This window comes from Marinobacter psychrophilus, from assembly GCF_001043175.1.
Classification (GTDB): Bacteria; Pseudomonadota; Gammaproteobacteria; order Pseudomonadales; family Oleiphilaceae; genus Marinobacter; species Marinobacter psychrophilus.
Window position 1 is genome coordinate 2,708,742 of sequence record NZ_CP011494.1, and the last position, 457,951, is coordinate 3,166,692.

Annotated in this window: 444 protein-coding genes and 7 pseudogenes (2 of these 451 only partly in view); 169 read left to right on the plus strand and 282 right to left on the minus strand. The window is 54.3% G+C overall.

All coding sequences use genetic code 11. The annotated features are described in order from the left end of the window. The 8 genes and pseudogenes from ABA45_RS12150 to ABA45_RS12185 form a co-directional block, all read left to right on the plus strand. Nucleotides 1-624, plus strand: partial view of an enoyl-CoA hydratase/isomerase family protein gene (locus ABA45_RS12150; RefSeq protein WP_048386468.1) — the 3' portion only. It extends 222 nt beyond the left edge of the window; only the last 624 of its 846 coding nucleotides appear in the window; its start codon lies beyond the left edge, outside the window; its stop codon occupies nucleotides 622-624. Next, nucleotides 624-2,630, plus strand: coding sequence for an acetyl/propionyl/methylcrotonyl-CoA carboxylase subunit alpha (locus ABA45_RS12155; RefSeq protein WP_048386470.1), 2,007 nt, complete (start codon nucleotides 624-626; stop codon nucleotides 2,628-2,630). The genes ABA45_RS12150 and ABA45_RS12155 overlap by 1 nt, the downstream gene beginning before the upstream one ends. After that, nucleotides 2,630-3,541, plus strand: coding sequence for a hydroxymethylglutaryl-CoA lyase (locus ABA45_RS12160; RefSeq protein ID WP_048386472.1), 912 nt, complete (start codon nucleotides 2,630-2,632; stop codon nucleotides 3,539-3,541). Before ABA45_RS12155 ends, ABA45_RS12160 begins: the two co-directional genes overlap by 1 nt. A 53-nt stretch (nucleotides 3,542-3,594) precedes the next feature. Further along, the gene (locus ABA45_RS12165) at nucleotides 3,595-4,173 is read left to right on the plus strand and encodes a peroxidase-related enzyme (protein ID WP_048386474.1); all 579 of its coding nucleotides are present in this window, start codon (nucleotides 3,595-3,597) and stop codon (nucleotides 4,171-4,173) included. Nucleotides 4,174-4,238: 65 nt separating this feature from the next. Further along, nucleotides 4,239-5,957, plus strand: a complete 1,719-nt coding sequence (locus tag ABA45_RS12170) for an AMP-binding protein (RefSeq protein WP_084708338.1) — start codon at nucleotides 4,239-4,241, stop codon at nucleotides 5,955-5,957. 5 nt (nucleotides 5,958-5,962) lie between these two features. Further along, nucleotides 5,963-7,606 carry a phytoene desaturase family protein gene (locus ABA45_RS12175; RefSeq protein ID WP_048386477.1) on the plus strand — a complete coding sequence of 548 codons (1,644 nt, stop codon included), beginning with the start codon at nucleotides 5,963-5,965 and terminating at the stop codon, nucleotides 7,604-7,606. A gap of 1 nt (nucleotide 7,607) precedes the next feature. Further along, nucleotides 7,608-8,297 carry an aspartate/glutamate racemase family protein gene (locus tag ABA45_RS12180; RefSeq protein ID WP_048386479.1) on the plus strand — a complete coding sequence of 230 codons (690 nt, stop codon included), beginning with the start codon at nucleotides 7,608-7,610 and terminating at the stop codon, nucleotides 8,295-8,297. A 163-nt stretch (nucleotides 8,298-8,460) separates the two neighbouring features. Continuing rightward, nucleotides 8,461-8,790, plus strand: a pseudogene (locus tag ABA45_RS12185) (ABC transporter permease subunit); the annotation flags it as partial. Between the two features lie 50 nt (nucleotides 8,791-8,840). Here ABA45_RS12185 and ABA45_RS12190 read toward each other — a convergent pair. From ABA45_RS12190 to ABA45_RS12230, 8 genes are all read right to left on the minus strand, one after another. Then, a complete protein-coding gene (locus tag ABA45_RS12190) occupies nucleotides 8,841-9,836 on the minus strand; it encodes a branched-chain amino acid ABC transporter permease (protein WP_048386481.1) in 996 nt (331 codons plus the stop codon). A gap of 2 nt (nucleotides 9,837-9,838) precedes the next feature. Further along, nucleotides 9,839-10,726 carry a branched-chain amino acid ABC transporter permease gene (locus ABA45_RS12195; protein WP_048386483.1) on the minus strand — a complete coding sequence of 296 codons (888 nt, stop codon included), beginning with the start codon at nucleotides 10,724-10,726 and terminating at the stop codon, nucleotides 9,839-9,841. A 107-nt stretch (nucleotides 10,727-10,833) separates the two neighbouring features. Beyond that, nucleotides 10,834-12,048: an ABC transporter substrate-binding protein gene (locus ABA45_RS12200; RefSeq protein ID WP_048386485.1), complete on the minus strand. Its 1,215-nt coding sequence runs from the start codon at nucleotides 12,046-12,048 to the stop codon at nucleotides 10,834-10,836. Nucleotides 12,049-12,152: 104 nt separating this feature from the next. Beyond that, a complete protein-coding gene (locus tag ABA45_RS12205; RefSeq protein WP_048386487.1) occupies nucleotides 12,153-12,890 on the minus strand; it encodes an ABC transporter ATP-binding protein in 738 nt (245 codons plus the stop codon). Further along, a complete protein-coding gene (locus ABA45_RS12210) occupies nucleotides 12,887-13,672 on the minus strand; it encodes an ABC transporter ATP-binding protein (RefSeq protein WP_048386490.1) in 786 nt (261 codons plus the stop codon). Before ABA45_RS12210 ends, ABA45_RS12205 begins: the two co-directional genes overlap by 4 nt. A 143-nt stretch (nucleotides 13,673-13,815) precedes the next feature. Continuing rightward, complete coding sequence (locus ABA45_RS12215) at nucleotides 13,816-14,232, minus strand: PaaI family thioesterase (RefSeq protein ID WP_048386492.1); 417 nt, start codon at nucleotides 14,230-14,232, stop codon at nucleotides 13,816-13,818. Then, nucleotides 14,229-15,878, minus strand: coding sequence for an AMP-binding protein (locus ABA45_RS12220; RefSeq protein ID WP_048386494.1), 1,650 nt, complete (start codon nucleotides 15,876-15,878; stop codon nucleotides 14,229-14,231). The genes ABA45_RS12215 and ABA45_RS12220 overlap by 4 nt, the downstream gene beginning before the upstream one ends. Before the next feature lie 356 nt (nucleotides 15,879-16,234). Then, nucleotides 16,235-18,184, minus strand: a complete 1,950-nt coding sequence (locus ABA45_RS12230) for a sigma-54-dependent Fis family transcriptional regulator (RefSeq protein ID WP_048386498.1) — start codon at nucleotides 18,182-18,184, stop codon at nucleotides 16,235-16,237. A 416-nt stretch (nucleotides 18,185-18,600) separates the two neighbouring features. Between ABA45_RS12230 and ABA45_RS12235 the strand changes: the two genes are divergently transcribed. Then, nucleotides 18,601-20,403 (plus strand): flavin-containing monooxygenase, encoded by a 1,803-nt coding sequence (locus ABA45_RS12235; protein ID WP_048386500.1) that lies wholly within the window; start codon nucleotides 18,601-18,603, stop codon nucleotides 20,401-20,403. 93 nt (nucleotides 20,404-20,496) lie between these two features. On the opposite strand, the gene mmsB is transcribed toward ABA45_RS12235, so the two are convergent. From mmsB to ABA45_RS12260, 5 genes are all read right to left on the minus strand, one after another. Then, entirely contained in the window at nucleotides 20,497-21,384 is an 888-nt protein-coding gene (mmsB, locus tag ABA45_RS12240) for a 3-hydroxyisobutyrate dehydrogenase (RefSeq protein WP_048386501.1), read from the minus strand. A gap of 80 nt (nucleotides 21,385-21,464) precedes the next feature. Next, nucleotides 21,465-22,535, minus strand: coding sequence for an enoyl-CoA hydratase/isomerase family protein (locus tag ABA45_RS12245; RefSeq protein ID WP_048386503.1), 1,071 nt, complete (start codon nucleotides 22,533-22,535; stop codon nucleotides 21,465-21,467). Nucleotides 22,536-22,568: 33 nt separating this feature from the next. After that, nucleotides 22,569-23,369: an enoyl-CoA hydratase gene (locus ABA45_RS12250; RefSeq protein WP_048386505.1), complete on the minus strand. Its 801-nt coding sequence runs from the start codon at nucleotides 23,367-23,369 to the stop codon at nucleotides 22,569-22,571. A 51-nt stretch (nucleotides 23,370-23,420) separates the two neighbouring features. Further along, the gene (locus tag ABA45_RS12255; protein WP_048386506.1) at nucleotides 23,421-24,587 is read right to left on the minus strand and encodes an acyl-CoA dehydrogenase family protein; all 1,167 of its coding nucleotides are present in this window, start codon (nucleotides 24,585-24,587) and stop codon (nucleotides 23,421-23,423) included. A gap of 71 nt (nucleotides 24,588-24,658) precedes the next feature. Beyond that, a complete protein-coding gene (locus ABA45_RS12260; protein ID WP_048386508.1) occupies nucleotides 24,659-26,152 on the minus strand; it encodes a CoA-acylating methylmalonate-semialdehyde dehydrogenase in 1,494 nt (497 codons plus the stop codon). Between the two features lie 186 nt (nucleotides 26,153-26,338). On the opposite strand from ABA45_RS12260, the gene ABA45_RS12265 reads away from it, so the two are divergent. From ABA45_RS12265 to ABA45_RS12280, 4 genes are all read left to right on the plus strand, one after another. Next, complete coding sequence (locus ABA45_RS12265; protein ID WP_048386514.1) at nucleotides 26,339-27,214, plus strand: AraC family transcriptional regulator; 876 nt, start codon at nucleotides 26,339-26,341, stop codon at nucleotides 27,212-27,214. A 135-nt stretch (nucleotides 27,215-27,349) separates the two neighbouring features. Continuing rightward, nucleotides 27,350-28,150: an oxygen-binding di-iron domain-containing protein gene (locus ABA45_RS12270; protein ID WP_048386516.1), complete on the plus strand. Its 801-nt coding sequence runs from the start codon at nucleotides 27,350-27,352 to the stop codon at nucleotides 28,148-28,150. 155 nt (nucleotides 28,151-28,305) lie between these two features. Continuing rightward, nucleotides 28,306-29,040, plus strand: coding sequence for a YebC/PmpR family DNA-binding transcriptional regulator (locus tag ABA45_RS12275; protein ID WP_048386518.1), 735 nt, complete (start codon nucleotides 28,306-28,308; stop codon nucleotides 29,038-29,040). An 18-nt stretch (nucleotides 29,041-29,058) separates the two neighbouring features. Beyond that, a complete protein-coding gene (locus ABA45_RS12280; RefSeq protein ID WP_048386519.1) occupies nucleotides 29,059-29,325 on the plus strand; it encodes a hypothetical protein in 267 nt (88 codons plus the stop codon). On the opposite strand, the gene ABA45_RS12285 is transcribed toward ABA45_RS12280, so the two are convergent. Continuing rightward, entirely contained in the window at nucleotides 29,309-29,962 is a 654-nt protein-coding gene (locus ABA45_RS12285) for a class I SAM-dependent methyltransferase (RefSeq protein WP_048386520.1), read from the minus strand. The genes ABA45_RS12280 and ABA45_RS12285 overlap by 17 nt on opposite strands. 182 nt (nucleotides 29,963-30,144) lie before the next feature. Between ABA45_RS12285 and rluF the strand changes: the two genes are divergently transcribed. Beyond that, the gene (gene rluF, locus ABA45_RS12290) at nucleotides 30,145-31,098 is read left to right on the plus strand and encodes a 23S rRNA pseudouridine(2604) synthase RluF (protein ID WP_048386521.1); all 954 of its coding nucleotides are present in this window, start codon (nucleotides 30,145-30,147) and stop codon (nucleotides 31,096-31,098) included. 66 nt (nucleotides 31,099-31,164) lie between these two features. Here the strand turns inward: rluF and ABA45_RS12295 are convergent, their stop codons facing one another. Then, a complete protein-coding gene (locus ABA45_RS12295; RefSeq protein WP_014871893.1) occupies nucleotides 31,165-31,863 on the minus strand; it encodes an SDR family oxidoreductase in 699 nt (232 codons plus the stop codon). A gap of 159 nt (nucleotides 31,864-32,022) precedes the next feature. Between ABA45_RS12295 and ABA45_RS12300 the strand changes: the two genes are divergently transcribed. After that, complete coding sequence (locus ABA45_RS12300; protein WP_406564664.1) at nucleotides 32,023-33,108, plus strand: alpha/beta hydrolase; 1,086 nt, start codon at nucleotides 32,023-32,025, stop codon at nucleotides 33,106-33,108. Here ABA45_RS12300 and arfB read toward each other — a convergent pair. Continuing rightward, the gene (gene arfB / locus ABA45_RS12305; protein WP_048386523.1) at nucleotides 33,105-33,518 is read right to left on the minus strand and encodes an alternative ribosome rescue aminoacyl-tRNA hydrolase ArfB; all 414 of its coding nucleotides are present in this window, start codon (nucleotides 33,516-33,518) and stop codon (nucleotides 33,105-33,107) included. The genes ABA45_RS12300 and arfB overlap by 4 nt on opposite strands. A 28-nt stretch (nucleotides 33,519-33,546) precedes the next feature. Further along, entirely contained in the window at nucleotides 33,547-34,413 is an 867-nt protein-coding gene (locus ABA45_RS12310) for a cation transporter (RefSeq protein ID WP_048386525.1), read from the minus strand. A gap of 154 nt (nucleotides 34,414-34,567) precedes the next feature. On the opposite strand from ABA45_RS12310, the gene ABA45_RS12315 reads away from it, so the two are divergent. After that, on the plus strand, nucleotides 34,568-35,452 hold the full coding sequence (locus ABA45_RS12315) for a LysR family transcriptional regulator (protein WP_048386526.1): 885 nt from the start codon (nucleotides 34,568-34,570) through the stop codon (nucleotides 35,450-35,452). 57 nt (nucleotides 35,453-35,509) lie between these two features. Here ABA45_RS12315 and ABA45_RS12320 read toward each other — a convergent pair whose 3' ends face one another. The 6 genes from ABA45_RS12320 to ABA45_RS12345 form a co-directional block, all read right to left on the minus strand. After that, a complete protein-coding gene (locus ABA45_RS12320; protein WP_048386527.1) occupies nucleotides 35,510-35,983 on the minus strand; it encodes a DUF4442 domain-containing protein in 474 nt (157 codons plus the stop codon). 92 nt (nucleotides 35,984-36,075) lie between these two features. Further along, a complete protein-coding gene (locus ABA45_RS12325; RefSeq protein ID WP_048386529.1) occupies nucleotides 36,076-36,684 on the minus strand; it encodes a LysE/ArgO family amino acid transporter in 609 nt (202 codons plus the stop codon). Nucleotides 36,685-36,755: 71 nt separating this feature from the next. Then, entirely contained in the window at nucleotides 36,756-37,316 is a 561-nt protein-coding gene (locus ABA45_RS12330) for a copper chaperone PCu(A)C (protein WP_048386531.1), read from the minus strand. Between the two features lie 109 nt (nucleotides 37,317-37,425). Continuing rightward, on the minus strand, nucleotides 37,426-39,678 hold the full coding sequence (locus tag ABA45_RS12335) for a putative bifunctional diguanylate cyclase/phosphodiesterase (protein ID WP_048386533.1): 2,253 nt from the start codon (nucleotides 39,676-39,678) through the stop codon (nucleotides 37,426-37,428). Between the two features lie 146 nt (nucleotides 39,679-39,824). Continuing rightward, nucleotides 39,825-40,163, minus strand: a complete 339-nt coding sequence (locus ABA45_RS12340; protein ID WP_048386534.1) for a zinc ribbon domain-containing protein YjdM — start codon at nucleotides 40,161-40,163, stop codon at nucleotides 39,825-39,827. Nucleotides 40,164-40,566: 403 nt separating this feature from the next. Beyond that, nucleotides 40,567-40,983: a GFA family protein gene (locus ABA45_RS12345; protein WP_048386536.1), complete on the minus strand. Its 417-nt coding sequence runs from the start codon at nucleotides 40,981-40,983 to the stop codon at nucleotides 40,567-40,569. Nucleotides 40,984-41,215: 232 nt separating this feature from the next. On the opposite strand from ABA45_RS12345, the gene dacB reads away from it, so the two are divergent. After that, nucleotides 41,216-42,787, plus strand: a complete 1,572-nt coding sequence (gene dacB / locus ABA45_RS12350) for a D-alanyl-D-alanine carboxypeptidase/D-alanyl-D-alanine endopeptidase (RefSeq protein WP_084708340.1) — start codon at nucleotides 41,216-41,218, stop codon at nucleotides 42,785-42,787. A 55-nt stretch (nucleotides 42,788-42,842) separates the two neighbouring features. Here the strand turns inward: dacB and ABA45_RS12355 are convergent, their stop codons facing one another. Beyond that, nucleotides 42,843-43,112, minus strand: a complete 270-nt coding sequence (locus ABA45_RS12355) for a DUF2798 domain-containing protein (protein ID WP_048386539.1) — start codon at nucleotides 43,110-43,112, stop codon at nucleotides 42,843-42,845. Nucleotides 43,113-43,226: 114 nt separating this feature from the next. Between ABA45_RS12355 and ABA45_RS12360 the strand changes: the two genes are divergently transcribed. Then, entirely contained in the window at nucleotides 43,227-44,123 is an 897-nt protein-coding gene (locus ABA45_RS12360; RefSeq protein WP_048386541.1) for a DUF6279 family lipoprotein, read from the plus strand. Nucleotides 44,124-44,144: 21 nt separating this feature from the next. Here the strand turns inward: ABA45_RS12360 and ABA45_RS12365 are convergent, their stop codons facing one another. The 5 genes from ABA45_RS12365 to ABA45_RS12385 form a co-directional block, all read right to left on the minus strand. Next, the gene (locus ABA45_RS12365; protein ID WP_048386543.1) at nucleotides 44,145-44,912 is read right to left on the minus strand and encodes an SDR family oxidoreductase; all 768 of its coding nucleotides are present in this window, start codon (nucleotides 44,910-44,912) and stop codon (nucleotides 44,145-44,147) included. 50 nt (nucleotides 44,913-44,962) lie between these two features. After that, nucleotides 44,963-45,682, minus strand: a complete 720-nt coding sequence (locus ABA45_RS12370; RefSeq protein WP_048386545.1) for a histidine phosphatase family protein — start codon at nucleotides 45,680-45,682, stop codon at nucleotides 44,963-44,965. Next, nucleotides 45,682-46,746, minus strand: a complete 1,065-nt coding sequence (locus ABA45_RS12375) for a phosphotransferase family protein (RefSeq protein WP_048386547.1) — start codon at nucleotides 46,744-46,746, stop codon at nucleotides 45,682-45,684. The genes ABA45_RS12370 and ABA45_RS12375 overlap by 1 nt, the downstream gene beginning before the upstream one ends. Before the next feature lie 42 nt (nucleotides 46,747-46,788). Then, complete coding sequence (locus ABA45_RS12380) at nucleotides 46,789-47,610, minus strand: SDR family oxidoreductase (protein WP_048386552.1); 822 nt, start codon at nucleotides 47,608-47,610, stop codon at nucleotides 46,789-46,791. 182 nt (nucleotides 47,611-47,792) lie between these two features. Then, entirely contained in the window at nucleotides 47,793-49,001 is a 1,209-nt protein-coding gene (locus ABA45_RS12385; protein ID WP_048386554.1) for an acyl-CoA dehydrogenase family protein, read from the minus strand. A gap of 153 nt (nucleotides 49,002-49,154) precedes the next feature. On the opposite strand from ABA45_RS12385, the gene ABA45_RS12390 reads away from it, so the two are divergent. Beyond that, nucleotides 49,155-50,087 (plus strand): LysR family transcriptional regulator, encoded by a 933-nt coding sequence (locus ABA45_RS12390; protein ID WP_048389041.1) that lies wholly within the window; start codon nucleotides 49,155-49,157, stop codon nucleotides 50,085-50,087. On the opposite strand, the gene ABA45_RS12395 is transcribed toward ABA45_RS12390, so the two are convergent. Then, nucleotides 50,081-50,437 carry a hypothetical protein gene (locus ABA45_RS12395; protein ID WP_014871913.1) on the minus strand — a complete coding sequence of 119 codons (357 nt, stop codon included), beginning with the start codon at nucleotides 50,435-50,437 and terminating at the stop codon, nucleotides 50,081-50,083. The genes ABA45_RS12390 and ABA45_RS12395 overlap by 7 nt on opposite strands. An 11-nt stretch (nucleotides 50,438-50,448) precedes the next feature. Continuing rightward, on the minus strand, nucleotides 50,449-50,712 hold the full coding sequence (locus ABA45_RS19425; RefSeq protein WP_053076184.1) for an EAL domain-containing protein: 264 nt from the start codon (nucleotides 50,710-50,712) through the stop codon (nucleotides 50,449-50,451). Between the two features lie 323 nt (nucleotides 50,713-51,035). Between ABA45_RS19425 and ABA45_RS12405 the strand changes: the two genes are divergently transcribed. Beyond that, nucleotides 51,036-52,190, plus strand: a complete 1,155-nt coding sequence (locus ABA45_RS12405; protein WP_048386557.1) for an isocitrate/isopropylmalate dehydrogenase family protein — start codon at nucleotides 51,036-51,038, stop codon at nucleotides 52,188-52,190. 23 nt (nucleotides 52,191-52,213) lie between these two features. Here the strand turns inward: ABA45_RS12405 and ABA45_RS12410 are convergent, their stop codons facing one another. After that, a complete protein-coding gene (locus tag ABA45_RS12410; RefSeq protein WP_227506026.1) occupies nucleotides 52,214-52,771 on the minus strand; it encodes a DUF1439 domain-containing protein in 558 nt (185 codons plus the stop codon). A gap of 107 nt (nucleotides 52,772-52,878) precedes the next feature. After that, nucleotides 52,879-54,105: a pyridoxal phosphate-dependent aminotransferase gene (locus ABA45_RS12415; RefSeq protein WP_048386559.1), complete on the minus strand. Its 1,227-nt coding sequence runs from the start codon at nucleotides 54,103-54,105 to the stop codon at nucleotides 52,879-52,881. Between the two features lie 149 nt (nucleotides 54,106-54,254). On the opposite strand from ABA45_RS12415, the gene ABA45_RS12420 reads away from it, so the two are divergent. Continuing rightward, entirely contained in the window at nucleotides 54,255-55,271 is a 1,017-nt protein-coding gene (locus ABA45_RS12420) for a D-2-hydroxyacid dehydrogenase (RefSeq protein WP_048386560.1), read from the plus strand. An 82-nt stretch (nucleotides 55,272-55,353) separates the two neighbouring features. Here the strand turns inward: ABA45_RS12420 and ABA45_RS12425 are convergent, their stop codons facing one another. The 4 genes from ABA45_RS12425 to nudC all read right to left on the minus strand — a co-directional run bounded on the left by ABA45_RS12425 (nucleotide 55,354) and on the right by nudC (nucleotide 59,943). After that, nucleotides 55,354-56,019 carry a LuxR C-terminal-related transcriptional regulator gene (locus tag ABA45_RS12425; RefSeq protein ID WP_048386562.1) on the minus strand — a complete coding sequence of 222 codons (666 nt, stop codon included), beginning with the start codon at nucleotides 56,017-56,019 and terminating at the stop codon, nucleotides 55,354-55,356. Between the two features lie 55 nt (nucleotides 56,020-56,074). Next, on the minus strand, nucleotides 56,075-58,021 hold the full coding sequence (acs, locus tag ABA45_RS12430; protein ID WP_048386564.1) for an acetate--CoA ligase: 1,947 nt from the start codon (nucleotides 58,019-58,021) through the stop codon (nucleotides 56,075-56,077). A 216-nt stretch (nucleotides 58,022-58,237) separates the two neighbouring features. Beyond that, complete coding sequence (gene murI / locus ABA45_RS12435; protein WP_048386565.1) at nucleotides 58,238-59,077, minus strand: glutamate racemase; 840 nt, start codon at nucleotides 59,075-59,077, stop codon at nucleotides 58,238-58,240. Beyond that, nucleotides 59,074-59,943 (minus strand): NAD(+) diphosphatase, encoded by an 870-nt coding sequence (nudC, locus tag ABA45_RS12440; protein WP_048386567.1) that lies wholly within the window; start codon nucleotides 59,941-59,943, stop codon nucleotides 59,074-59,076. The genes murI and nudC overlap by 4 nt, the downstream gene beginning before the upstream one ends. A 199-nt stretch (nucleotides 59,944-60,142) precedes the next feature. Between nudC and plsB the strand changes: the two genes are divergently transcribed. Next, a complete protein-coding gene (gene plsB, locus ABA45_RS12445; protein WP_048386568.1) occupies nucleotides 60,143-62,617 on the plus strand; it encodes a glycerol-3-phosphate 1-O-acyltransferase PlsB in 2,475 nt (824 codons plus the stop codon). 10 nt (nucleotides 62,618-62,627) lie between these two features. Here the strand turns inward: plsB and ABA45_RS12450 are convergent, their stop codons facing one another. From ABA45_RS12450 to adk, 3 genes are read right to left on the minus strand one after another with little or no spacing between them, the layout of a single operon-like run. Continuing rightward, the gene (locus ABA45_RS12450) at nucleotides 62,628-63,431 is read right to left on the minus strand and encodes a class I SAM-dependent methyltransferase (RefSeq protein WP_048386570.1); all 804 of its coding nucleotides are present in this window, start codon (nucleotides 63,429-63,431) and stop codon (nucleotides 62,628-62,630) included. Beyond that, entirely contained in the window at nucleotides 63,431-64,189 is a 759-nt protein-coding gene (gene tsaB / locus ABA45_RS12455; protein ID WP_048386572.1) for a tRNA (adenosine(37)-N6)-threonylcarbamoyltransferase complex dimerization subunit type 1 TsaB, read from the minus strand. The genes ABA45_RS12450 and tsaB overlap by 1 nt, the downstream gene beginning before the upstream one ends. Before the next feature lie 4 nt (nucleotides 64,190-64,193). Then, complete coding sequence (gene adk, locus ABA45_RS12460) at nucleotides 64,194-64,847, minus strand: adenylate kinase (protein ID WP_048386574.1); 654 nt, start codon at nucleotides 64,845-64,847, stop codon at nucleotides 64,194-64,196. Nucleotides 64,848-64,886: 39 nt separating this feature from the next. Here adk and ABA45_RS18925 point away from each other — a divergent pair, with 39 nt between their 5' ends. Then, nucleotides 64,887-65,105 carry a hypothetical protein gene (locus tag ABA45_RS18925; RefSeq protein ID WP_157035551.1) on the plus strand — a complete coding sequence of 73 codons (219 nt, stop codon included), beginning with the start codon at nucleotides 64,887-64,889 and terminating at the stop codon, nucleotides 65,103-65,105. Between the two features lie 36 nt (nucleotides 65,106-65,141). Here the strand turns inward: ABA45_RS18925 and ABA45_RS12465 are convergent, their stop codons facing one another. The 6 genes from ABA45_RS12465 to cysM all read right to left on the minus strand — a co-directional run bounded on the left by ABA45_RS12465 (nucleotide 65,142) and on the right by cysM (nucleotide 74,703). Further along, nucleotides 65,142-66,506 carry an HDOD domain-containing protein gene (locus ABA45_RS12465; RefSeq protein WP_048386575.1) on the minus strand — a complete coding sequence of 455 codons (1,365 nt, stop codon included), beginning with the start codon at nucleotides 66,504-66,506 and terminating at the stop codon, nucleotides 65,142-65,144. A gap of 53 nt (nucleotides 66,507-66,559) precedes the next feature. After that, nucleotides 66,560-69,229 (minus strand): phosphoenolpyruvate carboxylase, encoded by a 2,670-nt coding sequence (gene ppc, locus ABA45_RS12470; RefSeq protein ID WP_084708341.1) that lies wholly within the window; start codon nucleotides 69,227-69,229, stop codon nucleotides 66,560-66,562. 95 nt (nucleotides 69,230-69,324) lie between these two features. Further along, the gene (gene mazG / locus ABA45_RS12475; protein ID WP_048386579.1) at nucleotides 69,325-70,173 is read right to left on the minus strand and encodes a nucleoside triphosphate pyrophosphohydrolase; all 849 of its coding nucleotides are present in this window, start codon (nucleotides 70,171-70,173) and stop codon (nucleotides 69,325-69,327) included. Next, nucleotides 70,173-72,404 (minus strand): GTP diphosphokinase, encoded by a 2,232-nt coding sequence (gene relA, locus ABA45_RS12480; protein ID WP_048386582.1) that lies wholly within the window; start codon nucleotides 72,402-72,404, stop codon nucleotides 70,173-70,175. Before relA ends, mazG begins: the two co-directional genes overlap by 1 nt. A 33-nt stretch (nucleotides 72,405-72,437) precedes the next feature. Continuing rightward, complete coding sequence (gene rlmD / locus ABA45_RS12485; protein WP_084708342.1) at nucleotides 72,438-73,784, minus strand: 23S rRNA (uracil(1939)-C(5))-methyltransferase RlmD; 1,347 nt, start codon at nucleotides 73,782-73,784, stop codon at nucleotides 72,438-72,440. Nucleotides 73,785-73,809: 25 nt separating this feature from the next. Then, nucleotides 73,810-74,703: a cysteine synthase CysM gene (gene cysM, locus ABA45_RS12490; RefSeq protein ID WP_048386586.1), complete on the minus strand. Its 894-nt coding sequence runs from the start codon at nucleotides 74,701-74,703 to the stop codon at nucleotides 73,810-73,812. A gap of 240 nt (nucleotides 74,704-74,943) precedes the next feature. On the opposite strand from cysM, the gene ABA45_RS12495 reads away from it, so the two are divergent. Next, nucleotides 74,944-77,823: an ATP-binding protein gene (locus tag ABA45_RS12495; protein ID WP_048389045.1), complete on the plus strand. Its 2,880-nt coding sequence runs from the start codon at nucleotides 74,944-74,946 to the stop codon at nucleotides 77,821-77,823. 13 nt (nucleotides 77,824-77,836) lie between these two features. On the opposite strand, the gene pdxJ is transcribed toward ABA45_RS12495, so the two are convergent. The 12 genes from pdxJ to rpoE all read right to left on the minus strand — a co-directional run bounded on the left by pdxJ (nucleotide 77,837) and on the right by rpoE (nucleotide 88,509). Beyond that, nucleotides 77,837-78,571 (minus strand): pyridoxine 5'-phosphate synthase, encoded by a 735-nt coding sequence (gene pdxJ / locus ABA45_RS12500; RefSeq protein WP_048386588.1) that lies wholly within the window; start codon nucleotides 78,569-78,571, stop codon nucleotides 77,837-77,839. Further along, the gene (gene recO / locus ABA45_RS12505) at nucleotides 78,568-79,287 is read right to left on the minus strand and encodes a DNA repair protein RecO (RefSeq protein ID WP_048386591.1); all 720 of its coding nucleotides are present in this window, start codon (nucleotides 79,285-79,287) and stop codon (nucleotides 78,568-78,570) included. The genes pdxJ and recO overlap by 4 nt, the downstream gene beginning before the upstream one ends. Nucleotides 79,288-79,317: 30 nt before the next feature. Continuing rightward, nucleotides 79,318-80,235, minus strand: coding sequence for a GTPase Era (era, locus tag ABA45_RS12510; RefSeq protein WP_014871936.1), 918 nt, complete (start codon nucleotides 80,233-80,235; stop codon nucleotides 79,318-79,320). Further along, nucleotides 80,235-80,924 (minus strand): ribonuclease III, encoded by a 690-nt coding sequence (gene rnc / locus ABA45_RS12515; RefSeq protein ID WP_048386593.1) that lies wholly within the window; start codon nucleotides 80,922-80,924, stop codon nucleotides 80,235-80,237. The genes era and rnc overlap by 1 nt, the downstream gene beginning before the upstream one ends. Continuing rightward, the gene (locus ABA45_RS12520; RefSeq protein WP_048386595.1) at nucleotides 80,921-81,307 is read right to left on the minus strand and encodes a DUF4845 domain-containing protein; all 387 of its coding nucleotides are present in this window, start codon (nucleotides 81,305-81,307) and stop codon (nucleotides 80,921-80,923) included. Before ABA45_RS12520 ends, rnc begins: the two co-directional genes overlap by 4 nt. Before the next feature lie 26 nt (nucleotides 81,308-81,333). Further along, nucleotides 81,334-82,113, minus strand: a complete 780-nt coding sequence (gene lepB / locus ABA45_RS12525; RefSeq protein ID WP_048386597.1) for a signal peptidase I — start codon at nucleotides 82,111-82,113, stop codon at nucleotides 81,334-81,336. A 70-nt stretch (nucleotides 82,114-82,183) separates the two neighbouring features. After that, complete coding sequence (gene lepA / locus ABA45_RS12530) at nucleotides 82,184-83,986, minus strand: translation elongation factor 4 (protein WP_048389047.1); 1,803 nt, start codon at nucleotides 83,984-83,986, stop codon at nucleotides 82,184-82,186. A 131-nt stretch (nucleotides 83,987-84,117) separates the two neighbouring features. Continuing rightward, nucleotides 84,118-85,590 carry a DegQ family serine endoprotease gene (locus ABA45_RS12535; protein WP_048386600.1) on the minus strand — a complete coding sequence of 491 codons (1,473 nt, stop codon included), beginning with the start codon at nucleotides 85,588-85,590 and terminating at the stop codon, nucleotides 84,118-84,120. Nucleotides 85,591-85,703: 113 nt separating this feature from the next. Continuing rightward, the gene (locus ABA45_RS12540) at nucleotides 85,704-86,153 is read right to left on the minus strand and encodes a SoxR reducing system RseC family protein (protein WP_048386602.1); all 450 of its coding nucleotides are present in this window, start codon (nucleotides 86,151-86,153) and stop codon (nucleotides 85,704-85,706) included. Then, entirely contained in the window at nucleotides 86,150-87,220 is a 1,071-nt protein-coding gene (locus ABA45_RS12545; protein ID WP_053076222.1) for a MucB/RseB C-terminal domain-containing protein, read from the minus strand. Before ABA45_RS12545 ends, ABA45_RS12540 begins: the two co-directional genes overlap by 4 nt. 30 nt (nucleotides 87,221-87,250) lie before the next feature. Then, on the minus strand, nucleotides 87,251-87,811 hold the full coding sequence (locus ABA45_RS12550) for a sigma-E factor negative regulatory protein (protein WP_048386604.1): 561 nt from the start codon (nucleotides 87,809-87,811) through the stop codon (nucleotides 87,251-87,253). A gap of 11 nt (nucleotides 87,812-87,822) precedes the next feature. Then, a complete protein-coding gene (rpoE, locus tag ABA45_RS12555; RefSeq protein ID WP_084708411.1) occupies nucleotides 87,823-88,509 on the minus strand; it encodes an RNA polymerase sigma factor RpoE in 687 nt (228 codons plus the stop codon). Nucleotides 88,510-88,649: 140 nt separating this feature from the next. Here rpoE and nadB point away from each other — a divergent pair, with 140 nt between their 5' ends. The 5 genes from nadB to ABA45_RS12580 all read left to right on the plus strand — a co-directional run bounded on the left by nadB (nucleotide 88,650) and on the right by ABA45_RS12580 (nucleotide 93,029). Next, nucleotides 88,650-90,254 carry an L-aspartate oxidase gene (gene nadB, locus ABA45_RS12560; RefSeq protein WP_198146971.1) on the plus strand — a complete coding sequence of 535 codons (1,605 nt, stop codon included), beginning with the start codon at nucleotides 88,650-88,652 and terminating at the stop codon, nucleotides 90,252-90,254. Nucleotides 90,255-90,309: 55 nt separating this feature from the next. After that, nucleotides 90,310-90,582, plus strand: coding sequence for an FAD assembly factor SdhE (locus tag ABA45_RS12565; RefSeq protein ID WP_014871947.1), 273 nt, complete (start codon nucleotides 90,310-90,312; stop codon nucleotides 90,580-90,582). Continuing rightward, nucleotides 90,566-91,024, plus strand: a complete 459-nt coding sequence (locus tag ABA45_RS12570; RefSeq protein ID WP_048386610.1) for a hypothetical protein — start codon at nucleotides 90,566-90,568, stop codon at nucleotides 91,022-91,024. The genes ABA45_RS12565 and ABA45_RS12570 overlap by 17 nt, the downstream gene beginning before the upstream one ends. Before the next feature lie 31 nt (nucleotides 91,025-91,055). Continuing rightward, nucleotides 91,056-92,096 (plus strand): CAF17-like 4Fe-4S cluster assembly/insertion protein YgfZ, encoded by a 1,041-nt coding sequence (gene ygfZ, locus ABA45_RS12575; RefSeq protein ID WP_084708343.1) that lies wholly within the window; start codon nucleotides 91,056-91,058, stop codon nucleotides 92,094-92,096. Between the two features lie 105 nt (nucleotides 92,097-92,201). Continuing rightward, a complete protein-coding gene (locus ABA45_RS12580; protein WP_048386611.1) occupies nucleotides 92,202-93,029 on the plus strand; it encodes an HDOD domain-containing protein in 828 nt (275 codons plus the stop codon). Nucleotides 93,030-93,044: 15 nt separating this feature from the next. On the opposite strand, the gene ung is transcribed toward ABA45_RS12580, so the two are convergent. The 3 genes from ung to prfB all read right to left on the minus strand — a co-directional run bounded on the left by ung (nucleotide 93,045) and on the right by prfB (nucleotide 96,456). Then, nucleotides 93,045-93,767, minus strand: coding sequence for a uracil-DNA glycosylase (gene ung / locus ABA45_RS12585; protein ID WP_048386612.1), 723 nt, complete (start codon nucleotides 93,765-93,767; stop codon nucleotides 93,045-93,047). 3 nt (nucleotides 93,768-93,770) lie between these two features. After that, nucleotides 93,771-95,303, minus strand: a complete 1,533-nt coding sequence (lysS, locus tag ABA45_RS12590) for a lysine--tRNA ligase (RefSeq protein ID WP_048386613.1) — start codon at nucleotides 95,301-95,303, stop codon at nucleotides 93,771-93,773. 57 nt (nucleotides 95,304-95,360) lie between these two features. Beyond that, nucleotides 95,361-96,456 (minus strand): peptide chain release factor 2 gene (gene prfB / locus ABA45_RS12595; protein WP_157035552.1). Its coding sequence is split into 2 segments (ribosomal slippage): nucleotides 95,361-96,383 and nucleotides 96,385-96,456, totalling 1,095 coding nucleotides; the frame shifts between segments, so codons are not numbered across the junction. A 271-nt stretch (nucleotides 96,457-96,727) separates the two neighbouring features. Here prfB and ABA45_RS12600 point away from each other — a divergent pair. Continuing rightward, nucleotides 96,728-98,728, plus strand: coding sequence for a tetratricopeptide repeat protein (locus ABA45_RS12600; protein WP_048386615.1), 2,001 nt, complete (start codon nucleotides 96,728-96,730; stop codon nucleotides 98,726-98,728). Between the two features lie 69 nt (nucleotides 98,729-98,797). Here the strand turns inward: ABA45_RS12600 and sbcB are convergent, their stop codons facing one another. Continuing rightward, on the minus strand, nucleotides 98,798-100,321 hold the full coding sequence (gene sbcB, locus ABA45_RS12605) for an exodeoxyribonuclease I (RefSeq protein ID WP_048386617.1): 1,524 nt from the start codon (nucleotides 100,319-100,321) through the stop codon (nucleotides 98,798-98,800). 120 nt (nucleotides 100,322-100,441) lie between these two features. Here sbcB and ABA45_RS12610 point away from each other — a divergent pair, with 120 nt between their 5' ends. Next, nucleotides 100,442-101,479, plus strand: coding sequence for a response regulator (locus tag ABA45_RS12610; protein WP_048386619.1), 1,038 nt, complete (start codon nucleotides 100,442-100,444; stop codon nucleotides 101,477-101,479). A gap of 3 nt (nucleotides 101,480-101,482) precedes the next feature. Next, nucleotides 101,483-102,442, plus strand: coding sequence for a sensor domain-containing diguanylate cyclase (locus ABA45_RS12615; protein ID WP_048386621.1), 960 nt, complete (start codon nucleotides 101,483-101,485; stop codon nucleotides 102,440-102,442). Nucleotides 102,443-102,588: 146 nt separating this feature from the next. Here ABA45_RS12615 and ABA45_RS12620 read toward each other — a convergent pair whose 3' ends face one another. The 3 genes from ABA45_RS12620 to ABA45_RS18930 all read right to left on the minus strand — a co-directional run bounded on the left by ABA45_RS12620 (nucleotide 102,589) and on the right by ABA45_RS18930 (nucleotide 104,360). Then, a complete protein-coding gene (locus ABA45_RS12620) occupies nucleotides 102,589-102,957 on the minus strand; it encodes a histone-like nucleoid-structuring protein, MvaT/MvaU family (protein WP_048386623.1) in 369 nt (122 codons plus the stop codon). A gap of 202 nt (nucleotides 102,958-103,159) precedes the next feature. After that, a complete protein-coding gene (gene rfaH / locus ABA45_RS12625; RefSeq protein WP_084708412.1) occupies nucleotides 103,160-103,642 on the minus strand; it encodes a transcription/translation regulatory transformer protein RfaH in 483 nt (160 codons plus the stop codon). A gap of 100 nt (nucleotides 103,643-103,742) precedes the next feature. Next, complete coding sequence (locus ABA45_RS18930) at nucleotides 103,743-104,360, minus strand: hypothetical protein (RefSeq protein WP_048386626.1); 618 nt, start codon at nucleotides 104,358-104,360, stop codon at nucleotides 103,743-103,745. 711 nt (nucleotides 104,361-105,071) lie between these two features. On the opposite strand from ABA45_RS18930, the gene ABA45_RS12635 reads away from it, so the two are divergent. Continuing rightward, a complete protein-coding gene (locus ABA45_RS12635) occupies nucleotides 105,072-105,365 on the plus strand; it encodes a ComEA family DNA-binding protein (RefSeq protein ID WP_048386628.1) in 294 nt (97 codons plus the stop codon). Nucleotides 105,366-105,426: 61 nt separating this feature from the next. On the opposite strand, the gene ABA45_RS12640 is transcribed toward ABA45_RS12635, so the two are convergent. Beyond that, on the minus strand, nucleotides 105,427-106,614 hold the full coding sequence (locus ABA45_RS12640; RefSeq protein ID WP_227506030.1) for a thiolase family protein: 1,188 nt from the start codon (nucleotides 106,612-106,614) through the stop codon (nucleotides 105,427-105,429). Nucleotides 106,615-106,709: 95 nt separating this feature from the next. Next, on the minus strand, nucleotides 106,710-107,813 hold the full coding sequence (gene zapE / locus ABA45_RS12645; protein ID WP_227506231.1) for a cell division protein ZapE: 1,104 nt from the start codon (nucleotides 107,811-107,813) through the stop codon (nucleotides 106,710-106,712). A 228-nt stretch (nucleotides 107,814-108,041) separates the two neighbouring features. Here zapE (ABA45_RS12645) and ABA45_RS12650 point away from each other — a divergent pair, with 228 nt between their 5' ends. After that, nucleotides 108,042-108,476, plus strand: a complete 435-nt coding sequence (locus ABA45_RS12650) for a YhcB family protein (protein WP_048386634.1) — start codon at nucleotides 108,042-108,044, stop codon at nucleotides 108,474-108,476. A 12-nt stretch (nucleotides 108,477-108,488) separates the two neighbouring features. Here ABA45_RS12650 and ABA45_RS12655 read toward each other — a convergent pair whose 3' ends face one another. From ABA45_RS12655 to ABA45_RS12705, 11 genes are all read right to left on the minus strand, one after another. Continuing rightward, nucleotides 108,489-109,232, minus strand: a complete 744-nt coding sequence (locus tag ABA45_RS12655; RefSeq protein ID WP_048386636.1) for a Nif3-like dinuclear metal center hexameric protein — start codon at nucleotides 109,230-109,232, stop codon at nucleotides 108,489-108,491. 21 nt (nucleotides 109,233-109,253) lie between these two features. Further along, nucleotides 109,254-110,318 (minus strand): histidinol-phosphate transaminase, encoded by a 1,065-nt coding sequence (hisC, locus tag ABA45_RS12660; RefSeq protein WP_048386638.1) that lies wholly within the window; start codon nucleotides 110,316-110,318, stop codon nucleotides 109,254-109,256. A 39-nt stretch (nucleotides 110,319-110,357) separates the two neighbouring features. Beyond that, nucleotides 110,358-111,665, minus strand: a complete 1,308-nt coding sequence (hisD, locus tag ABA45_RS12665) for a histidinol dehydrogenase (protein WP_048386640.1) — start codon at nucleotides 111,663-111,665, stop codon at nucleotides 110,358-110,360. A gap of 270 nt (nucleotides 111,666-111,935) precedes the next feature. Next, nucleotides 111,936-112,574, minus strand: a complete 639-nt coding sequence (gene hisG, locus ABA45_RS12670) for an ATP phosphoribosyltransferase (protein ID WP_048386642.1) — start codon at nucleotides 112,572-112,574, stop codon at nucleotides 111,936-111,938. Nucleotides 112,575-112,615: 41 nt separating this feature from the next. Then, nucleotides 112,616-113,878 carry a UDP-N-acetylglucosamine 1-carboxyvinyltransferase gene (gene murA, locus ABA45_RS12675; RefSeq protein WP_014871970.1) on the minus strand — a complete coding sequence of 421 codons (1,263 nt, stop codon included), beginning with the start codon at nucleotides 113,876-113,878 and terminating at the stop codon, nucleotides 112,616-112,618. Nucleotides 113,879-113,907: 29 nt separating this feature from the next. Continuing rightward, nucleotides 113,908-114,150 carry a BolA family protein gene (locus tag ABA45_RS12680; RefSeq protein WP_007352402.1) on the minus strand — a complete coding sequence of 81 codons (243 nt, stop codon included), beginning with the start codon at nucleotides 114,148-114,150 and terminating at the stop codon, nucleotides 113,908-113,910. Between the two features lie 117 nt (nucleotides 114,151-114,267). Continuing rightward, nucleotides 114,268-114,609, minus strand: coding sequence for an STAS domain-containing protein (locus ABA45_RS12685; protein ID WP_048386645.1), 342 nt, complete (start codon nucleotides 114,607-114,609; stop codon nucleotides 114,268-114,270). Continuing rightward, nucleotides 114,609-115,271, minus strand: a complete 663-nt coding sequence (locus ABA45_RS12690) for an MlaC/ttg2D family ABC transporter substrate-binding protein (RefSeq protein ID WP_048386647.1) — start codon at nucleotides 115,269-115,271, stop codon at nucleotides 114,609-114,611. The genes ABA45_RS12685 and ABA45_RS12690 overlap by 1 nt, the downstream gene beginning before the upstream one ends. Before the next feature lie 35 nt (nucleotides 115,272-115,306). Next, nucleotides 115,307-115,756: an outer membrane lipid asymmetry maintenance protein MlaD gene (gene mlaD / locus ABA45_RS12695; RefSeq protein ID WP_014871973.1), complete on the minus strand. Its 450-nt coding sequence runs from the start codon at nucleotides 115,754-115,756 to the stop codon at nucleotides 115,307-115,309. Nucleotides 115,757-115,783: 27 nt separating this feature from the next. Further along, complete coding sequence (gene mlaE, locus ABA45_RS12700; RefSeq protein WP_048386649.1) at nucleotides 115,784-116,566, minus strand: lipid asymmetry maintenance ABC transporter permease subunit MlaE; 783 nt, start codon at nucleotides 116,564-116,566, stop codon at nucleotides 115,784-115,786. Then, nucleotides 116,563-117,372, minus strand: coding sequence for an ATP-binding cassette domain-containing protein (locus ABA45_RS12705; protein ID WP_048386651.1), 810 nt, complete (start codon nucleotides 117,370-117,372; stop codon nucleotides 116,563-116,565). The genes mlaE and ABA45_RS12705 overlap by 4 nt, the downstream gene beginning before the upstream one ends. Nucleotides 117,373-117,585: 213 nt before the next feature. Here ABA45_RS12705 and ABA45_RS12710 point away from each other — a divergent pair, with 213 nt between their 5' ends. The 12 genes and pseudogenes from ABA45_RS12710 to yjgA all read left to right on the plus strand — a co-directional run bounded on the left by ABA45_RS12710 (nucleotide 117,586) and on the right by yjgA (nucleotide 126,976). After that, nucleotides 117,586-118,566 (plus strand): KpsF/GutQ family sugar-phosphate isomerase, encoded by a 981-nt coding sequence (locus tag ABA45_RS12710; protein WP_048386653.1) that lies wholly within the window; start codon nucleotides 117,586-117,588, stop codon nucleotides 118,564-118,566. Beyond that, nucleotides 118,566-119,174, plus strand: a complete 609-nt coding sequence (locus ABA45_RS12715) for a KdsC family phosphatase (protein WP_048386655.1) — start codon at nucleotides 118,566-118,568, stop codon at nucleotides 119,172-119,174. The genes ABA45_RS12710 and ABA45_RS12715 overlap by 1 nt, the downstream gene beginning before the upstream one ends. Then, entirely contained in the window at nucleotides 119,171-119,788 is a 618-nt protein-coding gene (lptC, locus tag ABA45_RS12720) for an LPS export ABC transporter periplasmic protein LptC (protein ID WP_084708344.1), read from the plus strand. Before ABA45_RS12715 ends, lptC begins: the two co-directional genes overlap by 4 nt. Further along, a complete protein-coding gene (gene lptA / locus ABA45_RS12725) occupies nucleotides 119,772-120,359 on the plus strand; it encodes a lipopolysaccharide transport periplasmic protein LptA (RefSeq protein WP_048386657.1) in 588 nt (195 codons plus the stop codon). The genes lptC and lptA overlap by 17 nt, the downstream gene beginning before the upstream one ends. Beyond that, the gene (gene lptB / locus ABA45_RS12730; RefSeq protein WP_048386659.1) at nucleotides 120,337-121,062 is read left to right on the plus strand and encodes an LPS export ABC transporter ATP-binding protein; all 726 of its coding nucleotides are present in this window, start codon (nucleotides 120,337-120,339) and stop codon (nucleotides 121,060-121,062) included. The genes lptA and lptB overlap by 23 nt, the downstream gene beginning before the upstream one ends. Before the next feature lie 175 nt (nucleotides 121,063-121,237). After that, a pseudogene (locus tag ABA45_RS12735) lies at nucleotides 121,238-122,837 on the plus strand (RNA polymerase factor sigma-54). Nucleotides 122,838-122,878: 41 nt separating this feature from the next. Beyond that, nucleotides 122,879-123,178, plus strand: a complete 300-nt coding sequence (gene hpf, locus ABA45_RS12740; protein WP_041635292.1) for a ribosome hibernation promoting factor — start codon at nucleotides 122,879-122,881, stop codon at nucleotides 123,176-123,178. A gap of 85 nt (nucleotides 123,179-123,263) precedes the next feature. Further along, nucleotides 123,264-123,731 carry a PTS IIA-like nitrogen regulatory protein PtsN gene (gene ptsN / locus ABA45_RS12745; protein ID WP_048386662.1) on the plus strand — a complete coding sequence of 156 codons (468 nt, stop codon included), beginning with the start codon at nucleotides 123,264-123,266 and terminating at the stop codon, nucleotides 123,729-123,731. A gap of 52 nt (nucleotides 123,732-123,783) precedes the next feature. Beyond that, the gene (gene rapZ / locus ABA45_RS12750; protein WP_048386663.1) at nucleotides 123,784-124,668 is read left to right on the plus strand and encodes an RNase adapter RapZ; all 885 of its coding nucleotides are present in this window, start codon (nucleotides 123,784-123,786) and stop codon (nucleotides 124,666-124,668) included. Nucleotides 124,669-124,675: 7 nt separating this feature from the next. After that, complete coding sequence (locus tag ABA45_RS12755) at nucleotides 124,676-124,945, plus strand: HPr family phosphocarrier protein (protein ID WP_014871984.1); 270 nt, start codon at nucleotides 124,676-124,678, stop codon at nucleotides 124,943-124,945. Nucleotides 124,946-125,006: 61 nt separating this feature from the next. Next, nucleotides 125,007-126,368: a magnesium transporter gene (gene mgtE, locus ABA45_RS12760; RefSeq protein WP_048386666.1), complete on the plus strand. Its 1,362-nt coding sequence runs from the start codon at nucleotides 125,007-125,009 to the stop codon at nucleotides 126,366-126,368. 83 nt (nucleotides 126,369-126,451) lie between these two features. Further along, a complete protein-coding gene (gene yjgA, locus ABA45_RS12765; RefSeq protein ID WP_048386667.1) occupies nucleotides 126,452-126,976 on the plus strand; it encodes a ribosome biogenesis factor YjgA in 525 nt (174 codons plus the stop codon). Between the two features lie 39 nt (nucleotides 126,977-127,015). Here the strand turns inward: yjgA and ABA45_RS12770 are convergent, their stop codons facing one another. From ABA45_RS12770 to ABA45_RS12800, 8 genes are all read right to left on the minus strand, one after another. Continuing rightward, nucleotides 127,016-127,858: a carbon-nitrogen hydrolase family protein gene (locus ABA45_RS12770; protein ID WP_048386669.1), complete on the minus strand. Its 843-nt coding sequence runs from the start codon at nucleotides 127,856-127,858 to the stop codon at nucleotides 127,016-127,018. Nucleotides 127,859-127,965: 107 nt separating this feature from the next. Next, nucleotides 127,966-128,562 (minus strand): YhdP family protein, encoded by a 597-nt coding sequence (locus ABA45_RS19430; protein WP_264753017.1) that lies wholly within the window; start codon nucleotides 128,560-128,562, stop codon nucleotides 127,966-127,968. Then, the gene (locus tag ABA45_RS12775) at nucleotides 128,463-131,687 is read right to left on the minus strand and encodes a YhdP family phospholipid transporter (RefSeq protein WP_227506031.1); all 3,225 of its coding nucleotides are present in this window, start codon (nucleotides 131,685-131,687) and stop codon (nucleotides 128,463-128,465) included. The genes ABA45_RS19430 and ABA45_RS12775 overlap by 100 nt, the downstream gene beginning before the upstream one ends. A gap of 37 nt (nucleotides 131,688-131,724) precedes the next feature. Further along, nucleotides 131,725-133,215 carry a ribonuclease G gene (gene rng, locus ABA45_RS12780; protein WP_048386670.1) on the minus strand — a complete coding sequence of 497 codons (1,491 nt, stop codon included), beginning with the start codon at nucleotides 133,213-133,215 and terminating at the stop codon, nucleotides 131,725-131,727. Next, nucleotides 133,212-133,817, minus strand: coding sequence for a Maf family protein (locus ABA45_RS12785; protein ID WP_048386672.1), 606 nt, complete (start codon nucleotides 133,815-133,817; stop codon nucleotides 133,212-133,214). The genes rng and ABA45_RS12785 overlap by 4 nt, the downstream gene beginning before the upstream one ends. 20 nt (nucleotides 133,818-133,837) lie before the next feature. After that, nucleotides 133,838-134,314 (minus strand): rod shape-determining protein MreD, encoded by a 477-nt coding sequence (gene mreD / locus ABA45_RS12790; protein ID WP_014871991.1) that lies wholly within the window; start codon nucleotides 134,312-134,314, stop codon nucleotides 133,838-133,840. Continuing rightward, nucleotides 134,314-135,204, minus strand: a complete 891-nt coding sequence (gene mreC, locus ABA45_RS12795; protein ID WP_084708345.1) for a rod shape-determining protein MreC — start codon at nucleotides 135,202-135,204, stop codon at nucleotides 134,314-134,316. The genes mreD and mreC overlap by 1 nt, the downstream gene beginning before the upstream one ends. A gap of 35 nt (nucleotides 135,205-135,239) precedes the next feature. Then, complete coding sequence (locus ABA45_RS12800; protein ID WP_041635632.1) at nucleotides 135,240-136,280, minus strand: rod shape-determining protein; 1,041 nt, start codon at nucleotides 136,278-136,280, stop codon at nucleotides 135,240-135,242. A gap of 658 nt (nucleotides 136,281-136,938) precedes the next feature. Between ABA45_RS12800 and gatC the strand changes: the two genes are divergently transcribed. The 3 genes from gatC to gatB are packed head-to-tail and all read left to right on the plus strand — an operon-like array spanning nucleotide 136,939 to nucleotide 140,228. After that, nucleotides 136,939-137,226 (plus strand): Asp-tRNA(Asn)/Glu-tRNA(Gln) amidotransferase subunit GatC, encoded by a 288-nt coding sequence (gatC, locus tag ABA45_RS12810; protein ID WP_048386676.1) that lies wholly within the window; start codon nucleotides 136,939-136,941, stop codon nucleotides 137,224-137,226. Nucleotides 137,227-137,273: 47 nt separating this feature from the next. Further along, nucleotides 137,274-138,731, plus strand: a complete 1,458-nt coding sequence (gatA, locus tag ABA45_RS12815; protein WP_048386678.1) for an Asp-tRNA(Asn)/Glu-tRNA(Gln) amidotransferase subunit GatA — start codon at nucleotides 137,274-137,276, stop codon at nucleotides 138,729-138,731. A gap of 21 nt (nucleotides 138,732-138,752) precedes the next feature. Then, nucleotides 138,753-140,228, plus strand: a complete 1,476-nt coding sequence (gene gatB / locus ABA45_RS12820; protein WP_048386680.1) for an Asp-tRNA(Asn)/Glu-tRNA(Gln) amidotransferase subunit GatB — start codon at nucleotides 138,753-138,755, stop codon at nucleotides 140,226-140,228. A gap of 19 nt (nucleotides 140,229-140,247) precedes the next feature. On the opposite strand, the gene ABA45_RS12825 is transcribed toward gatB, so the two are convergent. Next, on the minus strand, nucleotides 140,248-141,198 hold the full coding sequence (locus tag ABA45_RS12825; protein ID WP_048386682.1) for a LysR family transcriptional regulator: 951 nt from the start codon (nucleotides 141,196-141,198) through the stop codon (nucleotides 140,248-140,250). A 155-nt stretch (nucleotides 141,199-141,353) separates the two neighbouring features. Here ABA45_RS12825 and ABA45_RS12830 point away from each other — a divergent pair, with 155 nt between their 5' ends. Both ABA45_RS12830 and oadA read left to right on the plus strand, forming a co-directional pair. Next, complete coding sequence (locus tag ABA45_RS12830; RefSeq protein ID WP_048386685.1) at nucleotides 141,354-142,769, plus strand: acetyl-CoA carboxylase biotin carboxylase subunit; 1,416 nt, start codon at nucleotides 141,354-141,356, stop codon at nucleotides 142,767-142,769. A gap of 19 nt (nucleotides 142,770-142,788) precedes the next feature. Further along, nucleotides 142,789-144,594: a sodium-extruding oxaloacetate decarboxylase subunit alpha gene (gene oadA, locus ABA45_RS12835; RefSeq protein ID WP_048386687.1), complete on the plus strand. Its 1,806-nt coding sequence runs from the start codon at nucleotides 142,789-142,791 to the stop codon at nucleotides 144,592-144,594. Nucleotides 144,595-144,672: 78 nt separating this feature from the next. On the opposite strand, the gene rimO is transcribed toward oadA, so the two are convergent. Next, nucleotides 144,673-146,016 (minus strand): 30S ribosomal protein S12 methylthiotransferase RimO, encoded by a 1,344-nt coding sequence (rimO, locus tag ABA45_RS12840; protein WP_048386689.1) that lies wholly within the window; start codon nucleotides 146,014-146,016, stop codon nucleotides 144,673-144,675. A 236-nt stretch (nucleotides 146,017-146,252) separates the two neighbouring features. Between rimO and ABA45_RS12845 the strand changes: the two genes are divergently transcribed. The 9 genes from ABA45_RS12845 to lnt all read left to right on the plus strand — a co-directional run bounded on the left by ABA45_RS12845 (nucleotide 146,253) and on the right by lnt (nucleotide 155,222). Continuing rightward, a complete protein-coding gene (locus ABA45_RS12845; RefSeq protein WP_084708346.1) occupies nucleotides 146,253-146,660 on the plus strand; it encodes a PilZ domain-containing protein in 408 nt (135 codons plus the stop codon). Between the two features lie 99 nt (nucleotides 146,661-146,759). Beyond that, nucleotides 146,760-147,797: a nucleoid-associated protein gene (locus ABA45_RS12850; protein WP_048386693.1), complete on the plus strand. Its 1,038-nt coding sequence runs from the start codon at nucleotides 146,760-146,762 to the stop codon at nucleotides 147,795-147,797. 57 nt (nucleotides 147,798-147,854) lie between these two features. Then, nucleotides 147,855-148,133 carry a hypothetical protein gene (locus tag ABA45_RS12855; RefSeq protein WP_048386695.1) on the plus strand — a complete coding sequence of 93 codons (279 nt, stop codon included), beginning with the start codon at nucleotides 147,855-147,857 and terminating at the stop codon, nucleotides 148,131-148,133. Next, complete coding sequence (locus ABA45_RS12860; RefSeq protein WP_048386696.1) at nucleotides 148,130-149,746, plus strand: NAD(P)/FAD-dependent oxidoreductase; 1,617 nt, start codon at nucleotides 148,130-148,132, stop codon at nucleotides 149,744-149,746. Before ABA45_RS12855 ends, ABA45_RS12860 begins: the two co-directional genes overlap by 4 nt. Nucleotides 149,747-149,916: 170 nt before the next feature. Beyond that, a complete protein-coding gene (gene miaB, locus ABA45_RS12865) occupies nucleotides 149,917-151,263 on the plus strand; it encodes a tRNA (N6-isopentenyl adenosine(37)-C2)-methylthiotransferase MiaB (RefSeq protein ID WP_048386698.1) in 1,347 nt (448 codons plus the stop codon). 79 nt (nucleotides 151,264-151,342) lie between these two features. Next, complete coding sequence (locus ABA45_RS12870; protein ID WP_048386699.1) at nucleotides 151,343-152,338, plus strand: PhoH family protein; 996 nt, start codon at nucleotides 151,343-151,345, stop codon at nucleotides 152,336-152,338. Continuing rightward, nucleotides 152,335-152,811, plus strand: coding sequence for an rRNA maturation RNase YbeY (ybeY, locus tag ABA45_RS12875; RefSeq protein ID WP_048386701.1), 477 nt, complete (start codon nucleotides 152,335-152,337; stop codon nucleotides 152,809-152,811). Before ABA45_RS12870 ends, ybeY begins: the two co-directional genes overlap by 4 nt. Next, nucleotides 152,808-153,659 (plus strand): HlyC/CorC family transporter, encoded by an 852-nt coding sequence (locus ABA45_RS12880; RefSeq protein WP_014872009.1) that lies wholly within the window; start codon nucleotides 152,808-152,810, stop codon nucleotides 153,657-153,659. Before ybeY ends, ABA45_RS12880 begins: the two co-directional genes overlap by 4 nt. After that, entirely contained in the window at nucleotides 153,660-155,222 is a 1,563-nt protein-coding gene (gene lnt / locus ABA45_RS12885; protein WP_048386702.1) for an apolipoprotein N-acyltransferase, read from the plus strand. It abuts the gene before it with no gap. An 11-nt stretch (nucleotides 155,223-155,233) separates the two neighbouring features. Here the strand turns inward: lnt and ABA45_RS12890 are convergent, their stop codons facing one another. After that, nucleotides 155,234-155,782, minus strand: a complete 549-nt coding sequence (locus tag ABA45_RS12890) for a zinc ribbon-containing protein (RefSeq protein WP_048386704.1) — start codon at nucleotides 155,780-155,782, stop codon at nucleotides 155,234-155,236. 299 nt (nucleotides 155,783-156,081) lie between these two features. On the opposite strand from ABA45_RS12890, the gene leuS reads away from it, so the two are divergent. From leuS to ABA45_RS12910, 4 genes are all read left to right on the plus strand, one after another. Then, a complete protein-coding gene (leuS, locus tag ABA45_RS12895; RefSeq protein ID WP_048389060.1) occupies nucleotides 156,082-158,670 on the plus strand; it encodes a leucine--tRNA ligase in 2,589 nt (862 codons plus the stop codon). A gap of 1 nt (nucleotide 158,671) precedes the next feature. Then, on the plus strand, nucleotides 158,672-159,310 hold the full coding sequence (locus ABA45_RS12900; RefSeq protein ID WP_048386706.1) for an LPS-assembly lipoprotein LptE: 639 nt from the start codon (nucleotides 158,672-158,674) through the stop codon (nucleotides 159,308-159,310). Further along, on the plus strand, nucleotides 159,307-160,311 hold the full coding sequence (gene holA, locus ABA45_RS12905; protein WP_048386708.1) for a DNA polymerase III subunit delta: 1,005 nt from the start codon (nucleotides 159,307-159,309) through the stop codon (nucleotides 160,309-160,311). Before ABA45_RS12900 ends, holA begins: the two co-directional genes overlap by 4 nt. Before the next feature lie 109 nt (nucleotides 160,312-160,420). Further along, the gene (locus tag ABA45_RS12910; RefSeq protein ID WP_048386710.1) at nucleotides 160,421-160,684 is read left to right on the plus strand and encodes a hypothetical protein; all 264 of its coding nucleotides are present in this window, start codon (nucleotides 160,421-160,423) and stop codon (nucleotides 160,682-160,684) included. An 85-nt stretch (nucleotides 160,685-160,769) separates the two neighbouring features. Here ABA45_RS12910 and ABA45_RS12915 read toward each other — a convergent pair whose 3' ends face one another. From ABA45_RS12915 to bioB, 9 genes are all read right to left on the minus strand, one after another. Then, complete coding sequence (locus tag ABA45_RS12915) at nucleotides 160,770-162,566, minus strand: acyl-CoA dehydrogenase C-terminal domain-containing protein (RefSeq protein WP_048386711.1); 1,797 nt, start codon at nucleotides 162,564-162,566, stop codon at nucleotides 160,770-160,772. A 210-nt stretch (nucleotides 162,567-162,776) separates the two neighbouring features. Next, nucleotides 162,777-164,576, minus strand: a complete 1,800-nt coding sequence (locus ABA45_RS12920) for an acyl-CoA dehydrogenase C-terminal domain-containing protein (RefSeq protein WP_048389061.1) — start codon at nucleotides 164,574-164,576, stop codon at nucleotides 162,777-162,779. A gap of 305 nt (nucleotides 164,577-164,881) precedes the next feature. Further along, on the minus strand, nucleotides 164,882-165,331 hold the full coding sequence (locus ABA45_RS12925) for a putative metalloprotease CJM1_0395 family protein (protein ID WP_227506032.1): 450 nt from the start codon (nucleotides 165,329-165,331) through the stop codon (nucleotides 164,882-164,884). A gap of 116 nt (nucleotides 165,332-165,447) precedes the next feature. Next, the gene (locus ABA45_RS12930; protein ID WP_048386715.1) at nucleotides 165,448-165,708 is read right to left on the minus strand and encodes a hypothetical protein; all 261 of its coding nucleotides are present in this window, start codon (nucleotides 165,706-165,708) and stop codon (nucleotides 165,448-165,450) included. Nucleotides 165,709-165,758: 50 nt separating this feature from the next. Next, entirely contained in the window at nucleotides 165,759-166,451 is a 693-nt protein-coding gene (gene bioD / locus ABA45_RS12935) for a dethiobiotin synthase (RefSeq protein WP_048386717.1), read from the minus strand. Between the two features lie 26 nt (nucleotides 166,452-166,477). Then, complete coding sequence (gene bioC, locus ABA45_RS12940; RefSeq protein WP_048386719.1) at nucleotides 166,478-167,314, minus strand: malonyl-ACP O-methyltransferase BioC; 837 nt, start codon at nucleotides 167,312-167,314, stop codon at nucleotides 166,478-166,480. After that, nucleotides 167,301-168,041, minus strand: coding sequence for an alpha/beta fold hydrolase (locus ABA45_RS12945; RefSeq protein ID WP_048386720.1), 741 nt, complete (start codon nucleotides 168,039-168,041; stop codon nucleotides 167,301-167,303). Before ABA45_RS12945 ends, bioC begins: the two co-directional genes overlap by 14 nt. Further along, a complete protein-coding gene (gene bioF / locus ABA45_RS12950) occupies nucleotides 168,041-169,237 on the minus strand; it encodes an 8-amino-7-oxononanoate synthase (RefSeq protein ID WP_048386722.1) in 1,197 nt (398 codons plus the stop codon). Before bioF ends, ABA45_RS12945 begins: the two co-directional genes overlap by 1 nt. Nucleotides 169,238-169,254: 17 nt before the next feature. After that, nucleotides 169,255-170,319 (minus strand): biotin synthase BioB, encoded by a 1,065-nt coding sequence (bioB, locus tag ABA45_RS12955; protein ID WP_014872025.1) that lies wholly within the window; start codon nucleotides 170,317-170,319, stop codon nucleotides 169,255-169,257. A 49-nt stretch (nucleotides 170,320-170,368) separates the two neighbouring features. On the opposite strand from bioB, the gene ABA45_RS12960 reads away from it, so the two are divergent. Next, on the plus strand, nucleotides 170,369-171,127 hold the full coding sequence (locus tag ABA45_RS12960) for a ComF family protein (protein WP_048386724.1): 759 nt from the start codon (nucleotides 170,369-170,371) through the stop codon (nucleotides 171,125-171,127). Here ABA45_RS12960 and ABA45_RS12965 read toward each other — a convergent pair. Next, complete coding sequence (locus ABA45_RS12965) at nucleotides 171,124-172,245, minus strand: NAD(P)/FAD-dependent oxidoreductase (RefSeq protein WP_048386726.1); 1,122 nt, start codon at nucleotides 172,243-172,245, stop codon at nucleotides 171,124-171,126. The two genes, ABA45_RS12960 and ABA45_RS12965, sit on opposite strands and share 4 nt — an antisense overlap. A 141-nt stretch (nucleotides 172,246-172,386) precedes the next feature. Here ABA45_RS12965 and ABA45_RS12970 point away from each other — a divergent pair, with 141 nt between their 5' ends. From ABA45_RS12970 to cmoB, 4 genes are read left to right on the plus strand one after another with little or no spacing between them, the layout of a single operon-like run. Further along, nucleotides 172,387-173,412, plus strand: coding sequence for a serine/threonine protein kinase (locus ABA45_RS12970; protein ID WP_227506033.1), 1,026 nt, complete (start codon nucleotides 172,387-172,389; stop codon nucleotides 173,410-173,412). Between the two features lie 54 nt (nucleotides 173,413-173,466). Further along, nucleotides 173,467-173,847 (plus strand): hypothetical protein, encoded by a 381-nt coding sequence (locus tag ABA45_RS12975; protein ID WP_048386730.1) that lies wholly within the window; start codon nucleotides 173,467-173,469, stop codon nucleotides 173,845-173,847. Continuing rightward, nucleotides 173,840-174,595: a carboxy-S-adenosyl-L-methionine synthase CmoA gene (gene cmoA, locus ABA45_RS12980; protein ID WP_048386732.1), complete on the plus strand. Its 756-nt coding sequence runs from the start codon at nucleotides 173,840-173,842 to the stop codon at nucleotides 174,593-174,595. The genes ABA45_RS12975 and cmoA overlap by 8 nt, the downstream gene beginning before the upstream one ends. Beyond that, nucleotides 174,592-175,587, plus strand: coding sequence for a tRNA 5-methoxyuridine(34)/uridine 5-oxyacetic acid(34) synthase CmoB (cmoB, locus tag ABA45_RS12985; RefSeq protein ID WP_048386734.1), 996 nt, complete (start codon nucleotides 174,592-174,594; stop codon nucleotides 175,585-175,587). The genes cmoA and cmoB overlap by 4 nt, the downstream gene beginning before the upstream one ends. 80 nt (nucleotides 175,588-175,667) lie before the next feature. Here cmoB and ABA45_RS12990 read toward each other — a convergent pair whose 3' ends face one another. From ABA45_RS12990 to ABA45_RS13040, 11 genes are all read right to left on the minus strand, one after another. Next, complete coding sequence (locus ABA45_RS12990) at nucleotides 175,668-176,963, minus strand: adenylosuccinate synthase (protein WP_014872032.1); 1,296 nt, start codon at nucleotides 176,961-176,963, stop codon at nucleotides 175,668-175,670. 86 nt (nucleotides 176,964-177,049) lie between these two features. Continuing rightward, the gene (locus tag ABA45_RS12995; RefSeq protein WP_048386736.1) at nucleotides 177,050-178,231 is read right to left on the minus strand and encodes an ATP phosphoribosyltransferase regulatory subunit; all 1,182 of its coding nucleotides are present in this window, start codon (nucleotides 178,229-178,231) and stop codon (nucleotides 177,050-177,052) included. 131 nt (nucleotides 178,232-178,362) lie between these two features. Continuing rightward, complete coding sequence (gene hflC, locus ABA45_RS13000; protein ID WP_048386738.1) at nucleotides 178,363-179,238, minus strand: protease modulator HflC; 876 nt, start codon at nucleotides 179,236-179,238, stop codon at nucleotides 178,363-178,365. A gap of 2 nt (nucleotides 179,239-179,240) precedes the next feature. After that, entirely contained in the window at nucleotides 179,241-180,428 is a 1,188-nt protein-coding gene (gene hflK / locus ABA45_RS13005) for an FtsH protease activity modulator HflK (RefSeq protein ID WP_048386741.1), read from the minus strand. A 78-nt stretch (nucleotides 180,429-180,506) separates the two neighbouring features. Next, nucleotides 180,507-181,805 (minus strand): ribosome rescue GTPase HflX, encoded by a 1,299-nt coding sequence (gene hflX, locus ABA45_RS13010; protein WP_048386742.1) that lies wholly within the window; start codon nucleotides 181,803-181,805, stop codon nucleotides 180,507-180,509. 132 nt (nucleotides 181,806-181,937) lie between these two features. Further along, nucleotides 181,938-182,201, minus strand: coding sequence for an RNA chaperone Hfq (gene hfq, locus ABA45_RS13015; RefSeq protein ID WP_048386744.1), 264 nt, complete (start codon nucleotides 182,199-182,201; stop codon nucleotides 181,938-181,940). A gap of 36 nt (nucleotides 182,202-182,237) precedes the next feature. Next, nucleotides 182,238-183,296 (minus strand): tRNA (adenosine(37)-N6)-dimethylallyltransferase MiaA, encoded by a 1,059-nt coding sequence (miaA, locus tag ABA45_RS13020; protein ID WP_048386746.1) that lies wholly within the window; start codon nucleotides 183,294-183,296, stop codon nucleotides 182,238-182,240. Then, entirely contained in the window at nucleotides 183,296-185,197 is a 1,902-nt protein-coding gene (gene mutL, locus ABA45_RS13025) for a DNA mismatch repair endonuclease MutL (RefSeq protein ID WP_048386748.1), read from the minus strand. Before mutL ends, miaA begins: the two co-directional genes overlap by 1 nt. A 44-nt stretch (nucleotides 185,198-185,241) precedes the next feature. Further along, complete coding sequence (locus tag ABA45_RS13030; RefSeq protein ID WP_048386749.1) at nucleotides 185,242-186,612, minus strand: N-acetylmuramoyl-L-alanine amidase; 1,371 nt, start codon at nucleotides 186,610-186,612, stop codon at nucleotides 185,242-185,244. Nucleotides 186,613-186,626: 14 nt separating this feature from the next. Then, on the minus strand, nucleotides 186,627-187,142 hold the full coding sequence (gene tsaE, locus ABA45_RS13035; RefSeq protein WP_048386751.1) for a tRNA (adenosine(37)-N6)-threonylcarbamoyltransferase complex ATPase subunit type 1 TsaE: 516 nt from the start codon (nucleotides 187,140-187,142) through the stop codon (nucleotides 186,627-186,629). Between the two features lie 59 nt (nucleotides 187,143-187,201). Beyond that, the gene (locus tag ABA45_RS13040; protein WP_048386753.1) at nucleotides 187,202-188,698 is read right to left on the minus strand and encodes a bifunctional ADP-dependent NAD(P)H-hydrate dehydratase/NAD(P)H-hydrate epimerase; all 1,497 of its coding nucleotides are present in this window, start codon (nucleotides 188,696-188,698) and stop codon (nucleotides 187,202-187,204) included. A gap of 249 nt (nucleotides 188,699-188,947) precedes the next feature. Between ABA45_RS13040 and queG the strand changes: the two genes are divergently transcribed. Next, nucleotides 188,948-190,054 carry a tRNA epoxyqueuosine(34) reductase QueG gene (gene queG, locus ABA45_RS13045; protein ID WP_048386755.1) on the plus strand — a complete coding sequence of 369 codons (1,107 nt, stop codon included), beginning with the start codon at nucleotides 188,948-188,950 and terminating at the stop codon, nucleotides 190,052-190,054. 60 nt (nucleotides 190,055-190,114) lie between these two features. Here the strand turns inward: queG and orn are convergent, their stop codons facing one another. Next, nucleotides 190,115-190,657, minus strand: a complete 543-nt coding sequence (orn, locus tag ABA45_RS13050) for an oligoribonuclease (RefSeq protein ID WP_048386757.1) — start codon at nucleotides 190,655-190,657, stop codon at nucleotides 190,115-190,117. 162 nt (nucleotides 190,658-190,819) lie between these two features. Here orn and rsgA point away from each other — a divergent pair, with 162 nt between their 5' ends. Further along, nucleotides 190,820-191,890, plus strand: coding sequence for a small ribosomal subunit biogenesis GTPase RsgA (gene rsgA / locus ABA45_RS13055; protein WP_048386759.1), 1,071 nt, complete (start codon nucleotides 190,820-190,822; stop codon nucleotides 191,888-191,890). Nucleotides 191,891-191,981: 91 nt separating this feature from the next. Beyond that, nucleotides 191,982-192,850: pseudogene (asd, locus tag ABA45_RS13060) on the plus strand (archaetidylserine decarboxylase). Nucleotides 192,851-192,881: 31 nt separating this feature from the next. Here the strand turns inward: asd and epmA are convergent. Both epmA and efp read right to left on the minus strand, forming a co-directional pair. Next, nucleotides 192,882-193,850 (minus strand): EF-P lysine aminoacylase EpmA, encoded by a 969-nt coding sequence (gene epmA / locus ABA45_RS13065; protein ID WP_048386761.1) that lies wholly within the window; start codon nucleotides 193,848-193,850, stop codon nucleotides 192,882-192,884. Nucleotides 193,851-193,857: 7 nt separating this feature from the next. Next, nucleotides 193,858-194,430 (minus strand): elongation factor P, encoded by a 573-nt coding sequence (gene efp / locus ABA45_RS13070; protein ID WP_014872049.1) that lies wholly within the window; start codon nucleotides 194,428-194,430, stop codon nucleotides 193,858-193,860. Between the two features lie 45 nt (nucleotides 194,431-194,475). Between efp and epmB the strand changes: the two genes are divergently transcribed. The 3 genes from epmB to ABA45_RS13085 all read left to right on the plus strand — a co-directional run bounded on the left by epmB (nucleotide 194,476) and on the right by ABA45_RS13085 (nucleotide 199,706). After that, complete coding sequence (epmB, locus tag ABA45_RS13075; RefSeq protein ID WP_048386763.1) at nucleotides 194,476-195,528, plus strand: EF-P beta-lysylation protein EpmB; 1,053 nt, start codon at nucleotides 194,476-194,478, stop codon at nucleotides 195,526-195,528. 124 nt (nucleotides 195,529-195,652) lie between these two features. Then, nucleotides 195,653-197,443 (plus strand): hypothetical protein, encoded by a 1,791-nt coding sequence (locus ABA45_RS13080; RefSeq protein ID WP_048386764.1) that lies wholly within the window; start codon nucleotides 195,653-195,655, stop codon nucleotides 197,441-197,443. A gap of 178 nt (nucleotides 197,444-197,621) precedes the next feature. Then, nucleotides 197,622-199,706, plus strand: a complete 2,085-nt coding sequence (locus ABA45_RS13085) for an EAL domain-containing response regulator (protein ID WP_048386767.1) — start codon at nucleotides 197,622-197,624, stop codon at nucleotides 199,704-199,706. 38 nt (nucleotides 199,707-199,744) lie between these two features. Here the strand turns inward: ABA45_RS13085 and serB are convergent, their stop codons facing one another. Together serB and parC are read right to left on the minus strand one after the other, a co-directional pair. Then, the gene (serB, locus tag ABA45_RS13090; protein ID WP_048386769.1) at nucleotides 199,745-200,992 is read right to left on the minus strand and encodes a phosphoserine phosphatase SerB; all 1,248 of its coding nucleotides are present in this window, start codon (nucleotides 200,990-200,992) and stop codon (nucleotides 199,745-199,747) included. A 7-nt stretch (nucleotides 200,993-200,999) separates the two neighbouring features. Continuing rightward, on the minus strand, nucleotides 201,000-203,306 hold the full coding sequence (gene parC, locus ABA45_RS13095) for a DNA topoisomerase IV subunit A (RefSeq protein ID WP_048386771.1): 2,307 nt from the start codon (nucleotides 203,304-203,306) through the stop codon (nucleotides 201,000-201,002). A 99-nt stretch (nucleotides 203,307-203,405) separates the two neighbouring features. Between parC and ABA45_RS19700 the strand changes: the two genes are divergently transcribed. After that, a complete protein-coding gene (locus tag ABA45_RS19700; RefSeq protein ID WP_048386774.1) occupies nucleotides 203,406-203,774 on the plus strand; it encodes a methyl-accepting chemotaxis protein in 369 nt (122 codons plus the stop codon). A 121-nt stretch (nucleotides 203,775-203,895) separates the two neighbouring features. Beyond that, complete coding sequence (locus ABA45_RS13105; protein WP_048386776.1) at nucleotides 203,896-204,126, plus strand: hypothetical protein; 231 nt, start codon at nucleotides 203,896-203,898, stop codon at nucleotides 204,124-204,126. Nucleotides 204,127-204,215: 89 nt separating this feature from the next. On the opposite strand, the gene ABA45_RS13110 is transcribed toward ABA45_RS13105, so the two are convergent. The 4 genes from ABA45_RS13110 to ABA45_RS13125 all read right to left on the minus strand — a co-directional run bounded on the left by ABA45_RS13110 (nucleotide 204,216) and on the right by ABA45_RS13125 (nucleotide 208,672). Further along, complete coding sequence (locus ABA45_RS13110; RefSeq protein WP_048386778.1) at nucleotides 204,216-204,797, minus strand: YceI family protein; 582 nt, start codon at nucleotides 204,795-204,797, stop codon at nucleotides 204,216-204,218. A 40-nt stretch (nucleotides 204,798-204,837) separates the two neighbouring features. After that, nucleotides 204,838-205,383, minus strand: a complete 546-nt coding sequence (locus ABA45_RS13115; RefSeq protein ID WP_048386780.1) for a cytochrome b — start codon at nucleotides 205,381-205,383, stop codon at nucleotides 204,838-204,840. Between the two features lie 310 nt (nucleotides 205,384-205,693). Further along, nucleotides 205,694-207,589, minus strand: coding sequence for a DNA topoisomerase IV subunit B (gene parE / locus ABA45_RS13120; RefSeq protein ID WP_014872063.1), 1,896 nt, complete (start codon nucleotides 207,587-207,589; stop codon nucleotides 205,694-205,696). Between the two features lie 102 nt (nucleotides 207,590-207,691). Continuing rightward, a complete protein-coding gene (locus ABA45_RS13125; protein ID WP_198146975.1) occupies nucleotides 207,692-208,672 on the minus strand; it encodes an NADPH:quinone oxidoreductase family protein in 981 nt (326 codons plus the stop codon). 521 nt (nucleotides 208,673-209,193) lie between these two features. Here ABA45_RS13125 and ABA45_RS13130 point away from each other — a divergent pair. The 4 genes from ABA45_RS13130 (at nucleotide 209,194) to ABA45_RS13145 (ending at nucleotide 213,187) form a co-directional block, all read left to right on the plus strand. Further along, entirely contained in the window at nucleotides 209,194-210,492 is a 1,299-nt protein-coding gene (locus ABA45_RS13130; protein WP_048386784.1) for an NCS2 family permease, read from the plus strand. A gap of 29 nt (nucleotides 210,493-210,521) precedes the next feature. Next, the gene (locus ABA45_RS13135) at nucleotides 210,522-211,064 is read left to right on the plus strand and encodes an adenine phosphoribosyltransferase (protein ID WP_007350599.1); all 543 of its coding nucleotides are present in this window, start codon (nucleotides 210,522-210,524) and stop codon (nucleotides 211,062-211,064) included. Nucleotides 211,065-211,088: 24 nt separating this feature from the next. Further along, complete coding sequence (locus ABA45_RS13140; RefSeq protein ID WP_048386785.1) at nucleotides 211,089-211,748, plus strand: fumarylacetoacetate hydrolase family protein; 660 nt, start codon at nucleotides 211,089-211,091, stop codon at nucleotides 211,746-211,748. Between the two features lie 128 nt (nucleotides 211,749-211,876). After that, nucleotides 211,877-213,187, plus strand: coding sequence for an ABC1 kinase family protein (locus ABA45_RS13145; RefSeq protein ID WP_048386787.1), 1,311 nt, complete (start codon nucleotides 211,877-211,879; stop codon nucleotides 213,185-213,187). A gap of 54 nt (nucleotides 213,188-213,241) precedes the next feature. On the opposite strand, the gene ABA45_RS13150 is transcribed toward ABA45_RS13145, so the two are convergent. Both ABA45_RS13150 and ABA45_RS13155 read right to left on the minus strand, forming a co-directional pair. After that, entirely contained in the window at nucleotides 213,242-213,925 is a 684-nt protein-coding gene (locus tag ABA45_RS13150) for an SIR2 family NAD-dependent protein deacylase (RefSeq protein ID WP_048386789.1), read from the minus strand. 19 nt (nucleotides 213,926-213,944) lie between these two features. Continuing rightward, nucleotides 213,945-215,348 carry an FAD-binding oxidoreductase gene (locus tag ABA45_RS13155; RefSeq protein WP_048386791.1) on the minus strand — a complete coding sequence of 468 codons (1,404 nt, stop codon included), beginning with the start codon at nucleotides 215,346-215,348 and terminating at the stop codon, nucleotides 213,945-213,947. A gap of 226 nt (nucleotides 215,349-215,574) precedes the next feature. On the opposite strand from ABA45_RS13155, the gene serA reads away from it, so the two are divergent. Continuing rightward, on the plus strand, nucleotides 215,575-216,804 hold the full coding sequence (gene serA, locus ABA45_RS13160) for a phosphoglycerate dehydrogenase (RefSeq protein WP_048386793.1): 1,230 nt from the start codon (nucleotides 215,575-215,577) through the stop codon (nucleotides 216,802-216,804). Between the two features lie 159 nt (nucleotides 216,805-216,963). Here serA and ABA45_RS13165 read toward each other — a convergent pair whose 3' ends face one another. From ABA45_RS13165 to trpB, 8 genes are all read right to left on the minus strand, one after another. After that, complete coding sequence (locus ABA45_RS13165) at nucleotides 216,964-217,929, minus strand: Brp/Blh family beta-carotene 15,15'-dioxygenase (RefSeq protein WP_048386795.1); 966 nt, start codon at nucleotides 217,927-217,929, stop codon at nucleotides 216,964-216,966. Beyond that, complete coding sequence (locus tag ABA45_RS13170; RefSeq protein WP_084708347.1) at nucleotides 217,923-219,140, minus strand: lycopene cyclase family protein; 1,218 nt, start codon at nucleotides 219,138-219,140, stop codon at nucleotides 217,923-217,925. The genes ABA45_RS13165 and ABA45_RS13170 overlap by 7 nt, the downstream gene beginning before the upstream one ends. Next, nucleotides 219,137-220,108, minus strand: a complete 972-nt coding sequence (locus tag ABA45_RS13175; RefSeq protein WP_048386797.1) for a phytoene/squalene synthase family protein — start codon at nucleotides 220,106-220,108, stop codon at nucleotides 219,137-219,139. Before ABA45_RS13175 ends, ABA45_RS13170 begins: the two co-directional genes overlap by 4 nt. Then, complete coding sequence (crtI, locus tag ABA45_RS13180) at nucleotides 220,105-221,667, minus strand: phytoene desaturase family protein (protein ID WP_048386799.1); 1,563 nt, start codon at nucleotides 221,665-221,667, stop codon at nucleotides 220,105-220,107. Before crtI ends, ABA45_RS13175 begins: the two co-directional genes overlap by 4 nt. Beyond that, a complete protein-coding gene (locus ABA45_RS13185) occupies nucleotides 221,642-222,676 on the minus strand; it encodes a polyprenyl synthetase family protein (protein ID WP_048386801.1) in 1,035 nt (344 codons plus the stop codon). The genes crtI and ABA45_RS13185 overlap by 26 nt, the downstream gene beginning before the upstream one ends. Nucleotides 222,677-222,835: 159 nt before the next feature. Beyond that, nucleotides 222,836-223,651 (minus strand): bacteriorhodopsin-like, encoded by an 816-nt coding sequence (locus ABA45_RS13190; protein WP_048386802.1) that lies wholly within the window; start codon nucleotides 223,649-223,651, stop codon nucleotides 222,836-222,838. 602 nt (nucleotides 223,652-224,253) lie between these two features. Then, entirely contained in the window at nucleotides 224,254-225,084 is an 831-nt protein-coding gene (trpA, locus tag ABA45_RS13195; RefSeq protein ID WP_048386805.1) for a tryptophan synthase subunit alpha, read from the minus strand. Between the two features lies 1 nt (nucleotide 225,085). After that, entirely contained in the window at nucleotides 225,086-226,339 is a 1,254-nt protein-coding gene (gene trpB / locus ABA45_RS13200) for a tryptophan synthase subunit beta (protein ID WP_048386807.1), read from the minus strand. 114 nt (nucleotides 226,340-226,453) lie between these two features. Here trpB and ABA45_RS13205 point away from each other — a divergent pair, with 114 nt between their 5' ends. Continuing rightward, nucleotides 226,454-227,341: a LysR family transcriptional regulator gene (locus ABA45_RS13205; RefSeq protein WP_048386809.1), complete on the plus strand. Its 888-nt coding sequence runs from the start codon at nucleotides 226,454-226,456 to the stop codon at nucleotides 227,339-227,341. Between the two features lie 10 nt (nucleotides 227,342-227,351). Here ABA45_RS13205 and ABA45_RS13210 read toward each other — a convergent pair whose 3' ends face one another. The 4 genes from ABA45_RS13210 to ABA45_RS13225 all read right to left on the minus strand — a co-directional run bounded on the left by ABA45_RS13210 (nucleotide 227,352) and on the right by ABA45_RS13225 (nucleotide 230,313). Beyond that, nucleotides 227,352-228,008 carry an OmpA family protein gene (locus tag ABA45_RS13210; protein WP_048386811.1) on the minus strand — a complete coding sequence of 219 codons (657 nt, stop codon included), beginning with the start codon at nucleotides 228,006-228,008 and terminating at the stop codon, nucleotides 227,352-227,354. Nucleotides 228,009-228,046: 38 nt separating this feature from the next. Beyond that, nucleotides 228,047-229,042 carry an alpha/beta hydrolase gene (locus tag ABA45_RS13215; protein ID WP_048386813.1) on the minus strand — a complete coding sequence of 332 codons (996 nt, stop codon included), beginning with the start codon at nucleotides 229,040-229,042 and terminating at the stop codon, nucleotides 228,047-228,049. A gap of 76 nt (nucleotides 229,043-229,118) precedes the next feature. Further along, nucleotides 229,119-229,403 (minus strand): GIY-YIG nuclease family protein, encoded by a 285-nt coding sequence (locus tag ABA45_RS13220; RefSeq protein ID WP_048386815.1) that lies wholly within the window; start codon nucleotides 229,401-229,403, stop codon nucleotides 229,119-229,121. After that, complete coding sequence (locus tag ABA45_RS13225; RefSeq protein ID WP_048386817.1) at nucleotides 229,393-230,313, minus strand: DMT family transporter; 921 nt, start codon at nucleotides 230,311-230,313, stop codon at nucleotides 229,393-229,395. The genes ABA45_RS13220 and ABA45_RS13225 overlap by 11 nt, the downstream gene beginning before the upstream one ends. 151 nt (nucleotides 230,314-230,464) lie before the next feature. On the opposite strand from ABA45_RS13225, the gene ABA45_RS13230 reads away from it, so the two are divergent. Next, nucleotides 230,465-230,866 carry a DUF4168 domain-containing protein gene (locus ABA45_RS13230; RefSeq protein WP_048386819.1) on the plus strand — a complete coding sequence of 134 codons (402 nt, stop codon included), beginning with the start codon at nucleotides 230,465-230,467 and terminating at the stop codon, nucleotides 230,864-230,866. Between the two features lie 221 nt (nucleotides 230,867-231,087). On the opposite strand, the gene ABA45_RS13235 is transcribed toward ABA45_RS13230, so the two are convergent. Further along, the gene (locus tag ABA45_RS13235; protein ID WP_048386821.1) at nucleotides 231,088-231,924 is read right to left on the minus strand and encodes a 23S rRNA (adenine(2030)-N(6))-methyltransferase RlmJ; all 837 of its coding nucleotides are present in this window, start codon (nucleotides 231,922-231,924) and stop codon (nucleotides 231,088-231,090) included. Nucleotides 231,925-232,433: 509 nt separating this feature from the next. On the opposite strand from ABA45_RS13235, the gene ABA45_RS13240 reads away from it, so the two are divergent. Genes ABA45_RS13240 through ABA45_RS13260 form a run of 5 tightly spaced genes read left to right on the plus strand, consistent with a single transcriptional unit; the run spans nucleotide 232,434 to nucleotide 238,739 of the window. Then, the gene (locus ABA45_RS13240) at nucleotides 232,434-233,738 is read left to right on the plus strand and encodes an imelysin family protein (RefSeq protein WP_048386823.1); all 1,305 of its coding nucleotides are present in this window, start codon (nucleotides 232,434-232,436) and stop codon (nucleotides 233,736-233,738) included. 6 nt (nucleotides 233,739-233,744) lie between these two features. After that, the gene (locus tag ABA45_RS13245) at nucleotides 233,745-235,175 is read left to right on the plus strand and encodes a di-heme oxidoreductase family protein (protein ID WP_048386825.1); all 1,431 of its coding nucleotides are present in this window, start codon (nucleotides 233,745-233,747) and stop codon (nucleotides 235,173-235,175) included. A 9-nt stretch (nucleotides 235,176-235,184) separates the two neighbouring features. Beyond that, nucleotides 235,185-236,255, plus strand: coding sequence for an imelysin family protein (locus ABA45_RS13250; protein WP_053076186.1), 1,071 nt, complete (start codon nucleotides 235,185-235,187; stop codon nucleotides 236,253-236,255). 6 nt (nucleotides 236,256-236,261) lie between these two features. After that, nucleotides 236,262-237,365, plus strand: a complete 1,104-nt coding sequence (locus ABA45_RS13255) for a DUF1513 domain-containing protein (RefSeq protein ID WP_048386827.1) — start codon at nucleotides 236,262-236,264, stop codon at nucleotides 237,363-237,365. A gap of 54 nt (nucleotides 237,366-237,419) precedes the next feature. Next, nucleotides 237,420-238,739, plus strand: a complete 1,320-nt coding sequence (locus ABA45_RS13260; protein WP_048386829.1) for an MFS transporter — start codon at nucleotides 237,420-237,422, stop codon at nucleotides 238,737-238,739. A gap of 27 nt (nucleotides 238,740-238,766) precedes the next feature. On the opposite strand, the gene ABA45_RS13265 is transcribed toward ABA45_RS13260, so the two are convergent. The 3 genes from ABA45_RS13265 to ABA45_RS13275 form a co-directional block, all read right to left on the minus strand. Continuing rightward, a complete protein-coding gene (locus ABA45_RS13265; RefSeq protein ID WP_048386831.1) occupies nucleotides 238,767-240,419 on the minus strand; it encodes a methyl-accepting chemotaxis protein in 1,653 nt (550 codons plus the stop codon). Nucleotides 240,420-240,666: 247 nt separating this feature from the next. After that, nucleotides 240,667-240,960 carry a hypothetical protein gene (locus ABA45_RS13270; RefSeq protein WP_048386834.1) on the minus strand — a complete coding sequence of 98 codons (294 nt, stop codon included), beginning with the start codon at nucleotides 240,958-240,960 and terminating at the stop codon, nucleotides 240,667-240,669. 102 nt (nucleotides 240,961-241,062) lie between these two features. Next, entirely contained in the window at nucleotides 241,063-242,865 is a 1,803-nt protein-coding gene (locus ABA45_RS13275) for an acyl-CoA dehydrogenase (protein WP_048386845.1), read from the minus strand. Nucleotides 242,866-243,289: 424 nt separating this feature from the next. Here ABA45_RS13275 and ABA45_RS13280 point away from each other — a divergent pair, with 424 nt between their 5' ends. The 8 genes from ABA45_RS13280 to ABA45_RS13315 all read left to right on the plus strand — a co-directional run bounded on the left by ABA45_RS13280 (nucleotide 243,290) and on the right by ABA45_RS13315 (nucleotide 251,244). Continuing rightward, on the plus strand, nucleotides 243,290-246,136 hold the full coding sequence (locus ABA45_RS13280) for a monovalent cation/H+ antiporter subunit A (protein ID WP_048386848.1): 2,847 nt from the start codon (nucleotides 243,290-243,292) through the stop codon (nucleotides 246,134-246,136). Further along, nucleotides 246,136-246,504: a Na+/H+ antiporter subunit C gene (locus ABA45_RS13285; protein WP_048386850.1), complete on the plus strand. Its 369-nt coding sequence runs from the start codon at nucleotides 246,136-246,138 to the stop codon at nucleotides 246,502-246,504. The genes ABA45_RS13280 and ABA45_RS13285 overlap by 1 nt, the downstream gene beginning before the upstream one ends. Further along, entirely contained in the window at nucleotides 246,501-248,018 is a 1,518-nt protein-coding gene (locus tag ABA45_RS13290; RefSeq protein ID WP_048386854.1) for a monovalent cation/H+ antiporter subunit D, read from the plus strand. Before ABA45_RS13285 ends, ABA45_RS13290 begins: the two co-directional genes overlap by 4 nt. Then, nucleotides 248,018-248,506, plus strand: a complete 489-nt coding sequence (locus tag ABA45_RS13295) for a Na+/H+ antiporter subunit E (RefSeq protein WP_048386858.1) — start codon at nucleotides 248,018-248,020, stop codon at nucleotides 248,504-248,506. Before ABA45_RS13290 ends, ABA45_RS13295 begins: the two co-directional genes overlap by 1 nt. Beyond that, entirely contained in the window at nucleotides 248,503-248,772 is a 270-nt protein-coding gene (locus ABA45_RS13300; RefSeq protein WP_007350563.1) for a K+/H+ antiporter subunit F, read from the plus strand. Before ABA45_RS13295 ends, ABA45_RS13300 begins: the two co-directional genes overlap by 4 nt. Nucleotides 248,773-248,823: 51 nt before the next feature. Then, nucleotides 248,824-249,156: a Na+/H+ antiporter subunit G gene (locus tag ABA45_RS13305; protein WP_048386860.1), complete on the plus strand. Its 333-nt coding sequence runs from the start codon at nucleotides 248,824-248,826 to the stop codon at nucleotides 249,154-249,156. 125 nt (nucleotides 249,157-249,281) lie between these two features. Further along, nucleotides 249,282-249,563: a pyrimidine/purine nucleoside phosphorylase gene (gene ppnP, locus ABA45_RS13310; RefSeq protein ID WP_048386861.1), complete on the plus strand. Its 282-nt coding sequence runs from the start codon at nucleotides 249,282-249,284 to the stop codon at nucleotides 249,561-249,563. Between the two features lie 37 nt (nucleotides 249,564-249,600). After that, entirely contained in the window at nucleotides 249,601-251,244 is a 1,644-nt protein-coding gene (locus ABA45_RS13315) for a fatty acid--CoA ligase (RefSeq protein WP_048386863.1), read from the plus strand. A 5-nt stretch (nucleotides 251,245-251,249) separates the two neighbouring features. Here ABA45_RS13315 and ABA45_RS13320 read toward each other — a convergent pair whose 3' ends face one another. From ABA45_RS13320 to ABA45_RS13345, 6 genes and pseudogenes are all read right to left on the minus strand, one after another. Then, nucleotides 251,250-252,512, minus strand: a complete 1,263-nt coding sequence (locus tag ABA45_RS13320) for a D-amino acid dehydrogenase (protein ID WP_048386864.1) — start codon at nucleotides 252,510-252,512, stop codon at nucleotides 251,250-251,252. A gap of 83 nt (nucleotides 252,513-252,595) precedes the next feature. Further along, nucleotides 252,596-252,952 (minus strand): translation initiation factor Sui1, encoded by a 357-nt coding sequence (locus ABA45_RS13325; RefSeq protein WP_048386866.1) that lies wholly within the window; start codon nucleotides 252,950-252,952, stop codon nucleotides 252,596-252,598. Continuing rightward, nucleotides 252,953-253,479: pseudogene (locus ABA45_RS19705) on the minus strand (DUF4136 domain-containing protein). A gap of 59 nt (nucleotides 253,480-253,538) precedes the next feature. Further along, nucleotides 253,539-254,144 (minus strand): YigZ family protein, encoded by a 606-nt coding sequence (locus ABA45_RS13335; protein WP_048386867.1) that lies wholly within the window; start codon nucleotides 254,142-254,144, stop codon nucleotides 253,539-253,541. Between the two features lie 92 nt (nucleotides 254,145-254,236). Next, nucleotides 254,237-255,622, minus strand: coding sequence for a HAMP domain-containing sensor histidine kinase (locus tag ABA45_RS13340; RefSeq protein WP_048386868.1), 1,386 nt, complete (start codon nucleotides 255,620-255,622; stop codon nucleotides 254,237-254,239). After that, nucleotides 255,619-256,305, minus strand: coding sequence for a response regulator transcription factor (locus ABA45_RS13345; RefSeq protein ID WP_048386869.1), 687 nt, complete (start codon nucleotides 256,303-256,305; stop codon nucleotides 255,619-255,621). The genes ABA45_RS13340 and ABA45_RS13345 overlap by 4 nt, the downstream gene beginning before the upstream one ends. Before the next feature lie 207 nt (nucleotides 256,306-256,512). On the opposite strand from ABA45_RS13345, the gene ABA45_RS13350 reads away from it, so the two are divergent. Both ABA45_RS13350 and ABA45_RS13355 read left to right on the plus strand, forming a co-directional pair. Then, a complete protein-coding gene (locus ABA45_RS13350; protein WP_048386871.1) occupies nucleotides 256,513-256,848 on the plus strand; it encodes a hypothetical protein in 336 nt (111 codons plus the stop codon). 81 nt (nucleotides 256,849-256,929) lie between these two features. Beyond that, a complete protein-coding gene (locus tag ABA45_RS13355; protein ID WP_084708348.1) occupies nucleotides 256,930-258,150 on the plus strand; it encodes a GNAT family N-acetyltransferase in 1,221 nt (406 codons plus the stop codon). 52 nt (nucleotides 258,151-258,202) lie between these two features. Here the strand turns inward: ABA45_RS13355 and ABA45_RS13360 are convergent, their stop codons facing one another. From ABA45_RS13360 to ABA45_RS13375, 4 genes are all read right to left on the minus strand, one after another. Then, complete coding sequence (locus tag ABA45_RS13360) at nucleotides 258,203-258,418, minus strand: dodecin (protein WP_048386873.1); 216 nt, start codon at nucleotides 258,416-258,418, stop codon at nucleotides 258,203-258,205. 103 nt (nucleotides 258,419-258,521) lie between these two features. Further along, on the minus strand, nucleotides 258,522-259,424 hold the full coding sequence (locus tag ABA45_RS13365; protein WP_048386875.1) for an NAD-dependent protein deacetylase: 903 nt from the start codon (nucleotides 259,422-259,424) through the stop codon (nucleotides 258,522-258,524). Nucleotides 259,425-259,435: 11 nt separating this feature from the next. After that, complete coding sequence (locus ABA45_RS13370) at nucleotides 259,436-259,987, minus strand: DUF1415 domain-containing protein (protein WP_048386877.1); 552 nt, start codon at nucleotides 259,985-259,987, stop codon at nucleotides 259,436-259,438. Between the two features lie 42 nt (nucleotides 259,988-260,029). Beyond that, on the minus strand, nucleotides 260,030-261,616 hold the full coding sequence (locus tag ABA45_RS13375; protein WP_048389068.1) for an ABC-F family ATPase: 1,587 nt from the start codon (nucleotides 261,614-261,616) through the stop codon (nucleotides 260,030-260,032). 206 nt (nucleotides 261,617-261,822) lie between these two features. Here ABA45_RS13375 and ABA45_RS13380 point away from each other — a divergent pair, with 206 nt between their 5' ends. After that, the gene (locus tag ABA45_RS13380; RefSeq protein WP_014872114.1) at nucleotides 261,823-262,101 is read left to right on the plus strand and encodes a peptidylprolyl isomerase; all 279 of its coding nucleotides are present in this window, start codon (nucleotides 261,823-261,825) and stop codon (nucleotides 262,099-262,101) included. A gap of 83 nt (nucleotides 262,102-262,184) precedes the next feature. Here the strand turns inward: ABA45_RS13380 and ABA45_RS13385 are convergent, their stop codons facing one another. Next, nucleotides 262,185-263,033: a DUF2059 domain-containing protein gene (locus tag ABA45_RS13385; protein ID WP_048386879.1), complete on the minus strand. Its 849-nt coding sequence runs from the start codon at nucleotides 263,031-263,033 to the stop codon at nucleotides 262,185-262,187. A 129-nt stretch (nucleotides 263,034-263,162) separates the two neighbouring features. After that, nucleotides 263,163-264,062, minus strand: a complete 900-nt coding sequence (locus tag ABA45_RS13390) for a LysR family transcriptional regulator (protein WP_048386884.1) — start codon at nucleotides 264,060-264,062, stop codon at nucleotides 263,163-263,165. Between the two features lie 136 nt (nucleotides 264,063-264,198). Between ABA45_RS13390 and ABA45_RS13395 the strand changes: the two genes are divergently transcribed. Next, nucleotides 264,199-264,393, plus strand: a complete 195-nt coding sequence (locus ABA45_RS13395) for a hypothetical protein (RefSeq protein ID WP_048386886.1) — start codon at nucleotides 264,199-264,201, stop codon at nucleotides 264,391-264,393. Between the two features lie 467 nt (nucleotides 264,394-264,860). On the opposite strand, the gene rarD is transcribed toward ABA45_RS13395, so the two are convergent. Further along, nucleotides 264,861-265,742 (minus strand): EamA family transporter RarD, encoded by an 882-nt coding sequence (gene rarD, locus ABA45_RS13400; RefSeq protein WP_048386887.1) that lies wholly within the window; start codon nucleotides 265,740-265,742, stop codon nucleotides 264,861-264,863. Nucleotides 265,743-265,847: 105 nt separating this feature from the next. Next, the gene (locus ABA45_RS13405; protein WP_014872120.1) at nucleotides 265,848-266,087 is read right to left on the minus strand and encodes a TIGR02647 family protein; all 240 of its coding nucleotides are present in this window, start codon (nucleotides 266,085-266,087) and stop codon (nucleotides 265,848-265,850) included. Between the two features lie 68 nt (nucleotides 266,088-266,155). Here ABA45_RS13405 and ABA45_RS13410 point away from each other — a divergent pair, with 68 nt between their 5' ends. Together ABA45_RS13410 and ABA45_RS13415 are read left to right on the plus strand one after the other, a co-directional pair. Continuing rightward, nucleotides 266,156-266,863, plus strand: a complete 708-nt coding sequence (locus tag ABA45_RS13410; RefSeq protein WP_048389071.1) for a pseudouridine synthase — start codon at nucleotides 266,156-266,158, stop codon at nucleotides 266,861-266,863. 36 nt (nucleotides 266,864-266,899) lie between these two features. Continuing rightward, the gene (locus tag ABA45_RS13415) at nucleotides 266,900-267,598 is read left to right on the plus strand and encodes a lytic transglycosylase domain-containing protein (RefSeq protein WP_048389073.1); all 699 of its coding nucleotides are present in this window, start codon (nucleotides 266,900-266,902) and stop codon (nucleotides 267,596-267,598) included. A 56-nt stretch (nucleotides 267,599-267,654) separates the two neighbouring features. Here ABA45_RS13415 and ABA45_RS13420 read toward each other — a convergent pair whose 3' ends face one another. The 5 genes from ABA45_RS13420 to ABA45_RS13440 form a co-directional block, all read right to left on the minus strand. After that, on the minus strand, nucleotides 267,655-268,284 hold the full coding sequence (locus ABA45_RS13420) for a LysE family translocator (RefSeq protein WP_048386891.1): 630 nt from the start codon (nucleotides 268,282-268,284) through the stop codon (nucleotides 267,655-267,657). 56 nt (nucleotides 268,285-268,340) lie between these two features. Continuing rightward, nucleotides 268,341-269,177 (minus strand): sulfite exporter TauE/SafE family protein, encoded by an 837-nt coding sequence (locus tag ABA45_RS13425; RefSeq protein WP_048389075.1) that lies wholly within the window; start codon nucleotides 269,175-269,177, stop codon nucleotides 268,341-268,343. A 118-nt stretch (nucleotides 269,178-269,295) separates the two neighbouring features. Continuing rightward, the gene (locus ABA45_RS13430; protein ID WP_048386897.1) at nucleotides 269,296-270,822 is read right to left on the minus strand and encodes a tripartite tricarboxylate transporter permease; all 1,527 of its coding nucleotides are present in this window, start codon (nucleotides 270,820-270,822) and stop codon (nucleotides 269,296-269,298) included. Nucleotides 270,823-270,824: 2 nt separating this feature from the next. Further along, the gene (locus ABA45_RS13435) at nucleotides 270,825-271,271 is read right to left on the minus strand and encodes a tripartite tricarboxylate transporter TctB family protein (RefSeq protein WP_014872125.1); all 447 of its coding nucleotides are present in this window, start codon (nucleotides 271,269-271,271) and stop codon (nucleotides 270,825-270,827) included. Then, nucleotides 271,268-272,245: a Bug family tripartite tricarboxylate transporter substrate binding protein gene (locus ABA45_RS13440; RefSeq protein WP_048386899.1), complete on the minus strand. Its 978-nt coding sequence runs from the start codon at nucleotides 272,243-272,245 to the stop codon at nucleotides 271,268-271,270. Before ABA45_RS13440 ends, ABA45_RS13435 begins: the two co-directional genes overlap by 4 nt. A 192-nt stretch (nucleotides 272,246-272,437) precedes the next feature. Between ABA45_RS13440 and ABA45_RS13445 the strand changes: the two genes are divergently transcribed. Next, on the plus strand, nucleotides 272,438-274,084 hold the full coding sequence (locus ABA45_RS13445; protein WP_048386901.1) for an ATP-binding protein: 1,647 nt from the start codon (nucleotides 272,438-272,440) through the stop codon (nucleotides 274,082-274,084). Then, on the plus strand, nucleotides 274,063-274,758 hold the full coding sequence (locus ABA45_RS13450; protein ID WP_048386904.1) for a response regulator: 696 nt from the start codon (nucleotides 274,063-274,065) through the stop codon (nucleotides 274,756-274,758). Before ABA45_RS13445 ends, ABA45_RS13450 begins: the two co-directional genes overlap by 22 nt. A 65-nt stretch (nucleotides 274,759-274,823) precedes the next feature. Here the strand turns inward: ABA45_RS13450 and ABA45_RS13455 are convergent, their stop codons facing one another. The 5 genes from ABA45_RS13455 to efpL form a co-directional block, all read right to left on the minus strand. Continuing rightward, nucleotides 274,824-276,416 (minus strand): BCCT family transporter, encoded by a 1,593-nt coding sequence (locus ABA45_RS13455; protein ID WP_048386906.1) that lies wholly within the window; start codon nucleotides 276,414-276,416, stop codon nucleotides 274,824-274,826. An 81-nt stretch (nucleotides 276,417-276,497) separates the two neighbouring features. Then, on the minus strand, nucleotides 276,498-277,037 hold the full coding sequence (locus ABA45_RS13460; protein WP_048386907.1) for a GDYXXLXY domain-containing protein: 540 nt from the start codon (nucleotides 277,035-277,037) through the stop codon (nucleotides 276,498-276,500). Continuing rightward, entirely contained in the window at nucleotides 277,034-278,104 is a 1,071-nt protein-coding gene (locus ABA45_RS13465) for a DUF4401 domain-containing protein (protein ID WP_048386911.1), read from the minus strand. Before ABA45_RS13465 ends, ABA45_RS13460 begins: the two co-directional genes overlap by 4 nt. Further along, nucleotides 278,101-279,099, minus strand: a complete 999-nt coding sequence (locus ABA45_RS13470) for a DUF2157 domain-containing protein (RefSeq protein ID WP_048386913.1) — start codon at nucleotides 279,097-279,099, stop codon at nucleotides 278,101-278,103. The genes ABA45_RS13465 and ABA45_RS13470 overlap by 4 nt, the downstream gene beginning before the upstream one ends. A 43-nt stretch (nucleotides 279,100-279,142) precedes the next feature. Then, entirely contained in the window at nucleotides 279,143-279,718 is a 576-nt protein-coding gene (efpL, locus tag ABA45_RS13475) for an elongation factor P-like protein EfpL (protein ID WP_014872133.1), read from the minus strand. Between the two features lie 153 nt (nucleotides 279,719-279,871). On the opposite strand from efpL, the gene ABA45_RS13480 reads away from it, so the two are divergent. Together ABA45_RS13480 and ABA45_RS13485 are read left to right on the plus strand one after the other, a co-directional pair. Beyond that, a complete protein-coding gene (locus ABA45_RS13480; protein WP_048386916.1) occupies nucleotides 279,872-280,729 on the plus strand; it encodes a PA4780 family RIO1-like protein kinase in 858 nt (285 codons plus the stop codon). A 213-nt stretch (nucleotides 280,730-280,942) separates the two neighbouring features. After that, the gene (locus ABA45_RS13485) at nucleotides 280,943-281,968 is read left to right on the plus strand and encodes an SGNH/GDSL hydrolase family protein (RefSeq protein WP_048386918.1); all 1,026 of its coding nucleotides are present in this window, start codon (nucleotides 280,943-280,945) and stop codon (nucleotides 281,966-281,968) included. Between the two features lie 84 nt (nucleotides 281,969-282,052). Here ABA45_RS13485 and ABA45_RS13490 read toward each other — a convergent pair whose 3' ends face one another. Continuing rightward, nucleotides 282,053-282,724: an SDR family oxidoreductase gene (locus ABA45_RS13490; RefSeq protein ID WP_048386919.1), complete on the minus strand. Its 672-nt coding sequence runs from the start codon at nucleotides 282,722-282,724 to the stop codon at nucleotides 282,053-282,055. Nucleotides 282,725-282,788: 64 nt separating this feature from the next. Next, entirely contained in the window at nucleotides 282,789-284,012 is a 1,224-nt protein-coding gene (locus tag ABA45_RS13495) for a dicarboxylate/amino acid:cation symporter (protein WP_048389078.1), read from the minus strand. A 355-nt stretch (nucleotides 284,013-284,367) separates the two neighbouring features. On the opposite strand from ABA45_RS13495, the gene ABA45_RS13500 reads away from it, so the two are divergent. Next, a complete protein-coding gene (locus tag ABA45_RS13500) occupies nucleotides 284,368-284,553 on the plus strand; it encodes a DUF2897 family protein (RefSeq protein ID WP_048386920.1) in 186 nt (61 codons plus the stop codon). Between the two features lie 11 nt (nucleotides 284,554-284,564). Here the strand turns inward: ABA45_RS13500 and trxC are convergent, their stop codons facing one another. Then, nucleotides 284,565-285,005, minus strand: coding sequence for a thioredoxin TrxC (gene trxC / locus ABA45_RS13505; RefSeq protein ID WP_198146977.1), 441 nt, complete (start codon nucleotides 285,003-285,005; stop codon nucleotides 284,565-284,567). 247 nt (nucleotides 285,006-285,252) lie between these two features. On the opposite strand from trxC, the gene ABA45_RS13510 reads away from it, so the two are divergent. From ABA45_RS13510 to ABA45_RS13550, 9 genes and pseudogenes are all read left to right on the plus strand, one after another. Next, on the plus strand, nucleotides 285,253-286,467 hold the full coding sequence (locus tag ABA45_RS13510) for a thiamine pyrophosphate-dependent dehydrogenase E1 component subunit alpha (protein WP_048386921.1): 1,215 nt from the start codon (nucleotides 285,253-285,255) through the stop codon (nucleotides 286,465-286,467). Between the two features lies 1 nt (nucleotide 286,468). After that, nucleotides 286,469-287,446, plus strand: coding sequence for an alpha-ketoacid dehydrogenase subunit beta (locus tag ABA45_RS13515; RefSeq protein ID WP_048386922.1), 978 nt, complete (start codon nucleotides 286,469-286,471; stop codon nucleotides 287,444-287,446). A gap of 26 nt (nucleotides 287,447-287,472) precedes the next feature. Beyond that, on the plus strand, nucleotides 287,473-288,771 hold the full coding sequence (locus ABA45_RS13520) for a 2-oxo acid dehydrogenase subunit E2 (protein WP_048386923.1): 1,299 nt from the start codon (nucleotides 287,473-287,475) through the stop codon (nucleotides 288,769-288,771). A gap of 5 nt (nucleotides 288,772-288,776) precedes the next feature. Then, nucleotides 288,777-290,654: a protein kinase domain-containing protein gene (locus tag ABA45_RS13525; RefSeq protein WP_048386925.1), complete on the plus strand. Its 1,878-nt coding sequence runs from the start codon at nucleotides 288,777-288,779 to the stop codon at nucleotides 290,652-290,654. Between the two features lie 89 nt (nucleotides 290,655-290,743). Then, nucleotides 290,744-291,487 carry a class I SAM-dependent DNA methyltransferase gene (locus tag ABA45_RS13530; RefSeq protein ID WP_048386927.1) on the plus strand — a complete coding sequence of 248 codons (744 nt, stop codon included), beginning with the start codon at nucleotides 290,744-290,746 and terminating at the stop codon, nucleotides 291,485-291,487. A 71-nt stretch (nucleotides 291,488-291,558) separates the two neighbouring features. Next, on the plus strand, nucleotides 291,559-291,879 hold the full coding sequence (locus ABA45_RS19800; protein WP_048386929.1) for a hypothetical protein: 321 nt from the start codon (nucleotides 291,559-291,561) through the stop codon (nucleotides 291,877-291,879). Next, nucleotides 291,848-292,360, plus strand: a pseudogene (gene vgrG / locus ABA45_RS19805) (type VI secretion system tip protein VgrG); the annotation flags it as partial. The gene ABA45_RS19800 and the pseudogene vgrG, both read left to right, overlap by 32 nt. A 274-nt stretch (nucleotides 292,361-292,634) precedes the next feature. After that, a complete protein-coding gene (locus ABA45_RS13545) occupies nucleotides 292,635-293,480 on the plus strand; it encodes a DUF72 domain-containing protein (protein ID WP_048386932.1) in 846 nt (281 codons plus the stop codon). Continuing rightward, nucleotides 293,480-294,103 (plus strand): DNA-3-methyladenine glycosylase family protein, encoded by a 624-nt coding sequence (locus ABA45_RS13550; RefSeq protein ID WP_048386933.1) that lies wholly within the window; start codon nucleotides 293,480-293,482, stop codon nucleotides 294,101-294,103. Before ABA45_RS13545 ends, ABA45_RS13550 begins: the two co-directional genes overlap by 1 nt. A 224-nt stretch (nucleotides 294,104-294,327) precedes the next feature. On the opposite strand, the gene nei is transcribed toward ABA45_RS13550, so the two are convergent. Both nei and ABA45_RS13560 read right to left on the minus strand, forming a co-directional pair. Next, entirely contained in the window at nucleotides 294,328-295,164 is an 837-nt protein-coding gene (nei, locus tag ABA45_RS13555; protein ID WP_048386935.1) for an endonuclease VIII, read from the minus strand. A 75-nt stretch (nucleotides 295,165-295,239) separates the two neighbouring features. After that, entirely contained in the window at nucleotides 295,240-295,878 is a 639-nt protein-coding gene (locus tag ABA45_RS13560; RefSeq protein ID WP_048386938.1) for an SDR family oxidoreductase, read from the minus strand. A 121-nt stretch (nucleotides 295,879-295,999) separates the two neighbouring features. Between ABA45_RS13560 and ABA45_RS13565 the strand changes: the two genes are divergently transcribed. From ABA45_RS13565 to ABA45_RS13575, 3 genes are all read left to right on the plus strand, one after another. After that, on the plus strand, nucleotides 296,000-297,094 hold the full coding sequence (locus ABA45_RS13565) for a hypothetical protein (protein ID WP_048386939.1): 1,095 nt from the start codon (nucleotides 296,000-296,002) through the stop codon (nucleotides 297,092-297,094). A gap of 107 nt (nucleotides 297,095-297,201) precedes the next feature. Next, nucleotides 297,202-297,651: a hypothetical protein gene (locus ABA45_RS13570; RefSeq protein ID WP_048386944.1), complete on the plus strand. Its 450-nt coding sequence runs from the start codon at nucleotides 297,202-297,204 to the stop codon at nucleotides 297,649-297,651. Nucleotides 297,652-298,132: 481 nt separating this feature from the next. After that, entirely contained in the window at nucleotides 298,133-298,807 is a 675-nt protein-coding gene (locus tag ABA45_RS13575; protein ID WP_264753041.1) for a DMT family transporter, read from the plus strand. A gap of 30 nt (nucleotides 298,808-298,837) precedes the next feature. On the opposite strand, the gene gloA is transcribed toward ABA45_RS13575, so the two are convergent. The 3 genes from gloA to ABA45_RS13590 form a co-directional block, all read right to left on the minus strand. Further along, nucleotides 298,838-299,383 carry a lactoylglutathione lyase gene (gene gloA, locus ABA45_RS13580; protein WP_048386945.1) on the minus strand — a complete coding sequence of 182 codons (546 nt, stop codon included), beginning with the start codon at nucleotides 299,381-299,383 and terminating at the stop codon, nucleotides 298,838-298,840. A 189-nt stretch (nucleotides 299,384-299,572) separates the two neighbouring features. Further along, nucleotides 299,573-300,580 (minus strand): oxygen-dependent tRNA uridine(34) hydroxylase TrhO, encoded by a 1,008-nt coding sequence (trhO, locus tag ABA45_RS13585; protein WP_048386946.1) that lies wholly within the window; start codon nucleotides 300,578-300,580, stop codon nucleotides 299,573-299,575. 152 nt (nucleotides 300,581-300,732) lie between these two features. Beyond that, a complete protein-coding gene (locus ABA45_RS13590; RefSeq protein ID WP_048386947.1) occupies nucleotides 300,733-301,461 on the minus strand; it encodes a DsbA family protein in 729 nt (242 codons plus the stop codon). Between the two features lie 124 nt (nucleotides 301,462-301,585). On the opposite strand from ABA45_RS13590, the gene ABA45_RS18935 reads away from it, so the two are divergent. Continuing rightward, nucleotides 301,586-301,759, plus strand: a complete 174-nt coding sequence (locus ABA45_RS18935; RefSeq protein ID WP_014872159.1) for a DUF6435 family protein — start codon at nucleotides 301,586-301,588, stop codon at nucleotides 301,757-301,759. A 54-nt stretch (nucleotides 301,760-301,813) separates the two neighbouring features. Here the strand turns inward: ABA45_RS18935 and ABA45_RS13595 are convergent, their stop codons facing one another. Together ABA45_RS13595 and ABA45_RS13600 are read right to left on the minus strand one after the other, a co-directional pair. Continuing rightward, a complete protein-coding gene (locus tag ABA45_RS13595; RefSeq protein ID WP_048386949.1) occupies nucleotides 301,814-302,158 on the minus strand; it encodes a chaperone modulator CbpM in 345 nt (114 codons plus the stop codon). A 13-nt stretch (nucleotides 302,159-302,171) separates the two neighbouring features. After that, on the minus strand, nucleotides 302,172-303,125 hold the full coding sequence (locus ABA45_RS13600; RefSeq protein ID WP_048386951.1) for a DnaJ C-terminal domain-containing protein: 954 nt from the start codon (nucleotides 303,123-303,125) through the stop codon (nucleotides 302,172-302,174). Between the two features lie 185 nt (nucleotides 303,126-303,310). On the opposite strand from ABA45_RS13600, the gene ABA45_RS13605 reads away from it, so the two are divergent. After that, nucleotides 303,311-303,754, plus strand: coding sequence for a YtoQ family protein (locus ABA45_RS13605; RefSeq protein WP_048386953.1), 444 nt, complete (start codon nucleotides 303,311-303,313; stop codon nucleotides 303,752-303,754). A gap of 70 nt (nucleotides 303,755-303,824) precedes the next feature. Here ABA45_RS13605 and ABA45_RS13610 read toward each other — a convergent pair whose 3' ends face one another. The 4 genes from ABA45_RS13610 to ABA45_RS13625 are packed head-to-tail and all read right to left on the minus strand — an operon-like array spanning nucleotide 303,825 to nucleotide 306,007. After that, on the minus strand, nucleotides 303,825-304,208 hold the full coding sequence (locus ABA45_RS13610; RefSeq protein WP_048386955.1) for a DUF2750 domain-containing protein: 384 nt from the start codon (nucleotides 304,206-304,208) through the stop codon (nucleotides 303,825-303,827). Nucleotides 304,209-304,251: 43 nt separating this feature from the next. Continuing rightward, entirely contained in the window at nucleotides 304,252-305,163 is a 912-nt protein-coding gene (locus ABA45_RS13615; RefSeq protein WP_048386957.1) for a homocysteine S-methyltransferase family protein, read from the minus strand. Nucleotides 305,164-305,214: 51 nt separating this feature from the next. Beyond that, nucleotides 305,215-305,646, minus strand: coding sequence for a DUF3010 family protein (locus ABA45_RS13620; protein WP_048386959.1), 432 nt, complete (start codon nucleotides 305,644-305,646; stop codon nucleotides 305,215-305,217). Between the two features lie 16 nt (nucleotides 305,647-305,662). Beyond that, complete coding sequence (locus ABA45_RS13625; RefSeq protein WP_048386961.1) at nucleotides 305,663-306,007, minus strand: PBPRA1643 family SWIM/SEC-C metal-binding motif protein; 345 nt, start codon at nucleotides 306,005-306,007, stop codon at nucleotides 305,663-305,665. Between the two features lie 105 nt (nucleotides 306,008-306,112). Here ABA45_RS13625 and ABA45_RS18940 point away from each other — a divergent pair, with 105 nt between their 5' ends. The 3 genes from ABA45_RS18940 (at nucleotide 306,113) to ABA45_RS13635 (ending at nucleotide 307,988) form a co-directional block, all read left to right on the plus strand. After that, nucleotides 306,113-306,271 (plus strand): hypothetical protein, encoded by a 159-nt coding sequence (locus tag ABA45_RS18940; protein WP_157035553.1) that lies wholly within the window; start codon nucleotides 306,113-306,115, stop codon nucleotides 306,269-306,271. 1 nt (nucleotide 306,272) lies between these two features. Next, nucleotides 306,273-307,280, plus strand: coding sequence for a zinc-dependent alcohol dehydrogenase family protein (locus tag ABA45_RS13630; RefSeq protein ID WP_048386962.1), 1,008 nt, complete (start codon nucleotides 306,273-306,275; stop codon nucleotides 307,278-307,280). Nucleotides 307,281-307,367: 87 nt separating this feature from the next. Next, nucleotides 307,368-307,988, plus strand: a complete 621-nt coding sequence (locus tag ABA45_RS13635) for a flavin reductase family protein (protein ID WP_048386964.1) — start codon at nucleotides 307,368-307,370, stop codon at nucleotides 307,986-307,988. Nucleotides 307,989-308,121: 133 nt separating this feature from the next. On the opposite strand, the gene ABA45_RS18635 is transcribed toward ABA45_RS13635, so the two are convergent. Beyond that, nucleotides 308,122-308,298 carry a CCGSCS motif protein gene (locus ABA45_RS18635; RefSeq protein ID WP_084708351.1) on the minus strand — a complete coding sequence of 59 codons (177 nt, stop codon included), beginning with the start codon at nucleotides 308,296-308,298 and terminating at the stop codon, nucleotides 308,122-308,124. A 229-nt stretch (nucleotides 308,299-308,527) separates the two neighbouring features. On the opposite strand from ABA45_RS18635, the gene ABA45_RS13640 reads away from it, so the two are divergent. Beyond that, nucleotides 308,528-309,736 (plus strand): MFS transporter, encoded by a 1,209-nt coding sequence (locus ABA45_RS13640; RefSeq protein WP_048386966.1) that lies wholly within the window; start codon nucleotides 308,528-308,530, stop codon nucleotides 309,734-309,736. Nucleotides 309,737-309,804: 68 nt separating this feature from the next. Here ABA45_RS13640 and ABA45_RS13645 read toward each other — a convergent pair whose 3' ends face one another. After that, complete coding sequence (locus ABA45_RS13645) at nucleotides 309,805-310,638, minus strand: helix-turn-helix domain-containing protein (RefSeq protein WP_048389081.1); 834 nt, start codon at nucleotides 310,636-310,638, stop codon at nucleotides 309,805-309,807. 231 nt (nucleotides 310,639-310,869) lie between these two features. On the opposite strand from ABA45_RS13645, the gene ABA45_RS13650 reads away from it, so the two are divergent. The 4 genes from ABA45_RS13650 to ABA45_RS13665 all read left to right on the plus strand — a co-directional run bounded on the left by ABA45_RS13650 (nucleotide 310,870) and on the right by ABA45_RS13665 (nucleotide 315,376). Further along, entirely contained in the window at nucleotides 310,870-312,009 is a 1,140-nt protein-coding gene (locus tag ABA45_RS13650; protein ID WP_048386968.1) for a tyramine oxidase subunit B, read from the plus strand. A gap of 98 nt (nucleotides 312,010-312,107) precedes the next feature. After that, nucleotides 312,108-313,400 (plus strand): NAD(P)/FAD-dependent oxidoreductase, encoded by a 1,293-nt coding sequence (locus ABA45_RS13655; RefSeq protein ID WP_048386970.1) that lies wholly within the window; start codon nucleotides 312,108-312,110, stop codon nucleotides 313,398-313,400. Between the two features lie 37 nt (nucleotides 313,401-313,437). Next, the gene (locus tag ABA45_RS13660) at nucleotides 313,438-314,844 is read left to right on the plus strand and encodes an APC family permease (RefSeq protein WP_048386972.1); all 1,407 of its coding nucleotides are present in this window, start codon (nucleotides 313,438-313,440) and stop codon (nucleotides 314,842-314,844) included. A gap of 46 nt (nucleotides 314,845-314,890) precedes the next feature. Continuing rightward, nucleotides 314,891-315,376 carry a hypothetical protein gene (locus ABA45_RS13665; protein ID WP_048386973.1) on the plus strand — a complete coding sequence of 162 codons (486 nt, stop codon included), beginning with the start codon at nucleotides 314,891-314,893 and terminating at the stop codon, nucleotides 315,374-315,376. A gap of 143 nt (nucleotides 315,377-315,519) precedes the next feature. Here the strand turns inward: ABA45_RS13665 and ABA45_RS13670 are convergent, their stop codons facing one another. After that, nucleotides 315,520-316,515, minus strand: a complete 996-nt coding sequence (locus tag ABA45_RS13670; protein WP_048386974.1) for an NADP-dependent oxidoreductase — start codon at nucleotides 316,513-316,515, stop codon at nucleotides 315,520-315,522. Between the two features lie 134 nt (nucleotides 316,516-316,649). On the opposite strand from ABA45_RS13670, the gene ABA45_RS13675 reads away from it, so the two are divergent. Both ABA45_RS13675 and ABA45_RS13680 read left to right on the plus strand, forming a co-directional pair. Beyond that, nucleotides 316,650-317,549, plus strand: a complete 900-nt coding sequence (locus tag ABA45_RS13675) for a LysR family transcriptional regulator (protein ID WP_048386975.1) — start codon at nucleotides 316,650-316,652, stop codon at nucleotides 317,547-317,549. Between the two features lie 289 nt (nucleotides 317,550-317,838). Further along, nucleotides 317,839-319,056, plus strand: a complete 1,218-nt coding sequence (locus tag ABA45_RS13680) for a polyhydroxyalkanoate depolymerase (protein ID WP_048386976.1) — start codon at nucleotides 317,839-317,841, stop codon at nucleotides 319,054-319,056. Nucleotides 319,057-319,226: 170 nt separating this feature from the next. Here the strand turns inward: ABA45_RS13680 and ABA45_RS13685 are convergent, their stop codons facing one another. Together ABA45_RS13685 and ABA45_RS13690 are read right to left on the minus strand one after the other, a co-directional pair. Beyond that, on the minus strand, nucleotides 319,227-320,285 hold the full coding sequence (locus ABA45_RS13685; RefSeq protein ID WP_048386978.1) for a 2,3-butanediol dehydrogenase: 1,059 nt from the start codon (nucleotides 320,283-320,285) through the stop codon (nucleotides 319,227-319,229). 31 nt (nucleotides 320,286-320,316) lie between these two features. Next, the gene (locus ABA45_RS13690) at nucleotides 320,317-321,312 is read right to left on the minus strand and encodes an NADP-dependent oxidoreductase (protein ID WP_048389083.1); all 996 of its coding nucleotides are present in this window, start codon (nucleotides 321,310-321,312) and stop codon (nucleotides 320,317-320,319) included. 420 nt (nucleotides 321,313-321,732) lie between these two features. Between ABA45_RS13690 and ABA45_RS13695 the strand changes: the two genes are divergently transcribed. Next, nucleotides 321,733-323,754: an oleate hydratase gene (locus ABA45_RS13695; RefSeq protein WP_053076188.1), complete on the plus strand. Its 2,022-nt coding sequence runs from the start codon at nucleotides 321,733-321,735 to the stop codon at nucleotides 323,752-323,754. A gap of 52 nt (nucleotides 323,755-323,806) precedes the next feature. On the opposite strand, the gene ABA45_RS13700 is transcribed toward ABA45_RS13695, so the two are convergent. Next, the gene (locus tag ABA45_RS13700; RefSeq protein ID WP_048386986.1) at nucleotides 323,807-325,693 is read right to left on the minus strand and encodes a monovalent cation:proton antiporter-2 (CPA2) family protein; all 1,887 of its coding nucleotides are present in this window, start codon (nucleotides 325,691-325,693) and stop codon (nucleotides 323,807-323,809) included. Nucleotides 325,694-325,860: 167 nt separating this feature from the next. Further along, complete coding sequence (locus ABA45_RS13705) at nucleotides 325,861-326,538, minus strand: fasciclin domain-containing protein (RefSeq protein ID WP_227506038.1); 678 nt, start codon at nucleotides 326,536-326,538, stop codon at nucleotides 325,861-325,863. Between the two features lie 399 nt (nucleotides 326,539-326,937). Here ABA45_RS13705 and codB point away from each other — a divergent pair, with 399 nt between their 5' ends. From codB to codA, 3 genes are read left to right on the plus strand one after another with little or no spacing between them, the layout of a single operon-like run. Beyond that, nucleotides 326,938-328,221, plus strand: a complete 1,284-nt coding sequence (gene codB, locus ABA45_RS13710) for a cytosine permease (RefSeq protein WP_048386988.1) — start codon at nucleotides 326,938-326,940, stop codon at nucleotides 328,219-328,221. After that, nucleotides 328,222-328,845 carry a PucR family transcriptional regulator gene (locus tag ABA45_RS13715; protein ID WP_048386991.1) on the plus strand — a complete coding sequence of 208 codons (624 nt, stop codon included), beginning with the start codon at nucleotides 328,222-328,224 and terminating at the stop codon, nucleotides 328,843-328,845. 28 nt (nucleotides 328,846-328,873) lie between these two features. Continuing rightward, the gene (gene codA / locus ABA45_RS13720) at nucleotides 328,874-330,133 is read left to right on the plus strand and encodes a cytosine deaminase (protein WP_048386993.1); all 1,260 of its coding nucleotides are present in this window, start codon (nucleotides 328,874-328,876) and stop codon (nucleotides 330,131-330,133) included. 37 nt (nucleotides 330,134-330,170) lie between these two features. Here the strand turns inward: codA and mtgA are convergent, their stop codons facing one another. After that, on the minus strand, nucleotides 330,171-330,872 hold the full coding sequence (gene mtgA / locus ABA45_RS13725) for a monofunctional biosynthetic peptidoglycan transglycosylase (protein ID WP_048389089.1): 702 nt from the start codon (nucleotides 330,870-330,872) through the stop codon (nucleotides 330,171-330,173). A 63-nt stretch (nucleotides 330,873-330,935) separates the two neighbouring features. Between mtgA and ABA45_RS13730 the strand changes: the two genes are divergently transcribed. After that, entirely contained in the window at nucleotides 330,936-331,583 is a 648-nt protein-coding gene (locus ABA45_RS13730; protein WP_048386996.1) for a DsbA family oxidoreductase, read from the plus strand. Nucleotides 331,584-331,645: 62 nt separating this feature from the next. Here the strand turns inward: ABA45_RS13730 and putA are convergent, their stop codons facing one another. Continuing rightward, the gene (gene putA / locus ABA45_RS13735; RefSeq protein ID WP_048386998.1) at nucleotides 331,646-335,275 is read right to left on the minus strand and encodes a bifunctional proline dehydrogenase/L-glutamate gamma-semialdehyde dehydrogenase PutA; all 3,630 of its coding nucleotides are present in this window, start codon (nucleotides 335,273-335,275) and stop codon (nucleotides 331,646-331,648) included. 370 nt (nucleotides 335,276-335,645) lie between these two features. Here putA and ABA45_RS13740 point away from each other — a divergent pair, with 370 nt between their 5' ends. The 8 genes from ABA45_RS13740 to mnhG all read left to right on the plus strand — a co-directional run bounded on the left by ABA45_RS13740 (nucleotide 335,646) and on the right by mnhG (nucleotide 342,079). Continuing rightward, entirely contained in the window at nucleotides 335,646-336,101 is a 456-nt protein-coding gene (locus tag ABA45_RS13740) for an Lrp/AsnC family transcriptional regulator (RefSeq protein ID WP_014872187.1), read from the plus strand. A 183-nt stretch (nucleotides 336,102-336,284) separates the two neighbouring features. Further along, nucleotides 336,285-338,591, plus strand: a complete 2,307-nt coding sequence (locus ABA45_RS13745; protein ID WP_048387000.1) for a putative monovalent cation/H+ antiporter subunit A — start codon at nucleotides 336,285-336,287, stop codon at nucleotides 338,589-338,591. Continuing rightward, a complete protein-coding gene (locus ABA45_RS13750; protein WP_048387002.1) occupies nucleotides 338,588-339,013 on the plus strand; it encodes a Na+/H+ antiporter subunit B in 426 nt (141 codons plus the stop codon). Before ABA45_RS13745 ends, ABA45_RS13750 begins: the two co-directional genes overlap by 4 nt. 52 nt (nucleotides 339,014-339,065) lie before the next feature. Next, nucleotides 339,066-339,413: a Na+/H+ antiporter subunit C gene (locus ABA45_RS13755; protein ID WP_048387004.1), complete on the plus strand. Its 348-nt coding sequence runs from the start codon at nucleotides 339,066-339,068 to the stop codon at nucleotides 339,411-339,413. Beyond that, complete coding sequence (locus tag ABA45_RS13760; protein ID WP_048387007.1) at nucleotides 339,410-340,921, plus strand: Na+/H+ antiporter subunit D; 1,512 nt, start codon at nucleotides 339,410-339,412, stop codon at nucleotides 340,919-340,921. The genes ABA45_RS13755 and ABA45_RS13760 overlap by 4 nt, the downstream gene beginning before the upstream one ends. Continuing rightward, entirely contained in the window at nucleotides 340,918-341,391 is a 474-nt protein-coding gene (locus ABA45_RS13765) for a Na+/H+ antiporter subunit E (RefSeq protein WP_041635303.1), read from the plus strand. The genes ABA45_RS13760 and ABA45_RS13765 overlap by 4 nt, the downstream gene beginning before the upstream one ends. Before the next feature lie 11 nt (nucleotides 341,392-341,402). After that, nucleotides 341,403-341,669: a monovalent cation/H+ antiporter complex subunit F gene (locus ABA45_RS13770; RefSeq protein ID WP_048387010.1), complete on the plus strand. Its 267-nt coding sequence runs from the start codon at nucleotides 341,403-341,405 to the stop codon at nucleotides 341,667-341,669. Further along, entirely contained in the window at nucleotides 341,666-342,079 is a 414-nt protein-coding gene (mnhG, locus tag ABA45_RS13775; protein WP_014872193.1) for a monovalent cation/H(+) antiporter subunit G, read from the plus strand. Before ABA45_RS13770 ends, mnhG begins: the two co-directional genes overlap by 4 nt. A 176-nt stretch (nucleotides 342,080-342,255) precedes the next feature. On the opposite strand, the gene ABA45_RS13780 is transcribed toward mnhG, so the two are convergent. From ABA45_RS13780 to ABA45_RS13800, 5 genes are all read right to left on the minus strand, one after another. Beyond that, nucleotides 342,256-342,978, minus strand: a complete 723-nt coding sequence (locus ABA45_RS13780) for an amino acid ABC transporter ATP-binding protein (RefSeq protein WP_048387012.1) — start codon at nucleotides 342,976-342,978, stop codon at nucleotides 342,256-342,258. Next, nucleotides 342,975-343,628 (minus strand): amino acid ABC transporter permease, encoded by a 654-nt coding sequence (locus tag ABA45_RS13785; RefSeq protein ID WP_048387013.1) that lies wholly within the window; start codon nucleotides 343,626-343,628, stop codon nucleotides 342,975-342,977. The genes ABA45_RS13780 and ABA45_RS13785 overlap by 4 nt, the downstream gene beginning before the upstream one ends. Next, complete coding sequence (locus tag ABA45_RS13790; protein WP_014872196.1) at nucleotides 343,628-344,293, minus strand: amino acid ABC transporter permease; 666 nt, start codon at nucleotides 344,291-344,293, stop codon at nucleotides 343,628-343,630. The genes ABA45_RS13785 and ABA45_RS13790 overlap by 1 nt, the downstream gene beginning before the upstream one ends. Before the next feature lie 153 nt (nucleotides 344,294-344,446). After that, nucleotides 344,447-345,268, minus strand: a complete 822-nt coding sequence (locus ABA45_RS13795; RefSeq protein WP_048387014.1) for a transporter substrate-binding domain-containing protein — start codon at nucleotides 345,266-345,268, stop codon at nucleotides 344,447-344,449. A 533-nt stretch (nucleotides 345,269-345,801) separates the two neighbouring features. Beyond that, nucleotides 345,802-346,935 carry a glycerate kinase family protein gene (locus ABA45_RS13800; RefSeq protein WP_048387015.1) on the minus strand — a complete coding sequence of 378 codons (1,134 nt, stop codon included), beginning with the start codon at nucleotides 346,933-346,935 and terminating at the stop codon, nucleotides 345,802-345,804. 209 nt (nucleotides 346,936-347,144) lie between these two features. On the opposite strand from ABA45_RS13800, the gene ABA45_RS13805 reads away from it, so the two are divergent. Continuing rightward, the gene (locus ABA45_RS13805) at nucleotides 347,145-347,360 is read left to right on the plus strand and encodes a hypothetical protein (RefSeq protein ID WP_157035554.1); all 216 of its coding nucleotides are present in this window, start codon (nucleotides 347,145-347,147) and stop codon (nucleotides 347,358-347,360) included. Nucleotides 347,361-347,401: 41 nt separating this feature from the next. On the opposite strand, the gene ABA45_RS19450 is transcribed toward ABA45_RS13805, so the two are convergent. Beyond that, on the minus strand, nucleotides 347,402-348,151 hold the full coding sequence (locus ABA45_RS19450; RefSeq protein ID WP_048387023.1) for a fibro-slime domain-containing protein: 750 nt from the start codon (nucleotides 348,149-348,151) through the stop codon (nucleotides 347,402-347,404). 510 nt (nucleotides 348,152-348,661) lie between these two features. Here ABA45_RS19450 and ABA45_RS18325 point away from each other — a divergent pair. Continuing rightward, nucleotides 348,662-349,051, plus strand: coding sequence for a hypothetical protein (locus ABA45_RS18325; protein WP_053076190.1), 390 nt, complete (start codon nucleotides 348,662-348,664; stop codon nucleotides 349,049-349,051). 148 nt (nucleotides 349,052-349,199) lie between these two features. On the opposite strand, the gene ABA45_RS13820 is transcribed toward ABA45_RS18325, so the two are convergent. The 11 genes from ABA45_RS13820 to ppk2 form a co-directional block, all read right to left on the minus strand. Next, nucleotides 349,200-350,123 carry a LysR family transcriptional regulator gene (locus ABA45_RS13820; RefSeq protein ID WP_048387025.1) on the minus strand — a complete coding sequence of 308 codons (924 nt, stop codon included), beginning with the start codon at nucleotides 350,121-350,123 and terminating at the stop codon, nucleotides 349,200-349,202. A 113-nt stretch (nucleotides 350,124-350,236) separates the two neighbouring features. Then, nucleotides 350,237-350,665 carry a universal stress protein gene (locus tag ABA45_RS13825; RefSeq protein ID WP_048387027.1) on the minus strand — a complete coding sequence of 143 codons (429 nt, stop codon included), beginning with the start codon at nucleotides 350,663-350,665 and terminating at the stop codon, nucleotides 350,237-350,239. 11 nt (nucleotides 350,666-350,676) lie between these two features. Then, a complete protein-coding gene (locus ABA45_RS13830) occupies nucleotides 350,677-353,271 on the minus strand; it encodes a TRAP transporter permease (protein ID WP_048387029.1) in 2,595 nt (864 codons plus the stop codon). Nucleotides 353,272-353,422: 151 nt separating this feature from the next. Further along, nucleotides 353,423-354,400 carry a TAXI family TRAP transporter solute-binding subunit gene (locus tag ABA45_RS13835; protein WP_048387030.1) on the minus strand — a complete coding sequence of 326 codons (978 nt, stop codon included), beginning with the start codon at nucleotides 354,398-354,400 and terminating at the stop codon, nucleotides 353,423-353,425. A 198-nt stretch (nucleotides 354,401-354,598) separates the two neighbouring features. Continuing rightward, nucleotides 354,599-356,587, minus strand: coding sequence for a hypothetical protein (locus ABA45_RS13840; RefSeq protein WP_048387031.1), 1,989 nt, complete (start codon nucleotides 356,585-356,587; stop codon nucleotides 354,599-354,601). An 85-nt stretch (nucleotides 356,588-356,672) separates the two neighbouring features. Then, the gene (locus ABA45_RS13845) at nucleotides 356,673-357,998 is read right to left on the minus strand and encodes a PQQ-dependent sugar dehydrogenase (RefSeq protein WP_048389092.1); all 1,326 of its coding nucleotides are present in this window, start codon (nucleotides 357,996-357,998) and stop codon (nucleotides 356,673-356,675) included. A gap of 206 nt (nucleotides 357,999-358,204) precedes the next feature. Then, entirely contained in the window at nucleotides 358,205-358,624 is a 420-nt protein-coding gene (locus ABA45_RS13850; RefSeq protein ID WP_048387032.1) for a hypothetical protein, read from the minus strand. Between the two features lie 192 nt (nucleotides 358,625-358,816). Continuing rightward, the gene (locus ABA45_RS13855) at nucleotides 358,817-359,764 is read right to left on the minus strand and encodes a sodium-dependent bicarbonate transport family permease (RefSeq protein WP_048387034.1); all 948 of its coding nucleotides are present in this window, start codon (nucleotides 359,762-359,764) and stop codon (nucleotides 358,817-358,819) included. A 176-nt stretch (nucleotides 359,765-359,940) separates the two neighbouring features. After that, nucleotides 359,941-360,495: a YgjV family protein gene (locus tag ABA45_RS13860; protein WP_048389094.1), complete on the minus strand. Its 555-nt coding sequence runs from the start codon at nucleotides 360,493-360,495 to the stop codon at nucleotides 359,941-359,943. Between the two features lie 94 nt (nucleotides 360,496-360,589). Next, nucleotides 360,590-361,042, minus strand: coding sequence for a GatB/YqeY domain-containing protein (locus ABA45_RS13865; RefSeq protein ID WP_014872208.1), 453 nt, complete (start codon nucleotides 361,040-361,042; stop codon nucleotides 360,590-360,592). Between the two features lie 131 nt (nucleotides 361,043-361,173). Then, a complete protein-coding gene (gene ppk2, locus ABA45_RS13870; RefSeq protein ID WP_048389096.1) occupies nucleotides 361,174-362,004 on the minus strand; it encodes a polyphosphate kinase 2 in 831 nt (276 codons plus the stop codon). Nucleotides 362,005-362,167: 163 nt separating this feature from the next. Between ppk2 and ABA45_RS13875 the strand changes: the two genes are divergently transcribed. Then, entirely contained in the window at nucleotides 362,168-363,976 is a 1,809-nt protein-coding gene (locus tag ABA45_RS13875) for a Na/Pi cotransporter family protein (RefSeq protein WP_048387036.1), read from the plus strand. Nucleotides 363,977-364,038: 62 nt separating this feature from the next. Next, a complete protein-coding gene (locus ABA45_RS13880; RefSeq protein WP_048387038.1) occupies nucleotides 364,039-364,284 on the plus strand; it encodes a hypothetical protein in 246 nt (81 codons plus the stop codon). Nucleotides 364,285-364,380: 96 nt separating this feature from the next. Here ABA45_RS13880 and ABA45_RS13885 read toward each other — a convergent pair whose 3' ends face one another. Continuing rightward, nucleotides 364,381-365,391: a GGDEF domain-containing protein gene (locus ABA45_RS13885; RefSeq protein ID WP_053076223.1), complete on the minus strand. Its 1,011-nt coding sequence runs from the start codon at nucleotides 365,389-365,391 to the stop codon at nucleotides 364,381-364,383. A gap of 569 nt (nucleotides 365,392-365,960) precedes the next feature. Between ABA45_RS13885 and ABA45_RS13890 the strand changes: the two genes are divergently transcribed. Next, entirely contained in the window at nucleotides 365,961-366,518 is a 558-nt protein-coding gene (locus ABA45_RS13890; protein WP_048387043.1) for a cytochrome b, read from the plus strand. A gap of 134 nt (nucleotides 366,519-366,652) precedes the next feature. Here the strand turns inward: ABA45_RS13890 and ABA45_RS13895 are convergent, their stop codons facing one another. Beyond that, complete coding sequence (locus tag ABA45_RS13895) at nucleotides 366,653-367,471, minus strand: substrate-binding periplasmic protein (RefSeq protein ID WP_227506040.1); 819 nt, start codon at nucleotides 367,469-367,471, stop codon at nucleotides 366,653-366,655. Between the two features lie 304 nt (nucleotides 367,472-367,775). On the opposite strand from ABA45_RS13895, the gene ABA45_RS13900 reads away from it, so the two are divergent. Then, nucleotides 367,776-368,333: a cytochrome b gene (locus ABA45_RS13900; protein WP_048387048.1), complete on the plus strand. Its 558-nt coding sequence runs from the start codon at nucleotides 367,776-367,778 to the stop codon at nucleotides 368,331-368,333. 59 nt (nucleotides 368,334-368,392) lie between these two features. Here the strand turns inward: ABA45_RS13900 and ABA45_RS13905 are convergent, their stop codons facing one another. After that, nucleotides 368,393-368,656 (minus strand): hypothetical protein, encoded by a 264-nt coding sequence (locus tag ABA45_RS13905; protein WP_048387050.1) that lies wholly within the window; start codon nucleotides 368,654-368,656, stop codon nucleotides 368,393-368,395. A 185-nt stretch (nucleotides 368,657-368,841) separates the two neighbouring features. Between ABA45_RS13905 and ABA45_RS13910 the strand changes: the two genes are divergently transcribed. From ABA45_RS13910 to ABA45_RS13925, 4 genes are all read left to right on the plus strand, one after another. Continuing rightward, the gene (locus ABA45_RS13910) at nucleotides 368,842-369,846 is read left to right on the plus strand and encodes a DUF6635 family protein (RefSeq protein WP_048387052.1); all 1,005 of its coding nucleotides are present in this window, start codon (nucleotides 368,842-368,844) and stop codon (nucleotides 369,844-369,846) included. Nucleotides 369,847-370,267: 421 nt separating this feature from the next. After that, the gene (locus ABA45_RS13915; protein ID WP_048387054.1) at nucleotides 370,268-370,570 is read left to right on the plus strand and encodes a 2OG-Fe(II) oxygenase; all 303 of its coding nucleotides are present in this window, start codon (nucleotides 370,268-370,270) and stop codon (nucleotides 370,568-370,570) included. Nucleotides 370,571-370,586: 16 nt separating this feature from the next. Beyond that, complete coding sequence (locus ABA45_RS13920) at nucleotides 370,587-371,555, plus strand: ribonuclease Z (RefSeq protein WP_048387056.1); 969 nt, start codon at nucleotides 370,587-370,589, stop codon at nucleotides 371,553-371,555. 113 nt (nucleotides 371,556-371,668) lie between these two features. Then, a complete protein-coding gene (locus ABA45_RS13925; RefSeq protein WP_227506041.1) occupies nucleotides 371,669-372,550 on the plus strand; it encodes a crotonase/enoyl-CoA hydratase family protein in 882 nt (293 codons plus the stop codon). A gap of 53 nt (nucleotides 372,551-372,603) precedes the next feature. On the opposite strand, the gene ABA45_RS13930 is transcribed toward ABA45_RS13925, so the two are convergent. Next, nucleotides 372,604-374,388, minus strand: a complete 1,785-nt coding sequence (locus ABA45_RS13930; RefSeq protein ID WP_048387057.1) for a DEAD/DEAH box helicase — start codon at nucleotides 374,386-374,388, stop codon at nucleotides 372,604-372,606. A gap of 368 nt (nucleotides 374,389-374,756) precedes the next feature. On the opposite strand from ABA45_RS13930, the gene ABA45_RS13935 reads away from it, so the two are divergent. Beyond that, complete coding sequence (locus tag ABA45_RS13935; protein WP_157035555.1) at nucleotides 374,757-374,921, plus strand: hypothetical protein; 165 nt, start codon at nucleotides 374,757-374,759, stop codon at nucleotides 374,919-374,921. A 67-nt stretch (nucleotides 374,922-374,988) separates the two neighbouring features. Beyond that, a complete protein-coding gene (locus ABA45_RS13940; RefSeq protein WP_227506042.1) occupies nucleotides 374,989-375,378 on the plus strand; it encodes an acyl-CoA thioesterase in 390 nt (129 codons plus the stop codon). A 49-nt stretch (nucleotides 375,379-375,427) separates the two neighbouring features. Here ABA45_RS13940 and ABA45_RS13945 read toward each other — a convergent pair whose 3' ends face one another. Continuing rightward, nucleotides 375,428-376,135 carry an SDR family NAD(P)-dependent oxidoreductase gene (locus ABA45_RS13945; protein ID WP_048387063.1) on the minus strand — a complete coding sequence of 236 codons (708 nt, stop codon included), beginning with the start codon at nucleotides 376,133-376,135 and terminating at the stop codon, nucleotides 375,428-375,430. Nucleotides 376,136-376,257: 122 nt separating this feature from the next. Here ABA45_RS13945 and ABA45_RS13950 point away from each other — a divergent pair, with 122 nt between their 5' ends. From ABA45_RS13950 to ABA45_RS13960, 3 genes are all read left to right on the plus strand, one after another. Next, nucleotides 376,258-377,037 carry a cobalamin-binding protein gene (locus ABA45_RS13950; protein ID WP_048387064.1) on the plus strand — a complete coding sequence of 260 codons (780 nt, stop codon included), beginning with the start codon at nucleotides 376,258-376,260 and terminating at the stop codon, nucleotides 377,035-377,037. A gap of 112 nt (nucleotides 377,038-377,149) precedes the next feature. Further along, nucleotides 377,150-377,446 carry an ArsR/SmtB family transcription factor gene (locus ABA45_RS13955; protein ID WP_048387067.1) on the plus strand — a complete coding sequence of 99 codons (297 nt, stop codon included), beginning with the start codon at nucleotides 377,150-377,152 and terminating at the stop codon, nucleotides 377,444-377,446. Nucleotides 377,447-377,500: 54 nt separating this feature from the next. After that, nucleotides 377,501-378,511, plus strand: coding sequence for a zinc-dependent alcohol dehydrogenase family protein (locus tag ABA45_RS13960; protein ID WP_048387070.1), 1,011 nt, complete (start codon nucleotides 377,501-377,503; stop codon nucleotides 378,509-378,511). A gap of 64 nt (nucleotides 378,512-378,575) precedes the next feature. On the opposite strand, the gene ABA45_RS13965 is transcribed toward ABA45_RS13960, so the two are convergent. From ABA45_RS13965 to ABA45_RS14045, 17 genes are all read right to left on the minus strand, one after another. Further along, entirely contained in the window at nucleotides 378,576-379,136 is a 561-nt protein-coding gene (locus ABA45_RS13965) for a type IV pilin protein (RefSeq protein WP_319803522.1), read from the minus strand. Beyond that, nucleotides 379,112-380,155 carry a beta strand repeat-containing protein gene (locus ABA45_RS13970; RefSeq protein WP_048387073.1) on the minus strand — a complete coding sequence of 348 codons (1,044 nt, stop codon included), beginning with the start codon at nucleotides 380,153-380,155 and terminating at the stop codon, nucleotides 379,112-379,114. The genes ABA45_RS13965 and ABA45_RS13970 overlap by 25 nt, the downstream gene beginning before the upstream one ends. 212 nt (nucleotides 380,156-380,367) lie before the next feature. Next, nucleotides 380,368-381,042, minus strand: a complete 675-nt coding sequence (locus ABA45_RS13975) for a pilus assembly PilX family protein (protein ID WP_048389101.1) — start codon at nucleotides 381,040-381,042, stop codon at nucleotides 380,368-380,370. Nucleotides 381,043-381,116: 74 nt separating this feature from the next. Further along, nucleotides 381,117-382,247, minus strand: coding sequence for a PilW family protein (locus ABA45_RS13980; RefSeq protein WP_406564637.1), 1,131 nt, complete (start codon nucleotides 382,245-382,247; stop codon nucleotides 381,117-381,119). Further along, nucleotides 382,220-382,777: a type IV pilus modification protein PilV gene (gene pilV / locus ABA45_RS13985; RefSeq protein ID WP_048389104.1), complete on the minus strand. Its 558-nt coding sequence runs from the start codon at nucleotides 382,775-382,777 to the stop codon at nucleotides 382,220-382,222. Before pilV ends, ABA45_RS13980 begins: the two co-directional genes overlap by 28 nt. 29 nt (nucleotides 382,778-382,806) lie before the next feature. Next, on the minus strand, nucleotides 382,807-383,382 hold the full coding sequence (locus tag ABA45_RS13990; protein WP_084708353.1) for a GspH/FimT family pseudopilin: 576 nt from the start codon (nucleotides 383,380-383,382) through the stop codon (nucleotides 382,807-382,809). Nucleotides 383,383-383,527: 145 nt separating this feature from the next. Further along, the gene (locus tag ABA45_RS19460) at nucleotides 383,528-383,626 is read right to left on the minus strand and encodes a hypothetical protein (protein WP_406564665.1); all 99 of its coding nucleotides are present in this window, start codon (nucleotides 383,624-383,626) and stop codon (nucleotides 383,528-383,530) included. 256 nt (nucleotides 383,627-383,882) lie between these two features. Next, entirely contained in the window at nucleotides 383,883-384,611 is a 729-nt protein-coding gene (locus tag ABA45_RS13995; protein ID WP_048387077.1) for an amino acid ABC transporter ATP-binding protein, read from the minus strand. After that, nucleotides 384,598-385,248: an amino acid ABC transporter permease gene (locus tag ABA45_RS14000; protein ID WP_048387079.1), complete on the minus strand. Its 651-nt coding sequence runs from the start codon at nucleotides 385,246-385,248 to the stop codon at nucleotides 384,598-384,600. The genes ABA45_RS13995 and ABA45_RS14000 overlap by 14 nt, the downstream gene beginning before the upstream one ends. Continuing rightward, complete coding sequence (locus ABA45_RS14005; protein WP_048387081.1) at nucleotides 385,245-385,931, minus strand: amino acid ABC transporter permease; 687 nt, start codon at nucleotides 385,929-385,931, stop codon at nucleotides 385,245-385,247. Before ABA45_RS14005 ends, ABA45_RS14000 begins: the two co-directional genes overlap by 4 nt. 54 nt (nucleotides 385,932-385,985) lie before the next feature. Beyond that, nucleotides 385,986-386,813 carry a transporter substrate-binding domain-containing protein gene (locus tag ABA45_RS14010; RefSeq protein WP_048387083.1) on the minus strand — a complete coding sequence of 276 codons (828 nt, stop codon included), beginning with the start codon at nucleotides 386,811-386,813 and terminating at the stop codon, nucleotides 385,986-385,988. Between the two features lie 39 nt (nucleotides 386,814-386,852). Then, on the minus strand, nucleotides 386,853-387,629 hold the full coding sequence (locus ABA45_RS14015; protein ID WP_319803523.1) for a FadR/GntR family transcriptional regulator: 777 nt from the start codon (nucleotides 387,627-387,629) through the stop codon (nucleotides 386,853-386,855). A gap of 295 nt (nucleotides 387,630-387,924) precedes the next feature. After that, nucleotides 387,925-388,257 (minus strand): gamma-glutamyltransferase family protein, encoded by a 333-nt coding sequence (locus ABA45_RS19465; RefSeq protein ID WP_264753020.1) that lies wholly within the window; start codon nucleotides 388,255-388,257, stop codon nucleotides 387,925-387,927. Nucleotides 388,258-388,568: 311 nt separating this feature from the next. Continuing rightward, nucleotides 388,569-389,807 carry an amidohydrolase family protein gene (locus ABA45_RS14030; RefSeq protein ID WP_048387089.1) on the minus strand — a complete coding sequence of 413 codons (1,239 nt, stop codon included), beginning with the start codon at nucleotides 389,805-389,807 and terminating at the stop codon, nucleotides 388,569-388,571. After that, entirely contained in the window at nucleotides 389,804-392,311 is a 2,508-nt protein-coding gene (locus ABA45_RS19810) for a branched-chain amino acid ABC transporter ATP-binding protein/permease (RefSeq protein WP_048387091.1), read from the minus strand. Before ABA45_RS19810 ends, ABA45_RS14030 begins: the two co-directional genes overlap by 4 nt. Further along, nucleotides 392,308-393,177, minus strand: coding sequence for a branched-chain amino acid ABC transporter permease (locus tag ABA45_RS14040; protein WP_048387093.1), 870 nt, complete (start codon nucleotides 393,175-393,177; stop codon nucleotides 392,308-392,310). Before ABA45_RS14040 ends, ABA45_RS19810 begins: the two co-directional genes overlap by 4 nt. 84 nt (nucleotides 393,178-393,261) lie before the next feature. Then, nucleotides 393,262-394,440 carry an ABC transporter substrate-binding protein gene (locus ABA45_RS14045; RefSeq protein ID WP_048387095.1) on the minus strand — a complete coding sequence of 393 codons (1,179 nt, stop codon included), beginning with the start codon at nucleotides 394,438-394,440 and terminating at the stop codon, nucleotides 393,262-393,264. A 183-nt stretch (nucleotides 394,441-394,623) separates the two neighbouring features. On the opposite strand from ABA45_RS14045, the gene ABA45_RS14050 reads away from it, so the two are divergent. Continuing rightward, nucleotides 394,624-395,025 (plus strand): nuclear transport factor 2 family protein, encoded by a 402-nt coding sequence (locus tag ABA45_RS14050; protein WP_048387097.1) that lies wholly within the window; start codon nucleotides 394,624-394,626, stop codon nucleotides 395,023-395,025. A 71-nt stretch (nucleotides 395,026-395,096) separates the two neighbouring features. Here ABA45_RS14050 and ABA45_RS14055 read toward each other — a convergent pair. The 3 genes and pseudogenes from ABA45_RS14055 to ABA45_RS14065 all read right to left on the minus strand — a co-directional run bounded on the left by ABA45_RS14055 (nucleotide 395,097) and on the right by ABA45_RS14065 (nucleotide 397,568). Next, nucleotides 395,097-396,076: pseudogene (locus ABA45_RS14055) on the minus strand (isopenicillin N synthase family dioxygenase). A gap of 28 nt (nucleotides 396,077-396,104) precedes the next feature. Then, nucleotides 396,105-396,815: an SDR family oxidoreductase gene (locus tag ABA45_RS14060; protein ID WP_048387099.1), complete on the minus strand. Its 711-nt coding sequence runs from the start codon at nucleotides 396,813-396,815 to the stop codon at nucleotides 396,105-396,107. A gap of 108 nt (nucleotides 396,816-396,923) precedes the next feature. Further along, a complete protein-coding gene (locus ABA45_RS14065; RefSeq protein ID WP_048387101.1) occupies nucleotides 396,924-397,568 on the minus strand; it encodes a GntR family transcriptional regulator in 645 nt (214 codons plus the stop codon). Nucleotides 397,569-398,036: 468 nt separating this feature from the next. On the opposite strand from ABA45_RS14065, the gene ABA45_RS14070 reads away from it, so the two are divergent. After that, on the plus strand, nucleotides 398,037-398,891 hold the full coding sequence (locus ABA45_RS14070) for an ATP-grasp domain-containing protein (RefSeq protein WP_048387103.1): 855 nt from the start codon (nucleotides 398,037-398,039) through the stop codon (nucleotides 398,889-398,891). Nucleotides 398,892-399,078: 187 nt separating this feature from the next. On the opposite strand, the gene ABA45_RS14075 is transcribed toward ABA45_RS14070, so the two are convergent. From ABA45_RS14075 to ABA45_RS14115, 11 genes are all read right to left on the minus strand, one after another. Then, the gene (locus tag ABA45_RS14075) at nucleotides 399,079-400,137 is read right to left on the minus strand and encodes a nuclease-related domain-containing protein (protein WP_048387106.1); all 1,059 of its coding nucleotides are present in this window, start codon (nucleotides 400,135-400,137) and stop codon (nucleotides 399,079-399,081) included. Between the two features lie 104 nt (nucleotides 400,138-400,241). Beyond that, the gene (locus ABA45_RS14080) at nucleotides 400,242-400,436 is read right to left on the minus strand and encodes a hypothetical protein (protein ID WP_048387108.1); all 195 of its coding nucleotides are present in this window, start codon (nucleotides 400,434-400,436) and stop codon (nucleotides 400,242-400,244) included. A 15-nt stretch (nucleotides 400,437-400,451) separates the two neighbouring features. Beyond that, nucleotides 400,452-400,547, minus strand: a complete 96-nt coding sequence (locus ABA45_RS18645) for a type II toxin-antitoxin system RelE/ParE family toxin (RefSeq protein WP_084708414.1) — start codon at nucleotides 400,545-400,547, stop codon at nucleotides 400,452-400,454. A gap of 97 nt (nucleotides 400,548-400,644) precedes the next feature. Continuing rightward, nucleotides 400,645-401,100, minus strand: a complete 456-nt coding sequence (locus ABA45_RS14085; protein WP_048387109.1) for a metallophosphoesterase family protein — start codon at nucleotides 401,098-401,100, stop codon at nucleotides 400,645-400,647. 41 nt (nucleotides 401,101-401,141) lie between these two features. Then, nucleotides 401,142-401,621 carry an FKBP-type peptidyl-prolyl cis-trans isomerase gene (locus ABA45_RS14090; RefSeq protein ID WP_048387111.1) on the minus strand — a complete coding sequence of 160 codons (480 nt, stop codon included), beginning with the start codon at nucleotides 401,619-401,621 and terminating at the stop codon, nucleotides 401,142-401,144. A gap of 351 nt (nucleotides 401,622-401,972) precedes the next feature. Then, nucleotides 401,973-402,641, minus strand: coding sequence for a VanZ family protein (locus ABA45_RS14095; RefSeq protein WP_048387113.1), 669 nt, complete (start codon nucleotides 402,639-402,641; stop codon nucleotides 401,973-401,975). A 200-nt stretch (nucleotides 402,642-402,841) separates the two neighbouring features. Next, a complete protein-coding gene (locus ABA45_RS14100) occupies nucleotides 402,842-403,036 on the minus strand; it encodes a hypothetical protein (RefSeq protein WP_048387115.1) in 195 nt (64 codons plus the stop codon). 15 nt (nucleotides 403,037-403,051) lie between these two features. Then, a complete protein-coding gene (locus tag ABA45_RS18650; RefSeq protein WP_227506240.1) occupies nucleotides 403,052-403,180 on the minus strand; it encodes a type II toxin-antitoxin system RelE/ParE family toxin in 129 nt (42 codons plus the stop codon). Nucleotides 403,181-403,243: 63 nt separating this feature from the next. Continuing rightward, nucleotides 403,244-403,540: a peptidylprolyl isomerase gene (locus tag ABA45_RS19475; RefSeq protein ID WP_227506267.1), complete on the minus strand. Its 297-nt coding sequence runs from the start codon at nucleotides 403,538-403,540 to the stop codon at nucleotides 403,244-403,246. Then, nucleotides 403,491-403,799: a c-type cytochrome gene (locus ABA45_RS14110; RefSeq protein WP_048387119.1), complete on the minus strand. Its 309-nt coding sequence runs from the start codon at nucleotides 403,797-403,799 to the stop codon at nucleotides 403,491-403,493. The genes ABA45_RS19475 and ABA45_RS14110 overlap by 50 nt, the downstream gene beginning before the upstream one ends. A 63-nt stretch (nucleotides 403,800-403,862) precedes the next feature. Then, nucleotides 403,863-405,149: a PQQ-dependent sugar dehydrogenase gene (locus ABA45_RS14115; protein WP_048387122.1), complete on the minus strand. Its 1,287-nt coding sequence runs from the start codon at nucleotides 405,147-405,149 to the stop codon at nucleotides 403,863-403,865. Nucleotides 405,150-405,781: 632 nt separating this feature from the next. Between ABA45_RS14115 and ABA45_RS14120 the strand changes: the two genes are divergently transcribed. Further along, nucleotides 405,782-408,361, plus strand: a complete 2,580-nt coding sequence (locus ABA45_RS14120) for an EAL domain-containing protein (RefSeq protein WP_048387124.1) — start codon at nucleotides 405,782-405,784, stop codon at nucleotides 408,359-408,361. Between the two features lie 222 nt (nucleotides 408,362-408,583). Here the strand turns inward: ABA45_RS14120 and ABA45_RS14130 are convergent, their stop codons facing one another. Beyond that, nucleotides 408,584-409,201, minus strand: coding sequence for a TVP38/TMEM64 family protein (locus tag ABA45_RS14130; RefSeq protein ID WP_227506043.1), 618 nt, complete (start codon nucleotides 409,199-409,201; stop codon nucleotides 408,584-408,586). Between the two features lie 243 nt (nucleotides 409,202-409,444). On the opposite strand from ABA45_RS14130, the gene ABA45_RS14135 reads away from it, so the two are divergent. From ABA45_RS14135 to ABA45_RS19620, 4 genes are all read left to right on the plus strand, one after another. Beyond that, nucleotides 409,445-410,248 (plus strand): DUF3750 domain-containing protein, encoded by an 804-nt coding sequence (locus ABA45_RS14135; RefSeq protein WP_048387129.1) that lies wholly within the window; start codon nucleotides 409,445-409,447, stop codon nucleotides 410,246-410,248. Nucleotides 410,249-410,567: 319 nt separating this feature from the next. After that, nucleotides 410,568-411,491, plus strand: a complete 924-nt coding sequence (locus ABA45_RS14140) for an SDR family oxidoreductase (protein ID WP_048387131.1) — start codon at nucleotides 410,568-410,570, stop codon at nucleotides 411,489-411,491. 8 nt (nucleotides 411,492-411,499) lie between these two features. Then, nucleotides 411,500-411,886: a hypothetical protein gene (locus ABA45_RS14145; RefSeq protein ID WP_053076192.1), complete on the plus strand. Its 387-nt coding sequence runs from the start codon at nucleotides 411,500-411,502 to the stop codon at nucleotides 411,884-411,886. Then, a complete protein-coding gene (locus ABA45_RS19620; protein ID WP_264753021.1) occupies nucleotides 411,876-412,007 on the plus strand; it encodes a hypothetical protein in 132 nt (43 codons plus the stop codon). The genes ABA45_RS14145 and ABA45_RS19620 overlap by 11 nt, the downstream gene beginning before the upstream one ends. 773 nt (nucleotides 412,008-412,780) lie before the next feature. On the opposite strand, the gene ABA45_RS14155 is transcribed toward ABA45_RS19620, so the two are convergent. From ABA45_RS14155 to ABA45_RS14180, 6 genes are all read right to left on the minus strand, one after another. Next, a complete protein-coding gene (locus ABA45_RS14155; protein ID WP_048387136.1) occupies nucleotides 412,781-413,824 on the minus strand; it encodes a type II asparaginase in 1,044 nt (347 codons plus the stop codon). Between the two features lie 433 nt (nucleotides 413,825-414,257). Next, nucleotides 414,258-414,437: a hypothetical protein gene (locus ABA45_RS14160; RefSeq protein WP_053076193.1), complete on the minus strand. Its 180-nt coding sequence runs from the start codon at nucleotides 414,435-414,437 to the stop codon at nucleotides 414,258-414,260. Then, nucleotides 414,427-414,789 carry a transposase gene (locus ABA45_RS19815; RefSeq protein WP_084708354.1) on the minus strand — a complete coding sequence of 121 codons (363 nt, stop codon included), beginning with the start codon at nucleotides 414,787-414,789 and terminating at the stop codon, nucleotides 414,427-414,429. Before ABA45_RS19815 ends, ABA45_RS14160 begins: the two co-directional genes overlap by 11 nt. Before the next feature lie 196 nt (nucleotides 414,790-414,985). Beyond that, nucleotides 414,986-416,179 (minus strand): transcription termination factor Rho, encoded by a 1,194-nt coding sequence (rho, locus tag ABA45_RS14170; RefSeq protein WP_053076195.1) that lies wholly within the window; start codon nucleotides 416,177-416,179, stop codon nucleotides 414,986-414,988. A 27-nt stretch (nucleotides 416,180-416,206) separates the two neighbouring features. Beyond that, complete coding sequence (locus ABA45_RS18960; RefSeq protein WP_157035556.1) at nucleotides 416,207-416,347, minus strand: hypothetical protein; 141 nt, start codon at nucleotides 416,345-416,347, stop codon at nucleotides 416,207-416,209. Between the two features lie 227 nt (nucleotides 416,348-416,574). Beyond that, nucleotides 416,575-416,985 (minus strand): hypothetical protein, encoded by a 411-nt coding sequence (locus tag ABA45_RS14180; protein WP_048387142.1) that lies wholly within the window; start codon nucleotides 416,983-416,985, stop codon nucleotides 416,575-416,577. 170 nt (nucleotides 416,986-417,155) lie between these two features. Between ABA45_RS14180 and ABA45_RS14185 the strand changes: the two genes are divergently transcribed. Further along, nucleotides 417,156-418,514 carry a hypothetical protein gene (locus ABA45_RS14185; RefSeq protein ID WP_048387144.1) on the plus strand — a complete coding sequence of 453 codons (1,359 nt, stop codon included), beginning with the start codon at nucleotides 417,156-417,158 and terminating at the stop codon, nucleotides 418,512-418,514. 417 nt (nucleotides 418,515-418,931) lie between these two features. On the opposite strand, the gene ABA45_RS18660 is transcribed toward ABA45_RS14185, so the two are convergent. From ABA45_RS18660 to ABA45_RS14360, 37 genes and pseudogenes are all read right to left on the minus strand, one after another. Further along, complete coding sequence (locus tag ABA45_RS18660; protein ID WP_084708356.1) at nucleotides 418,932-419,144, minus strand: KTSC domain-containing protein; 213 nt, start codon at nucleotides 419,142-419,144, stop codon at nucleotides 418,932-418,934. Between the two features lie 15 nt (nucleotides 419,145-419,159). Continuing rightward, nucleotides 419,160-420,941 (minus strand): ATP-binding protein, encoded by a 1,782-nt coding sequence (locus tag ABA45_RS14190; RefSeq protein WP_048387146.1) that lies wholly within the window; start codon nucleotides 420,939-420,941, stop codon nucleotides 419,160-419,162. Continuing rightward, nucleotides 420,938-421,801, minus strand: coding sequence for an SIR2 family NAD-dependent protein deacylase (locus ABA45_RS14195; protein WP_198146987.1), 864 nt, complete (start codon nucleotides 421,799-421,801; stop codon nucleotides 420,938-420,940). The genes ABA45_RS14190 and ABA45_RS14195 overlap by 4 nt, the downstream gene beginning before the upstream one ends. Further along, complete coding sequence (locus tag ABA45_RS18965; RefSeq protein ID WP_053076197.1) at nucleotides 421,770-422,087, minus strand: hypothetical protein; 318 nt, start codon at nucleotides 422,085-422,087, stop codon at nucleotides 421,770-421,772. Before ABA45_RS18965 ends, ABA45_RS14195 begins: the two co-directional genes overlap by 32 nt. A 615-nt stretch (nucleotides 422,088-422,702) precedes the next feature. Then, nucleotides 422,703-423,137 (minus strand): annotated as a pseudogene (locus ABA45_RS19630) (HupE/UreJ family protein); the annotation flags it as partial. An 81-nt stretch (nucleotides 423,138-423,218) separates the two neighbouring features. Further along, nucleotides 423,219-424,148: a 2-hydroxyacid dehydrogenase gene (locus ABA45_RS14205; RefSeq protein WP_048387148.1), complete on the minus strand. Its 930-nt coding sequence runs from the start codon at nucleotides 424,146-424,148 to the stop codon at nucleotides 423,219-423,221. Nucleotides 424,149-424,294: 146 nt separating this feature from the next. Then, nucleotides 424,295-424,474 (minus strand): DUF6732 family protein, encoded by a 180-nt coding sequence (locus ABA45_RS14210; protein WP_048387150.1) that lies wholly within the window; start codon nucleotides 424,472-424,474, stop codon nucleotides 424,295-424,297. A gap of 43 nt (nucleotides 424,475-424,517) precedes the next feature. Beyond that, on the minus strand, nucleotides 424,518-425,156 hold the full coding sequence (gene ureG, locus ABA45_RS14215) for an urease accessory protein UreG (RefSeq protein ID WP_048387152.1): 639 nt from the start codon (nucleotides 425,154-425,156) through the stop codon (nucleotides 424,518-424,520). A 52-nt stretch (nucleotides 425,157-425,208) separates the two neighbouring features. After that, nucleotides 425,209-425,904 carry an urease accessory protein UreF gene (locus tag ABA45_RS14220; protein WP_048387154.1) on the minus strand — a complete coding sequence of 232 codons (696 nt, stop codon included), beginning with the start codon at nucleotides 425,902-425,904 and terminating at the stop codon, nucleotides 425,209-425,211. A gap of 5 nt (nucleotides 425,905-425,909) precedes the next feature. Further along, entirely contained in the window at nucleotides 425,910-426,371 is a 462-nt protein-coding gene (gene ureE / locus ABA45_RS14225) for an urease accessory protein UreE (RefSeq protein ID WP_048387156.1), read from the minus strand. 19 nt (nucleotides 426,372-426,390) lie between these two features. After that, nucleotides 426,391-428,094 carry an urease subunit alpha gene (gene ureC, locus ABA45_RS14230; protein ID WP_014872307.1) on the minus strand — a complete coding sequence of 568 codons (1,704 nt, stop codon included), beginning with the start codon at nucleotides 428,092-428,094 and terminating at the stop codon, nucleotides 426,391-426,393. Beyond that, complete coding sequence (locus tag ABA45_RS14235) at nucleotides 428,091-428,408, minus strand: urease subunit beta (RefSeq protein WP_014872308.1); 318 nt, start codon at nucleotides 428,406-428,408, stop codon at nucleotides 428,091-428,093. Before ABA45_RS14235 ends, ureC begins: the two co-directional genes overlap by 4 nt. A 10-nt stretch (nucleotides 428,409-428,418) precedes the next feature. Beyond that, nucleotides 428,419-428,721, minus strand: a complete 303-nt coding sequence (gene ureA, locus ABA45_RS14240) for an urease subunit gamma (protein WP_007352270.1) — start codon at nucleotides 428,719-428,721, stop codon at nucleotides 428,419-428,421. 18 nt (nucleotides 428,722-428,739) lie between these two features. Further along, nucleotides 428,740-429,672: an urease accessory protein UreD gene (locus tag ABA45_RS14245; protein WP_048387158.1), complete on the minus strand. Its 933-nt coding sequence runs from the start codon at nucleotides 429,670-429,672 to the stop codon at nucleotides 428,740-428,742. Next, complete coding sequence (gene urtE / locus ABA45_RS14250; RefSeq protein ID WP_041635655.1) at nucleotides 429,669-430,367, minus strand: urea ABC transporter ATP-binding subunit UrtE; 699 nt, start codon at nucleotides 430,365-430,367, stop codon at nucleotides 429,669-429,671. Before urtE ends, ABA45_RS14245 begins: the two co-directional genes overlap by 4 nt. A gap of 53 nt (nucleotides 430,368-430,420) precedes the next feature. Next, on the minus strand, nucleotides 430,421-431,245 hold the full coding sequence (gene urtD, locus ABA45_RS14255; RefSeq protein WP_014872311.1) for an urea ABC transporter ATP-binding protein UrtD: 825 nt from the start codon (nucleotides 431,243-431,245) through the stop codon (nucleotides 430,421-430,423). Continuing rightward, the gene (gene urtC, locus ABA45_RS14260) at nucleotides 431,242-432,366 is read right to left on the minus strand and encodes an urea ABC transporter permease subunit UrtC (RefSeq protein WP_048387161.1); all 1,125 of its coding nucleotides are present in this window, start codon (nucleotides 432,364-432,366) and stop codon (nucleotides 431,242-431,244) included. Before urtC ends, urtD begins: the two co-directional genes overlap by 4 nt. Nucleotides 432,367-432,370: 4 nt before the next feature. Then, on the minus strand, nucleotides 432,371-433,975 hold the full coding sequence (gene urtB, locus ABA45_RS14265; RefSeq protein ID WP_048387163.1) for an urea ABC transporter permease subunit UrtB: 1,605 nt from the start codon (nucleotides 433,973-433,975) through the stop codon (nucleotides 432,371-432,373). Between the two features lie 107 nt (nucleotides 433,976-434,082). Then, entirely contained in the window at nucleotides 434,083-435,381 is a 1,299-nt protein-coding gene (urtA, locus tag ABA45_RS14270) for an urea ABC transporter substrate-binding protein (protein WP_048387165.1), read from the minus strand. A gap of 251 nt (nucleotides 435,382-435,632) precedes the next feature. Continuing rightward, entirely contained in the window at nucleotides 435,633-437,186 is a 1,554-nt protein-coding gene (locus tag ABA45_RS14275) for a diguanylate cyclase domain-containing protein (RefSeq protein WP_048387168.1), read from the minus strand. Between the two features lie 165 nt (nucleotides 437,187-437,351). Continuing rightward, entirely contained in the window at nucleotides 437,352-438,209 is an 858-nt protein-coding gene (locus tag ABA45_RS14280) for an ABC transporter permease (RefSeq protein ID WP_048387170.1), read from the minus strand. Further along, a complete protein-coding gene (locus ABA45_RS14285) occupies nucleotides 438,206-439,087 on the minus strand; it encodes an ABC transporter permease (RefSeq protein ID WP_048387172.1) in 882 nt (293 codons plus the stop codon). Before ABA45_RS14285 ends, ABA45_RS14280 begins: the two co-directional genes overlap by 4 nt. Beyond that, a complete protein-coding gene (locus ABA45_RS14290) occupies nucleotides 439,084-440,235 on the minus strand; it encodes an ABC transporter ATP-binding protein (protein WP_048387174.1) in 1,152 nt (383 codons plus the stop codon). Before ABA45_RS14290 ends, ABA45_RS14285 begins: the two co-directional genes overlap by 4 nt. 21 nt (nucleotides 440,236-440,256) lie before the next feature. Then, the gene (locus ABA45_RS14295; protein ID WP_048387177.1) at nucleotides 440,257-441,330 is read right to left on the minus strand and encodes an extracellular solute-binding protein; all 1,074 of its coding nucleotides are present in this window, start codon (nucleotides 441,328-441,330) and stop codon (nucleotides 440,257-440,259) included. Nucleotides 441,331-441,446: 116 nt separating this feature from the next. Continuing rightward, complete coding sequence (zapE, locus tag ABA45_RS14300) at nucleotides 441,447-442,580, minus strand: cell division protein ZapE (RefSeq protein WP_048387179.1); 1,134 nt, start codon at nucleotides 442,578-442,580, stop codon at nucleotides 441,447-441,449. A 15-nt stretch (nucleotides 442,581-442,595) separates the two neighbouring features. Beyond that, nucleotides 442,596-443,261, minus strand: a complete 666-nt coding sequence (locus ABA45_RS14305) for an AbiTii domain-containing protein (protein WP_048387181.1) — start codon at nucleotides 443,259-443,261, stop codon at nucleotides 442,596-442,598. Between the two features lie 195 nt (nucleotides 443,262-443,456). Continuing rightward, a complete protein-coding gene (locus ABA45_RS14310; RefSeq protein WP_048387183.1) occupies nucleotides 443,457-443,768 on the minus strand; it encodes an AzlD family protein in 312 nt (103 codons plus the stop codon). Continuing rightward, on the minus strand, nucleotides 443,765-444,445 hold the full coding sequence (locus tag ABA45_RS14315; RefSeq protein ID WP_084708359.1) for an AzlC family ABC transporter permease: 681 nt from the start codon (nucleotides 444,443-444,445) through the stop codon (nucleotides 443,765-443,767). The genes ABA45_RS14310 and ABA45_RS14315 overlap by 4 nt, the downstream gene beginning before the upstream one ends. 161 nt (nucleotides 444,446-444,606) lie before the next feature. Then, nucleotides 444,607-445,914, minus strand: coding sequence for a short-chain fatty acid transporter (locus ABA45_RS14320; RefSeq protein ID WP_048387187.1), 1,308 nt, complete (start codon nucleotides 445,912-445,914; stop codon nucleotides 444,607-444,609). Between the two features lie 214 nt (nucleotides 445,915-446,128). Next, nucleotides 446,129-447,028, minus strand: coding sequence for a LysR family transcriptional regulator (locus tag ABA45_RS14325; RefSeq protein ID WP_198146989.1), 900 nt, complete (start codon nucleotides 447,026-447,028; stop codon nucleotides 446,129-446,131). Nucleotides 447,029-447,062: 34 nt separating this feature from the next. Beyond that, entirely contained in the window at nucleotides 447,063-448,748 is a 1,686-nt protein-coding gene (locus ABA45_RS14330; protein ID WP_053076198.1) for a dipeptide ABC transporter ATP-binding protein, read from the minus strand. Beyond that, nucleotides 448,748-449,992, minus strand: coding sequence for an ABC transporter permease (locus ABA45_RS14335; protein ID WP_227506044.1), 1,245 nt, complete (start codon nucleotides 449,990-449,992; stop codon nucleotides 448,748-448,750). The genes ABA45_RS14330 and ABA45_RS14335 overlap by 1 nt, the downstream gene beginning before the upstream one ends. A 2-nt stretch (nucleotides 449,993-449,994) precedes the next feature. Then, on the minus strand, nucleotides 449,995-451,179 hold the full coding sequence (locus ABA45_RS14340) for an ABC transporter permease (protein WP_053076199.1): 1,185 nt from the start codon (nucleotides 451,177-451,179) through the stop codon (nucleotides 449,995-449,997). A 136-nt stretch (nucleotides 451,180-451,315) separates the two neighbouring features. Continuing rightward, a complete protein-coding gene (locus ABA45_RS14345) occupies nucleotides 451,316-453,382 on the minus strand; it encodes an ABC transporter substrate-binding protein (protein ID WP_048387194.1) in 2,067 nt (688 codons plus the stop codon). Between the two features lie 167 nt (nucleotides 453,383-453,549). Continuing rightward, a complete protein-coding gene (locus ABA45_RS14350) occupies nucleotides 453,550-454,368 on the minus strand; it encodes an alkaline phosphatase family protein (protein ID WP_048389121.1) in 819 nt (272 codons plus the stop codon). Nucleotides 454,369-454,649: 281 nt separating this feature from the next. Further along, complete coding sequence (locus ABA45_RS14355) at nucleotides 454,650-455,534, minus strand: ZIP family metal transporter (RefSeq protein WP_048387197.1); 885 nt, start codon at nucleotides 455,532-455,534, stop codon at nucleotides 454,650-454,652. 170 nt (nucleotides 455,535-455,704) lie between these two features. Continuing rightward, the gene (locus tag ABA45_RS14360) at nucleotides 455,705-456,175 is read right to left on the minus strand and encodes a winged helix-turn-helix transcriptional regulator (RefSeq protein WP_048387199.1); all 471 of its coding nucleotides are present in this window, start codon (nucleotides 456,173-456,175) and stop codon (nucleotides 455,705-455,707) included. A 139-nt stretch (nucleotides 456,176-456,314) separates the two neighbouring features. Between ABA45_RS14360 and ABA45_RS14365 the strand changes: the two genes are divergently transcribed. Further along, complete coding sequence (locus tag ABA45_RS14365) at nucleotides 456,315-457,427, plus strand: NADH:flavin oxidoreductase (RefSeq protein WP_048387201.1); 1,113 nt, start codon at nucleotides 456,315-456,317, stop codon at nucleotides 457,425-457,427. A gap of 46 nt (nucleotides 457,428-457,473) precedes the next feature. Here the strand turns inward: ABA45_RS14365 and pntB are convergent, their stop codons facing one another. Continuing rightward, a protein-coding gene (pntB, locus tag ABA45_RS14370) for a Re/Si-specific NAD(P)(+) transhydrogenase subunit beta (RefSeq protein WP_048387203.1) crosses the window boundary here: on the minus strand, nucleotides 457,474-457,951 show its final stretch. 917 nt of this gene lie beyond the right edge of the window; only the last 478 of its 1,395 coding nucleotides appear in the window; its start codon lies off the right edge, out of view; the stop codon is at nucleotides 457,474-457,476.

Here is a 457,951-nt window from a genome sequence, read left to right on the forward strand (position 1 = left end):
CACTTTTCCGCCGGAGCGGATCTGGGCTGGATGCGGCGCATGGCCGACAACAGCCAACAGGAAAACCTGAACGATTCGCGGCAGCTCGCGCGCCTGATGTCGGTGCTGAACAGCCTGCCACAGCCTGTGATCGGGCTGGTTCAGGGTGCCGCTTTTGGCGGTGCCGTAGGCCTTGCAGCCTGCTGCGATATGGTGATCGCAACCGAACAAAGCACATTCTGCTTAAGCGAAGTGAAGCTGGGGCTGATTCCAGCCGTGATCAGCCCGTACGTGGTGCGTGCCATCGGCGAACGCCAGGCACGGCGATATTTTCTGACGGCGGAAGTATTCAACGCCCATCAGGCCTGCGAGTTTGGGCTGGTCCACATGGTGGCGAGCGACAACGACGACCTGCAAACCCGCTGCGACCGAATGCTGCAGCAGCTGGCCGGCAATGGCCCGCAAGCCATGGGCGCCGCCAAAGCACTCATTTTTGCCGTCAGCCAACAGCCACTGAGTGCAGACGTGATTGAAGATACGGCCCAACGCATTGCTGATATCCGCGTGGGACAAGAAGGCCAGGAAGGCCTTGCCGCTTTCCTTGAAAAACGTGCCGCCAGCTGGGTTCCGGAGGACCAACACTGATGTTTACAAAGATACTGATCGCCAACCGCGGCGAAATCGCCTGCCGGATTATAGAAACCGCTCACGCCATGGGTATCCGCTGTGTGGCTGTCTATTCCGATGCCGACGCCAACGCCCGCCACGTGGCCATGGCCGACGAGGCCTTTCGCATCGGTCCCGCCGCCAGCTCTGAAAGTTATTTGCGCGGTGACATCATTATCGAGGTCGCGCTGAAAAGTGGGGCTCAGGCCATTCACCCCGGTTACGGATTTTTGTCCGAAAATACCGGCTTTGCCGAGTCCTGCGAGACTAACAATCTGGTGTTTATTGGCCCACCCTCCTCGGCCATCGCTGCCATGGGTTCCAAATCCGCCGCCAAGGAAATTATGGGCAAAGCCGGCGTGCCGTTGGTGCCAGGCTACCACGGTGCTGACCAGGCACTGGAAACCTTGCGCGCCGAAGCCGAAAAATGCGGTTTCCCGCTGCTACTGAAAGCCGTTGCCGGCGGCGGCGGCAAAGGTATGCGAGTAGTGACTCACATGGGCGAGTTTGATGAAGCCCTGGCCGCCGCCCAGCGTGAATCTAAAAACGCGTTCGGCAACCCGGATATGCTGATCGAGCGCTATCTGACCCAGCCCCGCCACGTGGAAATCCAGGTGTTTTGCGACCAGCACGGCAACGGCGTGTATCTGGCCGAGCGCGACTGCTCGGTACAACGGCGCCACCAGAAAGTGCTGGAGGAAGCCCCCGCACCCGGTCTGAGTGATGACACCCGCAAGGCCATGGGTGAAGCCGCTGTAACCGCCGCCAAAGCGATACATTACGTTGGCGCCGGCACCGTTGAATTTCTCTACGACGTCGACGGCTCGTTCTTCTTTATGGAAATGAACACCCGGTTGCAAGTAGAGCACCCGGTCACCGAAATGGTCACCGGCCAGGATCTGGTGGAATGGCAATTGAAAGTGGCCTGGGGCGACCTGCTGCCACTGGCGCAAGACGAGGTAAAAACCCGTGGTCACGCACTGGAAGCCCGGATTTACGCCGAAGACCCGGATCAGGACTTTCTGCCCGCCACCGGCACCCTGCGTTATTTAACCACGCCCGATGAAAACGCACACGTGCGGGTAGACACCGGCGTGACCGAAGGCGACGAAATCAGCATTCATTACGACCCGATGATTGCCAAACTGATTGTCTGGGATGAAACCCGGGAACAAGCCATTAACCGAATGGTGCAGGCACTGGAGAGCTACCGCATCGCAGGCGTGAAAACCAACATCCGCTTCTTGCACGCTCTGGCCGATGCCCAGCCCTTCCGCGAGGCAAAGCTGACCACCGGGTTCATCGACGACCACCACGATTTGCTGTTCCCGAAATCACGGCTAGACACTCAAAAAGCCCTGGTACTGGCCGCTGGCTTCGTACTGGAGCAGCGTAAAGCCGGTGAAGTAAACGCCCAGGATCCCTGGTCGCCATTCGGCCGCCAAAACAGCTGGCGCATGAATTCGGAATACGCTCAACCATTGCAGTTCAAAGTGGGCGACGACATCCACGAGCTGAAGGTGTTGGAGCAAGACGACGGTTATCAGGTCACGGTAAACGGCAACCTTTACAACTTGAATGCCCGGCTCGACGATGATCACCTGCAAGCGGTGGTTAACGGTCACCGTCTGAGCGTGCACGGCAACCTGCATAAGGATCAACTGGTTTTGTTCCATCAAGGGCAAACCTTCCCGTGTGTGGTCTATCGTGAAACCTACGGCTTTGAAGAAATGGCCAGCGAAGGCAGCTTGGCCGCACCCATGAACGGTGCAGTAGTGGCGATTCAGGCCAAAGTAGGCGATAAAGTAGTCAGCGGCCAAACTCTGGTGATTATGGAAGCCATGAAAATGGAGCACGCCATTAAGGCGCCATCAGACGGCGTAGTAACCGACATCTTCTACGCCGAGGGTGACCAGGTGGCGGAAGGCGCAGAATTGATTGCAGTGCAAGTAGAAACTGAGAGCGAGCAACAGGAGGCAGGCTAATGGCCTTTCCCAAGCGTGTAAGACTGGTAGAAATGAGCCCCCGCGATGGCTTGCAGAACGAGCCCGGCCCGGTGATTCCTACCGCAGTAAAAGCTCGGCTGATCAAGCGTTTGGTAGAGTGCGGGCTTACCCATGTGGAAGCTGCCAGCTTTGTATCACCACGCTGGGTGCCGCAAATGGCTGACGCCAGCGACGTGATGGCACTGATCGAGCGCAAGCCCGGTGTGTGCTATGCAGCGCTAACACCCAACCTGCGTGGTTTTGAAGGCGCGCTCGCCGCGGGCGCTGGAGAAGTGGCCGTGTTTGGCGCAGCCTCAGAATCGTTCAGCCAGAAAAACATCAACTGCTCCATCGCCGAAAGCCTTGAGCGCTTTTTTCCAGTCATAGAAGCCGCAAAGCACAACGGCATTCCAGTGCGTGGCTACGTGTCCACCGTGCTGGGCTGCCCTTACGAAGGCGAGATTGCCCCGGCCAAAGTAGCCGAAGTGGCCAAAGCCCTGTTTGACATGGGCTGCCATGAAATTTCACTCGGCGACACCATTGGCACCGGCACCCCGGTCAAGGCCAAGCGTATGCTCGAAGCCGTTGCCCGTCAGGTTCCGGTTGAACATCTGGCGGCACACTTTCACGACACCTACGGCCAGGCCTTGGCCAATCTGTACGCGGTGCTAGAAGAAGGCGTGGCGGTGATAGATGCCTCTGTGGCCGGCCTGGGTGGTTGCCCCTATGCCAAAGGTGCCTCTGGCAATGTGGCCACCGAAGACGTGCTGTACATGCTGGATGGGCTGGGCATTGAAACCGGCGTTGATCTGCGCCAACTGGTGGCGACAGGCAATTGGATCAGCTATCGCCTGAAGCGCCGCAACGGCTCCAAGGTTGGACTGGCCCTGGCAGAAGCTGACTCTCGCTAATGGCGCGACATGCCTAATACCTGACACCTAATACATGAAACGAAGGACCTGACATGAACCAGAACAACAATGCTGTCGCTCTCGATCTACCCATTCCCGAAATCGCCGAGCTACCGGACGACGTTCGCAAATACTTTGAAATTTGCCAGGAAAAGCTGGGCATGATCCCAAACGTATTGACCGCCTACAGCCAGAACCTGAAACAGCTGGATGGTTTTTCCCGTCTTTATAACGAGCTGATGATGGGCGAAGGCGAGCTTAGCAAGCTGGAGCGCGAAATGGTGGCCGTGGTGGTGTCCGCGGAGAACAAATGCTTTTACTGCTTGGTGGCCCACGGCGCCGCGGTGCGTGTACTAAGTGGCGACCCGACGTTAGGCGAGCACTTGGTGATGAACTACCGGACCGCAACGCTGGATAAACGCCAGCGAGCCATGCTGGATTACGCATCACTCCTGACCCGCTCACCCGCCACCGTCGGCGAAGAACAGGTGCATGCCTTGCGCGGCGCTGGCTTTAGTGACAGCGGCATCTGGGATTTGGGCAACGTGATCGGTTTCTACAACATGTCGAACCGCGTAGCGATCACCAGCGACATGCGACCGAACCCCGAATATCACAGCAAGGCCCGCTAACAGTAGCATTAACTTTTTAGCCGGTGCGCCGGACCGTCCCGAACAACAATAAATGGAGGCAGACAATGACTCAGACTCTTCCTAGCGACTCTTTACCAAATTATTCTTTACCGAGTTATACAAGCGGGCCATCCACAACCCCACTGTTGGGCATGACCATCGGTGAAATGCTCGACTGTACCGCTGAGAAGTTTCCCGATAACGAAGCCCTGGTGTGCCTGCACCAAAACATTCGCTGGACCTATAAAGAATTCTTGGCCAAGGTCAACCAGGCGGCGCGAGCTTTCCTGGCCATTGACGTCAAGCGTGGCGATCGGGTGGGCATCTGGTCGCCCAACCGTTACGAATGGACCGTTACCCAGTTTGCCACGGCCAAAATAGGCGCCATTCTGGTGAATCTAAACCCGGCCTACGGTGCTTATGAGCTGGAATACGCCATGAACCTGTCCGGCATCAGCGTGCTGGTCACCGCTGACCGATTCAAAGCATCTGATTACCGTCAAACACTCTATGAGCTGGCGCCCGAACTGAAAGCCAGCGCCGCTGGCAAGATCAAAGCCCGGCGCCTGGCAGACTTGCGTGCCGTGGTCAATATGGACACCGAGCAACACGCAGGCATGTGGAGCTGGGCCGAATTTATCGAGTTTGCCGATCAGGTCGACCAGAAAAACGTCGACAAGATCCAAAGCCAACTCCAATTCGACGACCCTATCAACATCCAATTCACCTCTGGTACCACCGGAAGCCCGAAGGGCGCCGCTCTTACCCACCACAACATCCTTAACAACGGCTTTTTTGTCGGCGAAAGCCAGCGCCTGAGCGAGAAAGACCGATTGGTCATTCCGGTACCCCTGTACCACTGCTTTGGCATGGTGATGGGGAACCTTGGCTGCGTCACTCACGGTTCTACCATGATCTACCCCGGCGAAGGCTTTGAGCCAAAAGCCGTGTTGCAGGCCGTGCACCAGGAAAAAGCGACTGCGCTTTACGGCGTACCCACCATGTTCATTGCGGAATTGGCAGATCCAGAGTTTGAAACCTATGACTTGTCGACTCTGCGCACCGGTATTATGGCCGGCTCTATCTGCCCGGCCGAGGTGATGAAAAAGGTCAATGGCAAGATGAACATGAAGGAAGTTCAAATAGCCTACGGCATGACCGAAACCAGCCCGGTATCTACCCAGACCAGCTCCCAGGATCCGTTCGAGAAGCAGGTGACCACCGTAGGCCGCACTCAGCCCCACCTGGAGAACAAAATTATTGAGCCGGCCAGTGGTAATATAGTGGCCCGCGGCACGATTGGAGAGCTGTGCACCCGCGGTTACAGCGTCATGCTGAAGTATTGGAACAACGCTGAAAAAACCCGCGAAACCATAGACGATTCAGGCTGGATGCACACCGGCGACCTGGCCACCATGGATGAAGACGGCTACATTCAGATTGTCGGCCGAATTAAGGACATGGTGATTCGCGGCGGCGAAAACATCTATCCGAAAGAAGTTGAAGAGTTTTTGTACACCCACCCTTCCATTGAAGAGGTTCAGGTAACCGGCATTCCAAACGAAAAATTCGGTGAAGAACTGGTGGCTTGGGTGAAACTTCGGCCCGATGCAGACTCGGTCGATGCCGATGATCTGATTGCATTCTGTAAAGGCAAAATCGCCCATTACAAGATTCCGCGGAACTACAAATTTGTGGAGGCGTTCCCGATGACAGTGACGGGCAAGATCCAGAAGTTTAAAATGCGGGAAATGTCCATCGAAGAAATGGGGTTAAAAAAATAGAACCTATGCCAAGTTCGACATCCCGACCAAAGCCAAAGCCCAGCTCGATTCGCGTCGGCCACCGCTACCGTGCCAACCGACTGAAAGGCCCTTATGACGCTATTGTGATTGGCTCTGGCATTGGCGGGCTCGCCGCGGCAGCTTGTATGAGCAAACTGGGTAAAAAAGTGGCCGTGTTTGAACAGCACTACACCGCCGGCGGTTTTACCCACAGTTACGACCGTAACGGCTACGAGTGGGACGTGGGCGTGCACTACATTGGAGATATGGGCACCAGCCACACCTTGGGCCGGCGCCTGTTTGACCACATCACCGACGGCGAGCTGAAGTGGGCGCCCATGGACGCTCACTTTGACCGAATTTTTGTGGGCGACAAACAGGTAGATCTGGTCGCTGGGCCAGAGCCTTTTAAGGCCGAGCTGGTCGCAGCTTTTCCGGATGAAGCCAGCACCATCGACACCTATCTGGATTACCTGCGCCAGGTGTCCAAGGCCATGCCGGGCATTGTTCTGGGCAAGATTTTGCCCGATCTGGCCGTAGGCCCGCTGGCGAAAATTACAAAACGTCGTGCGCCGGCATTTTTGAACAAACCGACTCGCCAGGTTCTGGAAAGCCTGACCTCCAACCAAGAACTGATTGCCGTGCTTACCGGCCAATGGGGCGATAACGGCCTGCCGCCGGCACAGTCCAGCTTTATCATCCACGCGCTGATAGCCCGGCACTATTTACACGGTGGTTACTACCCGATCGGCGGTGCGTCAGAGATGGCGAAAACTATTATGCCGGTGATTCAGAAAAGCGGCGGCCAAGTCTTCACCTACGCTGACGTCACTCGTATTCTGATTGAAAATGGCAAAGCGGTAGGTGTCACCATGGCCGACGGTGAGGAAGTGAGGGCACCCCTGGTCATCAGCAACGCCGGTGTGTTCAACACTTTCAACACGCTGCTGCCAAAAACAGCACCAAGCTGGGACTACTATCAGGACAAGCTGACCACCGTAGAACGCTCTATGGCCAGCAACTGCCTTTACATAGGCCTGAAAGACACCGCTGAAAATCTGGGCCTGCCAAAAACCAATTACTGGATTTACCCCGGCCCCCATTACGAGCAGCAGGTGCAGGATTTTATGGACGATCCTGACGCCAACGACATCCCGCTCACCTACATTTCTTTCCCCTCTGCCAAGGACCCCAGCTTCGCCGAACGTTACCCCGGCCGCGCCACCATCGAAATTGTCGCTCCCGGTCCGTTTGAGTGGTATGCCGAATGGGCGGGCAAAACCTGGGGCAAACGCGGTGACGACTACGAAACCAAGAAAGAAAAATACGCCCAGCGTTTGCTGACTAAGCTGTACCAGAAATTCCCGCACCTGGAGGGAAAAGTGGATTACTACGAGCTGTCTACACCGCTTTCTACCCATCACTTCTGCCGTTACAGCCAGGGCGAAATTTATGGCGTGGCACACACTCCAGACCGCTTCGAGCAGGACTGGCTAAAACCCAAAACGCGCATCCCCGGCCTGTACCTGACAGGCCAGGACATCATGACGTGCGGCGTCGTAGGCGCGATGATTGGAGGGCTGTTAACGGCCGTAGCAGTGAGCGGTTTACGCGGCCTGCCACTGGCCAAAAAGATGTTTTTAGGCTGACATGAAAACCATTGGCCTCATCGGTGGTATGAGCTGGGAATCAACTCAGACTTATTACCGCCTGATTAACCAGAAAGTACGAGAACAGCTCGGCGGGCTCCACTCGGCAAAACTCATACTCTACAGCGTGGACTTTTCCGAGATTGAAGCGCTCCAGCACAAGGGCGACTGGGAGGGGGCCGCCAGAATACTGGTCGCCGCAGCGCAATCCGTGCAGTCCGCCGGAGCTGATTTTTTGGTTATTTGCACCAACACCATGCACAAGGTCGCCCCGCAAATTGAGCAGGCCACGGCCATACCCCTGCTTCATATTGCTGACGCCACCGCTAAAGCACTGCTCAACGATGGAATAACCTCGGTGGGGCTGCTTGGTACCCAATTCACCATGGAACAAGCGTTCTACCGGGAACGGCTTGAGCAAAAGGGCATTACCGTTATCATTCCAAATGATAACGAACGAGCTGTGGGCCACCGAATAATCTTCAACGAATTGTGTCAGGGCATTGTTAATCCTGAGTCAAAGGCCTGGTATCTTGATGTGGTCGTTGCCTTGGCCGCTCGAGGGGCGCAGGCCGTTATTCTAGGGTGCACCGAGATCAGCCTGCTCATCCAGGCCTCCGATACACAGGTTGCGCTTTATGACACAACAGACATTCATGCCGGCCAGGCTGTTACGCTCGCGCTGAATTGAACCTGCGGTCACCTTTGGCCTCCGAGGCGTTAAATACACCCATCCGTGCAAATCTAAAGCCCACAGCGGGTGGCTGTGGTATTACCATGTTGGACTCCGCGGTGAGCGGCCCACCTGGGGCGATTTAGTGTTTGTGTGGCTGATGCTGTTTTTCCTGTTTACTTCGATTGAAGAAGCCGCCGTGGATCTGGGCTACACCCCACTAAAAACGTTTTTTGTCGTGACACTACCGGTGATTACCCCAGCGCTGGCGTCTGGCTGGTTACTGGCGTTTACCCTATCACTGGGCGATCTGGTGATTGCCAGCTTTGTGTCTGGCCCAGGCGCCACAACCCTGCCAATGGTGGTATTGTCGTCAGTGCGCATGGGTGTATCACCAAAGATTAACGCGTTGGCCACGTTGATTATTCTGGCAGTATCGCTGGTGGCGTTTGTGGCTTGGTACATTATGCGCCGCAATGAAAAAAAGCGGCGCAGCGGCCACCTCTCTTAATGCCAAAACCGGGGACAGACTTGAAGTCTGTCCCCAACCTTATATCGTGCTTAACCGATATTTTTCTTCATGAACTTCTGCACTTGGCCAACAATCCCGCTCTGAAACATCAGCACCGTCAGTACAAAGATAGCGCCAAGAATGGCATCTACCCAGTCAGCCAGCGGGCCTTGCGATAGCTGATATTCCAGGTTAACCACAAAAGCTGCGCCCACCACCGGGCCCAACAGGGTTCCAGTGCCGCCTAGCAACGTCATCAGAATGACTTCACCCGACATGTGCCAATGGGCGTCATTGAGAGAGGCCAACTGGAACACCACGGTTTTCATGGACCCCGCCAAGCCTGCCAAGCCTGCAGAAATTACAAAAGCGATGATCTTGTAACGGTTAACGTTATAGCCCAGAGAAATCGCCCGTGGCTCATTCTGCTTTATGGCTTTGAGCACCTGGCCATAGGGGCTGCCCACAATCCGCTGCACCAGAAGATACCCGGCTAGAAACACCGCCAACACAAAATAGTACATATTGAGATTATCGTTCAAATCGATCAGCCCCAGGAACTGACCACGGGGTATGCCGTGCAAGCCATCTTCGCCGCCGGTGAAACTCGATTGCACAAAGAAGAAAAAAACCAGCTGCGACAGCGCCAAGGTGATCATCGCAAAGTAGATACCCTGGCGACGAATAGCCACCAACGCAAAGCCGAGACCCAGCAAGGTTGCTACCAGCGTGCCTGCAATAATGCCAAGCTCGGTGCTCAAGCCCGAAAAAGTGGTTAACAAATAACCGGTGGTATAGGCACCACTTGCCAAGAAGGCAGCATGGCCAAACGACAGCAAACCGGTGAAGCCCAGCAGTAGGTTAAAAGCAACCGCAAACAGGGCAAAGCACAGGATTTTCATCAAAAACACCGGGTACATCACCATCGGTGCCACTATAAGCAGCGCCAGCAGCACCAGGTTCAATATCAAACGCCTGCGATGTTCTGATTTTTGCTGATCCAGCATGGTTTTGTGAATATCCGCCGGATTTACCGAATCGCTCATGGTTACGCCTCCTTTCCAAACAAGCCGGATGGACGCACAAACAGCACTACCACCATCACCAGAAAAATCACCGCCGACGAAGCTGGCGGGTAGAAGGTTTTGGTCAGCCCCTCTACCACCCCCATCAGAACTCCAGTGATGATCGCACCAGCAATAGAACCCATGCCGCCAATGACCACCACCGCAAACACCACAATCAAAATGTGCGAACCCATATCCGGGGTAACTGAATAAATGGGTGCCGCCAATGCGCCGGCAAAAGCCGCCAGCATGACCCCAAAACCGTAGGTGAGGCTAACCAGCAAGGGCACGTTGATGCCAAAGCCCTGCATCAGTTGCGAATCTTCGGTGCCGGCTCGCAGATAAGCACCGAGCTTGGTTTTTTCGATCATGAACCAGGTACCAAAGCACACCAATAGGGCAATCACGATCACCCAGGCTCGGTAGTAAGGCAGGAACATGAAACCCAGATTCATACCGCCTTTGAACACGTCGGGCATGGAATAACGCAAGCCAGACACTCCATACATGTTGGTCAGCACGCCCTGAATAATCAGCGCGACGCCAAAGGTCAACAACAGGCTGTAAATGTGATCCTGACCTGCGATTTTACGCAGCAGGAAATACTCGATGGCGACACCCACGCAGCCCACCAGAATCGGCGCCACAAACAGCGCGGCCCAATAGCTGATACCCAGGGTATCGAACAGAATAACGGTGGCCATGGCGCCGAGCATGTACAGGGCGCCGTGAGCAAAGTTAATGATTTTCAGAAGACCAAATATAACAGCGAGGCCCAGGCTTAAAAGCGCGTAAAAGGCTCCGTTAATCAGCCCAAGCAGTAACTGGCCGAAGAGCACAGCGACAGGGACTCCCAAAATCATGGACATGTAGCTAACTCCAAAAGCAATGCAGGGGGCACCAAAGGTTGGTGCCCGTTCTGCTTGAGTCCGAGGGCTCCCCGCCGGGATTGCCGGGGGGCCCGTGGTTCAACTGCTTACTTGCTGGTTACCAGCGGGCACTGACTTTCAGACAGCGGGCGGAAAGCTTCTTCAGCCGGGATGGTGCGCACGATGTTGTACAGATCCCATTCGTTTGTAGACTCGGCCGGGGTTTTCACCTGCGCCAGGTACATATCGTGGACCATGCGGCCGTCTTCACGAATGCGGCCGTTGGTGGCGAACATATCGTTGATGGGCGTGTCCATCATTTGCTTGCGCACTGCTTGAGCTTCGTCTGAACCCGTGGCTTTTATGGCGTTCAGATACTGCATGGTGCTGGAGTAGATACCCGCGTGAACCATGGTCGGGCGCACTCCGGTTTCTTCCATAAAGCGATCAGCCCAGGCACGGGCGTCGGCGTTCATATCCCAGTACCAGCCTGTGGTCAGCTGAATACCCTGAGCTGCTTCAGCGCCGAGTGCGTGCACGTCAGTGAGGAACAACAGCAAAGCAGCTAAGGTCTGGCCAGACTGGGTAAGCCCAAACTCGCCGGCCGTAGTGATAGCGTTGGTTGTGTCTCCACCGGCGTTGGCCAGAGCCACAACATCCGCTCCAGAGCCTTGGGCCTGTAGAATAAATGACGAGAAATCCGGAGTCGGGAAAGGATGACGAATAGTACCAATGACTTCACCACCGTTGGCTTCCACTACCTTTGTTACGTCTGCCTCAAGAGCGTGGCCAAAGGCGTAATCAGCGGTGAGGATAAACCAGGTCTTGCCACCTTCTTTAACGATGGCGCTGGCGGTGCCGTTGGCCAGTGGGTAGGTGTCATACACATAATGGATATGGTTTGGCGTGCAATGCTCGTTGGTAATGCTGGAGGCCGCAGACCCGGATACAATGCCCAGCTTGCCATTTTCTTCCAGAATGTCGCTGACCGCGATGCTGACCGACGATGCCACCAGGCCGGCAACCATGTCGACGTTGTCATTTTCAACCCAGCGACGCGCCGTGCTGGATGCAACGTCCGGGCTGTTGCGGTCATCTGCGCTGACGATTTCAATTTTTTTGCCGTTCACCTGGCCACCAAAGTCGGCCACGGCCATTTCCAGGGCTATCAAGCCATTTGGGCCCGCAAGATCGCGATAGGTGCCTGACATATCTGCCAAATAGCCGATTTTAACCATATCATCGGAAATTTGTGCCTGGGCAGCACCGGCCATCAGAGTGGTCGCTATGGCGGTGGTCAGCAGCTTTTTAATCATTGTCATTGTTATTTCTCCACTACGTTCATGCGTGATTTTTATTGGTTTTCGACGTCGCTTACTGCACTTATACTTCTCTTTATTGGGCCCCGTTCCGCAAGTTTTTGTAATTACACCCCCAGATATCCGTTCAGCAAAGAGCGCTTGGAGTCCAGTTCTGAGGCACTTACTTCCTCCACAATCTGGCCATGCTCGACCACGTAGTGCCGATCCGCCAGAGGTGCAGCGAAGTGGAAATTCTGCTCTACCAGAATAATAGTCAGACCTTTACGTTTGAGCTTCATCAGAACCTCACCCAGCTTTTCCACAATGACCGGGGCTAGGCCCTCGGTAATCTCATCAAGCAGCAGCATGTTGGCACCGGTGCGAAGAATGCGTGCCAGAGCCAGCATCTGCTGCTCGCCGCCTGACAGTTTATTGCCAGGGCTGGCGCGGCGCTCATACAGGTTAGGAAACATGGTGTAAATTTCTTCCAGACTCATACCACCACTGCGCACAACAGGCGGCAACGTCAGATTTTCCTCTACGTTCAGCGACGCGAAAATTCCGCGGTGTTCGGGACAGAACCCCACACCCAGACGCGCTATGTGGTGGGGCGCGCAGCTCATGGTTTCTTCGCCGTTGATCATGATCGAACCGGTGCGCCGGCCCACCATGTTCATAATAGCTTTGAGCGTGGTGCTACGCCCGGCGCCATTGCGCCCAAGCAGTGTCACCAGTTCACCCCGGTTCACGACCAGATCAATGCCGTGAAGAATGTGAGATTCGCCGTAAAACGCATGCAAGCCAGAAACACGAAGCTGTTCGTAGTCTTTTTTTCCAACTTGGTTTTGGACAGCCGGGCTCATGCGTTTGCCTCCTTTTCCGACGCATTAGGATCGCTGGCGCTGCCCATATAAACTTCCCGCACCCGCGGGTCTGCCGACACGGTTTTGTAGTCGCCTTCAGTAAGCACTGCCCCTTGGGCCAGCACAGTGATGCGGTCGCAGAGTTTACTGACAACGCCCAGGTTGTGTTCCACCATCAGCACTGTGCGGCCGACAGCCGCCTTGCGCACCAATTCAACCACCTGACCAACATCCTCAGCACCCATTCCCTGGGTGGGCTCATCCAGCAACATCAACTGCGGCTCCATCGCTAGAGTGGTCGCCAGTTCCAACGCGCGCTTGCGGCCATAGGCCAGCTCAACGGTAGTAATATGGGCGAACTCTGCGAGCCCTACCGAATCCAGCAGCTCCATGGCGCGATGGTTCAATTTGTTCAGGCAGTTGCCGGATTTCCAAAAACTGAATGAGTTGCCTTCGAAGCTTTGCAGCGCCACCCGGATGTTCTCCAAGGCCGTCATATGGGGGAACACCGCCGAAATCTGAAACGACCGCACCACGCCTTCGCGGGCAATAGCGGCGGATTTCATCGTGGTGATGTCGCGACCATTGAACAAGATCTGGCCCCGAGTAGGAATCAGGAATTTTGTGAGCAGGTTAAACACTGTGGTCTTTCCTGCACCGTTAGGCCCTATCAGCGCGTGAATATGGCCTTTGCGGATGTTCAGGTTAACGTCGTCAACGGCGACAAAGCCTTTGAATTCCTTAACGAGGTTGCGCGTTTCCAGAACGTACTCTTCGCTCATGAGCCAATATGCCTTTTTTATTGTTGTACATCAGAACTAATCATAGATTGGCTTAACGTATACGTAAACGTCAATCATTAATTCAGCGATTTTTCCGTGTTTTTTTGCTGAACACTTGTGGCCGCAACTCTGAAGACCATCTATCAGCGTTGCGGAGGCATGGAGTAAGTCATCGTGGAGTGCGCGACTGGCTCCTCGACTCCCCGAGAATATATAAACACCTCCCCTACCGCCATTGTTTTGCCCACCTTAAGCATGGTCGCACGGGCCCATATGGGCTGATTCGCCACTGGCTTGCGTAGAAAATTGATATTCAGGTTGGTGGTCACCGCCAGCGGCACCAAGCCGATTTTGGACAACAACGCAGCGTAGAGCGTGACATCCGCCAGCCCCATCATCACCGGTCCAGACACGGTGCCGCCGGGACGCAAATGGGTTTCGTCTACGTCGAGCATCATTTCTGCGCTGCCATCGCCCAGCTCGTACAGAGTCCCAAACGCCGCGCCTTGGGGAAACTGCTCGTCTAGAAAAGCCTGCAACTGCTCCATTGTTACTTTCATTCGCTGGTGTCTTCCCTAGCGCGATCACGCAGAATAAAGCGCTGTATCTTGCCGCTCGGCGTTTTGGGTAGCTCGTCAACAAACTCGATTTCCCGCGGGAAAGCGTGGGTGGACAGACGCCGGCGCACATGGTTCTGCAGTTCTTCTCTCAGAACCTGGTCATCGGCCGGAATCTGGTCGCCTTTGATCACCACGTAGGCCTTGATGATGGCGCCACGCTTTTCATCGGGCTTGGCTACCACACCGGACTCCGCCACAGCAGGATGCTCCAACAATGAGCTTTCAACATCGGCTGGCCCCACTCGATAGCCTGAGGTAGTAATGATGTCGTCGTCGCGCCCACTGAACGAAAAACTGCCGTCGCCGTTGTTAATGGCCATATCGCCGGTCAGGTAGTAACCCTGGGCGAACGGGTCTTTTTCACCCCAGGTGTAGCCATCGAAATGAAACAAAGGCGATGCAGCCACATCAATGGCAACTTGCCCGGCTTCACCGGTGCCCACCTCTGCATGCTTTTCATTCAGCGCTACAACACGGTGCCCTAACGATGAGAAACCCATGGCGCCCTCTTTTACCGGGTGCGCCAAACCGTGGAAGTTGCAGCAGGTCATGCCCGTTTCAGTCTGACCGTAGTGATCTTTTACCTCACAGAAATGACGACGACGGATCCAGTTAACCACCTCCGGATTCAAGGGCTCGCCGGCGCTACTCGCTACCCGCAGCCCGAGATTTTCACCTTCAGGCAGCACGTGATCATTCGCTTTTAACAACCGATAGGCCGTGGGCGCCGCCGCAAGATTTGTAATTTTGTACTTGCGGATCATGTCGTAGGTGCTTTCAGGGGTAAACGCGTTGGGATTGAAGTGGGTAGCGTGGCCCATCAGCAGCGGCCCGATAACCGCATAGTACAAACCGTAGGCCCAACCCGGGTCTGCCACGTTCCAGAATGTGTCGCTGTCACGAAGGCCCACCGCATCGCGCATGTAAACATAGAATGACAACAGTGCCCGGGCTGGAACAGACACCCCTTTGGGCTTGCCCACGGTGCCCGAGGTAAACATTTGCAGGAAAGGGTCAGTGCCTTTAATCAGCACCGGTTCAAATTGGCCGGACTGCTCGCCCAGCGCCTGATAAAAGTCAGCATCACCATGGCCAGCTTCCGCCGAATCGACACACAATACCGACGGGCAGTTTTTAACGTCATCCAGCTTTGAACGATTTGCCGGGTTGGTGACGATCAATTTGGTGCTCGCCCGTTCCAGGCGGTATTCGATAGCGCCAGAGCCAAACGCAGTAAACAACGGTTGATAAACAGCGCCAATGCGCCAAGCGCCCGCCATAACAATGAGCAGTTCCGGGGTGCGCGGTAACAAACCCGCAATACAGTCGCCCTTGGCCACTCCCTGCAACTTCAGGTAGTTGGCAAAACGGGCGGACGCCTGTGTCAACTCGGCAAAAGTAAGAACGCCGTCACCGCCGTCTTCCGTTTCGTAATACAGCACAACTTTTTCGGCATTGGCTGCCCATTTATCGCAAATTTCGTGGCAAACATTCAGCCCGCTGTCCAGGCGACCATCCAATACTTCGGCCTCCAGAGCAGCAAGATCAAAATTGTTGTACGCATCGACGTATTCCGGAAGGCTCATTTTTTGCTCCTGTTATTTTTGTCTGTGGCTCTACGTACACCAGATTTATCATAGGTGCCAGTTTACGTAAAGGTAAACTTTAGGCCAAGACAAGTCCAAGCAAGCGTTATAAGCTTCTTTGCGAGCAATAAATTTATGAACTGGACGCCGGCGCAGAATCTGCTGGAATACCCCCTGAACAGCCCTCATCAATGGCGCCGCCAGCAGGCCCCACACTGCCGGATTGGGCAGACCAATAGTCCATGCCGTCAGCCCGGTGGCAATGCCCACCAGCAGTAAATAGGGGGGCAGCTTACCTGCACCGCTGAATTGGCGCGTGGCGATTAAACAATGGCTCGCCTATTGCCATCAAAACCTTACCGCTTGCCTAAAAACCGTGGTTGTTCAATATCATGGTGCTGCAGCCACCGATATATGGTGGGCCGGGACACATCGAAGCGCCGGGCCACTTCGGTAATGTTCCACCGATAGGTTTCAAGTGCCAGCAGCAGACAACGCCGCCCATCAGGGCTTTCACTCGGTTCTGTGGGCACAGCCACACTCTTTTGCTTCAAACAGGCTTCTGGCAGATCTTCAGCGGTGATTTCGTGGTTATCACAGGTGGCTTCCGCAAAGGCCAAAGCGTTGACCAATTCACGGATATTTCCTGGCCAATGGTACGCAAGCATGGCACTCATGGCGTCGGCCCGAATGTGGACATCCTCGACTTGACCCTGCTTTATAAGCTTTCGCAATACACTGTTAATAACATGCTGGCGATCAGCTCTCTGGCACAGCGAGGGCAATTTTAAAGTCGCACCGTTCAGGCGATAGTATAGGTCAGAGCGGAAAGCCCCCGACTGAACCAGCTGCTCAAGGTTCTGATGCGTTGCTGCCATGAAACGGCAGTTCACCCGAATCGGTGCCTCTGCGCCAACCGGAAGAACTTCACCTTCTGCAAGCACCCGCAACAGCCGCGTCTGTAGATGCAGGGGCATGTCTCCGATTTCGTCCAGAAACAGTGTTCCACCTTCTGCCTGTTGAATAAGGCCGCGCATGCCTTTGGCACGCGCGCCGGTAAATGCTCCGGCCACATAGCCGAACAACTCACTTTCAATCAGGGATTCTGGAATTGCCGCACAGTTAACAGCAATGAACGCGCCGCTTGCCCGGCTGCCTGACTGATGTATGGCCTTGGCCAAAACTTCTTTGCCAGTGCCCGTTTCGCCAAGAATAAGTAGCCCGACATCGCGGTTCCGCAGGCGTTTGGCCAACGAAAGGGTACGCCGCATAACCGGGTCGTCTGCGGCCAGCTGGTCTAACTCCGGCACGCGCTCGTCGTTACTGGCTTTTACGCTACCGGAGTAATCGGCCGGTTTGGCTTTTGGTTTGATCAGTGTGGCAAACAAGGTGTCTTTATTGGCGTAATGCCTGAATGCTTTGACCTGATCATCGTGATCGTACGGGATGCTCCAGATATCTCGAAGATCGCATTCAAACAATTCGGTCATCCCGGAAACCCCATCGATAAGGCCGGCGGCATTTTTGGGCATGAGCGAGCGCCCTGCGGTATTGACGGCTTCGATGCGGCCACCTTCGTCAATCGCAAACAGATACTGGCCATTAACCTGGACAAATTCGCGGGAAACGCCGCAGCGTAGAACGGTCTGATTACGGTAGCGTCGTAAAAAATAAGCGTCTTCTATCAAGCGTGCATAGAGCTGGGTTAAGTGCAGCGCGAACGTCTGGCTTTCACGGGCATTTGGCGAATCCAGGGCCGATATGTCGAGCACCGCAAGCAAATCGCCGGAAGGGTCACGAATCGGCGCCGACGTGCAGGTAAGGCTGATGTGCGTTGCATCAAAATGATCAACCCGGTGGCAGGTCAACGCTTGCTGTTCCTGAATGCAGGTGCCCACAGCGCAAGTGCCGGCGTACTGCTCGTTCCAATCGGCACCTAGATAAAGCCCGGCTTTGCGCAAACGGCGGTCGTAACGTCGGTCGCCGAGGTATTGAACGGTAATCCCCCGGTGGTCGGTCAACAGCACCACGTAACCAAGGCCCGCAATAATCCCGTAAAGCTGGTCTACCCCTGCCCGGGCCACGTTCAGGAACTCGTCCACCGAATCCTGATGCTCGCGCAAGGTCTGCTGCGTAACAATGCGAGCGCTGCGCGGCCGGCTCGGATCCATGCCGTAGTCTTCAATACAGCGTTTCCAGGATCGCCCAATCAACTCGGCGTTTGGCGTTAACGCAGGGTAAGAGTCTTTCGCCGCAAAGTTCAGGATCGAATGAATATGACGACTCTGCGCCAGCTGATGGGTCATAACGGGCCTCGCGATGCTGTGCTCATTTTGTTGTTGTTGACAACGAATATAAAGGCAACCAATGAAGAGCATAGACCGCACAGCACCATAACGACATGCTTCATTAGTACACTCTACCGGCAATCTCTATTCGCCCCCCTTGCGTTACACCTGTAACACCAATGAGCTCTGCAATGTTTCAGGTGTAACACCAAAATCTTCTCTAATCCGCTCACACCCCCAACGCCCGCACAGTTAAAAACCATTTATTTTATTATTTTCAATAATTTATATTTCACAGAGTTTTCTGTAAAAAAACTGGCATGCCTGCTGCATCCTGACAATTGTCATGAAGGAGTAAATTCCTGCAGTGGGTGCCATGCACCCCGGTAACAAAAACAATCTAACACCGGAAAGCTAGGATGACGGAGACCAAGATGACTGAGAATAAAGTGACAGCGACCCAACAAGCCCAGCAATGGCTTGACAGCTTTGAGGAAACCCTGAATTCGGACAACCCCGCGCAAGCCGCCGATCTGTTCGAAGACGGTGGTTTCTGGCGCGACCTGGTCACCATGACCTGGAATATTAAAACAATGGAAGGGCGCGGAGCCATTCGCGACATGCTCAGCGCCACGGCCAAGCGAACCCAGCCCGCAAACTGGCAGGTTTCCGAAGAGGCAACCGAACAGGATGGCGTGATCGACGCCTGGGTCACCTTCGAGACCGTTGATGCCATTGGCAAGGGCCATCTGCGCCTACGCAACGGCCATGCATGGACACTGCTGACAACCATGCAGGAGCTGAAGGAATTTCCGGAGAAGCGCAAATTCAACCGCGCCAAGGGCGCGGAGCACGGCGCCAGCAAATCCCGTAAATCCTGGCTCGAAACCCTGCAAGACGAGCAGCAGGAATTAGGTTATAGCCGCCAGCCTTACTGCGTCATTATCGGCGGCGGCCAGGGTGGTATTGCCCTGGCCGCCCGGTTGAAGCAACTGGACGTGCCCACTATTGTTGTAGAACGCAGCGCCAAAGCCGGTGACTCCTGGCGCAACCGTTATAAGTCCCTGTGTCTGCACGACCCGATATGGTACGACCACCTGCCTTATTTACCGTTTCCCGATCACTGGCCCGTTTTCGCACCAAAAGACAAAATTGGTGATTGGCTGGAAATGTACACAAAAGTCATGGAGCTCAACTATTGGAGTTCTACCGAATGCACCGCCGCCCGCTATGACGAAGCCAGTAAAGAGTGGGTAGTAGACGTGGTTCGTGATGGCGAAAAGGTGACCCTGCGCCCGCAACAGCTGGTGCTGGCCACCGGCATGTCCGGCATCCCGAATGTTCCCGACATTCCCGGTATGGACACGTTTGAAGGCGAGCAACATCACTCCAGCCGGCACCCCGGCGGCGAAGCCTTCAAAGGTAAAAAGTGCGTGATTCTTGGCGCCAACAACTCCGCTCACGACATCTGTGCAGCGCTTTGGGAAAACAGCGCCGACGTGACTATGATCCAGCGTTCATCGACTCACATCATCAAGTCGGACACCTTGATGGATGACGTTCTTGGCGGGCTCTATTCGGAACAGGCGATTGCCGATGGCATGACGACGGAAAAAGCGGACCTTACCTTTGCGTCTGTACCTTTCCGAATCATGCCCGATTTCCATATTCCGGTTTACAAACAGGTGGCCGAAAAGGACGCAGATTTCTACGGACGGCTGAAAAAAGCCGGATTTATGCTGGACTTCGGTGACGACGGTTCCGGCCTGTTCATGAAATATCTTCGCCGGGGATCGGGTTACTACATTGATGTGGGTGCGTCAGAGTTGGTCGCAGACGGCGAGATAAAACTGAAAAGTGGCGTCGGTATCGAACACATCAACCCACGTTCTGTAACCCTGACAGACGGCACGGAGCTGCCTGCTGACCTGATTGTTTACGCCACCGGTTATGGCTCTATGAACGGCTGGGCGGCACGCATTATTTCTGAAGAAGTTGCTGACAAGGTGGGGAAATGTTGGGGAATGGGATCGGACACCACCAAAGACCCAGGCCCGTGGGAAGGTGAACTGAGAAACATGTGGAAACCCACGCAACAGGAAGCCCTGTGGTTCCACGGCGGCAACCTGCACCAGTCCCGGCACTATTCGCTGTATCTGGCGCTGCAGTTAAAAGCGCGTAAAGAAGGCATTGATACGCCGGTGTATGGACAGGAATCGGTACATCATTTGTCTTGATTAGCCACAAGGGCTGGCCGTAACGGTCAGCCCTTGTCATTTCCTGCCGGTCGCTCTCTAGCGGATACCCTTTACCCGTTAAACTCTGCTGGCTTACTTTGGACTGTAAAGCCGCTGAATACTGGAAAAATCCAGATCTGCATTTCCCTGTCCCGCGTGAAGCGAGAACAAGTTACGAGCCAGTGAGCCCATGGGAATCGACGCCTCGTTTTTCACTGCGTTGTCGAATGCCAGGCCCAAATCTTTGGTCATCAGTTTTACCAAAAAGCCACCTTCGTAGTTGCGTGATGCCGGCGCCGCTTCCATCACTCCCGGCCAGGGGTTATACACGTTCAACGCCCAGTTACCGCCAGAGCTTTGCTTCATGATTTCCGACAGTACGGCTGGGTCCAGCCCGTTCTTCACACCCAAAGCCAATGCTTCGCTGGTGCCCGCCATCAAGATGGCCAGCAGCATGTTGTTGCAGATTTTGGCCACCTGCCCCGAACCGTGTTCACCAGCGCGAAAAATGTTCTTGCCCATGTCCTGCAGAATGGGCTGGGCAGCCGCGTAATCGGCCTCGGAGCCACCGCAGATGAACGTTAACGTGCCAGCCTTTGCACCACCAACGCCACCGGACACCGGTGCATCCAGAAATCGGATTTTGTGCTCTGAGGCTTGCGCCGCTACTTTTTTGGCGGTTTCCGGAGCAATGGTCGAGGAATCAATTACCAGGGTGCCTTCCGGCAGAGCTGCCAGCAAACCTTCAGCGCCCAGATAAACCGCTTCTACGTGCTGGCCAGCAGGCAGCATAGTAATCACGCACTCAGCGCCTTTAACGGCTTCATGAGCGGTGTCGGCGCTGCCTGCACCTTCGGCTTTCAGCGCGCTGACGGCGTCTGCCGACAAATCAAACACGGTGACCTGGTGGCCGGCTTTCAGCAGATTGCTGGCCATAGGGCCGCCCATATTACCAAGGCCAATAAATGAAATAATTGCCATCGTATTTCCCTCTTTTGTTTTAGTGCGGCTTCTTTTGTTAAATGCTGTTAAGTGCCCTGCTCATGGCGGCTCTAACAGGCTCAAACAAAAAAGCCGTTAATCCATTCGTTATCGATGTCCGCAAGGGTGGCGTAACGCCATCTTGGTTGCTGGTCTTTGTCGATCAGCAAAGCCCGCACGCCCTCGGCAAACTCACCTTTACTGAGGCAGTTGGTGGACAGCAGCAATTCTTTATCAAACACCTGCTTCAAGCCATCCAGGCGGCAGCGGTGCATGTGTTCCCACACCAACGCAAGAGCCACCGGCGACGCTGTTGCGAGCGGCTTCACGGCTTTGGCCAGCCAGCCATCGCCCGACGCCAGTTCCTTCAACTGGGCAATGGTCTGCGCCAGGGTGTCGGCATCGGTGGCGCGGTTGATCTCATCAAAGTGATCGCGAACGGGTGAAGCAAGCTGGGCATCGGCGCTCTGTTGCTCAAACTGACGCAATAGCGAGCCTACGACCTCATGGCCATGGCGGCTTTGCCAGTTGGTTCGAGTCAGTTCGGCAACCACCTGAGCTTTCAAATCGTGCTTTATAAAACGATCAGCCATGCCGGTGAATAGCGCATCGGCGCCGTTCATACGGGCGCCCGTGAGGCCCAAAAACAGACCGGTTCGGCCGGGGCAGCGATTGAGAAACCAGCCACCGCCCACATCCGGGTAAAGCCCGATGGTGGTTTCAGGCATCGCCAGTTTTGAGCTTTCGGTCACTACCCGATAGGAAGCGCCCCGCATAATGCCCATGCCGCCGCCCATCACAATGCCGTGGCCCCAGCACACAACCGGTTTGGGGTAGCTGTGAATCAAGTAATCCAGTTCGTATTCTTCGGTGAAGAACGCCTTACCGATATCAGCGCTTCCGGCCTCCGTCATACTGCGATACAGAGCAACGATATCGCCGCCGGCACAAAACGCCTTGTCGCCTTCGGCTTCCAGCCACACAGCGCATATCCGTTCATCTTCAGCCCAGGCTTTCAGCTGTGGGGTCAGCAGGCGAATCATTTCCAGTGACAAAGAGTTCAGCGAGCGCGGCGCGTTCAGGCGTGCGACTCCGATGGCGGCGTCGCCTGCGGTTTGCCACTGCTCAAATACAATCGGTTGATCACTCATGGTGAATCCTTTGGCCCATGTGTCGGATTGGCGTTAGCGGTTTTTCCACTGCGGCTTTCGCTTGCCTAAAAACGCATTGACGCCTTCTTTCTGGTCTTCAGTAGAAAACAGCTCGATGAACAGTTCCCGCTCCAAGCGCCAGCCGTCCTCATGGTTATGACCGTCACGCACGTTCATGATCAGATTCTTACAGCGAGCAATTGACGACGGGCTTTGTTTGCAAGCGCCTTCTGCCAGCTCCAAAGCTTTTGCCAAACTTTGGCCGGTGGGGACCACTTCTTCCACTAGACCAATGCTCAGAGCCTTGTCGGCTTTCAGGCGCTCACCACACAGAATCATGCGCTTGGCCCAACCTTCGCCCACCAGCCATGGCAGGTTTTGAGTGCCGCCAGCGCAGGGCAACAGGCCAACCGATGCTTCTGGTAGAGCCATTTGCGCGTGCTCTTCAGCAATACGGATATCACAGGCCAACGCGCATTCCAGGCCGCCGCCCATGGCGTAACCGTTAATGGCCGCAATGGACACGCCGCGGAAGTGGGTTAGCGCGTCAAACGCTGAGCCAAAAGCCCGGGACATGTCTGTGGCGCGGGCAATGTCGCCGTCGGCAAAGGCATTCAGATCCGCTCCGGCAGAGAAGAATTTCTCGCCTTGGCCAGTAACCACCAACGCATAAATGTCTTTGTCAGCGTTCAATTCAGCGATCGTGTGCTGTAATTTGCTTAACGAGTCGCGGGTCCAGGTATTCGCCGGTGGGTTGCTGATCGTCAGCACGGCAATGTGGCCGCGTTTTTCCAGTTGCAGCTTATCGCTCTCAAAATCGAGTGTGTCGCTCATAAGATCTCCGCAATGTGATGTTGAATGGCTTCCGCCACTGAATCGCTTCTGCTACTGAATCGCTTCCGCGACGCCCTGCTCCAGAATGCGGCGGGCCACAATCAGGCGCATGACTTCGTTGGTGCCTTCCAAGATTTGGTGCACCCGCAAGTCCCGCAGGTATCGCTCGAGGGGGTATTCCCGAATATAGCCGTAGCCACCGTGCAGTTGCAGGGCGTCGTTGACCACGTCGAAACACACGTCGGTGGCAAAGCGTTTGGCCATGGCGCAATGCAGCGTGGCTTCAGGGTCGCCGTTGTCTAATTTGAACGCGCCCAGGCGCACCATTTGCCGCGCTGCAACCAGATTGGTGGCCATGTCCGCCAGTTTAAATTGCAGAGCCTGAAACGCCGCCAGCGGTTTGCCAAACTGGGCACGGGCGTGCATGTAGTCACGAGCACGAAGCAACGCCGCCTGAGCACCGCCCAGGGAACAGGTGGCAATATTCAAGCGGCCACCGTCGAGGCCCTTCATCGCAATGGCAAAGCCTTCGCCTTCGGCGCCTAGGCGGTTGGCCACCGGCACTCGAACATTTTCCAATGTGACCGAGCGAGTCGGTTGGCTGTGCCAGCCCATTTTCTTTTCATTCTTGCCATAGGACACGCCGTCGGCGTCCGCCGGAATCAAAAACGCAGAAATGCCTTTGGCACCGCTGTCCGGGCCGCCGGTACGAGCCATCAAAATCAGCACATCGGTTGCCCCAGCACCGGAAATAAAAACCTTGCTGCCGTTGATGACATAATCATCACCATCCCGTTCTGCTTTGGTACGCAGGCTCGCTGCATCGGATCCTGCGCCGGGCTCGGTCAGGCAATAAGACGCCAATTTCTCACCGCTGGCCAAGGTAGGCACGACATTCTGTTTGACCTCGTCTGTGCCAAAACTGGCGAGCATCCAGGTTGCCATGTTGTGAATGGTTATAAAGGCTGCAGTAGAGGGGCAGGCAGCAGCCAACTCCTCTACAATCACCGCGGTGTCTTGGCGCGAAAGCCCCATGCCACCAAAGGCTTCCGGCGTGTAGAGCCCGCAAAAGCCCATTTCGCCGGCTTGTCGAAGCACATCTTTTGGAAAGATGCTTTCTTCGTCCCAGTGCGCAGCGAAAGGCGCCATGGATTTTTGCGCGAATGCCCGCGCTGCCTCGCGAAACGCCTGCTGGTCTTCGGTCAGGTCAAAGTTCATAGCTGGCTCCTGCTCGTATCCCGCCTGCCTGACCAGCAAACTTGTGCGTCAGACAGATGGGACACTGCGAATCAACGCAACTGAATAGAGAAGTTGGCTTCAGTGCTGGTGGCTTCTGAGCTGAACCAGCGCGAGGTAACGGTTTTGGTTTCGGTGTAGAAACGCACGGCCTGCTTGCCGTAAGCATGCTGATCACCGTAGAAAGAACCTTTCCAGCCGGTGAACGAGAAGAACGGCAGGGGCACCGGAATGGGGATGTTCACACCCACCTGACCTACTTCAATTTCGTGCTGGAAGCGACGGGCTGCGCCACCTGAGCCGGTAAAGATAGAGGTACCATTGCCATACGGGCTGCGGTTAATGAACTCGATGGCTTCGCCCAGGGAATCTACTTCGGAACAGCACAGCACCGGGCCGAAAATTTCTTCGTTATAAATGTCCATTTCGCTGGTCACACCGGCGAACAGTGTAGGGCCTACCCAGTTGCCATTCGGCAAACCGTCCACGGTGCAATTGCGGCCGTCCAGCAGCAGCTGGGCACCCTGGGCTTCACCCGTTGCGATCAGCGCCTCGACACGCTCTTTGGCTTTCGGGCTTATAACCGGGCCATAGCTGGCGCCGGAATCGTTCCAGGCACCGGGGCGCACTTTGGCCATAGCTTCTTTTAATTGCGGGATCCACTGTCGCGCTTCGCCTACGAATACCGCAACCGAGATGGCCATGCAGCGCTGCCCTGCCGCGCCCACAGAGGCGCCTACAAGAGCGTTGAGCACCTGCTGCTTGTCGGCATCCGGCATGATAACCATGTGGTTTTTAGCGCCTGCGAAAGACTGCACACGCTTCATATTGCGGGTGCCGGTTTCATAGATGTAGCGCCCAACAGGCACAGAACCAACAAAAGAAATCGCTTTAACGACAGGGTCGTTCAGTAGGGTATCTACCTGCTCTTTACCACCGTGAACAACCTGCAAAACGCCCTTGGGCGCGCCGGCCTGTTCGAACAACTCAGCAAGACGTGTCGGTGTTAGGGGATCCTGTTCCGAAGGCTTCAGAATAAAGGTGTTACCGCAGGCAATGGCTATAGGAAACATCCACAGGGGAATCATTGCGGGGAAGTTGAACGGCGTAATACCCGTGCATACGCCCAAGGGCTGAATCCAGGAATGAGTGTCGACTTCGCGGGCCACGTTTTCAACGGTTTCGCCCATCATCATCGACGCTACGTTGGCGGCGTGCTCAACCACTTCGATACCGCGCCATAGATCACCCTTTGCATCATCAAACGTTTTGCCGGTTTCCTGAGCCAGGATTTCAGCAATTTCATCATGGTGCTCTTTCAACAACGCCTGATAACGCAGCATCACCCTTGCCCGCTCTGACACGGGCACTTCTTTCCAGGTTTTGAAGGTTTCAGCCGCAAAATCGATGGCCTTGCGCATCTCTGCAGGCGTGGTGTTCGGGGCCCTGGCGATGACTTCATTGGTGGCGGGATTGGTCACGTCAATCCAGCTGTCAGTCTGGCTTTGAACAAATTCACCTGCAAGGTACAGAGGAACATTTTTCATGGGGCGGATCCTGCGTGTTGGGTCTATCGAAAGTTTTGTTGTTGTGCAAGTTTTGAGCGACACCGGATTATCGTGCGGATTAGCTCAAACATGTCGTTCAGACTAGCACGGTAATTGGGGCCGTGTGATTGACTAAGTTTCGTCAATAATGGACTATCTTTCGATCACGAAAAGCGGAAATTCCATATGGCCCTAACGTCGCAATGGCCAGCGCCGCCCGACAGCGTGCGCTACTTACTACCCGAACCCAGCGTTCAACTTCTAAGCTCGCACCCGCTTACCCGCGAGCTCTATCCCATTGCTTTCGGCCACTATCGGCGGGCGAGCGGGCACCACATGCACCGAGAACAACCTGCGGATCATTTGCTGATCTATTGCAGCGATGGCCAAGCTTTTCTTAATGTGAATGGCGAAGCTTTTACCGTCAGCGCGGGCGACTTGGTGCTGCTGCCTGCCGGCGCTAGCCACCGCTATACCGCCGATCCGGCCAACCCTTGGACCATTCACTGGGTACATTACACCGGCCCGTTAGCCGATGCTTTTAACAGCCACATGGGATTCGACCAGCAAACACCGGTGCGTTATATCGGCCGCCAACCAAGGCTGTTAGTGGATTTCAACGGTTTATTGTCGGTGCGACAAACCGGCTTTCGCACCAGCGGATTGATTCACGTAGCCAATCGCCTACGCCAACTGCTGGCGGCGATACCCATGATTGCGGAACACAGCGAACAAGACGCCGGTCCGGACCTGGAAGTGTTAAATAGTTACATGCGGGAAAATCTGGAACAAAGGCTAACACTGGAGCAGCTGGCAGAATTAGCTGGTTTGTCGCCAGCGCATTTTGCTACCCGCTATCGCGAGCGCACGGGCATTTCACCCATCCAGCACTTTTTGCGTTTAAAAGTGGAGCGCTCTTGCCAGTTGCTGGATAGCACAACGCTTCCGTTCGCGGCTATAAGCCGCCAGTTGGGCTACGACGACGCCTACTACTTTTCGCGACTGTTCAAGAAAATCATGGGGAAATCACCGCGAGATTACAGACACACTGCACGGCACTGAATTGCGGCTTGAAGGCACGCTTTTAAAAATATTAGCAAGCGACTGTTACGAAATTGATCTGAGGCAACGCTCTGTTTTGATTGATTCCGTAAGCTCCAAGGGAGTATTTAATGAGCGTTTTTTTAGGAGAATAACATGGCCGCAGAACCCATTACGCTGTTCGATAACGGGCACCACAAATGCTTGATGTTTGATTCGCTGGTTATTGGTGAGGGCGTTCAATCAAACCAGTTTCTGCTGGTAGATGGCCAACACGAAGCCCTGATTGACCCAGGTGGTGATCTTACCTATACGCCGCTGGCCGTGGCTGCGTCGCGTTTCATGAATATTCACGAATTGGATTACGTATTCGCATCACACCAGGACCCGGACATTATTGGCTCTATTGACCGTTGGCTGGTGCACACCCGCGCCAAAGTGGTGACATCCAAACTATGGGCTCGCTTCCTACCTCATCTGGTGTCTGAGCATGTGGCCAAACTGGTGGGCGGCAACGTTTATGATCGCATTATGGCGATACCGGATGCCGGAGCGAATGTTCGCTTTGGAGACACTTACGTTCAATGTTTACCCGCCCACTTCATGCACTCGGTGGGTAACATTCAGTTTTACGATCCGATCGCGAAAATTTTGTTTTCCGGGGATTTAGGCGCGTCTATGGGCGGCCCCGATGAACACCTCCCGGTAACCGATTTCGACAAGCACATTCCTTACATGATGGGCTTTCATCGCCGTTATATTGCCTCGCAGAAGGTATGCCGCCTGTGGGCCAATATGATTCGGGAAATGGATGTACAGGCCATTGTGCCCCAGCATGGCAAGCGCTTTGAAGGCCCGGAAATGGTGGAACGCTTTCTGAACTGGGTCAGCTCGGTAGAGTGCGGTATCGACCTTGTGACTCAAGATAACTATCGCCCACCGGTAGATTACGTCTAAAAAGAATAAACACTGTTCGATCCCTGCGTTGTCCAGTAAAATCCTTCGCTCTTAAAAGAGTTTCAACGGGACTCAAAAGCGTTTCAAAAGAGATTTACGAGAGTTTCAACCGAGCTTAAAAAGAGTTCCACCCTGCAATCAAAGAGGCAGCGCACATGGGCAGAGCCTATCAGAACCGCAAACAATCCATGGCCAAGACGGCCGACGCCAAGACCAAGGTTTACAGCAAGTACGGTCGTGAAATCTATATGTCCGCGAAATCCGGCGGCACCGACCCAGATGGCAATCTGTCTCTGCGCGCGCTGATCGATCGCGCCAAAAAAGACCAGGTTCCCAGCCACGTTATTGAAAAAGCCATCGACAAAGCCCATGGCGGTACCGGTGAAGATTACTCACCAGCGCGCTACGAAGGCTACGGCCCGGGTAACTGCATGGTCATTGTAGATTGCTTGACCGACAACCCCAACCGCACCTTTGGTGATGTGCGCCTGGCGTTTACCAAAACCAAAGCCAGAATCGGCACGCCGGGCACCGTTGCCCACATGTTCGACCATTGCGCGATTTTTGCCTTCAAGGGGCAAGATGAAGACGCTGTTCTGGAAGCGTTAATGGATGCGGATATAGACGTAACTGACATCGAAATGGAAAACGAACTGATCACTGTGTTCGCGCCCCACACCGAATACGCCAAGGCCCGCCAAGCGCTAATAGATGCGTTCGAAGGCATTGATTTCGACGCTGACGACATTCAGTTTCTGGCAAAAACCACCACAGAGGTGAGCGGCGACGACATTCCGATGTTTGAAAAATTTCTGGATATGCTGAATGAGCTGGACGATGTTCAGACCGTGTTCCACAACGCGGAACTGCCGCAGGAACAAACATCCTGAGCAGGGATTTTTTCGGCGATGACGACTCCGCTCGCTGACACTCGCAAGCCACGCGTTACCATTTTAAAAACCGGCGCAACCTACCCACAGATTCGCGAACGCTGCGGCGATCTCGAATCCTGGTTTGTTGGTGGATTATCTTCGGTGCTGGAGCGGGCATACCGCACAGTGGCTGGCCGCGGCGGTAACCGCAGAAGTGCCGGTGCCGGACGAGTGCCTATGGACTCCAGTTGTTGGATCACGTCCTGGGTGGCACGCCGGTGCCCCCTCACTCTGCTTTGGTGAAAATAGCCACATCCTTTTTCGGTATTTCCAACGCCCATTTATACCGCTCAGCGATTAACGCCAGGGTTTCTTCTTTGTAAAACACCACATGAGTGGGGTCGCGCCGGTAATGCCAGCTTGCAAAGCGGGCGTCGTCCGTCTGAAAGCAGGTCATCACGGCCAGCAAGCCGCCAGGCTTTAGTAGGCTATCCAGCTGGCGTAAGACCGCCGCAGGCTGGTGCAAATGTTCCAGCACTTCCGTGCAGGTGATGAAGTCGTATTGTTGGTGTAGAACGTCAGGCTGCGGATGGAAAAACGGATCGTAAAGCGCCATGGTCATACCCGCTTCCTCCAGCATACCAGCCAGCACCGGGCCTGGGCCGCAGCCAAAATCCAGGCCGTGAGCTCCAAGTGGAAGTCGGGCCAATAAGGGATCTGCTGCCTTAGACAGGAAACGACGATAACCGGGATCGCCCGGGTTGTTGTCGTGGTATTGGTAGATGGTTTTTTCCTGTTCGGCACTTAAACGACTGTCAGGAGCCATCACGGTGCATTGACATTCAGGACAGCGCAAATAGTGCTGTTTTTTGAGGGTCTGAAAATGCTGTAACTCGTCCTGCTCGCAGACAGGGCAAATTATTGAAAGCGTTGAGGGCATCGGGCGGTTCTAGGTGGGTTAAGCGGGCGTTATCGAGCAACAATGGCAGAGGCGGGTGTTCACGTCCAGCGCTCTGGTTAACACTCTGGCGATTAAACCCTTACCGAGTGTCGGCTGCGACCGGAGCGCTCGCCTGTTATGATGCACCGCTTAATTGAACCCACACCCAGCCGGTACCCTGCATGACCCAGTCTTCTTCCACACGCCTGAACAAATACATCAGCGAGAGCGGCATTTGTTCGCGGCGCGAGGCCGACCGATACATCGAGCAGGGTAGCGTGCGAATCAACGGCAAGCGTGCCAGCGTTGGCGATCAGGTATTGCCGACGGATACGGTGATGGTCAACGGCCAAATCATTGAGCCCCGTGCTGAAGAAGATCAGGTATTCATCGCTCTGAACAAGCCAGTGGGCATTGTCAGCACCACCGACAGCGCCGAACGCGACAATATTCAACGCTTTGTCGGGCACACGGTGAGAATTTTCCCTATCGGCCGGCTAGACAAGGATTCTCAGGGACTGATTTTTATGACCAGCAACGGCGATCTGGTCAACAAGATCCTGCGGGCGGGTAATAATCACGAGAAAGAGTATTTGGTCACCGTTGATAAGCCCATCACCAAGACCTTTATTGACGGTATGGCCGGCGGGGTGCCAATTCTGGGTACGGTTACAAAAAGATGCCGGGTGTCGCAGGAGTCGCGCAGTGTGTTCCGCATTGTTCTGGTACAAGGCCTGAACCGGCAGATTCGACGCATGGCGGAGCATTTTGGCTTTGACGTAACGCGCCTGGAACGGCAGCGCATTATGAATATTAGCCTAGGCAATCTGCCCGTTGGCCAATGGCGGGATTTAACATCAAAAGAACTGGCGGTGCTGATGGACAGCATTCGGGATTCGTCATCCGATGCCCCAGCGGCGATTCAAAAGCCCGCCAGTAAGACGACGCCGGTCAATGCTCCGGCACACAAGCGCGACAGCCACAAGCCACGCGCCGGCAATAAGACCCCTCCTAGGCCAGGCGCCAAATCTGCAGAAAAGCCCGGCAGACGGCCCGATAACCGCCCCGACTCAAAGCCGGCGGCGCGGCCAAAACCCAAGCCGAAGAAGCAGCGCCAGCGCAGCACTAAACGCTAGCGCGGGCTTTTATCTGTTTTCTCTATCTGCACTCTTTTCGACACTATTTTTGGCACTATTTTCGGTTTACACGTCTTTAATCGCAGGCGTAGGCCGCACCAGTATTTCGTTAACGTCTACATGTGCCGGCTGGGCCACAGCGTACATAACTGCGTTGGCAATGTCGTCTGGCTGCAGCGCGTTGTCTGGCTGCTGATCAAAGAAGGGTGTGTCTACCATGCCCGGCTCGATCAGGGTTACTCGAATGCCGGAGCCCCGCAGTTCTTCGCGAGCGCCATAGCCAATGGCCGACACTGCCCACTTGGTGGCGCTGTACATAGATCCCGGAATGGTTACCCGTCCGGCGGCAGAGCCCGTCAATAACAGGTGCCCACGGCTCTCCCTCAACGCTGGCAGGCAATGCTGCACAGTCAGGCCAACGCCGTAGATGTTGGTCAGAATCATGTCTTTCCAGACTTCCGCATCTGCACCACTGAAGCCGCCGGGCTCACCCCCGCGGCCGGCGTTGGCGAATACGGCATCGATGCGACCAAAACTGGCCAGCGCTTTTTTCACCATTTCACGCTGATCTGTGTCGCTTTGCACGTCGCAGCGCACCGTTAATACCTGCTCTTTGCCGCCCAGTTCCTGTTGTAACTTGTGCAATTTAGCTTCCGAACGAGCCGCCAGTACCAGGCGATAGCCCTGTTTCGCCGCTGCCCGTGCGGTAGCCGCCCCAATACCTGAAGATGCGCCTGTAATCAGCATTACGGGTTGATCGCTCATGATTTGCTCCACCGTGGTCAATGAATGTTGATAATCAGTACTTACCTTAGGCCGCCGGCTCACAGTTTCAACCGCGAGCGGTCTTGAATCTGGCAACCAACGCGTGCTTATGCAATGCTTAAAAGCGAAACTGCAAGTGGCTGGTGAGGCGTTTTTATGATGTGGGTTCTGTATTTACTGATCTTTATCGGGCTGTTTTTGCTGGTTTTTTTAACCGTGTCGTTCGTGCTGCTCCGGCCAGAAGACTATTCGACGTTTGATAGTCATGAGTTCAAATCGCGCACCGCACTGCCTAGCATCGCCAACAAAGAGGTGATCGAGCGCGTACGCAATATGGGGCGACAGCTGCATGGCGTTAGGGGGCGTGCGCGAATTCTTGCCATGCGCCAGTATATGGACGGCATCAGCGATGACCTGCAAATGGTGTCTACCGTGACTGCGACCGACCAGCCCCGGGGTGAGTGGGTGGTAGCTCCCGGCGCCGATACCCGTCGGCGTATCCTGTACATTCATGGCGGCGCCTGGATGGCCGGCAGCCCGCGCAGCCATCGCAGCATGACCGACCAACTGTCGCAAATTGGCAAGGCTGCGGTGTTTGCGGTGGACTATCGGCTGATGCCGGAATATCGCTATATGGCCGGCGTGGAAGACTGCCGCAAGGCCTATGAGTGGCTGTTGGACAACGGCCCGGAGGGCAAGCAGGAGGCTCAGATTATGGTGATTGCGGGTGACTCGGCCGGTGGCAGCCATACCTTGGCTCTGATTGCCTGGCTGCGCGACCAGAAGCTGCGCCAGGCCGATGCGGCGATTGCGCTGTCGCCGTCCACTGACATGACCATGACCGCTCCCAGCAATCGAAGCAATATCGCCACCGACCCCATGCTAGGCCCAATGTTTGGTGGCCTGCAAAAAGTGCCGCTGTCGGTTTTGTGGTGGTTCAGTACAGCAACGTTCCGTATGCGACCGGCCAGCCCCGTGGCATCGCCGCTTCGCGGGCCGCTGCATGACCTACCCCCCACTCTGATTCAGGCCAGTGACTGCGAAATGCTGATTGATAACGCCAGGCGCTACGCTGCCAAGGCGCAAGCAGAGGGCTCGCCGGTGGAACTGCATATCTGGCAGGGAATGGTGCACGTGTGGCAGATTTTTGGCCCAATGCTGCCGGAAGCAGACGAAGCTTTTGACGATATGGCGGAGTTTCTGAGAGTTCACACCGGCGCGGAAGAACAGGATCACACGAGCTAAACTTGAATCTTTCCCCGCAACGCTTTAGTACGGCCCTTTTGCACTTTACCGTCGGTGCGCTTACGCTTAGCGGATTTGCTGGGTTTTGTAGCGCGACGAGCTTTTTGCGGTTTTACCGCTTGCAGGATCAACGCTTTAAGCCGCTGCATGGCGTCGTTTTTGTTTAGCTCCAGTGTACGATGGCTTTGTGCTTTGAGCACCAGTACACCGTCTTTGCTGATGCGCTGATCGTTCAACGCCATCAGGCGCTCTTTATAAAACAGTGGCAACGACGAGTTCCAGATGTCAAAGCGCAGGTGCACCGCAGAGGAGACCTTATTGACATTCTGCCCACCGGCACCCTGAGCGCGGATCTGGGTGATTTCGATTTCCCAGTCCGCAAGTTCAACAGCATTGGATAATTTAAGCATGACTTACTTTACCACGCCAGATGGAGCCCTAGTCCGAAGCATGAACAAATATGCGCGCTTCTACCGGCAGGTTTGCCAGCTTGCGATGCAGCCGGAATCTAAGGCGGTTAATATCGTCCGACCAATTATCCGGCAGAGCCACTTCTACCATCAGTGATGGGCCAACTTTGATGGTGCTGGCACAGTCCGGATGCAAGCCAACATCCCGCATGGCCTCAGATACACAGCTTTGCAATTCTTCAGACGGCGCAGACAAAAGCAGTTCACGCACAGCTACCGCGGTCATTTTCACCGGAACTACCAAAAAGTAACCGGAAATAAGCACCATCATCATCGGGTCGGCGTACTTGGCCAGGTGACTCCAGGCACCGGTTTCTAGCAAAGCGGCCGCTAAAAAACCAATCAGAACGGCCCCACTCAACCCCATATCCATCAGCCACTGCTTCTTTTCCGCCAGCAGCAAACCGGACTGGCTGCGGCCCGTAGCCCAATGCAAATAGACCCACACCAGCGCACAACCCATTACGCTGATGCCTGAGAAAATCAGAGCCATACCAGCGTCAACCACCTGACCACCGCTGAACAAAGCGGCAATGGCAGAAAGCAGCGAAATGACACACACCAAGGCGATCGTCAGGCCTTTTACCGCAATCACCAGAGGCTCCAAAGCACCACGACCCAAGGGGAACGCATCGCAGGCAGGCTTGCGCATCAGGCGCGCCGCATAAACCGACAACAGCGACAACATCAAACTCACCAACGAGTAGGCACCATCAAACAGAATAACCAAAGAATCGACCCACAAGCCCCAGGTAATCCCTAGAATCGCAAACAGGGCAGCACCTATCGACGATAAAATCAGCGCCAGGTTTTCCCGCGCCAGAAAAGCAGCCATAAAGACCTCCAGTAACTGGCTACTGATATTAATGATAGATACACTGAGACGCGAGTCGGTGGCCGACGGTTTATCCGTCGCTAATAAGGGTAAATACGCAATTTAAAGCACTTTCTTAGGCATTCCTAAAATACTTTTCCAAGGAACCTCTAGCGTGAAAACGTCGCAAATACAGATTTTTCTGACGATTGTGCGCTTTGGCACCGTTGCCGCGGCTGCTCGCGAGCTCGGCCGCAGCCGCACCACCGTCAGCACGGCATTGGCAGCGCTGGAAGACGAGTTGGGTGCGCAGCTGTTCGAACGCAGTGGTAACCAACTTCAGTTGACCGCTGTGGGCCACTCCATCGTGACCGACTGCCAGCGCTTTGATCAGGTAGCAGGCCAAATCATGGCGCGCTGCGAGCACCACCTCAGCGGTGCTGAAACCGCTCTCCGTATCGGCCGTGATGATTCCCTGCCCGAGTCAGCATGGCGCAGAATTTTGCAGCGCCTGAAACAACGCTTCCCCCATACCAGTATTGCGGTGTATCTGGCCTCACCCCGGGAATTGCCGGCGCTGGTGGAAAACCAGTCGGTGGATGTGTGTTACGGCTTGATGCCCGAACCCACCACCGAAGGCTATGAATGGCGGCGCGAGTTGGCAGATGTGCGCATGTTGACGGTGGCCGCGAGTAGCCACCCGTTGTGCGAGCTGGAACGGGTAACTCAAGACGACCTGGTGATGCACACCGAAATCACCTTGGCTTCTATACGCGATATGCGCCTGGAGCCGGAATCCCCGGAAACCGCCAATTATCTGGCGTTTACCCAGTACGAACTGATACGGGACTCGGTGATTGACGGCGCAGGCTGGGCCGATTTACCACTGCCACTGATTCGCGAGGCGCTGGCCAACGGCGAGCTGACCACCATCCACCACCGCAGTGCAAAATGGTGGAAGGTGTTCAGCTCGCTGGAATCCGAGTATGCCCAAGGTGGCGCCGTGGTGGGCTGGCTGGGCAATGAACTAGAAACTTATCTGGCCGATGTGGCCAGCTAGTCCTGCCTTGGCTAAGGGTGTTACCTCTGAGCCCGCGAACCGGCCAGAGCAGAGGCGTTAATCCGTCTTGCGGCGAACATAAAGCACCTTGTGCACGCGGGCAACCAGCTGGCCTTGTTCGTCATGCACCTCGACGTCCCAAGTAGGCAGCATTTTCTCGCCATCGGCGGTGGCTGCTCGAATGTCATCGAGGCGTTCGTCCGTCAGCTCAAAGTGCGCCACAACGTTGCCTTTGCCAGGGCGGATGAACTCGATGTGGGCAGATTTGTCCCACACAATGTAGCCGTTGCCCAAGCGTCGCATCAGCAGCAGCATATACATCGGGTCCAACATACTATAAAGCGAGCCGCCAAAATGAGTGCCAACGTAATTGGTGTTGTACCAGCGCTGGCGCATTTCCACCGTGGCAGAGCCAAAGTCGTCGGCGATATGGGTCACCCGGATGCCCGCACCCAAATAGGGTGAGTAGGCGGACATGATTCGGCGCAAAGCGCCTGCGCTGGCAAACAAGCGGCGAATAGTTTTATTCATGAACTGGCTCGAAGTGCTGTATTTAACGCTGCTTTGATCACGGTTGATTCTCGCGCAGCTCATTGAGACCTAAGAATACGCGTTAAAGAGCGCTACAGACTGCCATTAAGAGCCAATTGCAACGCTATCGCCGCCATCATTAAACCAATCAAGCCGTCAATAACCCGCCAGGCCAGTGGCCGCGACAACACGGGAGCCAGAGCTGCACCGCCCCACGCCAGCAGGCTAAACCACACCACCGAAGCGGTGCTGGCGCCGATTACAAACGCCACGGCACTGTTCTGCTGGGCACCAATCGCCGGCACCAGCAACAATGTATCGAGGTAAACCTGAGGGTTCAGCAGAGTGACCGCCAGCGAGGTCAGTACAACCTTGCGCAAACTGCCTCGAGTGGCCGCTCCAACTTTTAACACAGCACGGCCTCTCCAGACACGCACGGCCGCCTGAAGCGCCAGCCAGCCCAAAAAAATGACGCCTAGCCAGCGCAAAAACTCCAACGCCTGGGGCACGGCTATCAGCGCCGCGCTCACGCCGAACATGCCCAGAGTGAACAGACTGGCATCGCACACTGCGCAAATAGCCGCCACCGGCCAATGGTGCTCCCGGCGAATGGCTTGGCTCAGCAGGTAGGCATTTTGCGCGCCAATGGCAATAATCAAACCGCCACACACCAGTAAGCCGGTTAAGTAACTTTCAAGCACACGCAGATTCCTTAAAAAAGCTTGGCTTTTTAGACGCTGCGCAGAATATCGGCTTTACACCACAATCGCCATTAATGGTCCATATCAGAGTGGTTCATCTTGGAATGGTCCACTCCGCCATCGTCTTCGTCTTCACCACTGTTATCCAGCGATCTGACATCCAGCACGGCGTTCTGCGCCGGAATGCGTTCAAAATTTAGCGTAACAGGAATTTTCTGCCCGACCTTTAACGGCTGTTTCAAACCTTCCAGCATCAGGTGATAGCTGAGGGGCTTGAACTCCACGCTCTGACCAGAGTCTATGCTCAAGCCATCCGGCAACGATTTCATATGCATCATACCGTTGTCTGCGACGGTTTTATGAATAGAAACGTCTGTGGCAACCTCGCTGGTGGCACCGGTGAGGCGCACCGCTGCGTCAGTGTGGTTGTGAATGACCATGTAGCCAACCCCAACCGCTGCGCCCGGTGGCGTTGGCCGGCTCCAACCGTGCTCCACCATGACACCGCTAACAGTCGGCTTGGGAGCGGCGTCGGCGGCAGCCATCAGCGGAATGCAACTAGCGAGCGCGGCAACAACAGCGACCGTACTAACATGACGGGCAAAACGACGAATCAAGGAAGAAGGTTCCATAAAAAGCTCCTACAAGGTCAAAATTAAGAGTCAGCATAGCCTGCCACAAACAGCCACAGAAACGCTGCGACCAATTGTCGCTGGGCCAAATCAGGCAGACAAAACACGATTAGTGGGGGGACTTCGGCCCAACAGCAAGAGCGGCCGGACGGCCAAAATAGTAGCCCTGAAACAATTTACAACCCATTGCCATTAACGCCAGGTATTGGCCTTCGGTTTCTACGCCTTCGGCAACAAGCTCAAGCTGATGACTGCGGGCAATGCTGATAATGCTGGCGACCATGTTTTGAACTTTATGATCATCCAATAAGCCGTCAATGAAGCTCTTGTCAATTTTCAGCTCGTCAAGCGGCAGAGTTCTCAGCAAGCTTAACGACGAGTAACCGGTACCAAAATCGTCCATCGATACCCGCACACCCTGTTTACGCAATTCGTTAAGCACGGCCAGTACATCGTCAAAATTGGAAATAAACAGACTCTCGGTCATTTCCAACACCAACTGCTTGGGCGACAGCCCATATCGCGATAGCAAAGACAAAACATCATTGGCAAAACCCGGCTGCAAAAATTGCAATACCGATATGTTCACCGCCAGTTGCCACATTTTACCTTGGGCACCCAAAAACTCGGAAAACTCGCGAATGCTGGTTTCCATCACAAACTTGCCCAACGCTGGCATCAAGCCGCTGGACTCAGCAACTCCGACAAATTCATCGGGGCCGACCTGGCCGAGTTCGTCGTCGTACCAGCGCACCAGCGCTTCGTATCCATAAACAACTTTGACGTCATCAACCTGCGGCTGAAACACCATCGTCAGCTGCCCGAGGCTCAACGCTTGGCGCAAGCGTTGTTCAATCTGCACTCGGCGGATGTAGGCCTGTTCGAGTTCTTCCCGATACAGACACCAGTCATTGAGGCTCTTCTTGGCCTGATACAAGGCCAAGTGCGCGCTGCGTAAAAGTGTGTTCACCGAATCACCATCGCGGGGGTACACCGCAACACCGATGCTGGCGCCCAGCTGCAAGGGAAACTGCTCCAGTTCCAGCGGTTTGTCCAACTGGTGGCTAAGCTGACGCGCGTGACTCTCGAGCGCCTGAAAATTCACAGCTTTAATCAGTAACACAAACTCATCGGCGCCCAACCGAGCCACTACGTCCTTTTCGTCGACTACGCTGAGCAGCCTGCGTGCAAATGCGCAGAGCACCTGGTCACCGTATTCTTGCCCAAAACGGTCATTAACGCCGCGAAAATGGTCGATATTGATGACAGCCACCATAAAGCTTTGTTTACGCCGCAGCAGGCTGTTGATGCTAGCGCTTAGCCCTGAACGATTGCCTACGCCTGTCAGTTCGTCGTGTCGCGACAGGTACATCAGCTCTTTGAGGCGCTTGGCTTCGGCGACCGCAATAATACGAAAAATGATAAACAAAGCCAGAAAACCGCCTAGAAAAATGCTGACGTATAACAACGCGGTTTTAAAAAACCTTATCCACAACGGGCGCATCAGGGTTTCAGACATAACCCACATTTGGAACCGATTGTTGAATTGGACAGCCCCCAGATAATTTTGCTGATCACGAAGAATGCGATAGGTATGAGGTGTGTCTGATAGCTGTATGTCTGCCGTGGGCAGATTCTTCCAATGCGGATTCTGGTCTGTAAGCGTTTCGGCCTGGTAACGGAGCTTGGAATATTGCTCCGGCCCCATGCCCTGCTCTGAAATAAACTGCACATAGCCGTCTGACGCTCGCGCCAACATAACCCGATCGTAAGCGCCGCTGTGTAAGGAATTGCTCAGGACACCGGCGTTGCCGTCAATACGGAGACCCGCCGTCATTACCGCAACCACCTCGCCCTCGGGATTGCGCAGCGCTTTGCGCACCGGAATTGTCCACTTATTGATCGCGCCCAGAAAATACGTGCGCCCCAAAACCATGGTGTCGGTTACCAAGGCTTCTTGAAAACTGTCTCGCGAAGTTTTGGCTCGCAACAGGTTTGGCAACAAACCCAGGTCCAGATTCGAACTCACCAGCACCAGCTGCCCGTCTGAACGGGCCATCCCCAAACCAATAGCCACAGGGTTTTCCTGCAGGATACGGTCTAGTTCAGCTGAATGTTGAGGCGTCTGTGGCAGAGCCCCAGAACGCAGGATTTCGCGACCAACAACCGTCAGCAATAGCTCTTGAGTACGCAAAACGCTGTCCATAGACTGCGCCACCAGTGCCACCCGCGCGCTGTGGACTGAATTGCGCTCGGCAACAATCGATTGCCAGAACGACAACAAAAGCAGGACAAGAATCACACTTCCCGCTGCCAGCGTCAGCAGAAAGAGCGTCCATAAATTGCGTTTTAATAATGCCAAAGAAAAAGTTTCCGCTGGGATTGCAGGTTTTGCCGTTTCTTCACAATGATCATTTGGGGTTAGCCATCTGCGAACGTTCCTTCAATTTTGTCCGCATCTTAACAGCTAAATCCCGAATTTTCACAATCTGGAGCACATACTCAGCATCAGACTTTTTTTACGAACTCCGACTTCAGTTTCATCGGTCCAATACCGTCTATTTTGCAGTCAATATCGTGATCACCACCAACTAACCTTATACTTTTAACCTTTGTGCCCACTTTCACCACCAGCGAAGAACCCTTCACTTTAAGGTCTTTAATGACCGTTACGCTATCGCCGTCTTGCAGTTCATTGCCGTTGGCATCACGGATCATTTTCTCTGATTCTGCGGCGGCAGCCTCGGTTTCGCTCCACTCGTGGCCGCACTCCGGACACACTAACTGAGCGCCGTCTTCGTAGGTAAATTCAGAGGTGCATTGAGGGCAAGGCGGCAACTGTGACATGGCAGGTTTCCTCGGTGATTAAATAGGGTGCGCATTATAGCAGAATCACCCCCGACCCAGTCACACCGAGCAGCACTTGTCCTGAGTGTTAACGTGATAGATCACTTTTATAAAGGAACTTGACCGGTCAGAGCCAGCGTGGCCAGCAAAAGGCAGATAAACAAACTCGCAATTCCGGCAATTTTCAGCCCACCCATCAATTCCTGTTCCGGTGTCATAGCACTTCCTTAATTCCAGATGTATCCCAATTAAGCATTGGCCAACATTAAACTGCCTTATGGTGGCTCCCCCGTACGTGCGCACTCACAAAAAAAAGTGAAACGCAACACAAGCAATTTAATGCGAATCATTATTATTTGCAATCAATTTATTATTAAACCGCTCGCCAGATTGCCTATACAACTCAGTGGGGATCGTTCGTGCGCTCCGTCTTATCGAACTGTGGTAGCGAATCGGTGATCTGAAACCAGTCTGCCTGCGCTGCCACATATACGTGTTGGGCCGCGACTTTACCCAAAGGTTTTTCCAGCGCGCCTACCCGCAGCCGCAAAATGGCGGGAATGGCGTCTACCCTGCTATACAGCTGGGAGCCGCAACGGCCACAAAAGCCGCGGTATTTGCCCGGGCTGGAAGCGTATTCTTTTAGCTGGTCTGCGCCGATTAACCACTGCATGTGAATTGCCTGTGCCGGCGCGCTGGCAGAAAACGCACTACCATGCGCCCGCTGACACTGTTTGCAGTGGCACAAGACCACCGGGCCCAAGGGGCCATCATACTGAAACTGGATGTCACCGCAGAGACACCGACCGCTGTACGCCATCGTTAATTTCCTCCCAACAGTAGATAGGTCGTAACCGCACCAAGAACGCTGAATGTGAGCGTCAAAGAGTTGTTCATTCAATGTCCTTTTATAGAAAAAATAACAAGCTAGGAAGAATATTTAATAGTTTGCCGAGCCTTGTGAATGGTACCTGCAGAGAAAATAAGCTACTGTTTAATGTGTCGAAAGTTTAATCAACACGCAACACCGCCCTGCCACTTCGGATTCTATTATGCCCTGCTCGTTTCCCACTGTGAACGCGTTTACTACCCTGCCGGCTAAGGCTCGCCGCCTAGGCGGGTTGGCGTTAGCTGCACTGCTGGCATGGCCGGGGACCCCGGCACTGGCCACAGACACGAATGGCCAAAGCGCAATGGCGCAGGCAGGCGCATGGAACGGCACCATGCGGGCCTATGCCAGCAAGTCGCTGAATAGCGACAGCGCCCTGAGCATGGCCGCGCTGCCTATGAACGGGCCGGGCGTAGAGCAGTTTATTAATGCCGACACCCTGATGAGCCCGGGCTCCATCATGAAAGTCCTGACCACTTATGCCGCCTTGGAGATACTTGGGCCCAACTACACTTGGGACACAGATTTTCTCACCAACGGTGACATGTCCGATAGCACGCTTAATGGCAATCTTTATGTGCGCTTCGGCGGTGATCCAAAACTGACCTTCGAACGCTTATGGTCAACGCTCAGAGAACTGCGGGACATGGGCATAACAAGAGTCAATGGCGACCTGATTCTAGACGGCAGCTATTTCCAGATTGACGGCGGTTTTCCACCTTTCCACGATAACGGCAGCAACCCCCACGCCCCGTTTCTGGTGGAACCCTCTGCATACCTGACGAACCTCAACCTGAGCCAGCTGGAGGTTCGTTCAGACGAACGCGGCACCCGCTCATGGAGTACACCGAACCTGGCTGAGGTGGTGATCGACAACCAGGTCATTGCCTCAGCCAAAGGCCCTTGCCCGGGCCGCGGTTCATTCATCTGGACACCGGTTTTTCACAGCGACCAAAGCGTGACGGTGTCCGTTAAAGGCACATTACCCATGGGCTGTCGGACCACACGTTACTTGTCTCTGCAATCCCATGAGCGCTACAGCGCATCAATGATCCGCTCGCTACTGGCAGAAATGGGTGTAGAAATCAGCGGCGTCAACCGATTGGGCAGTACGCCAGAGAACGCGAAACTGGTTATGCGCACCACATCGCCAGACCTGGTAACCATGGTGCGCGACATCAATAAATGGAGCAGTAACGTGATGGCGCGCCAGCTGTTACTCGGTATTGGCGCAGAAAAACGCACAGCTGCAGACAACGATGACCGGGTAACGGGTATTCGTGCCATTTACAGCTGGCTGGAAGATAAAGGTATTAACACCACCGGTATGGTGATCGATAACGGGGCCGGTTTGACCCGACATGGCCGCATCAGCGCACGCCAAGGCGTGGATATTCTGAGAAATGCCTGGAATAGCCGCTATTCAGCGGACTTGATGGCCTCAATGCCATTGATTGCAATGGATGGCACCATGGCCCGCAGACTGCGGGACACAGGTATGAAGGGCGAAGGCAGGATCAAAACCGGTTACCTGGAAAATGTGCGTTCCATTGCCGGGTTTACTCGTGATCAGAACAACACCACCTGGGCCGTGGTAGGCATGGTCAATCACAACCCTGCCTGGAACGGCCAAGCGGTGCTCGACCGCATTTTGTATTCACTGCATTACAAACCGCCAGTGCCGACGACCCTGTCACAATCTGCAGGCCAGAGCGAAAACCGCATTCGGCAGTAATGAGCAACCGGTTTGATGTCCCGTCTGACTAATTCCCAAGCCTACTACCTCGCACTTATCGGCCAAACGGCTTTTCAGGTTTTTGACCGGTAATCCGGCGCAGGGTGAACTCGGTCAGCTTGCCCGCAATGGGAGCAATAAACGTTACCAGCGGAAAAGCCACAGCCCAAGCCACAAGAAACGCACGCAACCAGCGGAATACGAACTGCGCATCCAGCCCGGTGTTCATAAAGGTAATTACTCCGGACATCAGTAATGACATCATGCAAGACATATAAAAACCAAAAATGAGCTGGCGCACGTGGGCAGAATTAAGGCAGAACATGAACATTCCTGTAACGTCTAAAAGCAGGCAACTGTCGTAAATTGGCTCAACGCTATCGCGTGTTCCAATGCCCTACGCATAGTAATGAGTAAGCAATCTTTTAGGTAGCATTTAATGTTTGCACCCATCCGACCACAACGCATGACACCCGCCACTTTATTACGTTTGACGATCACAATAGTGCTGGTACTGGCAATTGCCGGCTGTAGCTCTGCCAAGCTGGCTTATCGTTACGCGGACTGGGGCACGGTGTGGTGGATGGAAAACTATGTATCACTCACCGGCGCTCAACAGCAGGCCCTTGAACAGGGCGTTCGCGATTTTCGCCAATGGCATTGCAGCCGGGAGCTGCCCCGTTACGAACGCTGGTTAAGCACCATTATAGCCGATGCCAATTCAGCTCTACTGACGAATTCAGCGCGTATGGAGTTCCATCAGGAGCAACTGTTAGCCTTGCTGCCAGCAATCACTGAGAGAGCTACGCCCATGGTAGTGGCCTTCCTCAAAACATTGAGTGACGAGCAGGTTCAGGAATTAGCGGCCAATATGGCCGACCGCCAGCAAGAGCTGGAGCAGGACTTGCTGAAGCGCTCCCCGGAAGCCACTGCCTCGGCTCGTGCTGAGCGTACCGCGGAGCGTCTTGAATCATGGCTAGGCGACTTCAGTGATGACCAATATTTTCGCATTCAGCGCTGGTCTGCGGCCCAGGCCGGCCAAACCGATATCTGGCTAGAGGGTCGAGAGCGCTGGCAGCAAGTGTTTCTGGAAGCCCTGCAACAGCGACAGCAAGCAGAATTCGCCAGCGTTATCTCCGATTTATTGCAAAACCCCGAACAAGCCCGTGGACTGGCTTACCAACAGACCATGGCACAAAGCAAAAATGCTATGGCCAATCTGTTAAGCGACCTATTGGCAATGGGTGGCGAACCTGCCTTGGAACAAGTCAAAGTCAAAGCCGCCGAACTGAAAAGCGACGTTGACGTACTTACCTGCCCACTGTCTACAGTCTGAGGCAGTGCCATTTGCGCCATTTCAAATGGTCAAATAGCCACCGTCAGCGTTCACACAAGCACCGGTGGTGTAACTGGATGCGGCCGATACCAAATACAGCACTGTGCCCGCCATTTCGTCCGGGCTGGCTACCCGCTTCATAGGTATGTGCGCCATCGCCTGTTTTTTGATCGCTTCGTTGCTGGTCAGCGCGCTGGCAAATTTTGTATCCGTCAGCCCCGGTAAAAGTGCGTTCACCCGAATGTTCATGGGCCCCAATTCCATGGCGAAAGATTTGGTCATGGAAATAACTGCGGCCTTGGTAATGGAATAAATACCCTGAAAGTGCCCGGGGTTAACGCCATTTACCGACGCCACATTCACAATGGCTCCGCCACCGTGTTTTTTCATTAGCTGTGCACCCTTGGCGCACATAAAAAAGTAACCGCGAATATTCACATCCACGGTTTTATTGAAGGCGGCCATATCGGTATCTTCTACCGGCCCAAAATAGGGGTTGGTAGCAGCGTTGTTCACCAGAATGTCCAGCTTGCCGTGCTTTTGTGCGATGTGTTCCCAAACCGCGTCAATCTGGCCCATCTCGCCAATATGGCAGGCAAAGGCCTCAGCGCTGCCACCAGCGCTGCGAATACTGCTGGCCACCGCCTCGCAGCCGTCCAGTTTGCGACTGCTGACAATCACGTGGGCGCCTTGGGCGGCTAATGTGCGAGCAATACTCTCGCCAATACCGCGGCTGGCACCGGTGATTAACGCGATTTTCCCATTCAAATCAAACAGATTTGTGCTCATGGATTCCCCTGTTTTTAGCGAAGTTTTTAGCGAAGTTTTTGGCGAAATTGTTAGCGAAAAGTTACCAGAGCGGGGTCTTCCGCCTCTAGGTGGCTGTAGTTGTTGAAAACCGCCAAACTGCGCCGACTGTCGCCATGGCGCTCGCGGCTGCTATAAAGCACTCGAGTAACGCTGGTGTTGGCGATCATGCTGTTCAGGTCCAGAGTGCGCTCATCGCTCAGATCAAGCAGCGCTTGGACGTTCACTGCGATGGGGCCACCTGAGGTCACAACCAACAGATCTTTACCGGCAGCGCGGCTGACTGCTTCGTCTAACGCCGCCAAAACCCGTGTCTTGAACCCAGGCCAGCTCTCCGCGTATTCGTGATCAAAGCCGCCACTGGCCCAGCGCTGCACCGCCGCGAAAAATTCCATTTGAAACGTTTTGGCTGGCGCGATGGACGCAGCCAGATCCCGCGCCATTACGCTGTGGTCCTGCCACTGGGGCCGATGGCGGTGAATCAGCGCCACATGGTCAAACTCATCAAAACCGGACGCTACCTGCATAGCTGGCAAGCCGTCACCAAAACCGCGAGCCATAGCCTCCACGGTTTCTCGATGACGCCGCAGCGTACCGCCAAAAACCGCAAGCGGCTTTGCGGCTGTCGCTTGCGAAAACTTCAGCGCACGTCCCAGCACCCGCCCCTGCTGCCAGCCGATTTGCGAAAGGCGATCGTAATCCTCAGCGCCAAAGCTGGCCTGGCCGTGGCGCACCAGATAGATCGTTGCCATTATAGGCCGCTCTTTGAAATCAGCTTTTCACAGCGCATTTGTAAATAATTGGCGGCCTGACCAAACATCGCAAAGCGTTTGTCTGCAGTCTGGCCATGGTAATAGCGGGTGTAAATCTGCTGAACAATCACCGCCAGACGAAACAGACCGTAAACCTCGTAAAAATCAAAGTTATCGATCTGTCGCCCTGATTGTTGAGCGTAGTAAGTGACGACCTCGTCGCGAGTCAGCATGCCCGGCTGATGAGTTGGCTGACGCCGCAACATCTTGAAGGGTGCCTCGTCGTCCGCCTGTACCCAATAAGCCAGACTGTTGCCCAAATCCATCAACGGATCGCCAATGGTCGCCATTTCCCAATCCAGCACCCCAATCACCTCAAGCGGGTTATCTGGATTCAGCACCACGTTGTCAAAACGGTAATCGTTGTGAATAACCACTTGGGCGACATCGTCTGGCATCTTATCATTCAGCCATTGCATTACCGTGGCAAAATCGCCTACGTCGTCGGTTCGGGCTTTTACAAAGCGGTCGCTCCAACCGCGAATCTGACGCTGCACATAGCCATCACCTTTGCCCAAATGATTCAGGCCCGCAGCTTCGGCATCGACCTTGTGCAGCTCAACCAGCTTATCGATCACGTTGGTGCAGAGTGTGCGAACGTCTTCTGCTGGCATGGCCAGATCCGCCGGGAAATCCTGGCGCAGAATGACGCCTTCAAGGCGCTGCATCACGTAAAAATCGCAGCCCAGAACGCTGTGATCATCGCAGGTGGCAACAATCTCTGGCACATAACCGTAAACTGGCTTGAGCGTCGCCATCACGCGGGCTTCGCGCAGCATGTCGTGGGCTGAACGGGCAATTTTGCCAAACGGCGGCCGGCGGAGGACAAACGAATGCGAGCCATAATCCACCTGATAGGTCAGATTTGAAGCGCCACCGGGATACTGGCGAATCACCGGCTTGCCCTGCAGATCAGCCACCGCCTGCTTCATAAAGCGATCGACCGTTGAGGCGTCCAGCTCCTCGCCATCGCGCACCGCTACCGCCTGATCAATCTGACTCATTACATCCACTCCCGTTTTACAAAATTCGACCGTGCCATACCTTCAGGATTTGGGCTTCGCGCCCACCTTTTTAATCCAGCTCTTACTGCCCTGATGCATCAGCCAGTCAAAAGCCCAGGGGGCGTGGCGTTTGAGCACCCACATACGACGCTCCTTGGTATGGGGCAGAACCCAGAAAGTGTTGCTCTGAACCGCCCGAAAAATGTCATCGGCCACATCTTCCGCCGAAATCGTAGAGCGTTTCATCAACTTGGCGACATTACCCTGAACACCTGGAATCACCGAACGCATACCTTCGGTCAGATTGGTCTGGAAAAACGCCGGGCATACGCAACTGACCTGAATACCGCTCTCGCGCAGCTCTTGGCTCATAGTTTCCGACAGAGCAATGACACCGGCCTTGGACACATTGTAACTGTTCATCATCGGCGCCAGCATCAGGCCTGCCATAGACGCAATATTCACAAATGTACCCGCGCCCTGCTGTTTGAACATCGGTGTAAACGCCTTACAACCGCGCACCACGCCCAACACGTTGATATCCAGAATCCACTCCCAATCCGCCATCGGCGTGTCTTCAATAGACCCGGCCGACGCCACACCGGCGTTATTCACCACAATATCCACCCCGCCCCAACGCGCGACCAGATCATCCCGAACCCGCTCCAGATCCTTCAGCCGGCGAACATCACAATCCACATAATAGCTCTCACCACCCGCCTTGCTGATTTCCTGCTCTACCAAAGCGCCCTGCTGCGGATTCACATCGCCAATGCAAACCTTCGCGCCCTCACGGGCATAGCGCAGCGCAATCGCCCGCCCCAAACCACTGGCTCCGCCGGTAATAAATACTCTTGTTGTCATAGTTATGTCCTGATGTTTGAAAAACAGTTGATACTAAAACCGGCTAAAACTCTGCGGAGCCATAAGTGGCGGAGCCCAAACCGCGCTGGAAGCCTTGAGGCGTGTTTCATCCGCACCTACGGCCAGTCGCCAACCTCCGTTTTTAGTGCTTTGGGCGCAAAACGCCTATGCCAAATAAAAACCTATTTGTACTTACGCAATTCAAGCCGAGCCACCGTAGCTCTGTGCACCTCATCTGGCCCATCCGCCAAACGCAACACCCGCGCATAGGCAAACAATGCCGTCAGCGGAAAGTCATCATCACTCACACCAGCCCCACCGTGAATCTGAATAGCGTCATCCACAATTGTCTGCAGCATCTGCGGCACCACCGCCTTGATCATCGACACCTCCTGCAATGCTCCAGCAATGCCCTTGGTATCCAAGGCCCAGGCGCACTTCAACGTCAACAAACGCGCTTGCTCGATAGCCATACGCGCGTTGGCAATCTTGTCCACATTGCCCCCCAATTTAGCCAAAGGGCGACCGAACGCCTCACGCGATAACGCACGCTTGACCAACAGCTCAAGCGCCCGCTCAGCCGCGCCAATGGCGCGCATGCAGTGGTGCACCCGCCCCGGCCCCAAACGGCCCTGGGCAACCTCAAAGCCGCGACCAGGCCCGGCAATAAACGCCGAAACCGGCAGCCGCACGTTATCAAACGCCACCACGCCATGGCCGTAAGGCTCATCGTAGGCACCAAATACCGGCAACATGCGCTCAATGCTAACACCCGGCGCGTTCATCGGTACCAACACCATCGAATGGCGACGGTGCTTGGCCGCATCGGTATCGGTTACACCCATAAAAATGGCGACCTTGCAGTCCGGATGGCCCACACCTGTGCTCCACCACTTGCGCCCGTTCAGAACCACCTCATCGCCGTCCACCGTGGCGGTAGCCGCCATAGTCGTCGCGTCTGACGAGGCCACGTCGGGTTCGGTCATACAAAAGGCCGAACGAACTTCACCACTAAGCAAACGCGGCAGCCATTCTGCTTTCTGCTGATCTGAACCGTAATGGATCAGCACCTCCATGTTGCCGGTGTCTGGCGCGTTGCAGTTGAAGATTTCCGGCGCAATAAAGCTGCGACCGGTCTCCTCGGCAATCAGCGCGTAGTCGGAATTCAGCAGGCCACAACCGTAGGTGTCATCGGGAAAAAACAGATTCCACAGGCCCTGCTCCTGAGCTTTGGCCTTCAGTTCGCGAATAACGGGCAGCACCACCCAACGGTTATCCAGTGCCGCCAATTCCCGGTGGTACTGTGCCTCTACCGGATAAATCTCGTCGGCCATGAAGCGTTTTACCCGCTCCAGGTAATCCTGTCCCTTGGCTGAAATTGAAAAATCCATTGCTTTACCTCCTACGCTGACTGAGCGCTACTGACACTCGCGGTTTGCGACTGGTTTCAGTGTAGGCACAGGCAAAGTATTACGCGACTGAATTATTCTTATCCTTTACCATTAGTAAAATTGATATCACTGCGCATCTCGGGGATGAAAAACATGGCGGCAAACCGGCCAGACCTAAATCTGCTTCAGGTTTTTGACACTATTTATCGCGAAGGCAGCCTGACTCGCGCCGCCAAGACCCTGCACTTGACCCAGCCTGCGCTCAGCCACTCGCTGGCGCGGTTGCGGACTTGGTTTAATGACCCACTGTTCAGCCGCCAGGGCAATCGCATGGTACCTACGCCGCTGGCCACCCGATTTATAGACTCCATGCGGCCAGGGCTGAACCAAATACACAGCGCCGTCGCTCAGTTCCATAGCTTTGACCCGACACATCAGCGTAAGACGTTTTCGCTGGCTCTGCGCGACATTTTGGAATCGACATTTTTGCCCCACCTGATGACGCAGCTGGCGCCCTATCCAGATCTGGACATTGTTAGCCAAAGAGTGGCGCGCCGGGACATGGAAAGCCAACTGGCGGCGGGAAAACTGGATTTTGCGATTGACGTGCTGCTGCCGGTGAGCGAACACACCGGCCACCAATGGTTGCACCAAGACCCACTTGTGGTTCTGGCGCGCAAAGACCATCCATGGGTGACTATGGTGCCGAACGAAGCCAGTGGCGAGTTATTGGCTGAGCGCTATTTGGAAGCGTACCTGCAAGCACAGCACGTACTGGTGTCGTCACGGGCCACAGGTTCGGGAGTAGAGGATTTCGAGTTATCAAGATTGGGACTGCAGCGGGATATACGTTTGCGCTGTCAGCACTATTTTGCAGCCTGCCGAGTGGTCGCCAGCACCGAGCTGTTGCTGACCATGCCGGCTTCTTACGCGCGGCTACTGGCCAGCCATCATGACCTTGCCGTTATGCCAACGCCGGCTCCGTTTCCGCCGGTGAATGTTCATTTATACTGGCACAAAGCCTATGAGCAAGAACCCGCACTGGTGTGGTTCCGCCAAAAACTGATACGTGACCCGCTTCAATAGGCGCCCACCAGTCCCAGAAATCCGAAGAAGCCGGCTGCGGTAATGCCCAATGAGGCAACCACAATCGCGAATCCCCACCAAATTGCCTTACCTGGGTCAACGTTCAGATTATACCCGCGCAGGGCCCGGTAAAATGCCCAGGGTCCCAATACAAAAGCGCCCGCAATGGCAAACACCAGGCCCACACTGATACCCAAAAATGTCCAGGTGGCCAGGTTAGTGGCGCGTTCCTGCAACTGTTCGGTAACACCCTGACGCTGCAAAAAAATTCGGCAAAATAGCCAAACCAGAGCGAACAAAATGGCGACAAAAACCGCGCCACCTATAGCGGTCAAAATTCGATAAAACACAAGCACCTGCCTTATAAGGGAGAAATAAAAAAATACGGGTTCGACCAAATTAATCTTCTGGAAAAAAAAGATTCCGGCAATTCTTCAAAGCCTGGTCTGGCGAACAGGTAACCCTGAAACAGGCTGATGCCCCTTTGCCGAAGCCAGCGATATTCTTCCATGGTTTTCACACCTTCGGCTATCACCCGGCAACCGGGTCGATCCGACATGACCAGAGTACCGTTAACTACTGCTTGTTGGTTATTATTACGCTCAATACCACGCAACAGAGTCATATCCAGCTTAATCAGGCTGGCAAACTGCGTTGGGCATGAAATTGATGCTTAACAGCGCTTGCAGCTTCAGGCGTGCCGCCAACTTTACTGCTTTGACCTTGCACCTCTGGTCAAACGAGTATCTGTTGCGTTAGTTTACGCGGTTCAAAATAGTACGAGCGCCCTCGCCTTGGGTGCCACGCACCTACACTCACTATAGTCGTCACCTGCTGAACCGTAAATAACTCATCGAATTAGCCGGTGGCATTGGCTGCCATCACAGCTACACTCATCACAACTGCGCTACCGTAGTGCATTTTTTGTTTACCGGCCAAGGAGTTTGAATGTCTGCTACAACCAACATCGCTATCACACCCGGCGACGGTATTGGCCCGGAAGTGGTCAATCAAGCTGTTAATTGCCTCGCATTATTGCGTCAGCGCTTCAAACTGGATCTGGACTGGCACCCATTCCCCTGGCCCTCACACCGTTGGCACCAGCAACACGGCGAATCCATGCCTGCTGACGCTCTAGAACAACTAGGCGCCTTTGATGCCATTTTGCTGGGCGCTCTGGGCGACCCTGGCCCGGTGACCGATCACAATCGTTATCTGTTGTCTGATAGCGTGTCGCTGGCGCCGTTACTGCAGATCCGTAAAGGCTTTGACCAGTGGGTTTGCGAGCGCCCCGCGCGCTTGCTGCCCGGTGCTCGCCAGTATCTGGCGGACGATCGCGCCCGCGACATCGACATGCTGGTCATTCGGGAAAACTCAGAGGGAGAATACGTCAGTCAGGGCGGACGCCTGCGCCAGGGTACGCCCCATGAAGTGGCTACCCAGATTGAAGTATTTACCCATTTTGCCAGCGAGCGCATCATTCGTTACGGCTTCGAACAAGCCCGTGCGCGAGCCATTCGGCGCCAGCAACACCATCAGACACGCCAATTTCAGACATTGGATGGTCGCGTCTGCGACAGCCAGGTTTGCCTGGTGACCAAACGCAACGCCTTGCGTTACTGGGGTGACCTTTATACCGAAGTGTTTGAACGCATGAGCCTGGAATACCCAGATGTAGCAACCCACCATGAGTTGGTGGATGCCGCCTGCATGAAGTTCGTACAAAGCCCGTGGGCGTTCGATGTCGTGGTAGCCAGTAATCTGCAAGGCGACATTTTAACCGATCTGGCCGCGGTGCTGTCCGGCGGCATGGGGGTAGCACCATCCTGCAACCTGAATCCCACGGACCCGACCATGCCGTCAATGTTCGAGCCGACTCACGGCAGCGCGCCGGATATTGCCGGCCAGGGCCTTGCGGACCCCACAGCGATGTTATTTACCACTGCGCGCATGCTGGACTGGTTAGCCCATAAAGATCCCATCATGGCCGCGGCAGGCCTTGCTCTGTTTGAGGCTACCGCCGCAGACTTGGCACAGCATGGCGGCAAACGACGATCAACCGCTGAAATCGGCGCAGCCGTTTGTGCACGGTTAAAGGCCTGACATCAACGTAAACACCGCTGCGCCTAGTCGGCCATAACAAATTCAAGCCGGCCTGGTGCTACGCGGATATCCATGGGCACCATGCCAAGCATACGCTGAGCCATGCTGCTATCGTCTAAGCGATATATCGGCATAGTTTCCAGCATTTGCGCCACTACCCGCATAACCGTGTCGGTAACGGGCTTAAGATCACCACGGAAAAATGGTGATTCAACGCTGCTTTCCAATAGTTGTAAACGACGAAGATACACCGCCTTTTCAGCGCTGTCATAAACCGGAGCGCCCTCCAGCTTCAACGAGATATCCAATGGCAGTTTTGCCATTAAAACGGTCAGGGCTACTTGCCCTTTCAACCCTATTACGGCCACATCACGACCATCCGGGCCAAGGGTAATGTCGGCGTCATTCAAACTTAGGCTTAATGGCGAGCCGCTTTGCAACTGCTTGCGATCGTAGTCGCGCACAGCATCTTGCAGGTGCCGTTCAATCTCACCTTCGGAAACTGCATAAGGAGAAAGGCTGGCGCAACCACTGGCCAGAACGGCCAGCAAGACAATGCTCAAACAGCGTAGGGTATTCAAAATCCGATCATCAGTGTTGCCTCCGTGGGATCGGACACTATCCTGACCCACGGCTGCCAAGCGGGCAAGGCCCGCTTGGCCTTATTGGCTGGCTATTATCAGGTTGATCATAAGTTCTGCTTGGCCATCCACGGAATGATCCGATCAAACGCCGCATCCAGTTTCTCGCAGGTGGTGGAAAAACTGAAACGCAGGGCATTGGTGCAACCCTCACCAAAGGAGTCTCCCGGCACCACGCACACGCCCGTTTCTTTCAGCATCCGCAACGCCAGATCCGTTCCATCCACATGGGGGGGCAAGTCTGGAAACGCAAAAAACGCACCGCCCGGTTTATAGCCGTTCAGATGTGGGGTTTGCGCAATCAGGTCCACAATTTTGTCGCGGCGCTCGCGATAAATATTCAACATGTCGGTCACACATTGCTGATCGCCATTCAGTGCCGCAACACCGGCGAACTGCGCCGGCGTGTTCGCCACTGACGTGGTAAACATGTGGTAGCGCCGCAGCGACTTGATGGCCGCCTGACTGGAAATCACCCAGCCTACCCTCAACCCCGCCATACTGTACGTCTTGGAAAAACTACTGATGCACATGATGTTATCTAGATCCACCGCACAATTGAGCACGCTGGCGAATTCGTCGTCATCAAAAATAAAGTGGTCATACACCTCATCCGCGTACACCTGAATTCCACGATAAGCACACTCCTCCAGAATAGCTTCTACCGTTGAACGCGGATACACCGCTCCGGTGGGGTTATTCGGATTGTTCAGAATCAGCGCGAAGGTGCGCGGCCCAATCGCTCGGATAACGTCGTTTGGATCCAACTGATGGTTGTTTTCCACGTGGGTCGGCACATATTTTACCTCGCCACCGTTCATCCGGATCAGCGGCGCGTACAGCAGGAAAGACGGATCTGTCACTAGGAACTGACGCCCCGGTGCGGCAGTTGCCGCTATGGCCAGGTACATAGCCTCGGTGGCGCCATTGGTCACCAGGATGTTGTCGCGAGTAAGCTTGCGGTTGTAGCGTTTGCCATAATAGTCGCGCAGTGCTGTCACCAGTTCCGGCAGGCCCGCATCCATTGTATAGCCGGTTTGGCCAGCGTGAAGAGCATCCACGTAAGCGTCAATAATATGTTTGGGCGTGGGCAAATCAGGCTGCCCAATAGACAGATGAATCACGTCTTTCATCGTGGCCGCCAGATTCACCATACGACGAATGCCGGGTATGGGAACAGCCTGCATAGCAGGGTTCCAGCTGGCTTTGGTTTTGCGGTATTTGACGGTCCTGCTTTTGGCTTGGCTGCTTTCGTGGTTGGCGGACGCCACCATAAATTAACTCCTACAAGCTGCGACGAGGTGAGACGGAAAAGTTCCGCTGAAATTGCAGGTTAGCCTCGTTACGCAGGCTCTACAAGCACGCATCTGCAGGTTGACCCCAGCCCATGTGCTGTCCAGACTGTAAGCACGCTCGCTAATCCATTCAAGCCCCAGGGCTCAAGGGAAAAAACACTCATGGCCACACAAAAAAACCGGTGATTACCATTCTGACTGCGCCCGGTGATCCACAACCCGAGGGCTTACATGCCTTGCGGTCACGAGTAGAAATACGTCACGCCTGGGACGAGAGAACCCTAAAAAATACCTTGCCCGGTACCTCGGTAATGTTGGTCACTGATTTTCGTACCGAAGCACTGGAAGCCGCCTGGCACTGCGCCGATGAGCTGCGTTGGATTCACGCCACCAGCGCAGGCGTGGATGCGCTGATGTTCCCGGCGCTGGTGAGCAGCAAGGTGATGGTCACCAACGCCCGCGGTATTTTCGACCGCACGATTGCCGAGTATGTGTTGTGCACCATTCTCATGTTTGCCAAGGATTTCCCGGCGTCATTGCGACTTCAGTCAGCGCATCGCTGGCAGCACCGCGACACCGAAAGAGCGGAGGGCAAACACGTGCTGGTGGTGGGTGCCGGCTCCATCGGTCGACAAATTGCCCGCCTAACGAAGGCCATTGGCATGAACCCCCATGGCATCGCCCGCAGCGCCCGCTCGCAAGATGCAGACTTCATTGCGGTACACTCCAACGACCAGCTCCATGAGCAACTTGGCAAGGCTGACTACGTGGTCATTGCGGCACCGCTGACACCACAAACCGAGGGCCTTTTTGACAGCGTCGCCTTTGCCGCGATGCGCAAGGAAGCACGCCTGATTAACATTGGTCGTGGCCCGATTGTTAAGACCGATGACCTGGTCGCCGCTCTGGAACAGGGCCAGATTGCCGGTGCCGCGTTGGACGTGTTTGAGGAAGAACCGCTGCCGGCCGACCATCCGCTATGGGATCGAGAAAACGTGATCATGACGGCCCATATGGCCGGCGATTTTATTGGCTGGCGGCGGGCTCTGGTGGATCAGTTCCTGCAGAACTTCGATCGCTGGCACCAGAATAAAGAGGTGTTCAATCGCGTTGACAAAGGATTGGGCTACGCCGCCAAAGGCTAAAAATACGGCGCCGAACAAAAACAAAAAAACAAAAAAGCCGACGGCTGTGACAGCTCGTTGGCTTTTTGTTACCCGTTTTGGATTAGCTGCCCGAGAGCGACTGTTCCGACGGGTCAATCTCCATCTGCTGAATGGCAATCACAGCCTGGGTGCGATTACGCACACCCAGTTTGCGGAAAACCGCCGTAATGTGGGCTTTGATCGTGGCTTCAGACACCTCTAGATCGTAAGCGATCTGCTTATTCAACAGGCCTTCGGCCAACATACCCAACACACGAAACTGCTGAGGTGTGAGTGACGCCAGTTTCTCGGAAAAATCGGTGGCATCTGAATGCATACGTTCGATTTTGTCCGCGGCGCCCTCGGGCAACCATACATCACCCTGCAGAACGTCCTGAATGGCCTTGGTGATGGTGGGCAGCGGCGCCGATTTCGGAATAAATCCAGACGCTCCATAGTCGATTGAACGGCGTACTACCTGCAACTGCTCCGAACCCGACACCACCACCACCGGCAAGCCAGGATACTGCCCGCGCATGAACACCAGCCCAGAGAAGCCGTGAGCACCCGGCATGTTCAGATCCAGTAGCACTAGATCGGAATCCGGGTGAGCCTCTATTGCCGCTTGCAGCGCCTTGATGCTGTCAACCTCTATGGTAAAAGCATCGGGTACTGCCTGGTTCACCGCTTGCTTCAATGCTGCCCGAAACAGCGGGTGATCGTCCGCGACAATAATTGTTTGTGCCATTCCACGGTATCCTTGACGGTGCCGGCGCTTGCCGAACGATTACGTTAACTGACGGCTACTTTGACTGACGGCTGTTGATCAGATCATCGACGACGCTTGGGTCGGCCAGTGTAGACGTGTCTCCCAACTGATCGTACTCGTTGGCCGCAATTTTACGCAAAATGCGGCGCATAATCTTGCCTGATCGGGTTTTTGGCAAGCCCGTTGCCCACTGAATAACGTCCGGAGAGGCGATAGGGCCGATTTCTTTGCGCACCCATTGTACCAGCTCTTTTTTCAACTCGTCAGTCGGCTCTTCGCCCTGCATCAACGTAACATACACGTAAATGCCTTGCCCTTTGATGTCGTGGGGGTAACCTACCACTGCGGCTTCCGCTACTTTCGGATGGGACACCATGGCACTTTCTACCTCAGCGGTCCCGAGGCGGTGGCCAGATACGTTCAGCACGTCGTCAACCCTGCCGGTAATCCAGTAGTCACCATCGGCGTCACGGCGGGCGCCGTCACCGGTAAAGTACATGCCTTTGTAAGCGCTGAAGTAGGTCTGAATGAAACGTTCATGGTCGCCATAAATGGTGCGCATCTGCCCGGGCCAGCTGTCCATAATCACCAGATTGCCTTCGGCTTCGCCTTCCAGCAACGTGCCTTCTGCGTCTACCAGGGCCGGCTGAACACCGAAGAATGGCACAGTCGCAGAGCCCGGTTTCAAATCGGTAGCGCCCGGCAGAGGGGAGATCAGGATACCGCCGGTTTCGGTCTGCCACCAGGTATCGACAATCGGGCATTCGCCATTGCCAATGACCCGGTGGTACCACTTCCAGGCTTCAGGGTTGATGGGCTCACCGACCGAACCCAAAATTCTCAGGCTGCTGCGATTGGTGCCGTCCATGCAACTTTCGCCTTGAGCCATCAGTGCTCGAATCGCTGTGGGCGCGGTGTACAGGATGTTCACCTGGTGCTTGTCGACCACCTGGCCCATGCGCGAGCTATCTGGGTAATTGGGCACCCCTTCAAACAGTAGCGTAGTGGCGCCGTTAACCAAGGGGCCATACAGAATATAACTGTGTCCAGTAACCCAACCGAAGTCGGCGGTGCACCAGTACACATCACCATCGTGATAATCAAAAATGTATTGGTGGGTCATGGAGGCGTACACCAAGTAGCCGCCGGTGGTGTGTAACACACCCTTGGGCTCGCCGGTAGAACCGGAGGTGTAAAGCATGAACAGCGGATCTTCGGCGTTCATGGGCTCGGGCTTGCAGTCTGCCGATGCATTGGTCATCAGGTCTTCGTAGCGCTGGTCGCGGCCTTCTGTCCAAGCAACATCGCCGCCGGTACGAGTAACCACAATGACGGTTTTTACCGTGTGGCGGTCGTCGTTTTTAAGCGCCGCGTCAACGTTCTTCTTAAGCGGGATTTTGCGACCGGCGCGAAGGCCTTCATCGGCGGTAATCACGATATTGGATTTGCCGTTAACCACCCGGGAGCCAAGTGCTTCTGGTGAAAAACCGCCAAAGACCACCGAATGGATAGCGCCAACACGGGTACACGCCAACATAACCACCGCGGTTTCGACGATCATCGGCATATAAATGGTGACAACATCGCCTTTTTTAACCCCTTGGCTTTTCAACACGTTGGCAAATTTACACACTTGATCGTGCAGTTCGCGGTAGCTGACATTGCGGGAGTCTGACGGGTCATCGCCTTCAAAAATGATGGCGGTTTGGTCGCCACGGCTTTCCAGATGGCGGTCCAGGCAGTTGACAGAAGCGTTCAGTTCGCCATCTTCAAACCATTTGATGGACAACGCATTGTAATCGTAAGTGGTGTTTTTGACCTTGGTAAACGGCTTTATCCAGTCTACACGCTTGCCATGTTCGGCCCAGAACTGATCCGGATTTTCGATGGATTGCTTGTACATCGCCTGGTACTGGTCTTTATTAATCAGCGCGTGTTTTGCCACTTCCGGGGTTACCGGATACACCTGCTTGTCAGTCATGTTGCTCCCCTTTTTCCTGGTCTATTGTCATTATGGATTCGAAATTCAGAGCGAACGAACCTGACGGCCCGCTATCGGGATACTTATATTTCGCTACAGTTCACCACGCCAATGACCTTTTGTTGAATTAGACGAACGTACTAATTAACGTGAACGTGTGGCAAAGTTGCGAAAAATGACGCTAACAAGACGACAAATTACGAGCTTACGTCGACTTTAAATATGGCCCCAAAAACTAACGATAGCACCGGGAGCGAGGCCCAGACCGGTCATGAAACGTTCTATTCCGGGCGGCGCCGACGCGCTGAACAGCGTCTGCTGCAAAGGCTTTGGCGATATGCCGGGCTGCAGCCGCGACGTGAGCGCCTGCGGTTGCGCCGACTTTGATGCGAGCAACTGCTCTACCCTGCGCGCAATGGCATCACCACTGTCGACCCAAAACCGCACGCCGGGCGCTGCCTGCTTCAAGGCAGGCAGCAGCAGTGGATAATGCGTGCAACCCAGCACCACCGTGTCTACCCCTGCAAACTCAAACGGAGCCAGAATCTCAACCAGCCGAGACTGCGGCACGGACTCGCCTCGCGCCAGCCCCTCCGCCCAATGCACCAGGCTTCGGTGACCAATACGACACACTTGGCAGTCAGCTGCGTAATCCGCAATCAGCTGATCCAGATACGGCCTTGCCACAGTGGCCGGCGTCGCCAGTATTCCGATACGGCGATTAACACTGATCGCCGCTGCCGGTTTGATGGCTGGTACAACACCCACAACCGCCTCTGATACACATTGGCGCAACGCGGGCAACGCCACGGTACTGGCAGTATTGCAGGCTAAAACCACAATCTGGCAATCAAACTGCGAAAGAGCGCTGGTTACCAGGTTGCAGGTGCGCCTTGTGACCTCCGCCTCGGGTTTGTCGCCATAGGGAAACCCTGCGTTGTCCGCCAGATACACCAGAGGCACTTGCGGACACAGGCGTCGAATGCTGGCAGCCACGCTGAGCCCGCCTACACCCGAATCAAACACCAGCACACTGGGGAGCGACGCTTCGTTCACCGATTCGCCCTGCCCGCGATGTCCAGCAAAATTTCCTCAGCCATATCATGAATAAGCTGCCCGGAAATAGTGGTTAATGGCGGTATTGGCGGTGTGTGATCCGGCACAAACCAGCCTGCGTCTGCCAACTCATCCTGCTGCAAAACCAGTTCTCCACTTTTATAGTCAGCAAAAAACCCAGCCATCAGCTGATGGGGAAACGGCCAGGGCTGTGACAACCGATAGCGTATATTGGACACCTGCAAACCAGTCTCTTCCTCAACCTCGCGGGCCACCGCTTGCTCCAGGCTTTCGCCGGGCTCAACAAAGCCCGCAATCAGGCTGTACATGGGCCTGCGCGTGCGAGACGAACGCGCAAGCAGCATGCGCTCGCCGCGGCGAATAACCACAATCACGCAGGGCGCAACCCGCGGATACCAGGGTATTTCACACGTTTGGCACCAGCATGCGCGCGCGCGGGCGTGAATGACGGTGGCCGCGCCACAGCGTCCGCAGAACCGTTGATCGCGCCACCAATGCGCTAGCTGCACCGCGATGCTAACCAGCGCTACCGGGGCGTCATCGATGTGCAAAATCACGTCGCGCAGCAACAAGGGCTCCAAACCTGCCAGGGCACCGTCTGTCTGATTGACCACAAACAGCGGCCGGTTCTGAAACTGACCCAACGAAACCGCACTGGCGGACAGCACAGCCACCTCATCGGCGGCCACCGTCTGCAACCAACCGTTGGCGGGTTTCAGCACGATATCGCCGCTTACTCGCAACACCCAATCACCCGCTTGCAACGGCTGTAGTGACCAACCGGCAACCCAATTTGCTTCGAGCTCGCGACCGCTTTGATAGGGTGGAACGTTTCTTTTAGACATGATTACAACCCGACTCTGATATAACACCGGTGCACGCTGTTTGCGCCGGCCCTGAAAATGTTGGCTTTAATGTATCATAGCGCCTGCGGCCAAAGCACAGACAGCGCCCGCACCGTCAGCACAGAATGACGGGCCGCTTTGCCGCTGCGCGTCGCGCCGGTAAACTCGACAGCTGAATTTCAACGGAGCAACACCCCCCATGGCATTTTTCCAGGGCATTCGCCGCCTGATTCTCGCCATTTTTCGGAAAATCCTGTTTCTTTGGGTGCGCACCCAGGTCACCGGTGCCACACCCGAGGCCCTTGGCCTGAACCCGAAACAGCCAGTGTTTTACGTATTGCAATACAGCTCGCTGTCCAGTCGCCTGGTGTTAGAGCAAGAAGTTCTGCGCGCAGGTTTGCCCCACGATGCCCGCAAGAAAACGCCGAAGTCTGCTGCCGTGCCTTGGTTTGTTTTTCTGTACCACCGCGTGGGCAGGCTTCTTCGAGGCGGGCGCCAAACACTGGTAGCTACTGATAACTTCAAGGCGGTGGTTCGGCACGCTATCAGAAACCCCGATCAAGATTGGCATATTGTTCCGGTATCACTGTTCTGGGGGCGCTCGCCGGAAAAAGAAAAGTCGCTATTCAAACTTTTGCTATCAGACACTTGGTCGGTGGTTGGCCGTTTGCAAAAGTTTTTAATCATTCTGGTGAACGGCCGCAACACTTACGTACAGTTCGACAAAGCGCTGCGCCTACAGCCGCTGTTGGAGGAATATCGCGACAGCGAAGAACTGGCCAGCCGCAAGCTAGCGCGGCTGCTGCGCACTCACTTTCGCCGGGTTCGCCAAGCCGTATTAGGACCAGACCTGTCGCACCGCCGCACACTGGTCGAAGATCTATTGCGCACACAGGCCGTGAAGCAGGCCGTCCGTGACATAGCCGCGCAGAAAAACATGGCCGAAGACAAAGCGCAGCTTAAAGCCTACAAATACGCCGACGAAATCGCCGCCAACATGTCGGTAGCGACCGTCCGCGTGATGGACGTATTACTAACCTGGCTGTGGAATCGCATTTATAACGGCGTTTCAGTGAATAATATTCAAGTCGTCAGAGATGTAGCCCGAGACAACGCAGTTATCTACGTACCCTGCCACCGCTCTCACATTGACTACCTGTTGCTGTCATATGTGCTTTACCAGAACGGTCTGGTACCACCGCACATAGCGGCGGGTATCAACCTGAACATGCCGCTGGTAGGCTCCATACTGCGCCGCGGTGGCGCTTTTTTTATGCGCCGCAGCTTCCGCGACAACCCGCTGTACGCCACCGTGTTCAACGAATACATGCACGTTATGCTGACCCGCGGCTACTCCCTGGAATACTTCGTGGAGGGCGGGCGCAGTCGCACCGGCCGCATGCTGCAGCCACGGCTCGGTATGCTGGCGATGACGGTGCGCAGCTTTTTGCGCAATCACCAGAAGCCTATTGTGTTTGTACCCGTTTACGTAGGCTATGAAAAAGTGATGGAAGGCCGTTCGTATTTGGGCGAGCTAAGGGGCAAGAAAAAACAGAAAGAGAGCGTTTTTGGCCTCGCCAAAACCGTACGCAAACTCAATAATTCCTTCGGCCGGGTTGCCCTTAATTTCGGCGATGCCATCCCCTTGGCCGAGGTGCTGGACCACACTCAGAGCGACTGGCGCGAACTATCCTATGGCACCGATTACCAGCCGCCCTGGCTAAACCAGGCCGTCAGCGTGTTGTCTGCGCGCGTCGCGCAGAACATCAATGCGGCGGTCGCGGTCAATCCCATTGGCATGACCGCGACCGTGCTGCTGGGCAACGAACGCCCGGCCATGGGTGAAACCCAGCTGGTTCGCTTGATGGACCAGTGCGCAGACCTTCTGCGAGCTTGCCCTTACGCCGACACGGTTACCCTGCCCGATGGCAGCGGCAGCGACTGGCTGGCGTATTCCGAAGCCATGGGACTGGTAGGCCGTCAGCCGCAAAAGCTGGGGGACATTATCGTTCTGCAAGGCAGTAACGCGATTCTGATGACCTATTATCGCAACAACATTCAGCACCTGTTTGCCCTGCCTTCACTGATTGCCTGCCTGTTCGAAAATCGCCACTCACTGGCGCGGAAAAACATCGTGTTTCTGGCCAGCATCGCCTATCCCTATTTGCAGAGCGAGCTGTTCCTGAAGTACCAAGGCGATGAGCAGGTCACCCATATCATAAACCGCTGGCTGGACGTTCTGATCGCCCAAGGGCTGTTGCTAATGCAAGAGGATGGGCGGATTGCACGACCGGTTGACGGCACGGATGCCATGGTGCGGCTCCGCTTACTGTCGCGGTTTATCATCCAGACGCTAGAGCGCTATCACATTGTGGTGGGTATATTACGCCGCTACGGCTCAGGTAAAATCACCACAGAGGCACTGGAGGAGCAAAGCACTCTTCTAGCTGAGCGTATGTCCATTCTGTTTGGTCTGAATGCCCCAGAGTTTTTTGACAAAAACCTGTTTCGCCACTTTATTGCCGCATTGCAGAGCAACGACGTCATTAGCACTGACGAACACGGGGTCATTTATTACGACGACAGTCTGGACAAAGTCGCCAAAGATGCGCGACTGGTGCTCAGCGTAGAAAAACAGCAGGCCATTGAAAACGTTACCCGCATGGGGATTTAAAAGCAGAGATTCAGGGTAGAGCTCGTAAACTGTAAATATCGTAACGACTGCTCTTGCCTTCTACCCGGGTGGTGGGTGTGGCGCCATCTATAGCCGGCGCTTTGCGCGGGCGTTTGACCACCACACGGTAGCGCGCGGCGTTTAGCGCTAGCTTAAGCAACTGTGGCGTGTCTTCATCTTGCCCGACGAGGTGGCGGAACACCTGCATTTCCTTTTTTACCAGAGCGGTTTTGTCTTGGTGGGGAAACATTGGGTCCAGATAAATGACATCCGCCAACGCATGTTCCGGCTCGCCGGATTCGGCCTGCCTTAAAAAATCCAGACTACTGCCGCCACGCAGGTCCATGCGCGCAACTACCGGCGCGCACTCAACGTTGAGTGCCGCGCGGGCCAAACCGTCTTGCAGCAGGGCGTGAATAACGGGGTGACGTTCAAACAGAGTCAACCTGCAGCCTAGGCCTGCCAGAATAAAAGCGTCTTGGCCCAGGCCTGCAGTGGCATCCAGCACGTGCAAAGGGGTGCGGGTTTTATGCAAACCCACCGCCCGCGCCACCAGTTGCCCGGTGCCACCGCCGTGTTCGCGACGAAAGCCTATTTTGCCGCTAACGAATTCGGCTCGGACGGGGCCCGGCGCGCCCTTCCCCGTTAACTGCAGGGCCAGCCCCTGCTCATTAAGGGTCAGCAGCAAGGGAACACTCGTCACGCGGCGTGGATCTGTGGTGGCCACCATAGATACACCTAGCTCCGTTGCCAACTCCATTGCAAGATGCTTGTCGCCTAGAGCAGAACAGGCTACGGCCAGAGAATCCTGCATTATTCGCGGCCAGGCAGTTTTTGCCAGGTTACTTCGTCGCGCAGGTACACAGGCTGGGCCTGCTCTGCCGAAACACCGGCACCCAGGGCAAACTGTTTAGCAGCCAGGCGGGCAACGCACGCAGCTCTTGGCACCAAATCAACACTGGGCAAGGCCGTCAGCGCAGAGGTCACAGCCACAGGCATCTGTTCGCTCAACGCCCAACCGGAACCCGCACCAAGCCAATCGGCGTTATCAGCCCTGGCATGAGCACCTCCAACGTCGCCGGCAGAGCTTTCTGCTGCGGGCATTGCCAGCGCGACTGGTGCGCAAACCCGCTCTTTTCCAAGCAATACCGGTGCGCCATCAAGCAACTGATAACAGCCCCAGTAAACTTCGCCCATACGTGCGTCAAAGGCCACCGCCACGCGCTGGCCTTGAGCCGCATTTGCCTGGGTCAGAGCATCCAAAGCAACGGCCGCCAATGATGACACCGGTATTGCCGGTATATTCAGGCCCCATGCCAGGCCTTGCACTACGCCGGTGGCAATACGCAACCCGGTAAACGAACCCGGCCCGCAGGCGAAAGCGACTGCATCAAGGTCAGCAGGCTGCAGCCCGTGTTCCTTCAGCAGGCTTCGAACCATAGGCATCAGCAAGCGAGTATGGCCCCGTGGCGCAATTTCAAAACGCTCATGGGCTAAACCCTCCTCTGCACTGCCCAGCCAAAGAGCCGCCGAACAGCCTGCGCCCGAAGTGTCTAGTGCCAGTAATTTCATTGACTTACGTCAGCTTGGCGCTGATCTGGGCGCGAATATCGTCCAGACTGCCAACGCCTTCAACTTGAACATAACGTGGCGCGCCGTTCGCATCTTTGGCAACCCAATCCCGGTAGTAACCGATAAGTGGAGCCGTTTGCTGATGATAAATACCCAGGCGTTTGCGCACAGTTTCTTCACTATCGTCCTCACGCTGAATCAACGCTTCGCCGGTTTCGTTGTCTTTGTCTTCCACTTTTGGTGCATCGTATTTGACGTGATAGATGCGGCCACTGCTTTCGTGCACGCGCCGGCCTGACAGGCGGCTGACAATTTCCTCATCGGCCACGGTGATCTCAACCACGTAATCGATAGCGATGCCCTGGTTTTTCAGCGCTTCAGCCTGAGGAATGGTGCGCGGAAAACCGTCGAGCAGAAAGCCGTTTTTGCAATCTGCTTTCTGGATACGCTCGTCAATCAAAGCAATGATGATGTCGTCTGACACCAAACCACCCGAGGCCATTACTTCCTTGACCTTACTTCCCAGATCCGACTCGGCCTTAACCGCGGCGCGCAACATGTCGCCAGTTGAGATCTGAGGAATATCAAACCTCTCTGTCATGAACTGAGCTTGTGTACCCTTCCCAGCGCCCGGGGCGCCCAACATGATGATGCGCATAGTTTATGCTCCTGAAATGATGAATAATTTGAAAAAGCTATGGCAAAAACAGGTGCTTTTGCCGCAGCCTCTCGACTTTTTTTACCCAAGTTAAGGGTTGAGGGTGGCGCATTATACGAAGTCGAGCCGGCAAGCGAAAGCCGACCTCAGTATCATGCCCGTTTGTATACAGTGGAATACCGAAATAAAATCCGCCTTGGCCCTGTCGTCATGAGAAGAGCGTTGATAGATGGGAAGAAAAGCGATAAAGAAAAATAAAGATGAGTCAGGAACAGTCAACCGTGGTCCGCGCTGTTAACTTAGCGCCGCCGCCACCGCGTCGAGATCATCGGCCACATCGGCAATTTCCCGCCGGGCCTGGTCCAGATCGCTCTGTTCCAAGCCCAGCTTAGCGGCCAGAGCGACGGTATCGTCGGGGACAAATTCATCACCAATACCGATGTCTTTAAGAAGGGCGTTTGCCAGTATCACTGCATTCACATAAAGTTGATGCTCGCCGCTGTATTCGCCGCACTGGTGCATGGCTGCCGCCTTTATGACCGGTCCCGGCAAATTCCACAGCCGATGCAGAACACCACCAATGGTGCCGTGGCCCACAGCCATCATGGCTTGATCAGCTCCGCCGAATATCTCCTGCTCCAATTGTTGCATACTGGCGTCTGGTTCGGCGTCACGCAACTCGCTGAGGCGAGCGTACTCTGCCGGAAACAAATGCCCGATAAGAAGCAGCCCAAAATTATGCAAAAGCCCACACATATAGGCCATACCGGATTCGGCGCCGCAGCGACGGGCCAGGCTGGCGCTCAGAAAAGCGCAATACAAGGAATGGCGCCAAAATTGGTCAACCCCTAGCGGCCCCTCACGGGGCACATCAAAAGATTTTACTGCGGCAATACCCATAGCCACATGGGCGACCCGCTCAAATCCCAACACGCGTGCAACCGCATCCTGCACCGAATTGATCTGGCCGCGATAGCCGAACAGCGCCGAGCGGGCGTAACGCAGCAGTTGCGCAGTCATGCTTGGATCTAGCTCAATCACTTCGGCCAACTGTTTTGCAGTCGCCTCTGGTTTGGCCGTCAGTTCCAGGATCCGAAAAGCCAAAGCCGGCATCGGCGGCAGTCGATACAGCTTTTGCAGCCTGGCAGCAATCTGATCCAGCGTTAGCTGGTTTGTGCTGACATCAAGCGCCAACTCTTTAACCAGCGGCCCTTTGCGGGCTCCAGCCAAAGCCAAACGCAGGCCGCGCCCCTCTAGCACCAAAAGCCGGCCATTGGAGCCACTGGTGAAGATCGCCTGGGGCAAGTCGTCCATCTGGCTGTCTGCTAGCATAGGCAAATCGTAAGCTGCCCCCAGCGGCGGCAGAAAACCCGAATCGCAGTCGTCAAACAGACGGACAACCTGGCGTTCAGTCAGCACCTGCATCTGACGCCCCGTCAGCCGGTATACCGCGGCTAGATCTACCTCGCCATTCAGGCGGTGGGTGATCATTAGTGCACCCTTGCTGTCAATCAGCACCGTGCCAGTAATGACCATCGACAGCGACTGACCGGCGGCACTGACGGCCGCTTCCAAGGTGGCCGCCGACAGCAAGCCCTGCGTCTGGAACGCAATTGCCTTGCGAGCCAGAAACAGTTCAATTCGCGTTGCAGATTGCAAAATTCAACTCCAGCGATGTGCGTTACAAAAATGGCGGAGGTATTTTCGACATCTTAACCGGTGTTGCGCATACCCGCTGAGATCCCTGCCATGGTGACCTTTAGAGCCCTCTCAACCAATTCCGGCACTTTCCCGTTACGGTCGCCATCATCGCCGCCTTTGCCCTCACTTTGGCGCTCACGCCGCAGCAGTTCTGCCTGCAGATAATGCAATGGATCGGTATACGGATTACGCACATTCATAGAATGAGCAAATACTGGCTCGTCTGCCAGCAGGTGGTCTTGTTGTTTCAATTCCAGCACCCGATGAATGCAGCGGCTCAAGCGCTGGCGCAGATTTTCACCCAGGGCCCGCAACGCCGGGTCGTCCACCAAGGTCTGCTCGTAATAGCTGGCGATGCGCAGGTCGGCCTTTGCCAAAACCATCTCCAGCATATCGATGTAGGTGCGGAAGAACGGCCAACCCGCCATCATTTCCCGCAACTGGTCTATACGCTGATCTTCGGCGGCGGCTTCCAGAGCGACGTCGCTGCCCAGCCAAGCCGGCAGCATCAGCCGCATTTGAGTCCAGGCAAATATCCAGGGTATGGCTCTTAGGCTTTCAACGCCACCACCGGCTTTGCGCCGCGCCGGGCGACTGCCCAAGGCCAGCTTGCCCAGCGCCTGCTCCGGGGTAACCTGTCGGAAATAAAGCACAAATTGCGGGTCGTCCCGCACCACGTCGCGATAAGCCTTTAACGAGCGCTCAGTCAACCAGTTCATGGTTTCTCGCCAACCGTCTTTGGGCTGGGGCGGCGGCGCCAGTGTGGCCTCGATGACCGCAGTGGTGTAAAGCGTCAGACTTTGCACGGCAAGATCCGGCATGCCGAATTTGAAGCGAATCATCTCGCCCTGCTCGGTAATGCGAAAGCTGCCGTTGACCGATCCCGGCGGCTGCGAAAGGATCGCCCGGTTAGCCGGGCCGCCTCCACGACCAACCGTACCGCCACGGCCGTGGAACAAGGTCAAGCGCATATCGTATTCTGCAGCCACTTTTGTCAGCGCTTCCTGGGCTTGGTACTGGGCCCATGCAGCCATCATCTGGCCAGCATCTTTTGACGAATCGGAATAGCCGATCATGACTTCCTGCTTGCCGTCACAGTATTCGCGATACCAGTCAATCTGATAAAGCTCGGTCATGCTTTGCGGCGCGCCACTCAGGTCATTCAATGTTTCAAATAGCGGTACAACCGCCATTGGATACTGCATGCCCGCCTCGCGCAGCAGCAGAATAACGCTCAGCACATCGGACGGCTTACTGGCCATGGAAATCACATAAGAGCCCAACGCCTGCGGCGTTTGCTCGGCCACTACCTTGCAGGTAGCCAACACTTCCTGCACTGCTTCACTGGGCTGCCAGTTACGCGGAATCAGCGGGCGACGGCCTTTAAGCTCGCGCACCAGAAACGCCTGACGTTCTACTTCTGACCAGGCTTGATAGTCCCCAAGCCCCAGATAACCCACAATTTCGGCCACAGCCTCAGCGTGGCGGGCCGCTTCCTGACGAATATCGAGACGGCTCAGCGGCAAACCAAAGGTATGGGCGCGGCGAATAGTGTCCAGCAGCGGTCCATTGGCAATGTACTCAAGACCACATTCAACCAGTGAGCGGTAGCACAGCTCCAAGGGTTCAGTGAACTCACTGTTGGCGAACAATATGCCGTTGCTGTCGGCGTCAGCACCACTAATACTGGCTTCCGCCCAGTCACGGGTGCGGCTAAGCTGGTCGCGTAGCTCGCCCAGAATTTGGCGATAAGGCTCACGGGTATCGCCTACCCTTGCCCGCAGCTCATCGCTGGCCTGCCACATAGACAGTTCGGCGCGCAGCGCTGTGATGTCTTTCATATACAGATCTGCAGCCATCCAGCGGCCCAGCAAAAACACCTTGCGCGTAACCTGGTGGGTGACGTTAGGGTTGCCGTCACGGTCACCGCCCATCCAGGACGCTACCCGCACCGGAGTGGCTTGCAGCGGCAGGCCTTTACCGGTGGCTTCCACCAGAGCAGTATCCAGACTTTCGAGGAATCTTGGTAACGCTGTCCACAGGCTGTTTTCGATCACCGCAAAGCCCCATTTGGCTTCGTCTACCGCAGTGGGGCGATCGTAACGAATTTCATCGGTGTGCCAGGCCTCGGCAATCAGCCGGGTCAAACGGCGCACGATTCCGTCGCGCTCGCTGGGCATCAGATCCTGGTGGTCCAGCTGCTCCAGGCAGTCGGACATGTCGTCGTACTTCATAATCAGTGTGCGGCGGGTCACTTCTGTTGGGTGAGCTGTCAGCACAAACTCCACCCGCAAATTGACCACCTGACGGTGCAGTTCGTCAGCGCTTATGCCGCCAGCTAACAGACGCTGAAACACTTCGGAGAATGATTCCACCATCAGATCAGCGCTGTGACCGCGATTGCGACGGATGCCATGATATTGCTCGGCCAGGTTGGCCAGGTTCAGAAATTGGTTAAAAGCCCGAGTCACCGGCAGGATTTCATCGTCGCCCAGTTGGCCCAACAAATTCACCAGGCGTTGGCCCGAGCCACTTTCCTGGAGCCGGTCTGCTTTGGCAGCAGCTCGCACTTGTTCAATTGTGTCAAAGCACTGCTGCCCGGGATGCTGGCGTATACTCTGACCTAACAGCTCTCCCAGCATCCTCACGTTTTCCCGCAAATCCGGATGTAATTCAGTCACATTGGCATCCTTTTGTCCTATTTAGGGCAGTATCAGACTTGTTCCTCATTAAGATACTAAGGAACCACTGCCGAAGTCTATGCGGCTTGACCGTGTCAGCGCTGACGCTCTACACCTTTCACTGACTGCCAGATGGCGTCCAGCGCCTCTAGGGTTTCGCTGTCTATATCACGGCCCTGAGCCAAAAGCTCGGCTTCGATAGCGCGAAAACGCGCTTCAAATTTATGATTGGTGCGTTTCAAAGCCTGCTCCGGGTTCACCTTCATAAAGCGCGCCAGATTCACGCACACGAACATCACATCACCCAGCTCGTCTTCCAGGGCGTCGCGTTCGCCGCTGCCGTCATAGGCGGCCTGCCAGGCTTCTTTCAGCTCATCAATCTCTTCGTGCAGTTTGTCGAACACTGGGGCAATATCGGGCCAGTCAAAGCCGTGGCGAGCAGCCCGATTTTGCAGCTTTTCAGCCCGCGCCATGGCCGGTAGAGTCCGGGCAATAGCGTCCAGACGCCCCGTAGGTTCGGCGCTATAAGGCGCAGGCTTTAGCGACCGTTCTTCTGCCTTGATGCGTTCCCAGCTCTGTTTGATCCAGTCTTCGTCTGGACGATTGTGTGGGTCAATCCGGCTCACCAGCGTGCCTTCAGGGAACACATGGGGGTGGCGACGGATCAGTTTACACACCAGATTGTCCACCACCGAGTCAAAATCGAAATGCTGCGATTCCTGCCCGATCTGGCTGTAAAAAATGACCTGAAACAGCAGGTCACCCAGCTCGTCTTCCAGGTTGGGATAATCCTCGCGTTCGATGGCGTCAGCCACTTCGTAGGCTTCTTCCAAGGTGTGGGGCACGATGGACGCAAACGTCTGGCGGGCATCCCAAGGGCAACCGGTGTCTGGATCGCGTAGGCGAACCATCAGGGTTTTCAAGTCGTCCAGCGAATAGCTCATCAGCGTTTTCTCTTAGCCTCAATGACGTTGGGTAGGTTGCGAATCTGGGACAGCAGTTTGGCCAGTTGTTCCAAGTCGGAGATTTCTACAGTGACCGTCAGGTTGGCCGTGTTGTCGTCACGATTGCTCTGGGTGTGTAACGCCAGCACATCGCAGCGTGATGCCGACAGCACTTGGGTGATATCGCGCAAAAGGCCCGAACGGTCATAAGCGTCAACGCTGATATCCACCGGGTATACCGAGGCTTGGCGCCCGCCCCAGCTGACCTCGATAATGCGGTGTGGCTCTGTTTCCACCAGACCCATATAGGTGTTGCAGTCCTGCTGGTGGACGGTCACACCACGGCCAACGGTGATGTAGCCGCCAATATCATCCCCCGGTAGGGGCTTACAGCATTTAGCCACCTGGGTTTTCAGCTGCCCCACACCCACAATGCGAATGTCAGATTCGGTATCGTAGGCTTTGCTTTGCTTGCGCAGCTTCAGTTCGGGCTGTTCATGTTTTGGCTCCAGCATTTGCTGGGCCAAATTGGCCACTTGGGCCGGGCGCAGGTCGCCCGCGCCAATGGCTGCACACATGTCTTCAGCGCTGTGGTAGTTCACTTTCTTGGCGAGCAGTTCCAGATTGCAGTCGTGCAATGACAAACGCTTGAATTCGTCGTCAAGAATGGTGCGGCCATCACTGATATTGCGACCGCGGTCTTGCTGTTTAAACCAACTAATGACCTTGGCGCGGGAGCGCGAACTCCGAATGTAACCCAGGTTGGGGTTGAGCCAGTCGCGGCTGGGCGTCGCACTTTTAGACGTCAGTATGAACACCTGGTCGCCAGTTTTCAGCGGGTAGATCAAGGGCACAATACGCCCGTTGATGCGCGCGCCTCGGCAAGCGTGACCAACTTCTGTATGTACCCGGTAAGCAAAGTCTACGGCGGTGGAACCCTGAGGCAGATCAACCACGTGACCCTCAGGCGTAAACACGTAAACCCGATCTGATGTCACCTCGGATTTCAGGTGCTCCGCCAAGCCGGACTGATCGCCCAGCTCCTCTTGCCACTCCAGCACCTGGCGCAGCCAGTTTATTTTGGCATCGTAACCGGTGGATTTGTTTTTTGTGTCAGTACCTTTATAAAGCCAATGGGCGCAAACACCCAGTTCGGCTTCTTCGTGCATGTCATGGGTGCGAATCTGCACTTCCATCACCTTGCCTTCCGGGCCGATGACCGCGGTGTGCAGAGACTGGTAACCATTTTCTTTAGCGTTAGCGATGTAGTCGTCAAATTCGTTAGGAATATGGCGCCAAAGGCTGTGGACTATGCCCAACACGGCGTAACAGTCGCGCACCTCCGGCACCAGAATACGCACCGCGCGCACGTCGTACACCTGGCTGAAATCAATGCTTTTTCTGCGCATTTTGCGCCAGATGCTATAGATGTGTTTAACGCGGCCCGACACATCGCCTTTGATGCCGGTGCTGCCCAGCTCTGACTCCAGCGCAGCCACGGCCCGTTTGATGTAGCTTTCCCGATTCAGGCGCTTTTCATCCAACAGATTGGCAATCTTCTTGTAAGCGGTTTCGTGCAGGTAGCGGAAAGACAGGTCTTCCAGCTCCCATTTGATGTAGCCAATGCCCAGCCGGTGCGCCAACGGGGCGTATATATCAAATACTTCCCGCGCAACCCGCATGCGCTTTTCCGGCAGTGCGTCTTTCACTTCGCGAATGGCGCAGGTGCGTTCAGCGAGTTTGATCAGCGCAACCCGCACGTCGTCAACCATGGTCACAAGCATTTTACGCACGTTGTCGAGCTGACCTTCGCTCTGGCCCAAAACGTTGCCTTTCAGGGGGTGATGGATAGACGAAATCGCCGCCATTTGCAGCACGCCTTTGATCAGGCCAGCCACTTCGTCGCCAAACTCTTTACGCACAGCTTCCAGCGTTACCCGTTCTTCGCGTACAGCGCGATACAGCACAGCAGCCGTCAGACTGGCCTGATCCAGGTGCAGTTCTGCCAGCACTCGAGCCATTTCAATGCCGGTACGGAAACTGCTGGCGCCAGGGGTCCATTGTCGGTCTTCCCGATAGGCCTGAAGGTCTATCGCCGCGGATCTTTCGCAAGCTTGGCGCAGCAGACTGTCATCCTCAAGTCGGGTCTGCTCAGCCAGCTGGCGCACGCAGTGAGCAATGTCTACTTCACCGCTGCCGGTTACGGCGTAATCTTCGCGAACTTTTACCATGTCGACTCTTTTCCAGATTAGCCGGAATCGCGTTTAACCAGAATCACGTTCAAAAAGCGCGATGGATTCCACATGAGTAGTATGCGGGAACATATCCATGACACCCGCTTGCACCAAGCGGTAGCCGTTACGCACCATAACGCCCGCATCTCGCGCCAAGGTGGCCGGGTTGCAAGACACATACACAATACGGCTAGCGTTAAAGGCGGTTAAGTACTGGCAAATGTCTTCGGCGCCGGAGCGCGGCGGGTCAATCAGGATTTTGTCGAAACCCTCTTTGGCCCAGCTCTGGCCAGTAAAATCGCCGTGCAAGTCGGCACCAAAAAAAGTCACATTATCCAGGCCGTTCAGCGCGGCGTTCTCGCGGCCGCGCTCAACCATGGCGTCGTCGCCTTCAACACCGACCACCTGGCCACCACTGCGAGCCAGCGGCAGGGTAAAATTACCCAAGCCGCAAAAAAGATCCAAGACTCGCTCACCGGGCTGCACATCCAGCCAGTCGATGGCGCGCTTAACCATTACCTGGTTGATGCTGGCATTCACCTGGGTGAAATCCATTGGGTGAAACGCCAGGGTCAAATCAAATTCCGGCAAGCTGTAACTTAAACGTTCATCCTGGCGACCGGCAGATTTCGGCCAAATACGGTGAACCGTGTCCGGGCCTTTAGGTTGCAAATAGATGTGCAGATCGTGGTTTTGACCAAACACAATCAGCTTGCTGCGGTCACCGTCGCTCAAGTCCTCCATATTACGGAACACCATCACGGCCACATCATCACCGCAGGCAACCTCTACCTGGGGAATGCGGTCAAAAGCATCCATGCCGTGCAGCAATTCGCGCAGCGGCATAATGCGTTCACCAATACGTGGGTCCAGCACCAGGCAGCGGTCAATATCCGTCAGGAAATTACTACTCTTTTCGCGGAAGCCAACCAGCACTGAGTCACGTGCTGTTACGAAACGCACACCCAGCCGCGCTTTGCGGCGGTAACCCAAGGTGTCAGCGCGCAGTGGTTTAACCCACTGTTCGGGCTCGGTACCACCAAAATGGGTAAAGTGCTCTTTCAGAGTGTTTTCCTTGAACGCAATCTGCGCTTCTGCACTCATGTGCTGCAGGCTGCAGCCACCGCACACGGCGGCAAAGTCGCAGGGCGGAACCTGGCGGTCGGGAGCCGCGTTGAGTACCTCAAGGGTACGCAATTCGTCAAATTTGCTGCGACTGCCAACCATCTTCGCCAACACTGTTTCGCCTGGCAGCGCGCCACTGACAAATTGGACCTTACCCTCGTTACGGGCAATACCACGGCCATCATGGCCGAGCTTTTCGACCTCGCAGCGCACAGGCTCCTGGGGCAACACTTTTCTGCGTCTTCTACTCATCAATTCTTCTCTTTTTTAATCAGACTCAAGCGCCAGGAAATACGCCGGTAGACAGGTAGCGGTCACCACGGTCACAGATAATGCCCACGATGACGGCGTTTTCAAGCGTTTGGGAAAGTCGCAGCGCCGCAGCGATGGAACCGCCAGACGATACGCCGCAAAAAATACCTTCTTTTTCGGCCAGCGCACGCATCATGGTTTCTGCCTCGACCTGACCAATATCCATTACCTGATCAACCGCCTTGGCATCAAAAATTTTAGGCATGTAGGCTTCTGGCCAACGCCGAATACCCGGTATGGCCGCGCCATCACTGGGTTGTAGACCAACAATGCGGACGTCAGGGTTGCGTTCCTTCAAATAACGGGACACGCCCATAATCGTACCCGTGGTGCCCATCGAGGCCACGAAGTGGGTTACCCGGCCATTGGTCTGCTGCCAGATTTCAGGGCCGGTGGTGCGGTAGTGCGCCAGTGGGTTGTCAGCATTGGCAAACTGATCCAAAACCTTGCCTTTGCCGCCGGCCTGCATGCGTTCGGCCAGATCGCGGGCGCCTTCCATACCGTCTTCCTTGCTCACAGCAATAATTTCAGCGCCATAAGCGCGCATGGACGCGCGCCTCTCTTCGCTCATATTGGAGGGCATAATCAACACCATGCGGTAACCCTTTATCGCCGCCGCCATAGCCAAGGCAATACCGGTATTACCGCTGGTAGCTTCAATCAGAGTATCACCGGGCTTGATGTCGCCGCGGATTTCGGCTTGTTGGATCATGCTGATCGCGGGTCGATCTTTGACCGATCCAGCCGGATTATTACCTTCCAGTTTGGCAAGGATGACATTACTGGTATCGCCTGGCAGGCGCTGCAGGCGAACCAGGGGGGTTTTACCAACATAATCTTCAATGGTTGGAAAGTACATAATGAGTCCCTGTGGTACACTTTTAGTGTTAAATCATACGCTTTATAGCGACTCCAGCCCAATACAGCTTATTGCTATCGCAAGAGCCTGGCGCTATCGCTACGAATTAGGTTACCTGCTGCCGGCAACAACACCCGTCGGGCGCAAATACCGAACCAACAGACTTATGCCCGTAGTCAGCGGGCAAAATGCCATTTTCAGGGATTGTTTATGGGGCGCTGGGGTTTTGCCAACCGGAGTATTCGTCACTGGGGCATTCGCAACAAGGTACTGATGGCCACACTGGGACCCACACTGGCTACCACTTTATTACTGGGCCTGTTTTTCAGTTCAAGTTGGGTTGACCAGATTGAAAGCCTGCTTCGGGACCGCGGCGAAGCCTTGTCGCGGCAACTCGCGGCGGGCTCAGAATACGGCCTGTTTACGGCCAACCAGCACTTATTAGCCAGCCTTTCCAACGCGTTGCTGCAAGAGCAAGATGTACGCTCCATCAGCTTTTTCGACAGCGCCGGCGAACGTATTTTGCACACCGGCCCCGACACCCATAAACACGATATCGGCGAGCAACTGCAGGATCAGGTCGCGCAGCAGCTGCCGTACCCGCAGAGCACTCTTTTCATTACGTCGGTTACCCTGCAGGGCCTGATGATAGAGAATTTGCTCAGCGGCAAGGCTGAGGTGCCCAGTGCCCAACAAACTCTAGGCTGGGTAGCGGTGGAAATGTCCCATATCCGCACCGAAAAAGAAACCTACAAAGCGTTGCTGATTTCCCTGCTGTTAGTCCTTTCCGGTGTGGTGTTCAGCATGCTGGTGTCGCTGCGCCTGAGCCGGGCTTTCACCAGTCCTGTTTATAAGCTTAATAAAGCCGTTGCCGAGCTTAAAGAAGGCAAATTGGAAACCCGGGTTTGTACTCAAGCTGGACCCGAGTTTGAACAGCTTGAGTCTGGCCTGAACGCCATGGCAGCTGCCTTGAGCATGGCCCAGGCTGACATGCAGCAAAATGTGGACCAGGCCACCGAAGACCTGAGGGGAACGCTGGAAACTATTGAAGTCCAAAATATTGAACTGGATTTTGCGCGTAAGGAAGCGCTCGAAGCGAGCCGCATAAAATCGGAATTTCTGGCCAATATGTCCCACGAAATCCGGACTCCACTCAACGGTATCATCGGATTCACCGAACTGCTGTTAAAAGGCTCTCTGGCCCGCCAGCAAAGAGATCACCTGAACACCATTCGCAAGTCATCGGAAGTTCTGCTGAGCATCATCAACGACATTCTCGACTTTTCCAAAATCGAAGCCGGCAAGCTAACGTTTGACCGAGTACCGTTCCAGCTGCGGGACATTGTGGAAGAAGTCATGGTGATGCTTGCGCCGACAGCGCACGACAAAAACCTGGACCTGGTGACTCTGGTTTACAACGATGTGCCCAACAACCTGATGGGCGACCCATTAAGGTTGAAACAGATTATTACCAATTTGCTCAACAACGCCATCAAGTTTACCCACACCGGCGAAGTCGTCCTGCGTGCCAGCCTAGAAGAAGAGGACGCCAGTAATGGCTCCGTTACCCTGCGTATCAGCGTAGCGGATACAGGTATGGGACTGTCACGTGCACAACAGCGATCATTGTTCGATGCGTTTAGCCAGGCCGACGCATCAACCGCACGGCAATATGGTGGTACCGGGCTCGGGCTGGCTATATCCAAACGCCTGACAGAAGAAATGGGCGGCAAGATCGGCCTGGAAAGCGAGCTGGGAAAAGGCTCTACATTCTGGTTCACCCTGACCAGCACGCGGGCCAGCCAAAACGATAGCGACAGCCCCCGTAACGGCCTGCGCGGTGAACGCATAATTTACCTGGAGCAACAAAAAACTACTGGCCTGGCGATGGAGCACCTGTTGCGGAACTGGGGCGTTACCGTAGAGCGGGTTAGCTCTCCTGGCGCCATGCAAGAGCGCATCGAACAGACGCAACAAGAACAGACCGGCTTTGCCGTCGCGCTGATTGGTATTAATCGCCATCTACTCAATTCCAACCGATATCGCAGTCTGGTACACAGTATTGAGGTTGACCGCGATTGTCGCACTCTGTTGCTCACGCCAACCATGGAGAGCCACGACACACCCCTGGTAGCCAATGTTAGCAGCCACCTAACCAAACCCGTCTTGCGCGCGGAGCTCTACAATGAACTGACGTTACTGGTGCACGGCATCAACGCTAACGACCACACGGCTGATCGCGGTTACGGTCTGGCAACACCACAGCCGGAACCCGACAGAGAAAGCCTCAACCCCTGGGTTCTGGCAGTAGACGACAATAAAGCCAACCTTAAACTGGTACTGACCCTGCTACAGGATGCGGGCGTAAACACGGTAGGCGCCGCAAGTGGCTTTGAAGCATTGACAAAGGCCCGCTGCCGTCAATTCGATTTGGTATTTATGGACCTGCAGATGCCAGGTATGGACGGCGTGGCTACCACCCAAAGGCTAAGGCAGCTGGAAACCGCCGGCTGCCAGCGTGCCGCCATTATTGCACTGACCGCGCACGCTATGAGTGACGAGCGAGGCCGATTGGCTCGACAGGGATTCGACGGCTACATGACCAAGCCGGTCAGCAGCCGCCAACTGCTGGACGCCGTTCAGCAGCACACAGGATTGATATGTTACGACGACGCCGAAGACGGCGGTCGAGCTAACGAAATGCGCGATAGTCGCAGAGCACTGCGACCGTCGAGTCGAAGCATGACTAGGGAAATCATCAGTATTGAGGAAAGCCTGCGTTTGGCAGCCGGCAAACCAGACCTGGCCGAAGAATTGTTCAGCATGCTGCTGGAACAGATAACACCCACCGTTGAGACCATTGAGCATCATTGGCGCGGTGGCAACAGACTGGAACTGCTGGAGTGCGTGCACAAACTACACGGTGGCGCCCGCTACTGCGGCGTACCGGAAGTTCGAGCCGCTGCCAATCAACTGGAGACCGCGTTGAAAACGGCTGACAGCGATATTGATACCCTGACCGATCAGCTGTTAAAAGCATTAAAGCGGCTTTTGGACTGGGGCGACAACACCCATTGGCAGTTACTTTTCAGACAACACAGCAGCCATTTGCATTTTTAAAGCCGACGCACTCCTAACGCTGGCAAGCGTGATCAATCAGTGTTTTCATGTCCCGCACTGCTTCTTTCAAACCAGTGAAGACCGCTCGGGCGATAATAGCGTGGCCGATATTCAACTCATTTATCCCTGCAATCGCTGCTACCCGCTCGGTGTTGTGATAATTCAGACCGTGACCTGCGTTAACTATCAAACCCTTCTTGCGAGCGTAGGTGACCGCTTCCACCAATACTTTGAAAGCCGCGTCCGCAGATGCACCGCTGGCATCGGCGTACTCGCCGGTGTGCAATTCAATCACCGGCGCGCCACAGCGCACGGCGGCATCAATCTGAGTTTTATTCGGGTCGATAAACAGGGATACTTCCGCACCTATGGCCGCAAGGCGTTCGCAGGCTCTGGCGATGCGGCTTTCCTGGCCATCAACGTCCAAACCACCCTCGGTGGTCAATTCTTCGCGCTTTTCGGGCACCAGGCACACACAGGCCGGGCGGATTTGTTCGGCAAAATCCAGCATGGCGTCGGTAACCGCCATTTCAAGGTTCATTTTGGTCTGCAAGGTATCGCGTAACAGCAGCACGTCACGGTCTTGAATGTGACGGCGATCTTCCCGCGGGTGAATGGTTATGCCGTCGGCGCCGGCTTCTTCCGCCAGCAATGCCGCCTGAACCGGATCGGGATACCGGGTGCCGCGGACCTGACGCAACGTGGCCACGTGATCAATATTCACACCAAGCAATACTCTGGAGTTCATTTTACTGCCCTTGGCTGGATAAAAAGTTGGCGGCTGTGCAACGGTCGCCCCTGTAATAAATAGTCTACCAGCGCACGCATCACCCGCTTGGCGCTGCGGCGCGCTTCAATGTTACTGTAATCATTGGCCGCAAGCGCAAGTAGCGCATCGCCGCAAAGTTTTTTTACCCGCACATCGGCACCCGGGCGCTCAATAATGCCCTGCTGCGGATGATATCCGTAAAACCTTCCCGATTGGACCTGCGCACCGCTATCGGTGGCCAAGTCCCAGGCAAAATCGTACCCCAGGGCCAGCGCCAGACTGCGTTCGAAACGCCGCAGCACGGGTTCCAGTTCAGCAGCAGCAGCCAGCTCAGCCATGGCATCAAGATAAGCAGCAAATAACAACGGATAAGGGTCCGCTGCGGGCAGAATACGCTGAAGCAATTCATTCAGATAAAAACCGCTGAACAATGCTTGCGATTGCCCTAGAACCGGCGCTTGGCGAACGTCTGCTTGAGTTAGGGTTTTCAGGTCCCCGCGACCGACCCAATCCAGTAATAGCGGCTGGAAAGGTTGCAACTGGGCTTTAAGCGGACCTTTGCTGGTGCTGGCGCCGCGAGCAATCAAATCAACACGGCCATAATTCAAGGTAAAAACATCTACCTGCAAGCTGGTTTCACGCCAAGGCCGGCGATGAATCACATAGCCCGGTTCCTGAATGACCTTGCCCCTCATACAACAAGCACCTTAGCCCTCATGGCAGACTCAGAAGTCGTTCATGCCAAGGCTTTTTAAAGCCCGTTCGCTGTCGGCCCAGCCGCGTTTGACCTTCACCCAAAGCCGCAGCATAACTTTGTTGTCGAACATGCGTTCCATATCGATCCGGGCATCCTGGCCAATGCTGCGCAGGCGGTCGCCCTTGTCCCCAATGATGATTTTCTTCTGACCTTCACGCTCCACCAGTATCACGGCCGACACGTGCAAGGTTTTACCATCATGTTTGAACTCTTCAATTTCCACCGCCACCGAATATGGCAACTCTGCACCTAGCTGGCGGGTGATTTTTTCACGCACCATTTCCGAGGCCATAAAGCGCTCGCTGCGGTCGGTAATCTGGTCGTCCGGGTAAAAGTGCACACTCTGCGGCAGGAAGCGGCCCACACACTCTTCAAGCGGTAGCAGATTCGTCTGGCGCAGCGCCGAGACGGGAATCATTTCGGCGAAATCGCGCTTGCGCGACAGCATGTCCAAATGTGGCAGCAGGGTTTCCCGCTTTTCAATCTTGTCGACCTTGTTGATCGCCAGAATCACCGGGCATTTCAAGCTAGAAAGTTTCTCCAACACTAGTTCATCGGCGGTGGTCCAGGCCAGCTGGTCAAGCACAAATACCACCACGTCGACACCTTTCAAGGCCGAGGTAGCAGCCTTGTTCATGTATCGGTTTATCGCCCGTGGTTCTTCTTCATGCATACCCGGTGTATCGACATACACAGCCTGCACCGGGCCAATGGTTTTTATACCCAAAACCTGGTGACGGGTGGTTTGCGGCTTGCGCGAGGTAATACTGAGCTTCTGGCCCAGTATGTGATTCATCAGGGTAGACTTGCCCACATTGGGGCGCCCTACGATAGCCACAAAGCCACAACGGCTGTCGGGGTCTTGCGGGCGGGTTGTATCCGTCATCAGTCGTTCTCCACACCCAGTTCTTTCAGGGCATTACGGGCGGCTTGCTGTTCGGCTATGCGGCGACTGTTGCCGCTACCTGTGGTTTTGCGCCCTAATGAGGACAGCGCGCAGGATATGTGAAATGTCTGATTGTGGGCTTCACCGTCAACCGCCTGAACGTCATAAATCGGCAGCGGAAACTGGCGCGACTGAAGATATTCCTGCAGGCGGGTTTTCGGATCTTTCTGAGTATCCTGCAAGTCCAGATTCTGCAGGCGCAAATCAAACCAACGTAATATTTGAGCTTGACAGGTAACAAAATCACTGTCCAGATAGATAGCGCCGATGACGGCCTCTACCGCATCCGCCAGTATAGATTCACGGCGATAGCCGCCGCTTTTGAGCTCACCTGAACCCAAACGTAGATAAGAGCCTAAATCAAACTCCCGCCCAATTTCCGCCAGAGTTACGCCCTTGACCATGCGCGCCCGCAAACGGCTTAGCTGCCCTTCACGGGCTTTGGGGAAGCGTTTGAACAAATGCTCGGCAATCACCATGTTTACAATGGAGTCACCCAGAAACTCAAGGCGTTCATTGTTCTGATTACCAAAACTGCGGTGGGTCAGAGCCAGCAGCAAACGTTCCTGGGATTTGAACTGATAACCGATACGGCGCTGTAAGGGCTCAAGGTCGGGCTGAACGCTCATTGGCCACTCATGTCATAAACGTGCTTGAAGTGCATCACGGCATCTATGTTACTAATGACCGGCGAGCGCACTTCATAGTCCACCGCAATCAGCACCCGGTCACCGTCTTTGTCAACGGTAATACTCTCGGCGCTAAGGGTGCGAACGTTGTTCACACTCAAGCGCTTATTAATCAGTGAACGCACTTCGGCCGGCCCCATTGCTGACAATCCTTTGGTACCGTCCAAGCCTTCGAGTGCTTCCTGAATGGTGTAATCATCTGCGTACGCTGGTCCAAGTTTCAGCAACAGGGTCAGCAGGCTGCCAAAAAACAGAACCATGACCAGCATGACCAAACCGGATGCGCCGCGCTGCGTGTTTATATTTGACCCATTGTTGGTCATCCCCTGCATCCTCATTAGGTTGCCCATTATTCTATGCCCCCCACCCGACGAAACGATGGCAAGCTGGCCAGCGATTCCCAGTGCATCCAGATAGCAAAGGCCTTGCCGACAACAAGGTCGTCTGGAACCGTGCCCCAGTAGCGGCTGTCATTACTGTTGTCACGGTTGTCACCCATTACAAAATAGTAGCCTTCGGGTACTTGCCATTCGCCTTCACCGCCGGTACCCAGGCGGCCCTTGGTCAGAAAGATATCATGTTCCACCCCACCTAGCTGCTCGCGCCTGTATTCATTGGGCGGCAGACGCGCCACAAATCGCGATTCCACTTTTTCACCGTTTATGAACAAAGTTTTATCACGGTAGCGAATCTGGTCACCGGGCAACCCAACCACTCGTTTTATGTAGTTGGTTTTACGGTCTTCAGGGTAGCGAAATACCATGACATCACCGCGGCCTGGATCGTCGATGCTGACCACTTTTGAGCCCAGAACCGGCAGCCGAAGGCCATAAGCAAACTTGTTAACCAAAATGAAATCGCCCACCTCCAGGGTAGGCAACATAGAGCCGGAGGGAATCTGGAATGGCTCTACCAGAAACGAACGCAGAACCAACACAATGGCCAATACCGGAAAAAACGAACGGCTCAGTTCGACGAGATAAGGCTCTGTTATGGCAGAGTCTTTCTCCGGGGCTACGGCACTGGCTTTAACGGCGCGGCGCGGGCGTAAAAATAGTTTGTCGGCGAGCCAGACCAAACCCGTTGCAAAGGTCAGGATGACCAAAATCAGCGGAAAATCGATATCCATTCAGATGCCTACTTATAAGATGCCTGTTTATCAGGTGCCCGTTTATCAGACGCCCATTTTTTTCGATTTTCTAGTTGTCGATTTTCAATACCGCTAGAAACGCGTCTTGGGGCACTTCCACATTACCCACTTGCTTCATGCGTTTTTTACCGTCTTTCTGCTTTTGCAGCAGTTTCTTTTTGCGACTGACATCGCCGCCGTAACATTTGGCGGTCACGTTCTTACGCAAGGCTTTCACCGTCACTCGCGACACGACTTGGTTGCCAATAGCCGCCTGAATGGCAATATCAAACATCTGCCGCGGAATCAGCTCTTTCATTTTTTCCACCAGTTGACGGCCCTTGTGATTCGCCAATTCACGGTGAACAATCAAAGCCAGAGCATCCACTCGCTCACCGTTGATCAGCACGTCCAGACGCACGAGATTAGCGGCCTGAAACCGAATGAAGTGGTAATCCAGTGAAGCGAAGCCTCGGCTGACAGATTTTAGCCGGTCGAAAAAGTCGAGAACCACTTCCGCCATGGGCAGTTCGTAGGAGAGCTGCACCTGCCTGGTAGTAAAGTGCATACTTTTTTGTACGCCGCGTTTTTGCTCGCACAGGGCAATTACATTTCCCAAATGCTCTTGCGGCACCAAAATGTTGGCTTGCACAATGGGCTCACGCATTTCCTCAATTGAGCCAATATCCGGCAACTTTGAAGGGCTGTCTACCGATAGTGTCTCACCTCGTTTAGTGAGCACTTCATAAATAACCGTGGGCGCAGTGGTGACCAGATCAATATCGTACTCACGCTCCAGCCGCTCCTGAATAATTTCCATGTGCAGCATGCCGAGGAAACCACAGCGGAAACCAAAGCCCAAAGCATCAGAGCTTTCCGGCTCGAAAAATAAGGACGCGTCATTCAGCGTCAACTTATCCAGAGCATCACGGAAATCGTTGTAATCGTCGGAACTGACCGGAAATAGACCGGCGTATACCTGCGGCTGAATTTTTTTAAAGCCGGGCAGTCTGGGGGTCTCGTCGGCAAACTTGTGATGCACGATGGTATCGCCTACCGGCGCACCGTGAATGGCTTTGATACCAGCGACCACAAAACCTACATCACCCGCTTCCAAAATATTGGTGTCGTAGGGCTTTGGCTTAAAAATACCCACTTTGTCTGCATTCCAGGCCTTGCCCGTCGACTTGATAACAATTTTTTCGCCCTTTCTGAGTACGCCCTGAGTCACTCGCACCAGCGACACAACGCCCAGATAATTGTCAAACCAGGAGTCGATAATCAAGGCTTGTAGCGGCGCCGAACGATCACCGGTTGGCGGTGGAATTTTCTGGATCAGATCTTCGAGCACATCTTCCACACCCATGCCACTTTTTGCCGAGCAGCGCACAGCGCTGCTGGCATCTATGCCGATGATGTCTTCGATCTCGGCCGCCACCCGCTCCGGTTCTGCCTGCGGCAAGTCCATCTTGTTCAGCACTGGCACCACTTCCAGACCCTGTTCAATAGCGGTATAGCAGTTGGCCACCGACTGAGCTTCAACGCCCTGCCCGGCATCCACCACCAGCAGCGCGCCTTCGCAAGCATAGAGTGAACGTGACACTTCGTAGGAAAAGTCTACGTGTCCTGGCGTATCAATAAAGTTGAGTTTGTAAACCTGGCCGTCACGAGCGGTGTAATTCAGGGTCACGCACTGCGCTTTAATAGTAATACCCCGTTCACGCTCAATGTCCATGGAGTCGAGTACCTGCTCCGCCATTTCTCTGGAGGTCAGGCCACCGCAGGTCTGGATAAACCGGTCTGCGAGTGTGGATTTGCCATGGTCAATGTGGGCAATAATAGAAAAGTTACGGATTCGGCTCAGTTCAGTCACAGACAATTAATACTCGTATAAGACACAGGATTGAGCCCGGGAAGGGCCGCTGCCACATGCAGCAGCGGAAAGATTTTACAGTTTACCGGCCGCCATTGCCATTGCTGTCGGCGACCGGGTTTGAAGAGGCATTAAGGTTTCATGACCAAATAGAGCGCACGACCCTGGCGCACTATGCGCACTGGCACGGCGCGATCGGCAGCCAGATTGCCGGCGATGTTGCGGAAGTCCGCCACCGACGTCACCGCTTTGCGATCGATTTCTGTGATCACGTCATTGGGGCGTATGCCTGCGTCGAAAGCAGGGCCACCCTGAACATCAGCCACTAATACGCCGACACTGATGCCCTGAGCGTCGGTCATGCTCGCCGGCAGCGGCTCAACGCTCAGACCAAACAACGACAAAGAACTGTCGGCGGGGGTTGCGGGACTCTGCGTCTGGGCGCCACGTTCATCTGGCAGCTGACCAATTTTCACATCAATAGACATTTCATTTCCCCCACGCAACACCGTCAGCCGCGCTAACTCACCAATCGGCGTGCGCCCGACCATCGGCGGCAGCTCAGATGACAGCTGCAATTCTTCACCGTCATAAGCCAGTACAATATCACCGGACTGCAAGCCAGCAGCCTCTGCTGGTGAACCGCCAAGCACTTCGGCAACCAGCGCGCCGCGCGGACGCTTTAAGCCAAAACTCTCGGCCAGATCACGGTTTACTTCTTGAATGAGCACGCCCAACCAACCGCGGGATACACTGCCATTGTCGCGAATCTGACGGAATACGCTCATGGCGTCATCGATGGGAATGGCGAAAGACACCCCCATAAAACCACCGGAACGAGTATAAATCTGGGAATTGATGCCAATCACATCGCCGTCCATGTTGAACAACGGCCCACCGGAATTACCGGGATTAATAGCAACATCGGTCTGAATGAACGGCACGTAATTTTCGCTAGGCAAGGAGCGGCCAAGAGCGCTGACGATGCCGGCGGTGACGGTATAGTCAAAACCGAAGGGTGATCCGATGGCAAAAACCCACTCGCCCACTTTTAAATCTTTCGACTTGCCCACCTGAACCACAGGCAGATCGTCACCGGTTTCAATTTTCAACACGGCCATATCAGAGCGCGGATCCGTGCCAATCAGGCGTGCCGGCAGCTCACGGCGGTCATTCAAGCGCACAATAATTTCGTCAGCGCCCTCCACTACGTGATTGTTAGTCAGCACGTAGCCATCGCGGGACACGATAAAACCAGAGCCCATAGACTGGCGCGGCTGAGCGCGACCACCTTGGGAATTACCCGAGCCAGGACCCCGAAAAAAATCCTGAAAAAATTCTGGCATCTGCTCCAACTGGCGTTCATCAAAAGGCAGATTCTGGAGCCGGCTTGTACTCTCCGGCGCTGCCGAAGTAGTGCTGATATTCACTACCGCTCCGGCATTGTCTTCCACCAACTCGGTAAAATCAGGCAGACCACGGGCTTGGGCGGCTTGGCTCCATACCAGAAGTATCATCAGAACAGTGGCCAGCAGCGCCGCCCACATCGAAGTCACAAGGTTGGTGGACTGTCTGGCGGCCACAACCGGAGGTGTTTTTGGCATCGAGCAACTCCCGTAATAAGTTCTATGCTGACCTAAACAGCCAGCGAACAGTGATAGCAAGGTAATGAGTGAGGGCGAAGCCCGCGATTTCAATATACGAGCGCTGGAAGAAATTATAACGCTTGGGCAGGGGCGTGCTTATTAACCTTCATTAAGTGTGGCTGATAATCGCCAGGCATATGGCGCTGCCAGCGCCTTGCTATGAAAAAGCCGGCACCCAGGCCAAGGCCAGCGGCCAGAATAGCAACGCCGTCGCTGCCCGGCACCAGCTGGTTTGCCGCTATGCTCGCGACGACCATTAACAGCAGCGGTAACGCATACACCAATAGCGACGCCTGCAATAACGCCTGTTCCGCAATACCCAGAGTTACATCGTCGCCCACACCTGCGTGCAGAGTGTTCAAAACTTGCACCTGATTGGCCCGACCACCACTGGCGGCTGCCAGCACACGCTGACCACAGCCACTGCGGGCGGAGCAACTCTGGCACGCACTCTGGCGAATGGTTTGCACCCATACGGTGTTGCCAGATACCGCGACCACCCGACCGCTTTCGGTGATCATCGGCTCGCGCCCTGACGCTCGATCAGGCTTGAAGTACCGTTATCGACATTAGCACTATCGCCGCTAGAGCTATCAACCGTAGCGCCGTCAAAACGCACCGACTCTGCCACTTTGCGGGCGGTAATCGGGGGCACTTCGCCGACCACCGAAATCAACACTTGGCGACCGTCAGACTGCACCGGCCGCAAATACACCGTGGTAGCACCAATACGCGATGCACCTGTCGGCATATCGAGGCTGGCAATGTCTTCAACAAACACCGAAAAAGCCGCCAAACCATCACTGAAGGCGATCACCTGGCGTTTATCCGATCGCGGCGTCGCCGCAGGCTCAAAACCCGCGGGCAGCCAATCCAGCGACCAACCTTGCAGACGAGTCACCAGCTCGGTCGCCGGACTGCCAGATTCAAGGCTAAAAGTACTGGTCTGATGCTTATTAGCCGTCGCTATCTGCAGCTCGCTATCGGCAATATCATCGGTAATATCGAGGCTGGTGAACTGGAAATGCTCGAGGATCTGGTCGTCAGCGTTACGGGTTTGGCTTTTTACCAGCAAACCGGTGTCTTTTTCCAGCCACAAGCGATAGCTATAGCGGTAAGGATCGTTAGCGTTCAAGGCAATTTTTACCACGGCGTAGCCTGCTACGCGGCCCTCTCCCAGCATTTGCGCCTGGTACCAGAGCGTTGCAGGCAATAGCTGATCGCTAAACGAATCAGCCAGTGGGCCAGAGGGAATAATAGAATCTAATGTAACGGTATCTCGGGCTGGCAACACGCAAACAACCTCCATGTCACGACGTACAATTTCGCCGCTGCCGCCGTCCTGAATAACAAGTCTTTCCTCAACCATACTGCCGTTGTAGCGATGGGCCACTTGCATGGAGTGCACCTGCTGACCGCGGCCATACACAAAAACACCTCGGTATGAGGTCATGTTCATCGCCGGACCCAAGCGCTGCAACCACTGGACCGCTTCTGCGCTATTCGCCGTTTGAGGCTGCGCCTCGGTCGCCCGTGTCGCCGCCGGCATCCACAAACCCATAACCGCAAGGGCCAGGAAAAAACGCAACCATACTTTGCCTGCCTGCCCGTTCACGGTTTAATAACCCCCTGCATCAACGCTGACCAGACGCGCATAGCCCACTGATCCCCGACCGGCACCCACACTGTTATGTTGGGCGTGTTCCAGCAGATAACGGTGAATTTGCTGCCGCTGCCTGTCATCGAGGCTCTGCAGCGATACTTCGCTGACCGTTGCAGCCGAGCTTGGTTCCACTAAGGTCTGTGCCGCAATCAGCTCTGGATCAGCGGCGCTTTGCCAGCCCGAACCCGCGCCAAAACCCACCACCAACGCCATCGCAATCATGGCCACCGCGGGCCAGTGCCAACGCTGACGACTTATTAACTCTGTCGCATTGCGTTTTGACGCAGGTACCTCGCCGTCAAGGCGCTGCCAAACACCGGCACTCACATCTGCGGCCGGCGATACTGGGTCTGCTGCAGTGCCCGAGCCATGCATCAGATCGTGAATCTGTTGCCAGCGCTGCCACTGACCGCGCACTTCATCCTGGTCGGAAAACGACAGCAAACGCCGCACAGCGAGTTCGTCTGCTTCGTCGTCCATCATGGCCGACAGGGTTTCTCTGAGACGATCATCCATGGGACGCAACCTCAATTGCTTGCAGAATGGTTGAGCAAGGGGCCCAGATGGCGGTCTACCGCATCCCGGGCCCGAAAAATACGGGAACGCACTGTGCCAATCGGGCATTCCAGTATGCGGGCAATGTCTTCGTAACTCAGGCCATCATATTCTCGTAGCAAGAACGCCGAACGCAGTTCTTCCGGCAGTGCGTCTATGGCTCTATTCAAGGCCCGCTGCAACTGGTCGCGCTGCAGCAGCTTCTCTGGCGAGGCAATATCTCGCAGGCGTTGACCATCGTCGTAGTTTTCTGCCTCCGCCGAATCCGCACTGCTTTGAGGGCGCCGACTGCGAGCTTCCAGATAGTTTTTGGCTGTATTAACCGCTATGCGGTAAAGCCAGGTGTAAAATGCGCTGTCGCCCCGAAAACGGTCTATAGCGCGAAAGGCTTTAACGAAAGTTTCTTGGGTAAGATCCATCACTTCGTGGCTATCGAATACATAACGACTAATGATAGAGGCTACTCGCGACTGGTATTTCAGCACCAGTAGATCAAATGCAGAGCGGTCGCCATTGCGTACCTTGCGCACCAACTGTAAATCGGTCTGGCTGTCGCCCGGTTCGGGGGCTGTCTGATCGATACTGGACGTCATGGACGGTTTGCCGGCACTCACTGGTTCGGTGGCCTGAGTTCTGGCCTGTTTAAGAATGGAATGCATCATATTGCTGCCCGGCGTCCATTTTTGGAGTTTTCGGGAAAAATGATCGCTTAAAACGACTTCCCGATTCTGGCAAATGGACAGCGAGCACAAAGTTTAGTTCAATACCCATCCACATTATGGCCTGTGATACTAACCCAATGCCACAATCCTTCGAGTTCGATGTACTGGTGATCGGCAGTGGCGCTGCCGGTTTGACGGTGGCTCTGAATTTGCCACCCCATTTACACGTCTGCGTCCTTAGCAAGGCCGCCATCAGCAGCGGCGCCACGCTTTGGGCCCAAGGCGGAATTGCAGCGGTTCTTGACGGGGAAGACTCCGTTGAAAACCACATTCAAGACACCCTGAACGCCGGAGCAGGCCTGTGCCATAAAGACGCCGTGAGCTTTACTGTAGAGCACAGCAAGGCCAGCATTGACTGGCTGGTTGATTCCGGTGTGGACTTCACTCGCGATAACAACGCCGCTTTTCACCTGACACGCGAGGGTGGCCACAGCCATCGCCGCATTATCCACGCTGCAGATGCTACTGGGCAGGCGGTATCTTCTACTTTGGTGGCTCAAGCCAAAGCACGAGCCAATATTACACTGATGTCTGGCCGGGTCGCGGTGGATCTGATCACCAACCGCAAACTATCGCTGCCTGGCAATCGCTGCGTGGGCGCTTACGTGCTGAATCTCGACGACAATCACGTCGAATTGATCCGTGCCCGCTTTACGGTCATTGCCACTGGAGGGGCCTCCAAGGCCTACCGCTACACCACCAATCCAGACGGTGCTTCTGGTGACGGCATTGCTATGGCATGGCGTGCGGGCTGCCGCGTCGCCAATATGGAATTCAACCAGTTTCACCCGACCTGCCTGTACCACCCGCTCGCCAAATCGTTTTTAATCAGCGAAGCTCTGCGCGGCGAAGGTGGGCATTTGAAGTTGCCGGACGGCAGCCGCTTTATGGACCGTTTCGACAGTCGTGCGGAACTGGCACCCAGAGACATTGTTGCCCGCGCGATCGATCACGAGATGAAACGCCTGGGCGCAGACCATTTGTATCTGGACATCAGCCACAAGCCGGCAGATTTTATAAAACATCACTTTCCGACCATTTACGAAACCTGCCTGACCTATGGCATTGATATCACCTGCGAGCCAATTCCAGTGGTGCCAGCTGCTCATTACACCTGCGGTGGCATCATGAGTGACCAACGCGCCAGAACCGACATCAACCAGCTTTACGTGGTCGGCGAAGCCGCTTTCACCGGCCTGCACGGTGCCAACCGCATGGCCAGCAACTCTCTGCTAGAATGCCTGGTGTATGGCCGCGCTGCAGCGGAAGACATTACCCGCCGAGAAGCAGACATACCGGCCGTGCCAGATGTTCCGGAGTGGGATGAAAGCCAGGTTCGCGATTCTGATGAAGACGTCGTTATTTCCCACAACTGGGACGAACTTCGCCACTTTATGTGGGACTATGTCGGCATAGTTCGCACCACGAAGCGCTTGCAGCGGGCCAAGCACCGGGTCGATTTGCTGTCTCGGGAAATCGGTGATTTTTACAGCAATTATCGGGTATCCAACGATTTGCTGGAGTTGCGCAATCTGGTTACCGTGGCAGACCTTATTATCTGTTCCGCGCTGCAACGGCATGAAAGCCGTGGCCTTCACTACACCCTGGATTATCCGGGACTGCAGGCGGAAGCCCGTGACACCCTATTGGTACCAACAACATACCGCACTTCGGAACCCTGACACTCCATAGGAGTGACACCAAGTAGCACCAAACCCAAAACTGACAGGATACGATATGTCTGAAGCCCCAATCACCTCAAACTCCCCCGAGTTCAAGCGCTTATGGTGGCACAGCCGCCGCGGTATGCTGGAACTGGACAATCTCCTAGTGCCGTTTCTGGAGCAGGCCTACTGTGATTTGAACCCAAATGACCAAGCCTGCTACGAAAAACTGCTGACCTGTGAAGACAGCGACATGTTCGAGTGGTTCATGCAACGCAACAAGTCTGACGACCCGGACCTGCAGCGCATCGTTGAAGTGATTCTAAAACGTGTCCAGCCGGATTGACATCAGACTGTGTCCAGCCGGACTGGTGGGTGCTTTCGCCGCCCTACCCTGGCTGGTGCTAGCGGGTTTTGTGAGTTTGCTGTCCGCTGATGGCCAGGTGTGGTTATTGGCGATGATTCCTCTGGCCGCTGTTGGTGCGTCTCATGCTGTTCGCAGCCACGGCTTGCTGCTGGGGCAACACTGCGTGGTTGGATTGCGCCTTCATGACGGCCAACTGTGGGCCTTACACCACGACAACGCGGCGGTCGCCGTCAATCCGGGCCCTGGCAGCCGCATTGGCGCCCGCTTCAGCGTTCTGCAATTGCGCCAAGTCCACAGCAACCGCTATTACACAACAGTATTGCTGCTCAGCGGCTGCCATGGCAACCTGCCTTCAGACGATGCGCGCCGTTTGCGCCTGTGGCTAAGGCTTGGGCAAAAACCTATACCCACCACCGTTTAACCCCATTTGCATTTGTTTTTCGGAGCTTGTAATGAGTGACACCACCACCTACCCGTTAGTTGACAGCCCAATTGCACCCTCCATTGCGAATGGGATAGCAGAACAAGCACTGCCAGAAAACAACTGGGCAGAGCTGAGTGACCGGCTCATGCTGACAGTCAGCGGGGCTGGCACCGAGAAGTTTTTGCAAGGCCAGTTCAGCCAGAACGTGAGCGAAATCACCGCGGGTAAGTCCCTGCATGCAGCCGCCAGTAATCGCAAAGGCCGGGCATACGCCCTGGTGCGTATGGTGCGCCACGATGGCGACATTCTGATGGACTTTAGCCGCGAACTGGCGGATGCCACTGAGGCCGAGCTGCGCAAATATTTGATGCTGTTTCGCGGTACCACCATGACTCGCCTTGCTGCCAGCAAAATCATCGGCATCTTTGGCAGTGAACTGGCGCAGGCGGTGGCTGGTGAACAGGCCGCGCTCGTCAACGATCTGCGGCAACCCGGAGACACCCTGTTCACTGGGTACGGCCATCTGATTTTGCTGGAGCCCTCCATCGAAGGCCCCACACGCTATGAGCTCTGGTCAACAGATGGCGCCTTACCCGATGCACTAGAAACCAACAATCAATGCAGCCTGGCTACTTGGCAAGCCGGACAAATTGCCGCCGGGGTACCATGGCTGACCAGCGCAACCGTTGGCGCCTACGTTCCACAGATGCTGAACTGGCAACATTTGGGAGGCGTCCACTTCAAAAAAGGCTGCTACACCGGCCAGGAAATTATTGCGCGCATGCACTTTCTCGGGCAGCTGAAAAAAAGCCTTTACCGGCTGGCCGTTACCGCCGATGCAGAACCGACCGTCGGCGACGCTATCAGCAATGGCGAACGCAACGTGGGCGAAGTGGTCAATATCTTGCAGACCGGGCCGCAGCAGTATCATTTACTGGCGGTCATTCGCCATAACGCCGCAAACGGCCCGCTGATACTAGCCGATAGCGGCGGCGCCAGCCTGCAACTGTGCCCGCTGACGTACGCCGTGCCGGAACGTGAACAACCACAAAATGTGGCAGATACATAACGTGACAAGCAAGCATCCCCGAATTTGCTGTAAACTCGGCCACGATGTGAATACCCATCGGGCCAAAGGCCCGTGCTTCACCGCTTAACCGGACGCGATCACCCTATGTCGAACATCGCTGAAACGATCAAAAACGACCTGATTACCGCCATCAACCGCGACAAGCTGGTGCTGCCCACACTGCCCGAGGCTGCGCTTAAAGTTCGTGATATCGCACAGTCTGAGGACTCGGCAATCACAGACCTGGTCAAGGTGATCAGCAACGATACAGCGTTGTCTGCGCGTCTTATTCGCGTTTGTAATAGCCCATTGTTCCGCGGTAATCGCCCAATCGAGAACCTCAGTATGGCGGTTAACCGTCTGGGCATGACTTACACCAGCAGCCTGGCCATGGGTCTGGCCATGGAGCAAATGTTTCAGGCCACCTCGGACATGATCGACAAACGCATGCGCGCGACATGGCAGGCCAGCATAGAGGTCGCTGGCATTTGTCACGTTCTGACCCAGAATTACACGCGTCTTAGGCCCGAACAGGCTACCTTGGCGGGCATGGTGCACTTGATTGGTATGCTGCCGATACTGCGCTATATTGAAGACAATGACATCAAAATCAGCGGTATTGTGCTGGATGAAATCATCACTGAACTGCACCCGCAGATTGGTGCCACTATCCTCAAGCGCTGGGATTTTCCCGCCGACCTGCAGGATGTTCCGTTACTTTATAACCAGTTCGACCGCAGCCCTGCCAAGGCCGATTACAGCGATCTGGTGATGATAGCCAATCTGCAGAGAGTTGCCGGAACCGATCACCCCTGGGCTCAGATGGACTGGACCACCATTAGCGCGTTCGAACGGCTTGGGCTTGATCCTGCAGGCAGTGACGATGAGAACCTGGACGCCCAGATGGCGGCCGCCATGGCAATGCTGCAGTAACGAAAGCAGGAAAAGTCAACGCGGGGAACAGCAGGGGCGCTGGGGCAGCGCCCAGTCAATAGCGCCAAGACCCCTCTCATCCAGCCATCGATTGGCCTTGGAAAAATGTTGGCAACCAAAAAAGCCGCGATAGGCGCTCAGAGGTGATGGATGCGGCGCTTTCAGCACCAAATGTTTTTGGTGATCAATACCGCGGCCCTTTTTATGGGCGTAACTGCCCCAAAGCATAAACACCACCCCTTGGTCCTGCTCATTGACCGCTGCAATCACAGAATTAGTAAATTCTTCCCAGCCCATACCTTGGTGCGCACCAGCACGGCCCTGCTCGACGGTTAAGACGCTGTTTAACAGCAACACGCCTTGGTCAGCCCAGGCCTGCAGACACCCGTGCGCTGACGGCTGTATGCCAAGGTCACTGCGAATTTCCTTAAACATATTAACCAGCGATGGCGGCGTACGGGTACCAGGCAACACCGAAAAGCTCAAACCGTGGGCCTGGCAAGGCCCGTGGTAGGGATCCTGCCCCAGAATAACCACTTTCACCTGTTCCAACGGCGTACTGTTCAGCGCGTTAAATATCTGGCGCGCCGGTGGGTAAATGTTCTTACCCGCCGCTTCCTCCGCGGCTAAAAACTGCGCCAAAAACGCCATATACGGCTGCCGAAACTCGTCTGCCAGCCGTTCTGACCAACCGCGGCCTGGCAGCGGTTGCTGCGCCAACCCCTCTAACGGCGCCACCGCCTAGCCTTCGCTCTTTTTGCTATCCGCTTTATGTTCCGGGCGCATGGCCGGAAACAGGATAACGTCGCGGATAGATGCGGAGTTGGTGAGCAGCATAGCCAGACGGTCGATACCAATGCCTTCGCCCGCGGTGGGCGGCATGCCGTATTCCAGCGCCATCACATAGTCTTCATCGTAGAACATGGCTTCGTCATCGCCGGCATCTTTTTCCGCCACTTGGGCGCGGAAACGCTCGGCCTGGTCTTCAGCGTCATTCAACTCGGAGAAGCCGTTGGCAATTTCACGGCCGCCGACAAAGAACTCGAAGCGCTCGGTGACAAACGGATTGCTGTCTTTGCAGCGGGCCAGCGGTGACACTTCTTTCGGGTATTCGGTAATGAACGTGGGCTGCATCAGGCGGTGCTCGGCGGTTTCCTCGAAAATCTCGATATGCACTTTGCCAAGGCCCCAGCTGTCTTTTATTTTAACGCCCAGGTCTTTCGCCATCTGCCGCGCAAAGGTTTCGTCCGCCAGTTGTTCGGAGCTGACGTTTTCGTTATAGCGCACAATAGCGTCAACGACGGTCAGCCGATCAAACGTTTTGCCAAAGTCGTACTCGATACGGGTTTCGTTACCGTCCACGTCAACCGCCGTATTGACGACTAGGCTGGAGCCCAAAACCTGCTCAGCGATGCTGCGCAGCATGTCTTCGGTCATATCCATCAGGTCGTTGTAGTCGGCGTAAGCCTGGTAGAACTCGACCATGGTAAATTCCGGGTTGTGACGGGTAGAAAGCCCTTCGTTGCGGAAGTTACGGTTAATTTCAAACACCCGCTCGAAACCGCCTACGACAAGGCGTTTTAGATACAGTTCCGGCGCGATGCGCAAGTACATGTCAATGCCCAGAGCGTTGTGGTGTGTCATAAACGGCCGCGCTGTGGCGCCGCCGGGGATCACCTGCAACATGGGCGTCTCAACTTCCATGAAGTCACGATCAGCGAAAAACTGGCGCATGGCGGTAATGATTTTCGAGCGTGCCAGAAACACCCGGCGACTGTCTTCGTTGACCATCAAATCTACATAGCGATGGCGATAGCGGGACTCGGTATCGGTCAGGCCTTTGTGCTTTTCCGGCAGCGGTCGCAGAGATTTTGTCAGCAGCCGGTAATCGTCCATGATGACGTAAAGATCACCCTTGCCCGAGCGCGCCAATATTCCGCGAACCCCGATAATGTCTCCTAAATCCCAGTGCTTTGTCGCCTTTTGCACATCTTTTGTGGCGTACACCTGAATTCGGCCAGTCACGTCCTGAACCACCTTGAACGCCTTGCGATCCAGCATCATGCGGCCGGCTATGGCCACCGGGATCGCCATGTCTTCCAACTGCTGCTTGCTATAGTCCGCGTACTTTTCCAGCAGTTCGGCAGCGGTACTGTCGCGGCGGAAATCGTTGGGAAACGCATTGCCCTGCTCGCGAATATCCGCCAGTTTAGCGCGGCGCTCGGCAATCAGCTTGTTGTCATCGGGCTGGGCATTGTGCATCTGTTCAGTCATTTTGGCTCACTGGGAATAAGAATCGGGTTAATCCGGATCAAAGGGAGGGGCGCTGGATCACAGCGCCATTTTCAGGCTGGCTTCAATAAACTTGTCGATATCGCCATCAAGTACCGACTGGGTATTGCTGGTTTCTACCTTGGTACGCAAATCTTTGACACGGCTGTCATCCAGCACGTAAGAGCGGATCTGGCTGCCCCAGCCGATGTCGGACTTGGAGTCTTCCAGCTTTTGTTTCTCGGCGTTACGGGCCTGCATTTCGTGTTCGAACAACTTGGCTTTCAGCTGTTTCATCGCCTGATCTTTGTTCTGATGCTGGCTACGACCGGCTTGACAGGCTACAACAATGCCAGTTGGGTTGTGGGTCAGACGCACGGCCGACTCGGTGCGGTTAACGTGCTGGCCACCAGCACCAGAAGCACGATACACATCAACCCGCAGATCCGCCGGATTGATTTCAATAACAATGCTGTCGTCTACCTCAGGTGCCACAAACACCGATGAAAACGAGGTGTGGCGGCGGTTACCGGAATCAAACGGCGACTTGCGGACTAAACGATGCACGCCGGTTTCGGTGCGCAACCAGCCAAAAGCGTAATCGCCTTGAATGTGAAGCGTAGCGCTCTTGATGCCCGCCACTTCGCCTTCCTGCAACTCGACAATCTCGGCCTTAAAGCCACGACGCTCGGCCCAGCGCAGATACATGCGCAACAGCATATTTCCCCAGTCTTGGGCTTCGGTGCCGCCAGAGCCGGCCTGAATGTCCAGATAGGCATTGTTGGGGTCCATTTCGCCGGAAAACATGCGACGGAACTCAAGCTTTGCCAGATTTGCATCAAGCTCTGCAAGATCATTCTCGATATCGGCAACTGTGGCTTCGTCGTCTTCTTCAACGGCCATCTCAAGCAGGCCTTCGGCGTCGGTCAGGCCGCTGGTCAGTCGATCAATGGTGGACACGATCAGCTCCAGATCGGAGCGCTCTTTACCCAGAGCTTGCGCCCGCTCGGGATCTTCCCAAACGCTGGGCATTTCCAGTTCGCGCTCTACTTCGGTCAGACGTTCGCTGCGCTGGTCGTAGTCAAAGATACCCCCTGAGCGCTTCAGTGCGCTCACGCAGTTCTTTGATCTTCATAACAATGGGATTAATTTCCATGAAATGCGGACTCGCTCTGGCAAGTGATGGTTAAAACAAGGGCCTGATTCTACCGGAAATCCGCCGTTAAATCAGCCGCTACGAAGCCACACACAGCGGGCTTTTTTTTGCGGTTGGGACACACTCTTCTGCCTGACCCACTAATTCAGCACGAAATTGGCAAAGGTTTCTCAAAACTGGCACAAGTTTCGCTAGCTATCCATCAACACACGATTAAATGCCGGCATAACTGCAGGGTTTTGCCGCTTCTTATGCGAACACGAGGTGCCCCATGCACGCACAGTCCGAAGCCCGTCACAATCCCGATCACCAAACCGAAACAGCCCGGCTGCTACTGCTGGCCAATGAGACTTATGGCCGCTCTAACCAAAGCGACACGGCCTACGCTCAGCGCGTGGCCGCGCGTATCGAATGCCGCGAACAGCTGCAAAGCCTGTTAATGCGAGCACCCGAAAATGCTCAGGCGCAAGGTTTGATGGGCAGAGTGGAGATGGACGATGGCAACCTGCAAAAAGCCCGCAACTTGTTCGACAACAGCCTGAAACTGCAGCCCAACCAAGCACAGCAATACATTAACCTGGGTTACTGGGCGCTGAGAGTTGAGCGCCCGGCTCAGGCCGAGCAGTATTTTTCCCAAGCGTTGCAGCACGAGCGGCAATCTGCTTCCGCATTTGGTGGCATAGCCCATGCAAAACGGCTTCAAAATCAATTTGATGTTGCCTATCTACATTACCGCTCGCTGATCCGCAGCGGCCACGCCAACACGAGGGTTTACAGTGCAATGCTGGAGTGTGCCAGCCACCTTAGCGTTCATAACGCTGATCCGCTGCTGCGTGCAGACGCCATAACCTTGCTCAACCAGAGCCACTTGGCGCACCAGAAAATCGGACGCTTTGTGTGCGAGATTCTACGCCAGCACTATTCACCAGACACATCCGGCACTATGGATGAACTGGCCGTTGCAGCCAGCGACGAGCTCCTGCTTCTGGCGCTGAATCAGATTATCCTGCCGGATCCGGCTGTGGAATCACTGATTACGTCATTGAGGCACCAGCTGGTACAGCACATTGCCCGCAACGGCGAGCTAGAGGACGACCTGCAACAGCTCGCGCTCGGGCTAGGTTGCTACGCGGAACGAACCGGTTACGCGCTGGCCACCCAAGATGATGAACAGCAATTGGCAGCGACCATAAACATCAACCTGCGAGCACAATTCAATCAGGGAGACGGCCCGGCGGCTCTGGCTGGATCGGTCATTATCAGCGCGCTTTATGGCGCTCTGTTCCACCAGGATTTTGCCGCCGCGCTGGGCCACTGGAATCTGGTGGATTGGCCGCTGGCAATGCAACCACTGATGGCAGCAAGTTATTACGACCGTGCGTGGGAAGAGGCCGTGAAACAGAATTTTGCAGAGAAAGCGGGGGAACTGCACCTGGATCGCGACGACACGCCCCAGGCCTGGCCGGCATGGGCAGAGCTCAACAACAACACTGAAACCAGCCTCCGAGCGCTGATGGCTAACGAATTAAGCCTGCCGGTCGAGCAGCTGCCAGCTACATTGCGGTTGATGGTGTGCGGCTGCCAGAGCGGCCAGCGAGCGTTAGAATTGGCGCGTTATTTAAGCGATGTGGAAGTCATCGCGGTGGACGAATCTCTGGCAAATGTAGCCCGCGGAAGCGCCATGGCCGAGGCGACAAATATTGATAATATTGTGTTCTGGCCATGGTCATTGGCGCAACGCTTCATTGCCGACGGCCACCAGGTGCACTGGGTTGAAATAGGCCGTTTGCCCTCTCCAGCAATGGCCGACCTATCGCTGGCAAACTTGGTAGACCAAGTTACCGCCTCTGGCGCAGTCATCCATCTGCACACCGATATGGCCGAGCAAACTCGTGGTGACAAGCAGATACGCCGGCTTATCAGCGAGCACAATTTGGAGCCCCGCCGTAATACGTTGCAAAAACTGCGGCACATGGTACTTAATAATCGCTCAGGTGACGTATGGCAGAGCCTGCTGCAAGATGAAAATTTCTACAGCCTAGGCGGTTGTCACGACCGCTGGTTCCGGCCACAGAGCGAGCAGCAACTGAAATCTGTGCTGGCCATGGTCAGTAACGAAGTGCAGTGGAAGCTAGTCAAAGCCCGCGACGAAGACGGTCACAGCCTGGCCACCGGCCCGGTGCAGCAGCAAATTCGCGAGGAAGCTTTAGGCAGCCACGTTCAAAGTCTGCTGGGCCAACAACTGAGTGTGTATTTTCAGCGTCGGCGCTGATTGCGACAACGTTGACTATCGCGAATCATGAAAACACAACGGGCCTCAACGGCCCGTTGTTCGTTAGCTCTACAAATAAGGGGAAATAGCTTCACCATACAGGTGCAATTCTTCGAGAATGTGCAGCTGTTGCCGAGTTACATCTGGCTTAGCCATCAGGCGCTGGAGTTCCGCGCCATATTCGGCAAGCGACAACCAACCTTTCGCTGGCTGGGTCAATCTTTGCTCGCGAAACTGCTCCCAACGCTCCATTTCATCAGCGCTCAAGGTATCCGGGTAATTGCGAGCACGATAACGAAATAGCATTTCGGCCAAGCGTTGGTCGGTAAACTGGAATTCGCTTTCCGCAAGCTGCTGCGGCGTTATGGCCAGCGCCCGATCCATTTGCGAACGGTCACTCGGACTGAAAAAGCCGCCAGCGTATATCTGCTCGTCTGGATCCGTCAGCTTGTTATCGTGATCACGTTCGAAGGCAGCAGCCACACGCTGCCCAAAATCTGGCCCTGCCTGACGCAGAATGGCCAGATGGCGACGCATTTGCTCACCATCCAGGTTCAGCTGCTGCAAACGTTCCGGCGAGAGCCCTGCCAGCATAGTCGCCGGCGCCAATACCGGGCACTTATTCAGCTGAATTGCCTTTAGCGGGAATCGGCGAACACCTTCCGGTAACGCGGATTGAGCGGTAAAAACCCGCTCGCGAATCTGCTCAACGCTGGCGTTAATCAGTTCATCAGGATTTTCACGCAAGTCATAAACAATCACTTGGTTTTTGTTGCTGGCGTGTTCGGCAACTGGCGCTATCAGCGCGCAACTGCCCTGGCTGGCCGGGTACTTTCCGGACACGTGAAAAACCGGCTTTCGTGTGGAGGTATCCAGCATTTTACGGGCCGCCTGCTTGGATTTGTTGGCCAGCGCAAATTCAAACAATCGGGGTTGACGCTCCTTGATCAGTCGCGCCAGCGCAAGCGTCGCAGTTACATCAGACATGGCATCGTGGGCTTGGCCATGTTCAAGGCCATTGGCTCGGGCCAAATCCTCTAGGCGAAAGCTCGGGCTACCATCGGGCTTTAGCGGCCATTCTATGCCGTCTGGGCGCAGCGTATGTGCCAAGCGCACCACATCAATCAGGTCCCACCGCGAATTACCATTTTGCCATTCCCGGCCGTAGGGGTCGAGCAGGTTGCGATACAGGGTATTGCGGGTTACTTCATCATCAAAGCGCAAACTGTTATAGCCGACCACGCAGGTGCCTGGCTGACTGAAGGTGCTGTTGATCATGGTAATAAATTCGGCCTCGGGATAGCCTTCCTGCGTGGCTTGCTGCGGCGTTATCCCGGTAATCAGACAGGCTTCAGGGGCCGGCAGATAATCATCAGCGGGCCTGCAGAAGATCACCAAAGGCTCTTCAATAATATTGAGCTCGCTATCAGTCCGCACACCTGCGAACTGACAGGGCCTGTCGTGCAATGGGTCAACACCGAAGGTTTCGTAATCGTGCCAGTAAAATGTGGGGATCAAAACCGCAAGCTCCTGCAAATAATACGGCGCTGGTTCTGACAGAAAATACTGCCAACGCCCGGTTGTAGCCGGCATACACAGAAGCACCGGCCATTTATATGTATACGGATCTCATGTAATTAACGTAGCACCAATGTACACACGAGGCTTCACTGTTATAGTACCCGAACACTTCTATTTTGCCTGGGTTTACATATGTTACCTGACATACTGATTTGCGACGATTCCGAGATGGCTCGCAAACAGATGGCCCGAGCTCTGCCAACCGCACTACGACACCAAGTCAGCTTCTGCCGCAATGGTAGTGAAGCACTTGTCCGCATACGCCACAGCGTGCCAGACATGTTGTTTCTGGACTTGAATATGCCCGACCTGGACGGCTATGAGGTACTTGAGCACCTTCGCAGCGAACAGATCGAGTTACTAACCATCGTGGTGTCTGGTGATATTCAGCCCCAGGCAAAAGCCCGGGTTTTTAGTTTGGGGGCCGTGGCTTTTCTTAATAAGCCGACAGCTCCAGAAAAGGTTGCCAAGCTTCTTGCCCAATACGGCATTTACTGTGAGCCAGAGGAATCGTCATCTTCAGGCTCACAGCCGGAAACCAACACCCCGAGCCACCCTGCAAGCATCAACTCTGACTCGCAATTATTGCTGAATGACTACCTGCGAGAGATTGCCAACGTCGCCATGGGGCGCTCATCAGACCTGTTGGCACGTTTACTGGGTATTTTCGTACACCAGCCAATACCGAAAGTGGCTTTTATTGCCAGTTCCGAACTGCACATGACCATCGCCGCGGCGGATGATGAAGCGCATTATTCGGCAGTATGCCAAGGCTTTACAGGAGCCGGAGTTGCCGGCGAAGCTATGTTGCTGTTCGCAGACAGCAGTTTTCGCGAAATGGCAGAAATGTTGCACTACGACAATTTGGACGGCCCAGCGGTCAATGTTGAAGTCTTAATGGACATGTCCAGCATTTTATTCGGCGCATTTTTGAAAGGCATTGGCGATCAGATGGATTTACGGCTGGGTCTTAGCCACCCAACGGTCCTGGGCCAGCACCGACAGATTAACGAACTGCTGGACCACCATCGTAATCATGAGCAGCAACTGTTGTGCATTGAAATCGCTTACGCCATTGAAAACCGTAATATCCAATGTGACATGCTAGTGCTGTTTACCGAAGATTCGCTGCCATTTCTGCAGCAACGTTTACAGTACTTAGCGGAGTAACAAATGCCATCATTAAACTCGGAAAGCCTAAGCTCGTTCCACTGGATGGCCAACATGGTTGAGTCTGTGGAGGTTGGCCTGGTGGTGCTAGACTTGGACTTCCGTGTGCAGATGTGGAACGGCTTCATGGAGCATCACAGCGGCATGACCGCCAGTAAAGTTCACAATCAGGTGTTGTTCGAGCTGTTTCCGGACATCCCCCGCGCTTGGCTAAGCAGCAAAGTTGAAGCCGTGACCCAGTTGAACACTCGTGCATTTACGTCGTGGGAGCAGCGCCCTTATCTGCTGCGCTTTCGCAATACCCGGCCAATTACCGGCACCGAAGAATTCATGTATCAAAACCTCACCATTAGCCCGCTATGCGGCCCGTCTGGAAAAGTAGAAAAAGTGTGCCTGATGATCTACGACGTTACCGATATTGCCAGCAACAAGCGGGCACTGGAGCGCGCCAACGATCAACTTGCCAAACTCAGTATGATCGACAGACTGACGGGACTGCTTAACCGCGGCACTTGGGAAAACTTGCTGGATGCAGAATTTTCACGCTATAGACGCTACGGCAGCAATAGCACATTGGTGATGTTTGATATTGATCACTTTAAGGCCATTAACGATCGCTTCGGACACTTGGTAGGAGATGAAGTCATTCGCCACACCGCAGCAACAACCCGCAGCCACTTGCGCCATTCAGACAGCGCCGGGCGTTATGGCGGAGAAGAATTCGGTATTATCCTGCCGGAAACCGATACAGAAGGGGCTCTCACTATTTGCAAGCGCATTTTAAACGCTATTTCCCGCGAACCAGTGACGGTAGACAGCCACAACATTACCTACACCATCAGTATTGGTGTCGCACCATTAACTGATAGACCAAAAAATTATATGGCTTGGTTAGAACAGGCCGACCAGGCAATGTACTCGGCAAAACAGGCTGGGCGCAATCAGATTGTCACGTTTTCGTGACGGTTTTTGATGGTAGCTGCGGCAATTCCATAGCCACTTGAGCCCAAGCAGTAATGCTTGCCACTGAAAACACAAACCGGAGCGCTGGTGAATAGGCGCTCCGGTGGGTTGAACACTATGACTGCAGACAGATTATGGCTGGCAGATTAGTCCTGCCAGCTCTGTACTGCCTCTTTTCCGTGCTTTTCACGCCACTCGTTAAGCGTCTTGTGGTTACCACCACGGGTTTTAACCACTTCGCCGGTGTGCGGGTTGCGATAGGTTTTTTCCGGACGCTTGGCGCGATTTCCACCGCCAGTCGTAGCGATTGACGTCGAAGCAATGGACGGATCAATCGCTGCCAGAATTTGCAGGACGTCTTTCGGTGATTTGCTGTATTCGCCCATCAGTTCGCGGACTTTGGTTTCAAACGCTAATTCGCTTTTCAACGCTTGATCTTCTTCCAGCTTTTCCAGCTCTGCTGCCAGCTTTTCCATCAGCTGCTTCTTTTGATAATAGTCGTTAATTTTCGCCATGAAATTTAAACCTTAAGGTCTGAAGTGCCTGATATGAACGATGACAACATACTAATTGTATGTAGCCACCAAAATGACAGTATCGATAGTAATGAATCAGTAACGCCAAATCAAAGCATTAATGAAATATCTAGCATATTAAAGCTTACAATCACTTTAGATTCCAAAAACTCTGACGTTTTTGTTAAAGTATTATCAATTATTACTGATTTTTTAACGAAGATATCGGCACAGATATACGCTGGCTTTTCTGCATGAACTCAATCAACACAATTGCCCGTTCATCGCCATCGTAACATTGGAATATTGCCCCCATGCCAGCAAACGGGCCTTCTGCAACGTCTACATTGTCGCCACTTTTAATGCCTCCCACGGAAGCAACCCGGTCAAGACTGGCGCGTAAATGATCGACCACTTCATCTTCAACTGGCAAAGGTTTACCACCGAACCCAACAATTCTTATCACACCGCGAGTAGAACGCAGTTTTGACCAGACTGGATTCAATTGTGACAAATTGATAAAAATATAGCCCGAGAACAGCGCCTCCAGCTTGCAACTACGCTTTCCCGAGCGCAGCTTCTCCACCATCACTTTCGGATAAAAACAGGGAATATCCTGATTTTGTAAATGCATAAGAGCACGATCTCCTTGACCGGGCTTGCACTGCAGGACATACCACTTCATAAAAGAGCCTATTAACAACACTTCGTGGATTATACGTACGATGAGTTTGAGGGTTAGCACACCTATCCGGCAACCATTGAACATCTAGCCACAACGCCTCTTATCGCAACCTCGGCGTCGGCTGTAATTGTAACGCGAATATGGCGACAAGATCATTGGCAAACATGACACGTGAAAAGTCTGTGGGCTGCACTGAAGTAAGAACGGACTGATTTAAGGATGACATCATGAAACTGCAATCCTTGGGCTGCACCGGCACCCTTAAAAGGTTCACCCTATCTTGTGTCAGACGAAAAGTATCGCCTGCCGCAAGACTGCGGCATGTACCAGATAGAGCAAACCTTATGCCTGCGTAACCCGTGCGCATTTTCCAGTCTGACCAGACAGGATTGAAGCCGTTGTGCTGACCCACGCCCATATTGATCGTTCTGGTTACTTGAAAGCGCGGATCAAAAATGGATTTCATGGAAAAATTTACGGTACTCGCGCAACCCACGAACTGTGCAAGACTCTTCTGCCCAACAGCGATCAAAGCACCGATATTTTCTGTCACTTTCACAAAGACCACCGGCACAACCCCGCCTAATGCCAAAGCATTAATGAGCAAACTGTGTATGCGTGCAAGGTCGAAGACTCCATCAAACTCGATGCCGTTCGTTATCCCTGCATCATCACCTCCGCTAGCGGCATAGCGAGTGGTGGGAGGGTAATGCACCATTATTAACACCCTGCTGCCTAATCATCGCAACATCGTTATTTTCGCTGACTTCCAGAGGGCTTCCAGAGGGCCTCCAGGAGGCTTCCAGGCGCCAGGCACCCGCGGTAATGCTTTGTCCAGCGAAGTGACCGTTCACGGTAAATACTGGCCGGTAAAGGCTCAAATACACAACCTGACGTCACTGTGGGCCCACGGTGAACCAGTTGCCAGCGACCAAATGTGCTATCGCCTGCATGCAACCCTGGATTGGAACACCAAGGTGCCAGAGCTGAGAACTGAGCTAGATATAGGATGTGGCACGCGTTCTGGGTGCGTTTTTTGTAAGCCTGAACTTACACAACAAAGGGTAAAAGGCTTACAACAAAGCGCAGCAGAATTGGTTACACTTTAACGGTCAAGGATGACTCGCTGGCATGGAATGCCAACACATGGAAGAAACCCCACGGAACCGGGGGCGCTCGAAGGAGTCGGGCATACAAGGATGGAATTCAGGGAAGGTGCACCCAGGATGGGTGAAGCCTGACGGATCAGGCCGGGGTCATAGTCACGGGTAACACAGCTGGCAAGGATGTCAGTTGTGCCGTGCGCCCCTGTAGCCATCTACTTTCTTGTCTATTGAAGTCCTGCCTGCCCTTTTCGGCTCTGGTTTAGTCCCGTGGTGCCGTGTGGATACTAACCACAACAACCGACGAGAACGTCCGGAGTTAACTCATGAAACACAGCTCATTGCTCGCTACGCTTACTCTGTTGTTAAGCCTAATGTCCGGCTTTGCCTTTGCTCAGGCGGCGAGCATCAATATCAATACCGCCGACAGCACCAGTCTGGCCTCGCTTTCAGGCATTGGCCAAAGCAAAGCCGAAGCAATTGTGGAATACAGAGAGGCTAATGGCCCGTTCACCAGCACCCAAGACCTAGCAAATGTTAAGGGCATTGGAGCACGAACGGTCGAAAAAAATGCAAACCGGCTAACGACTCAAGACACAAATAGCCCCAAGGCACCGTAACAAAACGGGTGGTTGCTTTTAAGCAACCACCCGTTTTGTTCGTGCCAGCCCGACCTCTGCCTTATAACATTTCGATCGCCATCGCAGTTGCTTCACCACCGCCAATACACAGGGCCGCAACACCTTTCTTTTTTCCGTAACGCTGCAGCGCGTACATCAGAGTGACCAAAATTCGCGAACCTGTTGAGCCTACGGGGTGGCCCTGGGCACAGGCACCGCCATGAACGTTCACTTTATCCGGATCAAGCCCTAGCTCTTGAATGGGCATCATCGCCACCATAGCGAAGGCTTCGTTGATTTCGTACAGGTCAACGTCGTCCTTACTCCAGCCGGTTTTGGCAAACAAGGTTTCCAGCGCACCCACCGGGGCACAGGTGAATTCTGACGGATGCTGGGATTGCGTGCTGTGAGCAACCACTCGGGCCAAAGGTTTGAGCCCGCGCTTTTCAGCTTCGGATTCGCGCATCAGCACCAGCGCAGACGCGCCGTCAGAAATAGAAGAGGCGTTAGCAGCCGTGATGGTGCCATCTTTGCTGAACGCCGGACGCAACGTCGGGATTTTTTCCAGGTTGGCATTAAATGGCTGCTCGTCGTGCTCTACCAGGATGTCACCCTTGCGGGTTTTAACGGTGACCGGGACAATCTCGTCTTTTAACAGGCCCTGTTCAATTGCGCGCTGCGCACGCTTGAGGGAGCTGATGGCGTAGTTATCCATGTCTTCTCGGGTATAGCCTTTTTTATCAGCCATTTCCTGCGCAAAAGCACCCATCAAACGGCCCGTTTCAGCATCTTCCAGGCCGTCAAAAAACATGTGATCCTGAGCCGCATCGCCTGGCCCCATACGGTAACCACTGCGTGCTTTTAACAGCAAATACGGAGCGCTCGACATGTTCTCCATACCGCCAGCCACCATGATGTCATTGCTGCCGGCTTTAATCAGGTCATGGGCAAGCATCGCCGCCTTCATGCCCGAACCACACAACTTGTTGATCGCGGTTGCACCAGTGCTATCTGGCAAGCCGGCTTTCCGCATGGCCTGTCGCGCGGGGCCTTGGCGCAAACCCGCAGGCAATACGTTGCCCATGATCACTTCTTGCACGTCACTTGGCTGTATACCCGCGCGACGCACGGCTTCAGCAATGCACACAGCACCCAGCTCAGGTGCAGGCACAGAGGACAAACTGCCCTGAAACCCGCCCATTGGCGTACGCACTCCACTGACAATCACTACCTGATCGCTGCTGTTCACATTAACTCCTTGTACCCTTGATATTAACATCGCTGTTCTCGACGCAGGCCGGCTCGCCCAAGCGTAGTTCAGTGTTCAAGCCACTGCACGAAAGCTTACGGCTTATGAGGCGCGGCAAGATAATCTTGAGATTGCATTTCCAGCAAGCGCGACTCAGTGCGCTCAAATTCGAAATTCAGCCGACCACCGGCGTATAGTTCTACAATTGGTACCGCCGCCGAGATAATAACCTTTACATTACGATCGTAGAATTCGTCGATCATATTGACAAAACGTCGAGCCTGGTCGTCCCTGTCCCCGCCCAACAACGGCACGTTGCTGATAATAATAGCGTGGAACTGGCGGGCCAACTCAATATAGTCATTCTGGCTGCGAGGGCCGTCGCACACCGCTTCAAAATCGAACCACACCACGTCATCGGCATGGGCACGGGCTGGAATTTTGCGACCGTTTATTTCCATCGATTTACTGTGCTTGCCTGCTTCCACCGCCAAATTCTCAAAGCTTTTAGTCAGACTGGCATCAGCTTCAGCCCCCAGCGGTGAATAATAAAGCCGGGCTTGTTCCAGCGTGCGTAAGCGGTAATCTACGCCGCCATCCACATTCACCACATCGGTATGTTTTTTTACCAGTTCAATGGCCGGCAGAAAACGCGCCCGCTGCAGACCGTCTTTGTACAAGCCGTCAGGAACAATGTTAGACGTGCACACCAACGTAACGCCACGCTCAAACAAGCCTTGCATTAAAGTTGCCAGTATCATCGCGTCACCAATGTCGGACACAAAAAACTCGTCAAAACAGATAACCCGGGTTTCATCGGCAAATTTTTTGGCCACAAGCTCCAAGGGATTTTTTCGACCCTTCAACAGCTTGAGTTCATTATGAACACGTTGCATAAAGCGGTGAAAATGCACTCTCATTTTGCGATCGAACGGCAGGGCTTCAAAAAAAGTGTCCATCAGATAGGTTTTCCCGCGGCCAACGCCGCCCCAAAAATACAAACCTGTAATCGGCTCCTTTTTGCCCGTTCCCTTGCTTAGCTTACGACGCAATTTTGACATCTTGCTGTCGCGGGAGCTTTCAGCTGCCACCAGTTTGTCGTAAAGTAATTGAAGACGCTTTACAGCATCTTCCTGCGCAGCATCACGCAAGAACTCCGGACGCTGAAGGTCCTGCTGGTAGCGTTGCCAGGGTGGCATATTGATCGAACTGGCAGTGGACATAGACGCTGTCATCAGTGGCTTCCAAGAGTTACTGGTTTATTTTGGCGCAACATCCTAGCGCAATTTAAGCTTTTCGCCGTAGTAGGGCCACAACGCGGCAATAAGACGATTGACTCACGCTTTTGTCGTGGGCGTATAGAGTTAGTGACGTTATACTCATGACCTGTTCTACGGTTCATTATTTTTAAAAGGACAAAGCAACTTATGACAAACCTGACTATGGCAGCAGTTGCCGCCCTGATAGTTGGCATTCTGATCGGAATATTGCTGGGCCGCTCTACCGGGCAAGGCTCATCTCTTCGGCAGCGTCGCACCGAGCAGCAAATTGATGAGCTGCGCAACGAATATACCCGCTATCAAGCACAGGTTAACGAGCACTTTATGGAGTCTGCCCACCTGCTGCGCCGCTTCAATGACAGCTATCGCGATGTGAATCAGCACATGGCCAAAAGCGCAACGCGTCTGTGTAACGACGACGAGCTGATACATGAACTCGAACAGAACTCAGCCCAACGCCTGAAAGACGATCGCAAAGAGGGTTCAGAACCGCCCCGCGACTATGCGCCAAAAGACCCAGATGGTTCTGGCACACTGGCAGAAGATTACGGTCTGAAAGAAAAAGCAAAAGCTAAAGCGTGAGCAAAGGCTGGCCTAGGCAGGGTTATCGCACTCGATAAACTGGTGGGCCAGCCCCAACTCCTTCGCCAAGGCTTTCCCTAATGCCTGAACGCCATAACGCTCTGTAGCGTGATGGCCAGCTGCAAAATAGTGAATTCCCCGCTCTCTGGCGGTGTGAGTCGTAGGTTCTGAAATCTCTCCGCTTATGTAAGCGTCCAGTCCCGCATCCGCCGCAGTATCAATAAAACCCTGAGCGCCACCGGTGCACCAAGCCACTGTTTTGATCAGGTCTGGCCCACCTTCAATATGCAAAGGTTGCCGTTGCAAACAGCTCGAAATACGCTCGCTTAACGCCTGTGGCGTTAGCGCCTGGGGAAACTCGCCACGCCACACCAGACCATTCAAAGGCTCCGGGTTATCGATACCCAACACCCGGGCCAAATTGCGGTTGTTGCCATACCGCGGATGGTCATCCAATGGCAAGTGATAAGCCACCAAATTTATCTCGTGAATTAGCAAGGTTTTCAAGCGATTGCGCTTTATACCCACCACGCGCTGGTCTTCGCCTTTCCAGAAATAACCGTGGTGTACCAGAACCATATCGGCTTTCAGCTCCACCGCCGCATCCAGTAGCGCCTGTGAGGCTGTAACGCCCGTAATCAGGGTATTTATCTCGGCCTTGCCTTCTACCTGAAGCCCGTTGGGGCTGTAATCCTGGAATTTTTCGGGCACCAGCCAGCTTTCCAGCAGCGCCATAATCTCGTTTCGATGCGCCATAGCAGTGCCAGACCTCGATAATCAGCGTGAATCACAGAGTGTTTTTAACGCCTCTATCAGAGCATCATTCTGCGGCGCTTTAGCAATAGTGATACGCAGAAACTCGTTGATCCGCGGCTTGTTGAAGTGCCGAACGATCACACCCTGCTCGCGTAAACCGTTCGCCAAATCAAATCCAGCCCATTGCGGATGCCGGGCAAACACAAAGTTGGCTCTGGACGGAAGCACCTCGAAGCCCAGTTTATGCAGACATTCGCTAACCCGCTCACGCTCACGAATTACCCCGTTTCGGCTGTCCTGAAACCAGTCATCATCTTCATACGCGGCCTGTGCGCCCGCCAAAGCAAGGCGATCAAGAGGGTAGCTGTTGAAGCTGTCTTTCACCCGGTTCAGAGCCTCTATCAGTTCCGCATTACCGGCAGCAAATCCTACCCGCAAACCCGCCAACGAACGTGATTTCGACAGGGTTTGGGTAACCAGCAGATTTGGATAAAGGTCAATTAAATTAATGGCGGTTTCGCCGCCGAAGTCGATGTAAGCTTCGTCAATAACGACGACTCGATCGGGATTGGCCTTCAGCACCACAGCAATTTCGGTAAGGTTCAGATAGCGACCAGTAGGCGCATTCGGATTGGGGAAAATGACGCCTCCGTTGGGCTGACTGTAATCGTCAGGGTCAATCGCAAACTCTTCATTCAATGGCACTTTGCGAGCCTTGATGCCGTAAAGACCGCAATAAACCGGATAAAAGCTGTAGCTGATGTCCGGGTAAAGTATCGGCTGATCCTGCTGAAACAGTGCGAAAAAAACATGCGCTAAAACTTCGTCGGAACCGTTGCCCAGAAACACTTGGTCGGCTTTAATACCGTGGTAGGTGGCAATAGTTGCCTTCAGCGCCTGACCCTCGGGATCCGGATACAGGCGCAAATTATCATTAAGCTCGGCCTGAATGGCTTCGATGACCTTGGGCGACGGGCCAAACGGATTCTCGTTGGTGTTAAGTTTTACCAAGTTAGCGTTTTTGGGCTGCTCACCGGGAATATAAGGCACCAAATCGTGAACCAGTGGGCTCCAGAATTTGCTCATGGGTTTTCTCCGTGGCGGTGGCCGTTGGTAATGAAGCGTCTAATCTCGCTGAATCCGGTATTCTGCCGAGCGCGCGTGGGCGGTCAGGCCCTCGCCTCTGGCCAACACAGAAGCCACTCGCCCCATACGGCTCGCACCTTCGGCGCTGAATCCAATAATAGATGAGCGCTTCTGGAAATCGTAAACACCCAGAGGCGACGAAAAACGCGCGGTGCCGCTAGTAGGCAGCACGTGATTCGGGCCGGCACAATAGTCCCCAAGGGCCTCGGCGGTATACCGGCCCATAAAGATAGCACCGGCATGGCGGATGTCCGCCAGCAACGCTTGCGGATCAGCAACGGACAATTCCAGATGCTCCGGCGCAATTCGATTTGATACCTTGGCCGCTTCTGCCAGATCAGCAACCTGAATCAGTGCAGCGCGATCGGCCAATGAAGTGCGGATAATCTCCGCCCGCTCCATGGTGGGCAGTAGTCGTTCAATACTGGCTTCCACCGCATCCAGAAACTCGGCGCTGGGGCTGATCAGAATCGACTGGGCCTGCTCGTCGTGCTCGGCCTGGGAAAACAGATCCATCGCAATCCAGTCCGGATGAGTCTGACCGTCACAAATCACCAGAATTTCCGACGGCCCGGCAATCATGTCGATACCCACGGTGCCAAACACCTCGCGCTTGGCAGCTGCTACAAAAATGTTGCCGGGGCCCACAATCTTATCGACCGCCGGTACCGTGTCAGTGCCATAAGCCAGCGCAGCCACTGCCTGAGCACCACCGATGGTGAATACCCGATCTACTCCGGCAATCGCTGCCGCTGCCAGCACCAAGTCATTCACCACTCCATCCGGTGTCGGCACCACCATAATCACTTCGGCCACGCCGGCGACTTTTGCCGGTATGGCGTTCATCAGAACCGACGATGGATAAGCCGCTTTGCCGCCGGGCACATACAGCCCTGCCCGATCCAGCGGCGTAATTTTCTGCCCCAGCACCGTGCCGTCGGCTTCCTCATATTGCCAGGACTCCTGACTCTGACGCTGATGATAATCCCGCACCCGGCGGGCCGCATGTTCCAAGGCGTCACGCTGGTCCTGGGGAATGGTTTTCAAGGCATGCTGCAACCGTTCCTGACTCATTTCCAGCTCGGCTACGCTGCCAACGCTCAGACGGTCAAACTTGGCCGTGAACTCCAGAACAGCCGCGTCGCCGCGGGTTTTCACCTCGTGCAAAATATGACGCACCGACTCGTTCACCTGATGATCCACGCTGTCATCCCAAGCCAACAGGGCCGATAGCGCACTGTCAAAGTCTGCATCGGAGGCGTTCAATCGCTGGATATTAACGGTCATGTGTTAAACCCTGTCGTGAATAAAAACTGAAGTTGAAACGAAAAAGTGATGCCTGTAGGCAACTCGTGGCAAGCGCTCTTAACGGGCTTGCCACCACCCAAAGTTCAGCGAAGGGACTGTGGGGCGGCCTACCAAAACTATACGGAGCTATGGATGGCGTAGCCCAAGCGTCACATGGACGTGTCTGAGCGAGTCTTGGTAGTCCACCCCACAGGCGCCAACGTAAGGATGCAAGCCGTTTACAGAGGCAACCTCTCATGTATCCGTGAACTAACGGCGTTTCTCCACCGCGGCCGACATCATTTCGATAATGAGATTTATACGTTCGTGTTTCATTTTCATGGAGGCACGATTCACAATTAATCGGGTGCTGATATGTTCGATCAATTCCCGCGCTTCCAGACCGTTGGCTTTCAACGTATTGCCCGTATCGACGATGTCGACAATCTCATCGGCCAGACCCAAAATCGGCGCCAGTTCCATCGCGCCGTAGAGCTTTATGATATCGGCTTGGCGGCCTTGGGCTGCGTAATAGCGCCGTGCAAGATTTACAAACTTGGTAGCGACCTTCAAACGCCCTGTTGGAACCGGACACCCTTTGGCGCCGGCGGTCATCAGGCGGCAGCGAGCGATATTGAGGTCCAGCGGCTCGTAGAGGCCTTCACCACCGTGTTCCATCAGCGTGTCTTTGCCCGTCACGCCCAAGTCAGCGGCACCATATTGCACATAGGTCGGAACGTCTGTGGCTCGAAGGATAAGCACGCGCACATGGCTGTTGGTGGTAGGAAATACCAGCTTGCGGGACTTATTTACATCGTCGACCAACTCAATTCCGGCTTCTGCCAGCAAGGGCAAGGTTTCTTCCAGAATGCGGCCTTTCGACAAGGCAATGGTAATGGAATCTGTCATATCGTATCCGGTTTCCCGTTAGCTCTTTGCTGCCGTGTTACTTAACCCGGCAAACGGCGAATGCTGGCACCCAGCAACTGCAGCTTTTCCTCGATGCACTCGTAACCGCGATCGATGTGGTAAATACGATCAACCACCGTATCGCCTTGGGCTACCAAGCCCGCAATCACAAGACTGGCAGAGGCACGCAAGTCGGTGGCCATGACCGGTGCGCCAGTCAAATGGTCAACGCCCTTTATAATCGCCGCGTTGCCTTCCATGGTGATATCGGCACCCATGCGGATCAGCTCTTGCAAATGCATGAAGCGGTTTTCAAAAACCGTTTCTATAATGGTGCCCGTGCCTTCAGCGATACAGTTCATGGCCGCAAACTGGGCCTGCATGTCGGTAGGAAATGCAGGATAGGGCGCGGTACGAATACTGACGGCCTTGGGACGTTTGCCCTTCATATCCAGCTCTATCCAGTCTTTACCACTGGTGATGTGGGCGCCAGCTTCTTCAAGCTTGGATAACACCACATCCATAAGACCTTCGCGGGTATCTTTCAGTTTTATTCTGCCACCGGTAGCAGCGGCAGCCACAAGATAGGTGCCAATTTCAATTCGGTCGGGCAGTACATGATGGTGGCAGCCATGCAGACGCTCCACACCGTTAATCTCAATGGTAGAAGTGCCATGACCTTTAATGTCGGCGCCCATGGCAATAAGGCACTCAGCCAAATCCACCACTTCTGGCTCGCACGCAGAGTTTTCCAGAATGGTTTTGCCATCGGCCAGAGTCGCTGCCATCAGCAGGTTTTCAGTACCGGTAACGGTCACCATATCCATAAAAATGTGTGCGCCTTTCAGGCGACCATTGGTTTTCGCTTTTATGTACCCATTTTCCACAGAAATTTCAGCGCCCATGGCTTCCAGGCCCTGAATGTGCAGGTTTACCGGGCGGCTACCAATGGCACAACCGCCAGGCAAAGAAACCTGTGCTTCGCCAAAATGCGCGACCAACGGGCCTAACACCAGAATGGACGCACGCATGGTTTTCACAAGCTCGTAGGGCGCATGAAAGTGCTTGATGGTGTTGGCGTGAATTTCGACACTCATCTTCTCATCAATCATCAGCTCAACGCCCATTCGGCCAAGCAGCTCAATCATGGTGGTGACATCGTGCAGGTGCGGCAGATTACTGATGGTGACCGGTTCATCGGCCAAAAGTGTCGCAGCAAGAATCGGCAAAGCAGCGTTTTTGGCGCCGGAAATACGGATTTCACCGTCTAGCGGCCGGCCTCCGTGAATCAGAAGTTTATCCACAACGAATAGTATCCTGTGTTTGCGGGCTATCAGCCCTGGCGCGCAGCCCATTCGGCGGGGGTAAAGGCCTTGGGGTGCAGAGCGTGAATTGTGCCATCCATAACCATCTGAAATAACGCCTTGTTGATCAGCTGTTGGCGTTTGATGGTTGGTAAACCCTCAAAAACGTCGCCCACTGCCACGACCATGCAATGTGAACCGTCAACCTGCACCTGAATCTCACAGCTTGGCAGCGCATTCTGTACCAGCGTGGTTATTTCAGCGACATCCATAAACATTCCTCGGATATTAAAAATCAAGGGGCGGAATTGTAACTAATTCTTCAGCTGCGGTCAGCCTTCGCATTGGATAATCCGTATCAACGCTAGCCGCCAACGATGCTTGCCCGGTTAATCCGGATTTACGCCCGGCCTGACAGCGGAAAACCCTGGTAGTGCGTCATTCAGATTCGCCAGCGCGGCCAGCGCCAGCAAGCGCTCACCAGGGTGCTCATAGCGCAGGTTCAGCGCGCGCTCGCGGGCGAACCGTTGCCAACACAAAAGTACTGACAGCAACGAACTGCTAGCGCTAGTCAACTTTGCCAAATCGACGGTGATGTCGCCTTTGGCCCCTGCCAGCAAAGCCTCTCCGCGCTGGCGCAGGTCGGCAGCAACCATAGCATCGGCTTCGCCGTCAATTGTCAGGTTATTGTCGCTGAAATTAAGCGTCGGCTGCGGGTTACTAGCGCTCATTATTGTCCTGCTTTTTCGTCAATGACCTGTTCCAGGTTGAGGCTATCGGCCGGGTCGTTCCAGCCGTCGATCACCACCTGCACTTGGTCTCGATTGGCCTCCATTTCTTGACTGAAACGGTCACGGAACGCGAGTCCGATGTTCACGCCTTCCACAATCACGTTCTCCATCATCCACTGGTCGTTTTTGGCGCGATACATGGAATAGGTAACCGGATAGCGATTGCCTGTTTCGGTGATCACCTGCATATCCACAGACGCACGATTATCATCACGGGGGTTAAACGTAGCGCCTAGCACCTCGATGCGAAAGTTGCGCGATTCTACTAAAGCCTGGGCATAGCTCTCAAACAAGCTGCGCTTGAACTTTTCTACAAACTGGTCACGCTGTTCCGGAGACGCCTGGCGGGCATAACGCCCCATCACCCGGGCCGCAATACGGCGAAAGTCAACAAAGCCATCCATCGTTTGATTCATGCTGCTGTAAAACAAGTCGGCGTCGTCTTGATATGACTCCCGCTCCCGGTTGAGCTGTTCAACCATGCGCTGGGTGTTGTCGTTCACATAAGCTCGTAACTGTTCTTCAGTATCGGCTTGAACAGACACAGCCAGCAGACTGAGAAAAACGAACAGAAAAATGGATCGATAACGCGCAACGGCCATCTTGGTGTCTCCGATTGAGTGCTTGTTAAAAGGCCTTAGCGGCCAGAGGCAAAATTACTGATCAGCCGTTCGATATTCATCGCCGACTGGGTGGTGTAAAAGTTGTCACCCGGCTGCAGGGACTCCAGATCACCACCAATAGATATGTCAATATATTGCTCACCCAGCAGACCGGACGTGCGTATCATCGCGGCGCTGTCAGCAGGGATGTTGTTTACATCGGAGTTAATAGACAATGTTACACGGGCCTTGAACGTGTCTCGATCCAGCTCGATAGACTCGATAGAACCAACCTGCACGCCCGCCATTGAAACTCTACCCCGCGACCCAAGGCCTCCAGTATCGGTAAAGTCTGCATACACGGTGTAGGTGCTGCCGGCAGCAGCCAATGACAAACCGCTGACCTGCAGTGCCAAAAACATCATGGCACCCATGCCTGCCAGCACGAACAATCCAACAATTATTTCAATGGTTCTTTGCGCCATCACCGACTCCTGTTAATTTCCAGATCATCAGAAATTGCCGAACATTACGGCGGTCAATATAAAGTCCAGCCCAAGCACGGCCAGCGACGAATACACCACAGTTTTTGTGGTTGCCGAACTGATGCCGGCGGATGTTGGCACACAGTCATAGCCTTGATACACCGCAATCCAGGCGCACACAAAGCCAAACACCACACTTTTTATGACGCCGTTTAGCACGTCGTCACGAAAATCAACCGAAGCCTGCATGTTGCCCCAGAACGAGCCTTCGAACACACCCAGCCATTCTACTCCCACCAGCATACCACCAAGGATACCCACCATCGAAAACACCAGGGCCAGAATAGGCATGCTCAGAAAGCCCGCCCATAACCGCGGTGCTATCACCCGGCGCAAAGGATCCACGCCCATCATTTCCATGCTCGAAAGCTGCTCTGTGGCTTTCATCAGGCCAATTTCTGCGGTCAACGCCGAACCAGCGCGGCCAGCAAACAAGAGCGCGGTCACCACCGGCCCCAATTCGCGCACCAGGGTGAGGGCAATCAGCTGGCCAATGGCCGACTCAGAGCCAAAGTCGCTGAGAATCGTGTAGCCCTGTAACCCAAGTACCATGCCAATAAACAGCCCGGAAACCATCACAATCACCAGTGACAGCACCCCAACCGAATATATCTGTTTCAACAGCAGTGGCAGGCCCACCGACGGCTTTGGCACGCCTGCCAGCGCGCCCAGTAAAAACTGACTGGCTCGCCCGAAAGACGCCAGAAAATCCAGCGTATTCTTCCCCAGGCGGGCGATCGCATCCATCATTGCTTTGCTCCCAGCCCAAAATCGACGGCGCGTTCTGGCGCCGGATAGTGAAAAGGTACGGGGCCATCGGGCTTGCCCTGCAAGAACTGCTGCACCTTGTCTGATGAGTGCTCGCGCAATTGTTCCGGCGTGCCCGCGCCGATCACCTTGCCGTCAGAAAGAATAAAGGCGTAGTGACAAATGCTGAGTGATTCCGGCACGTCGTGAGATACCAGAACGCTGGTCAGACCCATGGCAATGTTCAGTTGTCGAATAAGCTTCACCACCACGCCCATGGCGATGGGGTCTTGGCCGGCAAAGGGTTCGTCATACATAATCAGTTCTGGGTCCAACACAATGCTGCGAGCCAGTGCCACTCGCCGCGTCATGCCGCCGGACAGCTCTGCGGGCATCAGGTCGCGCGCGCCACGCAGGCCCACGGCTTCCAACTTCATCAGGACGATGTCGCGAATCATGTCTTCCGGCAGTTTGGTGTGTACCCTCAGGGGGAAGGCTACGTTCTCGTACACGCTCACATCGGTAAAAAGAGCCCCGCTTTGGAACAGCATGCCCATCTTTTTCCGCAGCTGAAACAGCGCACCGCGCCGCAGCTTGGGTATGTTGTGGCCGTCAACCAAAACCGAGCCAGACTCCGGCTTCAGCTGTCCGCCAATTAGACGCAACAATGTTGTTTTCCCAGTGCCACTAGGGCCCATGATCGCAGTGATCTTGCCACGAGGAATTTGCAAACTGAGGCCATCAAAAACACGCCGCCCAGAGCGCGAGAAAACCACGTTTTCCAAGGAAATATAAGCAGCTTCTGCCATAACCTACCCCTTAAAAGAGCCGCTACATTATGCCAAGACGCACTCAAGCTCAATCCGCTATGGCTAAAATTTCACCTTGCGAACTGGCCGCAGCCGGGTTTTGACCCATTCAGAGACAGCCCACGGCTGTCCAATGTTATACTCTGTTTCACGACAGCCCAAGTGGCGAAATCTCGGCCATCAGCCGAATTAGACTTAAAGAGCAGGAACAGGATGACAGACCCAGTGCTAAAGGATTTCCGAGAATCCGCGCTCAACACCATCCGTATCGAGCGCGATGCCATTACCAGCCTTGAGCAGCGTATTGGCGAATCATTCACTCGTGCCTGCCAGGCAATTATGGCTTGCCGCGGCCGTGTCGTGGTGACCGGTATGGGCAAATCTGGCCATATCGGCAACAAAATTGCCGCCACTCTGGCCAGTACCGGCACACCGGCTTTTTTTGTTCATCCTGGTGAAGCCAGCCACGGTGATCTGGGCATGATTACCAACCAGGACGTGGTCATCGCCATCTCCAATAGCGGCAATACCAACGAAGTGGTCACCCTGCTGCCAATGTTGAAACGCATGGGAACGCCACTGATCAGCATGACTGGTGACCCGCAGTCGATTCTGGCACAGGAAGCATTGGCCAATCTGGACGTTAGCGTACTTAAAGAAGCCTGCCCGTTAGGCCTGGCACCCACTTCAAGTACCACCGCCACACTGGTAATGGGCGATGCCCTGGCCGTTGCCCTGTTGGAAGCGCGGGGTTTTAGCGCCGAGGACTTCGCGTTTTCGCACCCTGGGGGACGCCTGGGCCGCCGTCTGCTGCTTCGAGTAGTAGACATCATGCACAGTGGCGATAGCGTTCCGGTAGTCAGTGAAGGTACGACCCTCAGCGGTGCGCTACTGGAAATTTCCCGCAAGGGCCTGGGTATGACCACTGTGGTGGACAGTAACGGCATCCTGATAGGCGTATTCACTGACGGCGACCTGCGCCGCAGCCTGGATAAAAATGTAGACGTACACACTACCGCCATAGAACAGCTGATGACCCATAATGGCAAAACCATCCGTGCCGACCAACTGGCAGTAGAAGCTCTGAATATTATGGAAGAAATGAAGATCAGCGCCCTGCCAGTGGTCGGTGAGCACGGTGAGCTGGTGGGGGCCTTGAATATGCACGATCTGCTGCGTGCGGGAGTCATTTAATGGACACACTTGTAAAAGATACCCCTAATTTCCGGCCGCAATGGCCGGCCAGCGTGCTTGCCAAAGCAGCCAACATTCGCCTGATTGCGCTGGATGTGGATGGCATCATGAGCGATGGCAAAATTTACTTCAGCGCCAGCGGTGACGAGCTAAAAGCCTTCAACATTCTCGACGGACTTGGACTCAAGCAGCTTATGGCCGCAGGCATTACGGTCGCAGTCATTACCGGAAGGCGTTCACCACTGACCGAAAAACGCATGACTGACTTGGGTATCCCGCACCTTTTGCAAGGCCGCAAGGACAAACGCACCGCACTGCTAGAGATTGTCGATCTGATGGGCATCCCGGCCAGTGATATTGCGTATATGGGCGACGATTTGCCGGATTTGCCAGCGCTTCGCTACGCCGGCCTCGGCATTACCGTGCCCAACGGCTATTGGCTGCTTCAGGAGCACGCCGATTATTGCACCCGAAGCCGCGGCGGTGATGGCGCGGTGCGCGAAGCCTGCGATCTGATTCTCGCGTCCCAGGGCAAGCTCGACACGGCCCTTGCACCCTACCTTGAAGCCTATATTGAGCCCGTCCGCGACGCGGGAAGCGCACCATGACTTTAGGTAAAGGCAGCGGCCTGCTTGTTGCGCTGTTGCCGGAACAACGCCCCAGGTGGCGAACGATGGCCCTTCTGGCCACGTTCATTGCCACCGCTGCCCTGCTGTGGCACAGCGACAACGAAGTGCCAACGCCAACACAAGACAGCGAACTGCGCGGTGACCGCGAGCCCGACAGCTTTGTGGTGAACGCCCTGTACACTTCTTACGACGAACAAGGCACCGTCAAAATCCAGTTTGTAAGCCCTCGCATTGAACAGTTTGAGGCCAACGGATACGCCATCATGGCCGAACCGCAAGCCACAATCCAAGGCCAACCCGGTTCAGAACCCTGGCAGCTTACGGCTAAACACGGCAAACTGCGCGACGGCAACAGCCAGCTGGAGCTTCAGGGTGATGTGCGCGTTGTCCGACAGATTGGTGAGCGCAGCGCTACCTTGAGCACGACCAGATTGACGCTGGATAACCGCACGAATATGGCGTATACCGATGCCCCCGTCGAAATCGTTGACGCCACCGGCACCACCCACGCCACGGGCATGAAAGCCTGGCTCAATGAACGTATTCTGGAACTTGATTCCCAGGTGGAAGGACGCTATGAAACTGGCAACTGAACGTAACGCATCCTTTTGGCGCCGAGCACCAGGCTTGGGTATGAGGCTGGGCATGAGCGTCGGGCTGGCGGCCTTATTCGTCAGCACGCCAGGCTTGGCCTTTGATCTCGATTCCAACATCCCCATCAACGTGGCCGCCAATTCAGCACGGCTTGACGATGCCAAAGGCGTTGCAACCTACACCGGCGATGTTGAACTGGTGCAAGGCGATACCAAACTGTTTGCTCAAGAGGTGGTGCTCTACCGCGACATAAATGGGCTTAACCGCATTGAAGCCACCGGCACCCCGGCCCATTACGTGCAGCCCACGGCCAACGGAAAAGGGGAAACCGACGCAAAAGCCCTCACCATAACCTGGTCTGCTACCGAGAAGCAGCTGACCTTTGAACGGGACGCAGTGATCAGGCAAACTGGCAATATTTTTCGCGGTGAACTGATTCTTTACGACACCGTGAACCGCGTCGTCACTGCCCAAGGCAGCATCGAAGCAGGCTCAGGGTCAGGCCGTGTAGAAATGACAATCCAGCCGCGCAGCACGCAGGAGTCCGATGGCCGTTCTCAGAGCCAGTAATCTGGCAAAAAGCTACAAGCAGAAAAAAGTGGTGATTGACGTTTCGCTGGAAATTCGCAGCGGCGAAATCGTCGGACTGTTAGGCCCTAACGGTGCCGGCAAAACCACCTGCTTTTACATGATTGTGGGGCTGGTGCAGGCCGACCACGGCCGCATTACGATCGATAGTCAGGACATCACCCCGCTGCCAATGCATGGCCGTGCCCGCAAAGGCATTGGCTATCTGCCCCAGGAAGCCTCGGTGTTCCGCAAACTCAGCGTGCGCGACAATATTATGGCCATTCTGGAAACCCGCAAAAGTATGAAACGGGCGGAACGCGACGCGAAGCTAGAGGAATTGTTAGCCGAGTTTCACATCAATCACATCCGCGACAGTATGGGTATGGCACTGTCTGGGGGCGAGCGTCGCCGGGTAGAAATTGCTCGCGCTCTGGCGATGGAGCCCGCTTTTATTCTGTTGGACGAACCCTTCGCCGGGGTCGACCCAATCTCGGTTAGCGACATCAAGCAAATCATTCGCCACCTGCGCGACAAAGGCATAGGCGTACTGATCACCGACCACAACGTACGCGATACGCTGGACATCTGCGAAAACGCCTACATTGTGTCCGGCGGCCATATTATTGCTTCCGGCAGCTCCGCTGAAATTTTTGCCAATCAACAGGTCAAAGAGGTCTACCTGGGCAACGAATTCCGGTTGTAATGAACCTTAGAAGTGGGCTTGCGATGACGTCGCCACAGGTGAATCGGTTGATTCCCCGGCGAACTCTAGTAAACTCGGCAGAGAACTTGCTTGTGAACGCAAACCCCGGTTAGCCAACCTTTTTTAGTGGCTGCCACGCGCCAACCGATCGAGTAATGGATTTCCAAGAATGGTAATGAAAGCTTCTTTGCAGCTCAAGCTGGGCCAGAGCCTGACCATGACGCCCCAGCTCCAGCAGGCGATTCGCCTGTTACAGCTTTCTACCCTCGACTTGCAACAGGAAATCCAGCAGGCGCTGGAATCCAACCCCATGTTGGAAGCACCGGAAGACGATGATCACGGCGACGAGGAATCCACGCACGCGGACACGAACAACGATCAAAACACGGACTCCAGTGCAGACGATCGTGGGATAGACAGTGGAATAGATAGTGGGATAAGTAGCGGGGTGGACGGCACCGCTGAAAGCGCAGCAGAGGCCTCTTCAGACACCAGCAAAGACTGGGACGAAAACGAAAACGGTCCCGACTGGGCCAGCGAAAATGAAATACCCGATACCTTGCCAGACGACCTGCCGGTAGATACCGCTTGGGACGACGTGTACCAATCTGCGCCGGCGCCGGCCAGCAGTAATGGCGACGACAACGACTACGATTTTGAGACCCGCAACTCTCCCACTGAAACCCTGCGCGATCACCTGGAGTGGCAGCTAAACCTGACCACCATGACGGAACGCGACCGCGCCGTTGCTCACGCCCTGATGGACGCAGTTGACGAACGCGGCTATCTGACCAGCTCGCTGGCCGAGATTTATACCGGCCTGCAGGACGAGCATGACGACGACCCTCTGGAACTGGATGAACTGGAAGCGGTACTACGACGCCTGCAGTTTTTTGACCCACCCGGTGTGTTTGGCCGCGACTTGCAAGAATGCCTTCTAATCCAGCTGAACCAGATGCCACCAGACACCCCTTGGGTTTCTCAGGCGCGCATGGTCATCACCCACTACATCAGCCTGCTGGGCAACCGTGACTACGCCCAACTGCTGCGCCGTAGTCGCCTCAAAGAAGACCAGCTAAAACAGGTACTGGCGCTGATTACCAGCCTGAACCCGCGCCCCGGCAATGTGATTGACCGAACCGAACCGGACTACGTGATTCCAGACGTGATTGTGTACAAGCGCAACGAGCGCTGGCGGGTAGAGTTGAACCCAGAAATTGCACCACGCATTCGTGTCAATGCCAGCTATGCTTCATTGATAAAGCGTGCCGATAGCAGCGCTGACAACACCTACATGCGGGATCAGTTACAAGAGGCTAAATGGTTCATCAAAAGCCTGCAAAGCCGCAACGAAACGTTGCTAAAAGTGGCTACCCGTATTGTGGAATACCAACAGGGTTTTCTAGACCAGGGGGACGAAGCTATGAAGCCGCTGATCCTTTCGGAAATCGCCCAAGCCGTAGAAATGCATGAATCTACCATCTCCCGGGTAACCACCCAGAAGTTCATGCACACACCTCGCGGCATTTTTTGAGCTCAAATATTTTTTCTCAAGCCATGTCAGTACCGATGCTGGCGGAGAATGTTCTTCAACCGCCATCCGCGCCATGATAAAAAAACTGATAGCCGTCGAAACCTCCAAAAAACCGTTGAGCGACAGCAAGATTGCCGCCATGCTTGGGGAACAGGGAATCCAAGTGGCGCGGCGTACCGTGGCCAAATACCGGGAGGCACTGCAAATACCTCCATCGAACGAAAGAAAGCGACTGGTGTAGCAACACCGACCTAACAACCCATGCAATAACAGGAGAAGCCTATGCAACTCAATATTTCTGGCCATCATGTCGAACTGACCGAAGCACTCAAAGAGTACGTAAACGAAAAATTCCAGCGCCTGGAGCGCCACTTCGACCAGATAAGTAACACCAATGTGACTCTGCAGGTGGAAAAATTGCGCCAGATAGCCGAAGCTACCGTAAATATTAGTGGTGGCGAATTGCACGCTAAGGCAGAAAGCGAAGACATGTACGCAGCTATTGACGCTCTGGTGGACAAACTGGACCGCCAGATTCTCAAGCACAAAGAAAAGCAAGTATCCCGGATGCACGGTAACTAACACCGGATACAACGCGTAAACGCTTCACGCGCTGCGGCATGGCACCATGCCGCAGCCTTTTTTTTAATGGAAGTACCGTCGACCCATGAGCGAGACATCCCTGACAATAGAAACCATCCTTGCCCCGGAACTGACACTTTGCAACGTGCCAGCGTCCAGCAAGAAAAGGGTTCTTGAGTTTATTGCAGAGCAGATTCACCTGCATAACGCCACCTTGGGCGACACTCAGATATTCAGCAATCTGATTGCCCGCGAGCGCCTGGGGTCCACCGGTATCGGCCAGGGCATCGCCATCCCTCACTGCCGCCTGGAAGGCCTGGAGCACGTTATTGGCCTGCTCGTCACCCTCAGCGAGAGCGTGGACTTCGATGCAATTGACAACCAGCCGGTAGATTTGGTGTTTGCTCTGGTCGTACCAAAAGAAGCCACTAGCGAGCATCTTGAGCTGCTTAGTCAGCTTGCAGAAAAATTCAACGACCGGACTTTTTGTGACCGCCTGCGCCAGTCGGAAGATGCCATTACCCTATTTCAGCGCATGACCTCCGGACGCTAATCTTTCTTGGCCTGATCCACTTCGACCGTTCGCAATCAAAGGGTTATTGACGATGAAACTGATTATTGTTAGCGGCCGTTCCGGATCGGGTAAAAGTACCGCCTTACACGTTCTGGAAGATCTGGGTTTTTACTGCATCGACAACTTACCCATTGGCCTGCTGTTCCCGCTGACCAAAGAAGCGGCCGCACAAGAGCCCGCCGGCCGCCTGCACAAAATGGCGGTGAGCATAGACGCGCGCAACCTGTCCGGTGAGCTGGCCAATTTCGAAGATATTCACCGACGCCTGAAGGACACAGGCGTCAGTGCTGAAATCATATTTTTAGACGCCGACGAGCAATCTCTGCTGCAACGCTTTCATGCTACCCGACGCAAGCACCCACTAAGCGACGATCACACGTCATTGCGCGAAGCCATCAGCTCGGAAAAAAAACTGCTGGAACCCTTGTCGAATCTGGCTGACCTATACATCAACACCACTGGCATGGGCATGTACGATTTGCGGGACATGGTCAAACAGCGGGTGGTCGGCCGCAAAGACCAGGAACTGGCGCTGCTGTTCCAGTCATTCGGTTACAAGCACGGCGTACCGGTTGATTCAGACTACGTATTTGACGTGCGTTGCCTGCCCAATCCCCACTGGGACACCTCTCTGCGCAAGTTTACCGGCATGGACCAGCCGGTGATCAAGTTTTTGGAAAACGAACCCATGAGCGCAAAAATGGTGCAGGAAATCATCGCTTTTCTGACCACGTGGCTACCGGCATTTGCCGACAGCAACCGCAGCTACATGACCATTTCCATTGGCTGTACCGGCGGCCAGCATCGCTCGGTTTACGTCTGCGAGCAAATGGGCGCCCACTTCCGCCAGTACAGCAACAACGTGCAAGTACGTCACTCCGAACTACTGCACCTGAAAACCGTACAGGACGCCTGATTCAACCATGATCCGCCGCCAGCTGTTTATCATCAACAAACTGGGTCTGCACGCCCGCGCAACGGCCAAACTGGTGGCCACAGCGTCTGCCCACCAAAGCAAGGTCAGAATCGCCGGAAAAGGCCGTGAAGTGGATGCCAAAAACATCATGCAGGTAATGATGCTGGCCGCCAGCCAGGGCACGGAAGTTGAACTGATTGCCGACGGTGAAGACGAGCAACAGGCCATTATCGCGCTGACAGAACTGATCAATGATTACTTTGGCGAGGGCGAGTAGTCGCTCACGCAGCGCCTGCAAGTCCGCTATAATACAGCCGTTTTCTGACCGCGGATAAGCCATGACCGATATTCTGGAAAAAAGCCAGGCACGCCAGCGACTTCGCTCATTAGGCGAAGCGCTGGACAGTGGCGCCCTGAAACAAGTCGCACGCATCCTTAATGGCGGCCTCAGCCCCAGTGATATCGCTCATCTGCTTGAATCATCGCCTCCGCGGCAACGGTCGCTGCTGTGGAATCTGGTCGACAAACAGCTTGAAGGCGAAGTCCTTCAGTATCTAAATGAAGACATCCGGGGCGATTTCCTAAGCAAATTCAGCGCTCAGGAGTTGGCCGATCTGATTGAAGATTTTGAGTCAGACGATCTGGCCGACTTACTTCAACAGCTCCCCGACACGGTGATTCAGGAAGTTCTGAACACCATGGACGAACAAGACCGCCAGCGGGTGGAGGAGGTACTGTCGTACCCCGAAGACACCGCCGGTGGTTTAATGAACACCGACACCATTACGGTGCGTCCGGACATCAGCATTGACGTGGTGCTGCGCTATCTGCGCCGCCACCGTACCCTGCCCCCTATGACCGACAGCCTGATTGTGGTCAGCCGTCGCGATGAGTTTATCGGCATGCTGCCGGTTACTTCCTTGCTGGTATCGAACCCTGCCGCCACCGTGCGTGAAGTGATGGACACCGATATTGAGCCCATCCCTGTGACTTTGTCAGATACCAAGGTTGCCATCCTGTTTGAGCGCTATGACCTGATCTCGGCGCCGGTGGTGGCCGAAAATGGTAAACTGCTGGGTCGCATCACCATCGATGACGTGGTCGATGTTATTCGCGAGGATGCCGATCACTCGCTGATGCGGATGGCGGGTTTGGATGACGATGAAGATACCTTTGCGCCGGTATGGAAAACCTCGCGCAGGCGCGCGGTTTGGCTGGGTATTAATCTGATGACCGCGTTTATCGCCTCTGGAGTCATCGGTCTGTTTGAAGAGACCATTACCAAAGTGGTGGCACTGGCGGTGCTGATGCCCATTGTGGCCAGTATGGGCGGCATTGCCGGCAGCCAGACCCTGACACTGGTCATACGCGGTATGGCCGTTGGTCAGATCAGCAGCGCCAATGTCGGCTGGTTGTTAAACCGCGAATTTCTGGTGAGTGCGATGAATGGCGTGTTGTGGGCTTTGGTCGTGGCCGGCGCGGCTACCCTGTGGTTCAAGGATATTATGCTGGGCGCTATTATTGCCGCGGCACTGGTGATCAATCTTGTCGCTGCAGCCCTGGTAGGCACCGTGTTACCGTTGTTTCTGAGGTCGCGTAATATTGACCCCGCGCTGGCCGGCGGTGTGATCCTGACCACCGTCACCGACGTTGTCGGGTTTGTGTCCTTTCTGGGCCTGGCGACGCTTTTTTATGCCTGAACTTTTTACATATCGATGCTCTTTACATCTAACTAAATTTTTACATCTGAATAGCTTTTTACACCTAAGTAACCGGTAATCTAATGATTGATCATAACGAAGAAGAGTTTGAATACGACGGCCCCAGCAAGTCCCAACTCAAGCGCGAGATGCACGCGCTGCAAAGCATGGGCAAGCAAATGCTGGAGCTAAACCATGAGCAGCTCGATAGCCTGCAAATCAGCGACACGCTGCGCCGCGCCATCGACGAATCAATCCGCATCCGCCAAAACGAAGCCAAGCGCCGGCACCTGCAGTACATTGGCAAGATCATCCGTCAGGAGCCCGACCCCGAAGCGTTGCAAGCCGCTATCACTGCGTTCTCCGCCGGCAGTGTAGAGCACACACGCCGCCATCACCTGGCCGAGCGCTGGCGCGACCGTATCATCACCGAGGGCGATAGCATTATTGGCGAGTTTTTGAGCCACTGTCCGGATTCGGATATCCAGCATTTGCGCAATTTGGCACGAAATGCCCGCAATGAAGTGCAGAAGCCGCAAAGCGCCGGCCACGGCCGAAAACTGTTCCGCTACCTGCGCGAGTGTATTGACGCCAACGAGCAAATGTAAGCCAGTGGCAAGCGGTTCTGACCGCTTGCGTAAAAGCCCCTACAGGCGGCGATGACTCCATACCGGCATTTGCTGGCGCAGCTGATCCAGCCAGTGTTTGTCTAGCGCTGCGGTCACCATACCGGGGCCGTCCTCGTTGATCTCAGCCAGTACACTGCCCCAAGGGTCGCAGATCAGACTATGGCCGTAGGTGCGGCGCTGGCTGCTGTTGTGCCCGCCTTGCCCGGCTGCCACTACGTATAGCTGATTTTCAATGGCACGCGCCCGAATCAGCGCATGCCAATGGGCATTTCCGGTTTTCCAGGTAAAGGCGCTGGGCAGGCACACCCAATCAGCGCCTTTATCACGCAGCGCACGGAACAGCTCCGGAAAGCGAAGGTCATAGCAAACCGCCAGTCCCAGGCGCCCGGCTGGGGTGTCCACGGTGACCACCTGGTCCCCCGCTTCGAAGGTATCCGACTCGCGGTATTGGCCGTGAGCATCGTCCACCTGGGCATCAAATAGGTGGATTTTGTCATAGCGCGCCACTTCGTCACCCAGATCATTGAACACCAGACAACTGGCTCGCACCCGATCAGCAATGACCGAACCGTCTGGACGCAGTGCCAACGGCAATGAACCGCCTACAATCCAAAGCTTCAGGGTTTTCGCCTGTTGTGCTAGAAAAGTTCGAATAATGCTTTCGCTACCAGCCTCCTGCTGCCCGCAGGGAAGCATTTGGTCACTGGCCAGCACTGCGAAGTTTTCCGGCAGTACCGCCACCTTTACGCCCGCCTCCGCAGCCTGCTGTAAAAGTGCCGCAGCAGCGTTCAGGTTATCCTGAAGCTGGTGCCCACTGACCATTTGCAGGGCCGCCACAAGCGCCGGGGATTGCTGCGTCATCACCACACTCCTCAATTGTTATCGCCAAATAATGTAATTGTTACTGACAGGCACCTTAATCCTGTGGACATGACCAACGCGATTATGAACCCGAACCGCAGCAGGGTTCAGTTACCTGCGCCGAACACACCCTGCAAGCTGGTTTTGGGCTCGTCCCAAGTACCAGACACTTTATAACTGGCACTGGTCAGCTTGCTTAACGGATCGCCAAGTATTTTATCCAGTACAAAAAGAGCACCTCCAATCGGCGCTCCTGCCCCCATTAGCAACGCCGCCAAAGGCAAATTCTGAGTTAACGGCACCACCACGACCAACCTCATGTCCAGGCTCTCAGAAGCCATATCGGTGGTGCCGCTGAGTTTAAAGGCGCCAGAGGGACCCACAATTTGCAGTTCGGGGTTCAGGGTTAACAGCCCATTGGCAATCTGCGCCTTGCCGGAAAGCGCGTCAAACGCTACGCCGCGTTCATACAAGTCGGAGAAATCCAACTGCAGCCTACGCCACAGGGTATCGGTGTTCAGCAGGTTGAACACACGAAACAGTTGGGCGCTGTTGTTTTGTTGCAGAATCACACCGTCTTCCAGGGTCATACTGATATCGCCGCTCAGCTGCTTGAGCCCGAACTGGTCCGGGCGACCTGGCCATTCCAGCGCCAGTTCAATATTGGTCGCAAGGTTCTCAAGAGGTACATCCGCACCAAACAACCCGCCAAGTTCAGCCAGTTGCCCCCCGTAACGCTACCTTTAAAACGGCTAACCTGATTTTGCCCTTGCAACAGCCACTTGAATTCACCCGCCAGCGCCAGGGATTCCAGTTTGCCCTCAATAGACTCGATGCTCACACCACCAGCCTGGGGGCGCAACAAGAATGACCATTGCCCCAGTGGCTCACCGGCCAGGGCGAGCTGAGCTATGCGAACAGTCGCGGAAGGCCAGTCTTGAGGCCGCAGTTCAGCCCCAGCGCCTGAGTCAACGCTCGCCGCTGCAGTGAGTGCTGAGTCCTGCGAATCGTTACGGGGTAAGTTCAGGTGTTGTAAATCCACCGTTAGCTCAGAGCCGTCGTTCGGAACCTCTATGCGCCCGTTGACCAGGTCTGAGTCCAATCGCACTGTCCATTGCTTGTCCAGATCCAGAGCACTGATGTTTATATCACTTAATCGACTGCTACCAAGCTGAAGGTAATCCACACGGGCATCAAACCCGGTGTCCAGTGTACGCACATAGCCATGGCCACGATTTTCCCAATTCACTCCAAATGCCACGCCGTCTTTTACTGACGAATCCAGAGTCAGGCGTAAAGGCGCGGTCTCGGTCGTCGCTTTTTCGAGCGACCCTGGCCAATCTATAGCCAGCCCGCGTAAGTCTGAATACAGTTCCAACTCCGGCGGACTAGCCGCCATAAGAACCAGATCAGCGCTGTAGGTTAACGCTCCACTGATGCCGTAACTGGCGTCAGTCCCTACACCCGCTAATTGCCTCAGGGCTTCAGCACCCAACTGGCCACTCTGGGTGACGGTTACCCCGTCCGGTTCGTTACTGGCGAAACCTATGGTGACAGGCTGGCCCTCAAACACGCCCTGCATCGGAGCGCCGCTGAAACCCTGTTTACTGCGATACCGGGCCTGCCCGCGAATCTGCGTCCATTTCAGGCCTGAAGGCAGATGTTGCAAACCAACATCGCTGGCCGCCACCAGGGCATCCACTGAAAATTGCCGGGGCTGATTTAAGGGTAAGCGCAAAGCCAGATTCAAATCTGCACTGCCGGTAAACGAAATCTGACTTAGACCGTCGCCGACAACCTCTCTCAGTGGGCTGTCCTTCATCCACAGGTCGACGGCTTTCGCGGGCACTTGAGCCGCTATTTTAACGCTCACCACTGGGCTTTCGTTATCAGTCACCAGCCGCACGGTGCTCGGCCGAAGTTGCAAGCCACCGCTATTTGCCTGTTCTACACTGACCACTGCCGAGCCGTTATGAACCTCCACCCGGCCGCGGGCGCCGGTCACCGCCGGCCACTTTGAGTCATAGCGCAAAATGGCGTCTTCAAATTGGTACCACATAGCCGACATAAACGACTCCGCTGGCGCCCCAGCGCCAATCTGGCCGTGGCCGTAATAAGCGCCAGAGGAAATCCCGCCGGCTTCAATGGCGGTCGTCAACCATTTATAGAGCTCCGGTGCTACGGCGTACTCTGGCACCAGGTCCGCAATCATTGCAGCGTCACCGTTCTCAATCTGTACCTGCAAACCCAGATTGTCATCGCCGTGCTGATCCAAGCGCAGATCAAAACTACCAATTAACTCGGTCTGCTCACCAAAACCGAGGCGCATGCCTTCAGAAAAAACCCGTATCAGAGCACCGTCAATCTGCCAGGCTACCAGAGCTTTGAAGCGGGGAAACTGCCAGCGTGCCGAAAACAGTTCAGGAAACTCTATTTCTACCGGCTGCTCTGCGGCATAGGTATCCACGTAGCCGCCACGGCGGTCAACGTAGATATGCCCTTGCACATGGCTGGCAGCCGGCGCGCCGTTGTGTGCGTTAACTTTGACATCGCGCAGCCGGGCGCTGAGCTGAAAATCAGCTGGGTCCGCATGGGGTATGTCCAACCTCACAGCATCCAGAAAGCCTGCGGGTTTGTAGTCGTCCAACGCCGCTCGGGCAAGCTGCGGCAATGCCGCCACAAGCCGGCGCAATGGCCGCAGGGGGAGCGCATCAGCCACGAATCTTAAACCAGCGGATTCAGTACCGGCCTCGGCAGAACTGTTGGGCAGCGTTGTTAGTCGTGCGCTGAATGGCGACACCTGATCGCCGTTCCAACGCCATTGCAACTGCCGCAGGTGCCATTCACCGATCCCGCCGGGCGTTTGCTCGTCGCGGCGCCATCCAAAGCGGGCGCGAATGTCTTCCAGCGGAGCCAGCGACATGGCGCCGACACCCAATTGCAAGTAGGGAGTGCGCAAGGTCCCGTTGACCTGCTCCAACTGGCCGTCACGAAAGCTGAGCCAGGCCTGGCCGCCCATATCAAAGCCTTCTACCCGCATATCACGCCAGCGATAGTCATCGATCAAACCATCAAACAGGCGCCCGGAAGCAACGTCTACGTATAGTTGACCGGTGAACTGACCCAACAGAAAGCGCCGGCCTACCAGACGAAAACTGGCCAGTTGCTGATTGGTGCCGGCTTGCATAGCGCGGCCAGAAGCGCGGAAAAGACCGCGCTGATAAAGCAGATCAAGTTGCGGAATATCCAGTTGACGCAGGTTTCCACTGCTGTCGGTAACGGCTAGCTGAATGCGTGTGATGCGGACAAAAGGTTTTGAAAGCCAGCGTTCGGCCAAAGCGACCAAGCGTTGCAACGAATTGTCGCTAACCTCAATACCGCTGCCGGCAAGGACCACCTGACCAGCCACTTTCTGGCGCAGGGCCAGATCCAGGCCGTCAGCCTCGAACTTTTCCAGCACCAGGCGCAAACGCAACACCGAGGCCAGAAAATCCACACGCATTCGCAGATGTCTCAGGTAGGCCAAAGGCTCGTCCAGGCCGGTCTCTGTGACTACCACATCTTTTGCACTGAATTCCGGGTTTAGCCAATACCAACGCGCCGACAGCTCAGCAATGCTGACTGTGTAGCCCAGCTGTTCCGACAGCTGGGTTTGCAAAGTATCGCGGTACTGGTTCATGTCCGCAGTCAACTGGCGCCCCAAACCGGCATAAAGAGCTAACAGCAGCAACAAAGCCAGCGCCAGCCACCATACCAGCGCAGACAAACGCGCTAACCAGCGCAGCGGCAAGGAATTCGGGGCCGGGGGCGGAGATTCCTGCTTTGACACCGAGCCTTACCCCAAACACCGGTTGCCAGCAGCAAGCTTACAACAGCACAACATCATACTGCTCCTGGCTGTAGAAAGGTTCGACTTGAAAGCGAATGGTTTTGCAGATGAAGGTTTCCAGATCGGCCACATTATCCGACTCTTCATCAACCAACAGATCAACAACGCTTTGCGACGCCATTACCAGATAGCTTTCGGTGTCATAAGCGCGATTCACCCGTAATATTTCGCGAAAAATTTCATAACACACCGTTTCACCCGTTTTCAGAAAGCCACGGCCGTCGCAGATCGGGCAGGGCTCACACAGCACCTGGCCCAAAGATTCGGTGGTGCGCTTGCGGGTCATTTCCACCAGGCCCAGTTCGGATACCCCGGTAATTTTAGTTTTGGCGTGGTCCCTTTCCAGCATTTTCTCCAGCATGCGGTGCACCTGGCGTTTGTGTTCGGCGTCGTCCATATCGATAAAGTCGATAATAATAATGCCGCCCAGATTACGCAGTCGCAGCTGGCGGCTGATGGCACGAGCCGCTTCCAGGTTGGTTTTAAAAATGGTTTCTTCAAGATTGCGGTGGCCAACAAAGGCCCCGGTATTGATGTCAATCGTGGTCATCGCTTCGGTTTGGTCGATGATCACATAGCCGCCGGATTTTAGCTGCACTTTGCGGCTAAGAGCCTTCTGGATTTCATCTTCTACCGAATACAGATCAAAAATCGGGCGCTCACCCGGGTAATACTCCACTTTGTCAGCAAACTCGCTAACAAACTCGTGCACAAACTCCATCACCCGCTGATGGCTTTCACGGCTGTCGATGCGCACTTTTTCAGTCTGAGGACGAATCAGATCGCGAATGGTGCGAATAAACAGCGGCAGATCCTGATAAATCACCGCTGGCGCCTGAACTTTTTCCATACGCTCGTTGATAGACTGGCCAAGCCGGTGCAAATATTTCATGTCGGCGGTCAGATCCTCTGCGCTGGCGGCTTCTGCGGCGGTACGGATGATGTAGCCACCCTGAATAGCCACGGAGGACGCCTGCTCTGAGGCGGCTCCATCTACAATCGCCTTGAGCCGGGCACGTTCGGCGTCGTCTTCGATGCGCTGGGAGATGCCAATGTGATTAACGCCCGGCATAAAAACCAGATAGCGGGAAGGAATTGAAAGCTGGGTGGTCAAGCGTGCGCCTTTGGTGCCAATAGGATCTTTAGTGACCTGCACCACCAGCGACTGACCTTCGCGCAGCAAGGTGCGAATATCTGGCACCACACGGGGGCCGTCGCTGATGTCATCACTACCTGGCTGACTGGTAAGCACATCGGACGCGTGAATGAAGGCCGCACGCTCAAGGCCGATATCAACAAACGCAGCTTCCATGCCCGGAAGCACCCGCACCACTTTGCCTTTGTAAATGTTACCGACAATACCTTTGCGACTGGCGCGCTCAATGTAGGCTTCTTGCAACATCCCGTTTTCAACGAGCGCAACACGGGTTTCTACCGGTGTTACGTTGATCAGAATTTCTTCACTCATGATTGGCGCTCCTTACTGCATGGCCACTGGTTCCACACAGGATAGCCTGCTGCGCTCAGCAATGCCGCGGTTTCCTGAAGCGGTAAACCCACCACCGCACTGTAACTTCCCTGCAATTGCTCAACAAACATGCCGCCAAGGCCCTGAATGCCGTAACTGCCGGCTTTGTCCATGGGCTCACCAGTGGCGACGTAGGCGTTAATTTGTGCCTTCGTTAAAGTGCAAAAACTTACGTTGGTGGTTACCAGGCAAGAACGGCAACCATCCGCGCTTGCCAGCGCTACGGCGGTGAGCACTTGGTGTGTGCGCCCAGACAACGCTGCCAGTGTGGCCCCCGCATCGGCAGCGTCAGCGGGTTTCCCCAAAATAATGCCGTCCACTATCACCGAGGTGTCCGAGCCCAATACCAATGCACCGGCTTGCGCGGCAGCAGCCACGAATAGCGCTTTTTCTCGCGCCATGCGTTCAACATAATCGGCGGCAGGCTCAGCGGGGCGAGGGGTTTCATCAATAGCGGCAGGACACACATCAAAGAGTGCACCAATTTGCTGCAATAATTCGGCGCGGCGTGGAGAAGCCGAAGCCAGTATCAGTGTCTGCATTGACTGCCTCTTGTGCGGGCCTAGCCCAGTCGGCGATTTATGTTGTCCAGCACCAGGCTCAGGAAGGGCCAAACTACCGCGCTGGTCAGCGCCGGCCACAGATACCCGAAACCGGTATTATCTGCCCCCAGAGACTGTTTGATAACGTGCACTACCATCTGATTAATACCCAGCAGCAGAAACACAATGGCGCACTGTTGTGGCAATGGGTACATGCGCAGGCGCTGGTGTACGGTTAGAACCAGAAACGCCACAACCGCCATCGCCATGGCGTTGACACCCAGCGGTGTTGACTCGAGCACATCCAGCAACAGACCCAGAGCGGCAGCGAGAAAAACACCAAATTGCGCAGGCGCACGCACGGTCCAGTAAAACACCATTAACGCCAGCCATTCGGGGCGAAATTCCAGCCACCCGGAAGGCACCGAAGCAATGCTCAGCGTCAGCGCCAGCAGCACCGACAGAGCAAACACCGGATAGCTAATCACAGACAGCATCAGCGTTCCTTCTGCAAACGATCGCCCGCACTCGTGCCGCCTTTCTCAGGGTCAAGCTCATCTTCTAAACGTTTGTTGTCGGAGACTAGAGCTTGAAACACAACCAGCAACATACGGCTCTGATTGAGTTTGGCGGTGGGTGTGGCTTCAATAGTGATAAAAGGTTCGCCAGGTTCCTTGCTGATTCGGCTCACTTTAGCGACTGGATAGCCGCGGGGGAAACGCCCGCCCAAGCCGGAACTCACCAGTAAATCACCTTCACGAATGTTGGCCGTATCCGGAACGTGCACCAGTTCCAGACTGTTAGCTTTACCGGTGCCCAGCAGAATAGCCCGCAGGCCATTGCGCACCACCTCTACCGGCACCGCATGACTGCTGTCAGATACCAACAAAACGCGAGCGGTTATCTGGCTGACCTGAATCACCTGCCCCATCAGGCCACCGGCGTCCAGTATCGCCTGACCTTCGTGAACACCGTCACTGCGGCCTTTATTGATGACCAGTTCATGGGCAAATGGGTCAGGCGACACGCTCACAACTTCGCTGACAATAACGCGGTCGTCGAGCACTTCAGAGGAATTCATCAGGCGGCGCAGTTCATTATTTTCGGAGGCCAGAGCGGCATATTTCAGAGCACGACGTTCCAGAATTAGCAGCCGCGCCTGCAATTCGTCGTTGTCACGCTTGAGGTCATCTTTGTTGACGAACAGGCTGCTAACCCAATCCGAAAATTGAGTGGGCGCGTTGCCCAGCCAGTAGACCGGTGTCAGTCCCGTGGCCAGCGAACTGCGTACCACTGCCAGCTTGTCAAAGCGGGCGTCCGCAACAATCAACCCCAGCGCCAACACCACAATCAACAGCAACCGGAATCCCGGAACCGGCCCCTGCACGAATATGGTTTTAATAACTTGTTCTCCCCACGGGATCAGCTCTCTTGGAAGAACATTCCAATGCCGCCGCGATCAATCACTTCCAGCGCTTTGCCACCACCACGGGCGACACAGGTCAGGGGATCTTCAGCGACGATCACCGGCAGGCCGGTTTCTTCACTAATCAATTTATCCAGCCCACGCAACAGGGCGCCGCCGCCGGTCAGCACAATGCCGCGTTCGGCAATATCAGATGCCAGTTCCGGTGGCGACTGTTCCAGCGCACTTTTAACGGTCTGGACAATTTGCGCCAAGGACTCTTGCAGAGCATCTAGGATTTCTTCGCTGTTCAGCGTGAACGCCCGCGGCACGCCTTCAGCCAAATTGCGGCCACGCACGTCAATTTCACGAACTTCCAAACCTTCGTAGGCGCAGCCGATTTCGTGCTTGATGCGCTCCGCGGTGGATTCACCGATCAGGCTGCCGTAATTACGACGCACGTACGTGACAATAGCTTCATCAAACTTGTCACCGCCTACCCGCACCGAATCGGCATAAACAATACCGTTCAGAGAAATAATGGCAATTTCAGAGGTGCCACCGCCAATATCCACAATCATTGAGCCGCTGGCTTCTTCGACTGGAAGGCCTGCACCGATGGCTGCCGCCATTGGCTCTTCTATCAGGAACACTTCGCGCGCACCCGCACCCATCGCCGACTCGCGAATGGCCTTGCGTTCCACCTGGGTGGATTTGCTCGGCACACACACCAATACTCGAGGGCTGGGGGTAATAAAGCTGTTTTCATGCACTTTGTGAATAAAGTGCTGAAGCATTTTTTCCGTCACCACAAAGTCAGCAATTACGCCATCTTTCATCGGGCGAATGGCGCTTATATTGCCCGGGGTGCGGCCCAGCATTCGCTTGGCTTCGGCGCCAACAGCGGCAACCATTTTCTGCGAATTAGTGGTACGGATAGCTACAACGGAAGGTTCATTTAATACAATGCCGCGACCGCGCACGTAGATAAGAGTGTTTGCGGTGCCCAAATCAATGGACAGATCGCTAGAGAATAATCCTCGGAGTCTTTTAATCAACATTCGTGTAGTTTCAACCTGAGAGTGGCGGCTGCGAAAAGATGCGGCAACTTTAGCAGCGCCCCCACGCACAGGCAAGGCGCAGCCTTCGCAAAAGCAAATGACCTACCCCAGCATGAACGAACCGTCATGCACTTACAGGGCAAAATACCACTTTGAATGCCGTGTGGTTTGACGAGAGTCAGCAATTAGACATTGATTAGGTTGATAATAGTCGATATCAATGCCGTAATTAGGCGGATCAACCTGCAATAGTAGATGTTTGCTATGAAAGTTCTTTATGCCTCAATTTTATTGATGGTTCTAACGCTCGCCAGCAGTTTGACCGACTGCAATCCCCTGACCCCAGCCGATGAAGCGCTCAATACGACCCCGGACACTCACCTATCCAGCCAAGTGCGCGAGAAGCGCAGCGACTCCACCTCCGAAGACATGCTGAAGACGCCAGGTCAGTTGAATAGGTTTCAACACAGGTTCTCGAAGACGACCAGACGTCATCTTAAGAAGACCACCGCGCGTCTCCCGCAAAGCCACGAATCTGTTACCATATCGACCTTAATTACTCAGCTCAGACAGAGCGGATGGAGGTCGATATAAACTCCGCCGTAAAAACGCTGCGGCGGAGTCTGAATATCAAATACGAAAAACCGGAGTCAACGTGACCATTTCCCGCGCAGACATTGAAAAAGTCGCCGTGCTGGCCCGTATCCGTCTTGATGACGAGCAGATACCCGCACTGGAAAACGACCTGAGCAACATCCTCAGCCTGGTTGACCAACTCAGCGCCGCCAACACTGACCACGTAGAGCCTCTGGCCCACCCACTGGATGCGGTACAGCGTCTGCGCGCCGACGAAGTTACCGAAAGCAACCAGCGCGATGCCTTCCAGGCCATAGCGCCCGCCACTGAGAGCGGCCTCTATCTTGTACCCCGAGTGATTGAGTGAGCGAAGGAAATCGAGTGATCGGACGAACCACACCATCAGGATTGAACATGCATAAAAAATCCGTAGCAGAGCTTTCCCGCGAACTGGAAAGCGGCAAGATTTCAAGCGTGGAACTGACCCGCGAGTTCCTCGATCGCATCAAAGCAGAAGACGGCCAGTACAACAGCTTTATAACTGTCACCGAAGACCTTGCCATGGCCGATGCCAAAGCCGCTGACGAACAGCGTGCGGCTGGCAACGCCGGCGTCTGGACCGGCATACCCTTTGCCCATAAGGACATTTTCTGCACCAATGGCGTTGCGACCACTGCCGGATCGAAAATGCTGGCTAATTTTGTACCGCCCTATGACGCTACGGTTGTGGCCAATTTTCGCGCCGCCGGCGCCGTGTGCCTGGGCAAAACCAATATGGACGAGTTCGCCATGGGCTCGTCTACCGAATCCAGCTTTTTTGGCCCGGTGACCAACCCCTGGGGCTTGAATAAGGACGAGAAGCGCGTACCCGGTGGCTCTTCAGGTGGCTCTGCAGCGGCTATCGCCGCACGCCTGGTGCCTGCTGCCACCGCCACCGACACCGGCGGCTCCATTCGCCAACCGGCAGCGCTGTGTGGCGTGACCGGCTTGAAGCCCACCTATGGCAGGGTGTCTCGCTACGGCATGATCGCTTTCGCCTCTAGCCTGGATCAGGGCGGCACCATGGCACGCACCGCCGAAGACAACGCGCTGATGCTAAATGTAATGGCCGGGTTTGACCCAAAAGACTCTACATCTGCTAATCGCACCGTGCCGGATTACACCGCAACTCTGAACCAGCCTTTAAAAGGCCTGCGTGTGGGCCTACCGAAAGAGTATTTCTCCGACCAGCTCAATCCCGCCATGGAACAGCAGGTGCGCAACGCGGTGAAGGAATACGAAAAGCTGGGCGCCACGGTGAAAGAAGTGTCCCTCCCCCACGCCGAACTGGCCATTGCCGCCTATTACGTCATCGCTCCGGCCGAGGCTTCCGCCAATCTATCGCGCTTTGACGGCGTGCGTTACGGCTACCGCTGCGACAAGCCGCAGGATCTGAACGATCTGTACACCCGCACCCGTGCCGAAGGCTTTGGTAACGAAGTTAAGCGCCGCATACTGGTAGGCACTTACGCCCTCTCCGCCGGCTATTTTGACGCCTACTATCTAAAGGCACAGAAAGTACGTCGCCTGATTCAACAGGATTTCATCGACGCGTTTAAAGAAGTGGACGTTCTGATGAGCCCGGTATCACCGTCGCCCGCCTTTGTCCAAGGCGAGAAAACCAGCGACCCGGTGACCATGTACCTGGAAGATATATTCACCATCGCAGTCAATCTTGCGGGCGTTCCGGCGATGTCGGTACCGGCCGGTTTTGTCGACGGTTTACCGGTGGGCCTACAGATAATCGGCAATTATTTTGAAGAAGCGCGCCTGCTGAACGCAGCCCATCAGTTCCAGCAGGTTACCGACTGGCACCAGAAACTTCCCCAGTAAGCCTGAATCAGGAGAACCGTTATGCAGTGGGATATTGTGATCGGGCTGGAAATACACGCTCAGCTTGCCACCAAAACCAAGATTTTTTCCGGCTCCAGCACCGCCTTTGGCGCCGAGCCCAACACCCAGGCCAGCGCGGTCGACCTGGCCATGCCCGGCACCTTACCGGTGCCCAACGAACAAGCCTTCCGCTACGCAGTGATGTTTGGCTTGGCGGTGAACGCCGAAATTGGCCGGCGCTCGGTGTTCGACCGCAAAAACTACTTTTACCCGGATTCGCCAAAGGGCTATCAGACCACGCAGCTGGACCACCCTATTGTGGGCTCGGGCTTTGTGGACGTTGATTTAGCCGGCGGCCGCAGCAAGCGCGTTCGCATCCACCACGCCCACCTGGAAGAAGATGCTGGCAAATCCCTGCACGAATCTCTTTTTGATGAGCGTGGCCAGGGCATGACCGGTATCGACTTAAACCGTGCTGGCACACCGCTAATCGAAATTGTGACCGAACCGGATATGAACAGCGCCGAAGAAGCCGTCGCTTTCGCCAAAAAGCTGCACAGCCTGGTGTCATCTCTGGGCATCTGCGATGGCGATATGAGCCAGGGCTCGCTGCGCTTTGACGTGAATATCTCACTCAAGCCCAAAGGCTCTGACACCCTGGGCACCCGCACTGAAACCAAAAACCTGAACTCCTTCCGTTTTATGGAGCAGGCCATCGCCCATGAAGTAGCGCGGCAGATGGACATTCTGGAAGACGGTGGCCGCATCATTCAGGAAACCCGCCTGTACAACGGCGATCGCGATGAATCGCGCTCTATGCGCAGCAAAGAAGAAGCCAACGATTACCGCTACTTCCCCTGCCCTGATCTGCTGCCGGTGGTGATCGATGACGCCTTTATCGAAAGTGCGCGTGTTCTGTTGCCAGAATTGCCCGACGCCCGCAAAGCACGCTTCAAAGAGCAATATAACCTGAGCGACTACGACGCCAGTCTGTTGAGCGACGACGCTCGCCTGTCAGCGTTTTTTGAAGACACCGTCAGTCACTGCAAAGACGCCAAGCTGGCCGCAAACTGGGTGTTGGGCGAGTTTTCAGCGCGCCTGAACGCAGATAACGAAACCGTAGCGCGGGCGCCCATCAGCGGCGCCCAACTGGGCCAGCTTGTCGCACGCATCGCAGACAACACGGTGTCGTCCTCAGGCGCAAAGAAGGTGTTTGAAGCACTGTGGAATGGCGATGGCGGCTCTGAGGGTAATGCGGCTGACGCCATCATAGAAGCTCAAGGCCTAAAACAGGTTTCAGACACCGGCGCTCTGGAAACCATTGTGGATGAAGTACTGGCGGGCATGCCCGAGCAGATTGCCCAGTTTCAGGAAGCCGACGAAAAAAAGCGGAAGAAGCTGATGGGCGGTTTTATGGGGCCGCTAATGAAAGCCTCAAAAGGCCAGGGTAACCCTCGCCTGTTCACCGAAATTCTGCAAAGAAAACTCAACGCCTAAAGTGATGCCTCAGGCCCTTCTATTGCTCGGAGTGCCTGAGGAACAACTGCTCAAACCGGCGGATGTTCTGCTGCACATAATCAATAAACGCCCGCATGGCCGGGGTTGGGTGGCGCGCCTGGGGATACACCACGCACCAGCTGCGCCTTAGTGGAAACCCGGCGATATTCACAATGCTCAGGCTGCCCAGGGCCAACTCGGACAGCACCCCCAGCTTCGGCAAAACAGCCACCCCCAAGCCTGCCAGCACCGCATGCTTCACCGCGTCGTTAGAGCCAAGTTCCATACTTGGAATCGCCCGCAAACGCTGATTCTGGCAGTGCAGCTCTAGCGCCAGGCGGCTGCCAGAGCCGCTCTCACGCACCAACAAACCGCTGTCCAGAAACGCCTGGGCGCTCACGCTCGCCTGATCAAGCAACGGATGCCCCCGCGGCACCACCGGCACCAGCTCGTTGTCCAGAAACGGCAAAGACGTCAATGGCCGCTCCGCCGGCACCATACCCATAATCACCAGATCATCAGCGTTGTCATTCAGCCTTTGCAGCGCCGTTGCGCGGTTTACCACCGACACCGACACGGTTACCTGCGGGTTTAGCTGCAAAAACGCCCCCAACATATAAGGCACCACATATTGCGCCGTATTCACGGCCACCAGGCGTAACTCTCCGGCCACCTGCCCTTCCAGCGCCGCCAAATTGTTCTGCACCTGCTCCAGGGCAGCAAACACCAAACGCACACATTTCGCCATTTCCTCACCGGCGGCGGTGCAATAAAGCTTGCGCCCAACATACTCAAACATCGGCAACCCTAGTGCCTGTTCCAAATGACGCACCTGGCTGCTGATAGCAGGCTGCGTCAACCCCAACAACTCCCCTGCCTTGCTGTAGCTTTTCAAATCGTAAACCGCTTTAAACACCTGAAGCTGACGAAAGGTCAGGCGACTGGCGAGGTTTTGAATGCTTAACGGCATGGCACTGGGCCTTTCTAAATTGACTCATAAGGGATTACTTATACTCAAGCAAAATAATACCAATTTTTACAAAAGAGTCGAGGGCGCTACTCTTTTTGAATTCGCCATTCGGGTTTTATTACCTTCATTAGGGACGCAGAAATGAGGAGTCTCCCATGTTGAAGAAAGTACTCATCGCCAACCGCGGCGAGATCGCCGTCCGCATTGTGCGGGCCTGTGCGGAAATGGGGATACGCTCCGTCGCCATCTACACCGAGCCAGACCGTTATGGCCTGCACGTAAAGCGCGCCGACGAAGCCTACTCTTTGGGCGAAGACCCATTGGCAGGCTATCTGGACCCGGCCCGCATCGTTAACCTTGCGGTAGAGACCGGCTGCGACGCCATTCACCCCGGTTACGGGTTTTTATCAGAAAACGCCAACTTTGCCCGCTTGTGCGAACAAAAAGGCGTGGCGTTTATCGGCCCAAAATCCGACGTTGTGCACAAGATGGGCGATAAAACCCAAGCTCGCGACAGCATGCGCGCCGCCGGCATACCCATCACCCCCGGCTCTGACGGCAACCTTGCAGATCTGGAGGAAGCCTTGAAACTGGCCAACGAGATTGGCTACCCGGTCATGGTGAAAGCCACCTCGGGCGGCGGCGGCCGGGGTATTCGCCGCTGCGACACACCTCAGGAACTGACGGCCCAGTACCCGCGCGTCATTTCTGAGGCCACCAAGGCCTTTGGCTCTGCCGAAGTGTTTATGGAAAAGTGCATTGTGAATCCGCGCCACATTGAGGTGCAGATACTGGCGGACAGTCACGGCAACGTTATTCACTTGTTCGAACGCGATTGTTCGATACAACGGCGAAACCAAAAGCTGATTGAAATTGCACCCAGTCCGCAGCTCACGCCGGAGCAACGACAGTACATTGGCGCCTTGGCAGTGAGGGCGGCTGAAGCCGTAGGCTACGAAAACGCCGGCACCGTGGAATTTCTGCTGGCCGGCAACGAAGTGCACTTTATGGAAATGAACACCCGGGTGCAGGTGGAACACACCATCACCGAGGCCATTACCGGAGTGGATATTGTGCGTGAACAACTGCGCATCGCTGCCGGCCTGCCCCTGAGTTATCGCCAGGAAGACATTCAGTTCCGTGGCTATGCGCTGCAATTTCGCATCAACGCGGAAGATCCGAAAAACGACTTTTTGCCCAGTTTTGGCCGTATTACCCATTACTACGCGCCCGGCGGCCCCGGCGTACGTGTGGACACCGCTATCTACACCGGCTACGAAATCCCGCCCTATTACGACTCTATGTGCCTGAAGCTGGTGGTGTGGGCGCTGACCTGGGACGAAGTCATCGCCCGCGGCAAGCGCGCTCTGGACGACATGCGTTTGCACGGCATCAAAACCACGGCCCAGTACTACCAGCAGATTCTGGAGCATCCAGACTTCCGCGCTGGCAACTTTGACACCAGCTTTGTGCCCAGCCACCCGGAACTTTTGAAATATTCCACCAAACGCCACCCCAGTGCCATTGCGCTCGCCATTGCCGCCACCATCGCCGCGCACTCCGGCTGGTAATTCGCAGGAGAATAAGATCATGAGCAAAGCAAAACGAATTGAAGTAACCGACCTGATTCTGCGTGACGCGCACCAGTCGCTGATTGCCACCCGCATGCGCACTGAAGACATGTTGCCCATCTGCGGCAAGTTGGATCAGGTAGGCTACTGGTCTCTGGAAGTCTGGGGCGGCGCCACCTTTGACGCCTGCGTACGGTTTCTGAAAGAAGACCCCTGGAAGCGCTTGCAAAAGCTGCGGGAAGCGCTGCCCAACACACGCCTGCAAATGCTGTTGCGGGGCCAGAATCTTCTGGGCTATCGCCATTACGCAGACGACGTGGTGGAGGCCTTTGTACAAAAAGCCGCAGAAAATGGCGTCGACGTGTTTCGGGTGTTTGATGCGCTAAACGATCTACGCAACATCGAAGTCGCGATGAAAGCGGTGAAAAAAGCCGGCAAGCATGCCCAAGGCACCATCTGCTACACCACCAGCCCGGTGCACACCGCAGAATTGTTTGTTCAGCAAGCCAAAGACATGCAGGCCATGGGCGCCGACTCCATCGCCATCAAGGATATGGCGGGACTGCTGACGCCTTACGGCACCTACGATCTGGTCAAAGCCATCAAGGCGAAAGTGGATCTGCCGCTGGTGATCCACAGCCACTCCACTTCCGGCCTGGCACCTCTGTGCCAGCTCAAAGCCATTGAAGCCGGCGTAGACCGTATGGATACGGCCATTTCTTCGTTCGCCTCCGGCACCAGTCATCCGGCAACCGAATCCCAGGTGGCCGCGCTGAAAGGCACCGATTACGACACCGGCCTGGATTTGAATCTGCTAAGCGAAATCGCCGATTACTTCCGCGAAGTTCGCAAGAAGTACCGGCAGTTCGAAAGCGAGTTCACCCGCGAAGACGTGTCTGTTCAGATTAATCAGGTACCCGGCGGCATGATGTCCAACCTGGCCAACCAACTCAAAGAACAGAACGCGCTGGACCGCATCCGCGAAGTGTTCGATGAAATTCCGCGGGTGCGGGAAGACCTCGGTTTTCCACCGCTGGTTACGCCCACCTCACAGATTGTCGGTACCCAGGCGGTATACAACGTACTGGCCGGCCAGCGCTATAAAACCATCACCAACGAAGTAAAACGCTACCTGCAGGGTGGCTATGGTCGGCCGCCAGCGCCGGTGAACGCCGACCTGCGCAAAAAAGCCATTGGCAATAAAACCGTTGACGAAGGCCGCCCGGCCGACCATCTCAGCCCCGAAATGGACAAACTGCGCAAAGACATTGGCGATCTGGCCCTTAACGAGGAAGACGTGCTCACCTTCGCCATGTTCCCTGACCTCGGCCGCGAGTTCCTGCAGCAACGCAAAGACGGCACACTGGTGCCGGAGGCCCTGTTGCCACCGGAAACAAAATCCGGTGACCGCCTGGTCACCGGTGTTGCCACCGAATTCCGCATTGAAGTGCACGGTGAGAGCTACGAAGTGGCGGTCACCGGCTCCGGTGAATCCGGTGTAGGTAAACGCAAACTCTATCTGTCACTTGACGGCATGCCGGAAGAAGTGGTGTTTGAATCCCTCAACGACTATGTGGCACAAAGCAGCAACGGCCGCAAAAAGGCATCCATGCCCGGCCACGTCAGCACCGCCATGCCCGGCAATGTGGTCGAGGTTCTGGTGAAAGAAGGCGACACGGTGAGTGCCGGTCAAGCCGTACTGATCACCGAAGCGATGAAGATGGAAACCGAAGTACACGCTGACATTGACGGCAAAATCGCGGCAATTTACGTCACCAAAGGCGACCGGGTAACCCCGGGTGAAATGCTGATCGATATCGTCTGATTAGGGTGAAATCTGTTTTGAATAAAAGCAAAAAGCCGCCTCTGAGATCAGAGACGGCTTTTTACGTTCAATAGCCCGTCAGGTCAGAGTCGCCCAAAGGTCATGCTCGTCCGCGTGGTCCACCATCGCCCGAACAATCTGCCCGGGCACCAAATCCGTGGCATCGTTCAGATACACCATGCCATCAATCTCTGGCGCGTCGGCTTTTGATCGCCCGATGGCACCTTCCTCGTCTACTTCGTCAATTAGCACGTCAATGGTGGTGCCAATTTTAGCCTGCAAACGGGCCGCTGAAATTTCGGCCTGCTTGGTCATAAATCGTTCCAGGCGCTCCTCTTTTACTTCTTCCGGCACGGCGCCTTCAATTTCGTTGGCCTTGGCCCCTTCAACGGCGCTGTAGGTGAATGCGCCAACGCGATCCAGCTGCGCCTGGTCCAGCCAATCCAGCAGGTATTGGAAATCTTCTTCGGTTTCACCGGGGAAGCCCACAATAAAGGTGGAACGAATGGTGAGCTCCGGGCAGATTCCCCGCCATTTACGAATGCGGTCCAGAGTTTTGCTGTCGTGGGCAGGGCGCTTCATGGCTTTCAGCACTTTCGGGCTGGCGTGCTGGAACGGAATGTCCAAATACGGCAGAATTTTCCCTTCGGCCATTAACGGAATAATGTCGTCGACATGAAGATACGGATACACGTAATGCAAGCGTACCCAAACACCCATTTCGCCCAACGCTTCGCACAGCGACTGCATTTTGGTTTTAATCGGGCGCCCCTGCCAGAAACCGGTGCGGTACTTGGTGTCTACGCCGTAGGCCGAGGTGTCCTGGGAAATAACGAGTAGTTCTTTAACACCAGCGTCGACCAAACGTTGAGCTTCATCCATCACATCGCCAATGGGACGGCTGACCAGATCGCCGCGCATCGACGGAATAATGCAGAAAGTGCAGCGATGATTGCAGCCTTCGGAGATTTTCAGGTAGGCATAGTGCCGCGGTGTCAGCTTGATACCTTGGGGCGGCACCAGATCCGTGAACGGGTCGTGCTTGCGGGTGGGCGGCACAAACTGGTGTACCGCACCGACCACTTCTTCATACGCATGGGGTCCCGATACCGCCAGCACGCCGGGATGGGTTTCGCGGATTTTGTCTGCTTCAACGCCCATACAACCGGTGACAATGACTTTACCGTTTTCACTGATAGCTTCACCAATGGCGTCCAGAGACTCCTGTTTCGCAGCATCAATAAAACCGCAGGTGTTTACCACCACAATGTCGGCGTCTTTGTAGGTTGGTACTACGTCATACCCGTCCAACCTCAGCTGGGTCAGAATACGCTCGGAGTCTACCAGGGCCTTAGGGCAACCCAGACTGATAAAACCAACTTTGCCGTTACTGGCTTTTGTATTTTCGGTCTTTTCTATCATAGAGCGGTTCGTAGTTCCTGATGCAGGGCGTATCAACGCAAATAAATGGAAGTCACATTTTACACCACACGAGCGCGCCGCTACAGCAAAAGCCGAAACCTGCTCCATCGACAATGGATCATTCCAAGTGAAAATTTGTGAACATCCATCCGTAAAAAAGCGAATAATCTGCCACACTGTGAACCAAATGAATTTTAACCATATAACCTCAGACTGATTGAGCCCGACCACTGCCTATGAAATTCACATCTGCACAACCAAATCTACGCGATCAGCAACGGGTTGACGTCAAGACCGATATCGTTATTGAAAGGCCAGATGGTTGCCAGTGCAGTTGCACAACGGCAAACTTGTCGCGTTCAGGTGTGATGGTATCTTGCAATCAATCGACGGCGAACCTTCTGGCTCAGGGCAACCGGGCGCTGGCGCCGGGAAACCCCGTGCCGGTGAAAGCCAGTTTTTCCGTGCCCATGCAACCGACACAGCCGGTTATTATCGCCGCAGGTAATATTGTGCATTTTCGACGAATTGCCCAAGACCGGTTTCAGGTTGGCATTCAATTTGAAGAATTTGAGGGCGGTGGATGCGCTTGTGTTGACCAGTATGTACGCAGTCTTCTTAATGAACGCGGCAAATTTACCTGAAAGCCCCGAACTCCCCGCCGAAACCATTACAATACCCGGCCAGCTGAGCTGTAATCAGACTCGGCGTTATTCGACCATCCATCAGGGACCCGCTATTTCATGGCAATCAAATATCTTCGCACGGCTTTCGCCAGCCAATACCAGCCGGGGCAACCTGCACGCTTGCGCAGCGGCGAAGCTCTGGAAGAGCCTGGTGGCGATTACGAGGCCCTGCACAAACAGATGAAGCGTCTATTCAACGCCAAACCCGGAAAGAAATTCGGCCGTTTCTCTGACGATATCGGCGAAAGCCCTTTCAGCACCTGGCTGAAAGATTATCTGGAAGGCAAACAGGGCTTTGCGGCCATGAGCAGCCGGCTGTTCGATCAATGGCAGGAACTGCTCAGCGGCTGCCAGGAAGAGCATCACGGCCATTTGATGCTGGTGCACGAGGCCCTGGCGGATACAGAGGTTGCGTACTTGCTGGTGGTAGAAGCAGACAGCGCCATGCGATTCGATGGTAACCAGGCGTTAGATGCCACCGACATTCTCAGCCTTTCACGGTTGAACCTGGCGCTGCGAATCGAGCTTACCGACTGGCAGCGTAATGGCGGTGGCGGTGCCAGCAGCGACAGCGACAGCAACTATTTGACGCTGGTACACGCCCGCGGCACCGCTGAGCCGGGTGAACTGTTTATTCGTTTGTGCGGTTTTACCAATCAAGTAGATGTAGAAAAAGAAACCCTGACGTTTCTGGACGCGGTGGAAGCTTTCGCAAAAACCGAGCAGCCGGGTAAAGCGGGCGAAGTGCGCAACCGCGCCTATGAATTCTGTAAGGAACAGCACGCTCTGGGAGAACCGGTGGCCATCGAGGCGTTGTCGGGTTATCTCGATCAGGACCAACCTGAGCGTTTCCGCGAGTTCGCCAGTAAAACGGCTGAGTTGCCCGCAAGCGGCGTGCTGCATCCGGATCATCGTAAGGTGAAGAAGCTGGTGCGCATTGGGGGATCGGGTGGTGGTATGAGCGTGTCTTTTTCGTCGGATTTGATGAATCAGGCGGTTTATTATGACCGCGACAAGGATTCTTTGACGATTACTCGTTTGCCAAAGGTTTTGCGGGAGCAGTTGCAGCGTTATCTTGATACTCGCGAGGAGTAAATTGGCCCATTTCATTTATACTCATTTTTTTAAGCTGTTTATCAGCAGGCTTTTATTATGAATATCGATAAGGCAAAAAAACGGATCGCAAAGCTGGTAAAAAAGGGCTTTGATGGCTATCCGTTGATTTCGTTGGAATACTTTGGAAAGACGTCGGACTCCGCTACGAAAGTTGTTATTTCATTTGTTGCCCAGGAGAACGCAGAGCCTCAGAAGCAGGCATTTTCGAGCGATACTGACGCCCGGAAAGACGAAGCGATTCAATCGACCCTGGTGAAGATTATTGAGCGATCTGACGTTAGAACGGTGGTTGAAGTTGAGGGTGTTTCAAAATGATACGGCTGACGAATATTCAACTGGTGCTTGATCACGATGATCAAGCGATGACCAGCGCAGTATTGGATCGTTTATCAATCACGGCCGACGATCTGGTGAGCATTCACGTGCATAAGCGCGGATACGATGCCCGTAAAAAAACCAATATCATGCTTATTTACACGCTCGATGTTGAGACCACCCATAACGAATCCCTGATCGAAAAATTTGCTAAACATCAGCTGGTTAAAGCAACTCCGGATATGAGCTACCAGTTCGTAGCGAAGGCTCCGGCAGATTTACAGGAACGCCCGGTTGTCATCGGTTTTGGGCCCTGTGGTCTGTTGGCCGGTTTGGTGTTGGCGCAGATGGGTTATAAACCCATTATTCTGGATCGCGGCAAAGAGGTGCGTGAGCGTACGAAAGACACCTTTGGTTTTTGGCGCAAGAAAATCCTTAATACCGAATCCAATGTGCAGTTTGGGGAAGGCGGTGCCGGAACCTTCTCTGACGGTAAGCTTTACAGCCAGGTGAAAGACCCGAATCACTACGGTCGTAAGGTATTAACCGAATTTGTGGCGTCAGGAGCGCCGGACGAGATCATGTTTGTCAGTAAGCCGCACATAGGTACTTTTCGACTGGTCACTATGGTTGAGCAGATACGTGCGAAAATCATCGAACTGGGAGGCGAGATACGTTTCAGCGCCCGCGTTGACGGTGTGCAAATCGACAACAGCCAGATTACCGGTGTGGTATTAGCCGATGGCGAAGTAATCCATTCCAGACACATCGCGCTGGCGATTGGTCACAGTGCCCGCGATACTTTCCAGATGCTTTACGATAGCAAGGTATATATCGAGGCCAAGCCGTTTTCTGTTGGTTTCCGCATCGAACACCCACAATCCGTCATTGATAAAGCGCGTTTTGGCAAAAATGTGGGCAACCCGATTCTGGGTGCAGCCGACTACAAGTTGGTTCATCATTGTAAAAGTGGGCGCTCTGTATACAGCTTTTGCATGTGCCCGGGTGGCACTGTGGTGGCTGCCGCTTCGGAGGAACATGGCGTGGTGACCAATGGTATGAGCCAGTATTCTCGTGCTGAGCGTAATGCCAACAGTGCGATTGTCGTGGGTATTGATCCGTCAGATTATCCGGGTAATCCATTGGCAGGAATCGATTTCCAGCGAGCACTCGAACGTAATGCCTACGTGTTAGGTGGCTCCAACTACGATGCGCCAGCACAGAAAGTGGGTAACTTTTTAAAAGGAACGTCCTCCGAAACGGTTGGCAGTGTAGAGCCCTCTTTCCAGCCCGGCGTCAAACTGACCGACTTGTCGAAAGCGCTGCCTGATTTTTGTATCGAGGCTATTCGCGAAGCCATTCCGGTTTTCAACAGAAAAATTAAAGGCTTTGCTTTGGAAGATGCGCTATTGACCGGTGTGGAAACCCGAACGTCTGCACCTATCTGTATAAAGCGCGGTAAAGATTTTCAGAGCATCAACACCCAAGGTTTGTACCCCGCCGGTGAAGGTGCGGGCTATGCCGGTGGCATTCTGTCAGCGGCCATAGACGGCATTAAAGTCGCCGAAGCTATGGCGCTCAGTATCAACACCCGGCATGAGAAGTCCGCATAAAAACGTCGGAGCCATAGCCTTGCAAATCTGGAAGATTACCGAGACAACGCTGGTTGCGGAATGATCGCCCCGTTACAATGCCAAGTCGCTCTTCTCAAAATGATTCCGAAAGCTTCTTGCCCGAAAATCCTGACTGCGGGCACCCAATACATCCAGTTGCGTTGAGACTCATGGCCAAAAAGTTATTTATCAAAACCCACGGCTGCCAGATGAACGAATACGATTCATCCCGCATGGCTGATCTGTTAAAAGTCGGTGAAGCGGTTGAAATGACCGACAGCCCGGAAGACGCCGATATTCTATTGCTGAATACCTGCTCCATTCGTGAAAAGGCCCAGGAAAAGGTGTTTCACCAATTGGGTCGCTGGAAAAATCTGAAAAAGAACAAACCGGGGCTGATCATCGGCGTTGGCGGTTGCGTGGCCAGTCAGGAAGGCCAGGCGATTATTGACCGTGCGCCCTTTGTAGATATGGTCTTCGGCCCGCAAACGCTGCACCGTTTGCCGGCCATGATTACCGAGGTTCGGATGAAGGGTAACGGCGTCGGCGTGGTCGATGTCAGCTTCCCGGAAATTGAAAAATTCGACAATCTTCCAGAGCCCGGCGCCGATGGCCCGTCTGCATTTGTGTCGATTATGGAAGGCTGCAGCAAATACTGCACATTCTGCGTGGTGCCTTACACACGCGGCGAAGAAGTCAGCCGGCCGGCGGATGATGTGATTGCGGAAGTGGCTCATCTGGCCTCACAGAACGTACGCGAAATTAACCTTTTGGGCCAGAACGTAAACGCCTACCGTGGCGAGACTCACGATGGCGATGTGATGGACTTGGCGGAGCTGATCACGCTGATTGCCACCATCGATGGCATTGACCGCATTCGCTACACCACCTCACACCCGGTGGAATTCACCGATGCGTTGATTGATGTTTACGAGCAGGTACCAGAACTGGTTAGCCATCTGCACCTACCGGTGCAAAGCGGCTCTGATCGCATACTCTCAGCGATGAAGCGCGGCCATACGGCTTTGGAGTACAAATCCAAGCTTCGCCGCCTGCGCAAGATTCGACCGGACATCAGTTTTTCATCGGACTTCATTATTGGATTCCCCGGTGAAACCGAGAAAGATTTTGAAGACACGATGAAGCTGATCAACGACATTGGCTTCGATATGTCATTCAGCTTTATTTACAGCGCACGCCCTGGCACGCCGGCGTCAGATTTGCCGGATGATACGGAGATGGCGGTGAAGAAGCAGCGTCTGAAGATTCTGCAGGATCGTATAAACCAGACGGTTATGGACATCAGCCGCAAAATGGTCGGCACCACCCAGCGCGTTTTGGTGACCGGTCTGTCCAAAAAGGACCCGGGCGAGCTTTCAGGCCGCACGGAAAATAACCGCATCGTCAATTTCCGCCATGACAATTCAGCGGCTATCGGGCATTTTATAGATGTTGAGATTGTAGAGGCTTATTCGAATTCCTTGCGTGGTTTGCCGGTGGGTTCTGAATTGTATTGAAAGAATTCGCCCATCACCGATAGCAGCAAAATCAAAAAAATGCTCCCTACAAGAACCACGGGGGTAAAACGGAGAAAACTTGGACGCCAACGATTCCAGACAATTTGATTTGTACCCGATTGATCAGCGCCGTTTAACGACCCTTTGCGGTCAGTTTGATGAAAATCTGAAACAGGTTGAGCGTCGCTTGCAGGTTTCTATCAGCCGCCGCGGGCATCACTTCCGCGTTCAGGGTGCGACCGAAAATGTGGCAGCCGCCACTGAGGTTGTGCGGCACATGTATCGGGAAACAGAAGCCACCGAGGATCTGACGCCAGACACCGTGCATCTGTATATCCGCGAAACCGGTTTTGAACGGTTGCCGGAAGAAGTACCGTTTGACGGTGCCGTAACCATTATTAAAACCCCGAAGCTAACCGCCAAACCTCGTGGTGCCAACCAGCAGCGATATGTGCACAATATTCGCACCCACGACATAAACTTTGGCATTGGGCCAGCGGGTACGGGTAAAACCTGGCTAGCGGTTGCCTGCGCAGTGGAAGCATTAAAAGACGAACAAGTTAAACGCATACTGCTGGTGCGCCCAGCGGTGGAAGCGGGCGAAAAACTGGGTTTCCTGCCCGGCGACCTGGCGCAGAAGGTCGACCCATACCTTCGCCCGCTTTACGACGCTCTTTACGAGATGCTGGGCTTTGAACACGTAACGCGTCTGATTGAAAAAAGCGTGATCGAGATTGCACCGCTGGCGTTTATGCGCGGGCGCACACTGAACAACTCGTTCATCATTCTGGACGAAAGCCAAAACACCACCCGCGAGCAGATGAAGATGTTCCTGACCCGCATCGGCTTTGGCTCTACCGCGGTAATTACCGGGGACACAACTCAGATTGACCTACCCCGCGGCCAGAATTCAGGGCTAATTCACGCCGCCACGGTGCTGAATAATGTCGCAGGGATAAGTTTTATTCGTTTTGAATCCAAAGACGTGGTTCGCCACCCGCTGGTTCAGCGCATCGTTGAAGCTTACGGTGCTATTAACGATGGTAACGATCGCAACGGCAGCGACGAGCGGTGAACACCGTCACACTGGACTTGCAGTTAGCCAGCGACGCGGCGAACATCCCGTCGGAAAACCGATTGCGGCAGTGGTCGCAGTTGGCCTGGCAGGGCGATGAGCCAACCGAAGTCACCATTCGTATCGTTGACGAATCTGAAATGCATGCCTTGAATTTCCAGTACCGCGGAAAAGACAAACCGACGAACGTCCTGTCCTTTCCATTTGAGGCGCCCGCCGGTATACACATTCCATTAGCGGGTGATCTGGTTATTTGCGCTCCAATAGTTGCACAAGAAGCCCGGGAACAGTACAAAGACACTCACGCCCATTGGGCGCACATGATTATTCATGGCATGCTGCATCTGCAGAGCTACGACCACATTGACGATAACGAGGCAGAGGAAATGGAAGGCCTCGAAATACGTCTGCTGGCGCAGATCGGCATTACCAATCCTTACGACCACGCAGAGGTAACCGAAAAAGACTCATGAGCGATGATCACTCGAGTCACAGCCAGGGTAGCAGTAACAAATCTTGGCTGGAGCGTATATCACAGGCCTTTTCCAGCGGGCCAGAATCTGTAGAAGACGTGCTGGAAATTCTGCGCGATGCCGAAGCCCAGGAAATCATCGACACCGATGCCATGAGCATCATCGAAGGTGCGATGCAGGTTCTGGACATGCGCGTTGAAGAAATCATGATTCCTCGCTCGCAAATGATTACGGTGAAGGCGAACCAGGACCCCCGTGAATTCCTTGGTGAAATCATCTCCTCCGCCCACAGTCGTTTTCCGGTGATTGGCGACAACCCGGATGACGTCATTGGCGTGCTGCTGGCCAAAGACCTGTTGCCACTGGCGATGGATGGCGAGCTGGACTGGAATCATATCCGCGAAATTCTGCGACCACCCAACTTTGTGCCCGAGAGCAAGCGCTTAAACCAGCTACTCAAGGAATTTAAAGAAAATCGGAACCATATGGCGATGGTGGTTGACGAATACGGCGGTACCGCCGGTCTGGTCACCATCGAAGACGTGTTGGAGCAGATTGTGGGCGAAATCGAAGACGAGCACGATTTCGACGAAGAAACCCACATCAAAGCCCACGGCGATGACAGCTGGGCGGTAAAAGCCGTGACCCCTATTGATGACTTCAATGAAGCCTTCAGCGCCAGTTTTGACGAAGAAGAATTCGACACCATTGGCGGCCTGGTTCTCAAGGAATTCGGACACCTGCCAAGACGCGGTGAAACGGTTGAATTCGGTGGCTTGCGCTTCACTATTGCCAACGCCGACAACCGCGTTATTCGCTTATTACAGGTTACTCGCAGTGAGTTGTAGGTGAATAACACGAGCAACCAACACCCCGCCAGCATTCCCTCTGCCGTCACCCGCTCCCTGTCAGCCAACCGCTGGCTAGGAGCCGCGCTGCTGTTGATTGCCGGCGGACTGCAAACCCTGACCTTTGCGCCCTACTATTTATGGTGGCTGGGTCCTGTTTCCATATTGCTGATTCTGTTGGTGTGCGTGCCTCTGGCTTCCAGCCGGCTGTTCCGCGCCGGTTGGCTTACCGGCCTGGGGCTGTTCGCCAGCGGCGCCAGCTGGGTATACGTCAGCATCAGCCAGTACGGCAACACCAGTCAGTGGATCGCCATTGTGCTGACCGCACTGTTTGTGGCTGGCCTGGCTCTGTTTCATGGCCTGGCATTCTGGTTCTGGGGCAAGCTCGCGCGCTCCAGCGCAGTGCGCCGGCTGTTGTTATTCCCGGCTATATGGCTTTTGGGCGACTGGCTACGGGGCTGGGTACTCACGGGCTTTCCCTGGCTGTATTTGGGCACCGCACACACCGACGGCCCGCTGGCCGGGTTAGCGCCCCTAGGCGGAGTGCATCTGGTTACTCTCGCCATAATAACGACCGCCGTTGCCGCCTATGGCGCGCTCTGGCTGATACTACAAACGCGGCACACTTTTGCTGCTTCCGTGGTGGTCGCAGGGCTATTCCCCTGGCTGATCGCCCCTGCCCTGAATCGCACAGACTGGACGACTCTGGCGCAAGAGCCCACATCAGTGGCCGCCATGCAGGGCAATATTCCCCAGCAGATCAAGTGGGATCCGGAGTTTTTGAAAGACCAGATTGTGGCGTATCTGGGCATGACCGAAGACCACTGGAACACCGACATTATTCTTTGGCCGGAAACCGCCATTCCTATCCCCCAGGATAAAGCCGGCAAGATCATTGACCATATCAACGAACGTCTGGGCGAGAACAGCACACTGATTACAGGCATACCCTGGTACGGCTTCAGTGAGCGATCGGAAGGCTTTACCTACCACAACAGCATTACCGCACTGGGCGCCGGCGAAGGCATTTATCACAAGCAGAAACTGGTGCCATTTGGTGAGTACGTGCCGCTAGAAAAATATCTGCGGGGACTGATCGGTTTTTTTGATTTGCCCATGTCTAGCTTCACGCCAGGTCCGAAAAACCAATCGGCTCTGAATGCGAATGGGCTGCGGGTAATGCCGTTTATTTGCTACGAAGTAGCCTATCCGGATTTTTTGGCACGTAACGCGTTGAACGCGGATCTGCTGCTAACCATCAGCAATGACGGTTGGTTTGGTGATTCCATCGGGCCGTTGCAGCACCTGCAACTGGCCCGAATGCGGGCTTTGGAAACCGGACGCTACATGCTGCGCGGCACCAATAACGGCGTAACCGCGATCATCAACAATAAAGGCCAGATAACCGAACGCATTCCGCAGTTCGAACGTGCCGTTATGACCGGCCAGATTTATGGCGCCAGCGGCAGCACGCCTTATATGGTGACGTCATCTTGGCCGGTACTGACGTTTGCGCTTATCTTAATTGTATTTGTCCGCGAGCGGGTTATACCGAAGCTCTAACAGGCCACAAATCAACTTACCTTAATCGGCCAGCGACTCGTCACCCGCTCGTAATAGTGCGACCCGCAGGCTTCGCAGGGTTGCAGATGGCTAGTGGAGGTAAGGCATAACATGTGCTCGCAGTTCAGGCAGCGGAACATGCCCGCGGTGGCCACTTCACCGGAGATATACTGGCCGGCCTCGTGGCTTTCCAGCTTCTGGCGCAGTGCCAGCGTATCAACCATCGTTTGGTCAGCAATCGACAACAGGCGCTCGGTCAGCCGTTGCTCCAGTAACGACAGATCCAGTTGCAGCCATTCCGCCAGGCCTTCTCCGGTCTCGCCCACAAAGTCCAGCAAATGCTCCAGATCCCGCTGCAGGTAAGCCCCCAACAAGCTCAGCTCATCACGGGTCATCTCCTGCAGTTCATGTTCGGCTTCAATCGCTTTGTCGATCTCCTCTTCCAGGGTTTCCATGGAGGTTTCCTGCACCGTACGAAGGCGGCTCTGCACATGCTCAAGCATGCGATCGTAGGCCTCAAGGGCTTTTCCAGATAGCTGATTACGTTCGGGTTCGGTCATGGGCGTTTCCTTCCGCTTTGCTGATAACTTTGGGGGGGGGCAAGGCACTTCAAAATTCACCGAAAATGCAACACGGCGCCAGTTTCGGTGTTAAATCACTGACAATTAATTCTAGCATGGCACACATTATTAAAGTTGGCGCGCCTCCCGCAGTGACGGCAGTTCGCCCAAATGCGACACCACCAAAGCCACAGCAGGCGCGGAACTCAAGCAGACTACCTGTTACCGCCCGTGTGCGTTAGAATAATCGCCCGCTGCGAACATCATATTGATACAGGGTAACTTTGGTAATGGCAGGTATGGACGAGCAATACAATCCCCGTGACGTAGAACAGACCGCCCGCGACTTCTGGGCTGATAACAACACGTTTACGGTGAAGGAAGAACCGGGCAAACCAAAGTACTACTGCCTGTCCATGTTCCCCTACCCCAGCGGCAAGCTGCACATGGGCCACGTTCGCAACTACACCATCGGCGACGTAATCTCCCGCTACCAGCGCATGCTGGGGAAAAACGTCATGCAGCCTATGGGCTGGGACGCCTTTGGCCTGCCTGCGGAAAACGCCGCCATTGCCAACAAGACTGCGCCCGCCAAGTGGACTTATTCCAATATTGAATACATGAAGAACCAGCTCAAACAGCTGGGCTTCGGCTACGACTGGAGCCGCGAGCTGGCCACCTGCAAGCCGGATTACTACCGCTGGGAACAGTGGTTCTTTGCCCGTCTGTATGAAAAAGGCCTGGTGTACAAAAAGATGTCCACCGTGAACTGGGACCCGGTCGACCAGACCGTGCTGGCTAACGAGCAAGTTGTTGATGGTCGCGGCTGGCGCTCCGGCGCGCTGGTGGAAAAGAAAGCCATACCCCAGTGGTTTATCCGCATTACCGATTATGCCGAACAACTGTTGGACGACATGGACGATATGGATGGCTGGCCGGAACAGGTCAAGACCATGCAGCGCAACTGGATTGGCAAATCCGTGGGTACCGAACTCACCTTCCCGCTGAAAAACAGCGAAGACGGCTTGACGGTTTATACCACCCGCCCGGACACCCTGATGGGCGTCACTTACATGGCAATCGCTGCAGAACATCCATTAGCCAAAGCGTCTGCCGGGCGCCATCCAGGCGTTGCCCGTTTTGTAGATGAGTGCCGCAACAGCAAAACCGCGGAAGCCGACATGGCGACCATGGAGAAAAAAGGCATCGATACCGGTTTCAAAGTCGTGCACCCGCTGACCCAGGAAGATATTCCGGTGTGGATCGCCAACTTTGTACTGACCGACTACGGCACCGGCGCTCTGATGGCCGTTCCCGGCCACGATGAGCGCGACCACGAATTCGCCTTGAAGTACCGCCTGCCGATCAAACAGGTGATCTCCGCCAGCGACAAACCTGATATAGACGTGCAAGAAAAAGCCTTCACTGAAAAAGGCGTTTTGGTGTCGTCTGGCAAATACAGTGGCATGACCAGCGATGAAGCCTTCGAGTCCATCGCCGACCATCTGGAACACAAAGGTATTGGCAGACGCACCATAAACTATCGCCTGCGCGACTGGGGCGTATCGCGCCAGCGCTACTGGGGCGCGCCAATTCCGATGATGACTCTGGAAGACGGCAGCCAACGCCCGGTTCCAGACGACCAGCTTCCGGTATTGTTGCCCGAAAACGTCGAAATGACCGGCGTACAGTCCCCGATTAAAGCAGACCCAGAGTGGGCCAAAACTACTTTTGAGGGCCAACCTGCCACCCGCGAAACCGACACCTTTGACACGTTCATGGAGTCGTCCTGGTACTACGCGCGCTTCTGCAGCCCCAACTACGACAAAGGAATGCTAGACCCGGCCGCCGCCAATTACTGGCTGCCGGTAGACCAATACATCGGCGGCATTGAACACGCCATATTGCACCTGTTGTATGCCCGCTTCTTCCATAAGCTGCTGCGCGACGTAGGCCTGGTCACCAGCTCCGAGCCATTCAAGCAACTGCTAACCCAAGGCATGGTGCTGGCAGAAACCTATTCCCGCGAAAACGCCAAAGGCGGCACAGTTTGGATTCCACCCACCGACGTGATCGCCGAGCGCGATGACAAAGGCCAGGTAACCGGCTACGTCCATAAAGACGACGGCCAACCGGTGCATGCCGGTGGCGTTACCAAGATGTCAAAGTCGAAAAACAACGGCATTGACCCGCAATCGATCATCGACGCCCACGGCGCCGATACCGTGCGCTTGTTTATGATGTTTGCGGCACCCCCCGAGCAGTCGCTGGAGTGGTCAGACAGCGGTGTTGAAGGCGCCCACCGCTTCCTTAAGCGCCTGTGGCGCCTGGTGAATGAGCAAGTGACCAGCGCCGGCACAGTGGCTGCTATAGACGTCACAGCGCTGAATGACAGTCAGAAGAACCTGCGCCGCAAAACTCACGAAACCATTGCCAAGGTCAGTGACGACATCAGCCGCCGGCTGACGTTCAATACCGCCATTGCCGCGGTGATGGAGCTGCTGAACGAAGTCAGCAAGCTCAGCGACAGCGAGCCCCAGGCCCGCGCCGTACGCCAGGAAGCCCTGGAAACCGCAGTGATGATGCTGTCGCCAATTGTGCCCCACGTGTGCCACAGTCTGTGGCAAGCGCTGGGCCACAACGAGCCGGTGGTCGATGCACGCTGGCCGGTGGCAGACGAAAGCGCCATGGTGCGCAGTGAAATCCAGATTGTACTGCAGGTGAACGGTAAAGTGCGCTCCAAGATAGACGTGCCGGCAGACATCAGCAAAGCCGACCTGGAACAGCTGGCCCTGCAAAACGACAACGTGGTGCGCTTCACCGAAGGCAATACCGTGCGCAAGGTGATTGTTGTTCCCGGCAAACTGGTTAACGTGGTGGCGAACTGATATGACCCAACGGCAGCCTGCATCACAACGGACACCAGCTTTGGCGCGAAGCGTTCTTCTAACCATTGGTCTGTTGGCAACCGCCAGCGGCTGCGGTTTTCAGCTTCGTGGTGCGGCGCCGGTTTCTGCTGCGCTACAGCCACTGGCTTTGCAGTGCACCCGTGATGTACCGATAGACCTGTGTCAGTCAGTTCGTCAGCAGTTGACTCTGGGCGACGTGGATGTTCGTGAAGCCAACGCCGCCGATTATATACTCGCAATCGGCCAGTACACCGAAGACCGCCGAGCCAGTGCTATTACGATTAACGCAGGTGCGGCCGAATACACCCTGCGCCAGTCGGTCAGCATCAACCTGATCAGTCGCGACAACGTGCCCTTGATTGCAGACACCCGCCTGAATGCCAGTGAAAGCTATCGCTATGATGAAACCAACGTGCTGGCCAAGCAGCGCGAAGAAAAGACGTTGCAAAAACAGCTGCAGGAGCGACTTGCCCAGCAAATTATTTTCCGTCTGGCACCCCTGACCCAAGCGCGTATTGATGCCCTTCGTGAACAATATCAGGAGGCTACTGGCAACTCTGTGGAAAGCCCCGAAGCGGTAACAGAACCGGCAGCCAAGGCACCGATTCCAGCCCCATGAAAACCACACCGGCGCAACTGCCCCAAAGCCTTAAGAAAGGCCTGGCGCCGGTGTACCTGGTATCCGGTGACGAACCGCTATTGGTGCAAGAATGCTGCGATCAGATCCGTAAAGTCGCCCGCGATCAAGGCTTTCTGGACCGGCTCACCTTTCACGCCGACAACCACTTTGACTGGAACATCGTGGCCGATGAAGTCAACGCCATGTCATTGTTCGCCGAAAAACGTCGCATCGAAGTCCACTTACCAACAGGCAAGCTAGGTGACGGCCGCGCCGTGATGGAACGGATACTCGCGCAACCTGCCGACGACATTGTGTTGCTGCTGATCAGCGCCCGTCTGGATGCGGCTGAAACCCGCCGTAAATGGTACAAAGACCTGCAAGGCAAAGGCCTGCACGTGCCGGTATGGCCGGTAGACGCTGACAAGTTTTCCGGCTGGTTACAACAGCGCGCCGCCAGTCGTGGCCTGACTTTAACCCGCGACGCTTTGGCAATACTGGCGGAGCGGCTGGAAGGCAATCTGCTGGCCGCCAGCCAGGAACTGGAACGCCTGGCGCTATTCAGCAAGGGCGCAACTATTGACGAAGGCCTGGTAGAGCAGGCTGTGCAGGACAGCTCACGTTTTAACGGTTTTGAACTGGTCAGCGAACTGCTGACGGGGAACGCATCGCACGCCTGCAAAATGATCGGTATATTACAACAGGAAGGTGAAAACCCGCTTGGCTTGCTCACCGTGCTGGCGCGGGATATTCATCTGTTGCTGGAACTGAAAGCCGCCGGGCAAAACACCGCACCTGCTGCTTTTTTCAAAAAACGCGGAGTCTTCCAGCCGCAACGGGCAAAGGCCCTGGAGCAGGCGGCAAAACGCCTCAACCGTTCACAACTGAATAACGCCATTCACCTGTGCAGCGAAGCGGACCGCGCAGCCAAAGGCTTCGACCCACTGGGCCCCTGGCACTATTTAAGAGACATGTCCGCGTTGCTTGCCAGCAGATCCTGACATAGATCAAACCGGCTCTATACGGGCTCGATGCAGTGCATCAGACGCTTGAAACTTCCCACCATCCGGCGCATTGTTTAGTTCTCATCCATGTAAGGAGGCGTCAAATATGGGACTTCAGGAAGAACTAAAAGCGCTGCCAGATAAAATCAGACAATACCGCGACGAAGCACGCGTACAGCTCCATCTGGCACGTCAAGATGTCAAAGACGAGTTTGATAATCTGGAACAGGAGTGGGACCGATTCAAGGGCAAGTGTGATCACACACTGGATGACGCCACCGAGGTTTCCACCGAAGCGTTGTTAACGGTGCAGATTATGGGTGAAGATCTGAAGAAGGGATATCAGAACATTCGCGACAAGATCAAGTGACACTTAGCAGAGTCTAAGCGTTGGATAACCCAAAAAAAGCAGGCTTGATAGCCTGCTTTTTTTGTTTAACGTCGACAGAAACTGATCAGAACTCTTCAGCCGTTAAGGCCATCATCGATTCACTACCGCTGCGAATGCCTTCCGCCAGCGACACAGTCTTTGGCAACAAGCGATCGTAATAAAAGCGCGCCGTTTTCAGCTTGCCGGTATAAAAACCAGAGGTGTCACCCTCGGCTTTCACTGCAGCCGCTTTCACTATCCGGGCCCACATATACGCCAGTGCGGTCAGGCCGAACAGATCGAGATAATCCACCGAAGCCGCACCTACAGCATCAGGGGTTTCTAACGCCTGATTGATCACGTGCTCGGTTACGTCTGACAGGCGCTCAAGAGCCGCAGCCAATAGCTTCAGATACGGGCGCAGGCTTTGTTCGTCGCTGTTTTCCTCAATGAACGTCGCTACGTCTTGGGCAAACAGCTCGTAAAGCTTCCCCTGGCTGCCCACAACCTTGCGGCCCATCAGGTCCAGTGCCTGAATGCCGTTGGTGCCTTCGTAAATCTGGGTAATGCGACAATCACGTACTAACTGCTCTTGGCCCCATTCGCGAATAAAGCCATGACCACCCAACACCTGTTGACCAATAATGCAGACGTCCAAGCCACGGTCAGTCAGAAAAGCCTTAGCCACCGGCGTTAACAACGACACCATGCCTTCAGCATGGATGCGACGCTCCTGCTCGCTGTCGTCGGCGTATTTGGCGATATCCAGCCACTGCGCGACGTAGGTAGAGAAAGCACGACCGCCTTCCACATAGCCTTTCATGGTTAGCAACATGCGGCGAACGTCCGGGTGCACCAGAATCGGGTCAGCGGCTTTTTCTGGCTGCTGAGCGCCAGTGGGCGCGCGGCTTTGAATACGGTCTTTGGCGTATTCACGGGCACTCTGAAGTGACGCTTCAGCTGCGCCCAAACCCTGCACTCCAACACCCAAGCGCTCATAGTTCATCATAGTGAACATGGCGTTCAGGCCTTTATTTTCTTCCCCTACCAGCCAGCCTCTGGCTGCATCGTAGTTCATCACGCAAGTAGCTGAACCTTTGATACCCATTTTCTTTTCGATAGAGCCGCAGGTTACCGGGTTGCGATCGCCCAGGGAGCCGTCGTCTTTCACTAGAAACTTTGGCACCAAGAACATGGAAATTCCCTTGGGGCCTTTAGGTGCACCCGGAAGCTTGGCCAGCACCAGGTGAACAATATTCTCCGCCATGTCGTGCTCGCCCCAAGTAATGAATATCTTGGTGCCGGTGACGGCGAAGGAGCCGTCATCGTTGGGCTCGGCTTTGGTGCGGATGATACCCAGATCGGTGCCAGCGTGGGGCTCGGTCAAATCCATCGCGCCACTCCAGACACCGGAGTACAGTTTCGGCAAATACGTTTCTTTCAGTTCATCGCTGCCGTGAGCATCGAGCGCCAGGCAGGCACCGGCGGTAAGCATAGGCGCCAGACCGAACGCCATATTGGCGCCCTGCAGCATTTCCTCAAACTGGGACACCAGAGTTTTTGGCATGCCCATGCCACCCTGTTCCGGGTTGCCACCCAGACCATTCCAGCCGCCGTCCACGATGGTCTGGTAGGCTTCTTTGAAACCTTCAGGGCTAGTAACACCCGCGGCTGTCCATTTGCAGCCTTGCTCATCGCCTTCGCGGTTCAACGGCGCCAGCACGGCACTGGTGATTTTGCCGGCTTCTTCCAAAATGGCATCGGCGGTGTCCGGGTCTACGTTTTCTGCCACTTTTGGCAACGACGCCCACAGTGCGGGGGCATCGAACACTTCATTCAAAACAAAACGCATTTCGCGTAAGGGTGCCTGATAATCGGCCATTAAAGCTCTCCAACATTCAGTAACAGTCTGTCTGGTCAGGGCGCGGTCCGGTAGAAAAAAGCCGGTGCCCTGTCTGTACGTGTGTCCGCGATTATTATTTTTTTACTGCGCAGAGTTTACCGCAATCCCGTCACTAACTCATAAAAAAAGGCCCGTCCCAGATCGAGACGGGCCTTTTAAGGCGTTAGCTCTGATTCAACCGCCTCGGCGCTAGATAATAAACGCCTCTTCCGGCATATCCAGCAGGGTGTCAGCACCCGCCAGCATGGTTACTGCATGGGCCCGGGTGCGCGGCAGCATACGGGTGAAGTAGAAGCGTGCAGTCTGCAATTTGGCGTTGTAGAACAACTCTTCCGTGCTGCCTTCTGCCAACTTGTCCTGAGCAATTTTTGCCATCTGCGCCCATAGGTATGCAAATACCGCGTAACCGGAGTACATCAGGTAGTCCACTGACGCGGCGCCAATCTCTTCGCGGTTTTTCATAGCGCTCACGCCCAGCTTCATGGTCAGCTCACCCCATTCTTTGTTGATCGCCGCTAACGGTTCAACAAACGGCTTCATGTGTTCGTTGTCGGTATTTTCCTTGCAGAAAGTGTGTACCAACTTAGTAAAGCCTTTCAACGATTCGCCTTGAGTCATCAGCACCTTACGACCCAGCAAGTCCAGAGCCTGAATGCCGGTGGTGCCTTCATAGATCATGCCGATACGGGCGTCACGCACGTTCTGCTCCATGCCCCACTCGGAGACATAGCCGTGGCCACCAAATACCTGCATTCCCAGGCTGGCTGATTCGTATCCAATTTCAGTCAGGAACGCTTTGGCAATGGGCGTCAAAAAACCCAACAATTCGTCAGCGGCCTTGCGCTCTTCTTCGGTTTTACCACTCTGAACAATATCGGCTTTCTGTGCGGTCATGTAAATCAGCGCACGGGCGCCTTCAGCGATGGCTTTCTGGGTCAGCAGCATGCGGCGAACGTCCGGATGCACAATGATCGGGTCTGCATAGCTGTCCGGATTTTTTGCACCACTTAACGCACGCATGGCCAAGCGGTCTTTGGCATAGGCCACTGAGCCTTGAAGACCCAGCTCTGCCGCACCCAGACCCTGAATAGCGGTGCCAATACGTGCGACGTTCATAAAGGTGAACATAGCGTTCAGGCCTTTGTTTTCCGCGCCAATCAACCAGCCCTTGGCGCCGTCGAAGTTCATCAAACAGGTGGCGTTTGCGTGGATGCCCATTTTGTGTTCAATAGAACCACAAGACAGCCCATTACGCTCGCCAGCTGAACCGTCCTGCGCGGGCAGGCACTTGGGCACCACAAACAGGGAAATGCCCTTGGTGCCTGCCGGTGCGCCAGGCAAACGGGCCAGCACAATGTGAACGATGTTGTCAGTCAGGTCATGCTCGCCTGCCGAAATAAAGATCTTGGTGCCGGTGATGCTGTACGAGCCATCCATATTGGGTTCGGCTTTGGTGCGAAGAGTCCCCAGATCCGACCCGCAGTGTGCTTCGGTCAGGCACATAGTCCCAGTCCACTCGCCGCTGATCATCTTGGTGAGGTACGTCTGCTTCTGATCTTCCGTACCGTGTTCTTCCAAAGTGTTGATGGCGCCGTGGCTCAAACCCGGGTACATGCCCCAAGACCAATTGGCTGTGCCGTTCATTTCGCTCATCACGATACCAAGGGAGCTAGGCAAGCCCTGCCCACCGTAACTAGGGTCAGCCGCCAATGACGGCCAGCCGCCTTCAACAAACTTGCTGTAGGCTTGTTTAAAACCGGCCGGTGTTTTCACGCCGCTCTCGCTCCAGGTACAACCTTCACGGTCGCCGCTCTGGTTCAATGGCGACAGTACCTGTTCTGCAAATTTTGCGCCTTCCTGAATGATCGCATCGATCATATCCGGCGTCGCGTCTTCGGCGCCTTCCAGGTTGGCGTAGTGGCTGTCGCTGTTCAGCAACTCACTCATTACAAATTTGATGTCGCGCAGCGGTGCTTTGTAGTCAGGCATGTAATCGACCTCGGTTTTCAATGATGGCCGCCTTGAATTGTGGCAGCTGGAGACCCGATGCAGCCGGACAAATTCCGGTGACGTGCGTCGAGCTTTTTAAACGCTTGTTTGAAACATACGTTTCGAAGCACAGAATTGTCAATAGTCGTGTCAAATAACTTGTTCTGCGTCAACTCCCTCCCACATGAACCCGGCATCCGTCAGCCATTGAAAGTGTGAAATTAGCACTTACTTTAGCTTACTAAGCTTAAGTCGCGAAAAAGGGTTTAATGGGCAGCATACGAAGGCCAAAGATAAAGAAATTTTCAGACAGAGACGTTCAAAAAACCAGTTGTACGAGGACTGTTATCGTCGCCAAAGGCGGACACCCTTGCGTAAGCGTCGCGGGCCAGGCGAGCGCCCAGCGGCTCTTTCACGGCCGGGTTTGCCAACTCTACCTGAGCTTGCAGCAGGGCTTGCATGGCTTGGGCAGCCACGGCGAGATCTGCTGATGAAGGCTGGGCCGGGGCCATTGCGGCCGCGCGCACGGTGCGCATTTTTTCAACAGTGGCTTTGGGGTCACCTGAAACCGCTGATACGCTGATAGGCACTTCACCGCCCACCGCGTACTGCACGCCGTCTGGCCCTTGCTCGTAGGTCAACGACATTGCACCAGCATGTTGACCGCCCACGGCCTGGTGGGCAGCCTCATGGGTACGCACCTCTCGGTCACGGGCTTTTAGCTGTGTCAGCAGTTTTAAATCGGATTCAGTCACGCGTGGCGACTGCCCGCTGGCAGGCGACGGGCGCAGAATTGCAGCTGATGTTTGAGGAGCAGCGGACGAAATATTCATGGTGTCAGAATATAACCCTACCTATTAGGGCGAGGGCCTTAAGCCATGATATCGAGGAGCGACCCCAGGGTTTCGTCCGCGGTTTTTACCACCTGCGCGGACGCTTCAACGCTGCGTTTGTACAACTGTAAATCGACTATGGGCTCGATCATCCCACCTGCAGTTGGGCCACCACTGCCCTGGGGGCCATCCACACCACCGCGGGCGATACGGCGGGCAGCATCGTCCATGCCGGCAACGCCGCTCTGTATGCCTTGCATACCGCTATTGAGCGCACTGGGAAGGGTACTGTTGATCATGGTTACCAACCAAAGGAGATAGTTACGACTTTAGTAAGCCACAATGCTGTTTAATTTTCAATCAACGGCGTCACATTCAGGAATTTAGCCAAAGCCTGTGGCCGGGGCTCACTCAGCCAGGGCATAACACCCAGGCACGGGCAGCCCAAGTGCTGTTGCAGATACGCCAGGGTATCGGTTTCACAACTCATCACAGCCTCCCGCGGCCGATTGGCCACCCAGCCGGCCAATACCAACCCATCGCGGCGAATGGCTTCGGCACTCAGCAACGCGTGGTTAATGCACCCAAGCTCCAAACTGACCACCAGAATCACCGGGATATTCAATCGCTGCGCCAAGGCACTGTAGGTTTCGCGATCGTTTAAAGGCACCCGCCAGCCGCCGGCTCCCTCGATCAGTAACAGGTCTGCCGGGCGCAGCTGTATGCCGCGACAAAACCCCGCCAACCGATCGGCGCTCAGATTACGCCCTGCCTGCGAAGCCGCCACGTGGGGTGCAATCGCAGGTTCCAAAGCGACTGGATTGACCACGTCATAAGGCAGCTTTTCAGTCATCGCGTTCTGCAGAATAAGCGCGTCGCTGTTACGCAAGCCATCTGGCGTTTGCACGCATCCAGAAGCAACCGGTTTCATCGCCAGGGTACGTTTACCCGCCAGCTTCGCGGCCTCCAGCAACGCCGCGGTAACCACGGTCTTGCCCACGTCAGTATTGGTGCCGGTCACAAAATAGGTTTTTTTAGCCATTGAAGTTGCCCTGACAGGGTGAGTGTTTAATCGCAGGTTAATGGTGTTAGCAACGGTTTTCGCCATTCTAGCCAGCCCGCATGATAGCTGGCGACTATGCTTCCATCGGGCTGCTGCGGATAGTTCTGGCACATCTGCTTTAATCGCCCGGGTGAAGTGGCGGTCTTGCGCCGCTGAATGTCTTTATAGCCCGCCCCCAATTGCCTGAGCTCGTTCATCAACGCCATGGGCGTTGGATAATCCAGAGTGATCATCTGCGAGCGCCATTGTGCCGCTGGCAAAATCTCAGCGGTGGTGGCCGCGAAATCCGCGGCAGAGATAAACCCGTTTACATGCTGCTGATGTGGATCGGCCAGGGTCCACGCCTGTTGCAGCTCCTGCAGTGTCCCCAGCAACAGCGTTGACACCCACAACTGACCACCCGGGCGCAACACCCGCTGGCATTCCCGCAATACGCCTTGTGGATTATGGCACCACTGGATCATCAGATTGCTGTAAATCAGATCCACACTCTGCCCAGCCAATGGCAGCCGCTCCGCATCTGCCTCTAACCATTGGATAGTTTCAGGGCGCAGTGCGTTTGAGGGTGCTTTGGACAGCGCTTTTGATTGTGCTTTTGCAAATGCCAGCATACCGGGCGCCAGGTCTACACCGACGGTATGCGCACCAAAGCGCTGCGCCAACTGGCGCGTAAACCAGCCAGTACCGCAGCCCAAATCAACAACAGTTGCGTCCTGCGGAACTGGCTGGGCAATCGTTTCCAACATGGCATCACCCATTTTCCGTTGCAGCCGCGCCGCACCTTCATAGCTGGCGCTGGCGCCGCCAAAATCGGAGGCGACCGCCTTTTTAGTGGCAAACATCGTGTGAACTCGTTAGAAAATCATGAATGGCTTGCCAGCATTCGGGGCCATAGTACTCCCCGGGCCAATGGCCCATGCCGTCGATGCTAAGCGCCCGGCTGTGAGCGGGCATAGCCAGATGCTGAGCCCAAGGCGGAACCACTGCATCGCAGCTGCCCCGCAGATGTAATGTTGGCACCGGGCACTGCTGCCAGGTGTGCAACTGACAGCAGTGCCGCAACCAGCGCACGCCTTTTGCCAATGGCTCGGTCGGCCCGGGCAAGCCCTGCTTCAAACAAGCGTTTATCGCGAGCACCTGTTCTGCCTGGTGTTCGCTGCCATCAATCATCTGAGCGAAAAAAGACGCCCGACAGGCCTTTGGCTCACGCTCAAAATATCGTTCAAAACGCCGGAAAATAGCGGGCGAGACGCCCCAAGGCCAGTTTTTCGACGCCACAAATTGCGGAAAACCACCCAGGGTCACAACTTTGTTAACCGAGTGCGGATTGGCCTGAGCCGCAGCCATGGCGACTTGTGCGCCCAACGACCACCCGAGCCACACCGACGGCCGGGGGTAACGCTGGAGGAGAATCTCGGCCGCGTGTGCGGGGCTGTCGCAGGAACTTAACCCGTCATCGGTTAATGAAACGACTTGCACTGCGCCTTGCCAATGCCGATACACTGGTTCCAGCATGGCTGCCGGCACACCCCAACCGCCTATCACCACAAGTGAACTGGTGCATGCCATCAAACATTCTCTGCAAAGGGTTCACTCAACACCGGGCTTACGACACAATCGGGGCGACATTGCACCAGCGCCCGCAACAGGCGGTTCAAATCGTCAAAGCTATGGGCAGCGCTGAGGGTGATGCGCAAACGGGCCTGGCCGTCGGGCACAGTGGGCGGGCGAATAGCCGTCACAAGCAGGCCGCGGTTCTGTAACTCAGCGCTGAGCGCCAGTGTCGCTTCGTTAGAGCCCACGACAATCGGCTGAATGGGCGTGGCCGAGGGCATCAGGTGATAGCCCATAAGCGTAACCTGATCGCGAAACCGATCAATCAGCGCCGCAAGGTGTGCGCGCTGTGAATCAAAGCTTTCGATCAGACTCAAGCTATTGCAGCTGGCTTGAGCCAGAGCCGGAGGCATGGCCGTGGTGTAAATGTAGGTCCGCGCTTTTTGCACCAGATATTCGGTTAACCACGCAGGGCCTGCTACAAAGGCGCCGCTGGTGCCTGCGGCTTTGCCCAGAGTGCCCATCAGCACCGGCACCTGTTCTTCATTTAACCCAGCCGCCGCAACGCTGCCACGCCCTTGAGGGCCCAGCACACCAAAACCGTGGGCGTCGTCGATCATCAGCAGGGCATCGTGCTTTGTGCACAACTGCGCTAATGGCACCAACGCCGCCACATCGCCATCCATGCTGAACACGCCGTCGCTTACCACCAGTTTGTGGCCCGCGGTTTCTTCCAACATTCGCGCCAACGCCTCCAGGTCGCCGTGGTGATAACGCCTGACCCTTGCCCCACTGAGCCTGCAGCCATCAACAATAGAAGCATGATTAAGGCGATCCGAAAAAATCGTATCGCCGCGACCTGCAAGCGCCGAGATGACACCCAAGTTGGCCATGTATCCGGTTGAGAACAGCAGCGCCGAGCTGCGCCCGGTAAAAGCCGCCAGTTGGTTTTCCAACTGCTCATGAGCCCGGTGATGGCCACAAATCAGGTGGGAAGATGCACCGCCCAGGCCGTTCTCGTCGAGCGCCTCAGACAGCACTCTGCGGTTATCCGGATGATTGGCCAGCCCCAAGTAATCATTGCTACAAAACGACAACAATGGCTGGCCATTCACGGTTAACGCTGGCCGCTGAGGGCCCGAGATTTCCCGGCGCTGGCGATGCAGACCGGCCTCGCGGCGTTGCCGCAACTCAAGCTGGAAGTCACGCATGCTCGGTCACTCGCGGGTCAGGCCGACGCTGGTTCGCGGGCCGCATCGTAAAACAGATGGCGCGTTGCTTCCTGGTTGACAGCCTCTGTCAGCACTTCTTCGTGCTGTTGCTCGGTACCGCACTGCTCGCGCTGCTCCGGGCGAATCCCCAAGCGGCGGAACAGGGCCATGTCGGCATCGGCTTCCGGGTTGGCGGTGGTGAGCAGTTTTTCACCATAAAATATGGAATTGGCACCGGCCATAAAGCACAAAGCCTGCATTTGCTCGTTCATATCCTCCCGGCCAGCGGAAAGGCGCACGTGAGAGGCCGGCATCATAATCCGCGCAACCGCAATCATCCGCACAAAATCAAACGGGTCCAGATCGGCTACGTTTTCCAATGGCGTACCCTTCACCTTCACCAGCATATTCACCGGAACACTTTCCGGATGCTGGGGCAGGTTCGCCAACTGCATCAGCAGGCCCATGCGGTCGTCATCGTCTTCACCCATGCCCAGAATACCGCCGCAGCAGACTTTCATGCCGGAGTTACGCACGTTGCTCAGGGTATCCAGGCGATCCTGATAGGTGCGCGTGGTAATGATATGGCTGTAGAATTTTTCCGAGGTGTCCAGGTTGTGGTTGTAATAATCCAGCCCGGCCGCTGCCAGCTCGTCGGCCTGCTCGGATTTGAGCATGCCCAGGGTCATGCAGGTTTCCATGCCCATTGATTTCACCTGTTTAACCATATCCAACACGTAAGGCATGTCTTTTTTAGACGGACTGCGCCAGGCAGCGCCCATGCAAAAGCGCGAAGCGCCCTTGGCCTTGGCCGCACGTGCCTCGGCGACGACTTTTTCAACGTCCAGCAGCTTTTCTTTTTTCAGCCCGGTGTTGTAATGGCCGCTCTGGGGGCAATACTTGCAGTCTTCCGGGCAAGCGCCCGTTTTTATCGACAGCAGGGTGCTAATTTGCACCTCGTTAGGATCGAAGTACTGGCGGTGTAAGGTCTGGGCACGAAACAGCAGGTCGCTGAATGGCAGCTCGAATAATGCCCGGGCCTGTTGCAGTGTCCAGTCATGACGGAGTTCATTGGCGCTCATAGAAGTTCCTGTTAACCTTTCAAGGATTCTTGGTTTACGGAGAAGCCAAATGATAAAGCCATCGGCGTGGCTGTCAACCCTAAACAAAATTTTGGTTAACAGCAAAAGCGGTTTTTTGGTTAACAAAGAGGGCCGAGCCGGGCGCTGTGTCGGCTGTTTAAACCCGGTTGCCCGCAACGGTCTGTGTCAGGGCTGTTACAACGACCTGCCGTGGAATCGCTGGCATTGCCGATGTTGCGCACTGCCCTTGCCGTTTCCGGCAGCCGATCATCTTTGCGGCGAGTGCATTCAGCGACCACCAGCGTTTGACTTAACGTTGGCGCCCCTGCGCTACCAATTTCCGGTGGCGGCAATGATCGGCCGTTACAAATACCAGGGCCAAAGAGCCTATGCCCGCCCGCTGACCGCCGCACTGGCGGAATTGGCCCACGAAAGTCTGCTGCGCCAGCCGCAACTTCGGCCGGATGTACTGATACCCGCTCCCATGCATCCCCAGCGCAGGCGCCAACGCGGTTTTAATCAGGCCAGAGATATTGCAGAACAGCTAGGTACGCGGCTGGATATTCCGCTGGCAGGCAATTTGGTGCAGCGTCAACGCACCGTTCAAGCGCAACGCACGTTGAGCCGTGCACAACGGTTAGCCAATCTGCAAGGCGTATTTCAAACCACCGGCGCGCCTCCGCCAAGAATTGCGATTGTCGATGATGTTGTAACCACCGGCGCCACCGCGCGCTTACTGGCGCATGTGCTGCAGCAAGCCGGGGCTGAACATATCCAGATCTGGGCGCTGGCGCGAACTCCAGGCTAACGCAGGCGCTCAGCGACCTCATCGGCAATGGCCAGGCAAGCGGTTAACCCCGGCGATTCTATGCCAAACAGATTTACCAGCCCGGCCACGCCATGCTGGAGCGGGCCATCGATGCGGAAATCACGAAAGCCGCTGTCTGGCCCCGCCAGTTTTGGCCGAATACCGGCGTAGGCAGGCTGTAATTTTTCCGGATTCAGCCCAGGCCACCATTGGCGAATGGCGTCGACAAAGGCGGCCTTGCGTTCCAATTGAACGCTGTAATCTTCACGTTCAATCCATTCCACATCCGGGCCAAAACGAATCTGACCTGCCAGATCGAGAGTCAAGTGAACACCCAGACCGCCGGGTTCCGGCAGCGGATACACCAACTGACGAAACGAATGCTGGCCGCTGTAGCTAAAATACACGCCGCGGGCGTACCACTGCTGCGGTTTCTGGCTAGCGGGCAACCCCTGCCAGTTGCGAGTTAGCGCGACCGCACCCAACCCTGCCGCGTTGATCAGGTTGTCTACTTCCAACACGCAAGGCATAGCGCCACCCAACGTCAGCCGGTGCTTTCCGCCGGCTGCGGCGTCGCCACTGTCAATAGCGTTGACCGGCGTATGCAAAGCAAGTTGGCCACCAGCGCTTTCCAGATCTCCCTGCAACGACAACATTAGCCCGTGACTGTCGATAATTCCGGTGTGCGGCGACCACAACCCGGCTAAAACAGTCAACTCCGGCAGTGCCTTTTTTATCTCAGCCCGGCCGTGCAAAGCCAGCTCCACCCCGTTGCCAGCAGCTTGAGCCTGAATTCCCGCCAAGCGCTCGGTCTGGGTATCGCTGGTGGCCACCAGCCACTTACCGCAATTACTGACATTCACCTTGTGCTGGCGACAGTATTGGTAAAGTTGTTCACGACCTGCCACGCACAGCCGCGCCTTCAGGGAATCCTGAGGGTAATAAATGCCGGCGTGTATTACCTCGCTGTTGCGAGATGAAATACCCTCACCAATGTGCCCGGCAGCTTCCACCACAATCACTTCGTGGCCCAGTTGCGCCAGCCGGCGCGCCGCCGCCAAGCCAACAACACCGGCCCCGATCACGGCAGTTTTTGCGATTAACAACGGTAAGGCCATCATTCCCCCTCGGCTGAATAGCGTTATTGTGGACTGTGGGATTGTATCAGCCAAAACCGCGAGGCATAGGTGCGCTGTCAAGATTACGCCAGCGACGATACCGGTTATACTGGCCGGCAAATTCATGGTGGCAGCGAACTCATGACTGAACATTCTGACAATGTGATTTCCGGGCACCCATACGATGCCCTGAAGCCAGACGCGCTTTTAGATGCGATGGAAGACGCAGGCTTTGCTGTCAGCGGCCGCCTGTTTGCGCTTAACAGTTATGAAAACCGGGTGTATCAGATCGGGCTAGACGAAGGCCCACCAGTGATTGCAAAATTTTATCGCCCAGGACGCTGGACCGAAGCCTCGATTCGCGAAGAGCACAGTTTCACCAAAGAACTGGAGGCCGCGGATATTCCCGTGGTTGCACCACTTACCCTACCCAACGGCGATACCTTGGGCCAGAGTGGACCTTTCCGGTTCGCCGTATTCCCCCAGCGCGGTGGCCAGGCGCCGGATGTCAGCGTAGAAGACACGCTGTACCGGCTAGGCCAATGGCTCGGCCAGATTCACAATGTTGGCGCTGCCCGAAAATTCAGCCATCGCCCCGACCTGTCGGTGGCGTCAATACCAGCCGGCATTGAGCAACATAACGAACTGCTTCTTGAGGGTAACTGGGTGCCGCGGGACCTGCGCCCGGCTTGGGACAGCCTGATGGCAGATCTACTGCGTTTATGTCGTACCCGTATTAACGACGCAGGCAACATCAATACATTGCGCCTGCACGGCGACTGTCACGCCGGCAATATTTTATGCCGTGAGGAAAGGATGCTGTTTGTCGATTTGGACGATTGCCGCAGCGGGCCCGCTATTCAGGATATGTGGCTGTTGTTAAACGGTGAAGACAACGAGCGCGGAGCGCAACTGGGCGAAATATTGGAGGGTTATGAAATGTTCCGGCCTTTTGATCGCCGCGAACGCCACCTGATTGAGCCGCTGCGCTGCTATCGCCAAATCGGCCACTGCGCCTGGCTGGCGAAGCGCTGGGACGACCCGGCCTTTCCCCGGTTTTTCCCTTGGTTTGGCCAGCCGCGCTTCTGGTCAGATCAGATATTGTCGTTGCGCGAGCAACTTTCAGCCCTCCAGGCACCGTCGATTTCGCTGCCCGGTCAATACTGAGCCTTTTCCGTATTTATAATTAAATTCTTTCAGACATTTAACAGAGGCCACTATATGAGTCAGGATTCAAAACTCTATACCACCCGCAGTTTGATTCTCACCGCCATCGCCGCCATCGCCGGCTCGGTACTGGTGCTGGAGGTGACCGGAAAAATTGATCATTCTGGCAATAAAGAGAACCTCCCCATCGCTGAATTTACGGCCATTCAGGTCGCCCCTGGGGAATCCTTCAACATGTCATCAAAAGCCTCTGAACTGCACGCGAGATGTGAGAATGGCTACTTGGCCATTGCGGCCGATATCGACCCTTCCTATCTCGGCGTTCTGGTGGATTACAAGAATCGTGGTGTGCGCTGTTCGCGTCCCTCACCGACCGGACCGTCGGCCCTGCCGGCGCCGGAAAACCCGGGGCAACGGGACCAGAGCGATGACTGAACGCTCTAAACCGGTGGCGCCGCAGGAACTCACTGACCGGCTGTTTGCCACCGAGCGCAACCCGGAAGATTTCCGCTTTGACGCCGCAGTAGCGCGAGTGTTTCCGGATATGATCCGGCGTTCAGTACCAGGCTACACCACGATTATCCCAATGATTCAGGTAATCACCGAGCAGTACATTCAACCCGGCACCAACGCCTATGATCTGGGTTGTTCGCTGGGAGCGTCTACCCTGGCCATGCGCCATGGCATCGAATACCGCGACTGCGAACTCATTGGTGTCGACAACTCGGTGGCGATGATCGAACGCTGCCAGCACTACGTTGCCCTGGATGACCACCCATTGCCGGTCAGCCTCCGCTGTGAAAATATACTAAACACCGATCTATGCAACGCCTCGGTGACCACCCTCAATTTCACCCTGCAGTTTGTGCCGCTCGCCGATCGCGCAGATCTGCTGACGCGCATTGCCCAGGCCACACGTCCGGGTGGCGCGCTGATTCTGTCGGAAAAACTGCGCTTTGACGACGACACCGATCAGGAAATACAAACTCGCCTACATCACGAATTCAAACGTGCCAACGGCTATTCAGATCTGGAAATTAGCCAGAAACGTAGCGCCATAGAGCACGTAATGATTCCGGAAACTCTGGAATCCCATCGCCAACGACTTTTAAAAGCCGGTTTTGAAAGGGCGCTGGTGTGGTACCAGTGCTTCAATTTCGTCTCAATTCTGGCCATTAAATGAGCTATTTCAACTGGCAGACCTGTTATGACGACCTGTTCAAACACCTTGAGCAGCAGAATCATGGCGCTTGGGCCACGCAGATTCGTCAGCAGCTGACTCAACGCTTTGATGAAACGCCTCACGGCGACGTTCCACGCTGGCAAAATGCGTTGAATTTACTGCCGCCGCTGCCGAATGTGCAACCCAGACTGGATGCACCTGCCGTGACCCTGCGCGTCGGCCAAACCCTGACCCGGGAACAATCTGCAGATCTGGAAACGGGATTACGGGGCTTGATGCCCTGGCGCAAAGGCCCGTTTGATTTTTTTGGAATCGCGATTGATACCGAGTGGCGCTCAGACTGGAAATGGAACCGAGTGGCTCCGTTTCTGGCTGACCTGCACGGGCGCCAGGTGCTGGACGTTGGTTGCGGCTCTGGCTATCACTGTTGGCGCATGCACGGCGCCGGCGCCGCGCGGGTGATTGGCATTGATCCGGGACTGTTATTTCTCTTCCAGTTTTTAGCGGTAAAAAACTATCTAAACGATGCCCCGGTGGACCTGCTACCACTTCGCATTGAGGACTTGCCGCTAAAACTCCAGGCCTTTGATACTACTTTTTCTATGGGCGTTTTGTATCACCGACGCTCGCCACTGGACCATCTGCTGGAACTTAAAGACACCCTGCGCAATGGTGGTGAGTTGGTGCTAGAAACCCTGATAATAGAGGGCCCGGAAGGCGCCAGCATGATGCCGGAAGATCGCTACGGCCAAATGCGCAACGTCTGGTTTCTGCCCAGTTGCGCTACTCTGCTGCGCTGGCTAGACCGTTGTGGTTTTGTCAATGCACGGGTGGTGGATGTGACGGCCACCAGCACCGAAGAACAACGCAGTACCGACTGGATGCGGTTCAATTCACTACAGGACTTTCTCGATCCCGATGACCCCTCTCGCACCATCGAAGGTTATCCCGGCCCGCTAAGAGCGACCCTGATTGCGAACAAACCCAACTAAAAGTCCGGGGACAGATTTGAAATCTGTCCCCGATTTAAAGATTAGGGACAGATTTGAAATCTGTTCCTGGAACTGAAGTATTACTCACCAAACGGATGACGCAGAACAATCGTTTCAACCCGGTCAGGGCCAGTAGAAATGATGTCAATCGGCGCTTCAATCTGTTCTTCCAAGAAGCGAATATAGGCTCTAGCATTTTCGGGAAGCTGGTCGAGACGGGTCAGCCCTACCGTGCTTTCATGCCATCCCGGCAGATCCACATAAATCGGCTCAATGTCTTTATAAGTGTCGCAGCCAATGGGCGGGCGGGTAATTTCACCATTCGGCGTTTTGTAGCCTATGCACACCTTAACCACGTCCATGCCGTCCAGAACATCGAGCTTGGTCAGGCAAATACCCGAGACACTGTTAATCTGAATAGCGTGACGCAAAGCAACCGCGTCAAACCAGCCACAGCGACGTGCACGGCCGGTGGTTGTGCCTACTTCATTACCTTTCACCGACAGGTACTTACCCATTTCATCAAACAGCTCGGTGGGGAACGGACCAGCGCCAACGCGAGTGGTGTAGGCCTTAGTGATTCCCAGCACATAATCAAGAAACAACGGACCGAAACCAGACCCTGTCGCGGTACCGCCAGCCGTAGTATTGGAGGAGGTCACGTACGGATAGGTGCCCAAATCGATGTCCAGCAAAGACCCCTGAGCGCCTTCGAACATAATATGTTCGCCACGTTTGCGGTAATCGTGCAGCAAATCGGTGACGTCCGCAGCCATCGGCAGAATCTCTTCACCCATCTGGCGCAACTCGGCCAAAGCCGCATCTACGTCTTCGGCTTCTTCTTTGAAGTACTCGGTCAGTACAAAATTGTGGTAGCTCATGATTTCGCGCAGCTTGACTTCAAAATTAGCCATATTGCACAAATCGCCCACCCGCAGGCCTCGGCGTGACACTTTGTCTTCGTAAGCGGGGCCGATGCCACGGCCGGTGGTGCCGATTTTATCGTTTCCACGAGCGTGTTCACGGGCCACATCGATGCGCACGTGAGTACGCAGGATCAATGGGCAGGCCAGGCTGATTTTGAGACGGTCGCGAACCGCAACGCCGTTGCTTTCCAGCTCCCGCACTTCTTTCAACAGCGCTTCCGGCGAGAGCACCACACCGTTACCAATCAAGCACTGAACGTCCTGACGCAAAATGCCGGACGGGATCAGGTGCAAGGCGGTTTTCTTGCCTTCAATCACCAACGTATGACCCGCGTTGTGGCCACCCTGAAAGCGCACAACTGCGGCTACTTTTTCGGTTAACAGGTCTACAATCTTGCCCTTACCCTCGTCACCCCATTGGGTACCCAGCACAACAACGTTTTTGCCCATGATTCTCTCTCTGTGCGGCCGGCCAACAATGAACGGCTCGCAAGTTTGACTATTAAAAGTGCAATAAATACCGACGCGATGCCGCGTCAGCCGAGTTTTTCAACAATCCACTGGCCTTGATACTTCACCAGCTGGCGGTCGCAGCCGCGAGCGCCAGGGTCGCAGTTGTGGTCTTCCGGCAGTGCGCGGATAACCGTATCGCTGCGTCGTAATTCCGCAATGGCCACGGCCAGTGTGGGATCAGGGTTCACCGGAGCCCAGATTGCGCCTTGCGTAGGCACCGTGCTGCTGCCCAGAGCCACCAGCGCGCGAATGTCCAGGCTGAAACCGGTTGCCGGCCGTGAACGGCCAAAGTCACTGCCAATGGCATCGTAACGGCCGCCTTTGGCAACTGCGTCGCCATGGCCGGGCACATAAGCCGCAAACACAAGGCCGGTGTGGTAGTTGTAACCACGTAATTCACAGAAGTCGAAGCCCAGGCGAATGCCCGGAAACTGTTGGCTAAGAGTATCAGCCACCCGACCCAGTTGATCCAGCGCCGCGTCGAGCTCGACTGAAGCACCCTGAACAATATCACGGGCCTGATCCAGCGCCTTACGACCGCCGCTGACGGCGGCCAGCCGGCGCAAGCGTCCACCAGCGCTGTTAGCTGCTTCGTCACCCAACAAAATGTTTAGTTCGGGCAGGGACTTACGGCCCATGGCGTCAAACACTGCAGCTTCGGTCTCGCGGTCAAAACCGGCATCGGCGATCAGGTGCTGATAGATGGCCACGTGGGCCAGGTCCATGTGGATTGCCGGCAGACCGGCAACACTCAACGCTTCCAGCGCCAGACTGATAATTTCCATGTCGGCGCTTTCAGAGCTGCTGCCAAACAATTCGCAGCCGGCCTGGATAGGTGTACGGCCTGTCAACATGTGCCGGGGACGGGTGTGTAACACGTGCCCGACGTAACACAGCCGGGTAATACCCTCCTCCGCCAGAGTATGGGCGTCAATGCGCGCAGCCTGAGGCGTCATATCGGCACGCACACCCATCATTCGGCCCGTCAGTTGGTCCGTCAACTTGAACGTTTGTAACTCCAGATCATGCCCTGTGCCGGTAAACAGTGACTCCAGGTACTCTATCAGCGGAGGAATCACCAGTTGGTAACCCCAATGCTGACATACGTCCATAATGTTGCGGCGCAAGGATTCAATCTGACCCGCCAGGGGCGGCAGAATATCCTCGACACCGTCTGGCAACAGCCAGCGATCAGATACTGTCATGAGATTCCATTATCTGTTTTAGCCATGCCGGGAGCGTCCCGGACCCCAAACCGGTCAGAGTCTACACTCTCGGCAGACACAAAAAAACCGGAACACCTGAGTATTCCGGTTTTTTCGTTTTCTACCTGGGCTTAATTAGCGCCCTGGGGGTCCCTAAGGAACTTAAGGAAATCGCTGTTGGCGTCGATCACCAGCAGGTCGTCCTTGTTCGCAAAGGTATTACGGTAAGCTTCTAGGCTTCGATAGAAACTGAAGAAGTCTGGGTTCGAGCCGTAGGCGTCGGCATAAGTTCTTGCCGCTTGTCCGTCACCTTCACCCCGAGTCGTTTCTGAACGAGCGAACGCCTCTGCCAGAACGACGGTGCGCTGGCGGTCGGCGTCAGCACGAATGCCTTCTCCCAATTCACGACCGCGGGAACGAAATTCCTGCGCCAGTTTCATCCGTTCTGTCGCCATACGGCGGAAAACGTTCTCACTAACTTGGCCAGGAAATTCTATACCTTTCACCCGTATGTCCCGCACTTCGATGCCAAACTCGCTAACGGAGGTTTGGTTGACCAGGTCAATCAGGTTCATCATCAGCTCATCGCGCTCACCAGAAACCACCTCCACCATGGTGCGAACACCGAACTCGTCGCGCAGGCCGTTGTCCACCCGTGACAACAGCAGCGACTGAGCACGAAATTCGTCGCCACCGGTGGCACGATAGAACTGGTCGACGTCACGAATCTTCCAGGCGATGTAAGAATCTACATCCAGCGGTTTCTTTTCAACCGTCAGGTACTGCCGCGTTGGCAGGTCCATGGTCAAAATACGGATGTCGAACTCACGCACTTGGTCAATCACAGGCACTTTAAAGTGAATGCCAGCCTGAATATCGGTCTGCACCAGCTCACCAAAACGTAGTTTTACGCCGCGGTGAGTCTCCGGAATAATAAACACGCTCGACAATACCAGCAGGACAGCAATCAGGGCGCCTGCAAGACCAACAATACTTTTAGGTCCCATGATTATCTGCTCCTTCGGGCGTTGGTGTCTTGACGAGTGTTCATTTCCTGGATTACCTGATTGGTGACATCCTGGATATCTGCCCGAGAAGCGCTGTCGCTATTACCCCTGAGTGATGCCGCTGCGCCTTGGGTCAACCGATCCAGAGGCAACAGCATCATGTTGCCGCTGCTTTCAGTATCAATCAACACTTTGCTGCTGTTTGACAGCACAGTCTCCATGGTCTGCAGATACATCCGCTCGCGGGTAACGACCGGCGACAGCTGATACACCGCAAGCAGCTCCAGGAAGCGAGCCGTTTCACCGTTGGCACGTTCGGTTACCTGCGCTTTGTAGGCGTTGGCTTCTTCAATCATGCGTTGAGCTTCACCACGGGCTTCGGGAACCACCTTATTTCGGTAAGTTTCCGCTTCTTCTTTCACTCGCTGTTCGTCTTCACGGGCGCGCTGGACTTCGCGGAAGGCGTCCTGCACCGCAGGTGGAGGCTGAGTGCTTTCCACGTTGACTCGTACAATTTCCAGGCCTGTGCCGTAATCGACCAGAAATTTCTGCAGGCGCTGTTCAACCATTACACCGAGCTGAGCACGGCCTTCGGTCAGAACCTCATCCAGCGTTGCGCTGCCCACTTCGTGGCGCAGCGCACTGTCGGTGGCAAACGCCAAAGCCTGATTGGAGTCACGCACGTTCAGAACGTAGGATTTAGCATCGCCTACCCGATACTGAACCTGCAATTCGACGGTTACCAGATTTTCGTCTTGAGTCAACATCTGGCCGCTTGTCTGGGCGGTGCGAACGTTGGTTACGCCGACTTTCGTGACGTCGTCAATGAGCGGCACTTTAAATTGCAAGCCCGGGGTTTCGGTACGATCATACTCACCGAAACGCAGAACTACGGCACGTTCCTGCTCGTCAACCGTGTAGAACGACTGAAAGATAACATAGCCGACCACAAGTATGCCCGCCAATGCCAGACCGGCACCAACGCCACCGGACTTGCCGCCGATGCCCATGTTGCCGCCGCCGCCGGAGTTGCTGCCTTTGCCTTTACCACCCAGAAGGCTGCTGAGCTTATCAAGGCCTCTTTTCAGCGCTTCGTCGAGATCTGGTGGTCCCTGATCTTTGCCGCCACGACCACCGTTGCCCCAAGGGTCGTTATCGTTGCGGTTTCCACCCGGTTCATTCCAGGCCATAGTACTCTCCGTTCCTAACATGTCGAATGGCTGCAAATACTAGGGATTTACTGGCTTACGGGCAATAGGCGATGGTTGTCACTCGCAGCCTGCCCGAAACACCAGTTCATCCTCCCGCACTCCCGCCCGGCTCAGTAGCTGATGCCAGTCGCGGTTTTGCAATCGCACTTCCAGTATGGTTTCACCGGTTTCCCGGCTGGACTCGCTCAATACCGAACCCGCTTCATGAAGCAGCGCACGGAACTTGCCATCGGCCGGTCCCAGCACAACAAAATGATGCACAACGTCTTGCGCCAGGCGCTCTACAACGGCATCAAAAAGCCCCTGTAAACCGTCCCCGGTAACGGCCGATACCCAGGCCCTCACCGGCACGCCTTCTTGATTGCGATCCACTCGCGGAACAAACTCGTCTAGCAGATCCGTTTTGTTAAACACTTGCAGGACCGGCACGTCGTCAGCTCCGATTTCCGCCAGAACATCTTCTACCTGAGCTATATTGTCATCGCGACGTTCGTCGTGACAATCAATCACATGCAACAGCAGCGCGGCTTCGTTCGTTTCTTCCAATGTGGCGCGAAACGATTCCACCAGTTTGTGTGGCAAGTGACGGATGAAGCCCACAGTATCCGCCAGAATGACCGCACCGATATCCGGTAGTTCCAGGCGCCGCATAGTTGGGTCGAGCGTCGCAAATAACTGGTCAGCAGTATATACGTCGGAACTGGTGATTCGATTGAATAGTGTAGACTTTCCAGCGTTGGTATAACCAACCAGCGACACCGTGGGCAAATCTGCCCTCACCCGCGCCCGACGCCCTTGATCGCGCTGTCTGCGTACTTTTTCAAGGCGCTTGTTAATCGACTTGATACGCTCGCGCAGCAACCGGCGATCGGTTTCAAGCTGGGTCTCGCCGGGGCCACGCAGGCCAATACCGCCTTTTTGACGTTCCAGGTGAGTCCAACCCCGCACCAGACGCGTTGACATGTGCTGAAGCTGTGCAAGCTCTACCTGCAGCTTGCCTTCGTGGGTGCGGGCGCGCTGGGCAAAAATGTCCAGAATAACGCCAGTGCGATCTAAAACCCTGCACTGCAGTTCGCGCTCGATATTACGCTCTTGACTTGGGCTTAGGGAATGATTGAAAAGCACCACGTCGGCTTCTGCGGCGGCTACCGCATCGCGAATTTCCTCAAGCTTGCCATCACCCACAAAAAAGCGCGGGCTCGGCTGCTTGCGCGATCCAGTGACTGTACCCACCGGTTCTACACCAGCAGAAATGACCAGCTCGCGGAATTCGCCTGGGTCTTCGTTACCATCGTGCGCGGTAAAATCAATATTGACCAGAACCGCACGCTCACCAACGTCAGGACGCTCAAACAATGGGCAGTTTCTCCGGATTACTCAATCAGAAAGTCGGATTCATATAAACAAACACCCGCGTTCCCGCTGAAACCCTGGGGTTCGTCAGGAGCGCGGGTGTACCACTGGAACTCGCATAACAGGACACAAGAATCAGTCTTCAGACTCGCCCTCGTCCTCGCCCTCGCCTGCGGGGTTCTGCGGCGGAATGCGAACATTTCTTGCCGGCACAACGGTAGATATAGCATGCTTATAGACCATCTGACTGACGGTATTTTTCAGCAAAATAACAAATTGGTCAAAAGATTCGATCTGGCCCTGCAATTTGATGCCATTGACCAAAAAAATAGAAACGGGAATGCGCTCTTTTCGCAGTGCATTCAGGTAAGGGTCTTGTAAAGAATGCCCTTTTGACATGTGTATTCTCCTGTTTGAGTAAGTCAGATCGTCAATTCAAGTATTAAATGTGGTGTTAAGACCGGCTTTTTTCAAGGCATCCGCAACGATATCTTTGTTATCACTGCTCAGCCAGAACGCATCTGGCCATTTTCGCAGCCAGGTTAGCTGTCGCTTGGCCAATTGACGGGTGGCGGCAACGCCTTTGTCCACAAAGGCTGTGTGGTCGCACTGGCCGGACAAGTGCTCCCATGCCTGGCGGTAACCGACACAGCGCATGGATGGCATAGAGGGATCAAGATCACCGCGAGCCATCAAACCTTCAACTTCACTCAAGAGACCTGCATCCAGCATAGCCAGAAAACGCTGATTAATACGATCGTGCAGTATCTGGCGCTGCTGCGGCGCGACAACCAACTGAGTTATAGTATACGGAAGGCTAGAGCCTGCGTCTGCCTGCCAACCGGTGAAATAAGTGTAATTCTCGTTATCAGCAGCGCTAGCATCCGCGACGTTCGCAGTTGCTGCTGGCGGTGCTTGCCAAAATGACGAAATCGGCTGCCCGGTCAAGCGTTGTACTTCCAACGCGCGGATCAGCCGCTGGCGGTTATTAGGGTGAATAAGGCGAGCCGCAACCGGGTCCGCCGCCGCTAACTCCCGGTGCAGCGCCTCCCAACCCTGCACTTGAGCCTGTTGCACCAGCTGCTCACGCACTTGCGGATTCGCCGACGGCAGATCAGACATGCCATGAAGCAACGCTTTGAAATACATCATGGTGCCACCCACTAACAACGGAATACGACCCACTGCCGTGATCTCAGCCATTTCGATCAGCGCATCGCGGCGGAAATCAGCCGCAGAATAGGTATCAGCGGCGTCACAGATATCAATCAGACGGTGAGGCGCCAGCGCCAGCTCGGCAGCGCTGGGCTTGGCCGTACCAATATCCATACCGCGATAAATCATCGCCGAATCCACGCTGATAATATCGCAGGGTAAGTGCTGACAGAGCTGAAGAGCCAGGTCCGTTTTACCCGAGGCGGTCGGGCCCATAATAAAAATAACAGGCGGCAGTGCTGCAGCCGCGGATTGATCGGCAAAACCGACAGCGTTCATCAACGCCCCCGCAGAAACAGTTTATCCAACTCGGCCAGCGTCATCACTGTCCAGGTTGGGCGGCCGTGGTTGCATTGACCGCTACGTTCAGTGGACTCCATATCCCGCAGCAGCGAGTTCATTTCCGGAATGGTCAACTGGCGGTTGGCCCGCACCGAGCCGTGGCACGCCATGGTGCCCAATAATTCCTGAGTCACCGCCTCAACCCTGTCACTCCGGCCATGCTCAATCAAATCAGACAGCACATCCCGCACCAGCTGCTCACCATCGGCACCGCGCAACAACGCCGGAATTTGTCGCACCGCCAGCGTCTCTGGCCCAATGCGCTCAATTACCAGGCCCAACTGTTGCAGCTCATCGCCGTGGGTCTCAACAAGTCCGGCCTCTTTTTGGCTGACTGCCAGCGATAGCGGCACCAACAAAGGCTGGCTTTTCAGATCCTGCTGAGCCAACGCCTGTTTCATGCGCTCATACGTAATGCGCTCGTGCGCCGCATGCATATCCACCATAATCAATCCGGCGCGGCTCTGTGCCAGAATATAAATACCGTGCAACTGAGCAATGGCATAGCCCAAGGGCGGCTCTTGTTCGCTGTCTTCGGGCATTTGCGGAGAGTGAGCGGCAACGCTTGCCTGGTGGCCTGCAGACACACCGCCCCCGGCATTCAGGGCCTTATAAAAACCGAGCTGGTCACTGGCCTGCCACTGATGTTGCGGATCTGCATGTGTCACTTGGCCAGGCGTTCGCTTGAGACCGCCAGGGTAGCCCAAAGCTGATTCACTTGCGGCCGATCCTGGCAAAGGAAGCCCTTCAGCCGAAGCCGCAACCCCCGTTCCAGTTGCAACCGCGTTTTCGCGACCCAGAGACTGCGCTACCGCGCCACGCAGGTGGTCGTCCGGGCGCACGTCTGCCAGCGCTTTGTGCAAAGTACGAAACAAAAAGTCGTGGATCAGACGACCATCGCGGAAGCGCACCTCACCTTTGGTGGGGTGAACATTAACGTCCACCGATCCCGGGTCTACTTCCAGATACAGCACAAAAGCAGCGTGACGATTGTTATAAAGCACATCACGGTAGGCCTGGCGGACAGCATGCGCCACCAGGCGGTCACGAATCACACGACCGTTGACGAAAAAGTACTGAAGGTCAGCCTGGCTGCGGGAAAAGGTGGGCAAGGCAACCCAGCCCCAAAGCTTCAACCCGGTGGCTTCGGCGTTAATAACCACTGCATTGTCAATAAACTGCTGACCACAAAGCGACGCAATACGCCGTTCTTTATCTAGTTCTGACAGGGCCGGTCGCAGGTTTTGCACGGCGCGCTGGTTGTGGCGCAGATTGAAACCGGTATCGAAGCAACTTAGAGCCTGGCGCCGAACGCACTCTTCTACGTGGCCAAACTCAGTTTTTTCAGTACGCAAAAATTTGCGCCTCGCCGGCGTGTTAAAAAACAGATCGCGAACTTCTACCGTGGAGCCCACCGGGTGCGCCGCCGGCGATACGTGCGCGTCCATCTCGCGGCCTTCTACTTCGACTTTGCTTGCAGCTTCCTGATTTTCGGTGCGCGAAGTCAGGCTCAGGCGAGATACGGAACTGATACTGGCCAGTGCCTCGCCGCGGAAACCCAGCGACGCGACTGCTTCAAGGTCGTCCAGACTGGTAATTTTGCTGGTGGCGTGGCGGCTCAGGGCCAAAGACAGGTCTTCAGCGGCGATGCCACAGCCGTCGTCGCGCACCCGAATCAGCTTGACGCCGCCCTGTTCAATGTCCACATCCACCCTACTGGCACCCGCATCCAGAGCATTTTCTATCAATTCTTTAACCACCGACGCCGGCCGTTCCACCACCTCACCGGCAGCAATCTGGTTCGCGAGCCGGGGGGACAGCAAATGTATATGGGGCATGGCTAGCGCGGACCTCTTTTGCAACGAATTCTTGAGCTAAACGCTCAGCTGGCAGGAATAGTAATGGTCTGGCCTACCATAACACGGTCACTCTGCATGTCGTTAAGGTGCATAAGCTCACGCACGGACAGCTGATTTTCCCGCGCCAGATCAGAAAGAGTGTCACCTCGCTGGATGCGGTAGCGGCTCACGCGGTTCTGCATCTGGCCGTTCTGCTTCTGCCACGCCAGCAGCGTACCCGGTGGCGGTGTTTTGCGGAAATAGCCGTCGATACCGGTCATAATCGCAGCAGATAAGCGCTTGCGATAAAGCTCTGTGGACAAGTTTTTTTCTTCCTGAGGGTTCGAGATGAAGCCAGCCTCCACCAATATGGACGGTATGTCCGGCGATTTGAGCACCACAAAAGAGGCCTGCTCTACGCCGGGCTTGTGAAGTTCGGTCACAGCCCCCAACTGCCCCAGTATTGCGCTACCCACGCCCAGGCTGGCGTTAATGCTAGCGGTCATAGACAGGTCCAGAAGAACCCCGGCAAGGGTGTCATCGCGGCCTTCCAGCGAGACGCCTGAGCCGCCAATCAGGTCAGAGCGGTTTTCGCTTTGCGCCAACCAGCGTGCAGTCTCACTGGTCGCTCCCCGTTGCGACAGAGCAAATACCGATGCCCCTTTTGGCTGTGGCGTGCGGAACGCATCCGCATGCACTGACACAAAAAGGTCGGCGTTGTATTTACGAGCCAGAAGCGTGCGATTACGCAGGCCAATGTAGTAGTCGCCGGTACGGGTCAGCTTGGCGCTGTAACCCGGGCGGCTGTTGATAAGGTCGTGCAGGGTTTTAGCCATGCTCAGCACCACGTCTTTTTCACGCGTACCGCGGGGCCCGATAGCGCCCGGATCTTCACCGCCGTGGCCAGCGTCAATCACTATCACAATGTCGCGCTTACCCGCGGGGTCGTGGGTAATGGTCGGCTTTGCCGCCTTAGCCCTATCAACTCGGGTGCCGCCCTCATCTATCAGGTCTACCACCAAGCGGTGGCCATATTGCTGGTTCGGTTTTAATAAAAAACTGCGAGGCTTCACGCTTTTTTGCAGATCCAGCACAACCCTCAGATCATTACCATTGCGCACCGCACTGCGAATACGGCGGATAGGGCTGCCAGACAAGTCCAGCTTGTCCAGGCTCGTCTGCAACCGGGTGTCTTTCAAATCAATAACCAGGCGGTCTGGGCCCTCCAGCGCGAAAATAGTGTGATCTACTTCGCTGGCCGTATCGATGACCAAGCGAGTGTGATCCGGCGCCGGCCAGATTCGCAGGCCTTCCACACGGGTACCTGCCTGAGCCACCTGCGTGAGAAGTAGCAGGTTGAGGGCCAGAAAAGCCAGCACGGTTCTGCTGCAGATCCTGTTATAGAAATAAGCCATTGAACGTCCCTTTGTCACGAATCGGTGTGGTGCGCATCTTCCGGGCCAGTTATTTCCAGCTCATTCAACATATCCGCGCCCATCTGAGAGCCAGCGCGCAAGACGGCCGAACGACCATTGCCCTGGGATTCCAGATGCACTGTCAAGTCCGCAGTGGGCAGTAGCTCTTCACCCCTCTCCGGCCACTCCACCAAGCATAAATTATGATCATTGAAATAATCACGAATGCCCATAAACTCCAGTTCTTCCGGATCTTTCAGGCGATACAGGTCAAAGTGATACACCGGCGGTTGCAAATTCTCATAAGGCTCCACGATGGTGTAAGTCGGGCTTTTTACCGCACCCTCGTGCCCTAACCCGCGCAGCAGGCCTCGGCTGAGTGTGGTTTTGCCCATACCCAGATCACCATCCAGATAAATCGCCAGCGCGTTTTCTGCGCGCTGGACCAAGCGCGCCAACTCCCGGCCCAAGCGTTCGGTTTCACTGTCATCAGCCAGGAACAGCCGGCGCTCATTGCCAAAATTTGTCATAGATCCTCCGGTATGCCGCGAACTCGTTTACACAACGCTGCGCTCAATGACTGCTCCATTCAATGCCCTGAGCAGGCTAACACCCGGGGCAAGGCATCAATAACATCGGTTGGCTGCAAACCCATATAGCCGAACTGCTGGGTTGCCATATTGGCTGCTGCCAGGTGCAGAGCTGCAGCCGTCACGACGGCCTGGGCCGGATCCGTCAGCTGAGCCAATAAACCACCCGCAATACCCGCCAGTACATCCCCCATTCCCCCGGTAGCCAAACCGGGATTACTGCCGCTGACCACAAACATTTGACCGTGCATGGTTACAATTACTGTGCCGGCACCCTTAAGTAGAATGGCGCCTCCGTAGCGCGACTGTAACTTGCGCGCGGCGCTTAACCGGTCAGCCTCCACCTCTGCAACGGTGCAACCCAAAAGGCGCGCAGCCTCACCAGGGTGAGGGGTCAAAACACGATTGTCCGCGGCTACCGACGTTTTGCTCGCCATCAGATTCAAGGCGTCGGCATCCAGCACCTGCGGTTTGTGACACTCCAACACCTGCTGCAACATCTGTTGACCCCAGACCGACTGGCCAAGGCCTGGTCCACAAACCACCACGGTTGCCGACGCTAACAGAGGCGCCAACTCAGAGCCATGCACAACGCCGTGGCTCATTACCGACGGGCACCGGCTCAGTGCCGCAGCCACGTGCTCTTGCCGGGTTGCCAAGGAAACCAGCCCTGCACCGCTGCGCGCAGCGGCCTCAGCCACCAGCAGCCCCGCACCACCAAAACCGCGATCGCCCGCAACCACTAACACATGGCCAAAATTGCCTTTGTGAGCGTTGGCAGCGCGCTTCGAAATACCCAAAGTAACGGAGGACCAGTCAGCCCGTGTGGCTAACACCGGCTCGGTACAGCCCCCAAGCTGCTGGGCAAATCCCAAATCCTCGAAAACCACCTCACCACAAACAGCAGGACCGTGGCCGGTGAACAAACCAACTTTCAAACCTATAAACGTTATCGTAGCATCCGCTGCAACGACATCACCCGCGGCTGCACCGGTGGTGGCATTGAGTCCTGAAGGTACGTCCAGAGCCAAAACGCCCGCAGCTGATTGATTGCAAAGCACAACAATTCGCGCGAATTCACCCCGTGGCGCACCATTCAGGCCGGTGCCCAACATGGCGTCTACCGTAACATCGGCCTGTTCCAAAAGGCTCGTCAAATCCCTGTCAGTCGACTGCACTGCGTCCACCATACTGATCTTCTGAGCGCTCGCCCGCTGCCAGGCTTTACCGGCATCACCCTGCAGTTTAGCGGGATCTGTCAGCACCAGGCAGGTTACGCCCAAGCCATGGCGCAGAGCGCATGTCGCCAACAGATAGCCATCGCCACCATTATTACCCGCGCCGCAGAGCACCAACACCCGGCGGCACTGGGGCCAGCGTCGCAAAAGCTGGCAAAAAGCACTGCGGGCAGCGGCCTGCATCAGCTCAAAGCCATCAACTCCTTGTTCGTCAATCAAGTACCGGTCCAAATTGCGCACCGAACTAGCGCTGTACAAAGCCTGCGGCAGGCCAGCTCCGTGACCTGCGATCGCTGACAGATCAGGCTTTGACAGACAGGACTCTGATAGACTGTTCCTTGCTGACCACGACATCGGACACCCCAAGCCAAAGAAACCGGTTTAAGACAAATTGCCAGCTATTTGTAAAGCATAGCAAAACCACAAAAAAGGTCACAACTTAATCAAATTAAATCTGCACGCCAACGCCAGCAAAACCCAGATTCGCCCCACACACACGGCCGGCCAATGACAGCATCACTTGCAACATCAACAACCTGCGCAAAAAACAGTGACCAGACGGCGAATCTGCAGGCATTGGTGCAACAGATTCGCGACTGGGCCCAAGAGCTGGGTTTTGCCGACCTCGGTATTACCAGCGCCGATACGGGCGAACACGCCCAACGCTTGCAACACTGGCTGGAGCAGGGCTACCACGGCACCATGGATTACATGGCAAACCACGGCGACAAGCGCTATACCCCGGCATCGCTGGTTCCGGGCACTGCGCGCGTCATTTCCGTGCGCATGGATTACCTGACGCTGCCCGACAACCCAGAACAGGCGCTTCGCAATCGCGAAAACGCGTACATCAGCCGTTATACCTTGGGACGCGATTACCACAAGCTTATGCGTAAGCGCTTGGCGCAGCTGGCCAAACGTATCGACAGCGCCCTTGAAGGCCACCAGCATCGCGCCTTTGTGGACAGCGCTCCTGTGCTTGAACGCGCTCTGGCCCAGCGTGCCGGGCTTGGCTGGATTGGCAAAAACAACATGGTGATACACCCCAAAGCGGGCTCGTTTTTTTTCCTTGGGGAGATTTATACCAGCGCGCCTTTACCCATAGACGCGCCCTTTACAACAGATCACTGCGGCAGCTGCTCGGCCTGCCTGCAGCTGTGCCCTACCAATGCATTTGTGGACGCACACATGCTGGATGCGCGGCGCTGCATAAGCTATCTGACCATTGAATTGAAAGAGAGTATTCCGGAAGAGCTGCGTCCACTAATGGGCAACCGGGTGTTTGGCTGCGACGACTGCCAGTTGGTGTGTCCGTGGAACAAGTTCAGCAAACATTCAGAAGAAGACGATTTCAAACCCCGCCACGGTCTGGATAACACGTCTCTGGCAGCGCTGATGATGTGGAGCGAAGAACAGTTTTTGCAGCGTACAGAAGGCTCGGCTATTCGCCGCACCGGTTATCACGGCTGGTTGCGCAATCTGGCGGTCGGGCTGGGCAACGCCCCTACCACCATTCCGGTGTTAGAAGCGCTGCGGGCGCGCCAGGATTACCCGTCTGAGATGGTACGCGAGCATGTGGAGTGGGCGCTGGCCCAACACGGACTGGCACTTTGAAAAGCAACAGTTGCACCCCGGGCGTTCGTATCGCTTGTGCGCATCAGAATTTAAACGATCTTACAGTTTAAAAAAATGCTCGCGATAATGGCGCAGCTCGTTAATAGAATCGCGAATATCATCCAGCGCTAGATGATTGCCCTGTTTCTTGACTCCGTCCAGCACATCCGGACGCCAACGCCGCGCCAGCTCTTTGATGGTAGACACATCCAGATTGCGGTAATGGAAGAACTCTTCTAGCTGCGGCATGTACTTGACCAAAAAGCGCCGGTCTTGGCCGATACTGTTGCCGCACAAAGGAGAATCACCCGGTTCCAGGTGTTCGCGCAAAAACGCCAGGGTCTGCTGCTCGGCTTCGGCTTCGCTGATACGACTGTCTTTTACCCGTTGGGTCAGACCACTTTCACCGTGGGTACGGGTACACCATTCGTCCATCGCGCCCATCAGAGTGTCAGACTGATGCACCGCAAGCACCGGGCCTTCGGCAATCAGATTGAGTTCGGAATCGGTAACCAGGGTAGCCATTTCAATAATGCACTCCTGCTCCGGATCCAGACCTGTCATTTCCAAGTCAATCCAAACCAGGCGATTGCCCTTTTCCATCGATATTTCTCCTACATGGTGCTAACGGTAAAATCCGGAATTTATCAGCGAAACAGTCGATAGTGCAGTCGCCAAACCGGTTGTATGACAAATAGTATGCCAATATGATGACACAGCAGCTTTAAAACAACCCTGAAACTTTACCCGGTTAATGAAAACTCTATGGCAAAACGGCGACTTAACAAACAGCAACAATGGCGCATCGAAAAAATTCAGGGCGAACGGACAGCGCGCGCCGCACGTAAGGAAGAACAGGTAAAAGAGCAAGTCGATGCGGGTGAGTTAGGGCCGGAAGTTCAAGGTTTGATTATTGCGCACTACGGCCAGCAACTGGACGTAGAAGCCCTTGAAGGCGAGCACCAAGGAACCGTTGTACGCTGCTTTGTGCGCGCCAATATCGACAGCTTGGTCACCGGCGACAAAGTCATCTGGCGCTCCGGTAAAAATCTGACCGGCGTAATCGTCGCTCGCTGCGAACGCATCAACCTACTGCAGCGGCCGGACAACTTCGGCGCGCTGAAACCGGTGGCGGCGAATATTGACTACATTATCCTGGTGATTGCCCCCGAGCCAGAGCCCCACGACAACCTGATTGACCGCTATCTGGTGGCGTCAGAAACCACTGACATTCCGGCCATACTGCTGCTGAATAAAACCGACCTGATCAACGACGACAACCGCAGCGCCATAGACGCACTACTGGCACGCTACGAAGCATTGGGCTATCAGGTGGTGCGCACGTCCGCTGCCTTGGCTGGCAACCAGCCACCGCCAGAGCTGGAAGCCCTGGTGAAAGATCGTACGACGGTGTTTGTGGGCCAGTCTGGGGTGGGTAAATCGTCCATCATTCAAACCCTGTTGCCCGATGAAGAACTGCGGGTGGGCGCAGTATCGCAGAGCACCGGCAAAGGCATTCACACCACCACCACCGCCAAGCTGTTTCACCTGCCCATCGGAGGCGACCTGATTGACTCGCCGGGCATTCGCGAGTTTGGCCTTTGGCATATGACACCGCAAGAGATCGAGTATGGCTTTCGCGAAATTCGAGACCTGATGGGCTACTGCAAGTTCCGCAACTGCCGCCACGCCGGCGACCCCGGTTGCGCCATTGATGCCGCTGCGGAAGACGGTCGCCTAAGCCCGGAACGCAAAAGGAGTTTCCACCGCATTTTACAAGCGATGGCAGAGCAGCAGGCTCGCGGCCTAAAACTGGCTCAACCCGGAATACGGTAGCGCCGGAAATCTTGTGCGTTGGGGTATACACTTTTTGATAAAATGGGCCGTTTATTAAACGTCGCGCCATCGTAGCCAAAGGATTTTTCTGATGATGGAAAAGCTGTTTGTTCTGAGCCAGCATATTACGCCCCAGCACTCACTCTCCCGTCTGGCTGGGCGCCTGGCTGACAGCACCGGTACGCCAGCCTTACGCCGCCGCTTGATACGCTGGTTTATTAACCGCTATGGCGTCAACATGAGCGAGGCTGAAAACAGTGACCCCGAAGCCTACGATAGCTTCAATGATTTTTTTACCCGAGCACTCAAGCCTGGTTTGCGACCCATTGAGGGTAACGAAAGCACGCTGGTTAGCCCGGTAGACGGTTGTGTCAGCCAGTTGGGCAATATAAGCGGGGGCCGCATCTTTCAGGCCAAGGGCCAATCGTTCAGCTTGCTGGAACTGTTAGGCGGTGATCAGCAGCGGGCCGATATCTTCGCCGAAGGTGAATTCGCCACCATTTACCTGGCCCCCGGCGACTATCATCGGATTCACATGCCGATGGCCGGGCAGCTGCAGGAAATGGTGCACGTGCCCGGCCGATTGTTCTCTGTAAATCCGGCTACCGCGGCCAGCGTGCCCAACCTGTTTGCCCGCAATGAACGCGTCGTCTGCATGTTTGATACCGCGGCTGGCCCAATGGCGCTGGTCTTGGTAGGCGCAATGATTGTTGGCAGTGTGGAAACACCCTGGGCCGGCGTCGTGAAACCGGGAGCGGCGCCGGGCGACGGCGGTGTTAGCCAGCAAAGCTACAGCGACGAGCAGGCCCTGAAGTTTGCACGGGGTGAGGAAATGGGTCGTTTCCGCTTGGGCTCTACGGTCGTGATGGTAATGTCAAAAGGCAGAGCTCAGTGGAGTAACGCCCAAAAACCCGGAAAAAAGTGAAGTTAGGCGAAGTTTTCGGCCAGGTCGAAGCGTGAAGTTTGAAGCTTGAATTGGAAACGATCGCGCTCAGGCCTTCGCGAATGGAAAGGCCAGCACCTCATCAATAGAGCTGGCACCCAGTTTCAGCATCAACAACCGGTCCAGCCCCAAGGCAACGCCGGCGCAATCGGGCAAACCGCTGTCCATTGCGGCCAGAAAAGCGTCGTCTTGCTCTATGGCTGCCTGGCCGCGGGCCTGACGGAGCCGGTTGTCCGCTACAAAACGCCGGCGCTGCTCATCCGCATCCGCCAGCTCCCAGTAGCCGTTACACAATTCCAGCCCATTAATATACAACTCAAAGCGATGAGCGACCGCGAAACCGCCAACCTGGCTGGTGCGCGCCAGCGAGGCCTGTGAAGCAGGGTACTGATGGATAAACACCGGGCAATCTAACCCTAACCGGGGCTCGACCGCAAAACTCATCAGCAAGTCCAGACAGTCATCGCGACTCATACCCACAAGCTGCTGCGGCTCCATCCATTGCCCGCAGCGGGCGTGCAGCTGCGCATCGGTGCAGGTAAATGGATCAATATGCGCCCAGCGGCGTAGCGCTTCGCGATAACTCAGAGTGTGCGGTCGCAAGCAGTCAAGCCAGGAACAGACCAGGTCCGCTACATCGTTCATCAGGGTTTGGTCATCAAAGCCGCAGCGGTACCATTCCAGCATGGAAAATTCGGGGTTGTGCCGACGCCCGCTTTCACCGTCGCGAAATACTTTTGTAACCTGGTAGATATCGCCACAGCCCGCTGCCAACAAGCGCTTCATGTGATATTCCGGAGAAGTCTGCAACCATCCGCCTTGACGGCCCGCTGCGCTCACCCGGGCAGAAATACCGCTCAGATTGGGGTCGGTGACACCGCAGCGGCCCAGCACCGGGGTTTCAACCTCCAGCACTTGGCGCTGCGCAAAAAAACTGCGCACAAACGACAGTTGTTGTGCGCGGCTTTTCAGGGCTCGGCTGGCAGCGCTAGGCCGCCAGTTATCAGCATTGCCCATCAACGCCCTAGCTTTTAACCCGATTCATATATTCACCGGTGCGAGTGTCTACTTTTAACACTTCACCAATGGTAATAAAAAGCGGTACGCTCACCACGGCGCCAGTGGACAAAGTCGCCGGTTTGGAACCGCCCTGGGCGGTATCGCCTTTCATGCCCGGATCGGTTTCAACCACTTCCAGCTCGACAAAATTCGGCGGCGTAATCGTCAGTGGAGCACCGTTAAACAACGTAACCGTATAAACATTCTGTTCTTTTAGCCATTTAAGAGTATCGCCCACAGCTTTTCCATCGGCCGCGTACTGCTCAAACGAACCATCGGTGAGCATGAAGTGCCAGAATTGGCCGTCGGTGTACAGGTATTCCATGTCCTGATCCATCACGTCTGCACCTTCCAGACTTTCGTTAGACTTGAAGGTACGGTCCCACACCCGGTTGGTCATCAGGTTGCGCAGGCGCACCCGACTGAAGCCCTGGCCTTTACCGGGTTTTACAAATTCGTTTTCCAGGATGATGCAGGGGTCGCCTTCAAACAAAACCTTAAGACCGCCGCGAAATTCGTTGGTAGAATATGAAGCCATGAAATGTCCACCTGCCAATAGGCTGTTCAGAATTTTAAGGCCGCTATGATACAGCTAACCCCCGTGCTTATAGAAGCCCGCGCTCACCCGGAGTGTGGGGAAAGTTCAGAGTCCGCCAGCTGGCAACAGATTTTAGCCAGCTCCATCAACCGTCCGGCAGAGCTGCTGGAACGTCTGGGGCTCTGCCCTGAACAATGGCTGGCCGGGGCAGATGCCGGGCACTTGCTGTTTTCGATACGGGTGCCCGAGCCTTTTTTGGCGCGTATGGAATATGGCAACCCCAACGACCCCTTGCTGCGTCAGGTACTGCCATTGGTCGACGAAACCCGCACCCTGGCCGGATTTGTCGCCGACCCACTGGCCGAAGCCGACGCTATGGCAACAACAGGGCTGATCCGAAAATACAAAAGCCGTGCCTTACTCATGGTGACCGGGCAGTGCGCCATTAATTGCCGCTACTGTTTTCGTCGCCACTTCCCTTACGACGAACAACGGCTCAAACCGCAGGACCGCCAAACCGTGCTGGACACATTGGCGAACAGTCCGGAAATTAACGAAGTGATTTTCAGCGGTGGCGACCCCTTGGCCGCCAACGATAAATTACTGGCGCAATGGGCCCAGGCCCTTGAGCAGATCCCTCACCTACGCCGGCTGAGGATTCACACCCGGCTTCCGGTCGTGATTCCTCAGCGGGTTTGCGATGCGCTTTTACAATGGATTCGCGCTACCCGTTTACGGGTGGTTGTGGTGCTGCACATCAACCATCCTGCGGAAATCGACCATGCTACTGTTCAAGCCCTGCAAAAGTTAACTGACGTCGGTGTGACCCTACTGAACCAAAGTGTTATGCTACGTGGTGTAAATGATAGCGTCGATGTACTGGAACAGCTCAGCGAGCGAATGTTCGATGCCGGTGTATTGCCCTACTACCTGCACGCGTTTGACCCTGTAGCAGGGGCTCACCATTTTTCCGTCCCGGACAGCGAGGCAAAAGCTCTTACACGTGGACTGCTTGAACGCCTGCCAGGCTTTTTGGTGCCGCGTCTAGTGCGAGAATTACCCGGTGCTGGCAGCAAAACGCCTCTTGATTTGGAGTAAAGCGAAGCGGCTTACTTTGTAACGAATTGTCGCCTCGATGATTTTTTGCTTTGCGTATTTACTTTGCTAACTTACATTACGTAGCAAACCTATACATTTATTCCTCTGCGCACTTACTCTTACTATGGAAGGCACCTTTCTGAAACCAGATATCCGGGTACCAGAGCAAAAAACCGCGAGCCTTTCGTTCTGCGACACCACACCCAAAGCTTTCAAGCAATGGGCGGGGTTATTGCCTATGGCCAACATTGGCGAAATGTCGCGTCAGCTCTATCACGCCATTATTGAGCTAAATCAGCTTTTTTTGCCGCCACAGCAGCGCTTACAACTGTTAGACATTATTCGTGAAAAAATCCACTTTGTGTGCACAGAGCTGTCCCACCACTTCATCGGTACCGCGATATCAATGCCGGAAAAGCAACGCAAGATCGCCAATCTGGCACAGGCCCTGCAATTGCACCTGTCCGGAGGTTACAAACTCTGTGTAATAGAACTGCTGAATGCAGGCACCTCGGATAAAAATCGCAAAGCTCTGGTCGTCGCCATTCACCGCAGCATTACCGAGCTGTCCGGCACCATACTGCGAGCGTATCAGCTTTACTGCCCTACCCCGCCAAACAGCTGGCTGGATTGCCATAAGCTTTACAAGTTTGCGCTCGCGCATCAGCTAACCGCTATTAAAATTAACGATGCCACTCCTGGCCAGCGCAATTCAAGCAGCATTGACGATGCCTACAAACGAATTTTATTGTTGGGGTGCGCCCGCCCTAGCCAGTTGCGCCAAACGGAACTGAGCCAGCTTTTTACTCTGTTCGAACCTTGGACCGATCTGACAGATTTCGTGCCCGGCGCCCAAGGTGACAGTTTGTTCGTGGTAAATATGCGCGCAGACAAGTCGCCAGTATACCGCAGCCTGCTGGGCGAGGCTGAAGAAGGCGACTTTTTCAGTTTTGACAGCAGCCGCCTATCGGCCCAAATTAGCCAGGCCATTCAAACAGCTGATAGTAACGAAGCAAGCGAACTGACGCTGCCTCCACATACCAGTGATACCCTGCTGATACACCTCGCCCAGGCGCTGGGCACTCTTGCCAAACGCAATTTCAACCGCGTAACCAACCAGGGCAGCCTCGAACTGTGTGTCGGGCTGACCGCGGTGCACTATTTTATGGCGGGACGCAAAACCCTGAACGACTTCACCCGACAGCTTGAAGCGGAAGACACCGAAGACAACATGTTTATCCGCAGCTCCACTCGAAGAAACGACGCTTGGGCCGGCGCACACGATGCCGATAACAGAGGCGAGGGCATGCTGGCCGGCAATGCCCCTATCAACTTCACCAGCGCCAGCGCCCGTGCCAGCGCGGCACTCAAAAACGCGCCCTGTGCCTGTCGCACAAAGATGATAAATACCAGCCCTGGCGGCTTTTGTATTGTCTGGGACAGCCAAATACCGAGCAGTCTGCAGACAGGCGAAATTCTCGGCGTACGCGAGCAAAGTTCACAACCCTGGAGTGTTGCCGTAGTTCGCTGGATTCGTCAGATTAAAAACGAGGGCACGCAAATTGGCATTGAACTACAAGCACCCACGGCGACACCTTGCGCTGTGCGCTTAATTCAGAAACTTGGTAACAGTAGCGAGTACTTACGCGGGCTGATGCTGCCGGAGATCAGCGTCATCAACCAGCCTGCCACGCTGATTGTGCCGCGGATACCCTTTCAATCTGGAAACCGCATTACCCTGCTGATTGATGACCACGAAGAGCAAGGCCAGCTGCTGAAAAAAATGACGGCGACAGGCAGCATCAACCAATTTGAAATAAAACTTCAGAGCATGCCTGACGCTAAAACCAGCACCGATAGACCCGCTCCTGCATCCAGCGAAGATGAATTTGATTCGCTCTGGCCCTTGCTGTGAGACGCGTCAATTCTTTGTACCTGATTGCCTAATCAGAGCTTCGCGTGTCTCAACTCAGCGCCACGCCCGTGCCGGACTTGTTATTAACCGGCAACCTCTTCATTATTCACACTCCTCCAAGAACCGGGCTTTGTCAGCGGCCCGGCTCCGTCAGTGTGCAGCACGAGATTGTCGAGTCATGCAGAAGAAAGCCTCCACCGTTCATATGCTTATTCTGGATCCGTCACTGAATGACGCAGAAAACCTGATCAGCCTGTTACGCAATTCCGGTCGCGCTACCCGGGCCCATCGCATTACCTCCGAGGAAGACCTCGAAGAGGCCCTCAAAAATGGCAACTGGGACATAATGCTGGCGCGTGACACCGAACAGGAATGCCCGGTAGACGCAGCGTTAGCCATGTTGCGACGGCTTGGTAAAGACATTCCTTTCATATTGCTGACCGATGACTACAACGCGGCCCGCGCCACGGCTGTTCTTAAAGCCGGCGGACAAGACACCGTACCCTACAGCGAACAGGCACTGCTGGTGCTGGTCGTGAATCGCGAACTGACGGACCTTGACGAGCGCCGACGCCGTCGGCTTTTGGAATCTCACCTGCGCGAAGCCGAACAACGCTGCCAACGCCTGCTGGAAAGCTCAAAAGACGCCATTGCCTATGTCATTGAAGGCATGCACGTTTATGCTAATGAGTCCTATTTAGAGTTTCTGGGTTACGACGACATCGACGAACTGATGTGTATCCCGGTACTGGACACCCTCGGCAGCCAAAGCCAAGACGACTACCGCCAACTGATTAAAGGCTTTGCCGACCAAAGTAGCGAACGGATGAGCCAAAAAGTAACTGCGCGGCGCAGTGACGGCCGCGAACTGACCGCCAATATGCAGGCTTCGCTTGCCACCTTTGACGGCGAACGCTGCACACAGATTGTGCTACAGCCAGAACACAACGGCGCAGAACTGGAAAAAAAGCTGATGCAAATCAGTAATCAGGACCTGCTTACAGGCTTGTATAACCGCTCGTTCTTCATGGCCTCGCTGGCGGAAGCTATTACCCAGGCCGGCGCCAGTAACGAATCTGGCTCGCTGGCTTATATTTCATTGGATAACTTTGCGCCGCTGAAGCGGGACGTTGGTATTACAGGTGTCGATTTTCTGCTGCGCGATCTGGCCACTCTGCTGCGCGAGCAGGTAGGTGCAGACATGACCTTGGCGCGCCTGAGCGACGACTCGTTCGCACTGTTATACCTGCCCTACAGCGAAAATGACATGGTCAACTTGGCACAGGGGATCTGTACAGCCATTGAGGGTTCGCTGTTCGATGTCGACGGCCGCTCGGTACAGCTCACGGTGAGTATCGGCGTTGCTGGCGTCACCGAAAATTCGCCCAAAGCCGAAGAGTTAATGGCCCGCGCGCACCGCGCTTCAGTCGAACTGAAAAAACAGAACGAGCAGACCCACGGCAACGGCGTGCGAGTACACAATGCCGCTGAACACCGAATGCTCAACGATAACACCGCCATAGACTGTATAAACCGGGCGCTGGACAACGATCAGTTTCGCCTGCTGTTCCAGCCCGTTATCAATCTGCGCGGGGAAAGTGAAGAGCACTATGAAGTTTACGTGCGCATGCTGGACGACAAAGGCGAAGATATTTCGCCCTACAACTTCTTGCCACCCATAGGACCCACAGACACGGCTGTGAAGATCGACCGCTGGGTCTTCCTGCAAGCCATAAAAAAACTGGCTGCGCACCGGGTGAAGGGCCAGAACACCCGGCTATTTCTGAACGTGACGACCGAAACTCTGCACGACAAAACTTTCACACCGTGGCTAAGTGTGGCTCTGAAGGCTGCTCGCCTGCCGGGTGACACGCTGATATTCCAGCTCCGCGAATGCGACGCCAATAATTTCACAAAACAGGCAAAGGACTTCGCAAAAACTCTGCACCAACTGCATTGCAAGGTGTCCATCACCCAGTTTGGCTGCACTTTGAACCCGTTTCATGCGCTCAACCATATCGACACCGACTACATAAAAATAGACAGCTCGTTTACCGAGGAGCTGCAGAATGATCACGACGCCCGCGAACGTCTCAAGGAAATGGTGCAGTCACTGCAAAGCGCCGGCAAGCTGTCTATTGTGCCGTTAGTAGAAAGCGCCGGCATACTGGCAACCCTCTGGCAGGCCGGGGTAAATTACATTCAGGGCTACTACTTACAACCGCCCACGCCCGAAATGACCTACGATTTCAGCGACAACTGATCCCCAGGCGCTATTTCAGACATTGTTTCATGCGCTACTTATAGCCCTGTGTCATGGTCTCGTGGCGGTTGTACCTGCTGATTGGTGTCGCTTTCACGAAAGCCAATCAGGTACAGAATAGCGTCTAGCCCGAGGGTTGAAATTGCGTGGCGGGCAGATTCCTTCACCACGGGTTTAGCACGAAACGCCACGCCCAAGCCCGCTTCGCTGAGCATGGGCAAATCATTAGCGCCGTCACCCACGGCGATAACCTGTTCGTGGGAAATGCGTTCTTTTTTTGCAATTTCCAGCAGCAGTTCGGCCTTGCGCGCACCGTCTACAATAGTGCCAGACACCCGGCCGGTTACCTTACCGTCCACAATCTCCAATTCATTGGCATAAACATAATCAATGCCAAGCTGGCGCTGAAGGTTACGGGCGAAGTAGGTAAAACCTCCCGACAGAATCGCAGTCCGGTAACCCAACGCCTTTAAGCTTCGAATCAGGTGCTCGGCGCCTTCTGTCATCTTCAAGCGGGCGGCAACCCGCTCCAGAACCGACTCCTCTAGCCCCTTCAACAGCGCAAGACGCTCGGCAAAGCTCTGGCTAAAATCCAGCTCACCTCGCATGGTACGCTCAGTGATGGCCGCCACCTGCGGCCCTACACCAGCCTCCAACGCTAGCTCGTCAATCACCTCGGCTTCAATCAGGGTGGAATCCATATCGAATACCACAAGCCGGCGATTGCGACGAAAAATCGAATCTTCCTGAAACGCAATATCCACGTTCATCTCGCTGGCCAGATGCAGAAAATCCGCCCTCAACTGTGCAAGATTGTCTGGCGTACCACGCACGGAAAACTCCACACAGGCAGTGCGGTTCTCATCCACGTTCAGTGACGGCCGCGCCGATAACCGCGTGATGTTATCAATGTTGAGCTGGTGGCGAGCGGTAATAGCCGACACCCGCGCAATCTGCTCGGCGGTTATGTCTCGCGCCAGCAGCGTTACAATGTAGCAGGCGCGGTTGCGGCCCTGAGCCCACTGTTGATATTCCTCGGGTGTAATCGGCGCAAACCGTACTTGCAAATCCAAGGCGTGCAAGCGAAATAACAAATCGCGGATTACCGGTGATGAGTGCGACGCGTCAGGAATCTGGATCAGGATCCCCCACGTTAGGTAATCGTGAATCACCGCCTGGCCGATATCCAGAATTCGCACCTCGTACTGGCCCATGATGCCAGTAATCTCGGAGGTCAGACCGGGTTTGTCACGCCCGGAAACGTTAATCAGAACCAGTTCACTCACTGTCTGCTTACTCCTGTTGATGGGCCGCACCGGTTGCCGCCGCCACAGCTGTAACCCCGATACGGTCAACCCGCTGCAGGCCCCGTGGTAGCTTGTGGCCGCGACGGCCGCGCTCGCCAAGATAATGCTCAAGATCGTTGAACTGAAGGCTCATTTTTCGCTTACCGGCGTGGATTTCGAGCTGGTCGCTGTGGGCGAAGACCGCCACCGCTACCACAAACTCATCACGGGACTGCACCCGGGCCGAAGGAATACTGATCAACTTGTTACCTTTGCCTTTGACCAGTTCCGGCAGTTCTATGAGCGGAAACACCAACATTCGACCTTCGTTAGACACCACGGCCAGGTATAGGGTTTCGCGGCTTTCAGGCGCCAGCGCCAGCGCCGGCACCATCACCGGCGCCATAATGCGGGCGCCCTTAGGCACACTGACCAGTGTTTTACCGTTGCGGTTCTTGCTCAGCATGTCACCCAACGAGGTTGCAAAACCATAACCTCCATCGGTCACCAGCACCACCTTTCGCTGGCTGTCGCCCATCAGCAAACCGCAGAATTGAGCGCCCGGCGGCGGGTTGATATGCCCGCTCAACGGTTCACCCTGACCTCTTGCTGACGGCAGGCTGTGGGCCATCAGGGCGTATGCGCGCCCGGTCGAGTCAAGAAAAATAACCTGTTGATTATTGCGCCCGTGTACCTGCAAAGAAAACTTGTCACCGGCCTTGTAACTCAGACCCAGCGGATCGATATCGTGGCCTTTAGCCGCTCGCACCCACCCTTTTTCAGACAGCACAATGGTGACCGGATCGTTGGACACCAAGTCAATATTACTAAACGCCCGCGATTCACCCCGTTCTACGATCGGTGAACGGCGGTCATCGCCGTAAGTTTCGGCATCTTGCTGCAATTCAGTTTTAATCAACTGGCGCAGATTTTTCTCGGAACCCAGAATGGCCTGCAAGTGGTCGCGTTCGATGGCGAGTTCATCCTGTTCGCCACGAATTTTCATCTCTTCCAGCTTCGCCAGGTGGCGCAGCTTCAGCTCAAGAATCGCCTCGGCTTGATCCGCTGACAACGAGAACCGAGTCATCAATTCGGCTTTCGGCTTGTCCTCATAGCGGATAATTTCGATCACTTCGTCCAGATTCAGATAGGCAATCAGCAGCCCTTCCAGCAGGTGAAGTCGGGCCAGTACTTTATCCAGCCGGTATTGCAGGCGCCTTATCACCGTGGCGCGGCGGAATGTAAGCCACTCGGTCAGCAGCTGCACCAGGCCTTTCACACCAGGACGGCCATCGTTACCAATCACGTTGATATTCACCCGATAAGGCTTTTCCAGATCGGTACTGGCAAACAGATGTGCCATCAGGCCTTCGGCGTCTACCCGGTTTGAACGGGGCACAATCACCAGCCTGGTGGGGTTTTCGTGGTCTGACTCATCGCGCAAATCTGCCACCATGGGCAGTTTTTTGGCCTGCATCTGTTGGGCAATCTGCTCCAGCACCCGGTTACCGGATACCTGATGGGGCAAGTCAGTGATTACCAAGTCGCCGCCTTCATTCACCCAACGCGCACGCATGCGCAGCGAACCGCGACCGGTTTCGTACATTTGCAGCAGGTCTTTACGCGGGGTAATAATTTCCGCTCGAGTGGGGTAGTCCGGCCCATGAATGTATTCGCACAGCTGTTCTACCGTGGCATCGGGCGCATCCAGCAGGTGAACACAGGCCGCCGTCACTTCGCGCACGTTGTGGGGCGGTATGTCCGTCGCCATGCCCACGGCAATGCCCGTGGTACCGTTGAGCAACACATGGGGTAAGCGCGCCGGCAGTATGGAAGGCTCGTCCATGGTGCCGTCAAAGTTGGGCACCCAATCGGCCGTACCCTGGCCCAGTTCACTGAGCAGCACATCGGCGAAGCGCGCCAAACGCGATTCGGTATAGCGCATGGCAGCGAACGATTTTGGATCGTCTGGCGAACCCCAGTTGCCCTGGCCATCCACCAGCGGGTAGCGGTAAGAAAATGGCTGTGCCATCAACACCATGGCTTCGTAACAAGCACTGTCGCCGTGGGGGTGGAATTTACCCAGCACGTCGCCCACGGTGCGGGCAGACTTTTTGTATTTGGACGTCGATTTCAGGCCCAGTTCCGACATGGCGTAAATAATGCGCCGCTGAACCGGCTTCAGCCCGTCCCCGACATTGGGAAGAGCGCGATCAAGAATGACGTACATGGAGTAGTCAAGATAGGCTTTTTCCGTATAGTCCCTGAGCGCAACCCGCTCAAAGCCTTCGTCCGTTGTCTGAAACTCTGGCATGGATGCCTCTTTTTTGCCTGTACTGCCTGATGTTTAAGGAGGCCGTGATGCTACCCTGTGCGCTCGGAATAATCACGACCTGTTAGCGCGAAACATTATATGGAGCAGCACGCGGATACACCAATACCCTGTGGCACCTCGCATCAAAGCCTCAACCCAGAAGGCGACCTTACTCAACGCGTTCTCGTCGAGCTGGACGACGATCTGGGCGCCCTTGCGACAGAAGTCGAACAAGAGCTGAACGCTGTTCTTGAGGCAACAACCCGAATATCCGACATGAACACCAGTGTTGCATCCGCCACCGAGGAGCAAACCCAAGTGGTTGATGACATGAATCGCAGCATCACAGACATTAACGACCTGGCCTTTGCATCCGCAGCCAGATCAGAAGAGATTAATGCGACCAGCCACGCACTGGATGGTTATGCCCGCGAACTGGAGAAGCAGACGGCCAAGTTCCGCGTATAGGCTCGCAGCCTGAATACACCAATTCCAATAGCGGAATTCCCGAATGGAGCGGTTTCCAAAATCATCGTATGCTCCTCGGCGGTAATAGAAGACCGTTTTTTCTTTCACTAAGCGGACCACTATGAAGCCAAACCTGAAAGCCTGCGGGCAAGCTATGATGACTGCGTTGGCTAATGCAGTGCTAGCATTAGTGCTGATGTTGTTGGTGGAGTTTGCCATCAGCGGCAGCTTCCGCGTTCCAGCGGCGTATCTGTGGGCCTGCCTGGTGATTTGGCTGGTTATTTTTGTCGGTCAGTTCTGGCGTATGCGCTACCTGTGCCAAGGCAATGAACCGCGCCACAAAGAAGCCTGAGCACGCTCACCAAAACCCAAACAAAAATGGCGTAGCCACACGGCTCCGCCATTTTTTTGCGCCGATTTATTGCACTCGCCATTTTGAGATTACTGGCGGATACCTTCCACCGAAATCTCCAGAGTCACAACCTCTGACGCCGGGCCCAAATTGGTGGGAATGCCAAAGTCAGCAAGCCGAAACTCGGTTTCTGCCTCAAAACCCATGCGATAACCACCCCAGGGATCGGCGCCGTGGCCAATTATCTCCGCATCCAAGACGACTTCACGGGTCACACCGCGCAGCGTCAGGTTACCCACAATATCAGCTTCTCCTTCTTCGTCCAGACGAACGCCGGTGCTTTTGAACGTCGCTTGCGGGTATTCACCGGTGTAGAGAAAATCTTCGTCGCGGAGGTGTTTGTCGCGCTCGGCGTGATTACTGTCAACACTGGCGGTATCGATGGACACCGATACCGAGCTGTTCTGCGGATTTTCAGCGTCGTACACAAACTGGCCGTCGAAATCGTTGAAGCGCCCGTACAGCCAACTATAACCCAAGTGTGAAATACGGAAATTGATAAACTGGTGAGCACCTTTTTTATCAAAAGCGTAGGTGCCGGAGTGGTCTGCGGCCTGAGCGCCACCGACCAGAGCCAGATACACAGCCGATGCCAAAAACAATCGTTTCATAAGAGATTCCTCATCCGGTAAATGTCAGCGTCGGACATCTTCAACGCCCAAACATACGGCGCAAAGTATTGTCCCGGTCAATAAAATGGTGTTTAAGCGCGCCAAGCGCATGAATACCCGCTAATACGACAACACTCCAGGTTACCCAATAATGCACCACACCGGCGGTGTCTTCCATGCCCTTGATGCGGCCCGTGATGGAGGGCACATCAAACCAGCCAAACACGCTTACCGATGAGCCGTCGGCGGTAGAAATCAGGTAACCGCTGACCATGGCAACAAACAGCAGCACATACAACAATCCATGGGCAAGGTGCGCCGCAGCACGCTCCCAGCGCCGATGGCCCGCCACCGGCTCCGGCCGCGGATTCATCAGGCGCCACACAACCCGCAGCAGCATGGCAATAAATACCAACACGCCTACACTGCGATGAATATCCGGCCCTTGTTTGTACCAGGCGTCGTAATAAGTAAGCCCTACCATCCAATAACCCAAACCAAACATGCCCGCCACGGTTAAGGCCACCAACCAGTGCAGAAACACCGCCACCAAGCCATAAGTCGCCTGACTGTTTCGCAGTTTCATAGCGCTTCACGCTCCTTTTCCGACATAAGTCATTTGCCGTATAGGGCATTTACGGATTGTTCAAAAATAGCTCAACGCTATGATGTCAATATTGAATCCCAATAACCAGAAAAGACGCTTTATTATGGAACTTGAATTCGACGAACACGTGGTTGTACCCAGCAATAACTAAGAGCAACGTCAACACTGCGACGGCTCACGCCGGGTAAGTTGTTACGACTTCGCTGATTTCCCTGAACCCTTCATCAAAGAAGCTGGCCCGGAAAATCAGCGAAGTCGTTTTGCTTTTGGTGGGCCTATTTCCCCGAGTTTATACCGGAACATCCGCCATATTACCGTAGGCTTCCAGCCAGGCACGCCGATCGGGCGCCCGCTTTTTACCCAATAACATGTCCATGCAGCTGTCCGTGTCGTCGCCATCTTTAATGGTCAACATCACCAGCCTGCGGGTATCCGGCGCCATGGTGGTTTCGCGCAGCTGCAGCGGGTTCATCTCGCCCAGGCCCTTAAACCGCGTGACCGACACCTTTCCACGACTGTTCTCTGCTGCCAGGCGGTCGATAATGCCCTGCTTTTCCGATTCATCCAGAGCGTAAAAGGTCTGCTTGCCAAGATCTACCCGATACAGTGGCGGCATAGCCACAAACACGTGGCCGGCGGCAACAACCGGCCGGAAGTGCTTCACAAACAGCGCGCAAAGCAACGTGGCGATGTGCAGCCCGTCAGAGTCGGCATCGGCCAAAATACAAACCTTGTTGTAGCGCAAACCGGTCAGCTCGTCCGAACCCGGGTCTACGCCGATGGCCACTGCAATGTCGTGAATTTCCTGCGACGCCAGTACTTCGCTGGAATCCACTTCCCAGGTATTCAGGATTTTGCCCTTCAACGGCATAACGGCCTGAAATTCGCGGTCCCGAGCCTGCTTCGCCGAGCCACCGGCGGAATCGCCCTCCACCAGAAACAATTCCGACCGAGCGGTGTCACTGCCCGAGCAATCCGCCAACTTGCCCGGCAATGCAGGGCCCGAGGTAATTCGTTTACGGGCTACTTTTTTACTCGCTTTCAGGCGGCGCTGGGCGTTACTGATAAAAAGCTCAGCCAGTATTTCGGCAATGTCGGTGTGCTGATTCAGCCATAAACTAAAGGCGTCTTTCACCACACCGGAAATAAACGCAGCAGCCTGGCGCGATGACAGGCGCTCTTTCGTCTGGCCGGAAAACTGCGGCTCCTGCATCTTGAATGACAACACATAAACCACCCGCTCCCAGATATCCTCCGGTGACAGCTTGATACCACGGGGCAGAAGGCTGCGGAATTCACAAAAGTCACGCATGGCTTCTAGCAGGCCGGTGCGTAGACCGTTGACGTGGGTGCCGCCTTGGGCGGTTGGAATAAGGTTTACGTAGCTTTCGGCAACGGCATCACCGCCGTCAGGCAACCATTGGATGGCCCAGTCTACGGTTTCTGTATTGCCAGAAAAGCTGCCCGTAAACGGCTCCAGAGGCACCACTTCACTGCCCGCCAGGGAAATACGCAAATAGTCCCGCAGGCCGTCCTGATAACACCACTCGTCTTTCTCACCGGTTTTTTCCTGGCTAAAGGTCATCGTTAACCCAGGACACAAAACGGCTTTGGCGCGCAAGTTGTGGCGCAGGCGGCTGACCGAGAAATTGGCCGAGTCAAAATATCGAGTGTCCGGTGTGAATTTTAGCCGGGTACCGGTATTGCGCTTGCCGCAGCTGTCAACGACCTCCAGCTCAGTCACTTTATCGCCGTTGGCGAACGTCATCCGGTGTACCTGACCGTTGCGCCGAATCAGCACTTCCAGATGCGTCGACAACGCATTGACCACCGACACGCCTACCCCGTGCAAACCACCGGAAAAACTGTAGCTACCCTCGGAAAACTTACCGCCGGCGTGCAACCGCGACAGAATCAGCTCTACCCCCGGCACGCCCTCTTCCTTGTGCATATCCACCGGCATGCCCCGGCCATCGTCTTCCACGCTCAGTGAGCCGTCGCTGTAAAGCACGACATCGATACGCTTTGCGTGGCCCGCCAGAGCCTCATCCACGCTGTTATCAACCACTTCTTGGGCAAGATGATTGGGGCGGCTGGTGTCGGTGTACATTCCCGGCCTTTTTCGCACCGGGTCCAAACCGCTTAAAACTTCAATGGCGTCGGCGTTGTAAGTTTGTTCGCTCATGGGCGGGGTAAAGCTCCGAATGGGAAATAGTGGACCGCGGCCTAGCTTAGAGAATCAGCAGCAAAGTTCAACGGCTGTTTGACAATGCCAGGCTACAAGGACTCAGAACCCAACTTTAAGGACCACCTTGCCAATGGCACGGCGCTCAGTCAGGGCACCGAGGGCCTTGGCGTAATCCTCAAACTCGAAAACCTCGCTGATTTTCGGATCAATTTTACCCTCGGTGTAAAGCGTCATCAGTTCTATCATGTTCTGGGCACTCGCTTCCGGCTCTCGCTGGGTAAAGCTGCCCCAGAACACGCCAACGACAGAGCAGCCTTTCAAGAGCGTCAAGTTCGCTGGAATTTTTGGAATATCGCCCGCGGCAAAACCAATAATCAGATGGCGGCCGTTCCAGGCCATGGCTCGCAGTGCCTGCTCTGTGTAATCACCACCCACGGGGTCGTAAATTACATCCACGCCCTTGCTATTGGTCAAGCGCTTTATGGCGTCCTTAAGAGGCTCTTCCGCGTAATTGATTAACTCATCCGCACCCGCAGCTTCGGCAACTGTCAGCTTCTGTGCCGAGCTTGCGGCAGCAATCACACGGGCACCCATGGCCTTGCCCAATTCAACCGTCGCCCGTCCTACACCACCGCTGGCGCCCAGAACCAAAAGACTTTCCCCTGCCTGGATGTTCGCGCGCTGCTTCAGAGCGTAATAGGACGTGCCGTAAACCATCATAAATGCAGCGGCTTTTTCGTCGCTCATGTCTTCTGGCAAGAGCAACAAATTATGCTCAGGCACAATCACTTCTTCAGCAAAAGCGCCATAACCGGTCAAGCCCGCAACCCGATCGCCGACTTTAAAACGAGTAACTTTTTCTCCCACTGCAATCACTTCACCGGACATTTCGCCGCCGGGAGAAAACGGCAAGGCCGGCTTGAGCTGGTATTTGCCTTCGATAATAAGCGTATCGGGAAAGTTCAGGCCTGCTGCTTTTACGCGTACCTTAACACCGCGGCCTTTCGCTGTAGGGCTCGGCACATCTTCAATTACGAGCTTGTCGGCAGGGCCGTATTCTTTGCAGAGAATGGCTTTCACAGAAACTCCCATACGATGTCGTTGCCTGATTCTGAAAGGGCAAAATTCTACCCCTTTTTTGCTTGTCCTCAAGCTAAACACAGTCAACCCATGAAGCAAATAAATCTTTCTTACTCAACGAAACAAACACGATCTATAATCCGTTTTATTACTAAAAATATATATAAATTAAGGTTTTACGCGTTAAAGTGCGATTGATTAAAGACAATTTTGAAAGCCTCGTTTGTTAAAGACAACTTCTAAAGACTGGTACCAACAAAAATCAACGTCCCCCAGAAAGCTGGCAGCCGCTAGGAGAATCTCAGTGCACCGCTCAGGAGCATCCAATTGTGGCTTTTGTCTGGTTAACTGCTCCTCACAGCGAATAATGGGTTCTTGGTTTTGACTGGAATGGCGGGCAAAATCAATCATCCCTTGGCCTGAGCGTCGTCAGGCGTTAACATTGCCGTTTTTTAAGCAACTCGATTTTATTAACCAGACCGACTCCTGAAATCCCAGCATCTGTGAGGCAGCCCCCCGTCATGCTCGAACGATTGTTTAAACTCAAGGCCCACGGCACCAACGTTCGTAAAGAAGTCGTTGCCGGTATTACCACCTTTTTAACCATGGCCTACATTATCGTGGTTAACCCCAGCATTCTGTCATCCACCGGTATGGATTTTGGCGCGGTGTTCGTAGCCACCTGCCTGGCGGCGGTTGTTGGCACGCTGATTATGGGCCTGTGGGCCAACTACCCAATTGCCCTTGCACCGGGGATGGGCCTGAACGCGTTTTTCTCGTTCACCGTGGTTGGCAGTATGGGATACACCTGGCAGGTGGCTCTTGGCGCTGTGTTTCTGTCGGGTTTGATATTCTTTGCGCTGAGTATTTTTAAAGTGCGGGAGTGGATTATCAACTCCATACCGTTGTCCTTGCGCTTTGGCATTTCTGCCGGTATCGGTTTCTTTCTGGCGTTGATTGCCCTGAAAAATGCCGGCATTGTGGTCGACAACCCAGCCACCCTGGTGGGTATGGGCGACGTCAAAGCAGCCGAGAGCCTGCTGTTTTTTAGCGGTTTTATTTTAATTTGCGCGCTGTCGTTCCGCCGCGTTACTGGCGCGGTGATGATCGGCATTATTGCCGTAACCCTGGTAGCGCTGGCCACTGGCATGATTGAATACAATGGCCTGTTTTCAGCACCGCCCAGCCTGGCCCCCACCTTTATGCAGCTAGACCTCGCCGGCGCGTTTAACGTCGGCATGATCAGCGTTATTTTTGCCTTTCTGTTTGTTGACCTGTTTGACACTTCTGGCACCCTGATCGGCGCCGCCCAACGTGGTGGCCTGCTGGACGAAAATGGCAAACTGCCACGCTTGGGCCGCGCGCTCATGTCAGACTCCGTGGCCACCATGTCGGGTGCTGTTCTTGGCACATCTACCACCACCAGCTATGTGGAATCCACCGCCGGTATTGCCGCGGGTGGTCGCACCGGCCTGACGGCGGTGGTTGTCGCCGGCCTTTTCGCCGCGTGCCTGGTGCTGGCGCCCCTTGCCAGCATCGTCCCCGCCTACGCCACCGCTCCGGCGCTGTTGTACGTGGCCGTGCTGATGGCCAGTAGCCTGAAACTGATCGACTGGGACGATGTGACCGATGCCGCACCAGCGGTTGTCACCGCGCTGATGATGCCGCTGACGTTCTCGATTGCTAACGGCATCGCTCTGGGCTTTGTCACCTACGCGGTACTGAAAGCCCTGAGCGGTCGTTGGTCTGATCTCAATCTGAGCGTGGTCGTTATCGCTCTGGTGTTTATTCTTAAATTCATTTTCCTGGATGTCGCGTAAGCGGCGCCCGGGCGTAAGGCAGGGGTTTCATGGATTACTTTTCCCAGAGCATCAAGCAGGCTATCCGCACAGTTCCGGACTGGCCGAAGCCCGGTGTCACTTTCCGCGACATCACGACGGTGCTGCAGAACAAAACCGCGTTTCGCAAACTGATTGATGCTTTTGTACATCGCTACCACGATCAGCATATAGACGCGATTGCTGCGGTAGATGCCCGTGGATTTATCATTGGCTCTGCTCTGGCGTATGAACTGAACGCCTCGTTGGTGCTGATTCGCAAGAAAGGCAAGCTGCCGTTTGACACCTTAGTGGAAGACTACGAACTGGAATACGGCACCGCCTCGGTGGAGTTGCACAAAGACGCCCTCAAACCCGGCGACAAAGTGGTGCTGGTCGATGATCTGATCGCCACCGGTGGCACCATGCTGGCTGCCTCCCGGTTGATTCGCCGGATTGGCGCCGAAATTGTAGAAGTCGCGGCGATGATTGATCTGCCCGACCTGGGCGGTTCTGACAAGCTGCGTGCCGAAGGCTTAACGGTTTATACTGTATGCTCATTCGAGGGAGAATAAGCCGCCCTCAAAGAGGATACTATCGTGAATTATCAGCACCATTGGCACGATGCCACGCCTATTCATTTGCCACTGGGCAAAATTGTCTGCATCGGCCGTAACTATGCCGAGCACGCCAAAGAACTGAACAACCCGATCCCGACCGAGCCTCTGCTGTTCATAAAGCCCGCCACCGCCGCGGTACACCTGACCAGGCCTCTGGACTTCCCGCGGGATCAAGGCGCCGTACACTTTGAAACCGAATTAGCCGTGCTGATTGGCAAACCCCTGACGAACGCCTCTGCCAGCGATGCAGAAGAGGCGATACTGGGTTATGGCCTGGCGCTGGATTTAACCCTCCGTGACCTGCAAAGCCAACTGAAAAAGCAGGGGCACCCATGGGAGCGGGCTAAAGGTTTTGATCGTGCCTGCCCACTCACGCCGTTCGTTCCGGCCAGCGATCTGGACAAGCGCTGCCTGCACTTCAGCCTGGATATCGACGGCGAGCGCCAGCAAAGCGGCGACACCGCCGACATGCTGTTTCCGGTGGCGCCTTTGATTGCCCACATCAGTACACAGTTCTCTCTGTTACCCGGGGATGTAATACTGACCGGCACGCCCAAAGGTGTCGGGCCACTGCAATCCGGACAAATCCTGCAACTGACGCTGGAAGATCGTCTATCGGTGTCGACCAGAGTGGTTTAAAAAGAGATTTAGAAAAAGTGTTAAAAAGCGATTTAAAGAGTGATATAAAACGAGCATTAGACAACAGTCTCAGCGTGGTCTGACGTGGCGACGCTGAATCGTTTTTTGGTTAGGAGCGTATATCTGGCATGACAAAAAAGCCTGTTACCACTCGCAGTGGTCGTTTTTTCAAACTCGCAGGTATGACTGCCTCTGTGGCCGGACAATTCGCTAGTCAAAAGGCGCGCAGTTTCTTCAGCAGTGAAAATGATGAAGGCGCCCGTAGCGAGAGCTACAGCCGCATGGCGGCGCGCATTACCGACACTCTGGGGGAAATGAAAGGCGCCGCCATGAAGGTCGGCCAAATAGCCTCGCAAACCCAAGATTTTCTACCCCGTGAATTTTCTGACGCCCTGCAAAAGCTTCAAAAAGAAGCGCCGCCCATGCCCTTCGAAGTGATTCGCCAGCAAATTGAAACCGCCTTGGGCAAACCGGTACACGAGCTTTATGAGTACCTACAGGAAGCACCTTACGCGGCAGCTTCTATCGGCCAGGTACACCGGGCGCGGATGCACGACGGCACCGACGTTATCGTAAAGGTGCAGTACCCGGGTGTTGATGAATCCTGTGACTCCGACCTCAAACAGCTTCGACTGGCTTTAAGGTTGGGCGGCCTGCTGAAAATGCCCAAGGAATCGGTAGATCAGCTGTTCGCTGAAATCCGCGAGCGCCTGCACGAAGAGCTGGATTACGACAACGAAGCTCGCAATCTTGATGTGTTCCGCGAGTTTCATCGCAACGATCGCTGGGTGGTTATTCCAGCGGTGGTGCGCAGCCATTCAACTCGCCACGTAATGACTCTGGAACTGGAGGAAGGTGACCACGTAGGTGATATCACCCCAGAGCGTTACGACCAAGACACCATCAATCTGATCGGCCACCGCATTTTTACCGCGATGGCAGATCAGCTATTTCGTTTTCAGTGCATTCACGGTGACCCACACGCCGGTAACTTTGCTTACCGGCCGGACGGCACCATTGTGATGTACGATTTTGGCTGTGTGAAGAAGCTGAAACCAGAGATTGTGCTGGCTTACCGCAATGCGGTGACGGCTGCTTTAGAGCAGGATTATAAGGCGCTGGATCAGTATCTGATTGATTTAGGTGCGCGAGTTGAGAGCCAACCGGCGATTGACGAGGCCTATTACGCCATGTGGCGGGATATTTTGGTTGTGCCGTTTGAGTCTGAGCAGCCCTACGATTTCGGTCAGGCGCGGCTGCATAAGGACGTGGCAGCCAAGACGAGTACAGTGTTTAAATATCTGGATTCGTTCAAACCGCCGGTGGAGAGTATTTTTATTGACCGGATGATTGCGGGGCATTATTGGATGCTGAAGCGGTTGGGTGTTCAGGCCGCTTTTGGTAATGAATTGCGGGCTTATTTGGCTGAGTTTCGTTAATTTCTAGCTCTGAGTAGTCGGCGCAAGTTTTTTGGTTCTTGCCTTTTGAGTTTTTTATCGCTTAAAACTGTTTACCCATTCTGCGACACCTTCCACTGCACTTTTTTGAATAAACCGGGCGCGGGAGAATCTTCCTGTGGGGGTGACCGGGTTGATGACGGTGATGGGCACGTCGCGCTCTACTTCGTGGACTAACCCCGCAGCCGGGTAGACTTTTAGGGAGGTGCCGACTATGAGCAGGTCGTCGGCACTGCGGACTATGTCGATAGCGACTTCCAGCATAGGGACTTCTTCGCCGAACCAGACGATGTGGGGGCGCAGTTGGCTGCTGTCTTGGCTGCGTTCACCCAAGCGGATATCGCGGTAGCCGATGGTGTGAATGGCTCGGGGGTTTTTGCTGCTGCGGGCTTTGGTGAGTTCGCCGTGCAGGTGTAACACTTGAGTAGAGCCGCCGCGTTCGTGTAAGTCATCGACGTTTTGAGTGACGATAGTCACCCGATAACTCCGCTCCAACTCTGCCAGCAAGCGGTGAGCGCGGTTGGGTTGAGTGTTGGCTAGTTGGCGACGGCGCTCGTTGTAAAAGCGAAGCACCAAGCCCGGGTCGCGCTGGAAGGCTTCGGGGGTGGCTACATCGTTTACGTTGTGTTTTTCCCACAGCCCGTCGTTGTCACGGAAGGTAGCCAAGCCGCTTTCGGCGCTGATACCAGCACCGCTGAGCACTACAATGTGTCGCTTCATGTTCGCGCTAACCACCTTGTTAGTCGAAGATTTTACCCGGGTTGATGATGCCGTTCGGGTCGAAAACCTGCTTGATGCCTCTCAGATACGCAATTTCAGCTTCGCTTCGGGTGTACTGCAGGTAGGCTTTTTTGGTCATGCCCACGCCGTGTTCAGCGGACACGCTGCCTTGGTATCTTTCAACGATTTCAAAAACCCACTTGTTTACCTTCTGACACTTTTCGAAGAAGTCTTCTTTTGCCATATCCTCGGGTTTAAGGATGTTCAGGTGCAAGTTGCCGTCGCCGATGTGACCAAACCAGATAATTTCGAAATCCGGATAGTGGTCGCTGACCACTTGATTGATTTCTTCCAGAAAGCCCGGCACCCGGGATACCACCACAGAGATGTCGTTTTTGTAGGGGATGCGCGGAGCAATGGATTCAGAAATGCGCTCGCGCAGAAGCCACAGGCTCTGAGCTTGAGTTTCGCTTTGGCTGATCACGCCGTCGAGCACCCAGCCGTTTTCCATGCACCGCTCGAACAGTTCCATGGCTTGTTCCATCACCTGTTCAGACACCGCTTCAAATTCCAGCAGAGCATAGTAAGGCGCCTCGGTGTCAAAGGGCGCCTTTACCTGGCCATGGGCCAACACGTGATTCATCGCCTGGTGAGAGAAAAACTCGTAAGCCGTTAAGTCCAGCTTACTGCGGAAAGTGTTCAGCACGTCCATAGTGCTGCCCAAATCGTTCAGGCCCAGCACGAACACGGTAAGATTGTCGGGCTGGCGTGACAGCTTCATGGTAGCTTCGGTAATAAAACCCAAGGTCCCTTCGGCACCGATAAACAAGTGGCGAAGGTCGTAGCCGGTGTTGTTCTTTTCCAGGTCTTTGTTCAGATCCAGAACATCGCCTTTACCGGTGACGACTTTTAGGCCGGCAACCCAGTCGCGGCTCATGCCATAGCGGATAACTTTGATGCCACCGGCGTTGGTGGACAGGTTACCGCCCAGCTGACTAGAGCCGGCGGACGCAAAGTCTACCGGGTAATAAAGGCCGTTTTTCTCGGCAAAATTCTGCAGCTGTTCAGTGATAACACCGGCCTGACAACGCACGGTACGGTCACTGGCGTTGAAGTCCAGAATCTGGTTCATATTGTCAAACGCCACCACCACTTCACCATTGGCAGCTACGGCGCCGGCGCTCAAGCCAGTTCGGCCGCCAGAAGGCACCAAAGCAACGTTGTTTTGGTTGGCGAACTGAACCAGCGACTGCACGTGTTCGGTGGTTTTAGGCAGCACAATAGCGACTGGATTTGGGGTATATATCCGGGTCCAATCGGTGCCGTAAGTGGCAAGGTCAGACGGATCTGTCAGCACTTTGCCTGGGGCGTCGCCTTCGGCCATCAGTTGCTTCAGGGCGGCTATGATCTGTTCAGGTGTCATCAGGCTGGACTCTCGCTCAAATGTGTCTCGAAATAGGACGGCACGGTCAAAACAAGACCGGCTGGCAACGCCAGGTCCGTATAAAAATGGGGATGTTCGGTACGCTGCCAATGCCAGGGATTATGTTATCATACCGCCCCTGTTCTGTGCGTCAGCCCATGCGATGTAAAGCTGAAATGACTGGCCACGGGTGGTTAAACGCGACAAAAAGTTGGAAAGTAAGCCCATGTCCAATACGTCTCTGCAAAAAAGCAAAATCCGAATTCTGTTGCTGGAAGGCGTGCACCAGTCTGCACTCGATTCTCTGCACGCCGCCGGTTACACCAACATTGAGTCCCTGTCGCACTCGTTGGCTGAAGACGAGCTGATCGAGAAAATTGCCGACGCGCATTTTGTCGGCCTTCGGTCGCGCACACAGCTAACAGAGGCCGTATTCGAAGCGGCTAAGAAATTGGTGGCAGTGGGTTGCTTCTGTATTGGCACCAACCAGGTAGACCTGCAGGCTGCTACGCGCCGCGGTGTGGCGGTGTTTAATGCGCCCTTCTCCAACACTCGCTCAGTAGCCGAGCTGGTGTTGGCACAAGCCATTTTGTTGCTGCGCGGCGTGCCGGAAAAGAACGCCAAGGCCCACCGTGGCGAGTGGCTTAAGTCAGCCAAAAACAGCTATGAAATCCGCGGCAAGAAGCTTGGCATTATTGGCTATGGCAACATTGGTACTCAATTCAGTGTGCTGGCCGAAGGCTTGGGCATGGACGTATACTTTTACGATGTGGTATCCAAACTTTCCATCGGTAACGCCACGCAAGTGGGCTCCATGCAGGAACTGCTAAACCTGTGTGATGTGGTGAGCCTGCACGTACCAGAGACCGCAGCCACCAAATATATGTTCAAAGCCGAGCAGCTCGCGCAAATGAAGCCGGGTTCTATTCTGATGAACGCTTCGCGCGGCACCGTGGTTGATATCGACGCCCTGGCTGACTCCTTGCGCAGCGGTAAGTTGCTGGGCGCTGCCATCGACGTTTTCCCGGTTGAACCAAAATCCAACGGCGAGGAATTTGTCTCACCGCTGCGCGAATTCGACAACGTCATCCTGACTCCACACGTGGGTGGTTCCACCATCGAAGCCCAGGAAAATATCGGCCGGGAAGTCGCTGAAAAGCTGTCCATGTACAGCGACAACGGTACATCTGTATCGTCAGTAAACTTCCCCGAAGTGGCCCTGCCCTCGCACCCGAACCAGCATCGGTTATTGCACATTCACGAAAACGTGCCGGGCGTGATGTCAGAGATCAACCAAGTCTTTTCCGCTAACGGTATTAACGTTTGCGGTCAATACCTGCAAACCAAGGACGACATTGGCTACGTGGTAATCGACGTCGACAAAGCCTACGGTGAGCTGGCGCTGGAGAAACTGCTTGAAGTGAAAGGCACCATTCGCTGCCGCGTGCTGTTTTAAGCTCGCAAGGCTGCTTAAGAAAAACCGGGGCCATGAGCCCCGGTTTTTTTGCTCTTAGGGAACAGATTTCAAATCTGCCCCCCGCCTACCTAGGCCCCGGTTTTCTTACTCAAAGGAGACGGATTTGAAATTCGTCCCCGATCTTTTTGAGCCGTCCTCTCACTCAACAAGCCTTTGATTCCACCATAGTCTGACGATGATAGCGTGCGGAAGTGTTAACGCGGCCAGCGCCCAGAACATGACTCTGACTGCATCAGCCATCAAGCTCGTGGCAGGCCCGATCAATACGATCACCCCCCAGGCGACACACGCCATTGCGATCGCCCCCAGTGTTGCAGGCAAGATTTTACGGACCGGAAACGCTTGGAATAGGCTTTTTTGATTCGATAACAAACGGTGTTCGGCAATAGAAAGGAAATGACGCACGCTGTGAATCGCACAGAAATAGAACGCGAACCCCAGAAGCGGTGGCAATGCAATCAAGGCCGCGCCCACCAGACATAACTCGACCAGCACTCTTGGGCCGGGTCGGTTAAGGCGCCCGAACAACAGGCATCCGAAACCAAAAAGCCAAACCACCGCCAAACAAGGCCCAAGCCATACCACAATGTCCAAAACCACCTGTGATTCATTCTTAATCAGCCAGGCAAACAACTCGCTCGTTTGCTGCGGATGCCCGAGCATTGGACCCAAGATGGGCGTGCTACCGAATAGCCAACGCAACGGAGGGTTTTTCGCCGAGCTTAAAAAAGCTTCGTCGGTATAGCCAAAGTGCCAGATCGACAAACCCAGAAACACCAGCAGCGCCAGCACCGGCAGCACCCAGATTAGCGCAACAAAAGCCAACGAGGCCATCAGATAGGCGCACAGAACAACGAACAAACCGGTTGGCGACGTCGCAGTCAGTTGCTTGAGAATCATGGGGTCCGCGCCCCCGTGGGAGAGGCCGAACACACCAATAGGCAGCAGCACAATCCAGAACTGTTGTTCAATAGACAGAACCGGCAACATAAAGCCGACGATCAACGCAAGACTGGCAATCATCAATATAATAAATTGGTGCCTGCGTCCGCCTGAACTCCGATAAAGCACATTTTCAGTGTTAGCGGTGTCGTTTATCACCATGGCAATGCGGCTCGCACAAAGGGCCCTGGCGGTAACGCGCTGGCCACTGCCAGAGCATCACGCCAGCGTGGCTGATCGTTCATAAACCGGCTCATTTGTGCAGCACTCGTGGCAGCAAACAGCCCCACGAACCATTGCGGTGCTTTTTCCGGGTGTCGCTTCAATGCCCGCAGAAACACGCTGTCCATCCAATCCAGCCAGCCAGCTCGCACTGTTGGGTCCTGGAGCCTCCAGTCGTCACTGGCATGAGCTGTAAGAATCTGACGGGCAAGCGCCGCGCTGCCTCTTTGGCAACTAACAAAATGGTAACCGGTAGCGGCCCTCATCCAGCCTGCACCGACGCCGGCCCTAATCACCCGACCAAAGCTCTGTACCGCCGGCATACGCAACATAGGCAGGCTACCAGACTCCTCTCTTGTGACCTCGTAATACCCGAGGCCCTGTCGCTGTAGCCATAAATCAAGGTCTGAGCGATAGTCCGACGCCGACTCTTTTTCCAGTTGAAAGGCGGTCCATTCAACCAGAAAGTGATCCTCGTCGAGAGGCAACAGGTACAAAAAACAAGGGTGCGGGTAGCCGGGCTGAAAATTCATCAGTGTGGCCGTGGAGGTATCAAAACCGTGCTTGGGACAGGTGATCTCAAGACCTGAGAAAACCTGCCAAAACCCAACGCCGGACGCCAGCTGACCTTTGCCGGGCGGGCGTGTGTCTATGACTGCCTTTGCCTGCCAACGGCGTTGATCGGCTGACACCAGAGCGCCATCATCGATGTGCTCAACGCCGCTAACGGTCACACCAAGGTGCAAATCAAAGGCCGGACTTTCGTCTATTCTAGCCAATGCATATTGATACAGAACATCTGCCGGCAGCATTGCGTAAGCGGCTGCCCTGTCAGATTGACAAGCCGTTTGATCACCTTGGCTGACCTGCCAGCGAAACCAGCGATGGGTGATAAGATCGCGAAAAGGTTGTGGCTCAAGGTCCCAGAAACACCATGTTCGGTCGTTACTGTAGGATGTTCGTGGCTCTAGAAAACAGACTCTGGGTAGTGTTGCCTGCCCATCTTCTGCCAGCTGCAGGAGCCAGCAGGCCAAGCTGAGCCCGGCTAACCCGGCTCCAATAACGACAAGATCATAGTCACCGACTGGCTCTGAGTGCTGGCTTGTGGACTTTGGTCCAGATTCAGATCCGGATTCAAGACGGCGGCTCATCGCTTTTCAGGTCGGCGCAGTGTAAGGCTGGTTGTCAGGCCTTGGTGCAGTGCGTGATCGTGACATATAGGCTGCCGGTTGATTGCGCCTGCCGCCAGCCGAACAACAGCTCCCACCGACACCCTCAGTTTCTCGGCTGAGCCAACCACACATCGGCCCTGCCAATAACGTTGTTCACCCCTTTGCAGAATCTGTCGGCCAATTTGCCGATAGACCTTCGCAGCCACGGCAATGGCCAAACGCGCCCTGAACGGCAGATAACCCAACCCCTGCCAACCACTGCGATAATAAACCTCAGACAGGTCCAGCAGATCACTCACGCCCAACCAGGCATTGTGCCGCGCAACTCGATTGCCAGCCACAATCTCTTCTGGCGCCATCGTGCCCGCTGTCCCATCGGCCGGCAAGTAAAGGCGGTTTAACTGGGCATCCTCCAGGACATCTCGAGAGATGTTAGTCAACTGCATGGCAATTCCTAAATCAATGGCGTGCGGTAGTGCTTTTTCCCGCTCACGTGCGTTTAACAGACACGTCATCATAACCCCTACTGTTCCCGCCACACCGTAGCAATAACGAAGGAGTTCGGCCTGATCCGCCACTCTAACCAGGTCAAGATCACTACGCACCGTGTCAACAAGATCACCCAATGCGCTCAGCGCCATCGGATACTCTCCCAGCAGCAATTCCGCCTGCTGGTAAAGATCAGGGGGGCCATCGGCCGATGTTGGCCGGGATCTCAGCGCCTGGTGAAATTCGTCAAGCTGTTGCTCAGCTGCCATTGCTTGGGCGGGTGTTGACGCCTCGTCTACCAAGTCGTCTATGTTTCGGCATATCTGATATAGGTCTGCGGCGCTCTCAAGCTGGTCTGCGGTCAATAGCTGGCCAGCCCAATAAAAGCTTTTTCCTTTGCGCCGCAGAACGTCGGCGCCGGTTGCGGATAGATTCGTTTCGGCAACCGACTCAGTCATTTCAAGCCTCTGATGGCGGTGCCTGCTGGCGCTCCCGCTTTGCTATCTGCCGGAGATTCAAAGGCTCTGGCCACCAGGCGCTCAACCACGCCGGCAGAGCACACCACACCCGGCACGCCTGCACCAGGATGAACGCCTGCACCAACAAAAAACAGATTTCGGTACCGCGGCGACTGGTTATGAAAGCGCAGCCCGGCCGACTGTGTGAGCGTAGGCGCAATAGAGAACCCGCTGCCGAAGGGACTGTTCAACTCAGTGTGGAAATAGGTGGGCGAGATGCTGTGCTTAGCGCGAATTTGCTGCGGAAGGTCCGGCATGAGGCGCTGAGTCAAAATACTGATAATTTGATTTTCAACATCACTGGAAATTTTAGACCAATCCTGATCGCCCTGAAGATTAGGAACCGGGGCCAGCACGTAAAAGGCGTCACCACTTTTTGGCGCCATTGTCGGGTCTGTCGCGCCGGGCCTGTGCAAATACAGACTCAAATCTTCCGGAATCTGGCGCTGTTCAAAAATCTCGGTCAAAATTTCCCGGAACGTTTCACCGAACACAATCGTGTGATGCTCAATGTCGGAGTAGACTCGTTCGGTGGTGAAATAAAGCACAAACAGCCCCATAGACTGCTTTAGCCGTGCCCTGTGGCTATCGGCAAGCCGCTGGAGGGTGGTTCTCTCAATCCAATGATCGTAGACGTATAGCGGATCAGCGTTACTCACGACCAAGTCGGCATCAAAACGCTTGCCCTGGTCGGTCACAGCTGCGCGCACGTTCAGGCCGTCCATTTCCAGATGCTGCACTGACTGGCCCACGTGCAAGCGACCTCCGTGTCGCTCGAACAGATGCGCCAATGCCTTAATCAGCGCACCGGTTCCGCCTTGCACGTACCAAACACCACTTTTACGCTCTAAAGCATGAATCAGGGCGTAAAGTGCCGATGTCTGAAATGGGTTGCCCCCCACCAGCAGGGAAGGCACAGAGAAAGCTCGACGCAGACGCTCATCGCTGAAAAACTGAGAAACAAATTGATAAATACTCCGGTCAGCCCTGAGCTTAATGAGGTCTGGCAAAACCTCCAACATGTCCGCGACTCGGGTAAAGGGCCGTTGTGCCAGTTCGGTGAAGCCGCGATCGTACATTGCTTCGGCGGCTTGCAGAAACTGTGGGTAGCGTTCTCCTTCGCCCGGCGATAGCCGGTCGATCTCTGCGACCAGCGCCTCTGTTGTACCGTAATAGTCAAAGTGGCTGCCGTCAGCAAAATCCATGCGGTAAAAAGGCGACACCGGTAACAGTGTCACCTGATCTGCCATAACTTCACCAAAACGTTCAAACAATTCAGCAAACAGAAAAGGCGCAGTTATGACGGTTGGCCCAGCATCAAAGCTGTGGCCATCCAGTTCGAAGGTTCTGGCTCGCCCCCCCAAATCCGCGTGCTTTTCAAGCAGATCAACTCTATAACCTCTAGCCAACAAGCGTAGGGCAACTGCAAGTCCGCCAAACCCGGCTCCGACAACCACCGCTGTTTTCGACGCACTAACCCCACGTAGTTGTTGTGTCATGACATCCCTCCCCATTCGATCCAAAGGAGTAGCGATGTGCTTGAGCTCTGCATTCCAATTTCATTAATAACGGGCCTAGCGTGGGCGTAATCGGCGTAGACATCTTTTCTTCAAGACACTTAAGCTGGCGTCGGCCACGCTGCAATGCAGCCAGTGCGTGACGGGTCGCCCTTTGGACTCTACGTTCTGGACTGTCGCTCAATCTGCCCCGATGATGATGCCAGGCATGAAAAGGATGAAGCGATTTCACCTTGCTTTTCAAATCGGCTTTTGACTCCACTAAATCGTCCAGATCGTCAATAATCTGATAGGCCAGACCAACCGCCTCGGCGAACCGCCTTATAGAGTCCAGAACCGACAGCCCAGACTTCGCGGCTATCGCACCTGTCATCAGCGGAAGCTGAATCAGTGGCACGGTTTTGGCTTGCGCAGCTTCTATATAGGCCCTGAACCGAGGTTGAACGCCAGGTTCTACCGGTGCAATCTCAATGCTTTGCCCGACAATAACCCGACCTGTCATCGCCGCCAGATATTGAGTCAATAGACGGGACTGCTGGACATCGACCAAATCGGCAGATACAGCAAAAGCCGTGCAAAGCAATAAGTCGCCGGCGCACAACGCGACGCCTCTGCCGTGTCTTTTCCACACTGTCGCCTGCCCTCTTCGAAGCTGATCGCCGTCAAGGAGGTCATCGTGTACTAAAGACGCATTGTGGATGAGTTCGCAGCATGCTGCTGCAACAATTGCATATTCTTGGGAACATTCAAAACTTCTACAACTGGCCAGCGCCAAACGGGCTCTCAACAAACTCCCTTTAGTACTGATCTGATACTGGCTAGCGTTATTTGCTGGCCCTTCCATTACACCTTGTAGAGCGTCGAGCATCAACGCCCTAACTTGGTCTAAGGCTCGCGTGTGATCTGCGTTGTCGGCTGATTGAACCGCTACAACGTTAGCACTGGCATTTTTTCTCGAAAGTACTTCGGCGCCTAAGACGGAAACAGTCATTGTTATTCTCCCTACGCGGGGATGAGTACTGAAAGCCGTTTATTGCGATCGCTTGATCTTGATAAGACAAAACGGAACCGACACGGACCTTATCCGTGCCGGTTTGCTCACAAGGGCTGACAATCAGCAGTCAAGTTCCAACAGATCTTACGACTGTCTTCAAGCGACTTTTTTCACCGGAGTCTTCTGCTCACCTTGCTTGGCTGCTTCTGCAACAAGTTCGCGCTCATCTGCTGCACTCTTGCGTACCGCAATCAAGAAAATCAACATTGCAAACACAGCTTTCGAAACAATGTCAGCGATGGTGTAGCCGGTTTCGACAGCAACAATTGCTGAACCACCGGTAATGCCGACCAATGGCAGCAAATAGACAATCGGGTAAAATGCCCAGGAAACGACCAACAAAATAGCTGCTGCGTTTATCAGACCTTTCACTTCATCTGGCTGCCGCGCAATAGAATCCTTAAGACCGACAACCATTTCACGCACAATGTACAGGAATGGAATCATCGCCAGGATCCAGAACAGTGCTCGGGTTCCAACTTCGCTCGATACTTCGCCGGGATAGCCAAGAATAATCATCAGTGCGGCTGCGCCACCGAGCTTAACAGACCGGCTCATTGTATCACTTTTGCTAAGCTTCATTACCAAAATTAGCTCAATCAGCAGCAAGGGCACCGTTAACAACCAATCGACATAGCGATATGCGCGGTTAAAGCCTTCGCCCGTCACCAATACTTCGCCCGTGTTAATCGTTGCTGCCCCCTGCCAAGAGAGCATGATCTGAAGGTAATGATAGCCTGCGATAGCCGTTACCAAACCGGTGATCACCATGGCCATCCGGTAAGCTGGCGCAACAGACCCCTTCATCAGCCACACGAACAACGTAGACGACGCCATGACGGCCAAACCAAAAGAAAATACATTATTTATAAATCCATATTGACCCACAGATAAACTTTCGAGCTCTAACATGTCCTTAACCCTCGAATCTATTGTACTTAGAAATCAGCTATCGGCATGTTCTCGGAACGTTTTTTAACCGACCGCCAACCTTGGGGACAAGATAAACTGAACCTTGCGGAGAGTAGTTACGTTTAATTTGTTTTTTGGATCAGGCTCACATCGCTATTTATAAAAATGATCAGTAATGAGGAGTTGTGTCTACACTTGCAGCCTTGGATCTCTCGGCGCCGCACATCCTGTAACGCTCAGATACAGTCACCGTTCGAACCGTCGGCATTAACAACGCCGCCCTGCAAACGCTCACCCGACAAACCTTTCGCCGGATAACGCCAAATCGAATTGATCGTACCAATCTTCATCGCAGGCACTTGTAAGAACAGCTCTTTACGGTATTTCAGGAGTTTTTAGGTGTCCATAAGTCAGAGAGCGTAGAGTCGCGCTGGCGCGGTGATTTGCTCTCACATTAATAAGGTGCAAAAAAGAGCTCGGAAAGGCTCTAGCTTATAAGTGGGCAATGACCGAATACTCATATGTTCGCGACTAATAAAAAACCTGCCCGGGCGCGAACTCGGACAGGTGTTTCAGACGCTTGCGCTAGGCAATGACAACGATCAGGAAACGTTCAACGTTGTCCGTGCCTCTCTAACTGCAACCGAAAGTTCCTGCGTAAGCGACAACACATCATCGCGGCCCTGCGCTTCAGTATCCGCGTTGGCTATGCACTCTACTAAAGCTGAGCCTACCACTACAGCATCCGCAAAACGTGCAATACGCTCAGCTTGAGGTGCGGTACGAATACCGAAACCCACGGCCACCGGCAAGTTTGTATGCTGTCGAATCCGCGCCAGTTCTTTTTCCACTTTTTCAGCGGTAGGTGCCACAGAGCCAGTAACACCGGTGCTGGAAACGTAGTACAAAAAGCCGGAGGTATTCACCAGCACACCAGGCAGCCGGGCGGCATCGGTAGTGGGCGTTGCTAACCGAATAAAGTGTATACCGGCTTCACGGGCCGGCACGCACAGTTCGTCGTCATGCTCTGGCGGCAAATCTACCACAATCATGCCGTCTACACCGGACGCTGCGGCATCATTCAGAAAACGCTCTACACCATAGCAATAAATTGGGTTGTAATAGCCCATCAGTACAATCGGTGTGTGCTGATTATGCTCGCGAAATTCCCGCACCATCTGCAGGGTTTTGGTAGTGTTGTGACCACCGGCCAAAGCACGCTGGCTAGCAAGCTGGATGGGTACACCATCGGCCATAGGGTCAGTGAATGGCATTCCTAGTTCGATGATATCGGCACCGGCTTCAGGCAACCCTTTTAAAATCTCCAGGCTGTGCCGATAATCCGGATAGCCTGCGGTTACAAACGTCACCAGGGCAGCACAGTCTTGCTGGCGCAAGGCTTCAAAACAACGATCAATACGACTTGCGCTCATATCAGGCTTCCCCTTTAACGGCTTTACCAGCGTTTTTCTCGGCGTTTTCCGCACTGGCGTCCATCGCGGCAAGGACGGTCGACATGTCTTTATCACCGCGGCCGCTCAGATTGATAACAATCAAGTGATCCTCCGGCAATGTCGGAGCCACTTTCATCACGTAAGCAATAGCATGGGCTGTTTCCAGCGCCGGAATAATACCTTCAATGCGGCACAACGTGTGGAAGGCTTCGAGAGCTTCGTCATCAGTAATGGCGGCGTAGCTGACCCGACCAATCTCGTTTAACCAAGCGTGCTCTGGGCCAATGCCCGGGTAATCCAAACCCGCCGAAATCGAATGGGCATCCTGAATCTGCCCGTCAGCGGATTGCAGCAGGAAGGTACGGTTGCCGTGCAATATGCCCGGGGTGCCACCCTTCAGGCTGGCCGCATGGCGTTTGTCCAAGCCTTCACCGGCGGCTTCAACACCCACCATAGCGACGCTCTTATCATCCAGAAACGGATGGAACAGACCCAAGGCGTTTGAGCCGCCACCGACGCAGGCTACAAGTGTGTCGGGTAGGCGCCCCTCGCGTTCGATGATCTGTTCGCGGGTTTCCTCACCAATAATCGATTGGAAATCACGCACCATAGCCGGATAGGGATGCGGACCTGCTACTGTGCCGATGATATAAAAAGTATCGGCAACATTGGTAACCCAGTCACGCAGGGCATCATTCATCGCGTCTTTCAGAGTGCCTGCACCACTGGTGACCGGGATTACTTTGGCGCCCAGCAAACGCATGCGCTGCACGTTGGGCTGCTGCCGATGAATGTCGACGCTGCCCATGTACACCACGCACTCCATACCAAAGCGCGCTGCCACAGTGGCGGTTGCCACACCGTGCATGCCTGCCCCGGTTTCCGCGATGATTCGGGTTTTACCCATGCGTTTGGCCAACAAAATCTGGCCTAGGCAATTGTTGATCTTGTGAGCACCGGTGTGCAAAAGATCTTCCCGCTTGAGGTATACCTTGGCCCCGCCGAGCTGTTCAGTTAACCGTTCAGCCAGATACAGCGGGCTTTTGCGGCCGACAAAGTCACGTCGCAAAGCGTCCATCTCATCAACAAATTCTTTTGAATTGCGCGCCCTTGCATATTCTTCTTGCAGTTCAAGAACGAGCGGCATCAAGGTCTCGGCCACAAAACGGCCACCAAAATGACCGAAAAAACCGTTAATATCCGGACCCTTTCGTAGCGTGGTTGCTGTGCTCATGCGATTGACTCCGTTAATCTGGTTCGATTTCTAATTGATATCTAGTGTAAAGCAGGACAGCATAGGTGTGAATCGATAAAATCGCACCGACCTGTGAGAAAAAGTAAACGATTTATGGACCATGCCAACCTGCCTTTACCGTCGCTGAATGCGCTACGCGCCTTTAATGCCGCGGCACGCCTACTAAGCATGAGCCGTGCCGCGGAGACCCTCAGCGTGACTCACGGTGCCGTCAGCCGGCAAATTGGCCAGCTTGAACAACAACTCGGCATAGCGTTATTCGAGCGCCAGGGCCGCGGCATTGCTCTAACCACCGCAGGCCATCAGCTGTTTGCCACCACAGATTCGGTTTTTTCACAACTGGAACAGGCATGCGAGCGCCTGCGGCGAGAAGCCCGTGATGCGCCCCTGGTGTTGAGCTGTTCAGGTAGCTTTCTGGCGCGCTGGTTTATTCCGCGCCTGGGCCGATTACGCCAGGATTGCCCCGGGCTGGAAATTCACCTGACCACCACCGACGAAGAGCTGCACCTGCCCGCTGGGGTAGACGCTGCTCTGGGCTTCACCTCGGCGCCAGCACCCTCAGGCCAGAACCTGATTGTTCTGGGCCCTGAACGAATCGGGCCGGTAATGGCCCCCGGGCTGGCCCCTGCCAACCCAGACATGCCGGCGAGTGCCCTGCTGGAATTGCCGCTACTGGAAACCCTGTCACGGCCGCAAGCCTGGCCACAGTGGTGTAAGCACCAGCAATTAGATACGCAGAGTCTGCCGATCCGGCAATCATTCGAACATTTAAATTACATGCTAGAGGCAGCATTAGTAGGGCTGGGCGTGGCAATAGCGCCGCAATATCTGGTGGAGGAAGATCTGCGCAGCGGGCGATTGCTGGCGCCTTGGGGTTTTATAGAAACCCGCGACACCCTGAGCCTGCGGCTTCCCGGTGATACGGTGTCGCCACGGGCCCAGCGCCTTGCCGACTGGTTGGCCAAGGCACTGGCACGATGATACTCGTGGCTTAGCCCATGGGCACCAGTGTTAGTTCAACGCGCCGATTCTGCTCGCGCCCGCCTGAGGTATCATTAGACGCCACCGGATAACGCTCGCCATAACCCACAGCGCGGGTGCGCCTGGACTCAATGCCTTGGTTCAGCAGGAAGTCACGAACAGAAGACGCGCGCCGCTCACTCAACAACTGGTTATAGCTGTCTCCGCCCTGGCTGTCGGTGTGTCCTTCTATCTGGATAATAGTTTGATCAAACTCTTTCAGTACTAAGGCAACAGACTCCAGAGTTCCGCCAAACTGCGAGCGAATACTGGTCTGGTTGAGGTCAAAAGTAATGTTGCCCGGCATGACCAGCGAGATTTCGTCGCCATTACGCACCACACGTACGCCCGTGCCTTCAAGCTGCTGGCGCAGTTGCGCTTCCTGACGATCCATGTATACACCAACACCGCCACCTATAACCGCACCGCCAGCAGCGCCGATCAGCGCACCTTTGCCTCGGTCGCTTTTACTGGAAGTGGCCGCACCGATTACCGCGCCGCCAAGTGCGCCAATCACGCTACCCTTAGTGGCGTTCGATGTTTTCTGTTCGCCGGTGTATGGGTCGTATGTCATACAGCCGCCAAGCGTCAGGCTGGCCAGCGTAACCGCAAGTATCGTTTTTTTCACAGCGTGTTCCTTATTTATGTGAGTCTACGACAACGTGTTCACACGTCTGCCGTAAAAGTGTCGATGATGGTATTAAACACCGTTGCCTGCAAATCATGGGCCTCGTTAACCAGATGGTGCCGGCCCAGTGGTAACTTAACTTCATGAACTCGGGCAAACTTGTTACGAATAATCCGCAAATTATGAGGCCAATCTACGGTTAGGTCTTTTTCGCCCTGTACCACGGTTATATCGAACTCAACCGGGCGCGCAGACTCAATATGGGGCACCCATTGGCGCAATGCCGAAACCCAGTCAACGTGAATAGCGCGTGCCTGCAGCGGGTCGACTTTACGAAGAAATTTCAAAAACTCCGAGTTGCCACTGTTGGCACTGAATGCTCGCCGCCAACGGCTGACAAAGGGCCGAAGCACCGTATGCAAAACACGGGCCTTAACCCAACCCGCAGGGCGTATCAGTGGCGCCAGTAAAACCACTTTGCGAAACTCTGAGGTGATGTGGGTATGATGATTCGACAGCAGATAGTCAATCAGTATGGCGCCGCCCGTGCTCTGCCCCACCGCATACCAAGGCCCGCGAATCTTCTGTCGCACCTTTGCCGTCACATCGCTGAGCACCTGCTGGTACTCCAAAAAGCTGCCTATCGCCGCCGGCGTGCCACTGGAAAGCCCGTGGCCCGGCTGGTCGTACGCCAGCACATCAAAGCCTTCCGCCAAGCAGCGGTCTATCAGCTGGGTGTAAAGCCCGACGTGATCAAAGTAACCGTGCATTACAAAAACTGTTCCGCGGCAATGCGTTACGGCTGCGCTGCGATAATAATGCACCATGACCTGATGCTTACCGGAGTTCACGTAGCCTTGGTGGTATTCCACCTGCGCATGCTCTACCCAAAGGTCCAATCCATAAAAATGACAGTAAGCCATCATTTCATGGCTCAACTCTCGCTCAGTGTCTGGCTCAAACGCCTCCAGCCTGTTCAGCAACGAGTTGCGGTCCCAGTCAGGTATTTTTATAGTATCTGTTTTCCAGTACACGAGAGGCTAGACACCTGTGGTGGGTAAGAAAATTTATTGAGAGCGTCATGTTCTGCGCCTTTAAGCTCACGAAACCCTACTGGTCAGGGAGCCAGTCGTCCAGCGTAAGCTGACCATTACACAACGCTTCTTTACGGATTTTGGGCCAACGTTTGATTCTCCACTCTAACTTCATGGCTTGAGCCCGGCCACCAACACAGCTCTGAAACGCCAGCACCAGCGGGCCCTTGCCGCGAAGGCTGCGAGCACCTTTGACGCTGCCCTGATGTTCTGAAAAACGCCGTTCCACATCCGTAGACACCCCGGTGTATAAGGCGCCAGCGGCGGTTCGTACCAAATAAACCGACCATTTAGCCGCCACCGCTCACGACTCCTGCAGCGGCATCCTGTTTCTGAGCGGCTTTTTTCTGCTGCAGCCACAAACCGGCCATAATCAGTACCAGCCCTACGTAGGTAGACGGCAAAATTCGCTCACCCAAAATAAACCAGATAAACACCAACGACAAAAACGGCGATATAAAAATAAGATTGCTAACTTTCGCTGTGTTTTCTGCTTTTTTCATAGCGTAAGACCAAAGCACGAACGCAATGCCCATTTCAAACACGCCGACATAACCAGCCGCCAACAGTGAACCGGTCAGCGAAAAATGCAGGCTATCGGTGGCTACAGCCGCTGCAAAAATGACCGGCAAACCAAACAGAAAATTCAGGAACAAACCCACCACCGGGTCGCGGGTGTCGCGGGTGGCAATAATCCAATAGCTGGCCCACACCAACGTACTGCCAACGGCAAAGGCCACTCCCACCGGATCTGAAAAGCTCAGATCGGTTACCGCGCCACGAGTGGCAATTACGAATACGCCGGCGTAGCACACCAGCCCGGCAGCGATGTCGCGCCCTTGCAGGCGGTGGCCTAGGAAAGGAACAGACAGGTAAGCCAACACCAGCGCCCAAGTGTAATTGATGGGCTGAGCCTCCTGAGCCGGCAGGCGGTCAAAGGCACCAAACAGGAGGAAATAATAGAGGCACGGGTTAATAAGGCCCATCATAAATGACTGCGCATATTGCCCGCGGCGCAGTTGGAAAACCAGGCGCCAGCGGCCCTGAAGCACCAGAATTGTGCCCATTACTAAAACAGAGGCCACACAAGCAATTAACAGTAGCTGCAGCGGAGATAGATCCGCCAGTGCCAACTTGAACGCGGTGGCCACGGTGGACCACAGCAATACCGTGGCGAGGCCGAACATCATGGCCTGTTTTTGATTGGTCATAGGTTAAACTCTCACCACGGCTTTGATGCTGAACTCTAGGCCGTGCAGTATACGCATCCTAACCGACCTTATACAGGTCGTTAATTTGCTAACGATATTACCTTGTAACAGCCTTAAACCTGACTTTATATCATTACCGGAACCTATCGCCATGAACAAACGGATTCAAAGCGTTCTCACCACCACAGTGCTCGTTAGCCTGTTCAGCGCTGCCAGCGCGATGGCTCAACAGACTCCGGCGATTGAGCAGACTACTGAAGGTTTCAGCGCTCCAGCAGAGGCCGGGGCGCACACGGCGTTTTACAGCGATGCGCAGTTACACAAGTTCGTCGATGCACAGCAACAGATGAACACGCTACGGGAAGATTACAAAGACCGCTTTGACAACGCAGAGTCTGAAGCCGATGCAACAAGCCTGCTCGGTGAGATGAATGCGCGCATGGCAGAGATTATTGAAAACCAGAATCTGGATATTGACACCTACAACGCCATAGTCATCGCCTATAATAGCGAGCCGCGCGTTCGCAACCGAATTGACGCCTTAATTCCCTGATGCAGGTTTGGCACATCTGGGACCGTCGGGGAAACAGCGCAACATTCACTACGCTCTGGAAAAACATGGCGCGACCGATAGCACCGATTGCCATTACCGCTGACGTTTTATCGCTGTCGCCAGTTCCCTGCTCCGGCTTGTGTTTAACCACTTGCCCGCCAATACCTTAATAATTGTCAAAGAGTTGATAAACCACACCATAGTACGAAAACACAGCGGTGCTACTCAGGAACCAACCAGTCCATCTGTTGGCCCAAGCCCAGACGTGCGGCCGGCTCCAAATCGCTCATCATCGCCGACAGCCGGTCATCCATACCCCAAGGTGGATTAATGACCAGCATCCCCGAACCAACCATGCCGCGCTCCGGTGGCGTGTTCAGTCGCACTTCACTACGCAGGATTTTGCGAATCGGGCCGGCTCTCAGGCCGCCCAGCAGAGTCTGCTCAAGGTCAGAGGTCAAAATGGGATACCACACTATAAACACTCCGTGGCGGCATTTTTGCCACGCACGATTGAGTGTTTTGGCTACGGAGATATAGTCGGTTTTTACTTCGTAGGACGGGTCAATAAGCACGAGTAAGCGCGGCTGCCGGGGTGGAAGTACTTTTAGCAGCCCCGCCAAACCGTCCTGCTGAGTTACTCGCAACCGTTTGCCAGAAGCCCACTGGTTCAAACTGCTGGTTTCTGACGGATGCAGTTCAAACACACCCAGGCTGTCCTGCGGGCGTAAATAGTGCCCAAACCAAGCAGGCGACCCAGGATATTGGCGCAAGTTCACACCAGAGTTTAGTTGCTGCAAATACTGCCGAAACAGCTGCCAATCGGCTGCTGCCAGACAGTCTAACTGGGGCCAGAGCTTGCGGATACCCGCATCAGCTTCGGCGGTTTTGCGGGCGCGTTCATCATCAAGATTGTAAAGCGCACTTCCGGCGTGGGTGTCAACACAGGCTATTCCAGACGTTTTTACTTGCATCATATTCAGTGCCAACACCAGCGCCGCGTGCTTGTGTACATCGGCGAAGTTGCCTGCATGAAAAGCATGAAGATAACTCAGCATAAATAGGCTCCCAGTAAATGAAAGCCATTAAGCCCGACCACGGCTGGTGTGCGCAAGCGCATCACAGTTGAATAACGCCCCAATGCCGCCCCGGTGTATCAGGACGGATCAGCAAACGCTTTGCCAGTCGGTTATTACCAATTTAGCGACGCTCAGTGCTGCCCTTTGAGCGAGTAGATTCGGTGGATTCTGACGATAGAGAGACATTTTTTTTGATTTTTTTGCCAAGCAGTAAAAATGCTGGCGGGCGTTCCTGCAAGCTGGATAACTGAACTGCTCATGATTCCATTCTCCACAGTGTTTAATCGACGAAGGCGCGTTTAGAGGCCTGTTAGGCGCTCTCTTGACGTCAATGTAACATCACTTATGGTTATTGCAAATCATTCTCATTGTTATTAATATTGTTATTGTTACAAAGATTAATTATAATTTGCTCTAGAACGCCGCAGCGCTTCATAATGCGAACGCTAACGAGTATCATTAAAATAACTATTTCATCGGAGTCTATTATGCTTTTTTTAGTCCGCCCAGCATCGTTGGCGATTGCCGTTTCTGCTGTACTTGTCGTCGGCTGCGGCACCAACGGTTCCGTAGCAAAAATCCAGCCCGCTAATCAGTTTGTTAGCCAGAGTGACGTAGTAGCTCATTACGCAGACGTTGTCCACGCTACCTTTGAAGATTCGTTGATAACCGCACGCGCCCTGAACACAGCCACTGACCGCCTGATCGCCAGCCCTAGCGACGCCAACCTGAAAGCCGCTAAGGAAGCCTGGTACGCTGCACGTGTTCCCTACCAACAAAGCGAAGCCTTCCGTTTTGGCAACACCCTAATTGACGACTGGGAAGGACAGTTAAACGCCTGGCCACTGGACGAAGGCCTGATCGACTACGTCAAATCCGATGATTACCAATACGAACTGGGCAACGCCGGCGCAACTGCCAATATCATTGCCAGCACCAGCATCAACGTAGGTGGCGAGCAGCTGGACGTAAGTACTCTGACGGCGGAATTGCTGGCCAATTTGAACGAAATTGGCGGCTCCGAGGCCAACGTTGCCTCTGGCTACCACGCCATCGAGTTTCTGCTGTGGGGCCAAGATCTGAATGGCTTTGACGCCGGCAATGGCGAACGGCCCGTTAGCGACTACCAGCAAGGTGAAGATTGCACCAACGGCCACTGCGATCGCCGTGGCCAATACCTGGACGCCGTGACCGATCTGTTGATTGACGATCTGGAATGGATGACAGCGCAGTGGGCTCAAGGCTCCTCCGACAATTACCGCGCTCAACTGACGTCTGCTAACGCTAGCGAAGGCATTCAGAAAATGCTGTTTGGTATGGGCTCCCTGTCGCTGGGCGAACTGGCCGGTGAACGTATGAAGGTCGCACTCGAGGCAAACTCCTATGAAGACGAACACGACTGTTTCAGTGATAACACCCACAACTCCCACTATTATAACGGCCAAGGCATTCAAAACGTTTACACCGGAACCTATCGCCGGGTCGACAATTCATCGGTCACCGGCCCGTCATTGGCCGACCTGGTTGAACAAATCAATCCACAACTGAATGCAGAACTGAATAAACAGCTGGACAAAACTATGCAGGCGCTAGGCTTTATGAAAGCCAAAGCCGAATCCTCACAGACCCCCATGGCGTTCGATATGATGATTGCACCAGGCAACGATGAAGGTGCGAAAATCATTAACGACGCGATCATGGCGCTGGTTATTCAAACCGGTTTTATTGAACAGGCTGCCCGCGAACTGGGCATTGAAGCCCTTTCACCGGATGACGCCGGCCACGCATTCTGAGGCAAAATGAAAACATTTTTGTTAACCGGGGCACTGGCTTTTGCCAGCGCCCCGCTGTTTGCCAATGCAGCAACCAGCGCCGGCGGTTCCAGCGAACACGCCGGCTACGCACTCCAAACCACCCCGATGACAGGTGGTGCTGGCACCGTAAACCAACCCGATACCAATGCGTTTTCCCGGCCTCAGGGCAATTTGTCGATGACCAAACGGCTTGACTTCAGCGTTGGCAACAGCTTTTTCCGCAACCCTTGGGTAGAAGCACCTGCCAGCACCAAAGCCCGTGACGGTCTTGGGCCGCTGTTCAACACCAACGCCTGCCAGGGTTGCCACCTGAAAGATGGCCGCGGCCACCCTCCAACCGTTGATACACCCTCGGTCTCTTTGTTTCTACGCCTGGCAGTGCCCCACGACCCTATTGAGGACGCCGACATTTTGCGCACCAACGGGTTCAAGCCCCATCCGGTCTACGGAGGGCAGCTACAAACCTTTGCCCTGCCCGGCGCCAAGCCTGAAGCCGACATGGTTTTGAGTTGGGTCAAGCGCGTGGATGTACTTGCTGACGGCACCGAGGTGGAGTTACGCGAACCCGTGTACACCATAGAGAATGCTAACTATGGGCCTTTGGGAGACGACCTGTTGATTTCACCTCGAGTAGCGCCCCCAATGATTGGAATGGGACTGTTAGAAGCCATTCCCGCCGAAACGGTAGCGGCCCTGGCCGACCCCGATGACGCCAACAGCGACGGCATCAGCGGAAAAGTTAACCAAGTGTGGGACATCGCCAGTGGCCGGACTGTCGCCGGACGCTTTGGCTGGAAAGCTGCAGAGCCCGATGTGCACCAGCAAAGCATGGGCGCCTTTGCTGGTGATATGGGCCTTACCTCATCACTGAAAACCGCCACCGACTGCACGCCAAGCCAGAACTGTGGCGACTGGGCTAATGGCGGCGAACCGGAAGTAACGGACAAAATTGCTGATTTCGTGACCTTCTACTCTAAAAGCCTGGCCGTTCCTGCCCGCCGCGATATGAATAACGCCGCGGTGCAGCAAGGCGCCCGTCTGTTCAACGAAAACGGCTGTGCTGCTTGCCATACGCCTACCCACGTAACCGGTGTTGACCCGCAACGTCCAGACCTGAGCAATCAGACCATCTGGCCATACAGCGACCTATTGCTACACGATATGGGGCCGGCACTGGCAGACGGTCGCGACGAGTTTTTGGCCAACGGCAATGAATGGCGTACGGCTCCTCTTTGGGGCGTTGGCATGGCTCAGCAGGTAAATCCTTTAGCCGGGTTTTTACACGATGGCAGGGCGCGCACGCTGGAAGAAGCGATTCTTTGGCACGGTGGCGAAGCGCAACCGGCCAGCGACCTCTATCGCCAGATGGCCCCGCAGCAGCGCCAGGCGCTGGTTGAATTTCTAAACTCACTGTAAGGACGTTTTATGTTGCGATTTACCCGCTATTTCCGCACCGCAGCACTTACCCTTTTGCTGCCGACGCTGGTATTGCCGGGCATTGCGCTGGCTGCGTCGGCGGAATCCGGAACGGCTGTAGAACAGCACGCACGCGCAAGTTGGCATCAGGGCATCGGCCGCGGCTATCAGACTTTAGCCAGTGACAGTGAAACCTTGTTACAGCAGGCAAAAGCCTATTGCCAACAGCCCTCAACGGAAGCTCGCAGTTCCGTTGAGAGTGCCTGGAAACAGGCGTTTAAAGCCTGGCAGCAAGTGCGCTTTGTGAACTTTGGGCCGGTTGAAACCAACAACCGCGCCTGGCAGTTCCAATTTTGGCCGGATCCGAAAAACCTGATTGCCCGCAAAGCCGATCTTCTGCTGAAAGATGGCTCCGCGGTCAGTGCCGAAACTATCGGTCAGGCCGGCGTGGCGGTTCAGGGTTTTCCGATGCTGGAATACCTACTGTTTGACACGCGTTTCAATACCAATGATCACGCCCTGCCAGCCGAGACAAGCTGCCAGATTCTGATTCAGGTGGCCGCCCATGTGGTCGATAACAGTCAGCAGTTGGTTGCAGACTGGAGCGAGTTTAGAACCCATTACCTGGCAACCGGCAACTACACCCACGCCACCATTCGCGCCGCTATGAGCGCACTGGAAGTGGTCGAAGAACGCCGACTGGCCACTCCCATGGGATTGCGCGGTAATGGCAAACGCTCTGTTTACGCAGCCGACGCCTGGCGCAGTGGCAGCAGTCTGGCCAGCATTGCTGCCAGCGTTGACGGCTTGCAAAAGTACTTCTTGCCCGGCCTGGAAGAGCTGTTGAACAAGCAAGGCGAGAGCGACCTGGCGCAACGCATCAGCAGGCAGTTTGGCGAAGTACAGGAGCACTTCCCGGCAATGGATCTTGCATTGAATCCACTGTTAGAAGATGACAACGCCTACCGCAGCCTTCAGGGCCTGTACGTTGACGTGTCGCAACTGACAACGCTGGTCAGCGGTGAAGCCGCCACCACTCTAGGGGTGATTCGCGGCTTTAATTCCAGTGATGGCGACTGAGCCATCATGAGTTTAAATCGCAGACAGTTCCTCGCAGCCTTTGGTAGCGCCATAGGCGCAACCGGCTTAAGCCTGACTGGCTGCTCGCTGCTGCCGGCAAAGGCTGATTCGCTGAAGGGCCGTGAGTACGTGGGCGCCAGCATGCACGATGATGGCAGCTTTGCTGTGCACAGTTTGAACAGCAACGGCACACCACTTTGGCAAACGGACGTTGAAGCCCGCTGCCACGGTGGCTGTTTTCGCCCGCACACTACCCAGGTACTGATGTTCGAGCGCCGGCCAGGATGGTGGTTTCACGTGTTTGACAACAGCAGTGGCAAGCGCCTGGCACACATAAAAGCCAATGACGGCGAACATTTTTACGGCCATGGCGTGTTCTCCCCCGATGGCCGTTATTTGTACGCAACAGCCAACCGCTATGAGCGCGGCAACGGTATTATTGCGGTGTACGACGCCAAGGCTCGCTATGCGCGTGTCAACACGCTCGATCTGAACGGCATAGGCCCACACGAACTACAACTGCACCCGGATGGCCAAACCCTGGTTATCGCTCTGGGTGGCATAAAAACCCACCCGGATTACGATCGCATCAAGATGAACCTGAAGTCCATGGCACCCGCGCTGATGCTGGTGGACCGTACCAGCGGCGAGATTCGCGCGCGCTTCAGCCCCTCACACCATCAACTGAGTTGCCGTCATCTGGACGTGACCCCACAAGGCCATATCTATGCGGGCTATCAGTACCAAGGGCTGAGTGACCAGGCACCGCCATTGATCGCCAGGTACCGCAATGGTCAGTTTGATGAAATCCGCTTTACTGACGATGTCCAACCACGATTGGCAAACTACATTGCCAGCGTGTGCGCCCATCCCCAGAACGATCTGGTCGCGGTGACTGCGCCCCGCGGTGGCCGCGCCCTCATATTTGAGGGCGCGACAGGGCGAATACTCCGCAACGAAGCCATAACCGATGGCGCCGGCGTGGAAGCCCTGGCCGGCGGCGACTTTTTGATCACTACCGGCCAGGGCAAACTGATCCGCATGAGCACAGGCAAGCCAGCACAGGAACTGGCCACTCTACCCCTACACTGGGACAACCATCTGGTTTAGCCCATCCATAGCGACTAGTATGCTTGGCACTCACGTTTCACAGGGAGTGCTGGTGTGCCACCGTCCAAAACACCTTTAGACCGACTCTATGGGCTGATAGCCAACGAAGAAGACGTCAGGGTCTGCAAAGACATTCCCGATTCAGCCTGCCGCGAAGTACCGCGTAACTTTTTCCTGATTCTAGCGGCAAACGTTCTCACCAAACTCGGTGACCTGCTGATCAGTCCAAAAACGGTGCTGGCCTGGCTAATGAGTTCGGTTGGCGCCCCGGCCCTGGTGGCCTGGTTGGTACCCATTCGTGAATCCGGCTCTATGGTTCCGCAAATGGTGATAGCCGCCTGGGTGCGGCGTAAGCCTGTGCGTAAATGGTTCTGGACTCTGGGCAGCCTGGGCCAATCCCTGAGCGTGGCCGCCATGGCCGCCAGCGTCTGGTTTCTGAACGGTTACAGCGCCGGCTATGGCCTTATTGTCGCGCTCATTCTGTTCTCCCTCTCCCGCGGTTTCTGCTCAGTGTCGATGAAAGATGTTCAGGGCAAGTGCATTCCAAAAACCCGTCGTGGCCGATTGTCTGGCCTGGCCTCCACCCTCGGCGGCACTGCCACCGTTGCCCTCACCGCCCTGTTGTTCTGGGATCGGGGCGACCCAAGCATGGCTTTTTACAGCCTGCTCTTGTTGTTGGCTGCCGCTTTGTGGCTGATTGCCGGCGCGCTGTTTGCCGGCGTTGAAGAGTACCCCGGTGAAACCGGCGGTGGCGGCAACGCCATCCACGATGCCATTTCCAGCCTGTCGCTGCTGAAAAGCGACAAACCGTTTCGCCACTTTGTAATTACCCGCGCTCTGCTGCTGTGCTCTGCCCTGGCCGCACCGTATTTCGTGGTATTGGCTCAACAGCAAACCGAATCCGGCTGGGCACTGGGGGTTTTCTTGCTGGCCAGTAGCATGGCCAGTTCATTGAGCGCCAGTTTTTGGGGCTGGGCCGCCGATACGTCTAGCCGTAAAGTCATGATTCGCGGCGCGCTCATGGCCAGCATGGTGTGCCTGAGTGTTGCAGGTATCTCTCTGGTAATGGGGGAATCCATGGGCGGCTTGTGGTTCTATCCAAGTGCCTTTTTTGTGCTCAGCATCGCCCACGCCGGCGTAAGGCTTGGCCGGAAAACCTATCTGGTGGATATGGCGGGGGGCAACAAACGCACAGATTACACCGCTGTCAGTAACACCGTTATCGGTGTTTTACTGCTGGCAACCGGAGCCCTGACGGCACTGATCTCAACATTTTCGAATATTGCAGTTATTCTGGTGCTGGGGCTCATGGGTCTGGCCGGTGCGATCAGCGCCATGGGTTTGAGTGAAGTGACCGGCGACGATAACCCCTAAACGCCGAGCGCCGGTCGGGCTGGCCACTTAAACGGCGTTGCTAGCGCTTTGAGGGTGGTAACCAATGCGGAACCCACCCCAATGTTTGCCGTCGATGTAGATGGGCACTGACAGGTCGTGCATAATTTCACCGGTGTCGCGGCGATACGTTTGCAGCAGCATTTCTTGAGTATGGCTACCGCAGCGAATGCCCGTGCGATCATTGAACAACCGCTTACTGCGGCTACGCGCCAAATCGGTGGCGGCATTTCCAGTAGAAGCGTGGGCGAACTCGCGGTTATGGGTAGGAACGTAGCCATCCGGCGCGGTGGTAATAGCGTACACTATCTGCTTGTTGGCGCCCTTTACTGCCTCCTGGATAACAGGCAAGGCCTGATCAGTGAAGCGGTCAAACCCAGAGGTGTATTTTGGCGGATTAGTATTGGCCACAGGCTGACGATTTCGATCGAACAGGGCCGCGGCGCTGAGTTTATTGTCCCTGAGAGCTTTGGTCAGAACATCAGCAACTTGCGCTGCGCCAACGCTGGCGTGTTGGAAAAACGGACGGTGGTAACTGGTCTCGCTGTTTAACGCAAACACCGCGTTTGTGGTTTCAGCGATTTCCATAAGGCGGGTGGCCTGCTTTGCCAGCGACGCGACACTGACATCGCTCTCGGTAATGTCATCGCGCACCGTTTCGATCACCGTGAATATTTGCTGCAAATTGTGTTCGTTGTCGCGATCAATGCTCGCAATCTGCGAGACCTGTTGCTGAAGCTGATCAGACTGCTCACGAATACCGTCCAGTTGTGTTCCCACCGATTCCACCGACGCCACGCCCTGCTCAATGCTGACCGTCAAGGCTTCTATTCCGGTCACAATCTGGGCAGTGTCTTCGCGAATTTCCCCCAAGGTAGCTGCAACATCGGCCGTGGCTTCTGCGGTGCGACTTGCCAACTGCCTTACCTCGTCGGCAACCACGGCAAACCCACGCCCCTGATCGCCAGCCCGAGCTGCTTCAATAGCCGCGTTCAGAGCCAACAGATTGGTTTGCTCAGCAATGCCCTGAATCGTGTTAGTAACCCCCTGAATCCGATTAGACTTTTCATTAAGGTGTTGAATGCGTATCAAGTTCTCATCAGACTGACGATGCACATTGCGAATACGCTCAATCACCTGCACCAGTGCCTGACGGCCGTCTTGGCTCGCCGAACTGGCCTGCTGCGCAAGGGCCGCCGCATCATTGGCCTGCAAGGTCGATGCCTGAGTGGCGCCCGTAATCTCGCCGGCGAATTCGGCAAGCCTGGCGGTCTCCTTCACCTGGCGATCCAACCGCAGTTTCAACTGATCGGCAGCATAAGACACTTCAGCGGCAGAAATGGCGTTGGTATTGGCGCTATGGCGAAGATTTTCCAGCAGCGCGCGGCCTGCTTTCGCATCGCTGAGTAGCTGCGCGCACAAACTTGCAAGCGGGTGACCCGGTGCTAACTGGCCCTGGCTGAGATGAATGAGACTGCGTTGTGCCGGCGCGAGAATCCGCCAGGCAATAAAAAAACTGGCCACCCCCAGACCAACCGCCAAACCAGTCAATACGGAAACCAGATCAAGTGCGGTAACGGCCGCGACCAAAGCGCCACCGACTAGCGTAGCCAGCACCATTACCAAGCCCCAGCCTTTCGTTGCCTTGTCTACAAACACCATCTGATTACCCCGTTTTTATGATTGTTCGTTGTCGGGCGCAGCGCGCAGCGCGCAATCCGCGATCTGTCACCAACGTTGCAAATATCTTACCGAAAAAGACACCGACAGACCTTGCGACTTTGGTAAAGAACGCTTGCGGTTACTTATGTTACGACTGCAGTGGGTATTTCTGAAGTGCGTGATCTGGCCAAATACGCAAAACAAAAAACCGGAGCAATGGCTCCGGTTTTTTTATCTGTGCCGATGCTTACTGGGTAGTATCATCCATAGCATCTTCCGCGGCGTCGCTGGCCTCTTCTGCGGCCTCACCAAGTTCTTCCCCCATATCTTCGGCGGCGTCTTTGATTTTTTCCCCGGCGCTATCGTTCTGTCCGGTAATGTCTTCATAGCTTTCTTCAATGGCATCGCCGGCATCATCCGCCGTAGTGCTAATATTGTCGCCAGCCTTGTCCAAATCTACCATCTCGTCATCATCGGAACTGCAGCCCGCCAAGCCCAGAGTCAGCACCAATGCCAATGCGCCTATTGCAAATTTTTTCATAAAAACCCTCGTTGATCGCCATTGAAACAGCGCCAAGATTACGCTGCGACCCGGCAAAAACCCAATTAAACAAGGGTTACCTTTGGTTAATCGGGCAAGGTGCTAGAACCACTCTGCTTTCATTACCAGGCAGGTATCGTCCATGTTGCGCAGCAAAACCAGATCCTGAGCAACGGAGGGTAACTCCCAATGGAAGAAGTACTGTGTGGCCTGTAATTTACCCTCATAAAAACAGCGTTCACGATCGTTGCTGGCATCGCTCAATCCTCTCGCGGCGGCATTGGCTTGGCGCAGCCACATCCAGGCCACGCAGATGTGGCCAAACAAGTGCAAATAGCAAGAGGCGTTGGCCAGGGCCTGCTCGGTTTCACCGGCCATTAACGTTTGACCCAGGCTTTGGGTCACTTTAACCGCCTGCTGCAAAGTTTCGCTGAGTGACAGGGCCCAGGGTTCGCAACGAGCGCTAGTTGCTGCTTGCAGATCAGCCTGCATGGCATCAAGCAACAACTGCAAGCCATTGCTTTGGTTCTGCCACACTTTGCGGCCCAGCAGATCCAGTGCCTGAATACCATTGGTACCTTCATGGATCGGGTTCAACCGGTTATCACGCCAGCATTGCTCCACCGGATATTCGCGGGTGTAACCTGCACCGCCGTAAACCTGAATCGCCAGATCGTTGGCCTTAGGGCCATATTCCGAAGGCCAGGCTTTAATAACCGGGGTCAGCAGATCCAGCAGTTGCCCCGCGTCCTGGCGTTTTTGCAGCTCCGGATGAGTGTTCTGGTCGTCCATCAGCCGGGCGCCATAAAGGCATAGCGCTAATCCACCTTCGCTGTAGGCTTTCTGAGCCAGCAGCATGCGCCGTACATCGGCGTGTTCGATAATTGGCACCTGTTCACTTTGCGGATTATTATCCGCTGCCCGACGCCCCTGAAGACGATCTTTGGCATAGGCAAGGCTGTGCATATACCCACGGTAGCCAATCACCGCCGCGCCGCAGCCCACGCCAACCCGGGCCTCGTTCATCATCTGGAACATGTACTTCAATCCCTGATGGGGCTCGCCCACCAGGTAACCGTGGCACTCGGCGTCGTCACCAAAACTCAAGGCCGCCGAGGTGGTTCCACGATAGCCCAGCTTGTGAATCAAGCCGGCCAAAGCCACCCCGTTGCGTTCACCCAACCCGCCGGTTTCGCTCAAACGGAGTTTGGGCACAATAAACAGTGAAATACCCTTCACACCGGCCGGGGCACCTTTTATTTTGGCCAGCACCATATGCACGATGTTCTCGGTGATATTTTGCTCGCCCCCGGAGATGTATATCTTCGCGCCCTTGATCAAATAATGACCAGCACTGTCAGGCGTAGCCGACGTGCGAATGTCTGCCAGCGACGAACCCGCATGAGGTTCGGTAAGTGCCATGGTGCCGGCGTATTGGCCACTAAGCATAGGCGGCAGAAACAGACTCTTCTGCGACTCACTGCCAAACACGCGAATCAGATTCGCTGCAGCCGTGGTCAGGAACGGATAGCCCGCGGTGCCGGGATTCGCCGCGGTAAAGAAACCGTTACAGGCGGCCATGACCGTTTCCGGCAGCTGCATGCCGCCAAGTTCGTAATCGTAACGACCGGCAATGAACCCAGCGCGGGCGTAGGCGTCGAAGGCCTGCTTTACCTGTGGCAGCATGGCCACCTTGCCATCCACAAACCGCGGCTCGTCCTGATCAGCGGCCCGATTGTGATTCGCGAAGGTCTCCCGCGCTATTTTGTCAGCGGTCTCGATGACGGCATCGAAGGTGTCGCGGCTGTGGTCAGCAAAACGCTCGCGCTCAGCCAACACTTCAACATCCAGTACTTCGTAGAGTTGGAACGACAGGTCGCGACGGTCAATCAGTGTATCGGTCATTACGCGGTCTCCGGCTTTGGGCCGTTTTCATACGGCCGTTTTAAAATTGCTGTACTCTTTATGCCACAGATAACCGCTGGATAGCCACTCTTTAAAAAGCGCCAACACGAGCGCGGTTATGGCGTCAGGCCACAAGTTACTTGACCTTCAGACTGCGGCACGTATTATCATTTTGATATTTTCTGTACGGAGTAACCATGACGGAGAAGTCGCACGGCTGCTGGTTTACATCAGATCTAATTTGCCTGGCTGACATCGCCCGCTATCGCGGCAAGCCTCCTTATTTTCCAGACCCTCCACGGCGTTAAGCAGCTCATACTTGGCGAGTGATAGCTCGCTTGGTGATAGCTCGCTTGTATTGGTTCGTTGGTAATAGATCGCTGGTAATATCTTTTTCTGTCCTACACCTACAATTGAGATTGCGATGTCGCTCCCCCTGGTTGTTTTACTGCCCTTTTTAGGCGCCATGGCCGCACCACTGTTCGCCCAGGGCGGGCGCACAGCCATCGCTATTGCGTCAACCGTTCCCGCGCTGATTGCCCTCGCCGCGCTGTTCCCCCACTGGCAAACATTGGCAGACGGCGGCGTTGTCCTGTACACCTACGAATGGTTACCTGCGCTCGGGCTGTCGCTGAGTTTCCGCCTGGATGGCCTGTCACTGCTGTTTGCGCTGCTGATTCTGGTGATTGGCATCCTGATCATTCTTTACGCCCGCTACTACCTGAAACCTGAAGAAAACATTGGCAAGTTTTACGGCCTTCTGCTGTGCTTCATGGGCTCAATGCTTGGCATTGTGCTGTCCAGCAATTTGTTGCTGATGATGATTTTTTGGGAAATCACCAGCTTGGTGTCGTTTTTACTGATCAGTTTCTGGACCCACAAAAAAGGCGCGCGGCGCGGTGCCCGGATGGCGCTAACGGTTACCGGCGGTGGTGGCCTGGCCCTGTTGGCAGGTATTCTCATAATTGGTCAGATTGTCGGCAGCTACGAGCTGGACGATGTGCTGGCCGCAGGGCCCATCATCAAAGCGCACGCGCTTTATCCGGTTGCGCTGACCTTGGTGCTACTAGGTGCATTCACAAAGTCGGCCCAATTTCCATTCCATTTTTGGTTGCCCCACGCCATGCAGGCGCCTACGCCGGTATCGGCCTACTTACATTCGGCCACCATGGTAAAGGCCGGTATATTCCTGCTGGCGCGGCTGTATCCGGCGCTAGCAGGTACCGAACAATGGTTTTACATGGTCAGCTTTACCGGCATGGCAACGCTGCTGCTGGGCGCTTATATCGCCATGTTCAAGCACGACCTCAAAGGCTTGCTGGCGAACTCCACGATTAGCCATCTGGGGTTGATTGTTCTGTTGCTCGGCATGGGCACGGAACTCGCCACGGTTGCTGCCCTGTTTCACGTCATCAACCACGCTACGTTCAAGGCTTCGCTGTTCATGGCGGCCGGCATTATTGACCATGAAACCGGTACCCGCGACATGCGCCGCATTAACGGGCTTTGGCGATTCATGCCCCACACCGCCACTCTGGCCATGGTGGCAGCAGCTTCTATGGCCGGTGTGCCGCTACTGAACGGTTTTCTCAGTAAGGAAATGTTTTTTGCCGAATCTCTGGCCCTGAATCTGCCCGGTTACTGGGCCTGGCTACCACCCATTGTGGCGACCCTGGCCGGCATTTTCGCGGTTGCTTACTCCGCCCGGTTTATTCACGACGTATTTTTTAACGGCAAGCCGATAAATTTGCCTATTTACCCGCCGCATGAACCGCCGCGCTATATGAAAATCCCTGTGGAAATATTGGTCTTCGCTTGCCTGATGGTGGGTATGTTCCCGACCATATCCGTGGGCCCGCTGCTTTACGCCGCATCCTCTGCAACCTTGGGCGTGCCAGCACCGGACTATAAGCTGGCGGTCATGCACGGCCTCAATCTGCCGCTATTCATGAGCTTTTTAGCATTTTTTGGCGGTTTGCTGATGTACAGCCAGCGCAAGCGTTTCTTTGCCTTTCACGACCGCTTCCGCGAGATTGACGAAAAAGCGATCTTTGAAAAAGTGGTGTTCAGCCTTGGCCTGAGGGCCAACCGGTTCACGGCCGCTACCGAAAACGGCTCGCTGCAGCGTTACGTTATGTTGTTGATTGTCAGCGCTCTGGCCGTGGCGTTTTTACCGATCAGCGAAATGGGCTTGTTTATTGGCAGCAACGGGCTAACCCCGGTGGACTGGCCCACGGCAACCTTGGGTGCCGTTCTGATTGCCAGCGCTCTGGCCACTGCAGCCATGCACCGCGAACGCTTCTTTGCGCTGGTACTGATCAGCGTCGTCGGGTTGTTAACCGCGCTCACCTTTGTGCGTTTCTCGGCGCCAGATCTAACAATGACCCAACTGTCGGTGGAAGTCGTCACCGTTGTGCTGTTAATGCTGGCACTTTACTACATGCCCTCATGGACACCCGTTGAGAGCAGCCGTGGTCGACGCGTTCGTGACATGGGGATAGCCCTGTTAGCCGGCAGCGGCATGACCATAATTACCCTGGCCATTCTGACCCAGCCGTTCAGTTCGATTTCCGAGTTCTTTCTGGCAAACAGCAAAACAGGTGGTGGTGGTAACAACGTGGTCAATGTGATCTTGGTGGACTTCCGCGGCTTCGACACCTTGGGTGAAATTTCAGTGCTGGCGATTGCAGCGTTGGGCATTTTTGCAATGCTCAAAAACACGACACTTACGCCGCCTCCGGGCGACGGCCTTGGCCATGCATGGGCCCGCCAAAGCCACCCCACCATGCTCAAACAGATTGCCCGTCCGATGCTACCAATGGCACTAATGGTATCCGCGTTTATATTCCTGCGCGGTCATAACCTGCCTGGAGGGGGCTTTATTGCCGGGCTGATAACCGCCGTGGCGCTGATTCTTCAGTACATCGCCAGTGGCTTTTCCTGGACCGAGGACCGCATCGCCATGCGTTATCACAATATGATTGCACTAGGCCTGCTATTTGCCGTTATGACTGGCGCCGGCAGCCTGGCGTTTGGTTATCCGTTCCTGACCTCCACATTCGGCTATATCACCTGGCCGGTGGTGGGTAAGTTCGAGCTGGCCTCGGCGCTGGTGTTTGATTTGGGCGTGTACCTGGCCGTAGTGGGTGCCACACTGATGATGCTGGTCAGTGTAGGCCGCATCAGTCCCCATTCCGCTATCCGCGCTATCCCCAGCGAGTCGAGTCACGACGCTGACACTACTACCCTGACTCAAAGAGAGACCGAATAATGGAACTTGTATTCGCACTGGCCATTGGTGCGCTCACGGCCGGCGGGGTGTATCTGTTGCTACGCGCCCGCACGTTTCCGGTGGTGCTGGGCCTGACCATGCTGTCATACGGGGTAAATCTGTTCCTGTTCGCCAGCGGGCGCCTGGCCACCGGCAGCCAGCCGGTTCTAGGCACTGCTGCCCAGTACGCAGACCCCTTGCCCCAGGCGCTGGTGTTAACCGCAATTGTGATCGGCTTCGCGATGACCGCATTCGTGGTGGTGTTGTCACTGCGCAACCTGGCCGACCATGGTGATGATCACGTAGACGGCGACCCGAAGAAGCGTACGCCGACGTCCAAGCATGCGCGGGAGCGTCGGCCACTATGACCCACTGGCTGCTTGCTCCGATTCTGATCCCGCTACTGGGCGCTATTCTGCAAATATTTGTGGGCTACGCGCCCATGCCGCTGCGCCGGGTGTTGGCTATTATTACCTCGGCTCTGACCCTGGCCGCCGCCATTGTTCTGCTAAATCTGGCCGGTGACGACACCTATCGTGTCTACGCCATGGGCAACTGGCAGCCACCCTTCGGCATTGTGATGGTGCTGGACCGTTTGGCCGCCATGATGTTGGTTCTGACGGCGTCGCTGGCACTGCTATGCCATCTATTCGCCATAGGAGGTACCGACGAAGGCACGCGCCAGTTCCACAGTCTGTTCCTGTTCCAGCTTATGGGTCTGAACATCGCATTTCTGACCGGCGACCTGTTCAACCTTTTTGTTGCGTTTGAGATTCTGCTGATTGCCTCTTACGGACTGCTGATGCACGGCAGTGGCAGCACGCGCTCAACGCCAGGGCTGCATTATGTGGTATTGAACCTGGTGGGTTCGTCGCTGTTTCTGATCAGCGTGGGCATGATTTACAGCGTTACCGGCACCTTGAATATGGCCGACCTGGCCGTGAAAGTGCCGCTGGTTAGCGGCGACCAACGTTTTCTGGTCGAAGCCGGTGGCATGCTGTTGTTGGTGGTATTTGCCCTTAAAGCAGCGGTGTTGCCACTGACCTTCTGGCTGCCGCGGGCCTATGCCAGCGCTACCGCGCCAGTCGCTGCATTTTTTGCCATTATGACCAAAGTCGGTATCTACGGGATTATCCGGGTTTACCCACTGGTTTTTGGCGCCAACGCCGGCGAGATGGCTAATCTGGGCATGAACTGGCTTTTCCCGCTAGCGCTTGCCACCCTTATTATGGGCGTTATTGGCGTTATGGGTGCACAAACCTTGCGCACTCTGGTGACCTGGCAGCTGGTCATTTCGGTTGGCACTCTACTAGCACCCATCGCACTGGGCTCCCAAAAAGGCCTGGCTGCGGCCCTGTTCTACTTGCTGAGCACTACCTGGACAGTGGGCGGTTTGTTTTTGCTGATTGAGCTGGTGCGCAGCCAGCGCGGGTCCGCTTCTGACAAAATCGTTATGGCGCCGCAGATTCGTCATCGAACGCTGCTGAGCTCGCTGTTTTTCTTTGGCGCGGTGTCCGCTGCGGGTTTACCGCCCCTAAGCGGTTTCTTTGGCAAGTTGATGATTCTGCAATCCACCACCAGCGGCGTGGAAATGGCGTGGCTTTGGGGTACGATTCTCACGGGGAGCTTTTTCACTCTGATTGCCTATAGCCGCGCCGGCAGCGTGGTCTTTTGGCGCAATATTGAAGGCGAAATCAAAAACAGCACCCCGGTAACGCCGTTGTTGGCCCTTTCTACCGGCGCGCTGATTGGTATGAGCGTATTAATGGTGGCACTGGCCGGGCCTATCAGTGCCTATACCAGCGCCACGGCAGCACAATTGCTGGACACTCGTGGTTATATCCAAACGTTGCAGGCACCAATGGTTGAGGAGGGTTCGTAATGCTGGGTCGCCTGAGTTTCCCGCAACCCTGGCTCAGCCTTCTGCTGTTCAGCATTTGGCAGTTGCTTGCCGATGGCGTTGGCGGCGGAAGCGTGGTTGTGGGTTTAATACTGGCCTGGGGTATTCCCCAGCTCACCCAGAGCTTCTGGCCTGAGCGTCCGGCGGTCTTCAAGGCTTGGCGTTTACCGGGCTATTTGCTGCTGGTGTTATGGGACATCGTGATTGCCAGCTTTGAAGTGGCCTGGCTGATTATAAGCCCGCGCCGGCCGGAACCAATGTTTATCAGCTACCCGCTGCAGCTTGACTGCCCACAGGCGATCGCTATTTTGGCCAGTACCATTTCCCTGACACCGGGCACGGTGACCGCCGATATCAGCGATGATCACAAGATTCTGCTGATTCACGCGCTAGACACCCGAACCGCAGAAGAAGTGATTGAGGCCATTCACAATCGTTATGAAAAGCCTTTGATGGAGATGTTCCAATGATTGCCATTGTGTTGAAAATATCCATAGCCCTGGTGGTGATTGCGGCTTTGCTTAATGTGTATCGTCTGATTGTTGGCCCACATGCCCCAGACCGGGTTCTGGCCATAGATACTCTGGCCATTAACGCCATCGCACTCATCATTCTTCTGGGTATTACGTTGAACACCCGTATGTATCTGGAGGCCGCGTTGCTGATTGCCGTCATGGGTTTTGTCAGCACAGTGGCTATGGCCAAATACCTGAAACGCGGCAGCGTTATTGAATAACAAGAGTGCAGAGCAAAGCGCCAGGCGCGTTGCAAAGGAGACGACACAAGAATGAACCTGTTTATCGAATACATTATCGCAGCCCTGTTGTTGCTGGGCGCCGTATTTACATTGGTGGGCGCCATCGGGCTTGCGGTCTTGCCTGATTTTTTCACCCGCCTGCACGGACCCACCAAGGCCACCACCGTGGGTGTGGGAGCTATGGCGTTAGCGTCGATGATTTGGTTCGCCAACCAGCCGATGGGCACAGGCTTCGTGGAGATTCTGATCATGGTCTTTTTGCTGCTGACCGCACCGCCAAGCGCCAATATGATGGCAAAAGCCGCAATGCACATGGAAGTACCTAAAGTGGGCAATACCCGCGGCGACCCCTGGGGGCAATGAAACCACCCTCGAATGTGAGTGCCTGCAAAGCGGTAGTGGTGCGCTAGGTTAGATAGTGCGCTAGATTAGGCGCGTAGCTAATACACAGAATGGTTTCTGAAACAGTCCGACACGGAGTTCTGTTTATGCTCAAGGTAAATGAATATTTTGATGACAAAGCAAAGTCGATCGCCTTTCAGTCAGACGCTTTACCCGCCACCATTGGCGTAATAAGCCCTGGCGAATACCAGTTCAGCACCCAGCAAAAAGAAACCATGACCATTGTCAGCGGTGTGATGTCGGTGTGCTTGCCGGGTTTGGAAACATGGATGACCTACGGTGCCGGTGAATGCTTCGGGGTTGCGCCCGATTCTACCTTTCGGGTTACCGTCGAATACGATACCGCCTATTTGTGCACCTACGGCTGAGGTAGCCCACCTCCCCCAACAACAAAAGGATAGTGTCATGGCCTCGACCCGCTTGCTAACTCCAGCAGAAAACGCCTATCAGTACCCACTGCTGATCAAACAATTACTGGCTTCTGGGCCGCGACTCGCCGGCTCCCAGGAAATTATTTACGCAAATATAAGCCGCTACACCTACACTGAATTGCAAGCCCGTATCGGCCGCCTGGCCAACGCCCTGACCAAAGCCGGAGTTAAAGCCGGCGACACCGTTGCGGTGATGGACTGGGATACGCCCCGCTATCTTGAATGTTTTTTTGCGGTACCGATGATTGGCGCCGTTCTGCATACCGTTAACGTGCGGCTATCGCCGGATCAGATCGTATACACCATGAATCACGCCGAAGACGATGTGGTGCTGATACACGATGATTTCCTGCCCATACTCGATGCTGTTAAAGACCAGATCGAAACGGTAAAGCACTACATACAGCTGACCGATAACAACCAGCCTGCAGCCGCCAGCGTGCCGGTGCTGGGTGAATACGAGCAGCTTCTGGCCCAGGAAGACAGCCACTTCGACTTCCCGGATTTTGACGAAAACAGCATAGCCACCTGCTTTTACACCACTGGCACGACCGGCAAGCCGAAAGGTGTGATGTTCAGCCATCGCCAGTTGGTGATGCACACTATGGCCATGGTAGGTTCCCTTTCGATGTTCGATGAGGCGCCGCTGCTGCGCTCCCGTTCTGTCTACATGCCGATGACGCCCATGTTCCACGTGCACGCATGGGGTGTTCCCTACGCTGCCACCTTAATGGGCATTAAACAGGTATACCCCGGGCGCTATGAGCCCGAACTGCTGATGGACCTGATCAAAACCCACAATGTGACCTTCTCCCACTGCGTGCCCACCATTATGCAGATGCTGCTGGCCACCGAGTCCATCAAAGACGCAGATCTGAGCAATTGGCAGGTACTGATAGGCGGTAGTGCCCTCACCAAAGGGCTGTGTGAAGCTGGAGCCGAGCGGGGCATTCGCATGTACACCGGCTACGGCATGTCGGAAACCTGCCCGATTCTGACCATCACCCACCTGACACCGGAAGATCTGGAACTGCCGCTGGAGCAGCAAGCCGAAGTGCGGGTGAAAACCGGTGTCGCCATTCCGTTGGTGCAAGTTGAAATTGTCGACACCAATGGCAAACCGGTCGCCCACGACGGTCAGGCCAAAGGCGAAGTTGTTGCGCGTTCGCCCTGGTTAACCCAAAGCTATCTGAAAGAACCGGAAAAAGGCGAAGAACTTTGGCTACACGGCTGGCTGCACACTGGCGACGTGGCCAGCATGGAGCCAAATCAGACCCTGATGATTAAAGACCGCATCAAGGATGTGATCAAAACCGGGGGTGAATGGTTGTCGTCACTGGATCTGGAAAATCTGATTAGCCAGCATCCTGCGGTCGCAGCCGCTGCGGTTGTCGGCGTTGCCGATGAGAAATGGGGCGAGCGCCCACACGCACTGATCACGCTCAAGCCCGGCCAGAATGTCACACAAGAAGACATTCAAGCGCACTTACAGCGCTATGTGGATAAAGGCGAAATCAACAAGTGGGCAATCCCCCGGCAAATGGACTTTGTAGACGACATTCCAAAAACCAGCGTAGGCAAGATCAACAAGAAGCAGATTCGCGATCAGCTAGGCTAGCTCAGTTACGTCACTGAAACACCACTGAAGCGAAAATCCAGCTGCGGCGGCCGCCCGGCGATAATATCCGCCAGCGCGGCCGCTGACCCGCATGCATGGGTCCAGCCCAAAGTACCGTGACCGGTATTCAAAAACAGATTGCTAATAACGCTCTTACCCACGTAGGGCACGCTGGATGGCGTCGTTGGCCGCAACCCGCTCCAGTATTCAGCCTGATCCCAGTGACCCGCTTCGGGCATAACAGCCGCCACCCGGCGCAACACAGCTTGGCAACGGGTAACATTCAGGCGTCTGGAATAGCCGCTGAACTCTGCCGTGCCCGCAATCCGCATACGATCACCCAAACGTGAGTAAACCAGCTTGTACTCATCGTCGGTCAGGCTGACATTGAATGCGGCCTCAGGATTTTTCACCGGCACGGTGATGGAATAGCCCTTGGCTGGATAAATATTCAAAGCCAGTCCCAATTGCCGCGCCAGTGGCGCGCTAAAGCTACCCAAACTTAGAACCCAAGCGTCTGCGCGCAAATTATGGTGATGGCCTTGGGACAGGGTTTCCACCGCATCTATACGCCCGATACCACGCTCAAACCCAACTACTTCAGTGTTGTATTTGAACACCACACCCGCTTGTTTACAGCGCTCTGCCAGAGCCTGGGTAAATTTACGAGCATCACCGGATTCGTCTTCCTCGGTGTAGGTGCCGCCTGCGAGGCGCTGCTTCAAGGGCGCTAAAGCGGGCTCCAGTTCGATCGCCCGCGCAGCACTCACCACTTGCCTGTCACACCCCAGCTCGCGCATCTGCCGCGCCGGTTCCAGGGCGCTATCGAATTCTTTCTGGCTGGTGTAGAAGTGCAAAATTCCACGGGTTAGATGGTCGTACTCTAAACCCAGTTCGACCCGCAGTTCCTGTAATTTGCTGCGACTATAAAGGCCCAAATTGACCATCTGACGCAGATTGTCAGCCGCCCGTGCAGAGGTGCATTGGCCCAAAAACGCCAGTGCCCAGCGCCACTGGGCAGCATCCAAACGTGGCCGGAACAGCAGCGGCGCGTCATTACGATGCAGCCATTTCAGAACCTTCAGCGGCGTCGATGGGTTGGCCCAAGGCTCGGCATGGCACACTGAAATCTGGCCGCCGTTGGCGTAACTGGTTTCAAGCCCGGCTGCTGGCTGACGATCTATCACTGTGACCTGGTAACCCTGACGCTGTAAAAACCAGGCACTGGTAACGCCAACCACACCCGCGCCTAAAACCACTACATGCATACCCGTTCCTGTCGGTTATTCGTGTTACCCATTGTCGATTATTGCTTACTGCTTAGTCGTGGCTGTTTGTTGATGAGCACGGGTCAGCCGCCGGAACGTTTTACCACCCAACCTTTTTGCATCAGCAACGGCAATAAAATATCTCGTTGGTCACCCTGAATTTCAACAATGCCGTCTTTCAGGGTGCCACCGGTGCCGCATTTGACTTTCAGCTCTTTGGTGTAGGCTTTCAGCTCTTTTTCTGCCAAGGGTATGCCGCTAATCAGAGTAACGCCCTTACCTTTGCGGCCTTTGGTTTCGCGACTGATCCGCACGACACCATCACCCAGCGGGCGTTGTTCCCGGCTGCAGGTGCACCGTTCCTGCGGATGACGGCACCGGGGGCACATGCGACCCTGATCGGTGGAATAAACCAGTCCACCTTCGTGCTTTTTACTCATTCAGTCCAGCCCGGGCGGATATTTGGTGAACATTTCCTGAACCACTTCGTCGATCAGCTTGCGCCGTGTTTCTGGTGACTGGTTTTCGTTCAGGTAACGCCTGCTGGCTGCACGCCAAATCACCTGGCGGCTTTGCGCATCAGCCAGTTCAATCACCAGTTTACCTTCGTTGACTTCACGCACCGGAGGTGGTGCCGACAGCCCCCAGCCAAAATTACCGGTACCAAACCCGAACCCCAGGCCCAAACCGCTTTGCTCAAGACGCTCTTCCTTTGCAATCTGCCAATTTACCAGCACGTCGGCCTCAGCAGCACTTACCGGCTTCATAGCCTTGCTTGCCAGCTCACGTTCCAGCGCGCTTTTTACACGGCTGCGTCGAGCGACAAGAAAGAATCGGAGCCGGCATCGTCGGCGTAGGCCCAAGTGTTGTAATCACCAAAAGCCGTAGCTGAATTATAATCCGTCACCACGTTGCTTGCGCAACCGGCCAGAGTCAGCGCGACAACTACACAGGTTACAAAGCGCATTAGTGGGTTCTCCTCAAATTAGCGGCTTGGTAGAGTATACGCGCTGCCCGGCAAGCGGGTCAGGTATCGAAATGAAAATTCAGTCCGCGGGCGTTGCAAAAACCAGCAAAATCCTCTGTCGCAGGTTCTGGCACGTCAACAGATACCGCCACTTGCTGGCCATAATTGATCTCGGTAATGGTCGCGTTGTGCCCTTCGCACCAATGCCGCAGAGGTTGTTCATCGGCAAAACCAATCACCGCCAAGGCTAGCTGGATGGGCTGATGCACTACCCGTTCTACCACCGACAGTACACTTTCTGCAGCGCCTGCGTAGGCCCGCACCAGGCCGCCTGCGCCCAGCTTTATGCCGCCAAAATAGCGAATGACCAATACCAGTACATCCCCCATGTCTTTATGCTGAATAACACTGAGTATCGGTTTTCCAGCGGTGCCAGAGGGCTCGCCGTCGTCGTTCATGGCAGCTTCGGCTGCCGAGCCAGGGCGGCCAATCTGGTACGCCCAGCAAATATGGCGGGCATCATTATGATCTGCCTGCGCCTGCGCCAGCCATTCATGAACCTCATCACGACTGTTTACCGGAGCCACGCGGGCTATAAACCGGCTCTTTTTAATTTCCGTGACCCGCTCCAGATAACCGGCGGGGACGGGGTAGTCTTTTTTCATTCGATTTTGCCTATTTTGCTCTTGACGGTGCTCTGGAGATTGGTGGTTCCAAATCGAGACATTGCAACGACGTAATTCGGGTTCTCAGAAGCTCAGCTGACCACAAACACTGGCAACTGGACCCTTACCACCAGACCTCCAGCAACCGCGTTGACGGCGGAAACCTCGCCATCGTGGGCAAAAATTGCTTTTTGTGCGATCGCTAGCCCCAGGCCCCAGCCCTGGCCACCACGGGATTGGTCGCTGCGGTAGAACGGTTCAAACAGGTGCGCCAGGGTTTCGTCTGACGCACCTGGGCCGCTATCGGTGAATTCAATCCATAACCGGTTGTCTGCAACCGTGGCCGCAACCGTCAAGGCTTGCCCTGGTGGCGTATGGTCCAGAGCATTCTGCAGAATATTATCAAAGGCTCGGCGCAACAGCCCGGCATCACCCAGAACCAGCACGTGAGTTGCCTGCTCGCTCGCATTCATTCGGCATTTCACATCCCGTTCACGGGCATACCCTGCTGCGTCTTGCAGCACAGCGCTTAATAGCTCCATAACAGCCACTGGCTGGCACGCAAACTGCTCGCCCTGGGCGGCCAACCGGTAAAGGGTCAACACCTCTTCGGTCATGGCTTCCAGGCGTTCGTTCTGGCGCAGTATGCTGTTTAGCAATGCACCATCACCACCGCCGTCCAGAGCCAGTTCAATGGCTACCCGCTGCCTTGCCAGTGGCGTGCGCAAATCGTGGGAAATATCCCGTAATAATTGCTGCTGGCGATCAAGAAGATCCAACAGCTGTGCCGTCATGGCATTAAATGCGCTGGCAAGAGCGCCAATCTCATCACGGCGTGAAGCAACCTTGGGGTCAACCCGCAGGCTTTTATCGCCGGCGGCAATAGCGCGAGCAGTGGCCTCCATGGTTTTTAACGGCTGAGACAGGCGCCGGGCAATCAGCCAGCAGGCCAGAGAAATCAGCACTACCGCAAAGCCGGCGTTAATGAATCTTAAAGACCCGGGGGTCAACCAGCCAGCGGATTTGCCGCGCGGCCAGGCAATCAACTTATAACTCCCTGCCAGTTCAATCACTGCGGGTTCCAAGGCAAACCAATGCGAACCCATTCGTTTACGAACGGAGGCCGGCAGGCTTCGACTATGGCCGGGCTCGCCGGAAGCCTCGGGCGCGGCCAGTATCAAGTGCAGGCCCAGGGTTCGGCCTTGCTGGCGCAAAAACTGGCGGGCCGCATCAGCGCCGCCGTTCTGGCTGAGCGCAAGCACTTCCTGGCCTAGTTCATACAGCCCAAGCTGGCGCGTCATCGCCTGCTGTTCTTGTGCCACCAGCAACCGTGACACCAGCTGTCCAGCTCCCAGCGTTAACGCCATGGCCAGCCAAACCATCAAAAAAATGCGCCAAAACAGTGACACCGTAAAACGTCGCTGCGGCTCGGCAGCTTCATCGGCGCCGCTATTGTTTGCGCTGTGAACTGGTTTCATGGCACTACCCGGTAGCTATAACCAAGCCCGCGCACGGTTTCGATGCGCGGCGGTTCTTCGTTGCCGAGTTTCTTGCGCAGATTGCTAATGTGCATATCCAGAGTGCGATCGTAAGTTTCAAGACGCCGGCCCAGCGCCCACTGCATCAGATCGGTTTTGCGTACCACACGGCCGGCGTGAGCCAGAAGCACTTGCAAAACTTCGTATTCGGTAGCGGTCAAGTCCAGCGGAGTGCCATTCTGGCGCACCCGCCTGTGGTCGGGCTCAAGGCGCAAATCACCGTAGCTTCGACTATCGTTCGGTTCCGCTTTCTGGTCCCACGCAATACGGCGCAACAATGCGTGCAAACGTGCCACCAGCTCACGGGGGTTGCAGGGTTTGGCGATATAATCATCGGCGCCTACTTCAAAGCCCACAATGCGATCGGTTTCATCACCGTGGGCGGTCAGCAGAATCACTGGCAGATGAGCACTGACACGCAACTGTCGCAGCACGTCGAGCCCGTTGATATCAGGCAACATAATATCCAGAACTACAATGTCACAGGATTCGCTTCGAGCCAGTGCCAGTCCGTCTTGACCGTTGGCCGCTTCGCGCACAGTGAAGCCTTGGGTAACAAGGTAACGGGCCAGCAACATGCGCAGCTCGTCGTCATCTTCTATTAAGAGCACCCGATTTTGCATGCCGTCTTCACTCCGTCTGGAACTGCTCTGGCTTAGCGCAAGTCTACCATGCCCGCACTCACCCAATTTGGCTGGCCGCTAAAGCTTTACAGAACCTTTACCCAACGCTGACAGCACTTGACACTGCAGTGATTAATATGCAGTCACCTAAACGAAGCCACTAACCCTTAATGGCTTTATCGCAAACCCGTTACCGGAGAAATCACCATGAAAACACCCCAATCTGTTCGCATCGCAGCTGCCTTGATAACCTGCGCAATGCTGTCCGCCGCTCCGCTTGCCATGGCCCAGGGCTTCGAGAAAGGCGCGAACAAGTATCAACGGATGCAAGAGCAGTGTGAACAAATGACCAGCACCGACATGCAGGCCCGGAAAGCGCAACAACAGCAAAGAATGATGGAACGCCGCAACCAAACGGCCGACCGTCTTAAGCTAACAGATGAACAACGCGGAACCTGGAACGATATGCAAAAAGAGCGTCAGCAACAGATGCAAAAGAAAATGGAGAAACAACAAAAGCGTTGCGACAAGATGGCTAAATAAATCGCAACGGGTGATCGCCTGGGTGGTTCTGGCGTAAGGTATGTGCAGTGAGTACATCGTCTTACAGGAAATCGAACGTCCATGAACCAGCCAGATAACCAACCACTAGGCCTGACCTTTGACGGCCCGGCACAAAGCAAGGTCCACATTTGCCGGTCTATCGACGATATTAACGCTGCAGACTGGCAGAACTTGGCCGGTAATGATTACCCCTTTGCGCGATACGATTTTCTTCAGGCACTGGAGCACAGTGGTTGCACCAATGCGGCTACCGGCTGGCAGCCCAGCCATCTGGTGATCCGCCAGCAGGGTCAGGTTACCGGCATTATTCCAGCATTCTTAAAAAACAATTCCCGCGGCGAATACGTGTTTGATTTTGCCTGGGCCGAAGCCTACCAGCGTCACGGCCAACCTTATTATCCAAAGTTGCTGATGGCCATTCCCTTTACTCCGTCACAGGGGCCACGGCTGCTGTTAACACCGCAGTTGCGCGAAATTCTGGACAGCGCATCGCTTCATAAGCTGCTTGATAAAGCCACCACTGCACTCGGTGCCCACTCCTGGCATTTGCTGTTTCCCAACAGCGCGGATCAAGCGCTGCTTTGCCAGCCGCAAACACCAGACAGCTCGCAATTGCATCGGCTAGGCTGCCAGTTTCACTGGCACAATGCCGGGTACGAAGCCTTTGACAACTTTCTGGCGCTGTTAACATCGCGCAAGCGCAAGTCCATCCGCAAAGAACGCAAACAGGTCAGCGATCAGGGTATTGAGTTTCAGCGGGTCAGCGGCTCAGACATATCTGACCGAGTGCTTGATGGCTTCTACGTGTTCTACCAGGCAACTTATCTTAAGCGCGGCCAGCAGCCCTACCTGAACCGTGACTTTTTCGAGCGTTTGTTCTGCCAGATGCCAGAGCATGTACACATCGTGATCGCTCTCAAACAAGGTGAAATGATCGCCAGCGCGCTGTTCCTAAGCGGCACTGACACCCTTTACGGGCGCTACTGGGGTTGCCTGGACGAGTACAATCATTTGCACTTTGAAACCTGCTATTACCAGGGAATAGAACTGGCCATAGACCTTGGCCTGCAGCATTTTGACGCCGGCGCCCAAGGTGAGCACAAACTGGTGCGGGGTTTTGAGCCGCTACTGACCCACTCATGGCACAGCATAGAGCACCCGGGCTTTCGCGATGCCATTGCAAATTTCGTCGCTGAAGAGCGCGAGGGAGTTCGCCGCTATTTTGAAGAGAGTAAAACATTACTGCCATTTCGCCAGACTGAAAACGACAAAGGCGGCTGATTGCGCAGCCGCCTTTTTGATTTTGCCATTCAACATGAACCGGCGTGCAAAATCAGTCTTTACCAATGCGAAAACCGATTTTCAAACTGACTTGGAAATGGCCCACCTTGCCATCAACAATGTGGCCGCGGGTTTCAACCACTTCAAACCACTCCATATTACGCACGCTTTTACCACATTCGTCCAGTGCGTTCTGAATAGCCTCCTCAATGCTGTTGGGCGATGACCCTACAATTTCAACTTTCTTGTAAACATGCGAGCTGCTCAAAATTGAACCCCTCTTATCCTCATGAATGAACAAGTGCTTTGAGCCTAGAACAGGCTTTCATACAATGCAATTTCACGAGAACGGATTTTTACCCGGCTTGCGGCTAAAGCTGGTTAACACACACCTCGAGGGTGTCCGAAATACTGGCGTTAAGTCTGAGCATTGCCAGAGATTCCGCACGGGTTCGGCCCAGGTTCAATGTTGCAATGGGCTTACCCCATTCATGAGCGTAACGGCAAAAGCGGAATCCGGAGTAAACCATCAGTGACGAGCCAATCACCAGTAGACCATCGCTGGCTTTAAGCGCATCCAGTGCGGCATACACCCGCTGTTTAGGCACGTAATCGCCAAAGAACACCACATCCGGCTTTAAAATACCGCCACACAGCGGGCAGTCTGCCAACTGGAAGTCTGCAAAATCGATGTCTAAATCGGCATCACCATCCGGCGCTACGTCTGCCGTAAACGCACTGAATTGCGGATTAAGAATCGCACAGCGCTGGTGCACCTCGTCCCTCATACATCGATAATCGCAGCTCATGCATAGCACCTCGTCAGCGCGGCCGTGCAAATCGGTTACCGCCTGAGTTCCTGCTTTTTGGTGCAACCTGTCCACATTCTGGGTAACCACCAGCGCACTGTGATTGAGCATTTCAAGCTGGGAAATATGATGGTGAGAGGCATTCGGTGAGGCGTTGCGCATCAGCGGCCAGCCTATCAGGCTGCGACCCCAGTAACGTTGGCGGGTTTGAACGCTGCCCATAAAGGCCTGATGCTGCACCGGCTGCTTACGTTTCCAGGCGCCGTCGCCATCGCGGTAATCTGGAATACCGGAATCGGTGCTGACACCAGCGCCAGTCAGAATCAACAATCTGGGATGGCGGTGAATATAGTCGGCGAGCATGGCACCAGCCTGTTCGGGCTGATGCGCATTGGGCGTTATATCAGTATCTGGCAGCCGCTGATCAGAGCTAAAGGGGCGGGAACGGTGACGGATTTCAGACATGCACACTCCGATCAGGAACGATTTTCCAGGCAACTCGCCAGAAGGGCGCGCATTTTCTGGACACCCAGTTTTCGCGTGAGTTCAATATTACGGTCTGGAATGTCATCTACGTTCGGATAGTGCTCAATGGCCACTTCCAGGCTGGCTTCGCGCAGCAGATGCAGCATCGGGTAGGGCGATCGATTGGTGTAGTTCTCAGCATCATCCGGCCCGGTGCCAGCGAACTGATAGTGCGGGTGAAAACTGGCAACCTGGTAAACACCTTCCAGTTCCATAACCGCCAACAGGCCGTTGACTTCCTCCAGAAACTCGTTGTACCGGATGAAGTCGCCCAGTGCGTAGGGATGAATCAGCAGCGTGGCCTCCAGATCTGGCTCGTTATCCAGGCGCTGGAGTTCCTGCTGCAGATACTGCAGCAGGAACTCTTCGTTTGTCGCTTCGCACACCGTAAAACGCACGCTGCCTTTAGCGAGTTCGCGCTTGGCGAACGGACAGAAGTTCAACCCAACGACGACTGTGTCCACCCAGTTACGGGTGGCGCTAATAATGTCTGACTCGTTCACGCCCTATCCTCTTGTATAACCAAGTGCGTTCGCTGCGCTTACTTACGCATAACCGCGGCTGCGCAGGTATTCGTCGTAGCTGCCACTGAAGTCGATGACTCCGCTAGCGTCAAGCTCAATAATACGGGTCGCCAGGGACGATACAAACTCTCGGTCGTGGCTCACAAAAATAAGCGTGCCTTCGTAGTTTTCAAGAGCCAGGTTTAGCGCTTCAATCGACTCCATGTCCATGTGGTTGGTAGGTTCGTCCAGCAGCATCACGTTGGGCTGTTGTAAAATAAGTTTGCCAAACAGCATTCGGCCCTGTTCCCCTCCTGACAACACGTGAACAGATTTTTCGATGTCGTCGCTGGAAAACAGCATGCGACCCAATGTGCCGCGAATCACTTGCTCACCGCCGGTGGTCCAGCGTGCCATCCAATCGTTCAGGTTCATGTCCTGCGCGAAATCTGACGTATGGTCCTGGGCAAAATAGCCAACCTGAGCGCTGTCAGTCCACTTCACCTCACCGCTATCCGGCTGGTAAGCCCCTGTCAGACACTGTAAAAACGTGGTTTTTCCAACCCCATTGGGTCCAATGATCGCAACCCGTTCACCGGCTTCAATTTGCAGATTGAGTTTTTTGAACAGTGGGATGTCGGTGAAACCCTTGGTCAGTTCCTTCAGCGTTAACGCTTGGCGGTGAATCTTCTTACCCGATTCAAAACGGATAAACGGGCTGACACGGCTGGACGGTTTTACATCGTCCAGTTGAATCTTGTCGATCTGGCGCGCCCGCGAAGTGGCTTGTTTGGCTTTAGAGGCGTTGGCCGAAAAACGACTAACAAATTGCTGAAGCTCGGCAATTTGGGTCTTTTTCTTGGCGTTTTCTGACAGCATGCGCTCGCGGGCCTGGGTGGCAGCGGTCATGTACTCATCGTAGTTACCCGGGAACAAGCGCAACTCACCGTAATCCAGATCCGCCATGTGGGTGCACACGCTGTTCAGAAAGTGGCGGTCGTGCGAAATAATAATCATGGTGCTGTTGCGCGCCACCAGAATGCTTTCCAGCCAACGGATGGTGTTAATGTCCAAGTGGTTAGTGGGCTCGTCCAGCAACAACACATCCGGATTTGAAAACAGTGCTTGGGCCAGCAAAACCCGCAGCTTCCAGCCGGGCGCCAGTGCACTCATCGGGCCATCGTGCTGGTCCAGAGGAATGTCCAGGCCCAGCAATAACTCACCCGCGCGGGATTCCGAGGTATAACCGTCCATCTCGGCAAATTGCACTTCCAGATCCGCCACGGCCATACCATCGTCTTCGGTCATCTCTGGCAGCGAATAAATACGGTCGCGCTCTTTCTTCACCGTCCACAATTCTTCGTGACCCATGATCACGGTGTCAATCACCGTGGAGTTCTCGTAGGCGAACTGGTCCTGGTGTAACTTACCCAGGCGAATATTAGGATCGAGCATAATATGCCCGGAGGACGGCTCCAGATCGCCACCCATAATTTTCATTAGCGTCGACTTTCCACAACCGTTGGCACCAATCAGGCCATAGCGATTGCCGTTACCAAATTTGGCTGAGACGTTTTCGAACAGGGGCTTAGCCCCGAATTGCATCGTAATGTTAGCAGTAGCGATCAAGGCAGCAACCTGTAGACGTAAGGCCGGTTCCGGCAATTCACCAGTGAATCCGGAGTGGCTGAAAATAGACGACGTATTGTACAGGATTGCGCACAAAATGGTCAGCCAGCATTAACACTGACAAAAAGCTCTTGCCAGAGGCCGCCATGGCGGGCAGCATTCGCCCGTCGTCTTTAAACACACAAAATCATTTGAGGAAGCAAAGCATGGCACAAGCAACAGCGCGTCACATTCTGGTGGACACCGAAACAAAGTGTGAAGAACTGAAAAAAGACATTGAAGGCGGGCAGGATTTTGCCGAAGTCGCCAAGAAGCACTCATCTTGTCCGTCTGGCCGCAACGGCGGCGACCTGGGCTCCTTCGGCCCCGGCCAGATGGTTCCAGAATTCGACACCGTGGTTTTTAGCGCTGACCTGAACACCGTGCAGGGCCCGGTAAAAACCCAGTTCGGCTATCACCTGCTAGAAGTGACCAGCCGCGGCTGATCTTCTCGCCCGGCGAATCGCTCATGGCTCGCCGGGCGTTTAGTACAAACGACGCTCTAACATAACGACTATTTCGTAGTGGCCTAGGGTGCTAAAAACTGGCTCAACTGCTCGCCAATGCTCTCTACCGGCTCAATAACCGCTTGCTTCACACCACTGGATACCACGCGGGTAAAAGCCGCGCCAGCGTCGCTTTCCAGAAAGCGTAGATACTGCTCCATTTCCGCACCACTGATATCCTGGTAGGCATACAGGTAACTGTTAAACACCTGTTGCTCCACAACCCCTTTCAAAGCTGGACGCTGGCTTTCTATACGCTTTTGAAGAGTTTCGAAGTTCGCTGAATCACTGCTGAACGCTGCCATGGTAGACGCTAATCCAAGCTGCACCGCAATGGTGGTATCGACAGCGCTTTGAGTTGCGCGCGAAGCGCGGTTAAAACGCACAAAACTCTTGGCACGATCGGTATTACCGAATCTTTGGGCCAGCTGGCCAGCCTGAGCGCTAATTTGCGGCCACACCACCGGTGCTAACGCGGCGACTTCGGCTCTTGAGATTTTTTGCGCAACGGGCGTGTTGTACCAGTCAGCCACAGCTTGCAACTGCCCATTACTCAACTCAGCCTGCAGGCGGCCTGCCACCTGCTGCTCTATTTTCTGCGAATTAAAACTGTTGCTAACCACATACCCAACCGCATCGGCGACCATCGGCGGAACCTGCCCCGTCTGCTTAAGGCCATCGCGTATGCCCTGACTCATCATGGTGGGGTACTGAGCAATAATGTCGTCCATTGGCGAGGCTCTGAGCACTTGCCTGGCGTCCACCGTCTGCTGCTGTTTTGCAGCGGGTGACGTTGCCGCAACAGTAAACGCAGGGCTACCTAGCAGTGCCGCAGACATCAGGAAAACACAAATTTTGTTACCGCCCATCATACATGCCGCCATCCAAAGATAATGTGGGCTGTTTATGACACGACCAGCGCCCACGCGGCAAGTAAATCCCTGCGCGAGCGGATGACAGTTTGGTAGGGTTAATCGCCGTGCGGCACTCCGCAACGAGCACTAATACGTGGTGCTGAACTCCAGGCTAGCCTCAAGAGCTCGCAAGCGGGATACCAAAAAAGCCATTACCAGCCGCACCCGAGCCATTTGCTGGGTGTCCTGATTCACGTGTAGCCATAAATCCACACTTTCACCTTCCAGCGGCTCCGACAGGCGCCGCAATTCACGAGCGTCTTCACCTAGATAGCAGGGCAATACAGCCACCCCCGCGCCGCTGCGGGCCAGCGCCACCATTGCCTGCAAGCTATTACAACGAATTACCGAGGTTGCATGTTTCAGGTGGCGACGATACCAGCGCCCGGTAGCCAGCAGGCTGAAAGTTTCATCGGGGATAATCCAGCGCAACTGTTCCGGCCGCTGGTCGATATCGAAACCGCGGTTACGGCGACAGTATCCCGGGGTGGCATACACAGCGTATTGCATCGCCGCAATGCGCTCACCCTCCCATGTCGCCTGGGGTTTGTTTTCCGGGCGCAGGGTCAGATCGGCTTCGCGATGGCTCAGATTGCTGACGTCGTTGTCGGTCAGAATTTCCAGTTCGATGTCTGGGTACTTTATAAGCAGGCTTGCCAGAATCGGCGCTAACAGCTCAGTCATCAGCGTGTCCGGGGTGGCGATGCGTATTTTGCCCTCAAGCGCCGTTGTTTCCTGGCGCAGTTTGCGCTCCAGGTTTTCTATTTCTGCCGCCAGTTTTTCAGCCTCGTAAAAAGCCATCTCACCGGCCGCCGTCAGCTTCAAACCTTCGCGGCTGCGCTCGAAGAATCGAACTGCCAGGGCCTCTTCCATATGGTCAAGTCGACGCAACACCGTGGTTTGGTGCACACCCAGTATTTCTCCGGCTTTGGCGAGCGTTCCACCTATTGCCAAAGCGCGTACGTATCGTAGATAGTCCCAATCCATAAATCACTGCATATTTGCAACGTGGATAGGGATTATAACGTATTTATACTGCGAATATGAATATATATAGTTAGCAATATATTCGGCAAACACCCGACACTCACTGTTGAGAAATTTCTTTAAGGAGGAAAGCATTATGGTCACTAAGCCAGTCGCAACCGTTCACCAGTTGCCATCATCCATCCTCCACAACAGTGGCGCTGTCCGAAGCCAGTACACGCGTGAAGCCAGCCGTCTCATGATTCAGGCAATCGCACGCAAATTTCGCTCTTGGAACAAAAGAGCGGTGGCTGTGGCTAACGACATCGGCCAGGTGCAGGGCGGCCACTAAGCCAACCTGAAAATCAAAAAAACGCCGGCAAGCGCTAAGCTCCCGGCGTTTTTTGCGGATGGAATTTATTAATCGAAAACCCAATTGAAATAAAGCAACCATGAGACCCAGTCGCGTGCCATAGTCTATAGTGACTGACAAAGTGCATAACTAGAATCAACTATAATAAAAGGAAGAAATCGCCATGAGACTTTCACGCAGAGCGTCTTACACCACGGCCGCTTGGGCCTTCATAATGATTGGCTCAACCGCGTTTTTCCTGTCCAGCTATTTTGGATTTATGGGCTTTTAAGCCCACATTGAACCAGCGTTGCCGCTCCGCCCTAATCAAGTTAGTGGCAAACTGAATACGCAACTGAAGCTCGCTCAGCATTTGCCCTGCGAAGCAGGGATGGCAAATAACGCACAGGCAGCGCTGGGTGAGCCAATAGCCGCCCTATGGGCGCCACGATCTTGTAACTGCAGGCTCATACCGCCCTTCGCACCCTGCCTTGCCACGAGGAAATACTGTACACAATCAGCGCCAGCCAGATCACCATGAAACTTGTTAACTGAATAGGGCTTAAAGGCTCGTTGAAAACCAACAGGGCGATTACGAACTGCAACGTCGGGTTTATGTACATCAGAAAGCCAACAGTTGCTAACCTCAGGCGTCGCGCGGCGCCGGCGAATAGCAGCAGGGGAATGGCCGTCAACACGCCGCTGGCCATCAACAAACTGCCCGTGGGCAAATCCCGGGTAAAGTTCGAAGCGCCCGATGTCGCCAGCCAGCCAAAGGTCATTAAGCCCAAGGGCAGTAGCAGGAGGGTTTCCACGAATAAACCGGATAAACCGTCTAATTTAATCTGTTTACGTAAAAGGCCATACACGCCAAAACTGACTGCCAATACCAAAGTGATCCAAGGCAGCTCCCCCAACATGAACAACTGAAGCGCAATGCCAACGCCGGCGATAGCGACCGCTGCCATTTGCCAACGTCCCATCTGTTCACGCAACACCAGCATGCCCAAGGCGACATTCACCAGCGGCGTCAGAAAATAGCCGAGGCTGGCCTGCAACACGTGGCGGGTTTCAACGGCGTATATGTACACGCCCCAGTTAAGCGCAATAAGCAGCGCGCAGCCCAACACCCGCCAAAGTTGTCGCGGACTGGCAAAAGCGTCTTTTACAGGTTGCCAGCGCCTTAACCCGGAAATCAGGATGGCCAGAAACACACAGGACCAGATAATTCGATGCACCAGAATCTCAAGCGCCGGCACGCCCTGAAACAGCGCAAAAAATAGCGGGAATGAACCCCAAATAGTGTAAGCGCACACGCCATACCAAACGCCTTTAGTCTGTTCGGGCACTGAGCTCTCCGCTGTGAAACAGGCAATAAAGAAACCTCGGGCCCTACGCCCGTGGCGCAGCCCGAAGTGCAGGATCTATGATCAGTAAAATCAGAGATTAACGGATTATTTGCTGCTCAGTATCGCGAGCAACATTTGCGCCTGCTCGATCGCTTCGCTACCCAATGCGGTCAGGTAGCCGCCGTCGTCGCGGGTAATCAGACCTTTACTGAACAAGCGCTCTGCCGCCGAAACCAGCTCTGGGTCGGCCTCATTGCGATGTACTTTGATACCTTCCTGGGCGGACGATGAATCGAACTGGGTTAAAAGATTCAGCTCAGCCAGGTGATCTGCAGAGAATGCCATGTAATTTCCTCGTATAATGTCAGGTGTCCGGCTTCGCGCCGGTTGTTACAGTCTATACCATGAGCGCCATGAAACTTTCCCGTATTGTTAGCAACCAACCCGATATAAGCCGCAAACAAGCGAATTGGCTGATTGCTACCGGCCAAGTGTACGTTAACGACTTGAGCTGCCGAACGGCAGGCGCCGATGTGGACGAATTTGCGGCGGTCAGTGTCAACGGACAAACCTTACAGCAGGGCCATTGTGCCCACTATATTATGCTGAATAAACCGGCTGGTTATCTTAGCGCTACCGAAGATGATACGCACCCTACGGTTCTGCAATTGTTACCTTCCGCTTTAGGCCAAGGCCTGCACATTGCCGGTCGGCTGGATCGCGCCACTACCGGCCTGATGATACTGACCAATGACGGCACCTGGTCACGGCAATTAACGCTGCCCGGCATGGGTATTGCCAAGGTTTATCGGGTAGCAACCGCCTACCCGATTGGGCCAGACACGCCGCAGCGCTTTGCTGAGGGTATCTGGTTCGAATACGAGCAGCTCACCACAGCCCCCGCAATTCTTGAATTGCTGGAACCAACACTGGCACGGCTGACTATTTATGAAGGCCGTTATCACCAGGTGAAGCGCATGTTCCACGCCGAAGGCAATCGGGTCATTGCGCTACACCGTGAACAGATTGGCCACTTGCAATTAAACAGCGATTTGGCCGAGGGTCACTTCAGAATGCTGACGGGTTCAGAGATTGAAGGGCTGAATCGGTATTACACTTAAGGAATAAACCTTGTTGAAGCGATATAGTTCATGGCTATGAAATACGCCCACACGTTTTGCTCTCCGCTTCTCGCATTTTTTCTGGCATTTGCCAGCAGCGCGGCCTGTGGCGACACCATCAAGCGTATTGTGCACAGCGACGGCAGCGTGGAATTTTCCAATGTAAAAAGCGACAGCCCGCTGGCGTCGGATGGTGCAGCCACGGTGTACCGTTATCAAGACAAATACGGCGTGGTGTCCTACAGCGGTGAACGCCCGGCGAACGCAAAGTTTTCAGTGATTCGCTTCCACTGTTTTGCCTGTGATCCTTCGTCTACGGTAAATTGGGACACCACGCCGCTGTTTGCATCCCGCTACAATGAACAGATCGAGACGGCGGCCAAAGAGTTCAATGTAGATCCGGCCCTCGTTCGCGCCGTTATTCACGCCGAATCGGCATTCAATCCTAGGGCGCTGTCACCCAAAGGGGCACAGGGGCTTATGCAGCTAATGCCCGCCACTGCAAACGAGCTGGGGGTGGTTAACGCCATGGTTGCCGAAGACAACATTCGCGGTGGTGCAAATTATCTGGCGCAAATGCTGGCTCGCTTTCGGGGCGACACCAAGCTGGCCACCGCAGCCTACAACGCCGGCCCCGGAGCCGTTAGCCGCCACAATGGCATTCCGCCCTACGCAGAAACTCGGGCTTACGTAAAACGGGTGGGTATTCTGTACCGCCGTTACGCCGCGCTTTAACGCGCTTTTTCAAAACTCGCTCAAAGCCCAGAGTTCTTTTAACCCGTTCAGCTTACTCAGCCCAAAGCCAGCCAAACACCCACCAGCATCATCAGACTGCCTGAAATTCGATTGGCCAGCCGGACTTTATCACCACTGCGCAGAGCCCGGCGCAAGGTACGGCCGCCATTGGCATACAGCAACAAGCACAAAAATTCCATGCTCAGAATAATCAGTATCAGGGCCGTAAGCTGCGGTACTATTGGCAATGAGCTATCTATAAACGGCGGCAGCAAAACCACCAGAAACGCCCAGCCTTTAGGGTTGGCAATGGCGGTTATAAAACCCTGCGTGGCCAACTGCCAGCGGGTGCTGCTCGGCAATATCGCGCCTTCTTCCGGCATCGCCATTTTGCCGCGGGAACGCCATAGTTGTACGCCCAACCATATCAAATAGGCACCCCCCGCGACTTTGGCAACTTCAAACACGGTGGGATAACCCAGCATAAATGTAGCCACGCCTACAGCAGACGCGATGGCCACAATACCAACGCCCAGCAGTTCGCCGATCATCATCCACAGCGCCCTGCGCACACCCACAGTAATGCCCAGCGACAAAGCTAGGGTCATGCACATGCCGGGGGTGATAGACACCACAAAAAAGGTGGGCAGAAACACCGACAACAACGCCAAATTCAAAACCGACATAACCATCCTTAAACGTTTGCAGCGACGCTGCACATAAATTTCCCGGCATAACGCCGCTACAGCAACACGCTGACAATGCCCACACTGCTAACGATGAACAGCACAATGCCCAGCAGGCGGAAAAACACAGGCGTTTCAGCTTTCAAAATACGGTCGTGAAAGCGCAGCCCTATAACGTGACCGATGGCAGCGCAGGGCAACAGCCACAGATGGTGAATCAGCTGCAGATCCAGCCCAACCCAGATAAACGCAGCCAGTTTGATCAGCACTAGAATAAACCAGAGACCAAACAAGGTGTCGCGCAGCTTTTCCCGGGGCAGATGCTGCGCCGCTACCGCAATAATCAACGGTGCGCCGATCAGCGAGGTACCGCTGATGTAACCACCGGCCATCAGCAAACCCACGTCCACCGCTTTGCTGTTGCTGCGAAAAGGCCGGTTGAGGATATAAGACACCGAATAAATCGCAACAATCACAAATATGATGGAGCTAAGCACATTCGCTGGCAGCGTGAACAGCCCAAACACGCCAATCAGTTTGGGTACTATCATAATGCGGAGCATACGCCACAGGTAAGGCCAATCCACCGTGCTCTCTACCGTGCTTTCCCGCGCTGTTACAGCTGCATCCGGCCCAAAGCCGGTTAATGTCTGGCCGCTTTTATCGCCCTTATAGCTTTGATTGCGGCGGTTGTTCATCCAAATGGTGAGTGATGAAAACACCAACAGGTGAACGGCTATGATCGGCAAAAAAACCAGTGGGGCGTCTTTTACCAGCAGCAAAAACGGCAACGACAATACAGCCCCACCGAAGCCCAATCCGGAGCGTACAAAACCGCTCCAAATGAAGATTAGCGCAATCAAACCGTACTGAATTAGAGAAAGATCTGACATAACGTCCTGAGCGGTAGGAACAAATTCGTTCGAGTGTAACGGTTTTTCAATAAAAAACACCGGGCAAAGCCCGGTGCAACCTACGTAATTTATCCGCCGTGGCGGCTTACCAGAGCGTTTAATCGCTCACTGGGCCCTCCTTGATGGAAGAACGCATGCGCCGGCGTAATATTGGCCCGACCAGCGTTGGCAGCACCAGGCCCAAACCAGCAACCAGCCACAAACCAATGGCCAAAGGGCTAGACCAGAGTGTCATCCAGTCTCCGTCAGACAATATCAACGCGTGACCCAGGTTCTTTTCCATTTCTGGCCCCAACAGCAGGCCTAGAATAATGGGAACCATGGGAATTTCCAGTTTGCGCAGAATAAACCCGCCAACTCCAAACACAATCATGAAGTACAGATCAAAGGTGCTGTGGCTAATGGAGTAAATACCCACAAACGCTACCATGGTAACAATCGGCAGTAGATACATAGGCGGTACCGACAGCAACCGAACAAACACGCCAATCATCGGAATGTTCAGTATCAGCAGCAATACGTTGCCAATCAACAGCGCTGCGATCACTCCCCACACAATGTCGGCGTTCTGGGTAAACATTAACGGCCCTGGCGTGATATTCAGGGAAATCAGCATGGCTAGCAACACCGCCGTGGTGCCACTACCCGGTACCCCTAAGGTCAACATGGGTACCAAAGCGCCCGATGCCGCACCGTTGTTGCCCGCTTCTGGCGCCACAACACCGCGAATGTCACCTTCGCCAAAGCGACCTTTTTTGCCGATCACCGACTTTTCAAGGGTGTAGCTGATAAAGCTACCCAAAGACGCACCCGCCCCCGGCAACACACCGGCAATAAAACCCAGCACACCACCGCGCAGTTGGGTGGGAATAGTCGACACAATTTCTTTGAAGCTCAGCGTCAGTTTCCCCACCTTCACTTTGCTGCGGCCTTTGCCCATTCGTGCTTCAACAAAAAACAACAGCTCAGATATGGCGAACAGCCCAACAATCGCCAATATGAAGTCGATACCTTCATACAGCTCCAGCACACCGGCGGTATAACGCTGGGTGCCAGTAGATATGTCGATACCCACGGTAGAAATCATGATGCCAAGCGCTGCAGCAATCACCGTTTTCATCGGATTTTTGCCGGTTATGCCGCCAAGAGTGGCGAACGCCAGCAAAAAAAGAGCGAAATATTCCACCGGCCCGAAGGTCAGTGCGAATCGCGCCAGCACCGGTGCCAATATGATCAGCCCTATCGTGCCGATCAGACTCCCCGCGAAGGACGCAATCGCTGAAATGGCCAAAGCATCTGCCGCACGGCCTTGTTGCGCCATGGGATAACCGTCCAGGCAGGTCATCATGGCTGGCTCGTCGCCCGGTATGTTTAGCAGGATGGACGAAATTCGCCCGCCGTACATAGCACCGGCATAAACCGAGGTCAGCAGAATCATCGCCGTTTCCGGTGGCAACCCCAAGGTGAAGGCCAGCGGAATAAGAATGGCAACGCCGTTAGCCGGGCCCAGGCCTGGCAAGCAACCAATCAGGGTGCCGACAAAGGCGCCGAACAATGCAAACATCAGGTTGTACGGCGTTAGCGCCACCGCAAACCCGTCCATCAGAAAGCCAATAGTTTCCATGGTCAGAAGCCTCCCAGCAGGCCGTTAGGCAGGCTTAGCGACAAGCCATAGTTGAACAATCCAAACACCACAACGGCACTGATTAAACCGGTCACAAATGCCCGCCGTGGCGGCGCACCCATGCGCCAGCTTAAGACGCCGACAGCCAACGTGGTGGATATGATAAAGCCCAATGGCTCAAGCAGCAGTGCATAAACCACCAGCACAATGATGGAAATCACCAGTTCCAAAGCGGACTTTCCCACCGGCCATTTGGCATCGGCGTCTGGTTTGATCATCAGGTACAGGCTGCCCACCACCAGCACAATCGCCAGAATGGTGGGAAAAGTTTCTGGCCCTACGCCCTCGGCACCGCCGAAGGGTTCAGGCCATTGCTGTGCTACCCAGCCATAGGCAACCGCCACTACCAGCAGGCACAAGCCCAGAATACGGTCGCCCATGCCGGTCATTTTAGTAGACCGATTTCCCGGGACAGGTTTTCAATGTCCTGCACCTGGTTGGTTACAAAGCTTTCAAACTCGCCGGCCTTGGGATGAAACGGAATCAGACCGTTGCTTTTCATCACGGCTTTCCACTCTTCGCTGGCGTAAATAGTGTCCATCGCTTCTACCCAGTATTGCTGAGCTTCTTTCGAGGTGTCTTTGGGCATATAAAACCCGCGCCAGTTGGGGCCAAGTGCATCAATACCCTGTTCGCGGGCCGTAGGGATGTTGCCAAATTTGCCCGGCAGACGTTCTTCGGAAAGCACCGCCAGTACGCGCAAATCGCCCGATTCCATAAAGCCGGTCGCTTCAGATACGTCACCGGTAAAGGCATCCACCTGGCCACCCACTACCTGAGTCATGGCTTCGCCGCCGTTGTTATAAGACAGATAAGGAATAGAAGGCAGCTTGTCGGCACCCGCCGCTTTTGCTGCAATCAGCACTTTCAAGTGGTCCCAACCGCCGCGAGCACTGCCGCCAGCAAACTTCACCGCGCGCGGGTCTTTTTTCAACGCGTCCATCAACTGGTTGAGGTTTTGGTACTCGGAATCTTTGCTCACGGCGATAATGCCGTAGTCGGCTCCCAAAGCGCCGATCCACTTCACCATGGACGCGTCCATACTCGGAAACTGCTTCTGTGCCAAGCGTGTGGTGGTCGCGGTAGACGCTGCAACAATCAGCTTGTCGTCGTTTTTACGCTTGCTAACCGTGTGGGCATAAGCCACGCCGCCGCCGGCGCCAGCCATGTTGACGGTTTGTACAGAGCCTTCTACCAGCTTAAGCTGCTGCATAACGTTGCCAACACTGCGGCAGGTGAAATCCCAGCCGCCGCCCGGGTCAGCCGGAGCCAGGCACTCTACTTTTCCGCTGGGCTGCCAGGCCATGGCAGACATACTAAAAGCGGCCGCCGCCGCGAGTGTTATTGCTCTTTTAATAAACATACACATCACCTTTTTGTTGTTTCACTAAGCACCATAGAAGGCAATCCGTAATTGCTGAAGCTTGCGGGCGTAACGGATATATAAAAACTAACGTTCATTTTGTGCATTAAGTTCACGAGCAAAACCGGTTACGGTGTTTTAACCTGAAGAATTCGGGCGCGCAGCGCCGATGGACTAAGCTGACGGACGTCTATGCCTGTAAAGCGACGCACTAAACTTAAAACCCGCATGATTCTCACCCTGGGTCTGGTAAGTGTTCTACAGACCGTGTTTATTGGCGTGTTTGCCGGTTATTACCTCAGCGAATCCCTTTACAACGAGATTGGCCAACGGGCCTTGATGGTCGCCAAAACCATTGCCGCCAGCCCTGCGGTTATCCGCGGTATACAGCAGCGGAATCTTGACGATCTCAACACCCTCACCCACACCCTGGCCCAAACAAACGAAGCCCTGTTTATTGTGATTGGCGATCACGACGCCATTCGCCTGGCGCACCCTTTACCCGAGCGCATCGGGCGCTCCATGGCCGACGACGAAGGCGATTATGGCCGCCGCGCACTGGTGGAGGGAAAGGGCTATGTCGCCCGTGCGCTCGGCAACCTGGGCGAATCCATGCGAGGCAAAGCGCCGGTGTTTGAACCAGACAGTGGCGCGATTATTGGAATCGTGTCGGTGGGCTACAGCGTAAGCCAGGTAGAGACCACCGTGCAGCGATACAATTTTGTCCTGTACGGGGTTCTGGGGGTGGTTTTACTGATTAGCATTCTGGCGGCGGTGGTGATTGCCAGTCGTTTCAAGCGCGCTATTTTTGGCCTGGAACCGGAGGAAATCGCCGGTCTGTTCCAAGAGCGCAACGCTACGCTGCAATCGGTGCGTGAAGGCATTATTGCCATTAACCGCGACGGCATTATCACCACGGTGAATCGTGCGGCTCTGCTCACTCTTGGGCTTGATACCGAGATGCCGGTGTTAGGGCGCCCAATTCACGAGATACTGCCGGAGAGCGGTTTAATGTCCGTTCTGGCCACCGGCACGCCAGAATTCGACCGCGAAGTGTGGCTGCGCAACCGCCAGATGGTGGTCAACAGGCTGCCAATGCGCCAAGGCACCGACATAATCGGCGTGGTGTCCAGCTTCCGTTTGCGGAACGAGCTGGATCAAGTCAGCCAGCAGCTCACCCGCATCCAGCAATACGCCGATACTCTGCGCAGCCAAACCCACGAGTACTCCAACAAGCTGCACACCATCGCAGGGCTGATACAGCTGGGTGCCTACAAAGACGCTCTGGGGCTTATTGGCAGCGAAGTCAGCAGCCATCAGGCACTGATTCATTTGCTGCTGGAAGCCGTGCCTGACCCCATCATTGCCGGTTGCCTATTGGGCAAACACAACCGTGCCCGGGAAATGGGCTTACATCTGGACATAGACCCGGATAGCCAGATGACGGACCTGCCGCACAATTTACCGCGAGAACAACTGGTCAGCGTGCTCGGCAACCTGATTGATAACGCGCTGGAAGCCACTCGTCGACATACCGGTGCCAATGGCCGGGTACAGCTGTCGATGACCGATCTTGGCCAAGAGCTGATATTCGAGGTGGAAGACCAAGGCCCGGGCATTCCTCTGGACGTTCAGAACCGAATGTTTGAAAAGGGTGTTACCAGCAAAACAGGCACCCATCACGGCTTTGGCCTGCATCTGGTGCGCCAGTTTCTGGACAGCTGGGGTGGCTCGGTGACGGTGGAAAACCTGAAAGCCGCTGGCGGCAGCCGCTTCACCTTATATTTACCAAAAACACCCACCGGAAGGAGCCAACCTTGCCCCCCATCCGACTGCTGATTGCTGAAGACGACCGCCAGATTGCGGAAATCCAGCGCCGCTTTATCCAGCGGTTAAAGCAGGTAGAACTTTGCGGCATTGCCCATACCCTGGCCGATGCCCGCGAACAGGCCGACGTATTAAAGCCTGACCTGATACTGCTCGACGTGTATTTCCCCGACGGCAACGGATTAGATTTACTACGTGAGCTACGCGCCAGTAATAGCAGCAGCGACGTGATCCTGATCACCGCCGCCAAAGAAGTAGAAACATTGCGGACCGCCCTGCGCGGTGGCGTGTTTGATTACATCCTGAAACCCTTGGTATTCGAACGCCTGGAAGAAGCCATTAAACGCTTCTGTGATCATGCTGAACGACTGTCGGCACTGAAGCATTTAGGACAGGACGAAGTAGACGCTCTGCTCCCGCGCAACAGCGGCGAAAATGGCAACGACAACCATCACCGACTGCCCAAAGGCATTGATGTGCTTACGCTAGACCGGATTCGTGAGGTCGTTGCCGACGGCAAGCCCTGGAGTGCAGAGGAAGTGGGCGGCGTCATGGGTGCATCGCGCACCACAGCCAGACGCTATCTCGAATATATGACCGGAACCAGAACCCTGGTGGCCGAAGTGACCTATGGCAGTGTTGGCCGGCCGGAAAGACGCTACCGAATGCAGCGCCTAACGGCCTGAACACGCCCCGCCCGGCCTTAGCTCTTTGTAGATAACTCTACAACGCCAGACGGAACACCCGCCTGCTATATCAGCTTCTGCGCCCGCGCCATGGCAAACGCAGCCTGCGGGCCTGTCCACAGCGATGGCAGAATAATCAGCGACACCGGAATGGCGGTTAGCACAATAAACTGCTGCAACACACCAATCTGGCCGGCACCCATGTACAACAGAATCGCCGCCATAACAGCCATGGCTCCGCCCCAAAAGGCGCGAATGGCGTAGTGCGGTTCATCGTGGCCTGCGCCTACGGTGGCAATGGCATAGCTCATGGAGTCGCCGGTGGTGGCCACGAAAATGGTGGTCAACAGTAGCACGGCTGCGGCCATCATTACGCCGCCGGGTAAGTTCTTGGCAACCGTTAGTGTGGCTTGATCAAAACGGAACGCGTTCAGCGCTTCGGTTAGGTCAAACACACCCGTGAGCTGGTAATAAACACCCGAACCACCCAGCAGGGTAAACCAGATGGTGGTGGCGATCGGTGCCAGAATGGATACCGCCAAAATAGTTTGGCGAATGGTGCGACCGCGAGAAATACGCGCCACAAAAATCGACATCAGTGGGGTGTAGCCAATAAACCAGGCAAAGAAAAATACCGTCCACCATTTCATCCACCATTCGGGCGCCGTTTCACTGGTCATGGTGGCCATAGCGAAGAACGACGTCAGATACTCGCCCATAGACGCCATATAGGTATTGACTAAAAACAAGGTGGGGCCAAACGCGAAGATCACCGCACCGATGACCAGTGCTAAAATGACATTGAACCGGCTCAGCAACTGAATACCACGGTGAATACCACTGACCGCCGAGGCCACGTAAACAGCGGCCAGCAGGCCAAGAATGACCAATTGGGTGCTGAATTCGTCTGCCACGCCGAACAATTCATGCAGGCCGAAACTCATCTGTGTGGCCAAAAAGCCAATGGGGCCGACGGTACCGGCAACCACCGCGATGACGCACATGGCGTCAACAACGCCGCCTAACCAGCTGCTCATAATGCGCTCACCAAACACCGGGTACAGCAAGGTACGCGGCTGTAGTGGTTTGCCCTGAACATAGTGGGCGTGAGCCAGAACCATCGCGGTTAACGACCCGAGTACGCTCCAGGCTAAAAACCCCCAGTGCATAAACGCTTGAGCCATGGCCGGCGCAACGGCTTGTGCCGTGCCGGCTTCGGTGTCAAACGCCGGTGGCGTTACCACAAAGTGATACACCGGCTCGCCAGCAGCAAAAAACACACCACCACCCGCCAGCAGAGTACATAGAATCATCGACAGCCAGCGGAAGGTGCTGAATTCAGGCTTTTCCATACCGCCCAGGCGGGCGGCACCAGCGCGGCTAACGGCCACACCCATCGCAATGAAGAAGGTCAGTAACAGCAACAACTGAAAAAAGGTGCCCATATACTTGGCCGTCCAGGCGAAGCCCACGTCAATCACGGCAGCAAGACTGTCGGCATCCATCAGCGACCAGCCTACGAACAGCAATATAAAGCCAATGGTGAGAACCAGTACAACAGGATCACCAAAGCGGTGGGCGTCTGCGGAGCCAGCGGGGGAAGAATCAGAGGAGGTGGAACGGAGGCTATCGGTAGTGCTTGCCGTGCTTGAAGACATTTATCAACCAGTTTCGAAAATTAGCCGACCACCGTACACACCTGATTTCGTATTATCCACCACGTTTAAACATTTTCGCGTTCAAAGATCTGTTTTTTCGGGTGGGCCCAGCTGCTTTAACTCGTCGCTATATAGGGCCACCAGCAAGGGTTCGCCTTGTTCGTTCACCCGAAACTGACCGTACCTGGCGGCCTCGTAATATTCAGCATCGCCCTCCTGAAAAAAGAATGCGTTGGTGGCGAAGTGCACGATGTCATGGCGTATCCGGTAGCGCAGCAACAACTCTTCCGGGGCCAAATCTTGTCCGTTGAAAAGCGTTTTGAAGCTCGCCCTGTTCTGGCTGTCGAGGGTAACAATAACGTAGAGGGTTGACGTCTTCGCCGTTAAAAATGCCTGCGCGCTGTGTCCAAAGGCACGGCGAATTTCCTGGCCGATAGCGAAGCTCAGGGTCATGTAGTCGCCTTGCATCAGCGAACGCGGATCTACCGGCGCTAAATCAAGATAAACCACCGTGCCATGAGCCAACTGCTGCTCTTTTTGGAACACCGACAGGTTCACCATCACCAACGCGACCAACAAGGCAAGCAAACCCATAATTCGGCGGCTTAACCATTGTTTCATGGGTTCTCTCCCGCCTGGCCATTCACCAGTCTTAACATCAGCCAGCGCACGGCCAGCAGCAGTAAACCGGTGGCTAACAAAATCTGGGATTTAACCATCAAGGTTGCATGCAACTGGTAATAAAAAGCACTGGCGTAAAACAATAAGCCCGCAATGCCGATGCCTTTCAGCAAGGTGTTGCTGCCGGTTTGGCCCAGCACGATGACCATCATGCACACCAGCAAGCCCGGCGCGACGGCGCTGACTAACACCAGAGCTGTCAGGGCACAAAGGGCCAATATTTGAACCCGAGCAGCTGTCTTCAGGCGCTGGCATACGCTGTACACAATATAAACAGCAGCCAGACCTTCCAACAGCGTTGCCAACCAGCCATAAATCGTAGGCAGCGTATCAAGCATTCCGTTCGACACCGACCAATTCAGACCCAGCACAACCTCACTTCTGCTGGCAACCAGCGCCAGCCCGCCGCCATATCCCCAGGCCCGCAGCGCTGGCGACATCCGCGGAAACTGGAATTCATGCAGCCACACCCAGCCCGTAAAAACCAGCACAACACCGCCCGCCACCACGTTCAGTAAGGGCAACTCGACAAATACAAGCAAACCAAGTGCGGCCACACAAGTTGAAAAAACGCGGTGGATAAAGTCTGGCATAAACACCGCTAAAAGCATTTGAAAGCCAGTAATCAACAGCGTGGCACCTATAGCATCAGCGCCTCCAAACGAGCCCCAGGCAACAAAACCCTGCCCTGCGAGGCTAAACGCCAACGCCATGTGCCTTACAAACTCGCTAGCCGCACTTCGCAGCAGCCAGAATGCAACGCCAATCAACAATAGCCCTATTGTCCACAGCAATAGCGGGCTTTCAAAAAACCAATCCAGCTCCAGGTCAAAGAAAAACAGCAGCGCAATGGCCAAAAACAAAAACAGCGCCGCCAGCCAGCCAAAAAAGCCCATAAACACCAAGATGTACCAGGGCGAACCTGCCTCTCCCGGTGCTGGCGGTGCCCCCTCTACCAGGCCTTGCTGTTGCAAGCTAATCCATAGCCGTTGATGTTCAGCGCTCATACCTGCCATCCCCGGTGAACAGACCGCAACCAGTTAACAGCTAACGTAGTCATAGCCATCAACATTACGGCCATCAGTAATACACCCCCGCTGTTGTCGAAGTTCCACACCACATGTTTAACCAGCAGGCTGACAACAATCGCAATCACCGAAACCGCCGCGAGCGTCAGCATAAACAAATCCTGACGTTGATAGCGGTAGACCCCATACACAATCGCCAGTGCCAATAGAAACACCGCCGCGGAAAGCCATAAATCGCTGCTAGAAAACACACTTTCAACGACTCGCAGCGTCAGTGACATTAAGGTAGCCATTGCCAACAACCGCACCGCCCAACGCTTATTAAGCCAGGGCGCACGGCCGACTAGCCACTCCCATGCACACAACATAAACCCGTTCGCGGCAAACTGAACCCACAACAGTTGCCCATAAGCCTCCGTTGAAAAGCGGTCACTAGGCTGAAAGTACAACGTCAGCGCAAGGTTGACCAAAACGGCCCAAAGTACCCACAGTGGTGCAAATCGGCCAATCAGGGCAAAGGGTGTCAGTAGTAACATCCACACAAAAAACAGCTGCCAGGGATCGGCACCGGTCTGGTAGGTTTGCCCGAACAGCGCCAGCAATCCGCCCAACAGAAGACCTGTCAAAAGCAGCGCAACCTTACCAGCCAAGGTTTCGCGTCCGGCCAGCCAGTAACCCACAAACGCCAGCAGTAAAGCTCCTTCGACCAACGCGAAACGAGCCAGTCGGCCCAGCTCACTCCAGTTGAAGGCTACAAAAAGCAGTACGGAAAAGGCCAGCGCCAAGCCACCCAGGCACAACAGCAACACGTCTAAAAAGCGCAGCCACTGCCGGCCCGCCGGAAACACACCGGCTATCGCCGCGGCGCGGTTTGAATCTATGGACGCAATCTGGCCGCCGTCAACCAAAGCAACAAACGCTTTACGTGTTTCAGACCGTATTTCAGGCTTTGCTTCAGATTGTGTTTCAAACATAGCGGCTGCGCCCTCCTGGCACGACTTACTAGGCAGATACCTGTTACTCCGCGGTCGCCCGCCCCATGAACCTGCGCTCTTCCACATTCACTTTGATGCGATCGCCGGTGGAAATGTATTCAGGCACCTGAATCACCAAGCCTGTGACCATAGTCGCTGGTTTGGTTCTGGCTGTGGCAGAGCCACCTTTCACCGAAGGCGCTGTGTCCACGATTTCAAAATCGACCGTGGGGGGCAAAGCCAGCGCTACGGGTGCATCTTTGATCAACACAACCATGATGCCTTGGGTTTCTTCGGTCACAAACAGCAGCTCCTCGGCAATGGCTTCTTTGCTGAGCATATACTGTGTGTAATCTTCGGTATCCATAAACACGTATTCTTCGCCGTCGGCATAAGAAAAAGACGCAGTACGGCGGGTCAAATCTGCCAGATTCAGCATATCGCCGTCTTTGAAGGTCTCGTCTTTCTTGATGTTGGTAACCACATCGTACAACCGCATGCGGTAAAGGCTACCGCCAGCTCGGCCTTGGGGTACAGACCGCTCGATATCCTTGACAAAATACACCCGACCTTCAAACTCGATAGCAGAGTTTTTCTTGATTTCACTTGCTCTAGGCATTTTCAAAGCTCCAAAACAGCAGGATAAACGAACCGGTGCCGAACAAATGCCGGCGCGGATTCAGACCGGGTGATTCTACCGTCAGAAGCGCTTTGCTGGTAGCTCTCACAGATCAACACAACCAAAACCGATTTGATGTAACATTGCGGCCCTATGAAAACACCAAAACGATTACAATCCCTGTTAGATGACGGGCTGATAGACAGCGTGCTGTATCAGCTCATGAGCGGCAAAGAAGCTCAGGTATACGTGGTGCAGTGTGGCGACCATGTCCGCTGTGCCAAAGTGTTTAAAGAAGCGTCGAAACGCAGCTTCAAGCAAGCCGTGGAATACCAGGAAGGCCGCAAGGTGCGTAACAGTCGCCGTGCCCGCGCCATGGGTAAAAAAACCCGCTACGGCCAAAAAGAGCATGAAGACGCCTGGCTGAACGCCGAGGTAGACGCCCTTTACCGCCTGGCGGATGCCGGTGTGCGGGTGCCACGGCCATCAGGCTTTGTTGATGGGGTATTGCTGATGGAACTGATCAGCGATGCCGATGGCAAAGCCGCGCCTAGGCTGGACGACGTTGAACTGACCCGCGAACAGGCGCTGGACTTCCACCAGCAGGTGATTGCCGACGTCGTGCGCATGCTCAGCGCCGGACTGATTCACGGCGACTTGTCGGAGTTCAACGTACTGCTGGATGATCAGGGGCCCGTAATTATCGACCTACCTCAGGCGGTAAACGCCTCTGGCAACAACAACGCCGAGCGCATGCTGGAGCGCGACGTAGACAACATGCGCCGTTACTTTGGCAAGTACGCGCCGGAGCTGATGAACACCGATTACGGCAAAGAAATCTGGGAGCTATACGAAAGTGGCCGCCTGCACCCCGCCAGCAAACTGACCGGGTGCTTTATTCACGACACCCACAGCGCGGACCTGGGCGAAATAATGGAAGTGATTGACGCAGCGAAAGAAGAAGAACGGGATCGTCTCGATCGCCAACAAGCCAACGAAGAAGAAGACTAACAATCATTGAGACAAAGCTGGCGCCAAAACGTCAGCTTTTTTTACATCTTCATTCTGAAATTTTTCTACCCATCAGTAACCCGCTCACCAATTATTTGTTTTCTATTCACTCTTCGCCACACGGCTTTGTTTTTGCTTGTTTTCAGATGCAGCCCAATCCTGAGTCACAACAGGATGACTTGTCCGCGCCCAACAACAAAAAAGGTGTGCTTCATGAGCAGAAATATCAGAACTGTTACACTGTTTAAACGCGCTATTTTCGCCGCCTCTATTACGCTTACCAGTAGCCTGGCCCTGGCGGTTCCACTCTCGTTTAACGACATTTTTGTGCTAGGCGACAGTCTGTCTGATACCGGAAATACGAGAAGCAGAGTGCCTGGTGGTAGCTTTGGCCCGGTTGCTACCATAGCAGGTTACGGCAGCAATGGCCGCTTCTCCAATGGCCCTGTCTGGCATGAATACTTGGCCGACTCACTGGGCGTATCGCGCGCCACCAATTCGGAAGGCGGCGGCAACAACTTTGCCTTTGGTGGTGCCGTTGTAGACAGCTCAGCAGGCCCTTCTGCTGGCATACTGAACCAAGAAGCCCAGTACGACGCGCGCTTGGCTGGCAGCAGTCCCAATGCAAGCGACTTGTACATTACTTGGGCCGGCGGCAATGACATGCGCGCCCTGACAACCGTAACCGACCCGATTGCCGCTATTAATGCCCAGCTGGACAGCTTTGTGGGTGTAATGAGTCGGCTAGTCGCCAACGGCGTGGGCACGCTGCTGGTACCAAACCTTCCAAATTTGGGCGCGATCCCCGAGTTTGCTGGCTCCGCTGCTGCAAGCGCAGCCGCCACACTGGCCAGTAAAGCCTGGAATGCGGGCCTGGAGCAGCGCCTGATTAGTTTGAGCGCGACTACCTCCGCATCTATATTCTACTTCGATGTTTTCGGTATATTCGGATCCATTCTTGAGAATCCCGCTGCGAATGGCTTCACCAACACCGAAGACCAATGTCGTTCAGTGACGTTCTTCGTTTTTGAAAACGAATGCGCCAATTCCGATGATTTTCTGTTCTGGGACGAAATACACCCCACCACCGCAGCTCATAAGTTCCTGGGACTAGAAGCTTTTGCACTGCTGGCTTCAGGCAACAAAGTCACCGTACCCGAGCCGGCGGTAATTTGGCTGATGCTCCTAGGCATTGGCGCTGTTGCAGGCCGTCGCGCAATGGTCACCAAAGCAGCCTGAGTTAGCACACCCACATGATTACGAACAGCAAAAAGCCCAGCGGGATGTCCCGCTGGGCTTTTTTTACCTCTTCTATGCTCGGCATCACCAAGGCAGCACTTCACCCCTCTGGTGCCAGAACGAGCCGGTGTTCTGAAGATTCAGCGCCTCAATTCGCGCCGTCAGGCCCTCTACAGACTCGTTTGTGGTGATCTCGCCGCTGCCTTTGGTCATGCCGGTTTGCACATAACCCGGATGCAACTGCGCGACCGCGATGCCCCTCGGTTTAAGGTCTACCGCAAGGGACTTGCCGAAAGCATTTAACGCCGCTTTTGATGCCCGATACCCATAACGCGAACCAAAGTCATTCCGAGCTATAGAACCCAGCACGCTGCTGATATTTGCTACTTTCCCGCCTGCGGGAATGAGTGACATAAGCGCCTGGGTTACCCGCAACGGGCCATAGGCGTTCACTTCCATCTGTATCCGCAGGGAATCAAAGTCAATAAAGCCCAGTTCGTTCTCCTGCAACAAGCCGGCGTTATTGATCAGAAGGTCAATACGCTCAGCGCTCAAGGCTTTTGCAAGCTGTGTCACATCCTGATCCGAGGTAACGTCTACCGAGGCAATGAGCTGCGCGGCCACCGCCTCCAGCTCACCGGAAGATTCCCGACACACGCCAATAACGCGCCAGCCGTCACGCGCATAATGGCGCGCCAACTCCAGACCAATGCCACGATTGGCACCGGTGATAACAACAACCTGTTGCTCCGCCATGTTTACTCCCTTGATTTTGTAGGTACCAATGCGGCGCCAACGCTTTTCATTGGCCGCAGCGCTGTCAGGTGTCGTAGCGGCTCTCCGAGCGCGCGATGATAGAAGTCCCCACCAGATCACCGGTCACATTCAGCCCCGTTGCGCCCATGCCCACCAAGGCATCAATAGACACCAGCAGGGCCACAGTTTCAATCGGCAGACCGACCTGTGCAAACACCGTGGCAATCATCACAATACCGGCGCCTGGCACGCCAGCGGTGCCAATCGATGCAAGCGTGCCAATCAGCACAATCTCGGCCATGGCCATCAAGTCCAGCGGAACGCCCATCACATTGGCGGCAAACACGGCGGAAATGGCGATGCGAATGGCGGCACCGTCCATATTAATGGTGGCGCCTAACGGCAAGCTGAAACCGTATATTCGCTGGGGTATGTTCAACTTGCGGGCTGCGGTAATGGTCAGCGGCAAGGTGCCAGAACTGCTCTGGGTAGCGAATGCCGTCGCCATAGGCGTTCTGGCTTCCCGGAAAAACCCTCGCACATTCATACCAAAGCCGCGCATGATCACGCAATACGCCACCAGTTGAACCGCCAGCGCGATGTACAGCACCACGACCATATCGCCCAAGGCCATAATAGTTTCTATGCCCTGCTCACCGGCGGTTTTCGCCACAATCGCAAATACCCCGATGGGCACGTACTGCAACACCCCTGCCATCACTTTCAGGGTCATTTCACTGAGCCCCTCAATCACCTTATAAAGGTGCTCGCCCAGCTCTGCGTGCTGTTCTGACTCACGCAGCTTCAACAGCGCAATACCGAATACAATGGCGGTGAAAATAATCCCCAGCAAATTCAATTCGGTGAAAGCCGTAAAAATATTATCTGGAATAATGTTCAGCAACACCGCCGCAAAGCCCGGGTTGTCCGGAACTTTTATGGTCGCATTTTCATTCAGCGTCATACCACTGCCGGGCTCAAGCCAGGTTGCAACGGCCAACCCAACAATAATCGCCAGCGCTGAAGAGGCAATGTAGTACAGCATCAGTTTTCGACCGACCCGCCCCATACTGCCGATATTGGCCTGGTTGATACCCACCATTAAAGTGAACAGCACGATGGGTACAATCAGGAATTTCAGCAAACGCAGTAACAACTCGCCAAACGGTGCCAACCAGTCAGCCACAGGCTGGCCACCAATAAGCCCAACAGCGATGCCCAACACCAACGCAATGCTAACGCGCAGAATCAATGACGAATTGAGGTAGCCCTGAAGCAAAGCTTTCATCGGCCGACTCCCAACAAAACTGAACAATCGTGTGCCATAAACCGGTTCCTGATTTTGAATGGCGCCGATTGTGGTGGAAATTAACCGATAGGTAAACTGATGCAACTAAGCATAAGCTAATAGCCTTAGTGAGTTTCTATCTTTGGCTGAGCCGGGAATTTTTACCCACAAAAGCTGTGGATAACCTTGTGAGAAGCCTTGGGACAGCCTCGCATAACCCTGTAGCCATGGGCACAGACGGAAGTTGGCGGGAAATTGACCGGCTGATAAGTGATGTCCGCCAAACACTGTACTGGCCTGTTTCATATTACAGGCTCATTATCGGAGTTAGGCTTTCTATATGAGGACAATTGCTATGCCAACGATCGGATGGATTATCTTACTCGCCTCGCTGGCGCTGATTCTAGGCAGCCTGTTTATGCTGCGTGACACGTCTAGCACCATGAGCCTGTCTGGCGACAAACTGGAAAAGGTGCGCAAACGCAAGGCCGAGCAGGAAGCCCTCGACAAACAGGACAAACAGGATAAACAGGACGACTGAACGCATTCAGGCTAATTCAACTGAGCGCCCAGCCACTGATCAATCTGAGCCTGATTCATGCCACCACTCTGACGAGCATGCTCGCGGCCGTTGCGAAACAGAATCAGCGTGGGAATACTGCGAATCCCAAACTGCCCCGACGGGCCTGGTTGCTGTTCGGTATTCAGTTTGGCAAATCGCACCTTACCCTTCCAGCCTTTCGCTGCCAGCGCAAACTGCGGCGCCATCGCCTTGCACGGGCCGCACCAACTGGCCCAAAAATCCACCAGCACCGGCAAATCGCTACGGGCGATGTGAGTGGCGAACGCCTGCTCAGTAAATTCGGGCACATTATCTGGCCACAACGGCTGTTTGCACGCACCACAGATGCCACCCGCTGACAAGCGACTGGCAGGAACCCGATTTACTTTACTGCAATGTGGGCAAACAATCTGCCGGTTTTCATCCACCATGGAATAACCTCACTCAATATACTATTTACGACACTGCTCAGTTTACGATACTGCTCAAGATACTATTCAAGATACTATTCAAGATACTACTCAAAAGTCGCACTTTACGTTAAGGTCAACTTCTCTATGGGTGAGTTCGCACAATGCGTTCTATACTCTGGAAAAGATTAGCATCCTTAACCTGATAAAACCAAAGCCCTCACAAGGGGCTCTGTGTTCCTCCAGCCACCACCCAAGGACGAGGATAATGACAACAACAAAGCCAAAAACCGTGCATTCCCCCATTTTCACTGATGGCGCGGAGTTTCGAATTGCCACCTTCAAACTGCTAAAACAGGACGGCTCGCTTTACAAAGGCGGTAAGGCCCCTGATATAGGCAAAGAAAAAGCCTTGCGCATTTATCGCGCCATGGTCACTACCCGCATTCTGGACGAACGCATGTTAGCCGCCCAACGCCAGGGCCGGCTCAGCTTTTACATGCAATGCACTGGTGAAGAGGCCGCCGTTATTGGCAGCGCAGCAGCGCTGGGTGATAGCGACATGATTATGGCCCAATACCGCGAACAAGGTGCGCTGGCTTACCGTGGATTCACCATCGACGAGTTCATGAACCAACTGTTCGGTAACGACAAAGACTACGGCAAGGGCCGGCAGATGCCGGTGCATTACGGTTCGAAAAAGCTCTATTACATGACCATTTCATCACCGTTGGCCACCCAGATTCCCCAAGCCACCGGTTATGCCTACGGCCAGAAACTGGCCGGTGAAGGCCACTGCACCCTGGTCTACTTTGGTGAAGGCGCCGCCTCCGAAGGCGACTTCCATGCGGCCCTGAATATGGCCGCGGTTCACCAAGTACCCGTGATCTTTTTCTGCCGCAATAACGGCTACGCAATTTCCACACCGGCCTCCGAGCAGTTCGCTGCTGACGGTGTAGCACCGCGGGCTTACGGCTATAAAATGGACGTGATCCGGGTAGACGGCAACGACGTTCTGGCGGTTTACCAGGCTACCGAAAAAGCCCGCCAACTGGCCGTTGAAGAGAACCGCCCGGTACTGATTGAAGCCATGACGTACCGCTTGGCCGCCCACTCTTCTTCCGATGACCCCTCCGGTTACCGTAGCAAAGACGAAGAAGCCATCTGGCGTGAAAAAGATCCGATTCTGCGGACCCAACACTGGCTGAAGTCACACGGTTGGTGGAGCGACAAAGAAGAAAAAGAATTGCAGGAACGCCTGCGCCGCGAGGTTCTCGAAACCATGAAGCAAGCGCAGAAACGACCACCACCGGCGCTGGAAACCTTGATTACCGATGTTTATAAAGAAGTGCCTCCAGCCCTGAATGCGCAATTCGAGAAATTGAAAGCGCACATTCGCCGGCACCCGGACGCCTACCCAAAGAGCGCAAACGATCCTGCCATCACTGGAAAACCCGCCAGCACCAAAGAAGGAGGGGCTTGAAATGGCGAAGATGAACATGCTGCAAGCCATCAACAACGCCCTGGATACTGCTATGGCGGCGAATGAGCGAGTGCTGTGCTTTGGCGAAGATGTGGGCATTTTTGGCGGCGTATTCCGCGCCACCAGCAATTTGCAACAAAAGTACGGTAAATCACGCTGTTTTAACACGCCATTAGTAGAACAAGGCATCATCGGCTTCGCCAACGGCCTTGCGGCCCAGGGCTCGGTGCCAGTGGCTGAAATACAGTTCGCCGATTACATTTTCCCGGCTTTTGACCAGATCGTGAACGAGACCGCGAAATTCCGTTACCGCTCCGGCAACCTGTTTGACGTCGGCGGACTGACCATTCGCGCACCCTACGGTGGTGGCATTGCCGGCGGTCTTTATCACTCCCAGTCGCCAGAAGCCTATTTTGCTCACACACCGGGCCTGAAAGTGGTAGTGCCACGCAATCCACATCAGGCCAAAGGCCTCTTGTTGGCCGCCATTCACGACCCCGACCCAGTGCTTTTCTTCGAGCCCAAGCGCCTGTACCGGGCATCCGTAGGCGAAGTGCCCGAAGAAGAATACCAACTTCCATTAGGCAAGGCCGAAGTACTCAAAAAAGGCACAGATGTAACTGTTCTGGGCTGGGGTGCACAAATGGAAGTCATCGAACACGCCGTGGAAATGGCAGAAAAAGACGGCATTTCCTGCGAAGTGATCGATCTACGCAGCATTTTACCCTGGGACATCGATACCGTGGCTGAATCGGTTCTGAAAACCGGGCGACTGGTGATTACCCACGAAGCTCCGTTGACCGGCGGCTTTGCCGGCGAAATCGCGGCTACTATTCAAGAACGATGCTTTCTGTATTTGGAATCGCCTATTGCCCGGGTAGCCGGATTAGACACGCCCTTCCCGCTGGTGCTGGAAAAAGAACACTTTCCCAATCTTTTGAAGGTGTATGAAGCGATTTGCGACAGTGTCGAATTCTAACCCGGTATCAAGACAGGAGAACCAACATGAGTGATTTTATACTGCCCGATATCGGCGAAGGTATTGTGGAGTGCGAAGTGGTGAAGTGGCTGGTCAGCGAAGGCGACATAATCGAAGAAGATCAACCGGTGGTCGAGGTCATGACCGACAAAGCGCTGGTGGAAATACCGGCACCTCACAAAGGACAGATTAAGCGTCTTTATTACAAAGAAGGCGACATTGCCAAAGTGCACGCACCGCTGTTTGAGTTGTCAGAAGAGGGTGGCGAGCAAGAACACGGCACCATCAACGATACCGACGACTCCGCCTCAGAAAAAACCACCGCAAGCTCAACGCCGGCCAGTCAAAAGACCGACACAAAAAAACAGGCGAGCGACAGCGCCAACGCTGATGAAACAACCCGCGCAGCGGAAATCAAAACACCGGCCAGCCCGTCGGTAAGACGCCTGGTGCGCGAGTACGACTTGTCATTGGGTCATATCAGCGGCTCTGGTAGAGACGGCCGGGTATTGAAAGAAGATGTGCTGGCTCACCTGAAGCAACCAGAAGGCCAAACAGACGAGTCTGCGGGCGCTCAATCAGGCAATCTATTAGCAAAACGCTCCGGCACCACTGAACAGCAGGTTCGGGTAGAGCCTATCAAGGGCATGAAGGCGGTGATGGCCAAGCGTATGGTGGCTGCAGCATCCAGCATCCCACACTTTATCTTCAGCGAAGATATTGATGTGACCGAACTGTTGGCTCTGCGCGCGCAGCTCAAACCCCTGGCCGAAGCCAGCGGATCACGGCTCACCTTGATGCCGTTCATCATGAAAGCCATGGCACTGGCCATTCGCGACTACCCGATTCTGAACAGCCGGGTAAACGACGAGATCACCGAAATCCATTACCAGCCCCAATGCAACATTGGTATGGCGGTGGACAGCAAAGCCGGACTGATGGTGCCCAACATCAAAGGCGTGGAACACCTCAGCCTGCTGGAAATTGCCAATGAAGTGGCGCGCCTGACCGAAGCTGCCCGCGAAGGCCGCGTAGCTCAAGACGACCTGAAAGGCGGTACCATCACCATTTCCAACATTGGGGCATTAGGCGGCACTTACGCCTCACCCATCATCAACGCACCGGAAGTGGCGATTGTAGCCCTGGGCCGAACCCAAACGCTGCCGCGCTTTGATCAGGCAGGCAATGTAACCGCGCGCTCCATTATGCCCGTCAGCTGGGCGGGGGATCACCGCATTATCGACGGCGGCACCATTGCCCGTTTCAGCAATTGCTGGAAAGGCTATCTAGAATCGCCACAGTCCATGCTCTTGCACCTGGGCTGAGCCCGATGACCCGGCAAAAAAAAATGCGAGGGCAGCAAACGCCGCCTTCGCAGATTCAACAGTTTTACATACCCGAAGAGCAGTCCATTTACCTGCTCAGTCACAACGACGCGCGCAAACTGAAAAACTGGGTTGCGCTCTGTACGACTCAATTGCAAGCGCTGGGCTACCGCGACATCGAGATGATCGGTAAAGGCGCTTACGGTTTTGTGTTTTCAGGAAAGCTTGCGCTGGAGGGCGCTAGCGATTTGGAACACGTGTTCAAATTTATCCGCATCAATCTGCCACGCCAGCTGCACGACCGCCTCGAAGACGAGGCCTATATTCTGGAACAAGTGGAGCACCCGCGGGTGCCGCGCCTGATTTCCTTCCAGCGGGCCCGCAGCCAGCCCATCCTGGTGATGGAACGGGCGCCAGGGCTGAATCTGGAAGTGGTATCGCTGCGCGAAGGGCGCCTGACGCCGCGCCTGATCATCTGCATTGCCGACCAGCTGGCAGACATTCTGCGCAATCTGCGCCGGGAATCCACCGATGGCAAGCGGCCCATTGTCCACGGCGACATTAAACCCTCGAATCTGGTCTTCGACGCCAAGCACGAAAACATCGCCCTGATCGACTGGGGCTCGTCGGTGTTCGCCCAGCTGGATGCCAGTCAGCAGTTCCTCAACAACAGCGTGATGGAGCTGATGTCGGACAATCTGCAACACACCAACGCACGGCTGGGCGATGTGTACTTTATTGGCGAAGAACAGCTTTACGGCGGGTTGTCATCGCCGCGCTTTGACGAGCAAGGCGCCGCAGCGACTCTTTACGCCCTGGCCTCTGGCCAATCCTGCCGCTTTGGCCACCAGGCAATACCCGCCGACTCCTTGGGATTGCCTATGGAATTCGCCCGCATGCTGGACGGCATGCTCAGCCCTGATCCCCAGCAGCGCCAGCAAGCCGGTGACTACTACATTCGGGAAATGCCCAGAATGGCGCGCACGGTGATGATTGATCTGCCCGAACCTGCGCCCGTTCCACTGGTGCCAGTGTGGATACGCCAGCCCGGGCGCGAAATCGACACGGTGGTGTACAGCTCGCGTAAATCCTTCCTGCGCCAGGAAGGCGCGGTAAACACCCTGAACGACGTCAACGACGTGCAGTTAGACCGCTACTACAAAAACTTCATGCAGGGCATGGGCGACACCGAAAAAGCGTTCTTGGCAGCGGTCAGCCGCCTTGGCCGCTACCCGGTAGAAGGTGGCCTGGCAGTGCGTTGGGAGCCTGACGGTATTTATGTAGACACTTCCTTGCACCTGCACGACCCACAACTGAAAAGCGCCTTCACCACCGCCGTCAACAACATGGTCAATCTGGCCCAAGCCATCTACCGCCAAGGCATCTTTAAAAGCTGCCTGTTCAACGCCCGCGACACACTGCACATTGAACGCGATCAAGCCGACCAGCCGTTTGTCACGCCGCCAGCCATGCATTTGCCGTATCAGATCAGTTCGGCGCCAGAGGTAGAAGACCGTTCACGAGTGCACTCATATTTTGAAGACGGCCCTGACCCGGAAGAGTTTCTGATGTTGCCGCCCACCATTATTACCGCGCTTGAAGCCTTGAACGGCATCCGCCACACCGGCATGATCATCTTTGAGGCCCTGCCCCTGCACCTGAAAATTCACAGCCAATACCGCCTGCTGGACCCGGCCAAAGAGGACGAATTCCGCCAGCACCTGGACGAAATTCTGGCCGCCGTCGATGAGGTCACCGGCCTTGGCGTATCCGGTTTTATGAAAATGCCTTACAAAGACACTCGCTTCTTTCCTCACATCGAACGCCTCCCTGAACGCTATTACCCCCGCAACCCGCGGCAGGAAGTGACTCAAGCAAGCTAGTATTTCGCCTGGCTAATTCCCTTCGCAAACGCAGTGCTTTGGGATACGATGCCGCGCCCACCCGATTTACCGCTCACACTCAGGCTGCCATGTCCTCCAACGCGCTCTACACCGACTTGTCGGACTATTATGATTTGCTGTGCACCGACATCGACTACGAGGCGCAGAGCCACGGCGCACAGCGCCTGCATCAGTTATTCGGCAATGGCGGCAACAGCCATCTGGATCTGGCCTGCGGCACCGGCCCCCACGTGCGTTACTTTATTGATGCCGGCTACGAAAGCTGCGGACTGGACATCAGTCAGCCCATGCTGGAAATGGCAAAGATCCGCTGCCCCGAAGCGCCGTTTTCACTGGGCGACATGTGCGATTTTCAAGTGAGCGAAAAGCTAGACCTGATCACCTGTTTTCTGTATTCCATTCATTACAGCGGCGAACTTGAAGCGCTACAAAAATGCCTCGCCCGCGTGCGCCAGGCGTTAAAGCCAGGTGGCGTGTTCTGCTTTAACGCTGTCGACAAACACAAGATCGACAACAACTTGTGCGTCAGCCACAGTGCCAACCATGAAGGCAGTCACTTCACCTTCAGTTCGGCCTGGTATTACGGTGGCTTGGGCGACCGGCAATCGCTCAAACTGGGCATCTGCAAAACCACCGGCGGTATTACACAAACGTGGCATGACGAGCACCCGATGGTAGCGGTGAGTTATGACCAACTGAAAGAGCTTCTGCTGCCGTATTTCGACGTTCACATCTTCGAGCACGATTACGACAAAATTACCCCTTGGGATCAGGACTCTGGAAACGCGCTTTTTGTGTGCGTAAAATTGTAGGGAAGTGTTCAAAACCGAGAGCTGATCTCTGGATTTTTCAACAGATACACATATTTTCAAGAACTGAAGATATGCACCAAGCAAATGGATTGCAGTTTACTGCCCGTGTCGGCGAACTGCCCGAAGATGTTTTCTCGTTAGTCGGTTTTGAACTCACCGAAGGCCTGTCGGAGCTGGTTCATGGCCGTCTTAAAATGGCCAGCAACCTGCCAACGCTGGCGGCCACTGACATATTAGAGCAGCGGTTAGAGCTGACCATCTGGCAGAACGGCCGCATATTCCAAAGCCAGAGCACCAACAACATACTCAGGTCGCTTATACGCGAAAGGGACATTGCCGATGCAGTGTTTGACCTGCTGCGCCAAAGTGCAGCTCACCCGCCACAACAATGAAAAATTAAATCAGGACTGGCTGATAACCCACGTTGCTCAAAGTGGCAGCCAACCACAGGCTCTGAAAGAAGAAGCCGGTGCTAAGCCAACCACCTACCACAATTGCTTCAGCGCGGTTCCCGCAAGCATCCACTGCGACCAACACGGCCGCGTTCAAGTTCGCTTCCCTTGGGATCAGCGTTTACGGACGGGCCGGGCAGAGAGTTCGGAATCAAGCGGGGCACAAAGCAGCGCTTGGTTGCGAGTAAGCCAGGGTTGGGCAGGCGGTCAGTACGGCTTTGTGGCGCTGCCAAGAGTGTGCCACGAAGTGATCGTGTCATTTCTGGACGGCGATCCAGACCAGCCCATCATTACCGGCGGCACTTACCACGCCACCAACACACCGCCCTACGCCCTGCCCCGGCACAAAACACGCACCACCCTGAAAACCCAGACCCATAAGGGCGAAGGCAGAAACGAACTGCGGCAGTTTTCTGAAGCTCGACCTGTATGGCGTTAGAAAACTCTTAGAGGAAGCTGAGAAACGTCATTCCGCTGACAATATCGCCATCTCGATAAAAGCGACACTGCATCTTTTTTGAAAGGGGCCGCCAGCACGGAGGGTACGGTTGTAAAGCTGGCGCCATCACGCTTCAATAACTCTGCAACCTATGCTTCGGTACTTCCATTCACTCAAATGAACGGGCGCCTGATTGAATTCACGTCGAGCGCCATCCGTATGAAATAAGCAATCTACATCAGGACATTACCAATCAATGGCGCTCCCCTATTTCCTCGGCTGCCCGCAATGGCAAGATTCTGGCTGGAACACCTTGTTACCACCAGGCCAGGCACCACTCGCCCGTTACAGCCAGGTGCTGAATTGTGTAGAAGGCAACACGACGTTTTACGCCACGCCCAGCCAGGAGCAGTGCCGTCAGTGGCGCTCGCAGGTGCCAGGCGATTTTCGCTTCGTGTTCAAATTCCCCCGTCGAATTACTCACGATCAATTACTGTCGGGAGTAACGGCTGACACAAACGCCTTTTTGGATATACTTTCGCCGTTGAATGATGTGCTCGGACCCATGTTCATTCAGCTGCCGGCGGCTTTTAAACCGGAACATCTGGATCGGCTTTGGCGGTTTATGGATAAATTGCCAGAGTCTCTCACCTGCGCTGTGGAAGTTCGTAACAGCGCCTTTTTCAGCAAGGGCGAGGCCGAAAAAACACTCAACCGCGGGCTGCGTGAGCGCAACAAGGCCCGTGTCTGTCTGGACAGTCGGGCGCTCTTCTCAGCACAACCCGGCACCGAGATCATTCGCGATGCCCAGCGCAAAAAGCCGAGGGTTCCGGTTCATCTCCTGCCGGTGGACGCCCCACCGATGATCCGCTACATCGGCCATCCCCGGCTTGAGCAGAACCCTCCTTATCTGGCGCCTTGGGTAGAACGTGTCGGCCAATGGATTGAACAGGGCCAACAGCCCTATGTGTTCATGCATATGCCGGATAACGGCGATGCACTGGCTCTGGCGCAACTTTGGAGTAAGCTGTTACAAGAACGCTTACCACAGGTAGCCGCTTTGGATCTGGCCGCACAACGGCCCCAGCTTGGATTGTTTTAATGAAAAGAACCTCGCTCACCCTCGAAAATCTTGACTACGGCGCACAACAACTGGCCGCTGTGGATGCGGATCTTGGCCGCATTTATACCCGCTTGGGCACCCCACCGCTGTGGGCGCGGGAACCTGGTTTTGCGTCACTGGTGCACATTATTCTGGAGCAACAGATTTCTATAAAGGCCGCGCAAACCGTGTTCGAACGGCTATGTACACATCTGGGTGAGATGTCGCCGCAGCGGATGGTTTCAGCAGGTGAGGAAGAACTAAAAGCGTTCGGGCTAACCCGCCAAAAAGCCCGTTATTGCTTTGGCTTGGCAGACCGCATTCGTAACGGCAAACTCAATCTGGAACAGCTGGACGATCTGAGTGACACCGAAGGACGCGGCGCGCTCCTCGCCGTCCCCGGGCTAGGCCCATGGAGTGTTGACGTGTATTACCTGATGGCGTTGCGCCGGCCGGATGTGTGGCCACTGGGTGATCTTGCACTGGCGGCCGCCATGCAGGAAGTAAAACAGCTGGACGCACCCGCAACCCACCAGCAACAGGTAGACATTGCCAGTGCCTGGTCACCCTGGCGCGCCGTCGCCGCGCGGCTGCTATGGATGCACTACTTAGACAGCCGCTGACGCCCACGAAAAAACCCAGCACAAAGGTGATAACGCCTCATTATTTATATGACTTACCCACAGAAGCTGTGGATAACATTGTGAGCAGGGCAAGGATAGGTCCAGTGAACCTCTAAAACACAGGGCTTGAGGGAATGTGGTGCGAAAATGATCAGTTCGAGCAAGCTGATTACTTTATGATCAATCCGTAGCATTGAGCGAGCAAGAGCCAGCGCCCTAAAATTTCAATCCGCTTGACACAGGGGGCAATAATACAACCGCCGGCTGGCAACGCTGATTTTTACGATGGGCGTCTCGCATTCGTAGCAAGGCGCGGAGTCGCGATTAAACACCATAAATCGACGCTGAGAAAAGGTACGCCCTTCCCGCTTTAATTTTTTCACTCGTTCAGGATCGTTGGTAATGCCTTTCAGGCGGTAAGTTCGTTCGATCAAAACCAGAATGGCCTTGGCCAGCCGCTCACGGGCTTCTGATGACAAGTCCTTTGGCTTTATGGACGGCATCAAGCCCGCTTCAAACAGAATTTCCGAACGCAGATAATTGCCCACGCCAGCAACAAACCCTTGGTCCAAAAGCAAACCGCCTAAGCCGCGGCCGCGAAAGCGCTTATCATCAAATTGCGCGAGCACGTTTTCAACTGAAATGGTCTGGTTGACCGGGTCGGGCCCTAGACGCGCCAGATACACCACCTGCTCCAAATCGTCAGGCCGCACCAGTCGAATGTCAGATGCGCTATAAAGCCAAGCGGCTTTGTCTGACCCGACAACCGCAAAGCGCAGTTGGCGCCCGGTTTTTGGTTGAGCATCCGCCTTGCTAATGCGCCACTGGCCGTAAAGCTGGTTATGGCTGTATACGCACCAAGGTCCGTCGTCGCCGAGGGCCGAAAAAAACACCAGTACGGCTTTACCGCGGGCCTCTACCGCCGTTACCAGGCGGCCGGCCAAGGTTGGTTCAAAACTCTTGAAACGGTCGAAGGCGAAAAACACCTTGTCCGCCTTGCATTGGCCAACGGCGTTTTGAATATCGTCGACCATGCGACGTATCTCGGGTCCTTCAGGCACTGTTGTTCTCCATCACTGTTCGCCGTGGATTAAATTGTCATTCAACCTACGGGGCTAACAACAGAACCGATGACATCACAGCGCCGCCAACGCCTCATCCACCTGGGTAGTGCCAGAAAGCACTTCGAATGTGCGGTTATCGCAGTTGTCTGAATTCAACACCGCCAGCAGTACATTGGCTACGTCTTCCCGGGGAATGTCGCCCGGGCGGTCCAGGTTTTCACGAATATCAACCTTACTGCTACCGGAATCTTCAGTAAGTGGGCCGGGACGTACAATCGTGTAGGTCAGGCCGCTGGCCATCAGATGCTCGTCGGCTTTATGTTTTGCTTCCAGATAATGGCGAATCTTTTCAGGGGCGTCGCCAGGCTTGTCTGCGCGCATACTGCTGACAATTATAAAGCGCTTGATACCCATTTTTTTTGCGGTGTCCATCAGATTGATGGCGCCGTTCTGGTCTACGTCGACGGTTTTTTCAGGGCCGGTTTTGGGGCCTGAACCTGCGGTAAAAATAACCGCATCACAACTGCGTAACGCTTCGCGGCAATCACCTTCCAGGTTGCCCACCACGGTTTCGGTAGCGCCTAGTTTTTGCAGATCAGGCCCCTGCTCCGGGTCACGAATCAAGGCTCGTGCTTCGTGCTCGGTGTCTGCCATCTTTTCCAATAAATGACGGCCTATCTGGCCATTGGCTCCAGCAATTAATACCCGCATGATGTGATCTCCTGTTGCAATGACTTAATAGTGAACCTAATGATCTCTGTGCGCCAACGCGCTCTTTCAAGGCCTGACGAAGCTGCGTCGTAACTAAGTGGAAACCAGGGAGGAACAAAAGATGAAAAGACTCTTCGCTATTTTTGTATTGGCCGCCTTACTGGCCACTTTTTTCAGCCTTGCTGCCGAACCCGTTCCGGTTGAGCAAAAACTCATCCGCATTAACGCCAACGATGTGCTGGGCGAGTTTCCCGGCATTGAGCATGAATCCGTTGATTTGCAAGCTGTTCTAGCCGATATGGCTCAGGATCCGCTGCTGGTACTAAAAGCAAGAGCCGCAATGTTGAAATACCCGGTTATGGCGCGCCAGCTGCTACAAATTTACGGCGGCGAGCCGGAATTTCAGGACATTCTGCGGCAACATGGCGATTCGGTGTTGCCGCCCATCCACTATTTTGTGTCCAATCCTGTTGGATCCATTGAATGGATGAACAGGGCCGGCACGCAATATCAGCTCTTCAAAAAATGGTTTACCGATCACGAAAAGAGCTCAACGGACGTTGATTCTGTAAAGCCACTAACACCCACCGAGCGCGGCTGGTATGCGGTTCAGTACATTCATACTGAAGGTCATGATTTTCTAGGCCAGTTTCTGGTTAATCCTGAGGGCAAGGTTGAATGGCTTGCTAGTGAGCGTGTTCTGGAAGGCCTGAACCAGTTTTTCGCCGGTGGCCTGCGCCAACTGGAAAAACGCCATCGCATGGATGAACCTATTGGAGCCGGTGACATTGGCTGGGCAGCGTTGGATGTGGTGGTATTCGCCAGCGCGGTGAAAGTTCTGCGTATCGGCCGATTCGCTGCCGCAACCACCCAGAATGCCAGCCGCGGCACGCGTTCTGCGGCACTGGCAGTGCGTTTCAGCCGCGGTAGCCGCTTAGTGCTCAGCAGTGCCCGCTATGCCAAATGGCCGCTGATTGTAGGCGCAGGCTATCTGGTTATCACCCACCCCAGCCTGATTAACGACCTCCTGGTCGAGCTGGCTGACGTGATTGGCGCACCGGCCTTACTGATTCAGTGGGTTGGTTGGTTATTGCTACTAATGCCAGCTCTTTATCTTTTACGCGGCCTTCTTTGGCTGATAACGCCTCTGTTACAAGCTGTACTTTGGAGTATCGGGCGTCTGCTAGCGCAGCTTAGCGGCCGCAGCGCGGCGTAAAGACGTTCGCAACCCCGCGGTGCGTGACATTGTCACTGAACCCTCGACCACAGTGCCCTATGGTGGATGCATGCCGAATTCATCCAATCATTCAGGAGTTCCAAACTATGATGAAATCACTCAAAGCACTGGCGGTAGTAGCTGTAATGTCAGTGACGGCGATAGCCCCAATGGCTGTACATGCGGGAGATCAGCACATGATTGACGAAGTACTGGTGATTCTGTCCAGCGAATCCCTGCAAACCCAGGGCATGGCGATGGTACTGTCTAACACCATGGCCCAGAAGGGTGCCAAGGTAAACGTATTACTGTGTGACAAAGCTGGCGACCTGGCCTTGAAAACTTACGACGCACCGGCTTTAAAGCCGAAAGACGTGACTCCAGGCCAGATGCTCCGCGGCCTGTTGAAGCAAGGCGGCACTGCCAACGTATGCGCGCTTTACCTGCCAAACAGCGATTACAGCAAGGACGACCTGCTGAGCGGCGTGGGTGTGGCTACGCCACCGGAAATGGCAGAACAGATGCTGAATTCAGAAATGCGCACATTTACCTTTTAAATCCATAGCGGAACAATACAGCCAGCGTTTGAGGAGGGATTTGATCCGTCTAGGAAGTCCCCCGATAGATGCTCGGGAATTGATAAAAAGGTAATCGGAAAGTGACAAAGGCCGCGCAGGAAACTGAGCGGCCTTTGTTTTATTTTGAACACACACAAACGGGCTAGTAGCAACATGCCCCAACGCCTATCATAGCTTCCTTTCTTTTTGCCGGATGTTCTTATGCTCAGGGGCGTATTACTAATCGCATTTGCGGCCGTGCTTTGGTCGACTACCAGCATCGTCGCTAAATTTCTGTTTGCCAGTTCTGATCTGGGAGGCCTTACACTGGCCTTACTCAGATTAATGGTGGCTCTGCCATTTTTCTGGCTGCTAATGCGCCGCGAGCAGCACCGGTTGGCCCTCCAGCACCGGCAAAACCCGACAGACGGCCCTGCGCCAGATTCCGTTAAAGGCCCTGATACCGCTGGCCGGGCTGGGCATTTTTCAGGCTGTATACCAGAGCAGCTACCTGGTAGCGGTAGACTTAACCGGTGCCGCCATCGCCACGTTGATTTCACTGTGCCTGCCACCGGTTTTTGTAGCCCTGCTGGCGGCCCCCATACTGGGTGAAAAACCGGGTGCGATTACCCTGGCGGCGCTGTTCGTGGCTATAGCCGGTACCGTTATGCTGGTGTTGAGCGATGTGGAAACCGCCGGAACATTGCGCCTGGCAGGTATTCTAATGTCGCTGCTGGCCGCGGCTGTTTACACTGGATTCAACCTGACCAGCCGTTACAACTCTGCGCGAACGCCGGTGTTTACTACCGCTTTTCTGTGTTTCTTCACCGCAGCGTTGGTCTTGCTGCCAGCGGTCTATTTCAGCGGCGGCTTTGCCGATGTGCAAAATTTGCAATGGCAGCACTGGCTGATGGTGATTTACATCGGGGTAGTGCCAACCTGTATTGCTTACCTGTGCTTTTTTGACGGTATGCAGACAACGCCGGCCACCCTGGCCAGCATCATTGTTATTTTGGAACCCTTATTTGTCGCACTATTGGCATGGCTGATTCTGGGCGAGGAATTGGGCACGATAGGTATTGCGGGCGCATTTATACTCACCGTAGCGGTAGTGGTCGCGTCACGCTACGGTAACCCACCACGGCCAGCCACCTAACGAGTGAGCGTTGAAGGCTGACTGCACGCGTCAGTCTTTGCGCTGGTACTCAAGCATATCGGGCTGCAGAATTTCAATCCAGTAGCCGTCTGGGTCTTTGATAAACGCCAAGCCCTTCATCTGGCCGTCATCCGGCTTTTTCACAAAATCGACGTGCAAAGCCTCGAACCGATCACAAGCCGAGTAAACATCGGGTACTGCGATACCAATATGGCCAAAGCCCTGGGGCTGGTCGTTGCCGTTGTGGTAAGCAAAATCGTCGTCGTTCTCGGTGCCCCAGTTGTGGGTCAACTCCAACATGGCTTCACGGCCAAAGGTGTAAGTGGTGCGATAGGCATCGTCGGTCGGAACGGTGCTGGCCTGACGCTCATCCAGATACCCCAGAAAATACAGAGTGAACTTCATCTCCGGAAAGTCCAGTTTGCGGACCAAACGCATACCCAGAACCCGACTGTAAAAATCCAGGGATTTTTGAGGATCTTTTACTCGTAACATGGTCTGGTTAAATACGAAGCCTTCGGTTTCTGGCACCGGCTCGTGATGAAGTCCGGGCGCCTGTTCAAAGTGTTTTGGCATGATAAAAACCTGTTGGTAAGCCGCGCAACGCCTATAAGCACGCAGCCAATGAATGGCAGGTGTACAAGATTGATTGTGATCTATTGAGAGCTTTTCAAGGTTAACCCTTAAATCGGCCATGTCACTTTTACGCGCCCAAAAGCGTCGAAGCCGACACCCAAAGCGCGGGCTAAAAGCTCTAGCAGACGATCAGGAACGGGCTTTTTCACCTTCCAGACTGAGTTTGGCCTGACGTGCGCGCTCAACTTGCTTGCGTTTTTTTCGTTCAGCAACAACGCGGGCCGCATCGCCTCCCACGTGAACTTCTCCACGCTCCTCGGCCAGACGCATTTGCCGTTCGCGCTCGGCAAAGCGCGCCTTTTGAGACTCGGTTGAAACACCAGCGCACTGATGACAGCTCACGCCTTTGTTATATTCCGGCCGCAGCTTGTCATTTTCAGTGATCGGGCGACGGCAGGCGTGGCACTGGTCGTTCTCGCCACGCTCAAGACGATGATTGACGGTAACCCGATCATCAAAAACGAAACATTCACCTTCCCACAAGCTTTTCTCTTCCGACATCTCTTCCAGGTACTTTAAAATGCCGCCTTTTAAGTGATAAACCTCGTCAAAGCCCTGCTCTTTCATATAGGCCGTCGATTTTTCACAGCGGATACCACCGGTGCAGAACATGGCGACTTTCTTGTGCTTGGCCGGATCAAGGTTCTGTCTTACGTATTCGGGAAATTCGCGAAACGTATCTGTAGCGGGGTTGAGGGCGTTTTTGAAGGTGCCAATTTCCACTTCATACTGGTTGCGGGTATCAACCAGCACCACCTCAGGATCGGAAATCAATTCGTTCCACTGCTCGGGATTCAGGTAGGTGCCCACGATGCGCTTTGGGTCAATGCCTTCAACGCCCATGGTGACAATTTCTTTTTTCAGCTTGACCTTAGTGCGCTTGAACGGCTGCTCGCCGACAAACGATTCCTTGTATTCAATGCCGGCAAAACGGTCATCGCTGTTAATCCAGGTCTTTACCGCGTCAACACCCTCACGGCTGCCGGCTACGGTGCCGTTAATGCCCTCGCCGGCCAACAATAATGTGCCACGCACACCCCTTGCCAGCATCAGGTTCAGCAGCGGCTGGCGAAGGGCCTGGTAGTCGTTCAAAACCGCGAATTTATACAGCGCACACACAACAACGGAATCAGTCATAGCAATCTCCTGCGGGCCGGATCGTAAATCCGGAGCATGGTTGGGGTAGTCGGGTATTCAAACAGGGGGGTGATTTTAGTCAATTAAGGCGATGGATCAAGTCAGGAGTGGCCGCAGCAGTGCACTGCTGCGGCCAGGTATCACCAAAAAAGTCAGCGGCTGATAGCCAGTTCGCGTTCCACCACAGCCGACAGCTGCCCCCAGCCCGGGCGGGTCAGGACGATGTTATCAACCATCACAGTAGGCGTGCTGACCACTCGCAGCTGGGTTGCCACTTTGGCGCTTTGTTCGATGGCCTCGCGGTGCAGTTCGGTGGCCATGCAGCGGCTGAAGCGATTTTCACTCAGGCCAAGGTCGCCGGCATAGCGGGTAAACGTTGCCTGCGGATCTGATACGCCTGCCCAGGCCGACTGATTGCTGTACAGTGCATCGTGCATGGACCAAAAGGCGTTCTGGTCGCCCGCGCAGCGAGCGGCCTCGGCAGCCGCCATGGCGTTAGCGTGCTGTGATAACGGCAGCTCAAAGTACACAAAACGCACCTTACCGCTTTCCACGTACTCTTTTTTCAAGCGTTGGCTAGCGTCGGCGAAGCGGGCGCAGGCCGGACACTGATAATCCGCAAATTCCCGCACCACAACCGGCGCATCAGCGGCACCCACTGAAACACCAAATTTGTCCAACTCGGCTGGAAAATCCGACGTACCTTGTTTTGCAACTGGCAGCTCATTGGAATCCGGCGACGGGCCAGACATTATAAAAAATAGGCCTATCAACATGGCGACGACCATCAAAGTCATAACACCCAAGGCCAGCGAGCGCTTGCTAGCCGGTTTACGAACGGCAGCGGAACCGCTGTGATGACGACGTTTTGCTTCACCCATGAAAACCAACTCCGTTGTGTATTAAACGCTTAGCAGTAGAGCATAACCGGTAGTGCCGACCTAGTCATCGGATTCGATGTATTTGCCGTATACACCTAAAACTCTACTCACCAAGGAGGAATCAATGTTGGGATTCTTTAAAAGCGATCCAAAGAAAAAATTGCAAAAAGCGTATGAGGCCAAGTTAGAGAAAGCATTGCACTCTCAGCGCAATGGTGACTTACGCACCCACAGCACGTTAATGGAGGAAGCAGAAAAGCTGTATGCGGAAATTCAGGCGCTCGAAAAGAGTACCTAAACGCGATAAAATGGCGCCACTGTTATGAACACGCGCCCTGTAATGTTGTGTCGCCTATTCCCCTGATATCTGCCGCAGACGTTGGTTCAGGCGGCTCACTTCCCTACGCATTTGCTGAACTTCATCCAGCAAATCGAGCGATACGGCCAGACCCGGCAAATTCAGTTTCAGATCCTGCTGCAATCTCAGGGCCCGCTGCAGGCGAGTTAAGGCCATCACATCGAATTGCCAGTCCAGTGGAAAGTGGTGCTCTTCGATGGGCGACAGAATGCCGTAATTCACCAGCTTAATCACGAATTCTGCGTGACATTCACCACGCTCGCAAACTTCGTGCAATGTAAACACGCCACCGTCGGCATCGGTAATTTCGACAGTCAAAATGCGGTCTTGTCTGCTCATCCCAAACCTCCGGTTACACGTGCAGTTTGGCGCGTGGGTTGAAGTCTTTTTCAGCGTCTGCCAGCTGTTGGTAAATGGCCAGCGCTTGTTCCGAATGCTCTTCAGCTAGCGTCACCTGCAAAGTCACAATCTGATCTCCCACGTGCTTGCCAGGCAAGCCTTTGCCTTTCAGGCGCAGCTTGCGACCGCTGGAAGAACCTTTCGGTACCTTCACACTCACTTTACCACCGACCACTGGCACAGTAATGCTTGCACCTAACGCACCCTCCCACGGGCTGATAGGCACAGTGATCAGTACATCGTTGCCTTCTACTGTGAACTGCGGATGGAGCGCCAGTTCCACTTCGATAAACAGGTCCCCGGCGCTGGCACCACCCACACCGGGCGAGCCCTGGCCTTTCAGGCGTATGTGCTGACCCTCGCGCATACCGGCGGGAATTTTGACTTTGAGAGTTTTCTGACGCGCCACTAAGCGGCCACGCTCGTCTGCATCGTGAACAGCGAACGACACCTGCTTATCGCAACCTTTGTAGGCTTCTTCCAGAAATAGCGCCAGGCGGGCATGAATGTCTTCACCGCGCACGCGTATGTTCTGACGAAAACCGCCGCCACCGGTTTGCTGGCCACGACCAAACATCTGCTCGAAAAAATCGCTGAACTGGCTGGCATCGGCCTCGGTGTAGCCACCGCGACCAAAACCGGACTCACTCTGCCAGCCAGGGGGTGGCTGAAATGAACCGTCAGGTTGGGCGCCGTATTTGCGTAACTCGTCGTATTCGGAGCGTTTTCCCGGGTCCTTCAGAACTTCGTAGGCTTCACCAACATTTTTGAACATGTCATCGGCGTTGTCTTCCTTGCTCACGTCCGGATGATATTTCCGCGCCAGTTTGCGATAGGACTTTTTAATGTCTTCGGGAGAGGCAGACTCGCTCACACCGAGTACGGCGTAGTAATCTTTGAAATCCATAGAGTTCCTCGCAGCGGCTCAAAGATGGTTATCCTATTATCTATCATCGGCCCAAACCGGAAAATTGCAAGTGAGTCCTAGGTGTTAAAGGCTTGAAATGAATCCCCCCGCCCACTCACGTATGATGAGGTCTCGTTTATTGGCACCGCAGTTAATCTGCTCAATTATTACCTCAGGAGAATCCCATGATCTGGACTGTCTATCTTTCTGGCGAAATCCATACAGACTGGCGTGAACAAATTGAGGCGGGTGCAGAAGCGGCCGGCCTGCCCGTCGAATTCACCGCTCCGGTCACAAACCACGCAGCCAGCGATGCGGCAGGCGATATGCTGGGCAAGCCCGATGTGGCGTTTTGGCGCGATCACCAATCCTCTAAAGTAAACAGCATTCGCACGAAAACGATGCTGGAACAGTGCGACCTTGCCGTGATTCGCTTCGGTGACAAGTACAAACAGTGGAACGCCGCTTTTGACGCCGGGTTCTGCGCCGCCATGGGCACGCCTTACATTACCCTGCATAACGACGACATTGTTCACCCGTTGAAAGAAGTCGACTCCGCCGCCATGGCGTGGGCACAGACGCCAGAACAGGTGGTTGAGGTTTTGAAATACGTGACTGCGACTGGGTAAAAATAGGATAGGGGACAGATTTGAAATCTGCCCCCTAGCTTTGGGATTTGAAATCTGCCCCCCACCTTACCTAAAAGCTCGACATCTCTTCTTGCAGATCGCGCTTTAATTCTTCCGGCGAGGTTATCCACAAAGTACCCTCTGCGCCGGGGAACACGCCCACTTCCAATTTGTCTTTGGTCAGGCCCGGTACCCATTTTTTGAAAAAGTCTGGCAGGGAAATGCTCTTCGGGGTCAGATCGTCTGATCCCTTGGCATACTCCGCGGCGAATTCGGCGCTGGGCCACACCGGCACGTGCGCCACGCCCTCCTCTTCTGAAACAAGTTTCAGAAAACGGTTGTCGGTATTGATCAGTATCCAGATATCCCGCTCTTCAAGCACAGCGCTCAAAAAGTAGTCGTAGCGCTCTTCGCCGTTCATTTCGAGCACGTCGGTTAATTCGTTACTGCTCATAAAAATTCCATCAATTTAAAAATTTAAACTCGAGTTTTCTTGCTCAGGAGTTTGGCACCGGCCATTGGGAGAACCGAATAAACTCATAGTCGTCCGCAAGCGTCTCTACAATGTGCCGCACATGCTCCGGTGTAATCTCGCAGCAGCCGCCAATAACGGTTGCCCCATCAGCTAGCCACTGGCGCACATGGGCCACATAGGCCTGTGGAGAAATATCTTCCCGCGCCTCCAAGGCATCCACTAAACCACCCCGCGCCATAGCCTCCACCGACTTAAAGGCGTTGGCATAACCACCCACGCAGGGGTGCAATCTAACCAGCTCGGGCATGGCAGCAGAAATTAATTCGGGGTCACAGCAGTTGAGCATTACCGCCGTAGGTGAGTACGGGGAAACGGCGGCAACCGCCTCAGCCAGGGTTTCACCAGACTTTAGCTTGCCGTCCGCCTCAAGGCGAAACGCGACGGAAAAAGGCTTGCCCAACTCGCTCGCAGCGGCGCAGGCCGCACACGCTTCCAGGGTATTGGTCATGGTTTCAATCAGCAGAACGTCAGCCACGGCCTGCTGTTTTACCAGCACCGAGTATTCATCCCGCAAATCCTCAAACGAACGCGCGGGCTGGCCCTGATAACTTCCGGCCAGGGGCGGCAGACAACCTGCAATATCCACACACGCGCCTGTGGCTTCTACAGCCTGCCCCAGCAATTCGAACGCATTTTGATGTATGGTCACCAACTGTTCCAACTGGCCGTGCTGAAGCAAACGGGACGGCGTGGCGGCATAAGTGTTGAGGGATAACGTTTTGGCGCCAGCGCGGATAAAGTCGGAGTGCACCGCGACAACCACGTCTGGCTGCTCGTGCATAACCGCAACCGACCATAGCGCTGAACTAACGTTGGCAGCACGCCGATAAATCTCTTGGCCGAGGCCACCATCAAGAAGCACTACAGGGCGCATAAAACGGTTTAACTCCTCAAAATAAAAGTATGAACTTGAGCATTGCTGGCGTTACTTTGCCATATGCCCCACATAAGCCGCTGTAAATGCGGTTTCCTGAAAAATCTTCAAACCGGTGTCTGCAAACGGAACAGGCAAAGGATTCGATGAGAGCGTCGATTTAATCAGTGCAGGCGGAAGCAGAACAACCCCAACGTCAGCACCGGTCATTAATTGAATAGCGGCTTCCAACTTGAAGCTGATGGCACCGCCAGCGAACTTCCCTTTTGGCATACGCTCTTTAATAGCTACTCTATTAACGTTGTGCTCCGTCAAAAACGCCACGAACGATACTTGGAACTCCTGCAAATCAGCACGGGTATGGTTTTTCTTCAAGCTTAACTTACGAACCTTACTGTCTGGCAGACTGAAATGCCCCTGATCCAGGTTCAGCAAACACACCACAGCATCGCTGCCGGTTAATTCAACGCCACAAACGCGCATACAATATCCCCGCGGCTTAACCGCAGCACTTTTTGAATTTAACACCGCTGCCGCAACTGCAAGGATCGTTTCGGGCCGGTACCTGGGCCTGCGTTACGGTTACGCCCTTGTCCAGAATGGTCGTTAGCTCGGCAGTGGATTCAACCGCACCCGCGCTTTCATCTACCGTAATGTTGGCGAACAGATCTGCTTCAGCCACCAGAGCTTCAACTTCCTGCTTTCGTGCTTCACTGGTAACAACCAGCGTTAACGGGAACTTCTTACTACCCGGCTTCTTGCTGGCATTGGTCTGAAAACCGCCGCGCGCCGTATGGTGCTGACGGGCATCCTGCCGGCCTTTAAAAAAGAACTTGTCGGACATGCTGCTATCTCTGATGGGTAAAACCGATGTGCCCGAGCCTATAAACGCAGGTTGCTGTCGGGGGAAAATGGTTTTAACACGGTTATCGAGCAGGATATATAGTAGATGGTGGAAAATACGATGTTGTTTGGCGCATTTAAGGTGCGTAAACAGGAAAACTCTCTGCTGGCTCCCGCAGTACACGTGTTCATTGTCATTAGCCAAAAGACTTCAGTAAGCTTCAGGCTCAAAACGACACCCGCAGCAGCAATCAAAGGCCATTAATATGAAAAGCATTACTCTTTCAAGCCCCGGCGGCCTGGAGCACCTTAGCCTTAACAATAGCGCGGAACCCGGCGCGCCAGGGCCTGGCCAAATGCGGGTCCGAATTCATGCCTGCTCTCTTAACTATCACGATTATGCGGTGGTTGTTGGGGCCATCCAAACCGAAGACCAACGCATCCCCATGGCGGATGGCGCGGGCGTTGTGGAGGCCATTGGTGAAGGTGTCAGCGAATTCAAGGTTGGCGACCATGTGGTGTCAACCTTTTTCCCTGAGTGGCTTACTGGCTCTGCCCCCATTGATAATTTCAGCACCACGCCCGGTGACGGCCAAAATGGTTACGCTCGCGAACAGGTCGTGCGCTCAACCAACTGGTTTACCCACGCACCGAAGGGCTATACCCATGCTGAAGCAGCCACCCTGACCACCGCTGGTTTAACAGCATGGCGAGCACTGGTCGTTAATGGTGGCTTAAAAGCAGGCGACACCGTGCTCACGTTGGGCACCGGTGGGGTGTCTGTGTTTGCACTGCAGTTCGCCAAGTTGATGGGCGCACGAGTTATTTCCACGTCGTCTTCAGACGAAAAACTGGAACGGCTAAAAGCGCTGGGTGCAGATCACACCATCAATTACAAAACAACGCCGGCTTGGGGCGCACGAGTCCAAGAGCTGACAAACGGCGTGGGTGTTGATCACGTTATCGAAGTAGGTGGCCCTGGCACTCTTCCGGAATCCATCGATGCCGTTCGCATTGGCGGCCATATCGCGCTTATAGGCGTACTGACCGGCCGCGCTGGCGATATTCCTACCGCAAAACTGATGGCGAAACAGGCCCGGCTGCAAGGCTTGATTGTGGGCAGCCGGACCCATCAGCAAGAGATGATTCGCGCGATTGAAGTGAACGGCATGCACCCGATTCTTGACCGGTCTTTTGCGCTGGAGGACATCGCTGATGCTTTTCGCCATGAAGAATCCGGTAAGCACTTCGGGAAGATCTGTCTGGAGTTCTAATACGGACGCCTGGTTTAACCGGCCACTCCTAACAGTGAGCTGGTTACACCCATGCGCAAAGCACGAGTTTGTTATCAGGAGTTTGTTATGCCCGAAGATATACACTTCTACGAACCCGCCAATGGTCACCGACTTGCACACGACCCATTCAATGCCCTAGTGGCACCGAGGCCGATTGGATGGATCTCAACGAAAAGCCGTGACGGCGCGCTTAATCTTGCGCCTTATAGCTTTTTCAATGCCTTCAACTATATTCCCCCCATCGTCGGATTCTCCAGCGTCGGCTACAAAGACTCCGTGCGTAATGCGGAAGAAACCGGTGAGTTTTGCTGGAATCTGGCGACTCGTCCTCTGGCAGAAGCCATGAACCAAACCTGCGTCGCTGTAGGACCTGACGTCGATGAGTTCGCTCTTTCAGGGCTGACACCGAAGCCTTCGCGGATTATCTCTGTGCCGCACGTGGCGGAAAGCCCGGTAACATTTGAATGTCGGGTCACGCAGATTATTCAGTTGGCAGGCGTCGACGGTCAGAAGGTCAATACCTGGATGGTGTTCGGCGAGGTGGTCGGCGTGCACATAGCGCAACACCTGCTGCGGGAAGGCGTTTACGATACGGCAGCGGGCGAACCCATTCTTCGCGGCGGCGGACCGGCGGACTACTTTGCAGTGAACGCGTCGCAAAAATTTCAGATGCATCGGCCGAAATAAATCAGCCCCGACTTAACCAGAGTGCGTTAAATTTCGCTGCGTTAAAGATAGCGGCCCTAACATCAAGAAGGTGCAAACAGTTCGCGCGCGTTTTTGCACCCTCAGTCATTCAAAAAGCGATACCGCTATCGGCTTACGAGCAAGAACCGCAGCAAACGCCCGGGTCGCCGTGCTTGCCTTTCTTTTTGGGCGCCATTTTGGCGTCAACAGCGGCTTCTTCTTGTGCTTTTGGGTCGAAGTGCTGAGCTGAATCAGCTTGCACTGACTCGGCTTTTTTTCCTTTGAAGACATCTTTAAATGATTGAACCATTGGATTGCACCTCGGCTGCGATCTTTAACATTTATTTATAATGAATCTTATTGGTTGGACCAAAAGTAGTCAAGAGGTTCTTTTGCCCGCGGGGGGGGGGGGTGGCTGCGTTAAAAAAACGCTAAAACCCGGCTTCCATTCATAGAGGGGCTTCTGCGACCTATGTACAATGCTCCTCACGCTAATTCGTTGTTGCGAATCAACCTTTCGAAACCTTCACTAGACCATTATGCAATCATCAACGACGAACACAGACCCTCATAGCTTATCAGCATCCCTGGTATTTCTCGGCGCTGCCTTCGCCTTCAGCGTGGTGATGATCGGTACCACCATGCCAACTCCGCTTTACCCAATCTATCAGGATGCTTTCGGGTTTTCCCAGCTGATGATTACCATTATTTTTGCCGCGTACGCCTTCGGCGTCATTGCAGCGCTGGTTATCACCGGGCGCTGGTCTGATCAGCTCGGGCGCCGGCCGTTGCTGTTTGCCGGCATCGCGTGTTCGATTATCAGCGATTTGGTATTCTGGCAGGCCGACGGGCTAGTAATGATTCTTGTGGGCCGTGTCCTGTCCGGGCTCTCGGCCGGTATTTTTACCGGCACCGCGACCGTGGCCGTGCTGGAACTGGCACCGCCGCACTGGCGTGAGCGGGCCACATTTTTTGCCACCGCCGCGAATATGGGCGGATTGGGCCTTGGCCCTATGCTTGCGGGCGCACTTTCACAATACCTGCCCTCTCCACTGCAATTAACCTACTTGATACACATCGCGCTTGCCCTTCTGGCATTCATCTGCATCTGGCGAGCCCCGGAAACCGTAACAAGACCAACTCAGCCAAAGCTGTCACTTCAGCGCCTGAATGTGCCCCCGGAAGTACGCGGTGTGTTTGTGCCCGCCGCCATCGCGGGCTTTGCTGGTTTTGCGGTTTGTGGCTTCTTCACCTCGATAGCGCCAGCGATGATGGGCAATGTGCTGGGCTATGATAACCGTCTATTAGTCGGCGTTGTCGCGGGCAGTATCTTTATTGCCTCAACACTCGGCCAGTTCCTGCAGGATAAACTGCCGCTGCGCCGACGTTTACCCATCGGGTGCGCTACGCTCGTTGCTGGCGTGACGCCCGTAGCGCTCGGTATCTATTCTCAGTCGCTCACCCTATTCATGGCCGGTGCAGTCATCGCTGGCATGGGCCAGGGAATCGCTTTTCGCGCCGGCCTGGGCGCTATAAACGCTGCTTGTCCGCCGGCGGAACGCGCCGCGGTAACCTCAACCTTCTTTATTGTTGCCTACATCGCCATCTCAGTACCGGTGATTGGCATCGGCTTGATGGCCAGCCTGCTCAGCCTTAAGGCAACCGGTATTATCTTCTCCGTTTTCGTTGGCGCTATGGCAGCCGTGGCATTGCTGATTCTTCTATGGCGTGATTACCGCAGAAACTGATGGGCAATATCCTGCGACAATTAAGCCCTAGATTGATGCATGACCGCCCGTAAACGGGCCATTTTAGTTCAAAAATACCGAATGCGTTGAAGGTAGGTTATCTGCTTTACTTGCTGCTGGTACTCAACCGGTGTCGCCGATACAAACTTCTTAAACTCACGCAAGAAATGGGGCTGATCACTGAAGCCAAGGTCACATGCCAAGTCCGAAAACGCGACATCATCACGATGATTGATGTCGTAAATGGCAGATTGGCAACGAACAATGCGGCTGAACGCTTTAGGTGACATTCCCAGGTCAGTGAGAAATTGCCGTTGCAACGTTCGGCCGCAGTAGCCGGTCTGTTCTTCCAGTTGCGTCAGGCAGATATCTCCTTTTTCCTCGCAAATTCTATGGACAGCGTTCAAAGTCAGTTGCGAGATTTTACGCACGCTTTTACCCCTGAGAAATTGCTCTAACAGCGCAACCTTTCCGGCGAATTCCGGCTGATTAACTATCTGATCAAAAACCGGTTCTGCTCCCGCTACCGCGTCAAGAAAACCCACCTGATGGTCCACGAGGTCATCCACAGATACGTTCACAAAATCCGGTGTCACACCCAGTGAAAATCTCACCCCAAAATAATCGTGGTCGCCCTTCAGGTAACCACTGCGAGCTTCCAGCGGTGTGCCATATACCCGCGCGCTAGGGTTGGTTTTATCGCAGTCAAAAAGGATATCGACACAGCCATCCGGAACCGCAAAGGTCTTCTCGCTCAGCGGTTTCGTCTTAAAGCTGTAGAAGTGAGAAATAGCGGGTTGGTCTGACAACACAAGGTCGTAATGCTTGGCTGCGCTTAGCACAAACCAGGGCTGTTTCGAGTGGATACTCGCGACCTTGCTATGGCTGGAAACAATCGACATAGGACTTACCATCTGATTCTGACCCCAAATCGCTTGCAAAGTTTGCGCCACACCAAAAGTAACACTCGCCAAAAATCCCATGTCGCGAAAATTCAATACGCACTAACTCGCACTCAATAATATTGTCCTCGATCGCTTTAAAAGCATCCTTAAATGCGAGAAACCGCAGAACACACTTTGCAGTTATCCAACAGGATGCTAATCCAGCAACTCACGTTTGTAGGAAATATCATGTCAGAGCGCACACAACTTAATTTTATTTACCTGTCCGAGCCGGACATGATCAAAGCGGGGGTTACCGATATGCCCTCCTGTGTGGACACCATGGAGGAGATGTTTGCGCTCCTGCACCAGGGCGATTACCGCATGGCCGGCCCTAACAATGATTCGCACGGTGCGATGATTACCTTCCCGGAACAACCCACTTTCCCGAACATGCCCACCAACACGGCTGACCGACGCCTGATGGCGATGCCCGCCTACCTGGGTGGCGACTTCAAAACCTGCGGTGTGAAATGGTACGGGTCCAACATCGCTAACCGCGAGAAGGGCCTGCCACGCTCCATCCTGATGATGACCCTCAATGATATTGATACTGGCGCGCCACTGGCGCACATGTCAGCCAATCTTCTGTCGGCCTATCGCACAGGCGCTATCCCGGGTGTCGGCGCCCGCTACTTGGCTCGCAAAGACGCCAAAGTCATTGGCCTGCTGGGCCCGGGGGTCATGGGTAAAACCTCGGTCGCTGCCTTCATCGCCGCGCGGCCACAGATCGACACCATAAAAATAAAAGGGCGCGGCCAAAAAAGCCTCGATGATTTTATCGGCTGGCTGAAAGAAACCTACCCGCAAGTTACCAACATTCAGGTGGTCGACTCTATCGAAGAAGTCGCAACGGATTCCGACATCATCTCCTACTGTAATTCAGGCGAAATAGGGGACCCGAGCACCTACCCGATCATCAAGCGCGAATGGCTGAAGCCCGGCGCCTATCTGGCTATGCCTGCCAGTTGCCGCCTGTGCGAAAACATGGCGGGCACCGGTGTGCGCAAAGTAATGGACAGCATTGGCCTGTATGAAACCTGGTACGAAGAACTTCCAAAACCCAGCCACCGCCACATTCCGTTAGTGGGCATGCAGTTTATGGACATGATTGCCGAAGGCCAGATGGACAAGGATGAACTGGAAGATCTGGGAGCCATCGTTTCCGGCGACAGCCCTGGCCGGCAGAACGATGAGGAAATCATCATCATGTCAGTCGGCGGCATGCCGGTCGAAGACGTGGCCTGGGCGACCAAGGTATACCGCAACGCCCTCGAAAAGGGCATCGGCGTCAAGCTGAATCTCTGGGATGCACCGGCAATGCGCTGACCGCAGCGAAACTGATTCCCCAAATGCACGGCTAACAACACACAACGCACTGGCAGCCCTCTATTGAACCCAGTCGTGCCAGCTTCAGGAAACCCCCTATGACTAAAACACTAGAGCCCGTCCATACATCCGACGAGCTGCCACCTTCGACCAGTGTGGTGATTATCGGCGGTGGCATTGTTGGTGTGACGGCCGCACTGGCGTTGGCAGAGCGCAACATACCGGTGGTATTACTGGAAAAAGGCCAAATCGCCGGCGAGCAATCGTCTCGCAACCTCGGGTGGATTCGTAAAACCAGCCGTCACGCTGAAGACGTCACGCTGGCCCAAGCTGCGGATCGGCTGTGGGCCGAAATGCCCGAGCGCATCGGCAGCACCGTTGGATACCGCCAAACCGGCATCATGTTTCTGGCCCGATCGCAGGAACAAATGGCCATTCACGAAGCCTGGCACCAATCCGTCGCTTCATTAAAACTGGATTCTCAACTGCTCACACCTGGCGAGATCGACTGCCATGTTCCCGGTGGTAAAGGCAGCTGGAAAGGCGGTATCTACACGCCATCCGATGGCCGCGCGGAACCCGCCATTGCCGCCAGTGCTATCGCTCGGGCAGCCGTAAAAAAAGGGGCCACACTGATTCAGAACTGTGCCGTGCGCACGCTCTCCCTCTCTGCTGGCAAAGTTGCCGGGGTGGTAACCGAAAAAGGCGAAATCCGATGCGACCAAGTACTGCTGGCCGGTGGCGCCTGGTCAGGTCGCTTCCTGAAAAACATGGGCGTCTCCTTGCCGACCCTGCCCCTGATTTGTTCTGTTCTACGTACCCGGCCTATGGACGGCCCCACCGATATCGCAGTGGGCGGCCCCGATTTTTCCTTCCGTAAACACCAGGACGGTGGCTACATCATTACCCAGCGGGGCAGACTTGACGCGCCAATAACACTGGACCATCTGCTGATTGGCTGGCGCTATCTGGATCAACTACGAAGCCAGCGCAGTTCCCTCAACATCAGCTTTGGCCGGGCCTTTTTCAAGGACCTCGCGCTCGCCCGGCGCTGGGGGGCGACCAACAAATCTCCGTTCGAACGCATCCGCACCATGAACCCGGACGTCAACCCTGCACTCAATCAGGATGCCCTTAGCAATCTTACGGCCGCCTGGCCCGTGTTTGCCCAGGCTGAAGTGGCGGAAGCCTGGGCTGGTCTGATTGATGTAACACCAGACTCCATCCCCGTAATCGATCACGTTAACGCTATTCCCGGCCTGATAGTCGCAACCGGTTTTTCCGGCCACGGCTTCGGAACCGGACCCGCTGCCGGGCAGCTGGCAGCAGACCTGTTAACGGATACAACTCCCATTATTGATCCGACTCCCTATCGGTTCGACCGATTCTGACATCGCCTGAATTGTGCCTACAAATGAGGAAAGAAGAATGAGCAATATAGGAAACATAGAAAGCACGATCACCACTGCCAAAACAGTTGATCGAAGCGCCGCAAAACCACTGAAGATGGGCTTACCAACCATGATGGCCATCGCGATCGGGCTGGTAATTGTCCAGGGCGCGATGATTTCAGCAACCCAGGGTATCGGCATAGGTGGCATGAGCTTCATTGCCGCCATGGTGATGGCCCTGATCATCGCTCAATTCAACGCCATGAGTTTTGCCGAGTTGTCGCTGATGTTTCCGCAAGAAGGCACCTTGGCCACCTATACCCAAAAAGCAATCGGACACTTCCCGGCCATTCTCGTTGTGTTTGCGGGATACGTAATGGTGGCGCTACTGGCCATGCCGGTGGAAATGTTCCTGGTCGATGTCATGCTGGGCGAGCTACTACCCGGATTCCTGCCCGAAAAAGTCGCACCGCTGCTGATTCTGGCGGCTCTAGTCATCACCAATCTAGTGGGTTCGGACATTTTTGCCCGCGTTCAAAATCTGCTTGCCTTTATCCTGGTGACTGCGCTGATCCTGCTGGGACTGCTGGCCATCACGGGTATCAGTGAACCACACCCGGTGCTAACCGGTACCCCGGTAGACTGGAGCTTTGGCGGCGTAATGGACGGCAGTTTTATTAGCCTGGTGGCCCTGGCCATGTGGCTGGTAGTGGGCGTTGAATATATTTGCCCGTTGATCAATGACGTAAAAAACCCGCAGAAAAATATCCCTCGAGCAATGCACCTGTCCTTGTTCGCGATTTTCTTTATCTTTTTGGCCTTCGTCATTGGCGCGAGCTTCTACCTGGACACAGAAACCCTGACCGGATCGCCCATTCCCTACCTGGACTATGCCAATGCCGTGTTTGGCAAGAGTGGCCTGCTTATCGCCACGGTAATGGCGTTGGCAGCCACCTGCAGCACCGTTAACACCCTACTGGCTGCGATTCCACGCATGCTGCACGGCATGGCCATGCAGGGCCAGGCATTTCCGCAACTTAAAGCCACTAACCGCTTTAATGTTCCCTGGGTAGCAACCCTGATGATTGCAGCATTGACCACCATTCCGTTCATGCTCGTTAACATCGATTCCCTGATCACCCTGGTAATTGCGGCCACAACCAGCTATCTGATCGCCTACATGGTGGCCCATATCAACGTGATGGTTTTGCGCAAGCGCATGCCTGACCACAAGCGTCCCTACCGCACCCCTTTCTACCCACTGCCACAGGTGCTTGGCATTGCCGCCATGATCTTTGTCGCCCTGAACAACTCCCCTACCCCCGAAATGACCGTTGCGGTTTACAGCATTACCGGAGCCATCCTGCTGGTGCTTGGCGTGATCTCCGCGCTATGGGTCAAGTTTTATATGAAACGCGGGCTATTTGAGCCAGATACGCATTAACCCGAAATTCAGTTAACACGCACTCTACTCATGGAGGAACGAGCAAATGAATAGAATACTCAAACCGACGTTATTCACGATGCTGATCGGTTCAACAATCGCCGCAGCCCCGGGCGTGGCCTCGGCTTACAACCTCGTAGACAAAGACGAGTCCGCGCTGAACCTGGATATTGAACTGGTCCTCGGCCATTTCAGCAGCGGTGAAACTTATGGGAATAGTGATGCCAGCCCATCCTGGACAGAGGGTTACGCAAAGTACGGCCTGTCTGGCAGTCACTCCATCGGCAGCGGCACTCTTTTTGGCGCTGTTAACGCGCTTTCGTCAGGCACCTGTGGGGACGGTGACGCACTGGGCGTTACCAATGGCGACAACGACGCCACCGAGCTCGACCTATGGGTCGAGTGGGCCGCCATGGATCATTTAATCATTAGCCCGCTGATGGGTTTCTATACCCCGGACTCCAGCGCCAGTAACCAGGGTAACGACGATACCAACATTTATGCTCAAGTAATTGCGGTCGTTCCATTCTGAGGGCAACAGCAGAACGACTGGCACTGTTGATCAGCATAGCTCTGACAACAGTTAAAACCGCCGCTTTAAACCTTGGTTGTTCAGGCGAAACGCCTGAACAACCAAATACCGATCACCTCAAGGGGTAATGGGTAGTTTCGCAATCAAAGCCTCACCATCAGCTTACCTTTGTTGTCACCGGTCAGGAACAGACTCAGACCGCCCATGGCCGACTCCAACCCCTCCAGAACGTGTGCCCGGTATTTGACCTCCCCGCGCTGAACATAAGGCGCAAGTTTCGCCTGCAGCTCTCCTGCCTTATGCATGTGATCGGGCATAGTGAAACCCTGAATGCTAAGGCGTTTTTTGATGATTCGCATCCAGTTGGGGCCGGGGCTCGGGTGTGCGGAGGTGTAATCAGCAATCATGCCGCACACCACAATACGGCCGTGCGCGTTCATCCGCTCGAACACAGCGTTTTGGATCGGGCCACCGGTGTTCTCGAAGTAAACATCGACACCGTCTGGTGCCAGCTCATCCAGTTTCGCGCCCAGGTCGTCGATTTTGTAGTTCACGGCACCGTCAAAGCCGAGCTCGTTGATTATCCAGCCTGCTTTCTCATCGCTACCGACCACGCCGATTACCCGTAAGCCTTCGGCTTTCGCCAGCTGGCCAACAATCGAGCCAACGGAGCCAGCCGCGCCGGACACCACCAGCGTTTCACCCGCTTTCGGATCACCGCAGCCAAACAAACCCTGAGTGGCCGTCAGCCCTGGAAGGGCAAATACCGACAGCGCCATTTCCGGTGGTATTTTCTTGTCGACCTTGTTCACGCCTGTTCCGTCTGTGAGGGCCATTTCCTGCCAGCCAAACATCCCCATCACTTGGTCGCCCACGGCGAAATCAGCGTGATTGGAGGCAACCACCTCACCAATGCCTGACGAACGCATCACTGTGCCCAACTCTACACGCGGAATGTAACTGTCGGTGTCGGCGGTCATCCAGCCCATCATGGCGGGGTCAAGGGACATATAAGCCTGTTTGACCAAAAATTCGCCGTCGGCCGGTTGTGGCGTTGTTTTCTCCACCATCTCAAACAATTCCGGGCCGATATGACCCTCGTTCCGTTTCACCAGATTAATCGCTTTGTAGGTACCCATAACTATGATTCTCCTGTGATGACTTGTGGCCCAATTGTCCGCCATTGATTAGTAGACTTTAAGACAGCTAAAAGAGAAACTTTATTGTCATAAAGACAAAAATAGATCGTTCAGACGGAACAACAGGAGAAAACGTGGACCAGTTGAGAGCAATCCGCTATTTCGTAAAAGTGGCAGAAACCGGCAGCTTTAGCCGCGCGTCGGAACATTTCGGAGTGCCGCCTTCGTCATTGTCACGACGGGTGGCCGACCTGGAAGCACACTTGGGCACCAGCCTACTCAAGCGCTCCACTCGCGTGGTAAAACTAACCGAAATTGGCCAGAACTATTATGCGCAGGTGTGCCATATACTTTCGCAACTGGAAGCCACGGATGAGGCGGTCGGCCAGTACCAGTCTCGCCCCATAGGCCGATTGCGCATAAGCTCCATGGTCGGCTTTGGGGAAACCATATTTTTGCCGTTGATGGATCGATTCAGCGCGCGTTATCCCGACATTACGCTCGACATCACCCTGACCGACTCGCTCAGCGTGCTCAACCGAGATGATGTGGACCTGGCGATTCGCGGAGGTTTCGCACCCGACGAACGAGTTATCGCTACGCGCTTGATGGACAACCACTTTATAGCTGTCGCCTCCCCCACTTACCTGAAACGTTTTGGCAATCCCCGCAAACCGAGTGACCTGTGTAACCATAAAGGCCTGTATTTTCGAACGCCCCAGGGCCCGACACCGTGGCTGTGCGAAGTAGATGGCCGCCTGCAGGACGTCTCCGCCCCCGCCGCCGCGATCAGTAATTCCGGACACTGGCTACGCGATAAAGCCGAGCGTGGCGAGGGCATTCTGCTACTGCCACGATGGGTGCTGGAGCCCTTTCTGCAAAAAGGCTCCCTGGTACCACTGGCGCTATCGCCACTGTTGAGGGTAACACCCGACCCAGACCTGGCGATTTACCTGCTATATCGCGAGACCCGCTATCAGGTTCCAAAAATCAGGGTAGCGGTGGATTTTCTGATTGATGAGATGGGGGCTTAAGCAAAAGAAGCTGCGACCCACAGCGAGTGGGGCAGGAATGTAAGCTGGAACAATCGCTGCAGAGGCCATTAACGCTGCCAAGATAGACCTCTCCGGGCTTTTCACGCTGTCCGGCACATAAAATATGCTAGTGTATCTGTCACTTTTCCCCCACGAGTAACCGGGGCACAGACGCTGTCCAAACCGTACTTTTACCGGGGCAACGCCCAGGAAATGACCATCGGGTGGTGTATGAGCCAAGAAATCTGCTCGATAATACCGCAACCCAGAACTCAAGCAGGACAAACACATGATGTACATTGCTCACGAGATAGGCCGCGCTGCGATGAAGCCTATGCGCATGGTCACCAGCGCCCATAGCACCTTGCTCCAACACCGCCTGAGCCCCTTATCCCGCATTCCCGGTTCACGCAGCATCGCCTCGGCTTACGATGTGTTCGGAGATCTCACCCGTCGTTACTCGAAACCGGCTTTCAATCTGCCTACAACCCTCTGTGACGGCCAGCAAGTTGACGTTCATGAAGCCATCTTATGCCGCAAGCCGTTTGCGCAGCTCAAACACTTCCAACGCGACGTAGCGCGGCCAGATGACCCAAAACTGCTGATCGTCGCGCCGCTGTCCGGCCACTTTGCCTCGCTTTTGCGTGGCACCGTGGAGGCCATGTTGCCGGATCATGACGTGTACATTACCGACTGGCGCGATGCCTGCAAGGTTCCGCTGTCAAAAGGCGATTTTGGTCTTGATGATTACATCGATTACGTCATTGACTTCATTGCCCACCTGGGGCCAGACACCCATGTACTGGCCGTCTGCCAACCAGTGGTACCAGTGCTTGCAGCCACCGCCATCATGGCCGAGGATGGCCACCCCGCAGCACCTCGCTCGCTGACGTTGATGAGCGGCCCCGTCGACGGTCGCGTTGACCCCACCGCGCCGTGTAAAGTGGCGACCGAACACAATCTGGCGTGGTTCAAGCGCAATCTGGTTCACTCGGTACCCGCACCCTACCCCGGAGCCATGCGCAAGGTTTACCCCGGATTTCTTCAGCTGACCGGGTTTGTAAACATGAATTTCGACCGTCACGTTGATGCGTATCGCGGGCTGTTCAGATCCATTCGCGACAACGAGACCGAGAAGGTCAGCCGTCACCGTGAGTTCTATAACGAGTATCTGGCGGTAATGGATTTACCAGCCACCTATTATCTCGACACCATAGAACGCATTTTTCAGGAATTTCACCTAGCCCGGGGTTGTTTCAAACACCGCGGGCGCCTGGTGAACCCGGCGGCTATTCGTGACACCGCTCTGATGACTGTCGAAGGTGAGAAAGACGACATTTCGAGCCCCGGACAAACCCGGGCCGCGCAAGATCTGTGCGTCAATGTACCAGACTCCCGCCGACTGCATCACCTGCAACCAGACGTTGGCCATTACGGTGTCTTCAACGGCCGTAAATGGCGCGAATCCATTGCGCCGCGGTTACGGGACTTCATCCGCGCCGCCTAACCGGTTGATGTGTGCCGAGTCTTTATAATGCAGAAAGACAGCGCGTGAGCGCTTAAAAAAAGCTAGGTTATAGCTCTTATACTTACTAGCTATGACTTAGCTTCAACCAAAACTTTCAGCAATTTTCGTACGATCTAAATGACTGTGAATTTCTTATATAACGACGTCTGTTATGTCTGAACAATGATCTTCACGGCTGACTCATTGTTGTGAATCAGCCTCTCGAAACCTTCAGCCACCAAATCATCAAGTTTAATTCGTTGGGTAATGAAAGGTTCCAAATTAACTTTGCCTTCCTCTACCAGCTTAATGGTTTCTGCATGGTTGTTTGCGTAAGCAATGGTTCCACGCACGTCCAGTTCTTTCATCACAACGCTGTGTACATTCACCGTCGCTGGGTGGCTCCAAATCGATACAATAACAACGGTCCCGCCCGGTTTTGTCGTCTCTACCAGCGTATCCAGCACTTCATTGATGCTGCTGCACTCAAAAGAAACATCCACACCCCGATCTTTGGTAATTTTCATAACCTCTTCGGTTACGTTGACTTCGGAGGGATCCAAAACATAATCCGCAACGCCGGTCTCTTTCGCTTTTTCCTTACGCTTTGCGCTCAACTCCGTGAGGATAACGGTTATACCCTTAGCCTTTAACACAGCCCCCAATAACAGGCCAATAGGCCCGCCACCGCCAACCAGAGCAATATCACCGGCCTTAGCGCCACTGCGAACAAACGCATGATAGCCAACCGTAAGAGGTTCAATCAAAGCGGCTTGATCGAGGGGAATGGCGGCGGAAATCGGATGCACCCAGCGACGCTTGACTGCGATTTTTTCGGATAAGCCGCCACCGTTGCCACCAAGGCCAATAAAGTTCATGTTTTTGGACAACTGGTAACTCTGACCCGGACCCGTGTCCACATCATCCGCAATAATATAAGGTTCAACCACAACGTGCTGACCGATTTCAATATCGTCTACACCGTCACCAACAGCATAAACCACACCTGAAAACTCATGCCCCATTGTTATTGGCGCAGATTCCCCTGAGACCGGATGGGGGTGGCCGCACGGCGGAATAAAGATGGGCCCCTCCATAAATTCATGCAAATCGGTACCACAGATACCGCACCAGGCTACATCTATGCCCACAGTGCCGGGTTCTATCGTCGGTTCGGGGATATTTTCAATCCGGATATCCCCTTTGTCATAAAAACGAGCAGCTTTCATTTGAATCTCCTTGCTTTTAATTGAAAAAACTCTAGATCTTCACCATCAACTTGCCCTTGTTACCACCGCTCAGGAACAGGTTCAGGCCGTCCATAGCCGACTCCAGTCCGTCCAGAACGTGGGTTCGATATTTGATATCGCCGTTCTGAACGTAAGGGGCCAGTTTGGCTTGCAGCTCCTGCGCCTTGTGCATGTGGTCAGGCATAGTAAAGCCTTGAATGGTCAGGCGTTTTTTGATGATACGCATCCAGCTTGGGCCAGGGCGTGGGGTTTCGGCGGTGTAATCGGCAATCATCCCGCACACCACAATACGGCCGTGCGCATTCATGCGGTCGAACACGCAGTGCTGAATCGGGCCACCGGTGTTTTCGAAATACACATCAATGCCATTCGGCACCAGTTCATCCAGTTTCGCGTTCAGGTCGTCGGTCTTATAATTCACGGCACCGTCGAAACCAAGCTCGTTAATAATCCAGTCCGCTTTCTCTTGGCTGCCAACGACACCAATAACCCGCAGGCCTTCAGCTTTCGCCAGCTGGCCAACAATCGAGCCGACCGAGCCTGCCGCTCCGGACACCACCAGCGTTTCACCCGACTTGGGATGGCCACAGCCGAACAGCCCCTGAGTGGCGGTCAGCCCCGGCAGTGCAAACACTGCCAGCGCCATTTCCGGTGGTATTTTTTTATCCACCTTGTTGATGCCTTTGCCGTCGGTCAGAGCCATTTCCTGCCAGCCGAACATTCCTGTCACCTGATCGCCCACGGCAAAATCAGCGTGCCTGGATGCAACCACCTCACCAACGCCGGATGAACGCATCACCGTCCCAAGTTCCACCGGTGGGATGTAGCTGTCGGTGTCGCCTGTCATCCAACCCATCATGGCCGGGTCCATAGACATGAAAGCTTGCTTAACCAGAAATTCGCCGTCGCCAGGTTCCGGCACGGTTTTTTCCACCACCTCGAACAGCTCCGGTCCCGGTTTTCCCTTGAGGTGCCTCACCAAGTTGATCGCTTTATAGGTACTCATAAACATGTCTCTCCTATGATAATTAGCGGGACCATTATCAGCGCTTTATAAGCAAACTCTAACGCAGCCAGCGTCGAAATCGCATTGCCATAAAGACACAAACAAACGATTCAAGAACGATGACGGGAAAACCTGATGCAGGTCAAAATCTGCACCGGTTTTCCCTGTTGCTTTGGTCAATCGCCGGACTCAGAACAATGCGGGCTGGTTGTCACAGTGAATGCCGACGAATTCCAAGCACTGGATCACGTTGGGCGGCGGGGTGTACGCTATAAGGGCGTACAATGAACTCTGGAAGATGGCAAATCGGCTTGGGTGTACCGGCTGACGGAGCTGTATCGGCTGGAGTTTTCAGAAGAAATTTCCGATTGACCCATAAGACCGCTGGCCGCACGCAGCCGTTCAAGGAAGGAGAACAACATGCCCCGCCGTAACCCACCCCGTTTCGATACCTCACGCCTGAAAACCCACATTGACGCCATGGCAGAGCAAACGGTGGAGGTATCTCCGGACGCCTCGTCCCGGCACTTGCACAATGGCGTGGATACCCCATTGCCACCTGCGGATCTGCATGGGAGCTATGTCAATCATCGCCCGCTACCAACCGAAGGCGTCGAAAAACGCCATGCCTACATTATTGGCAGTGGGATCGGCGGTCTGTGCGCAGCTTTTTTTCTGATTCGTGACGGTCACATGCCGGCAGAGAATATCACCATTATCGAGTCCCAAAAGGTCGAGGGAGGGGCACTGGACGGCGCGGGCAATGCCGAGGAAGGCTACATCGTCCGCGGTGGCCGCGAAATGGAAGCGACTTACCAGAACTTCTGGGACGTTTTCTCGGAAATACCGGCACTCGAGCTGCCAGCACCCTTCACCGTACTCGATGAATACCGGATCGTTAACGACGCCGACAAGAACTGGTCAAAAGCCCGGCTTCTGGAAAAACAGGGCCAGATCCGTGACTCCGCAACCATGGGCCTCAGCCGCCTGCAACAGGTTGAACTGGCTAGGCTTTTTCTGGCTCGCAAGGAAGATCTGGACGACATTACGGTTGAAGAATGGTTTAGTGAAGGCTTCCTGAACAGCAACTTCTACACATTGTGGCGCACCATGTTCGCTTTCCAGAACTGGCATTCCGTGCTTGAAATGAAGCTTTATATGCACCGTTTCCTGCACCTTCTGGACGGCCTGAATGATATGACCGCCCTCGTTTTTCCCAAGTACAACCAATATGACAGCTTTGTGCGCCCGTTGATGGGCTGGCTGATAGCGCAAGGTGTTAACGTTCAGTACGACTCCGTTGTGTATGACCTGAAGATGGATATCCGAGGCGAATCCAAAACCACCACTGCGATTCTCTGCCGCGCCACTGATGGCGAAAAGACCATCAAGGTACACCCGCGTGACCTGGTATTCGTAACCATCGGCTCAATCGTCGAAGACACCGCCTACGGAACGGATGACACGGTGCCCAAACTGCAGGTAAACCAGCCAGATCCGCTGATCGGCTCAAGCTGGCAGCTTTGGAAAAAGCTCGCCGAAAAATCCCCCGACTTCGGGCGACCCGAGAAATTCTGTGCCGACGTACCGAGTTCAACCTGGGAATCGGCAACACTGACGTGCAAACCCTCCCCCCTGACCGAGAAGATCAAGGAACTGGCGGTCAACGACCCTTATTCCGGAAAAACCGTAACCGGCGGCGTCGTGACCTTCACTGACTCCGCCTGGCTGATGAGCCTGACCGTCAACCGCCAGCCACACTTTCTGGACCAGCCCTCTGACGTAATCGTGCCTTGGGTGTATGGGCTGCTCATGGACAAGCCCGGCGATTATGTGAAAAAAACTATGCCGGAATGCACCGGCGAGGAAATCCTGACCGAACTGTGCTATCACCTCGGGCTGATCGATCAGGTCGGCGACGTCATGGCCGCGACCATAGTACGTTCCGCGCTGATGCCTTATATCACCGCTCAATTCATGCCCCGTGCTCAGGGAGACCGCCCTTGGGCGGTGCCGGCAGGCTCTACCAACCTCGCCTGCCTCGGCCAATTCGTTGAAACCCATAACGACGTGGTGTTTACCCTCGAAAGTTCCGTGCGTACGGCACGCATTGGTGTTTACAGCCTGCTGGGCATCAAGAAGCAGGTACCGGACATTTACCCGGGCCAATACGATATCCGCCGCCTGCTACGGGCAACACGCACACTGAACAATGACGAGGCGTTTCTCGGCGAGGGCCTGCTGCGCCTGTTTCTAGAGGGGACCTATCTCGAAAACATCCTGCCCCTTGGTCCCAACGAAACACCCGATGATCTGAAAGGTACCGGTATGTTCGAGCAACAACTGACCCATTTGCGTGGGTTGCTTGAGGGCAAACATTCACTGGCGACCGCGAAGGGATGGCTCCAGGGAGCGATCAATAATTTCCGCAAACGGCACTGAACGAGCGCGCTAACATTTTTCTGTCAGGTTCATGTGGCGATGTTTCGGGCTTTTAGTCCTCACCCGGGGGCGTCCATACAGGAACATCCTCAGGCTTTGGTGCTTCCCAGTCCCCCTGCATGGAAGTGCTCAACGCTTCTTCGAGCTTCATGAACAGCTCGCCATAGCGGGGGCTGAAGTTAATGCCTTCCTCGATTTCTTTCCAGGCTTCGAATAACTCTGCGTCGTGAGCCCGCTCATTTTCAACGAATGCCCAGGTCATCTGTTTTGCCCGCATGGGGTGCACGCCCATCGCCGTAAGCGCATAGCCACCCAATTCCAGAGCAGAGTGATAGGTTTCGCTCATCACATTATCAGCACCCGCCTCCAGAAGCTGATATCTGTGGCCACGATCAAAGGCACGCGCCAGCACCCACACACCAGGGAAGAACTTCTTCACATGCTTCACCATTGCCACAGCGCGGTCTCGATCATCAATCGCCACAATCAACAGACGTGCCTGTTCAATACCCGCCTTTTCCAGCAAATCGGGGCGACTGGCATCCCCAAAAAAACTCTTGATGTTGATTCGTCGAACATTTTCAATCTGCTCGAACTCATGGTCGAGCACGACGATGGGAACGCTGTTAGCCCGCAACAAACGGCAGACGATCTGACCAAACCGCCCCACGCCAGCCACGATAACAGGGGCTTGCTCGTCAATGGTGTCAGCATCCCTGTCATCGTTTTTTGTGCGTTGGTAACGCGGCAGCACAATACGGTCGTAAATGATAAACAACAGAGGTGTAAGGAACATAGACAGCGCAACAACCAGAGAAAGAATCTGGGAAATTTCTAGCGGTATTACATCGCTTTGCACACTGTAGGTGAGCAACACAAAACCGAACTCGCCTGCCTGCGCCAGCCCCAGAGTAAACAGCCAGCCGTTGCTGCTGTGAATCCCGAACATCTTCGCAAGCGCAAATAGAATAAGCGCCTTGACCGCAATAACCGCCGCGCCCAAAGAAACGATGGTGCCCCACTCGGCCAGCAACACCTCGAAGTTGATTCCGGCACCCACGGTAATAAAGAACAGACCCAGCAACAGGCCTTTGAACGGCTCGATGTTGGCTTCCAGCTCGTGGCGAAACTCGCTGTTGGCCAAAACCACACCTGCCAGGAAAGCCCCCAAGGCGGGCGAGAGGTTAACAACACTCATGAGTGCCGCAATACCAATAACCAACATCAGCGCCGTGGCGGTGAAAACCTCTCGTAACCCGGACTTCACCACATAGCGAAACAACGGACGGCTCAGATAGTAGCCGCCAACAATGACGGCAGCCACCGCGCCGACAACAACAAGGGCATGAGCCCAGCCTGGAAGGCCAGCCACCAGGCTCAGGCCCGCGTCTTGGATGGACCCAGAGGAAGAATTACCTTTCAATCCTGGCAATGCCAACAGCGGAATCAGGGCTAGCATGGGAATAACAGCGATGTCCTGAAACAGCAACACAGAAAATGTATTGCGGCCGCCTTCCGTCTTCGACAGCCCTTTCTCGTCCAAGGTTTGCAGCACAATGGCCGTAGACGACAACGCGAAAATAAGGCCAACGGCCAGGGCTGTCTGCCACTGAAGCCCAAGCCACCAAGCCCCAGCCATACCTGCGGCCGCCGTCAACGTAACCTGAAGACCGCCGAGCCCCAATAAGCGAACCCTCATGGCCCACAGCGTTTTCGGATCGATTTCCATACCGATCAGAAAAAGCATCATGACAACACCGAATTCCGCAAAATGCTGAATAGTGCTGGTTTCCTGTCCCACCAGACCCGTAACCGGCCCGATCACCACGCCAGCAATCAGGTAACCAAGTACCGAGCCCAGACCACAGCGCTTTGCCAAAGGCACTGCAATCACCGCAGCCAAAAGGTAAATAAACGCCTGAATGAAATAGGCCGTCATGGTCGGGTCACAATCCTGCTGACAGACATCTGATGCAATCGCCCTTCTGCAAAGTGATCCACCACGTTGCCTGACTGTCGGTTAAGAAAAAACCAATATTATTCCTAACCAAAAAAAGACGGCCACAAAGGCCGTCTTTTTCTATTCTGACTCTTTCAATTCTGGAACTACGGCATCAGCACCGCATCAATCACGTGCACTACGCCATTAGACTGCATCAAATCTGCCGCCACCACTGTGGCCATATTTCCTGCTGAGTCCTCGATCATCAACGAGTCACCCTGGAGGCTGAATGTAAGCTCGCCGCCTTGAACCGTGGCTACTGATGCCGATCCACCACCATCTTGAACCATCTTGATGGCTGCCGCAGCAGGCGCTTTGGTGGCCAACACGTGGTAGGTCAGAATCGACTGAAGTTGTTCTTTATTCTCTGGCTTCAACAGTGTTTCAACGGTGCCTGCGGGCAGTTTCGCAAACGCTTCGTTGGTGGGTGCAAATACTGTGAAAGGGCCTTCTCCAGAAAGCGTTTCTACCAAGCCGGCGGCTTTGACCGCAGCAACCAACGTACTCAGACTATCTGTCTCTACCGCTTTTTCTACAATATTCATTGTATCCATTTTGCCCATCGCATGATTTTCAGCGAAAGCTGGCAAGGCAACGACTGCAGCGCCCAACATCAGCGAAGAAATTACAAACGACTGTACGATTCCTGTTTTTTTCACGTCATCATCCTCTGTTCTGCTTCGGTTAATTACTGCTATGTTTACGGACACTTGACGGTGGCGGATTCTGACGATCAGCTTAAATTGATTAACTTTTATACAGACAAAGATATTAGCGCTCAATTTTGCAAGATCCAGATCTGTTACCAAGCAGGGCATTTTTTATGAAAAATAGATCTGTCCCGATACCTCAGGATTTTAATCCATGACTAGGGGTTACCAAACCTGAAAACCCTCAGGCTTCATAAACCACTCGCCACATTGGGGGGGTGAAGTTAATGCCTTTCTCGATTTCAATCCGAGCCTTAAACAGCGGTGCACCCTCGCACCATTGCCGTCATTTACCACAAAAATTGCACCGATGAAGCGCACATCAATCCTGAAAAACACGTACAGCGACACCCGATTGTGCGTTTTGCACAACGCCTCCACAGATTTCCGGCGCCTATACCTGCCTAAACCAGCTCTGGCACGAAGGTTGCCAACAATCAACGTGTTTACTCACAATACGGAGAGATCGCCATGACCACGCAGGCAACCCCAAAAGAGCAGGACTATCCTTTAAGCCCAGTGCCCATGGATCAACGCAAAAGCGTCTGGTCCATGGGGCTGGTTCTTCTTGGTTTCACCTTTTTCACCGCGACCATGTGGGCCGGTGGCAGTGTGGGCGTCGCGTTTGACTTCTCAACCATGCTGCTAATTCTGGCCGCAGGTAATCTGCTGCTCGGAACCTACGCAGCCGTGCTGGGCTACATTGCCGCGGAAACCGGTTTGAATACTGCACTGATGAGCCGTTTCACCTTTGGTGAAATAGGCAGTAAGCTTTCGGACATTATCCTCGGCTTCACTCAAATTGGCTGGTACGCCTGGGGCACTGCGACCATGGCCATCCTTCTGGTAAAATTGACAGGCCTGCCAGAAAGCCTGACGACACCGTTGATGGTCGTGTTCGGTTTCGGATTCTGCATAACCGCTTTTATTGGCTACCGTGGCCTGGAGTGGCTGTCACGCATTGCCGTGCCCGCGATGATCATTCTGGTCGCCGTCAGTATGACCATCGCCACCTCCGATGCCGGTGGCTTTTCAGGCTTGCTGACCATTACCCCAACCGACAACATGACCGTCGCCGCTGCCATCACTCTGGTGTTCGGAACTTTTGTCAGCGGTGGCACCCAGGCAACTAACTGGACCCGCTTCGCTAAATCCGGAAAGACCGCCGTATTTGCTACGCTGCTGGCCTTCTTCCTTGGCAACGGTCTGATGACCCTGATCGGCGCCTTTGGAGCCCTGGTGTATCAGCAAGCTGATATTGTCGACATCATGGTGACTCAAGGTCTGGCAACGCTCGGTATCCTGATGCTGTTTCTGAACCTCTGGACTACGCAAGACAACACCGTCTATAACTTTGCCATTGCAGGCTGCAACCTGATACGTACCCGTAGGCGCAAACTGGTAACGATTGCCGGTGCTGCCATTGGCACCGTGCTGGCCGTCATGGGCATGTATGAATGGCTGATTCCCTTCCTGATATTGCTAGGTACGTTTATTCCACCCATTGGCGGGGTGATCATGGCCAGCTATTTTGTTGGCTATAAGCGCCAGTACCCGGCTTTGGGTGAGGTGACGCTGCCCGCCTTTCACGTAACTGGCCTTGCTGCCTATGCCATTGGCTCAGCTGCGGCATACACGTCGCCCTGGATCGCGCCCGTTGTGGGTGTTCTTGTGGCCGCTCTGAGTTACAGCGTGATTCTGGTGGTCAGCCAGGGCGTGCGCGAGCGCCGGGCCCAACTTATGGGTGCCGCGTAAGTGCCACTGCGATGCGACGAAATCCCCAAACTTCCCGGCCTGGGCGCCATTCGGCTCCGGGGCGGGAGCGCGGCGGCAAAAAACCCGGTGCGCTGGCCTTACGTGGCGGAAAACCGCTCGTTCAAAAGCTGGGTAAAAGGCGGCGAGCTGGTGTTTGTCACCGGTATCAGCCGGCATCGCAGTCCCGAAAACCTGGCGGAATGCCTGTACGAGGGTAAAGAGTGCGCTATATCAGGCTTGGTGGTACTCACCGGCGATGCGTATATCGGCCACCTACCGAACACTCTGTGCAAACTGGCCGACGACCTGGCCATCCCGCTGTTTGAACAGCCCTATTCCTTGCCTATGGTGGCGGTTAGCGAAACCGTTGGCAGGGCCATCGTCTGGTCCGAACAGGCTGCTGGGCATACGTTCGATGCCGATACCCTGGCCGGTTCCGCAGACCTGCTAGACGCCTGGATTGCGTGCCGGGGTAACCAGCGTGCCATGGCGCAAACACTTGGCTGCCATAGAAACACCGTGCGCAATCGAATGAACCAACTGAGCCACAATCTGCCTGGGGAAACTGACTCCACAGACCATTTCAAAACACGGTTAATGGCTCATTTGCTGTTACAGCCATAACCGCACCGAGCGATCACCCGGAGACACCATGACAAAAACATTAAGTGCCATCGTAAACGCCCGCTTACAAGGCCGGGAGGGCCTGCACCGGCTCACCATCGCCAATGGCCGTTTCGCCGAAATCATCGTCCAACCCGAGCTGGTAGCCGGTACAGAAAGCGAACTGGATGCTGTCGGCAATCTGGTCACCCCCGCCTTCGTGGAACCTCACATCCATCTGGACGCTTCGATGACCGCAGGCGAACCTCGTTGGAACCAGAGCGGCACCCTGTTCGAAGGCATTGAGTGCTGGGCGGAACGCAAGGCTACCCTGAGCCGTCAGGATGTCATTAACCGGGCCACCCAAACGTTAAAAATGTTCGCGGCCCACGGCATCCAGTATGTCCGTACCCATGTCGACGTAACCGACCCTGGCCTGACCGCACTCAAAGCCATGCTGGAAGTGCGCGAGCTGGTGGCCGGTTTTGTCGACCTACAAATTGTGGCCTTTCCCCAGGAAGGTATCTGGTCTTTCCCGAACGGCCGCGAACTGATGGAAGAAGCCATTCGCCTTGGTGCCGATGTGGTTGGGGGCATTCCTCACTTCGAGTTCACGCGGGATTACGGCACCGAATCCGTTCGCTGGCTGATGGAGCTCGCCCACAAACACGACCTGCTGGTCGACGTTCACTGTGACGAAATCGATGATCCCGAGTCTCGGTTTCTGGAAGTGCTCGCCGCTGAAGCCCTGCGGCTGGATTACGGCTCCCGGGTTGCCGCCAGCCACACTTGTGCCATGGGCTCCTACAACGACGCTTACTGCAGCCGGCTGTTTCGGTTGCTGAAAAAATCCGGCCTTCGGTTCCTCTGCATGCCGACAGAAAACCTGCACCTGCAGGGCCGGTTCGACAGCTATCCAAAGCGCCGCGGCATCACCCGCGTACCCGAACTACTGGACGCCGGTTTGAAAGTCGCCTTCGGCCAGGACTCCATCCGCGACCCCTGGTACCCCATGGGCAATGGCAACCTTCTGCGCACTCTTGATGTGGGATTGCACGCCTGTCACATGCTGGGTATGAGCCGGATAGATCGCTGCCTGGAACTGATCACCGACAACGGTGCAGCCGCCATGAACTTGAAAGAGTATGGCATTGCCACAGGGCTACCAGCACGGTGCGTTGTACTTCAGGGGCAGACGCCTTACGAGGTTTTGTTGGGACAGCATCCGGTTTTAGCGTCTGTTCGGGATGGTAGAGTGTTGCTTCACAGAGAAGCGATAAATCAAGAGGCTGGCTTGGTGCTCCCGTAAAAACCTAGGGCCCTCTTTAGGGAAGCTCTGGTACTGGTTAATCGTCTAGCCCGCGCAGGTATTGCAGCCCGGACAACTGTTCCATTTGGCCCCGGATCCACGCAATCCGACCCCATACATAGGTTGAAGGTTGTGCGGCACTGAGTACTTTCGGGTTCGGAAGAACCGCCGCAAGCCTTGCAGCCTGCGCTGGCGACAACTGACTGGCTGGAATACCGAAATACTGCCTGCTGGCCGCTTCCACGCCGTAAACCCCGCGGCCAAATTCCGCAATATTCAGGTAAACCTCAAGAATTCTGCGCTTCGGCCAAAGTGCATCAATGGCAATGGCCAAGCCGGCCTCCAGAGCTTTGCGAACAAAGCTGCGACCATTCCAGAGGAACAGGTTTTTAGCGGTTTGCTGAGTGATCGTGCTGGCGCCACGCAGGCCCTGCCCCCTCTTGTGTTCTGAAACGGCTTGGCGGATAACGGCAAAATCGACCCCATGATGTTCAGGGAATCGCTGATCTTCGCTGGCAACCACCGCCAGCGGCATCCACGGGGAAATAACCGATAGCGCCACCCACTTTTGCTGCAGTTCAGGGTTTGTATCTGTCACCAGATAAGCCAACACAAACGCAGAAGTCGGCGGATTCACGAATCGGAACAACAGTATCACCAACAACACAAACAGCACACAGCCGGCAAGGAAACCGATAAGGCGGCGGAGCAATTTTCGAATCAATGATTGTCGGGCCACAATTTTATCTTCACGCTGTTTTGGGTCAGAATCAAATCTGAACAGAAACTGGAGGAACTTTCCATGAAACACGTAACGATTGATATTGTGTCAGACATCGCCTGCCCGTGGTGTGCAATTGGCTATGCACGGCTGGAAAATGCCATGGAGCAACTGAAAAACGAGATGGATTTTGCCATCGAATGGCACGCTTTCGAGCTCAACCCGGACCCATCCGGCGACGGCGAACCCATACTCCCGGCGCTGAGCCGAAAATATGGGCGCAGTGAAGACGAAATGAGGGCAAATCAGGCCCAGATGATAGACGTCGCCCACAGCCTCGGCCTGAATTTCGAAAAACTGCAGGAACGCTATACCCGCAATACTTTTGATGCTCATCGATTGGTGAAGTGGGCTGGGCAGCACAACAAGCAGACGGCGATGAAACAAGCATTTTTCGAAGCCTATTTCGGCCGCGCCGAAAACATCGCCCAGGCGGACATTCTTGTTCAATGCGTGGAGCAGATTGGCTTGAACGGTTCTGAAGCCCAAGAGGTTCTTACATCAAACCAGTATGCCGATGAGGTAAGACAAGACGAGGCTAAATACCAGCAAGCTGGGGTCTCTGCCGTGCCTGCGTATATCGTTAATGGCAAATATATGATTTCTGGTGCCCAGGAACCGGAAACGCTGGTCACAGCCTTGCGGGAGATCGCAGCGGAGCCGGTCTAGGTCTTTGCATTGCCGGGCGCGGGCCCCTTTCAAGGGTCACCCGAGCCTTATGACGAGATTGCTTACTCTGACGCAGCGATCAGGCTGGCATTTCCGCCAGCAGCCGTTGTGTCAATACACAGGTGGCGCTCAATCACGTACCGCTGATCAAGTTTATGCTCGGTTATCAGTGGCAGCAGCGCACCATCGCGCTTTCTCAGCGCCTGGCGGTACGGTTTTAGCGCTGAGTGCTCGCCACAGCTGGTCACGGCCTCGAAGCCCTTAACGGTTTCAAGAGCATCTGGCTCCAGCTGGCCTTCCACACCAACCACCGGCAAACCCGCTTTGGCAGCGCGATCTACGGTATCACTGACACCCGGTGCAACCACCACGACTTTGTTGCCTTGTGCCAAAGCCATAACCATCTGTTCGATCGCTGTTTCTTTATCCGGGCCAAGACACAGCACCGTGCCACGGGCGTGATTGGTCAGGATATTGCTTTCACCGGTTGGCCCAGGCATGACCTCTTCGTGGGCGTCAAGTGGCTCTGGAACACTGTCAAAAACCGACTGCATGACCTCAACCCGCGCTTTTGGCGCTTGGGTGTTCATTCTGCCAAGCTTGCCGATCAGACTCTCCAGCGCTCTTGCATCCACTTTCTTGCCGCCCGATTCTGCCGGCCGCTGAACCGTTTCACCTTTCATAAATCGACGCACATACTGCGGGCCACCGGCTTTCGGACCCGTCCCCGACAAACCTTCGCCACCGAACGGCTGAGAACCCACGACCGCACCGATCTGATTCCGGTTGACGTAGATGTTACCGACCTTGATGCGACGGGAGATACGATCAATTCGGCTGTCTACCCGGCTGTGAACACCAAAGGTCAGGCCGTAGCCCTTTGCATTAATGTCGTCCACTACCTTGTCGATATCTTTCGCGTCAAAAGTAGCCACATGTAGAACCGGGCCGAAGATTTCTTCTTCCAGATCCGCAATACCGTTCACTTTGATCACCGCAGGAGACACAAAGTTGCCTTTGTGCGGCACTGACAGTTTCTTCAGCAACTGGTTCTTGTTCTCGAACTTCTTGCAGTGATCGATGATTTTCTTCGCAGACGGTTCATCAATGACCGGGCCTACATCTGTAGACAATAGCCACGGATCACCAATGCCCAGCTCTTCCATAGCGCCGAACAACATTTTCAGCAGACTATCTGCAATGTCTTTCTGCACATACAACATCCGCAGTGCAGAGCAACGCTGGCCAGCACTCTGGAAGGAAGAAGCCAGCACATCACGAACGACCTGTTCCGGCAATGCGGTGGAATCGACAATCATGGCGTTCAGGCCGCCAGTCTCTGCCACCAAGACGGCATCCGGTGCCATGTTTTCGGCCATGGCCTTGTCGATGATCTTGGCGGTATTGGTAGAACCGGTAAAACAGACGCCGGCTATACGAGAATCCGAAGTCAAGCCTGCACCTACCGTAGCGCCGGTGCCCGGCACCAGTTGAATCGCATCTTTAGGAATGCCTGCCTCGTGCATTAGCTCTACTGCTCGAGCTGCCAGCAGCGACGTTTGCTCGGCCGGCTTGGCCAGAACGACGTTACCCACCACCAGGTTAGCCAGAATCTGACCGGTGAAAATAGCCAGAGGGAAATTCCAGGGTGAGATACACACCACCGGGCCTATGGCTTCACCGCTGTTTTCATAGCGAACGCCTTCGTTGGCATAATAGTGGGCAAAATCCACCGCTTCGCGAATTTCAGCGACTGCATCCGACAACGATTTACCCGCCTCGCGGGTGGCCAGTGCAAAAAGCTCGAGGGTGTTCTCTTCATAAAGATCCGCGACTCGACGCAGGCAGGCGGCACGTTCTTCTGCGGGCGTGGCAGACCAGGACTTAAAAGCTTTCTGCGCGGCAGAAATTGCGGTTTCGATATCGGCTTCGCTAGCCTGGGTAACATGACCCACCAAATCTTCCGGATTGGCCGGGTTGCGAACTACCTGTACTTCGGTGCCCGATACCTTACCCGCAATCAGCGGCCCGCCGTTCCAATGATGCTCTCTGTAAGCATCGCGGCCCTTATCGATAGCTTCGATAGTGACTGAATCAGTCAAGTCCCAGCCTTTGGAGTTGCGACGATTCTCACCAAAAAGCCTGGCAGGACGCACAATCGCCTTACTGGAGATGTCGTCACCCATTTCCTTGACCAGATCGATCGGATCTTTTGCGATCATTTCAGGCGAAATGTCTTCATCCACAATTTGATTTACAAAGGAGCTGTTGGCACCGTTCTCCAGCAGACGACGAACCAGATACGCCAGCAGTTCATGATGAGGTCCTACTGGCGCATAGATCCGACAGGGTACGCCACTATCTCCCATGACCTGACTGTGCAGCGATTCACCCATGCCATGCAGGCGCTGAAACTCGAAGTTAGCTTCACCACGAACTCTGGCCAGCTCAAGAATTGCCGACACGGAGTGCGCGTTGTGGGTCGCGAACTGAGGGTAAATGCGATCCGTCATGTTCAGCAATTTGGTAGAACAAGACAGGAACGACACATCACTGCAGGCCTTGCGGGTAAACACAGGAAATCCGTCCAGGCCCATGACTTGGGCACGCTTTATTTCAGCGTCCCAGTAGGCACCTTTAACCAAGCGCACCATGATCCGACGATCGTATTTTTTGGCAATTCCGTACAACCAGTCCAGCATGAAAGGCGCGCGCTTACCGTAAGCCTGCACAACGACGCCGAAGCCATTCCAGCCTGCAAGTTCAGGGTCACTCAGCAGAGCCTCAATGACGTCCATTGAAAGTTCCAGCCGGTCCTGCTCTTCCGCATCAATATTGAAACCCATATTAGCGGCGGCCGCTTTTTTGACCAGTCGCATAGCCCTGGGCACAAGCTCCTTCATAACCCGCTCTTTATTGCCGTACTCATACCGTGCAAGCAGTGCAGAGAGCTTGACCGAAATGCCCGGATTCTTGCGAACGTCACCACTGCAATGCTTGGCGATGCTGTCAATCCCGTCAGAATAGGCATTGTAGTAACGCTGGGCATCGTGATCCGTGCGGGCAGCTTCTCCCAGCATGTCATAAGAATAGGTGTAGCCCTTTTTCATGTAGCCTTCACCGGCACTCTGGGCTTCTTTGATATCGCGCCCCAGAACGAATTGCCGCCCCATTTCCTTCATGGCTTGGCCTGCCACCGTGCGAATCACCGGCTCACCTAAGCGCTTCAGAAGCTTGCGGAGGGTTTCGCCCACGTTTTTGCGCTCGGAATCCTTGAGCAGATTGCTGGTCATCAGCAGGGCGATGGTCGCCGTGTTTATCAAAGAGGAAGAGGCTCTGCCCACATGGTCACCCCAGCACCCGGACGTGATCTTGTCTTCGATCAGATCATTAATAGTCGTAGCGTCCGGCACACGCAGCATGGCCTCAGCCAGGCACATGAGAGCAATACCCTCTTTCGTGGTCAGCCCGTACTCGGCCAGGAATTTTTCCATGATGGTGGGCTTGGCGTTCTTCCGAACGCCGCGAACCAGATCGGCCGCTCTAGCAGAGATGGCCTTGCTCTCGGACGGGGATAATTGAGCGCCAGCAATCATCTCGTGGACCACGACATGCTCGAACGCAAGATTGTAATCACGAATCGCCTGTCGGCTGTCGACAACTGCGGGAGTCTCTGATTGCTGCTGTCTCATGGTTGTACCCTCGTCTTCATTGTTTGTATTGCTCACCGTTCCCGCATTCTACCGAGAACAGCAAAAAAATTTTCACTGTAAAAAAGGAATTTACAGGCCAATTTGTCTTTTTTTGGAGGTAAAAAATGGCAAAAACTCTGAAGCAGCGCTGCTCGATAGGCTAAACTGCCTGATCTGAACACGTGAACACCACTATTTACCCTGATTACAGCACGCTTTCAAACTTTAAGCGTGGCCGTAGTATCGGTGTTTTGCGGGCGTTGATGGATGCAGAACCAAAACCTAGATAACTGAATTTCGAGCTCATATTAATTTTACGTATGAAAAACGGAAAAGTTCAAACAGACCGGTGCGTACCCAGCAGGAGATAATGATCGTGGAACTGGACCGGATTGATCACTCAATCATTCGCGAATTGCAGAAGAACGCTCGAGTCACCGTCACCGAGTTGGCGTCCCGGGTTGGACTGTCCAAGACACCCTGTCAGGTGCGTATGCGGCGGCTCGAAGAACAAGGGTACATAACCGGTTATACAGCGCTGGTTAATCACACCAAATTGCAACAAAGCCACATCGCGTTTACTGAGGTAAAACTGAGCGACACCAACAGCCACGCTCTCATCGCGTTCAACGAGGCTGTCATCCAGATCTCTGCCGTTGAGCAGTGCCACATGATTGCCGGTAACTTTGATTATCTGCTCAAAGTCCGCACCCGCAACATGGCTGAATACCGGCAAGTTCTCGGTGAACAAATTTCAGCCTTGCCCCACGTTTTACAAACCAGCACCTTTGTGGTGATGGAGAACGTCAAAGACGTAGGGGTCTGACACGTAAACCTAAACAAAATCGATGATAGAAGCGCACGCTCACGCGCTTTCTTGCCTTTAATCAAGTTGTCGGATAATCTCCCAAGTTGTTGAGAAAGAAGCGATAGTTAACATTTATAGGTTGGTTCCTCACCGGCAGTAACCTAATTATTTCAAAGGACCTGACTGGAGCGCGATCAACCTATGCTACTGGCTGTATTATCAGGGTTTTTACTTGCAATAGCCGTTCCGGCGCTACACCGGATGACCGGGAAATACATTGGTTGGGCGCTAGCCCTGCTGCCCGCTAGCCTTACGGTCTACTTCGCCAGCCTGATTCCAGCCGTCCAAACCGATGGTTCACTGCTTATCGAATATGCCTGGCTACCCGGCCTGGATATCACGCTGAATTTCCTGGTAGATGGGCTCTCCCTGGTTTTTGCATTGCTGATCAGCAGCATCGGCACGTTTATCCTTATTTATTCTGGCTCTTATCTCGCCGGACACAAATATCTGGCCCGGTTCTTTGTGTTGATGCTGTCTTTTATGGCGTCGATGTTCGGTCTGGTGCTTTCAGACAATCTTGTAACGCTCTTCGTGTTCTGGGAATTGACCAGCATTACGTCCTACCTGTTGATTGGTTTTAATCACGAAGACATTGAAACCCGAAAGTCTGCCCTACAAGGTCTTTTCGTAACGGTTGCCGGTGGCCTGGCACTGATGGCGGGCCTGATTCTGCTAGCCATCATGAGCGGCAGCTATTCGTTGTCTGAAATCTTGTCGTCAAACATGGCGCTGCACGAGCACGCGTTTTACACCGCAGCGGTTATTTGCATCCTGGCAGGCACGTTTACCAAATCAGCCCAAGTGCCCTTTCATTTCTGGCTTCCCAACGCCATGGCCGCGCCCACGCCGGTTTCCGCGTTTCTACATTCCGCTACCATGGTTAAGGCCGGTATCTACCTGATGGCCCGATTGAACCCCTCTCTTGGAGAAGGTGAACTCTGGAGCCAGACGCTCGTGCTTTTCGGCGCCGCGACTATGCTGACCGGAGCCTATCTGGCTTTCAGTAACACCGGTATTAAGAAGGTATTGGCCTATTCCACCATAATGGCTCTGGGCACCCTGACCATGCTAATCGGCGTGGGCACCGAACTGGCCCTGACCGCTTTTATCTGTTTTTTAGTAGCGCATTCCCTGTATAAGGGCGCCCTGTTCATGATCGCAGGGGCACTGGATCACCAGACCGGCACCAAGGACATCACCGTTATGGGTGGGCTGCGAAAAGCCATGCCGGTTACGGCGGTAATTGCCTGCCTCGCCGCTCTTTCCCAGGCAGGATTGCCACCGCTGTTCGGCTTTATAGCCAAGGAATTGCTGTTTGAGTCTCTTCTTGAATCGCCAATCTGGTCAGTCGGGCTAACCATCGCAGCGGTCTTGGCGGCAATGCTGCTTGTAGGCGTGGCCGGATTGGTTGCGGTCAAACCGTTCTTTGGGAAAAGCGGCAACACACCAAAAACACCCCATGAAGCGCCCTTTGGCATGCTGATTGGCCCGGCGGTGCTATCGGTGACTGCCCTAACGTTTGGCCTGGTACCTTTCCTTCCCGAAGCTGCATTACTGCAGGCAGCGGTCGCAAGCGTAAATGGAGCCGCCGTTGAAACTAATTTGGCGCTCTGGCATGGCGTCAACAAGCCGCTGATGCTGTCGGTCATTAGCCTGCTTCTGGGATGGGGCCTGTTGGCCAGCTGGAATCGGCTTCAGTCCCGTCTTCATGCGATCAATACGTCAGCCGCACGATTTGGCCCGGAGGCCGGGTATTTCAAATTTATGGAAGGCATCACCATCATCGCCGCCTGGCAAACCCGGGTACTCCAGAACGGTGTGCTTGGGCTGTATCTGCTAATTCTGGTTGCCGTGACCTTTGGTTTAACCGGCTATACGCTGCTGACTCAGCACGGAATCAATCTGACACTTGACCTTGCCGACAGTCACTTTTATGAGTGGGGGATTGCTCTGTTGTTGGTGGCGGCCGCGACTTTCTCCAGCACGACCCATTCACGCCTGGGTTCTGTTGCATCCATGGGCGTGCTTGGTTTTGGTGTTGCACTCACGTTCATTCTGTTCAGCGCACCGGATCTGGGTATAACCCAGCTGCTGGTAGAGACGTTGACAGTGATTCTACTGGTGCTGGTGCTGTTCAAACTGCCTGAATTTGGCAACCTGTCGTCCCCGTTTGAGCGTTACCGCGATCTTGCCGTTGCGATTTTCGCTGGCATGGTTATGACCCTGGTTATTCTTGCAGCGCTGGACGTGCAGTACTTCGAAAGCATCTCAAGCTATTACATTGAGAACAGCGCAACGCTTGCCTACGGTCGCAACATCGTCAACGTCATTCTGGTGGACTTCCGGGCGCTGGACACTCTGGGCGAAATCTTTGTTCTGTCTCTTGCGGCACTGGGTGTGCTCTCAATGATTAAACTGAAGGCGGAGGATCAGCACAAACCATGAAAACCAATACGCTGATTCTGCACACGGCGGCACTCTTCATTATGCCGCTGCAGTTGATGTTCTCGTTATTTCTGTTGCTCCGCGGCCATGACGAACCCGGCGGCGGTTTTATCGGCGGGCTTGTCGCCGCAAGTGCGTTCGTGCTTTACGCCTTCGCATTCGGTTCAACAGCCACACGGCGTATTCTTCGGGTCGACCCCCGGGATTTGCTGTCAGCGGGCCTGCTCTTCGCCCTTGCATCAACGATTCCCGCTTTTTTGGCCGGTCAACCCATGTTAACGGCCCATTGGTGGGAACTGCCTTTGCCTGGCGATACCTATCTCAAGCTGTCGACCGTGCTGATCTTCGATATCGGCGTTTACGCGGCCGTGCTCGGAACCATCATGACGTTTGTGATTAACCTGATGGAGTCGGAGGAATGATTCAGGATTGTCGTAACCACTCACCTCCGTTGAATTCACAAGGAGAGCCAGTATGGAAAGCTTGATGGCTTATGTCGTGGGCATCCTGTTCGCTGCAGCGATTTACATGATGCTGCGTCGCTCCATCGTCAAACTGGTTATCGGTCTGATCTTACTAAGCAACGCTGCCAATCTCCTTATTTTTGTGGTCTCAGGCATGACCCGCGGAGCGCCACCGCTGCTTCCGGAAGGGACCAGTGCACCACTGAGTGCCATAGCCGACCCGCTACCCCAAGCGTTGATCCTCACAGCAATTGTTATTGCCTTTGGTGTTCTGGCCTTTGCAGTGGTTCTGATACGCCGCGCCTATGAAGTCGTGGGAACCGATGACCTTGACCAGATGAAGGATACGGACACTTGAACTTGGAACTTGCCCTACCGATTCTGATACCGCTGACTGCCGGCGCAGTGTCGATAGCACTGTGGCGGTCGGTTCGCTATCAGCGCATTGTTGCCGTGCTGGCGACTGCTTTGCTTCTTGCCGCAAGCGTATGGTTGCTGCGCTCCACCATAGACCAGGGGTTTCTGGTTATGGAAATGGGAAGCTGGCCAGCGCCGTTCAGCATTGTGTTTGTCTCTGATATGCTCAGTGCCATCATGATCGTTCTGACCGGCATCATAGGGCTATCCATTGCCATCTATTCGCTGGCCTCCACGCCCAAAGGTCACGAAAAGTTTGGCTACTACCCACTGATGCATCTGCTGCTGGCAGGGGTTGCCGGCTCTTTTCTAACCGGCGATATTTTCAACCTTTTTGTTTGGTTCGAGGTGATGCTGCTCGCCTCCTTCGCCCTACTAACCTTGGGTGGTGAACGGGCACAAATGGAGGGCGCGATAAAATACGTCACCCTAAACTTGTTTTCGTCGGCCATTTTCCTGTCTGCGGTGGGTTTGCTTTACGGCACGGTCGGCACACTCAATATGGCCGACATTGCACAAAAAGTGGCCACCATTGAAGACCCCGGTATGATCACCGTCATATCGATGATGTTCATGGTGTCTTTCGGTATAAAGGCGGCGGCTTTTCCGCTATTTTTCTGGCTACCGGCTTCTTATCACACCCCCCAAGTCGCTGTTTCGGCGCTGTTCGCTGGCCTGCTAACCAAGGTAGGTGTCTACGCCCTTTACCGTGTTTTTACGCTGATTTTTACCCAAGACGTTGACTACACCCATACAATTCTTTTGTGGGCTGCCGCACTGACTATGCTGACCGGCGTACTTGGGGCTGCCGCGCAATTCGAGTTCCGCAGAATCCTATCGTTCCATATTGTCAGCCAGATTGGCTACATGCTTCTGGGCCTGGCGCTATTCACGCCGTTGGCCATTATTGGCGGGGTGTTTTACATCATGCACCACATCATTGTTAAGACGAATCTGTTCCTTATCAGTGGTATCACTTACCGGTTGCTTGGCAGTTACGACCTGAAAGACCTCGGAGGTATTTACAAAGAACGTCCTCTTTTGGCGCTGCTTTTTCTTATCCCCGCCCTATCACTTGCGGGCATTCCGCCGCTGTCCGGTTTCTTTGCAAAATTCGTGGTTATCCGCGCTGGCCTCGAAGCAGAGGCCTATGTTGTCACCGGTATTGCATTGCTGGTCGGTTTGCTGACTCTCTATTCCATGCTCAAAATCTGGGCGGAAGTGTTTTGGAAGAAAACACCGGAACACGTGACCGATTTGCGCCGTTTGCGGGGCGAGGTGAAAGAAAAACACAACTGGGCCTACTTCGTTCCAGTCATCGGCCTTGCCGCGTGCACCGTGTTTATTGGCCTTAACGGTCAGCCGATCTATGAGCTGGCAGAAATGGCCGCGCATCAACTGTTGAATCCACAGCTTTATATCGAAGCGGTTCTGGGGGCACAGCAATGATCGGTTTTTTCTGGAACATCATGCTGGCGCTGGCATGGGCAGCACTGAGCGGCGACTTCAGCGGCATGAATTTCGTGGCAGGCTTCTTCTTCGGCTATCTGGCGCTCATGGTCTTGCAAAGACAGGTGCCGGTACTTAAAGGCTATTCCAGGCGCATCCCGAGGGTCGTCGCATTTTTGGTGTTCTTTACAAAGGAACTGGTAAAAGCGAATTACCGCGTCGCCTACGACGTTGCCACACCGGTCTGGTATATGAAGCCCGGCGTTATTGCGTTTCGCCTCGAGGCCCGAACAGATGTCGAGATTATGTTCCTGAGCAGTGTGATTTCACTGACGCCAGGCACTCTGAGCCTGGACGTATCCGACGACAGAAAGGTGCTTTTTATACACGCCATGTTTCTGCAGGATGAAACACAGTTGCGGCAAGACCTCAGGGAACTTGAGCACAAAATCCTGAAGATCTTGCGCTGAGGAGCCAAAACGTGATTCCGCTTGTCATCAATATTGTTTATTTTCTGCTTTCCCTGGCGCTCTTGCTTGCGTTCATTCGCCTGACGCGAGGCCCGTCTCTTCCAGACAGAGTGGTGGCTTTGGAACTGATTGCATCGATTGTGGTCGGCTTTGTCGGGGTTCATGCGATTGACACCGGCATTTCAAGCCTGCTGGACGTCGCGATTGTTATCGCCCTGACCGCGTTTCTTGCAGCCATCGGCTTTGCGCGGTTTCTGGAACGGGGGACGCAAGAATGACAGATATCATCGTATCCATAATGCTACTGGCGGGCGCCAGCTTCATGTTGCTGGCTGCCGTTGGCATCGTTCGCCTTCCGGACTTGCCCACACGTATGCATGCGTCCACTAAAGCGGGTGCCATGGGGGCCATGTTTACAATGGCTGGAGTGGCGTTTTTCTTTGCCGACGGCGTCGTATTAGCAAGGGCACTCGCCATCGTCGTGTTCATCCTGATTACCTCGCCAATCGCCGCTCATGTTATCGGGCGTGCCGGTTACTTTATTGGAACACCACTCTGGAGCGGCACGGTAAAAGACGAACTTCGGGACAACTATGACTCGCAAACCCACACTCTCAAGAGCGGTTATGAAGACAGCCCTGAAAGCGTTACGCCACCTCACAAGCCGAAGCCAGACAAAACCCCCTAAACGCACCACCATCCCGTTAGTCGGGAGAATCAATACCCTGCATTTGTACTGAGCCGCCTCGCGCCATTACAGCCCGCCCTATCGAAAAGTGCTTGATGCAATGCGGTAACAAGATCATTAAAAAAGGGGTCGAGTTTTCACTCGACCCCTTACAAATTCACATCAGCAATGTCTTATCAGCGTACTTTTGACAGGAATTTCTGAGTTAGCGGGTTTTGCGGATCGGTAATAACCTGTTTAGCTTCACCAAGCTCGGCAATAACACCTTCGTGAAAGTAAGCCACGCGATCAGACACATCGCGCGCGAAACCCATTTCATGTGTCACACAGATCATGGTCATTCCCTCATCCGCCAACAGGCGCAGTGTATCCAAAACCTCACCCACCAATTCCGGGTCAAGAGCGGATGTAACCTCATCAAAAAGCATGTAATCCGGCTTCATGGCAAGGGCGCGGGCAATAGCAAGCCGCTGCTGTTGGCCACCAGACATTTTGGTAGGGTAAACGTCAAACTTGTCACCCAGGCCAACGTGCACGAGCTCTTTTTTAGCAACTTCAATCGCTTCTGCCTTGCTCATTTTTTTGACGATCCTAGGCGCCAGAGCGGCATTTTCCAGCACGGTCATGTGCGGAAAGGAATTCCATTGCTGAAATACCATGCCCAGTTTCTGGCGCAGCTTGTCTTTATTGGTCGCTTTGCTATGAACATCAACGTCATCGACAAAGATTTTACCTTTGTGAATGCCCTCAATGGCATTGATGCAATACAGCAGAGTCGACTTACCGCTTCCGGAGCCGCCGATAATGCTAAGCACTTCGCCTTTTTGAACATCCAAGCTAACGCCTTTCAGAACCTCTAGATCGCCAAAGGATTTATGGACATTCTGGATACTAATCATATTGCCATTTTCCTTTCAACATACCGGCCATATGACGATAAGGGGTATGAAATAATAAAGTAAAAGATACCAACACCAATCAAAATCTCTAGTGGTTGCTGGCTACGGGAGATGAGCTGGTCAGACGTACGCAGCAACTCCATATAACCAATAACAGAGACCAGAGCCGAGTCTTTGATGACACTTAAGGCAACACCCAACCAAGAGGGAAAGACAGCGCGCAAACCGATGGGTAAACGAATATAGAAAATGGTTTGCGCGTATGACATACCCAATGAGCGGGCTGAAGTCCGCATGGATTGATGCACGCTTTCGAAGCCACTACGGAAAACTTCGCTCATGAACGCCATGGTGTAAAGCGACAGAATAATGGAACCAGCCACAAACGGATCGAGTGGATATCCCATTACGCCAATAAAGGTCGAAAAAAGAATCAGCTGAATGATCAGCGGCACACTTCTGAGTATATCCAGCACACCACCAAGCAGTATGTTGACCACCTTGCTGCTTTCAGCGCGCAAAAAACCGACGGCCAAACCCAGCAGGGTTCCCAGCACTATCGCTACTATCGATATGGTCACCGTATTCATAACGCCGGTAAGAATAAAACCGGTATCGCTCCAAGACACAGGCGTAAACAAAGAATTCATCAGATTTCCCCTTTGAACAGTTTGCGGGAAAGAAGCGACGAACTGAACAGCACCAGCTTAGTGATGATGAAGTACATAACTGCTGCCACCATAAAGAACTCAAGCGTCCGGAATGACAACGACTGGAGTCTTTGGGTTGTTCCTGAAAGCTCCCCCATTCCCACCAAAATACCCAAGGAACTCATTAAGATAGACCAAACGAACTGGTTAGTCATCGGGTGATAGATTCGTCGAAGCATTTGCGGCAGGATAATGTATCGATACACTTGGATACTGGTCATGCCTAAAGATTTAGAAGCGCTGTACTGTGTGCTGGGTATAGACTGAAATCCTCCGCGGAAAGTCTCGGTCAAATAACCTGCATTGATAAAAATCAGTGCGCTCAACACGGCAACATAAGGGCTTAAATGAATGCCTAAAGCTCCCAGCCCAAAATAAGCCATATAGATTTGGAAAAGTGCGGGAGTGTTTCGGGCGATCTCGACCCAAGTGGTCGCAATATAACAATAGGGTTTGCTGTTGTTCATCTTTGCAATCGCCAACAATATCGCTATCACAATGCCCAGAAGCATTGCGAGCACAGATACGTGCAAGGTTACAAAGGCCCCATTCAGCAACTCAGGCATATTCTGGAACACGACGTTCCAGTGAAATTCATAATCCATACCTTGGCCACTTTCTGTGGTTAAGAAGGGACCTGATGAGGGCTTTATTAAAACACCCATCAGAATTCGAAGCCGTTACGCGTAGACATATGCGTTTGGCCTATCAACAAGTAATATTGGCAGCCGCCTGACTGGCGGCCACCGATATCGTTATTACTTGTTATCCCTCAAGGACTGAATCAGATCAGCAGGCGCATCTGAACCGAAGTACGTGTTGTAGTGCGTATTCATGTTGCCACCGCGAATCTGATGCACCAAGAATAGGTTCAGGTAGCTAATCCAGGCGCCTTCGCTTCTTTTCGCAATCAGGCCTACGACGTCGTCATAGTTGGGTACGAAAGGCCCCGCAGCAAAATCTTTGAACTCTTCGCTTTGCAGCTTGGTGGCAATATTGGTGTTGGTTGAGATAACCGCATCCACTTTGCCTTGGTACAAGCCCAGGTAGGCATCGTTTTCAGACTTGAACGCTGTGTAATTATCTGTTCCCCAGCCTTTTTTCTCAGCATAGGCAAGGTATTCAGTTTCGTAAGTAGTACCCAGTGCAGCACCAACCTTCAGATTCTCAAGATCGTCAAACGACTGGATATTCTTGTCTTTCGAGGCAATTACCTGGAATTTGAAAACAAAGTACGGGTAGGTGAATCCAACGGATTTTGCACGTTCCAGAGTGTCGGAAGTGGAGCCGATAACCACATCGGTTTTTCCGGAAATCAAGGATGGGATTCGATCACCCCAGGTAAGATTTAATATATTTGACTCCACGCCGAGGGCGGCAGCCAGATCGTTACAATAACCTACGTCAAAACCTGCGGGCTGATTGTTCTCGTCAAAATAACCCATTGGTGGGAAATCGAGGACCACACCACAGTTCAATGTGCCTCGCTGAATCACGGTGTCAAGCTGATCGGCTGTAGCATTCACGGAGGTGAACGCAATGCAGGAAAGTACGAGTGACGTTGCTAATTTACGCATCATAGTTTGTTTCTCTGGTTCTTTTTTGTTACGTCATAAGTTACGAAACTTACATAGACTTAAACTAATCACTCGCAGCTTACCTTAGATTTGTGAGTGAAAATCACTAAAAAGCATGATTAAAGAGGTTATTTAACTTTTATATATGTCTTTGATAGGGAATTACGAAAAAAACCAATGGAAACTCAGTCAAAACCGTCCAAAAATAAAATCAAGATGCCGATCCAGTCTTCTGAATTATGAATTTTTTACCCTTAACCCTCAGAATACGAACAGAATTATTTTGAGGCCAGCCTGAGCGAAAGGAAAAGCCTCCGCGGGGGTTTGTGAACGGCACAAAAGTCGAAATAACGGCAACCGTTCGTTATAGGGCCTCCTGCTATCGCGTCCCATGGCCCCGGCAAACGCATTACTGCTATCAAGCAGCTCACATCGGCGCAGTCGCAACAACTCCTTGTTAAAGGATGGGGATGGGGATACGACTCATTAAGCCACTACATGACAAGTATTACCGCGATCTACGCATATCTCGTTTTTTATTTCAGCCTTGAAACAAGCCGAGCCAATTGCTCGCTGGTGCTTTCAAGATAGTGCGCTGCATGTGCGATGGCGTCGCTTTTACTGATCGGCCCCGGGGCAATCGAGAAAACCGACGTAATGCCCGCCTCATGAATGGCCGTCATATTTTCACTCCCCAACATGCCGGCGAGGCCTATTACAGGTACCTGATAGCGTTGTGCCAGTTTGGCGACGCCTGTCGGCGTTTTACCAGAGGCACTCTGGCCGTCAATCGCCCCTTCAGCCGTAATCACCAAGTCGGCTGCCTTCATCTGTGCGTCCATACCCACGGCAGCCATCACTAACTCGATACCGGGCCTTAAAACCCCTCCAAGAATCCCGGCGACCGTTCCCCCAATTCCGCCCGCCGCACCACTTCCTGCAAAGCTGCTTATGTCGTAACCACTTAACTTCACACACTGGGCAAAGTGAGTAAGATTGGCGTCGAGTACTTTGACGTCGTCTGCCGAAGCGCCTTTTTGTGGCCCAAACACGGCTGCCGCGCCCAAGTTGCCAAGTAAGGGGTTCGTCACATCGCATGCGACCACAACGTCTATGCCTGCCAGTTTTGCTTTTACGTCGGCAATATCAAAGTGGCTGATATATTTTAAACCCTCACCACCAGGAGGTATGGATTGGCCTTTACTGTCCAGTAATTGTGCGCCCATAGCTTGCAGCAAACCCGCGCCACCATCGGTGGTGGCACTGCCACCCAAGCAAACGATAAGAGTCTTTGGCCGGTGTTTCAACGCAGCCATGATGAGCTGGCCAGTGCCATAACTGGACGCTGTCATCGCATTACGGTCAGGTTCGGCCACGCAGTGCAGGCCGCTTGCCTCCGCAACCTCAACGATGGCAGTTTCCCCATCATCTATCAGCCCGTAACTGGCGTTGACCGGGATGCCAGAGGGGCCACTTACCCGTGCCTGGTGCAACGTGCCGTGCATAGCCCCCACAAGAGTGGCCGTCGTGCCTTCGCCGCCATCTGCCAGGGGGATTTTAATCACCTGGTCAGCCGGAGCACCACGCAACCAACCTACGGCGATCGCGTCAGCAACGGCTTTCGCCGTCAGACACTCTTTGAACGAGTCAGGGGCAATGAGCACACGCATACTGCAGTCCTTACCAATATATTGATTTATTCATCACTCTTAGTGGTACCAGAAATACCAAGCAACAATGATGCAACATAGCACTACATATTGATAATGCTCACCTCGGATTTAGGAACACTCACGTGATTCCAGGCCCCTGACATACAAATCAATAATTTTTAGGGAAATATCTATGCATAAATTTGCCGCAACCAAACAATACCGACATGGCGATTGTCCCTGGAATGCCAAAAACAAAAACCGATTGGATCAATGATGAGGTGGTTAGACTTGCGGAATCAATAGGCTTCGTGGCACCAGCCAAACAAAAACTGGTTGTGCTGATGTATGAGCAGGAACACGTCAAAACACTAGCGTTTAGGATCGCGGTTGAAATAATTGAAGGCATCATAACGTTTTGCGAACAAATTTTGCCTGGCTAGAAAACGCTACTTCTGTTTTCAGCCAGACTTTTTCAGGTCAATCAGGACTTGCGACGACTGCGAGAAGCAATCAAACCAGCCAGCCCCAAACCGAACAGGGCAAGTGATCCAGGCTCAGGAACATCAACCTGGGGGCCCACTCGGAAAGACGTGGTGATATTGAAGTTTGACTGGGTTAAGTGGCGCTCTGCAAAAAAGATATCCAAATCGTATTCGGTATTTTCCAATAGGCCCATATGAATAAGATCAGCGCCGGTAATCGAGGACGTTACCGGGGCATGAACGCCCCCGAGGTCCATGATCAGCATGCCATTGATGAATACCCAAAGATCGTCGTCGCCAGTAAAGCTGAAGACGTCACCAGACTCAAACGACGTAGTGCCGCCCAACTTCATAGTGAAGTGGTAGTTATGGCTATTGCCTTCATTACCACCAAGTTGATTATCGATGGGAAAAAAAGCGTTGCTGGCGTATGAAAATTGACCAGATCCGGGCGATGTTTCATCCAGCGGGAGATTAAAAGCTGTCGAACCGGCACCTGTGTCAGTCCACCAATTATTAAAAGTAGTACTACTGGTAACACCACCACCACTGCCAGTGACGTAAACTGGGTTGCCATCAACACCGAGTGAAGACTCCACCATCCCCGTGGTCAACCCACTGATAGTATCCTGAAAATCAGGCTCTGAACTTGTTTTATCGAAAATGGTACCTGATAGCACTATGCCTGCAAAGGCTGGAGATGCTGTCAAAAGAGATGTAATTCCTGCAGCTAATAGTATCTTTTTCATCGATCTGTACCCCTTTAGTTAAACCGATTCTAAAGCCCGGCTTTAGCAATTAAAATTACGCAGATATTGCGCCATGTCCTGAAACAATCGCTAAATCAGATAAGTAACTAAAGCACACACATCAACATTTGATGAAAGTGTAAGATTTTCTGACGCTCTATGGGCCGCGGCGAACCGGGCTTTGAGACCTATCGGCGCACACGCCTCCAATACGAAAACCGGGACAGATTTAATGAAAAAGCGTTACGCAGGAAAGCCTGCATATTACGACAAAGAGAGACAGCATTTACACACTTGGCGATCAGGCGGTAAACCAACCGATTGGGGCTGAGGCTAATCGACGACGCTATAGCCTATCACTGAACTCATCACTCACAGTGATACCAGGAATATCAGGCAACAATTATTCAACCTGGCTCCCCATCCTGATAATGCCTTCATCGGATTAGAAAGCACCCACGTGATTTCCAGTCCCTGACAAACTAATCAAAAATCCTAAGGAAACCAACCATGCGAAACATTACCGCAACCACAACCCTAATCGTAGCCGCCTTGGCCGCTTTCGCCCTTCCAGCTTCTGCCAGCCTGGCAGACCGAAAATCAGACGAGCAGAAGATCGAACAGCCAGCGGCACCCGCTCCATACAGCGGTCACGACGTAATTCGTGGCGAGATTATTGCCAGCTTGGCAGACCGAAAATCCGATGAGCAGAAGATCGAGCAGCCAGCGGCACCCGCTCCATACAGCGGTCACGACGTAATTCGCGGCGAGATTATTGCCAGCCTGGCAGACCGAAAATCCGATGAGCAGAAGATCCAACAGCCAGCGGCACCCGCTCCATACAGCGGTCACGACGTAATTCGCGGCGAGATTATTACCGCCAACCACACATTTAGCTAATTCACACCCAAAACCTGGACAGCATAGCCACTGCGTTCAAGCACTCGAAGGTCGGAATGTATTTTTTACCCGCTACTCAGCGGTAAAACATATTTTCCCGACCTGCTGGGCTTAATTCTGCACTGTCAATATCATCATAAATGCCGGCTTAGCCTGTCGTATCCATGATGCTTGAATAACGTTCTTTCAGCGAGCTCTCGATCAACTCTCGCAACCAGACAACGCCGGGATCGCGGTCGTGCCTGGTATGCCAAAACAAATAGAGGCTGCTGGGATCCAAGTCAAACGGCAAGCACGTGACCCATAGATTCTCTGTGAAGTCGCTACTTTGAAGAATAACATCCGGGACTGCACAAATAAGGTCGGTGTGGCGCAACAACCTGGGCACTCCCACAAACTCATTCACCGTCACCGCAATGCGCCGGTTAAGCCCTTCCAGGTCTAGATAGCTATCGACAATCCCGTGAGCTTCGCCGGACATAGTCACCAATAAATGCCGCGCATCAATGAAGTCTTCCATAGATAACAATTTATTTGCGAGTGGATGATCGGCCCGCATGGCAACCTGATAACCCCCCTGAAACAAAAAGATACTTCTAAGGCTGTTGTCATGATGGCTGATCGGCCCAATCGCGAGATCCACACTGGCTTCGCGTAAGTCATTGTAGGTCCCTTCCGGTGTGTAGGGCACAGCGTGAAGGTCGATGCCTGGAGCCACTCGCTCGAGTTTTTGAGCCAGTTGGCGCCAGATCATCTCTACGGTGAGATCCGTAACCGCAATCCGGAAAGTCCGACTCGCCTGCGCGGGGTCAAATTTAGTGGATCTTACGGCGGTTGACAGGTCATAGATTGGGCCCCGAATACGTTCCCAAAGGCTGAACGCATAGGATGTCGGTTCAATTTTTCGCCCCTTTCGCACGAACAGCGGGTCTTTCCAAACCTGCCTCATTCGCGAAATCGCGTTGGATACCGCTGGTTGCGTCATTGCCAGGCTTTCAGCCGCGCGAGTGACCGAACGCTCGGTCATGATCGCATCGAACACATAAAGTAGCTGCAACTCGTGGCTTTTCATCGAGCGGTTTTACTCCGGTCTGGAAAGACCCGCTGTTCGTGCGGAAGGGGTGCAGGAAAACAGTCGTCGCATGCCGTAAACGCCTAAGCCTGAGCTTAGGCTTAGGCTTAGGCTTAGCGCACGATCATTACCGACATTTTGGCATGATGCACCACATGCTCGGCATTGGGACCCAACACATAATCGGCGAACTTACGCTTGCTATGGGACGCCATAACGATTAAATCGATATCGAGTTGCTTGGCCACCTTGATGATCGCCTCCCACGGTGAGCCATCAACAATAACGCTTTGCGCCCTTACATCCGCTGGCACGTTCGCCTTGATAAAGGCGTGTTGAGCCTTGGCTATCGCCTCATGGGCTTTCTTGGCGAAGTCCTTGGGAAAATAAGACCCCACTATCGGCATATTGTAGTCCGGCAGAACCGTGACCAAATGCAACGATGCGTCAAAACTTCTGCATAGCGTCAAGGCGGTGGGAAACGCCTTCGACCAAGATGCATCCTCGTTCAGGTCCAGTGGCAACATGATTTTGCTGTACATGGCAATCTCCTTCAAGCAGTGGCGGTAGTCGCCGTATTATCACGACGCCGGCGCTGCAACATGACGACCAGCCCGAAGACCAGGAAGGCGGGAATCCACATCAGCTCCTTAGTCCAGCGGTCAACAGGCGCCAGTACCTCGATAATTTCCTGGTCAAAGTCGAATCCAAGATCAGACGCCTGGCTGCCATAGGCCACCATATCGACAATTGCCTTGTTACCTTTGATCAACAGCTCCAGGCCCAGATTATCGAGCCGCTCCTGCCCGCTATCGCCATCTGGCACTGGCACGGTCATGTAGGTGGTCATAGGATCGCCGAACGCATCAAGACCTGCAATCTGTATGCGCAATGCAGAGTCTTCATCGGCACTGCCCATGGCCTCCACGAATTGTGCAGGTGGCATGGACTCATAAGGATCGTGAATCATGTCCATCCAGAACCCGGGCCGGAACAGCGTGAACGCAATCAGCAACAACACGGCGGATTCATACCAGCGGCTGCGGGTGATCATGTAACCCTGAGTCGCCGCCGCGAATATCAGCATGGCGATTGTCGACACCACAAAAATCAAAATCCCCTGCAAGAAAGTTACATCGATCAGCAACAGATCCGTATTAAAGATGAACAGGAACGGAAGCGCCGCCGTGCGAAGGCTGTAGTAAAATGCCTGGAAACCGGTCCGGATTGGATCGCCGCCGGAAACCGCCGCCGCCGCGAAGGACGCAAGCCCCACCGGTGGCGTAACGTCAGCCATGATGCCGAAGTAGAACACGAACAGATGCACCGCAATCAACGGCACCAGCAGCCCGTTCTCTGCGCCCAACTGAACAATGACCGGCGCCAACAGCGCCGAGACCACAATGTAGTTAGCCGTCGTGGGCAAACCCATGCCCAAAATCAAACTAAGCACCGCCGTAAGCAGCAAGATTAGCAGCAGGTTCCCCATCGCGAGAATTTCCACTACTTCCGCCAGCACCAACCCCACTCCGGTCTGCGACACAGCCCCAACGATGATACCCGCCGTGGCCGTGGCAATACCGATGCCAATCATGTTGCGGGCACCTGTAACCAATCCAACCCACAAATCCAGGACGCCTTCGCGCAAGTCAGCGCCCATTTTGCTGCGACCGCGAAAAATGGAGGTAATAGGACGCTGGGTCAAAATGATAAAGACCATGAACACCGTAGCCCAGAAAGCCGACAAACCCGGCGACAGGCGCTCCACCATCAAACACCAGACCAGCACAACCACCGGTAGGATGTACTGCAAACCCACCAACACGGTGGGCCTGGTTTGCGGCAGCGAATAGATTGGCTGATTGGGATCATCCAACTCGAGTTCAGGGTAACCGGCTGCCAGTTTAAGCAGGGCGACATAAATCGCCGCCAACCCAACCGAGACCACCCAGGGAGTGGCTTCACCAAGAACCGGTTTGAGCCAGCCAAGGCCGTAATAGACGACCATAGCCGTCACCATCATCAACAGAAGCCCACCGAGAAAGCCCATCACCTTGCGCACCAGGGGCTTAGGCGGGTTGCTGCTTGCAAGGCCCTCCATGTTCGCTTTCAAGGCCTCCAGGTGAACGATATAGACCAGTGCGATATAAGAAATCAAGGCAGGCAAGAAGGCATGCTTGATGACATCGACATAGGAAATACCCACATATTCAACCATCAGGAACGCGGCCGCGCCCATAACAGGCGGCATGATCTGACCATTGACCGAAGATGCCACCTCGACAGCCCCTGCTTTCTCAGCAGAAAAGCCAACACGTTTCATCATCGGAATAGTAAAGGTGCCCGTGGTGACCACGTTGGCAATCGATGAGCCAGAGATCAGACCGGTCATGGCAGACGCCACGACGGCAGCTTTCGCCGGCCCGCCCTTGTAATGGCCAAGCAACGAGAACGCCACCTTAATGAAATAGTTGCCCGCTCCGGCCTTGTCGAGCAAAGCGCCGAACAACACGAACAGGAACACGAAACTGGTCGAGACTCCCAGCGCAATGCCGAAAACCCCTTGGGTCGTCAACCACTGGTGATTAATAAGCCCAAAAAGGCTGACCCCGCCATGGGATAGAATACCGGGCATCCAAGGGCCAGCAAGGCTATAAATAAGAAAAACCGACGCCACAATCATCAGCGGCGGGCCCAACGCCCGACGGGTCGCCTCGAGCAACAGCAGTATCCCTACCACCCCAACGATCACGTCCTGCAATATCGGCGCACCAGGGCGCTGAGACAGCCCTTCGTAAAAGATAAACATGTAAGCGCCGCAGAACGCCGCCAACGTGGCAAGCACCCAATCCTGGATGGGAATTCGATCGCGGGGCGAACGCTTAAAAGCGGGATAGGCCATATAGGCTAGAAAAAGCGCAAATGCCAAGTGAATGGAGCGGGACTCCGTGGCACTAAACACCCCGAAACCCAAAATGAAAGGCACCGGAGAGGCAATCCATAATTGAAACAGCGACCATGTCGCCGCAATACTCACCAATAGCTTACCGGGCATACCAGCTGGTTTACGGGCTCCCGAGTCACTGGAGGCAACCATGTCCTCCAAATCGGCACTCGAGTCTCGAGGTTTTGTATTTTCGTCAGTCATACCCAGCCCTATCTGACGTCAGTCAGGTCGACATTAATATATTTATTGCGCTTGAAAACGTCACCACAAACGCACTGCGCGGATTCCTACAAGCATCCGCGCATCGTTCACTCGGTTTTAAAAGCCGTCAGAAACGGCCATCAAAACAAGATTACTTAATCCAACCTTGCTCACGATAGTAGCGAGCAGCGCCATCATGCAGCGGTGCTGACAGCCCCTGTGTCGCCATTTCCTCGGCAACCAAGTTCTCAAAGGCCGGGTGCAGACGCTTGAAGCGATCGAAATTATCAAAGACGGCTTTGACCGTCTGATAGATAACTTCGTCATCAGCCTTAACGGTAGTCACGAAAGTTGCCGCCACGCCGAAGGTCTCGACGTCTTCGTCATTGCCTTTGTAAAGGCCACCAGGGATCACCGATGCGGAGTAGTACGGATACTCGGCAACGATGCCTTTAACCTCTTCGTCGTTCAACGGGATAAGACGAGCATCAACGGTCGTGGTCGCTTCTTGAATGGAGCCGTTGGGGTGCCCTACTACATAAACCATCGCATCGATATTGTTATCGGCGAGCGCTGAGGCTTGCTCGGCGGCATCCAACTGCGACGCCAGGGAGAAGGTATCCATGGTCCAGCCTTTGGCGTCCATTACCACTTGCATCGTATTGCGCTGGCCAGAGCCGGGGTTGCCGATGTTGACGCGCTTGCCCACAAGGTCATCCAGGGTAGTGATGCCAGAATCAGCACGCGCCAGCAAAGTCAAAGGCTCGCCATGAACCCGAAAAACGGCACGCAGGTCCGTATAGGCATCGCCTTCGAAGCTTTTGGTGCCGTTGTAGGCCTGGTACTGAACATCGGACTGAGCGACACCCATGTCCAACTCGCCGGACTTGATGCCATTGATGTTGGCAACAGAACCACCGGTAGATGGCGCATTACACTTAATATTGGCGTCTTCCAGACGATTGACCAGACGACAGATCGACTGACCAACCACGTAGTAAACGCCGGTTTGGCCGCCGGTGCCGATGGTAATGAACTGCTCTTGGTCTTGAGCCATCGCAGGTGATGCAAACATGGCAGCACTCAGCAGGGTGCCGGCAAATGCGGCGGAGAAAGCATGGCGTTTCATAAACACACCTCAATAATTGTCGTTATGGTCGGTAAAAGTTTGCGAGATCTGCATTCGGCGGATTTACCGACGAAACACCATCTCGCGTTACTTTAGCGAAAAAATACGCGTACGGAAAAAGCCTGCTTAGTGAGGTCTGTTTCCCTTATTCCTCAGTTTAGCCGCGACTTACGTGAAGTAAAGCTTAATTTACCGACCCTAACGCCCCAAAGCCCAACTGTTTTGGGCCAAGTGCATAGCCTGTTTTACGTCATCGGTTGGAATATCACCCGGCTCACCCTTTTCGAGCGGGTCATAGTGAAACACGTACAACCGCGAGGCAAACTCGGCCACCGGCAACGAGGCTTCACCGTAGAGCTCGTCGTGGCCTTGGGTCGAGGTGACAATTCCCTGACCCCAGTTTTGCCCGCTGTCGTTATTAGGATTAAAGAAATAAACGCGCATAACCTCAGCTGGATCCAGCGCAAGCCGCTGGATAGTGATGGCGTGCCAGCCAAGAAAGCGGGTGGCACTGTCGGTCACCGCGATACCGGCTGGCTGAGGATCAATAACCGGAATGTTGCCGTTGTAAAAAGGGTGATAGGCAGCATAAAAATCTCGAATAAACCCTTCAAAGTCCTTCAGGCCACCGGTGAATATGTCGACGGCTATGCGAAATCCGTGGCCCACACGATCACCGTGAAATGCGGAGTTAACCCATTTGTGCGGATCTTCTCCACGCCCGGCGCTGCGACGACCCATTTCAAAGTAGATGCGATCCAGGTGCGGCAACGTCAGCAGTGAAACCGCATCTACATCCACCGGAGGCTCGCTAGCCAGCCCGGCGCCCAGATCCCGCGAAGAAATACTGTTGCCCTCAAAGCGCATCACCACTTCGTCGTCGCGGGCTGCCCAGGCAAGAACCCGAAGCAGTTCCGCCGGCATGTTGTAAGCCCACATAGACAATGCGCGAGTAGACTGACAGGTAGGATAGTTCCCTTGCCCCACCCCTAGCGGGCACCCGAACACATTAAGAACATCCGCAAGCAGAAAGCATTCTGGCGAACGGCTACACCCAAAGACCGCCACAATTTTCTCGGATGCGGCCTCGCACAGCGACAGTCGTATTTGTCGCCACAGAGACGGCGCCACCGGAGGCGCGTAGAGAATGCCCCGTTCGAGCATCATCGCCAGTCCGTAGGCACATTGGCTGGTCTCGGGAAACAAGGCCTCGTCAATCAGGGTGTGAATCAACGCCGGATAGCAGTGAAAGGCGTCGACGCCCGTGTGGCTCAGGCCCAAAGCGGTGGGGATCAGGTCGTTCCAACGGCTACGCAGGTAACGTATAAAGCCAGGCATATACGGCGAAACCAGGCCGGTACTGTGCATGGCCTTGGCAAAGGCGATGGCCTCTCGCAGCAAGGTGGCATCGTCCATCTGTGCCAGCCGTTCAGCGTAAACATCGAAGCCGGGATCTTCGCAACAGCCCTCGGTAGGGCTGAACACGGCATGGATCAGTTGCAGCGCGTCGTCGCCGACGTCGCCACCGAGCCCATCCGGCTTTTGCAGGCAGACGGCGATCTGCGTCACCATTTGTTTAACACCACCCACCTGAACCGGCCGTTGCGCCAGAATTCGCCAGACTTCGGCCACTAAATGTTCCAGAAGATTCTCGTAGCCCAAATGCCGAAGCAGAAAGTGATACAGATCTTGAACGGCGAAGCCGAGCCCATCCGGCCGCAGCCGGTCCCTGTCCTGAAGATCACTGACCACCAGATCCAGATTCATCGCCAGTACCTGGGCGAGAAAGTGGTGGGCGTGTTCTGCCGAGATAGAAGGATGACGGTAGTGACCTTTGGCCACCGCTAAAAGGCGAATCTGGCTAAGGATTTCAACTAGGGTTACCACCGGTTCGCCATGGCGAATCGTGCGCACGGCCAGCGAGGGCACCAACGTCTGAGGATAATCCCAATCACTGCCACCAAAGCACCCCGCCGCCTCAATCGCCGGCACGCGCTGATAGAGAGCTTCGAGGCCTTCGTTAGTAAACATCAAGGCCTGTGCTGCTTCTATGACCTCTAAAACGGGCGACACGACCTCGGTCGCATTGATTTCAGCAAGGCGTTTGATGGCCGCGTCGAGTGATTTTTCTAGCTCATCTGACGCGCTGTTGTGCTGATTCACGGGGATGCAGGTTGCTCTACTCATGCCTTGCGATCCTCCGGTCAATCCCCGGACATGTCAACCTGACCCGGTATCCACACGTACATACCTTGGGCGGAAAAACCGCTATTCACTGTGCCGCCGACTCAGCGCGACTGACCCGCCAGATGATATTGCCCACATCATCCGCCACTAAAAGGCCACCCTGCTTGTCGATAACAACGCCCACAGGACGCCCCTGGGCTTTGTCGTCAGCGTTGATGAACCCGGTGAGTATATCGACCGGCTGACCATCAGGCTCACCATCGGTGAAAGGAACAAAAATGACTTTATAACCACTGCGGGGTTTGCGGTTCCAGGAGCCGTGCTGGCCCACAAACATGCCGTTTTTAAATTGCTCGGGCAACGTGTTGCCCTCGGCGGCCGTTAGCCCCAGTGAAGCGGTGTGCGGCCCGAGGGCGTAATCGGGCTTGATAGCCCGGGCCACTTTCGCCGGGTGTTGCGGTTTTACCCTCTCATCCACATTCTGGCCAAAATAGCTGAAGGGCCAACCGAAGAAACCACCATCCGCCACCGATGTCATGTAATCCGGCACTAGGTCACTGCCAAGCAGGTCACGCTCATTGACAGCAACCCAGAGCTCGCCGCTTTCCGGCTGCCAGGCCATACCCACCGGATTGCGTAGGCCAGTGGCAAATTCGCGGTGCTGACCGGTTTCGGGGTCGATTTCCCAAATGGATGCACGACCTTCCTCATTCTCAAGACCGTTTTCGCCGATATTACTGTTCGACCCCACACCGACGTAAAGCTTGCTGCCATCCGGGCTGGCAATCATGCTCTTGGTCCAGTGATGATTGATCTTGCCGGCTGGCAGATCGGTAACTTTGGTGCCTTCGGCGGTGATGCGTGTCTGGCCCGTCTTGTAGGGAAAACGCATGACGGCGTTCGTGTTGGCAACGTAGAAGTCGTTCCCGATCAGAGCCATACCAAACGGAGAGTGCAGGTCTTTAAGTAGCGTCGAACGTTTGTCGGCTACGCCGTCACCATCACTGTCACGCAGCAGAGTAATCCTGTCGGCGCTGGGAACAGTGGCACCGGCATCGTCCATGATCATTCTCGTGATCCAGCCACGAATACCTTGATGACTGTCCGGGTTCGGCTGGGCATTGGTTTCGGCAACCAGCACATCACCATTGGGTAGCACATAGAGCCAGCGGGGATGTTCCAGATTGTCTGCGAAGGCGACCACCCGGGTTCCCGCAACGGCATCGGGTTTTCCGCTGGAAGGCCAGCCGGTGGCTTTGGCAATATTGACGGTGGGAATCAGGGACTCGCTCGGACTGGGCAATACCGGATCAGGGCCGGTTCCCTCGGCAACGGAGAACTGAGCTGTATTCCCGCAGGCAGTAAGCGTGAGTATCAGGCCGATAGGTAATAACAGGTGACGCTGTTTCATACTCATAAACTCCAAAATCAGAACAACCAGAGCGTAGGCCGATTTCGCTGTCACTGCGAGAGACTTCCGACGTTTATTGACTGACTTGGTACCGAACTTTTCGTGCTCACCCAGGTTCTGGGTGTCATCCTGCGCTTTGCATTTTTGCCATTGAGCCATAAAAAAGGGAGGCGCGAAGGCCTCCCAAGGACACACAATTATTTCTATCAGACAGAAGCAGTAGTGGTTGTCTTCTTGGCCGGGCTTTTCGCAGCAGTCTGCTTTCCGGTGTTGACTTTTTGCTTGGCAGACTTCGCCAAGCTGGTCACATCATCAGCGATGTCAGATACAACTTCAGCAACCGCATCGGTGCCGTCAGCTGCTTCTTTCTCAAGCTTTGACAGGATGTCGGCAGCGAAACTACCCATCCGCAAGTTCAGACTGCGAAGCTGGCTGAACAGCGTTTCACTGTAGCCAAAATAGTGTTCGCGCAATGATTTAACGCTGTATTCGCGAGCGCCAGATTCCAGTTTCTCAGCGTACTCGAAAGGCTTGGCAGACAACTTTTTCTGTTGCGCTTCTGCAGCATTGATACCTTTCTCGACAATTTCCTGAATCTGTTGCTGATATGTTTTGAGTTTACCCATTTTAAATCTCCTGATTGCTAATGATCGCTTTGATTAAAGTAGGGTTCACCAAGCGAATTTGTCGACTAAAGTTCGTCGAACTTCGAACTCACTACCAACGATACGGTGAAAAATTAGAGTGTTCATACTAGATCGCAAAAAAATTGGAAAAGAAAAACAGTTTTATCATTCTGGATCGCGTTGAATCGGACGCTACGCCGTCAATAACTCCAGAAAGTGGCTGTACAGCCCGATACCAATCAATACGTTAAACGGAAAAGTCACACCAAGAGAAGCCAGCATCGCCAGCCCGATATCCGCTTCTGGAATGGCGTGCCTTATCGCTACCGGCGCGGCAATATAAGAAGCGCTGGCGGTAAGGGCGCCTAAAATCACAACCGTTCCGGTCTCCAGGCCCAGCCACAAACCGACTAAGAGCCCTGGCACGGAAAGGATCGGGGGCATACACAGTGCAAAAGCAATCAAACGCCAATGTCGAAGCTGAACCTTGCGCAGTGTTTCCGCCGCAACCAGACCCATTTCCAGCAAGAACAGCGAAAGCACCAGGGAAAAAGCACCCGTTAGCGGCGCCGTAACACCATCACCGTTATCAGGCCCGTAAAGAATGCCGATAACCACGCCTCCCACCAGCAAAACCACGCTTCTGTTAGTGAGGGTTTCCTGCCACATGGGTGTACCTGTGCTGCTTGTTTGAACCGCATCCTGGGTGTAGCGCCGATACAGCCACAGGCCGGTAAGAATCGCTGGCAACTCCAACAGCACCAAATACAAGGTAACCTGCCCGTCAGTCGCCAACCCCCGGGACTCAACCCAGGCCAACGCCACTGCGAAAGTACCCGCGCTGACAGATCCATAATGGGCGCAAAAGCTGGCGGCATCCGCCACATTCAAGCGCACAAGGTAGCGGAGCATCGGAAACAGCGCCAAGGGAATGGCGAAGCCCAACGCCATAATCGCCAGAACTTGCGTAACCAGACCCCAATGAAGATTGCCATGCAGAGCCATGCCGCCCTTGAGGCCTATGGTCAGCATTAACAGAAGACTGAGAATATCGTAAACGGCTTTCGGGATCGTCAGGTCAGAGCGAAGGGCTCCCGCGATTACTCCAAGCAAGAAGAACATCACGATGATGTCAGGCATGAATCAAACGCTCCGGTGAATCGGCATAGGGGCAATAGAATAGCTGATCAACCTGCGTGTCGATAACTTTTACACTGTGATGCGGCCCTCATAACCAATACCTGTCCTACCGGCCCTCATACATCGAATTTTTTGACACCCAAATTTAGTCCCGGAACCGGGTTGTTGCAGGTTTTCTACGTGCCCGGCTCTTTTGCTTTCTCGAAAGCCTCGGGGTAACGCCGTTTCATTTTCGCCAGCCGGTATATGGTAATGAAGTTAACGATCAACACCATGGCTTCCGCCAGCGTTCCGCCCACCGAACCTATAGCAATATTGTTCAGCATCCAGGCAACCGCGGCGGCAGCCAGCATCAGCCGCATGGGAATGCCCCTGAGCATGAACATGCCCAGGGTGCCGAAAATAGCCGCCGCAATGGCGAAAAAATCTACCGGGCTGCGCCAGGTTAGTAGCGCAGCCAACAGATTGACCCCCAATACCGCCAGCATCACCTGCCAGCTGCCCATATAACGCCGCGCCAGCATAATGCGGCCGATCACCAGCAAGCTCAGGGTCGCCGCCGTCCAGCTACCAAACAGCGCAAACTGCAACGCAAAGGCCACATTCGCCGCAATTAACAGCACCATCAGCCGGTCATCGTGCTTGCTGGTAAAGCCGACAATGCAGAAGCCCAGCGCAATAAGGCTGACAATCTGGCCCGCCAGGTCTGTGTAACTCATTTCCTCGAACATCATCAGAGTTTACGGCACAAGCACAATCGAAAGAAGCCAGCCAAAAAACCCGGACCTGCATTCCTTCTGAGTTCCGCAAGCCCACGTAAAGGTGTCAAGCCAGCGCGGCCCGCACCTTCTTGCCCAGATGACCCATATCGACCCGACCAAGTACCTGAGGGCGCAGCTCGTTCATCACTTGCCCCATGCTCTGCATTCCCTGAGCATCAGTTGAGCTAATGGCCGCACGGATAAGGCCATCCAGGTCGTCCTCAGTCAGGGCGGCGGGCATGAACTCCTCAATAACCAGCATTTCTGCCCGCTCGATGTCGCCCAACTCCTTGCGACCGGCATCGTCGTATTGACTTGCGGAATCGCGGCGCTGTTTAAGCATTTTGTCCAGCACCTTTAGAACGTCGTCGTCATTCACCTCGCGGCGTTCATCAATCTCGATCTGCTTGACCGCGGCCTGAACCAACCGCAAGGTGCCAAGCCGAAATTTTTCCCTATTCCGCATCGCGTCTTTTACCGCGTTGCTTAATTGTTCCTTGAGTGATAATTCCGCCATGGTTGAGCGCCTGTTCCATAAGTTAAGGGGACTAGTTTCGCATTAAACGAAGAAGAAGGTATGTTTGTCATCACTAAATTAGAGGCTACGAAGACTTTGACAAATCAAAGCCCAACGGCCGTCGAAAGCCCTCAATACAAACGATCGATATAAGACTCGTGGGGCTTCGCCGTGCGGTTGTCGTCATGCGACCATTCGCGCGGAGGCAGGTCGGGGACCGGCGGCAGGTCGCGGCTATAATCGAATTGCTCCAGCAGATTGCTGATACAGTTCAATCGGGCATGGCGCTTAACATCGGCGTCTACCATCCGCCACGGTGCGTATGGCAGGTCCGTGTAACGCAGCATGTCGTCCTTGGCCCCTGAATACTCGGCCCACAGCTCGCGCGACTTGAGATCCATCGGGGAGATTTTCCAGCGCTTAGCAGGATCGGCGGCACGCGCCTGAAAGCGCTGTTCCTGAACTTCCTCGCTGACCGAGAACCAGTACTTCAGCAGGATAATGCCTTCCTCGACAAGCATGTGCTCGAATTCGGGGCAGGTGTGCATGAACAGCTCGACCTCCTCGGCCGAAGCGAACCCCATCACCCGTTCAACGCCCGCACGGTTGTACCAGGAGCGGTCAAACAGCACCATCTCCCCGGCCGCCGGCAAGTGGGCCACGTATCGCTGAAAGTACCACTGGCTACGCTCGCGATCGGACGGTTTGCCAAGTGCGACCGTGCGCACAACGCGAGGATTCGTCTTCTCAGTAATGCGTTTGATGGTTCCGCCTTTGCCGGCGGCGTCGCGTCCCTCGAACAAGACCACAATGCGCAGGCCTTCGTCGGTAATGGTGCGTTGGAGCTTGGCCAACTCCTCCTCCAATCGCGCCAGTTCCTTCTCGTAGATTTCCTTCTTCAATATACCGTGCTTATCGTAAGCATCGTCGCTGAAGCGGCGACTCGGCGACAATAGCTGCATGCGGCCTCTCCAGATTAACTGCCCGGCTTTGTAAGCCGTGAGCTTACTTACATTACAGAAATGTGACAAAATAAAATACATCATAGAACTCTTGCCGTACCGATGGTTTTGCGCCCTGACTGCACGGAATCGAACCCGCACCAACCGCGGGAAAGGTAAGCCAATGAACTACCGCCAACTCGTCTTCGCCGGAATACTCAGCTTTCTGGCTTTTGCGCTCTGGGCGAGCCCCGAGTTCAAACACATTGCCGCCGGGGTTGCGATCTTCCTGTTTGGCATGCTCTCGCTCGAAAACGGGTTCCGCCAATTCACCGGCGGATTTCTGGAGAATGTGCTGCGCCGAACAACAGATACGATTCCGAAGAGTCTCGGTTTTGGCATCGTCAGTACCGCTATTATGCAATCCAGCTCCCTGGTATCGGTCATCACAATATCGTTCGTGAGCGCCGGCCTGCTCCCCCTGATCACCGGCATCGGCATCATTTTCGGAGCCAACCTGGGCACCACAACCGGCGCATGGCTGTTCGCCACCATCGGCATGAAAATGAGCCTCTCGGCCTTCGCGCTGCCCATGCTCGTCTTCGGCGTGGTGCTGAATTTCCAGCAACCCCGCGCACTGAAAGCCATCGGCGCAATTCTGGCCGGTCTGGGGTTTCTGTTTCTCGGCATCGATTTCATGAAGGAGGGGTTCGTAAGCTACCAGTCGGCGATCGATCTGCGTGAATATGCGATGACGGGCATCACAGGACTGCTCATTTATACGGGGCTCGGAGTTCTGGCGACGGTCATCATGCAGTCGAGCCACGCAACGCTGGCTCTAACCCTGGCCGGCCTGGCCACCGGCCAGATAACCTACGAGAACGCCCTCGCCCTGGCTATCGGTGCCAATATCGGCACAACGGTGACCGCACTGACCGGCGGTCTTGGCGCGAATATCGTCGGCAAGCGACTGGCCGGCGCCCACCTCTTGTTCAATATGGCAACGGCGGTGATCGCCTTGATACTGATCGAGCCCCTGCGCTGGTCCGTTGACCTTTTGTCGGCGCTGATGTCGATCGCCGAAGACGATTATACGGTCAAGCTCGCCATGTTCCACACCCTGTTCAACTGTCTGGGTGTTGCCGTGATGTTGCCACTGATATCGCAGATGGCGAGCGCACTGGAGCGCTGGTTACCAGAAAAAGCGGGAGAGGCCGCGGCGGAGCCGAAGTACCTGAATCCCGCTGCGATGGACTCCCCCGATAGCGCAAACGCAGCGGTCCGCAGGGAAGTCTGGCACCTGTTCGACCAGGCCTTCGTCATTCTCGCCCATGGCCTTCACCTGCACCGTGAACAGATCCGCAACTGCGATGACCTGGAAGCAACGATCAATAACAGCCGGGAGCGCATCGACATCGACATCGACTTGGTCTATCGGCAGCGCGTCAAGCGTCTCTACAATGCCATCCTTGATTTCATTTCCGGGCGAATGACGCGAATATCGTCAGCCAGTTCCACCGAATCACTCTACCGCCTACAGCACGCCGCTGGCGAGATGGTGGAAGCCATCAAGCACGTAAAACACCTGCGCAAGAATCTCACTGTCTACATGGTTGCGGATAACACCGCTATCCGCAGGGAATACAACGATCTGCGGCTGCGGGTCGCGATGGTGTTGCGGGAAACTCATCGGTTTTACACGGGCAAATTTGACGACGCCAGCACGGCCATACTAGAGCTCGACGAAATCGCTGTTCGTGCCCGGGTGGACCGCGAATCCATGGTCGCGCGCGTTACGAAACTCCTCGGCGCAAAACGGATCGACTCAGCAATGGCCACTTCCCTGCTCAACGATTCTGCTTATGCCAGCGAGACAGTGGATGCTATCCTAACTGGAACGCGCGCGCTCCTGACGGCCACGGATGTGGAAGCCGCCCGGACCGCAGAAGCACTGTCTGTGAGCGATGCAGGCCAGGCAGACATCATCGTCTGACGCGTGATGGGGTCGTGACGGCGCCCCGACCGACCAATCTTCGAACACGGAGGATTCAGGCAATGGGTTTCAAAGACTTGGTCGCAACGTTCGACGATGCGCTGCGCAGACACGACAAGGGCAATTCCCTCAAGCGCAAAGAACTGAAGCATCTCGAACAGGCACTGAAAAAAAAGCGAGCAAAATACCGCGACCGGCTGTATTCCGGCTCGTCAGAAGAAACACCTGCTCAGACCGAGGTTCGCCTACGCGTGGTCGAGGCTCAACTCGCTAAGCTGCGCGAGCTCATGGAAGAAGCATCTCTCTGATGGTTAAGCGCAGCCCAGACCACTGTTGCGCCTGAAATTCCCGTATAAAAAACCGTCCATTCCAAGACGCTGTAGCGGGGCATCGTCATCCCTGCGTTAGCTTGGCGGGGCCACCACGTAGCGGTCCCGACCACCATTCTTCGCAGCATAGAGCGCATCATCGGCTCGCTGCAGAAATCGGGTACGGCCCTCTGTCTTATCTCCCAGCACGGCAATACCGATACTGGTGCGAAAGCTGACTTCCTCTCCCGTTGGTACCTTGAGTGTTTGATTGTGGCATCCGTCGCGCACAGCATTCGCTATCTTAACGGCCCCTGACTGATCCGTATCCGGTAGAATCACCAGAAACTCCTCACCCCCAAAGCGCCCGGCGAGGTCCATCTTACGTTTTGCGCCATCCCTGAGAATTTTGGCAAACTGTTTGAGCACCAAGTCCCCGGCAGCATGGCCGTAGTTGTCGTTGAAACTTTTGAACTTGTCGAGGTCAAACAGCAACACCGACAGCGGCTTGTTCTGTTCGTGAGCATCCTTGATATCGCCATCCAGCTGCGCCATTACCTGGCGACGATTGGCCAGCCCGGTAAGCGGATCACGGGTCGCTTGACGGTAAAGCACCAGCAGCATGCTGAGCTGATTCACCGACGCCCAGCCTGCAATGCAGCCCAACACTGCCAACAGCCAGAGGTCATTCAACCCATTTACCAACCCAAACTCGCCGCGCCATAGCTGGTTAACCAGCTCGACCAGAATGACAAACACCGCAAAACCAACCACTTCTACTATGGTCAAAGCGAAGATGGCCAGCATAGTAATGATCATGAAAGGAAAAAAAGCATAGCCGGCCAATATCTCTGACCCTAGACCCTGTTCAATTAATACCCAGTTGCTCCAGGACTGGAACACCGTCAGTACCAACACCAACAGCAACAAACGCATCAGTGAAATCTCAAGCCGATAGGGATGACTGAACCAAAGCCCCAGCGCCAAACAAGACACACTGGCGACGATTCGTCCGTAAGCGATGGTGCTGCTGACGTCCTCTGGAAGTAACAGCCAGTCCACCAGAATCCACGCTGTCTGCAACACCGCCAAAATCCAGGCAATCATGCGGACGCGCGAGAACAAGCTGTAGCTTCGTGTGTGATTAAAATAGCGCGAGTGCCGGCCCGCTCTAAAGAGGTCATTCGTCATTTCAGGCATGCCTTATCATTCCTCGTTGTCGACACGGGTTGAGTAAGTTATAAAACGTCACGTCAGCTATACCTTCCCCACGGGCATCTTCATCGTGACGTCAAACGGTAGGGGTGCGCCAATCAACCCGAGTTTCGCCAATGAAAGAGGCTTCGACAAATCAAAGCCCAACCACGGCCTAACAGGGCAAACAGCAGCGCCAAGGCCACATTTGCCACAATTATTGCGTTTATGAACAGGGTACAGTCGACGTTCTTAGCGCAGGGTATAAACAACGCTATGATTCAGCAAGTTGTGCCGATTGTAATGCGATTCTCGGGCGAGCAAGGATTAGCTCATCCCTGCGTGGCCAACTACAAAATCTTTGGGCGCAAACCGACCTAGGAGATAATATTAATTCCGATTTATTCGCGATTTTTTAAGCAGCGCAAGACTTTTTTAATGACTATTATGCTCTGACATATAAGGCTTATCAGGAGCTTCGCATGCAACTACTGGATCGATACGTCTATCCGCACCGACTACTCCACTGGTCAGTCTCTGGTGTGGTGTTACTCTCTTTAGCCAGTGGCTTAGCGATAGGCTTTCTGGATTTTGACGGCGCCGTTGCTCTGCTAGGTAACACACTGACTGACGTACTCTACGGCGGCCACAAAACCTTGGGTGTAATGATATTACTACTGATGACACTGCGTGTCATCACCCGCCTGGCTTTTGCAGTACCAGACCATGTACCACCCTTGAATACCTTCGAGAGAGTGGTCAGTAAAAGTGTCCAACGTTTGCTCTATTTAGCGCTGATCGCCATGCCGTTACTCGGCTGGGCAGGCACAGCCGCAGGCGGCTACCCGGTTGAGTTTTTTCTCTGGCAGTTGCCTGGGTTTATTAGCAAGGATGAACAGCTCTCTGAACAGCTCTTTCTACTACATGAGTGGCTTAGCTGGGTTATTTTAGCATTGGTGGCGCTGCATGTGACGGGTGCGATGTTCCATTGGAAAATCAAGCGCGATAATGTCATGAAGCGTATGAGCCTATTTGATTAGAAAATAAGATCGCGCCTCAAACCTTGCTCAAGGAACTCAGAATCCTTTCTGCACGTTCGATGACAACATCAGTCGAATGGCCGAGTGTTGTGTAACGGCAACAATGCTTAGGCCAAATTCGACCCGAATACCACTCAGAAAAAATTTGATGGGCAATAGTCTCCGCTCAAGTCGAGCACTACTTCAGCGCCTAACCTGTACTTTTCCAGAATCTCGCAAATCTGTCCGTCTCCTCGAATAGTCCTAAAGCCGCGATCGAAAGCCTCGGCGATGGCGCTTGACCGGTCCGGGTCTTCTGGGGAAAGGGCCAGGTAACCGGCATGGCGTCCGTCGAGACAACCGGCATTCACCAAGCCGACCCCGTTCTGGCTGGATTCGAACAGAAGCCGATCATCGAGAAGCGCATCAACGCGCCCCCTTCTTACAATCTCTCGGAGGCGATTGGATACGTCGTCTCCCCCGATCAGAATTACGCGCCCACCCTGATTGTTAGAAATATAAGCGTCCATATCTTCGCCATAGCTGTAGCCTGAAGTGGCCACGAATCGCATGTTCTCGATTGAATCCAGGCCGCTATAGCGGCGGAGTTCGTCCTCCGGAACGTAAAAACAATATTCAGTCAGCGACACTGCATATGAGGGAAAAACAAAGTTCGGGGCCTCGCCCTTGAACGTCGGCATTATGGCGTCAATACGACCGCTTTCTGCCTCAACCAGGGCCCGGTCGTAGGGCAGGTTTTTATAAACGACTTTATGCCCCTCAGACTCCAGCGCGGCACGAGCGATATCAACTGTGAATCCCGAGCGTAATCCAAGCGCACTACAGGCGTACGGGCACCAATAGGCCGGTGCGGCAATTGAGACAGTAAGCGATCCCTCCCCCTGGATTTCAGACCAGGCAGGCAAAACCGTCAATGCCAAAAACGCTCCTATCAAAGATTTAGCGGCAACCATTATCACTCTGCTTCCTTTTCTGAAAAACACGCAATTGAAAGCTAAGCACCTTTGCAGTCTTCTAGGGTGTCCCTTAAAAAACAAGTTTCAATCACAAAATAGTCGTGCTTGCCCATCAGGCGTTAGGCAGGGTGGACAAAACCCGATGCCGGGCAGGCAAACCACAAGCTCTTGGCTGAGCGTTTTCATTGCAGCACTTCTGCTTTTCGAGCTCACCGGCCAGAAATCGAAAAATATGAAAATAACTCTGTCCCAGTTTCAGTCACTAAACTAAAGTATTACGAATAGCTACTAGGAGCGCCGCATGCAAGCACTGGACCGCTATGCCTACCCACACCGGCTACTTCACTGGTCAGTGTCTGGTGTGGTGTTACTCTCGTTAGTCAGCGGCTTAACGATAGGATTTCTGGATTTTGACGGCGCCGTCGATCTGCTAGGCAACACACTAACGAACGTGCTCTACGGCGGCCATAAAACGCTGGGGGTGTTGATATTATTACTGATGATACTGCGTGTTATTACCCGCCTGGCTTTTGCAGTACCAGACCATGTACCGCCCTTGGATACCTTCGAGAGAGTGGTCAGTAAAAGTGTCCAACGTTTGCTCTATTTGGCGCTGATCGCCATGCCGTTACTCGGCTGGGCAGGCACAGCCGCCGGCGGCTACCCGGTTGAATTTTTTCTCTGGCAGTTGCCTGGGTTTATCGGCAAGGATGAACAGCTCTCTGAACAGCTCTTTCTGCTACATGAGTGGCTTAGCTGGATTATTTTAGCATTGGTGGCACTGCATGTGACGGGTGCGATATTCCATTGGAAAATCAAGCGCGATAACGTTATAAAGCGTATGAGCTTATTCGATTAACGGTGATGAACTGTCTTTTTCAGCTTAGCCATGTTCATCACAGCAGAGAGCTACGGGTGTCAAGCAGCATTTCTTGAACCAACGGTCTCGTATTCGTGGTTGTTTGCTCCGAAATCTTGCTCAAACCGAACTTGATCCATTGCTTCTTTTTGATTAACAGACGGGACTAACGCAGGCACACATAAGGTAAGTGGCTCGGCGAGTTCCTGACGTTTTTGATGACGCGCTTTAAGCTTTTGCACCCAAATACTAAAATGTTTGCGCAGGTACTGGTTACGGAAATCACGGCTGTTGTTGACGGCGGTGAAGGGTGTGTAAGCCATTATCTTTCTCTTCGGAAAAGGTTGGTTAATTTCTATACGACATTTTAGATTTAGTTAGTTTACTCAACAATAAGTCACAGTACTTATCAGCGGAGTTTTTGGGACTATAATTATTAATTTTCGTAAATCATCTCGAAACAGAAAAGGCGTACCCTCTTGTATTCAAAGCCTCCCAGATCTGGTCGATGCGGATCGTTACGAAAGCTCACGCAGAGGCGCTTATTACCATGCCCATTGCCACATCGCCCGAGCAAAATGTCTCCGAAGTTGAGATAGAGCAGGCAATCCGCTCAGGCATCAAGCGCTACTTTGACGACTGCCGGGCGCGGATACCGACGTTTATTGACCGGCATTTTCATTATCCTGGTGCCATAGCGACCAACCAAATGGCGCTGGGATGGGACATGTTACGGGCACCCATCAACCTACTGTGGGCGCCCGTGTACGCCTTGGTATGCCTGTTAAAAATTCTGGTTCCCAAACGAACAGGCTTAATGTGGCTGCACAGTTTGGCAAATTATGTACCCGCCGGTTTGACCACCCGGGTACAACAGCACATCTCGCACCTGATTCTGGTGGACCTGTTGAACAATGGTCAGCAGAGCTCAATTCTGGAGGGATATCTTATTGCGGCACTGGAGGCGGTCTATGAGCGCCATACCTGCAAGCCGGTCGATCACCAGCGGTTTAGCACCCTGATTGAACCGCTGGTCGCAGACGCTCTCAGTCAGTACCGGATGACCCGGACGGCGTCTGCCGATATCACCAACAGTATTTTATGCACGGTGTTGGGCGCGTTCGCGTTCCAGAAGTTCACCCCAGGCGGCATTGGGCTCGGGGTGGTGCTCGCAACCATGCTCGCAACGACCCTCGCTACTCAGAACTTTATTTTTGGTGAAACCCTCGGCAGTTGGTACTACAGCTGGTTTCCACCAGAGCCTTCGCTAGCGACGATGGCCAGCGTTATGGTCGCTGTCATGGGCTCATTGGCAGCGTTTGCAGCTTTTTCCGGCGTTATATTCGATCCAGTTCAGGCAGCGGTCGGTTTGCATCGTCGGCGCCTTCACAAGCTACTGGATCACCTGCAGCGGGACGTTACAATCAGCACCCAAAGCAGTTTTCGCCCGAAAGACCAATTTGTGGCGCGGATTCTGGACATGTTCGACATGATCAAAACGGGTTTACTGTAGTTTCTGCATCATGACCATGAAGGTGTGGACCCATTGGACACCGAGTTAACGTTTTCGAATGATGACGCCAAATCCAATCGCGGAGGCATCTTTATAGCAAAATTTTACGCAGCAAAACCCTCCTCAACGTCGTCTCAGCAACTCTCGCCGTCACCAAAAGGGGACCCGAAACACTGATCTATACGAGAAGGCCGCCTGTACCTGAACTACAACCAGTTCGTGCAAGACCAGTGGCTAGAAAATCTTGACGGGTCTATTCATCAGGCGGATGTGAATTGGCCGAAGGTTCTGGAGTAGTAACTGTTTCTAACTCAATGAACTTCTCCCTGTAAAGTTTAATACCGGAAGCCGGCCTCTTTAAATTCTCACGCTCCGCGCGCACAATTAAAAGGCAACTCACTTTCAAGCGAATACGCTCACGATGGCATTAAACGTAAAAACCCGGATTCTCTTCTACTCCAAACGCCTGAGCATTTACCTGGTGCGTTACCCGGAGGGCCACAAGGTGGTTCCCCACGTGGACATGGTATCCGAAGGCCGGCTGTACAAGCTCAATTGCGTACTGGTTAAGCCCAAAACCGGCGGTGAGTTCACCTGCGAAAAAAACGTATTCAATCTGTTTGGAAGAGTCATACTGTTCCGACCGGACCTTTACCAACACCGGGTTTCGAAGATTGAGCACGGCAACCGCTGGCTACTCAGTTTCGCGTTGACCCAAAACTAAGCGACAACAAAGAACAATGGAATTCACCTTTCTGGGCACGTCTGCCGGAACACCGACACGTTCACGCAACGTAACCGCCCTGGCCCTGTCGCACTCTGGCCACAAACCCTGGTATCTGGTGGACTGTGGCGAAGGCACTCAGCACCAACTGCTACGCGCTCACTACTCGGTGATGCAATTGCGGGCAATATTCATCACCCATATCCACGGTGACCACACCTTCGGCCTGCCAGGGCTGCTCACCAGTGCATCAATGCTGGGCCGCACAGAATCTTTAGACATCGTCGCCCCCGTCCAAACTCAACGCTTCATCAACGCAACGCTTGAAAACAGCGACTCCAGTCTCGGCTATACCCTGAACTTCATCAATTCTGAAGCGCCGGACTTCTGCTGGAAGGATCAAGACTTCGGGGTGACGAACGTGGCGTTGTCCCATCGAGTGCCTTGCCGTGCCTACGTGTTCACTGAGCGAAACATTGAGCGACAACTGTTGCCGGACAAGCTGAATGAGGACGGCATCGAACCCGGGCCCAGCTGGGGGGAGTTGCAGAAAGGCAATGACGTGACGCAGGAGGATGGACGCCTGCTAAGAAGTGACGATTACACACAAACTCCCCGCGTTGCCCGCCGCCTGACCGTCGCCGGCGACAACGACGACCCTACCCTGTTGACTGGCGCCTGCAAAGGCAGCCATGCGCTGATTCACGAAGCCACCTACACTCAGGACGTGGCCAATCGGGTCGGACCTTGGCCACAGCACAGCTCTGCAGAACAGGTGGCCAGGTTTGCTCAACAGGCCCAGTTGCCGAACCTGGTACTTACCCACTTCAGCTCACGCTACCAGTCCGCGCCGGGCGTCACACCCAACATCAGCCAATTGGCAACCGAAGCCATGCAACACTATCGGGGGCCGCTATTTATGGCCCGTGATTTCGACACTTACCGGCTGGAGAAGGACTTGTCGCTGACATGTCTGAGCGCATAAGCGTGCAGGCAATCCCCACGGCTCGCTCCGCTTTGACCTGCTCAAGCGTAGCATCGGACTGATATAGTGGCTTCGACCCATGCATGACGCTACTGATAAATGGAACCAACAATATGAGCGCACGCCTCTCTCCAGAAGTAGAGCAGCCAGAAGTAGAGCAGCCAAAAGTAGAGCAACCAAAAGCGCAGCCGCAAAAAAAGGAACGGGTCCTGATCGATATCGAGGACGGGATTGCCACGGTAACCTTGAACAGACCCGACAAATACAACGGTCTGGACATGCCCATGTTCGATGCCGTTACTAAAGCCGCCAAAACGCTGAAAAAAGACCGCAGCGTGCGCGTTATTATTCTGTGTGGCGCAGGCGAGGCTTTCTGCTCCGGCCTGGACATAAAAACCGTTTCCCGAAACCCGATAAACTTCCTCAAGCTACTTTTCAAGCCAGGGCGCAAGATCAGCAATCTCGCCCAGGATATTGGATACCTCTGGCGTGACGTGCCTGCACCGGTGATTGCCGTTACCCACGGTTACTGCTTTGGCGGCGGTTTGCAGATTGCATTAGGGGCTGATTTCCGATTCTCTAGCGCCGACTGCGAGTTCTCGGTTATGGAGAGTAAGTGGGGACTCATTCCAGACATGAGCCTGGCGGTGACCCTACGCGAACTGATCCCTATCGATCTTGCCAAAGAGCTGACCATGACCGCGCGTCGCTTCAATGGCAACGAAGCAAAGGCGATGGGGCTGGTTACCCGAATCAGCGATGACCCGATGGCTGACGCTCTTACCTTTGCCCGAGAACTGGCGGAGCGATCTCCGGATGCTGTTGCAGCCAGCAAACTGTTGTTTAACCGCAGTTGGAACGCAACCGACAAGGTGGCACTGGACTGGGAAACAAAACTGCAGAAAAAGATTCTCGGCCAGGCCAACCAGCGTATTGCGGTGGCTCGGAATACGAGTTCTCCCGAGAAGCCTTGGCAGGATCGCCGGGAGTTATAATCGGGTATCAAGCGGCCAGCGCCCTCTGATCTGAACTTAGTCAGGCTTTACGCTTAATACGCCTTACGATAGTTACCCTGATAATCAAAGATCCGTTCCTGCACCTGCCAATAGTGCTTTTGTTTGCGGGCAATGACAAAATCCGGCGCAGTCAGCAAGGCTTGCATCTCAAGCACCTGTTCAATCCTGCTGAACTCTTGCGGGACCTGGCTATTCGCTAAACGCCGTCCAAACAGTTTGTTAAAGACCTTGCGTTGTGCCGGCTTGCTGAAATCAAAAGACTCGCTGAGTTCTTCCCCATCTTCACCGTGATAGGTGATTCTCAGTTTGCTCTCGTTTTTGCCATTATGGGCGCTTAATGTAACCCCGGCGCAACGGATCACCATGGCATCTTTGAGTTTCAGCGCGTCTCTTAGCTGATCATCCGGATCAATAATGGCTTTTTTACACTGCTGGCAGTTACGGGCCGCGATATCATTTTCAGCACCGCAGTGTGGGCACTCCTTGAAACGAAAACGGTAATCGCACTGTTCAGGGCGCCTGATCTGCGCTGCAGGTTCTTCCTCTTCAGCAGGCCCTAGCAGCCCCTGACAACGGCGACCGAAGTGCTCGATAACATGGCCCTCACTGTCTGTTTTACCCCAGAAGATATTGGCAAAACCGCAACCCGGGCAGAATACCTGCACCGGCTCACAGTCCGGGTTCGGTTTCTTCTCCCCCACTTCCGGGTGATACAGATTGACACTGTTACCCGCATAATCAATCACCAGACAATCCTGTTTACCTTCGTCCAGACGAAGACCGCGACCCACAATCTGCTGATACAGGCTGACCGACTGGGTAGGACGAAGAATGGCGATGAAGTCCACATGGGGCGCATCAAAGCCCGTGGTGAGTACGGATACATTCACCAGATACTTTAACTGCCGCTGTTTAAAGCGCTGAATCAGAAAATCACGTTCATTCAGATCGGTAGCGCCGGTAATCAAGGCTGTTTGTTGTTCCGGTAGATAGCCGGTGATTTCCCGCGCATGATCCACCGTTGCAGCAAAAAGCATCACCGCCTGCCGCTTAACGGCCAGCTCCATCACCTGTTCAATAATGGCACGGGTTACACGCCGATGCTTGCCCAGCAGCTGGTTAACGTCTTTTTCCGCGTATTCGCCAGAACGGTTCTGAGACAGCACGGAGAAATCATATTGCGCCACCGCCGCGTTAACTAACTCGGGCCGGGTGAGATACCCCCGATGAATCATATAGCTCAGCGACAGCTCATAAATGCAATGCTCAAAGGGCTTGTCCTGCTCATCACTGCTGCTACGGACAAAGCCCCGGTAGTGATAACGATAGATCCAGCCCATGCCTAGGCGATAGGGTGTGGCAGTTAACCCGAGCACTTTAAGGGAGTCATTTTGCTGCCGTAACAGCCCAATGATTGTTTGATACTGGCTGCTGTCATCTTCACTGACCCGATGGCACTCATCGATGATAATCAATGAGTATTCGTCTCTGAACTGATCCAGATTCGCCGATACAGACTGCACACTGGCGAAGGTCACCTGATGCAAGTTTTCCTTACGTTTTAACCCGGCGGAGAAGACGCCACCCGTTAACCCATAACTTTGGTATTTGGCGTGATTCTGCTCAACTAACTCTTTTACGTGGGTCAACACCAGAATTTTACGCCGGGCAAGGCGGGCCAACTCGGCAATCACCAAGCTTTTACCCGCACCGGTCGGCAGCACAATAACGGCGGAATCATCCGATTTGCGAAAATGTTTCAACGTGGCGTCAACAGCTTCCTGCTGGTAAGGCCGCAGCTTAAAGGGAGCATTCATTTTGCAGCACTTGATTGTTTCAGGATGAGAAGAGGAAATCATACTATCAAGGATCGATGCCGTTACCTGCATCCGTTTGAAACGACACGCCCCACCAGTGAAAACGGGCGAGCTTTATGGTTCTAGAAGAATGTAGACTTCCTCGATTTGAGCAAGTTGCCTCGGGGTAAGGTTGTAGTCTGCCTCGGTTACCGCCGGATGGTTGGGAAGTCACCTCGCAACCGTCAGTCATAGTACGGCAAGGTTCATGGTTTTATACTCGTCAGTATGCTTGTTAGTACGACCTTATTACTGGAGAGTATCGAGTGGCAAGGAAAGCTCACACAGACATTTCACGTTTAGGCAAAGTGGTTCAGAGGACGGTAGATATGAGTATAAAACAGAAAACCAAGCGACAGCTCGCTCAAAAGAAAGTAGGCCGGTCACCCTTCGACCGGGAGCTCGTGCGGGAGAGCAAGCGTGATGCCGTTCCGAGCGTCGCGGCGTCTGCGTTTAACCAGCAAGGCCATTCGGCAAGTAATTCTGTTCAATGATTAACACAGGGAGTGATACCTTGAACCGCGCAAATTTTTCGGTTTTTATCCGATCACCACTCGATGGATGGACAACGACATCTACGGTCATGTGAACAATGTAACCTACTATTCCTACTTTGATTCCGCCGTCAACCGTTACCTCATTGAAGAGGGCGGGCTCGATATTCACAACGCGCCGGTGGTTGGCTTTATCGTCAGTTCAAACTGTCAGTTCAAAAAACCCATCGCCTACCCTAATGCGATTGAAGTGGGACTTCGTGTGAGCAAGCTGGGCAGCAAGTCAGTGACCTATGAGGTGGCCATTTTCTGCGAAGGGGAACCTGACGCCGCTGCCATTGGGCAATTGGTACACGTATTTGTGAACCGTACCGACAATACCTCAACACCCATTCCAGTTGCCATCCGGGCTGCCCTTGAGGAGATTGTCCACTCCCCTGCACCAAGTGGCAGCTGAAGCCCAGAAAGCCCACTTCCTTCCCCGGCTTCTTTTCACGAGAAATGAATCAGAGGTTTTGAATGGTCGACATTCCGCCATCGACACCCAATATTTGCCCGGTAATCCAGGATGCCTTTTCACTCAGCAAAAATGAGGCTGCCTCAGAGATGTCTTCGGGCTTTCCATACCTTTTGAGCGGGTGGCGTTTATTTCCGGCTTCTTTTTTTGAGTCACTGCCGAGCAAGCGATCCGCCATTGGCGTATCGGTCAATGAGAGTGCAATTCCATTTACGCGAATTGTTGGTGCAAGCTCAGCACTCAGTGCCCTTATCAGACCCTCTATCCCACCTTTGGCTGCAGCCACCGAAGCATGAAAGGTTAGTCCTCTTTGTACCGCGACAGTACTAAAAAGAACAATAGCGGCACTTCCAGCTTTTTTCATTCCCGGAAGCGACGCCTGAATGGTATTGACGGCGCCAATGACGTTTACATTAAAGTCTTCTATGAAATCTTTGTTGCTCAGTCGCTGGAAAGGCTTCAGATTAATGCTTCCACCCAAATACACCACTCCGTGTATCTCCTCCGGCAAAAATGACCAATCTGCAGAATCGTCTGTCGCATCAATATCAGCGACCGTAATATTACCGCCGCTTTCGAGCCGCGACGTCGCACTCCTTGACGCGATGTAAAGATGTACATCGGTTTTTTCCAAGCTCTCTTTCAAGGCCTTACCAATCCCAGTTGTGCCGCCAATCAAAACAATATTTCTTGACATTATTCCTCCAGCCTCTCAATTTCTTTGAATGTTATACGTATCTACGCCCTTGAAAAGACCCTGGCCCACCTCACGATTTTCCGCCCTGCCAGGGAATCCGGTGTACAAAGGAATATGAAGCCATGAATTATCCCCAACGCATTATCTGCCTCACTGAGGAAACCACGGAAACACTCTACGCCATCGGCGCGGAGGATCGGATCGTTGGCATCTCTGGATTCACAGTCAGGCCCGAAAGGGCCAGGAAGGAAAAGCCCAAGGTTTCCGCCTTCACCTCCGCCAAGATTGGGCGAATCCTGGAGCTGAAGCCGGACTTAGTCCTAGGGTTCTCGGACATGCAGGCGGATATCGCTGCCGAGCTGGTGCGGAATGGCGTGGCCGTACACGTCTTTAATCAACGTACCGTGGCCGGAATTTTGTCCATGATCCGAACCCTTGGCGGCATGCTGGGCCTCTCCGCCAAGACAGACGCCTACGCCCACGAGCTGGCCGCCAGGGTTGAGCAAGTCCGGCTCGAAAGGATCAGAACAAACCGCCCGCGCGTCTACTTCGAAGAGTGGGGCGACCCCATGATCACCGGCATAGGCTGGGTATCGGAGCTGATTGGCATCGCGGGTGGCGAAGATATCTTTCCTGAAAAAGCAACCGAACCCGGTGCCAAGGAACGGATCATTCAGAATCCCGAAGAGGTCGTAAACCGCAAGCCGGATATCATCATCGGCTCCTGGTGCGGGCGTAAATTTCGCCCGGATCAAGTGGCCGGGCGATCCGGCTGGGAAGCTATCCCTGCCGTGGCGAACAACCACCTCTACGAAATTAAGTCACCCCTGATTCTTCAACCCGGGCCAGCTGCCCTGACGGATGGGCTAGACGCGTTGTGCGAGATCATTGACCGGGTGTGACGATTACGACGAAATGGCAAGGCAGGCGCAAAACGTAAGACCTGACCCCAGCGCCTCACGCCTCATAAATTACGTGTTGATCATTTCGTAAAAAAGCGTAATATTACCCACTATGATACTCGAACAGATCAAGGCTCTGGGTAATGACACTCGCATGCAAATGATGGAGTGGCTCAAAGACCCGCTCAATAATTTCCCACCTCAGGATCATGGCGATCCTGCTATTGGGGTATGCGTGACCCACTTGCAACACAAGGCCGGGCTTTCACCCTCTACCGCGTCTGCGCACTTGGCCATCCTGCAACGTGCAGGCTTCGTGCTAAGCACTCGCATTGGCAAGTGGACCTACTACCGGCGCAATGAGCAGGTGATTACTGGCTTTGTAGCAAAGCTGATCATCGAGTTGTAATTTTTAACCATTCATTTCGTTATTTTGCGGAATTAGAAAATATAAAGGAGCCCTATGAGCATCAAGACTATCTTCGTCCAACCTGGCGGCGGCTATGAAAAGGTCGTTGTTAGCAGCAGCGACGTCAGCGCCGCAGCGCGTGGCGAAATCACCGTGCGCCTTCACGCCAACTCGCTTAACTACCACGACTTCGCGGTGGTCAGCGGCATGTGGGGCCCCAGCGAAAAACGCATCCCCATGGCCGATGGCGCAGGTGAAGTCATCGACGTTGGCCCAGATGTCACTGAATTCAAGATGGGTGACTCTGTCGTAAGCACATTCTTTCCGGAGTGGATCGACGGCACACCGCTGGTTGAGGGCTTTGCCGGCGTGCCAGGTGATGGCATTGACGGCTACGCCCGTGAACAAGTGACGGCCAAAGCCACCTCGTTCACCCTTGCCCCTGCGGGCTACAGCCACGCTGAAGCGTCAACGCTAACCACCGCCGGACTGACCGCGTGGCGCGCTTTGATGGCCGATGACTCGCTCAAGCCGGGCGACACGGTGCTTGTCCAAGGCACTGGCGGCGTTTCTATTTTTGCCCTACAGTTCGCCAAAATGGCCGGTGCTACCGTCATCGCTACCTCTTCAAGCGATGAAAAACTTGAACGTTTGAAAGCTCTGGGCGCTGATCATGTGATCAATTATCGCAAAAACCTTAACTGGGGCGAAACAGCACGCGCTCTTACGGGTGGTCGTGGTGTCGATCACATTATCGAAGTCGGCGGCCCGGCAACGCTTGAGCAATCGATGATTGCAATCCGGGTTGCTGGTCACATCTCGATTATCGGGATATTGAGTGGCGTAAGCGGTGCAATGAACTTTGTACCGGCACTGATCAAACAAGTACGTCTGCAAGGCGTGCTGGTGGGCAGTCGCAGCCAGCAGCAAGAGATGATCCGTGCCATCAACACCAATGGCATGCGCCCGATTATTGATCGTCATTTCCCGTTGAGCGAGATTGTCGAAGCGTTCAAGTATCAAGAAACCAGCCAGCATTTCGGCAAAATCTGTCTGGATATCTAGCCGGCCCATCACCCGTTGAAGGCCTCACACACGTCGTCGAAAACTGATCCCAACACTTTTGGGCTTATTTCCAGCAAGTGTTGCGCAGGGATGCGTCGCCGGCTGAACCGCCAACTAAAACACCGCGCACGCCAGTTGAGGTCAGGGTAAAGGTTCCACACGAATCGGCACCCATCGATCCGCCGGTAACCGGAGCCATTCTGAGTTCATAACCGAAGGCAGTCAGCGTTGCCGTTGGAATCGAAAGCTGATAAATCGCGCTTCCGTCTGCAGGCGACTGCTTTAGGCTATCTGGAATTTGATCGATCACATCGTTGCCGGCGCGATCTTTTTTAAAACTGTCATTGGCCGCATAAAAACGCTGCATGAACTGGGCAACCTGCAACAACTGGGTTCGGGCGTCCGCCCGTTTTGCGCGCGCTATATACTGGGTATAAGACGGCAGCGCTATGCTGGCTAAAATTGCGACAATTACCACCGTGATCATGAGCTCGATCAAAGTAAACCCGGCACTAAACCGACGCGTTGAGCGTTTAACCGAGTGGAAATTAAAGCGCATAAAACGTACTCCTGATTCAATGTGGGAGGATGTATTTCCTGCTACCGCATCAAAATTTGACGCCACTGGCGCGATATTATTCTTGGCGGTGATAATACTGTTTCTGGCGGTAGTATGTCGGGGTCAATACTTTCGCAGTTTGCGTCCATTCTCTCGCCGACGGTTGCACCAGCCCCGATTGTTCGAGCGCCCGCTTTGTGGACAGTGACCCCGCCTGTGACGTTAGCCAAAGCGCCGATAGTAATAGCACCTGCTGTGGCGGTTTCAACATTGCCGCCAACGTTTGCACCAGTCCCGATAGTGATAGCGCCGGAGTTGCCGGTGCAGGTACTAAAGGCAATATCTGCGCCAGCCTCAACTGTAATAGCTCCATCGTTGGCGCTAACGTTGCCGGCAACTTTTGCGTCAACCCCAACGGTAATTGCACCGGTGTTCGTGGTTACCGAGCCAGCGACCTCGCTACCGCTATTGATGGTGATAGCGCCAGCACCAATCTCGCTGCCTTCGTAGGTGGTAGCGACATCGCCCATAGCTATCACGTGAACCCCTATGGTGACAGCACCCGCCAGACTAGAGAGGATCGAACCATTGACCGTGCTTCTATCGCCGACGTTGATAGCACCCGATAAGGTGGTAAGGTCACCGCCTACAACGCTGTCAGCACCGATTGTTATAACGCCTGCCAAACTGGATTTGATCGAACCTGTGACCGTGCTTCTATCGCCGACGTTGATGGCACCCGACAGGGTGTTGAGATCACCGACGACAACGCTGTCAGCGCCGATGTTGATGACGCCTGCGGTGGTTGTGGTCAGGTCACCTTCAACTTGGCTGTTAGCGCCAATGGTGATAGTCCCAGTTGTGGCGTTGTTGCCAATAATGTTTCCTTTAAGAATTGTGCTGGCGCCCAACTCGGTAATCCCGGTAACCGTAATAGTCAGGTCGGTGGAGTCTCCTGCGGCATTGATTTGGGTGAAGTTGCCGGTTGTGAAATCACCGCTGACAGTGATGGCGGTTGGCCCTGTGATGGTGATGGTGTCTCCGGCGGCAAGCGTTAGTGGACTGCAGGTGTAAACATCACTCACAGGTCCTGTACAGACGGCTGGAATATTGTCTGTTGGTATATTGTTAGTGAAAGAGTAATTTGCCGCTTGAGCCGGTAGCCAAACCAATAACAACAGTAGTGCCAACGACTGCCGTGACCACGGTCTCCAGTTATTGGACCTTTTAACGGTCGATAAGGAAGTGCACAAGAGCTTAATCATGGGGATTTCATCCTGTGTTTTAATATGTGAATTTACTCATCATCTTCGTAATAGCGTATTTTAATCTGAGATTGCAGCCAGACTTCACTGCCAACGGGACGGCCGGCATCATTTTCCACTTCAGGACCAAACCCGCGGGCAGTGATCCGAAACAAGGAATCCGGATCTATCTTGTATTTTGCTGGTACAGTTGGCACCGCCGGCACAGCTGGCACAGCCGATGAGGTACCCCCAGGGCCAGCCGGTATAGCCGGTACCGCCGGTATAGCGGGTACCGCCTCCACTACAATCCTCGCTATAATCATGCGCTCGACCATGCACTCGGGTGCTCGCTTGTAGGTGGCAGCCATGCCAGCTTGGTTGACCATGCTCAGGGGAAGCGAATAAGCCTTAGATGAGGTGCCATCCCACATTGTCGTATTTTGCCAATCCGGCGGTTTAGCCTCGAATAAAATATTATCGTAAGTGAATGTGGTTGCGTAGTCGTCGGTGCCGCCAGCGTCAACTTTCAATATCTGCAAAACAGAGCGCTCGCAATGCTGTAAAGCAATCTCCGCGGCTTGAGTGGCCAGTTCAGTGGTGCGTACATTGCCAGATACACTGATTGTGGTGGTGGCGTTGCGGATACTAATGGCGGCAAGCATCGAGATGACGACCAGCATAATCAGTGCAATGATCAGTACGACGCCATGCTGAGACTTCGCCAACCGGGAGTGCGCCAACCGGGAGTGCGGCGAGATTTTTCCCGGCGTTGGGCTGGGTACAGATTGGATGGACACTTTCATAGCGAGGTGTGGGCAGTAATTTCTAGCCAATTTCGCAACATAACGGTGGTGGAGTAAGCGCGCCTTAACCGAAGGTCGTCTGGGGGCGAAGTTTCCAGGGTGCCAGCACAGTTGAAGTAACGCGCTGAGGCCGAGTCTGATACCACGGCATTCTCGCTGCGCAGCAGAAGACAAATACGGACTGTGACGACTTTTCTCCAGCGTTCCTGTGCGGAAAAAGCCGTTAAGTCGGGATGAACGAGGAGTTCATCGGCGCGCATATAGCCGGCCACAGTTCGCGTTTGATTGTCGGGAATCTCTACCCCATAGGTGATCTGCATGTCCTCAATGTTCTCGACTAAAGGTTGAGCTTTACTGTCGATGCCATTACCTTGGCAATACAGGCTGGGAACAGACGGCGGTGTGGCAGTGGCAGAGGATGTATCAATATAAAACCGATTGTCTGCCATGAAATAGAACACATCTTTAGGCACGGAAGAGAAAACGCCTAAACCTGGGCCAACTGGAATTCCGGGAATTTCGGCCTTAATCTTATTCAACGCATACCCAAGGCAATCGGTCGGAGGCGGTGCGCTGGCGATGGCAGGCACAGTATTGAATTCATCGGCTTGGTAACTAAGGGCAATGGAGTCTGGTTCAGCGATGACGGCAGCCGTTGCGACGCAGTCGAGCTCATCGAGACTGGTTGCCGCAGTGACGTTGCTGAACGCTCCGTCGCAGCCACGAATGCTGTAATTGGAGAGTTCAAGCGCTGGAGTAACTAATGCGTCGACAAACTCAGGCGATACATCACCAGAATAGGTCAAACCAGAAGATGTCGGCTTCGTGTAGATAGGGTCTTTTACACTGGTGTCGAGCCGATCAGTCTGATCGGGGTTGTTGCCCGCCATCCGTAACTGCTGGGTCAGAATGGTCAGTGCTGCCTGGGCATCTTCGTACATGCGCCCCTGGGCTTCGGCCATTCTTGCAGCTCCCGCTGTGCCCACGTACGCGGACAAAGCCGCAGCTACAATGATCAATCCAAGGGCCAGAGAAATCATCAGTTCGATCAACGAGAAACCCTGAAGGCAGCGCCATTCCGATAAGCGGCGATGGGGTGTCAAAGTGTAAATCTCACATACAAGCAACGCGGGTTGGGGTCGGTACTCGCGACGCCGGTGGGGCAATTGTCAGAGGATGATGGACTGAGTGCATCAAACGAGTCGGGTTCCTGCCACATAACCCACAGGTTGCCGATGCCGTTACTGCAATCGCCGGCGTCGCACGATACGACAATACCGCCGGCAGGCAGTTCGCGACGTGCTGCGACTTGCATCTCATAGACGTCCCGAATGAGCATGGTGTCGACATTGCAATCAGGGTAGTTACAGAGTGAGAGCGACGGCGCAGATATGTCTGCTTGTGTACCGTCGTAACTGCTGGGTTTCTCACTGTAAGGAAAGAGACTGACAGGACTGGCCGGATTGGCTGGATTAGCCCTCATACGTTCGACATAGTTGGATGCCAGGTTAACGGCGGTTGCACGGTAGCCCGCTAATTTTGGCATCTGTACGGCGAAAGTCATCGTCGCAATAAGAGGCAGCACCCCAAACGATAGAAGCAGCGTAGCAACCATGACCTCAATCAAAAAAGCGCCGCTTTGAGGGTGATGATTCATAGTCGGCATCTTCTTCACAGTTATTGGGGCTAGCCGCATGAGCTGATGCTCCCGTCGCCTGCAATTCGGGCGCGACCGCTAAGGCTGACACACACCACGCGTTGCACTGTTTTGGCAAACATACCATCGCCGCCAAATGGCATTGTTGCCACCCCGGTTAAGCTGCGCAGGCGTCCGGTCGCCGTAAAGCTAAATGTGGTGTAGGATGAGCTGTCGGGTAAGGTGCCCAGAATGGAATTTATCGCGATGATGGGTGCCTGCACGCGCAAGAGTGGATCGTTTGTGTTTTTGTTCCCGTCATTGCTCAAGTCCTGAAAAATAATCCAGCCACTGACCCAGCCATTTCCACCAGGGCCGAAGCCGCTACCACAAGCAGGAGCGGCCGCTTCAGGGGCGTCGCTACGACACAGCACAACACCTCCGCCGCGCCGAATGCCTTCACTGCGCGCATAGCGCATGTCGGACAGAAATGTATTCACATTGCTGTATATCGTGACTTTCTGGATCATCCACTGGAACGATGGCACTGCAAACATGATGAGGATGGCGACAATAACGATCACCAACATTAATTCGAGTAGAGTAAATCCACGAGATCTGCACATGACGCAGGAGGTTACAGATAGGGAACATTCTCCGTCAAGACAGCCTTCCCTGTTTAAGCGCACTTAGACAGACTTAATCGTCCGCAATTGACCTGCCACAATTTTTTAACGCCCACTTCAGCTCCACGTTCAGTGGCAACAGTGCCTACAGCTTTTTCAGCATGTCTGCTTCGGCGATTCGCGCCAGCACATATTGGATATAAACCGAGGATTCCAGGCTGTCTGTTTTCGCGGTTTCGATCAGGGAATAACACGTTGTTGATCTGTAGGCCGCCTCGTTCGCAGTAACCTACCGGGATGGGCAAATCATCATTGGTTTCAGCATGCATCTCACGCTGATTTCCGCGAGGCGGACTGAAGCGATTGCAACGAAAGGGCAAGGCAGAGGCAAAACGCACGACCTCACCCCGGCGTTTCTCTTGTCCCCGGCGATTCTCTGTTTTGCTAAATCAACATCAGCCGCCTACGAGAAAATGGGCCCCAGTCTATTGGCTTGCTCATCAGGCGATGGACTGAATAAAGGCTGACAGCTCAGGTGTTTGTGGATTATTAAAGAGATCTTTGGGATCGCCAGACTCATGCACCCTGCCGTGATGCATGAAGATGACCTTGTCACTGACATCCCGAGCAAATCGCATTTCATGGGTCACAATAATCAGTGTTATACCCTCATCTGCCAGTTGGCGAACCACCGTCAAGACCTCGTTCACAAGCTCAGGATCCAGCGCAGACGTAATCTCGTCACACAACAATACCTTTGGCGACATTGCCAGTGCCCGGGCTATTGCTACGCGCTGCTGTTGACCCCCGGACAGCTGATCCGGATAGACATCAAACTTTTCAAGCAGCCCTACTTTTTCCATAGCCTTCAGCGCCATCTCCCGAGCTTCAGCTTCATCAATACCCTTGACTACCTTGAGTGCCAACATTACGTTCTGGCCGGCTTTAAGATGAGGAAAGAGATTGAACTGCTGAAAGACCATTCCTACCTTCAGGCGCAATTCACGAAGACTCTTCGTGCTTGACACGAGCTCATGGCCATCGACGTGAATAGTACCGCCATCGATCCCTTCCAGGCCGTTAATTGTCCGCAGCAATGTACTTTTGCCAGAACCACTGCGACCAATAATAGTAACAACTTCGCCCTCCTGAACCTCCAGGGTAACCCCCTTCAGAACATGAAGATCGTCAAAGTATTTATGAATTTCATTGATATTAACGAGTGACACGAGCGCCTCCTTCCAAACGACGAGCAAACAGAGACAGTGGCCAGCATAGGGCGAAATACCCCAGCGCCACCAAGCCGAAGACAGTGAATGGATCGAAAGTCGCGTTTGCGATCATAGTCCCGGTCTTGGTGAGCTCTGCGAAACCAATGATTGACGCCACTGACGTGCCTTTCACCACCTGTACGGAGAAACCTACCGTGGGCGGGATTGCGATACGAAAGGCTTGGGGCAAAATAACGTAGCGCATCTGCTCCCAGTAACTGAATGCCAGACTGTCCGTAGCTTCCCATTGGCCCTCCGGAATCGATTGAACACAGCCGCGCCAGATCTCCGCTAGAAACGCGCTGGTAAAAAGTGTCAGTCCCAGGGCAGCGGCAAGCAATGGCGAGATATCCAGACCCATCAGCGAGATCCCAAAGAACAGCATGAACAACTGCATGAGCAGCGGTGTTCCCTGAAACAGCTCAATATAGACTTTCGCAAAGGTTCGCAGAGTTACGCTGCCGGACATCCGGGCGAACAGGATAAGAAGCCCCATAGTGCCACCGAGCACGAATGCCAGCAGCGACAAGCCGAGCGTCCACTGTAAACCGCCCCAAAGCCCGCGCAACATATCGAATAGGGTAAAGTCCGTCATGCAGCACCTCTCCCGGTCTGTGGACGACCAACAATAATGTACCGACCCACTAAGTTAAATATCTGACGAATCCCCAGCGCCATCAGAAAATAAACAGCGGTTGTCACTGCGTAAGTTTCAAAGGCTCGAAAATTGCGCGACTGGATAAAGTTTGCCGCAGAGGTCAACTCCTCTGTTGCAATCTGCGAGCAAACAGCCGAGCCAAGCATAACGATAATCACTTGACTGCTCAGCGCTGGCCAAACCCTCTGTAGTGCAGGACGTAACACGATATGGCGAAAGATTTGGAAACGATTGAACGCCAGCGACTCGCCGGCCTCAATCTGACCCTGCATCGTAGACTGAATGCCGGCGCGAATGATTTCCGTGGAGTACGCTCCCAGGTTGATCACCATCGCCAATACCGCCGCTTCCCAACTGCTTATGCGAATACCCAGAGAAGGCAGGCCAAAAAAGATGAAGAAAAGCTGAACCAGAAATGGCGTATTCCTGATTACCTCCACATAGACGGCGGCAATCCAGTTAAAGGGTTTTATCGCCCATGCCCGGCAAACGGCACAAACAATACCAAGAGAAATGCCGAACACACTGCCAACTGCCGTCAGAGCAAGAGTGAATCCCGCCCCTTTTAACAGTAAGTCTGCATATTGAAAGATGGCGGCAAAATCAAAATCGTAAGCCATACTTATTCGCACCACGCTTTGGCTGAAGCCCGGCGCGAAGCCGGGCCGCAGGTTTTACTGGAAGTCCGCCGGCAGCGGTGCGTTCAACCAGCGTTTGGAGATCTCGTTAAGGCGACCGTCCTGCCTGGCCTTCTTGATAATCTCGTTTACTGTTGCGATCAGAGCCGTATCGCCCTTCGCCACACCGACAAAGCAAGGCGAGTTTTTGATCAGAAATTTTACTTCCAGTCCACGGCCGGACGTTTGCTCGGCAACGGCAGCGGCAACCACGTTGCCGGTCGCAATCAGGTCGGTTTGTCCAGAGAGGAAGGCTGAGATGGTGCCATTATTGTCTTCAAAACGCTTTAGCGTAGCGCCTTCCGGAGCAATTTTTGTAAGTTCCAGGTCCTCGATAGAACCGCGGGTAACGGCGATCATTTTACCATCCAGGTCATCGGCATTTTTTACATCCGAAGACTCAGGACCGAATACCCCGTTAAAAAACGGAGCGTACGGATCAGTGAAATCAATCACCTTGGCACGATCAGGGTTCTTTCCAAGGCTCGAAATAACCAGATCAACCTTACCGGTCGTTAGAAACGGGATCCGATTCGCACTAGTAACCGGTACGAGTTCCACATTGACTCCCAGCTCCTCGCCAATCAGGTTGGCCATGTCGATGTCATAGCCTCTGGGAGCCATATCCGAACCGATACTGCCAAATGGCGGGAAATCTTGAGGCACAGCAACTTTCAGTACACCATCTTTTTTGATGTCAGATAACGTTGTCGCCTGCACTGAGGCGACGCTAGCGAACACTGCAAATACAGCAAACACGGCTGCAAAAAGAGGCTTGAAGAATGATTGACTTCGTTTTTCCGAAAGAACTTTCATCATTTGCATGATCGATTTCTCCTTATTTACGTTTAGGTTGCTCATTAATTAGGGTTGTTCAAAGCGAATGCCGATTCGATCTGCGGCTAAAAGAAGATGCTTCTGGATGGCTGAACGGGCGAGATCAGAATCCCCGTCAGCGATTGCCTTGATGATGGCGCCGTGCTCGTCAAAGGTTTCCCAAATTCGCCGGGTATTGGCGAATGGCAGGCGCAGACTGTAACCGACCTTGATTTGGCTCTGCTGTACCACCTCCAAAAGCGACGGATTTCCAGAAAGCATCGCCAAGCGCTTGTGAAACTCAAGGTCCCATTCCGCTGCACCAACAAGATCCAGCTTTTGAAGCGCATTGCCCAAACCATCCTGGGTTTCCTGCAGCTGGTCGACACTGTTAGCACGTTTTGCCGCCAACGAAGCTGCCGCAGGCTCAAAGATGTAACGCAGTTGAAAGATAGATTCCGGGCTCACTCCCGCCGGTCCTTTTGGAACGTTGCTGCCGTCGTTCGTTGATCTTTGGGTTACATACACTCCCCGGCCGGGATGAGCATGCACCAGCCCAAGTGCCTCAAGCATTGAGATGGCTTCTCTAAGAGAGGTTCGACTGATACCCAGATCTATCGCCAGACTTCGCTGTGGTGGTAACCTCGCGCCTTGCAAGTATTCACCACTAACAATTCTTCGCTGTAAGGCCTGCGCGGCCGCATTTGCAAGGGTTGGCATCATGCTCACAGTGTTAAGGAATCTGGAACTGCTCTGAGTAACTGGTATGACCGGTATGAACAGTTGCAAACGAAAGCAATTGGGATGCCAACCCGTCAAAATCATCCTATCTCATTGATTTTAAGCAATAGCTGCGATCTGGCGCGGTCAGTTTTATTGGTTAACCACTGGGCAACACGCACAGAACGGACGCAGCAGCACCAATTTAGAGCATAGGTTTACAGCGCTTGACCATCGCGTGGGAGCGTTGGCGTCAAGGTGACATCGCTAGAGAGGTTTGATTGTTGCTGAACGGAGACCCAGCAGGCCTGCGAGTATGGCGCCGATAATGCCTGAGGCGGAGCGGACTGTGATCGTTTCCGCGGTGCTTTCTTGTAACGGTATATTGAAAAAGGAGCTGTTACTGACCCTGCGCAGTTCCATCGCCCCGCGGGTCATGCATGGCTTCTCGACGGCCGTCGGGGTGCACCGCGATGGCGTCGGCCAGGCCGGTGAACGGGATCAGCTGCGTGGCCAGCACCATTTGGGTCTCGGGCTGACCATCACCACCCTGAGTGCCGACTGCCAAAAGGTTGCCTTGCTTATTACAACAAAAGGCGCCGAGATCTGGCAGTTCCTGAATCAGCTCATGGCGCTGTTGTTGCCAGAACGCCTGGTTGGCCGAAACGCCATAGCCATCCCGAGCCAGGGCGATGGCCGGCTCTAGCAGGTCCGGCCAGGTAAGGGTGGACACCCAACGATCGCGGCTCCAATCACGGGCCAGAAACCATCCGCGCAGCGCGCCAGCGTTGGTGGCTCCCGAAGCAGGCCCATCAGGGTATCCACCCGCTTGCCGTTACTGAGCAGCCACAGGACATCGCCACCGGTACCGAACATTTGGAGGCAAACCACAGACAGCACCGCGGCCTTAGCCCTGGGGTCGTAGGTGCAGATCACGCCCTTGTTCGACTCGGCTTTCATGCGGTGAGCTACCTGTAGTTGCTAGAATGCGATCGATGGATAGCGTTTATGCACGGCATTATGGCCCGCTTCCGGGCCGGAAGGTCAGCCGTGACGTGTCGGTGCGAGGAGCTGCGCTGGCTTGCGCTCAAAACTCTGACGACCACCTTTGAACGCCATCAGTGGCTGCGCCAGACTGGCGATTACCGCCGCCGGTGATTCGGCGTCCAGTACAATAAAATCGGCGTTACAACCTGGCGTCAAACCATAGTTCTGCAGCCGAATCAGCTTCGCCGATTCCTCCGAAATCCATGATAGGCAGCGCGTCAGCCCCGCCGGCGTACCCAAATGACATACATTAGCCAACAGGTTGGCTTGGCGGATCAGCGAGACATCGCCAAACGGCGTGAAGGGATTGCCGACGTTATTGGTAGACAATGAACAGGTCACACCATAGTCATGGAGCCTTGCCAGCGGCGCAACGCCCCGAGGCACATTGTGGGTAGCCTCCCGACCGTTAAGGAACAGGTCGGTAGACGGTAACGCGGTCACCTGAACTCCAGCGTCTGCCAGAGCCAGAGCGATTTCCCGAAACGGGTCTGGCGCTAATGCCGACAGCTTGGTGGCATGGCCGATCGTAACCCGGTGCTGCCAGCCATAGGCGCGGGTGCACCGGATTACCTCCGGTATGGTCATGCCTTCGGGGTTGAGGTCGAAATCCAGGTGCAGATCTAGATCACAGTTGTAACGCTCCGCCAATTCGAACAATCGCCGAATCTGACCGGCAGGATCGTCGTCCATGTAAGGGCAGCCGCCAAGGACTGTGGCGCCATTTTCCAGCGCTTCGCACAATAGCTCTTCAGTACCGGGATTATTGAGCAGGCCTTCCTGGGGAAATACACAAATTTCCAGGCTGACACCCCAGGCATAGTCCTGTTGCAGGCGGCGGATAGCGCGGAAGCCGGTCAGGCCGATGCCGGGGTCCAGTTCCACATGGGTGCGCATATGCGTGGTGCCCTGAGTGATGGCTTGTTCCAGGATGCGAGCGCCTCGCTGGTAGACATCCGCCTCAGTGAACTCCGCCTTGGCGGCGCTGGTACTGGCCACAGCTTCCTTCAAGGTACCTTCCTTCAGCTTGCAGCGGTCCATGATGCAGGCCTTGTCGAGGTGAATATGGGTCTCAATGAGTCCTGGCAAAACCAGATTGCCCCCCAAATCGATCTCGGTTAAAGGTGACGCATCGTCGGCAAAAGTCTCGATGAATCTGCCATGTTCCACCCGTAATTCAGTCATCCGATTCGGTTGATTCGGAAGTCTCAGGTTCTTGAATAATATTGAGTTCATGTAACATTCCCTCCCAGATAAGCGGCTTCCAGTTCCGGATCGTTGAGGAGAGCTTCGGCATCGCCAGAGTGAACCACACGCCCTGTTTCCAATACATAAGCCCGGTCTGCCACCTGCAGGGCAAGATTGGCCATCTGATCCACCAACAGCAGAGTGACGCCCTCATCCCGCAGGGCGGCCAGAGCGTCATAAAGCTCGGCCACCATGGCCGGCGCCAACCCCAGAGACGGTTCGTCCAACAGCAGGATCGAAGGTTTTGCCATTAGCCCACGACCGATAGCAACCATTTGCTGTTCACCCCCTGAAAGCAGCCCAGCGGGGCTATTAATGCGGTCCTGCAATCGAGGAAAGCGTGCCAGGATGTCATTCACGTCTTGGTCCAGATGAGCGCGATCGGTGCGGGTGTAGGCACCCATCAGCAGGTTGTCCCGCACACTCAGCTCCGGAAACACCTGGCGGCCCTCAGGCACCAGGGCCAGACCTCTGCCTGCAATCTGGCTGGCGTCCAGGGTTTCAATATTTTCGTTGTTGAGCACCACTGAGCCATAAGAAGCGGAGTGCAGTCCCGCAATGGCCTGAAGAATGCTGGATTTACCGGCGCCATTAGCCCCAAGAATAGCAATCAGCTCGCCTGGATTTACCATCAGGTTCACCCCCTCGACCACCGGGGCGGCACCGTAGTCAATGACCAGATCTTTGACGAACAAAGTGGCGTCCCGACTGCCATCCCAAAGTTTGGAGCGAGGCGGTGCCTGGTAATCGGTGCTCCCGAGGTAAGCCCTTACCACCTCAGGGTTGGAACGAACCTCTTCGGGCTCCCCCCAGGCGATTGGGCGTCCGGCATCCAGCACCAGGATGCGGTCCGAAACTGACATCACCATGGTCATGTCATGCTCCACTAGAATCACCGCAATACCATAGCCCGCGATGGTCCGAAGCAGTCCGGCGACCTGGTCAGTATCGACTCGGCTCAGGCCGGCGGCTGGTTCGTCCAGCAACAACACCCTTGGCCGCAGTGCAAGAGCCCGGGCGATTTCCACCAGGCGACGATCGACATGAGGTAGGGCTTCGGCCAGGGTATGCACCGAGCCGCGGTAGCCAACCAAAGCCAGCAGATCCATGGCAACGCCCACTTGTTGGGGGTTTGGCTTGCGCCAACAATCCCCCAGGCGGCCACGTTGCATACCTGCCAGCAGGTTCTCAAGCACAGTGAGTCCGACAAACAACTGGGTGGTCTGGTAAGTTCGGGCAATGCCAGCCCGGGCGATTTTCCAAGCAGGCAAGCCTGCCAGATCACCGTCGAGGTCGATCCGGCCGCTGTCCGGTGCGTAAAAACCGCTGACCAGGTTCAGTACCGTAGTCTTGCCGGCACCGTTGGGCCCGATGATGCTGGTGACGGTGCCCGGTGCGGCATTGAAACTGACCCGCTCGGCCGCCTGTACGCCGCCGAACCGGATGCCGATGTCCTTCACTCGCAAGCCGCCAGGGGCGCCCGCATCGCAGGTCAGAAAACTCGCCAGCCGGGTAGCGTCCGGCTGATGCCGGGGCACCAGTCGCTCCGGTTTCGAAAACCGGGCCTGAAGCACGCCGAGCACGCCGGTTGGTGCAATCCATAGCACCCCGAGCAGAACGCCGGCGAACAGCAGCAGTCGCATTTCCGCCATGCTTGACAGCAATTCCGGCACCAGCACGATGAGAACGGCCCCCAGCAAAGGCCCGAACACGGTTCCGGCACCGCCAACAATGACCGCCAGTACAAAGAGAATGGACTGGGTAAATGGAAAGGAATCCGGGTTAATAAACATCATCAACGGCGACAGCAGCGACCCCGCCAGCCCCGCGAAAAGCGCCGAAAGGGCAAAGGCCAGAGTCTTGGTCTGCACTGGATTAAAGCCCAGCGAACGGGCCGCGATCTCGGTGGCCTTGACGGCGCGGATCGCCCGCCCACAACTGCTGCCGGCCAGGCGGTGAAAAAACATCAGCGAGGCGACCATCAGTGCCACCGCAATCAAGGCCAGCCCGGTACTGGCCGGCAGGCTACCCGTATCCGGCATCGGTACTCCGGCCAAACCGTTGGCACCGCCGGTAAGGGATCGCCACTCAATCAGGCCATGATGCACGATAAAGCCGAAGGCGATGGTCACCATGGCAAGGTAGGGACCGCTGACACGCACCGCCGGTATTGCCAGCAAGGCGCCGACACCTGCGGTGACGATGGCAGCACTGGCCATACCCAATACCAGCGGGACCCCTGCCATGGTCATCAGTGCCGAGATATAGGCGCCAATGGCGTAGAAAGCAACATGGCCGAATGATATCTGGCCACTGAGACCAATCAGAATATTGAGACCGCTACACACCACCGTTGTCAGGGCGATCAGGGTCATAACCAGCAGGCCATAACCACCCAGGGTAAAGGACAGCACCGCACCCGTCAGTGCCAGCAAACCCAGCAGGATCGGTACCAGCCATCGATGCGAGGTCAAGGCATTCGGGGACATCATACTTTCACCAGCGCTTTGGAACCGAACAGACCGTTGGGGCGTATCGCCAAGGCAACGATTACAAGGCTGAAAGTCAGGAGCTGAGAGAGCGTGGAGCCCAGGTAGACAATAATCAACGCTTCCGCAAGACCGAACAGAAGGCCAGCGAACACCACGCCCTTGAGACTGTTTATGCCGCCGAGGATCGCTACGGCGAAGGCCTTGAGACCGAACAGCATGCCCATTTCCGAATGTACGCTCACAAGGGGCGCGATCAGAAGTCCGGCGATGCCGGCAAACACGGTTGAGACAGCAAAGGAAATTGCCACCACACGGGTTACGTGGATGCCCATCATCCGCGCCGCCGTAGGGTTCTGGACCGTGGCACCCAGAACCTTGCCCAAGCGGGTGTATCGCCGAACCAGCACCAGCACCAGCACGATTGCCGCCACCACGGCGGGAATGATCAGCTGCATCAGGCCGATACCCGTGCCAAACAGTTCCAGGCGATGGTCGACACCTTCCAGTAGGAACCGGCGGGGCTCATTGCCAAAGGTGAACATCACCAGGTTGTCTACCAACAGGCCCCCGGCCACCGTGGCCAGCAGCCAGGCTTCCGAGCCCCGGCTGTGGAACGGGCGCACCAGGAAGCGCTCGATCGCCAGGCCATAGAGCGCGCAAACGACCAGGGTCAGAAACGCGGCCACCAACCAGGGCAAGCCCAGGGTGATACAAAAAGTGTAGCCCAGCACGGCACCTACCATCATCGCGCTACCCTGAGCGAAATTGACCGTCTGGGAAACAATGAAGGTTATGTGAAACCCCAGTGCCAGCAGAGCATACATGCTGCCCATGCCCAGCCCACTGATGATACTGGCGGTGATCATGACGTGGTGTCCTCCTGCCGCCCGGACCCGAGATCCGACCGGCTGTTACCGAATGCCTGCATGCGAGGTTCGAAGAGCCGTGGCTTAGCGATCAAGGGGAATGATGCGGCCATCAACAAAATGCGTGAACACATAGTCCTCCGGACCCACAGCGTCGTGCTGATCTGGTGAGAAGGGCTTGAGGTAGTTCTTGATCAGGCCGTCGTGCTCGGTAATGGCGTAGTAACCCTTGCGAATAGCCGCGCCATCGGTGCTGCCAGCATTCTCAATGGCCAGCGCCGTCAGGTGCATGGCGTCGTAGGCGTTTGCGATGCCGACTGCCGGTGTAACATCGGCAAGATCCTGAATTTCCGGGTAACGTTTTTTCAGTGCAGCCATGACATCAGCACCCTTGCCTTGCTGATCTTCAACAAAAGTAAAGGTCTGGATAAAGTGGACCTTGGCGGCATTTTCACCGGCAAGTTCGCTGAAGCGACCACCTGCAGGGCCCCAATGGGAAATAATCGGCACATCCCAGCCCATCCGGTCGAGGGATTTCACTATCTGCGCAGACGGTGCAACATTGGCAACCATCAACAGGGAATCGGCCCCAGCATCCTTAAGGCGGCTCAGCTGTGGCACCATGTCAATATCATTGCCCTCAACCCGTTCAATGCCGGCCCATTCCATGTCCCGAGATTCCAGCGCTTTGCGGAAACCCTTTTCGTTGGACTCACCCCAAGGGTTGTTAATCAGAATCATGCCCGGCTTTTCCATGCCAAACTCGTCGATGCCGTATTGCACCAAGGCTTCGTCCACCAATTCGTCCACAGCGGACACCCGGAAAACGTAGTTCTCATCGGCGCCGTTCTGGGTGATCGGCGTACCGGCAGCCCACACAGCCATGAACGGAAATTTCATGCTATTGGCCAGCGGCACAATGGCCAAGGAGACAGGTGTGTCCAGGCCACCGAAGAGCACCGCTACCTCTTCTCGTTGAATCAGTTCACGGGCGGCCAAAAGCCCCTTATTGGGGTTGCTCTCGTCATCCCGACGCAGCAGTTCCACTTTACGACCAAGAATGCCGCCTTTGGCGTTGATTTCGTCGATTGCGATGGTCAGTCCGCGGGTAATAGCCTCACCGGACTTGGCGGATTGGCCTGACAGGGCCGCCACCAAACCGATCTTCAGAGGATCTTCCGCCTGAACCAGACCGGTCAGGGAGAACAGCCCGGTCGCGGCCAAGGGCAGGAACCAATGTTTGATCCGTGTTGTTAAGCGCATTACGTTTCTCCACATTTGCTTGCGTGTGTACACATATTGCTAGCAATATGGATGCCAGTATAATGTGGCTGCTATTCAGTAAAGTTTCGTTTTTTTGCACTAAAAAAGCGTTTTATCGATATTTTTGCACCGAAATAGCGCGCATATCGATGTGATCATCATCATCAATCAGGAGCATTGACCGTGTCAGATAAAGACGAAGCAATAAATATTGTTAGCAATTTTCTGGAAGCATCTATGGCGCCGGACCCGGAACGCGCTGCCACCTATATGGCACCGGATGTGCGCATCACCTTCACCGGGGGGCGCGTTATGGCAAGCACCCACGCCATTACTGAGTTCAACGGTGGCCGCTATGCCTGGGTAAAAAAGGAGCTCGGATCGTTCGATTGGACCGAACACAGCGATCACACAGTGGTCTATTCCAACGGCACACTCTATGGACAATGGCCTGACGGTCGCCCGTTTGCTGGCAACCGTTATTTGGACCGATTCGAGGTTCGTAACGGCAGGATTACCCGCATGGACGTCTGGAATGACAGCGCCGAGTGGCTGCTGACGCCGGATTTAAACCGGACGTCATAGAGCGCTCAGGCCGCACTTCTCCAAGACCGGAACCCTTCAATGACCGGTTTCTAGTCTCCCAGTCGGGAACTTCATGTGTTTTGGGTTGCTGTGTAAAGAGAGAGAAGGTGCGCCCCAGACGTGGTAGGCGGGTATTTTGCCGTTGTGTCCGGCACCAGATTGCTGATCGCTGCGTCGTAATTGGGATTATGAAAAAACACCAGTGACTGGCGCCGGGTTTCGGGGCCCGAGTTGGCGGGCGGGTTCACCACGCGATGCAAAGTTGACACCCAGGTATCATTGGTCCAACGCGCTAACAGGTCGCCAATATTAATGATGAAACAATCGGGGACAATTGGCACGTCGACCCACTCGCCTTCGGCGTTGCAGACCTGCAAACCTCCAGGCCGGTCCTCCGTGGCGAGAATAGTAAGGCTGCCATAGTCAGAGTGGGCACCCGCCCGGATCTGGCCCGGGGCCGACTTCTTCAGCTGCGATGGGTAGTTACGCACTCGCAGACGGCTGATGTGCCGGTCTATTCGAGCATCAAAGTAATCTTCCGGAAGCTTCAGCGCCATCGCAAAAACGCGCATGAGCAGGGCGGCAAGCTGGCCCATTTCCCGGTAATAATGAGTCCAGACCTGTTTCAGCTCGGCTGGCCTCTCAGGCCAGATGTTGGGAGCAAAATGTTTACCGGCAGCTGGGGCGCTGAAGTAGTCCTGGTGCGGTACGTCCACCGGCCCGACCATGAAACTTTCATTCAGATCACTGCCGGTGGCTTGCGGGTCCCGGGCGCGCGCAAGTGATTCCTCATCCACACCAATATAGCCCCGGGCGACGTCTATCGATGGCCTTGCAACCTTTTTTTATCTGCAAGCGGAAGGTCAAAAAAATCACGGGATACCTCGCGGGTCCGGGCAATGAGTTCGGGGCTGACGCCATGTCCCTTGATGATAAGAAAGCCGATGTCACAACAGGCCCGGTCAACGGCCTCTGCAACCTGTTTTTTGTCGGCTTCGCTGCCGCGACGGAAGGGTTTCAGATCAATGACGGGCACATTTAACAGTTTCATGGGGTGGCTCCTACGGGTAAACGGGGCACTAGACCAGTGCATCGCCACCATCCACCAGCACGATTGAGCCAGTGGCGGAGGGATTGGTCGCAACATACAAAATGGCGTGGGCAATATCGTCGGCAGCGGCCACCTGCGCAGTAAGCAACCGCTGCCGCATGGAAGCGAACTTCGCTTCGCGGCTCTCTGGCCCCAGGCGGTCCCATAGCGGAGTTTCCGTGGTACTGGGTGATACGGCGTTGACCCGGATTCCTACGGGCGCAAGCTCCAGCGCAAGTCCTCGCATAAGGCCTTCAACCGCGGCATTGAGGGCGCCCTGAAGCACCGCATTGACGTTCGGCCGCTGGGCATAAATGCCGGAGACGAACGTCAGTGAGCCGCCTGCGCAAATGTGGACACTGCGACCGACATGGTAGGCGCCCCAGAATTTGCTTTGCATGCTGTCATGAGCCTGATCCAGAGGCAGCGACTGAATCGTGCCGACCCGAGTAGAAGATCCTGCCAGAATGACGTGATTCCACGGCGCCTGAGTAGCAAAGAAGTTTTCGACTGCGGACGCTGACCGAACATCAAGCTCCCGCTCCAGCACACCCTTTGGTAATCGCTGCAAAGCGGCGTTAAGACGTTCCGGTGTGCGCGAGGCAATCGTTACCGTTGCACCTGCATTGGCGGCACGCAGGGCGGTGGCCTCGCCAATACCTGAGCTGCCTCCGATTACCAGTACACGTTGGTTTTTGATGACGTAGCCCTCACTGTATCGTTAGCAAAGAGTTATATTGCTAGCAAATAAAGTGCCATGGCTGCGTCGTGATGACAGGGGAGGTCATGCCGATATTTCTGCGTTTCTTTAAACCAGAGCCTTGCAGAGGTCTACGGCAGGCTTGCTCTCGTCATTGAATTGAAGCTCGCTTTCCAGGTGGTTCAGGTGATCAAGCATCAGCGCGGCTGCCCCTTCGCGATCGCCCAACTCCAGAGCCGAAAGGATTGCCTTGTGCTCGCTGTGTTGACAGTTAGGAATATCATTGCGCTGATACAGAGCAACGATTAACGAACTTCGCAGCATCAGGTTATCCAGAATGGTGGATAGCACCTTGTTTTCGGAAACGTTCCCAAGTAACCGATGAAAATTACAAAGTTCACGAATGATCGCGCGCCGATCGTCGCCCGCCGTCGCCCCGAACTCCGCTTGCATGTGCGCCTCGAGAGCTTTGATATGACGCTTCATCTTGTCTTGCGAGATATTTTCCACCACGCCTTGTTCCACCGCCCTTCTGGCCGCGAAAACGTCCCGCGCCTCCTGTGCCGAGGGTTCTGAAACATGAGCGCCACAATTCGGCTCAATGGTAACGATGTTCTGAAGTACCAGTCGCTGAATGGCAGATTGAACGTGGTTTCGGTTGGCACTGAGTGCCTCAACAATCTGCGCTTCAACCAGGCGAGTGCCCGGCGGGAGCGAATGTCGAGCAATAGCGTTTGAAAGCGCATCAAAAATCCGCTGAACTTCCTGCTGCTTGCCGCTATTTTTTTTAAAGACGTTCCCATTAACGTGTGATCACCATTGCTAGCTAATACTAAGGATACATTGCCAGCTTAATCCAAAAAACGCCTGAACAAGGGGTTTAAAGACCGTGTGAATTGCTAGCGCTATATTATGTCGATTGCAATTCTAGCACTTGAATCGAGCAGCCTCTCTAATATCGGTGCGTTCTCCAACGATCTAACCCCCCTCCCCCTCCAAATTCCCTGTTCCAACGTTTTTTGGAATAACGCAGAGAGATACGCCGGCGGCCAGATCGGCCGGTGAGCTAGAACATCCGCGTTTAATGTGGTAAAAAAATACTTACACCTTAGCCCCATGAAACGTCGACCACCATTTGTTGCCCGAGCCGCTTCGCGGCTCTCCTCCCGCAACCCTGCGCAAATACGGGGATCCTTGCCTCAGCCAGCCGGATACTAGTCAATGTCTATTTTAATTCTCACAGATATCCCAGAATGGGTTCGCCCCCTCGTTGACCTTTTAGAATCTAGGGGCATCAAAGTACAAGTCGCTGATGATCCGGAGGAGATCATAGCGAATGGGTTGATCGTCAACCGCGTATCTTCCCTTCTTGCTGAGCGGGATAAGGCTCGAGCGGATCGGATCACTCATTCTTTGCGAACCTGGGAGGCTGAGGGTAGATCTGTGATCAACGGATCACTCTGCTTCCAGACCGGCTACAGTAAGCTGGCTCAAGCCAAGCTTTTTACCGAGTGCGGAGTGCTGACGCCGCTAACGTACCCCGCCGTTCCCGGCGGACGCGCCATACATGGACAAGCTGTCCTTCTCAAGCCACCTGCAGGTGGTTTTGGGAGAGGGATTCGGACGCTTGAAGACGGCGAACCCGCCCCGGATGGACTTTTCAGTCGAGACGAAGGCTGGATTGAGCAAGAGCTGCTAACCGCCGCAGACGGCTGCGTCCACCGGATCGAAGTCCTCGGCTCCGACATCCTTTACGAAGCCCGCTCACCGATTCAAGCTGACCAATTCAACTACTGCCTGGCTCACCCGGAATCGGATGTTACCCTCCGGGCTCCTGGCGAAATTTCCCCCAAGGTGACCGAGTCAGTCAAAAAAATTCTACGGGCCGCAAGGATGGAGCTCGGCGCAGTTGAGTACCTTCTGGATGAAAAGGACAATCCCGTTTTCATCGACCTGAACCCAGTTTCCAGCTTTCACCCCGGAGCGACAGCCGTCCTTGGTCGCGACCCCATCGACGCCACCGCCTCCTATTTAATTCATAGATCTGAGGGACTTAAGAAAAAGGGTCAAAGGTAGGCCTGGAAACAAGTTCCTCGGGGTCAGGTCTTGCGTTTTGCCTCTCGAACAATGGGGCTTACGCGAGAATAATGCAGACTGAGACGATTACAGCGAAAGGACAAGACAGGGGCAAATTAAAACAGCTTCGATGGCGGAAAATGAATCTGTCCCGGTTTTCCCCACGCAGTGTGTAGCTCTTTCTGATTCAATGGACCTCTTCCTTCAACATATGATATTGGGCACACGCCTTGTCCCGCGCCCGCAAAAGACGCGCATCCTGATTACCCATAACCGCAGCAATCAGCGAGTTGCATTCCTGCCTTGCCAAAAACAGCTCTGATGGAGGTTGGTAAACACGCTGAATGACAGTGTCCAACTTCGTTTTTATGTCCGCTGTTTCAGCGGCAGCTTTTGGTTGAGTTTGATCTTCAGGTTGCCGAAGGACCGGCTGCTGGGGCTTTTTGATCCGTTGGTCAGACGCGTGTCGCATACCTATCGCCGCAGTCTCCGTAGCAAAATGCGAAACAGCGTTCATCATGATCGCAGCGATCCCTAACAACACAACCGGATAAATTACGATCTTGAGAAGCCGTCCTCTCGAACGCCGGGGTAAAGTGCCGTAACGCTCAGCAACCAGTCCCCTCACATGATGAGCGTGCGCCTGATCAGTAGCTAATGAGGCCTTTAGGCGACCAGACGCCACCTTTGCCCGTGCCTCTGCTACCTGCTCCGGGCTCAGCACAAAATCCTTTTTTGATTTGATATAACGGACAAACCCCAAGCCCCGGGTAACGTTAACCGGCAGAGGTGTTTTGAACGTACTGCCGCCGACGAAAACCACCACCGAATGCACCTGCTGATCGCCCAGTCCCAGCAGTGCTTGCAATGTCTTCACATGCTTGTAGTTCTGGTGCAGAGGATTTTGGAATTTGTAATTGGATCTGAAGATTTTCTGTGTCCAAAAAGGCTGCTTGGCGCCGCCGAAAATCCAGCCTTTCATGTTCTTGGTTTCTACCACGAACACGCCAAACTCAGAAACCAGAATGTGATCAATCTGCGTGGTGCCATCCTCGGTGGGAAGGGTTACGTTTTTGATCAAATGGTAGCGGGACTTATCGAGCAAAAAACGAGCCGAGAGATTAACCAGAAACTCCCCAAGCTTACCTTTGAACCAGGGAGTTTTGACGACGCCGACAATGATGAGAAAGGGTATCAAGTACCAAAGCACCGTAACCAACGGTTCGAACATGAAGTTAAAGTCCATTTAACGGGCGTCCTTGTGGTACTTCTTTAGCGGAGCTTAAAAATCAAGCCAAGTATTCCACACCAGAGTCAAAAAGCTTCAGAAATTTAGCACTCGCAAGCTGGTTAAGCTCTTTCTGAATCGCTATCAGCCTGCAGCGTCCAAGACATTCCCAAAGCCAGCCTGGCTTTAATACGAGCGGTCATTGTCACGCCAGTATCTTTGTCATCAAGTAACCGGCTAACTTCTACTTGCTCAAGCGCACCATCAGACTCAAGCAGGTCATCGAGAGAGCTGCCAACGTGTTTATGCTGTGTCATTTTCTCCGCCTCCTATCAGACAAGATTCTTCTTCCGGTCTCTCGCTTTTTCTAACTCTTGAGCCGGTGTTTTCTGAGTCTTTTTGATAAATCCATTCAGAAAAAACCATATCGCCCTTAAACATTGTCAAAATGAACCGTGCAATCCGGCCGCTTGAGAAATCACTGCGGTTTTCCTAGAACTGAACTGAGGCGGCTAACCGACTTGGTCAAACCGGCAATTCGATGATTTCACCAGCTACACAGTCTTCGTTCACCAACAGCCGCCCTACCGTGATCGGCAGAGTAAAGCGCCGGGGCCCGGCGCTACCAGGATTGAAGTAAAGCACGTTGCCGATCCATTCGTTACGGGGTTTGTGGGAATGGCCGGCGATCACCACGCGGTAACGACCGCGCGGATCAATGTCGAGGATTTTGACATCGTGGAGCATGTAGAAAGCGTGGCCGAGGAATTCCAAATCCTGAACATCGGGAAGATGTGCTGCACGGCCTGTTTTGTCGATATTGCCGCGAATTGCAATCACGGGTGCGATCGCCTCCAGCGCTTCCAGAACCTGGTCGCGACCGACGTCACCGGCGTGAAGGATCAAGTCTGAGCCTTTCAATACCTCCAAAGCTTCGGGACGCATTTTACCGTGGGTGTCTGCGATGACGCCGATTTGCATGCTTCAGCCTTTTATCGGTTTTTTCTCGTGAAGATAATCCTTCAATGATGCCCACCCGGCCCATGCGCGTGACCGTGGGCTATCTCTTCCGGACTGGCGGCACGTACCTCGATGATGTCGACATCAAAGGTCAGGGTTTTACCGGCCATCGGATGGTTGTTGTCGATATCAGCAAACTTGAGGCCAACCTTAACAACGATCACGTGGCGCTGGCCCTGCTCGGTTTTTACCTGCGCGACCATGCCCCGCTTCCAGCGTTTGGCACCGATCAAGTGCTTGATCGGCACACGTTGTATGGAATCGGCTTTGCGCGGGCCGTAGGCTTTTTCCGACGTGATGGTGACACTGAAACTTTCGCCAGCGTCGCGACCTTGCAGGGCTTCTTCCAGGCCCCGGATAATGCCACCGTGGCCATGCAGGTAGACGTTCGGCTCACCGCCACGGGAGTTTTCAACAACCTTGCCTTGATCATCACTGACACTGTAGTGAAACAAGACCACCTGATTCTTTTCGATTGGCATAGAATTCTCTGTAAAGGTTCAAAGTACGCCATTATAACCAGCGGCGGCGATGATTCCTTCCGTGATGGCTCAAATTGCGATGAAATAAACCAGGGCGATTACAACGAAAGGACAAGACAGAAGCAAAATGCAAAACCTGACACCGGCACCCCTCCGCGCCAGCACACCTAAAAACTGTTTACTCTTCCTACTCAGCATAGCATTCAGCTGCCGAGCCACTCTATCTTGACAATTTAGTGGGCTAACGGATTTCTGATGTAGCTCTGCTCAATCGAAGATCTCTCAAAAACACACTTCGTGGCGCTTCCAGGCCGGACGCAAAAAAGCCCAACCGTTTGAGGTCCGCCATATTCATCTGACGGCTGCAAGAGCTGATTCAACTTCGGACAAATCGATACGGTAGTTATTCCAGCCTGGCTCAACGACTAACCGGGTATTGAAGCGGTCGTTGAAGGCTTTGCCACCGCGTTCATGGACAGCATCGTTTATTCGAAGTGTCATCGCGACCGGCACGGCATCAGGGTTATAAAGCTCGAACACCTCTGGCAGTTGTCGAGCAATCCGGTACTGCTGAAAGCCGACCTCGGCCACTGGAACAATCTGAAATACCAACAGGGTCGTCAGCAACGCCCGCAGCGACCAGAGCCCAGCCGCTGGGAGCCACTGCGCAACCGATCGGGATGGCTGGCGCCAAATCATTACCAGCCAGGCTCCCAGCATATTACGGAACACATCCTGCCAGTCGGCCTCCCGCCCCAGACCATCTTGCAGCAGCTCGATGATCCCTCCCACCAAGAACACTCCGGCACTTAACAGCAGCCACTGTCGCCGTCCGCCGACACCAAAAACCGCCTGCCAGGTGAAGACTACCAGGCCGAAAAATAGGAGATGGCCAAGATTCCACGCCGACCGATGTAATAGCCCCGACGTCCATTCTGGCCCTCCGATAAAAAACAATGGGAACAACACACACAATGCCAACCCGAGCACGACCGGGGTTGCTGAGAATCTGGCTTTCATCAACGCAGTTTCCTAAATAAACTGATCATGGTCAGGCACAACGAATGTCCTCCAGAGCACCGCAACCAACGGCTGGAACGTGGTATTAAAATCCGTTTGAAGGGCGTCCTTGTGGCATTTCTTTAACGGGGCCAAAAAATCAGGCCAAGTATTCCACGCCTGAATCAGACAGCTTCAGCAATTTAGCACTCACAAGCTGGTTAAGCTCTTTTTGAATCGCTATCAGCCTGCAGCGTCCAAGACATTCTCAAAGCCAGCCCAGCTCTAATAAGAGTGATGATTGTCACGCCAGTATCTTTGTCATCAAGTAGCCGGCTAGCTTCCACCTGCTCAAGCGCACCATCAGACTCAAGCAGGTCGTCGAGAGAGCTGCCAACGTGTTTATGCTGTGTCATTTTCTCCGCCTCCCATCAGACAAGATTCTTCTTCCGGTCTCTCGCTTTTTCCAACTCTTGAGCCGGTATTTTCTGAGTCTTTTTGATAAATCCATTCAGCAAAACCATATCGCCCTTAGACATTGTGAAGATGACTCGTGCAATCCGGCCGTTTGAGAAATCACTGCGGTTTTCCTAGAACTGAACTGAAGCGGCTAACCGAATTGGTCAAACCGGCAATTCGATGATGTCGACATCAAAGGTCAGGGTTTTACCAGCCATCGGATGGTTGTTGTCGATATCGGCAAACTTGAGGCCGACCTTAACAACGGATAGCGTCAAAAAACATGTTGTGGAGCGACTGATACGTGACAGCCGGGCAATGAATTTCCATCCAAGAGTTAGCAAGCCTTCCCTGCGAATACCCGGTGAACCGGTGCACAGGAAAGGCTCGAGTACAACAAAGCAGACATGACTAGGATTTACTGGAGAGGAAAGCCGATAGGTTAGCGATGTCTTCGTCACTCAGGTTCTTGGCATTGGGAATCATCAAACTGGAGTTCGCCCCGACTTTCTCGCCCGCGCGGTAGGTTTCAAGCCGCGACTGGGTGTAGTCCGCATCTCGTCCGATCAGGGAGGGAAAGCTGGCCATGCCCTTAGCGGTCGGCCCGTGGCACTGGGCACAGTTGCTGGCGTAGAGGTTCTTGCCCGCTTCTGTATCTCCCGCCTGGACCTGGGACAGGCCTAGGGCAATGATCATCGTAAACAGCACCGCTTGTCTCATAAGGTATCCTTCAGCTTCCGATGGGAACTGCACTGCCTAACGGCAGTGCAGTCAGGCAGGTAATTACTCAGCGGTAAAGCGCTGAATTTGGCCTTCGTCATTGGCGACGTAAAGCGCGCCATCAGGCCCCATCTCCAAGCCACGAAAACGGGCAGAACCCATCGATAGCGGCATTTCAGTCATATCCCGAATGGTTGGCCCATCGGCGGCTAAGTCAATCACGTTGATGCGCTGCCCTAGCGGTGTACCACCGAAACCAATCCCCAGGAAGCTAACCACCAGGCGGCCGTTCCAGTCACCCCATTGCTCACCTTTCAGAAAGGCAGCACTACTGATGCCTTGGGAGTAACCGTCGTTGGTCCACAATGGCTTCATGGCATCCGGGTAGGTTTCAAAGTCGGTCATGGACATGTAGGCAGCACGATCCTTGCGGTCCATGCCCTCGTTCTGATTGGGCTGGTAACCGCAGTAATCATCCGGGCAATCTGCCCGACCTGCCATGTTCGGGCGCGGGTCCCAACCGCTGTTACCACCCGGCACCAAGGCGTTTACTTCATCGGAATGCCAGGGACCGTGTTCGGTGATGATCGGCTGATGGCTTTCCGGGTGGAATGCAATGCCTTGAACGTTGCGGTGACCGTAAGTAAAAATGCGTGGGTCGAAACCGTCCGGTGTGGTATCGGAATTGCCGGGGGCAGCGTTGCCATCACCGTCAATGCGCAAGACCTTACCACCCATCTTGTCCCCAAACTGCGGCAAGCTGCTGTTGTGGTTGTCGCCGGTGGTCACGTATAGGAAGCCATCCTGCGGGTTGAAGCGAATTCGACCCCCATTGTGAGCGCCGGGACCACCGAACGGATGTTCAGAGGCGGCTTGCTTAAAAGGAATGTCTGTCACGATGTCAGCACGATCAGATACGCCGGCCAAATCACCCTTCACATTCAGTCGCAACACCCGATTGACGGCAGGATTGTCGCCCGTGCGGGACGCGGAATAAACGTAGATGGTGCCGTTGTCCGCAAACTTTGGGTCCAGCGTGACGCCGTTCATGCCGGCTTGACCCTCGCAGAACAGGTCACCAGAAGTCATGGCATAACCGGCGGTGCCGCTCATACCCAGCAGGTTATTCACCGTGCCATTCGGCAGTTTGACCGAAAGGCCTTTGCATTTTTCAGTGAAGAACATAGTGCCATCGGGAAGGAAGGCCAGATCCCAAGGGCTTTCCAGCCCATCCAGAACGACGTTCTGGGTAACCTCAGGCGTATTGGCCTGCAAGCACAGCGGCAAACTCACCAAAATGGCCGTAGCCGCCGAAAAACTAATTAGACGAACAGATCTTTTTTGTCTCATGATTCTCGCTCTTTTTTGTCATTGTTATGGCACTTCCAAACACTTATTTAATGAGTGTATACGTACTTTGCGGGTCGTCAATTTTTTAGCCAATCAGCAGCGCCGTTCAGGAACCCTACGAACGAGTTAATCAGAAAAACAGAAAAGTTCCTGGCAAGCTCCACGGGGTCAGGTTTTGCGTTTTGTCTCTCGAACAATCCGGCTTACGCGAGAATAATGCAGGCTGAGATAATTACAACGAAAGGACAAAACAGGGGCAAAACGCAAGACCTGACCCCGGCACCCTGTGCAATTGGCGCGTTGGAATTCTCCGGGTGTGCTTGGCGAAACACCTCCAAACTGACCTTTCGTCACCTGCAATGGCAGCCTTAGATACGTACTTTACAAAAAGTCACACAATTTACCTTTGTTTAACAGTGGTACTTCTAGATGGTATGCCTGAATGAGAACCGATCTCCCCTTTAACCCTTTATACGCGCAGTGTGTTAACCGGGCAGACAATTGGTTTTATCGCCGAATTTCAGGCGGGATACATAAACATACATTGTGTAGATCGGTTTGCAGTAGCTCTGGTGAGTGTGTGAGTCAAGCGCGTTCGCGGAAACCCTTACCTTTGAACGGAGTGCCGCATCATGAGCGACATTGAACGGTCTGTGCTGGAAGTGCAGCAGGAAATTCATGAACGGATCGCACGGCATGACCCACTAGAACAGACCCTAGACGCGATAGTCGACTGGGTAGGCATAATGATGCCAAGAACGCTGGTTGCCATCATGCGTTTTCACCCGAACACCAACAGTTTAAGACTGCTTCCCAACAACCGGTTTTCAGATGATTATTTTTGGGCCATGCAGAATGTTCCGGTCTCTGAGGATGCAGGAACCTGCGGCCGAGCAGCCTTCACCAACAAACTGGTTATTACCAAAAGTATTCAGAAGGACCCCAGCTGGAGCCGTTACCACAACATTGCTAAAGCGGAAGAGGTCCATGCCTGCTGGTCCACGCCTATTCTGACCTCGAAGAGAGAGCTCATGGGCACCTTCGCCATCTACCACCACGCCCCAGTCACCCCGACCGCGGAAACTCAGCGCTATTTAACTCTGGGCGCGGCCCTGGTAGCACTGGCCATGCTTCGCCACCGGGACACGCAAGGCCTTCAGGCCTTCTCCGAGCATCATCAAGCTCTGTTTGACAACCATCCGTATGGTTTATATACATTTGGCCTGGATGGTTGCTTCCAAAGCTGTAACGCAGCGATGGAACGCATTACGGGCTACACGGCAAGTCACATGCACAACCTGCACTTTAATCTCTGTGTTGAACCCGATTACCACGCACAAACCCAAGCAGCGTTCGACAGAGCCAGAAACGGTGAGGCTATTACCTATGAAACCAGAGGCATCCACGCATCTGGCCAACTCTACTTTATAGATGTCACCAACTTCCCGGTCACCATTCGAGGTAAGATTATTGGTGTCTACGGTATTTGTCGGGACATTACCGATCGCAAAAATCAGGACGCCGAACTGCGCTTACTCAAACGCGGCATCGAGGCAAGTCCCAACGGTATTGTTATGGCAGACGCACGCCACCCAGAGATGCCAATGGTCTATGCCAACCCGGCGTTTTCAGAAATAACCGGCTATACCCAGAGCGAAATCGTTGGGCATAGCTGGCACGTTCTTTATGGCGAAAACACGTCACCGGAAGCGGTCGAAGCCATAGAGCGCGGCTTGCGCCATCAAACCGAGATTAACGTTGAGCTGATTAACTATCGGAAGGACGGCACGCCTTTTTGGAACCATCTGCGGGTCAGCCCCGTGTTTGGTGACGACAGTCGCTGCACTCACTTCATTGGAACCCAGCAGGATGTTACCCGCCAAAAGGCGCAGGAAGCTCAAATTACCTTCCAGGCAACCCATGATCTGCTCACAGGCTTACCTAACGAGGCCTCGTTTAAAAAGACACTGCATGATGCTCTTGCGGCCAATGATGAGCGTGGTTCGTTGGTCGCCATGTGTTTGGGCCTGGACGGATTCAAGCCCATTAATAAAGAACTGGGACACCCTGTAGGCGACCAAATACTCATGACCGTTGGCCAGCGCCTGACCGCTCTGATTATGCCCAAGGTGACCGTTGCCCGGTTGAATGGGGATGAATTTGGCCTATTGGTACCCGGCTACACCTACCGGAACGACGTCATTCAGCTGGCCGAGCGCATCCTCGAACACCTTGCACAGCCGATCGACGTGAATGGCCAAATGGTCCACATCAGCGTCAGTATCGGAATTGCCTGTAACGGCGCACATCCGGGCGCACCCCAAGAACTGATTCAGTTCTCCCGCCTAGCCCTGGAACGAGCTAAGCGGCAAGGACGAAACATCTGGCAGTGGTACAGCAGTCATAAAATAGAGCACAGTCGTAACAGCGTGAACCTAAGGCATGATCTTCACGCCGCACTGAATGAAAACCAGTTTGAAATCTATTACCAGCCCCTGGTGGACGCCGTTACCGGGCGCATGCGCAGCGTAGAAGCGTTGGTGCGCTGGCATCACCCTGCCCGCGGGATGATGATCTCCCCCGGTGAGTTCATTCCACTGGCTGAACAAACTGGCCAGATCGTGCCTCTGGGCCTTTGGATTCTCAGGCAGGCCTGCGCAGAAATGGCGGATTTCAATGCCCATCGGGAGCGGGCACTGCCGGTTGCCGTCAACATATCATCGCTACAATTTATTCGTGACGGCTTTCTTGATGACGTCCGCCGGGTGCTCAACGAAACCGGCATTCCACCCCAACTGCTGGAACTGGAAGTGACCGAAAGCGTCTTATTGGACGGCACAGCACCCGTTATCGAACTGATGGAAACCTTGAAAACCCTAGGCGTTCGCGTTGCTCTGGATGATTTCGGAACAGGCTATTCCAGCCTGAGCTATCTGCGGGACCTGCCCGTTCACAAAGTGAAACTTGACCGCAGTTTTGTCGAGAAAACTGCGACTGATCAACGGGTTGCCGCCATCGTCCAGGGCGTAATTACAATGGCCCACCACATGGATATGATCGTGGTTGCAGAAGGCATAGAAACACGGGAGCAGCAGGAAGACTTGGCCCGCAGGCACTGCGATATCTTGCAAGGGTACCTTTTTGCCCGACCCATGCCTTTGGCCGAATTGAAGAAACTGCCGGACCACTTGCCGGTAAATACGGCGAAATGAAGTGACTCGGCACATGATGGATATAAACCGGGGGTTCCAAGCTGTTGGCTTTCGCGGTCTCGATCAGGGATTAACGGAAAGCTCCTTGGGGTCAGGTATTGCGTTTTGTCTCTCGAACAATCCGGCTTACGCGAGAATGATGCAGACTGAGAGGGAAAGGTTTACTTCGCACCGGCTAACCAGTCATGCGCAGGCTACGTTCAGCTCGTCTATTTTTGGAGGTTAGCCGGGCGGGAGGCTGTCGACTTTTGATTGACCCAAAAACCAGCGTTTTGCCAAACCGCCGAGCGCCAGCAGCAAAGCCAGGATGACAAGAGGCAGTAGAGTAAAAAAGTCCATGGCTTGCTCTGCTTGCCGAGCCGATACCATGCCGTGCACCGCGTTTGCATAGACTGTCCATTTGACTCCCAGCCCGACTATTGCGGCACAACAGAAAACCAGCAACGGCAGACCTAATACGCCGCCTGCCAAATTCACAAATGCATGGGGAAAGCCCGGTAATATGCGTACTGCACATTGCGTAAGAAAGTCGCTGCGTTTGCTAAGCAGGTTGAGTACCTGCCTGGCCAAATAGCCGGGTTTCCAGGTATCACCCAGGCCCTTGCCAAAGCGATAGGCACCCATTGAGCCGGCGACGCTGCCAACCAGCAGCACGCTGACGCTTAACAAAGGCGCATGAAAAGGTGCGATAAGCCAGAAGCACAGGCTACCTGGCAGCCCAACGCTCATCAGCACAGCCATGACCAGGACGATGCCAACCAAAGCCATGGGATGACCTGCCAATTCGACACCCCAGCGCCATAAGTAGCGGATCTCGATGGGCAAAAGGATAGCTGTCACCGTCAACACCACTACCAGGCTCAGTAGTAGTATTAACAGCCATGATCGGGGTGCGAATCGTGATTTTTCAGGCACAGATAATATGGTTCCCGGGATAAGCGGTTGAGGCGAAATCAGAAGCCGTTTAGGCGGCCATAATCGTAGCTGCCGGTAATACTTCGTATAGATACCTGAAAATGTACGAGGCGTATACTGATTGGTTTTAGTAACCAACCAATGCATGCAGCCCGAGGTACCCCTGGAATGATGAAACCCCTTCGATGGCTCATCAGAACCACCGTATTTTTGGTGGTTCTGCTAGCAGGCCCCGCACTGATTTCGGCCTGCAGTACTCAGTCTGGCCAGAGCTGGCGTGACGCTGATCGCTCCAGCGCAGGCATTGCGCCACTACCCGGCCAGACGGAAGAAGCCATTGTGCAAGTTTATGGTGCCCGAGCTTATAACTGGCGCGGCAATTTTGCGGTGCATACCTGGATTGCAACCAAGGCGCGCGGGGCATCCACCTACGTGGTTCACGATGTCACTGGCTGGGGTCATAAGGCGGTGCGATCCCGCCCCGGTGAGCCGGATACCGCTTGGTATGGCAACCCGCCGATGTTGCTGGCAGATCTGCGTGGTGAGAAAGCGGACGCCGCCATCATCAACATCCGGACCGCCATCGCCGCCTACCCCTTCGCGAATGAATACACAGCCTGGCCCGGGCCCAACAGCAATACCTTTGTAGCCTGGGTAATCCGGCAAGTACCCGAACTGGATGTTGCGCTGCCCAACCTTGCCATCGGAAAAGACTATCTTGCTGACGGAGTCTTTGCGAAAGCGCCCAGCGGTTCAGGCTATCAGTTCTCTCTCAATGGATATTTCGGCCTTATGGCAAGTATTCGGGAAGGTGTTGAACTGAACATCCTCGGCCTCAACATCGGTATTGACCCACTGGCTTTGGCCGTCAAATTACCCGGCATCGGGCACATTGGCTTGCGCGACCCCTGGATGGATCGCTCGACGTGGCACAAAGCCCCGGTTATGGAGCAGGTATCAGACGCCAATTAACGGGGACAACATCAATCAGGCATAAAGCGACCGTTCAACACCATATCGCCGGGCGGGGCTACCCGATTACCCATATTGGGCATTATTTTACCCGATATGGGTATCTTGGAACTGCTGAAGCCGAAGTGCTTAAACTGGCAGCGTGTACTTCGATGATTTCGATATCGAAAACCGGGACAGATCTATTTTCCAAATCAACTCCGGGCCATCAGAGAAGCCGCAAAAATAAATCTGTCCCGGTTTTCGAACGTCTCCTGCGGTTGGGATAATCATTCCACCCCGTATAAACTGCGCTTGAGCAACCCAAGGAACCAAACTTATGCAAACCATCCTAGGTGCCAGCGGGCAGATCGGGCAGGAACTGGCGCTCAGCCTGAAACGCGACTTTACCAGTGACATACGGCTGGTCAGTCGAAAGCCGCAGAAACTGAACGACACCGACCAACTGATCAGCGCAGACCTGTTGAATGCCGATGACGCCTTGCGGGCGGTTGAGGACTCGAGCATTGTCTACGTGACCGTGGGTTTGCCAATGGACACTCAGCTCTGGGTCGAGCAATGGCCGATCCTGATGCGCAACATCCTTCATGCCTGTGAGCGCCACAACGCCAAGCTCGTGTTTTTCGATAACACCTACATGTATCCGCAAACAGCTACGCCGCAGACCGAAGATACGCCGTTTCAGCCCAATGGGGATAAAGGCAAAGTTCGCGCAGCCATCATCAGGGAACTGATGGAAGCGATGGACGAAGGGCGAGTTAACGCCTTGATCTGCCGCGCCCCGGAGTTCTATGGCCCCGGAAAAACTCAAAGCATCACCCACGCGACGATCATCGACAAGCTCAAAGCAGGCAAGAAGCCGACCGTCTTTCTTCGCGACGATACGCTACGAAGCCTGATCTACACGCCAGACGCCAGTCGGGCCATGGCCCTGTTGGGCAACACGCCAGACGCCTACGGACAAGCCTGGCACCTGCCCTGCGATGACCACCGCCTGACCTACCGGCAGTTCATTCAGTTAGCGAGTGAGATCTTCAATGGCGACGGCCGATACAAGGTACTCAAGCGCTGGCAGCTGAAGCTGGCCGGGTTGCTGAGTCAGCAAGTCCGGGACGCGGCGGAACTGTTGCCGCGCTACGAGGTGGACAACATTTTCGTGTCTGACAAGTTCAAAAAACGCTTTCCGGAGTTTCGCGTAACAACCTTTCGTGAGGGTTTGACAGCGGTGGTTACTGGTGGTTAAGCCACTATGTGTTTCCTGAGAACTTCGAACCCGTAACCCTGAATGCCAGTGAACAGGATTCACTCAACAACAAACTGAATACTCTGGGCATTGATACCCAAGGCGGCAGAACCCTGCGAGGAAATGCCGGTGTGGAATTGTCTTTTGCCAACGGTCGACCCTTGGTTAAGTTAAAGGGCGTCAGCCTCATGGGCGTACCCATTCCGAATGCCTGGCTGGGTAGCCTCAAGAATGTGGACCTGATTAACGAGTTCGGCGCCAACCCGGGATTCTGGCAGCGACATCGAAGATGCACTGCTAAAAATTCACTAAGGCCAGCGCCGGCAATTGCTGGCCTGTTAGGAACAATACGGAAACTGGAAAATAAATCTGTCCCGGTTTCTCGTGGGTATTGACCCACTGGGCTTGGCCATCAAATTACCCGGCATCGGGCACATTGGCCTGCGCGACCCCTGGATGGATCGCTCGACGTGGCACAAAGCCCCGGTTATGGAGCAGGTTTCAGGCGCCAATTAACGGGGATAACATTAATTAGGCAGGCGTCCGCCACGAAGCCGGAATAGCCAGGCACTCATGCTGATACGGCTGACGACAAGCGGCAGGGCAGGTTTCGGCATCGGTAACAAGTGTTAAGCGTGAGCGGACCAAGGCTGACGATTGGAATGAGCAGCCTTAGCAAACGAGCCTCAAGGCAGAGTTCAGGCGGGTGATGGAGTGAGAGCCGGACGACTAAGAAATGTCTAGCATGGGATAACGGAAGCAGGTGTATCAAGCAACCGTCAGAACCCCAACTAGCCTGCCTGTGCTTTCACTCGATGAAACCATCGTCCGGTTGAGGTAGACCCTAACCGGACGTCAGTCATTGCTTGAAAAAGCGTCAGAATAGGATCGATTGGAGTATTTTCTGACGCGCAAAGATCAGCTTCTATGACCTCAAACTGACAGGCAAACCCTTGCCGTGCGATTTATTCAGTTTCGTGAGTTAACCACGGTTGCAACCGGCTGATCTCGATGCCGCGCAGTCCAAGGTTGAGCGACAGGCGGACGACGGCATGAACACGCTTGGTTGTGGCAGCGCGTCGGTGAACGCGTTCAACAACCGGACGACTTTCTCAGGAGTGGAACCCCGGAGTAGCGACGCCTTGCTCCAGTGCGCGGGCAATGAAGCCTTCGGCGATATGTCTATAGCCGAGCGCCCAACGATACGCCGAGTCGATATTCACCCGACCGGCGTCGCTAGCATCGAAATTGGGCGCTAAAAAAAGGAATAAGAATCAGGGTCCGCAGTACTACTCGAAATAACCGCGTATCTTTTCCATGTCATCGGTCTGCGAGAGCACTAGCATCAACAGAATCCGTGCTTTTTGTGGGTTGTAGACGCCGCTACCGATACCCATCTCTTTTGGGCTGACAATGCCGTTGCCGGTGCGCGTGCTTCGTATTACCGGGATACCGTCTGCCATGGCTTTCTTCACTGCCTCCTCCATGCGCTTGGGAACTGAGCCGTTCCCAGTGGAGGCGAGAACGATACCCTTTGCGCCGTTGTCAATAGCTGCGGTCAACAGCGAGCTTTCGGCATCCTGGTAGCCGTATAAAATATCGACCTTCGGCAGAGAATCAATGTTGCTGATATCGAAACTCGGCTTATTCGTCGGTTCTGCCGGCTCGTAGTAGAAGTGTGGTTGGGAGCTGACGAACGCGCCTAGATAGCCCTGCTCTATCGCCTTGAACGTATCCAGCATGATGGCATTGGTTTTGGTGGTATAGAACGCTGACCCGATACGATCATTGATCACGATCATTGCGCCGCGACCCATCGCTTTGTCGCTTGCGGCCAACGTCACCGCCTCGAGCAGATTGAAGGGGCCATCGGCGCTGATCGCGGTTGCCGGTCGCATTGCGCCGACCATCACCACTGGTTTGTCGCTGTCGACAGTCAAATCGAGGAAGAAACCGGTCTCTTCCAGCGTATCTGTGCCGTGGGTAACGACCACGCCGTGCGTATCTGGCGTGGCGAGTTGCTTGTTGATCGCCTTGCTGAGCTTCAAAAGGATCGCCTGGTCGATATTACTACTGCCGGTATTAGCGATCTGTTCACCGGTCACCGTAGCGACGTCTTCAAGCTCAGGTACGGCATCGAGTAGTTGTTGTACGCCGATGTCTCCCGAGGTGTAGTTGGTGGTATCTGTGTTCGACTTGGAGCTGCCGGCGATGGTGCCACCAGTCGCAAAGATAGTGACTCCGGGTTTGTCAGCCGGTTCCGCGGCCAACACCGGCATGGCCGTGAGTACGGCAACCGTTATTACGGCGATCACTCGTGTTGCGATTTTCATGGTATACCCTTTGATTGTAAATTTGGAAGACAGTACGAACTGCGGATGCGCCGCGTCAATCTCATAGCACCCGGCATGCCAAAAATTAATATTAAAATTAACTTATTGAAATAAATCAGTATTTTAATTAGTCTCCAAATAATCGGAGAGATAATATCTTGGCAGTATCATCAAAACGCACCGCAAGGGCACAAGAATCCCCAAAAAGATCAAGCATGGTGCCGAGGCGCGAAACGTACATAATGCGATTTTTATCTATGGCATCGCTGTTGTCACCTGCGTCTTCGATTGGTTAGTTTGACAACTCAACGCCCATAGAAACATTTTTAACAGGGCTTCATTAACAGTTCAGGAAAACGTTTTGACGGGATTCATCCGCGCCACCAGCGCGTGACTGCGTGGGCCGCTATGGAAAACCGAGACAAATCTATTTCTAAGTTGTCGCCCTTCCCGGCTTGCGAGTTTCAACTCTGGTACCGATACGGTTTTCAATTTCATCGACGAACTTATTGCCGCCAGTCAGCTTGTTACTATTGATCGCCGCGCGAACCAATTCATTTGACGGCGAACCATTTTCCTGGCCAACGAACTGCCGATAGGCCTCAACCCTCATCTGGTGATTGCCTACCAGTGCCCGAAAAGTGTCTGCGTTTATCGAGGGCGTTCAAAAAGCGTATCTGACGACCGGCCAGACGTTTCATCAATCGGGGAATTGCGGACAGGTTGTCGTTCGCTTGAACAACCAGATGAACATGGTTCGTCATGAGGCAGTAACTGAACACATTCAGCTCATAGACCTGCTTCCATTCCTGAAGATTCGCCAGGAAGCACTCAAAGCCACGGCGCTCAACGAACACCGGTTGGCGATTATGACCGCGTTGAACAATATGGTGGAGAAAACCGGCACAATCACCCTGGCCTGTCTTGGCATCAGCGTCTCCTTGCTTCTGATACACAGAGTCCATTCTGTGCGCTGGCAGCCGATATTAACCAAAGTGCGAAGAGGGTTGGTAACGATTCAAATCAGCTCCAAGCCATCAGAAAAGCCGCGAAAATAAATCCGTCCCGGTTTTCTGGTCTTAGTCGGCACAGGGGGCTTCGCGCTGAAAGGTAAAGACTATGTAACCACCTAACGAATGAGGTGATCACTCACACGCATCATCATCCTGGCCCGGGAATGTTTTTCAGAAGCTCGGCATTTGTGGGGTACTTCTCAAGCAGCTCAACCAGCTTTTTTGTGCCCTCTAGCGGTTTGAGACCGCCAAGCGCCCGGCGCAATGCTATAACTTTGTCTAAAGCTTTTGGATCCAACAGCAGCTCTTCACGGCGTGTACTGCTTTTCGAAATATCCAGCGCGGGAAAGATTCGCTGATTCGCCACATCTCTCGATAAAACCAGCTCCATGTTCCCCGTGCCCTTAAACTCCTCAAAGATAACCTGGTCCATACGGCTGCCGGTATCCACCAAAACGGTTGCCAAAATGGTCAGCGAGCCGCCATTCTCAATTTTTCGTGCAGCGCCAAACAACCTCCGCGGAATCTCCATCGCTCGAGCATCCACCCCGCCCGACATAGTACGACCGCTACTCTTTCGCTCCGCATTATGCACACGCGAAAGCCTCGTAAGAGAATCAATCACAATCATGACGTTGTGACCCTCTCCCGCTTGTCGGCGGGCGATATCAAGAAGTTCATCGGCAACGCGAACGTGATGAGCATAGCTTTCATCCGAAGAAGAAGCGTGTACCTCAGCCGGGACGCTACGCCTGAAATCAGTGACCTCTTCGGGTCGCTCATCTATCAATAACGCGTAAAGTTTAATCTCGGGATACGCCTTTCCCACCGCCTGGCAAATATGTTTCAAAATTGTCGATTTTCCAGACCCCGGCGGTGCAACTATTAAACCTCGCTGCCCCATTCCAATCGGCGTGATCAAATCCATCGCGCGCACCGTGAGTTCCTCTGAACCTGACTCCAAGCGAATCCCTGGCGTTGGATGGATAACCACAGCATTTAAAAAACGTTTTTGTGGATCAGCCTCACCTTCAACCTCAACCATAGCCTCGGCTTCCTCAGCCACTGGTTTAGCGTCTTTATTTCGTTTTCGGGTTAAACCTAATGTCTTTCTCGTCATGATTGTTTGATAGCTCTTGTTTGAGAGATATTTTTCGAAATGGGCTGATAACGTCAAAAAAACAGAACCCCTAACGGATTGCTGAACACCATTTTCGACGAAGACAGCCCAAGGCAAAAACCCAGTGTGCACAAAATAAGTTTGTCCCGGTTTTTCCATCAATTGAAGGATGACTGTTACGTTGTCGTTCGCCTGAACGACCAAATGCACATGGTTCGTCATCAAGCAGTAACTGAACACATCCAGCTCTCAGACCTGCTTCCATTCCTGAAGATTCGCCAGGTAGTACTCAAAATCACGGCGTTCGACGAACACCGGTTGGCGATTATGACCGCGTTGAACAATATGGTGGGGAAAACCGGGCACAGTCACCCTAGCCTGTCTTGGCATCAGCGTCTCCTTGCTTCTGATACACAAAATCCATTCTGTGTGCTGGCAGCCGATATTAACCAAAGTGCGAAGAGGGTTGGTAGTGATTCAAATCAACTCCAAGCCATCAGAAAAGCCGCAAAAATAAATCTGTCCCGGTTTTTACTTAAGTCTAAAACCACGCCGAGCCAGAGTCCGAACTGGAAAGAGCCTCTACAGGTTTTGTGGCGAACCCTATGTGTGGATTCTCAGTTGAGTAAGTTGCGGTAACGCAAGCAGGCCATTTCTTTATATGCCTGACTCTTGGGGTTTCCGTCTTTGCGATACTCGGAAGTCCAGAACTCACACATCTTTTTACTGCCGGCGATGGCACTTCGTCTCTGCTCAGCGCCACGCGTAGCCCGACGTCGCTCAGCTGCTAACTGCTTTTCTCTTTTTTGTTTCGCCTCTATTTCTTCTTGAGTCACCGCTCGTGGTGAGTACGAGGGGACTGAAATCGCAGGAAATTCGACCTCATCTGTTTTGGAAAGCCTTTCGATCAGCGACTCGGTGAAGGAATCCAAAACCACGAAGAAGATAAACCAGCCAAGGATGCTGACGACAATCCACGATACAATATTGGCAACGACTACTGCGGAAAAAACCTTAAACCAGGACATTGTTGTCTCCTTTAAAAACCGTTAGGAAGCTTACAGAATGAGTCAGCAAAGTGTCCACAGCCAAAAAATAAATCTGTCCCGGTTTTTCATTTAATATTTTATTAACTCAAATTCAGGCAGATAGAATAATTGATGCTAGGCTTTGGAAGGAAACTAAATCGAATAAAAGCATGGAGCTACCTGTGACAAACCGTCCTGATTTCCTCGCCGGAGGAGAACCTGCTCGACTAATTCCGATAACCGCAGACAGTGCAAGGGAACAGAAGTCTGTCTCCATCATTCTCGCGGGGCTTCGCTCCGTGCTTGAGTTGCGCCAGTCTCTGCTGAAATCCCTAAATGTGCGAGTTGGAACCAGCGCTACCTTGGAAGCCTGGACAGAAGTGGTTTTTCAAAACGAAGACAAGCAGGCTGTTAAACAGAAAGATCGACCGGACGGCCTCCTGATCCTTCGCACGGGCCGGCGTGAATGGCGGGCGCTGATTGAAGCTAAAGTCAACAATGACACCATTGGCGAAGACCAATTGTCGCGATACCTGCAACAAGCGAAAACCCATAAACTGGATGCGGTGATTACCATTACTAATCAGTTTGTCGCACTGCCAACCCATCACCCGGTAAAACTCCCGAAGAACGCCACCAAGTCAGTTGCTCTGTATCATTGGTCGTGGGCATTTATCCGGACCCAGTGCCAACTGCTACTCAAGAACGATGGCGTGCAAGACGAGGATCAGGTGTTCATCCTTAGCGAAATACTGCGATACCTTGAAAGCGACCGCTCCGGCATCAGCCATTTCGACCAGATGAATGTCGAATGGAAAGACGTCGTCAACAAAGTGAAGAGCAATGCGTCTCTTGCCAAAACCAGCGATGAGGTTCAAAGCACCATTGCCGCCTGGCACCAAGAGCAACGAGACCTTTGTTTGATCATGTCTCGACTAACAGGCAGCGACGTTTCCCTAAAATTGAAAAACGACCATCGCCTCGACCCTTCCATGAGACTGAAGGACGACGCCGATGCGTTTTGTAAAACACCGGTACTGCAATGTGCACTCAGTATCATCAACGCGGCGGCAGACCTGGAAGTAACGGCTGACCTTCAGCGGCGAATGATTTATTGCTCCATGCGCCTTGCCGCGCCAAAGGACAAACAAAGCACTAAAGCAAGATTGAACTGGCTCCTGCGTCAACTGAAGAAGACCGAACCAGCCGGGTTCTTCATTCGCGCCACCAGGCCCGGGAAAGCAGAAACGACCTACCAGGCTTTGAAGGTCTTGCGGGATTCCCCTGAGTTACTGGAATCAGCCACATCCAACACTGCGGCCACGACGCTGGAAATCGTTTACGAAGTTGATCTTGCGGCGAAGTTCAGCGGACGAAGGGTGTTTGTTGAGGAGCTAGAAAAAGCAGTGCCGCATTTTTATCAAGAAGCGGGGCAGCTGTTGAAAGCTTGGACGCCGCCACCCCCGAAAATATCGAAAACGGATGTTGAGCTGAAAACCCAAGGCGAGGAAGCGGTACTGGAAAAATAAATCTGTCCCGGTTTTCCGGCGTTGAACAATATGGTAGAGAAAACCGGGCACAATCACCCTGACCTGTCTTGGCATCAGCGTCTCCTTGCTTCTGATACACAAAATCCATTCTGTGCGTTGGCAGTCGATATTAACCAAAGTGCGGAGAGGGTTGGTAGTGATTCAACTCAGCTCCAAGCCATCAGAGAAGCCACGAAAATAAATCTGTCCCGGTTCTCTTGTGATGCTGCCGCCCCAAATACGCCAAATACATTCGGGAACGTGCGAAAGCCCTGGCTAATGGTATCGACTAAAACGTCCGATAAAAATAATCTTGGTTGGCGGAGTATAATTTCGCCCTTAAAGTAACTAACAGAAATTTAGCAGAAACTGCTACCAAGAAAAAATATCCTCACTCCTTTAACTTTTAATTCAACCTTACCTTGTCTTTTTCTGGCTATATTTTTTGTATATATTTTGATGCCCATATTCCCCTTTTGAATTAGCTGAGAGAAAGCTATCAAATTCATGCTGCGGAACATCATAGTACTCATATTCGCTACCACCTTTAAACGCTATGGTTAAAGTTGCAGAATCAGGATCGTATGCAATGGCAAGAATGTTTGATGAGTTAACAGGTATCATTTCCATGACAGTACTCCGAGGTTAGTTAAGTTTTTGTTCGCGAATAGCTTTAACGACAGATACATAATTATCAACATCTTTATTAAATGGCTTACTCCAAGATGAAATTAAATCGGGGTCATTGCTAGAGGGACGTGGTTCAACTAAATCAATAGTAACTCTAGTCGGAATGCTAATAGCTTCGCCAATTATTATTGCTTCGCCAATACGTAAGGACGGCAATAGTTCCATCAAGCTACTAATGTTATTAGGTGCAGCGCTCTGAACAGTGTTTTTATCACTACTATTAGTTAATCTAAGGGCTATAAAAGTACCCACTTGTGCTAAAATAGTCTCTGATATTTCAGATGGTCTTTGCGTTACAACAATGGAACCAATTCCAAATTTCCTTCCTTCTTTAAAGATTTTTTCTACAGCCCTACGAGCATACCCATAAATATGACTGCTATTTTCTGATTTCGGCAAATATGAATGCGCTTCTTCATAAACCATTAAAAGCGGCCTGTTTCTACCTGTATACTCCTCATTTCGACCCCAGTACATTGAGTCATAAAGAAAGCGGGTTATTAAGCCGACAGATATATCAATTAGTTCAAAAGGAACCCCACTCAAATCTAGAATAGTAAGCCTGTGATCGTGATTGATCCACTCTCGTAACAAGTGATCGAGATCGTTTGGGCTATCAACATCATAATAGTCATCCGGATTAAACATAAAATTATATCTAGAGTCTTTCAATCTAGAGTAAATTTTACCGACGTATGAGTACATTGTTTGTTTTTTTGATTTATAAGGCGCTGAGTTTGTCGGTGAATATGCTTCAAATTTTGCTGGAATTAGTTTACTAAAGTCTCCTTTATCTACTAATTTTTCATTAGCTCTCGTCTGGTCTTGTTCATTGCTTACACTATAAGTGCCATTAACTTCCCGATCCATGTCATGCCAAAGTTCCTTAATATTAAAGGGAATCGGTGAATCTGCAGTTATATAGTTAACGTCGATTGCGCCGCTTTTTATTCTGCAGGCATTATCTTTTTTAAGTTGAACGATTTTTTCCCGTAATTGTTTGTCTTCTGGTCGCTCTTGCCCCTCAGGTCTGCCTACCAAGAAAAAAGTTAGCTCATCAAATGTCATTGCCCAAAATGGGATGAATAGAGGACTTGTTTGAGAGTTTATCTTAAAAACTTTAGATGTGTCGCTGAACGCAGCTGAGTACTCACCGTGAGGATCGATAAGTACTACTCTCGATCCGGGATACTTACCTAACATACGTTTAATTAAATTCGCAGTCGTATTTGATTTTCCGCTGCCTGTAGAGCCGAGTATGGCGGCGTGACGTAATATAAGGTTATGGGGGTCTATATAGACAGGAAGATTTTTCGATGAAGAGTGAGTCCCAATTTCTAAAAATCTTTCTGATTTATTGCTATAAATAGCCCTAAGATCTTCTTCAGTTACAATGTGAACCTCATCATTTATAGTAGGGAAAGTGCCAACACCTTTTTGAAAATCACGACTTCCTACCTTCTCACCTATTAAGTTTACTTGTAAAAATCTTGATCCATAGTTGGGTTCATATGACTCAATATCTAAGGACTTTGGTGTGTTGCTAACTGAAGAAACGATGCCAAATAATGTTAGACTACCTGCTGGAAATTTTACAAAAGTTCCAATTTGACCTATCTTATACAGTCGGCCATCAATAATTGGCGCCGCAGTAGGGATATCTTTTGATATCTCTACTTCCACGCTAGAACTATTGACGTTCATTACAACCCCTAAGTAAGTAATATTTTCTTTCATGCTCCCCCCTTCCCTGAGCACAAAGTCAGAAACTCTACCAGTTTGGTATAATCCCCTAAAGAAACTGATTTAGTAGAATCTTCCCAGAATGGGGTAATTAATTCATCGGGGCTCGCATTAGCCCACTCTCCAAAAACACCAGATATTGATGCGGTATTTTTTCCGATCATGGTTAGGTTCGGATAGTTTTTATGCTCTTTTACTATTTTTTTAATTGGCTCGTCGCTGTAGAAAAATGCAAGCACATGCAACCGATTGTTTTGTTTTAGGCAACTAAAAATTAGCTCATTTATATATTCGTCAGAAAATGAGTATCCACTAACAATGAATATTCCTTCGCCAGGCAGGGAAAAATCCCTTAGTCTATCGAAATAACTTGTAAAAGGCTGTTTCCTTGATGACTCATATTTATCTCTCGATGGGTATATTACTAGTTCAGAGTTAGGGTAATCTTTCTTCGCACCAGAACTTAACCGAATCACCCTGTCGGGATTGTTGCCATCATTTGTCTTCCAAAACCATCCTAACGAACCATGTAGCTTCCACAAACGGATCCATGAGACGGGCGGGCGGTCTTGTAGTGACTTACCTTCCAAGCTTTCATGAGAAAAAAATGGTTCATTTGATCCAACGAACCCATCGAAATATGGAATCAAGAGGCTTTCAAATGCCTTTTCAATAATTAGGTCATAGTTAGTCGTGAATATTTCCTTTGAGAAATCTCTTGGAAGATGATTTAACCAAGTTATAAATTTTTTCGATACGTCGATATTGGCTGCGCGTTCTGCTTTTAAAATTATATCGTAAATCTCATCACATATTTTTTGTCTAGTTTTTGGCGTTTTCACCATTGATGTCATCGAAGGACTTATTTTTACTGTCATCGGTTATTTTTCGAATCAGGCGGGCTTTATTTAGAATTTCCTCAATATGCTTTGAGCCTTCAGGAAGTGAGTCTTTTATTATTCCATAATATTTTTTTTCTTCAGCGCTTAGCGCCTCATCGATTTGTAATGTTAGATCGGAGATATCAGGAAGACCTATTGCTTTTGATGTTCCTGCGCCAAACAAAAAGCCTATTCTTTTTGTATATGATAACTGCTCTCTTATTTCAGAAAGCTCTCTTACCGGATCATGGGTTTTCATATATTCATCCGTTAAATATTTTTACTTCTGAATGTTGGGCTTGATATTAGTCACTTGCAATATCGACTCTGGATTCACATATCAACAGTGACTAGATAGCACACTCCACTATTAAAAAAATGAGCGCTACATAAAATTTAGATCATACTAAAATCAATAATTTTTTCTTAGTCCAGACAACGAATTATAAACAACACGCTGTATTCGCTCGCAATCATCTGACGTCTTCGTTATCGCAATAAAGAAGCATTGACTACCCCCCACACGGTCAAAAAACACCGCCCACCCAAGAACACTGCGCTCCGAATTTCTTCATATTTTTTGCTCTAACACAGCGATTTTTTAGAGAAAAACGAAACAAAACGCAGCACAGACAGCCGCAAAATAAACGGTATGAAAAACCAGGGACTGAAAAGAGGCTGTGGTGGTACTGAAAGGTTCATCGGCTGTCATCCTTAACAAGCTGTGCGTCTATAGCGGTTACCACATAGACTAAAACATCTCAGTACTGCTTGTCTGCCCCTTTGCAAAAATCCATAATTTTAAGCAATAAAAAAAGCTGCGCGGTAGGCCCGCGCAGCTTTTTGTTTTAACTCTATGTTCTAACTGTGTCCCTTACACCGCCAGCAACGCTCCAGTTTTAGCAACCACAGCACCCAGCGCTCGGCCGAACCGGTTATCCGTTTTCTGCATCAGGGTGCCAAGGGCACGCCCTGCAAACTTAAGCGCCAGTGTGGCAATAAGGATACCGGCCAGTATTACCGACAAGCTGATACCGGTTTCCACGCATGGCAGGCTCAAGCCGCCCCAGGCAATGCCAGCGCCAACAACAGGGTTGACAAACACAAACGGCCGTTCGCCGCGCATCATTTTGGAATCACGCGCCATGATGCCCAGCGCGGCGTGCACGTATTCGGCGATGTCGATTTCGTTGATGATCAGCAGGTCGGATTTGGTGATGCCGGGGCCGCCTTTGCGGGGAATTTTGTCGCCGCCAGATTCCACCAGCACCAGTTCCAATTTCGGAGAAAACACCAGAGACAGGCTCTCTTCACACCACTTAACCTCGCAGGGATACACTATATCTGTCTGTTCTGCCTGTTCTATTTGGATATAATTAAATCCAAATGTTTAATAACCTCGAAAAGGGTCTACTTGATTCATTAGGGCCCGACCACTTTTCATCAGTCGATAGTTTTTCAAAATTTGAGGCGCGACTGAGTTAGGATCTGTAATGCTTGAGCAGTGAGGGGTCAGGAGTATTTTGTTATTCTGCCAAAATGGATGCATCTGAGATAATGGCTCCTCTCTAAAAACATCAAGGCATGCTCCTCTCAGCTGACCTTCATTCAGTGCTGTTATCAGATCTTCATCTATCAGGTGTTCGCCCCTTGCTACATTGACCAAGCAAGCCCCAAAAGGCAGTTTATTAATGTTTTCAAGGTTAAGAATACCCCGCGTCTCGTTTGTCAGGGGCAATAAGCAAATCAATATATCTACTTGTGAAAGAAACTCTCCTAGCTGCCTGTCGCTTGCATAAGACTTTACTCCGGTGATAGTCTTTTGAGTGCGCGACCAACCAATGACATTAAATCCAATCTTAGAAAACTTGCTAGCCGAATATTCTCCAAGCTTACCTAACCCCATTACACCGATGGTCGTATGGGCTATTGCTTTGGGTGACTGCTGTTTCCAGTTCGATTGGTATTGCTGAGCCTTGTATATGTCAAAATCCCGGAAGTAATACATAACGGCTGTATGAAGATATTCATACATAGACTGTGCTAGTAGAGGATCTATGATTCTTATCACCGGTAGATCTTTTGGAAAAAATTCATCATTAAGTAAATGATCTATACCTGCGCCCATAGAGCAAATGCATCGCAGATTTGGGTAGTCTCGTAGAACGCCTTCAGGATGATTCCAACATAATGCAAACTCAACGTCAGCTTTTCGGCTTTCGTTTGGCCATATTTGAACGTCGAGAGTAGGGTCTAATGCCCTTAGGGCGGCTACCCAGGGTTTAGGGTCTTTATTGGTGCAAATAATTGATATTGTCATGTTATTTTGCTTTTTCCCGTAACTATACCGATCGCTTCTTCACCGCCAAAACGCGATTTCAAAACGGATCTGGGGAAAGAGCTGGCGTTTGCCGCCAGCCATTCTTGCGGGGACGTTGAAAGGCTGCGCTATCGTCGTCTTAACTCTCAGCGACGTTGCTTAATCTTCTTCCAGGCCGTGAACGCTATGGCGCTAACGATCACTGCGGCAGCCAAGTATTCAATATGCAGCACGTCGCCAATGGCTTCGTGGCCGGAGTGCGCAAGCGCGTTCGTGGAGGCCAGCAGGAGCACTGCACTGATACTCATTTTTTTGATGTTTTTCATAACTGTTTTTCCGTTTTGATTCGAAAGAAAAAAAGGTGTTCGATCAGGCAGTTTTAGCCAGCTTTTCTGGCCTGCGCTCCGGCAACATGCCCCTTTCCAAAATAAAGCTGATGATGGTTTCCAGCCCTACTCCGTCATAAAGGTTGGCAAACACAAAGGGCCGTTCGCCGCGCATCATTTTGGAATCACGCTCCATGATGTCCAGCGAGGCGTGCACGTATTCGGCGATGTCGATTTTGTTGATGATCAGCAAGTCGGATTTGGTGATGCCGGGGCCGCCTTTGCGGGGAATTTTGTCGCCGGCGGATACGTCAATCACATACAGGGTGAGGTCAGACAGTTCCGGGCTGAAGGTGGCGGATAGGTTGTCGCCGCCGGACTCTACCAGCACCAGTTCCAGATTCGGGTGCCGGTTTTGCAGGTCGTCGATGGCCGCCAGGTTCATGGAGGCATCTTCGCGAATGGCGGTGTGGGGGCAGCCGCCGGTTTCAACGCCAAGAATGCGGTCGGCCGGCAGGGCGTCGTGCTTCAGCAGGAAGTCGGCGTCTTCTCTTGTGTAGATGTCGTTGGTCACCACGGCGATGTCGTAGTGGTCTTTCAGGGCACTACACAGCTGGCGCAGCAATGCGGTTTTGCCGGAGCCTACCGGGCCGCCAACGCCTATTCTCAAGCAATGTTTCATGGTTATTTCCTCGTTCGCTATTCGTTTCTGAAGACGTCAGTTTCTGAAAAAATTAACTTCTAAAAAGTCTCGAATACTGTGTTTCGTGCAACGCACTGCCCAGCGCCAGCCCCGGCAAGATAGGGCCAAGGTCGTGATCTTCCCTTTGCAGAGCAACCTCCACGGCTGTCACCAGCAGTGGGCGCATGTGTTCGGTGATGCGCTGGGCGGCGGTGTGGCCAAGGGGCAGCGCTTTGCAGGCGACGGACAGCTGGTTTTCCAGCCAGGCCCAGGCGAAGCCAATGAGTGTTTGCCGTTGCGGTACCTGTCGGTAATGGGCTACCCAAGCGAACATGGTGATGTAACCCGGTTGGTTCGGAATCAGGTTCGCATCCGGCAGCAAGCCAAGGTTGCGCAGCAAGGTGACCAGGGCCGCGCCCAAGCGGGTGTCTTCGTCGCTCAGTTCGGCGGTTTCACGGGTGGCTTGTAGCCAGGTGTTCCACTGGGCAATGGCCTGCGCATCTTCCGTTGCCCAGGCCGTTTGCAGCCGTGCCAGCAGGGGCAGCTCGCAGCGGCTTAAACCATCTTCTAGAACGCCTTCCAGCCATTCCTGCAAGTCCGCTTCGGTTTTCACCCAGCCCAGTTCAAACGCACTTTCCAGGCCCTGTGACCAGGCAAAGGCGCCTATGGGCAGCGCAGGGCTGACCAATTGCATCAGGCCCAGTAGTGCCAGGTCGCTCGAAGCGCCTGGTTGGCTGTCAGTGGTCATGACTGTTAATGCTCATGGCTGTGACTCGCCGGAGCATAGGCGCCCGGCTCGGGGTCGAATTTGGCGTTGTGGTGGGCAAGAGTGGCGCCCAGGTGCTCGGCCAGTTCTTCCAGCACGTGGTCGGGCGGAAAGCGAACCCAGCCACCCTGCTCGTCTTCGCCAATGGCCAGTGACACGTGGCGGTTGCCCAGGTGGTAGCAAAGGCGCGCCAGGGGCAGGCCAGCGCCAATGCGTGCGGTGACCACGGGCTCGTCGGCGGCGCGAATGCGGATAACTTCGCCGGTTCGGGCTTGCAGCAAGTCGCCATCGCGCAGTACCGGGCCACGGTCCAGAAACAGGCCTACATCAAGGCTGGTTTCGGTGGTAGCGCGCAGGCGGCCGCGCATACGCAGTTCGTAGGGCAGAACCAGGTTGTCGTGAATTTCTGCGCTGTCGATGTTATGGGTGCGTTCTATTAGTTCCAGCATAGGGTTCTCCGGGTGCGCCTTAAAACAGGTGGTAGCGCTGGGCCAGTGGCAGTTCAGAAGCCGGCTCGCAGGTAAGCAGTTCGCCGTCTGCGTACACTTCGTAGGTTTGCGGGTCTACGGTGATGTGTGGGCAGGCGTCGTTCAGTTTCATGTCGGCCTTGCGCACCTGCCGTACGTTCTTGCAGGCCGCCAGCGGGCTGTCCAGGCCCAGTGCTTTGCCAACGCCCGCATCCAACGCAGCCTGGCTGACAAACGTCAGGCGCGTGGCGCTGGCGGCTTTGCCAAAGGCGCCAAACATCAGGCGGTAATGCACGGGCTGGGGCGTGGGGATAGAGGCGTTAGGGTCACCCATGGGCGCGGCTGCAATCATGCCTCCTTTCACAATAAGGGCGGGCTTTACGCCGAAAAACGCCGGGTTCCACAACACCAGGTCTGCCATCTTTCCCACTTCTACCGAGCCTACTTCATGGCTGATGCCGTGGGTGATGGCGGGGTTGATGGTGTACTTGGCGATGTAGCGTTTGGCGCGAAAGTTGTCGGCACCCAAGTCTTCATCTTGCGGCAGCAAGCCACGTTGCTGTTTCATTTTGTGAGCCGTTTGCCAGGTGCGGCACACCACTTCGCCCACCCGGCCCATGGCCTGGGAATCAGAGGCAATCATCGAGATAACGCCCAGGTCGTGAAGGATGTCTTCTGCGGCGATGGTCTCGCGACGAATGCGTGAATCGGCGAAGGCGACGTCTTCGGGGATGTTCGGGTCCAGGTGGTGGCACACCATCAGCATGTCTAGGTGTTCGTCGATGGTGTTCACGGTGTAGGGCCGCGTGGGGTTGGTGGATGACGGCAGCACGTAGGGTTTGGAGCAGGCGGTGATGATGTCGGGCGCGTGGCCGCCACCGGCACCTTCGGTGTGGTAGGTGTGAATGCAGCGTTCTTTGAACGCGGCCAAGGTGTCTTCCACAAAGCCGGATTCGTTCAGGGTGTCGGTGTGAATGGCCACCTGTACGTCGTATTTGTCTGCCACGGTCAGGCAGTTGTCGATGCTGGCCGGGGTGGTGCCCCAGTCTTCGTGCAGTTTCAGGCCAATGGCGCCGGCTTTTATTTGCAGTTCCAGGGCTTCGGGCAGGCTGGCGTTGCCTTTGCCAAGGAAGCCGATGTTCATCGGCATGCTGTCGACGGCCTGAAGCATTTTGCCCATGTGCCAGGCACCGGGTGTGCACGTGGTGGCGTTGGTGCCGGTGGCCGGGCCGGTGCCGCCGCCGAGCATGGTGGTAATGCCGCTCATCAGGGCTTCTTCAATCTGCTGGGGGCAGATGAAGTGGATGTGGGCGTCGATACCACCGGCGGTGAGGATTTTGCCTTCGCCGGCGATGATTTCGGTGCCAGGGCCGATAACGATGGTGACATCTGGCTGGGTGTCGGGGTTGCCGGCTTTGCCGATGGCGGCGATGCGGCCGTTTTGCAGGCCAACGTCGGCTTTAACGATGCCCCACCAATCCAGAATCAGGGCGTTGGTGATGACGGTGTCCATCACGGTGTCGTCGGCGCGCTGGCTTTGGCCCATGCCGTCACGGATGACTTTACCGCCGCCGAATTTTACTTCGTCACCGTAGTGGGTGGCGTCGCTCTCCACTTCTATCCACAGCTCTGTGTCGCCCAGCCGGACTCGGTCACCGGTGGTGGGGCCGTACATGTCGGCGTAGGCTTGTCTTGTGATTTTCATTTCTGCACCTCCAGACTTCCCATCACTTCGCCGCGAAAACCGTAGATGTTTCGGCTGCCGGCAAACGGAATCAGGGTGACCTTTCGTGACTGTCCAGGCTCGAAGCGAATGGCGGTACCCGCGGCGACATCAAGCCGGTAGCCTGTTGCTTTGGGACGGTCAAACTTCAGCGCCGGATTGGCTTCGGCGAAGTGGTAGTGAGAGCCGATCTGTATCGGGCGGTCGCCGGTGTTGGCGACGTCGACGGTGATGCGTTTGCGGCCGGCGCAGAGTTCTATGTCGCCGTCTTTCAGTTGGTACTCTCCGGGGATCATGGCGCGGCCCTCATACAATGGGGTTGTGAACAGTCACCAGTTTGGTGCCGTCCGGGAAGGTGGCTTCTACCTGCACTTCGGGAATCATCTCGGCGATGCCGTCCATCACGTCGTCGCGGGTCAGAATTTCCGCGCCGCTGCTCATCAGCTCGGCAACGGTTCGGCCCTCACGCGCGCCTTCCATAATTTCGGTGCTGATCAGGGCGATGGCTTCGGGGTAATTCAGTTTCAGACCTTTGGCTTTGCGGCGTTCGGCCAGCAGGCCGGCCGTGAACAGCAGCAGCTTGTCTTTGTCTCTTGGTGTCAGTTCCATTTTGTTGTTCCTCTAATCTCAGGTCAGCCATATCCGCGGCACTGTCGCCGCTTTGCCGGTCAGCAAGGGCCGCAATAACTCCCAGGCTTGCTGGCATATAGCCCAGGCTTCGTTTCTTTCTTGCCCCAAGTAACGCAACAACACCACGCCCCGGCGACGAGTAACAGCCCAGCGTGGGTTTGCCGGCAGTGCAGCACGCAGTGCTTCTATTGCGGCGGCTTCGTTTTCCAGGCCAACCACCCACAAGGTGGCCTGTACGGTTGCGCCGCCCTGGCCCCAAGGGCCTTTGAAGCGGCGGTGTTGCGGGCTCATGATTTGGCGTTCCAGCCATAACGGCTGGCCGTCCATCCGCAGTTGGAAACGCTGCTCCATATGGCCGGATGTGAACGGCAACTGGCTGGCCGGGCGGCCAAGGGCGAGAATTTCCCAGCCCAGGCATTTGGCGCCGGTTTGCAGTTCGATGGTGGTGGTTTGTTCGCCCCGGGAGCCGTCAAACGCCAGGGTTTCCTGCGGCAGGTATTCGAGTGTGGCGTTGCTGGCGACGTGCAAGCGGGTGTGTTGGCCCCAGGCCACACCATGGCTGTCAGCTTTGTAGAGTTTGGCGGCGGCGGGTGTGGTTAGCAGCACGTGCGCGCCTTCTTCCACAGTGGCATCAATACGCAGTTCGTCGCCGCTGACCAGCCCACCCGGCGGGTGAAGCAGGTACACATGACAACAGCCGTTGCGGCCTTCCGGGTAAAACGGCCGCTGCACTCTTAACGGGCCGTGGTGCTTGCGCCGCGCTAATCGGGTAATGGCGTTGCCTGACCCATCGCTGCGTAGGTCAAAACCCAAAGACAGAGCCGCGGCCCAACGCCTTTGTGGGTCGAAGCGGTGTCCGGAATCCTGTTCTGGCGAGTGAACGGGCTCGGTACGCTGATCAACGGGCGCAACGCGCTGAAACACGGTCATACCGTCAGGTGCTTTTTAATGAGTTCGTTGGTCAGACCGGCGATTTCGCCTTCGGCCACGCGGCGGCCGCGGTCGAGGATGGCAAAGCGGTCGGCGTACTTGCGGGCGAAAGGCAGTTTTTGCTCCACCAACAGCACCGTCAGGCCGTCTTCTTTGATCAGCGTGCGAATAACCTCGCCAATCTGAGCGACGATGTTGGGCTGAATGCCCTCTCCCGGCTCGTCCAGAATCAACAGACGGGGTTCAATCACCAAGGCCCGGCCAATAGCCAGTTGCTGTTGCTGGCCGCCAGAGAGATCGCCGCCGCGGCGGTGGCGCATTTCTTCCAGCACCGGAAACAGTTCGTACACGCGTTCGGGGATTTTTTTGCTGCCGTCTTTACGCACCGCCAGGCCGGTACGCAGGTTTTCTTCCACCGTCAGCAGCGGGAAAATCTGCCGGCCCTGAGGCACGTAGCCTATGCCCAGGCGAGAACGGTCTTCAATTTTTTTCTGGGTAAGCTCGACCTCTTGGGCGAACGTAATGGAACCGCTCTTGACGGTTTCTTCGCCCATGATGCATTTCATCAGCGTGGTTTTACCCACGCCATTGCGGCCCATAACGCAGGTACACTGGCCCTCGGGCACATCCAGTTCCAGATCCCAAAGGGTGTGGCTTTCGCCGTAATACTGATCGATTTTCTGGATTTTCAGCATTAGGTTTTTCATTGGCAACTGGCGTTCAATCAGCATCAAGCTCTCAACTGGCATCAAGTTTCCTCCCCCAAGTACACCTTGATAACGTCCGGGTGGTTAGACACCTGGTCCATGGTGCCTTCCGCCAGCACGCTGCCCTGGTGCAACACGGTAACTTTGCGGGCGATGGAGCGCACAAAGCCCATGTCGTGTTCCACCACCACAACGGACTGTTTGCCGGCAAGCGTGGTGAGCAATTCGGCGGTGCGTTCCATTTCCTGTTCGGTCATACCGGCCACGGGTTCGTCTACCAGTAACAAGCGCGGTTTTTGCATCAGCAACATGCCAATTTCCAGCCATTGTTTCTGGCCGTGGGACAAAATGCCGGCCAAGGCAGCACGAAGGTTGCGCAGACCAATCGTCTCCAGCACTTCGTCGATGCGGTCGCGGCATTCGCCGTTCAGCACCGCGGTCAGCGTAGGCAGTACGCGCTTGTCCGCCGCCATCGCCAATTCCAGGTTTTCGAACACTGTGAGTGCTTCAAACACCGTGGGCTTCTGAAATTTGCGGCCAATGCCCAACGAGGCGATTTCGGGTTCGCTTTTGGTCAGCAGGTTATGGCGGCTGCCAAACCAGACCGAGCCGGTATCGGGTCGGGTTTTGCCGGTAATGATGTCCATCATGGTGGTTTTGCCCGCCCCGTTAGGCCCAATGATGCAGCGCAGCTCGCCGTCGTCGATGGTCAGGTTCAGGTTGTTGATGGCCTTGAAGCCGTCAAAGCTCACGCTGACGTCTTCCAGGTACAGAATAGGCCCGTGGCGAACGTCAACCGGTGATACCTCTGGAATCAGAAAATTGAACACCTTGTCGCGGTTGGCGAGTTCCTTTAAAAAACTCATACGGTGGCCTCCTGCGTGTCGGGATTGTTAGCGGGCGCAGCGGCCTTTTTAGGCTTGAACACCAACCCGGCAATGCCTTTGGGCAGAAACACCGTAACCAGAACAAACAAACCGCCCAAGGCGAACAGCCAGGCGTCTGGCATCACGCCGGTAAGGACGGTTTTGGCGTAGTTCACCAGTACTGCACCAATCACCGCGCCGTAAAGCGTGGCGCGACCACCCAAGGCCACCCACACCACAATTTCAATGGAGAACAACGGCGAAAATTCGCTGGGGTTGATGATGCCCACCTGGGGCACATACAAGGCGCCCGCTACGCCGGCCAGCATAGCCGATATCACGAATACGAATAACTGCACCCGTTCCACCCGATAGCCCAGAAAGCGGGTTCGCGCTTCGGCGTCGCGGCAGGCCACGCTCACCCGGCCCAGCTTGCTGGTCACAATGCCGCGGCAAATCACAAAACCAATCGCCAGCGCCACACCGGTGGCCAGGAACAGCCCCAGGCGGGTGGCATCGGTGCGCAAATTGAAGCCCAGAAGGTCTCGGAAATCGGTCAGGCCGTTATTGCCGCCAAAACCCATTTCGTTGCGGAAGAACGCCAGCATCAGGGCAAAGGTCAGCGCCTGAGTGATGATAGACAGGTAAACCCCGGTCACCCGCGACCGAAACGCCAGAAAGCCGAACACCAGTGCTAGAAGGCCGGGCGCCAGCAGCACCATCGCAAAGGCAAACCAGGCCATGTCGAAACCCAGCCAGTACCAAGGCAACTCCTGCCAATTCAGAAACACCATGAAATCCGGCAGAACCGGGTCGCCGTAGGTGCCGCGATCGCCAATCTGGCGCATCAGGTACATGCCCATGGCGTAGCCTCCGAGGGCAAAAAATGCGCCGTGGCCCAAGCTCAGAATGCCCAGGTAACCCCACACCAAATCGACAGCCACTGCCAGCAAGGCGTAACACAGATACTTGCCCAGCAAGGTAACGGTGTAAGCGCTGACATGCAGCGCGTTGTCTTCCGGCAAGGCCAGGTGCAGCACCGTAACCACCGCCAGCGCTGCAAACAGAACGCCCAAAAATGTTTGAGTGGAGCGTTCAGCCAAAGGTCTTGTTAGCCACATGTCCTTACCCCTCCGCTGCACGGCCTTTCTGGGGGAACAATCCCCGAGGCCGTTTTTGAATGAACAGGATGATCAGCACCAACACCAGAATTTTGGCCAACACCGCGCCCACCCAAGGTTCCAGCAGCTGGTTGATGGTGCCAAGCGTCAATCCCGCCAGCAGCGTGCCCCACAGATTGCCCACGCCGCCGAACACCACCACCATGAACGAATCGATAATGTAACTCTGGCCCAGATTGGGGCCAACGTTGGTAATCTGTGACAAAGCCACCCCCGCCAGGCCGGCAACGCCAGAACCCAGGGCAAAGGTCAGAATGTCGACGCGGGTGGCTTTTATGCCCATGGAGCGGGCCATGGTCCGGTTTTGGGTAACCGCCCGAACTTCCAGCCCGAGGCGGGTTTTGCGCATAATCAGCATCAGCCCGGCAAACACCACCAGCGCAAAACCAATCACATAAAGCCGGTTGAGCGTCAGTGACAAAGCTTCGTTGATCATCACCGAACCACTCATCCACTCCGGTGTAATTACCGTGCGGTTCAGCGGGGAAACCACTGTGCGCACCAACTGTTGCAGAATCAGGCTTACACCAAAGGTGGCCAGCAGGGTTTCTAGCGGGCGACCTTTCAGGTATTGAATAACGGTGCGTTCAATCACCACGCCGGCCAGTGCCGCCACCATAAAACCGGCAGGAATGGATAAAATCAGCGCCAGGCCCGGCTGGCCCGGCAGCAGCTGCTGCATGCCCCAGGTGGTGTAGGCACCCAGCATAATCAGTTCGCCGTGGGCCATGTTGATCACGCCCATTACGCCAAAAGTAATGGCCAGGCCGATGGCAGCCAGTACCAACACCGAGCCCAGCGACAGGCCAAAATACAGGGTTTCAGCGGCGCGGTTCAGCGTCAGTTTTTGTTCGATGCTGTCCATCGCTTTGGTGGCGGCGGCGACCAGCTCCGGGTTATCGCTGCGCATGGCTTGTTGCAAGGCAGCGCGGGCTTGCGAGTTCAGGCTGCCAGACAAGGTTTCAACCGCAGCCAGATCGCCCTGCTCGGCCACACGGTAGATGGCCAGTGCTTCCGTGAGTGCGGCGCGAACCGGCGCACTTTGTTCGGTCTCAATAAGGCCCGGCACACGTTTGGCCAATGCGCTGTCTACGCTGCCTTTCAGGGTGCGGGCGGCGGATAAACGGCTGCTTTGGTTAGGGCTTTTGAGGTCAATCACAGAAAGGATGTCTTCCAGTTCGCCACGCAACGCGTTATTGACGCGAATGGTGTCGATGTCCCGGCGGGAGAACTCGCCCAGATTTTCGCCGGTCAGTGCGTTTTGCACTGTCCAGTCTCGGCCGCGATTGTCGGTCACGATGATGAATTGCCCGCTGGATTCAATGCGGGCCAGTTTGTTGCTGGCAAACGATTCCAGCCAGCCTCGGGCGCGTTCGTCGCCGCTGCCTGCAATGCGATTAACCACGGCTTCTTTGTCTGCAAATGACGATTCCGCCAGTGCCGTGAGCAGTTGTTGCGCTTCGGTGTCTTCCACCTGAGCCTGGGTGAAACCCGGCCAGAGCAGAGAACAGACAAGCAGAAGCTGACTGAGCAATCGGGTGCTGCCCATGGTTGTGTCCTGTTTTTATTTAAAAAAAAGAGTTCAACAAAACGTGCTGTTGTAAAAAAGCGGACGAGGATCAACCCCGCCCGCGAAAAGGTATAACCGTTTTGACCTTACTGAGCAGCCACTGCCGCTTTGCCGCCACAGGTTCCACTAACCACGTTGAAGTTTCCGCAGGACATCGGCTTGCGCCAGTCGCTGATCAGATCTTTTGAGCCTGGCAGGAAATCAGACCAGGCATCGCCCACAACCGTTGACGGCGTTTGCCACACCACGGAGAACTGACCGTTGTCTTGAATCTCGCCAATCAGCACCGGCTTGGTGATGTGGTGGTTGGGCATCATGGTGGCGATGCCACCGGTGAGGTTGGGCACAGCAACGCCGATAATGGCGTCTTTCACTGCGTTCACGTCGGTGGTGCCGGCTTTTTTCACTGCTTCCACGTACATGTTGAAGCCAATGTAATGGGCTTCCATCGGGTCGTTGGTGACGGCATCTTCCTTACCGGTGTAAGCAACCCAGGCGTCAATAAATTCATAGTTGGCGTCAGCATCTACGCTCATGAAGTAATTCCAGGCCGCCAGGTGGCCGACCAGTGGGCCTGTATCGATACCCGACAGCTCCTGCTCACCCACAGAGAAGGCAACTACCGGAATATCAGCGGCATTAATGCCCTGGTTACCCAGCTCGCGGTAGAAAGGAACGTTGGCGTCGCCGTTAATGGTGGAAACGACCGCGGTTTTCTTGCCGGCACTGCCGAATGCTTTAATATCCGACACAATCGCCTGCCAATCAGAATGACCGAAAGGCGTGTAGTTAATCATGATGTCTTCGGGGGCCACGCCTTGGGCTTTCAGGTAGGTTTCCAAGATCTTGTTGGTGGTGCGCGGGTACACATAATCGGTACCGGCCAACACCCAGCGCTCAACGCCGATGTCGTTCATCAGATAGTTAACCGCAGGTATTGCCTGCTGGTTGGGCGCTGCGCCAGTGTAGAACACGTTTTCAGACGACTCTTCGCCTTCATACTGAACCGGGTAAAACAGCAAACCGTTAAGCTCTTCGATAACGGGCAGTACCGACTTGCGTGATACCGAGGTCCAATTGCCAAAAATCACGTCGACCTTGTCTTTTGCCAACAGCTCGCGAGCTTTTTCAGCAAACAGCGGCCAGTTAGACGCAGGGTCAACCACCACCGGCTCAAGCTGGCGGCCCAGGATACCACCCGCTGCGTTCTGTTTTTCGATCAACATCAGCATGGTGTCTTTCAAGGCGGATTCGCTGATGGCCATGGTTCCGGAGAGGGAATGCAAAATACCAACCTTGATGGGGTCCTCCGCAGCGAGGGCACTAAAAGAAATGGATAGCGCCAGTGCAGAGACGGCCAGTTTCACATGTTTTCTGATGCTCATTTCGTCTTCCTTTGCGTCTTGATGGATTGCGCTGTTGGTCAGCAACACATCCCTTTCTCTGCATGGAACGTTCCAACCATGACCATTCACTCATAAATTCAATACGTTAAGGCGCAAAAGACGAGTAAGGCAGAATACAATTGAAACATTTTGTAAGCGCAACGCACCAAAATATACGCAGTCAAAAGCCCCGTGCTCACAATTGGTGCGTGCGAAGGCCTGCAAGGTTAGATTGAAAAGGTATGGAGGGGTTATTTCAACCCAGTAGGTTTCGGAAGGGGTGAGTGCTCAGCCGAAAAGAACCGGATATTATTGTTGCCGAAGCTTTTGGCAGCATACATTGCACTGTCGGCATTTATGATCAAATCCAAGGCACTGTCCCCGTCAGCAGGAAAAGTGGCAATACCCAGCGATACGCCTATCTGGACCACCTCCCCCAGAATCTCTGTGGGCTCATTAATCGAGGCAACAATACGATTCGCGACATCGGTAATTTCGTCTCTTCCCCGCGGATTGTTAAGGAGAAAGATAAACTCATCGCCACCCACACGGGCTACGGTATCGGAGCTTCTCACCAGCGCCAGCAACCGTTTCGCCACATCTTTTAACAGGTCGTCTCCAAACTTGTGACCCTGTTGGTCGTTTACCAGCTTAAACCCATCAAGGTCGAGAAACATCAGTGCAAAATGGCTCTCTTCGCGATTGGAATGGAGCACTTTTTGGCTAATCCGGTCCATCAGCAAGGTTCTGTTGGGCAAGTCGGTCAAGGCATCGTGAAACGCCAAATGCCGGATGTGCTCGTCTTTTTTCCAAAGCGCCGTAATATCACTGAATACAGAGACATAGCGCATGGGCTCGCCGACCCCATCAAGCACCACACTGATGGTCATGCGTTGCAGGTAAAGCTCGCCGTCTTTACGGCGGTTCCATATTTCGCCATGCCAGCGCCCCTTGGCATCTATTTCCTCCCACATGGACGCATAAAACGCCTGGCCATGACGGCCGGAGTGCAGACTATGAGGCGTTTTCCCGACAGATTCCTCAGCGGTATAGCCCGTAATTTCGACGAACCCTGGATTAACCGATAAGATCACGCCATCAACATCGGTAATCAAAACACCATCAAGCGTGTTGTCGAAAACACACGCCGCCAGCTTGAGCTTTGCCTCGATCTCCTTCAGAACCGTTATTTCGTTGGCCTGAATAGAGAACCCCCGAACCGTACCACCGGCTTCAAAGTCTGGAATATAGTGCCCTATAATATGCCCGACACTGCCATCGGCTTTGATCAGAGTGCGCTCAAAGCGTTGCGGTTTGCCCTCTAGCACCGCACGAATATGGGGCTCATTCAGAGCATACAGTTGCTCGCTGACCAAGTCCTGAAACCGAATCCCGATAACGTCTTCGGGTGGCATGCCAAACCATTCAATGAACGCATTGTTGGCAAAGCGGCAACGTAAACCCTTGTCCCAATAGCCCATCATATTTGGCGCACTATCAACAATGGTTCTGATGAGCTGCTCGCTCTTGATGCTCGCCTCTGATACGGACTCAGCCTGTTTGAGTGCTTTTTGGATACGATGAGTAACGTGGATACGGTGAGCAATGAATGGGCAGGTAATGGCAAACGTAGCCATCACCAGAAAATAAAAGCCATGCTCAATAACAGAATGGGTTACGGATAAAGGCCATATTTCAATGCTTGCGATCAAGCTAACAACGGCGAGTATAACGAAAAAATATTTGCTGCAGGGTGAAGCTATTACCGCGTTTAGCCAAGGCCGATGTGTTTTTTCAACGATCATGTCTTATCTCTAAGTGCAGGCATACTATTTCCCAACGGCGTCTATGGCGACGCAACCCTCGGCTTTGACCACAAAGTTAGCACACCTTGCGGGCTTTGGATGTGAATAATAGGTAGGGAACAAATCAAAAAATGCAGCCTTTCACTGCATCTTGTAATGCGTAGATTACGGCTTGGCCGGGCGCTGCACGAATAGTGAAACCAGCGCCAAACACGCGGACCCCACCATCAGCAACACCGACACCGCGTTTAATACCGGTGTTGAGCCTTCCCGCAGCCGGTCAAACATCGCAATGGTCAGAGGGGCATCGGAGCCCACCAGCATCAAAGTCGTGTTGAAGTTTTCAAACGACATTAGAAATGCCACCACGCCGGCACCAAACAGCGCGGGTTTCAGAAACGGTAGGGTAACGGTGGCAATGGCGGTCAAGCGGCTGGCGCCAAGGTTCATGGCGGCTTCTTCCTGGGTAATGTCGAATTTGCGCAGGCGTGCAGAAATCACCAGGGTGGCAATGGTGGTAAGGAACGCAAACTGCCCCAGTGTGACCAAAACCAGGCCCGGGCGCAGGGCTTCTACTTCATAACCAAACTGCACCTCAAACCAGTTAGCCACGGTGCTGCTGAACACCAGAATGGATACCCCGAGTATCACCCCCGGTATCACCAGTGGCATCAGCATCAGCACGTAAAGAAAGTTCTTACCCGGAAACTGTTCGCGCTCGAACAAAAAGGCGTTGCAGGTGGCCAGTGCCAGACTGGCCATGGTGGTGACAATGGCCACCTGAACACTCACACCAATACTGTCGAGCAGGGCGTCATCGTGAAACAGGCCGAGCCTGGGATCGCCCTTACCCAGATACCAGTCCCAGGTGAAACCATTCCACGGCAGCGACGGAAATAAGGCGTCGTTAAACGAGAACGCCGCCACAACCACCAAGGGCGTGATTAAAAAAATGAAAAACAGCGTTACATAACTCAGGTAGGAAACCCGAAAGAAACGGCTGCTGGGAATAGAAGGAATCATGACATCACCCGTGTAAACGACTGCCTGGTGATTTTCAGGCCCAACCAAACGATGAGTGACGAGAGTATCAGCAGCAAAATGCCGAAAGCGGCGCCCTGCTCCCAGTTAAAGCGGGTAATAAACTGGGTGTAGATCTGCTCGGTAAACCACAGGCTGGATTTGCCGCCCAGCAATGTTGGGGTCAGGTAATTTCCGAGCGTTAGCATAAACACCACAATGCAGCCGCTCATAATGCCAGGCATAGCGTGGGGAATCACAATACTGCGCATCACGTTCCAACTGCTGCCACCCAGGTCGTATCCGGCTTCAATCAGGCTGTTGTCCAGGCTGTCGAGGGTTGTCACCAGTGGCACAACCATAAACAGCATGGAGGTGTAGATCAGCCCCACCATAATGGCAACGTCGTTATAGAGCATTTCAACGGGTTGGTCCGCAAGCCCGAACCATTGCAGCGCGCCGCTGATCAGACCGGTTTCCCGCAGGAGTATCATCCAGCCGTAAGTACGCACCAGTTCGCTGACCCAGAACGGCAGCAGGCACAAAATGAACAACGCAATCCGCGGCCTGCCGGTGAGTACTTTGGCAATGTAAAACGACACCGGGAAGGCAATGATTAGCGTCAGCACGGTGGCAAGGATAGACATCACCGCGGTGCGAACAAAGGTATTCCAATACAGAGGTTCGGTAAAAAACGCGGTGTAATTACCAAAACTGAAACCGTATTGCCGGGAGGCAATGCGCTCCCGCAGCGACACCAGCACCATATCGATGTGCGGCAGAATAATCAGCAAGCTGAGCCAGAGTACGATAGGCGCCAGCAACAGCCAAAAGCCCAGGCGGAATTGGGTACGGTTGAAGTTGCCGTTTGCTTTGCTCATGGCGTACCCAGCGGCTTCGTATCCGCGGGGGCGGCGAAGCAGAGGCACTGACTGGCTTGCCAACTGACATGCACCGATCGGCCCGGCTCTAATGCCTGAAAGTCTGCGGTCTGCGGCAGCGCTACTGTAAGCTCGGCGCCTTCGGCGGTTTCCACCTGAACCCGGCTTTGTGCGCCGTCAAACAGTACGCGCGAAACGGTGACGGCCAGGCAATTGTCTTGTTCCGTTGCCGGCCTGGATGTGCTGATTTGCATCACTTCCGGCCGAACAAACAAGGTAATGGGTGAGCCCGCCAGCAACGGTTGGTTGGCGTGGCTCAACAAGCGTACACCCTGCTCGGTCACAACGGTGACAAGGTCGCCAGACTGCGACTGTACCTTGCCTGCGTACTGGTTGCTATCGCCAACAAAGCCTGCCACAAAGGCGGTTTTCGGCTGGTAGTAAAGCTCTTGCGGCGTGCCGACCTGCTCAAACCGGCCCTTATTCATTACCGCTACTTGGTCAGACATAACCAGTGCTTCAGACTGGTCGTGGGTGATGTAAACAAACGTGGTGTTGAACTCGCGCTGCAACCGTTTGAGCTCAATTTTCATTTGCTCGCGCAGTTTTAAATCCAGAGCGCCTAACGGCTCATCAAGTAACAACACGGCGGGGTTTAGTACCAGGCAGCGGGCTATGGCTACACGCTGTTTTTGCCCGCCAGAGAGCTGATCAATGCGTTTGTCGCCATAATCGGGCAAGTGAACCTTGGCCAGCACTTCGTCAATCAAGGTGGCGTGTTCACGCTTGGGAATGCCTTTGCGCTTCAACCCATAAGCAATGTTTTCGGCCACCGACATGGTCGGAAATAGCGCCAAGTGCTGAAACACCATATTAACCGGCCGCTTGTTCGGCGGCGTGTTCAGCACTGACTTTCCTTTAATCAGAATGTCACCGGAATCCGGTTGCTGAAAACCAGCCAGCATCCGCAGCAGCGTTGTTTTACCGCAGCCAGAGGGGCCAAGGATGGAAAAGAACGCCCCGCGAGGGATACTGAATGACACCCCGTTGACAGCGGTAAACTCACCAAAATGTTTGCTCAGCAGGGCGCAGGCAAGATCTTCCTGCGCCCCCGCATCGGCACTCGATGCGCATGCTTGATCTGACATAGACAACAACCTTAATCGAGCTTAATTAGCGGCTTTCACCCGATCGAGTACCTTGCCTTCCATTTCCTCCAAACCGGCAGGAACAGGCGGGTACCAGTTGATGTTGTCCAGATCCACTTCTGGAAAGCTCTGTTTGAACTGGGCTTTCAGTGTGTCATTCACAAAATCATCACTGCCTTTGGACGCCGTAAAATTACCGGCAGACTCGGTAATACGAGCCGCAACTTCGGGCTGCATCACAAAGTTGATCCACTTGTAAGCGGCGTCTTCGGCCTTGGTTTTGCGCGGCAGCACAAAGGTATCAATCCAGCCCAGCGCACCGGATGCGGGCGCCACAAACGTGATGTCCGGGTTTTCTGAGTTAAGCTTCCAGCCACCCGCATCCCAGGCCATAGCCGCAGACACTTCGCCCGAACGCATCAGGTTCAGCAAGGCGTCACCGCCGGACCAATAGGCTTTTACGTTGCTCTTACAGGAGACCAGTTTTTCTTCCACTTTATCCAGAACGGCCTGGTATTTTTCCATATCGCCGTAAGCTGCGAACGGGTCTTCACCGAGTGCGAATGCAAAACCAATCAATGTGGGACGCTTCAAGCGATAAGACACAGAGCCACTTAACGAGTCATCACACAGATCGGTGTAATCTTTCACCGTGCCTACGGCCTCGCGGTTAACGATCAGGCCACTGGTACCCCAAACGTGCGGAACACCGTAAACCTCGCCTTCAAATTCGGTGTTCTTTTTAGTGGCTGCCAACATGGAGGGAATGATCTTTGCCGTGTCGATTTTGCTCAGATCCATCGGCTTATAAATATTGAAATCCGCCTGGGCGCTTACAATGCGGTCCTGGCTTGGCTGGGCCAGGTCAAAGCCCGCGCCGCGTGTGGCACGCAGCTTTGAAATCATGTCTTCATTGTTGGAGAGGGTTATTTTAACTTCAATGCCAGTTTCTTTCTCGAATTGCTCAACCACATCCTGTGGCGCGTAACCGCCCCACGTCAGCAGCCGCAGTGTTTCAGCCTGGGCCGACATCGAAAGCGTCGCTGTTACCGCAGTAACCAGTGTCAAAACCTTGAATTGATCCAGAAATTTCATGATTTGGCCTGTCCTTGTGAACAATGAAAAACAATGAAGAGCAACTTACAAGCCTTACTGTAGTGGGTTACAGATTTTTGACAAGTCATTGATTCGCCTCAGTTGCATTTAGCGTTTCAAGAACTACTTTCGAAGCTTACCGCAGACTGCCCAAATCGCCGAAACTGCATTTCTTGCAGGCGGCTAAGGGCGCGGCGAAACGGGAACCCCAATGCGCCCCGGTTGTATAGCTGGTTTAACGGCACGGCCGCGCTCAGGTACAGCGGAATACTGCGGTCGTAGCACTCATCTAACAGCGCAATGAATCGGCGCACGCCGTCATCCTGGCGCGACAGCGCAGGCAACTGGCGGTCTCCGGCGGCAACCTGCGTTACGCCATCTTCGGTGCCACGGGCAATCGCCGTTTGTTGCCCAGCGCCTGTGAGTTGGGGCACGTCGCTCAAAAAAATATGGGAGAAACAATCACACATCTCGATAAAATCTTGTGCAGCCAGTGGCTGCTCACATAGATCGTTATAGCGGCACCACAGCAGGCGCTCGCTGCGCCGGACCACCTTGATGTACCAATGGCCCAACAGCACCGGTTGGCTATGGGTTTGCTCGCCGCTAATGAGTAACTCTGTGAACGCCGCCTCCAAAGCCTGGGGCTGGTTAACCCAATAGCGTTGATGGCTTTGGCCAGGATGTAACCGATGGTCTTGGCCGCCATCCACGCTCACAACCTGCATCTGCTGGTTGAGTGCGGTAATAACCGGCAGCAGTCGTTCACGATTGAAGCCATCTGCGTACAACTCATCCGGTGGCTGGTTTGACGTTGTCACCAATACCAACCTTTGCGCAAGTAATTCACGCAATAAACCACCGACAAGAATGGCATCGCCAATGTCACTGATGAAAAGCTCGTCAAGGCACAACACCCGTGCCTCGGCCGCCAACTCCTGCACCAAAAGGCGCAGCGGATTTTCCTGCCCGGTTAACTGAAACAAGCGCCGGTGAACCCAGCGAATAAAATGATGAAAGTGTTGTCGCCGGGCAGGCACGGCTAAAGCCTGATGAAAACGATCCATTAACCAGGTTTTTCCACGCCCCACCGGCCCCCAGAGATACACGCCTTGAACATCCGGGTCGCCTGATTGCAACTGTTCATGGCAGCGCTGCAAACTCAAAGCAGCCCGTTGCTGAGCGGGGTCCTCTTTAAAACCCGCGGCCAGTGCCTGCTGGTAGGCCGCATAGGGGGAAAGCATCGTCATTCAGGTTATTTTTCCTCAGCTCGCGCGCCCGAACATTCTGTCGAAGAAACCGGCGGTTTTTATCTCTGGCATTGGCAAGCTGTCTGCTTCGGCCGTTGCCTTGCGCCAGAACGTCTGCGGATCGTCTAGCTCTGCCACTAACGCCCGCTGCTCCGCCGTGTAATGGTTATGTTCGCCGGTCAAACCCTGCGCAATCAGAGCTTGTGCCCAAAGGTAAAGGGTGCCGCGAACGATTTTGAGAATCTTGCTGTATTCCTCGCGACTTACATTAATCGCAAGCTCCGCACTCAGGTTGATTTGTTTCTGAAGAACGGCGGTTATCTCTTTACTCAACTGTATCCGTTTACCGTTGCCTTTTTTGCTGCTCAGGCAGAACTGTTCCAGATCTTTGATGCCTTCGGTCAGGTCCAACCGGCCAAAGTCCGTTGTTTGCTGCGGGTTCACTGGCGCTGGAATCCAGCCATATTGGGGAGATTTTGCAACAATATGGCCGGGCAAACCGCGGCGATATGCCGGTGCAGCATCCGCATTCTGATAGCCGTCAAATTCAGTCCTTAACCAAGCCGACATATTCCTGTGTCGCAGCATCATGGCAAAGGTGATCGCTGAAGGCATAATGCCTTCGAGCAACTCCGACGAATCCTGAGTTCGTTCCTCAAGCTGGGCAGCAGATACTGACATGATATCCCCTTAAGCAGCCGGTGTGTTCTGTTCCAACCGCTAGATTTTGTTGTTTTTAACACCGTTCGTTTTATCGTATATCAGCATTAAAAAGTAGCCAAAAGACGGGTCGCCCACTGTTGTTAAAGGGTTGTTGATTTGTAACATTGCGTAGTCGTCGCGGCCACGGACTCGGTAGAACTCGACGCGGGGGCTTTAAAACAGATACCGCACAGCAGCCGCGGCGAAGACACCGGCCGCAATCGCTGGCAAGGGTTTTTGAAGGACCAGCATAGTTACAGCGGTTACTGACAAAGCAGCAAGCGCCCCTGCGTCGCCCCCAAAGGCCATGGGCACGATGATAGCGATAAGCACAGAGCTGGCCATGGTGTTAATAAAGCTCTCTATCCGAGGGCTTATCCGCACGAAGGACATGATAAGCACGCCACCAAAACGGGTCGCCAAGGTTACCAGCGTCATGATCAGTATCAGTACCAGAACGCCTGTTGTGGTGGTTTCAATGGTCACGTGGGTGTTTCCCCGGCCGTCTCTTTTCCCGGTTTTTTCTCAAGCCAGAAAAACCCGACCACACCGCCAGCAAGGGCGCCTGCGACAACGTGTGTGTTGGCAGGCAGCCATTTCCATGCGGCTAACGACGCCAGCGCAGCCAGCGCCCAGGCAACAAGAATTCGCGGGCTCTTCTTCCCGCCTAAAGCCATGGACAGAAGAAAGCAGCCCAAAACCATGTCTAACCCCAGGTTCTTCGGATTCTGCAACAGCCCGCCAAAGTAGACACCTAACCAAGTGCCTAAAATCCACGCCAGCCAAAGCACCAGACCACCGCCCAGAATTACCTCCAGGTTACGATTACCTCTTTGGTAATCCTGAGCGGCTATTGCCCAGTTAGCGTCGGTAAGAACCAGAAGCAGGCTATAACGTTTGGCCGGCGCTACGTCTTTCAACATAGGGTAAAGCGACGCGCCCATCAGCAGATGCCGGGAGTTGATCGCAAACACCACGACCATAACAGGGATCACCGAGACCTCGGCGCCCCACATATCAAGCGTGGCAAACTGCGAGGCCCCGGCGAACACCAGGGTACTCATCAGAATAGTGTCTAAAGGGGCCAGCCCTTTCTGCACCGCCGCCAAACCAAACGCAGCGCCAAACGCCACCACAAATAAGGAAATGGGGAGCATCCGCATAAGCTCGGAGCGAATCCGGGTGGGCTGAAAACGGTATGGATACAACGTGCTTTTCATAGGCGCAGGCTAAGTAGGTTTTGAGGGCGCGTGTGTCAGTCGTTTTTCTACAAGCTGAACCACAACCTAGAGCCACTATGCCCCAGGTTGTCATCAGCACGGCTTTAGAGCCAGGTAAGACCCACGCTGATAATCACGCCGGTGATGATCAGCAGCATCAGGCAGTATCCCATAATGTCCTTGGCTTTAAGCCCTGCAATGGCAAGAACCGGTAATGCCCAGAAAGGTTGCAGCAGGTTGGTCCATGCATCGCCCCAGGCAACGGCCATAGCCACGCGCGGGATGCTTGCGCCAAGCTCTTGAGCTGCAGGCAACATAACAGGCGCTTGCACGGCCCACTGGCCACCGCCGGAGGGAACGAATATGTTGACCAGCCCGGCACTGATGAAGCTCCAGAACGGCAAGCTCTCGGCTGTCGCGATGGATACAAAGCCTGATGAAATGCTCGCAGCAAGGCCCGAGGCCGTCATTACGCCCATAATACCGGCGTAGAACGGAAACTGAATAACAATGCCTGAACCGCCTTTAACCGCTTCGTGCAGGCTATCAAGCAGGCGTTTTGGCGTCTGGTGCAGGATAACGGCCAAGAACAGAAACATAAAATTGACGATGTTCAGGTTCAGGCCGCCACCGTCCATAAAATACTGAAAAATAAACGCTAACCCGCTAAAACCAATCAGCCAGGCCAATACCCGGCTGTTTTCCAGATGATCTGCCGGGCGTTTTATAGAAACGCTGGTGTCTGGTTCATCATTCAGTATTGCTGGGTCTACGTACACGCTGTCTTCTTCGCTCGGCAACATCAGGCGATTTACCAGCGGAACAACAATAAACAGCGCCCCGATGATGGCAAGGTTGAAGAATGCAAAAATGGTTTCGCCAGAACCGATAACGCCAATAATATCCTGACTAAAATGGCCTTCGGTTGCTATAACCAGCGGAATTGAGCCGGCAAGACCCCCGTGCCAAACAATAAAGCCGGAGTAGGCGCTTGCGATCAAAAGTGGATAGTGAACCCTGACTTGCCGGGCCAGAGCCTTGGCAAAAAGAGCGCCCACAACTAGGCCGAATCCCCAGTTAATCCAGCTTGCAATAAGCGCTACAAAGGTGACCAGAATAATAGCTTGGCCCGGCGTACTGGCCAGTGCGGCAACGCGGTTCAGTATTCCCCGAACAAACGGCGTGCTCGCCAACATGAACCCTGTAACCAGAACAAGCAACATCTGCATCGAGAAGGTGAGCAGGCTCCAGAAACCGTCGCCCCACATTTCAATTACTGCCATTGGACCGTGACCTTCGAACGCCATAGCGGCACCAAAAGAGACCAGGGTCAGGATGATGACAAAGATGTACGGATCTGGCAGATACTTATCGACCAGACTGACCATTGGCCGGGCGGCTCTATCGAGCATTGATATTCTCCTTGTTTTTTTATTCATTTACTTATTTATTTACAAAAGCTTAGGTTTTTCTGAGTCTGAATTCAAGGAATAAGTGCAGTACTAATGATTCGGGAGCTTTTACCAAGTGCAGAGGCGCTTCAACGGTCATTCGCCTTGGGGTAGATCCACGTAACGGCAACACTCCGATGGCGACGGCGAGTGGCGCTTGCAAAAAATGACATTGTTATAACTCGCTAAGCTCTGACAAAGCACCACAGCGCTGCTCAATCGCCAGATGAATAAAATCACGAATCCCCGGCAGGTTTCGGCGATTTTTCATCCACACAACATGCTCGATGACGTCATCCGTGGCTTCGGTAACCGGCAGCACTTTCAGCCGCGAGTCAGAACTGAAATCCTGCTCCAGCGCAAACCCTACGCCCAATCCATGATATACCGCTTCTGACATATCCAACCGGCCATCCACCACCACATTACCGGACACAGTCAGTTGGTGACGACCAAACAGCTGTTCCAGCGTTTGCTGGGTGTAGGCTTCCGGTTTATAGATAATAAGAGGCTCAGCGGCCAATTCCCTGACTGACACAGCGCTTTTATGTGCCAACGGATGGTCCAGCCGAAGCACGGCAACCAATCGATGGGAGGAAAATGCCAGCCTAGAAAGTTCGCTGTTATCGTTCATTAATGGAAACAAGCCAATATCAACCTCCCGATTCAGCAACAACTGACGACACTCAGAGGTCGTAACGGACCTAATCTTCAGGGTCGTTAATGGAAACCGCCGGCTGAACTCCGCGATCAATGGCATAAAAATAAGGGAAGAGGCATTAGCGACCTGCAGGGTCATCTTGCCAGGGGCTAGCGTCGGATTTGACAACGCATCGATTGCCGCCTCCAGATCATGGTATTGGCGGGTGATCTGATACAACTGATGCCCCAGCTCCGTTGCCCTTACGCTTTTGCTAAACCGCTCCAGCAGTGGTGACATAAAGCGAGATTCCAGTTTACGAATCTGTGCAGTGATCGCAGGCTGGCTGACAGACAGCAAGGCCGCCGCCCGGGTAAAATTACCCGTCTGCAGGGTAGCATTAAAGGCGCGTATTTCCGCCATCGAGTAATTCATGTCAAACCCTCTCAAATTACACTGCAGAAACCGCTTACGCGGGCATACGAGGCAATTCGGGCGACCTGTGCGGACGATTGTCTTTAGCATCCAGCAGCGGAATAGAGCTGATCAGTTTCTGGGTATACGCCTGTTGCGGATTGAGGAAAATCTGTCGCACACTGCCCTGCTCGACCAACTCGCCATGCCTCATCACGCAGACCCAGTCACACAGATTGGCGATCACACTCAGATCGTGAGAAATAAACAGAATGGTCAGCCCCAGTTCCTCTTTTAGCTCTTTCAACAGATTCAGAATCTCGGCCTGAATCGACACATCCAGTGCAGCGACCGATTCATCCGCAACAATAAATTTTGGCTTGCAGACCAGTGCCCGGGCGATGCTGATACGCTGCCGCTGACCGCCGGAAAACGCATGGGGGAAACGGCGAAGATGCTCCACTTCAATATGGCAGCGTTTAGCCACTTCGATCACCTGCTGATCTGTCTCTTCGCGGCTTTTGGTCAGTCTCATTGCTTCCAACGGTTCAGCAATAATATCCCGCACCGTCATCCGTGGATTCAACGAGCTGTAGGGGTCCTGAAACACCAACTGAGCCGTGCGCGCCAGGTGCTTACGCTTAACCGGTTTACCAACGCCAAACGTCACTTTCTTTTCGGTGTTATGGTATTTTACAGTACCACTGCTGATCGGTGCCGCCCCCAGCATTGCCTTACCCAAAGAGGTTTTACCGGAACCACTCTCCCCTACCAGGCCGATAATCTGACCCTCAGGCAAATCCAGGCTGACATTTTTAACGGCGGTAAAAAGCTCGGTCTTTCGCCCTTTACCAAACGTCGAATAGCTGATTGAAAGGTCTTTAACAGACACCAGTGGCTCCGGCGTATGCTTTGGCGCTTCCGGCAGATCCTCCAGATGTGGCAACGCATCCAGTAAGCGTCGGGTATACGGATGTTGCGGCTGAAACAGCACCCGCTCGGCGCTGCCCACCTCAACGACCTTGCCTCGCTGCATCACAGTCACATTGTCTGCGATCTTGGAAACCACCCCCAGGTCATGGGTGATAAACAGCATCGCCATTCCCATCTGCTCCCGCAGCTCCATCATCAGATCCAGCACCTGTGCCTGAATGGTCACATCCAGCGCCGTGGTCGGTTCGTCGGCAATCAGCAGCTTCGGCTTGGTCGAAAGTGCCATGGCGATCATCGCCCGCTGGCGCATGCCACCGGACAGTTCAAACACATACTGATCAAAACGTTTGGCTGGATCCACAATGCCAACCCGGTCAAACAATTCGATTCCGGCGCGGCGGGCCTGATCTTTGCTATAGCCCAAATGGATTTGCATGGTCTGGATAATTTGATCGCTGATACGAATAGCGGGAGCAAAACTGGCCATTGGCTCTTGGAAAATCATCGATACCGCATTGCCTCGCACCAACCTCAGATCACGGCCGCGCAGCTTAAGAACGTTCACATCTTGGCCCTGATGGTTCAGGGTAATCTGGCTGGGGTGCTGGATAACCGCGTTATCCGGTGCCAGGCGCATAATGGTTTTGGCGGTGACCGATTTACCGGAGCCACTCTCTCCCACCAAACCCATCACTTCAGCGGGGCGGATACTCAGACTCAGGTTATCCACCGCACGAACCAGCCCTTCATCGGTGTGAAAATCGATCGTCAGATCGCGAATCTCAAGCAAATTACTGCTCACCGTCATTACTTCTTCTCCGAATAGGGGTCAGCGGCATCGCGCAACGCATCACCGACAAACACAAACGCCATAATCAGGAAAACAAACACGAGCACCGGAAAGAACTGCCATACCATATTCTGTTGGATATCCGGGTCTTGGGCTTTCTGCAGCAGCACACCCAGACTGTTCACCGGCTCAGTCAGGCCTAGCCCGAGAAAACTCAGACTGGTTTCCGCCAGAATCACATAGGGGAAGTTGATCAGCGTATCGACAATGATATAGCTGGTAAAACTGGGGATAAGGTGACGCCAGATAATCCGCCGAGTGCTGGAGCCACACAACCTTGCCGCCAGCACATAGTCCTGGTTGCGCTCGGTCAGAATATGCGTGCGCAGACGCCGCCCCAGTGTGGCGAAGTCCAGCGCACCAATGACTACGGCGATCGCGAAATAACGCTGCACCGGGGTCAGGTCTATTTGTGCCAGCGCTACGGCGCACGCCAGGTAAATGGGAATTGGAGGAATCACTCGCACCGCTTCAGTGATGCTCATCATTATGGTGTCAACCCGACCACCGAAATAGCCACTGACACCGCCAACAAACAACGACACAAACAGCTTCACAATCAGCGCGACAATAGCAATGCTGATGGTTACCCAGACCGCATGAAGTGTGCGGCTAAAAACATCTTTACCGTCTTCATCTGTACCCATTAGGTGGATCTGGCCCTGTTCAACGCCAAACAGATGCCGGTCCGAACGAAAATCCAGATCCAGGCTGCCAACGCTGAGGTCGATCAGGCTGTATTCCCAACCCTTAACAAAAAACTGCACGTACCGCCGATTGGTTTTATCTACCTCGAACTTATTCTGGCTGGAAGAACTCAACGCACCGCTGGAGGTAAACGCATCCAGCGCATCCAGGCCTCCGCCAGCCAGCGCTCTCAAGTCAATTTTGGCGTTCACTTTCTTGTAGGTATAACTGAACGGTCGCAGGGAGAAGCCGTTCTCATCCCAGAAATAGATCATCTGGGGCGCACCACGCCGATACTCGGTATCCGCTCCGCGAATAGTGGGATCGACCGGCGAAAAAAACGGCGCAAAGAAACCCATTAGCACCATGGTGCCGAGTATCCAGGCCGCGACCACCCCGGACGTTTTGCGTTTGAAACGCGCCTTAATCAGCGCCATCTGACCGGCGGTGTAGTACGACTCATCATTCTTGGTTTGCTTCGATTTACGCCCGAAGCGCGCTAACAGTGCATTCATCATCAATTCCCCAATACACTCTTGCGAACCCGCGGATCAATCGCCGCCAACACGACATCGGTCATGAAATTCATACTGATCACCACCAGCGCAACCAGAAACAGAATAGCGGCCGCCAGTTCCTGATCGTTGGTCATGGAGAGTGCTTCAATCAGCAATGCCGCGGAATCGGTCAGCCCGATCACCACAGCTACAATGGGCAGGTCGTTGAACACCCGCTGAAAATCAAAGCCAATAGAATTGAACAACGGGCTGATTGAGTGGCGTACCGGGTAACCAGCCCAGAGCGTCAGGCCATCAACACCCCTGGCACGAGCGGCATCAACATAGAGTTTGTTGGATTCGTCCACCACCAGCGCACGCACGGTTTGTAACTGAAGCGCAGTGGCCGACCAGCCAATCACGAAGATGGGTAACCAGATGTGGCCGAGGAAGTCATAAAACTTGCCGGTTTCAAAACCGTCGGGGCCAAACCAGGGCACGTTGACCCACTGGTCCGAAAAAAGCCCGGTAGGCATCGGTTCACCCGCAAACACGTACAGCAGGATAATGGTCAGTGCCAACAGGAAATTCGGCAGTGCCAGGCCAAGATAACTGATGATGCGCAACAGCAGATCAACTACTTTCTGGAGGCTGAGAACAGCGGTGCCTGCCAGTTGTTCAAGTTTGCTATGTTGCGGATTTTTATCAGTCCACGGCTTATTAATGGTAAACGCCGACAAAATACCAAACGGCACCGCAATCAGATACGCGAACACCAGGCCCGCAATACAGAACATAAAGCTCATCCAGAAACGGTTCCCCAACGCCAGATTCACCGACTGGCGTTTGGCACAGCTGAAGCCCAAATCACCGCGCAAGGTGAGGTTGGTGACCCAGCGCCCCCAACGTTCTGGCAATGACTTGTCCAGCCCCATTCGTACCCGTTCGGCCTGAATATCCGCTTCAGTGATGGTCTCGCCCTGAGTGTTTTTATAGGCAATATATTTCTCTGCACAGTCTCCCGGCAACACCTCCATCAGCGAGAACACAATGCCACTGACCAGCAACAAGGTGGCCAGCGCCAGCAGATAGCGGTTGAACACATAGTTGACATACTGGCTGTCGAGGCCACCCCACCAGAGCAAGCCACCGACACTGAGAAGAAGCCACAACAACCAGGTATCTGATAAGAATTGAGTGATCACGATAAGGCTTCGCTCCAAGCACGCTTAATCTACTGCCAAATATTTAAGCGATTCACTTAAATAACGACTGAAACAACAAGAGATATAACGGGTGAAAGGGAGAGGCCAAGCCCCTCCCTTCTATAGCGTGTTTTCGTTATTGCTTAGCCACAGTCTCAGTCTCAGTGCTCAGGTACCACTGGGTTGGCAAGTATGGATACATGCGGTAAAACTCGTAAGAAGCGGTTTTTGGCAGTTCAAAATTAGACAGTGCGTTGCTGCGATAGACCGGGGCAACTGCTTTCACCGTACCGATGATAAACAGGTCATCAACCACTCTGTCGGCGATCTGCGAGCCAACCTCATTGGACTCCTCCGTACCCGCTTTCAAGGTAACAAAACGATCCGTCAGCTTTTTCATCTCGGCAACGGTAGCGGGCGGCGCAACGCCTTCAGCACCGTTGGTATCCTGGTACTGGGACCACAACATACCGGTACGCAGATCGAAGAAGCTGCCATAGGGCGGCACCAGTGTCTCAACGTTGCTGGCCATACTGACCAGTGGACGGCCAGTCATCCAGTTAACAACACTCAGGTTGTTAGCCGACTGAGAGTTACGGTATTCGTCAGAGGTCACTTCTTTGATGGTGGTTTTAACACCCACGTCGCTCCAGCTCTTAGCCACAATCTCAACCACTTCAGATGGCGTACCCTGAGTCGAATACTGAATGCTTAGCTCAAACTTCTTACCGGAGGGGAGGTCACGCAGACCGTCGCCATTTTTATCCACAACTCCCGCGTTATCCAGCAGTTTACCGGCCTGTTTCTGATCAAACTGAATCCAGCTGTTCTTCTGTTTATCGGTAATGAATGGCGTGGTGTCTGCGTCAAAAGCCGTGTACTGAGCCGGTGTCCCCAGTCCGAAGTAAGCGATCTGATTGATCTGATCACGATCCATAGCAATGGACATTGCGCGACGGAAATTAACGTCGTTAAACACGGCCCTCTTCTCAAGATCTTTATCGGTCAGGTTAAAGGCAAACGTGACCTGGGAAATAGTCGGACGCAGGGCCACGTCATAGTTGCCCTGATCTTTGTTTTCCAGCAGAACCGGCGCCTGCGGCAGGTTAACCGCCTGCGATTTATAGTCCACATCACCGGCAATCAGCTTGGCGGTCTGGATATTCTCGTCACCGATATAAACTTCATTAATCTCGTTGATGTAAGGCAACTGATTACCGGCCGTATCCACTTGGAAGAAGTACGGGTTAGCCACCAGGTGACGTCTTTCAAGGCTATCTTCAACGACCAGATGAGACTCAAGGCTTGGCATAATAGCGGTGTAACCCGCGTTAACCAGGCGCACAGTCGCTGCTTTGTCTTTCAACAGTGGAGTCGGAATATCTTTCCAGTCAGATTGACCGTAATAGAAGTTAACCAGCGCGTACCCATTGTCAAAACCCAGAGACTGGGCCAACTTGTCGGCGTCTTTATTAAACGTCGGATGAAATTTTTCTAACAGGTGCTTGGGCAGGAATGGCTGAGCATAATCTTGGGCAAAGTTATCCAGATAGCCCGGCGCAGGTTCATTCATCACAAACTGAACTGTGGTGTCATCCAGCGCTTCGACTTTCACCGGCTTACCTGCAGAAAGAAAGCGATCTTTCGACTTCTCGATAACATTGCGATCCATCTGGATATTGTTGTACCAGAAGGCAATATCATGAGCGGTGAAAGGTGCTCCGTCAGACCACTTATGGCCCTGACGCAGCGTTACTTTCAGCACCGTGAAATCGGCATTCCAGTCCCAGGATTTCGCAACGTTAGGCACCACCGTCGCTAAATCATCGCTGAACCGGACGAGGTTGACGTGACGAACAGACAACAAATCAGAGGTGCCAGACTCAGTCGCTTTGGAGGTTCCATGCAGCACACCCCCGTACTGACCGATGCTCTGATAAGGCACAATAATCAAGGGTTCCAGCGGCAGGCGCTGGGCCAGAGGCAACAACTCTGCATTGCCGGCAATACGGCTGTTCAATTGCTTGATTGCCGGGTTTTCACTGAAGCTCAGTGTGCAGTCCTGCAGGGTTTCAAATTCGATTTTCTCAAATATGTTTGGGTAGACACCACCTGCATCAGGTCCGGTAACGGGAAGGCACGATGCAACCACTACATTGCTCGCCATCAGTGCTATTGCGCCTGCGATGAAAAGTCTAGACATGGGTTTACTCCTGTCGTATTGACGTTTGGTCTTCAGTTGAGGTTTGTATTTCAGTTGAGTAAGCGTTACCAAGATCGAGCACAGTCGATTACAGCATTCGCAAAACAGCATGCTGCTGTCCCCGGCTGACGGGGTTTCATCCAGATCGAAGATCGCCAGAGTCACTGCTACAACCCGGTGCTTATGAGAGAAGTTGCCACCGGTTTGTTGTGGCCTTTGATACCCAAAAGTTCACAAACAGTGCCGCACAGCTCAAGCTGGCGAGGTGCAGCAGCGGCGTCGTGGGAAAAGGAATCACCTAATACATACAACGGCACTTCACGCTCTTCGGGCAAAATACCGCCGTGGCTCTTGTCGTTATTCATGCCGTGGTCTGCGGTCACCAAAATCTGATAACCAGCCTGCAGCCACTGCAACAGGTGCACCGAAAGGTGAGTATCCGCGTGGCGAGTGGTATTGCGATAATGAGCACTGTCTAACCCGGCCCGGTGTCCGGCATCGTCAATATTCATCGAATGCACTAAAAGAAAATCAGGATCGTGGTGACGGCGCAACCATTCGGCATCCAGATAAAGATGGCTGTCTGGATAGGTGTCCTGGTGATAGAAAATGCCGTGCTGGATCAGCTGCTCCGGATCGTTGGTAAATCGATCCCGCACTGCATCGTAAGGACTGCGGTTATACAACTCGCTAAACCAATGGTACGCCGCTGCAGCCGTCGTCAGCCCGGCCCTACGGGCAAAACTGAAAACACCCTGTTGATCAGAATTACGAATAATGTGGTTGTGAACAATACCGCTGTCCGCCGGGGCAACACCGGTCAAAATTGCCTCATACAAAGGCCGTGACATCGACGGCAACTCGCACTGCATTTTGTACAGTGTTGCCTTGCCCTGCTCCGTTAGCCCCTGCAAAAATCCCATACACTGTTGCGCAGTCTCATAAGCAAGACCATCCAGCACTACCAGTATCACTTTCTTCGACATAGCTTTCACCAGACCAGAGTTGTAAACCATGGCCGAAAGGCTACAGACGAATTGTGAATTCTAGAGGACAGATAAAAGATGTTTTGATGACAACACGCTATAAACGGTTGCAAGGCAAAGATTTGGTTATGGGTTTACTATAGACAAAAAAAAGCGGTCAGCGACAGCAAAGGGAGACTGGCCCACCCCCCCTTCATCCTCGCCTATAGCAACGGCTCGGTCGTTGCGATCACCCTATTCTTGATTCATCGGTGATAGAGCCAGAACCAGAAGCTTGGTGTTCAGAGTGCTGTATCGAGAAGCATCATTAAAACAAACCCGATTATAAGCCCACCCGTTGCCCAGCTTTCATGCCCGGCACGATGGGACTCGGGAATGATTTCATGACTGATCACAAACAGCATTGCGCCGGCCGCAATCGCCAACCCCCAGGGCAGAAGATGAACCGAAAGGCCGATCAAGGCGACGCCCAACAGGGCCGCGACAGGTTCCACTAAACCAGATAGAGCACCAACGCCAATCGCTAACCCTTTGCTGTAACCAACGCTCATCAAGGCCAACGCAACCACAAAGCCTTCGGGAATATCCTGTATCGCAATACCCACCGCCAGGGCCTTTGCACCCACCAGGTCCGGGCCGGCAAATGAAACACCAATCGCCATGCCTTCAGGAAAGTTGTGCAATACGATTGCCGTAACAAAAAGCCAGACCCGCTTAAGCCTTGTTGCCTGCTCAATATTGGTTTCGGATCGGGCGCCGCCTTCAAGGCCTTTGACAAAATGCTCATGGGGCACAACCCGCTCAATCATCAGCAAGCCCAAAGCGCCCAGTATGATGCCACCGCCAACAATACCCCCGGCCAGCCAGGAACCTGCGCCCTGATCAGCGGCAGCGTCCAGTGCCGGTATAATCAATGAAAACGACGTTGCTGCCAGCATAACCCCGGCGCCAAAGCCCATTAGCGTATCGATAAGACGCTGCGAAAGCTGGCGCGTCAAAATGGCAGGAATTGTACCCAGTGCCGTCGCACCAGCGGCAAACAGACCGCCCAGCAGAGCGCCTGTCATGTGCGGATCACCCGCAGCCAAACGCATGTATATGCCGGGCAACAACGCAACGAAACCGCCAATCAGGATCGTCAAAACTACCCAGTATCGCAATGCCATAAACTCACCTTGTGTTCATTATGTCGCCAGCGTGGCGCCCAACGCCTGTAGCTGGAATCCGCAGGCGTTCATCATGCTTGAGTTACGTCATTTTCACAAAACCTGGGACTCTCGCAGAGAGTGCTAAAAAGGCTAACGGGCCAAGCAGAAGGCCTAAGACTTGCAGATTATCAGGCAGAGTCTTTTTTGGTGCCGGGCACCGGCGACGCCGATACGAAAACGTCCCGCACAGTAATAGGCTCACCTTCGGCGTTCTGTACCTGAACCATTTGGATCGGCTGCCCTGTTGTCCTGTCGTGCAAATCCAACGAGGCGTCGTCGGACCCGGGATTCCACTTGTTTCCCCACTGACGCAGGGCAATAACCACCGGAAACAGATCCCGGCCTTTCTCGGTAAGCCGGTACTCGAAGCGGGAGCCGTGTTCGCCAACATCTACTTTTTTCAACACACCGTTGTCCACCAGGCGGGCCAAGCGGTCGCACAGGATATTTTTGGCGATACCCAGCTCTTGCTGAAAGTCCACGAAACGCCGAGTGCCATACATGGCGTGCAGCACAACAAGCAGAGACCACCAGTCTCCTACTTGATTCAAGGCACGGGCGACGGAGCAGTTCGAATCATCAAAACGTTTTTTAGCCATACGTTAAAGTTTACAGAATTCGGTTGCATATTGAAACCAGATTAAATAAAGTTGCGTTAAGAGACCAAATTAGTGAGGTAGCTACTGGCTTTCCCCACCATCCGATTCAACATCGAAATGCTTCAAGGAGTCGTAACGAATGACCATGAACCTGGGCCCCATGTTTGAACCTTTCAACGTTCATAACCTGACACTCCGCAACCGCGTTGCCATGGCACCCATGACCCGGAGTTTCTCGCCCAACGGCGTTCCCGGCGAGAACGTGGTTGCCTATTATCGGCGCCGTGCCGAAGCCGGTGTGGGCCTGATCATTACGGAGGGCACCACCGTGAATCATCCCGCGGCCAGTGGTTATCCCGATGTACCCACTTTTCACGGTGTTGATGCGCTGGCAGGCTGGAAAAAGGTAGTCGATGCCGTGCACGAAGGCGGTGGCGCTATCTTCCCGCAGCTCTGGCACGTGGGCTCTGTGCGCAAAGAAGGCGCAGCGCCAGATCCCTCGGTTCCCGGCTACAGCCCGTCAGGTCTGTTTGCGCCCGGCAAGCCGAGCGGCAGGGCAATGAACAAAGAAGACATCGATAATGTTGTGACCGCGTTTGCCGACGCCGCACAAGACGCCAAAGCGCTGGGATTTGACGGCGTGGAGATTCACGGCGCCCACGGTTATCTGCTTGACCAGTTTCTGTGGGAAGGCACCAACCAGCGAGATGACGAGTACGGCGGCAGCATGGAAAACCGCCTGCGTTTCGTGGTCGAGATTGTGGCAGCGATTCGCCACCGTGTGGGCCCCAAATTCCCCATCATGCTGCGTTTTTCCCAGTGGAAGCAGCAAGACTATGGCGCAAAACTGGTGCACAGCCCGGAACAGCTCGAGCAGTTCCTCAAGCCGTTAGTTGAAGCCGGTGTGGATATTTTTCATGCCTCAACTCGCCGTTTCTGGGAACCGGAATTCGAAGGCTCTGACCTTAATCTTGCAGGTTGGACTCAGAAGCTATCGGGCAAGCCCGCCATGTCTGTTGGCAGCGTTGGCCTGACCGAAGATTTCATTAGCGGCACTATGGCCAGCAAGCAAGAGTCGGTTGAACAGTCGGGTATCGACGAGCTGGTAAAGCGCATGAACAACCACGAATTCGAGCTTATTGCTGTCGGCAGAGCACTGCTGCAAGACCCGGAATGGCTCACCAAAGTGAAGGAAGGGCGACTTGGCGAGGTGGACGATTTCGCCCGTAAATCCCTCACCAAGCTTTACTGAGTCTAACCAAAGCATACCCTCTCTATGGCAGAGAGGGTCAAATCACTCAGCCCCGCAACGCACCCACCAGTTTATCGATGCTGTCTTTGGCATCGCCAAAGAGCATGCGGGAGTTGTCTTTGAAGAACAGCGGGTTTTCCACCCCGGCATAACCCGTGGCCATACCGCGTTTAAGAATCACTACCTGCCGCGCCTTCCAAACCTCAAGCACCGGCATGCCGGCGATCGGGCTGCCAGGATCTTCTGCTGCCGCCGGGTTCACTGTGTCGTTAGCACCGATAACCAGCACCACGTCGGTCTGCGGGAAATCGCCGTTGATTTCGTCCATCTCCAGCACGATGTCGTAAGACACATTCGCTTCCGCCAGCAGTACGTTCATGTGCCCGGGCAGTCGGCCTGCAACCGGATGAATGCCAAAACGCACCGTTGTTCCGCGCGCCTTGAGCAGTTTGGTCATCTCACTAACCCCATTCTGGGCCTGGGCTACGGCCATGCCGTAACCCGGTACGATAATCACCGAATCG

Excerpts from the sequence above, each read along its gene's own strand:
- ABA45_RS13500 (WP_048386920.1), top strand. The coding sequence starts at position 284,368 with ATGCCAACGATCGGATGGATTATCTTACTCGCCTCGCTGGCGCTGATT.
- ABA45_RS13030 (WP_048386749.1), bottom strand. The coding sequence starts at position 186,612 with ATGGCTTATTTCTATAACAGGATCTGCAGCAGAACCGTGCTGGCTTTT.
- ABA45_RS12930 (WP_048386715.1), bottom strand. The coding sequence starts at position 165,708 with ATGATCAACAGTACCCTTCCCAGTGCGCTCAATAGCGGTATGCAAGGC.
- ABA45_RS14110 (WP_048387119.1), bottom strand. The coding sequence starts at position 403,799 with ATGAGACAAGCGGTGCTGTTTACGATGATCATTGCCCTAGGCCTGTCC.
- ABA45_RS14115 (WP_048387122.1), bottom strand. The coding sequence starts at position 405,149 with ATGAGACAAAAAAGATCTGTTCGTCTAATTAGTTTTTCGGCGGCTACG.
- ABA45_RS13960 (WP_048387070.1), top strand. The coding sequence starts at position 377,501 with ATGAGCATCAAGACTATCTTCGTCCAACCTGGCGGCGGCTATGAAAAG.
- ABA45_RS13340 (WP_048386868.1), bottom strand. The coding sequence starts at position 255,622 with ATGAAACCAGTTCACAGCGCAAACAATAGCGGCGCCGATGAAGCTGCC.
- ABA45_RS12965 (WP_048386726.1), bottom strand. The coding sequence starts at position 172,245 with ATGGCCTTACCGTTGTTAATCGCAAAAACTGCCGTGATCGGGGCCGGT.
- ABA45_RS12680 (WP_007352402.1), bottom strand. The coding sequence starts at position 114,150 with ATGGATGTCGCTGAAATAACCACGCTGGTACAGAATGCGCTGCCAAGC.
- mlaE (WP_048386649.1), bottom strand. The coding sequence starts at position 116,566 with ATGATGGATGCGATCGCCCGCCTGGGGAAGAATACGCTGGATTTTCTG.
- ABA45_RS18935 (WP_014872159.1), top strand. The coding sequence starts at position 301,586 with ATGTTGGGATTCTTTAAAAGCGATCCAAAGAAAAAATTGCAAAAAGCG.
- ABA45_RS18960 (WP_157035556.1), bottom strand. The coding sequence starts at position 416,347 with ATGCCAAGACAGGCTAGGGTGACTGTGCCCGGTTTTCCCCACCATATT.
- ABA45_RS13915 (WP_048387054.1), top strand. The coding sequence starts at position 370,268 with ATGGCATTAAACGTAAAAACCCGGATTCTCTTCTACTCCAAACGCCTG.
- ABA45_RS13565 (WP_048386939.1), top strand. The coding sequence starts at position 296,000 with ATGAAAAGACTCTTCGCTATTTTTGTATTGGCCGCCTTACTGGCCACT.
- ABA45_RS12190 (WP_048386481.1), bottom strand. The coding sequence starts at position 9,836 with ATGAGCGATTCGGTAAATCCGGCGGATATTCACAAAACCATGCTGGAT.
- ABA45_RS13235 (WP_048386821.1), bottom strand. The coding sequence starts at position 231,924 with ATGCTGAGTTATCTTCATGCTTTTCATGCAGGCAACTTCGCCGATGTA.
- gatA (WP_048386678.1), top strand. The coding sequence starts at position 137,274 with ATGCATAAAAAATCCGTAGCAGAGCTTTCCCGCGAACTGGAAAGCGGC.
- holA (WP_048386708.1), top strand. The coding sequence starts at position 159,307 with ATGAAAACCACACCGGCGCAACTGCCCCAAAGCCTTAAGAAAGGCCTG.
- ABA45_RS13175 (WP_048386797.1), bottom strand. The coding sequence starts at position 220,108 with ATGACTGAGTCGGTTGCCGAAACGAATCTATCCGCAACCGGCGCCGAC.
- ABA45_RS14090 (WP_048387111.1), bottom strand. The coding sequence starts at position 401,621 with ATGCCAATCGAAAAGAATCAGGTGGTCTTGTTTCACTACAGTGTCAGT.
- gloA (WP_048386945.1), bottom strand. The coding sequence starts at position 299,383 with ATGCCAAAACACTTTGAACAGGCGCCCGGACTTCATCACGAGCCGGTG.
- ABA45_RS12825 (WP_048386682.1), bottom strand. The coding sequence starts at position 141,198 with ATGCCGTTAAGCATTCAAAACCTCGCCAGTCGCCTGACCTTTCGTCAG.
- ABA45_RS13940 (WP_227506042.1), top strand. The coding sequence starts at position 374,989 with ATGGACAACGACATCTACGGTCATGTGAACAATGTAACCTACTATTCC.
- ABA45_RS12345 (WP_048386536.1), bottom strand. The coding sequence starts at position 40,983 with ATGGCGTACAGCGGTCGGTGTCTCTGCGGTGACATCCAGTTTCAGTAT.
- ABA45_RS14235 (WP_014872308.1), bottom strand. The coding sequence starts at position 428,408 with ATGATCCCCGGAGAGTACCAACTGAAAGACGGCGACATAGAACTCTGC.
- ABA45_RS13270 (WP_048386834.1), bottom strand. The coding sequence starts at position 240,960 with ATGAAAAAATTTGCAATAGGCGCATTGGCATTGGTGCTGACTCTGGGC.
- ABA45_RS12540 (WP_048386602.1), bottom strand. The coding sequence starts at position 86,153 with ATGATCACCGAAAGCGGTCGGGTGGTCGCGGTATCTGGCAACACCGTA.
- ABA45_RS14075 (WP_048387106.1), bottom strand. The coding sequence starts at position 400,137 with ATGGACTTTAACTTCATGTTCGAACCGTTGGTTACGGTGCTTTGGTAC.
- ABA45_RS12320 (WP_048386527.1), bottom strand. The coding sequence starts at position 35,983 with ATGAATAAAACTATTCGCCGCTTGTTTGCCAGCGCAGGCGCTTTGCGC.
- cysM (WP_048386586.1), bottom strand. The coding sequence starts at position 74,703 with ATGTACTTTCCAACCATTGAAGATTATGTTGGTAAAACCCCCCTGGTT.
- mutL (WP_048386748.1), bottom strand. The coding sequence starts at position 185,197 with ATGCCCCATATACATTTGCTGTCCCCCCGGCTCGCGAACCAGATTGCT.
- ureA (WP_007352270.1), bottom strand. The coding sequence starts at position 428,721 with ATGGAACTGACACCAAGAGACAAAGACAAGCTGCTGCTGTTCACGGCC.
- ABA45_RS13130 (WP_048386784.1), top strand. The coding sequence starts at position 209,194 with ATGCTCGAACGATTGTTTAAACTCAAGGCCCACGGCACCAACGTTCGT.
- ABA45_RS18925 (WP_157035551.1), top strand. The coding sequence starts at position 64,887 with ATGGCAAAAACAGGTGCTTTTGCCGCAGCCTCTCGACTTTTTTTACCC.
- ABA45_RS13845 (WP_048389092.1), bottom strand. The coding sequence starts at position 357,998 with ATGAAACAGCGTCACCTGTTATTACCTATCGGCCTGATACTCACGCTT.
- ABA45_RS13790 (WP_014872196.1), bottom strand. The coding sequence starts at position 344,293 with ATGGATTATGAATTTCACTGGAACGTCGTGTTCCAGAATATGCCTGAG.
- era (WP_014871936.1), bottom strand. The coding sequence starts at position 80,235 with ATGACGGATACAACCCGCCCGCAAGACCCCGACAGCCGTTGTGGCTTT.
- plsB (WP_048386568.1), top strand. The coding sequence starts at position 60,143 with ATGGCATTTTTCCAGGGCATTCGCCGCCTGATTCTCGCCATTTTTCGG.
- ABA45_RS13660 (WP_048386972.1), top strand. The coding sequence starts at position 313,438 with ATGAGCAATATAGGAAACATAGAAAGCACGATCACCACTGCCAAAACA.
- cmoB (WP_048386734.1), top strand. The coding sequence starts at position 174,592 with ATGAGCTATTTCAACTGGCAGACCTGTTATGACGACCTGTTCAAACAC.
- ABA45_RS19800 (WP_048386929.1), top strand. The coding sequence starts at position 291,559 with ATGCACCAAGCAAATGGATTGCAGTTTACTGCCCGTGTCGGCGAACTG.
- ABA45_RS12690 (WP_048386647.1), bottom strand. The coding sequence starts at position 115,271 with ATGGCCGTTGCGCGTTATCGATCCATTTTTCTGTTCGTTTTTCTCAGT.
- ABA45_RS12155 (WP_048386470.1), top strand. The coding sequence starts at position 624 with ATGTTTACAAAGATACTGATCGCCAACCGCGGCGAAATCGCCTGCCGG.
- ABA45_RS14345 (WP_048387194.1), bottom strand. The coding sequence starts at position 453,382 with ATGTCTAGACTTTTCATCGCAGGCGCAATAGCACTGATGGCGAGCAAT.
- ABA45_RS12160 (WP_048386472.1), top strand. The coding sequence starts at position 2,630 with ATGGCCTTTCCCAAGCGTGTAAGACTGGTAGAAATGAGCCCCCGCGAT.
- gatB (WP_048386680.1), top strand. The coding sequence starts at position 138,753 with ATGCAGTGGGATATTGTGATCGGGCTGGAAATACACGCTCAGCTTGCC.
- ABA45_RS13630 (WP_048386962.1), top strand. The coding sequence starts at position 306,273 with ATGAAAAGCATTACTCTTTCAAGCCCCGGCGGCCTGGAGCACCTTAGC.
- ABA45_RS13955 (WP_048387067.1), top strand. The coding sequence starts at position 377,150 with ATGATACTCGAACAGATCAAGGCTCTGGGTAATGACACTCGCATGCAA.
- zapE (WP_227506231.1), bottom strand. The coding sequence starts at position 107,813 with ATGCCACCCTGGCAACGCTACCAGCAGGACCTTCAGCGTCCGGAGTTC.
- sbcB (WP_048386617.1), bottom strand. The coding sequence starts at position 100,321 with ATGCCGGCTACAACCGGGCGTTGGCAGTATTTTCTGTCAGAACCAGCG.
- trxC (WP_198146977.1), bottom strand. The coding sequence starts at position 285,005 with ATGGTGGATGAAAACCGGCAGATTGTTTGCCCACATTGCAGTAAAGTA.
- ABA45_RS12655 (WP_048386636.1), bottom strand. The coding sequence starts at position 109,232 with ATGGCGCATCGAAACGAGATTATGGCGCTGCTGGAAAGCTGGCTGGTG.
- bioF (WP_048386722.1), bottom strand. The coding sequence starts at position 169,237 with ATGCGTGACTTCCAGCTTGAGTTGCGGCAACGCCGCGAGGCCGGTCTG.
- ABA45_RS13795 (WP_048387014.1), bottom strand. The coding sequence starts at position 345,268 with ATGATGCGTAAATTAGCAACGTCACTCGTACTTTCCTGCATTGCGTTC.
- ABA45_RS13605 (WP_048386953.1), top strand. The coding sequence starts at position 303,311 with ATGATCTGGACTGTCTATCTTTCTGGCGAAATCCATACAGACTGGCGT.
- ABA45_RS13925 (WP_227506041.1), top strand. The coding sequence starts at position 371,669 with ATGAGCGCACGCCTCTCTCCAGAAGTAGAGCAGCCAGAAGTAGAGCAG.
- ABA45_RS13085 (WP_048386767.1), top strand. The coding sequence starts at position 197,622 with ATGCAGAAGAAAGCCTCCACCGTTCATATGCTTATTCTGGATCCGTCA.
- ABA45_RS13415 (WP_048389073.1), top strand. The coding sequence starts at position 266,900 with ATGAAATACGCCCACACGTTTTGCTCTCCGCTTCTCGCATTTTTTCTG.
- ABA45_RS12785 (WP_048386672.1), bottom strand. The coding sequence starts at position 133,817 with ATGCAGACACTGATACTGGCTTCGGCTTCTCCACGCCGCGCCGAATTA.
- ABA45_RS12260 (WP_048386508.1), bottom strand. The coding sequence starts at position 26,152 with ATGAAAAATGTTCCTCTGTACCTTGCAGGTGAATTTGTTCAAAGCCAG.
- ABA45_RS13165 (WP_048386795.1), bottom strand. The coding sequence starts at position 217,929 with ATGGTGATAAACGACACCGCTAACACTGAAAATGTGCTTTATCGGAGT.
- ABA45_RS12830 (WP_048386685.1), top strand. The coding sequence starts at position 141,354 with ATGTTGAAGAAAGTACTCATCGCCAACCGCGGCGAGATCGCCGTCCGC.
- rluF (WP_048386521.1), top strand. The coding sequence starts at position 30,145 with ATGACCCAGTCTTCTTCCACACGCCTGAACAAATACATCAGCGAGAGC.
- ABA45_RS12770 (WP_048386669.1), bottom strand. The coding sequence starts at position 127,858 with ATGACGCAGCAATCCCCGGCGCTTGTGGCGGCCCTGCAAATGGTCAGT.
- rlmD (WP_084708342.1), bottom strand. The coding sequence starts at position 73,784 with ATGAGTAGAAGACGCAGAAAAGTGTTGCCCCAGGAGCCTGTGCGCTGC.
- rapZ (WP_048386663.1), top strand. The coding sequence starts at position 123,784 with ATGAAACTGATTATTGTTAGCGGCCGTTCCGGATCGGGTAAAAGTACC.
- nudC (WP_048386567.1), bottom strand. The coding sequence starts at position 59,943 with ATGTCTAAAAGAAACGTTCCACCCTATCAAAGCGGTCGCGAGCTCGAA.
- putA (WP_048386998.1), bottom strand. The coding sequence starts at position 335,275 with ATGAGACAGCAGCAATCAGAGACTCCCGCAGTTGTCGACAGCCGACAG.
- ABA45_RS13650 (WP_048386968.1), top strand. The coding sequence starts at position 310,870 with ATGTCAGAGCGCACACAACTTAATTTTATTTACCTGTCCGAGCCGGAC.
- ABA45_RS13600 (WP_048386951.1), bottom strand. The coding sequence starts at position 303,125 with ATGGATTTCAAAGATTACTACGCCGTACTCGGTGTGAGCGAGTCTGCC.
- lptC (WP_084708344.1), top strand. The coding sequence starts at position 119,171 with ATGACTTTAGGTAAAGGCAGCGGCCTGCTTGTTGCGCTGTTGCCGGAA.
- ABA45_RS13280 (WP_048386848.1), top strand. The coding sequence starts at position 243,290 with ATGTCGCTCCCCCTGGTTGTTTTACTGCCCTTTTTAGGCGCCATGGCC.
- ABA45_RS13365 (WP_048386875.1), bottom strand. The coding sequence starts at position 259,424 with ATGTCTGAAATCCGTCACCGTTCCCGCCCCTTTAGCTCTGATCAGCGG.
- ABA45_RS12365 (WP_048386543.1), bottom strand. The coding sequence starts at position 44,912 with ATGAGCACAAATCTGTTTGATTTGAATGGGAAAATCGCGTTAATCACC.
- ABA45_RS12195 (WP_048386483.1), bottom strand. The coding sequence starts at position 10,726 with ATGTCCATGATTTTGGGAGTCCCTGTCGCTGTGCTCTTCGGCCAGTTA.
- nadB (WP_198146971.1), top strand. The coding sequence starts at position 88,650 with ATGCCACAATCCTTCGAGTTCGATGTACTGGTGATCGGCAGTGGCGCT.
- lepB (WP_048386597.1), bottom strand. The coding sequence starts at position 82,113 with ATGGATATCGATTTTCCGCTGATTTTGGTCATCCTGACCTTTGCAACG.
- ABA45_RS13420 (WP_048386891.1), bottom strand. The coding sequence starts at position 268,284 with ATGTCGGTTTTGAATTTGGCGTTGTTGTCGGTGTTTCTGCCCACCTTT.
- lysS (WP_048386613.1), bottom strand. The coding sequence starts at position 95,303 with ATGACTGAACAGATGCACAATGCCCAGCCCGATGACAACAAGCTGATT.
- ABA45_RS14245 (WP_048387158.1), bottom strand. The coding sequence starts at position 429,672 with ATGACCGTGTTTCAGCGCGTTGCGCCCGTTGATCAGCGTACCGAGCCC.
- ABA45_RS18940 (WP_157035553.1), top strand. The coding sequence starts at position 306,113 with ATGGTGGAAAATACGATGTTGTTTGGCGCATTTAAGGTGCGTAAACAG.
- ABA45_RS13110 (WP_048386778.1), bottom strand. The coding sequence starts at position 204,797 with ATGAAACGATTGTTTTTGGCATCGGCTGTGTATCTGGCTCTGGTCGGT.
- efp (WP_014872049.1), bottom strand. The coding sequence starts at position 194,430 with ATGGCTTCATATTCTACCAACGAATTTCGCGGCGGTCTTAAGGTTTTG.
- ureE (WP_048387156.1), bottom strand. The coding sequence starts at position 426,371 with ATGCTGGAACTAATAGAACGCACCCATAACATCGACAGCGCAGAAATT.
- mlaD (WP_014871973.1), bottom strand. The coding sequence starts at position 115,756 with ATGGCGCAAAGAACCATTGAAATAATTGTTGGATTGTTCGTGCTGGCA.
- ABA45_RS13245 (WP_048386825.1), top strand. The coding sequence starts at position 233,745 with ATGAAAACATTTTTGTTAACCGGGGCACTGGCTTTTGCCAGCGCCCCG.
- ABA45_RS12255 (WP_048386506.1), bottom strand. The coding sequence starts at position 24,587 with ATGAACTTTGACCTGACCGAAGACCAGCAGGCGTTTCGCGAGGCAGCG.
- ABA45_RS13740 (WP_014872187.1), top strand. The coding sequence starts at position 335,646 with ATGATCGTGGAACTGGACCGGATTGATCACTCAATCATTCGCGAATTG.
- hisC (WP_048386638.1), bottom strand. The coding sequence starts at position 110,318 with ATGAGCAAATTCTGGAGCCCACTGGTTCACGATTTGGTGCCTTATATT.
- ABA45_RS13385 (WP_048386879.1), bottom strand. The coding sequence starts at position 263,033 with ATGATGGGCGGTAACAAAATTTGTGTTTTCCTGATGTCTGCGGCACTG.
- ABA45_RS19425 (WP_053076184.1), bottom strand. The coding sequence starts at position 50,712 with ATGACTCTGTTGCGTGGTATTGAGCGTAATAATAACCAACAAGCAGTA.
- ABA45_RS13855 (WP_048387034.1), bottom strand. The coding sequence starts at position 359,764 with ATGCCTGACATCATCGTGATGTTCTTCTTGCTTGGAGTAATCGCGGGA.
- ABA45_RS13560 (WP_048386938.1), bottom strand. The coding sequence starts at position 295,878 with ATGCGGGTATTAATTGCTGGAGCCAATGGCCAGATAGGCCGTCATTTA.
- rpoE (WP_084708411.1), bottom strand. The coding sequence starts at position 88,509 with ATGCATTCCATTCTTAAACAGGCCAGAACTCAGGCCACCGAACCAGTG.
- ABA45_RS13150 (WP_048386789.1), bottom strand. The coding sequence starts at position 213,925 with ATGAAGCGACACATTGTAGTGCTCAGCGGTGCTGGTATCAGCGCCGAA.
- ABA45_RS13115 (WP_048386780.1), bottom strand. The coding sequence starts at position 205,383 with ATGAAACTGCGAAACAGTCAGGCGACTTATGGCTTGGTGGCGGTGTTT.
- serA (WP_048386793.1), top strand. The coding sequence starts at position 215,575 with ATGTCCAATACGTCTCTGCAAAAAAGCAAAATCCGAATTCTGTTGCTG.
- ABA45_RS14135 (WP_048387129.1), top strand. The coding sequence starts at position 409,445 with ATGATGAAACCCCTTCGATGGCTCATCAGAACCACCGTATTTTTGGTG.
- ABA45_RS13800 (WP_048387015.1), bottom strand. The coding sequence starts at position 346,935 with ATGCGTGTGCTCATTGCCCCTGACTCGTTCAAAGAGTGTCTGACGGCG.
- ABA45_RS13145 (WP_048386787.1), top strand. The coding sequence starts at position 211,877 with ATGACAAAAAAGCCTGTTACCACTCGCAGTGGTCGTTTTTTCAAACTC.
- ABA45_RS12425 (WP_048386562.1), bottom strand. The coding sequence starts at position 56,019 with ATGGCACAAACAATTATTGTCGCGGACGATCACCCGCTGTTTCGGGCA.
- hisD (WP_048386640.1), bottom strand. The coding sequence starts at position 111,665 with ATGACCGTTAATATCCAGCGATTGAACGCCTCCGATGCAGACTTTGAC.
- ABA45_RS12415 (WP_048386559.1), bottom strand. The coding sequence starts at position 54,105 with ATGGTGGCGTCCGCCAACCACGAAAGCAGCCAAGCCAAAAGCAGGACC.
- urtD (WP_014872311.1), bottom strand. The coding sequence starts at position 431,245 with ATGAGTTTTTTAAAGGAACTCGCCAACCGCGACAAGGTGTTCAATTTT.
- ABA45_RS13350 (WP_048386871.1), top strand. The coding sequence starts at position 256,513 with ATGAAAACACCCCAATCTGTTCGCATCGCAGCTGCCTTGATAACCTGC.
- ABA45_RS18965 (WP_053076197.1), bottom strand. The coding sequence starts at position 422,087 with ATGAAAACCCATGATCCGGTAAGAGAGCTTTCTGAAATAAGAGAGCAG.
- ABA45_RS13170 (WP_084708347.1), bottom strand. The coding sequence starts at position 219,140 with ATGAGCCGCCGTCTTGAATCCGGATCTGAATCTGGACCAAAGTCCACA.
- ABA45_RS13550 (WP_048386933.1), top strand. The coding sequence starts at position 293,480 with ATGAAAAGAACCTCGCTCACCCTCGAAAATCTTGACTACGGCGCACAA.
- ABA45_RS13625 (WP_048386961.1), bottom strand. The coding sequence starts at position 306,007 with ATGTCCGACAAGTTCTTTTTTAAAGGCCGGCAGGATGCCCGTCAGCAC.
- ABA45_RS18635 (WP_084708351.1), bottom strand. The coding sequence starts at position 308,298 with ATGGTTCAATCATTTAAAGATGTCTTCAAAGGAAAAAAAGCCGAGTCA.
- ABA45_RS13480 (WP_048386916.1), top strand. The coding sequence starts at position 279,872 with ATGAAAACACCAAAACGATTACAATCCCTGTTAGATGACGGGCTGATA.
- ABA45_RS13830 (WP_048387029.1), bottom strand. The coding sequence starts at position 353,271 with ATGACTGACGAAAATACAAAACCTCGAGACTCGAGTGCCGATTTGGAG.
- ABA45_RS14095 (WP_048387113.1), bottom strand. The coding sequence starts at position 402,641 with ATGAAAGCCAGATTCTCAGCAACCCCGGTCGTGCTCGGGTTGGCATTG.
- ABA45_RS14000 (WP_048387079.1), bottom strand. The coding sequence starts at position 385,248 with ATGACGGACTTTACCCTATTCGATATGTTGCGCGGGCTTTGGGGCGGT.
- ABA45_RS12615 (WP_048386621.1), top strand. The coding sequence starts at position 101,483 with ATGCCATCATTAAACTCGGAAAGCCTAAGCTCGTTCCACTGGATGGCC.
- ABA45_RS14325 (WP_198146989.1), bottom strand. The coding sequence starts at position 447,028 with ATGAATTACTCGATGGCGGAAATACGCGCCTTTAATGCTACCCTGCAG.
- ABA45_RS13820 (WP_048387025.1), bottom strand. The coding sequence starts at position 350,123 with ATGAAAAGCCACGAGTTGCAGCTACTTTATGTGTTCGATGCGATCATG.
- ABA45_RS14355 (WP_048387197.1), bottom strand. The coding sequence starts at position 455,534 with ATGGCATTGCGATACTGGGTAGTTTTGACGATCCTGATTGGCGGTTTC.
- ABA45_RS14220 (WP_048387154.1), bottom strand. The coding sequence starts at position 425,904 with ATGACCACTGACAGCCAACCAGGCGCTTCGAGCGACCTGGCACTACTG.
- ABA45_RS12685 (WP_048386645.1), bottom strand. The coding sequence starts at position 114,609 with ATGAGCGCTAGTAACCCGCAGCCGACGCTTAATTTCAGCGACAATAAC.
- oadA (WP_048386687.1), top strand. The coding sequence starts at position 142,789 with ATGAGCAAAGCAAAACGAATTGAAGTAACCGACCTGATTCTGCGTGAC.
- hfq (WP_048386744.1), bottom strand. The coding sequence starts at position 182,201 with ATGTCAAAAGGGCATTCTTTACAAGACCCTTACCTGAATGCACTGCGA.
- rng (WP_048386670.1), bottom strand. The coding sequence starts at position 133,215 with ATGAGTGAAGAAATTCTGATCAACGTAACACCGGTAGAAACCCGTGTT.
- bioB (WP_014872025.1), bottom strand. The coding sequence starts at position 170,319 with ATGAGCGCCAATGAACTCCGTCATGACTGGACACTGCAACAGGCCCGG.
- ABA45_RS13570 (WP_048386944.1), top strand. The coding sequence starts at position 297,202 with ATGATGAAATCACTCAAAGCACTGGCGGTAGTAGCTGTAATGTCAGTG.
- lptA (WP_048386657.1), top strand. The coding sequence starts at position 119,772 with ATGAAACTGGCAACTGAACGTAACGCATCCTTTTGGCGCCGAGCACCA.
- ABA45_RS12550 (WP_048386604.1), bottom strand. The coding sequence starts at position 87,811 with ATGGATGATCGTCTCAGAGAAACCCTGTCGGCCATGATGGACGACGAA.
- urtE (WP_041635655.1), bottom strand. The coding sequence starts at position 430,367 with ATGCTGAAAATCCAGAAAATCGATCAGTATTACGGCGAAAGCCACACC.
- ABA45_RS12375 (WP_048386547.1), bottom strand. The coding sequence starts at position 46,746 with ATGAGTCAGATTGATCAGGCGGTAGCGGTGCGCGATGGCGAGGAGCTG.
- ABA45_RS14305 (WP_048387181.1), bottom strand. The coding sequence starts at position 443,261 with ATGTCAGTATCTGCTGCCCAGCTTGAGGAACGAACTCAGGATTCGTCG.
- ABA45_RS13515 (WP_048386922.1), top strand. The coding sequence starts at position 286,469 with ATGGCGAAGATGAACATGCTGCAAGCCATCAACAACGCCCTGGATACT.
- ABA45_RS14070 (WP_048387103.1), top strand. The coding sequence starts at position 398,037 with ATGTCTATTTTAATTCTCACAGATATCCCAGAATGGGTTCGCCCCCTC.
- ABA45_RS13990 (WP_084708353.1), bottom strand. The coding sequence starts at position 383,382 with ATGTGCAGATCTCGTGGATTTACTCTACTCGAATTAATGTTGGTGATC.
- ABA45_RS12715 (WP_048386655.1), top strand. The coding sequence starts at position 118,566 with ATGGACACACTTGTAAAAGATACCCCTAATTTCCGGCCGCAATGGCCG.
- ABA45_RS13275 (WP_048386845.1), bottom strand. The coding sequence starts at position 242,865 with ATGACCGATACACTGATTGACCGTCGCGACCTGTCGTTCCAACTCTAC.
- ABA45_RS14180 (WP_048387142.1), bottom strand. The coding sequence starts at position 416,985 with ATGTCCTGGTTTAAGGTTTTTTCCGCAGTAGTCGTTGCCAATATTGTA.
- parE (WP_014872063.1), bottom strand. The coding sequence starts at position 207,589 with ATGAGCGAACAAACTTACAACGCCGACGCCATTGAAGTTTTAAGCGGT.
- ABA45_RS13295 (WP_048386858.1), top strand. The coding sequence starts at position 248,018 with ATGCTGGGTCGCCTGAGTTTCCCGCAACCCTGGCTCAGCCTTCTGCTG.
- ABA45_RS12910 (WP_048386710.1), top strand. The coding sequence starts at position 160,421 with ATGGGACTTCAGGAAGAACTAAAAGCGCTGCCAGATAAAATCAGACAA.
- ABA45_RS14045 (WP_048387095.1), bottom strand. The coding sequence starts at position 394,440 with ATGCGCTTAACAACACGGATCAAACATTGGTTCCTGCCCTTGGCCGCG.
- ABA45_RS18325 (WP_053076190.1), top strand. The coding sequence starts at position 348,662 with ATGCGAAACATTACCGCAACCACAACCCTAATCGTAGCCGCCTTGGCC.
- ABA45_RS14290 (WP_048387174.1), bottom strand. The coding sequence starts at position 440,235 with ATGTCAGATCAAGCATGCGCATCGAGTGCCGATGCGGGGGCGCAGGAA.
- ABA45_RS13590 (WP_048386947.1), bottom strand. The coding sequence starts at position 301,461 with ATGGGTGAAGCAAAACGTCGTCATCACAGCGGTTCCGCTGCCGTTCGT.
- ABA45_RS13780 (WP_048387012.1), bottom strand. The coding sequence starts at position 342,978 with ATGATTAGTATCCAGAATGTCCATAAATCCTTTGGCGATCTAGAGGTT.
- tsaB (WP_048386572.1), bottom strand. The coding sequence starts at position 64,189 with ATGAAATTACTGGCACTAGACACTTCGGGCGCAGGCTGTTCGGCGGCT.
- adk (WP_048386574.1), bottom strand. The coding sequence starts at position 64,847 with ATGCGCATCATCATGTTGGGCGCCCCGGGCGCTGGGAAGGGTACACAA.
- ABA45_RS12975 (WP_048386730.1), top strand. The coding sequence starts at position 173,467 with ATGAGTCAGGATTCAAAACTCTATACCACCCGCAGTTTGATTCTCACC.
- tsaE (WP_048386751.1), bottom strand. The coding sequence starts at position 187,142 with ATGACAAATTTTGGCAATGAGCGCCGGCTGTTCCTGGCTGATGACAGT.
- ABA45_RS13470 (WP_048386913.1), bottom strand. The coding sequence starts at position 279,099 with ATGTTTGAAACACAATCTGAAGCAAAGCCTGAAATACGGTCTGAAACA.
- ABA45_RS13950 (WP_048387064.1), top strand. The coding sequence starts at position 376,258 with ATGAATTATCCCCAACGCATTATCTGCCTCACTGAGGAAACCACGGAA.
- ABA45_RS13445 (WP_048386901.1), top strand. The coding sequence starts at position 272,438 with ATGCCTGTAAAGCGACGCACTAAACTTAAAACCCGCATGATTCTCACC.
- ABA45_RS13610 (WP_048386955.1), bottom strand. The coding sequence starts at position 304,208 with ATGAGCAGTAACGAATTAACCGACGTGCTCGAAATGAACGGCGAAGAG.
- ABA45_RS13690 (WP_048389083.1), bottom strand. The coding sequence starts at position 321,312 with ATGAGTACCTATAAAGCGATCAACTTGGTGAGGCACCTCAAGGGAAAA.
- ABA45_RS13380 (WP_014872114.1), top strand. The coding sequence starts at position 261,823 with ATGGCACAAGCAACAGCGCGTCACATTCTGGTGGACACCGAAACAAAG.
- dacB (WP_084708340.1), top strand. The coding sequence starts at position 41,216 with ATGCCCTGCTCGTTTCCCACTGTGAACGCGTTTACTACCCTGCCGGCT.
- mnhG (WP_014872193.1), top strand. The coding sequence starts at position 341,666 with ATGACAGATATCATCGTATCCATAATGCTACTGGCGGGCGCCAGCTTC.
- ABA45_RS13805 (WP_157035554.1), top strand. The coding sequence starts at position 347,145 with ATGGCGATTGTCCCTGGAATGCCAAAAACAAAAACCGATTGGATCAAT.
- ABA45_RS13355 (WP_084708348.1), top strand. The coding sequence starts at position 256,930 with ATGAACCAGCCAGATAACCAACCACTAGGCCTGACCTTTGACGGCCCG.
- trhO (WP_048386946.1), bottom strand. The coding sequence starts at position 300,580 with ATGACTGATTCCGTTGTTGTGTGTGCGCTGTATAAATTCGCGGTTTTG.
- ABA45_RS14295 (WP_048387177.1), bottom strand. The coding sequence starts at position 441,330 with ATGAAATTTCTGGATCAATTCAAGGTTTTGACACTGGTTACTGCGGTA.
- trpA (WP_048386805.1), bottom strand. The coding sequence starts at position 225,084 with ATGAGCGCAAGTCGTATTGATCGTTGTTTTGAAGCCTTGCGCCAGCAA.
- ABA45_RS12275 (WP_048386518.1), top strand. The coding sequence starts at position 28,306 with ATGGGCAGAGCCTATCAGAACCGCAAACAATCCATGGCCAAGACGGCC.
- ABA45_RS12610 (WP_048386619.1), top strand. The coding sequence starts at position 100,442 with ATGTTACCTGACATACTGATTTGCGACGATTCCGAGATGGCTCGCAAA.
- ABA45_RS13840 (WP_048387031.1), bottom strand. The coding sequence starts at position 356,587 with ATGAGTAGAGCAACCTGCATCCCCGTGAATCAGCACAACAGCGCGTCA.
- efpL (WP_014872133.1), bottom strand. The coding sequence starts at position 279,718 with ATGCCTAGAGCAAGTGAAATCAAGAAAAACTCTGCTATCGAGTTTGAA.
- rfaH (WP_084708412.1), bottom strand. The coding sequence starts at position 103,642 with ATGAAGTGGTATGTCCTGCAGTGCAAGCCCGGTCAAGGAGATCGTGCT.
- hflK (WP_048386741.1), bottom strand. The coding sequence starts at position 180,428 with ATGGCCTGGAATGAACCGGGTGGAAACCGCAACGATAACGACCCTTGG.
- ABA45_RS12990 (WP_014872032.1), bottom strand. The coding sequence starts at position 176,963 with ATGGGCAAAAACGTTGTTGTGCTGGGTACCCAATGGGGTGACGAGGGT.
- ABA45_RS13325 (WP_048386866.1), bottom strand. The coding sequence starts at position 252,952 with ATGAGTAAAAAGCACGAAGGTGGACTGGTTTATTCCACCGATCAGGGT.
- ABA45_RS12565 (WP_014871947.1), top strand. The coding sequence starts at position 90,310 with ATGTCTGAAGCCCCAATCACCTCAAACTCCCCCGAGTTCAAGCGCTTA.
- ABA45_RS12285 (WP_048386520.1), bottom strand. The coding sequence starts at position 29,962 with ATGCCCTCAACGCTTTCAATAATTTGCCCTGTCTGCGAGCAGGACGAG.
- ABA45_RS12310 (WP_048386525.1), bottom strand. The coding sequence starts at position 34,413 with ATGGCTGCTTTTCTGGCGCGGGAAAACCTGGCGCTGATTTTATCGTCG.
- rimO (WP_048386689.1), bottom strand. The coding sequence starts at position 146,016 with ATGATAGAAAAGACCGAAAATACAAAAGCCAGTAACGGCAAAGTTGGT.
- ptsN (WP_048386662.1), top strand. The coding sequence starts at position 123,264 with ATGAGCGAGACATCCCTGACAATAGAAACCATCCTTGCCCCGGAACTG.
- ABA45_RS14140 (WP_048387131.1), top strand. The coding sequence starts at position 410,568 with ATGCAAACCATCCTAGGTGCCAGCGGGCAGATCGGGCAGGAACTGGCG.
- parC (WP_048386771.1), bottom strand. The coding sequence starts at position 203,306 with ATGCCAGAGTTTCAGACAACGGACGAAGGCTTTGAGCGGGTTGCGCTC.
- ABA45_RS19450 (WP_048387023.1), bottom strand. The coding sequence starts at position 348,151 with ATGAAAAAGATACTATTAGCTGCAGGAATTACATCTCTTTTGACAGCA.
- ABA45_RS13290 (WP_048386854.1), top strand. The coding sequence starts at position 246,501 with ATGACCCACTGGCTGCTTGCTCCGATTCTGATCCCGCTACTGGGCGCT.
- ABA45_RS12295 (WP_014871893.1), bottom strand. The coding sequence starts at position 31,863 with ATGAGCGATCAACCCGTAATGCTGATTACAGGCGCATCTTCAGGTATT.
- ABA45_RS13225 (WP_048386817.1), bottom strand. The coding sequence starts at position 230,313 with ATGACCAATCAAAAACAGGCCATGATGTTCGGCCTCGCCACGGTATTG.
- ABA45_RS13485 (WP_048386918.1), top strand. The coding sequence starts at position 280,943 with ATGAGCAGAAATATCAGAACTGTTACACTGTTTAAACGCGCTATTTTC.
- ABA45_RS13595 (WP_048386949.1), bottom strand. The coding sequence starts at position 302,158 with ATGAGCAGACAAGACCGCATTTTGACTGTCGAAATTACCGATGCCGAC.
- ABA45_RS12880 (WP_014872009.1), top strand. The coding sequence starts at position 152,808 with ATGAGCGATGATCACTCGAGTCACAGCCAGGGTAGCAGTAACAAATCT.
- ABA45_RS13900 (WP_048387048.1), top strand. The coding sequence starts at position 367,776 with ATGCAAGCACTGGACCGCTATGCCTACCCACACCGGCTACTTCACTGG.
- ABA45_RS12945 (WP_048386720.1), bottom strand. The coding sequence starts at position 168,041 with ATGGCATGCACCAGTTCACTTGTGGTGATAGGCGGTTGGGGTGTGCCG.
- ABA45_RS13825 (WP_048387027.1), bottom strand. The coding sequence starts at position 350,665 with ATGTACAGCAAAATCATGTTGCCACTGGACCTGAACGAGGATGCATCT.
- ABA45_RS12535 (WP_048386600.1), bottom strand. The coding sequence starts at position 85,590 with ATGCCAAAAACACCTCCGGTTGTGGCCGCCAGACAGTCCACCAACCTT.
- ABA45_RS13645 (WP_048389081.1), bottom strand. The coding sequence starts at position 310,638 with ATGTCGATTGTTTCCAGCCATAGCAAGGTCGCGAGTATCCACTCGAAA.
- ABA45_RS13530 (WP_048386927.1), top strand. The coding sequence starts at position 290,744 with ATGTCCTCCAACGCGCTCTACACCGACTTGTCGGACTATTATGATTTG.
- ABA45_RS13920 (WP_048387056.1), top strand. The coding sequence starts at position 370,587 with ATGGAATTCACCTTTCTGGGCACGTCTGCCGGAACACCGACACGTTCA.
- arfB (WP_048386523.1), bottom strand. The coding sequence starts at position 33,518 with ATGCTTAAATTATCCAATGCTGTTGAACTTGCGGACTGGGAAATCGAA.
- ABA45_RS14015 (WP_319803523.1), bottom strand. The coding sequence starts at position 387,629 with ATGATTTTGACGGGTTGGCATCCCAATTGCTTTCGTTTGCAACTGTTC.
- ABA45_RS13315 (WP_048386863.1), top strand. The coding sequence starts at position 249,601 with ATGGCCTCGACCCGCTTGCTAACTCCAGCAGAAAACGCCTATCAGTAC.
- ABA45_RS12360 (WP_048386541.1), top strand. The coding sequence starts at position 43,227 with ATGTTTGCACCCATCCGACCACAACGCATGACACCCGCCACTTTATTA.
- rsgA (WP_048386759.1), top strand. The coding sequence starts at position 190,820 with ATGGCAAAACGGCGACTTAACAAACAGCAACAATGGCGCATCGAAAAA.
- ABA45_RS12920 (WP_048389061.1), bottom strand. The coding sequence starts at position 164,576 with ATGCCTGACTACAAAGCACCGCTGCGCGACATCAAATTTGTAATGAGT.
- ABA45_RS12380 (WP_048386552.1), bottom strand. The coding sequence starts at position 47,610 with ATGACAACAAGAGTATTTATTACCGGCGGAGCCAGTGGTTTGGGGCGG.
- ABA45_RS14360 (WP_048387199.1), bottom strand. The coding sequence starts at position 456,175 with ATGGCTAAAAAACGTTTTGATGATTCGAACTGCTCCGTCGCCCGTGCC.
- ABA45_RS13240 (WP_048386823.1), top strand. The coding sequence starts at position 232,434 with ATGCTTTTTTTAGTCCGCCCAGCATCGTTGGCGATTGCCGTTTCTGCT.
- orn (WP_048386757.1), bottom strand. The coding sequence starts at position 190,657 with ATGGAAAAGGGCAATCGCCTGGTTTGGATTGACTTGGAAATGACAGGT.
- crtI (WP_048386799.1), bottom strand. The coding sequence starts at position 221,667 with ATGACACAACAACTACGTGGGGTTAGTGCGTCGAAAACAGCGGTGGTT.
- ABA45_RS13435 (WP_014872125.1), bottom strand. The coding sequence starts at position 271,271 with ATGACCGGCATGGGCGACCGTATTCTGGGCTTGTGCCTGCTGGTAGTG.
- ABA45_RS12355 (WP_048386539.1), bottom strand. The coding sequence starts at position 43,112 with ATGTTCTGCCTTAATTCTGCCCACGTGCGCCAGCTCATTTTTGGTTTT.
- ABA45_RS12245 (WP_048386503.1), bottom strand. The coding sequence starts at position 22,535 with ATGAGTGATCAACCGATTGTATTTGAGCAGTGGCAAACCGCAGGCGAC.
- bioC (WP_048386719.1), bottom strand. The coding sequence starts at position 167,314 with ATGTTTGCCACTAAAAAGGCGGTCGCCTCCGATTTTGGCGGCGCCAGC.
- ABA45_RS13680 (WP_048386976.1), top strand. The coding sequence starts at position 317,839 with ATGATGTACATTGCTCACGAGATAGGCCGCGCTGCGATGAAGCCTATG.
- ABA45_RS14160 (WP_053076193.1), bottom strand. The coding sequence starts at position 414,437 with ATGAGGGTTGAGGCCTATCGGCAGTTCGTTGGCCAGGAAAATGGTTCG.
- ABA45_RS13185 (WP_048386801.1), bottom strand. The coding sequence starts at position 222,676 with ATGACTGTTTCCGTCTTAGGCGCCGAAGTACTTTCGAGAAAAAATGCC.
- ABA45_RS13700 (WP_048386986.1), bottom strand. The coding sequence starts at position 325,693 with ATGACGGCCTATTTCATTCAGGCGTTTATTTACCTTTTGGCTGCGGTG.
- recO (WP_048386591.1), bottom strand. The coding sequence starts at position 79,287 with ATGAGGGGCAAGGTCATTCAGGAACCGGGCTATGTGATTCATCGCCGG.
- ABA45_RS14315 (WP_084708359.1), bottom strand. The coding sequence starts at position 444,445 with ATGCGGATGCTCCCCATTTCCTTATTTGTGGTGGCGTTTGGCGCTGCG.
- ppk2 (WP_048389096.1), bottom strand. The coding sequence starts at position 362,004 with ATGCAGCTATTGTCGCCGAGTCGCCGCTTCAGCGACGATGCTTACGAT.
- epmA (WP_048386761.1), bottom strand. The coding sequence starts at position 193,850 with ATGGGCAATGCTGATAACTGGCGGCCTAGCGCTGCCAGCCGAGCCCTG.
- bioD (WP_048386717.1), bottom strand. The coding sequence starts at position 166,451 with ATGGCTAAAAAAACCTATTTTGTGACCGGCACCAATACTGACGTGGGC.
- ABA45_RS12850 (WP_048386693.1), top strand. The coding sequence starts at position 146,760 with ATGGCAATCAAATATCTTCGCACGGCTTTCGCCAGCCAATACCAGCCG.
- ABA45_RS13495 (WP_048389078.1), bottom strand. The coding sequence starts at position 284,012 with ATGAAAGCTTTGCTTCAGGGCTACCTCAATTCGTCATTGATTCTGCGC.
- relA (WP_048386582.1), bottom strand. The coding sequence starts at position 72,404 with ATGGTAAAAGTTCGCGAAGATTACGCCGTAACCGGCAGCGGTGAAGTA.
- ABA45_RS13230 (WP_048386819.1), top strand. The coding sequence starts at position 230,465 with ATGAACAAACGGATTCAAAGCGTTCTCACCACCACAGTGCTCGTTAGC.
- ABA45_RS12900 (WP_048386706.1), top strand. The coding sequence starts at position 158,672 with ATGACCCAACGGCAGCCTGCATCACAACGGACACCAGCTTTGGCGCGA.
- ABA45_RS12405 (WP_048386557.1), top strand. The coding sequence starts at position 51,036 with ATGTCTGCTACAACCAACATCGCTATCACACCCGGCGACGGTATTGGC.
- ABA45_RS13665 (WP_048386973.1), top strand. The coding sequence starts at position 314,891 with ATGAATAGAATACTCAAACCGACGTTATTCACGATGCTGATCGGTTCA.
- ABA45_RS12710 (WP_048386653.1), top strand. The coding sequence starts at position 117,586 with ATGACAGACCCAGTGCTAAAGGATTTCCGAGAATCCGCGCTCAACACC.
- ABA45_RS12600 (WP_048386615.1), top strand. The coding sequence starts at position 96,728 with ATGCACGCACAGTCCGAAGCCCGTCACAATCCCGATCACCAAACCGAA.
- ABA45_RS14185 (WP_048387144.1), top strand. The coding sequence starts at position 417,156 with ATGGAGCTACCTGTGACAAACCGTCCTGATTTCCTCGCCGGAGGAGAA.
- ABA45_RS13635 (WP_048386964.1), top strand. The coding sequence starts at position 307,368 with ATGCCCGAAGATATACACTTCTACGAACCCGCCAATGGTCACCGACTT.
- ABA45_RS13305 (WP_048386860.1), top strand. The coding sequence starts at position 248,824 with ATGAACCTGTTTATCGAATACATTATCGCAGCCCTGTTGTTGCTGGGC.
- ABA45_RS14320 (WP_048387187.1), bottom strand. The coding sequence starts at position 445,914 with ATGCTCGATAGAGCCGCCCGGCCAATGGTCAGTCTGGTCGATAAGTAT.
- ABA45_RS13205 (WP_048386809.1), top strand. The coding sequence starts at position 226,454 with ATGGACCATGCCAACCTGCCTTTACCGTCGCTGAATGCGCTACGCGCC.
- ABA45_RS12200 (WP_048386485.1), bottom strand. The coding sequence starts at position 12,048 with ATGACAATGATTAAAAAGCTGCTGACCACCGCCATAGCGACCACTCTG.
- ABA45_RS12520 (WP_048386595.1), bottom strand. The coding sequence starts at position 81,307 with ATGACCAACAATGGGTCAAATATAAACACGCAGCGCGGCGCATCCGGT.
- ABA45_RS12705 (WP_048386651.1), bottom strand. The coding sequence starts at position 117,372 with ATGGCAGAAGCTGCTTATATTTCCTTGGAAAACGTGGTTTTCTCGCGC.
- ABA45_RS13620 (WP_048386959.1), bottom strand. The coding sequence starts at position 305,646 with ATGCGCGTTTGTGGCGTTGAATTAACCGGCAGCGATGCTGTGGTGTGT.
- ABA45_RS13390 (WP_048386884.1), bottom strand. The coding sequence starts at position 264,062 with ATGGATTGGGACTATCTACGATACGTACGCGCTTTGGCAATAGGTGGA.
- ABA45_RS12580 (WP_048386611.1), top strand. The coding sequence starts at position 92,202 with ATGTCGAACATCGCTGAAACGATCAAAAACGACCTGATTACCGCCATC.
- ABA45_RS13945 (WP_048387063.1), bottom strand. The coding sequence starts at position 376,135 with ATGTCAAGAAATATTGTTTTGATTGGCGGCACAACTGGGATTGGTAAG.
- ABA45_RS12330 (WP_048386531.1), bottom strand. The coding sequence starts at position 37,316 with ATGGAACCTTCTTCCTTGATTCGTCGTTTTGCCCGTCATGTTAGTACG.
- trpB (WP_048386807.1), bottom strand. The coding sequence starts at position 226,339 with ATGAGCACAGCAACCACGCTACGAAAGGGTCCGGATATTAACGGTTTT.
- ABA45_RS13255 (WP_048386827.1), top strand. The coding sequence starts at position 236,262 with ATGAGTTTAAATCGCAGACAGTTCCTCGCAGCCTTTGGTAGCGCCATA.
- ABA45_RS13670 (WP_048386974.1), bottom strand. The coding sequence starts at position 316,515 with ATGGGTACCTACAAAGCGATTAATCTGGTGAAACGGAACGAGGGTCAT.
- ABA45_RS18930 (WP_048386626.1), bottom strand. The coding sequence starts at position 104,360 with ATGGTGCATTACCCTCCCACCACTCGCTATGCCGCTAGCGGAGGTGAT.
- ABA45_RS13395 (WP_048386886.1), top strand. The coding sequence starts at position 264,199 with ATGGTCACTAAGCCAGTCGCAACCGTTCACCAGTTGCCATCATCCATC.
- ABA45_RS13905 (WP_048387050.1), bottom strand. The coding sequence starts at position 368,656 with ATGGCTTACACACCCTTCACCGCCGTCAACAACAGCCGTGATTTCCGT.
- epmB (WP_048386763.1), top strand. The coding sequence starts at position 194,476 with ATGATACAGCTAACCCCCGTGCTTATAGAAGCCCGCGCTCACCCGGAG.
- ABA45_RS12210 (WP_048386490.1), bottom strand. The coding sequence starts at position 13,672 with ATGAGCGAAGAGTACGTTCTGGAAACGCGCAACCTCGTTAAGGAATTC.
- rho (WP_053076195.1), bottom strand. The coding sequence starts at position 416,179 with ATGACGAACCATGTGCATTTGGTCGTTCAGGCGAACGACAACGTAACA.
- ABA45_RS14195 (WP_198146987.1), bottom strand. The coding sequence starts at position 421,801 with ATGACATCAATGGTGAAAACGCCAAAAACTAGACAAAAAATATGTGAT.
- ureC (WP_014872307.1), bottom strand. The coding sequence starts at position 428,094 with ATGAAAATCACAAGACAAGCCTACGCCGACATGTACGGCCCCACCACC.
- ABA45_RS14275 (WP_048387168.1), bottom strand. The coding sequence starts at position 437,186 with ATGATCGTTGAAAAAACACATCGGCCTTGGCTAAACGCGGTAATAGCT.
- ABA45_RS13335 (WP_048386867.1), bottom strand. The coding sequence starts at position 254,144 with ATGAAAAAAGACTACCCCGTCCCCGCCGGTTATCTGGAGCGGGTCACG.
- ABA45_RS13250 (WP_053076186.1), top strand. The coding sequence starts at position 235,185 with ATGTTGCGATTTACCCGCTATTTCCGCACCGCAGCACTTACCCTTTTG.
- ABA45_RS12235 (WP_048386500.1), top strand. The coding sequence starts at position 18,601 with ATGACTGAGAATAAAGTGACAGCGACCCAACAAGCCCAGCAATGGCTT.
- ABA45_RS13080 (WP_048386764.1), top strand. The coding sequence starts at position 195,653 with ATGGAAGGCACCTTTCTGAAACCAGATATCCGGGTACCAGAGCAAAAA.
- ABA45_RS14210 (WP_048387150.1), bottom strand. The coding sequence starts at position 424,474 with ATGAAAAACATCAAAAAAATGAGTATCAGTGCAGTGCTCCTGCTGGCC.
- ABA45_RS13135 (WP_007350599.1), top strand. The coding sequence starts at position 210,522 with ATGGATTACTTTTCCCAGAGCATCAAGCAGGCTATCCGCACAGTTCCG.
- ABA45_RS12370 (WP_048386545.1), bottom strand. The coding sequence starts at position 45,682 with ATGGCAACGATCTATCTGGTGCGCCACGGCCAGGCCAGCTTTGGCGCT.
- ABA45_RS12620 (WP_048386623.1), bottom strand. The coding sequence starts at position 102,957 with ATGGCGAAAATTAACGACTATTATCAAAAGAAGCAGCTGATGGAAAAG.
- ABA45_RS12270 (WP_048386516.1), top strand. The coding sequence starts at position 27,350 with ATGGCCGCAGAACCCATTACGCTGTTCGATAACGGGCACCACAAATGC.
- ABA45_RS13460 (WP_048386907.1), bottom strand. The coding sequence starts at position 277,037 with ATGAAACAATGGTTAAGCCGCCGAATTATGGGTTTGCTTGCCTTGTTG.
- ABA45_RS14085 (WP_048387109.1), bottom strand. The coding sequence starts at position 401,100 with ATGCAAATCGGCGTCATCGCAGACACCCACGGTAAAATGCGTCCCGAA.
- ABA45_RS13860 (WP_048389094.1), bottom strand. The coding sequence starts at position 360,495 with ATGTTCGAGGAAATGAGTTACACAGACCTGGCGGGCCAGATTGTCAGC.
- ABA45_RS13300 (WP_007350563.1), top strand. The coding sequence starts at position 248,503 with ATGATTGCCATTGTGTTGAAAATATCCATAGCCCTGGTGGTGATTGCG.
- ABA45_RS13640 (WP_048386966.1), top strand. The coding sequence starts at position 308,528 with ATGCAATCATCAACGACGAACACAGACCCTCATAGCTTATCAGCATCC.
- ABA45_RS13510 (WP_048386921.1), top strand. The coding sequence starts at position 285,253 with ATGACAACAACAAAGCCAAAAACCGTGCATTCCCCCATTTTCACTGAT.
- ABA45_RS14120 (WP_048387124.1), top strand. The coding sequence starts at position 405,782 with ATGAGCGACATTGAACGGTCTGTGCTGGAAGTGCAGCAGGAAATTCAT.
- ABA45_RS12855 (WP_048386695.1), top strand. The coding sequence starts at position 147,855 with ATGAATATCGATAAGGCAAAAAAACGGATCGCAAAGCTGGTAAAAAAG.
- ABA45_RS12845 (WP_084708346.1), top strand. The coding sequence starts at position 146,253 with ATGAAATTCACATCTGCACAACCAAATCTACGCGATCAGCAACGGGTT.
- ABA45_RS19700 (WP_048386774.1), top strand. The coding sequence starts at position 203,406 with ATGGAGCAGCACGCGGATACACCAATACCCTGTGGCACCTCGCATCAA.
- ABA45_RS13520 (WP_048386923.1), top strand. The coding sequence starts at position 287,473 with ATGAGTGATTTTATACTGCCCGATATCGGCGAAGGTATTGTGGAGTGC.
- ABA45_RS13155 (WP_048386791.1), bottom strand. The coding sequence starts at position 215,348 with ATGACACCTGAACAGATCATAGCCGCCCTGAAGCAACTGATGGCCGAA.
- ABA45_RS12890 (WP_048386704.1), bottom strand. The coding sequence starts at position 155,782 with ATGACCGAACCCGAACGTAATCAGCTATCTGGAAAAGCCCTTGAGGCC.
- urtC (WP_048387161.1), bottom strand. The coding sequence starts at position 432,366 with ATGTGGCTAACAAGACCTTTGGCTGAACGCTCCACTCAAACATTTTTG.
- ABA45_RS13410 (WP_048389071.1), top strand. The coding sequence starts at position 266,156 with ATGAAACTTTCCCGTATTGTTAGCAACCAACCCGATATAAGCCGCAAA.
- ABA45_RS12755 (WP_014871984.1), top strand. The coding sequence starts at position 124,676 with ATGATCCGCCGCCAGCTGTTTATCATCAACAAACTGGGTCTGCACGCC.
- ABA45_RS13890 (WP_048387043.1), top strand. The coding sequence starts at position 365,961 with ATGCAACTACTGGATCGATACGTCTATCCGCACCGACTACTCCACTGG.
- ABA45_RS13190 (WP_048386802.1), bottom strand. The coding sequence starts at position 223,651 with ATGTTAGAGCTCGAAAGTTTATCTGTGGGTCAATATGGATTTATAAAT.
- zapE (WP_048387179.1), bottom strand. The coding sequence starts at position 442,580 with ATGACGATGCTTTCCCCCTATGCGGCCTACCAGCAGGCACTGGCCGCG.
- ABA45_RS12995 (WP_048386736.1), bottom strand. The coding sequence starts at position 178,231 with ATGACAGTATCTGATCGCTGGCTGTTGCCAGACGGTGTCGAGGATATT.
- ABA45_RS14205 (WP_048387148.1), bottom strand. The coding sequence starts at position 424,148 with ATGACAATATCAATTATTTGCACCAATAAAGACCCTAAACCCTGGGTA.
- ABA45_RS19810 (WP_048387091.1), bottom strand. The coding sequence starts at position 392,311 with ATGATGTCCCCGAATGCCTTGACCTCGCATCGATGGCTGGTACCGATC.
- ABA45_RS12635 (WP_048386628.1), top strand. The coding sequence starts at position 105,072 with ATGAAACACAGCTCATTGCTCGCTACGCTTACTCTGTTGTTAAGCCTA.
- ABA45_RS12180 (WP_048386479.1), top strand. The coding sequence starts at position 7,608 with ATGAAAACCATTGGCCTCATCGGTGGTATGAGCTGGGAATCAACTCAG.
- urtB (WP_048387163.1), bottom strand. The coding sequence starts at position 433,975 with ATGGGCAGCACCCGATTGCTCAGTCAGCTTCTGCTTGTCTGTTCTCTG.
- ABA45_RS14100 (WP_048387115.1), bottom strand. The coding sequence starts at position 403,036 with ATGACACAGCATAAACACGTTGGCAGCTCTCTCGACGACCTGCTTGAG.
- ABA45_RS12250 (WP_048386505.1), bottom strand. The coding sequence starts at position 23,369 with ATGAGCGACACACTCGATTTTGAGAGCGATAAGCTGCAACTGGAAAAA.
- ABA45_RS13875 (WP_048387036.1), top strand. The coding sequence starts at position 362,168 with ATGAACTACCGCCAACTCGTCTTCGCCGGAATACTCAGCTTTCTGGCT.
- ABA45_RS12915 (WP_048386711.1), bottom strand. The coding sequence starts at position 162,566 with ATGGCCGATTATCAGGCACCCTTACGCGAAATGCGTTTTGTTTTGAAT.
- ABA45_RS13545 (WP_048386932.1), top strand. The coding sequence starts at position 292,635 with ATGGCGCTCCCCTATTTCCTCGGCTGCCCGCAATGGCAAGATTCTGGC.
- ABA45_RS14005 (WP_048387081.1), bottom strand. The coding sequence starts at position 385,931 with ATGGCTTACGATTTTGATTTTGCCGCCATCTTTCAATATGCAGACTTA.
- ABA45_RS13730 (WP_048386996.1), top strand. The coding sequence starts at position 330,936 with ATGAAACACGTAACGATTGATATTGTGTCAGACATCGCCTGCCCGTGG.
- ABA45_RS14040 (WP_048387093.1), bottom strand. The coding sequence starts at position 393,177 with ATGATCACCGCCAGTATCATCAGTGGGCTGGGCATGGGCAGCATGTAT.
- ABA45_RS13345 (WP_048386869.1), bottom strand. The coding sequence starts at position 256,305 with ATGCAAAATCGGGTGCTCTTAATAGAAGATGACGACGAGCTGCGCATG.
- ABA45_RS13895 (WP_227506040.1), bottom strand. The coding sequence starts at position 367,471 with ATGGTTGCCGCTAAATCTTTGATAGGAGCGTTTTTGGCATTGACGGTT.
- ygfZ (WP_084708343.1), top strand. The coding sequence starts at position 91,056 with ATGAGTGACACCACCACCTACCCGTTAGTTGACAGCCCAATTGCACCC.
- ABA45_RS12390 (WP_048389041.1), top strand. The coding sequence starts at position 49,155 with ATGGCGGCAAACCGGCCAGACCTAAATCTGCTTCAGGTTTTTGACACT.
- ABA45_RS13265 (WP_048386831.1), bottom strand. The coding sequence starts at position 240,419 with ATGGTGTTTGTAGACAAGGCAACGAAAGGCTGGGGCTTGGTAATGGTG.
- ABA45_RS13430 (WP_048386897.1), bottom strand. The coding sequence starts at position 270,822 with ATGGAAACTATTGGCTTTCTGATGGACGGGTTTGCGGTGGCGCTAACG.
- ABA45_RS14335 (WP_227506044.1), bottom strand. The coding sequence starts at position 449,992 with ATGAATGCACTGTTAGCGCGCTTCGGGCGTAAATCGAAGCAAACCAAG.
- codB (WP_048386988.1), top strand. The coding sequence starts at position 326,938 with ATGACCACGCAGGCAACCCCAAAAGAGCAGGACTATCCTTTAAGCCCA.
- ABA45_RS13885 (WP_053076223.1), bottom strand. The coding sequence starts at position 365,391 with ATGATTGCCTGGATTTTGGCGGTGTTGCAGACAGCGTGGATTCTGGTG.
- ABA45_RS14280 (WP_048387170.1), bottom strand. The coding sequence starts at position 438,209 with ATGATTCCTTCTATTCCCAGCAGCCGTTTCTTTCGGGTTTCCTACCTG.
- ABA45_RS18660 (WP_084708356.1), bottom strand. The coding sequence starts at position 419,144 with ATGGAAATGATACCTGTTAACTCATCAAACATTCTTGCCATTGCATAC.
- ABA45_RS12205 (WP_048386487.1), bottom strand. The coding sequence starts at position 12,890 with ATGAGCCCGGCTGTCCAAAACCAAGTTGGAAAAAAAGACTACGAACAG.
- ABA45_RS12175 (WP_048386477.1), top strand. The coding sequence starts at position 5,963 with ATGCCAAGTTCGACATCCCGACCAAAGCCAAAGCCCAGCTCGATTCGC.
- ABA45_RS13525 (WP_048386925.1), top strand. The coding sequence starts at position 288,777 with ATGACCCGGCAAAAAAAAATGCGAGGGCAGCAAACGCCGCCTTCGCAG.
- ABA45_RS14350 (WP_048389121.1), bottom strand. The coding sequence starts at position 454,368 with ATGTCGAAGAAAGTGATACTGGTAGTGCTGGATGGTCTTGCTTATGAG.
- ABA45_RS13910 (WP_048387052.1), top strand. The coding sequence starts at position 368,842 with ATGCGGATCGTTACGAAAGCTCACGCAGAGGCGCTTATTACCATGCCC.
- ABA45_RS13765 (WP_041635303.1), top strand. The coding sequence starts at position 340,918 with ATGATCGGTTTTTTCTGGAACATCATGCTGGCGCTGGCATGGGCAGCA.
- ABA45_RS12215 (WP_048386492.1), bottom strand. The coding sequence starts at position 14,232 with ATGAAAGTAACAATGGAGCAGTTGCAGGCTTTTCTAGACGAGCAGTTT.
- mreD (WP_014871991.1), bottom strand. The coding sequence starts at position 134,314 with ATGCTGTCTGTGATTAGCTATCCGGTGTTTGCTCTGTCGGTGCTGCTG.
- ABA45_RS12230 (WP_048386498.1), bottom strand. The coding sequence starts at position 18,184 with ATGACCCATCAGCTGGCGCAGAGTCGTCATATTCATTCGATCCTGAAC.
- ABA45_RS12960 (WP_048386724.1), top strand. The coding sequence starts at position 170,369 with ATGATAAAGCCATCGGCGTGGCTGTCAACCCTAAACAAAATTTTGGTT.
- ABA45_RS13405 (WP_014872120.1), bottom strand. The coding sequence starts at position 266,087 with ATGGCATTCTCTGCAGATCACCTGGCTGAGCTGAATCTTTTAACCCAG.
- ABA45_RS13835 (WP_048387030.1), bottom strand. The coding sequence starts at position 354,400 with ATGAAACGCCATGCTTTCTCCGCCGCATTTGCCGGCACCCTGCTGAGT.
- ABA45_RS12300 (WP_406564664.1), top strand. The coding sequence starts at position 32,023 with ATGTGGGTTCTGTATTTACTGATCTTTATCGGGCTGTTTTTGCTGGTT.
- cmoA (WP_048386732.1), top strand. The coding sequence starts at position 173,840 with ATGACTGAACGCTCTAAACCGGTGGCGCCGCAGGAACTCACTGACCGG.
- ABA45_RS13935 (WP_157035555.1), top strand. The coding sequence starts at position 374,757 with ATGAGTATAAAACAGAAAACCAAGCGACAGCTCGCTCAAAAGAAAGTA.
- acs (WP_048386564.1), bottom strand. The coding sequence starts at position 58,021 with ATGACTGACAAGCAGGTGTATCCGGTAACCCCGGAAGTGGCAAAACAC.
- ABA45_RS12650 (WP_048386634.1), top strand. The coding sequence starts at position 108,042 with ATGACAAACCTGACTATGGCAGCAGTTGCCGCCCTGATAGTTGGCATT.
- ABA45_RS14155 (WP_048387136.1), bottom strand. The coding sequence starts at position 413,824 with ATGAAAATCGCAACACGAGTGATCGCCGTAATAACGGTTGCCGTACTC.
- hpf (WP_041635292.1), top strand. The coding sequence starts at position 122,879 with ATGCAACTCAATATTTCTGGCCATCATGTCGAACTGACCGAAGCACTC.
- ABA45_RS14330 (WP_053076198.1), bottom strand. The coding sequence starts at position 448,748 with ATGACGGTGAGCAGTAATTTGCTTGAGATTCGCGATCTGACGATCGAT.
- ABA45_RS13755 (WP_048387004.1), top strand. The coding sequence starts at position 339,066 with ATGGAAAGCTTGATGGCTTATGTCGTGGGCATCCTGTTCGCTGCAGCG.
- yjgA (WP_048386667.1), top strand. The coding sequence starts at position 126,452 with ATGATTGATCATAACGAAGAAGAGTTTGAATACGACGGCCCCAGCAAG.
- ppnP (WP_048386861.1), top strand. The coding sequence starts at position 249,282 with ATGCTCAAGGTAAATGAATATTTTGATGACAAAGCAAAGTCGATCGCC.
- ABA45_RS14190 (WP_048387146.1), bottom strand. The coding sequence starts at position 420,941 with ATGAAAGAAAATATTACTTACTTAGGGGTTGTAATGAACGTCAATAGT.
- ABA45_RS12220 (WP_048386494.1), bottom strand. The coding sequence starts at position 15,878 with ATGAGCCTTCCGGAATACGTCGATGCGTACAACAATTTTGATCTTGCT.
- ureG (WP_048387152.1), bottom strand. The coding sequence starts at position 425,156 with ATGAAACATTGCTTGAGAATAGGCGTTGGCGGCCCGGTAGGCTCCGGC.
- leuS (WP_048389060.1), top strand. The coding sequence starts at position 156,082 with ATGGACGAGCAATACAATCCCCGTGACGTAGAACAGACCGCCCGCGAC.
- ABA45_RS13105 (WP_048386776.1), top strand. The coding sequence starts at position 203,896 with ATGAAGCCAAACCTGAAAGCCTGCGGGCAAGCTATGATGACTGCGTTG.
- ABA45_RS14010 (WP_048387083.1), bottom strand. The coding sequence starts at position 386,813 with ATGCAAATGATGAAAGTTCTTTCGGAAAAACGAAGTCAATCATTCTTC.
- ABA45_RS12170 (WP_084708338.1), top strand. The coding sequence starts at position 4,239 with ATGACTCAGACTCTTCCTAGCGACTCTTTACCAAATTATTCTTTACCG.
- ABA45_RS12970 (WP_227506033.1), top strand. The coding sequence starts at position 172,387 with ATGACTGAACATTCTGACAATGTGATTTCCGGGCACCCATACGATGCC.
- ABA45_RS12340 (WP_048386534.1), bottom strand. The coding sequence starts at position 40,163 with ATGTCACAGTTGCCGCCTTGCCCTCAATGCACCTCTGAATTTACCTAC.
- ABA45_RS14365 (WP_048387201.1), top strand. The coding sequence starts at position 456,315 with ATGACCATGAACCTGGGCCCCATGTTTGAACCTTTCAACGTTCATAAC.
- codA (WP_048386993.1), top strand. The coding sequence starts at position 328,874 with ATGACAAAAACATTAAGTGCCATCGTAAACGCCCGCTTACAAGGCCGG.
- miaA (WP_048386746.1), bottom strand. The coding sequence starts at position 183,296 with ATGAACGCTGTCGGTTTTGCCGATCAATCCGCGGCTGCAGCACTGCCG.
- ABA45_RS12165 (WP_048386474.1), top strand. The coding sequence starts at position 3,595 with ATGAACCAGAACAACAATGCTGTCGCTCTCGATCTACCCATTCCCGAA.
- ABA45_RS12860 (WP_048386696.1), top strand. The coding sequence starts at position 148,130 with ATGATACGGCTGACGAATATTCAACTGGTGCTTGATCACGATGATCAA.
- ABA45_RS13865 (WP_014872208.1), bottom strand. The coding sequence starts at position 361,042 with ATGGCGGAATTATCACTCAAGGAACAATTAAGCAACGCGGTAAAAGAC.
- ABA45_RS13695 (WP_053076188.1), top strand. The coding sequence starts at position 321,733 with ATGCCCCGCCGTAACCCACCCCGTTTCGATACCTCACGCCTGAAAACC.
- ABA45_RS13750 (WP_048387002.1), top strand. The coding sequence starts at position 338,588 with ATGAAAACCAATACGCTGATTCTGCACACGGCGGCACTCTTCATTATG.
- ABA45_RS12450 (WP_048386570.1), bottom strand. The coding sequence starts at position 63,431 with ATGCAGGATTCTCTGGCCGTAGCCTGTTCTGCTCTAGGCGACAAGCAT.
- rnc (WP_048386593.1), bottom strand. The coding sequence starts at position 80,924 with ATGAGCGTTCAGCCCGACCTTGAGCCCTTACAGCGCCGTATCGGTTAT.
- mazG (WP_048386579.1), bottom strand. The coding sequence starts at position 70,173 with ATGAGCTATTCGCTGGACGACTTGAAAACCCTGATGGTTCGCCTACGC.
- urtA (WP_048387165.1), bottom strand. The coding sequence starts at position 435,381 with ATGAGCATCAGAAAACATGTGAAACTGGCCGTCTCTGCACTGGCGCTA.
- queG (WP_048386755.1), top strand. The coding sequence starts at position 188,948 with ATGACAGCATCACTTGCAACATCAACAACCTGCGCAAAAAACAGTGAC.
- hflC (WP_048386738.1), bottom strand. The coding sequence starts at position 179,238 with ATGGGACCTAAAAGTATTGTTGGTCTTGCAGGCGCCCTGATTGCTGTC.
- ABA45_RS13465 (WP_048386911.1), bottom strand. The coding sequence starts at position 278,104 with ATGAGCGCTGAACATCAACGGCTATGGATTAGCTTGCAACAGCAAGGC.
- ABA45_RS13745 (WP_048387000.1), top strand. The coding sequence starts at position 336,285 with ATGCTACTGGCTGTATTATCAGGGTTTTTACTTGCAATAGCCGTTCCG.
- ABA45_RS14080 (WP_048387108.1), bottom strand. The coding sequence starts at position 400,436 with ATGACACAGCATAAACACGTTGGCAGCTCTCTCGATGACCTGCTTGAG.
- ABA45_RS13490 (WP_048386919.1), bottom strand. The coding sequence starts at position 282,724 with ATGGCGGAGCAACAGGTTGTTGTTATCACCGGTGCCAATCGTGGCATT.
- ABA45_RS13320 (WP_048386864.1), bottom strand. The coding sequence starts at position 252,512 with ATGCATGTAGTGGTTTTAGGCGCGGGTGTGGTTGGCGTTACCAGTGCC.
- ABA45_RS13455 (WP_048386906.1), bottom strand. The coding sequence starts at position 276,416 with ATGTCTTCAAGCACGGCAAGCACTACCGATAGCCTCCGTTCCACCTCC.
- ABA45_RS13880 (WP_048387038.1), top strand. The coding sequence starts at position 364,039 with ATGGGTTTCAAAGACTTGGTCGCAACGTTCGACGATGCGCTGCGCAGA.
- pilV (WP_048389104.1), bottom strand. The coding sequence starts at position 382,777 with ATGAATCATCACCCTCAAAGCGGCGCTTTTTTGATTGAGGTCATGGTT.
- lptB (WP_048386659.1), top strand. The coding sequence starts at position 120,337 with ATGGCCGTTCTCAGAGCCAGTAATCTGGCAAAAAGCTACAAGCAGAAA.
- hisG (WP_048386642.1), bottom strand. The coding sequence starts at position 112,574 with ATGACAGATTCCATTACCATTGCCTTGTCGAAAGGCCGCATTCTGGAA.
- ABA45_RS12265 (WP_048386514.1), top strand. The coding sequence starts at position 26,339 with ATGGCCCTAACGTCGCAATGGCCAGCGCCGCCCGACAGCGTGCGCTAC.
- ABA45_RS12280 (WP_048386519.1), top strand. The coding sequence starts at position 29,059 with ATGACGACTCCGCTCGCTGACACTCGCAAGCCACGCGTTACCATTTTA.
- ABA45_RS13785 (WP_048387013.1), bottom strand. The coding sequence starts at position 343,628 with ATGAATTCTTTGTTTACGCCTGTGTCTTGGAGCGATACCGGTTTTATT.
- ABA45_RS14285 (WP_048387172.1), bottom strand. The coding sequence starts at position 439,087 with ATGAGCAAAGCAAACGGCAACTTCAACCGTACCCAATTCCGCCTGGGC.
- ABA45_RS12385 (WP_048386554.1), bottom strand. The coding sequence starts at position 49,001 with ATGGATTTTTCAATTTCAGCCAAGGGACAGGATTACCTGGAGCGGGTA.
- ABA45_RS14030 (WP_048387089.1), bottom strand. The coding sequence starts at position 389,807 with ATGAACTCAATATTATTCAAGAACCTGAGACTTCCGAATCAACCGAAT.
- pdxJ (WP_048386588.1), bottom strand. The coding sequence starts at position 78,571 with ATGAACTCCAGAGTATTGCTTGGTGTGAATATTGATCACGTGGCCACG.
- ABA45_RS13930 (WP_048387057.1), bottom strand. The coding sequence starts at position 374,388 with ATGAATGCTCCCTTTAAGCTGCGGCCTTACCAGCAGGAAGCTGTTGAC.
- ABA45_RS13685 (WP_048386978.1), bottom strand. The coding sequence starts at position 320,285 with ATGAAAGCTGCTCGTTTTTATGACAAAGGGGATATCCGGATTGAAAAT.
- ABA45_RS19815 (WP_084708354.1), bottom strand. The coding sequence starts at position 414,789 with ATGGACTCTGTGTATCAGAAGCAAGGAGACGCTGATGCCAAGACAGGC.
- ABA45_RS13615 (WP_048386957.1), bottom strand. The coding sequence starts at position 305,163 with ATGCGCCCTGTAGTGCTTCTTGATGGTGGCCTCGGCCAAGAGATTTAT.
- ABA45_RS13850 (WP_048387032.1), bottom strand. The coding sequence starts at position 358,624 with ATGGGTAAACTCAAAACATATCAGCAACAGATTCAGGAAATTGTCGAG.
- ABA45_RS13655 (WP_048386970.1), top strand. The coding sequence starts at position 312,108 with ATGACTAAAACACTAGAGCCCGTCCATACATCCGACGAGCTGCCACCT.
- ABA45_RS13285 (WP_048386850.1), top strand. The coding sequence starts at position 246,136 with ATGGAACTTGTATTCGCACTGGCCATTGGTGCGCTCACGGCCGGCGGG.
- ABA45_RS13440 (WP_048386899.1), bottom strand. The coding sequence starts at position 272,245 with ATGTTTATTAAAAGAGCAATAACACTCGCGGCGGCGGCCGCTTTTAGT.
- ABA45_RS13425 (WP_048389075.1), bottom strand. The coding sequence starts at position 269,177 with ATGTCAGATCTTTCTCTAATTCAGTACGGTTTGATTGCGCTAATCTTC.
- miaB (WP_048386698.1), top strand. The coding sequence starts at position 149,917 with ATGGCCAAAAAGTTATTTATCAAAACCCACGGCTGCCAGATGAACGAA.
- mgtE (WP_048386666.1), top strand. The coding sequence starts at position 125,007 with ATGACCGATATTCTGGAAAAAAGCCAGGCACGCCAGCGACTTCGCTCA.
- mmsB (WP_048386501.1), bottom strand. The coding sequence starts at position 21,384 with ATGGCAATTATTTCATTTATTGGCCTTGGTAATATGGGCGGCCCTATG.